Raw genomic sequence first — 461,373 nt, 5'->3', positions numbered from 1 at the left:
CTCCCCGCAGGACGCCCGCGGGACGGTCCTGCCCGACCTGGACGTGCGCGGGGCGATGACCTGCGGCAGCGTGCTCCCGGTCCCCTACGGGGTCTCCCGGCTCGTGCCGGACCTCTCGGCGGCGCTGGCCTGACCCTCCTGGCGGGCCCGCACCGCCAGCCGCCGCGCCCGGCGGGGCAGGACGTACCAGCACACGAGGATCAGCGCCGCGACCGCGCCGCCGGCCGTCCAGCCGGCGGTGCGCCCGCCGACCACGTCGATCACGAGCAGCACGCCGCCGGAGACGGTGAGCCCGACGGTCACGAGCCCCGCCTTGGCGAACGCCGACCCCGCCGCCACCAGCCGGGCCTTGGACCGCTGCTGGAACAACGCCCGGTGGTACCCCACGGGCGCGACGAACAGCACGACGGCGGTCACCGCCAGGAGCAGGACCGCGACGTAGACCCGCACCTGGTACCGGTCGAGCTGCTCGAAGCGGGACTGGAACGGCAGGGTCAGCAGGAAACCCGTGAGCAGCTGGACGCCCGTCTGCACGACCCGCAGTTCCTGCAGCAGCTCGGCCCAGTTCCGGTCCAGCCGCTCGGTCGGCGTCTCGTTCCGCAGCGCCCGGTAGGGGCCCTCGGGGTCCTCCACGCCGCTCGCGCCGCTCACGCCGCACCCGCGACGGTGACCAGCTTCTCGACGGTGCGCAGGTTCCGCGTCGTGACGACCGGTTTCCAGCGCGCCGCGGACGACAGCTTCGCGAAGGGCGTGTCCGTGCTGGAACCCCTGGGGCAGCCCCAGTACACGACGTCGCCGCTCAGTTCGACCTGCTCGACGTCGTTCGGCACGTGCCGGCCGAACAGCTTGGCCAGCCGGTCGGGGTCGGAGGCGAACACCACGTACGGGTGCCGGACCTCGTCCTCGCGCGCGAAGGGGTAGGCCGCGGCGACCTCGGCGAGCCGCTGCGGGGTCAGCACCACGACCCGCGCGTCGTAGCCGAAACCCTCCCGCAGCGCCTGCTCCACCCGGGCCCGCACGTCCTCGGCGCCGACGCCGTCCTCGGCCTCGAACGTCACGTTCCCGCTGGCCAGCACCGACCGGACACCGGTGAACCCCGCCTGCTGCAGGCAGGCCGACAACGGGGCCGCCTTGACCGTCACCCCGTTGACGTTCACCCCGCGCAGCAGGACGACCCACCTCACGGGACCGCCCGCAGGTGCACCGTGCCGTCGACGTCCACGGTCAGGCCGGGGTTGTGCGCGATCTCCCAGCGCACTCCCGCGGGGTCGCGCACGTAGGAGTGGTACCCGCCGAACGCCGCGCGCTGCGGGGGTTTCAGGACGTCGGCGCCCGCGGCCCGCGCCCGGGCGGTCACCGCGTCGACCTCCGCCTCGCTGTCGACGACCTGCGCCAGGGTGAAACCCTGCCCCGGCACGACCGACCCCGGCTCCTGCCCCAGGTCGGCGGCGAGCGCGTCGGCGCTCCACAGGGCCACGGTCAGCCCGTGGTTCAGCTGCAGGAAGACGATCTCGCCGGGCAGGTCGAACACCGGTCGCAGCCCCAGGCCGTCGAGGTAGAACCGCCGCGCCACGTCGACGTCGGGGACGGCGAGGGTGAGGACGTCCAGCCGGTTCACGCACCCACTCTGGCGGCTCGCTCCAGCTCCAGCAACCGCCCCTTGGCCGCGGCTCCCCCGGCGTACTCGCCGGGGCTGCCGTCGCTGCGCACGACCCGGTGGCAGGGCACGACGAGCGGCAGCGGGTTGCGCGCGCACGCCGTCCCCACGGCCCGCACCGCCCGCGGGCTGCCCGCCCCACCGGCGACGCCCGCGTAGCTGAGGGTCGTGCCGAAGGGGATGCCCCCGAGCACGTCCAGCACCCGGCGCCGGAACCCCGAGGCCAGCGTCAGGTCCAGGGGCACGTCGAAACCGGTCCGCCGGCCCGCGAAGTACTCCTCCAGCTGGCGGGCCAGCGCGTCCAGGCGGGCCGGTGCCCGCAGGACCCGGGGGCTGACCCGCCGGGCCAGCTCGTCCAGGGCCGCGTCGTGCCCCTGGCGCTCGAAGGCGACGCGCACCACCCCGGCCCCGGTGGCCGCCAGCAGCAGCGACCCGACCGGGGAGTCGAGGGTCCGGTAGGCGACGTCGAGCACCCCCTGGGCCGCGGCGCGCAGCACCAGCCGGTGGTGCAGGTCCTCGACCTCGACCTCCAGGCCGGTCCCGTCCAGGGCCACGACGTCCAGGGCTACGACGTCCACGGTGCTCCTCGCGGTGCTCCTCGCAGGGCCGGTCACGATGCCTCCTCCCAGGTGCGCCGCAGGGTGGCGATGCCGTCGGCGGCGGCGCGCCGGGCGGCAGCGGGGGTGCCCCCGACGAGGGCGGCGACCTCGTCGTAGGGCAGGCCGGCGACGTGGTGGTAGGCCACGCACCGCCGTTGCTTGGGGGGCAGGGCCGCGACCGCGGCCCACACGTCCGCGCGCCCGTCGCCGGGGTGCTCCCCCGACGAGGGCGGCTCGGGCGGGTCGGCCACCGGCACCGCGCGCCGGGCCTGGGCCCGCAGGACGTCGACGGCCTTGCGGTGGGCGATGGTCACCAGCCAGGCGCGCACGTCGCTGTCCGGCCGCAGCCGGGGGTAGGCGACGAGCGCGGCCAGGAAGGTCTCCGACCAGGCGTCCTGCGCGGCGTCGGCCCCCACCAGGGCGCGGCAGACCCGCAGCACGACCGCGCCGTGCTGGTCCACGACCCGCTCGAAGGGTTCCACCGGTGCTCTCACACCCTGCCAACGCCCGGGACGGCCCGGGTGTGAGGTCGCCCGCCGGGAGGACCTGGACAGCGTGGCACGCGGAGGGGAAGGCTCGGGCCATGGCTGAGCAGACCGGCGTCCGGTTCACCACCGTCGCCCTGGACACCCCCGACCCCCGCGGCCTCGCCGCCTTCTACGCGGCCCTGCTGGGCTGGCGGGTCGACGAGGACACCTCCGGCGACGAGTGGGTGAACGTGCGCGGGGACGTCCCCGGGCTGCACCTGGCCTTCCAGCTCGCCCCCGACCACGTCCCGCCCACGTGGCCGGCCGGGGACGTGCCGCAGCAGGTGCACCTCGACTTCCACGTCGCCGACTGGGACAGCACGCAGCCGCGGGTGCTCGAGCTCGGTGGCCGGCTCGTGCAGGACGAGGCGGAGCACCCGTCGTGGCGCGTGTACGCCGACCCGGCCGGGCACCTGTTCTGCCTGTGCCTGGACTCGGCCTGACCCCGCCCCGGCACCGGCCCCGCCACCGGCGGGGAACGCGACCGCGCCCGCGACCGTCCGGGGGGACGGCCGCGGGCGCGGGGTTCGGGCGGTTGCGGCGGGTCAGGCGGTGAGGTCCACCGGGGTGCCGATGGCCTCGGGGCGCTCGCACGTGGTGGTCAGCGTCACCGAGGAGTGCGCGTCCGCGGCCCGCTGCACCGACTCCATGATCTCCAGGACGTGCAGGGCGACCTCGTCGTTGGCGCGGTGGCGGCGGCCCTCGTCGAGCGAGAGGGCCAGGTCGGCCAGGCCGTAGCCGCGGCCGGCGTCGACGAACCCGGCCGTCGCGCCGACGTCCACCCAGTTCGCCGCGGGGTCGACGTCGGGACCCGGCGCCGGCGCGGTCTCGGCGGCGAACAGCTCCACGGCCCCCGAGAACATGTTCGGGTCCGGCACGGACAGCGAGCCGCCGGTGCCGTGGACCTCGATGCGCGGCAGCCGCGCGGCCCAGGTGTCGAAGCTCATGATGAGCGTCGACAGCGCGCCGGAGGCGTGCTCGAGGATGCCGGTGATGTGGGTGTCGATGGTGACCCCGAAGGACTCCCCGGCGCGCGGGCCCGAGCCGATGGTCCGCGACTGCGAGGGCCGCGAGGAGGCACCCACGACGCGGGTGACCGGGCCGAGCAGGTGCACCAGCGAGGTCAGGTAGTACGGGCCCATGTCCAGCAGCGGGCCGCCGCCGGGCTGGTAGTAGAAGTCCGGCTGGGGGTGCCAGCGCTCGTGACCGGGGGTGGTCATGAACGCCGTCGCCGAGTGCGGGGTGCCGATCCTGCCGGCGTCCACCAGGGCGCGGGCGGTCTGGATGCCGGTGCCCAGCACGGTGTCGGGCGCGCAGCCGACGCGGACGCCCGCGGCGGCCGCGGCCTTGACGACGTCGCGCCCCTCCGCCACGTCCATGGCCAGCGGCTTCTCGCCGTAGACGTGCTTGCCGGCCGCGATGGCGGCCAGCGCCACCTCGGCGTGGGTGCGCGGCAGGGTGAGGTTCAGGACCACGTCCACCTCGGGCGAGGCGAGCAGCTCGTCCAGGGACAGGACCTGCGCGCCGTGCTCGTCGGCCAGGGCCTGGGCCCGTTCGGGGACGAAGTCGCTGACCGCGGTGATCTGCAGCTGCGGCAGCCGCTTCAAGGACGCCGAGTACTGGGCGGAGATGACCCCGGCCCCGACGACGCCTACCTTCAACGGGCTGCCCACAACAGGCCCCTCTCGATGATCGTCTTGACGTTCTCGTTCTTCAGCGTCTGCGGGTCGTGCCCGGGGGTGGCCACGAAGATGCGGCCCTTCCCCCACTGGCGCGTCCAGACCGCCGGGGAGGTCACCGGGCGGTTCCACGGGTCCCACTCCCGCACGGCCTGCGTCGTCGTCGCCAGGACGTCGACGTAGTCGTCGGACAGGACCCAGTACTGCTCGGTGACGAGGTCGAAGTCCTCGATGCCCTCGGTGATCGGGTGCGAGGCCGCCTCGGGCAGCACGTTGACCGTGTAGGGCACGTAGTTGTCCTGCGGGCCCCCCTCGCGCTCGTCGGGGTGCTTGCCCGGGTGGCACCCGAACTGCCCGCCGACCAGCGTGAGGTAGTCGGAGTTGGAGCGGTAGGAGTCGGCGATGCCGCCGTGCCAGCCGGCGAAGCCGGTACCGGCCTCGATGGCGGCGCGCAGCCCCTCGAACTCCTCCTTCTCGATGGTGTTCATGGTGTTGCACTGGACGATGAGGTCCACCGTCGCGAGGTACTCGGCGTCGGTGTAGATCTTCGGCGTCGCCGTGGAGGACGAGCCGAACTCGGTGCCGAGGTCCTCGACGCGGACGGTGAAGCCGTTCGCCTCCAGGTGCGGGATGAACAGCTCGGTGGCCTCGACGGGCGAGTGCCCGTCCCAGCCGCCGCGGACGACGAGAGCCTGGCGAGTCACGAGGGAACCCCTGTCACTTGGAGAAGCCGGCGGTGAGGCCGGAGAGGAGCTGACGACGGCCGACGACGTACAGCACGAGGATCGGCAGCGTCGTGAGGACGACCGAGGCGAGCACGGCCGGGATGTTCACCGAGTACTGCCCCTGGAAGGTCCACAGCGCCAGCGGCAGGACGCGCATCTCGGCCCGGTCGGTGAGGATCAGGGGCAGGAGGAAGCCGTTCCAGATCTGCAGACCCTGGTAGATCGTCACCGTCACCAGGGCGGGGCGGGTCAGCGGGAACGCCAGCCGCCACATGGTGCCCCACTCGGTCGAGCCGTCCATGCGCATGGCCTCGAACAGCTCGTTGGGGACGTCGCGCACGAAGTTGCTCAGGATGAGGACGGTCAGCGGGATGGCGAACGCGATCGAGGGCAGGATCAGCGCACCGAACGAGTTGTACATCCCCAGCTTGATCATGATCAGGTAGATCGGGATGATCGTCGCCTGCAGCGGGATCGCCAGCCCCATGAGGAACAGCGAGTTGGCCGCCTTCAGCCACCGGCCGGCGCCGCGGACGATCGCGAACGCCGCCATGAAGGAGACGAGCACGGCCGGGATCGTCGCGCCCACGGTCACGATGACCGAGTTCATGAAGTACCGGGCGAAGTCGTTCTCGAGCACGAGCTTGTAGTTGTCCAGCGTCGGCGACGACGGCGGGACCAGCGGGTTGGTGCCGAAGTAGTTCGCCGAGGTCTTGAAGCTCGTGATGACGATCCAGTAGATCGGGATCAGCACGATGAGCAGCCACAGCCACCCGAAGGCGCCGCCCGCCCAGTTCTTGCGGTGCGTGGTGCCGTTGCGGGGGGCACCGGCCGAGGAGGACCCGGTCCGCGCGCTCGCGGTCTGCGTCGCCATCGTCAGGCTCCTTCGAGTTGCGAGTTGCGCTCACGGCCGCCGAGGCGCTGCAGGAGCTGGGCCAGGACGAGGCCGACGACGACCAGGATCACGGCGATGGCCGAGGCCAGACCCATCTGGTTGGCGCGGAAACCGGTGAGGTACATGTCCAGGGCCAGGGCCCGGGTGCCGTCGTTCGGCCCGCCGCCGGTGAGGACGAAGATGAGGTCGAACGTGGTCAGCGACCCCACGACCTGCAGCGTGGAGGACGTGATGAGGGTGTTCTTCAGCTGCGGCAGCGTGATGGAGAAGAACTGCCGCATGCGGCCGGCGCCGTCGATCTGCGCCGCCTCGTACATCGAGGCCGGGATCTGCCGCACCGCCCCCTGGAAGATCAGGGAGTGGAAGGGGATCCACTGCCAGGCGATGATGAAGATCACGACGCCCATGGCCAGCGCGGGCCGGCCCAGCCAGTCCTGCGTGAGGAAGCTCAGGTTCAGCCCCGGCCCGAGGCCGAAGTTCGGGTCCAGCAGCGCCTTGTAGGCGATGGAGACGGCCGCGGCCGACAGCAGCAGCGGCAGGAAGAACAGCACGGCCAGGACCGCGCGGTACTTCTGGCTGCCGGAGATGAAGACCCCGAGCAGGATCGACAGCGGCGTCTGGGCGATCCACGACAGCACGATGATGAGGAAGGTGATCCACAGCGCGTGCGGGAGACCCGGGTCCGTGAGCACGGACTTCCAGCTGTCGAAGCCGGCGAAGCTGATGGACCCGATCCCGTCCCAGGACGTGAAGCTCAGCACGAACACGCCGATGAGGGGGACGACGGCGAAGGCCACGAAGATGAGCAGCGCAGGCAGCACGAGCCATCCCAGCCGACCCGTCGACGTGTGCTTCGCCGAGGGGACCTTGGCCGCGACCGCAGGAGGTGCCGCGCTCACGGGGGCGCTCACGAGCCGATCGCCGCGTTCATGTTGTCGGCGAACTCCTGCGGCGTGATGGCCAGGCCGAAGAGCTTCTCGATGTTGTCCAGCAGGGTCTCGGCCTCGGTCGGCGACAGGGCCTGGTCCCACGACTGCGCGAACGACGGCGCGTTCGTGGCGAGGTCGTAGACGAACTTGAGCCAGTCGGCGTCGTCGGAGCCGGAGAACGAGGAGTCGATGCCCTTGAGGATGGGGACCTCACCGGCCTCGGTGACGTACGCCTCGGCCTCCTTCTCCTGCAGCAGGCCACCCTTGAAGAAGGCCAGCGCGATGTCCTTCTGGGCCTGGGTGGCCTTGGAGGAGATCGACACGTACTGCGCCGGGTTGCCGAAGGTGTTGGCCGGGTCGCCCTTGCCGCCGGTGACGGCCGGGAAGTTCATGTACCCGAGGTCGCCGCCGGAGACGAAGTCGCCGCCGTCGGTCTTCATGCCGCCGTAGGTCCAGGTGCCGTGCAGCATCATGGCGGCCTTGCCGGTGTACAGCAGGGCCTGGTCGGCGTTGGAGTCGGCCGTGATGGACGCGAAGCCCTTGATGAAGCCGTCGGCCTTGACGAGGTCCTGCACCTTGGTGAGGGCGTCGATGGCGGCCGGGTCGGTCCAGTTGGGCTGCCCGTTGTAGATGGACTCGAACAGCTCCGGGCCGCCGATGCGGTCGAACAGCAGCTCCAGCCACATCATGTTGGTCCAGCGCGACTGCCCGCCCAGGGAGATCGGCGCGATGCCCGCGGCGTTGAACTTCGGCACCAGGGCCATCAGCTCGTCCCACGTGGTGGGCGGCTCGGCGTTGACCTGCCCGAAGAGCTTCTTGTTGTAGAAGAGCACCAGCGGCTGCACCGTCTCGGTGGGCAGGCCGTAGACCTTGCCCTCGACGGTGCCGGCGGCGAACGCGGCGTCGAACAGGCGGTCCTTGACGTCGGGGTTCTCCTGCAGCCACGGGGTCAGGTCGTCGACGAGGTTCTGCTGGGCGTAGTCGCGCAGCGTGCCGCCGCCCCAGCCGAAGATGATGGTGGGGGCCTGACCGGCGCCGATGGCCGTCTTGATCTTGGCCTTGTAGGCGTCGTTCTGGAAGGCGCTCGTCTTGATCTGCTGGTCCTCGTGCGCCTCGTTCCAGTCGTCGACGGCCGTCTGGCGGATGCCCTCCTTGGGCTGGCCCGTGAGGATCCAGTCCGTGGCGGTGTCGGCGGAGCCCGACCCGGCGGGGCCCGAGTCACCGCAGGAGGCCAGGACCGTGGCGACCAGCGGCGTGGCGGTCGCCAGGGCGAGGAAGGACCGACGCGAAGCGCGGTTGTGATCCACAGTGATCTCCGTTTGTGCCGAGCCGCTTCCCTGCGGCTGCCCTCGTCCACGACCCCGGGTGGGGCCGCGGCGATCGCGGTCGAAAACATTTCGACCGCGTCGTCTGAAGGGACCATAAGTTGCCCGCAGCGTTTCGGTCAAGCTTTCGACCAACTCGACCGAGACCGCCTCGTGATGTGCTGCGGGACAACGGCCAGGAGTCACGATCGTGTCTCGAAAACTTTCGAGAACCCGTAGCCAGCAGGGGCCCGGTAGCCGTACAGTCACGCCAACGTGAGTCGAGGAGGACCCGTGCTGGACAGTCCACGAGCAAGCCACAAGACGACCCTGGCGACCATCGCCGCGAGCGCCGGGGTCTCGGTCGCGACCGTCTCGAAGGTCGTCAACGGCCGTGAGGACGTCTCGCCGGAGACCCGCGCGCTCGTCGAGGGCCTGCTCGCCGCGCACGACTACTCCCCGCCGTCGGCCCGCCGGCCCAACACCGTGAACGCCACCGTCGAGTTCCTCATCGACGGCGACTTCTCCTCCTACGCCACGACGGTCGTCGACGGCGTGGTGGAGGCCGCCCGGGAGGCCGGGACGGCCGTGGTCGTCGGCCTCATGCGCGACCAGCGGATGGGCCGCTACCCCGTGCCGCCGCGCTCGTGGGCGCGCTCGCTGGCCCAGACCGGCCGCACGGGCGTCATCGTCGTCACGGGCGAGCTGACCGGGGCGCACGTCGACGCCCTCGCGGCCGTCAACGTGCCGCTGGTCGTCATCGACCCGCTGAACATGCCGCGCCGGGAGGTGGCCAGCGTCGGGTCCACCAACTTCACCGGCGGCATGAGCGCCACCAACCACCTCCTGGCCCAGGGGCACCGGAGGATCGCGTGGGTGGGCGGGCCGCCGGGATCGCAGTGCAACCAGGCGCGGCTGCACGGCTACCGGGCGGCCATGGAGTCCGCGGGGCTGGCCCCGGCCCCCGAGCACATCGTCAACGAGGACTTCCGCTACGACGCCGGCCGCCGCCTCGGGGCCCGGATCCTGGCCGGGCCCGACCGCCCGACGGCCGTCGTCGGCGGCTGCGACTCGATCGCCCTGGGCATCATGGAGGCCGCCCGCACCCTGGGGCTGCGCGTGCCCGACGACCTGTCCGTCACCGGCTTCGACGACACCGAGCTGGCCCCGATGGCCGCTCCCCCGCTGACGACGGTCCGCCAGCCGCTGCGGGAGATGGGGCGGGTGGCGCTGCGCACGGTCCTGCGGATGGCCGGCGGGGAGCGGCTGGACTCCCACCACGTGGAGCTGGCGACCGAACTGGTCGTCCGGGAGTCCACGGCACCCCCGCGGTAGTACGTTCGGCGGGTGCGCACCCTCGTCGTGACCGCCTTCACCTCCCTCGACGGCGTCGTGCAGGCCCCCGGCGGTGAACCGGGGTACCGCAACGCGGGCTGGACGTTCCAGGACGTCGAGTTCGACCCCGCGGTCTACGAGATCAAGGACCGCGAGCAGCGCGAGACCACCGCCCTGCTGCTCGGGCGCACCAGCTACGAGGCGTTCGCGCCGGTGTGGCCGACGATGGACGACTTCGCCGGGTACAACGCCATGCCCCGCTACGTCGTCTCCACGACGCTGCAGCAGCAGGACGACCGCTGGCCGGCCACCCTCCTGCGCTCCCTCGACGAGGTCGCGGCCCTGAAGGAGACCGAGGGCGGCCCCATCGCCGTGCACGGCAGCGCCACCCTGGGCAAGGCCCTGGCCGACGCCGGGCTGGTCGACCGCTACCACCTGCTGGTCTTCCCCGTGCTGCTCGGCGCGGGTCTGCGGCTGTGGAGCGAGACCGACAAGGACAAGGAGCGGCTGCGGGTCGTGGAGTCGCAGACCTACCCCAACGGCGTGGTCAAGCTCGTCTACGACGTCCTGCGCTGATCACCCGCGGGGCACGTCGAGGACTCGCAGCAGCTCCTCGACGTCCGCCGCGTCGGCGCGCGTGCCGAGCCGGATCCGCCCCCCGCCCAGCTCCAGCTCGAGGACGTGCCCGCCGAACCGGGTCCGCCGCGCGCTCGCCGCGCGCAGCTCGGTGCGCGGGACCGAGGCCGTCGAGGCCCCGCCCAGCAGCTGCGGCTGCGCCAGCCACACGCTGAGCGCCGAGACCGCCAGCGCGCCCCCGCCGCCGAGCACCCCGCCGGTCAGCGGCAGCGAGACCAGCACGGTCTCCCCCGCCCGCGTCACGGCCCCCAGCAGGGCGTCCTCGGCCGCGCTCACCGGCACACCCCCGCCGCCAGGACCCGCCGCAGGTCCGGGCGCACGAGCACGTCGACGGCGCCGGACCACTGCTCCAGCGCGCCCACCCCCCGCGGCAGCGCGCGCACGGCCGGGTCGCCGACCCCGACGAGGACGGCCTCGGCCACGTCCTGCGCGACCCCCCGGGACGGCCGGTCGTGGAACGGGCGCGTCGCGGCGGCCGGTCCGCCGAGCACCTCCCGCTGCCGCGCGAGGAGCCCTTCCAGCGCGGCGCACAGCCCGGCCTCGCGCGCGGGCCAGTCCTGCGCGCCCAGCGCCCGCGCCAGGTCCGGCAGGACGCGCCCGCTGGGGGAGGCGGCGAAGACCGTCCCGGCCCACTTGGCGTACGGGGCCCAGCGGCGGTCCAGCAGCAGGCCCAGCTGCACCGCCACCCCGGCCAGCCGGGCGGTCACCAGCCGCGAGCCCAGGTCGTCGCCGCGCGAGCCGGTGCGGCCGACGAACGGCAGCTCCTGCTCCAGCTGCCGCCACGCGCTGGCCACGAGGTGGCGCCAGACGTCGTCGGGGTACCAGGCCAGCCGGTCGCGCAGGGCCGCCCACCGCCCCTCGTCGTCGGCGAAGACGGGACCGGCGACGAGCTCGAGGACGGCCTGGCCGGTGAACGACAGCCAGTCCGGCACCGACCACCGCTCCCGCGGGCCGACGCCGAGCCGGGACCGCACGAACCCCTCGACGGTCCCGACCTCCACCCGGTGCCGCACCGCGGGGTCCCACGTCGTGGCGAAGCGCACCGGGTGCCCGGCGAACTCCCGCGGCAGGGCGCGCTCCAGGTGCTCGTCGACACCGGCGGTCCCGGCGGGGACGAGCAGGGTCGTCCGCAGCCCCCAGTCGTGGTCGGTGGAGACGTCGTCGTCGAGGCCGAGGACGTCGGAGCCGCCGCCGAAGCGCCCGGCCACGAGCGGCACGTCCCCGAACCGCTCCCGCACCAGCGGGGCGACGACCTCGACGTGGAAGGCCCGCGCGAGCCCGGCGCCGTTCACGGCCGCCGCCGCAGCGCGACGAGGGTGGTGTCGTCGCCCTCGGCCCCCGGCACGACCGTCATGAGGTGCTCCACGAACGCACCGAGGTCCTCCCCCACCGGGCCGGGGGCCGCGGCCGCGCGCAGCAGCCCGGTCGTCTCCCGCAGGGACCGGCCGCGGCGTTCGACGAGGCCGTCGCTGTGCAGCAGGACGCAACCGCCCGGCGGCAGGTCGACGTCGACGTCGGTGGCCCGGCCGGCCCCGACGCCCAGCAGCGGCCGCGACGGCACGTCCAGCGGCCGGCACGTCCCGCCGGCGGCCAGCAGGGGCGGGGGGTGACCGGCGCTGGCGAAGCGCACCGTGGCCCGGTCGGGGGCGACGACGGCGACGACGGCCGTGGCCGTGCGCGGGCCGGACAGCGTCCCCACGAGCTCGTCGAGGCGGTCCAGGCAGCCGGCCGGGCCGTGGCCCTCCAGCAGGTAGGCGCGCAGGGCGGTGCGCAGCTGCGCCATGGCGGCCGCCGCGTGCACCCCGTGCCCGGCGACGTCCCCGACCACGACGGCGACCCGGCCGTCGGGCAGCCCCAGGGCGTCCCACCAGTCCCCGCCGAGCTGCGAGCCCTCCGCCGGCCGGTACCGGGCCAGGACCTGCAGCCCGTCGAACGCCGGCGCCTCGTCGAGCACCACGGCGCGCTGCAGCGACTCGGCGATGGCGATCTGGTCCCGGGCCCGGCCCAGGACGAGGGAGGTCAGCTGGTTGCGCAGCTGCTCGGCCGTCTCGGCGTGCCAGCGCTGCCAGGGGGTGCTGCGGCCGCGGACGGTCTCGCGCCACTTCTCGAAGCTCTTGCGGGGGCTGAGCCGGACGTCGGGCCCCTCGGCGGCGGCGATCTCCTTGTTGCGCGGGTCCCCGCCCCAGTCGACGACCTCCTCCTGCTCCGGGCGCACCCACAGCAGCCACCGGTCCGCGCCCAGCCCCACGCGCAGCGCCCCCGCCGCCTCGCGCTCGACCTCGGCCAGGCCCGGCGCGAGGGAGGCGAGGTGGTCGGTGAACGTGGGCGCCCCGTCCGCGCGCGCCAGCACGGCCGCGGTGCGCTGCAGCGCGGCCCGTCCCGGGACGCGGCCCAGGGTCAGGAGCCGGCTGCCGTCCCACAGCGCCGCCCCGCCGGCGCCGACGAGCTCCAGGAGCCGCTCGTCGCCGGCCAGACCGCTCAGCGGTTCGCGACCGGACCCGGCGACGTCGGCGACCACGGCGGCCAGCAGCTCCCGGGCGCGCAGGACGTCCTCCCGGTCGTCGGCGCGCTGGCGGCTGAGGATGAGCTGGGAGGCGGTCTGCCCCAGGAACTCCGCCGCCGAGCGCACGTCGTGGGACGGGCGGTGCGGGCCGGAGTAGTGGTGGCAGGCGACGAGGCCCCACAGCTGCCCGTCCTGGACGAGGGAGACCGACATCGACGCCGTGACGCCCATGTTGCGCAGGTACTCCACGTGGATGGGCGAGACGCTGCGCAGCACCGAGAACGACAGGTCCAGGGGCGCCCGCGTCGCGGGGTCCAGCACGGGGTGCAGCCGCGAGGGGACGTAGGACACGTCGGCGATGAGCCGGGTCCAGTTCACCGTGTAGAGCCGCCGGGCCTGGGCGGGGATGTCGCCGGCCGGGTAGTGCAGGCCCAGGAACGCGTTGAGGTCCTCGCGGCGGTCCTCGGCGACGACCTCGCCGTTCCACTGGGCGTCGAACCGGTAGACCATGACGCGGTCGAACCCGGTGAGCCGGCGGACCTCGTGGGCCAGCCGCCGGCACAGCTGGTCGACCGAGGAGGTCTCGGACAGCCGGGAGACCGCGGCCCGCGCGGTGCGGTAGGAGACGGGGGCGCCCGCCGGGGAGGTGTCGACGGGCTCGACCTCGACGACGAGCCGCTCCCCCGACAGGTGCACGACGACGTCCACCTCGGTCCCGGCGTCGGACCCGGCGTCGGACCCGGCGCCCGGGGCCGGCTCCAGCCGGGCGCGCAGCGGTTCGGACAGGACGTCGGAGGCCTCCACGCCCAGGACGTCGGCCGCCAGCCGGTCCCCCAGCACCTGCGCCAGCGGCCGGCCCACGACCTCCTGCGCGCTGCGGCCCAGGAAGTCCGCGGTGGTCCCGGAGGCCACGACGACCCTCTCGTCCCCGCGGTCGACGGCCAGCAGGAACCCGTGCGGCTGGACCGCCCCCGGCACGTGGATGGGCTCGCGGTCGCAGTTGGTGAGGTCGACCTCGCCGTAGACCGGGACGTACGGGCTGACCTCGCTCACGGCACCGGCTCCGCCAGCGGCGCCAGCCACGACCGGTAGGCCGCGAACGTGGCGCGCGCGGCCTCGACGACCGCCGGGAGGGCACCGGGCCCGGTGCCCTCGAGCGCCGCCACCGTCTCCCGCCAGCGGCGACCGGTCCCGGCCCGCCCCGTCAGCGACGTCGTGGCGGCCGCGGGCACGCCGGCGGTCACCGCGGCCGCGGCGATGAGCTTGCCGCCCAGCGTCGAGCCGTCCAGGACGTAGCGGACCCCGAGCGCGGCGGGGCGGTCGGCGACGGCGGGCACGGCCGGGCACTCGCGCAGCGCGGCGAGCTCGGCGCCGGTGGCGCCCAGGACGCGCAGGTCGGCCAGGGCCAGGTCCGCGCGCGCCCGCGAGGTGGCCTCCAGCGCCCCCGGGTCGTGCGCGGCCTGGGCGGCCAGCGCCCGTTCGAGGGGGGCCAGCAGCCCCCACGTCAGCTCCAGCCAGCGGCGGTGCCGGGTCCGGTCCCAGGGACGGTCCACGACGGCGAGGGAGGCGTCGAGGTCGTGGTGGGCCCGGGCCGTCGCCGCGCGCAACCGCGCGAGCGCACCGTCCGGGTCACGCCGGGGCGCGGGCGTCTGGGGCAACGTTCCTCCTCGTGGGTGCCGGTGCGGCACCGGGTCCGGTTCGACGCTAACCCGCTGCGGCGGGCCGGACACGCTCCGGGTTGCCGGGCCGTGCCGCGGGTGGTTCGCTCAACGGCATCCTCCGTGGTCCAGGGACGAGCCGCGGACCCCGAGACGGTGAGGTGCCCGATGGCCACGACGCCGCTGGAGAGACCGCTGGAGACGTCGCTGGAGCGCGGGGCGCTCGCGGCGCTGGACCTGCGAGACCGCCCCCTGGAGGAGCTGCGCGAGGCGTACGCCGACCGCTGGCGGCTCGTCGCCGGCACCACGGCGCAGCACCCGGCCGAGGAGGAGCTGGCCCGCAGCGCCCGCGAGATCAACGACCTGGAGCGCCGGTGCCGCCCGCCGGCGCGCGCGCTGCCCCGCAGCACGGGCCCGGACCCCTCCACGTTCCTGGGCTGACCAGTCCCGGGCCGGCCGTCGCGCCCCGACCGGGCCGTCCGGCACGCGCCCGCGCGCGCGGCCTGGCACCCTCGGGGGGAGTCGGTCGGCGGGAGGGGTTCGGTGGACGTTCGTGCGGACGCGGTCGCGGCGGCGGTGGCCGACGTGGCGGGGGTGCTGGCCCAGCGCGGTGAGCCCCTGGACCTGGCGCACCGGCTGGTGCACCACACGGCGGACCTGGTGTCCGCGAGCGCGGTCGGGTTCCTGGTGGAGGACGCCGCGGGACGGTTGAGCCTGCTGGCGGCCAGTTCCAGCGAGGCGGTCGTCGTGGAGCTGTTCCAGCTGCAGAACGACGAGGGCCCGTGCCTGGACTGCTACCGCGACGCCACCCCGACGGCGGCCTCGACCGCGGCGGAGCTGACCGCGCGGTGGCCGCGGTTCGCCGCGAAGGCGATCTCGCAGGGCATCGTCTCCGTGCACACCCTGCCCGTGCAGGTGCTGGGCCGCACGGTCGGTGCCCTGAACCTGTTCCGGGACCGCGAGGGCCCGTTCTCGGCGGTGGAGACGGACGTGGCGCACGCCATGGCCTCGTTCGGCGCCGTGGGCATCGGCCAGCTGGTGGCCGGCGCCGAGGGCGACCGGCTGCGCGACCAGCTGCAGGAGGCCCTCGACAGCCGGGTCGTGCTGGAGCAGGCGAAGGGCGTGCTGGCCGAACGTCACCGGGTCCACCCGGACGACGCCTTCACGCAGCTGCGCACCCGGGCCCGGGCTCAGCGGCGGCGGTTGCGGGACGTGGCGAGCGAGGTCGTCGCCCAGCTCGGAGAGGTCCCGGCGGGGCAGGCGTAGGGGTTCACCGCCTCGTCCAGTTCCGCTGGACGAGGCGGTCGACCGGCCCGGTCCCCGGTTCGGCGCTGCGCAGGTCGCCCAGCAGGGCCGAGGCCAGGTCGTAGAGCTTGACGTTGTGCCGCTGGGAGACCTCGGACAGCTGCCGGAAGGCGGTGTCCTCGTCGCAGCGCAGCAGCGCCATGATCGCGCCCTTGGCCATGTCGATGACGGGGCGGCGCGTCAGCGCCGTCCGCAGCTGCTCCACCTCGGCCTGCAGGGCCTCCACGTCGACGTCCTGGTGCACGCCGTCGACGTGCACACCGTCCACGTGCACGCCGTCCTCGTGCGCGCCGTCGAGGCGGCGCGAACCGTTGAGCATCCTCGTGCGTCCTCCGGTGCAGCCGACCCCCCGCCGGTCGGCGGGAGGCGGTTCGCGCAGCGAGGTCTGGGCGGTGCGAAGCCGACGAGGATCCTACGACGACAGGTGCGGTCCGAGCAGACTGAGGTCAGCCTCCGAGAGGCGTTCCTTCGCCGTGGCCAGCTGGTGCCAGTGCGGGTAGCGCAGCGGGACGGCGCTGACGGCGTCGAGCCGGGCCCGCTCGTCGTCGGCCAGGACGAGGTCGGCCGCGGCCAGGTTGTCGGCCAGCTGCTCCTCGGTGCGGGCCCCGACGACCAGCGACGTCACGCCGGGTCGGCCCAGCAGCCACGCGAGGGCGACCTGCGCGGCCGAGACGCCGTGCGCGGAACCCACCTCGACGAGGGCGTCGACGATGTCGTGGAGCTTGCCCTCGTCGTGGACGGGCGGTTCGCTCCACTCCCCCAGGTGCCGCGACCCCTCGGGCGCGCTGGCGTCGCGGCGGTACTTGCCGGACAGCAGGCCCCCGGCCAGCGGGCTCCACACGAGGATCCCCAGGTCCTGGTCGAGGCTGAGCGGAACGAGCTCGTCCTCGGCGTCGCGGGCCTGCAGCGTGTAGTGGATCTGCTGGGAGACGTAGCGCTGGTAGCCGTGTGCGTCGGAGGTCGCCAGGGCCTTCATGAGCTGCCAGCCGGTGTGGTTGGAGACGCCGACGTAGCGGACCTTGCCGGAGCGGACGAGGGTGTCGAGGGCCTCGAGGGTCTCCTCCAGCGGGGTCTGCCCGTCCCACTCGTGGATCTGGTAGAGGTCGATGTGGTCGGTCCGCAGCCGCTTCAGGCTCCGCTCGGCCGAGCGGACGAGGTGGTAGCGAGACGCGCCGCCGTCGTTGGGGCCGGGGCCCACGACCATGCGGGCCTTGGTGGCGACCAGGACGTCCTCGCGGCGGCCGGCGTCCAGCCCCTGCAGGACCTCGCCGGTGATCTCCTCGCTGAGACCGTCGGAGTACATGTCCGCGGTGTCGAGGAGGTTCACGCCGGCGTCCAGGGCCAGGCCCACCTGGCGGCGGGCGGCGTCGACGTCGGTGTTCCCGACGGCGGCGAAACCCCCCTTCCCGCCGAACGTCATCGTCCCCATGGTGATCGTCGAGACCCGCAGCCCCGACCTTCCCAGTCGTCGGTACTCCATGGTCCGGACGCTACCCCCGTGCCGCCCGCGCGGCCCGCGCCAGGTCCACGGTCCGCACGACGGCCTTCCCGCCGCCGACCGTGACGGTGCCACCCTGGAAGTCCTGCACGAGCGCGCCGGCCACGGTCCGGGCCCCGGAGACGGGGTAGCCGAGCGGGCCGGTCTCCCAGCCCCGCGCCGCCCACGCGTCGCGGACCGCGGGCGGCACGACGTGGGTCCCGGCGGCGGCGGTGTAGATCGACCCGTGCTGGAAGTGCGCGAACGCACCGCCGGGCAGCCGCGTCAGCGACGTCGTGGGGAACCCCAGGGACCCGTTCTCCCACCCGGTCGCGCCGTAGGCGTCGAGGACGGGCCCGCTCAGCACCTGCGCGCCGGTGGCCGGGGACCAGTAGGCCAGGCCGCCCTGGAACCGTTGCACCGCACCGCCGCGGACCGCGAACTCGGCGCCCAGGGGGTAGCCCAGCGCCCCGCCCTCCCAGCCGAGGGCGGCCCAGCGGTCGCGGATGGCCCCGCGCACCACGGCCCCGCCCGTGGCCGGGCTCCAGTAGATCGAGCCGCCCGCGAAGTGCTGCCCGAACCCGCCGGCGCGCAGCGGCCCGAACTCGGCGGCGGCCGGGCGCCCCAGGTACCCGGCGTCCGCGCCCGTGGCCCCGTAGGTGCCCAGGATCGCGCCCTCGACGGGGACGCCGGCGTAGCTGCGCGCACCGTCGGCGACCGGCGGGGTGCGGCGGGCGGCCCCGAAGTCGGCGACCCAGTAGGAGCGCCACACGGTCCGGCCCCCCGACCACAGCGTCGTGTGGACGAGCCCGATACCCACGGCGGTGTGCTCGGGGTCCAGCAGCACGGCCCGGTGCGCGGGCGAGGCCACCCACGTCCGGACGGCCAGGTCGCCGTTCAGGAGGCCGTGGGTGTCGGGGCTGCCCGTGTCGGCGGTGGCGACGATCTCGCCCCAGGCCGGGAAACCCGACAGCAGCGTGCCCAGGGCCGGATTGTGCCGCATGCCGTCGCCCTGGCCCAGGACGTCGGCCCAGTCCTGCGCGACCGTCTCCAGCAGGGGGTCGAGGGTCACCGCGGGCACGCCGGCGGCGGCGCGCTCGCGGTTGAACCCGTCGAGGACCTGCTGCTGCTGGGTCGCGGCGGGCACGACGGGCTGCAGGACCTGCGCGGCGGCCGCCGCGGGTGCGGCGGACGCCAGCTCGAGGCCCCCGGCGCACGGAAGCGCCACGAGCGCGGCCAGCACGGGGGCGAGGAAGCAGGAACGGGTCACCCGGGAGGCATCGTCGCGCCGGGCGCCTCACGGCAGCGCCCGCGCGGATGGCCCCGTCCGGCCGCAGCCGGGTGACGCTGGGTGACCGGCCCCGCCGCGCCGGCGCGCTAGGCCTCCTCGATCGCCGCCGGCCGCAGCTGGGCCGCGCGCACCCGCGCCACGTCCAGCTTCTGCGACCGGTCGAAGGAGTAGACGCCGTTCTGCTCCTGGAACACGTCGGTGAGCTGGGTGTAGCAGTACCCGAACATCAGCGGGTCGCCCAGCAGGACGCCGGTCAGGCCCTCGAAGCGGTGGTGGAACTCCTCCTCGCTGCGCGGGGCCTCGCCGTAACCCCACGACGACTCCGCGCCGCGGTCGACCGAGGAGTCGCTGGCGGCGGTGTCCGGCCGCCACCAGATCCCGCCGAACTCGCTGCAGAACCACGGCTGCCCCTGGTACGGCAGGGAGATGACGGTGCTGGTGCCGTGCACGAAGTTGGTGTCCGGTTCCCCCTTCGCCAGGCCGGCCATCTCGCGGGCGAACTGCGCCGGGTCCTGGGTGTAGTTGTGCGAGTCCCACACGTCCGACTCCAGGACGCGGTGGGAGTAGCCCGAGGCGTCCAGGACGGGGCGGGAGGTGTCCATCGCCTTGGCGGCCAGGAACATCGCGCGCGTGACGTCGTCGAGGACCTGCCCGCGGTCGGTGAGCGGCTGGTGGGTCTCGTTGAGCCCGCACCAGCCGACGATCGAGGGGTGGGAGTAGTCCCGTTCGAGCGCCTCGAGCCACTGCGCGACGAAGTTCGGCGTCGGCTGCTGGTACTCCCCGCGGTGGCTGCTGCCCTCCTCGGCCGCGCCCCAGTCGCCGAACTCGCCCCACACGAGGTACCCGAGCCGGTCGGCGTGGAACAGGAACCGCTCCTCGAAGACCTTCTGGTGCAGGCGGGCGCCGTTGAAACCGGCCGCCAGGCCCAGCTCGACGTCGCGGCGCAGCGCCTCGTCGGTGGGGGCCGTCATGAGCCCGTCGGGGTAGTACCCCTGGTCGAGCACGAGCCGCTGGAACACGGGGCGGCCGTTGAGCAGGACGGCCTTGCCGTCGATGCTCACCGAGCGCAACCCCGCGTAGGTCTCCACGGTGTCGACGACGGCGCCGTCGGCGTCGGTCAGCGTCACGGTCACGTCGTACAGGTGGGGGTCCTCCGGGCCCCACAACCGGACCCGGTCGGCGGGCACGGGCAGCACCAGGCGCGGGGACAGGTCCAGGTCGGCGCGGACGGTGGCGCTCGCGACCTGCCCGGCGTCGTCGCGGACCGAGGCCGTGAGCGTCCAGCCCGCCCGGTCCCCCGCCGCGCCGGTGCCCGCCGGGCCGCCGCCGCGCCGCAGCGGCTGCTCCAGGTGGAACGTGGAGCCGGCGACGTCGGGGGTGATCCGGGGCCGGCCCAGGCTGACGTCGGGCACCGGCTCGGCCCACACGGTCTGCCAGATGCCCGTGGTGCGCGTGTAGAGGCACTCGTAGTTGCCGTACCGGGTCGACTGCTTGCCGCGGGCCTGGGGGCCGTACCGGTCGTCGCGGGCGCGCACGACGACCGTGACGGTGCCCGTGCGGTGGCCGAGGTCGGCCGTGAAGGGGGTGAAGCCGCCGCGATGGCGCACGACCTCCTCGCCGTCGACCCAGACGGTGGCGTCGTGGTCGACGGCGCCGAAGTGCAGCAGCGTGCGCCGACCGGCCCACGCCGCGGGGATCGTCAGCTCCCGCCGGTACCAGACGGCGGCCAGGAAGTCGGTGTCCCCGACGCCGGACAGCTCGGACTCGGGGGCGAAGGGGACGGTGATCGTGCCGGTCAGGTCCCGCTCGCGCAGCCCCCGCTCCAGGCCGGAGTCGCCGCGGTCGACCTCGAAGCCCCAGGTGCCGTTGAGGTTCACCCAGTCGGTGCGGACCATCGAGGGTCGGGGGTACTCGGGGCGCGGGGTGGTGGGCACGTGCTGCTCCTCGTCGTCGATGGGCGTGCCGGTCCAGTCTGCCGGGCGAAGTACATCGTTGCAAGCAACCCTCCCGCGACCTCCCCGCAGCGGTTCCGCAACATCTATGCAGCGTTGCAAAGCCCGTGCTAGGTTCCGCACCACTGACCGGGACAGTGCTGTTCCTGGTCAGTCGTGAGCACGAATCGTGACCACGACCGCCAACGACGGCAGGGACGGACATCGAGTGAACAGCCATCCCCCCAACCCCTCCCCCCGGGGTGCCCTCAGCCGGCGCAACCTGCTGCGCGGCGGTGCCGCCGCGGGCGGGCTCGGCCTGGTCGCCGCGACCGCCGGGTGCGGCTCCCCGCTGGCCGCCGGCCTGGCCGGCACGCCGCTCAACCCCGGGACGGTCACCTTCTGGAACCTCTTCGGCGGCGGCGACGGCGCCCGCCTGCTGCTCATGCTGGACGAGTACCGCAAGCAGCAGGGCAGCCCGGACTCGCTGGTCGCGGCCACCTTCGCCTGGGGCAACCCGTACTACACCAAGGTGTCGCTGGCGACGCTGGGGAACAAGCCGCCGGACGTCGCGGTCGCCCACCTCACCCGGGCCTCCAACCTGGCCGCCGCGGGCCTGCTGGAACCGATCACGGACGAGACGCTGGCGCTGGTGGGCCTCGAGGTCGAGGACTTCACCCCCGCGGCGTGGGAGGCCGCCTCGTTCGAGGGGCAGTCCTACGCGATCCCCATGGACACCCACCCCTGGGTGCTGTTCTACGGCACCGAGGTCTGCCAGCAGGCCGGGCTCCTCGGTGCGGACGGCAAGCTCGCGAGGATCCAGGGCCTGGAGGCCTGGGAGGCGGCGCTGACGGCCGCGAAGGAGACGACCGGCCGCTACGGGGCCGCGACCGCGTCCGTCGGCGACGACTCCAACTGCTGGCGCTTCGTGAACACCCTCTACAGCCAGCGCGAGGGTGCCGCGCCGCTCATGAGCGAGGAGGGCCAGGAGATCACCATGGACGACGACCTCATGGTCGACACCCTCGGGGCGATCCAGCGCTGGACCGACACCGGGCTCATGCCGAAGGTCGTCGACGTCCCCGGCGCCGAGCTCATGCTCTCGCAGGGCGAGACGGCGTTCTTCATGAACGGCGAGTGGGAGATCACGACGCTGCAGAGCATCGAGGGCCTGGACTTCAGCATGGCCGCCTTCCCCCAGCTGTACGAGAAGCCGGCCGCGCACGCCGACTCGCACGCGTTCGTGCTGCCGAAGATGGACCGCGACGCCGACCAGCTGGAACGGGCCATGGGCTTCGTGCACTCGATGCTCGAGCAGGGCATGACGTGGGCCGAGGGCGGCCACGTCCCCACCTACCTGCCGATCTTCGACAGCGAGGAGTACAAGACGCTGGAACCGCAGGCCGACTACGCCGAGACCGCGACGTACGCCTCGTACGACCCGGCGGCCTGGTACTCCGGCTCGGGCTCGAACTTCGAGACGGTCACCGGCTCGCAGATCGGCCTCGTCATGCAGGGGCTGTCGACCCCGGAGGCGGCCGTGGCCCGCATCCGGTCCCAGCTGGAGACCTACGCGCGGACGGCGAACCCGCTGTGACCGCGCACCCCACGACCCCGAGCCCCGCTGGAGGACCCCGATGAGCGCCCAGACCCTCGGCGCGCCGACGGTGACGCGCACCGTCGCGCGAGGCACCGACTCCGACCGCCTGCGCCGCAGCGGCAAGGCGTGGCTGTTCATCGCCCCCTTCGGCCTCTTCTACCTCGCCTTCCTGCTCGGCCCGTCGCTGTACATGTTCGTCGCGAGCTTCTTCGACACGAGCATCGTCAAGACGGGGCTGGGCAACTTCATCGGCCTGGAGAACTACACGACGCTGCTGTCGTCGTCGGACTTCTGGGCCTCGATGTGGCACACGCTGCAGTTCACCCTCTACACCGTCCCCCCGCTGGTGGTCCTGTCGTTCGTCTTCGCCGTGCTGGCGAACCGGATGCAGCGCGGCCAGGTGTTCTGGCGGATGGCGTTCTTCACCCCGTTCATCCTGCCGTCGGCGGCCATCTCGCTGATCTGGGTGTTCATCTTCACCGCCGACACCGGCCTGTGGGCCACCGTGCAGAAGTGGTTCGGCAGCGACGCCCCCACCCCGGTGCTGGCCACCCCGAGCCTGGCCATGGTCGGCATCGCCGTCGCGACCGTCTGGTGGACCATCGGCTTCAACTTCATCCTCTACCTGGCCGGCCTGCAGGACATCCCCCGCGAACTGTACGAGGCGGCGGCCATCGACGGGGCGACGCCGTGGCAGCAGATCCGCCACCTGACCATCCCGCTGCTCAGCCGCACGACCACGCTGGTCCTGCTGCTGCAGATCATCGCCAGCCTCAAGATCTTCGACCAGGTGTACCTCATGACCAACGGCGGTCCGGGCACGAGCACGGAGACGGCGCTGGTGTTCATCACCAAGACCGGTTTCACCGACTACCGCATCGGCGCGGCGGCCGCCGCCTCGTTCCTCCTGTTCGTCGTCATCGTCGTGATCGCCCTCGTCCGCCAGATCGTCGAGCGCGCCCAGCAGAAGGGAGCCTGAGATGGCCACCACCGGTGCCGCGAGCACCTCCCGCCGGGCCGGCATCTCCGCCGCCGCCCCGCCGCCCCGCGTCGCGCGCGTCGCGGCCAACGGCGGCAAGACGTTCAACCGCATCGCCGTCGTCGTGCTGAGCGTCTTCGCCGTCCTGTGGCTCGTCCCGAGCCTGTGGGCGATCAAGACGTCGTTCACCGCGAACTCCGTCTCGGCGCTGGGCACCCAGGCCATCCTGGAGGACATCAACCCGACGCTGGCCTCGTACTCCACGCTGCTCGGCGGCGGGGACCTGTGGAACTGGTACCTGGCCAGCTTCATCACCTCGACGCTGTCGGCGGTGCTGGTCGTCCTCTTCGCCTCGATGGCCGCCTTCGCCCTGTCCCGGATGCGCTTCCGCGGGCGCCAGGTCGTGTTCCTGCTCGTCATCGCCGGGATCATGGTTCCCGCCGACGTCCTGATCATCCCGATCTTCCAGATGCTCAACTCCGTCGGCCTGCTCAACACCTACTGGGCCGTGATCTTCCCGCAGGTCTCCAGCGTCATCGCCCTGTTCGTCTTCAAGCAGTTCTTCGACGGGCTGCCCAACGAGCTGGAGGAGGCCGCCCGCCTCGACGGCGCCGGCAGCTGGCGGATCTACTGGTCGGTCATCATGCCGCTGTCGCGGCCCGTCCTGGCGGCCATGGCGATCGTGACCTTCGTCGGGGTGTGGAACAACCTCATCCTGCCGCTGTTCGTCCTGTCCAACCCCGACCTCATGACCATCCCGGTGGGGCTGGCGACGGTGCAGGGCTCCTACGGTCAGCGCTTCTCCGACATCCAGGCCTCCACGGTCCTCGGTGCCCTGCCGCTCGTCATCCTGTTCGTCATCTTCCAGCGCCGCATCGTCGAAGGTGTGGCCGGGACCGGCCTGAAGGGCTGAACCACCTGTGAGCAACCTCCACGGGGTCGTCGACCTCGACGTGGCCGGCGCGACCATCAGCCGGCACCTCTACGGCCACTTCGCCGAGCACCTGGGCCGCTGCATCTACGAGGGGTTCTGGGTCGGGGAGGACTCCGACATCCAGAACTCCGCCGGGATCCGGGACGACGTCGTCCAGGCGCTGAAGGACATCAGCATCCCCAACCTGCGCTGGCCCGGGGGCTGCTTCGCCGACGAGTACCACTGGATGAACGGCGTCGGCCCCCGCGAGGAACGCCCCTCGATGGTCAACACCCACTGGGGCGACGTCGTGGAGGACAACTCCTTCGGCACCCACGAGTTCATGCGGCTGTGCGAGCTGCTGGGCGCCGAGCCCTACGTCTCGGGCAACGTGGGGTCCGGGACGGTCGCGGAGATGGCCGACTGGGTGGAGTACCTCACCCGCTCCGGCGACGCCCCGATGTCCCGGCTGCGCCGCGAGCACGGCCGCACCGAGCCGTGGAAGGTGCCGTTCTGGGGCATCGGCAACGAGTCGTGGGGCTGTGGCGGCAACATGACCGCCGAGCAGTACGCCCAGCTCGCCTCGCAGTTCTCCACGTACTGCCGCAACCACGACGGCAACGAGCTCTACCGCATCGCGGCCGGCCCCCACCGGGACGACTACGCCTGGACCGAGACGCTGATGAAGTCGATCAGCACCCTCGGCGGCCCCGTCGAGGAGCGGCACCACCAGCGCTGGCAGGCGCTGTCGTTCCACTACTACACGCACGCCACCGACGACTGGAAGCACAAGGGCTCGGCGACGGAGTTCAGCGCCGCCGAGTACCACGCGACGATGGTCAACGCCTGGCGCATCGACGAGATCGTCCGCGGCCACGCCCGCGTCATGGACGTCTACGACCCCGAGGCCACGGTCGGGCTCGTGTGCGACGAGTGGGGCACCTGGTGGGACGTCGAACCCGGCACCAACCCCGGGTTCCTCTTCCAGCAGAACACCCTGCGCGACGCCCTCGTCGCCGGCCTGCACTTCGACGTGTTCCACGCCAACGCGCGCCGGCTCGTCATGGCGAACATCGCCCAGACGGTCAACGTGCTGCAGGCCATGGTGCTGACCGACGGGGCGCGGATGGTGCTCACCCCGACGTACCACGTGTTCGCGATGAACGCCGGGCACCAGGACGCCACCCACCACGCCGTGCAGGTGACGTCGAGCGACGCGCGGTTCGAGGGCGAGCAGGGGGCCTACCCGACCCTGACGACGTCGGTGAGCTCCAAGGACGGCACCGCCCTGGTCTCCCTGACCAACCTCGACGTCGACGCCCCCGCCACCGTGCGCCTGGACCTGCGCGGCCGCGACTGGCAGGTCTCGGCGGCCCGGGTGCTGTCGGCGCCGACCGTGCAGGCCCACAACACCGTCGAGGCGCCGGGGACCGTGGCCCCCGCCGCGTTCGACGGGGCCCGCCGCGACGGCACGAGCCTCGTGGTGGACCTGCCCGCCCACTCCTTCGCCACGGTCGAGCTGACCCTCGGCTGAGCCCGCCGGGGCGGGACCCCCGAACGCGCCCGGGCGCGGCCGCACAGGTCGCGCCCGGGTGCTCCCACGCGGAGGTCCCACCCCACGGTGATCAAGCACTGCGGTGATCAAGCACTCCCGTGATCAAGCACTCCCGTGATCAAGCACTCCCGTGGGCGGCGAGCACCTCGTCCAGCCGGTCCGCGGGCAGCCCCCGCCCGTCGGAGCGGGGCCAGTGCACGCAGACCTCGTCGAAACCGGCGTCGGCCAGGGCCGCGGCGAAGCGGGGGTAGTCGGCGTAGGCGTCGCGCTCGTCCAGGCTCAGCAACGCGGTGCGGCGGACCCCGGCGGACCCCTCGACCTGCCCGAACCGGGCCAGCGGGGCGGTGAACCGCTCGACGGGGTCCCCGTGGGCGTCGCCGTAGGTGACCCAGCCCTGGCCCGTGCGGGCGGCGAAGCGCATGCCCCGGGGCCCGGCGGCGGCGACGGTCAGGGGGACGGTGCCGTGGACGGGGCCGGGGACGTTGCGGGCGTCGACGGCCGCGTAGTGCTCACCGCGGGCGTCGGTGGCGCGCCGGCTCAGCAGGGTCCGCAGCAGACCCGCCCACTCCTCGAACCGGTCTTGGCGCTGCCGCGGGGTCAGCGCGGGCAGTCCCAGGACGGCGGCGTCCTCGGCGGACGTGCCCGCCCCCACCCCCAGCTCGACCCGGCCGCCGGAGAGCTGGTCCAGCGTCATGACCTCGTGCGCGAACGTCACGGGGTGGCGGTAGTTGGGGGTCGCCACGAGGGTCCCCAGGCGGACGCGCTCGGTGCCGGTGGCGGCCGCGGCCAGCAGCGGGACCGCGGCGTACCAGGGCCCGTCGCGCAGGTCCCGCCAGGACAGGTGGTCGTAGCTGAACACCGTCCGCACCCCGGCCTCCTCAGCCGTGCGGGCGGTGGCGGTGAAGTCGGCGGGGTGCAGGTCGTTCAGGACGACGCAGGACAGGTCCACCCGGCGAGGCTAGTGCGCGCCGCCCCGGCCCCGTCGGCGCGACCACCAGCGGGCCAGCCGGCCACCGGGAGCGGGTTCGACGACCGGCGGCGCCGGGACGGGCGGCCGGCGCCGGTGCCACTCCTGCACGAGCGCCTCGACGTCGAGCAGGGCGGTGACGACGGGAGGACCGTCGGCCGGGCGGCGGTACTGCTCGCGGACCCGGTCGTTGAAGTCGTCCACGACCGCGCGGACCGCGGCCTCGGAGACGAGCTCGTGCACGTCGCGCTGCAGGACCTCGCGCTCGCGGCGCAGCGCCAGGGCCGGCGGCAGCATCCCCGTGACGTCGAACCCCTCGCGGCGGGCCTTGTCGGCGGCCCACTGGTCGGCGGAGAACCCCCGGTCCAGCCCGCGCAGGGGCTCACCCGCCCCGCACAGGCCGTCGAAGGCCCCGCGCTCCTGGGCCTCGCGGACCTGGCGCTCGATCCAGTCCTCGAAGGAGGTCCCGGCGGGTTTGCGCACGGTCCCGAAGCTAACCAGCCGTCCGCACCCGGTCAACGCGGAGGACCCGCCGTGGTCGGGCACTGCGGTGGTCGGGCGCGGTCAGGGGTCAGTGCCCGTGCGCGAGGGTGGTCAGCGGGCGGCCGTCCGCCGGCACGTCGCCGACGGGGACCCAGCCGGTGGCCGGCCCCTCGGTGCCGTCGGCGCCGACGGCGCCCACCGACACCAGCAGCTGCGAGGAGGTCAGCAGCAGCCCCGCGTCCCGCTCGACCTCGTACCGCGCGGGCGGGGAGGTCCCCGCGGCCGCCGTGACGACCAGCGAGGTCCCCTCGACGGTGTCGTCCGCCGCGGCCCCGGCGGGGACCCCCTCGGCGCTGGCGTAGCGGACGGCGTAGGACACGGCTCCCGGCACCGGCGCCCAGCGCAGCTCCCAGTCGACGCTCCACCGCACCACCGGCGCCCCGTCGGGGCCGGTGCCGTCCCGCCGCTCCTCCACGGTGGCGACGCGCAGGTCGCCGGGGGCCGCGGACACGCGCGGGGCGGGTGGGGAGGGCGGTGAGGAAGGCGGTGGGGACGGCGGCCGGGACCCGGCCGCCGAGCAACCCGCGACCGCCAGGAGCACCGCCAGCGCGGCACCCGCCCGGGCCGGTCTCACCACTCGACCGGCCCGAAGACCTCGCCGTTGGCGTACACCGTCCGGTCGGGCACGACCTGCCCCACGGCCAGTTCGCTGCCGACCACGACGCTGCGCTCGCCGACCACCGCCCCGTTGCGCACCAGGGAGCGGAAGACCACCGCACCGTCGCCGAGGCGGACGTCGTTGCCGATCGTGGTGGGCGCGGCGACCCCGGTGGTGGGGTCCACGGCCGGGCGCCCGCCGCCGTGGACGACGACGCGCTCGCCGTAGGTCACGCGGTTCCCCACCGACAGGTCGGACCCCTCCAGGGCGTGGAAGATCGTGCCGTCGCCCATCCTGCGCACCGTGCCGACCGAGAAGGGCCCGCCCTCGTCGGCGCGCAGCGAGATGCGCGAGCCCATGCGCTGCGACAGGGTCCGCAGGTCGTCCTCGAAGCACACGTCGCCGATGACCCGGTTGCGGAACCCGGGGTCGCGCACCTCCGGGCCCGTGCACAGCGCCGACTCCACCGCGGGGGCGTCCCGGGACCGGTCGAACTCGTTGCCGCCGGGGTCGACGTTGAGGCCGCGGACCGCGTCGGGTTCCTCCGAGGCCAGGCGGGTGTACTCGCGGGCCAGGCCGACGTTGACCTCCACGACGGCGGCGTTGAACAACCGGTCGGCCTCGACGAGCGGGCGGACCTTGCCCAGCGCCGGGTCGTCGGCCTCGGCCTGCGTGCGCACGTCCTTGCCCGGCAGGACGAGGGTCCCGCTGCGCAGCACGACCCCCGGCCCGACCCGGCTGAGGGCGGACAGGCCGGTGTCGCGTTCCAGCACGGCCCCGTCGACGAGCGCGCCGAAGCTGACGAAGACGCCCGAGTCGGCCGGGTCGGCGGCCCCCACGCCCAGGCGCGCCGGTCCCCGCACGGCCGACCCGTGGGCCAGGATGACCCGCTCACCGGTCCGCACCCCGTCGGTGGGGCGCAGCCCCGCGGCGGCCATCGCCCGTTCCTGCGCGGCGCTGCGCGGCAGCAGCGCCTCCACGCGCACGGAGTCCTGCACGTTGGACTCCGGCCCGATGGCGATGCCCGCGCGCCGGCCGGAGAACAGCTGGGCGAAGGGACCGACGTAGACGCGCTCGCCCAGCTCCACCGACGGCGGGTACCGCACCTGCACCGTGGGGTCGACGAACGACGCCCGGTCCAGCGCCTCCCCCGCCGCCTCCCCCGCCGCCGGGCCCACCGCGGGTGGCCCGGCGGCCCGGGCCGGCGCGGCCAGGACCGTCGCCGTCAGGCACGCCACCGCCACCGATCCGCCCAGCAGCCGCCGGGACCGTCCTCGCACCCGTTGCACCACGTCGCCCTCCCGCTTCCGCACCACCACCCTGTGGACTTCCAGTGCAGCACCGCAGGGCCCGCGGTGAGGGACCAGCGCGTGTCGGGGGCGGGAGTGCTCGACCACCGCGGTGCTCGACCACGGGAGGGTTCGTCAGGGTCAGGCGAACGAGGCGGCCCACTCCCGCACGCGCGCGGCGCTCTCGGCCTCGGACAGGTCCACGACGCGCGTCACGATCGACCAGCGGACCCCGAAGGGGTCGCGCACGCTGGCGAACCGGTCGCCGGAGACGAAGTCCGCGACGGGTTCGCGGACGGTCGCCCCGGCCGCCTCGGCGCGCGCGACGACGGCGTCGACGTCGGCGCAGTACAGCCCCAGCGAGAAGCAGTCGTCGTCGCCGCCGGGCCCGGCGACGAGGTGGTACGCCGGGTTCGGCTCGCCCAGCTGCAGGTGCCCGTGGCCGAAGTCGAGGTCGGCGTGGACGACGACACCGCCCACCTCGGTGACGTCGACGACGCGGGCGCCGAAGACGTCGCGGTAGAACTCGACGGCCTCCCGCGCGCGGGGGACCGCCACGAAGGGCGTGAGGCTGGTCGCGCCGCGCGGGACGCCGTCGGTCGTGTGCTCACCAGTGGTCATGGGCACCACCGTGCCGCCGGGCCCACCCCCCGCGCTTGAACCTTCGCGCCACTACCGTCGGGGCGTGGACCTCCCCACGCGCGGCGTCCTCTACCCGGCGCGGCTGTCGCGGTTCACGCGGTTCCCCGCCACCGGGCCGGTCGCCGACGTCGTGCGCTGGTTCTGGGTGCCGCAGTGGGACGTCGAACCGGGCCGCGTCTCGCGCCAGCACGTCGTGGGGTACCCGGGCAGCAACCTCGTCGTCGAGTCGCGCGACGGCGGTCTCGTCGGGTTCGCCGGGCCCACGACGCGCCGTTCCCACCAGGACCTGACGGGCCGCGGCTGGGCCGTCGGCGCGCACCTGCAACCCGCGGCGGTCCCGGCGCTGTCCCCCGACCCGGCCGCCGACCGCGACCGCTACCGCCGCCTGGACGCCCCCGGTCTGCACGCCGCGGTCGCGGCGCAGGTCGACGCCGGCCGCCTGGAGGCCGCCGCGGGTGTGCTGGGGCGGTGGATCGCCGACCGGGTCGGGCCGGTCGGCGACGAGGGCCGCACCGCGAACGCGCTCGTCGCCGTCGTCGACGCCGACCCCTCGATCGTGCGGCTGGAGGACGCCGCCCGGCGGGTGGGGTGCTCCCCGCGCACCCTGCAGCGGCTGGCCCGCCGGTACGTGGGGCTGCCGCCGGCGGCGCTGATCCGCCGCCGGCGCCTGCAGGAGGCCGCCGAACGCGTCCGCACCGACCGCACGGCGGACCTCGCCGAGATCGCCGCGGACCTGGGGTACGCCGACCACGCGCACCTGACGCGCGAGTTCCGGCAGGTGCTGGGGATGGCTCCCAGCGAGTACCGCCGCGACCTGCCTCAGCCCTGAACGGGTCCGGCGGCCCCGTCCTCGTCCTCGTCCTCGTCGGTGGGCCGGAAGAAACCGTCGACGACGTCGAGCACGGCCCCGGCCAGCCCCGGCCGCGCCGTCCACGGCTCCACCGGCGACAGCACGCCCAGCTCCACGAGACGGGCCAGGCGTTCGCGGGTCGCCTCGAACTCCTCCGCGTCCCCCGACGCCTCCAGCGACGCGCGCAGCTCCGCCGACGTCATGGGCTGCAGCACCGAGGACGTCACGACCGTCAGCGCACCCACGACCGCCGCCGGCGACGTGGTCGTCGCCAGCACCCCGGTGACGACCGTGGCGAGCGCGAACGTCGCCACCTGGTAGCGCCGCTCGGGGTCCTGCGCGTCGACGACGGCCGTGCGCCCGCCCTCGAACGTCAGGACGCCGTCGCCGGCCAGGTCCAGCAGGACCGCGACGGGGTCGACCTCGGGGACGGCGGAGAACTCCTCGCGCAGCACGTCCACCGCGGGGCTGTCGGCCGGTTCCCGGCCCTGCAGGTCCACCCCGGCGGCCAGCGCGTCGAACGCGCGCCAGAACGCCGCGACGACGGGCAGGCCCTCCAGGTCCGCCAGCCGGTCGGCCAGCGGCACCCGCGCCTCCACGGCCGCCAGCGCGTCCAGCACCCCCGCCTGACCCGAGGCCGAACCGCCGACCCCGCCGGAGGCGACGTCGAGGCAGTCGGCGAGTTCCTCGGGTTCCCCGGCCCACTGCTCGGACTCCCCCAGGAACATCAGGTACGACGTCCACGCCAGCCGGGTCTCGTCGACGAGTTCCTGCGGGTCGAGGCCGTTGTCCTGCGCCACGGCGGGGACGACCTCGGTGAACAGCTCCGCGAGGTCGGCCGCGGCGAAGCGCGTGGCGGTGGCCGGGACGAGGTCGAACCCGAAGCTCAGCGCGAACCACCCCAGGGACTCCATGAGCCGCGCCTCGACGTCCTCGACGGGCATGGGGGCGTCCTGCTCCTGGCCGGCCTCCTGCGCGTCCTGGTCGAACTCGGCCTCCAGGAACCGGCGGAAGGGGATCTGCAGGTCGCCGAGGACCCGGCCCCCCGCACGCAGCGGCGACATCTGCGACAGCGCCTCGGCGTGCCGGGCCGGGTGACCGCGGGACTTCTTCTTTTTGGGCACCGTCCGACCCTAGGGCCTGGGCCTCGCACCGGTCCCCCCGGGAGCGCGGACCTCCAGACCCGGCCCGGGCGTGAAACCCAGCCGCGCGTACACCCGGGCGGCGGCGTCGTCGACGGGTTGCAGGTGCGCGAACCGCGCCCCGGCCGCGAACGCCCGCGACAGCGCCCACGACGACAGCCCCGCCCCCAGCCCCCGGCGCCGGGCCGCGGGCACGACCCCGACCCCGCCGAGCAGCACCGCCGGGCCCGCGTCCAGGTCGGAGGCGACGGTGTAGGCCGCCGCCAGCGGACCGGCGGCCCCGGTCACGAGGACGAGCTCCACGCCCGGCGTCCGCACCAGCTCCGCGAACCGGTCGCGCACCGCGGCCCGGTCCCCGCCGAAGGCGGCGACGTCGACGGCGGCCAGGTCCTCCACGTCGGCGGGCCCGGCCACGCGCGCGGTGCACCCCGGGGGCAGACCGGCCGGCCGGAACGCCGCGGCGTCGACCTGCGCGAGCCGCTGCGCCACGATCAGCTCCCCGCCCCACCCGCTGCCCTCCCGCACGCGCCACGCCCACGGCGTGCCGCGCCGGGCGAACCACGCCGCGACCTCCTGCGGGTCGGCCAGCGCGGGGTCGACGACGTCGGCGCCGTTGTCCTGCGGCGCAGGGGTTCCGCTGCAGGCGGCGCGGACGCCGGGGAACCGGGCGACGGCACCGCCGGGGCGGCCGCCGCTGAGGACGGCCCACGCGTCGGCGTGGGCGGTGAACAGGTCGGGCACCGGGCCAGCGTGCCAGCGGCGACGGGGCCGGAGAAGATGCCCCCGTGCGTGCCGTCCTCGCGGGCTGGTCGAGCCTGCTGCTGCTCGCCGCGTGCGCGGGCGGCCCCGACCCCTCCCCCGGGGCCGGCCCGCCCACCGCGACCGGCCCGTCCACCGGGGCGCCGGGCCCGTCCCCGGTGACCACGCCCGGGCCGGTGGCCGTCGCACCCCCTCCCCCGGGCGCCGTCGCCGACTACCAGCTCGGCGGCCCCTACCCCCCGGCCGCGGGCGTGCGGGTCGTCACGCGCGACCGCACCGCCGACCCCGTCCCGGGCCTGTACTCGATCTGCTACGTCAACGCGTTCCAGACCCAGCCCGGGGAGGAGGACCTCTGGTTCACCCGGTACCCGGACCTGCTGCTGCGCGACGGCGACGGGTCGCTCGTCGAGGACGCGGACTGGCCCGGGGAGTACCTGCTGGACACCTCCACGCCGCAGAAGCGGGCGGCCCTGGCCGAGGTCGTCGGGGCCTGGGTCGACGGCTGCGCCGACGCCGGTTTCCAGGCCGTCGAACCGGACGACCTGGACTCGGCGACGCGCTCGGGCGGGGCGCTGACGATGGACGACGCGTACGCCTACGCGAGCGCGCTGTCCGCACGGGCCCACGCGCGCGGGCTGGCCGTGGCGCAGAAGAACGCGCCGGGCACGACCGCCGCGCAGGCGCGCGCCGCGGGTTTCGACTTCGCCGTGGCCGAGAGCTGCCAGGTGTACGACGAGTGCTCGGCGTACCGCGAGGTCCACGGCGACCACGTCATCGAGGTCGAGTACGCCGACGACGGGCCGCAGAACTTCGCCGACGCCTGCGCGGCCCGCGGCGCGGAGGTCTCGGTGGTCTACCGGGACCGGGACCTGCTGCCGCGGGGCGTGCCCGGGTACGAGTTCGACCGCTGCCCGGCGGCGGGCTGAGCGGGACCAACGGCCCTGTCGCCGGGCGGGGCGGGCCGCTGCACTGGACGTCGTGGACCTCCCCCGACCCGGTGAGCGGCCCGACGACCGGCCGGTCGTCGTGGGTTTCGACGGTTCGGCGCCCGCGCGCGCGGCGCTGCGCTTCGCGGCGCGGCACGCCGTCGCGGTGCGCGCCCCGCTGCGCGTGGTCGCCGTCGCGCGGGACCTGGCCGACGGCCCGTCGTCGCTGACGGCCGCCGAGCGGGCCCTGGCCGCGGCCGACCGCCTGCTGCGCGCGTCCGGCACCCTCGACGCCCGGGCCCAGGTGCGGTGCGGGCCCGTGGCCCGCGGGCTGCTGGAGGCCGCCGCGGGGTCGCGGGTGCTCGTCGTGGGCCGCGGGGCCCGCCCGGGTCCGGTCGTGCGGGACCTGCTGGCCGCCTGCCCCGTCCCGCTGGCCCTCGTCCCGGTCGCCGGTGCCCGCAGCAGCGCCGAGGACGTCCTGGTGCCGCTGGCCGGTGACGCCTCCGACGTGCCCGTCCTGGCCGAGGGACGGGACTGGGCCGTGCGCCGCGGTTCCCGGCTGCACGTGGTGCACGCGCTGCGGACCGGGCCGCGGACCCCCGCCCGGCCCGGGGCCCCCGGCACCGCCGCCGACGACGGGGCCTGCCTCGTCGTGCTCGCCCACCGCGGGGACGGCGCCGAGGACCTGCTGGGCCGGCAGGACCGGCCGGTGCTCCTCGTGCCCGGCTGAGGGGCACCGGCCGTCCACCCGTGGCTGGCGGTCCGCGCCCGGCCGGTGCAGGGTGACCTCGTGCCTGCGGCGATCACGAGTGCGAACACGGTGCGGCGCGGCCGGCGGTCGGTGCTCGCCGGGGCCGCGGCCCGCGGTCTCCTGGGTGGGCTGGCGGGGGCGGCGGCGATGACCGCCAGCCAGCGCCTCGAGCGCGCCGTCACCGGCCGTCCCGCCTCCCACGTCCCGGGGCGGACGCTGCTGCTCCTGGCCGGGCGTTCCCCGTCCGAGGGCGACCGGCCCGGTGCGGCGACCCTGACGATGGTGGTGGCGACGAGCGCGGCGCTGGGCGCGGTGCGCGGGGTGTGGCGGGCCAGCGGGCTGCTGCGGGTCCGCGCCGACGTGGCGCAGACGGTGCTGCGGATCATCGTGGACCAGACGCTCGAGAACGCCACCGGCGCCGGGGCCCCGCCGCGCACCTGGCGCCAGGGCGAGGGCGTCGTGGAGGTCCTGCACGCCGCGGTCGCCGCGGTCGCCACCGGGGCGGTCGTCGAACGCCTCGTCGAGCCGGTGCTGGAGTCGCGGCGCGGCACCACCAGCCACTGAGCCGGCGCCCCCGCGACCCCCGGCGGGGTTCAGCCGGCCGGGGTCGGCGCGGGACGCGTCCCCCGCAGGGGCACCCGCCACCGCACCCGCGTCCCGCCCCCCGAGGCCGGGTCCACCGGTGACTCGACGAGGCAGTCCCCGCCGAGGTCGCGGGCCCGGGCCCGCAGGTTCGCCAGCCCGCTGCGGCGCGTGGACCCGCCCAGGCCCACCCCGTCGTCGGTGACGGTCAGCACCAGTTCCCCGCCGCCCACCTCCAGCCGCACCACGACCGAGGACGCGTGCGCGTGCCGGGCGCAGTTCGTCAGGGCCTCCCGGACCGCGGCCCGCACGTGGTGGGCCAGCTCACCGGCCACCGCCGCGGTCCCCGTCCCGCTCACCAGCAGCGAGGGGGTGAATCCCAGCAGGTCGGCGAACTCCTCGGTCAGGTCCCGCAGCTCCTGCGCGACGTCCTCCTCCGGGACCGGGCTGCGCAGCTGGAAGATCGTGGCGCGGATCGTGCGGATCGTCTCGTCACCGGAGGCGATGAGACCGCGCAGCGCCTCACCCGTCGCGGGGTCCGGGCTGCGCGCGGCCAGCGCCGACATCCGCAGGCCGCTGGCGAACAACTGCTGGATGACGTGGTCGTGCAGGTCCCGCGCGATGCGGTCCCGCTCGTCGAGCAGCGCGATGGTGCGCCGGTTCTGCTGCGCGCGGCCCAGTTCCATCGCCAGGCTGACGTGCCCGGCGAAGTCGGCGGCCATGACGCGGTCCTCCTCCTCGAAGTCCCGCCCCGGGGCCCGGCGGGCCAGCCACACCAGCCCCGGCGGTTCCGACTCCGGCGCGGGGATGCGCACGAGCATCGCCGGGCCCCGCGGGCCCGCGGCCGGGTCGGGGACCCCGCCCTCGGGGAACCGCTCCCGCGGCCAGGTCGTGCCCAGCAGCGCGTCCGCCCCCTCCCCGTCGGCCGCCACGACCTGCACCCGCTCCGGGGCGCGGGGGTCGGGGGCCAGGACGGCGGCGAGGTCGGCCCCGGCGGCCACCAGCGCCCGGCGCGCCACCAGCGACAGCGCCGGGGCGTCCTCGGCCAGCAGGTCGCGCACGATGTCCGCCGAGGCGCGCAACCACCGCTGGCGCCGCTCGGCGACGTCGAACAGGCGGGCGTTGTCGATCGCCACGCCCGCGGCCGAGGCGAGGGCGACGAGCAGCTCCTCGTCCTCGGCGGAGAACTCCACGGGCCGCCCCGCCGCGGACTTCTCCGTCAGGTACAGGTTCCCGAACACCTGGTCGCGCACCCGGACCGGCACCCCGAGGAACGTCCCCATCGGCGGGTGCCCCGGCGGCAGCCCCACCGCCGCCGGGTGCGCGCCGAGGTCGGCCAGGCGCAGCGGTTCGGGGTGCCGGATGAGCTGGCCGAGGATCCCCGCCCCCTGCGGCAGCGGGCCGGTGCCCGCGGCCGTCGCCTCGTCGACCCCGACGGTGATGAACTCGCTCAGCGTCCCGTCCGAGCCGATGACGCCCAGCGCGCCGTACCGCGCGCCGAGGAGGTCGCAGGCGGCCTGGGTGATGCGCCGCAGCAGCACCGGCAGGTCGAGGTCGGAGCTGATGGCGCGCGTGGCCGCGAGCAGACCGCGCAGCCGGCCCTGGGTCCCGAGCACGTCCTGGGCGCGTTCGATGAGCTGCTCCAGCAGCTGGTCCAGCTCCAGCCGCGCCACCGCGGGGAAACGCACGATCTCCGGTTCCACCGGGGCATCGAACCATCACACGGGCGCCGGGCGGGGCACCACCGCCACCGGGGTCGCCGCCTGGTGCAGCACCGCGTGGCTCGTGCAACCGCCCAGGGCCGAGGCCAGGGCCGAGTGGCCGCGGGCCCCCACCACCAGCAGCGCGCACGTCCCCGACGCCTCCAGCAGGACGTCCTCGGGGTGGTGGTGCCGGACGACCGACGCGCTGACCCGCGCCCCCGGCACCCGCACCCGCAGCGCGTCGAGGAAACCCTCCAGCACCGGCGCGGTGAGCGACCCGGCGCGGTGCCCGTCCCGGTGCGGGTCCTGCACGAGCAGGACCCGCACCCGCCCGCCCGTCGCGGCCGCGTGCCCGGCCGCCCACCGCGCCGCCGCGACCGCGGCCGGGGACCCGTCGAAGCCGACGACGAGGTCCCGGGCCCCCTCGGCCGGCGCGCCGCGCACCACGACGACGGGGCACGGGGCGTGGCCGGCGGCGTACAGGCTCGTCGAGCCCAGTTGGAGACCGCCCAGGACGCCGCTGCGCAGGCGGTGGTGCGGGCGGGCACCGGTGACCAGGAGGTCGGCGCCGCGCGCGGCGGCCAGCAGCGCCGGGCGCGGGTGGTCGTGCACGAGGCGGACCCCCACCTCGCCGCGGACCCGGTCGCGCACCAGGTCCCGGGCCCGGGCCAGCTCCTCGCGGGCCGCGGCGTCGAGCTGGTCCAGGACCTCGCGGCCGTAGCCGACCGACCAGGTGTCCACGACGGGCGGCGGCTGCACCCCGCACACGATGTCCAGGTCCGCGCCCGCGCGGTCCGCGGCGTCCGCGGCCCACTCCACGGCGGCGCGGCAGTTCTCCAGGGTGTTCAGACCGACGACGACCGTGCCCATCCGTCCCACCTCCGCGTGGCGGCGCTCACCGTCGAGCGCGTTCCCACGGTACGCCCGCCGCCCCCGGGCGGGCACCCCCAGGGGCGCTCCAGGGGCGCTTAGGGGGCGCTCCAGGGGCGCTCGGCGTCGGTGACCGCGGGGTCGTCGTCGGCGGCGTCCCAGCCCAGGACGTCGCGGGCCACGTCGGTGGCGTAGAAGGAGCGGTGACCCCGCGGCTCGGCCGTCCACGGCACCCCCGGGTGGAACCGGGCCGACAGCTCCGCCGTCGGGGTGCGGCTGGTGGTGCGCACCGCGACGACGTTGGCGACGACGTGCCCGGCCCCGGCCCGGCCCACGGCCCGCAGGCACGCGGCGGCGGCCGCCTCGAACGACACCCACCCCCACAGGTCCTTCGGGCCGTCCTCGTCGCGGTCGCCGAACGCGAACCCCTCGCGCAGCGCGTGGAACCGCAGGCTGGTCAGGACGGCGGCGGGGCGGCGGCGGGCGAAGGCGTCGGCGGCCTGCTCGCCGAGGAACTTCGAGAGGGCGTACGGGTCCTCCGCGTAGCTGGCGTGCGCCTCGGTGACGGGGAAGGCGTCGTAGCGGGGCGCGCGGCTGTAGGCCGCGCCCGTCGCGTTGACGCTGGAGGCCAGGACGACGCGCGTCGTCCCGGTCGCCTCGGCGGCCAGCAGCGCCGCCAGGGTCCCCCCGAGGTTCACCGACAGGACCTCGTGGGCGTCGACGCCCACGGGGCTGGGGCGGGCGGCCAGGTGCACGAGGGCGGCGGCGCCGTCCAGGACCCCGGCCAGGGCCCCCGGCGAGGTGACGTCGACCGCGCCGCCGGCGACGCCGGTGACGTCGACCTCCCGCACCTCCCAGCCGGCGCGCACGGCGCGGGCGACCACGCGCCGGCCCAGCCGGCCCGCGGCGCCCGTGACGACCAGCGGACCGGCCATCACACGAGCCGGCGCTCCGAGTGCGTCAGCCGCACCATGAGGACGGTGGAGATGACGTCGCGCGAGGCGACCGCGCGCCGCACCCGGCGGCCGTCCTCCACGACGACCACCTCCGGCGTGGCCACCCCGACGTCGTGCAGGGCCCGCGCCGCCGCCGGCGGCAGCACCTGCCCCGGCCGCAGCCCGGCCAGCTCGGCGCGGGTGGGCTCGGGCAGCCGCCACCACCAGGCCACCACCTCGGGGTCCGGTTCCCTGCGCACGTAGCCGGTGCCGCCCCAGGCCCCGCCGTGCTGCTCGTGCTGCTGCTCCTGCTGCTCCTGCTGCTCGTCGTGCTGTGCGTCCGTCGCGTGCTGCTCCACCCCGGCACTGTGCTGGACGCGGGGCCTTCCCGCCCGTCGAACCCCCGTTCGGGCGATCCCGGTGCCCGCGCGCCGTGCCGACCCACACAGGGCCCGCCGGACCCGTCGCAGGAAGGAGCGCACCGTGCTGATGGCGCTCGTGGTCGTGCGCACCCTCGCGGTCGCCGCGGCGACGGTGCTGATGGCACGCCGGATGCGGCGCGAGACCGTCGCCCGCCCCGCGTGGCGGGCCTACCTGACGGCCTTCGTGCTGCTCACCGCCGCCAGCGTCGTCGAGACCGTCGTGGTGCTCACCGGGACGCCCGTCGGGACGGCCGGCCTGGTCCTGACGGTGCCGCTGCGGCTGGCCAGCACCGCCTCCAGCTTCTTCCTCTACCACGGCGTCGCGACCTGGTTCCGGCTGCGGGAGAAGACCCGTCCCGCCGGCCGCGTCGACTGGCTCGTGGGGGTCAGCTGCATCCTCGGCGTGGCCGGTGTCGTCAACGTCGTCGCCGACGTCCCGCCCGGGGTCGCCGGGCTGGCCACGCAGCTGCGCTGGCTGCACGTCAGCTCCATCGCGGTGCTGCTGTCGGCGCTCGTCGTGGGGGCCTGGGCGATGCCGCGGGCCATCGCCGGCCGGGCCCGGGGCATCGCCGGGTGCGTGCTGGGCGTCCTCGTCACCCAGGTGCTCTTCGTCCTGGCCGGCCCCGTCACGGGGATCGTCGTGGCGGCGTGGTGCGCCTGGACCCTGCTGGCGGTGGGGTTCGGCTGGCTGTCGCTGCTGCGCCCCGTCGCCACCCCGCGCCGGCACCCCTCGACGTTCCCGGTCCCGGCGACCAGCTCGGTGGGCCTGGTGCTGGGGCTGGCCGCGGTCGTCGGCGCCGGTCTGCACGTGGAGACCCGGCACTGGGCGCTGGGGTACGGCACGGCCGCCGTCGCCGGCTCGTCGGTGCGCCTGGTCCGGCTCGTGCGCGACCTCGCCGACCACGACCGGGCGCGCCGGCAGGCCAGCACCGACGACCTGACGGGGCTGGCGAACCGCCGCGAGTTCCTGCGGCGCCTGTCCGCGCAGACCGTCCGGCGCGGCCCGTTCTCCGTCCTGCTGCTGGACCTGGACCGCTTCAAGGAGGTCAACGACCAGCACGGCCACGCCGTCGGCGACGAGCTGCTGGCCGCGACCGCCGTCCGGCTGGAGCAGGCGCTGCCCGGCACCGCGCTGCTGGCGCGCCTGGGCGGGGACGAGTTCGCGGCCATCCTGCCGGGGGTGCAGGCCGACGGGGCCGTCGACTCGGCCCGGACCCTGCTGGGGGCCGTCGCCGCCATCGACGTCAGCGCCAGCGTGGGGGTCGCGACGTCCACCGGCCACGACGGCCTGTCCGGGACCGAGCTGCTGCGCCGCGCCGACACCGCCATGTACGCGGCGAAGGGCGGCGGTTCCCGCGTCGCCGTGCACGACGACGAGGCCGACCGCGCCTGGCGGGAGCGGGTGGCGCTGTCCGACGAGCTGCAGGCGGCCCTGGACCCCGCCGCCCCGGCCGGGACGACGGACCAGTTCGAGGTCCACTACCAGCCGCAGGTCGGCGCCGGCGACGAGGTCGTGGGGGTGGAGGCGCTCGTGCGCTGGCGGCACCCCCGGCGCGGGCTGCTGTCCCCGGCGGCCTTCCTGGACGTCGCGGAGGAGCGCGGCCTGCTGCCGGCCCTGACGGGGGTCGTGGCCCGCCGCGCGGTCGGCGACCTCGCCGGCTGGCGCGCGGAGGGCCACGAGCTGCGGCTGTCGATCAACACCTCCAGCACGTACCTGTCCGACCCGGAGCTGCTGCCGCTGCTCGACGAACTGGTCCGCGGCGGCGTCGACCCCCGCCACCTCGTGGTCGAGGTCACCGAGACCTCGCTCATGAACGACCCCGACCGCGCCCTGGCCACGTGCCGGGAGATCACCGCCCGGGGTTTCGCGCTGAGCATCGACGACTTCGGGACGGGGTACTCCTCGCTGGCCTACCTGGCGAACCTGCCCGCCACGGAGCTGAAGGTGGACCGCACGTTCACCTCCCGGGCCCTGGCCGACGAGCGCATCGCCGCCATCGTGGCCGGCACCGTGGAACTGGCCCACCACCTCGGTCTGCGGGTCGTCGCCGAGGGCGTGGAGGACCCCGCGACGCTGGGCCTGTTGCGCCGGATGGGCTGCGACGAGTCGCAGGGGTACCTGCACAGCCGGCCCGTCCCGGCCGGGGAGTTCCTCGACTGGCTGCGGGCCCGCACGGGCGCCCCCGCCCGCCTCTGAGGCCCCGCGGCGCCCCGCGGGGCGCGACCCTGCTCCAGGATGTCGAGAACGGCCGGCCGGCTCCGTCCCCGGGGTGCGAGAGCGACCGGCGCTCGCGCGAGCGGAGGAGACGACGATGGCCAAGTACCTGCTCCTGAAGCACTACCGCGGCGCCCCGGCGCCCGTGAACGACGTCCCGATGGACCGGTGGACGCCCGAGGAGGTGACGGCCCACCTGGCGTACATGCGCGACTTCGCGACGAAGCTGGAGGGCACCGGGGAGTTCGTCGACGGGCAGGCCCTGGCCCCCGAGGGCACGTTCGTGCGCTACGACGGCGAGGGCCGCCCGCCCGTCACCGACGGCCCGTTCGCCGAGACGAAGGACCTCGTCGCGGGCTGGATGGTGATCGACGTCGACAGCTACGAGCGGGCCGTCGAGCTCGCGGGCGAGCTGTCCGCGGCCCCGGGCGCCGGGGGGCGCCCGATCCACGAGTGGCTGGAGCTGCGGCCCTTCCTCACGGAACCCCCCACCGTCACCGAGTGATGGACGACGACCTCGTCCGGTGCCTCGTGCCGGGCGTGCTGGCCGTCCTCGTCCGCCGCGGAGCCGACTTCGCGGCGGCCGAGGACGCCGTGCAGGACGCCCTCGTGGAGGCGCTGCGGACCTGGGACCGGCAGGTCCCCCGGGACCCGCGGGGCTGGCTCGTCACGGTCGCCTGGCGGCGGTACCTGGACGCCACCCGCGCCGAGACCGCCCGCCGGCGGCGGGAGGGGCTCGTCGACGCCGAACCGGAGCCGGGGCCCGTCGCGCCCGGCGACGACAGCCTGCGGCTGCACTTCCTGTGCGCGCACCCCTCGCTGTCGCCGTCCGCGGCCGTCGCGCTGACGCTGCGCGCCGTGGGCGGCCTCACGACGCGTCAGATCGCCCAGGCGTACCTCGTCCCCGAAGCCACCGTGGCGCAACGCATCAGCCGCGCCAAGCGGGCCCTCGCGGGCGTGCGGCTCACCGAACCCGGCGACGTCGGGACGGTGCTGCGGGTCCTGTACCTGGTGTTCAACGAGGGGTACTCCGGGGACGTGGACCTGGCCGCCGAGGCCATCCGCCTGACCCGGCAGCTCGCGGCCGCCGTCGACCACCCGGAGGTCGCGGGACTGCTCGCGCTGATGCTGCTGCACCACGCCCGGCGGGCCGCCCGCACCGACGGCTCGGGCGCCCTGGTGCCGCTGGCCGAGCAGGACCGCTCGCGGTGGGACACCGCCCTGATCACCGAGGGGGTGGCGGTCCTGCAGGGCGCGCTGGCGCGGGACCGGCTGGGCGAGTTCCAGGCGCAGGCCGCCGTCGCCGCCCTGCACGCCGACGCCCCGACGGCGGCCGAGACCGACTGGGTGCAGGTCGTGGAGTGGTACGACGAGCTGCTGCGCCTGACGGGCAGCCCGGTGGTGCGCCTGAACCGGGCCGTCGCCGTGGGCGAGGCCGACGGTGGGCAGGCCGGGCTCGCGGCCCTCACGGGGGTGGACCCGGGCCTGCCGCGGTACGCGGCGGTGTCGGCGCACCTGCACGAGAGGGCGGGCCGGACCGCCGCGGCCGCGCAGCTGTACGCCGAGGCCGCCCACCGGGCGACGAGCGCGGCCGAGCGGGACCACCTCGTCAAGCAGGCGGCACGCCTGAACAGCCGCGCCCCCGCCCCACCCCGCCCGGGCACGTGACCACGAGAGTGCTTGATCACCGGAGTGCTCGATCACGGGAGGGGCGGAGCGGTGCTCAGGACCTCGACGCTCAGCACTTCCGTGATCAAGCACTTCGGTGATCAAGCACTTGTGGACAGGAGCGCTCGATCACCGCGGGGGTGGGCCGGCCGGGGTCAGGTGAGCAGGCCGTCCAGCGCGGCCAGCTGCTCCCGGCCCGCGGACCCGGCGGCCCGCTGCGCGGCCCGGGCGGCGGCGCGCCCGCTGCCGGAGCGGCACCAGGCGAACTGCTCGTCGAGGGACTGCGCGTCGAGGCCGTCGGCGGGCAGCACGCACGGCCACCCCCACGCCGCGGCCTGCGCAGCGACCTTGCCGCCGCCGGAGACGGGGTCGACGGCGAGGGCGGGGACGCCGCAGCGCAGGGCCAGCACGAGGCCGTGCAGGCGCGTGGTGACGACCACGTCGAGCCGGGAGACGACCGCGAGCACCTGCCCGGGCCGCGCCGGCAGCCGCCAGTCGCGCGGGTCCAGGCGGGTCTCCAGGTCCAGCCGGGCCACGTCCAGCGCCCCCAGCCACCCGCCCAGGACGGCGGTCACCTCCTCGTGGCGGCGGCGCGCGCCGTACTCGCCCTGCCCGTGGGTGAGGAACACCCCCACGACGTCGACGGCGTCGGCGACGGGCCGGGCCGCGAGGTCGCGCTGCGGCGCCTCCCCCGCGCGGTCGCGCGGCACGACGGCGTCGAAACCGGTGACGGCCGGGTCGGCGGGGTCGAGCACCGAGACCCCCACCGCCACCCGCCGGACGGTCGCGAACCGCGCGTGGAACTCCTGGACCGGGACCCCCGCCAGCGGCCCGCACACCCACACGGCGACGTCGAACGCGGCGGGGTCGACGTCGTCGTAGCGCGCGTCGGCGGCGGTGGCGTGGGCCAGCGACATCGCCGGGCTCCACGTGCTCACGACGTCGTGGCCGCCGCGGCGCAGGTGCTCGGCGACGGCCTGCACGGCCAGGACGTCCCCGGCCGTGGCCTCCCCGTGCAGCACGCTGGACCAGCCCACCAGCGCGACCCTCACCGCAGCACCCCCACGAACGTGATCACGCTGAGAGGCTACGGAGGAGGTCGCGGTCGTGCATGAGCTCCAGGGCCAGGGTCCGGTAGCCGACGTCCTCGAACAGCACCGTCACCCGGTCGTCCTCGTAGTGCATGACCTGCCCCGCGCCCCACTGGCCGTGCTCGACGGCCGAGCCGACGGGGAACGGCTCGACGGTGGCGGTGTGCGCCTGCGCGGTCCCGGCCCGGCAGGTGTCGCAGTTCCCGCAGGGTCGCGGCACCTCCTCCCCGAAGTACCCCAGGAGGAACTGCCGGCGGCACGCCGTCGTCTCGCACAGCGAGCGCATCATCTCCAGCCGCGACCGCTCCACCGAGCGCTGCCGCTCGGAGACCTCCACGGCCGCGGCCGCCGCGGGGGCGGGCCCCGGCGCGCCGGGCGGGACGACGAGCCGGCCCTCGGGGTCCTCGGCCAGCGCACCCACGCCGGTGAGCAGGTTCACCGCACCGGCCAGCCGGGAGGAGGTGAGGCCCAGTTCGCGGCGCAGCTCGGTCACCGGGACGGGACCGTCGTGGGCGCGGACCGCCGCGGCCGTCCGGCGCAGCGGTTCCTCCTTGGCGACGCCGGCGGAGAAGAACGTCCGCAGGCCCAGGTCCTCGGGGCGGTAGAACAGCGTGGCGACCGCGGGCCGGCCGTCGCGGGCCGCCCGCCCGATCTCCTGGTAGTAGCTGTCCGGGGAGTCGGGGACGGTGGCGTGGACGACGGCCCGCACGTCGGGTTTGTCGATGCCCATGCCGAACGCCGTGGTCGCCACGACGACGTCGAGGTGGCCGTCGACGAACCGGCGCTGCACGTCGTCGCGGTCGGTCCGCTTGCGCCCGGCGTGGTAGAAGTCCGCGCCGGGGACCTGCGCGGCGATCTCCTCGGCGTCGGCCCGGGTCGCGACGTACACGAGCACCGGTCCCCCCGCCTCGGCCACGGCCCGCAGCACCCCGGCCCGCTGGGTCCCGGCGTCGGTGCAGTGCACGACCCGCAGGTCGATCTCGGGCCGGTCGAAACCCTCCACGAGGACGAGCGGGTCGCGCATCCGCAGCCGTTCGAGCACCTCGGCCCGCACCTGCGGGCTGGCGGTGGCGGTGAGGGCGACGACGGGCGGGTCCCCGAGCCGGGCCCGGGCCCCGCCCAGCCGCAGGTAGTGGGGCCGGAAGTCGTGGCCCCAGGAGCTGACGCAGTGCGCCTCGTCGACGACGAGCAGCCGCGGGGACAGCGCCGCGAGCTCGTCGACGACCTCGTCGCGGGCCAGCTGCTCGGGGGCGAGGAAGACGAACCGGGCCGAGCCGCAGCGCAGCTGCGCGCGCGCCTCCCGCCACGCCGCGGCCGGCATCGCCGAGTTCAGCATGACCGCCCCGCCGACGTCCTCCAGGAGGGCGTCGACCTGGTCGCGCTGGAGCGCGATGAGCGGGGAGACCACGACGACCGGGCCGTCCAGCAGCAGCGCGGGCACCTGGTAGACGGCCGACTTGCCCGCGCCCGTGGGCATGACGGCCAGGACGTCGCGGCCGGCCAGGACGGCCCGCATGGCCTCCTCCTGGCCCGGCCGCAGCTCCTCGTACCCGAAGTCCTCGCGGGCGACGCCCAGCAGGTCCCTCACGGTGTGGGCATGCCCCCGTTGACGTTGAGGACCTCGCCGACGACGTAGCTGGACTCCGGGGAGGACAGGAACACGTAGGCGGGGGCCAGCTCGGCGGGCTGACCGGCCCGCCCCAGCGGCGTGGAGGTGCCGAACTCCGGCATGGCGTCGTCGGGCTGCCCGCCGGCGACCTGCAGCGGCGTCCACACCGGTCCGGGCGCGACGACGTTGACGCGGATCCCCTTGGGCGCGAGCTGCTGGGCCAGCGCCTGGGAGATGGCGATGATGGCCGACTTCGTCGTGGCGTAGTCGACGAGGTTCGGCGAGGGCTGGTAGCCCTGGATGGAGGAGGTGTTGACGATCGTCGACCCCGGCGGCAGGTGCGGGACGGCCTCCTGCACGATCCAGAACAGGGCGTGGACGTTGGTGCGCATCGTCTCGTCGAACTGCTCGGAGGTCAGGTCGGCGAGGTCCTCGACGTGCTGCTGCTTGCCGGCCACGTTGGCGATGAGGTCGATGCCGCCGAGCTCGCGGACGGTCGTCGTCACGAGGCTGCGGGCGAACCGCTCGTCGGTGAGGTCACCGGGGGCCAGGACGGCCTTGCGGCCGGCCTGCTCGACGAGCGCGGCGACCTGGCGGGCGTCCTCCTCCTCGGCGGGCAGGTAGTTCAGGACGACGTCGGCGCCCTCGCGGGCGAAGGCGATCGTCGCGGCGCGGCCGATGCCGGAGTCGGCGCCGGTCACGAGCGCCTTGCGGCCGGTGAGCCGCCCGGTGCCGCGGTAGGTGCCCTCACCGTGGTCGGGGGCGGGGGACTGCCGCGAGGCCAGGCCGGGGCCGTCCTGGGGCTGGGGGTCGAAACCGCCCTGGTGGTGGAGGGTCACGGGGTTGGTGAAGGTGAACTGGTCGGTCACCCGTTCACGGTAGGCAGCGCCCCGCCGGACCGCGCGCCCAGCCGGGGACCCCTTCGGGTGGCGGGGGACCCGCATCCGGGGTCGACTGTGCTCCACGGAGCAACCGCCGACACCTGTCACGAGGGAGAGACCATGATCAAGGCACTGCACGAAGCAGGCGTGAAGTCGGAGTGGGCCTACACCGCCGGCTTCGCCAGCATCGGCCTGTCCTTCCTGGCCTGGACGATCTCCCGGCAGACCGAGGACGCCGGCATCGACCGCGCCGACCGCTGGGGCATCTTCGTCGGCCACTGGGCGCCCACGTTCTTCGGCGTGGGCCTGGCCCTGAGCACCTACGAGAAGTGAGGTCCGCGTGAGCGAAACCCCTCAGACCCCCCAGAACGCCGAGAAGGACCCGCAGGACTGGACGACCGGGGACGAACCCGTGACGGGCCCCCAGCTCAGCTACCTGCAGACGCTGGCGCGCGAGGCCGGGCGCGAGGTCCCCGAGGGCCTGACGAAGGCGAGCGCGTCGGAACTCATCGACGAGTTGCAGCAGCAGACGGGGCGCGGCGCCTGAGCGACCTCGTCGAGATCACCCGGATCTACTACGAACCGGCGGCCGCGGAACTCCCCCGCGGTCGCCAGGTCCTGGACCGGTGGCCGGACGCGACCCTCGTGCCCGTCGAGAGCCACTGGCGCATCCCCGAGCTGCACGGGGACGAGACCAACGTGGACCGCTGGGTGCGCATCAAGCGGGAGGCCCTCGTCCTGGGCGTGAAGAAGTCGCTCACGACGAGGGTCAACGGCCGGTCGGCGGACTTCATCGCACCCTCGACCGCGAACGGTTGCGCGATGGCCTGCGCGTACTGCTACGTCCCGCGCCGCAAGGGGTACAGCAACCCCATCACGGTGTTCGCGAACATCGAGAAGATCCTGGCCCACGTGCAGCGGCACGTCGCCAAGCAGGGCGTGAAACCCGAGCCGAACCAGTGCGACCCGCGGAGCTGGGTGTACGACGTCGGGGAGAACAGCGACTGCTCGGTGGACGCGGAGGTCTCCGGCAACGTCGACGACCTCGTCGCCCTGTTCCGGGGGCTGCCCACGGCGAAGGCGTCGTTCGCCACCAAGCACGTCAACCGCCGGCTGCTGACGCTGGACCCGCAGGGGCGCACGCGCGTGCGGTTCTCCCTCATGCCGGCACGGGTCGCGAAGCTGCTGGACATCCGCACCTCCCCGGTGCCGGACCGGCTCGCGGCGATCGACGACTTCGTCGCCGCCGGGTACGAGGTCCACGTGAACCTGTCCCCCGTCGTCGTGCACGAGGGTTGGCTGCCGCTGTGGGCCGAACTGCTCGACCAGCTCGGGGACGCCACGAGCGCGGCGACGAAGGCGCAGCTGCAGGCCGAGGTCATCTTCCTCACCCACGAGGAGAACCTGCACCGGGTGAACCTCGGCTGGCACCCCAAGGCCGAGGACCTGCTGTGGCGGCCGGCGATGCAGGAGACGAAGCGCTCGCAGTCCGGTGGGCTGAACGTGCGGTACCGCAGCGGCGACAAGGCGCGCTACGTGCAGCAGCTGCTGGAGCTCATCGCCGAGCGGGCCCCGTACCTGGACGTGCGCTACGCGTTCTGAAGCGTCAGGACGGCCGTCATGAACGCCAGGTGGCTCAGCGCCTGGGGCAGGTTCCCCCAGAACGAGCCGTCGGCCGGGTCCACCATCTCCGTCCACACCCCCACGTCGTTGGCCAGGGCCAGGGTGCGTTCGAGCAGGTCGACACCCTCGTCGCCCCGCCCCACGGCGCCGAGGGCGTTCGCCGCCCAGAACGAGCACGCCAGGAACGCCTTCTCCTCCTCGGCCGCACCGGAGTACCGGAACAGCAGCGGACCGTCGGACAGCTCGGCGAGGATCGCGTCGATCGTCGAGGACATGCGCTCCCCGGAGTCGAACCCCGAGGCGGCGTGCAGCAGCACCGACGCGTCGAGCTGGTCGGTGCCGGGGTACCAGACGTAGGCCTGCCGCTCCGGCGACCAGCAGTGCTCGTCGATCCAGGTGCGGATGCGGTCCGCCTCGCGGCGCCAGCGGTCCAGCTGCCCGGGGATGTGACCGCCCTCGGCCAGCTGCACCGCGCACTCCAGCGCCTGCCAGCAGGCCATCTTCGAACTCGTGTAGTGCCGGCGTTCCGGCAGTTCCCACATGCCCGCGTCGCGCTGGCGCCACAGGTCGCACGTGCGGTCGGCGACCCCGGCCAGGAACCGGGCCGTCTCGATGTCCAGGACGTTGCCGTCGAGGACGTACTGGTGGACGAGGTCGAAGATGTCGCCGTAGACCCCGAGCTGCAGCTGCTCGGCGGCGGCGTTGCCGGAGACCACCGGCCCGATCCCCCGCCACCCGGGGACGTCGTGGTGCACGAGCCCGTCCGGCTGGTGGCCGTTCAGCCGCGACAGCACGGGCAGGTCCGGCTGCTGACGGCGCGCGACGCGCAGCAGCCACGAGACGTGGGCGTGGACGCCCTCGAACTCCCCCAGCTGGATCAGGCAGTGCAGGCTGTAGGTGGCGTCACGCAGCCACGCCATCCGGTAGTCCCAGTTCTTGCCCCCCGCCGCGCTCTCCGGCAGGGACGTCGTCGCCGCGGCCGCGACCGCCCCCGACGGCTCGTGGGCGAGCAGCTTCAGGACCAGGGCGCTGCGCAGCGTCTGCTCCCGCCAGCGACCCTCGTACGTGAACTGCTCGCTCCAGTCCCGCCAGTGCTGCACCGTGTGCTCGAGGTTGCGCCGGATCCAGCGCGTCTTCGGCATCCGCAGCGGTTCCCCCTGGCTCGACAGCAGCGCGAGCAGGTGCTCGGAGCCGGGCGCGGTGCGGAAGCGCCCCGAGACCTCGCGGTCCTCGAACGAGGTGTCCCCCACGTCGACGGTCCGCACGGCCATCGTGATCGCGTCGACCCGCAGCACGGCCCCGTTGCCGGTGTCCTCGGCCCACGAGGAGAAGGCGTTCAGCCCCGACCCGGGGGACACGCACCAGGCCATCTCGACCTCCCCGTCGAGCCCCTCGACCAGTCGGCACAGCTCCCCCCACGGCAGCCGCCCCGTCGCGCCCAGGTTCATGGAGTCGGTGACCCGCACCCGCCCGGTCGGGGTGGTGTAGAGGCTCTGCAGCACGTTCGTGCCCTCGACGTAGGCCCGGTCCACCGTCCACGGCCCGACCGGCGCCAGCGAGAGGTGCCCGCCGTCCTCGCCGTCGAGCAGCCGCGCGAACACGGGCAGGGAGTCCAGGTCCGGCAGCGGCAGCCAGTCGATGCCGCCGTCGTCGGCGACCAGGGCCACGGTCCGGCCGTCGCCGATGGCGGCGTAGGAGCGCAGGTCGGCGTAGCCGTCGGCGTCGCGGGGACGGGGGTGGGGCACCGGCTCACCTCACCAGCGCCCAGGGGGGTTCGCCAGCCGGGACCGTGGGTAACCCCGTGGGCATGAGCAGCGAGGACGTCGAGCACGACGACGCGAAGGACGCGAAGGACGTGGAGGCGCGTTTCCACGAGGCCGTGAACATGACGCCGAAGGAGCTGGAGGACTGGCTGGGGACGGAGGAGTCGCAGTCCGTCGGCGTGGGTGAGGGCGAGTCGGTGGGGCACCGCTCGGGCCGGCGCATCGTGGAGATCCTGCGGGAGAAGAAGGCCGACCGCAGCGAGGACGACCACGAGCACATGCGCAAGGTCGCCGGGTACGTCTCGCGGCACCTGGCGCAGCGCCCCGACGGGGACGTCACCGGCACCCGGTGGCGGTACTCGCTCATGAACTGGGGTCACGACCCCCTGAAGTGAGCCGTGAGGTGAACGTCCGGTGAAACCCGTCACAGGTGGGTTGAGACGGCACGGGTGGGGTAAGACGAGGGCATGAGCACTGTGACCGAGAGCATCGACGTCAACGTCCCCGTCCACACCGCCTACAACCAGTGGACCCAGTTCGAGACGTTCCCGGAGTTCATGGGCGGCGTGGAGTCCATCACGCAGACCGACGCCACCCACACGCACTGGAAGACGAAGATCGCCGGCGTGGAGCGCGAGTTCGACGCCGAGATCACCGAGCAGCACCCCGACGAGCGCGTCGCGTGGAAGAGCGTCGACGGCAAGTCGCACGCCGGGGTCGTGACGTTCCACCGCCTCTCCGACGACGAGACCCGCGTCACGGTCCAGCTGGACTGGGACACCGACGGGCTCGTGGAGAAGGTCGGGGCCGCCATCGGTGCCGACGACCGGCAGATCAAGAAGGACCTGGACCGGTTCAAGTCGTTCATCGAGTCCCGCGGCACCGAGACGGGCGCCTGGCGCGGGGACGTCACCCCGCCCAAGTGAGGCGGACCCACCTCCGGTGACTTCGACGGGCGGGGGTCACGGTGATCTGGCACCGTGACCCCCGCGAGCCGTGCTTCGACGCGGCCCGGCCGGAGCACGGCGCTCGAGCAGCGGGCGTCCCCACCCCTGGGACGAGAGGTCACCACGCATGCGCATCCTCGGGATCAACGCGGTCTTCCACGACACCGCGGCCGCCCTCGTCGTCGACGGGCGGATCGTCTTCGCCGCCGAGGAGGAACGCTTCAGCCGGCGCAAGCACGGCAAGCGGCCCGTCCCCTACGCCACGTGGGAGCTGCCCGACCTCGCGATCAAGCACGCGCTGGCGGCGGCCGGGCTGACGCCCGCCGACCTCGACCTCGTGGGCTACTCCTACGACCCCCGGCTGGTCCTGCCCAGCTCCGAGCTGGACCTGGGCGACCCCGACGACGCGATCCGCACCCGCTACGCCGAGCGGGCCCCCGAGGCCATCGCCACCGCCCTGCCCGGGCTGGACCCCGCGAAGGTGCGGTTCGTCCCCCACCACGTCGCGCACGCCGCGTCCGCGGCCCTGGCCTCCCCCGAGGCCGCCCGCGAGGGCGGCTGCAGCGTCCTGACGGTCGACGGCCGCGGTGAGCGGATCTCCTCCCTGGCCGGCCGGTACCGCGGCGGTGCGCTGGAGGTCCTGCACGAGACGGGCCTGCCGCAGTCGCTGGGCTTCGTCTACGAGGACCTGACCCGCCACCTGGGCTTCACGCACTCCTCCGACGAGTACAAGGTCATGGCGCTGGCCTCCTACGGCAAGCCGCGCTTCGCCGACGAGATCGCCGAGTTCGTGCACGCCACCGGCGACGGCGGGTTCGTCGCGAAGGTCCCCGACTTCTCCCGCTGGGCCCCGCCGCTGGCCGACGGGGAGTCCTGGGACCCGCGCCAGGACACCGGGCAGGCCGACCTGGCCGCCAGCGTCCAGGAGGTCCTGGAGCGCACCCTCGTCGACGTCGCCACGTGGCTGCACGGGCGGACCGGCGACAAGGTCCTCGCGATGGCCGGTGGCACCGCGCTGAACTGCGTCGCGAACTCCCGCATCTGGCGCGAGACGCCGTTCGAGCAGGTGTACGTCCAGCCCGCGGCCGGGGACTCCGGCACCGCGCTGGGCGCCGCGCTCCAGCTGTCCGCCGACGCCGGCGAACTCGTCGCGCCCATGACCTCGGCGGCCCTGGGCCGCTCCTGGACCGACGAAGAACTGGCGCAGTGGCTGACCACGGCGCGGCTGAACTTCACCACCCCCGACGACCTCGCCGGTGAGGTCGCCGACGTCCTGGCGAACGACGGCGTCGTGGCCTGGTTCGACGGCCGCGCCGAGTTCGGCCCCCGCGCCCTGGGCCACCGCTCCCTCATGGCCCACCCGGGGAAGAAGGAGAACCTCGAGCGCCTCAACGACGTCAAGGGCCGCGAGCAATTCCGCCCCGTGGCGCCCATGGTGCTCGCCGAGCGGGCCGAGGAGATCTTCTCCGGGGGCCCGATCCCCAGCCCCTACATGCTCTTCGTGCACGACGTGGCCGACGAGTGGCGCGAGCGCATCCCGGCCGTCGTGCACGTCGACGGCACCGCGCGGATCCAGACCATCCACGAGGACCGCACCCCGCACGTCGCCGCGCTGCTGCGGGCGTTCGAGAAGCGCACCGGGCTGCCCGTCGTGGTGAACACCAGCCTCAACACCGCGGGCCGGCCCATGGTCGACGACCCGCGCGACGCCATGGAACTGTTCGGCTCCGCCCCCGTCGACGTCCTCGTGCTCGGGCCGCACCTGGTGCGCCGCAACGAGTTCACGAAGCCGTGACGGGTTTCTCCGTCGTCATCCCCACGGTCGGCCGACCCAGCCTGGACGTCCTGCTGGGAACCCTCGCGGCGCAGGACGGCCCGCGGCCCGACCTCGTGGTGGTCGTCGACGACCGCCCGGGCCGCGACACCGGCGAGGACCCGTGCGAACGGGCTTGCGCCACCGCCCGCGCGGCCGGCCTGGACGTGCGGCTGGTGCGCTCGGGCGGGCGGGGACCGGCCGCGGCCCGCAACGCCGGGTGGCGCCGGGTCCGCTCGGAGTGGGTCGCGTTCGTCGACGACGACGTGGAACTGCCGGCGTCGTGGGCCCGGGAACTGGCCGACGACCTGGCCGCCGCCGCGCCGGGGGTCGGTGCCGTGCAGGGCCGCATCCACGTGCCGCTGCCGGCCGACCGGCGCCCCACCGACTGGGAACGCGGCACCGCCGGGCTCGCCGACGCGCAGTGGATCACCGCCGACATGGCGTACCGCCGCACCGCCCTGGAGCAGGTCGCCGGTTTCGACGAGCGGTTCCCCCGCGCCTTCCGGGAGGACGCCGACCTCGCCCTGCGCGTCGTGGCCGCCGGGTGGCGCATCGAGCGCGGGGAGCACCTCGCCGTGCACCCCGTCCGCCCGGCCGCGGACCTGGCCAGCCTGAAGCAGCAGCGCGGCAACGCCGACGACGTCCTCATGACGGCCCTGCACGGCCGGGACTGGCGGCAGCGGGCGGCCTCGGCCGTGGGCCGCCTGCCCGGGCACGTCGCCACGACCGCCGCGGCCGCGCTGGCCGCGGGTTCCCTGCTGACCGGCCGCCGCCGGGTCGCGGCCGCCGCGGGCCTGGCCTGGCTGGGCCTGACCGCGGAGTTCGCCTGGCGCCGCATCGCCCCCGGCCCCCGCGACGGCGCCGAGGTGCGCCGGATGCTCGTGACGAGCGCGGCGATCCCGCCCGCCGCGGTGTACCACCGGCTGCGCGGCGAGCTCGCCGTCCGGCGCACCCCGCCGCCCGCGTGGCCGCCGCCGGTCGCGGCCGTCCTGTTCGACCGCGACGGCACGCTCGTGCACGACGTCCCCTACAACGGCGACCCCGACCTGGTGAAACCCGTCGACGGGGCCCGCGAGCTGCTGGACGGCCTGCGCGCCAGGGGCTTGCGGATCGGCCTGGTCACCAACCAGTCCGGGGTGGCGCGTGGGCTGCTGACCCGCGCGCAGGTCGACGCCGTCAACGCCCGCGTCGCCGAGCTGCTCGGCCCCTTCGACACCGTCCAGGTGTCCGTGGACGGCCCGGACGCGCCGTCGCGGACCCGCAAGCCCGAACCCGGGATGGTCCTGGACGCCGCCCGCGCCCTCGGCGTGCTGCCCGCGCAGTGCCTCGTCGTCGGCGACATCGGCGCCGACGTCGAGGCGGCCCTGTCCGCCGGGGCGCGCGCCGTGCTCGTCCCGACCGACGTGACCCGGGCCGAGGAGGTCGAGGCGGCGCCGGTCGTGGTGGGCTCGTTGGGCGAGGTGGTCGTCCCGTGAGGATCCTCGCCTGCCGCCTGGACAACGACGGGGACGTGCTCCTGACCGGACCGGCCGTCCGCGCCCTCGCGGCGTCGGGGACCGTCGACCTCCTGGCCTCCCCGGCCGGGCGCGCCGCGGCCCGGTTGCTGCCCGGCGTGGAGGACGTCCTGGTCTTCGACCCGCCGTGGTCGGGGTTCTCCCCCGCCGCGGTGGACCCCGCGGCGGTGGGGCGGCTCGTGGCGCAGGTCCACGACGGCGGCTACGACGAGGCCGTGGTCTTCACGTCCTTCCACCAGAGCCCGCTGCCGCTGGCGCTGCTGCTGCGGATGGCGGGGGTGCCGCGCACCGCGGCGGCCAGCGAGGACTACCCCGGGTCCCTCCTCGACGTCCGGTTCCGCCGCGAGGAGGGACCCGAGCGGCACGAGGTCGAGGCCGCGCTGGCCCTGGCGCGCGCCGCGGGGCACGACCTGCCCCTCGGTGACGACGGCCGGTTGCGGCTGCGGGACCTGCCGCCGCCCGGCGTGGACCTGCCCGCGCGGTACGTCGTGGTGCACCCGGGGGCCTCCGTCCCGGCCCGCGCGCCCTCGCCGGCGCAGGCCGCCGACGTCGTGGAGGCGTTGCGGCGCAGCGGCCGCGACGTCGTGGTCACCGGTTCCCCCCGGGAGCGGGACCTGACGGCCGCGGTCGCCGGCGCCCCCGACCCCGGCGTCCTGGACCTGGGCGGGCGCACCGACCTGGCCGGGCTGGCCGCGGTCCTGGCCGGGGCCGACGCGGTCGTCGTCGGCAACACCGGTCCCGCGCACCTGGCCGCCGCGGTCGGCACCGCCGTCGTCTCGCTGTTCTCCCCCGTCGTCCCGGCGTCCCGCTGGGCGCCGCACGGCGTCCCGCACGTGCTGCTCGGCGACCAGGAGGCGCCGTGCGCGGGTTCCCGGGCCCGCGACTGCCCCGTCCCGGGGCACCCCTGCCTGACGTCCGTGGCGGCCGACCGCGTGGTCGCCGCCGTGGACGCCCTGACCCCCGAGCTCCTGGAGGCCACCCCGTGAGGATCCTCGTCTGGCACGTCCATGGTTCCTGGGCGACGGCGTTCGTCCAGGGCGAGCACACCTACCTGCTGCCCGTCGTCCCGGACCGCGGCCCCGACGGCCGCGGCCGGGCCCGCACGTGGGACTGGCCCGCGAACGCCCAGGAGGTCCCCAGCACCGCGCTGCGCGACACCGCGTTCGACGTGGTGGTGCTGCAGCGCCCCGAGGAGCTGGCCCTGGTGGAGGAGTGGACCGGGCGCCGCCCGGGCCGCGACGTCCCGGCCCTGTACGTCGAGCACGACGCGCCGCGGCAGGGCGCCGTCGACAGCGTCCACCCGCTGGGGGACCAGACGGAGATCCCGCTGGTGCACGTCACGCAGTTCAACCGGACGTACTGGGACAACGGCCGCGCCCGCACGCGCGTCCTGGACCACGGCGTCCTGGACCCCGGGTACCGGTACACCGGGGACTCCGAGTCGCTGGCCGTCGTCGTCAACGAACCCGTGCGCCGGCACCGGGTGGCGGGGACCGACCTGGTGCTGGGCCTGGCCGAGGAACTGCCCGTCGCCGTGTACGGCATGGGCGTGGAGTCGTTGCCGGGCAAGAACCTCAGCCTGTACGAGGACCTGCCGCAGGCCCGCATGCACGAGCTGCTGGCGGCCCACCGCGCGTACTTCCACCCCTACCGGTGGACGAGCCTGGGGTTGTCCCTCATCGAGGCGATGATGCTGGGGATGCCGGTCCTGGGGCTGCCCGCGACGGCGGCGCCCGAGGCGGTCCCGGCCGCCGCGGGGGTCCTGTCCAGCGACCCGGACGTGCTGCTGGCCACGGCCCGCCGCTGGCTGGCCGACCCCGCCGAGGCGCGGGAGCGCGGCCTGGCCGCGCGCGAGCACGCCCTGACGAGGTTCGGCATCGGCCGGTTCCTCGCCGACGTCGACGAACTGCTGGAGGAGGTGGTCGGCTGATGCGCATCGCCATGGTGAGCGAGCACGCGAGCCCCCTGGCCGTGCTCGGCGGGGTCGACGCGGGTGGCCAGAACGTCCACGTCGCGGCCCTGGCCGGGGCCCTGGCCGACCGGGGCCACGACGTCGTGGTGCACACGCGCCGCGACGACCCCGACCTGCCCGAGCGGGTCTGGCTGCGTCCGGGGGTGGAGGTCGTGCACGTCGACGCGGGCCCCGCGGCGCCGGTGCCCAAGGACGACCTGCCGCCGCACATGCCGCGGTTCTCGGAGGTCCTGCGGCAGAGCTGGCAGCGGGAGCGACCCGACGTCGTGCACGCGCACTTCTGGATGTCCGGCACCGCGGCGCTGCCCGCGGCCCGGGCCCTGCGCATCCCCGTCGTGCAGACGTTCCACGCCCTGGGCAGCGTCAAGCGCCGCTACCAGGGCGCCGAGGACACCTCCCCGCCGCAGCGTCTGGACGCCGAGCGCGCCCTGGCCCGCGACGTCGACCTCGTCATCGCCACCTGCCGCGACGAGGTGGCCGAGCTGCGCGCGGCGGGTGCCCCGCCGCGCCGGGTGCAGGTCGTGCCGTGCGGGGTGGAGGCCGCCCGGTTCACCGGCGCCACCGGTCCCGACCGCGCCGACGACGTGGTGGGCCCGCGCCGCCCCGGGTGCCGCACCCGGCTGCTGAGCGTGGGCCGCCTGGTGCCGCGCAAGGGGTTCGAGGCGGCCGTGCGGGCGATGGAGTTCCTGCCCGACGCCGAGCTCGTCATCGCCGGGGGCCCGGCCGCGCACGACCTGGACGGCGACCACGAGGCCGTCCGGCTGCAGAAGGTCGCCGTGGAGCTGGGCATCGCCGACCGGGTCCGGCTGGTGGGGCGGGTCTCCCCCGACGACCTGCCCGCGCTGCTGGCCAGCGCCGACGTCCTGCTGGCCACCCCCTGGTACGAGCCGTTCGGCATCGCCGTCCTGGAGGCCATGGCCGCGGGGCTGCCGGTCGTGGCGACGGCCGTCGGCGGGATGCTCGACACCGTCCGCGACCAGCGCACGGGGCGGCTGGTGCCGGTCGACGCCCGGGGCCGGGTCGACCCCGAGGACCTCGCCGACGCCGTCGCCGGCGTCCTGGACGACCCGCGGGTCGCGCACGCCATGGGCGCCGCGGGACGGCGGGCGGCCCGCGAGCGCTACGACTGGGCGCGGGTGGCGGCGGCGACGGAGTCGGCGTACCAGCTCCTGCTGGACGACGGCCCGGTCGTCCCCACGACGCGCGAGTACGTCCGCGGTCACGTCGGGGAACTGGCCGGGGTGCTGAAGGCGCTGGAGGCCGAGACCGACCGCATCGACCGCTGGGGCCGCGAGCTGGTCGGCGTCGTCGACCACGGCGGGCGGCTGCTGGTGGCCGGCAACGGCGGCAGCGCGGCGGAGGCGCAGCACCTGACGGCCGAGCTCGTGGGCCGGTTCGTGGGCGAGCGCCGGCCGCTGTCGGCGATCGCGCTGCACGCCGAGACGTCGGCGGTGACGGCCATCGCCAACGACTACGGCGTGGAGGAGGTGTTCGCCCGCCAGGTCGAGGCGCACGGCCGCCCCGGCGACGTGCTGCTGCTGGTCTCCACGAGCGGGCGCAGCCCGAACCTGCTGCGCGCGGCCGAGCGGGCCCGCGAGCTGGGGCTGACGGTGTGGGCGCTGACGTCGTCGGCGCACAACCCGCTGCGGGCGCTGGCCGACGACACCCTGGGCTTCCCCGGGCCCAGCACGTCCGCGGTCCAGGAGGGGCACCTCATGGCGGTGCACGCCCTGTGCGTGGCGGTCGAGGCGCACCTGCCCGCGCGGCGCACGGTGGACCTGACGGCCGTGGAGCGCGAGGTGCTGGCGTGAAGCGCGTCGTGGTGGTCGGGGACGCGCTGCTGGACCGGGAGGTCGTGGGGTCCTCCTCGCGGCTGGCCCCGGACGCGCCCGTGCCCGTGGTCGACGTCGAGGGGGTCCGCGAGTCCCCCGGCGGGGCGGCGCTGACGGCGCTGCTGGCGGCCCTGGACCCGTCGGTGACGGTCGCGCTGGTGGCGCCGCTGGCCGACGACGCCGCGGGCCGGCGGCTGCGGGACCTGCTGCCGGGCATCGAGGTGCACGCCCTGCCGCACGAGGGCCCGACCCGCACGAAGTCGCGCGTGCGCACCAACGGCCACGTCCTGGCCCGCCTCGACGAGGGCGGGCCGGGGACCCCGGGGGGTTTCGACCCCGGGGTGCTGGACGGGGTGCTGGACGGCGCCGACGTGGTGCTGGTCTCGGACTACGGCGCGGGCACGACGCGGGACCCGCGGGTCCGGGCGGCCCTGGCCGCGGTGGCCGGGCGGGTGCCGGTCGTGTGGGACCCGCACCCGCGCGGGGGCGCCCCGGTGCCGGGGACGGCGCTGGTGACGCCGAACCTCGCCGAGGCCCGCGCGGCCCTGGGCGGCGCGAACGGGGGCGCGGACGGGGGCGGAGACCCCGGGGTCACGGCGACGCGGTTGCGCGAGCGGTGGGACGTGCGGTCGGTGTGCGTCACCGCGGGGGCCGACGGGGCGTACTGCGCCTCCGGCGGGGAGGTGCTGCACCTGCCGGCCGTCCCGGCCGCGGGCGACCCGTGCGGGGCCGGTGACCGGTTCGCGGCGACGTGCGCCGTGGAGGTGGCGCGGGGTTCCTCGCTGTCGCAGGCGCTGGACCGGGCGGTGCGGGACGCCTCGGCGTGGGTCGCGGGGGGCGGCACCACCGGGTTCTTCGCCGACTCCCCCGTCCCGGCCCCCCCGGCCCCCGCGGCCCGGACGGGCGCGGCCCGGGCGGGTGGGGAGTCGGCGGCCGGGGTCGTGGCCCGCGTCCGCGCGGCCGGCGGCACGGTCGTGGCGACCGGCGGGTGCTTCGACGTCCTGCACGCCGGGCACGTCGGCTGCCTGGAGGCGGCCCGCGGGCTCGGCGACGCGCTGGTGGTGCTCCTGAACTCCGACGCCTCGGTGCGCCGGCTCAAGGGCCCGGACCGTCCCGTCGTGGAGCAGGGCGACCGCGAGCGCGTGCTGCGGGCCCTGGCCAGCGTCGACGCCGTCGTGGTGTTCGAGGAGGACGACCCGCAGGCGGCGCTGGCGGACCTGCGGCCCGACGTGTGGGTCAAGGGCGGTGACTACGCCGAGCTGCCCGAGGGCGACCTCGTGCGCAGCTGGGGCGGGGGCGTGGTGCTCCTGCCGTACCTGGACGGCCGGTCCACGACGGGCATCCTCGGACGGATCGGGTGACCTTCGCGCTCGACCGGTCCGACCTGCTCGTCCTGCGGTCCCTGGGCCTGGGCGACCTGCTCGCCGGGGTCCCGGCGCTGCGGGGCCTGCGCCGGGCGTTCCCCGGCCACCGGCTGGTCCTCGCCTGCCCCGCCGGGATCGGGGGGTTCCTGCGGGCCCGGGGCGTCGTCGACGAGGTGCTGGTGACGCGCGACCTGGACCCCCTGGACGCCGCCGGGTCCGGGCACCTCGCGGTGGACCTGCACGGCAGGGGCCCCGAGAGCCGGCGGGTGCTGGCCGCCACCGGCCCCGCCCGGCTCCTGGGGTTCGGCACGGACGGTTTCGAGGGTCCCGAGTGGGTCCGCCACGAGCACGAGGTGGACCGCTGGTGCCGTCTGGTGGCGGCGTGGGGCGCGCGGTGCGGACCCGAGGACCTGCGGCTGCGCGACCGCACCGCGGTCCCCGACGGTCCCGTCGTGGTGCACCCGGGGGCGGCGTTCCCGGCCCGGCGCTGGCCCGTGGACCGCTGGCGCGAGGTGGTCGCCCACCTCGTCGGGCAGGGCCTGGACGTCGTCGTCACCGGCACCGCCGACGAGCGGGACCTGGGGGCGGCGCTGGCCGCCGCCGGGGCGCGGGACCGCTGCGGGGCCTCCACCCTCGACGAGCTGGCCAGTCTGGTGGCCTCGGCGCGGCTGATGCTGTCCGGGGACACCGGCACGGCCCACCTGGCCACGGCGTTCGCCACCCCCTCGGTCGTGCTGTTCGGCCCCACGCCCCCCGCGTGGTGGGGGCCGGCGATCGACGCCGACCGGCACACCGTGCTGTGGCACGGCGACCCCGGCGCGCGGGACTACGTCGGCGACCCGCACGGGACCGGGGTCGACCCGACGCTGGCGCGCACCACCGTCGAGGAGGTGATCTGCGCGGCGGCGCACCTGCTGGCACGATGAGGCGGTGACGTCCTCCGGTACCTCGGGGTTCCCCCTGCCCCTGGACGCCGTCGAGTCGGCGCCGCCGACGGCCGCCGTGGCGGTGTTCGCCGACCGGCTCGCGCAGGAGTTCGGCGCCCGGCGGGTGAGCTTCCTCATCACCGACTTCGTCGGCAAGAACCTCATCCGGATCAGCGGCGGGACGGGCGAGCAGGTGCCCCTGGCCGACGGCGACCTGCCCTACGCCAGCACCCTCGTGCGGCAGGAGCCGCGCGTCGTCGAGCACCGCTCCGGCGTGCACGTCCTGGTGCCGGTGACGGCGCGCGGGGACGCCATGGGGCTGCTGGAACTCACCCTGCCCAGCGCCCCCGGCGAGGACGCGCTGGACCGCCTCGTGGACGCCGCGCGCGCCCTGGCCTACGTCGTCACCACCGAGCGCCGGCACACCGACCTGTACGAGTGGGGCCAGCGGACCCGGCCCGTGTCGCTGGCCGGGGAGATCCAGCGCCGGCTGCTCCCCGACGCGTTCACCTGCGAGGCGGGGCAGTTCACGCTCGCGGGCTGGCTGGAACCGGCCAGCACCGTCGGCGGCGACACCTTCGACTACGCCCTGGACGAGGACCGGCTGTTCGTCTCGATGACCGACGCCATGGGCCACGACGTGGACGCGGCGCTGCTGGCCACCCTGACCGTGGGCAGCCTGCGCAACAGCCGGCGCGCCGGTGACGACGTCGCCGCGATGGCCGCCGCGGCCTCCGGGGCGATCGCCGAGCACCGCAGCGGCCTGGGTTTCGTCACAGGCCTGCTGCTGGACGTCCGCCTCGCCGACGGGAGCGTGCAGGCCGTCGACGCGGGCCACCCGCTGCCGCTGCTCGTCCGGGACGAGCGGGTGGAGAAGGTGCACCTGAAACCCGACCTGCCGCTGGGGGTGCTGCCCGACGAGCGGTACGCCGTCCAGGGTTTCCAGCTCGAACCCGGGGACCGGTTGCTGCTGCTCACCGACGGGATGCTGGAACGCAACGCCCGCGACGTGGACCTGCCGGGCCTGCTGCGCGAGCACCGGGACGAGCACCCCCGGCAGCTCATCCAGATCCTCAGCGCGGCCGTGGCCGAGGCCGCCGAACGGCACCCCGGCGGGGCGTCGGCGGCCGACGACGCCACGGTCCTGTGCCTGGACTGGCACGGGAGCGACGCCACCGGCCGGTGATCTGTTGAGGGGACCGGGTCCCGGATGTACGGTGCCGAGAGGTTGTGCAGCCAGCCTCCGTGACCGGCTCCGCGTCACGTCGTCCCTCGCGGCAGAGAGGCACCCGGTGCGACGACCCACCCTCGACGAGACCCCGCTCGCCGTGCTGCCCCGCACCACCGGCTGGCCGACCATCCAGGAACCGCCGCTGCGCCTGCGGGTGGACCCCGAACCGGACGACAGCGGCCGCCGGCGGATCCGGCTGCACGGGGAGTTCGACGCCGGTTCGGTCGACCTGGTCTGCGCCGCGGTCGACCACGTCCTGCGCTCGGGCCGGGACGTCGTCGTCGACCTCGGCGCGGTGGAGTTCTGCGACGCCTCCGCCGCGCGGGCCCTGCTGGCCTGCGCGCACCAGGCGGCTGCCGCGCGCCGCACGGTCGCGGTGGCGAACCCGCGCCCGTTCCAGCGCCGGCTCCTGACGATGCTGCGCGTGGACGAGGTGGTGACGATCGAGGGTCCCTGAGGGGACCCTCGGCCGTCACCGGCCCGCGGTCCGCCGGGGCCCACCGGCGCTGGCCGTCCCGGCCGCCTACCCGGCGGCCTCCAGCGAGCCGGCCGCGCAGACCCCGCGCCGGTGACCGTCGACGGGCAGCACGGCGTCCAGCCCCACCAGCGCGAACACGCGCCGGTGGAAGTCCCCGACGTGCACCAGCTCGAGCCGCGCGCCGACGTCCCGGGCGTCGTGCGCGCAGGCGAAGAGCGCGTTGCACGCCGGGACGTCGCAGAAGGTCACGTGCCCCAGGTCGAGCACGACCTCCCGGCCCGGGTGCAGCAGGTGGCCGACGGTGGTGCGGACGAGGTCGGCGGACCCGGCCTCGAACTCACCGTCCAGCAGGACGGTGCGCCGGGAAGGGGTGGACAGGACCCGCACCCGCAGGGCGGGGCCCGGGATCTCGGTGCTCATCGTGGTGGTCGTCACGGGACGCCCCCTTCGTGTGGCCGACGCCCGGCCGGGGCGTCGTCGCCGAGGCTGGCTGTGCAACCTGGTCCCACGCTAGCCACGTCGGCGGCCGATGGGAAGCGCCTCCCGCGGGCAGCGGGCCGGGGCCGGTGGGAGCCCGGGACACTAGGGTGACGGACGTGCCCCCCACCTCACCGCACGGCCCCACCCGCGACGTCGTCCTCGTCGGGGCGAGCGCCGGTGGGGTCGAGGCCCTGCGGACCCTCGTGGCGGGCCTGCCGGTGGACCTGCCGGCCACCGTCCTGGTCGTCCTGCACGTGCCGCCCACGGGGGCCAACGCGCTCGCCGCCATCCTGGACCGCTCCGGCCCGCTGCCGGCCCGCCCCGCGCGGGACGGGGAACCGCTGCGGCACGGCGAGGTCCTCGTCGCGGTCCCCGACCACCACCTGCTGCTGCGCGACGGCCACGTCGTGCTGGGCGCCGGACCGCGGGAGAACGGCCACCGGCCGGCCGTGGACGCGATGTTCCGGTCCGCGGCGCGCGCCGTCGGGCCGCGCGCCATCGGCGTCGTGCTGTCCGGCACGCTCGACGACGGGGCGGCCGGGCTGGTCGCCCTGCGCGCCCAGGGCGGCCTGGGCGTCGTGCAGGACCCCGCCGACGCCCTCTACGACGGCATGCCCCGCGCAGCCCTGGAGACCGCCGCCCCCGAGCACGTCGTCCCGCTCGCCGGGCTGGCCGGGCTGCTGGTGCGCCTGGTCGGGCAGCCGGCGCCGCAGCAGCCCGAGGTGCCCGAACCGCTCGAGGAGGAGGTGGCCGTGGCCGAGTTCGACCTGACACCGCTGGAGTCCGACGACCACCCCGGCACGCCGTCGGGGTACTCCTGCCCCGACTGCTCGGGGGTCCTGTGGCGCATCGAGGACCACGGTGCGCTGCGGTTCCGCTGCCGGGTCGGGCACGCCTGGAGCCCGGAGAGCCTGCACGAGCAGCAGACGTCCGAACTGGACAGCGCGCTGTGGATCGCGTTGCGCAGCCTGGAGGAACGCGCCGCGCTGTCGCGCGAGATGGGCCAGCGCGCGGCCGAGCACGGTCACCGGCTGACCGCCAGCCGGTTCCTGGAACGGGCCACCGAGACGAGCGAGGCGGCGCGCGCCATCCGGGGCCTGCTGACCTCCCGCGCGGTGCGCACCGCGGTGGGCACCGACGAGCGCACCGGCGAGCGCACCGAAGAGCGCACCGACGAGAAGGACGGCTGAGGACGTGAGCGAGCACGACGGCGACCCGCCGCGCGGGACCCCCGAGCAGTTCGAGGCGCTGCTGCAGCACCTCAAGGGGGCCCGGGGTTTCGACTTCACGGGGTACAAGCGCGCGAGCCTGCTGCGCCGCGTCCACCGCCGCATGGACGACGTGGGCGTGCCGGGGTACGAGGAGTACCGCGACCTCCTGGAGGTCGACGCCGACGAGTTCGGGGCCCTGTTCAACACGATCCTCATCAACGTCACCTCGTTCTTCCGCGACGCCGAGGCCTGGGACCGGCTGCGCTCGGACCTGTTGCCGCAGTTGCTGTCCCAGCGCCCGACGGGCCCCCTGCGCGCCTGGAGCGCGGGGTGCGCCTCGGGGCAGGAGGCCTACACCGTCGCGATCTGCCTGGCCGAGCTGCTGGGCCCCGAGGAGTTCCGCGAGCGGGTCAAGATCTACGCGACCGACGCCGACGAGGAGGCCCTCACCCACGCGCGCACGGCCACCTACAGCGAGCGGGAGGTCAAGAGCCTGCCGCCGGACCTGCTCGCGAGGTACTTCGAGCCCAACGGCAGCCGGTTCACCTTCCGCCAGGACCTGCGCCGGTCGGTGATCTTCGGACGGGCCGACCTCGTCCAGGACGCGCCCATCTCCCACGTGGACCTGCTGACCTGCCGCAACACCCTGATGTACCTGACGGCCGAGACGCAGGCCCGCATCGCCGAGCGGTTGCACTACTCGCTGCGCCCCGACGGGCTGCTGTTCCTCGGCAAGGCCGAGATGCTGCTCAGCCAGGCGGCGCTGTTCACCCCCGTCGACCTCAAGAACCGGTTCTTCCGCCGGGTCGGGGGGAGCCGGACCCAGGGCCGGGTCTCCCCCGTCCTGACCCCCAGCGTGTTCCCGCCCGGGACCGACGACGCGGTGACGCTGCGCGCCGAGGCGCTGGCCGCGAGCCCGGTCGCGCAGATCGTGCTGGGCGCCGACGGCGAGGTCGTGCTGTCCAACCACCGCGCCGAGGCGCTGTTCGGGCTGACGGCCGCCGACACCGGCCGCCCGTTCCAGGACCTGGAGGTCAGCTACCGCCCCGTGGAACTGCGCTCGGCCGTCGAGCAGGCCCACACCCAGCGCCGCACGGTGTGGATCCGGGACGTGGAGTTCCACCGGACGCGCGGGGAGCGGCAGTGGTTCGACGTGCAGGTCGTCCCGCTGCGCACCCCGCAGGGGCAGACGCTCGGCACGACCGTGGTGTTCATCGACGTCAGCCGGTCCCGGCAGCTGCAGGACGAGCTGGAGGACGCCCACCGGCAGCTGGAGACGGCCTACGAGGAGCTGCAGTCGACCAACGAGGAGCTGGAGACCACCAACGAGGAGCTGCAGTCGACGGTCGAAGAGCTGGAGACCACCAACGAGGAGCTGCACTCGACCAACGAGGAGCTCGAGACGATGAACGAGGAGCTGCAGTCGATGAACGACGAGCTGCAGACCTCCAACCACGAGCTGCGGCTGCGCACCGACGAGGTCAGCGCCCTCAACGGCTACATGGAGGGCGTCTTCGCGAGCCTGCGCGTGGGGGTCGCGGTGGTGGACCCCGACATGCGCGTCACCGTGTGGAACGCCTGGGCGGCGGACCTGTGGGGGGTGCGGGCCGACGAGGCCGCCGGCCAGCACCTGCTCAACCTCGACATCGGCCTGCCGCTGCACGAGGTCGGGCCCGCCGTGCGGGCCGTGCTCGCCGGGGAGCAGCTCCCCGGGACCGACGCCACGTTCGAGCTGGCGGCCGTGAACCGCCGGGGCCGGTCCATCCGCGTGCAGGTCACGGTGAGCTCGCTGGCCGGGACCCCCGGCCGCTCGGGGGCCCTGGTCGTCATGGATCAGCTCGACGAGCGCTGACGCTCCTGCCGCAACCGGTGCCAGGCCTCGGCCAGGAGGGGCTGCAGGTCGTGCCGGGACGGGTCGGCGACCGCGAGCGCGGCGATGTCGCGCAGCTTGACGTTGCGGTCCATGGAGACGCGGCTGAGGGTGGCGAAGGCGTCCTCGACGGTGCAGCCCAGCCACCCGGCGATGAGGCCCTTGGCCTGCTCGATGGTGGCGCGGGAACTCATGGCGATCTTGAGGTTCTCGGCCGTCGAGCGCAGCTCCTCCACGCGCAGGACGTCCTGCAGCACGGCCGCGGCGGCGTGGGCGAACACCAGGGCCCGGTCGAGCTGGGTGTCGGAGTCGAGGGTGCCCTCCTCCTGGCCGTAGACGGTCAGCACCCCGCGGACGGTGTCCTGCGCGCGGATCGGCACGGCGAGGGCGCCGCGGGCGGGCAGGGTCCCGGCGAGGGCCGCCAGGGCGGGCCAGCGCGGGTCCTCCTCCAACCGGGGGGCGACGACGGGGGTGCCGTCGGCGTAGGCGGTGAGCGCCGGGCCCTGCCCGGTGCGCCACTGGGCGCCGTCCATCCGCTGGGCCTGCTCGGAGTCGGCGGCGAGCTCGTCGGGGTCGGCGGGGTCGCCGAGCACGACGCTGCACCAGGACCCCCCGGGGACGGCGCCGGTGGCGAGGGTCGAGATGCGGGTCAGCAGGTCGTGCACCGTGGTGTCCCCGACGCTGAGCGCCGTGAGCCCGGCGAGGGCCTTCAGGGCGGCGTCGTCGGCCGGCGGTCCGTCCACGAACACCCAGGACAAGCTCGCCCGGCCGTCCGGGCGACGGCCGCCGGCGGTCAGCACCACGCGGGCCGCGCGGGTGGGCGCGTGGCGCGGCACCAGGGTCACGGTGCCGGTGGCCGACCCGGTGCTCGCGGCGCGGGAGACCAGGCCGCGGACGGCCCCGCGGGCCTCGGGGGCGACGAAGGCCTGCACGGGTTTGCGCACCAGCCGGGCCAGGGGGACCCCGAGCAGGGTCGCCGCGGCGAGGTTGGCCTCGACGACACCGCCCACCGGGTCGGTGACCAGGACGGGCACGGGGACGCTGTGCGTGAGGGCGCTGACCGTGCGGCGCGCGTCGGACTCGCGGGCGACGAGGTCGTCGATCTCGCGCTGCTGGGCGGCCAGCTCGTCGTCGGCGACGGCGAGCTCGTGGGTGACGACGCTGAGCTGGAGGGTTAGCGGGTCGTCTACGGGGAGCGTAGTGCGCTCAACGGACATCGCAGGGCCCCTCGCAGATCGTGGTGGCACCGTGAGTTCGATGGTGACTGCATCCTGTCACGGCGTCGTGCAGGCGCAACCCCTCTTGCTCAGCGCTCGCCGAGCGCCGCGCCGAGCCGTCCCCCGGCGGCCAGCAGCCGCAGCGCGGCCGCGACCTCCGGCGGCACGCCCCGGCCGCCGGCCACGGCCTCGGTGAGGGCCGCCGCCATCACCCGCAGCTTGACGTTGGTGTGCTGGGACAGCCGGCTCATCAGGTCCCAGGCCTTCTCGGCGTCGCAGCCGACGGTGACCATGACCACGCCGACGGCGTGCTCGATGCCGGGGCGGTTGCTCAGCGCCGTGCGCAGCTGCTCCACCTCCCGTTCCAGCGCCGCGACGTGGTCGGGGTCGTCCGGGACGGCCCGGCCGGCGGCCGCGCGGCGGCGCGCGGCGGCGTCGGCGAGCTGCTGGGAGCGGGCGACGACGGTGCGCGCGCGGGCGACGGCCTCCCGGCTGGCCAGGCCCGCGGTCCGGGCGCGCAGCCGCGCGACGGCGAGGTCCTCGGCCAGGGAGCGCACGCCGGGACCCCCGGCGACCTCCTCGGCGGCGAGCAGGGCCTCGACCCGGTGGGGCTCGACCCAGTCCAGGTCCAGCAGGGCCTCCAGCGCGTCGAGGGCGTCCTCCACGCGGTCCTCGGCCCCGTCCTCCGCGGCCACCCCCGCGGCCACCCCGGCGTCCGTCCCGGGGACCACCCGGTCCCCCAGCGCCCTCCGCAGGCGCGCCCCCAGCGCTCGTCCGTCCATCGTCCTCCTCCTCACCGGCCGGCGGCGCTGCGCGCGCCGTCGACGATCTCCGCGGCGATGTCCCGCAGCTTGCGGTTGGCGCGCTGGGACAGCAGCGCCAGGTGCTCGAACGCGGCCTCGGCGTCGAGGCCGTGCCGGGCGATGAGGACGCCCTTGGCCTGCTCGATGACCGCGCGGGACTGCATGGCGACCTGCAGGTTCTGGGCCCGTTCCCCGGCCCGGGCCAGGGCCGCGGCGTTGCCCAGCGCCACCGCGGCGTACTGCGCGAAGAGCTCCAGCGCCCGCTGCGCCTCCTCCGGGACCGCCTGCCGGCCCGTGGCGGCGAGGCAGTAGGCGTTGATCGCCCCCTGGCACCGGTCCGGGTCCGGCAGCCCCACGGCCACGACGCTGCGCACACCGCGCCGGGCCGCGACCGCGGAGAAGTGGGGGAAGGCGTCGTCCCCGGCGGTGTCGTCGATCCGCACGGTCGCACCGGCCTGGGCGGCGGCCACGCACGGACCGTACCCCAGGCCGTACTGCCGCTCGTCGAGCTCGGCCGCGAGCGCCCCGTGGAAGACGACGGTCTGCGGCTCGCCCTTGCGCAGCAAGGTGATCGAGACGTCGTCGGCCCCTGGGACGGACTCGACCGCGAGGTCGGCGACGCGGCGCAGGACGGCCGGCAGCGGCTGGTCGAGCAGGAGGCGACCCAGCTCGAGGAGCGCGGCCTCGAGGGCCAGCGGCATCGTTCTTCCTTCCCTGCCCGTGCCCGGCGACGGCGCAGGGGGGCAGGGGGTCGAGGGCTCGGTGGACGTTCCTCCCGACGGCCACGGCCACCCGGGCGGGACCGGGGGTGGAGCGGACGTGCAGTGGGGCTGGCGGTTCAACCGGCCTCCGAAGCTACACGACGCGCGCCCCCTCCCGGCACCGCGGGCGGCGGGTCAGGCCGGACCGGCGCCGTCCCCGTCCTGCGCGTCGTCCTGCACCTGCGGGTCGGCCTCCTCGGCCTCCTGCGCGAACCCCGTGTCGTTGCCGTAGCCGGGTTCGGTCGGCGACTCCGCCGCGGCCTCGGTGCCGGGTTCCTCGGAAGGGGTGGTCACGGTCTTCCTCCGTTCGCTCGGGTGGTGAGCGGTCGGCTCACCGCCCCGACGCTAGGGGGCCGGCCACCCTCGTGCCCGTCGAGCCCGTCAGCGCTCCAGCGCACCGGAGCGGGTGAGCTCCTCGGCGAGCGCGTGGAGCTTGACGTTGCGCTCCTGGCTGACGCGGGCCAGCAGCGCGAAGGCCTGGTCGGCGTCGACCTTGAACCGCTCCATGAGGATGCCCTTGGCCTGGCCGATGACGTCGCGGTGCCGCAGCGCCGTGGACAGGTCCTCGAGCTGCTGCGCGTCCGCGAGGGCCACCGCGGCGTGGGCCGCGATCATCGAGCCGACGACCGCGGCGTCGTCGTCGAAGGCCCCCTCCCGCGAGGACAGCAGGTTCAGGCCGCCGAGGGTGCCGCGGTGCACGAACAGCTGGAAGCAGAGCATGCTCCGCACCCCGAGGTCGGCCGACCGCGCCGCGAGCCGGGGCCAGCGGGGGTCGGTGAGCAGGTCGTCGGTGCGGACCACGGGCTCGGTGAACATCGCGTCGAGGCAGGGGCCCTCGCCGAGCTCCTCCTGCGTGCGGTCGAACCGCCGCGCGAGGTCGGAGGTGACCGCGGCGGACCACACCTGCCGCCGCCCGCGCACGACGCTGAGCGAGGCGTGCTCGACCCCGCCGACGAGCGCGGAGGCGCTGGTCAGGACCTCCTGCATGACGTCGCTGGCGCGCGTCTCACCCTGGAGCCGGCGCGCCATCTCCGCCAGGGACGCCGTCAGCGGTTCCCCCGGCCGGGTGCTCGACTCGGTGCTCGCCACGGGACCTCGTCTCGTCCGGCCCACGGGCCGGGGATTCGACCTCGGGCGCCGGGCCCAACCCTAGCCGCCGGTGCGCACCGGCGGGAGGGTCGCGGCCTGCCCGCGCAGGTCCACCACCTGCGCGGCGTGGGCCTGCTCCTGCTGCGCCGCCGCCAGCTCCTCCCGGAACCAGCTCACGGTCCGGGCCAGCCCCTCGGCCCAGCTCACCCGCGGTTCCCAGCCCAGGACGGTCCGCGCCAGCGTCGTGTCGGGCCGGCGGACCTGGGGGTCGTCGACGGGACGGCCGACGAACTCCAGGGTCGAGCTCGACCCCGCGCCGGCGATGACGTCCTCGGCGATGGCCCGGACGCTGAGCTCCTCGGGGTTGCCGATGTTCATCGGCCCGGCGTGCCCGCTCGCGGCCAGGGCCAGGATCCCGGTGACCAGGTCGGAGACGTAGCAGATCGACCGCGTCTGCTGCCCGTCACCGGCCACCGTCACCGGCTCCCCCGCCAGCGCTTGGCGGATGAAGGTGGGGATGGCGCGGCCGTCGGCGGCACGCATCCGCGGGCCGTAGGTGTTGAAGATGCGGACGATGGCGGTGTCGACGCCGTGCGTCGTGCGGTACGCCGTCGTCAGCGCCTCGGCGTAGCGCTTGGACTCGTCGTACACCCCGCGCGGGCCCACCGGGTTGACGTGGCCCCAGTAGCTCTCCGGCTGCGGGTGGACCTGCGGGTCGCCGTAGGTCTCCGACGTGGAGGCCAGCACGAACCGGGCCTGCTTCTCCTTGGCCAGCCCCAGGGCGTGCCAGGTGCCCGTCGACCCGACCTTCAGCGTCTCCAGCGGCAGCTTGAGGTAGTCCACGGGGGAGGCCGGGGAGGCGAAGTGCAGGACGAGGTCCACCGGCCCGGGCACGTGCACGTACTCGGTGATGTCGCAGCGCCGCAGGTGGAAACCCGGGTGCTCCATGAGGTGCGCGACGTTCGCGGGGGTGCCGGTGAGGAAGTTGTCCAGGCAGACGACCTCGACACCGGCGTCGAGGAGGGCCTCGCAGAGGTGGGATCCGAGGAACCCGGCACCGCCGGTCACCACGGCGCGGCGGAAGGGGATGTGGGGCACGTCCCCGATGGAACCACCGAGCGGGTGCTCCCGCGCGTCGGTACGGTCGCGCCCATGCCTGCTCCCGAGCGCGCCCCCGGCGCCACCGTCGTCGTGGCGACCCGAGACCGGGCGGCCGACCTGCGGGTCACCCTCCCCCGGCACGCCGCGGAGGTCGTCGTCGTGGACAACGGCTCGACCGACGACACCCCCGCGGTGCTGGCCGCCGAGGCCGCCCGGCGGCGGGCCGCGGGCGAACCGGGGCTGCGCACGCTGCGGCCGGGGCAGAACCTGGGGGCGACCGCCCGCAACCTCGGGGTCGCGGCGGCCCGCACCGAGGTCGTCGCCTTCGCCGACGACGACTCCTGGTGGGCCCCCGGTTCCCTGCAGCGGGCCGAGCAGCTGTTCGCCGAGCACCCGCGGCTGGCGGTGCTGGCCGCGCGGACCCTGGTGGGACCGGCCGAGGAGCTGGACCCGGTGTGCCTGGACATGGCCTCGGCGCCGTGGGGCCGCGCCCCGGACCTGCCCGGCCCGCACGTCACGGGTTTCGTGGCGTGCGCGACCGTCGTGCGCCGCGACGCCTTCCTGGCCACCGGGGGTTTCGACCGCGTCGTGCACTTCGGCGGGGAGGAGGAGCGCGTCACCTACGACCTGCTCGCCGCCGGCTGGGGGCTGGCCTACGTCGACGACGTCGTGGCCCACCACCACCCCTCCCCCAGCCGCGGCACCGCGCAGCAGCGGCGGGAACTGCTGCAGCGCAACGCCCTGCTGACGGCCTGGATGCGCCGGCCGTTGCGGGTCGCGGCGCGCAGCACCGTCGGCTCGTTCCTGGCCGGGGGCGAGGCGCGGCGCGGCGCGCTGGCCGCGGTCCCCCGGGTCCCGGCGGCGCTGCGCCAGCGCCGCGGGACCTCCCCCGTCGTCGAGGAGAGGCTGGCCGTCCGTGGCTGAGCAGCAGCACGAGCAGCAGCACGAGCAGGCGCGCGAGGACGACCGGGTGAGCGTCGTCCTCATCACCTGGCAGCGGCGCGAGGAGGCCCTGCTCGCGGTGCGCCGCCTGCTGGAACTGCCCGAGCGGCCGCGCGTCATCGTCCTCGACAACGCCTCGACGGACGGCACGGCCGACGCGCTGCGCGCCGAGCACCCCCGCGGCACCGCCCGCGGGGACCGGCTCGACGTCGTCGTCCTGCCGGAGAACCAGGGGGCGGTCGCCCGCAACACCGGCGTCGCCTCGGCCCGCACGCCCTACGTGGCGTTCTGCGACGACGACACCTGGTGGGACCCCGGCTCGCTGGCCCGCGCGGCCGACCTCCTCGACGCCGACGACCGGGTCGCCGTGCTCACCGCCCGGATCCTCGTCGAACCCGGCGGGGTCGAGGACGACATCGTCGCCGAGCTGCGCGACTCCCCCGTGCGCGGCGCACCCGGCCTGCCCGGCCCCGCGCTCGGCAGTTTCCTCGCCGGCGCGTCCGTGGTGCGCCGCAGCGCCTTCCTGGAGGTCGGGGGTTTCTCCAAGCGGCTGTGGCTGGGCGGGGAGGAGGAACTGCTGGCCGCCGACCTGGCCGCGCGGGGGTGGGAGCTGTGCTACGTGGAGGACCTGCAGGTCCACCACCAGGCGTCGGTGCTGCGCGAGTCGACGCGCCGGCGCCGCAACGGCATCCGCAACACCCTGTGGTTCACGTGGTTGCGCCGTCCACTACCGGCCGCGGCCCGGCGCACGCGGGACCTGCTGACGTCGCTGCCGCGCGACCGCACCAGCGCCCTCGGGGTGCTCGACGCGGTCGCCGGGCTGCCCTGGCTCGTGCGGGAACGGCGCGTCCTGCCCCCGCACGCCGAGGCCCGTTTCGCGGCGCTGGAGGAGGCCCAGCGCACGTCCACGGCACGCGACTACTCGCGCTGACCTCCCGGTTGCCGACCCCCCGGGTCGGTGTTGGAGTGAGGCCCGACGGGTGCAGCAGCGTCGCCCGGGAGGACCCGACGCACTCTCGAGGAGACCCTGCATGTTCGACACCCGGGAACAGCTGATCCACGAGCACCTGGACCTGGCCCGCGGGCTGGCCTGGCGCTACCGCCACCGCGGGATCCCCGACGAGGACCTCGAGCAGGTCGCCCGCCTCGGCCTGGTGAAGGCCGCCGAACGGTTCGACCCCGAGGCCGGGCACGAGTTCGGCGCCTTCGCCACCCCCACCATCACCGGCGAGCTGCGCCGCTGGTTCCGGGACCACGGGTGGTGCGTGCGGCCGCCGCGCCGTCTGCAGGAACTGCGCACCCGGATGATCCACGAGGACACCACCGGGCTGTCGGAGGAGGAGCTCGCCGCCCGGCTCGACGCGACGGTCGCCGAGCTGCGCGAGGCCCACCGCGCCACCCACGCCTACTCCGCGCTGTCCCTGGACGTCCCCCGCCACGACGTCGCCACCGACGAGGACACCGGGGCCCGCATCGACGACCTCCTGTCGCTGCGCGGGGCCGTGGCCCGGCTCAGCGACCGCGAGCGCCGCATCCTGCACCTGAGGTTCTACGCCGAGGCCACGCAGGCCGAGATCGCCGGTGATCTCGGCATCAGCCAGATGCAGGTCTCCCGCCTGCTGGCGGGGATCATGACCCGGCTGCGCGCCGAGCTCGGCGTTCACGTCCCCGTGCGGGACGTCACCAGCCCCGTCCGCCGCCGCAAGGCCGCCGAGGGCGTCCCCGCGTGGTCGCGCATCCCCTCGACCAGCTCCACCAGGACGTCGCGCGCCGCGTGAGCCGGGCGCCAGCCCAGCACCTCGCGGGCGCGGGTGGTGTCCATGACCGGCACCCCGTACCCCAGGTCCAGCCAGCCGGGCTGCACGGGGTGCAGGCGCGCGTGGTACGTCAGGGCCGCGAGCGCGCGCACGAGCCGGCGGTCCACCCCGCGGAACCGCGCGGCGTTCAGCGCCAGCGCCAGGTCCCGCCCCGTCAGCAGCGGCTCGTCGGCGACGTTGAACGCCCCGCCGGGCACCACGTCCAGGATCCGCGCCAGGGCGTCGGCCAGGTCGTCGGCGTGGACGACCTGGAACCGCAGGCGCTGCGGCACCGGCAGCACGGGCAGCGGCACGCGCCGCAGCAGCCGCGTGGGCACCAGGGCCCCCAGGAAGTACCGGGCGATCTCGCTGCCGGAGTCGCGCTGGAAGACCAGCGCCGGGCGGACCCGCGTGACGACGAGCTCGGGGTGGTCGCGCTCGACCTCGTCGAGGCGGGCCTCGACGGTGGCCTTCTCCCGGGAGTACTGCGAGGGGGTGATGCCCGCCGCGGGCCAGCTCTCGTCGACCCGCCCGCCGCCGATCGGGTGCGTCGCGTACGCCCCCACCGAGGACAGGTGCACCAGGTGCGGCACCCCGGCCCGCAGCGCGGCCTGCACGACGTTGCGGGTGCCGCTGACGTTCACCCGGGTCAGCTCCTGCGGGTCCCGGGCCGGCTGGATCAGCCACGCGGTGTGCACGACGGCGTCGACCCCGGCGAAGACCTGCGCCAGCCGGTCCACCGCCCCCGGTCCCGCGACGTCGAGCGACTCCCACCGCACGTCGGCGTAGACCCCGACCGGTTCGGGCAGCCGCCGGCAGATCCCGACGACCTCGACCCCGTCGGCGGCGAGGCGGCGCAGCAGCGCCGTCCCCACGTTGCCCGACGCCCCCGTGATGGCGACCTTCATGCCCGCACCCTCCTGCGCTCGTCCGTCCGCGTCCTCGTCGGCCCCGTCCGTGGGCCGACGTCCAGCACCACTCCGCTCGCCGGGCGCGACGGCACCGGACGGGCCGGCGCGCGCAGGTCCTGCGGGGGGAACCGGAGGTCCTCGTGGCACAGCACCCGCACGGCCTGCGCGAGCAACCGCACCGTCGCCGGCTCGCCGGGGCAGCGGTGCCCCGTGCGCGCGTCACCGGCGCCCTGCGGGGCGAAGGCGTGCGAGACCGGGCACTCGCCCTGCCCCGCGAACCGCCCCGGGTCGAACAGCTCGGGGTCGGGCCACTGCGCGGGGTCGCGGTGGGTCCCGACGACGTCCAGCACGAGGCGGTCCCCGGCGCGCAGCCGCACGCCGCCCACCTCCGTGCCCCGGCGCGCGCGGGCCGCGAGGGCCGGGACGAACGGGTGGCGGCGGCGCACCTCGTGGGCGACGGCGACGGCCAGCTCCTGCGCCCGCTCCGGCGGGGCGTCGCGCACCAGGTCGCGCCAGCCGGGGTCGTCGTGCAGGGCGACGGCGGCTTGGGTGACCAGCCACGCCACAGCGACCGTGGGGCGCAGCACGTTGAGCAGCTCCACGGCGGCCAGGCGCTCGTCGAGGACGTCGCCGCCGGGGCCGCGGTACCGGCTGACCTCCTCCAGCGCCGAGCCCGCGGGCGGGGTGAGCCGGCCGGCGCGGGTGTCGCGGACCGCGGCGCGGGCCCACCGCTCGCAGCGGTGGCGGGCGGCGCGGGCACGCAGGTGGCGGGGCCCGGCCGAGCCGAACCCGTCGACGATCGTCGCCAGGTCGTGGGCGCGGCGGGTCGTGGTGCGCTCGTCACGCTCCCCGTGGTGATCGTGGTCACCGCGCACGCCGGACCAGCGCAGCACGGCCCGGCCCAGCACGCCCACGGCCTCGTCGAAGAGCACCACGGGCGGCCCCGAGCGCCAGCGCGCCGCGGCGCGGTCCCACTCCTGCGCGGCGGCGGTCACGAGCCCGTCGACCCGCTCGGGGGCCAGCACGGTCGTGAACAGCTCCTTGCGCACCCGGTGCTCGGCGTCGTCGAGGCCGTGGACGGCGCCGCGGCCGAACAGGACGTCGCTCAGGACCGCCGGCACCGCACCGGTGCGGGACGTGCGGGAGGAGTCGTAGAACGTGCGGACCCCCTCCGGGCCGCGCAGCAGCACCGCGCGCCGGCCCAGCAGCCGCGCCGGCAGCGGCGCGGGCCGCAGCCGGGGCAGCCCGTCGAAGCCCCGCAGCAGCAGGCTGAACACCAGTTCGGGTCGCACGAGTTCCGCACTACCCCGCCCCCGGACGACGAAACCCCGCAGCGCGGTGCTCAAGCGTGGCGGTCCTCACACGCGGTTTCGGCGCGCGCGAGGCGGCGGACCGGCGTAGCACGGACCCATGCCCCTGCTGAGCTCGCTCTTCGACGCCCCCTCGCGGTGGGCGGCCCTGGACCCGGTCGCCGGGTTCGCCAAGGACGTCGCGGACCGGCTGCTGCCCGGAGGTGCCGTGCGCGGCCTGCTCCACGGCCGCCCCGCCGGGCACCCCCTGCACCCGGCCATGGCCCAGCTGCCCATCGGGACGTCCGTCTCGGCGCTGCTGCTGGACGCCGCGTCGGTCCTCCTGCCCGGCGGCCGGGCCCTGGACCTGCCCGCCCGCGGCCTGGCCGCCGTCAGCGTGGCCTCCGTCGCCCCGACGGCCCTGGCCGGCTGGGCCGACTACGTCGACCTGCACCCCGACCAGCAGCGCACCGCCATCGTCCACGCGGCGGGCAACGCGGTCGCGGCGGCGCTGTGGACGGCGTCGCTGTTCTCCCGCCGCCACGGCCGGCTGCTGCGGACCGCGGGCACGTCCGTGGCGGGCGCGGCCGGCGCCCTGGGCGGGCACCTGGCCTACCGCTGGGCGGCCGGCGCCAACCACGCCGAGCACCTCGTCCACCTCGCCGGCGACGGCCAGGAGTTCAGTGACCTCGGCCCGCTGGACGACCTCGCCGAGGGCCGCCCCCAGCAGCGGTGGATCGGCGACGCCCCGCTGTGTGTGCTGCGCCGCGGCGGGGAGGTCATGGCCTTGACGGACACCTGCACGCACCTGGGGGCCTCGCTGCACGAGGGCGAGGTGAAGGGGACGGGACCGCGCACGACCATCACCTGCCCCTGGCACGGCAGCGAGTTCCGGTTCGCCGACGGCGACGTGCTCGACGGCCCGGCCACCGCCCCGCAGCCCACCGTGGAGACGAAGGTCTCCGCGGGCCGCGTCCTGGCCCGCGTCGTCGGGCCGCCGCTGTGAGTTCCCCCGTGAGCCCCGCTGCGGGTTCCCTCGTGAGTTCCCCCCGACCGGCGAGAGGCAGGACGCGCCCGTGAGAGCCCTGACGTGGCAAGGCAAGCGGTCCGTGGCGGTGCAGGACGTCCCCGACCCCCGGATCGTCGAACCCACCGACGCGGTGGTCCGCATCACCTCCACGGCGATCTGCGGTTCGGACCTGCACCTGTACGAGGTGCTGGCCCCGTACCTGGCCGAGGGCGACGTGCTGGGGCACGAACCCATGGGGATCGTCGAGGAGGTCGGGTCGGCGGTCACGAACCTCGCCCCCGGCGACCGCGTCGTCATCCCGTTCACGATCTCCTGCGGGCACTGCTGGATGTGCGAGCGCGGCCTGACGACGCAGTGCGAGACCACGCAGGTGCGCGAGAAGGGCAGCGGTGCGGCCCTGTTCGGGTACACCTCGCTGTACGGGTCGGTGCCCGGCGGCCAGGCCGAGCTGCTGCGCGTCCCGCACGCCGACTTCAACCCCATCAAGGTCGGCCGCGAGGGCGACGGCGGGGCGCCGGACGAGCGGTACCTGTTCCTGTCCGACATCCTGCCGACCGCCTGGCAGGGGGTGCAGTACGCCGACGTCCCCGAGGGCGGGACCCTCGCGGTCCTGGGCCTGGGACCGGTGGGGCAGTTCGCCGCCCGCATCGGCCGCCAGCGCGGGTACCAGGTCATCGCGGTGGACCCCGTGCCCGAGCGGCGGGAGATGGCGATCCGCAACGGCGTCACCGCGATCGACCTGACCGACCCCTCCGGCGCCGACGTCCCGACCCGGCTGCGCGAGCGCACCGACGGCCGCGGACCGGACGCCGTGCTGGACGCCGTCGGCATGGAGGCCCACGGCGGGGCCGAGGGGGTCGTGGCCAAGGCCGCGCAGACCGCCGTCGGGCTGCTGCCGGACGCCGTGGCGCAGAAGGTGATGGAGACCGGCGGGATCGACCGGCTGTGGGCCGTGCGGACCGCCGTCGACGCCGTCCGGCGCGGCGGGACGGTCTCGCTGTCCGGGGTCTACGGCGGGGAGGCCGACCCGATGCCGATGATGACGATGTTCGACAAGCAGATCCAGCTGCGCATGGGGCAGTGCAACGTCAAGACCTGGGTCGACGACCTCATGCCGTTCGTGGAGGACCCCTCCGACCCGCTGGGGATCGACGACCTCACGACCCACCGGGTCCCCCTGGAGGACGCCCCCGAGGCCTACGAGATGTTCCAGGCCAAGCGGGACGGCTGCATCAAGGTGGTCCTGAAACCCTGACCGCGCGCGTGAAGCAGTTCCTCGGCCGGTGGCCGCGGCTGGGGCTGGCGGCGCGCACCGCGCTCGCCGCCACCCTGGCCTGGCTGCTGGCGCTGAACCTGCCCGGTGACGTCGCCGGCACCTACCCCTACTTCGCCCCGCTGGGGGCCGTCGTGGGGTCCTGGTCGACGGTGCGCAGCTCGGTGCGCAACTCCGCGCGGGCGGTCGCGGCGATCCTGTGCGGGGCGCTGCTGGCGCTCGCGCTGGCGCAGGTGCTGGGCCGGGACCTGCTCGTCATCCCTCTCGTCGTGTTCTGCGCGACCCTGCTGGCGGGCTGGCGGGTCTTCGCCGGGCAGGGCAGCTGGGTCCTGACGGTCTCCCTGTTCGTGCTGGTGGCCGGGGCGCAGCACCCCGTCGAGTACGCGCTGGGGTACTGCGGGCTGACCCTGCTGGGCGGGTGCGTCGCGGTGGCCGTGAACGCCGCCCTGCCGTCGGTGCCGCTGGCCCGCTCGGCGCAGGCGCTGCACGAGCTGGCGACGGTCCTGGCCGACCAGCTCGACGACCTCGCCGCCGGCCTGCGCCACGACGACCCGCCCCCGGCGCGGGAGTGGGCGCAGCGGCTGCGCGCGGTGGCCCCGGTCCGGGAGTCGGTGCGCGCCAGCCGGGAGGAGACCGAGGAGTCGCTGCGGGGCAACCTGCGTGCCCGTCCCCACCTGGAGGAGGCCCGGCACCAGCACCTCAGCGGGGTCGCGCTGGAGAACCTGGCGGTGCGGGTCGAGGAGCTCAGCGAGCTGCTCGTGGAGGTCCAGGCCCCCGTGGACCGGGCCGTGGCGCTGGGGGCGGAGCTGCGGTGGCCCACGGCGGCCGTGCTCGACGCCCTGGCCCGGCTGCTGCGCGAGCACCCCTCCGACGGTGGCCCCGAGCGCCGGCAGGCGGTGCGCGAGCACCTGCAGCACCTGTCGGCGGTGGAGTCCGGCGCCCGGTTCACCCTGGCCCGCGACCGGCAGACGGCGGGCGCGGTCGTCACCGCGCTGCGGCGCTGCCTGGGCGCCCTCGACCTCGACGCCAGCGACGACGAGGCGCTGGCCCCGACGCCGTGGGCCCGTCCCGACCCGGACCTGCCGGTGGCACCGCGGCGCGGGCTGCCGCTGCGCGGGGTGCGACTGCGCGGGGTCCGACTGCGCGGGGTGAGGTGGCGCGGGCTCGGGCGCAGGGGCTGAGCGCGCACCCGGTGACCTCGTGGCGGTCAGCGCGCCGCGACGGCGGGCCGCTGCCCGTCCGGGGCGCCCGCGTGGGCGCGGGTGCGGTTCCCACCGGCCCGCTTGGCCCGGTACATGGCGGCGTCGGCCTGGCCCAGCACCGTCTCGGGGTCGGTGCCGGGGTCCGCGACGGCGGTACCGGTGCTGGCCCCGACGGTGAAGGAGCCCGCCGCCAGCAGCACCGGCTCGCGCACGGCGGCCAGCAGGCGCGCGGCGACCGCCCCGACGTCCCTCCCGGTGCCCGTCCCGGTGCCCACGTCGGGGCAGACGACGGCGAACTCGTCCCCGCCCAGGCGGGCCAGGGTGTCGCCGGGGCGCAGGCACGCGCTGAACCGGGCGGCGACCTCCCGCAGCAGCTCGTCACCGGCGCCGTGCCCGGCGGTGTCGTTGACGGCCTTGAAGCCGTCGAGGTCGACGTAGACGACCCCCACCCGCGAGCGGGTCCGCTCCGCGGCGGCCAGGGCGTGGGCGAGGCGGTCGCGCAGGAGCACGCGGTTGGGCAGGCCGGTCAGGGCGTCGTGCAGCGCCTGGTGGCGCAGCGCCTCCTCCGCCGCCGTCCGGGCCTCCTCGGCGGCCTTGCGGGCCGTGACGTCCTCGATGAGGCACAGCAGGTGCGGTTCGCCGTCCTCGCTGGTGGCCATGACGGTGGCCGACAGCATCCCCCAGCGGGTCGTGCCGTCGGCGCGCTCGTAGCGCTTCTCCACCTCCGCGCGGGTGACCTCGCCCAGCAGGAACGGGGCGAAGGAGACGATGCACTCGGCCCGGTCGTCGGGGTGGGTCAGGTCGTGGAAGTCGCGGGCCAGCAGCTCGGCCGCGCTGAGCCCGGTGAAGGCGCACATCGTGCTGTTGACCTGCAGGATCCGGGCGGCGTCGGCCTCCCCCAGCCCGACGATCATCATCCCGACGGGGGCGGTGTCAAAGGCGGTGCGGAAGCGCCGCTCGGAGGCGACCAGGCGCGCCTGCGCGGCCCGTTCGGCGGTGACGTCGCGCACGCCCACGACCGCGCCGGCGCTCCCCCCGCCGTCCCGCCCGTCCTCGCCGTCGCCGGCGGGCGTGCCCGGCAGGGGCTGGGCGGTCACGTGCAGCAGCCGGCCGTCCGGGACGGCGGGGGTGCGCACGAGCACGTCGGTGCCGGGCACGCCGTGCCCGCGCAGCGCCCGCGCGACCGGCAGGTCCTCGGCGGGCCAGGGGGTGCCGTCGGGGCGCAGCAGCTCGAAGTGCTCAGCCCAGCGGCTGCGCTCCAGGCCCACGGGCAGGTCGGGGAAGAGCCGGTGGGCGGCCCGGTTGCGCAGGATCGCGCGACCGTCGGCGTCGTAGACGGACAGCCCGTCGCCGGTGGTGTCGAAGACGGTCCCCAGCAGGCGCGCCTGCTCCTGCGCGGCCCGGTGGGCGCGGCGCAGCCCCAGTTCCAGGCGGTGCCGCTCCTCCCGGTGCAGCACCAGCATCAGCGTGAGCACGCTCAGCACCAGCACGAGGAGCTGGACGTCGACGAGCCGCAGCAGCGGCTCGTCGGAGCGGAAGGGACCACCACCGGCGCGGGTCAGGAGGACCAGCGCGGTGGCGTCGACGACCGTGACGACCACCGCGACCCGGCGGTCGGCGCGCAGACCCAGCCACACCGCCCACGGCACCGTCAGGAACACCAGCGGCTCGTGGTCCAGGTGGCCCATCAGGACGAAGAACGCCACGGACGCCGTGAGCACCACGACGTGCTCGACCCGGGAGGCCACCGGGGCCAGGGTCGGCACCTCCCGGTCCCCCGTGCGCAGCCACACCAGCGCCAGCACGACGGTGCTGGCGGCGTGGCGCACCACCCAGGCCAGGTGGGCGGTGGCCGGCGGCGCGTGCAGCAGCACGACCGCGGCGCTGGCGCCGAGGGCCGCGCCCGCGCCCGCACCCGCGGTGGCGGCCACGACCAGCGCCCACAGGTCCCGCGGCTGGCGCAGCCGCAACCCGGCCGGCTGCAGCCGCCGGTGCACCCAGCACGCCACCAGCGCCTGCAGCAGGCCGGCCACGGCGAAGACGAGGGCCGGCAGCGGGGGCTGCCCGCTGAGCAGCTGCACCGCGACCCCGGTGCCCGCCACGAGCGCGGCGTCGCGCCGCACCGCCCGGGGGCCGCCGGAGCGCCAGGAGCGGGCCAGCCAGAGGAAACCCACCCCGGCCGCGGGCCAGACGACCGCCAACGGCATGCCCGGCAGCTGGGACGCGCGGCCCAGCAGCATCGCGGCGGCGTAGGCCAGCACCAGCGCCGCCGTCCGCAGCGCGGGGCGCGAGCGCGCACCAGCGGTGCCCGGCGGCGTCGCGGGGGGTGGCTCGACGACCTCCACGGTCCCGTGCACCTCCCGTCGGCCGGGTCGACGCGACGACCGCGGACGACCTCCCCGGTGCATCGGTCCCGCCACCGGCCGCCTTGAGGTGACGGCGGGGTCGCGGGACCGGGTCGGGCCGAGTGGTTGAGCCCGGCACCGTCGCCGCCGATGACTCCCCCATGTCTGCTCTGCGCCGGTGGCGCCTGGGTCCGCGCCTGGCCGCGGCGTTCTCCGTGGTCGTCGTGCTGCTGCTGGCGGTGCTGGCCGCCGGTCTGTCCGCCGGCGCCTCCCAGGGCGCCGCGACCGATCGTCTGCAGGCGCAGCAGCGGTTCTCCGCCGCCGCGCTGACCGCCAAGTACGCCGCGGCCGACCTCAACGGCTGGCAGACCGCCTACGCCTTCGACGCCGTCCGCGCTCCCGGGGCGCTCGACGACGGCACCGGCTCGCGCGGGGCCTACCTGGACTCCGCCGGCCGGTTCGAGCAGGCCCTGCGGGTCCTGGCCGACCGCAGCACCGCCGCCGAGACCGACGACGACATCGCACAGCTCGGTGCCCTGTACGAGCAGTTCGCCGCCACCGACGCGCAGATCGCGGCCGGGTACCGCGGTGGCGACGCCGCGGCCGCCACCGAGCTGGTCATGGGCCGGGAGATCGAGCTGTACACGGCCATGGGCGAGCTGCTGGACGAGGTCTCGGGCGACGCCGAGCGCGCCTTCGCGCTGGCCCGGACCGACGCGGAGGCCGCGCAGCGCCGCGGCGCGGTCCTCATGTGGACGCTGGGTGTCGCGGGTTCCCTCGTCTCGGTGCTGCTGGCGGTGCTGGTGACGCGCTCGGTGACCGGGCCGGTGACCGCGGTGCGCGACCGCCTGGTGCTGCTGGCGCAGGGCGACCTGGCCACCGCCGTCCCCGCGCACGGCCGCGACGAGGTCGCCGGGATGGCCCGGGCCCTGCAGCAGGCGGTGGACTCCCTGGGCGGCACGGTGCACCGCATCGCCTCCGAGGCCACCACGCTGGCCGCCTCCAGCGAGGGGCTGAGCGCCGTGGCCGCCGAGCTGTCCACCGGGGCCGACGAGTCCGCCTCCCAGGCCCAGGTCGTCTCCGCGGCCACCGAGGAGATCAGCGCCAACATCGGCACCGTCGCCGCCGCCGGCGATGAGATGAGCTCGGCGATCCGCGAGATCGCCACCGCCACCGCCGAGGCCTCCTCCACCGCCAGCACCGCCGTCGCCTCCGCCGACCAGGCCAGCGCCACCATCCAGCGCCTGGGCGCCTCCTCCCGCGAGATCGGCGACGTGGTCAAGCTCATCACCTCCATCGCCGAGCAGACCAACCTGCTGGCCTTGAACGCCACCATCGAAGCGGCCCGGGCCGGGGAGATGGGCAAGGGCTTCGCCGTCGTGGCCGGGGAGGTCAAGGAGCTGGCTCAGCAGACCGCCCGGGCCACGGAGGAGATCGTGGGGCGGGTGGCCGCCACCCAGGCCGACGCCGAGGCCGCCACCGTGGTCATCGGGCAGATCGCCGAGGTCATCGCCCGCATCGACGGGTTGCAGGCCACCATCGCCGCGGCGGTGGAGGAGCAGTCGGCCACCACGGCCGAGATGGTCCGCAACGTCACCGAGGTCTCCACCGGTTCGCAGGAGATCGCCGCGAACATCTCCGGCATCGCCGCGGCGACCGACCGGACCACGTCGGGGGCCTCCCGCACGGCCGCCACCGCCGGTGAGGTGTCGCGGGCGGCGGTGCAGCTGAACGAGCTGGTCGCCTCCTTCACCCTGGCCCGCTGAGGCCCCGCGGCCCCGGCGGGGGCCGCGGCCCCCGCCGGGGCGCTCACCCCCCGAGGCGGCTCACGGTGAAGGCGACGAGGAACCCCAGCGTCGTCACCAGCCCGGTGTAGAGCTGGGTGCGCTCGAAGGCCTCCGGGATCATGGTGTCCGCGATCATCGTGAGGATCGCCCCGGCGGCCAGCGCGGTGATCGCCGCGACGACCTGCGGGGAGGCCGAGCCCAGCGCCAGGTAGCCCACGGCGGCGGCCGCGGCGCTGAGGACCGCGATGGCGCCCCACACGCCGAACACGTACCCGGCGCTGCGGCCGGCCCGCTTCATGCCCGCGACGCTGGACAGCCCCTCGGGGACGTTGGAGATGACGACCGCGGCGACGACGGCGGTGCTGACCCCGCGGCCGCCCAGCAGCCCGACCCCCAGGACGACCGACTCGGGGACGCCGTCGAGCAGGGCGCCGATCGCGATCGCCGCCCCGCTGCCGCCCTGCTCGGCCTCCGACGGCTGCTGGTCACCGGACCGCTTGCGGTACCGGGCCCCGCGCCGGGCCAGCACGAGGTTGGCGGCCAGGTACACCACCGCCCCGGCCAGGAAGGCGCCCACGGTGGGCACCAGTCCCCCGGTGTCGGCCGCCTCCTGCGCCAGGTCGAAGGCGAGGGCGGAGATCAGGACGCCGGACCCGAAGGCCATGACGGTGGCGACCACCTTCGCCGGCACGGGCACGAACCAGGCGACGGCCGCGCCCACCACCAGTGCCGCCCCGCCCAGGAGCCCCCAGCCCCCGGCCTGCAACCACTCCGGCACGATCCCTCCCGTCCTCCCGCGACCACTTCCTCCCGGCGACCACGGTCAGCGGTCCGTCCAGCCGCTACCCCGTCCACCCGCGCGCGAACCGGGCCGGTTCCGCTGATCCTCAGGCGCTCAGGTCGTGCGCCACACCCCGCGGCGCGCGGCCGGTCAGCCGCGCGCTGGTGAGGACGGGGAACCGCGTCGAGGCCAGGACCCGCGCGCCGGGCAGGTCCCGGACGCGGGCGGCGAGCACCCGGTCCTCGTGCGCGGGCAGCGGGGGGAACCCGCCGGCGGCCAGGTAGGTCGAGGCCCGGACCCCCAGGTTCGCCCCGTGGACGTGCCGGTGCCCGCCGGCCCACTGCCCGGCGGCGTACTCCCGCCGCCACGTCGCGTGCCGGGTCGGTGGCGCGTCGAGGCGGACGGTGCCGAGCAGCAGGTCCACCCCGGACGCCGCGGTGAGCACGTGGTGGCGCAGCCAGCCCGCGGGGACGGCGGAGTCGGCGTCGGTGCTCGCGACCCACCAGCGGGCCAGTCGGTCGGCGGGCACGCCCCCCAGCGCCGCCCGGACCCCGAGGCCGCGGGCGAGGCCCACGCTGCCGGCGTCGCGGACCAGGACGTGCGCCCCCGCGGCCCGGGCCACGTCGGCGGTGCCGTCGGTGCAGCGGTCGGCGACGACGACCACGTCGACCGGGACGGGGCAGCGCGCGGCGGCCGCGCGCAGGGACGCGACGCAGCGGGCGACGGTGCTCTCCTCGTCGCGGGCGGGCACGACGACCACGACCCGTTCCACCCCGTCCTCCACCCCGTCCTCCACCCCGTCCTCCACCTCGCCGCGCGGGCTCACGGGAGGAGCCCACCGGCCCGGGCGACGGAGACGGCGGGGGCGGGCACGAGGACGTCGAGCAGGAAGTCCTCCTCCTCGTGGTGGGCCAGGACCTCCAGGCCGCTCGCCGCGCGCAGGGTCCGGTGCACCTCGTCACCGGTGAGGGGGTACTCCTCGACGAGGTGGCGCCAGTGGCAGGCCACGAGCACCCCGTCGGCGCTGAGGTGGGAGCGCAGCCGCTCGACGAGGACGTCGAGGTCGGGCCGGTCGCAGTAGTAGGCGACCTCGGCGAGGACGACGAGGTCGAACCGCCCGTCGGGGAACTCCTGCGGGACGCGAGCGACGGCGGTCCGCACGTTGCCGAGCCCGCCGACGCGGGCGCGGGCGCGCGCCAGGGCGGAGGCGGAGATGTCGACGGCCAGCAGGTCGTCGCAGCGGGGGGCGAGTTCGGCGGTGAAGACGCCTGCGCTGCAGCCGATCTCCAGGGCGGAGCGGAACCGCGGCCGGGGCAGCGCGGCGAGGGTGAGGGCCCGTTTGCGCTGCTCGTACCAGCGGTCCTCGAAACCCCAGGGGTCGTCGCCGTTCTCGGCGTAGAACGTCTCGAAGAACTCCGCGCCCAGGCTCGACGGGCCCGTGGCCCCGTCGGTGGCCCCGTCGGTGGCCCCGTCGGCGAGGAGGAGGAACTCGTGGTCGCGCTCGAAGTGGCGCAGGACCCCGGCGGTCAGCAGGACCTCGTCGCCGGGGGCCGGTGAGAGGGGGCTCGTCTGGGAGACGTGCTCGGCCATGGCCTCGTCCTTGCGGCGGCGCGCGGCGGCGTCGAGGTCGAGCCGCGTTCCGCGGTGCCAGGGGACGCGGGCGTCGCCGGGGTGGGACCAGTGCCACACCCACACCGGGTAGTGCAGGCAGCGGGCGCCCTGCTCGGCGGCGACGCGCGCGGCCACGGCCCCGGCCGCGTCGTGGTCGGGGTGGCCGTCCCCGGTCCAGGGCGCCACGAGGAGGGTCCCGGGGCCGGTCAGCCGGGTGAGGAGGGCGGCCAGGGTGGCCGCCCCGGCGGTGACGCCACCGTCGGGGACCCGCAGCCGGTGGACGTGCGCGCGGGGGGCCAGCCGCGCGACGGCCCGCGCGACCTCGGTCCCGCGGCGGGTGGCGAGCGCGGCGGGGGTGGTCGTCGGGGAGTCCGGGTGGGAGGCCTCGCCGTCGGTGGCGACGACCACGTCGACGGGCAGGCCGCGCCCGGCGGCCGTGGCGATGAGCCCGCCGGCGCCGAGGGTCTCGTCGTCGGGGTGGGCGGCGACGACGAGGACGTGCTCGACGCCGGTCCAGTCCAGGGCGGGGACGTCGCGCAGGCCGGGCCAGCCGGCCCACTCCGCCTCGGCGGTCCCGGCCCCGTCGTGCGTGAACTCGACGTCGCTCACCACGGCCACCGGCCCTCCTCGCGGTCGGCACCACCGTCGGGGGCGGCGTCGCGCAGCAGCTGCCCGACGGCGGCCACGTCGCGGTCGGCGTGGTGCTGGCGCAGGTAGACGGTGAGGTCGGCGACCCGGGCCGCGTGCGCGGCGTCGAAGGTCAGGGGGGCCGGGCCGAGGGCGTGACCCACCTCGGTCAGGACCGCCTCGGCGGCCGCGGCGACGATCGAGCGGGTGCGGGCGGCGAGGAGCTCCCCGGCGGGCCCGGCGGCGCGGCCGGCGTCGACGTCGGCGGCCGCGGCGTCCAGGGCCAGCCGCGCCGTCCGCAGGTGCAGGTCCACTGCGCCGCGGGACCGCTCGGTGAGCAGGTCGTCGCGGGGGCTGTCGAGCAGGGGGCGGGCGACGCCGGCGGCGCCGCCGAACCAGCAGGCGGCCACGCCGATGCCGCCGTGGGCGAAACCGGGCCGCCGCAGGTACCAGCCGGGCTCGCCGACGGGGTCGGCGGGCACGTCGTCGAAGTCGACAGGGCCGCTGGGCACGTCGACGAGCCCGCGGCTGTGCCAGGCGCCGTCCACGACCGTCACGCCGGGCCGGCGCAGGTCGACGGCGACGAGCCGGCGGCCCTGCGGGGTGCGGGCGGTGACGAGGGCGTGGGACAGGCGGCCGGCCAGGGAGCACCAGGGTTTGCGGCCGGTGAGGCGGCCGGCGGTGAGGTCGAGGCGGGTGCCGGGGTCCTCGGCGGCGAACACGCCCCACGTCGACCCCTCGGGCACCGCGCGACCGGCCTCGGCGAGGATCGCCACGGCGTCCAGGTGGGCCTCGACGACGCGGGCGGTGGTGAGGTCGCGCTCGGCGAGGGTGGCCAGCACCTGCCAGCGGCGCCGGGTGCCGCCGGAGCCGGGGAGGGGGACCTCGCGGGTCAGGTACCGGGCCAGGGCGAGCGCGCCGTCGACCGCTGGGGGGACGGCGGTGGGCACGGGACCTCCGAGCACGACGGCGCGCCCGCGGCGATTTCCACGGGCTGACGTGCGCACGCTAACCGGGCCGGCGGGGGTCGGCACGCCGGAACCGCGCCGAGACCGCGCCAGGACCGCGCCGGGACCGCGTCAGACCACGAGCCTGCTCCAGACGGTCTTGCCGCCGGGCCGGGTGCGGACCCCCCACTCGTCGCTGAGGACCGCGACGAGGTTCGTGCCGGGGACGCCGTCGGGACCGACGGTGCGGAAGCGCGGGCCGTTGGGGTCGCGGTCGCTCACCGAGATCGTCACCCCGTCGGCGCCCTCGCACTCCACGCGCAGCAGCACCGGCGGGGCGCCGTGGGTGACCGCCTCGGTCACCAGTTCGCTGACGACCAGCTCGGCGTGCGGGCGCAGCAGGGAGGCGTGCTCGACGCACCAGTGGTCGTCGAGGAAGCGCCGCGCGTGGCGGGCCGCGGACCGGTCCACCACGACGGCCGACTCGGCTGCCGGGTACCACTCGCACATGGAGGTCGATCGTCGCCGACGATCGCCCGGCGCGCTCGTCAGGACGGTGCGGGACCGTCCCCGCCGGTGCCGTCCCCGGTGCTCGCGGCGACGTCCCCGGCCGCGTCCGCGACGACGTCCACGACGTCGGACAGGCGGGTGACGTCGAGGAGGAAGGCCACCGGCTCGCTGGGGTGGACGGTGATCCGGTCGGGGCGGACGGCGACGGCGAGCCGGGCCAGGAACGCGGCCCCGGCCGAGTCCATGAACGTCACCTCGCGGGCGTCGACGGCGACGGCGGTGCGACCGGCCTCCCGGCTGCGCGCGACCTGCGCGGCGGCGTCGTCGAGGTCGAACCGCAGCTCGTCGTCGATCTCACCGGTGAGGCGGACGAGGAGTCGGCCGGCGGCCGGTTCGAGCCGGACGCGCCCGTCGGGGGTGCCCTGCTGGGGGTCGGGTGCGCGGAACGGCGTGGACACGCTGCTCCTTCCTGCCACCGCGGCGTGGTGACCCGGCGTGCTGTCGCGGTGCTGCTCGGTCAGGTGGTCGCCCGCCCTGTGCTCGAGCCGGTGCAGCGACCGTACCCCGCCGGGACGTCCCCGCGCACCGCCCCGCGGGCGCGGGCCGGCGCAGGGCACCGGGGCGGTCAGGCGCGGGCGACGAGCTCGCGCAGCGTGGCGAGCTGGTAGGCCGAGGTCTCCATCGCGGTCTCGTCCTCGGCGAAGACGTTCGACACGACGAGCGCGTCCTCGCGGTCGAGGAAACCGCTGCGGCGCAACGCCGAGAACAGTTCCGCCCAGTCCACGTCCCCGTCGCCGACGCGCAGGTGCTGGTGGACGCGGGCGGCGTTCCCGGGCGGGTTGGAGATGTAGCGCAGGCCGTGGGAGCGGCGGTGGTCGAAGGTGTCGGCGGCGTAGACGGCGCCGAGGCGGTCGCCGAGCTGCGGCAGGAGCGTCGTGGCCCGGTCCCCGTAGTGGAAGGTGTGCGAGGCGACGTAGACCACGCCGACGTGGTCGGTGTTCAGGCCCCGCACGACGCGCCACGCCTCCAGGGCGTCCTCGACGAAGTCGTCCGGGTGCGGGTCGACGTTCAGCCGCAGGCCCTCGCGCTCCAGGACGGGGACGATCTCCTCCATCGACCGGTAGAACGCCGCCTCGGAGTCCTCGGACAGCTCGGGGCGGCCGCTGAACTCGGTGTTCACGACGCTCACGCCGAGGTCCACGGCGATCTGCAGCACGCGCCGCAGGTTCCTCACCGCGGCCAGCCGCTGCTCCTCGTGCGGCCAGGAGATGCGCTGCACGGGCAGCAGGGAGGTGATGGTGACCCCGGCGTCGGCGGCCTTCCTGCGCAGCGCCGCGACGAGGGCGTCGTCGGCCTTGGGGTGGCGGAAGAAGGGGGCCACGTCGGGGTGCGGGGCGAGCTGGAAGTGCTCGTACCCGGCGCGGGCCACGAGGTCGGGCAGCTCCAGCAGCTCGTGGTCGGGGTGGAAGGGGGTGGGGTCCAGGGCGATCGTCACCATGCCGGGAGGCCTCCGTGTCGTGGGGTTCCGGGCGAGGGGGCGCCCTCGCCTGGCAGGAGGATAGAGGCAGGTACGGATGTCCTGACAAATGAGCGCCGGTCGGGCCGCTGCGCCCGGGGTGCGCGCACCGGGGACCACGGGCGAGACTGGCGGTGACCGTGCAACCCGTCGCGGCGACGCCCCGCCCCGGAGGTCGCCCGTGGACACCGCACCCGCCAGCCTCGGGCTGGACCTGCTCGGTGACGCCGAGCCCTTGCGCGCCGCCCGGCGCTTCGTCCGCGTCCAGGCCGAGCAGCTCGGCCGCGAGGAGCAGGGCGACGACGCCGTGCAGGTCACCGCCGAGCTGCTCGGCGACCTGGGCACCGGGACCCGGCCCGTCGCCGTGCGCGTCAGCGAGGTCGACGGCGCCCTCCAGGTCGGGGTCGACGTCCGCTTCGTGGGTGACGACGGGCACGGCGCGGACCGGCCCGCCGTCTCCGCCCGGACCCGCGACCTGCTCACCCACCTGTCCACGGCCTGGGGGTGGCGCCCCGTCGACGGCGGCGCCCACGTGTGGTGCCGCCTGCCCGGCCCGCCCGCCCGCTGACGGACCCGGCGAGGGACCCGCACCGCTGAGCCGGTCGGGTGGCCGACCTCTAGAAACCGCCCCGGACGGCCGATCACCCGGGGGTGGCGCGCTCGTCCCCGACCCCCCTCTTCGCGACGACCCGGGTGATGGGTCTGACCGCGGGGGCCTTCTACGCCGCGGGCGGGGCCGCCGCGCTCGCCGTCATCCTCAGCGCCACCTTCCACGACCCCGGCGATCGGCACGTCCTGCTGGCCCTGGCCACCACGGCCCTGCTGTCCAGCCTCGCCCTGTTCCGCTGGGGCGGGCACCTGCCCCGCGGGGCGTTCCACGTCGTCGTGGGGGCCGGCACGGTGCTCATCACCTTCGCCGTCCCGCTGTGCCCCACGACGGCCACGGCCCTGGCCATCACCACCGTGTACTCCCTCGTGGCGATCGACGTCATGTTCTTCTTCGGGTGGGCCTCCGCCCTGGTCCACCTCGTCGCCCTGTTCGGCGCGGCGGTCTGGGCCCTGCACGACCGGTCCGGCGTCACCGCCGGGGTCGCGATCGCGCTCGCCCTGGTGTGCCTGGTCATCACCGTCGTCGTCGGGGCGCTCGTGCGCCGCGCCTCCGACGCCCACCACGACAGCCTCACCGGCCTGCGCAACCGGCGCGGGTTCGACGCGGCGCTGGACGCGGCCGTCGCCGCGGCCCGGCACGGGGCGCCGCTGGCGGCCGCGCTCATCGACGTCGACCACTTCAAGACCGTCAACGACGGCCACGGGCACGCCGCGGGCGACCGGCTCCTGCAGCAGCTGTCCGGTGAGCTGCTGGAGGGCCTGCCGCAGGAGGCCGTGCTGGCCCGCTACGGCGGGGACGAGTTCGCCGTGCTGCTGCCCGGGCGCACCGGCGCCCAGACCCTGGAGCTCGTGGAGGACCTGCGCCGGGGCCTGACGTCGGCCGGCTGCTCGGCCGGGGTGGCCGGGCACCTGCCGGGCGAGTCCGGGGCCGACCTGGTCCGCCGCGCCGACACCGCGCTGTACGCCGCGAAGCTGTCCGGCCGGGGCCGCTGCCGCCTCGACGACCTCGACAGCGCCGAGCTGGCCCACGACCTGGCCCAGGCGCTGTCCGCCGGGCAGGTGCGCGCCTGGTTCCAGCCCGTCGTGCGGCCCACCACCGGCGAGGTCGTCGGCGTGGAGGCCCTGGCCCGCTGGCGGCACCCCGAGCGCGGCTGCGTGCGGCCCGACGAGTTCATCGCCGTCGCCGAGACCACCGGGCTCATCGGCGAGCTGGGCGCGGCCGTGCTCGCCGACGCCTGCCGCGGCGCCGTCGAGCTCGCCCGCGTGCACGGCGACGGGCTGCTGCTGACCGTCAACGTCTCCGGCCGCGAACTCGTCTCCGAGGGGTACGCCGAGCGCGCCCTGGCCCTCGTGCGGGCCTCGGGCTGGCCCGTGGAGCGGCTCGTGGTCGAGGTCACCGAGAGCCTGCTGGACGCCTCCTCCGGCCCCGCCCTGGAGACCCTGCACCGGCTGCGCGCGGCCGGGGCGCGGGTGGCCATCGACGACTTCGGCACCGGGTACTCGGCGTTCAGCCGGCTGGACACGCTGCCCGCCGACTACCTCAAGCTCGACCACGGCTTCACCGCCCAGATCACCACCTCCGACCGCCGCGCCGGCGTGCTGCAGGCGCTGCTGTCGCTGTCGCGGGCCCTGGGCATGCAGGTCATCGCCGAGGGGGTCGAGGACGAGGAGCAGGACGCGCTGCTGGGCGCGCTGGGCTGCCCGCTGGCCCAGGGCTACCTGTACGCCCGGCCCGCCCCCGTCGCCGAGCTGCTGGCCCGGCCCGCGCCCGCCGGCACCCGGGCCGGCTGAGGCCGGCCGTGCCCGCAGCCCTCGTCGCCGCCTTCACCCTGGCCACCGTCCTCAACGCCGCCACCGCCGCGCTGGCCTGGCGCCAGCGCGCCCGCACCCCCGCCGCGCGGGCGCTGGCCGCGGCCACCGGCAGCCTGGCCCTGTGGTCGGCGCTGACCGCACCACAGCTCGTGCGGCTGCCCCCGGCCGTGCACGCGGTCCTGGCCCACGCCTCGTTCGCGGGGATCCTGGGGTCCGTCGTGGGCCTGCACCTGCTCTTCCGCCTCGTCGCCGACCCGCACTTCCAGCCCGGCCGGGCCCACCGCGCCCACCTGGTCCTGGTGCCGACCGCGATCCTGCTGGCCGTCGCCACCGACCCCTGGCACCACCTGGTGTTCGCGGCGATCAGCCCGCTGCCCGGGCCGCCCTGGTACGACAGCCGCTTCGGCCCGCTGTTCTGGGCCCACGCCGGCTGGTGCTACCTGCTGCTGCTGGCCGCCGACGTGCGGCTGGCCCGGGCGTGGCTGACCGGGACGAGCGTCCTGCGCGCCCAGGCCGGGACCCTGCTGCTGGCCGGAGCCGTCCCGCTGGCGGGCAACGTCGTCCTCACCGCCACCCACGCGTTCTCCGGGCAGGACCTCACCCCGCTGTTCTTCACCGCCACCGGTGTCCTCGCGGCCCGGGCCGTCCTGCGCGGCGGGTTGCTGCGGGTCGTCCCCGTCGCCCGTGGAGCTGTCGTGGACACCATCGGCGACCACATCGTCGTCGTCGACGTCGGCGGCACCGTCGTCGACGTCAACCCCGCCGGCCGCGCCCACCTGCGCCTGGTCCGCCCCCACCTGCCGCGCGACCCCGTCGGGCTGCCCGCCTCGGAGTTCCTCGGCCCCCGGGCCCTCGGCGACCTGCCCGGCGGGCAGGTGCACTACGCGCTGGAGTACCGGCCGGGGGTGCACCTGGACGTGAAGGTCACCGCCATCACCGACCGCCGCGGCCGCCCCCTGGGGCGGGTCGTCGGCCGCGACGTCACCGACCTCGTGCAGACCCGCCGGCGGCTGGAGGAGCTGCGGGCCCAGCTGGCCGAGGAGGCCGTCCGGGACCCGCTCACGGGGCTGCACAACCGCCGCCACCTCGACCCGGTGGCCGCCGGGCTGGTCCGCGGGGCGGGCCCGGACCGGCCCCTGGCGGTCCTGGCCGTCGACGTCGACCACTTCAAGGCCGTCAACGACGCGCACGGGCACGCCACCGGCGACGACGTCCTCGTCGCCGTCGCCCACGCCCTGGCCGCGACCGCCCGCACGGGGGACCTCGTGGCCCGCACCGGCGGGGAGGAGTTCGTCCTCGTCCTGCCCGGGGCCGACCCCGCGGCCCTGGCCCGGCGCGCCGGGGACTTCCACCGCGCCTGCGCCGCGGTCCGCGTGACCACCCCCGCCGGGGACGTGCTGAGCCCCACGGTGTCCGTCGGCACCGCCGTCACCACCGACCCCGCGGCGGCCTTCGCGGTCGTCCTGGCCCGCGCCGACGGCGCCCTGTACGAGGCCAAGGCCACCGGCCGGGACCGGGTCGTCCACGCCGGGGACGCGGAACCGGCCCACCCGCGCTAGGAAGGGCCCGTGGCGCCCTCCCCCACCGACCGCGAGACGTTCCTTCGCGCCGCCGCGGCCGTCGCCGCCGAGGACGAGGAACGCGCCGGGGTCGCGACCTACCTCGCCCTGGAACCGGCTCCCGCCGCTGCCCCGGCCCGGGACCGGGCGGGGGCGCTGCTCGCCGCGCGGGTGCGCGCGGCGTGGGAGGTCCTGACCGCCGCCGACCCCGACGTCGGCGTCCAGGACGTGCTGGCCGCCCTCGGCGACCTGGACCTGCGCCGCGATCCCGCCCCGGTCCCCGACCGGGTCCCGGCCCGGCTCGCGGCGTGGCGGCCCCCCGGGACCCCCGTCGCCCCGCGCGCCGAGCGCGACGCCGCGACGGCCGCCGTGCACGACGCCTTCGTCGGCGGGCGGCTGCTGCGCGTGGTGAACCACCACGACACCCCGGCCTCGCGCGCCGACGCGTTCCGCGCCGACCTGGCCTGGTACGCCGAGCGCTTCGCCCCCGTCACCGCCGCCGACGTCCACGCCTTCCTCGACACCGGCCGCTGGCCCGACGCGTCCCGGCCCGGGGTCGTCCCCGCCTTCTACGACGGGTTCGCCAGCGCCGTCCACGTCGCGCTGCCCGCGCTGGAGGAGGTGGGCCTCGTCGGCTGGTTCTACCCGCCCACGGACTTCCTCGACGTCCCCGCCGGCCGGCAGCGGGAGTTCGCCCGCGCGCACGGGTACGGCGTGCTGGACGAGCCCGAGGGGCCGCTGGCCATGACGTGGGACGAGCTGGCGGCCCTGTCGGCGCGCCACGAGGTGTGCGGGCACACCGCCACGCACGCCGCGGCGGCCGGGGTGCGCGGGGCCGCCGCGGTCGAGGCCGAGGTCACCGGGCCCCTGCGCCGGCTCACCGAGGTCATCGGCCGCGTCCCGGCCGCGTGGGCGTGGCTGGGCGGCACCGACCACGACCCCGCGCACCCCGCCGACCGCGCCGTCGTGGCCGCCGGGGTGCGGCTGTGGACGTCGAACACGGTCCTGCGCCGGGTCGGCTGAGGCGTCGGGCGGGTCAGCCCACCGCGGCCGGGTGCGGGGCCCGCACGACCGCGTCGCGCCCGCCCTCCTTCGCCGCGTACAGCGCGGCGTCGGCCCGGGCGAAGACCTCCGCGGTGCTCTCGGTCCCGTCCCACTGCGCGACCCCGGCCGAGAACGTCTGCCCCGCCGGGGTGACCCCGCGCAGCGGCTCCAGCACCGCGGCCGCCGCGGCGAGGTCGTACCCGAGCAGGATCAGCAGGAACTCCTCCCCGCCCCACCGGCCGAGCATCACCGACCGGCCCGCGCCGCCGCCGACCCCGTCGTGCTCCAGGCGCGCGCGCCAGGCCGCGGCGGCCTGCACCAGCAGCTGGTCACCGGCCTGGTGGCCGTAGGTGTCGTTGAACAGCTTGAAGCGGTCGAGGTCGAGCACCGCCACGCACAGCGGCAGCCCCTCCTCCCGCGCCCGCGCCACGTCCCGGGCCAGCTCGGCGTCGCCGGTGCGGCGGTTCGGCAGGCCCGTCAGCGCGTCGGTGCGGGCGATCTCGGCCAGGCGCGACGTCTGCTGGTCCAGCCGGCGCAGCAGCCCCGACATCCGCAGGATCACCAGCACGAACAGGACCACCGACGACAGCGCCACCGCCCAGGCCTCCAGCCGCGAGCCCAGCGCCAGCTGGACCAGGAGGGTCCCGGGGGCCACCAGGCCGGCCAGCGTGAGCGCGACCAGCCGCCCGCGCGTGAAGCGCGCGTGCGGCGCCCGGACCGCGTCGTCCGTCAGCCCCCGCATCGACGGGTGCAGGGCGGCCGCGGCGAAGGAGACGTACCCCAGCAGCCACGGCAGCGTGATGAGGCCGCCGGAGTACCACTCCGACATCTGCGAGTACTGGTAGGCGCAGTCGGCGACCAGCAGCAGCGCGTTGGCGACGACCAGCCAGCGGAACGCCGCGGTGCGTCCCCCGCTGGTGGTCAGCAGGCGCACCAGGAAGGCCAGCAGCAGCACGTCGCCCAGCGGGTAGGCCGCCGCCAGCAGGCGCGCCGCGGTCGACTCCCCCGCCGCCTCCAGCCCCGGGCGCATGAGCAGCACCCAGCTGACGAGGACGAAGCCCACCGTGAAGATCAGCGAGTCGATGACCCCCTCGGGGTCGCCCTGCCCCCGCCGCGCGCGGACGAAGCGCCAGAACCCGCAGGCGATGAGGACGTAGCTGGTCAGGTACAGGGCGTCGGCCGGCGAGGGGAACGGCGAGGTGTCCAGGACCCACGTGTAGACCGCCCACAGCAGGTCGGCGCAGGCCCACGCGGCGATGCCGGCCGTGATGAAGCGCCACCCGCCGGCCGCGCGGGGCCGGTTCCGGCGCACGCCGAAGGCCGTGAGGGCCACGCAGCCGAAGCTGATGAGCGTGTACAGGCCGTCGCGCCCCGGCCCCACCGGCAGGCACACGCACAGCACGGACAGCAGGACGCCGACGACCACGTGGACGCGGACGCCGGACAGGGAGGTGCTCACTCCGCTGTCATCGCCACGTCCGGGCCCGGACTGTCGCCCCGTTCACCCGGACGGTCGACGTCCGGGGCTCACTTCAGGCCGCTGCGGGCGATCCCGGCGACGAACTGGCGCTGGGCGAGGCCGAAGAGCACCAGGACCGGCAGGATCGACACGAGCGCCCCGGCCATGAGCGCCGGGTAGTCCGTCGTGTACTGGCTCTGCAGGAACGACAGCCCCACCGGCAGGGTGTAGAGGTCGGGGTCGCGCAGCGCGACCAGCGGCCAGGCGAACTCGTTCCAGCGGTACGTGAAGGTCATGACGAGCAGCACCGCGACGAGCGGCCGAGACAGCGGCAGCACGACCGACCACAGGGTCCGCAGCTGCCCGGCACCGTCGAGCTGGGCGGCCTCGAGGAGCTCGTCGGGCAGCGACAGGAAGTACTGCCGGGCCAGGAACACCCCGAACGCCTCCGCCGAGCGCGGGACGATGACCGCCCAGTACGAGTTGACCCAGCCCAGGGAGTTGACGAGGTCGAACTGCGGGACGAGCAGCACCTGCACGGGGATCATGAGGGTGGCGACGATGAGCAGGAAGACGACCGAGCGCCCCGGGAACCGGTGCTTGGCCAGGACGTAGCCCGCCGTGACGTCCACGACGACCGTGATGGCCACCGCGACGACCGCGATGGCCAGGGAGTTCTGCGCCCACTGCAGCACCGGGAACTGCGTGAGGGCCCGGGAGAAGCCGCCCGGGTCCAGCGACGTCGGCAGGACCCCGACGCGGCCGGAGGCCAGGTCGTCGCGCGGGGACACCGCGGTGACGAGCATCCAGTACAGCGGGAACAGCCAGACCAGGCTCAGCGCGACGAGCACGGCGACCCGGCCGCGCCGGGACCCGGCGCGCGCCCGGCGGCCGTGCTGCACGGCGAGGCCGTCGCGCGGGCGCACCGCGCTCTCGACCCGGCTCACAGCTCGTCCTCGCTGGCGCGCTGGGCCCGCCACCACAGGGCGGTCGCGGCCAGCACCACCACGAAGACGACGACGCCGATGGCCGACCCGTAGCCCTCCCGGCGGGCCGCGAACCCCTGGTTGTAGGCGTAGGTGACGAGGAGCTCGGTGGCCCCGGCCGGTCCGCCCTTGGTCATGACCCAGACGATGTCGAAGACCTGGAACGTCTCGATGACGAGCATCACCGTGAGGAAGAACGTCGTGGGCCGCAGCAGCGGCCACACGACGTCGCGCAGCCGCTGCCAGGGCGAGGCCCCGTCGAGCTCGGCGGCCTCCAGGACGTCGCCGTCGACGCCCTGCAGCGCCGACAGGTACAGGACCACCGCCAGTCCCGTCCTGGCCCACAGCAGCACCAGCACGACGGAGACGGCGGCCGCGGTGCCGTCGGACTGCCAGTCCGGCTGCGGGGCGCCGACCGCGGCGAGCACGCGGTCGACGATGCCGACGTTCTGGTCGAAGACCCAGCGGCCGGCCATCGCCACGACGACCCCGGAGATCACGTACGGCGCGAGGAACACGGCCCGGAAGAGCCCGCCGCCGGGGATCCGGTCGCGCAGCAGCAGCGCGACGCCCAGCCCCAGGACCAGGCTGACGGGCACCGACACGGCCGCCAGCAGCACCGTGTTCCCCGCCGCCCGCCAGAAGGTGGGGTCGGAGGCCATGGCGGTGTAGTTGGCGAGCCCCACGAACCGCGCGCGGCCGATGCCCGTGGAGTCCGTCAGCGAGATCCGCACGGCCCCGACGAGCGGGTACAGCACGAACACGCCGAACAGCAGCAGCGCCGGGGCCAGCATCGCGTACGACGTGGCCCACCGCCGCACCCTCACGGGGTCGTCAGCACCGACGCGACGCCGTCGGTGAGGCGCCGCAGCGCCGTCGCGTCGTCGTCGTCGCCGAGGAACACCTCGTCGAGCCGGTCGCGCAGCTGCGCGTTGACCGCGCTGAAGCTCGGCACGACGACCTGCTGCACGAGGGGTTCGCGGATCGCGGTGGCCTGCTCGACGTACAGGGGCATCAGGTCGGGCCGCACGGCGTACCGCAGCGAGGCGGGGTCGACGTCCCGGCGGGTGGGCAGGACCGTCGCGGCGGCGCAGAAGGCGCCCATCTGCTCGGCCTGCGCGCAGAACGAGATGAACTCCAGCGCCTGCTCCTTCCTCGCGCTCGCCTCGACCGCGACGAGGGCGTTGCCGCCCAGGTCCGCGGAGGCGTTGACGTCGCGCGGCAGGAACGTCGCGGTGTACTCGAAACCGCCGCCGTCGAGCTCGGCCAGGAGGAAGTCACCGGCGAAGGCGGTGGCGACCGTCTGGTTGAGGAACAGGTCGCTGGCCGCCTGCCCGCGCGCGGAGGCGTTCTGCGGGGTGAGCTGGCGGCGGAACAGGTCGCGCGTGAACGTCACGGCCGCCAGCGCCCCGGGGTCGTCGGTGGCGACGGACGTCAGGTCCTGCGACAGCAGCCGGCCGCCGGCCTGGTCGACGAAGTTCAGCCAGCGGTAGGCGCCGGCGTTCTGCCAGTTCGCGGCGAACGCGTAGCTGTCGGCGCGGCTGGGCCGGATGCGCCCCAGGGCGTCGGCGAACTCCTCCCAGGTCCACGCGTCGGCCACGGTCGCCGGCAGCGGTCCCAGGCCCGCGGAGGCGACGGCCGCGGTGTTCAGCACGACCATCGAGGTGTCGGTGTGGTGGGGCACGCCGAAGGTGCCGTCGTCGTCGGTGACGGCCGACCAGAACGCGGGCAGGAACGCCGGTTCGAGGTCCGCCGCGTCGGGCAGGTCGGCCAGGACGCCCTGGGCCCGGTACGCCGCGACGTCGGTGTAGCTGACCCGGAACAGGTCCGGCGGGCTGTCGGTGCGCAGCCCGGTGTCGACGGCCGTGAGGACCTCCGAGTACGGGACGACCTGCAGCTCCACCCTCGTCCCGGTCTGCTCGCGGAACGCGTCCGCGAGCGCCTGGAAGGCGGGGGCCTCGGTGTCGGAGGCCCAGGTGATCATCGTCAGGGAGCCGTCGTCGGACGACTGCGAGTCGTCCGGGCCTCCGGTGGAGAAGCCGCCGCAGGCGCTCAGCGCGCCGGTCGCGGCCGCGGCGGCACCGGCGGTGAGGAGCCGGCGCCGGGTGGGGAGGTGGGGGTTGGCCATGCGGTACTCCGGTGTCCGAGCAGGCGGTGTCTGCACCTGCTGGTTCGCGAGCGGGACGAGCGCCTCCGGGAAGGTGGACCCAACGTAACCGCGGCGGCGGCCTTCAGCGCGCCGGGAGCTCCTCGCCGCCGGGGACGTCGCCGGGGACGTCGCCGAGGATCCGGCTCCACACCGTCTTGCCCCCCGGGTGCGGGTCGACGCCCCAGTCCTCGCTGAGGACGTCGACGAGCGCGATGCCGCGGCCGCCGAGGGCGTCGGGGGTCACGTGCCGCAGGGTGGGGGCGTGGGGGTCGGCGTCGCTGACGCCGACGGTCACCCCGGCGGCCCCGGCGCAGTCCAGGGTCAGGGTGGCCGGCGGCGCCCCGTGCCGGACGGCGTTGCTGACGAGCTCGGTGACGACGAGGTCGGCCTGGGGGCGGGCGGAGGCGGCGTGGACGGTGCACCAGTGCTCATCGAGGAACCTGCGCGCACGCCGGCTGGCCGTGGCGTCCATGACCAGGTCGAGCGCGGCGGCGGGGGTCTGGGAACACATGGTGGTGGAACCGTCTCCCGGAACGGGCCCCGGCGCGACCGGGAGCGGGCTCACGCGCCGAGCTGGACGGCCAGCAGCGCGATGTCGTCGTGGCTGTCGCCCAGCTCGGCCAGCAGCGCGTCGCACAGGGCGTGCACGTCGTGCGGGGCGGCAGCGGCGGTGCGCGCGAGCCGGTCCAGGCCCTCGGAGAGCACCTCGCCGCGGCGTTCGACGAGGCCGTCGGTGTAGCCCAGGACGATGGACCCGGCGGGCAGCCGGTGCGTGAGGGACTCCCGGGGCAGCACGGGGTCCACCCCCAGGGGGATGCCGCCCGTGCCGGGCAGGAACTCCACGGCCCCGTCGGGGTGGCGGACCAGCAGCGGCGGGTGCCCGGCCGTGGAGTGCTCCAGGGACCACGTGCCGGACCCGTCGCGGGTCAGCTGGGCGTACGTGACGGTCGCCATGGTGGTCATGCCGAGGGCGGCGGTGAGCTCGTCGACGCGGTGCAGCACCGCGGCGGGGGTGTCGAGCGTCCGGTCCCACGCGCAGGCCCGCAGCAGCCCCTTGAGGTGGCCCATCGCGGCGGCGGCGTACACGTCGTGGCCGGCGACGTCGCCGATGGCCAGGGCGGTGCCGTCGCCGGGGACGTCGATGAGCTCGTAGAAGTCGCCGCCGACGTCGCTGCCGGCCTGGCCGGCGTGGTAGCGGGCGGCCACGGTCAGGCCGGGCACCTCGGGCAGGTCCGGCAGCAGGCTGCGCTGCAGCGCCGTGGCGATGAGGTGCTGCTGCTCGTACAGCCGGGCGTTGTCCAGGAGCAGGCCGGCGCGGCGGCCGAGGTCGACGGCGATGCGCAGGTCGTCGTCGGTGTGCTCGAGGGACCCGGGCGCGCGCACGAGCACCATGACGTCGTCGCCCTGGCGGCGGCGGCCGGGCAGCGGCACGACGAGCAGCGAGTCGACGCCCAGGGCGTCGGACAGCGCGAGGACCCCCTCGTCGCCGGTCCAGCGCCGCCGTTCGGCCTGCACGGCCCGGCTCCCGTAGCCGGTGATGCGCCGCGCGGGGCGGTCGCCCAGCAGCAGCTCGTGCAGCGGCCCGCGCAGCGCGGTGCGCCGCACGGCCGCGACGTACTCCGCGACGCGCGGCGCGAGGGCGGGGTCGCGGTGGACGGCGGCGGCGTCGGCGATCTGCCCCTGGCCGTCGGGGCTGAGGACCACGGCCCAGTCGGCCAGGCCGGGGACGACGAGCTCCAGCAGCCGGCGGCGGCACTCGGCGCTGTCGAGGGTCCCCGAGAGCCGGTGCGTCGCCTCGGCCAGCAGGTCCAGGCGCGCGCGGTGCTCCTCGGCCTGCCGGTGGGCCTCCTCGGCGTCGCGGCGGGCGGCGCGCTCGGCGGCGAGGGCGTCGTCGCGGGCCCGGTCGGCCGCGACCCGGCCGCTGACGTCGGTCTGGATGGCGACGAAGTGGGTCAGCTCGCCGTCGGGGCCGAAGATCGGGCTGAGGGCGACCTGGTTCCAGAAGGCCAGGCCGTCCTTGCGGTAGTTCAGCACCGTCACCGTGGTGCCCTGCCCGGACTCCAGGGCCGCGCGCATCCGCTCGGGGGCCGCGGGGTCGGTGCCGGGTCCCTGCAGGAAGCGGCAGTTGCGGCCGACGGCCTCCTCGAACGCGTAGCCGGTGGTGGCGGTGAAGGCGGGGTTCACCCACACGAGGGGGAAGTCGTCGGTGCGGGCGTCGGCGACGGTGAAGGACAGGCCGGTGGCCAGGACGGCGCGGTCGCGCAGGGCGGCCTGCTCGGTGGCGGCGTCCATGGCGGCCCGCGCGGCGCGGGTGTCGCGCAGGGGCAGGAACACGACGAGGGCGTGGTCGTCGAGCAGGGGTGCGCCGGCCATGGGCAGGGCGACGACCCACAGGGGTTCGCGCTGGCCGCCGAGGTCGCTGCCGGCGGCGGCCGAGACGGCCTGCCCCACGACGGGTTCGGAGCGGGCGACCTTCGAGAGGGGGTGCTCGGTCTCGGACAGCTCCGCACCGTCGAGGTCGCGCAGCTGCGCCGCGTCCGACCAGGCGTCGACGGTCATGGGCAGCACCGCGTCCGGGGCGAGCTGGCGGGCGACGGGGTTGACGTGCACCACGGCGCGCGAGGGCAGGTGGACGAGCAGGACCGCGGCGGGGGCGTCGCCCGTGATGGCGGCCACGTCCGTGGCCGCCGCGTGTTCCGTCACGTCCGCCTCCGGGAGCCGGGGTCCCCGCGGGCAGGGCGGCGCGCGGGGGGCCTGGACTCGACACCGCCGCCAGCCTATGTCCTGCCCGGCCGGCCTACGCGGGCGCCGCGGACCCGGCCCGCGGACCGGTCGGGGTGAGGGCCAGCGGGGGGACGTACAGCCCCTCCCGCTCGGCGCGCACCGCGGCGAGCGTCCGGGTCGGGGCGCCGAGCTTCACGAGCACGTGCTCGACGTGCGCGGCGACCGTCCGGGGCGTCACGGTCAGCGTGCGGGCGATCTCGGGGTTCGAGCAGCCGTCCACCACGAGCCCGAGCACCTCCAGCTCCCGGGGCGTCAGCCCGTGCAGCTCGGGCGGCGGGGACAGCAGCACCACCGCGCGCGCCGTCGGCGCCTCGTCGGGGGCGGTGAGGACCGTGACGCGCACGTGGCCGCCGGGGGTGCGCCGCCCTCCCGCGGGCCACAGGAAGGACGAGCACACCTGCCCCGCGCCCAGGCGCGAGCGCGCCGCGACCAGGACCGGGGAACCGGGCGCGAGCAGCCGGTCCTCGCCCAGGCCGAGCACCGGTTCGGTCCGCCCGTCCTCGCGCAGGACCGCCCCGGCGCTGGCGCCCCGGACCAGGCGGGCGACGGTGAGGAGGGAGCGCACCGGGTCCACGCCGTGGGCCAGGACGGGGGCGGCTGCCGCCAGGTGCTCGCGGGCCGCCGCGCCGGGGGTGTCCTGTCGCCCGACAGCAGGCACAGGAAGCCGACGTGGCGGGCACCGGGGCCGAAGAGGGCGACGGCGAGGGCCTCGTGGATGCCGGCCGGGAGGAGGCACTCCCCCCAGGTCGACAGGTCCTCGGCGGGGTACGGCAGCTCGGAGGGGCTCAGCGGCGGGCGGGCGCGGTCGGTCCCGGTGGCCTCGATGTCGCGCGCCATCGCCGGTCCCTCGAGGTAGCCGACGACCCGGTCGTCCAGGTCGACGCTGGTCAAGGAGGTGTAGGTGCCGTCGAGCGGGTCGGTGAGCGCGAGCCACGCGGCGTCGAAGGGCACCGCGCGCCGCAGGTGGGCGAGCATCGCGCCCGCCCGCTCGGACGGCGGTCCGGACGACTCGGCCAGCACCGCCAGAGCCGCCGTGGGGTTCCCGGTCACTGGACCTCCGGTTCGGGGCGCGCCGGTCGTCGGGCGACCGACGGGCAGCACGTCCCCTGGTGCCGCCGCGGTCCCGGTGGCGACCGCCGGGGCACGGCGGGCGTCGGACGGGGACCGCGGCACGGCGCGGGGGACGCTGCTGGTGTCCGCCCCGTGGTTGGAGGCGCGCCGCTCGGCCGGCGAGCCCGAGGGGGCCGCCACGACCCGGCGCAGGCCACAGTGTGCGCCTGCGCGGGCGGGCCCGCGCGTCGAGACCCTCCCGCCGCGCCGACCGGTCACTGCCCGAGGTTCGTCACCAGGTTGATCGCCACCGCGAGGACCCCCGTGCCGAAGGCGTACGACAGCAGGGCGTGGCCCAGGGCGACCCTGCGGGTCCGGGTGGCCGTGGGTTCGGTCTCGGAGACGGAGTAGGACATCCCGATGGTGAAGGCCAGGTACGCGAAGTCGCTGTACCTCGGCTCGTCGTCCTGCTTGAAGTCGAAACCCTTCGCCGGACCTCCCGTGCCGGGCTCGTCGAGGTAGTACAGGCGTGCGTACTTGAAGGCGTAGACGGTGTTCACCAGCGCCCACGACAGCGCGACGCTGACCACGCTCAGCAGGACGGAGGCGACGGCGACGGGGTCCTGCCCGCCGCTCGACTGCACCAGCGCCACCACCACCACGGCCAGGCTCGCGACGGCCGCCGAGATCCGCCACACGTCCGTCGACCGGGTCGACCTCTCCTCGTCCGCCAGCCGGTCGGTCCCCTCGGCGTCCTGCGGCCAGCTCCTGCGCCAGACCCAGGTGAGCAGGACGGCGACGGTGACGGTCCAGCCGACCAGCGGCAGCAGCCGCGGGGTGACCAGGAGGCCGACCACCACCCCCGCGACCACGCCGACGGCCAGGCTGGTGAGCGCCCGGCGCGCCGACAGCAACCGGCCGCGCCCCCCGGTCGCCCGCCCCGGGCCCGTCACGGCCCCTCCTCCCCCGCTGCCGCGGGTCCCGGCGCGGGCCTCAGGCGCCCGGTCGGAACACGGCTCGCACGCACCCGTCCTCCTTCTCCTTGAACATCCGGTAGCCCTCCGGCCCGTCGTCCAGGGACATGACGTGGGTGGCGAGGTGCTCGGTGCGCACCTCCCCGCGGCTCATGCGCTCGAGGATCTCCGGGACGTAGCGGTGCCCGTGCTGCTGGGCGCCGCGCAGGGTCAGCCCCTTGTTCATCACCGCCCCCAGGGGGAACTTGTCCACGAGCCCGCCGAAGACGCCGAGGGTGAACACGGTGCCGCCCTTGCGGCAGGCGTGGACGGCGTCCCGCACCGCGGCGAGCCGGTCGGTCTGCAACCGCAGCTGCTGCTTGACCTGGTCGTAGACGTGCTGGGCGCCGGGGGTGTGCGCCTCCATGCCGACGGCCTCGATGCAGACGTCCGGTCCGCGGCCGCCGGTCGCCTCGCGCAGTTCCGCCGCGACGTCGACCTGCTCGTAGTCGAGGGTCTCGGCCCCGACGTGCGTGCGGACCTGCTCGAGCCGGTTGGCGTACCGGTCGACGACGACGACCCGCTCGGCACCCATGAGCATCGCCGCGCGGGCGGCCATCTGGCCCACCCCGCCGGCGCCCCACACCGCGACCACGTCCCCCGGCCGCACCCCGGCCTGGTGCGCTCCCGTCCAGCCGGTGGGGGCTGCGTCGGAGGCGAACAGGGCCCGCTCGTCGGAGACGTCGTCGGGGACGGTGAAGGCCCCCTGGTCGGCGTACGGGACGCGGACGTAGCGCGCGTGGCTGCCGGCCCAGCCGCCGAGGGCGTGGGAGTACCCGAAGCAGCCGCCGATGGCCTGACCCCACAGCGCCTCGGTGATCCCGGGGTTGGGGTTGCCGTTGTCGCACAGGGAGTACAGCCCCTGCAGGCAGTACCAGCACTTCCCGCAGCTGATGAAGGAGACGACCACCACGCGGTCGCCGACGCGGTGCTTGGTCACGTCCGGGCCGACCTCGGCGACCGTGCCCATGAACTCGTGCCCGAGCACGTCACCGGCCCGCATGGCGGGGACGTAACCGCCCACGAGGTGCAGGTCCGAACCGCAGGTGGCGCTCAGCCCCACCTCCAGGACGATGTCGCCGCCGTTGAGGATCCGGGGTTCGGGGACGTCCTCCACGCCGATCTCGTTGATCCCCCGCCAGGTCACCGCCTTCACCGCACACCTCCCTTCGGGGCCACGCGGGTCCAGGCCTCCAGGAGGAGGCCTCCCGGGGTCGCCGTCCGCTCACCGTGCGGCGCGGGGTCCACCGCCAGCACCTCACCGACCTCCAGGAGCTGCTTGGCCCGGCGCAGCGCGGACCGCAGGTCGGCCTGCGGGTCGCTGCCGCTCAGGTGGCGCGCGGTGCTCCCGGAACCCCCGGAGGACCGGTCGCGGAGCCGGGCGGCCAGTTCGGTCCCCTTGCCGCCCGGGGCCTGCCGGGTGCGGACCTCGATGCGGTCGCCGTACTCGGCCAGCGGCGCGGGCAGCGGCGCGGCGTCCACGTCCGAGGGTTCCCCCAGGACGGTGACGGCGAGCCACCCGGACGCCGGGGCGCCCGACCCGGGACCGGACCCGGCGTGGTCGAGCACCGAGCGGATCCCGTGGACGACCGCGCCGCCCGCGCGGGCGGCCAGGGACGCCGTGCCGTGCTGGTTCGAGGTCACGAGCCCGCTCCCGTCCCGGTCCCGGCGAACTCCCGCACGATGCGCGCGCAGAACGCGGGCAGGTCGTCCGGTGACCGGCTCGTGGTGATGTTGCCGTCGGTCACGACCTCCTCGTCGACCACCTCCGCGCCGGCGTTGCGCAGGTCGGTGCGCACGCTGGGCCACGAGGTCAGCCGGCGGCCGCGAGCGACGTCGGCCTCGACGAAGTTCCACGGGCCGTGGCAGATCGAGGCGACCGGCTTGCCCGACTGCACGAAGTCCCGGACGAACCGCACCGCGGTGGGCTCCATCCGCAGCTTGTCCGGGTTCACCGTCCCGCCCGGCAGGAGCAGCGCCTCGAAGTCGTCCACCGACACCCGATCGACCGTCTCGTCGACCGCGAAGGTGCCCGCCGCCTCCAGGTCGTGGTCGCGCGCCTGGATCTCGCCGCTGCTGATCGAGACGACGACGGTGCGCGCACCGGCGTCGTCCAGCGCCTGCCGCGGCTGCTCCAGCTCGACCCGCTCCACGCCGTCCGCCGCGAGGATCGCGACCCGGCGCCCGTCCAGCGCGCCGGCCACGTCAGGCCCCCGCCGGGTGCAGGACGACCTTCGTCCAGCCGTCCTCGCGGGCGTCGAACTTCTCGTAGGCCTCCGGCGCCTGGTCGAGGGGCAGCTCGTGGCTCACGATGAACGACGGTTCGGCCTTGCCCCCCGCGATGAGGTCGCGCAGCTGCCGGTTGTACTTCTTCACCGGCGCCTGGCCGGTGCCGAGGTGCTGGCCCTTGAACCAGGACATCCCGTAGTCGAAGGCGAGCTTGCCCTGCTTGGCCAGCTCGTCGGCCGCACCGGGGTCCTGGGGCACGAAGACGCCGACGGTGCCGATCGCCCCCGTGAAGCGCACCGAGGCGACCAGCCGGTTCATCGTCAGGTTGGCCCGCTCCTGCCCGTCGGGCTCGTGGGCCTGGTAGCCGACGCACTCGCAGCCGTTGTCCGCGCCCAGCCCCAGGGTCTCCTCCAGGACGGCCTGCACCGGGTCGACCTTCGAGTCGTCGATGGCGATGGCGCCGATCGACTCGGCCAGCCGCAGCCGGTCCGGCTGCCGGTCGACGATCATCACCTTCCCGGCCCCGCGGATGGTCGCCGACAGGGCGGCCATGAGCCCGACCGGGCCGGCGCCGTAGATGACGGTCTGGTCCCCGGGCTCCACCCCGGCGAGCTCGGTGGCGTGGTAGCCGGTCGGGAAGATGTCGGCGAGCATCACGTAGTCGGTCTGGCGCTGCTCGGCGTCCTCGCCCAGCCGCAGGCAGTTGAAGTCCCCCCAGGGCACGCGCAGGAACTCGGCCTGCCCGCCGGCGTAGGGGCCCATGTCGGCGAAGCCGTACGCGGCGCCGGCCATGCTCGGTTCCGGCTGCGCGGTCAGGCAGTAGTTGGTGAGCTGGCGCTCGCAGTTCTTGCAGTGCCCGCAGGCGATGTTGAACGGCAGGACGACCCAGTCGCCGACGCGCACCTTGTCCACGCCGTCGCCGACCTCGACGACCTGGCCCATGTTCTCGTGACCGAACCAGCGACCCGGCTCGAAGTCGGTGCGGCCCTCGTACATGTGCAGGTCCGAGCCGCAGATGTTCGTCGAGGTGATCCGCACCACGACGTCGGTGGGTCGCTCGATGCGGGCGTCCGGGACGTCCTTGACGCTGACCTGCCGCGGGCCCTCGTAGACCACTGCCTTCATGTCGTCTCCCCTGCCGTCGCCTCCCGCTCGGTCCCGCGGGCTCCCGCTCATTGCAGCGGGGTCCCGGGCGGGCCGGTAGTGGCAGATCTGCCGATCTCCGGGGCCGCTGGCGGGCGGGGGTGGCGCCCGACCGCCCCGCCGCACCTCGGGGGGTGCGGCGGGGCGGCCGGTGGGGGGGACCGTCAGACCATGCCCTGCGCGGTGGTCAGGGCGCTCTTCGCCGCGTCGGCCGGCTTCGTCCGCCCGAACAGCTGCTCGGTGCCGATCGTGGTGAACTCGGTGTTCCAGGCCGAGGCCCCGGCGGGCGTCACCTGGGGCGGGTCGACGACCTCGGAGGCGATCGCCTGGGAGAAGGCGAGGGCGATCTTCGACTGGGGCGTCAGCACCGGCTCGATGTCCGCCTGCACCGACGGGATCGCGGGGATGCCGCGCTCGGTGGTGAGGATCTTGGTGGCGGCCGGGTCGGTGAGCATGAAGTCGACGAACTTCGCCGCGTTCTCGCTCTGCTTCGTGCGCGCCGAGATCGACCAGTACATGGAGGCCTTGTTCACCATGCGCGGGGACTCGCCGGACTTCTGGGCCGGCAACCGCAGCAGCTTCAGCTCGGTGCCGCTGGCGGCGGCGAAGGCCGAGATCTGGGTGTGGAACTGCAGGTGGAACGCCGCCTTGTTCGTCGCGAACAGCGACGCGTCCAGCGCGGCCGTGCTGTTCTCGCTCTGGACCGAGGCCGGCGGCGTCGCCCCGGAGGTCATGAGCTGGTTCGCGTACTCGAAGTAGCTCGTCACCGTGGCCTCGTCGGCGGCGTCCTGCCCGTCCTTCGGGAAGATCTCCTGCTCGAACTGGCGCACCCACGCCCCGACCTCGGCGGTCCCCGTCCCGAAGCCGTCGAAGCCGACGATGCCCTGGGCGCCGAGCTTGGCGGAGACCTGGGCGGCGGTGTCGGCGAACTCCTCCCACGTCCACGTCGTGTCGTCGGGCATCGCGATGCCGGCCTGCTCCAGGACCGCGGGGTTGACGCCGACGGAGAAGTTGCCGACGCCGATGGGCGCCCCCACGAGCGTGCCGTCCACCTCGCCCGTGTCCAGCATCTTCGCGTCCATCTCGGACAGGTCGAGCTGGCTGGAGACCGTGCCGAGGTCGAGCAGGGCGCCGCGGCTGCCGTAGGCGGCGATGTAGGCCTCGTCCATCTGGATGACGTCGGGCGAGTCGTTGGCCGCGGTGCTGGTCGCGAGCTTGTCCCAGTAGTTGGTCCACTCGGAGTTCTCGACGGTGACCTTGATGCCGGGGTTGGCCTTCTCGAACTCGGCGGCCGCCTGCTGCGTCAGCTTCAGGCGCGAGTCGTTCCCCCAGGTGGACACCCGCAGGGTGCCGCCGGCGCCGGAGGCCGACGAGCCGCCGGAGCTGCCCGGGGCGCAGGCCGCGAGGGCGGCGACGCCGCCGGTCGCGGCCAGGGCCGCCACGGCCTGCCGCCGGGACGGGCCCCGGCGGGCGGGGGTGGAGGTGGTGGGCAGGTGCGCGGTGGTCGTGTCAGCGTCCATGTCAGAGGCCGTTCTCGTCGAGGGTGCGCGGTGGGTGGGCTGGGGTGCGGTCACTTGCCGCCGGTCGTGGCGATTCCCTTGACGAGGAAGCGCTGACCGAAGAGGAAGACCAGGAACAGGGGGACGAGCGTGACGATGGACATCGCGAACATCGCCCCCCAGTTGCTGCCGCTGGTCGCGTCGAGGAAGCTCTTGAGCGCGACGGGGACCGTGTAGGAGTTCGGGTCGGTCAGGTAGATCAGCGGGGTGAAGAAGTCCGACCAGGTCCAGATGAACGTGAAGATCGCCGTGGTGGCCAGGGCCGGGCCCATGAGCGGCAGCATCACCCGCAGGAAGATGCGGCCGTGCCCGCAGCCGTCGATGCGCGCGGCCTCGTCCAGCTCGCGCGGGATGCCGCGGATGAACTGCACCATGAGGAAGATGAAGAACGAGTCCGTCGCCAGAAACTTCGGCAGGATCAGCGGGACGAACGTGTTCACCCAGCCGAGGTTGTTGAACAGGATGTACTGCGGCACCAGCACGACGTGGATGGGGACCATCACCGTGATGAGCATGACGGCGAACCACAGATTCCGGCCGCGGAAGCGGCACCGCGCGAAGGCGTACGCCGCCAGGGAGCAGGCGAACAGGTTGCCGGCCACGGCGCCGACGACGACGATCGCGGAGTTGACGATGTAGTGCCCGAACGGCTGCGCCAGCGCCGTCCAGCCGCCGGTGTAGTTGGACGTCACCAGGTCGTTGATCCACAGCCCGGGGGTGCGGAAGATGACCTCGGTGGGCCGGAACGAGGACACCAGCAGCCACAGCAGCGGGTAGACCATGACGATGCTCACCGCGATGAGCACGGCGTGCTTGAGCACCGACCGGCCGGCCGCGGCGGCCGGGGAGCCCGTGGAAGGTTTCACGGACGTGCGTGCGGAGGTGGCGGGGGCGCTTTCCCGGAGATCAGTCATCGTAGAACACCCAGTACTTCGACAGGAGGAAGTTGACGGCCGTCAGGACGCCGACGATGAGCACGAGCAGCCACGCCATCGCGGCCGCGTAACCCATCTCGAACTGCCCGAAACCCTTCTGGTACAGGTACAGCGAGTAGAACATCGTCGAGTCCGCCGGCCCGCCGGTCCCCCCGGAGACCACGAAGGCCTGCGTGAAGGACTGGAAGGCGTTGATGAGCTGCAGCACCAGGTTGAAGAAGATGATGGGCGACAGCAGCGGGAGGGTGATGCGGGTGAACCGGGTCCAGCGGGTCGCCCCGTCGACGGCGGCGGCCTCGTGGTACATCGCCGGGATCTGCCGCAGCCCGGCCAGGAAGATCACCATGGGGGAACCGAAGGTCCAGACGTGCAGCACGATGATCGTCCACAGCGCGTACTCCGGGTCCGACACCCAGCCGGTCGTCGACTCCACGCCGACCGCGCCCAGGAGCTGGTTCACCAGCCCCTGCGTCCCGAAGATCTGCCGCCACAGCAGCGCGATGGCCACCGAGCCGCCCAGCATGGAGGGCAGGTAGAAGATCGACCGGTACAGCGGCAGACCGCGCATCCCGCGGTCCAGCACCATCGCCACGGCCAGCGCGAAGGCCAGCTGCAGCGGGACGCCGACGACCACGTACGTGAACGTGACCTTCAGGGAGTGGTGCAGCCGCGCGTCGCCCAGCATGTCCAGGTAGTTCTGGACGCCGATCCACTCCGGCGGCTGCAGCAGGCTGTACTTCGTGAACGACAGGTACAGGCTGGCCAGCATCGGGCCGATCGTGATGACCACGAGGCCGATGAACCAGGGGGCCAGGAACAGGTACGCGGCCTTGTTGTCGCGCCCGTTCTCCCGGCGGCGGGCCGCCTTCTCCTCCGGCGTCCGCGGCCGGCCCGAGCGGCCGGTGCGGATGCTGGAGAGCTCGCTGATGGCGCTCACCGCCGCGACCTCCCGTCGTGCTGCGGGTCGATCATCGGATCCACCTCTCCGTTTCGTCGTCGACTCGGGGGTGTTGCTGTGCGGGACCGGCTACCTGAGGGTGAAGCGGGCCGAGACCCGTTCGGCGGGAGTCCCGCCGTCGAGGCGGCCGTAGAAGGCGCTGCCGGGGGTGAGGTCCCGGCGGGCGACGGTCGTGCCCTCGATCGCCGAGGCGTACAGACCGGTGACCAGTTCCATCGTCGGGCGCGTGCTGGCCAGGGTCGTGGCGTGCGGCCGGCCGGCGAGGACGTCGTCGACGAGCTCGTCGATCTGGGCGGTGTGGCTGGAGGGCAGGTCGGTCCCGGCCGAGGCCCGCCACACGTCGGTCCCCGCCCCCTCCCCCGCCGCGTCCCGGGCCACACCCGGGTCCACGCCGTTGGCGGCCAGCGTGCGGGCGTCCGGCAGCGGGAACCAGGACCAGTCGGCGTCGGAGTAGCCGTACAGGTGGTTCACCTCCAGCGTCCCGCCGGTGGTGTCGACGCGCAGGCGGCTCACCTCGCGCGGCGAGAGCAGGCTCGTCACGACCGAGGCGAGGGCACCGTTCTCCAGGGCCACCGAGGCGCTGGCGACGTCCTCGAACTCGACGGGGCGGGCGATGCGGGCCGCCTTGGCGTCCACGGTCGCCCAGTCGCCCAGCAGGTGCAGCAGGAGGTCGATCTGGTGGATGGCGTGCCCGAGGGTCGGCCCGCCGCCCTCCCCGGCCCAGTTCCCGCGCCACTGCGGGGCGAAGTAGCTCTCCGGGCGGTACCAGAGGGTCTCGCACACGGCGAACTGCGGGGCGCCCAGGGCGCCCTCGGCCAGCAGCCGGTGGGCGCGCTTGGCCCCCGAGCCGTGCCGGTGCTGGAACACCACGTGCACCGACCCCGCGCTGGCGGCCTCCGCCTCGGCGATGAGGTCCAGCTCGGCCAGGGTGATCGCCGGGGGCTTCTCCAGCAGCACCGAGATGCCGAGCTCGAGCAGCGCCACGGTGGTGGCGGTATGGGTTCCCGGGGGCGTGCAGACCGAGGCGAGCTGGACGTCGCGCGCGGCGAGGTCGGCGAGGCTGTCGCAGGCGGTCGTGTCGAACTCCTCGGCGAAGCCCTTCGCCGCGGCGGGGTCGACGTCGAGGGCGGCGACGATCCGCGCCCGGGGGTTGGCGGCGTAGGCGCGGCCGTGGGAGCGGGCGATGCCCCCGCAGCCGACGACGCCGACCCGCAGTTCCTGTCCGGTACCGGAGGTGCTGGTGGAGGTGCTCACGCGGCGGAACCTCTCATCGTGGCGTTCTGCTGGGCGGTGATCGCCAGCCGCATCACCTCGAAGGTGTGGCTCTGCGGGCAGGCGGTCTGGGTGCGGTGGCGCACGTCGTGGACGAGCGCCGGGTAGTACGGCAGCTCCACGTCGGAGCAGTCGACGTGCTCGGTGGTCTCCTGGTCGACGACGAACAGGTGGTCGCCGCCCTCGCGGCCGGCGAGGTCGACGTACTTGCGCAGTTCGATGAAACCCTCGGTGCCGAGGATCGTCGTGCGCCCGTCGCCCCAGGTGGGCAGCCCGCGCGGGGTGTACCAGTCCACCCGGACGTACCCGTGCGCGCGGTCGGACATCAGCGTCAGGTCCCCGAAGTCCTGCATGCGCGGGGACTCGGGGTGGGTGTAGTTCGCGACCGAGCTGGAGACGACGTCGGCCGTCGTGGACCCGGTGTAGAAGAGGAACTGGTCGATCTGGTGGCTGGCGATGTCGGTGAGGATGCCGCCGGTGCGGTCGCGGTCGTAGAACCAGTCGGGGCGTCCCTCGCCGCCGGCCAGGTGGGCGCGGTCCCCCTCGCGGTGCGGGCCCAGGCCGATGGTCTGCACGACGCGGCCGATGCGGCCGGCCTGGACGAGTTCGCCGGCCTTGACGGCGCTGCGGACCTCGAAGCGCTCGGAGAACGTGACCGACCAGAAGCGGCCGGACTCGGCGACGGCCTTCTCGACCTCCTCCAGCTGCTCCAGGCTGACGCAGCCGGGTTTGTCGGCGACGACGTCCTTGCCGTGGCGCAGGGCGCGGACCGCGATGGGTCCGCGCCGGTCCGGGACGGCGGCCGTGACGACGAGGTCGACCGAGGGGTCGGTGAGCAGCTCGTCGGGGTCGTCGGACCAGGGGACGTCCGGCCACCGCTGCGCGACGGCCCGGGCCACCGCGGCGTCGCGGTCGTCCGTGGCCAGGCCGACCAGTTCGCACCCCTGGCCGAGCAGGCCGGCGATCTGGCCGAACGCGTGGGCGTGGTCGAGACCGACCGCCGCGAAGCGCACGGGTCGTTGTCCAGGAGACGTTCCCACCGTTGTTCCCCTCGTTGGAAGCGGTGCGGACCACTCAGAAAGTGATCGATAATCTTCGTTGACTGCCGGTACTGTAGTTATCGATCACTCGGAGTGTCAACGATGGGGACCAGACCAGTTCCGGGAGGACCGGGCATGCCGCACAAGCGCGCGACGATCTACGAGGTGGCGTCCCTGGCGGGTGTCTCGCACCAGACGGTCTCGCGCTACCTGCGCCAGAACGGCGGGCTGAAACCGGCCACGACGGCCAAGGTGCAGGCGGCCATCGCGGAGCTGAACTACCGGCCCAACCTCGCCGCGCGCTCGATGCGCACCCGGCGCTCCGGGCGGCTGGCGTTCCTCGTGCCGGCCACCAAGCTCAACGTCCTGCCCCTGCGCCTGGTCTCCGAGGCCGTCACCGTCGGGCACGGCGCCGGCTACGCCATCGACCTCATCGGCCTGGAGGGCCCCGCGGCCGACCGCGCCACCCGCGTCGCCGAGATCGCCGACTCCGGCGAGTACGAGGGCATCCTGTCGCTGGGCACCCGGGCCCAGGGCCCGGAGCCGTCCTCGGGGACCCCCGTGGTCACCATCGCCAACTACGACGACGAGCTGCGCGGCACCGGCGCCCTGGCCGACAGCGCCGCCGGCGTCCAGATCGTGCGCGCGCTCGCCGACCTCGGGCACGAGCACTTCCTGCACCTGGCCGGCCCACCCGGGTGGGCCTCGGCCCGCAACCGGCAGCGGACGTTCCTGGAGGCCACGGCCGACCTGGGGTTGTCGGCGACGGTCGTCGAGGGCGACTGGCACGCGCAGTCCGGGTTCGACGGCATCGCCGCGCTGCCCCGGGACACCCCCGTCACGGCCGTCCTCGCGGCCAACGACCACGTCGCCGTGGGGGCCCTGCGGGCCCTGACGCAGCGCGGCTGGCGGGTCCCGCGCGACGTGAGCCTGTTCGGCTGGGACGGCCTGGACTTCGGGCGGTTCTGCACCCCGACCCTGTCCACCGTCGCCATCGACGTCGAGCGCCAGGGCCGGGAGGCCATGGAACGCCTCGTGGCGCTGGCCCGCGGCCAGGAACCCCCGGCGCCGGACGCCCGGTCCCTGCACACGATCCTGCCGCGCGAGTCCATCGGGCCCGCCCCGACCCGGCGCCCGCGCCTGAAGGCGTTGCCGACGACCAGCTGACCCCCACCCGGCGGGACCTGTCCTCCGCGCGGCACGGGCGTCCGTGCCCTGTGCGTGCGGGGACCTCACCTCGCGGCGGGTGTGCGGATCGGTGCTGAGCCTGTCTCCTCCACGTCGAGAAACGGACCGCGACCGCTGACCGTGCGCGCACGCTACCACCGCCGCGCGGCCCCCAGCCCGGCACCGCTCAGCCCGGCAGCTCCCGACGGGTGAGGGCGGCCAGCGGCGCCCGCAGCTTCAGCAGCACCTCGGCGACCTCGGCGTCGGGGTCGGAGTCGAGCACGACCGCGCCGCCGGCCCCGACCCGCCACTCCCGCCCCACGCGGACGGCGGTGCGGATGACGACGGCCAGGTCCGCCGCGCCCGAGGCGGAGAACCACCCGAGGGTGCCCGAGTACACCCCCCGCGCCCGCTGCTCCAGGGCGTCGATGATCTCGGTGGTGCGCAGCTTCGGCGCGCCCGTCATCGACCCCGGCGGGAAGCACGCCCGCAGGCACTCCACCGCGCCGACCCCCGGCCGCAGCCGGCCCCGCACGGTCGTCACCAGCTGGTGGACGGTCGCCAGGGACTGGACCTCCATCAGGTGCGGCACGGTCACCGACCCCGGCGCGCACACCCGCCCCAGGTCGTTGCGCAGCAGGTCCACCACCATGAGGTTCTCCGCGCGCGTCTTGGGGTCCTCGGCCAGCGCCCGCGGGTCCGTCTCGACGGGGGCGGTCCCCTTGATCGGCCGGGTCTCCACCGCACCGGCGGCGTCGACGTGCAGGAAGCGCTCGGGGGAACTGCTCACGACGTCGACCCCGGCGGTGCGCAGCAGCGCCGCGTAGGGCGCGGGGTTGGCCCGGCGCAGCCGCCGGTGGACGCCGAACGCGTCGTCACCCTCCCCGACCGGCACCCGGGCGCGGGTCGTGAGGCAGATCTCGTAGCTCTCCCCCGCCCGCAGCTGCTCCTGCGCGGCCAGGACGTCGCGGCGGTACCGCTGCGGCGGCGTGTCGAGCGCGACCGGCAGGTCCCCCGGCCCCGGCACGGGCGGCAGCGCGGGCAGCGACCCGAGCGCCTCCACCGTCCGCCCCACCCACGCCGGTTCGTCGTCGCCGCCCAGCGCGACGACCCACGTCGCGTCCTCGTCGTGGTCCACGGCGACGAAGCGGTCCACGAACACCCAGTGCACCGGCGGGGTGCCGTCCTCGCGCGCGGTCGGGAACCCGCACTCGGCCCGGGCCTCGTACCCCGCCCAGCCGACGTAGCCGCCGTGGAACTCGAAGGGGACCTGCTCCCCGCCCCCGGCCTCCCCGTCCCCGGCCCGCCCGACCTCGACCTCCAGCGCCCCCAGCGCGGCCTCCAGCCCCGCCAGCGACGACACCGCCGGGCCCGTCAGCGGACCCAGGAAGGAGAACCGCCCCGACCCCGACCCCCGCGACGCCGAGTCCAGCCAGAACGCCTCACCCCCCTCCGGGCCCCCGCGGCCCTCACGGCCCCCGAACAGGCCCGCGAAGGCGCGCTCGGCGTCGACGGCCCCCGGCAGCCGGCGCGCGTGCAGCCGGTACCGCGCCGGGGCCGGCCCACCGCGCCCGGCGGCGCGCGCGGACCGCCGGCACCAGCGCACGAAGTTCTCCACCAGCCGGGCGCCGCTGCCGCTGGCGACCGACTCGGGGTGGAACTGGACCCCGACCTGCGGGCGGGTGCGGTGCCGCACCGCCATGAGCACCCCGTCGGCCGCCCACGCCAGCGGTTCCAGGTCGGCCGGCAGCGGCTCGGCGACCCGGAAGGAGTGGTAGCGCGTCGCGGGGAAGTCCTGCGGCAGACCCGCCAGCACCGACGTCCCCGTGTGCCGCACGCGGTCCACGAACCCGTGCCGCGGCTGCGGGGCCGCGTCGACGACGGCCCCCGCCGCCAGCGCGATGCCCTGCATCCCCAGGCACACCCCCAGCACCGGCACCTGCGCGCGGGCCAGCACGTCGGCCGACAGCGCGAAGTCGCGCGCGTTCGCCGGGTGCCCCGGCCCGGGTGAGACCACGATCCCGGCGAACCCGTCCAGGTCCAGCTCCCCGGGGGCCACGTCGTCGTCGCTGACGACGACCGGGTCGGTGCCCGTGGCGACCGCCAGGAGCTGGACGAGGTTGTGGGTGTAGGAGTCGTGGTTGTCCACGACGAGCCAGCGCACGCCTCAAGGATGCCGCGCGCCGGCCGTCCCGGCGTGCACCGCGTCCCCGAGCCGGGCCAGCAGCGGCGGCACGTCGTCGGCGCCGACGTGCACGTGCAGGACCGCCGCCCGCGAGGGGTCCCCCAGCGCCTCGTCCAGCGCGCGGGCCAGCTCCGCGGGGGTCCGCACCGCGGCGGTCAGCACGTCCCGGCCCGGGGCGAACAGCGCCGGGGCGGCCAGCCAGTCCCACGCGGTGACGTCCTGGTAGACGGCCTTGGGGCTCTGCAGCACCCGCTCGATGGTGTACCCGCCGTTGTCCACGACCACCACGACCGGGTTGAGCCCCCGCTGCAGGACCGTGGCGATCTCCTGCACCGTGAGCTGGGCGGCGCCGTCGCCGATGAACAGGACCGAGCGGCGCTGCGGGGCGGCCAGGCACGTGCCCAGCACCGCGGGCAGCGTGAACCCGATCGAGGACCAGATGGGCTGCACGAGCAGCTCGGCCCCGGCGGGCAGCCGCAGCTCCAGGCTGCCGTACAGCGACGTGCCCGCGTCCGCGACGACGATCGCGTGCTCGGGGACCCTGCTCTGCACCGTGGACCACAGCGCGTTCTGCGTCAGCGGCTCGTCGGGCGAGCAGGCCGGTGCGGCGACGTGCGGCCACGCGCCCACGACGGGGGGCAGCGGCGCGAAGCGGCGCTCGCGGACGACGTCGGCCAGGACGCCCACGGTGTCCTCCAGCCGCACGTCGTGGAACGTCACGCCGTCGACCACGGCGTGCCGGACCCCGAGCTGCACGGCGCGCTCGGGGTCGAACCCGTGGCTGAACAGGCCCGTCATGACGTCGGACAGGACGGTCCCGGCCAGGACGAGCAGCTCGGCGCCGTCGACGGCGTCCCGGGTCTCGTCGGCGATCGTCAGGGCCCCCTGGTAGGTCCCCAGGCTGGCGGGGTGCTCCTCGGGCAGCATCGCCTTGGCCCCCACCAGGGAGGCGACGCGCAAGCCGTCGTGGTCGGCGAGCGCCGCGAGCCCGGCCTCGGCGCGGCGGCGGTGGACCTGGGTGCCGGCCAGGACGGTGAGGGAGCCGACGTCGGCGAGGGCGTCGGCGAGGGCGGTGCGCAGGTCGGCCAGGGCCACGGGGTCGCTGGGGGCGGGCCGCAGCGGCCGGCGCAGCGGGGCGGAGCTGACGCGGGCGACGGCGACGTCGGCGGGGACGCCGAGGTAGACGGGTTTGGAGCGTTCGAGGGCGACGCGCAGGACGCGGTCGATCTCCAGGGCGGCGTCGGCGGCGCGCAGGACGACGCCGGTGGCGGTGACCTCGCGGTAGGCGCGGGCGAAGTGGTCGTGGTCGCCGTCGGCGAGGGAGTGGTGCAGCAGGGCGCCGCGGGCGCGGGCGCCGCTGTCGGGCATGCCGGTGATCTGCACGACGGGGACGTCCTCGGCGAAGCTGCCGGCGATGCCGTTGACGGCGGACAGCTCCCCGACGCCGTAGGTGGTGACGAGGGCGGCGACGCCGCGGGTGGTGCGGGCGTAGGCGTCGGCGGCGTAGGCGGCGTTGAGCTCGTTGGTGCTGCCGACCCAGGTGAGGCCGGAGGTGTCGAGCATCTCGTCGAGCAGGGCGAGGTTGAAGTCGCCGGGCAGGCCGAAGAGGTGGTTCCCGCCGAGTTCGAGGAGGCGGCGGGCGAGGTACTGGCCGACGGTGACGGTGGGGGCGGGGACGCTCATGGGTCCATCCCGCCGCACCGGGGACAGGTTGTCCAGGGACGGTGCGCCACTTGGACACATTGCCCAGTTGTCCGAAGTCATCCGGACAATCTGCCCACTCCCGCCGGGTCTGCTTCACTGTCGGGCGGCAACACCCCCTTCGAGAGTGGAGACCCCGTGATCCGCACCGTCCTCGGCGGCAAGATCCACCGCGCCACCGTCACCGGAGCCGACCTGCACTACGTGGGGTCCATCACCGTGGACGCGGACCTGCTGGCCGCCGCCGACGTCGTCGAGGGCGAACGGGTCTCGGTCGTCGACGTCACCAACGGCGCCCGGCTGGAGACCTACGCCATCGCGGGGGCCGCAGGGTCGGGGCAGGTGTGCGTCAACGGCGCCGCGGCGCACCTCGTCTCCCCCGGCGACCTCGTCATCGTCATGTCGTACGTGGGGCTGGACGAGGCCGAGCTCGCCGCGCACCGCCCCCGGGTGGTCCACGTGGACGCCGGCAACCGGGTCGTCGCGCTCGGCACCGACCCGGCCGAACCCGTCCCCGGGGCGGGCGACCAGTTCGCCTCGCGCTGAGGGCCCCGCCGGCCCACCGCCCCGGGCCCCTCAGGGGTTCGGGGACCGGTGACCGGTGACGAGCCGCAGCGAGCCCGCGAAGGAGGGTTGCCGGCGCAGGTGCCCGAACTCCCGGTCCCACGCCCCCGACGCCAGGTCCGCGCGCAGGGTCCGCTCGAAGCGCCGCTCGACGTCCGGGCCGACGAAGCTCCACGCCGAGTTCGCCCGGCGCGCCCCGGGGTCCAGCAGCAGTTCCGGCCGCCCGTAGTACGCCTCGGAGAAACCGTCGACGCACCCCAGCGGGACGTCCACCGGCTGCACCCGCACCCACCCGCCGCCAGGGGCGGTGAGCGCCCGCTCCACGGCGGCGATCGCCGGGTAGCGGCGCGCCTCGGTGGCGATGACCTCCGGCGCGTACCGGGTCAGCCACGACGCCTCCAGCGCGGCGGGGTCGCAGGTCAGGACGAGCACGGGCCCGCGGGTGACGCGCCGCACCTCGGCCAGGCCCGCGGCCAGGTCGGGCCACTGGTGCACGGTGAACGTGGCCATCGCCGCGTCGAAGGCGCCGTCGTCGAACGGCAGGTGCTCCGCGGTCGCGTCGACGGCGACGCTCAGGTGCGGCGGGCGCTGCCGGCGCATCGTGGCGCTGGGCTCGACCGCGGTCACCCGGCGGTCGGCCGGTTCGTAGGACCCCGCCCCCGCCCCCACGTTCAGCACGGTCACCGCCGGCCCCAGCGCGGCCTCGATCGCGGCCGCGACGACCGGTTCGGGGCGGCGGTAGGTGCTGTACCCCGTGCCGATGCCGCCGTAGTCGGCGTCCCCGGCGCTGCCGTCGGCGCGGCGTGGCGCCGCCGGGTCCCCCACCCGTCGTGGGTCGGTCATGGAACTCACGCCTCCTCCTGGTGGTCCCGTCGCAGGTGCCCGCGCCGGGACCACCACGGTGGCCGCCGGGTGCGCGCCCCGGCCAGTGGCCGGAGCGCCGCCGGTCGCAAGGATCTCGCCACGGGTCGGGCGGGGCACGGCGGTCGGGGTGCCCGCCCGGGACGACGATCAGCCGCTTCGGAGAACGGCTCGTCACCGACGCGGGACTGCGCCGGTCGCTCGCCGACGCGGGTGCCGCCGGCGCCCACGTGAACACCCTGTCCCTCGGCCACGACCTCCACCTCGTCCTGCCGCCCGGGACGCCCGGTACCCGGGCAACCACAGCTGCGACCCGAACACGTGGTGGGTCGACCCGTGCACCGTCGTCGCACGGCGCGACGTCGACCACGGCGAGGAATCGACCCTCGACCACGGGACGATCACCGACGCCCCGGACTCCGAGATGCCGTGCTCGTGCCGCTCGGGGTCCTGGCGCGGCCGGGTCACCGACCGGGACCGGCGACCGCCCCGACTGCAGGCGCAGCACGGACGACACCGGGTCCTGGTCCTGACGGAGCGCATCGCCGCCTGCCGCGTCGCAGAACATCGGTGACGGTTCCGCACCAGGACACCGGTGACGCTCCCCGTCGTCTCGGTGGTGACACTCCTCACCCTGGCCCCGCACTGGCGCTCCCCGGTCACGGCGCAGCGCGAGGACCTCGTGCGGCACCGGGCGACGCGCGGTGAGCGCGTGGCCCGGCGGACGGGTGCGGCCAGGGCGAGCAGCGCCCTGAGGGCCGTCAACGGCTCACCCGTGTCGCCCCGACTTCACGGTCATGGCGACTTCACGGTCATGCCGATGAGCGAGCAATGGATTCAGGTGTTCTGTCGGGTGGTCCTGTCATGATCGTCCTCATGCTGGAGCAGTCGGAGCGTGAGCTGGAGTGGGATGACGACTCGGAGCGGTGCTTCACGATCGTGCAGGGGTTGACACCCGTCCAGGCTCTGCAAGTGCTAGTGCCCGATGCGGTCACTGACATCGCCCCCGCTCGGGAGGTCGAGCACTGGCTGGATGCGCCCTGGGGTCTTGACGAGCAGGTTGAGTACCCCGAGATCGCCTTCGCCGGGACGCATGAGGGCTGGACCTGGGTGTTCGAGCCCAACGGCTTCGCCGGGTCGAACTTTGAGCCCAGCACATCGACGCCCGTTCCGAGTCGCTACATCAGCGTGTACTGGAACATCAACGCCGTCATGCGCTTTCGCTACCTGGTGGACGGCGAACTGGGCCGCGACTTCGACCCACTCTTCCGCGCCGACGACGGTGCCGACAATGAGCTGAACGGCGTCGACCTTGACGCGGACCTCCTCGTGGGAGAGCCGGTGCCGGAAGGAGACCCCTTGCCCCAGGAGGACGACATCGACTGGACTGAGCCGCGGAAGGCGTCGATGAGCCTGCTGGTCAACCTCAGTGGCGTGAGCTGGCCTTCGACCAACGACCTGGTCCGCAGCGCCACTGCGGCGGTCGGCTACACGATCTGATCATCCGGAAGCGCAGCTCGATCCCCACCCTGCACGCCAGCGTCCGGCGGAGATGCCCAGGTGCATGGCGCGAGCCGCGCTGCGCACGGTCATGGCGCGAAGCGGCGCGATCATGTGGGCATGAGTGACCACGATCCAGCACCAGGGCCGCTCGACCACGCCGTGCACGACCTGCTCCTCAGCGCACTGCGCCCCTACGGCTCCCCCGCCGAGGTCAGCCTTCACCTGGTCCCCCACACCCGGCTGTGGGTCACTGCCGTCACCCCCCACCGCCCCAGCGCCGCGCCCCTGTCCGTCGGCGTCGAAAGCCCTTCGGACGCCACCGGCACCGACGTCGCCTTCACCATCACCGTCGCCCACACCTGGCTGGAAGTCGACGGCCTCGACGAGCCCCTGACCTGGCTACGGCAGCTGGCCGAAGCAGTCTTCGCCGGCCACCTGCAGGAGACCGGCTTCACGAAGGCCAGCGCCGTGCGCATCCACACCGTCGCAGGTCTCGTGGAAGGCGGTGCCTGGCAGCTGCCGCTGGTGCGCCGGTTGCTACCGCATCGACGCTTCACCGCCTACGCCGATACCGCACCCGCCGGCACACCCTCGCCTCGCTGAGGCGGTGCGCCATGACCTTACGGTCATGGCGCGAGCCGCGCTCCGCACAATGATCGACTCACAAGGCGCGATCGACCAGGTCCTTCGCCGTGAAGAGACCCAAACGGTCATCCGACTCCCGCAACGCCCGGATCAGCGCAATGCGCCCCGCAGACGTGTTCAGGTCTAAGCCGCAGCATTGGAGGGTGGTCCTGGTGGTCCTATGGTCGAGCAGTGTCCTTGTTCGTGTTCACTGACCAATCCATTCTTAAACCATGACCACACAGGAGCAGACCCAGCAGACCCTCATCTCCGCCGGCGACCACACCGTCCCGATCACAGTGTTCGCTCGCACGAGCGCCCCCACGGGTCGTACCTTCGAGATCATCGCCCCCATCGATCTCACTCAGGTCTTCAATCCCGTCTGGCCCTTCCCGGGCGTGAGCTCCATCCACAACAACCTGCCGGAGTGGGACCGCCCCGGCCTTTCGCGCTACCCGCAGTTCGACGACGGATCTCAGGCCACCGAGACGCTCACCGAGTACGTCGAGGGCTACGGGTTTGCCTATGAGCTGACGGACTTCACCAACGTCCTAGGGCAGCTCGCCGAGGGTGTCCGAGGCGAGTGGTCCTTCCTGCCTGACGCCAACGGCACCATGATCCGCTGGACCTACGAGTTCTTGCCCAAGGCGGGCCGACGTCCGATCCTCGCGGGACCCTTCGCTCCCTTGTGGAAGCGTTACATGCAGCGCGCCCTGGACGAAATGGTGAAGCACGTCGAGCTGACGCTGGCGGCAACCGGGGACCGGTGAGCAACTCCTCGTCATGAGCTATATGCCGCTCACACAACGCGTGGGTCGGATCACGCACCCCGTGAGGTTGTGCGCGACCAACGGAGCGTCGTCGCGGCATCACCCGCTCATCTCGACAGGTATCTCGGCGCCGGCAGCGCTCACCACCGCCTGATCCAGCCCGACCTTTGGAGGCAGATCGACCTACCAGGCGATGGCGTAGCCCTCACCGCGACCGGCTGCATCAGCCGTACCCAAGGTCCACGACGAAGCGCCCTGCTCGAGCACCAAGTCCACATCGCGCATCGGGCTCTCCGAACTCGCCGACCCGCCTGCTCACAGAGAACCGCGACTGCCTCGCACCCTACGAACCACTGCGCGAGGAGTCCTACTTCACCCCGGACGGCCAACGAGCAGACATCGACGCCGCCCTGAACGCCCACCAGCAGGCGGCCAACTTGCCGCACGTCATCCTCGATGACATCGGCGCGGTCATCGGCCACATCACCCTCAGCGGCATCGTCCGCGGAGCGCTGCAGTCGTGCGGCGTCGGCTACTGGATCGCCCAAGCTGCCGGCGGGCGGCGCGGGCACCGCCGCGGTGACACGGATGACCCAGCTGGCCTTCAAGGAGCTGGCGCTGCACCGGGTACAAGCAGAGACGCTGGTGGACAACGTCCGATCCCAGCGGGTGCTAAAAAGGGTCGGCTTCACCCGCTACGGGCTGGCCCCGGAGTAGCTGAAGATCGCCGGCAGGTGGCAGGACTTCCTGATGTACCAGCTGCTGAGCTGAACGCACGGTCATCCGCGGTGCGCGGGCGCTCGACCGAAGCACCCCTTCGGCGATGCAGCGGATGCGAGCATCAGAACGAGGACCGCCATGTGGGGCCTCGCGCGGGTGGCCACACCTCAGCAGCAGACCAGGAAGGATCAGCAGGAGCACAACGATGAGGACCACCCGATCCAGGGGCGCCACGCTGGTCGCGGCAGTGCCGCGCAGCGGCGGCAGGCCCGTCGCACACGCAAAGCTCGTCAGCTCGGTTGGCGCGTCTGGCTGACCCAAGGGTGGCGTCGCTGGTGGACCCCCTCGCCCGCCCTCAGCCTGCCCTTCGTGTGCCTTGAACTGGCGGCCTTGCTGGTGCTGAGTACGGCGCTGCTCCTTTCGTCGCGCCTTCTGGCTGTAGACGCCTTCACCTCAATCTGGAGCTCGGCCATGCTGCTGCCCTTCGCCTTGAGCACGCTGCGCGACGTCGTCTTCCTCATTGGCCCCGCCAGGACCCCAGCTCGCGACGACCAGAGCAATGAGGAGCACCCCTCCGCCTGATGCTGAAGCAGCACAGGACTGCCCGAGGTCACGACTGATCTGCGAGTTCACGGTCATCCCGCTGTCCAGGACGTCGAGGACCGCCCCCGCGCCTGACGATCGACCTGCCGTCCCCGCCTCAGCGGGCGCAAAGCCACCTACGCCAGCCGCGACTGCCGCCGGCGTCGCCACCGCGCCAAGCACACGGCAGCCACCATGGTCACCCCCGCGACAGCAGCCTGCAGGAACGGCGCAAAAAGCAGCCCCAGCACCGCGGTGGAGGACTCCGAGGTGAGAACACTCCACAGCAGCCCCACGGTGAGGGCCACCAGCACCAGGCCCCCCACGATCGCCACCGCAGCACCACCACGCCAGTGCCGGTACACCGAGACCGCCACAGCGACGGCGGCGGCGAACGGCAGCAGCGCCCACCCGATGAACAGCACCGTGAAAAGGACCGCCCCCACATCCTCGGTGACGAGGTCCCAGCTCGTCAGGTGCGCCGACACCACCAGCGTCGTCACCGCCCCCACCACCGGCAGACCGACCAACGCCAGCAAGAGGGGATCGCGAAGCGATGAGGGACGGCGAGGTGTCGTGGGCACAGGCTCACCGTGCCAGCCGCGTGGCATCGGCGTGGCAGACCGGCCAGCTTCTCCACCACTCGGACCACCCCGGGGGCCGCCTGCCTCAGGTGACCACCCGGCAGTGGCGATCTCACGGTCATCCCGCCCTCCGGGCGGGCTGGCGCGTAGTGCGGTCCTGCTCCTGGACGGTCAGACGTCAACGCCCTCGCCGCGAGGGCACCGAGAGAACGTCGCCACCGACGTCCGACGCCTCAGGTGGGAGCCGGAGCAGGCAGGACATGACAAGGCCCCGGGGGGTTTCCCTAGCCGAAGCTGGTACGCCGTGAATCCCGGGGCTCTCGTACGTCCAAGTCCAAGATCGGCGGCCGGAGGAGGCAAGCGACCGGCTGCCTGCAGGTGAGGAGCACAGGCAGCATGGACTGGCACGACGTCACACCGGACGCGATCACCGACATGCAGGAGCTGCTGCCTGCTCCCCGCCTGGCCCCCTACCACCAGGCCACCGGCGGCGACCTGACCGACGCGCTCACCCTCTACACCCTCAACGTACAGATCAGCGCCGCCTTCTACGAGTCCCTGCACTACTTCGAGGTCGGCCTGCGCAACCGCTGGACCAGCAGCTGACCGTGTGGGCCGCCATCTTGGGCGCGGCCCCGCCCGGCTGACAGCTTGTTTCACTATGACTGCGGGAGTTTGCGGTAGCAGATGAGGGCGCAGGCCAGTTGGAGAAGAACGAGGTGCAGGTCGGCGCGGACTCCGTAGCGGATTCGGAGGCGCTTGAACTGGTGCAGCCATGCGAAGGTGCGCTCGACGACCCAGCGTCGGGCGCCGAGGCCGGAGCCGTGGGCGATGCCGCGGCGGGCGATGCGGGGCACGATGCCGCGGGCCCGCAGAGCGCGGCGGTAGACGTCGAAGTCGTAGCCGCGGTCGGCGTAGACGTAGTCCGGACGCAGGCGAGGCCTGCCGCGGACACCGCGGACGGTCGGGAAGGCGTCGACCAGCGGCAGCAGTCTGCCGCGGATGCACCCACACGTGCTGCGGCACACCCACGTCACCACCATGCTCGACGCCGGGGTGGACCTGCGGGACGTGCAGCTCGCCGCCCGCCACGCCGACCCCCGAACGACCATGCGCCATGACCGAGCCCGCACCACGCTGGGCCGCCACCCCGACTACATCCTCGCCGTCCACATGGCCTCCGGCACCTGACCCGACTTCACGCACCTGTCGATGGCCGAGTGGTCAGGATGCGAGAAGCACGTCCCGCTGCTCCGGCCCTAGCGTGCTGGGAGATCGGCCGTTCACGCAGCGGTCGCACGAGCGACAGGAGCGGTGATGACGTCGACGCCGAAGATGCCCCGAGCCGACCAGGACGCCGGTCTGTCCCCGCAGGAACGCGCCGCCGTCAGGCAACGGGCCGCCGAGCTGAAAACCCGATCCCGGCGCGCTCACGCGGCCGACAAGGCCGCCGCTGACGAGGCCGACGTCCTCGCCAAGATCGCGCAGATGCCGGCCGGCGACCGCGCCTTGGCCGAGCACGTCCACCAGGTCATCACCCGGGCGGCGCCGGACCTGGCGCCGAGGCTCTACTACGGCCAACCCGGCTACGCCCGAGGAGGGAAGGTCGTGTGCTTCTTCAGGAGCGGGCAGGTGGACAAGCTGCGGTACTCCACCTTCGGGTTCAGCCCCGAGGCGGGGCTGGACCAAGCCGCAGGCCTGTGGCCCACCTCCTACGCGTTGACGCAGGAGGCGACCGATGAGGCGTGGGACCAGCTCGCTGAACTGGTCGCCAAAGCCGCACCCACCTCCCCCCTCACCCCTGGACCCAGCAGCTCCCGAGGCGACGAGCAGTCCTGACCTCGACACCGGATGCGCCGGCCCCCGTGTGACGTCACGGTCGTGGTCCAGTGAACAAGTAGGCGCCCTGCGGGCGGCCTCACGGTCACGGTGCGAGGTTGGCGTGTCCCCAGGTCCTCGGCTGGCCCGGCGAGGTGATCTTTCCCCACGGTCATCAGGTTGCTGACCGCTGCCTGCACACTGGAGGCATGGTGCTGGACCACAGCGGCTACCCCTTGCGTCGCGGGGAGCCGGAGTACACCGACGACGACCGCTTCTGGGACGGCACCCGCCTGCACCACCTCATCCACGACGTCGCCAAGCGTCAGGGCGTGCTGCTGTCCACCGCTGACGTCGTCGTGCTCAACTCGATGGGCTGCTGCCCCGGCACCGGTCACTGCGGCTCGAAGGTCATCGCCAGCGAGAAGGCACGTCGTCGACTGGCCACAGCCGGCTTCGTCCGCTTCGAGGAGCCCGAGGGCACCCTGCAGCACTGGGAAGCCGACGACGGCACCACCTTGGCCCTGCTCGTCGGTGAGGTCACCCGCCCCTCCCTGGACTGAGGGTTCCTCGCCAGGTGGGCCCCTCGGACCGGTGTCTTCACGGCACGGCGTCTGAAGTCAGCGACCTCACGGTCATCCCGCGCTGCGCGTGCTCGACGACCTCACGGTCTCGTCGATCTGCGAGCAGTCACAGCCAGGGGCCCGCGTCGGTCAGCGTCGGCACCGCCCCACCCCGGTGACGGCAGCTCGGCGACGAGCGAGCCCCAGTCACCGATGAACCACGATTGGCGTAGAGGTGGATCGAGGATCGTGTCCCAAGCCACCTGATCGCACGGACCCCGAGGACCCGCAGCCACGGTCCGAACCGTTTCGTCCTCTGCCCGATCCTCCAGCTCCTGCGATTCCCGGCGAAGTCGCCGGCACGGCGTCTTCCCCGGCTCGGAGTTCTCCGGGGAGGGTTTCGTGCGCGACGAGGTGTTCTTCGAGGTGGCGCACCTGCACGGCGACGAGACGCTGCTGCGGGCCCGCCACCGCGAGGACGAGCGCCTCCACCTCGGCGGCACGGTGGTCGTGGACTCCCCCCACGGCGACCCCGGACGCGTCGTCGACCTCACGCACCGGCCGTGAGGCAGGTGGCCGGGCGGGACGTTCCCCTCCGCGGGCCGGGAACCCCCTCCCGGCCCCGTGCGTCCCGAGCGGCCACCTCCACCGGGCGTCAGGGGGCCGGCGGGACCGCGAACGGGATCTGCTCCACGTCGCGGTAGACGGGCAGCCCCAGCCCCTCGGCGAGGGCGACGTCCTGGTCCGCCCCGCGGGAGGCGCCGGGCAGGCGCAGCACGCCGTCGCAGTGCTGCAGCAGGCGCTGCGCCGTCGGGTACATCACCTGCTCGGCCAGCGGGTGGGCCGGTCCGTCCCCACCGCCGCCGCGCAGCACGGGCAGGGCGACCCACTCACCGATCATCGGCACGTGACCGCGGTGGAAGATCGGCCAGGCCGCCTCCTCCAGCCGCCGGCGGTTGGCCTCCAGGAGCGCGGGGTCGTCGCCGGTCCCGGACCGGTACGGACCGGCGATGAGGATGAGCAGGGGTTTCGTGGGCGGTGCTTCGACTGTGGTGGTCGGCATGCCGGTACAGTAGACGAGAACGTGCAAGAACGTGAAGCAATTTGCAGAAACGAGAGGAACCCGACGTGCTGGGAGCCCAACGGCAGGAGCTGCTGCTGACCCGTCTGCGCACCGACGGCCGCCTCGTCGCCAAGGACCTGGCCGCCGAGCTGGGCCTGTCGGAGGACAGCATCCGCCGGGACCTGCGGGAACTGGCCGCCGCCGGGCTGTGCCAGCGCGTCTACGGCGGGGCCCTGCCGGTCTCCCCCGCCGTCGCCGACCTCGCGACCCGCAGCGGCGTGGCCGTCGACAGCAAGCGCCGCGTCGCCGAACGCGCCGCCCGGCTCCTGACCCCCGGCTGCACCGCCATCCTCGACGGCGGCACCACCGCCCTGGCCCTGGCCCGCGCCCTGCCGGCGGACCTGCAGGTCACGATCGTCACCCACAGCCCCACCGTGGCCGCCGCCCTCGTCGAGCACCCCGGCGTCGACCTGCACGTCCTCGGCGGCCGGGTCTTCAAGCACTCCGGCGTGGCCTGCGGGGCCGCCGCGGTCGAGGCCGCCGCCGGCGTCAACGCCGACCTGTTCCTGCTGGGGGTCACCGGCGTCCACCCCAGCGCGGGCCTGACGACCGGGGACTCCGACGAGGCCGCCATGAAGCGCGCGCTGGCCCGCCGGGCCGCCGACACCTACGTCCTGGCCAGCGCCGAGAAGATCGGCGCCGCCTCCCCGTTCACCGTCCTGCCGCTGACGGACGTCGCCGGCATCGTCACCGACGACACCGCGCTGGACGCCCCCGCGCTGAAGGCGTTGCGCGACAGCGGAGTGCCCCTCCTGCACTGACACCCCGCCCCACCCCGGCCGCGTCCGGCCCCGGGTCCCCCGGAGTCGAGGCGTTGCCCCGCCGGGCCCCCGGGGGGCACCCTGCTGCCGTGGACGGCACCGGGGCTGGACCGGGTGGGCTGCAGCTCACCGTCTTCGGCGGGCTGGTCGCCCGGCGCGCCGGCCGCGAACTGGACCTGGGCGGTCCCCGGCAGCGCTCCGTGCTGGCCCGGCTGCTGGTGGCCCGGGGGGCGGCGCTGACCCCCGCCCGGCTGGCCGACGACGTCTGGGACGGCGACCCCCCGCCCAGCAGCACCAGCGCCCTGCAGGCCTACCTCTCGCGCCTGCGCCGCGCGCTGGACCCCCAGCGCGGCCCGGACAGCACCGCCGCCCTCGTCCGGACACCCGTCGGGTACGCGCTGCAGCTGCCCGAGGACGCCGTGGACCTGTGGCGCTTCGAGCGGCTCGTCGACCACGCCACCGCGTCACCGCTGGAACAGGCCCTCCCGCTGCTCGAGCAGGCCCTGGCGCTGCACCGGGCCCCGGCGCTGCAGGAGTGGGCGGGCAGCCGCTGGGCCGACCAGGAGGCCTCACGGGTCGGCGAGCTGCGCGCGGTCGCCGCCGAACGCCTCGTGGCGGGGCGGCTGGAACTCTCGGTCGCCGACCAGGCCGGCGTGCTCGTGCCCGAGCTGGAGTCGCTGGTGGCGCAGGAACCGCTGCGCGAGGAACGCTGGCGGTTGCTGGCCCTGGCGCTGTACCGCGGCGCGCGCCAGAGCGACGCCCTGCTGGCGCTGCGCCGGGCGCGGCGGGTGCTGCGCGAGGAACTGGGCGTCGACCCCGGCCCGGCCCTGCGCGAGCTCGAGGCGGCCGTGCTGGACCAGGACCCCCGGCTCCTGCCGGCGCCCCGCCCCCCGGTCCGGGCCGCCGGGCCGGAGGGGCCGCCCGGGCCGCCGGGACCCGCGGCCGGGCCGCCCGCGAGCGCGCTGGCCGAGCGCGACGGCGAGGTCGGGCAGCTGCGCCTCGCGCTGGGCGAGGCGCTGTCGTCCAGCGGGGCGACGGTGCTCGTCGAGGGGCCCGCGGGCATCGGCAAGTCCCGGCTGCTGCAGGAAGCGGGCCACCTCGCCCGCGGCGAGCGGGCGCAGGTGCTCACCGCGCGCGCCAGCGCCCTGGAGGCCGCCTTCGCCTTCGGGGTGGTGCGCCAGCTGTTCGAGCCGCTGCTCGTCGACCCCCGGCAGCGCGAGGGACTGCTGCGGGGACCGGCCGCCCCCGCGGCCGCCGTCTTCGACGCCGCCACCGCACCCGGTGACCGGGCGGGCCGGCAGGACGAGCAGCCCGACGGGCGTCCCGGCGCCCCCGCCCAGGGGGCGTTCGGGGCGCTGCACGCCCTGTACTGGCTGGTGGTCGGGTTGTCGTCGCAGGCGCCGCTGGTGCTCGTGGTCGACGACCTGCAGTGGGCCGACACGTCCTCCCTGCGCTTCCTGGCCTACCTGGCGCACCGGCTCGACGGGCTGCCCGTGCTGCTGGTGACGGCGGTGCGCACCGGGGAGCAGGGCCTGGACGCACCCGTCATCGCCGAGATCGCCGCGCACCCCGGCACCCGCGTGCTGCGCCCGGCCCCGCTGAGCGGTGCGGCGGTGGCCGGTGTGGTGCGCGAACGGCTCGGTGAACCCGACCCCCTGTTCACCGCGGCCTGCCACCGCAGCACCGGCGGCAACCCCCTGCTGCTGCGCCAGGTGCTGCGGGCGCTGCAGGCCGACGGCGCCCGGCCCGACTCCGCCCACACCGACCGGGTGATCGCCATCGGCTCCCGGGCGGTGGCCGGCGTCGTCCTGCTGCGCCTGTCGCGCCTGGCCCCCGGGTGCGACCGGCTGGCCCGGGCGGTCGCGGTGCTCGGCGACGAGCAGCCCCTGGTGGCCGCGGCCGCGATGGCCGGGCTGGACGTCCCGGCGGCGGCGCTGGCCGCCGACGTCCTGGCCGCCGCCGAGATCTTCCGCGAGGGCCACCCCCTGGCGTTCGTGCACCCGCTGGTCCGCGAAGCCGTCTACCGGGGCGTGCCCGCCGGCGAGCGCGCCCTGGCCCACGAGGCGGCCGCCGACGTGCTCGGCGCCCACGGCGCGAGCGCCGAGCAGGTGGCGGCGCACCTGCTGCACGCGCCACCGCGGGGCCGCCCGCAGGCGGCCGCCACCTTGCGGCAGGCGGCGCGCGTGGCGGCCGGCCGCGGTGCCCCCGAGAGCGCGGTGCTGTACCTGGTGCGCGCCCTGGAGGAGGTGCCCGAGGAACCCGACCGCACCGGGGCGCTGCTGGAGGTCGGCGAGCTGGAGCAGCTCACCGACGGCGCCGCCGCCATCGGGCACCTGCGCGAGGCCCTCGCGCGGGCCCGCAGCGCCCCCGAGCGCGCCCGCACCGCGGTGCGGCTGGTCTTCACCCTCGTCATGGCCGGTCCGCGCGGTGAGGCCGTCGACCTGGCCCGCGCCGAGCGCGCCGCGCTGCCGGTCGGCCCGGACGGAGCGGGGGACGCGGAGCTGGACGACCACCGGCAGGCCCTCGACGCCCTGGCCCGGATCGCCTCCTTCATGCACGGGTACGAGGCGATGTGGGCCGGCGACGACCTGCCCGAACCGACCGGCGACGGGCCCGGGGCCCGGATGCTGGCGGTGGCCGTGGCGTGGGAGCTGCACGTCACCGCCGGCGACCTGCAGCGCTGCGCCCGGCTGTGCCGGTGGGCGCTGGAGGGCGAGGTGCTCGTGGCCGCCGACCCGGGGCTGTTCTGGGTGATCGCCGTCATGACGCTGGAGCTGCTGGGCCAGGACGTCGAGGCCACCTGGGACGACGCGCTCCAGCGGGCGCAGGCGCAGGGGTCGGTCATCTCCGCGATGGGCGTGCTGCTGTGGCGCGGCCGCGCCCGCTGGTCGGCGGGGGACCTGCGGGAGGCCGAGCACCTGCTCGGCGCGCACGACGACATCGGGGCGCGCTGGGCCCCGCACGCCATCGGCATCACGTACGCCCGGGCCTTCCTCGCGGGCGTCGCGCTGGACCGGGGGCACCTCCCCCGGGCCCGGGAGCTGGTCGAGGCCGCGCGGCGCGGTGCCCGGGCGGGTGACGGCGCCCACTTCGGCGTCGAGGCCGCGGCGGCCCTGGCGCTGGCCGAGGGACGCCCCCGCGAGGCGCTGGACCTGCTCGACCCGCTGACCCGCCGGCCCCCGGTCACCGTCCCGGCCTGGTACGGCTGGCGACCGCTGCGCGCCCGCGCCCTGGCGGCCCTGGGGCACCCCGGGGAGGCCGCGGCCGTGCTGCGCGAGGAGCTCGCGCTCGCCCGCGCCGGCGGGTCGGCGCGCTGCACCGGCCAGGCGCTGCGGTTGCTGGCCGAGGTCGCGGTGGACGGCGCCGAGGCGCTGCTGCGCGAGGCGGTGGCGGTGCTGACCGCGAGCACCGCGCGCCTGGAACTGGCCCGCGCGCAGGCGGCCCTGGCCGCCGTGGTGGAGGCGGGCGACCCGCGGGAGGCCGCGGCCCTGCGGCGCTCGGCGCTGGAGCTGGCCGAGGACTGCGGCGCCGAGAGCCTGCACCGGGAGCTGACCGACCTGGTGCGCGGCGGGGACGCCGACGCGGCGCAGGCGGTCCGCGCCCGCCGGCACCGCCGCCTGTGCGCCACCGAGGACCGCGCCGCGCGGCTGCTGGCCCAGGGCACGGACGTCCACGGCATCGCGGCGGCCCTGTTCCTCACCCCGGTGGCCGTGCACGGTCTGCTGCAACAGGTCAAGAGCACCCTGCAGGTGCAGGACGACGAGGACCTGGCCGCCGCCCTGCCCTGAGCGGCCCGGGCGCGCGGCGGGCGCACGGCGGGCGGCTGCAACGGATCCACAAGCAACCTGCAACGACCCGGCGACAGCGTGGTGGTCACCCACCGGACCACTCACCCAGGAGCCCCGCCGTGACCACCACGACCACCACCGTCGAGAGCACCACCGGGACCACCCCCGAGACCACCACCGGGATCCCCGCCGTCCCCGTCCCGCCCGCCCGGCCGGGGCTGGAGAGCCTGCGCGAGCTGTGCGCCGGGGCCGTGCACCTGCCCGGGGACGCCAGCTACGACGACGCGCGCCGCCCCTGGAACAGCGCCGTCGACCAGCGGCCCGCCGCCGTCGTCCACCCCGCCTCGACCGCCGAGGTCGCCGCGGTGGTGCGGGCAGCCACCGCCCTGGGCCTGCGGGTCGCGCCGCAGGGCACCGGGCACTGCGCCGCGGCGGTGCAGGACCTCGGCGACGCCGTGCTGCTGCGCACCTCCGCGCTGACCGGCGTGGAGGTCGACCCCGACGGGCTGACCGTCACCGTGGGCGCCGGGACGCTGTGGGACGAGGCCGTCACCGCGGCCGCCGCGCACGGCCTGGCCGTGCTGCACGGCTCCTCCCCCGACGTGGGGGTGGTCGGCTACTGCCTGGGCGGTGGCATCGGCTGGTACGCCCGGGCGCTGGGCATGGCCGCGCACAGCGTGCTGTCGGCCGAGGTGGTCCTGCCCGACGGGTCGGTGGTGCGCGCCGGGGAGGGCCCGGGCGAGGACGCGGACCTGCTGTGGGCGCTGCGCGGCGGTGGCGGCTTCGGCATCGTCACCCGCCTGACCCTGCGCGCCCACCGCTTCAGCACCGCGTGCGCGGGGATGCTCGTGTGGGACGCCGCCCGGGTGGAGGAGGTGCTGCCGGCGTGGGCCGCGTGGGCCGCCGACGCCCCCGTGGAGGTCACCACCTCCTTCCGGCTGCTGCGGATGCCGCCGCTGCCCTCGGTGCCGGAGGTGTTCCGCGGCCGGCACCTCGTGCTCGTCGACGGCGCCGTGCTCGGCGGGGCCGGGCACGCGGAGCAGGTCCTGGCCCCGCTGCGCGCCCTCGGCCCGGAGATGGACACCTTCGCCGACGTCCCGGTGGCCTCCCTGACCCGGCTGCACATGGACCCCGAGGGCCCCACGCCCGTCGTGAGCCGCTCGGTGCTGGTCCGGGAGTTCCCCGCCGAGGCGGCGCGCGCGTTCCTGGACGCCGCCGGGCCGGGCTCGGGCACCGCGCTGCTGGGCGCGGAGGTGCGCCAGCTCGGCGGCCGGCTGGCCGAACCGTCCCCGACGGCGGCCCTGTCGCACCTGAAGGGCGCCTTCCTCGTCTTCGGCGGGTCGCTCGCGCTCGACGAGGACGGGCACCGGGCCGGCTGGGACAGCGCCACCCGCCTGCTGGAGGCGGTCGCGCCGTGGTCCGACGGCGCCACCTACCCCAACTTCACCGAGGAGCCGGGCGAGACGTCCCGGGCGTTCACGCCGCAGGCGTGGGAACGGTTGCAGCAGCTGAAGGAGCGCTACGACGCCGGCGCCGCGGTCGTCACCGCCCACCCGGTCACCCCCGCCGGGACCCCCGCGCGCACCGCCTCCAGCGCCGTGTCCAGCACCGCCTCCAGCGCCGTGTCCGGCACCACCTCCGGCGCCGGTCTGCCCGCGCCGTGGACGCCGGGGTCCTTCGCGGCGGCGGACGCCTTCCTCACCGCCGAGATGGCCACCCTCGGCCGGGACGGGACCCCTGTCGCGTGGCCCGTGGTGGCGTTCCCCGACCCCGTCACCGGGCACCTGACCGTCACGACCTCGATCGGCCTGCCCGTCAAGGCCTTCAACGTCCGGCGCGACGCGCGGGTCAGCCTGCTGTTCTCCGACCCCACCGGCTCGGCGCGTCCCGACGCCCCGCAGGTCCTCGTGCGGGGCCGGGCGACCTGCCCCGACGTCGTCCACGCCGACCCGCGCGGTCTGGAGGACTACTGGCGGCGCCTGTTCGAGCGCCAGCCCGCCGGGGCCGGCGGCAGCCGCCGCGCCACGCGCGCCCTGATGGGCTGGTACTACCTGCGCCTGGTCATCACGGTGGTCCCCGAGGACGTCGAGCTGCGACCGGCCCCGGGCGGTGACGGGTCGCCGCTGGGGTCGCTGCTGGAGGTGCCGCGCCGGCGGCGGGGCGGCACGGTCGACGAGCGGCTGCAGCGCGTCCTGGCCCGCGAGCGCCACCGCACCGCGGTGCTGTCCTGGGCCGCGGCGGACGGGTCCCCGCGCTCGGCGCGCGTCGGCCTGCTCGACGGGCCCGGCTCCGGGGAGGGGTTCCTGCTCGACGTCCCCGAGCGGGAGGCCGTCGTGGCGGGTCCGGCGACGCTGCTGGCGCACTCCCACGACGAGCAGCTGTGGAACCAGCGCGTCACCGGGGCGTGGGGTGCGGTGCAGCCCACCGCGGACGGGTGGCGGTTCACGCCGCGGCGGCTGGCCCCGAAGTTCCCCACCTCGCCCCTGGGCGTGCTCGCCTTCGCCCGGCGGGCGCGGGGGACGGCGGACCGGTACCTGCAGCGGCGCGGCCTGGCGCACCCGGCCGTCGACTGGGACGCCTACGAGGCGCTGCACGCTCCCCGCGGGCAGCGGCCGGTCCGGCGGGGCTGAACCGGCCCCGCGGTCCCCGCTGCCGGGCGGCGGGGACCGCCCGCCGGTGGCGTCGCGATCCGGGGTTCGCCGCAGGGGCGCTGTGGCAGACTGCGGGGCCACGCCCCAGTAGCTCAGAGGCCAGAGCGCCCGCCTTGTAAGCGGATGGTCGCCGGTTCGACTCCGGCCTGGGGCTCTGCGCCTCCCGGTGGCCGCCGCCCGGTCCCGCAGGACGCCGGGTCCGCGCCCGGGGCCGGTCAGGCGACGCGGACGACGGCCCCGGCCGAGCCCGGCAGCGCGGGGAACCGGTGCAGCACCCCGGGGTCGTGCCCGGGCAGGAAACCCGGCCCCCCGGCGGACAGCTCCCGCACCCGGTCGTAGGCGGCGTGGACCAGACCCGTCGTGTGCAGCAGCGGGCCGGGCCGGTCGGCTTCGAGGTTCTCGTAGAAGTGGCTGGCGTCGGAGGCGACGACGAGGGGCCCGGCGGCGGTCACGACCCGCACGACCTGCGTCCCGGCGGTGTGGCCGCCGACGAGGTGGACGCTCAGGCCCGCGGCGAGGTCGGCGTCGCCGTCGAGGGCGGTCCCCCGGCCGGCCGCGACGGCCCGCGCGACGTGCTCGACGTCGGCGGGTGTGCGCAGCCAGTGCTCGCGGCGGATGCGCTGCGCCACCGGTCCGGTCCAGTAGTCCAGCTCGGCCCGCTGGACGACGAGCCGGGCCCGCGGCAGTTCCCGGACGCAGCCGGTGTGGTCGTAGTGCAGGTGGGTCAGGACGCAGCGGTCGACGTCGTCCGCGCCCACCCCGGCGTCGGCCAGCAGCGCCACGGGGGAGCCCCGGTAGCGCAGGCCCGGCGCGGCGGCCGCCCGTCCCGGGGAGATCCCGGCGTCGACGAGCACGACCTCCGCGGCGCCCACGAGCAGCCAGCAGAAGTACGCGGTGGGGTGCGGTTCACCGGCGTGCTCGTCGTGGTCGGCGAAGTGCTGACCGCGCACGCCGTCGCGGTCGGCGTAGTGGACCAGGCTCACCGTCCACGTCCCCACGGCGCGCGGGCGCAGCGCGGCCGGGATCACACCCGGCTCCCGGACCCCTCGGCCCGGGCGCGCCGCGCCTCCCCCAGTTCCGCCGTGGGCACGCGGTGGGTCTCCCGGCCGCTGAGCACGGCCACGACGTTCACGAGGCAGAAACCGGCCACCACCAGCGCCGTCCCGCGCCAGGCGTCGATCCCGTCGCCGGCGACGGCCCCGGCGATGCTGGGGGCGAAACCGGCCACGGCGAAACCGATCTGGGTCCCCACCGCCGTGCCGGACAGCCGGACGCGGGCCGGGAACATCTCGCCGTAGAACGCCGGCCAGGTGCCGCTGGTGGCGCTGTGCACGACGCCGAACATCACCAGGCCCACGCCGAAGATGAGCGCCCACTGCCCGGTGGAGATGGACCACAGGTACAGGGGCATGAGGACGGCGCACCCCAGGCTGCCGCCCACGAAGACGGGTTTGCGGCCGATGCGGTCCGACAGCTTGCCCCACAGGGGGATCGAGGCGACCGCGAGGACGTTGGACAGGACGCCGACCCACAGCATCGGGGCCCGTTCCAGCCCCACGGTGTTCACCGCGTAGGACAGCGCGTAGACCGTGAAGATCGTGCTGACCGAGGCGATGACCGCGGCCAGGACGACGCGCAGGACCGAGCGCCAGTGCCCGGCGAGGAGTTCGGCCAGCGGCAGCCGGACGACGGTGTCGTCGGCCACCTCGCGCTCGAACACCGGGGTCTCCTCGAGCGTGCGGCGGATGAAGAAGGCCGCCACGACGACGATCGCGCTGAGCCAGAACGGCAGCCGCCACCCCCAGTTCAGGAGCTGCTCCTCGGGCATCGCGGCGACGGGCAGGAAGACCGCCGTCGCGAGGATCTGACCGGCCTGGGTGCCGCCCAGGGTGAAGCTGGTGAAGAACGCCCGCCGGTCGTCCGGGGCGTGCTCGAGGGTCATGGCGTTGGCGCCGGCCTGCTCACCGCCGGCGGAGAACCCCTGCGCCAGCCGCAGCACGACGAGCAGGACGGGGGCGAGGACGCCGGCGCTGGCGTAGGAGGGCAGGCACCCGACGAGGAACGTCGCCGCGCCCATGAGCAGCACGGTCGCCACGAGGACCTTCTTGCGGCCCCACCGGTCCCCGACGTGGCCGAGGACGAGGGCGCCGACGGGTCGCGCCAGGTACCCGACGCCGAACGTCGTGAGGGCCAGCAGGGTGCCGGCGGCGGGGTTGGAGGCGGGGAAGAACACCTTCCCGAACACGAGCGCCGCGGCGGTGCCGTAGATGAAGAAGTCGTAGTACTCCAGCGCCGAGCCGATCCAGCCGGCCAGCGCCGCCTTGCGCGGGTTGGCCCGGAGGTTCCCGGCCGGGGGGTGGGGGTGGGGGTTCACGTGTGCTCCTTCGCGTGCACCGTCGCAGGCTGCGGGGCGGACCTCTGTGTACGGACCTCTGTTCACGACCACTGGGGACGGACCGCTATGTACGAACCAGTACGTACTGAGGGTGGGACGTGCGCCGCCGCGTGTCAAGCGCCACCGGGTCAGCGGTGGGTGAGCAGGGCCACGACCATGTCGCCGAGCAGCCGGCGGTCGTGCTCGCGCCGGGCCGGGTCCAGGGTGTCCCGGCCGAACAGCGCCCCGAAGGTGTGCTGGTTGGCCGTGCGGAACACGCACTGGGCGCTGATGGCCTGGTGGACGTCCAGGGCCGAGACGTCCTCGCGGAACAACCCCTCGGCGCGCCCGCGCGACAGGATGGTCTCCAGCACCTCGAGGCGGTTGCCGGCCAGGCCGGGCAGGTTGGAGCGCCGCAGGAACTGCGCGCGGTGGATGTTCTCGATGCTCACCAGGCGGATGAACTCCGGGTGCGCCTCGTGGTGGTCGAAGGTCAGTTCCGCCAGGCGCCGCAACGCCTCCACCGGCGGCAGGTGCTCGACGTCGAGCTCCCGCTCCAGGTCGCGGATGCGGCTGTAGGCGCGTTCGAGGACCGCGACGTACAGCCCCTCCTTGCCGCCGAAGTAGTAGTAGATCATCCGCTTCGTGGTGCGCGTCCCGGCCGCGATCTCGTCGACGCGGGCGCCGGCGAAACCCTGCTCGGAGAACTCCGCGGTGGCCACGTCGAGGATCTCGGCGCGGGTCCCCTCGGGGTCGCGCGTGCGGACCACCGTCATCGTCGTCCCCCTCCCGCCCACCGTCGCCCGGCCCCACCCTAACCAGCGCGCGGACCTTGGCGGACGACGCGGTCGTGTGTTCTCCTGGCGTGGTAACCGGTTGGTACAAAGCTGAGCTGACGATGAGCTGGAGAGCGCCGTGGCCCCCTCTTCCCGGTCCTGGCTCGTGGGTCTGGTCGGCACGGGCATCGGCCCGTCGCTGAGCCCCGCGATGCACGAGCGCGAGGCCGACGCCCTCGGCCTGCGCTACCTCTACCGCCGCCTCGACCTCGACGCCCTGGGCCTGCGCGCGGACCAGGTCGGCGAGGTGCTGCACGCCGCCCGGCTCGCCGGTTTCGACGGCCTCAACGTCACCCACCCCTGCAAGCAGCTCGTCCTGCCGCACCTGGACGCCCTCAGCCCCGACGCCCGGGCGCTCGGCGCGGTCAACACCGTCGTCCTGCGCGACGGGCGGGCCGTCGGGCACAACACCGACTGGTCGGGGTTCGCCCGCTCCTTCGACCGCGGGCTGCCCGACGCCGACCTCGGCCGGGTCGTCCTCGTCGGCGCCGGCGGGGCCGGTTCCGCCGTCGCCCACGCCCTGCTCACCCTGGGGGTCCGCGACCTCGTCGTCGTCGACGCCGACCCCGCCCGCGCGCGGGACCTGGCCGCCGCCCGGGCCGGCACCGGGGCGGGCTCGACGCGCCCCGCGGCCCTGGCCGACCTGCCGGGGCTGCTGGCCGGCGCGGACGGCGTCGTGAACAGCACGCCCGTCGGGATGGCCGCCCACCCCGGCGCCCCCTTCGACGTGGACCTGCTGCCGCCGCGGGCCTGGGTGGCGGACGTCGTCTACCGCCCCCTGGAGACCGAGCTCGTGCGCCGCGCGCGGGCCGCGGGGCACCGGGTGCTCGACGGCGGCGGGATGGCGGTGTTCCAGGCCGTCGACGCCTTCCGGCTGTTCACCGGCGCCGAACCCGACGCCGGCCGGGTGCTGGCCCACTTCGCGGAACTGGTCGGCGACACCGGCAGCCGGACGCCCTGACCCGCGGGCGCGCTCAGCGCGCCGCGCCGCGCAACGCCCGCGAGACCCCCGCGGCGGCGACCGTCAGGGCGGCCACGAGCCGGGGCCGGTCCCGGCCCAGGGCGGGGACGACCAGGCCCAGGGCGGCGACGACCTGCCCGTCCGGGCCGCGGACCGGCACCGCGACGGAGGCGTTGCCGACGTCCATCTCCCCCGCGGTGCTGGCGAACCCGTCGCGCCGGACCTGCGCCAGCTGCCGGTCCAGCAGCGCGGGCGAGGTGATGCTGTACGGCGTCACGCGCGTCAGCTCCCGCAGCACCCGCCGCTGCACGTCCTCGGGGGCGTGGGCGAGCAGGACCTTCCCGACGCCCGTGGTGTGCAGGGGCAGCCGCCCCCCGACCCGGCTGACCACCGGCACCGACGTGGAGCCCTGCAGCCGGTCCAGGTAGAGGACCCGGTCGCCGTCGCGCTGGGCGAGGTGGACCGTCGCGCGGGTCGCGGCCTGCAGGTCCTGCAGGAAGGGCGAGGCGACGTCGCGCAGGTCGGTCTGCACGGGGGCGAGCAGCCCGAGGTCCCACAGCCGCCGGCCCACGACGTACGCGCCGTCGGGCCGCCGCTGGAGCAGGCCCCCGGCGACGAGCCGCCGCGCGATCCGCAGCGTCGTCGACGGGGTCAGCCCGGCGCGGGCGGCCAGTTCCCCCAGCCGCAGCGCGCGGTGCTCGCCGTCGAAGGCGCCCAGCACGTCGACGGTGCGGTCCACGAGCGAGGCGCCCGGGGCGGATCGGCCGGCCACGCCGCTCAGCGTATGCCACTGAGTGGCACGCCCGGCTGGCCCGGCCGCGGCCGCGGCTCCTACGGTCGGACCATGACGACGACGTCCCCGCCACCGGCGACCCACCGCACGCGCGTCGTCGTGGTCGGTGGTGGCCCCGCCGGGCTCCTGACCTCCCACCTGCTGCACCGCGCGGGCATCGACACCGTGGTGCTGGACCGCCGCACGGTCCACGAGATCGAGACGACGCACCGCGCGGGCATCCTCGAACCCGACAGCGTCCGGCTGCTCACCGAGACCGGCGTCTACGACGGCGGCGGCCAGCGGGTCCTCACCGAGGGCGACCGGCACGGCGGGATCTTCCTGCGCTTCGGCGGCCGCTCCCACCACGTCGACTTCGAGCGCCTCGTGGGCGCCTCGGTGTGGCTGTACCCGCAGACCGAGGTGTTCACCGACCTGCACCGGGCCCGGACCCGCGACGGCGGGGACCTGCGGTACGGGGTCGCGGACGTGCAGGTGCACGACGTCGAGACGTCGCCGCGCGTGACGTACACCGACGCCGACGGTTCCCCGCACGAGGTCACCGCCGAGGTCGTCGTGGGGGCCGACGGGTCCCGCAGCGCGTGCCGGAACCTCGTGGCCGGGAACACCCGGTACACCCGCGAGTACCCCTTCGCCTGGTTCGGCATCCTCTGCGAGGCCCCCAAGAGCGCTCCCGAACTCGTCTACACCCGGTCCGACCGGGGTTTCGCCCTCATCAGCCAGCGCACCGACTCGGTGCAGCGCATGTACTTCCAGTGCGACCCGGCCGAGAACCCCGACGACTGGTCCGACGACCGCATCTGGGACGAGCTGCAGTCCCGGGTCGCCGGCGAGGACGGTTTCTCCCTCGCCGAGGGCCCGGTCCTGGACCGCTCGGTCCTGCCGTTCCGCAGCTTCGTCCAGACCCCGGTGCGCCACGGCCGCCTCGTGCTGGCCGGCGACGCCGCGCACACCGTGCCCCCCACCGGCGCCAAGGGCCTGAACCTGGCCCTGGCCGACGTGCGGGTCCTGGCCGAGGTCCTCGAACGCGCCCTGCGGAAGGAGGACCTCGACCTCCTCGACGAGTACGCCGACCGCGCCCTGGCGCGCGTCTGGAAGGCCCAGCACTTCTCGTACTGGCTGACGACGCTGCTGCACCGCGCCCCGGGGGCGCCGGGCGGCGACTTCGACGAGCTGCGGCAGCTCGGCGAGCTGAACTCCCTGGTCTCCTCCGAGGCCGGGTCCACCTACCTCGCGGAGGGCTACACGGGATGGCCGACACGATGACGCCCGCGACCACGACCACGGGCGCGGACCGCCACCCGGACACCGGTCTGGAGCTCCAGAGCGTCCTGTCCGGCGAGATGGACGAGATCTCCCGGAAGTGGGCCGTCACCGGCGAACCGGAGCACCAGCCGCGCCGCGACTACCCGCCGTACCGCTCGACCCTGCTGCGCCACCCCACCAAGGACCCGCAGCAGGTCGACCCCGAGGGCGTCGAGCTGTGGGCCCCCGCGTTCGGCCAGCGCGACGTCGACCCGCTGGAGTCCGACCTCACCATCCAGCGCGGCGGGGAACCCCTCGGCGAGCGGATGGTCGTCACCGGCCGCGTCCTGGACGGCGAGGGGCGGCCCGTGCGCCACCAGCTCGTCGAGATCTGGCAGGCCAACGCCGGGGGCCGCTACGTCCACCAGCGCGACCAGCACCCCGCGCCCCTGGACCCGAACTTCACCGGCATGGGCCGGACCCTCACCGACGCCGACGGCGTCTACCGGTTCACGACCATCAAACCCGGGCCCTACCCGTGGCGGAACCACCACACCGCCTGGCGGCCGGCGCACATCCACTTCTCGGTGTTCGGCACCGAGTTCACCCAGCGACTGGTCACCCAGATGTACTTCCCGGGCGACCCGCTGTTCGCCCTCGACCCGATCTACCAGTCGATCGTCGACCCGGCCGCCCGCGAACGGCTCGTCGCGACCTACGACCACGACCTCACCACCCACGAGTGGGCCACGGGGTACCGCTGGGACATCGTCCTGACCGGTTCCCACCGCACCCCCACCGAGGACGACACGGAGGGGGACCTGTGAGCACCGACCAGCGCCTGGCCCCCACCCCGGGCCAGACCGTCGGCCCGTTCTTCCACTACGCCCTGCCCTACGACGGCGACAGCGCCCTCGTCCCCCACGGCACGGCCGGCGCGGTCCGGTTGCACGGCACCGTCCTCGACGGGCTCGGCGTCCCCGTCCCCGACGCGGTCGTGGAGGTCTGGCAGGCCGACCCCGCCGGGCGCGTCGTGCAGGCGGCCGGGTCGCTGCACCGCGACGGGTACACGTTCACCGGTTTCGGCCGCTGCGCCACCGACCGCACGGGCCGCTACTCGTTCACGACGCTGACCCCCGGCGGCGTGGACGGCGGCCTGCCGTTCTTCGCCCTCGCCGTGTTCGCGCGCGGGCTGCTGCACCGGCTCACCACGCGCGCCTACCTGCCCCTGCCGGACGGGCAGGACGGCGACGCCCTGCTGCGCGCGGCCGGCGAGCGCCGCGCGACCCTCGTCGCCGCCGCCGACCCCGACGGCTACCGGTTCGACGTGCACCTGCAGGGCCCCGACGAGACGGTGTTCCTCACCGTCCCCGGCGAGACCGTCCCCGGCGACCGGGCGTCGTGAGCGAGCTGTTCCGCCCCGGGGACCACCGGGCGGGTGCGACGTTCAGCGGGAGCGCCCTGCGGGCGGCCCTGGTGGCCGTCGAGTCCGCCTGGGCGGGCACCGACCTCACCGACCCCGGCGACGCCCTGGACGTCGAGGCCGGGGGGAACCCCGTCATCCCCCTGGTCTGGGCGCTGGCGCGCGCCAACCCGGGCGTCGACGTGCACACGGGCCTGACGAGCCAGGACGTGCTCGACACGGCCCTGGTGCTGCTGCTGCGCGAGGCGGTGCGGCAGGTGCGCGGGCACCTGGACCGCGCGGTGGCCGCCGCGGACGCGCTCACCGCCGCCCACGGGCAGCGGCCCGCGATCGCCCGCACGCTCACCCAGTGGGCCCTGCCCGTGACCCTCGCGCACCGGTTCGGCAGCTGGCGCACCGGCCTGGGGACCGCGTCGGCCGAACTGGGCGCGCTCACCTTCCCCGTGCAGTGCGGCGGGCCCGTGGGCACCCGGTCGGACCGCCGGGACCTCGCCGCGCGGCTGGACCTGGCCGACGGCCCGTCCTGGCACACCCACCGCCGGCCCGTCACGCGCGCCGGCGACGCCCTCGTCGCGGCCGTCGACGCCTGCGGGCACGTGGCCCGCGACGTGCTGACGCTGTCGCGCCCGGAGGTCGGGGAACTGTCCGAGGGGTCCGGCGGCGGGTCGTCGTCGATGCCGCACAAGGCGAACCCGGCGCTGTCGACGCTCGTGCGGTCCGCGGCGATCGTCACCCCGCACCTGGGCGCGGCCCTGCACTCCGCGGCGGCCGACCAGGTCGACGAACGCGCCGACGGGGCCTGGCACGCCGAGTGGGACACCCTGCGGCTGCTGGCCCGGCGCACCGTCGTGGCCACCGCGCAGACCGCGGACCTGCTCGCCGGCCTGCGCGTGCACCCCGACCGCGTCGCCGCCAACCTGGCCGCCGCCGAACGACTCCGAGGAGGAGACGCGTGACCACCCTCGTCCTGGGCCCGTCCCTGGGCACCACGGCCACCACCTGCTGGGGGCCGGTCGCCCGGCTCCTGGAGGGCGAGTTCGACGTCGTCACCTGGGAACTGCCCGGCCACGGCGGCGACCGGGGCCCCGTCCCCGCCGGCCTCACCGTGGCCGACCTCGCGCGGCGCGTCGCCGACGCCGTCGAGGGGCTCTTCCTCTACGCCGGGGACTCCGTCGGCGGCCAGGTCGGCCTGCAGCTCCTGCTGGACCACCCCGAGCGCGTCCTCGGCGCCGTCCTGTGCTGCACCGGTGCCCGCATCGGCACCGCGCAGTCGTGGGCCGAGCGCACCGAGCAGGTCCGCCGCTCGGGCACCGCCTCCCTCGTCGCGGCCACCGCGACCCGCTGGTTCGCCCCCGGCTTCCTCGAGCGCGAACCCGAGCGCGGCGCCGCGCTCCTGCACGCCCTGCGCGACACCGGCACCGAGGGGTACACGGCGGTCTGCGGAGCGCTGGCGGCGTTCGACGTCCGGGACCGGCTCGGGGAGGTCACCCGCCCCGTGGTGGCCGTCGCCGGCGCCCACGACCCCGTCTGCCCGCCGGAGTCGCTGCGCGAGATCGCCGACGGCGTCCGGCACGGACGGCTGGAGGTCCTGCCGGACGTCGCCCACCAGGCGCCGGCCGAGGACCCGCACGAGGTGGCCCGCATCATCCGGGAACTGGCACGGGAGGTCGCGTGAGCGAGTACGAGGACGGGATGGCCGTGCGCCGGGAGGTCCTCGGGGACGCCCACGTGGACCGCGCGGTCGCGGCCACGACGGGGTTCACCGCCGACTTCCAGCGGTACATCACCGAGAACGCGTGGGGCGCGGTCTGGACCCGGCCGGGTCTGGACCGCCGGTCCCGCTCCCTGATCACCCTGACGGCGCTCATCGCGCGCGGGCACCACGAGGAGTTCGCGATGCACGTGCGCGCGGCGCGGACCAACGGCGTCACCGTGGAGGAGATCAAGGAGACGATCCTGCAGTCGGCCGTGTACTGCGGGGTGCCGGACGCGAACAACGCGTTCCGCATCGCGGCGCAGGTGCTGACGGACCTCGGCGAGACGCTCTAGCGGCGCCCCGGGCCGCCTACCGGCCCGCCGGCGTCACAGGCCCGCGAGGCGCTCCTCCAGGGCGGCCAGCAGCCGCCGCCCCTCCGCGGAGGCGCGCAGGACCACCCGGCGCCGGTCGGCGGGGTCCAGGCCGCGGTACACCAGCCCCTGGTCCACGAGGCCGTCCACGGCCCGGCTCGCCGTCGCCGGTGCCATCACCAGGGTCTCGACCAGGTCGCTCATCGACGCCCCCGGCTGCCGGGCCACCTGGGCCAGGCAGCGCCAGCGGTCGGGGGTGAGGTCGCCGTCCCGCAGGGCCTCGGCCACGGCGCTCTGCAGCAGGGCCGCGGCCCGCAGGCGGTCGAGCAGCCCGACGCTCACCCCGGGGGCCGGGGCCGCCGGAACCGCCGGGACGGGAGCAGACACGCGGACCTCCTGGTTCGTGGGACCCTGGCGAGCATGCCAGAAGGTTTCCGCGTCGCCCTGGCGGTCCCCCGCCGCGGGCCGGCCGGGATGTTCGGGCCGGCCTGCCGCGCGGCCGCCCACCTGGGGGCCGAGGAGGTCAACGACCGCGGCGGGGTCGCGGGCCGGCCCCTGGAACTGGTCGACGTCGACGCCGGGGACGAACCCGCCCGGGTGGCCCGGGTCCTGGACCAGGCGGTGCGGCGCGGGGAGGTCGACGCGGTCGTGGGCTGGCACCTGTCCAGCGTGCGCACCGCCGTCGCCCCGGTCCTGGCCGGCCGGGTCCCCTACGTCTACGCCACGGCCTACGAGGGCGGCGAGGAGCACGACGGGGTGCTGTGCACCGGGGAACTGCCCGGTGAGCAGGTCGTGGCGGCGCTGGGTTTCCTGCGCGAGCAGTTCGGCTGGCGGCGGTGGGTCGTCGTGGGCGACGACTACGTCTGGCCCCGGGCCACCGCGGCCGGTGCGCACCGCGCGCTGCGCCGCGACGGGATCGAGCTCGTCGGGCAGCACTGGGTGCCGCTGGGCTGCCAGGACGAGGACGCGTGGGCGCGGCTGCTGGAGCAGGTGGGGGCCGTGGCGGACGGTCGGGGCGGTCCGGGCGGGGCCGGCGGGGTCGACGGCGTCCTCATGCTGCTCGCGGGGGCCGACGGGGTGCGCTTCAACCGCGAGTTCGCCGCCGCGGGCCTGGACGAGGGACTGGTGCGGTTCAGCCCGTTCATGGACGAGACCATGCTGCTGGCCAGCGGGCCGGAGGCCACCCGCGGGTTGTTCGCCTCCGCGGGCTGGTTCGCCACGCTGGGCTCGGCGTCGGCGCTGGAGTTCAGCGCGGGCTTCGCGCGCAGCTTCGACCGGGTCGTGGACGACGCGCCGGGGCTGGCCACCCCGTCCCCGGGCACGATGGCCGAGAGCACCTACCTCGCGCTGACGCTGCTGGCCGACCTGGGCCGCCGCGTCCCCCCGTCGCCCGCGGACCTGGGCCGCGCCCGCGCGGGCTGGACGTGGGACACCCCGCACGGCGCGGTGCGGTTGCGCCGCGGCCGGGCCGGGCACCGGGTGCACGTGGCCGCGGCCGTCGGGCTGGAGTTCGAGGTGCTCGCCGAGGTCTCCGGCCGGCGCTGAGGCCGCGCCCCACCGTGTTACACCGGTGTTTCACCGGCTTTTCCACCAGGTCAACTTTCCGGACCAACTGCACCGCAACGGATCTCGAAGCGCTCGGTGATTGACCGTGACCCGAACGGCCCCCTAGCGTCGGATCGCTTCCACCTGGAAGCGATCCGACCCCGGCCGCCGGAGGCCCGTGATGACCCACAACACCGAGGGCGCCCCACCCACCGCGGCGGGGACCCACCACGTCAACACCGCCACCTCCGAGACGCTGGAGGACTACACGCTGCGGTTCGCCCCCCGCAGCTACCGCCGCTGGACCCCCGCCGTGGTCGCCACCTCCGCGCTCGGCGGCATCGCCTACCTCGCCGACTTCTCCATCGGCGCCAACATCGGCATCGCCCACGGCACCACCAACGCCCTGCTGGGCATCGCGGTGGCCGCGGTCGTCATCTTCGTCAGCGGTTTCCCGCTGGCCTACTACGCCGCCCGCTACAACATCGACCTCGACCTCATCACCCGCGGTTCGGGGTTCGGGTACTACGGGTCGGTGCTGACGAACGTCATCTTCGCGACGTTCACCTTCATCTTCTTCGCCCTCGAGGGGTCCATCATGGCCCAGGGCCTGGAACTGGGCCTGGGCGTCCCGCGCTGGATCGGCTACGCCGTGTCCACCCTCATCGTCATCCCGCTGGTCGTCTTCGGGATGAAGGCCCTGTCCAAGCTGCAGGTCTGGACCACCCCGCTGTGGCTGGTCCTCATGGTCATCCCCTTCGTCTACCTCGTCGCCACCCACCCCGACTCGGTCGGGGAGTTCTTCTCCTACACCGGCGCCGACGGCTCGGGGGCCTCGGTGAGCACCGCGTCGGTGCTGCTGGCCGCCGGGGTGTGCCTGTCGCTCATGGCCCAGATCGCCGAGCAGATCGACTACCTGCGGTTCATGCCCCCGCGCACCGCGGAGAACTCCCGGCGCTGGTGGACCGCGGTCGTCCTGGCCGGGCCGGGCTGGGTCGTGTTCGGCGCCCTCAAGCAGGCCGTCGGGCTGTTCCTGGCCGTCTACCTCATCGCCTCCCTGGACCCGCAGGCCGCCGCCACCGCGAACGAGCCGGTGCACCAGTTCCTCGGGGTGTACGAGGAGATGGTGCCGGGCTGGCTGGCCATGACCCTCGCCGTCGTCCTCGTCGTCATCAGCCAGATCAAGATCAACGTCACCAACGCCTACTCCGGCTCCCTGGCCTGGACGAACTCCTTCACCCGCGTCACCAAGCGCTACCCCGGCCGCATCGTCTTCGTCGTCGTGAACCTCGTCATCGCGCTGACGCTGATGGAGGCCAACATGTTCGACTTCCTCAACACCATCCTGGGGTTCTACGCCAACTGCGCCATGGCCTGGGTCATCACCGTGGCCACCGACATCGTCGTCAACAAGGGGGTCCTGAAGATCTCCCCGACGGTGGCGGAGTTCCGCCGCGGCATGCTGTACCCGGTGAACCCCGTCGGGTTCGTCTCGGTGCTGCTGTCGGCGGGCCTGTCCATCGTCGTGTTCTTCGGCGGTCTCGGCGACGGCCTGCAGCCCTACTCCCCCGTGGTCGCCATCGTCCTGGCGGTCGTCTGCCCGCCGGTCCTCGCGCTGGCCACCCGGGGCCGCTACTACCTGCGCCGCACCGACGACGGCCTCACCGAGCCGATGTACGACGCCGACGGCAACCCCTCGGGGACGGTCCTCACCTGCCACGTGTGCCGGCAGGACTACGAGCGCCCCGACGTCACCGCCTGCCTCACCCACGACGACGTCGTCTGCTCGCTGTGCCTGAGCACCGACAAGCTCGGCGACCACGTCCTGCCCCCCGCCCCCGCGGGGACCGTCCCCGCTCCCCGCTGAGCGCACGCACCCCGTACCCGGCACCGCTCCCGAAGGGTTACCGTCCGCTCCGTGAACATCAGTCCGGCCGACACCGAGAAGCTGCTCCTGGCGGTCGCGGGCATGGTCGCCCGCGACCGCCTGCAGCGCGGCGTGCGCCTCAACCACCCCGAAGCCGTCGCCCTGCTGTCCACCTGGGTGGTCGAGCGCGCCCGCGAGGGCGCCCTCGTCACCGACCTCATGGAGGCCGGCCGGCACGTCCTGACCCGCGACCAGGTCATGCCCGGCGTGGCGGAGATGCTGCACGACGTGCAGGTCGAGGCCACGTTCCCCGACGGCCGCAAGCTCGTCACCCTGCACCACCCCGTCCAGGGCCCCACGGGGCCCGGGCACGAGGAGGGTCCCGGAGCGGTCCGCGTCCGCCCCGGCACGATCGTCCTGAACGCCGACCGCACCGCGGCCGAGCGCCTGGAGCTGCACGTGGAGAACACCGGCGACCGCCCCGTGCAGATCGGGTCCCACCTGCACCTGCCCGACGCCAACCCCGCCCTGCGCTTCGACCGGGCCGCCGCCCACGGCTTCCGCCTCGACGTGCCCTCGGGCACCTCCGTGCGCTTCGAACCCGGCGTGGCCCGCACCGTGGCGGCCGTCGCCCTGCGCGGGGAGCGCCGCGTCCCGGGCCTGCGGACCGACCGCTCCCACCTCGGGGAAGGAGGTGCCCTCGATGGCTGAGCTCGACCGCGCCGCCTACGCCGCGCTCTACGGGCCCACCACGGGCGACCAGGTCCGCCTGGGCGACACCGACCTGTGGATCGAGGTCGAGGCCGACCTCACCGCCGGCGGGGAGGAGGCCGTCTTCGGCGGCGGGAAGTCCATCCGCGAGTCCATGGCCCAGGGCACCACGACCCGGGCCCAGGGCGCGCCCGACACCGTCATCACCAACGCGGTCGTGCTGGACCACACCGGGATCTACCGCGCCGACGTCGGCCTGCGCGACGGCGTGGTGTGCGGCATCGGCCGCGCCGGGAACCCCGACGTCGCCGACGGCGTCCACCCCGCCCTGCGCATCGGCCCGTCCACCGACGTCGTCTCCGGCGAGGGCCGCATCCTCACCGCCGGCGGCATCGACACCCACGTCCACCTCATCTCCCCCTCGCAGGTCCACGAGGCCCTCGCCGCCGGGATCACCACGATCGCCGGGGGCGGCACCGGCCCCAGCGAGGGCACGAAGGCCACGACCGTCACCCCCGGCGCCTGGCACCTGGCCCACGTCCACCGCGCCCTGGACGACCTGCCCGTCAACGTCCTGCTGCTGGGCAAGGGCAACACCGTCAGCGCGCAGGGCCTGGCCGAGCAGGCGCTGGCCGGTGCGGCCGGGTACAAGGTCCACGAGGACTGGGGGTCCACGCCCGCCGCGATCGACGCGGCGCTGCGCGCGGCGGAGGAGTTCGGCCTGCAGGTCGCGCTGCACTCCGACTCCCTCAACGAGGCCGGGTACGTCGACTCCACGATCGCCGCCATCGCCGGGCGCTCGATCCACGCCTTCCACACCGAGGGCGCCGGCGGCGGCCACGCCCCCGACATCATCACCCTCGCCTCGCACCCCAACGTCGTCCCCGGCTCGACGAACCCGACGCTGCCGCACACGGTGAACACCGTCCCCGAGCACCTCGACATGCTCATCGTCTGCCACCACCTCAACCCGGCGGTCCCCGAGGACCTCGCCTTCGCCGAGTCCCGCATCCGGGCCACGACGATCGCCGCCGAGGACGTCCTGCACGACCTGGGGGCGCTGTCCATCACGAGCTCGGACGCGCAGGCCATGGGCCGGATCGGGGAGGTCATCACCCGCACCTGGCAGGTCGCGCACGTCATGAAGGCCCGCCGCGGGGCGCTGGGGTCCGGTCCGGCCGACAACGAGCGCGCCAAGCGGTACGTCGCCAAGTACACGATCAACCCGGCGGTCGCCCACGGCGTCGACCACCTGCTGGGTTCGGTCGAGGTCGGCAAGATGGCCGACCTGGTGCTGTGGGAACCGGCGTTCTTCGGCGTGCGGCCGTCGGTGGTGCTCAAGGGCGGTGCCCTCGTCCTCGGCGCGCTGGGGGACCCCAACGCCTCCATCCCCACCCCGCAGCCGGTGCTGCTGCGCCCGGCGCTCACGCACCCCGTCGGCGCGGACGTCTCGGTCTCCTTCGTCTCCCCCGCCGCGATCGCCGACGGCCTGGCGGACCGGCTCGGGCTGCGGCGCCGGCTGGAACCGGTGCGCGACACCCGCGGCGTCGGGAAGGCGCAGATGGTCCACAACGACGCCCTGCCCCGCATCGAGGTCGACCCCGAGACCTTCGCCATCACGATCGACGGCGACCTCGTCGTCCCCGCCCCGGCCACCGAACTGCCGCTGGCCCAGCGCTACCAGCTGTTCTGATGACCGGACCCGGACCCACCCCCGACCCGGCACCCGACCCGGACCTGCTGCTGGCGCTGCTGGCCGACGCCCGGCTGCCGGTGGGCGCGCACACGCAGTCCGCCGGTCTGGAACCGGCCGTCGCCCACGGCGGCCTGGCCCTGGCCGACGTGCCGGAGTTCCTGCACGGGCGGCTGCGCACCGTGGTGGCCGTCGAGGCCGGCACCGCCGTCGTGGCCCGCCACCACGTCCTGGCCGGCCTGCCCCCGGGACCGGTCGAGGACGCCTGGGCCGCACGCACCCCCAGCCCGCCGCTGCGCGCGGCGTCGCGCACCCTGGGCCGGGGGTACCTGCGGATGGCCGGGCGGGTCTGGCCGCACCCGGTGTGGGCCGCGCTGGGGCGCACGCCACCGCGCCCCCTGGTGCTGGGGGCGCTGGCCGCCGTCGCCGGGCTGGACGCCGCCCGCCTGGTCCGGTTGTGCGTCCACGACGACGCCGCCACCGTGGGCGCCGCCGCCCTGAAGCTGCTGCCCACCGACCCCGTGGACACCGTCGCCTGGACGGTGGCCGCCCACCGGGCCGGTGAGGGGCTGGTCGCCGACCTGGCCCACCTGACCGACCCCGACGACGTCCCCGCCCCCGGGGCGCCCCTGACCGAAGAGTTCTCCCTCCTGCACACCACCACCCCGATGAGGTTGTTCCATGCCTGAGAAACCGCTGGACCCCCAGAACGCCCCGACCACCCGCTCGTTCCGCCTCGGCGTCGCCGGGCCCGTCGGCACCGGCAAGAGCTCCCTCATCGCGCTGCTCTGCCGGGAACTGTCCGGCCGGCTGCGCCTGGGGGTCGTCACCAACGACATCTACACCGACGAGGACGCCCGGTTCCTGCGCTCGGCCGGGGTCCTGGACCCCGAGCGGATCCGCGCGGTGGAGACCGGCGCCTGCCCGCACACCGCCATCCGCGACGACGTCACCGCGAACCTGCTGGCCGTGGAGGACCTCGAAGCCGACTTCGCGCCGCTGGACGTGGTGCTCGTGGAGTCCGGCGGGGACAACCTCACCGCGACGTTCTCCCCCGCCCTGGTCGACGCGCAGATCTTCGTCCTCGACGTCGCCGGTGGCGGGGACGTGGCCCGCAAGGGCGGCCCCGGGATCGCGCGCGCCGACCTGCTGGTGGTCAACAAGACCGACCTCGCCCCGCACGTGGGGGTCGACGTGGAGCGGATGCACGCCGACGCCTCCGCCGCCCGCGACGGCCGTCCCGTCATCGCCCTGTCCCGCACCGACCGGCACTCGATCGACCACCTCACCGGCTGGCTGCTGGGGGTGCTGGAGCAGTTCCGCGCCGGCGGCCACGAACCGGTCGACCCGGGGCCGATGGCCCCGCACTCCCACGCCGACGGGACCGTGCACAGCCACGCGTGAACCTCACCACCCCCCGCCGCACCGCCGCGCCCCCGGGGGCGGACGACGTCACCCGCGTCGGCGTCGGCGCCGACGGGCTGGACCTGCGGACCGGGGCGTTCGCACCGAAGCTGCTCACCCGCAGCCCCGACGGGCGCGCCGTGCGCGTCGCGCTGGTCGGGGCCCGGGCGCTGCTGCTGGCCGGAGACCGGGTCGCGGTGGAGGTGCACGTCGGGCCCGGCTGCACCCTCGACCTCGTGGAGGTCGCCGCCACCGTCGCCTACGACGGTCGCGGCGGACCGCCCGCGCGCTGGACCACTCGCCTGCACCTGGGCGCCGGGGCCCGGGTGCGCTGGGACGCCGAACCCCTCGTCGTCGCCGACGGCGCCCACGTCGAGCGCGACACCCACGTCGACCTCGCCCCCGGCGCGGTCGCCCGGCTCCGCGAGACGCTCGTGCTGGGTCGCAGCGGCGAGACCGGCGGCGCCGTCGTGCTGCGCACCCGCGCGCGCCGGGACGGGCGGCCCCTGCTGGCCGAGGACCTGGACCTGCGCGACCGGCGGGTGCGCCGCTCCCCCGCCGTCCTCGGCGGCCACCGGCGCGTGGAGACGCTGCTGGTGCTGGGGGAACGCGTCGAGGCCCCCGGGGCGCTCCAGCTGGAGGGCCCCGGGAGCCTGGTGCGCCGCGTCGGCTGACCGCCGACGCGGCGGGGTGGTGGGCGGTCTGGTGGGCGGTCAGCCGCCGCTGGGCCCCGTGGGAGCCGGTGCGGCGCTCCCGCCGGGCTGGGCGCGGGCGCGGACCTGCTCGGGGGCGGGCCAGCCGGCGCGGGTGCCGTCGACGTGCACGACCTCGTCCTCCCACGGCACCCGGTAGGAGCCGGCCGCCAGGTCGGCGACCCAGGTGTAGGGGTTGTCGCGGGCGCCGCCCTCGACGGCGACGTACCCGCGGTGACCGAGCTGGTAGACGTTGTTCTCCACCCCCCAGCCGCGGCGGGCGTCGTCGGCGCGGGAGGGCACCACCTCGGCGGTGACCAGCCGGTCGGGGGTCGCGTCCCCCTCGACCAGGACCGTGCCGTCGACGTCGCAGACCATCGCCGCCCCCTGGGACCACACCCCGTTCGGGTCCGGCCCGGCCATGCAGACCGAGACGGTGTAGGCGAGGTTGTGGAAGGCGTTGGACTGGTTGGTGATCCGCCACGACTGCGCGATGGGGTGGGTGTACCCGGCGGTGCGCAGGATGACGTTGGCCCCGCGGTAGGCGGCCTCGCGGGCCACCTCGGGCAGCATCCCGTCGTGGCAGATGATCAGGGCCAGCTTCGACCCGGCGGGCCCGTCGCAGACGGGGATCCCCAGGTCGCCCGGCTGCCAGGGTTCCATCGGGACCCAGGGGTGCAGCTTGCGGTAGTACAGCTGCACGGTGCCGGTGTCGTCGACGACGACGCCGGAGTTCCAGGGCGCACCACCGGGGTTGCGCTCCATGAGGGAGAAGCACCCCCACACCCCCGCCTCGGCGCACGCCGTGAGCAGGGTCGTCACCTCGGGACCGTCCCGGTCGACCAGCAGGGTGTCGTCGAGGAAGGTCTGCGGGTCCAGGCCGTTGAGGCTGTACTCGGGGAAGACGACGAGGTCCAGCGTGGGCATCCCCCGCTTGGCCCGCCGCAGCAGGTCGGCCAGGCGGTCGGCCTGGGCCTGCAGGTCGGCGGGTCGGGCGATGACGGGGATGCGGGCCTGCACCATCCCCACCACGAGGGCCCCGGGCGAGGGGTTCAGCCCGTCGAGGCCCGTCACGCCGTCGCTCCCGTCGGTTCGGCGGCGCGCGCGGCGAGGGCGGGCCAGTGCTGCGCCCACGGGGCCGCGGCCTCGAAGGCCGCCGAGGCGCGCAGCACGGCCGCGTCGCCCAGGTGCGGGCCGACGACCTGGAGGCCGACGGGCAGCCCGTCGGCGGTGAACCCCGCGGGGACGCTGGCGGCGGGTTGCCCGGTCATGTTCATCGGGTTCACGAAACCCAGCCAGGCGTTGTCGGCGACCGCGCGCCCGTCGATCTCCGTGGGTCCCTGCACGCCCAGCCCGAAGGGAGGCACGGCCAGGGTCGGGGTGATCAGCAGGTCGTAGCCGGCCATGAACCGCCACATCCGGTTGACGACCCGTTTGCGCGTGACCAGGGCGTCGGTGAAGTCCTCCGCCGTCCACGGGCGGTCCAGCAGGTCCCGCAGGTGCGGGGACGTGTCGGGGTGCCGCTGCGCCAGGGCGCGCATGCCGCGCAGGTCGGTCTCGGCGGCGACCATCGTCCAGAACGCCTCGCCGAGGTCGCCGAGACCGGGGTCGGCCTCCTCGACGTGGGCGCCCAGGTCGGTGAAGACGCCCACGGCGCGCTCGACGACCTCCCGCACCCGGGGGTCGACGGCCAGGTGCCCCAGGTCGGGGCTGTAGGCCACCCGCAGGCCCGCCAGGTCCCCGGCGGCACCGGCGGCGGCGGCCGCCGTCCAGTCCACGTCGAGGCAGGGGATGGAGTGCCGGTCGCGGGGGTCGGGGCCGGCGACGACCGACAGCAGCAGGGCGGCGTCGGCGACGGTGCGCGTCAGCGGCCCGACGTGCTCGAGGTTCTCCCAGCTGGAGATGCCCGGGTAGCGCTCGTCGCGGGTCCCCGGGTAGAGCGGCACCCGCCCCATCGAGGCCTTGACCCCGTAGATCCCGCAGTGGGCGGCGGGGATGCGGATGGAACCGCCGCCGTCGCTGCCGAACGCCAGCGGCGCCATCCCGGTGGCGACCGCGACGGCCGAGCCGGCGCTGGAACCCCCGGGGGTCAGGTCGGGGTTCCACGGGTTGCGCGCGGTGGGGCTGACGGGGCTGTGCCCGACGGCGCTGTAGCCGAACTCCGGGACGGTGGTCTGCCCCAGCAGGACGGCACCGGCCGCCCGGGCCCGCTCGACGACGATGTCGTCCTCGTCGGGGACGAAGTCGAGGTAGGCCGGTGAACCGTTGCGGTTGCGGACCCCCTTGGTGGCGATGAGGTCCTTGACGGCCAGCGGGACCCCGGCCAGCGGGCCGACCTCCTCGCCGCGGGCGAGGAGGGCGTCGAGGGCCGCGGCCCGGGCCCGTGCGGCGTCGGCGGTCAGCTCCACGAAGGCGTGCAGCGTGCCGTCCAGCGCCTCGACCCGGCTCAGCGCGGCCTCGGTGACCTCGGCGGCGGAGACGTCGCGGTCGCGGACCAGGCGGGCCAGCTCGGTGGCGGGCAGCCGGGTGAGGTCATCGAGGGCGGTGGTGGGCCCGCTCACGAGGGGTCCTTCGCCGTGGTGCCCACCGTGGTGTCCGGGGTGCGGGGGCTGACGAGCTGGGCGCCCTCGGGAGCGCCGCGCAGTTCCCGCTGCCCGGTGAGCAGGTCCAGCAGCAGGTAGGCCAGGGCACCGACGACGATGCCCGCGAGGGCCTCGGACAGCTGCGGGGCCCGGTAGTGGACCAGCGCCGCGCCGAGCGCACCGATCGCCCAGGCGATGAAGGGCCGGGCCCGGAAGGCGGTCAGCGGGCGGCGGGCGGAACGCCGCAGGACGAGCTGGTCGAGGATGAGCACCGCGCCGATCGGGGGCACGAAGATGCCCAGCAGGTTCAGCCAGGCCGCGAAGTGGCTCCACACCCCGGCCAGGGCCGCCACCAGCCCGATGCCGCCCAGGACGAGGGTCAGCACCCGCATCCGGCCACCGGTCAGCTGGCTCCAGCCCACGGCGCCGTTGTAGAGGCAGTGCGTGCAGACCGAACCCAGGTTGATGAAGACGAACACCACCGCGAGGGCCGACAGGACCCAGCCGTGGGAGGTGAGGATCGGCAGGAAGTCACCGCCGTTGGCGGCGGGGGCGGCGGCCGCACCGGCGGCCACGATCAGGCCCCCGACCAGCAGGGAGATGACGTTCGCCAGCGGGAAGGCGGTGAAGGTGGCCAGGACGGCCTCGCGGCCGGTGCGCGACCAGCGGGTGAAGTCGGCGGTCATGGTCCCCGAGTCGGCGAACCCGGCCACAACGATCGTGATGGCCGCACCCACGCTGAGCACGCCCGCGTCGGGGGCGCCACCCTGGTAGGACGTGATGCCGGACAGCCCGCCGTCGCGGGCGGCGAAGACGAGCGCGACGACGGCCAGGACGACGAACAGCGGCGCGGCCACCAGGCCGATGATCGTCAGGGCCCGGATGCCGACGAAGGTGATGGCGATGTAGAGCACCCCGGCGATCGCGATCATCAGGGGTTCGTTCCAGCCCAGGGAACCGTTCAGCGTGGCGCCGGTCAGGCCGGTCTGGAAGGCGAACCAGCCGATGACCACCGTGGACAGGAACCCGGCGGCGATCGGGGCCCCCTTGCGCCCGAACGTCTCGGCGGCGGTGAGGGCGAAGTTCTTGCCCGTGCGCCCGGCGATGTGGCTGAGCGCGCCGACGTAGGCGAACAGCACCACGTTGCCGGCGACGATCGCGGCCATGCCGCGCCAGAAACCCAGGCCGTAGACGATGGTCCCGCCGAAGATGGCGTTGGTGATGATCATGGGGAAGCCGAACCAGACGGCCGAGACCGACCCCAGGGATCGTCGGCGGGACGCGGGAACGGGTTCGTGCTCGAACTCGGACTCGAGGCCGTGGTGCTCGACGGCGACGCCGTCGCGGGTGCTGGTGCTCACGGTCGGTTCCTCTCGGGGTGCGGGAGCGGGGGTCAGGAAGAAGGGGCGGGCTGGAGCGCCTCGTCGACGTGCCGGGGGGACAGCGGGGTGGTCGCCGGGCCGGTGGGGTTCCGGGACGGTCGCGGGGGCGCCACGGTCCAACCCGCGCGGTCGAGGTGGGCCCGCAGGGCGCGCAGGCGTGCGGCTGCGGCGGGGCTGTCGCTGTGCACGCAGACGGTGCCGACGCCCGCCAGGGCGGGAGTCCGCAGGTGCTGCACGGCGCGTTCGGCCGCGACGTCAGGGGTCCCGAGTTCCTCGGGGGTCCAGCCGAACATGCGCACGCGACCCGCCTGGTAGGGACGGTCGGCGAAGAACTCCTCGACCACCCCCAGCCCCGCGTCGCGGGCCGCCGCCGCCAGCGCCGACCCGGGCAGCGCGTACAGCGCGAGGCGCGGGTCGAAGGCCCGCACCGCGGCGCAGACCGCCTGCGCCAGCTCGGGCTGGTCGTTGACCATGACGTACAGCGCGCCGTGGGGTTTGACGTGCGCCATCCGCTGCCCGGCGGCGCGCACGAAGGCGTCCAGGGCCCCGATCTGGGCCAGGCACAGGTCGTGGACGTCCTGCGCCCCGACGGCGATCGCGCGCCGGCCGAAACCCTCCCGGTCGGCCAGGCCGACGTGGGCCCCGATCGCGACGCCGTGGCGGACGGCCAGGTCGACGCTCTCGCGCATCGTCCGCGGGTCCCCCGCGTGCGCGCCGCAGGCGATGTTGGCCGAGGTGATGAGCGGCATCACCTCGGTGTCGGCGCCGTAGCGGTAGACGCCGAAGCTCTCCCCCAAGTCGCAGTTCAGGTCCAGGGTGCGGACGCCCGGTCCGCTCACCGCGCGGCCGAGGCGACGGGACGGGCCGGTTCGGCGAGGTCCCCGGCGGACAGGTCGGGGGCCCGCCGCGGGGAGGCCACGCGTTCCCAGGCCCGGGCGAAGCGCAGCAGCCGCCGTTCGCTCATCACCGGCCCGACCACCTCCAAGCCGACCGGCAGGCCGTCGTCGGTGAAACCCACCGGGACGCTGGCGGCCGGCAGCGAGGACTGCGAGGCGAGGACGGTGTTCGTGGGGAACGTCAGCGCCGTCCAGCGCTTGGCGGCCAGTTCCTCCCGGGTGGGGGCGGGCACCTGGACGGTGGGGTAGACGAGGACGTCGACGCCCGCCGCCGCCATGAGCGCCGTCAGCCGCCGGCGCAGGTCCTCCTGGCGCAGCCGCCGCGGCAGGTGCTCCGGGTCGTCCCGGGGGTCCTGCGGCCCGGCGGCGATGTCGACGACGAGGTCGGTCAGGGGGTGGAAGGCGCCCGCCGCCACGATCTCGTCCCAGCTCGCGGCCGGCGCGCCGGGGCGGGCGGCCAGGAACGCGGCGAGGTCCTCCTTGGACTGCGTCGTGTACAGCGAGGTGCCGGTGACCCACTCGCGCAGGTCGCCCAGTTCCAGCCCGTCGACGACACCGACCCCCTCGGCGCGCAGGCGGTCGACGGCGGCGCGCACGACGGAGTTCGTGCCCGCGGACTCCGGGCCGGGGCCGAACGCGTCCTCGAGCACGCCCACCCGGAACGAGGACAGGTCGCGGGAGTCCAGTTCCTCGGCGAAGGCGCCGACGTGCTCGTGGCCGGCGGCCAGGGCGGTGAACTCGTCCTGCGGGTCCCACCCGGCGATGACGTCGAGCACGACGGCCGCGTCGGTCACCGTGCGGGTGATCGGCCCGGGGGTGTCCTGGAAGTGCACCAGAGGGGAGAAACCGGTGCGGCTGACCAGACCCGTGGTGGGGCGCAGGCCGAAGAGGTTGGTGAAGGACGCGGGCAGGCGGATCGACCCGCCGGTGTCCTCCCCCAGCCCGACGAGCGCCAGGTCGGCGGCGACCGCGGCGGCCGTGCCGGCGCTGGACCCGCCGGTCTCGCGGTCGAGGTCGTAGGGGTTGCGGGTGAACCCGGTGCGCGAGGAGAAGGAGAACCACCCGGCGGCGAAGTCGCACATCGCCGTCTTGCCCAGCAGGACCGCACCCGCGGCCCGCAACCGGGTGATGACGGTGGCGTCGCGCTCGGGCACGTAGTCGGCGAACAGGGAGCACCCGAAGGCGGTGGGGATCCCGGCCGTCTCGGCCTGGTCCTTGACGACGATCGGGACTCCGTGCAGGGGCCCCAGGAGCTGCCCGGTGCGGGCGAAGTGGTCGTCGGCGGCCCGGGCCTGGTCCAGGGCGGCGGAGTTGAGGGTGACCAGGGACCCGAGGCGCGGGCCGTTCCGGTCCAGGTCCTCGATGCGCCGCAGGTACCAGGCGGTCAGTTCCGCGCTGGTCGCTTCACCCCGGCGGAGCAGGTCGTGGAAGCGGGCGATGGTGAGTTCGGCGAAGCGGCGGGGGTCGCGCGGTTCGTCCATGCTGCGTCCTCCGGTCGTCCCCGGGTGCCGGGGATGGGGTCGTGGTGTCAGGTGGGTGGTCGGCGCGCCTCGGACAGCGCCTCGGCGACCGTGCGGCGGGTGTGCTCCAAGTGCCAGTCGTTCTCGGCCAGCAGGCCCGGCAGGTCCCCGGACTCGATGAGTTCCAGCATCCGCAGGTGCTGGCGGTGCGCTTCGCTGAAGTCCTCCACGGTCGAGGCGTAGATGGCCATGTACGGCTCGACCCGGTCCCAGACCCCCCGGATCAGGTCCAGGAGGTAGGGGCTGGCGGCGCACTCGTAGAAGCGCTGGTGAAAACGGCGGTTCAGGGCTCGCCAGCGCCCGGTCTCCAGGTGGTCGTCGGCCATCTCCGCCAGGACCGCCCGGAGGTCGTCGACGTCCGCGGGGGTCAGCCGGGGCAGGGCCCACTCGGTCGCCAGCTGTTCCAGGTGCAGGCGGACGGCGAAGACCTGGTGCAGTTCCTCGGCGGTCAGCGAGACCACGCTGACGCTGCGGCGTCCGAAGACGACGAAACCCTCGGCCTGCAACCGCTTGAGCGCCTCGCGGACCGGCATGGTGCTCACCGAGAGCTGCTCGGCCAGGGCCCGGATGGACACCCGGCTGCCCGGTGGCAGCGTGCCGGTCGTGATGCCGGACCGGACACGGTCGTACACCTCCTCCGCGAGCGTGGGAACGGTGATGGCGCTGACGTCCACGATGCTGACCTCCGTGATGTGTGATCACACTTGCAGCCGAACGTTACGCCGGTGTTTCCCGCGGTTACGGCGGCGTCAAATCTCCCGGGTTCCGTGACCGGGTGCCTACCCGCGCGGCTGCAACCGCACGCCCGGCAGCACCGGGGCGGGCAGCGGATCGGGTTCACCGGGCGGGAACTCCCCGAACCGCAGCGGTCCCTCGGCCGTGCCGGCGATCTCGGCCTGCCACCGCTCGCGGTACGCCACGACCTCGTCGTGGTCGCGGCCGATGAAGTTCCACCACATGACGATCCGCTCCCCCAGCGGGACCCCGCCGATGAGCAGCAGGCGGGTGGGGTCGTCGCCCGCGCGCAGCGTCAGCGCGGTGCGGCCCGTCGGCAGGTGCGCCAGGTGGGCGGCGGGCAGGTCCTCGCCGTCGACCGCGACCGCGCCGGAGTCGAGCAGCACGGCGTGCTCGGACCGGGCGTCGAGGTCGAGGTCCACGACGCCGCGCGGCGGCAGCAGGACCTCGGCGCCCAGCAGCGGCGCGGTGTACGTCCGCACCGGGGAGGTGACCCCGGCCAGGGACCCGATGAAGACGCGCAGCTCGGCGTCGCCGCGGCGGAACGGTGCGGGTTCGTGGTGCTCGAACGTCGGCTCCCGGTGGCGGGTGGCGTCGGGCAGCGCGAACCACAGCTGCGTGCCGTGCAGCACCCCGGTGCCCGGGGTGGAGAACTCCTGGTGGGAGATCCCGCGCCCGGCCACCATGAGGTTCACCTGCCCGGGGGCGACGACGGCCCGGTACCCGGCGGAGTCGAGGTGCGCGACGCTGCCGGTGAACAGCCAGGTCACCGTCGCCAGGCCCGTGTGCGGGTGCCTCGGCACCCGCATCCCCCCGCTGGCCTCGACCCGGTCGGGGCCGAAGTGGTCGAGGAAGCACCAGGAACCGACGAGCGTCAGACCCCGCTGGGGCAGGGTCCGGCGCACCGTCATGGCGCGCGGGCCGCCGAGGGGGACGTCGCGGGGAGGGTGGACCTGCACGTCGGGACGCTACCCCACCCGCCCCGCCCGGGGCGCGGTCAGCCGGCGGTGACCCGCGCCTGCGCGGTGCTGTGCACGGCCGGGAACACGGGCCGGTCCAGGCCCTGGAACGTCTGCGCCACCCGCAGCACCTGCTCGCAGTACCCGCGCTCGTTGTCGTACCAGACGTACAGGACCACCGTGTCGCCCGCGGCGATCGTCGCCAGCGCGTCCACCACCCCGGTCTTGCGGGTGCCGATGAAGTCGGTGGAGACGACCTCGGGGGAATCGGTGTAGTCGATCTGGTCCTGCAGCGGGGAGTCCAGCGACACCTGCCGCAGGTACTCGTTGATCCCGGCCTTGTCGACCGGGTGCTCCAGGGTCAGGTGCAGCACCGCGAGGGAGACGTCGGGGGTGGGCACGCGGATCGAGTTCCCGGTGAGCCTGCCCTCCAGCTCCGGCAGCGCCTTGGCCACCGCCTTCGCCGCACCCGTCTCGGTGAGGACCATGTTCAGCACGGCCGAGCGTCCCCGGCGGTCGCCCTTGTGGAAGTTGTCGATGAGGTTCTGGTCGTTGGTGAAGGAGTGCACCGTCTCGACGTGCCCGCGCACGATCCCGAACCTCTCGTGCACGGCCTTCAGGACGGGCGCGATGGCGTTCGTCGTGCACGAGGCCGCCGAGGCGACGCGGTCGGCCGCGGTGAGGGTCCCGTGGTTCAGGCCGTGGACGACGTTCTTCACCGCCCCCTTCCCCGGGGCCGTCAGCAGCACCCGCCCGACCCCGGTGCTGTCCAGGTGCCGGGCCAGGCCGGCCTCGTCGCGCCACCGGCCGGTGTTGTCGATGACCAGGGCGTCGGTCAGGCCGTGCGCGGCGTAGTCCACCGTGCCGGGGTCGTCGGAGTAGATCACCTGGATCGTGGTGCCGTTGGCGTGGATCCGGTCGTTCTCCTCGTCGACGGTGATCGTGCCGGCGAACGCGCCGTGCACCGAGTCGCGCCGCAGCAGGCTCGCGCGCTTGACCAGGTCGTTGGGCCCGCCGCGACGCACCACGACGGCCCGCAGCCGCAGGCCCCACGGGTCGTCGCCGTTCTCGACCAGGATGCGGGCCAGCAGCCGGCCGATCCGGCCGAAGCCGTACAGGACGACGTCGCGCCGGGCCTGCAGCCGGTCCCGGCCGGCCGGGGCGTGCTGCAGCGGCGCGAGGAGCTCGCGCACGGCGGCCTCCCCGGTGGTGCCCCCGGCGTTGAGCCGGGCCAGGTCCACGACGGCCGGGGACAGCGGCAGGCGGCACAGCACCTGCAGCAGGTCCAGGCTGACCTCCAGGGACAGCTCCTCGTCGTCGACGCGGCGGGCGAAGCGGTGCGCCTTGACGAGGCCGACGACGGACTTGCCCACGAGGCTGCGGCCGTGGACGGTCACGGTCACGCCGTGGTCGCGGTGCAGCCGCCCGATCAACGGCACCATCGCCTCGGCCAGGCCGAGCTTGAGGGACCACCCCAGGTCGTCGGGGGCGGGGTGCTGCGGCGAGGTGGGCACGGTTTCGGGCACGGGTGGTCTCCTCGGACGGCCGGGGTGGCGGTGGTCGGGACGGGGGTGACCCCCGGCAGGACGTCGTCGCCTGCGGGTGGGGACGCGAGCACGGTCCGTGCGTCGGTCGTCATCGTCGTCCCCCGTCGTCGCTGTCGTGGGACCGACGATGCGCGACGCACCGGCCCGCGGGGACCCCCGCCGGGCGGAAAGAACCGCCGAAGTTCACAGGACGTGTACTCCGCCTCCGGGTGGACGGCTCCCGGCGTCAGCCGACGGGGACCCCGGCCGCCCGTCCCCGGGCCCGCCCGGCCCGGGCCCGGAGGGCGTCCAGCCCGTCCTCACCGGCCTGGTCGACGGGGGTGAACATCGTGACGACGCAGCCGGGGTGGTCGGCCAGTTCCAGGTCCTGCCAGCCCATGTCGACGACGCCGAGGCCGGGCAGGGTCAGCGGCAGGGTCCCGCGGGTCCGGGCGGACACCTCGTGGCTGGTCCACCACCGGTGGAAGTCGTCGTCCTGCAGGGACAGCCGCCCCACGACCTCCTGCAGCCGCGGGTCGTCCAGGTCGGCGGTCAGCCGCAGCGAGGCGACGACCCGGCGGGCGTGCTCGGCCCAGCCGGGCGTGGTGGCCTTGACCTGCGGGTCGAAGGTGTCCAGGACGACGTTGCGGCCGGGGCGGTGGTGCTCGGGCGCCATCGCCCCGGCCAGCTCGTTGACCGCGACGACGTCCTTGGCGCGGTCCAGGGCGACGGCGGGGTTGCGGAACCCCGCGACGACGGCGACGAGGTCGCGCTCGCGGGCCGGGCCGCGGCGCGGGGCGGGCACGGCCCGCCGCTGGAACGGGTGCACGAGCCGGTGCAGGTACTGCGCACCGGCGACGTCGAGCTGCAGCGCGCGGGCCAGCGCGGCGAGGACCTGCCCGGAGGGCTGGTGGTCGCGGCCCTGCTCCAGGCGCAGGTAGTACTCGGGGCTGATGCCGGCGAGCTGGGCGACCTCCTCGCGCCGCAGCCCCGGCACCCGGCGGCCGGGTTCGCGCGGCAACCCGACGTCCTCGGGTCGCAGGGCGTCGCGGCGGGCGCGCAGGAAGTCCCCGACGCGGTGGGGGCGGGACGCGGGCCGTGCGGTCATGCGGGTCCTCCTCTCGGACACGGCGATCGTGCCCGAGCGGGGGTCCACCCGTCCTCCGTCAGTTGACTGCACCTGCGCGGGTGCGGGCCCGGGCGGTGGTCCGCCGCGCGGGTCGGGTCACGGGGTCACAGGGCCGGCGCGAAGGCCACGTGCTCGCCCACGGCCTCCAGGACGGCGGAGGCGACCGCGTCGGGGTGGGAGACGGCGACGGCGTGGGACCCGCCGGCCACGACGGTGGTGCCCCGGGAGCCCGCGCGGTCGGCCATGAAGGCCTGCGCGGCGGCCGGGACGTTGCGGTCGTCGTCACCGTAGACGGACCACACGGGCAGCTCCTTCCACGCCGGCTCGACCGACAGCGGCTGCGCGAGGGCGGCCTCGGTGACGGGGCGCTGGGTGAGGGCCATGACCTGCGCGGTGTCGGCGGGCACGTCGGCGGCGAACTGCGCCGCGAAGCGGGCCGGGTCGATGCGGAACTCCTGCCCGCCGGCGGCCAGCGGGTAGGCCAGCAGCGTCTCGCCCAGGGTGCTGCCCTCGAACCGGCCGGACAGCTCCAGGGCGCTCTCGCCGCGCTCGGGGACGAACGCGGCGACGTAGACGAGGCCGGTGACGACGTCGCCCAGGGCGGCGGCGGCCTCGGTGACGACCATGCCGCCGTAGGAGTGCCCGACGAGGACGACGGGGCGGCCCAGGCCCCGGACCACGTCGACGAGGTAGGCCGCGTCGGTGTCCACGGCGCGCAGCGGGTTGGCGACGGCGACGGTCTCCACGCCGCGGTCGTGCAGGGTGCGGGCGACGTCCGCCCAGCTGGCGGACTCGGCGAAGGCGCCGTGGACGAGGACGGCGACGGGCTTGCCGTCGGGGCTGTCGGTGCGGGACACGGGGGCCACCTCTCGATCGGTCTGTCGGTCAGGGACGGGTGCGCAGCGACTGCAGCCGCTGCGCGGTCGTGGCGTCGTCGGGACGCACGACGGTCAGGGTGAGGCCGGGGGGCTGGGCCGGGGCCAGCAGGTCGACCCAGGTCAGGGCCAGCCGCCCCACCACGGGGTGCTCCACGGCGAACGACCCCGTGCCCGGGCGGGGCGGGACGCCGGCCTGCCAGGCGCGGTTGAAGTCGTCGCTGCGGGCGGCCAGCTCCCCGACCAGGCCGCGGAACCGGGGGTCGTCCAGGTGCTCGGCGGAGCGTTCCCGCAGCAGCCCCGCGACGTCGCGGGCGGTCGCCTCCCACGGGGTGGTCGCCCGGGACGCCCCGGGGTCGAGGAACGCGGAGCGGGCGATGTTGGTCCCGGGGGTGAACGCCGCGGTGAGCCGCTGGGCCAGGTCGTTGGCGACCACGACGTCCAGGTACCCGTTGCGCAGCAGGACGGGGAGTTCACCGACCGCCCGCACCAGGTCCCCGAGGAGGTCACTCACCCCGGCGACGCTAGGTGGCCCCCGCACCGGCAGCCAGGTCCTGACAGGGTCAGGCCCGCGGCCCCGCCGCGGGCCCGTCCGCGGCCACGATGGGCAGGACCCGACCGACCCGTCGCCCCCCGGCGCCGACCCCAGGAGCCACCGTGCCCGGCAACCCGAAGAACGTCAGCCTCGAACCGGCCGCCCAGGCCTTCGTCGACGCCACCAGCGAACCGCCGTTCCTCTACCAGCTCGCCCCCGAGGACGGCCGCAAGGCCGTCGACTCCGTCCAGGACGAACCCATCGACAAGCCCGACGTCGACGAGCAGTGGATCACCGTCACCGGCGGCCCCACCGGCAGCGTCCCGGTCCGGATCGTCAAACCGCTCGGCGCGACCGGGTCCCTGCCCGTCGTGGTCTACACCCACGGCGCCGGCTGGGTCTTCGGCGACGCCCACACCCACGACCGCCTCGTGCGCGACCTGGCCGTCGGCACCGGCGCGGCCGTCGTCTTCCCCGAGTACGACCGCTCCCCCGAGGCCAAGTACCCCGTCGCCAACGAGCAGGCGTACGCGGCCGTGAAGTGGGTCGTCGAGCACGGCGGCGAGCACGGCCTGGACGGCTCGCGCCTGGCCGTGGCCGGTGACTCCGTCGGCGGCAACATGGCCATCGCGCTGACGCTGCTGGCCAAGGAGCGCGGTGAGTTCTCCTTCCGCCAGCAGGTGCTGTTCTACCCGGTCACCGACGCGAGCTTCGACACCGCCTCGTACCACGAGTTCGCCGAGGGGTACTTCCTGGCCCGCGAGGGCATGAAGTGGTTCTGGGACCAGTACACGACCCCCGAGACCGACCGCACGCAGATCACCGTCTCCCCGCTGCGGGCGACCACCGAGCAGCTCACCGGGCTGCCCCCGGCGCTGGTCGTCACCGCCGAGGCCGACGTGCTGCGCGACGAGGGCGAGGCGTACGCGGCCAAGCTGCGCGAGGCCGGGGTCCCCGTCACGGCGGTGCGCTACCAGGGCATCGTGCACGACTTCGTCATGGTCAACTCCCTGCACGGCACCAACGCCGCCAAGGGCGCCGTGGCGCAGGCGGTCTCGTTCCTGCGCGCCGCGCTGCAGGACTGAGGCCCCGACCGCCCGGGACGGGTCCCGTCCCCGTCCCGGGCGCCGGGCCGGCGCGTCAGTCCATCACCAGTCCCCCGTCGACGACGAGGTTCTGGCCCGTGACCGCCCGCGCCCACGGGGAGGCGAAGAACAGGACGGCGTCGGCGAACTGCTCGGGGGTGGTCACCGAGCGCAGCGGGGTGCTGCCGGCGATGAGGTCGAACACGGCCTCCGGTGTCGCCGAGCTCGCGTCCGTCGTCCGCAGCAGGCCGCCGCTGACCATGTTCACCGTGATCCCGCGGGGACCGAGGTCGGCCGCGAAGGTGCGCGTGACCGACAGCAGGGCCGCCTTGGCCGCGGTGTAGTCGTGGTAGGGCACGACGGGGTGCTGGAACAGGTTCGTGCCGACGTTGACGACGCGGCCGGAACCGAGCTCGGCGAAACCCCCCAGCGCGGCCTGGACGACGTTGACGGCTCCCTGGACCGTCCCGGCGAACTGCGCGGAGAACGCCTCGTACCCGATCTCGTCGGCCTTGGCGCGGGCGTCGCCGTCGAAGGAGAACCCCGACAGGGCGTTGTTCACGACGGTCGCCACGGGTGCGCCGAACTCCCGGCGGGCCGCGGCGAACAGCGCGTCGACCTGGTCGCGGTCGCGGACGTCGGCCCGCACGGCGACCGCGCGCCCGGGGTGCCGCTCAGCGATCGCCTGCGCCGCGTCGGCGCTCGTGAGGTGGTCGACGACGACGCGCGCGCCCTCGCGCAGGAACGCCTCGGTGAGGCTGCGCCCCAGCCCGCGCGCCCCGCCGGTGACGAGGACGACCTGGTCCCGCAGCGGGGTCACGCCGTCCGCCCCGTCCACGCCGCGATCCCGCCGCGCAGGTGGCAGACGTCGGTCCGGCCCCGGCCCAGGAGGGTCTGCACGGCGAGGGCCGAGCGGGTGCCGCCGGCGCAGTGCAGGACGAGTTCGCCGTCCGGCAGGGCGTCGGGGTCCACGAGCAGCCGCGCCAGCGGGACCAGCACGGCGCCGGGGATCGACCGGGCGGCGTGCTCGGCGGGCTCCCGGACGTCGACGAGGACGAAGTCGTCGCGCCCGGCCTCGCGCGCCGCGAGGCGCGCGGCCAGGTCGGCCGCGCTGATCTCGTGCGCGGGCTCGGCGAGCGCGGTCACGGGTTCGCGGTCGGGGTCGGGGGTCAGGGCGAACGAGCGCCAGGTGCCCGCGAAGGCGTCGTGGACGCTCACCCGTCCCAGCAGGCTGCGCCCGGTGCCGGTGAGCAGCTTCACCGTCTCGGTGACCATGGCGGCCCCGACCGCGGCGCACACCGAGCCGATCACCCCGGCCTCGGCGCAGTTCGGGACGGTGCCGGGGGCCGGCGGGTCGGGGAACAGGTCGCGGTAGGTGGGGCCGTGGCCGTGCCGGAACACCGCCACCTGCCCCTCGAACCGCAGCACCGCCCCCCACACCCAGGGCCTGCCGGCCAGGACGCAGGCGTCGTTGACGAGGTAGCGTGTCGTGAAGTTGTCCGACCCGTCCACGACGAGGTCGTACCCGGCGACGAGGTCGAGCGCGTTGGCGGCCGTGAGGCGTTCGGCGTGGGCCACGACGCGCACGTGCGGGTTCGCGCGCGCGAGCTCCTCGCGGGCGCTCTCGGCCTTGGACCGGCCCGTGCTGGCGGTGGGGTGCAGGACCTGCCGGTGCAGGTTGGACTCCTCGACGACGTCGTCGTCGACGACCCCCAGCGTCCCGACCCCGGCGGCCGCGAGGTACAGCAGCACGGGTGAACCGAGGCCGCCGGCGCCGACCACGAGCACGCGGGAGTTCTTCAGCCGCAGCTGCGCCTGCTCGCCGAAACCCGGCAGCTGCAGCTGGCGGGCGTAGCGCCGCCGTTCGGCCGGGGTGAGCCCGGCCGCCGGTTCCACCAGCGCGGTCACGACGCGGCCCCGAAGTCGGCCCCGAAGTCGGCCATGCCCCGCAGCGGGGAGGACGCCTGCGCCAGCGGGCGGCGCGGGATGCGCCCGGCGAGGTGGGCCTGCCGGCCGGCCAGGACGGCGTGCCGCATGGCCGAGCCCATGAGCTCGGGGTCGTGGGCGCGGGTCACGGCGGTGGCCAGCAGGACGGCGTCGCAGCCCAGTTCCATCGCCAGCGCGGCGTCCGAGGCCGTCCCGACGCCCGCGTCGAGGACGACGGGGACCGAGGCGCGTTCGGCGACGAGGGCGATGTTGTGGGGGTTGAGGATCCCCAGCCCGGTGCCGATGGGGGCGCCCAGCGGCATGACGGCCGCGCAGCCGAGCCGTTCCAGGCGCAGCGCGAGGGCGGGGTCGTCGTTGGTGTAGGCCAGGACGGTGAAACCGTCCTCGACGAGCCGGTCCGCCGCGTCGAGGAGTTCGGTGGCGTCGGGCAGCAGCGTCTCCTCGTCGGCGACGACCTCCAGCTTCACCCAGTCGGTGCCCAGCGCCTCGCGGCCCATCCGGGCCGTGAGCACGGCCTCGTGGGCCGTGCGGCACCCGGCGGTGTTCGGCAGGACGTCGACGCCCACGCGGTCGAGGACGTCGAGCAGCGAACCCCGGGCGCCCGGGTCGACGCGGCGCATGGCCACGGTCGTGAGCTGGGTGCCCGAGGCGCGCAGCGCCCGTTCCAGGACGTCGTGGTTGGCGGCTCCCCCGGTGCCGGTGATGAGCCGGGAGGAGAACTCCCGGCCGGCGATGACGAGCGGGTCGTTCACCCTCCGGCCACCGCCCCGAGCAGTTCCACGCGGTCCCCGGCGCGCAGGTGCGTCGCCGCCCACCGCCCGCGCGGGACGACCTCGTCGCCGACCGCCACGGCGACCCCGCGCCCGTCGGGCGGGCACGACCCGACCGACGCCACGACGTCGGCGACGGTGTCCCCCGCGGCGCAGGCGAACACCTCACCGTTCAGGACGATCTCCATCAGCCCCTCCACCTCACGAGTTCCTCGAACCTGCCCGGTGCGCACGCCGCGACCGGCGGCGGCACGTCCTGCCCGGTGACCAGCGCGGTGACGGCCTGGGCCGTCACCGCCGACAGCAGCACCCCGTTGCGCCCGTGCCCGACGGCCAGCACGAGCCCCTCGACGTCGCCGGCGCCGATGAGCGGCAGGTTGTCGGGCGAGCCCGGCCGCGAGCGCGCGACGGCTTCGGCGAGTTCCAGCTCGGCCAGGGCGGGCACGAGCGCGCAGGCGTCCTGGAGCAGGTCCCGCACGGCCCCGGCCGTGACGGTGGTGTCGTAGCCGAGGTCCTCGGTCGTGGCGCCGACGACGACCTCGCCGTCCTCGCGCGGCACGACGTACACCGCCCGGTCCCGCACGGTTCCGCGCACGACGTGGTGCGGGACGGGGGAACCGTTGCCGCGCAACCGGAGCACCTGGCCCTTGACCGGGCGCACGGGGGCGTGCGCGGTGGCGCGGGCCCCGGTCGCGAGGACCACGCGGCCGGCCGCGACCTCCCCCTGCGGCGTCCGGACGCCGGTGACGCGCCCGGCGGTCACCGCCGGTTCGCCGGTGGTGCGCCGGAACTCCACGCCGCGTTCGCGCGCGGCGCGCAGCACCGCGGTGACGAGCCGCCGGGGGTCGACCTGGTGGTCACCGGGCACGAGGGTCCCGGCCACGACGGCCGGGTCGAGCAGCGGTTCGCGCTGCCGGCACTGCGCCGCGCTGAGGCGCTCGACCTGCAGGCCCCACTGCTCCTGGCGGCGGCGGACGTCGGCCAGCCGGGCCCGGTCACCCGCGTCGAGCGCGACGAGGAGGGTCCCGGTGGGCCGGTAGCCGACCCCCAGGCCGGAGGCCTCCTGGACGCGGGCCGCGTGGTCGGCGAAACCACCGGCGGCGTGCAGGCCCAGCCGCAGCAGCGCGGGTTCGGAACCGTGCATCTCGCTGACGGGGGCGAGCATCCCGGCCGCGGCGTGCGAGGCCCCGGCACCGGGTTCGGGGTCGACGAGCAGGACGTGCAGGCCCTGTTCGGCCAGCCGCCACGCGCAGGTGGCGCCGACGACGCCACCCCCGAGCACGACGACGTCGTGCGGCACTGCCACCACTCTCCCTTCGCCGGTGCTAACCGGTGCAGGTTCGGACGGTCGGCGAGATCGCTCGCCCTCTCAGCCCGCCTGCCGGGCTCCCGTGGTGGGAGGACCATACCCCCACCGGTGGCAGACTCTCCAGGGTGCCGAAACCCGATCTGCGCGACGCCCGGCTCTACCTGTGCACCGACGCCCGCCGGGAGCGGGGCGACCTGGCCGGGTTCCTCGACGTGGTGCTCGCGGCGGGGGTGGACGTCGTGCAGTTGCGGGACAGGACGCTCGACGCGGTGGAGGAACTGGAGCTGCTGCACCTGACGGCCGACGTGGCCCACCGGCACGGACGGCTGGTGGCCGTCAACGACCGCGCCGACCTCGCGGCCGCCGTGGGGGCCGACGTCCTGCACCTGGGGCAGCGGGACCTGCCGCCGGCCCTGGCCCGGCGGGTCGTGGGCCCCGACGTCGCGATCGGGCGCTCGACGCACGACCGGGAGCAGTTCGACGCGGCGCTGGCCGACGACGACGTCGACTACGCCTGCACCGGGCCGGTGTGGGCGACGCCGACGAAACCCGGCCGCGCCGCGACGGGTCTGGACCTGGTGCGGCACGCCGCGGCGGCGGGGACCGCGAAACCGTGGTTCGCCATCGGCGGCGTGGACCGCGGGACGGTCCCGCAGGTCGTCGCCGCGGGCGCGCGCCGCGTCGTCGTCGTCCGGGCGCTCACCGGGGCCCCCGACGCCGCCGCGGCGGTGCGGGCCCTGCGGGAGGCGCTGCCGGGCGCCTGACCCCTCACCGGGTCCAGGCGACCCCGCACCCGGCGAAGGTCCGCCGTTCGCGCAGCACGGTGGCGACGGCCTCCTCGACGCCGACGAGCCGGACCGCCTCGTCCCCGCCGGGCAGCGGGGTGCGCCGCAGGTGGGCGTCGGCGACCGCCCGGGGGGCGGGTCCGGTGACGACGGCGTCCAGGACGCGGGTGAACGCACCGGCGGCCACGAGCGGGGCCCGCAGCGGCCCGCCGTCGGCGGCGCGGCCGAGGAGGTCGTCGAGCAGGTCGAACCGGTCGTGCCGCGTCACCAGCGGCGGCCGTCCCGGCACCTCCTCGACGACGACGTCGAGGGTGTAGTGCAGCGTCAGCCGGCCCCGGGTGCCCTCGACGACGACGAACGGCTCGCCCGGTTCGGCGGCGGCCAGCGTCACGGCCACCACCAGGTCGGGGGCCTCGCGCAGCGACACGACCAGGGAGGTCGTGTCGTCGGTCTCGATGTCGTTGACGCGGTAGGGGTCGACCTGCACGGCGGTGACGTCCTCGACGCGCGTGCGGCCGGCCACGGCCAGGGCCGTGGCGAGGGCGTGCGCGAGCGGGTTCGTCACGACGCCGTCGGCGACGACGCGCCCGTCGAGGTGGCGGCGCCCGGACCAGGCCGCGCGGGTGAAGTAGGAGCGGGGCCGCACCCAGCAGCCGGCGGCCGCGTACCCGGTGACGTCCCCGACGCCGCCCCGGGCGACGCGGTCGCGGACGTGGTCGAGAGCGGCCGAGCCCAGGCTCTGGAAGCCGACCTGGACGAGCCGGCCGCACTCGCGGGCGACGGCCAGGACCTCGGCGAACTCGGCCAGGCCGGTCGTCGGGGGTTTCTCCAGGACGACGTGGGACCCCGCGCGCAGGGCCGCGATCGCCAGGTCGGCGTGCGTGGGCAGGGGCGTGGCGATCGCGACGGCGTCGGGGGCCCCGGCGGCCAGCAGGTCCGGCAGCGCGTCGAACCAGGGGACCTGCGCGGGGACGACACCGTCCTGGCGGCGCGGTTCGGCGACCCCGGTCCAGCGCAGGCGGCCGGCGGCCGCGCGGGCCCCGAGCCGGTCCACGTAGGTGCGGCCGAACCCGTGGACGCCGGCGAGCGCGACGCTCGGCACCCGGTCGGAGCGGGCCGGCCGCAGCGGGGTGCGTGTGGTCATCGGTGGCCCCTCCGCGTGGTGGTGCGGCGGTCGCCGCGCTTCGGACCCGGCGATGGTAACCGCTTTCCCACCTGCGGTCACCACCCACCCGGGCCACCGCTACAGGAGGTACAGCCGCGTCAGGCTCGTCCGCTCCGCCGCCTCCGAGCTGACCGGTTCCCCGTCGACCGTGACCAGCCCGGTCGGGGCGACGCGCACCCGGGCCAGGCGGGAGTTGCGCACCATCGAGCCCAGCCCGATGCCGCGGGTGCCCCGGACCCCGACCCGGCGGCGGCGCGTGGTCATCGCGTCGTTGCCGTCGGCCGCGGCCGCCGCGGAGGTGAACGCCACCGACAGGTCCGCCGCCGTCGCCCCGTGCGCCCCGAACTGCGGTCCGAGGACGAGGGGCTGGGCCCGGTCGATGGCCGCGTTCGGGTCGCCCGTCACGCCGTAGGCGGGGAAACCGGCCTTGAGGACGAGCTCGGGTTTGGCGCCGAAGAACTCCGGCCGCCACAGGACCACGTCGGCGAGCTTGCCGACCTCCAGGCTCCCGACCTCGTGGGACAGCCCGTGGGCGATGGCGGGGTTCACCGTGAGCTTGGCGACGTACCGCAGGGCGCGCTCGTTGTCGTGGTCGGGGTGCTCGGCGCCGAGCTCGTGCTTCATCTTCCCGGCCATCGCGAACGTGCGCCGGACGGTCTCCCCCGCCCGGCCCATGCCCTGGGCGTCGGAGGAGGTGATGGGGATGACGCCGAGGTCGTGCAGGACGTCCTCGGCGCCCATGGTCCCGGCCCGGATGCGGTCGCGGGCCAGGGCCGCGTCACCGGGCAGGTCCTCCTTGAGGCCGTGGACCGACATGATCATGTGGTAGTGCTCGGCGACGGCGTCGCGGCCGAAGGGCAGGGTCGGGTTCGTGGAGGAACCGATGACGTTGGGTTCGCCGGCCATCCGCAGGACGTTGGGGACGTGCCCACCGCCGCAGCCCTCGATGTGGAACGCGTGGATGGTCCGGCCGTCCAGGACCGCGAGGGTGTCCTCGACCGACAGCGCCTCGTTGATGCCGTCGGTGTGCAGGGCGACCTGCACGTCGTGCTCCTCGGCCACCGTGAGCGCGGTGTCGAGCGCGCGGGAGTGCGCACCCATGTCCTCGTGCACCTTGAAACCGCAGGCACCGCCCTCGACGAGGGCCTCCACCGACGACCCCGGGTCGCTGGCCGAACCCCGGCCCAGGAACCCGATGTTCACCGGCCAGGCGTCGAAGGCGTTGAACGCGTGCCGCAGCGCCCACGGCGAGTTCACCCCGACACCCCACACGGGCCCGAACTCCTGGCCGATGATCGTGGTCACCCCGGAGGCGAGGGAGGCCTCCATCACCCTGGGGGACAAAAGGTGCACGTGGGTGTCGATGGCGCCGGCGGTGGCGATGAGCCCCTCACCGGACACGATGGTCGTCCCCGTCCCGACGACGACGTCCACGTCGTCGAGGGTGTCGGGGTTCCCCGCGCGGCCGACGCCGGAGATCCGGCCCTCGCGGATGCCGATCGAGAGCTTGCGGACCCCCTGGACGGCGTCGACCACGACGACGTTGGAGATGACGACGTCGCACGTCTCGCGGACCCGGGCGGCCTTGAGGTGCAGCCCGTCGCGGGCGGTCTTGGCGAAACCGGCGAGGAACTCCTCCCCGGGGGCCTGGGCGTCGTGCTCGACCTGCACGACGAGGCCGGTGTCGCCCAGCCGGAGGCGGTCCCCCGCCCGGGGTCCGTAGGTGGCGGCGTAGTCCCTGCCCGTCAGGCTCACCGTGAACCCCCTGCGTCGTGTCCGTGGTCGGCGTGGTCGAGGTACCCGCACGCGCGGGCGCGTTCCAGTGCCTGCTCGAACGCGCCGGGCGCGTCCAGCGGCCCGTCGACGAGCCCGGCGAAACCGATGGCGACCCGGGCCCCGCCGATGGGGGTGAGGGTCACGTCCTGCGTCTGGCCGGGGTCCCAGCGCACCGTGGCGCCGGCGTCGACCGCGAGGCGGCGGCCGTAGGCGGCCGCGCGGTCGAACCCGAGCCGGGGGTTCACCTCGAAGAAGTGGAAGTGCGAGGTGACGCTGATCGGCACGGTGGCGGTGTTGGTCACCGTGACGCTGACGGCGTCGGGGAACTCCAGGGGGTGCTCGGGCCCGGGCAGGACCGCGCCGGGGGCGTCGTCGCCGAGCGAGCCGCCGCCGAACGGGTCGGTGACGACGACCAGGCGGGTCCCGTCGTCGAAGACGGCCTCGACCTCGACCTGGCCGACGACGTCGGGGACCCCGGGCAGGACGTCGCCGGGCCCGAGGACGGAGCGGCCGGCCCGCAGGGCGTCGGCCAGCCGGGCCCCGTCGCGAGCGGCCTCGCAGACCGCGTCGGCGACCAGGGCGGTGGCCTCGGGCACGTTGAGCCGCAGTCCCCGGGCGCGGCGGGCGCGGGCGAGCTCGGCCACCGTGAAGATCAGCAGCCGGTCTCGTTCACTGGGCGTCAGGCGCATGGCGCGGAGGGTAGCCCGCCGGGGACGGGCCGACGGCCGTCACGACCCCGGTACCGGGGTTTGACGCGGTGGAAACGTCGTCGAAACACACGACGAGCACTCTAACCGACACGGTTTCGGTTATTGTGTCGTCCGTGCAGCGGCGCACCCACCCCCTGGAGGCCCCCGTGATGGACCCCGCGACGGAGCCCGCCGTGTCGGCGCCCCCGCACCCCGCCCCCGAGGACCACCTCAAGACCGGTGCCCTGGGCGCCACCGGCATCACCGCGATGGTCGTGGCGGCCGCCGCCCCGCTGACCGTCATGGCCGGCATCGCCCCCCTGGCGATCTCCGTCGGCGGCATCGGCGCCCCCGCCGGGTACCTGGCCGCCGGCGTCGTCCTGGCCCTGTTCGCCGTCGGGTTCACCACGATGACCCGCCTCACCGGCGGCGCCGGGGCCTTCTACTCGTACATCACCCTCGGCCTGGGCCGCAGCGCCGGCGCCGGGGCGGGGCTGCTGGCCGTCGTCTCCTACAACGCGCTGCAGATCGGCGTCTACGGCCTCCTCGGCACCCAGTTCCAGGCCGCCGGCGTCCGCCTGCTCGGCCTCGACCTGCCCTGGTGGCTCTACGCCGTGGCCGCCGTCGCCGTCGTGTGGGCCCTGGGCCGGCGCGGCATCGACGTCGGCGCCCGGCTCCTCGGCGTCCTGCTCGCCGCCGAGACCGCGATCCTCGCCGTGCTCGTCGTCGGTGTCGTCGCGCGCGGCGGCCACGACGGCCTGCACCTGACGACGTTCTCCTCCTCCGCCCTGTCCCAGCCCGGCATGCTGGGCATCCTGGGGTTCTGCTTCGCGGCCTTCGCCGGTTTCGAGTCCACCGCCCTGTACCGGCGCGAGGCCCGCGACCCCGACCGCTCCGTCCCCCGCGCGACCTACGCCGCCGTGGTCTTCCTCGGGGTGTTCTACGCCCTCGTCGTGTGGGCCGTCGTGCAGGGCGTCGGGGACGCCGGCGCCGTCGCCGCCGCCGGGGCCGACCCCGTCGGGCTGTTCTTCACCGTCATCGAGACCTACGTCGGGACCTGGGCCAGCCACGTCATGGACGTGCTCGTGCTGACCAGCGTGCTCGCCTCGCAGATCGCCTTCCACAACGCGGTCAACCGCTACGCCTTCACCCTCGCCGAGGACGGGCTGCTGCCCCCCGCCCTGGCCCGCGCCCACCCGCGCTTCGGCTCCCCCGCGCGCGCCGGCGCCGCGCAGAGCCTGCTCGCGCTCCTCGTCGTCGCGGTCTTCGCCCTCGCCGGCCTCGACCCGTACACGCAGCTGGTGCTCCTGGTGAACACCCCCGGCGCCATCGGGGTGCTGGTGCTGCAGGCCGTGACCTCCGTCGCCGTCGTGGTCTGGCTGCACCGCCACGGGTCCGTGAGACCCGTCGTGCTGCGCGTGGCGGTCGTCGCGACCGTCCTGCTCACCGCCGCGCTCGTCGTGCTGGTCGAGAACGTCGCCCTGCTGACCGCGGCCCCCACGGGCACGAACGTCGTCCTCGTCGCCGTGGTCCCCGTCGTCTTCGCCGTCGGCGCCCTCACCGCCCGCGCGCTGCGCTCGCGCCGCCCCGACCTCCACGCCCGCATCGGAGGGAACTCGTGAACCCGTCCCTGATCGTCGTCGCCGACACCGTCCACACCCTGGACCCGGCCCAGCCCCTCGCGCAGGCCGTCGCCGTCACCGACGGCACCATCACCGCCGTCGGCGGCCGCGCCGACGTCGCCGGCTGGCGCGGGCGGGACACCGAGGTCGTCGACCTCGGGGCGGCCACCCTCACCCCCGGCCTCGTCGACGGGCACGTCCACCCCGTCATGGGCCTGAACCTCACCGCGGGCGTCGACCTCACCGCCGTGCGGTCCGTCGCCGACCTCGTGGCGGTCCTGCGCACGGTCGACGTCGCCCGCGGCGGGTGGGTCCAGGGCTGGGGCCTGGACCCCAACGCCTTCGAGGGCCGTCCCCTCACCCACGCCCCGCTCGTCGAGGCCCTCGGCCCCGACGTCCCCGCCTACCTGGTCCTGTTCGACGCGCACTCGGCGTTGGCCTCGCCGCGGGCCCTGGAGATCGCCGGGGTCGAGGGGCCCCGGCCGTTCCGCTCCGGCGCGCAGGTCGTCGCGGCCGACGGCGTCCCGACCGGGCACCTGCTGGAGATGGAGGCCATGGACCTCGTTTCGGCGCACCTGCCCGCCGAGGACCCGGCCCGGCGCCGGCGACGGTTCCTGCAGCTGCTGCGGGACATGGCCGCCACCGGGCTCACGGCCGCCAACGCCATGGACTTCGAGGGCGACTCCGCCGACCTCGTGGGGGCCGTGGCCGACGAGCACGGGCTGCCGCTGCGGTTGCGGTTCGCGCCGTTCGTCATGCCCGTCCACGGCCGCGGGTACCTCGACCACGTCGTCGACCTGCAACGCCTCGGCGGGCCCCGCTGGTCCGTCGACGGCGCCAAGTTCATGATCGACGGGACGATCGACGGCGGCACGGCCTGGCTGGAGGAGGCCGACACCCACGGGGAGTCCACGGCGCCGTTCTGGCCCGACCCGGCCGAGTACACCGAGGCCGTCGGGTTCCTGGCCGCCCACGACGTCCCGACCGTGACGCACGCCATCGGCGACGCCGGCATCCGGCACGTCCTGCGCACCGTCGCCGCGCTCCCCCGCGCCCCGCGCGTGCCGCACCGCGTCGAGCACGTCGAGACCCTGCCCGACGACCTCGTCGGGCAGTTCGCGCGCCTCGACGTCACCGCCAGCATGCAGCCGACCCACTGCACGCACTACACGCGGGCCGACCACAGCGACAACTGGTCCCGGCGGCTGGGCAAAGCACGCGCCGACCGGGGTTTCCGGACCCGCGACCTGCGCGACGCCGGGGCCCGGCTGGCCCTGGGGTCGGACTGGCCCATCGCCCCCTACGACCCGCGCGCCACGATCGCCGACGCCCGCCTGCGGCGCACCGCCGGGCGCCCCGGGGAGGAACCGGTGCTGCCCGGGCAGGCGCTCACCGCGCGCATGGCGCTGGAGGGGTACACGACCGAGGCCGCCCGCGCCGCCGGGCTGGCCGCCGTGGCCGGGACCGTGCGCCCCGGCGCCCGGGCCGACCTGTCGGCCTTCACCCTCGACCCGCTCACCGCCGACCCCGACGAGTTCGCCCAGTCCCCCGTCCCCCTCACGGTCGTCGACGGAACCGTCGTCCACCGCGCCTGAGCAGGAGAAGAACGTGACCGGACAGCACATGCCCGCCGAGTGGGAACCGCACCAGCGCACCTGGATGGCGTTCCCCACCCCCAACCCGACGTTCGGGGAGGACGGCGGCCCGGACCTGACCCGCGCGCGCCGCGCGTGGAGCGCGGTCGCGAACACCGTCAGCCGGTACGAACCGGTCACCGTCCTGGTGAACCCCGCGGACCGGGCCGCGGCCCGCGAACTCCTCGACCCCCGCGTCGACCTGGCCGACGTCGCCGTCGACGACGCCTGGTTGCGCGACTCCGGCCCCACCTTCGCCCGCCGCGGGGGTTCCCCGGTCGCGGTCGACTGGGTGTTCAACGGCTGGGGCGCGCAGTCGTGGGCGCGGTGGGAGAACGACGCGCTCGCCGCGCGCGCCGTCGCCGGGCTCACCGGGACCCCCGTCAGCTCCTCCGATCTCACCCAGGAGGGCGGGGGTTTCCACGTCGACGGCCGCGGCACCGTCCTGCTCACCGAGACCGTGCAGCTCGACCCGCACCGCAACCCCGGGTGGACCCGCGAGCGCGTCGAGGCCGAGGTGCACGCGCAGCTCGGGACGACGACGGCGATCTGGCTGCCGCGCGGGCTGACCGCCGACTACGGCGAGTTCGGCACCCGCGGGCACGTCGACATCGTCGCGGCGTTCACCAGTTCGGGGAAGGTGCTGGTGCACAGCCAGCCCGACCCCGGCCACCCCGACCACGCCGTCAGCCGGGAGGTCCTCGACGTCCTGCGCTCGGCGACCGACGCGCGGGGTGAGCAGCTGGGAGTCCTGGAGATCCCCGCGCCCCGCACCGCGGAGGTCGACGGCGAACTCGTCGACTTCTCCTACGTCAACCACTACGTCGCGAACTCGGTGGTCGTGGCGTGCGCCTTCGACGACGAGCGCGACGCGGAGGCCGCGGCCGTGCTGGGGACCGCCTACCCGGGACGTACCGTGGTGACGGTCGACGCGCGCGACGTCTTCGCCTTCGGCGGCGGCATCCACTGCATCACCCAGCAACAGCCGGTCTGACCCACGGGAGTCCCCAGCATGGCCCGCCCCACCACCCCCCTGCTGTCCCGCGAACTGGTCCTGCGCACCGCGCTGGACCTGCTCGACCGCACGGGCGAACTGGGGCTGCCCCGGCTCGCGCGGGAACTCGACGTGAGCACCTCCTCGCTGTACCACCACTTCAAGGGTGGGCGTGAGGAGGTCGTCGAGGGCATCCGCGGGCTGCTGTCGGCCGACGGGATGCCCGTCAGCGTGCTGCCCGGTGAGGACTGGCGGGAGTTCACCCGACGCTGGGCCCGCCAGTACCGGGCCGCCTTCGCCGCCCACCCCGCGGCCGTGCCGCTCCTGACGGCGCAGACGGTGAGCCACCCCGCGACGCTGGCCTCCTACGAGGCCCTCGCCGACGTGCTGCACGACGCCGGGTTCGGCGACGAGGAACTCCTGCACGCCGTGACCGTCCTGGACTGCTTCGTCCTGGGGTCCGCCCTCGACGCGGGCGCGCCCGTGCAGGTGTGGGCCGACTCCGGGCGGGAGGACTCCCGGTTGTCGCGGGCGATCCGGGCGACGAGGGCGCAGCCGGGCGACCGCTCCGAGCGGGCGTTCCTGCTGGGGCTGGAGAGCCTGCTCACGGGCCTGGAGCGGTTGCGGGGCAGCGCCTAGCTCACGGGCTGGGCGGGAGCTGCTCGGGGACCCGCTCCGGCCCGGCCTCGGCGGGCCGGTCCCCCTCCCGCGGGTGCAGCCGGAACGCCAGCAGCGCGACGTCGTCCTCGTGCTCACCCGGCACCATGAGGCGCAGGACGCCGTCGAGAAGGTCCTCCAGAGGCTGGGCGGCGAGCTCGGTCACGACCGAACCCAGCAGCCGCAACCGCTCCTCGAGGGAGCCGTCGCGCCGCTCGATGAGCCCGTCGGTGAACGCCAGCACCGTCGAGCCGCGCTCCAGGTCCACCACCGCGTCGGACCGGCGCGCGCCGGGGTCGATGCCCAGCAGCAGCTCGGCCGACCCCGTGCCCAGCGTCCGCAGCGTCCCGTCCGGGCCGACGACGACGGGGTTCAGGTGGCCCGCGTTCGACCAGCGCAGGCGGGTCCGGTCCCCGTCGTCCTCCAGCCGCGCCACGACGGCCGTCGCGGTCGTGGCCACGTCCAGGCCCTGCATGGCCGCGTCCAGCCCCGAGAGCACCTTCGCGGGGCTGCTGCCGGTGATGTAGGCGATGCCGCGCAGCAGGGAGCGGACCTGGCTCATGGCCGCCGCCGCGTCGATGTCGTGGCCCATGACGTCGCCGATGACGAGGACCGTCGCCCCGTCGGGGGTGAGGAACGCGTCGTACCAGTCGCCGCCGACGCGCGCGGCGCGCGCCGCGGGCCGGTACCGCACGGCGACCTGGACGTGCTCGGGCTGCACCGGCGCGGTCAGCAGGCTGCGCTGCAGGCCCTCGGCCACCCGGTGCTGCGCGGAGAACAGCCGCGCGTTGTCCAGCGCCAGGCCCGCGCGGTCCCCCACCTCCGTCGCCAGCAGCAGGTCCTCGGGCGACAGGCGGTCCGCGGCGGCGTCGTGGAAGAGGGTGATGAGCCCGACCGTGCGGCCCCGCGCGCGGACGGGCAGGCACTCCAGGGCCCCCGGCGCGAGGCGGGTGATGAGCTCGCGCGCGGTGCTGCCGGGAGCCAGCTGCGCCACCAGGGCCCCGGTGGCGTCCTCGGGGACGGTCACCGGCCGGCCGGTGCGCCAGACCCGGAACAGGTAGGACTGCGGGGTCAGCGCCGTCACCCGCGCCTCCCGGTAGGCCCGCACCAGGTCCAGCGCGGCGGGGTCGGCGTGGTGGCAGCCGAGGTCGCGCAGCTGCCCCTCCTCGTCCACCAGCGTCACCAGGCACCAGTCGCCGAGCGCGGGCACGAGGTGCTGGGCCAGCCGCGCGTACGCCTCCTCCACGTCCAGCGTGGAGGACAGGTCCTCGCTGATCCGCACGATCAGGCGGAGCCGCTCGGCCGCGGCGGCCGCCGCCGCGTGCGCGGTCTCCAGGGCCTGCTGGGCGCGACGGCGCTCGCTGATGTCCGAGAAGTACACCGACACCCCGTCGGGGTCGGGCCACGCCCGCACCTCGAACCAGGCGTCCAGCGGGGCCGGGTAGTACGCCTCGAACGTCGCCGGTCGCCCGGTGCGGGCCACGCCCCGGTAGTTCTCCTCGAACGGCGAGCCGACCGCGTCGGGGAACAGCTCCCACACGTCCCCGCCGAGCAGTTCGCCGCGGGGGCGGCCCAGGACCCGCTCGGCCTCGGAGTTCACGTAGCTGAAGCGCCAGTCGCGGTCCAGGGAGAAGAACGCCGACGACATCGACTCCAGGACGCGGGCCACCCGGGCGTCCTCGTCCCGGGCCGCGGTCGTGTCGTAGGCGGCCCCCAGGACGCGCACGCTGCGGCCCGACTCGTCGGCCAGCGCCTGCCCGCGGGCCCGCACCCAGCGGGTCGTGCCGTCGGGGTGCACGACGCGGTACTCCGCCTCGTACGCGCCGGCCTCGACGATCGAGCGGTCCAGGGCACGCGCCACCCGTCCCCGGTCGTCGGGGTGCAGGCGCGCGTCGAAGTCCTCGATGGTGCGGCCGAACTCCCCGGGGAGGTACCCGAACATCTCCAGCAGGTTCTCGTCCCACTCCAGCACCCCGGTGAGCAGGTCCCAGTCGAAGGTGCCGACGCCGCCGGCGCTGACGGCGAGCTGCCAGCGGACGCGGGCGGCCTCCAGGTCGACCGCGAGCGCGGACAGCTCCAGCTCGGTGACGGCGGCGGCGGCGAGGTCGGTCAGCAGGGACACGTCCGCGCCGGACCAGTCGCGGGTCGCGGGGCCGAAGACGCACAGGGCGCCGATGACGTGGCCGTCCTGCCCGCGCAGCGGCACCCCGAGGTAGCTGCCGACGGCTCCGGAGGTGACCGGCGGCAGGTGCCGGACCCGCTCGTCCCGGTCGGTGTCGGGCACGACGAGGGGGGTCCCGGAGACGGCCGTGACGGTGCACAGGGCGTCGGCCAGGGGGGTGCCCGCGGCGCCGGAGAGCCCCGGGCCGGCGACGGCGGTGACGGTCTGGACGTCGGTGAGCAGCGACACCTGCGCCGCGGGGGTGCCCAGCAGGCGGCGGGCGAGGTCGGCCAGCCGGTCCAGGGCCGGGTTGGGCGTGGTGGTCACGAGACGTCGGGCCGATCGGACGCGGTCGGCGTCGTCGGCGAACGCGGGCGCAGCGGCGGGGCGTTCGCTGTCCATCGGGCGGTCTCCTGGCGTGGTCGGGGGAACGCGACGAGCGACGCCGGGCTGCCTCAGCGGGTAGTCGAGTGTCGCACGCGCGGACCGGGGCCGCGCCGGGCGCTCGGCCGGTGCACGATGGTGCGCTGATCGGGAGGTGGCGTGCGGTGGGCGTGCGGAAGGTGAGGGCGGCGGTCGCCGCCGGGGGGTCGCTGCTGGCGGGGACGCTGCTGGCGGGGTCGCTGCTGGCGGGCTGCACCCCCGGCGGTGAGGACGACGCCCCCGCCGGGACGGCGCTGGCCCAGCTGGGGACCCTGCCGGTGAAGGGCCGGGCACCGAAGACGGGGTACTCCCGCGACCGGTTCGGCGACGGGTGGGAGGACACCGACCGCAACGGCTGCGACACGCGCAACGACGTCCTGGCCCGGGACCTGGAGGACGTCACGTTCAAGCGCGGTTCGGACTGCGTGGTCTCGAGGGGTTCCCTGGACGACCCCTACAGCGGGGACACCATCGCCTTCACCCGGGGCCAGGGGACGAGCGACGACGTCCAGATCGACCACGTCGTCGCCCTGTCGAACGCGTGGCAGACGGGGGCGCAGCAGTGGGACGCCGACGAGCGCGAGGAGTTCGCGAACGACCCCCTGGAACTGCTGGCCGTGGACGGGCCGCTGAACGCGTCCAAGGGCGACGGTGACGCCGCGACGTGGCTGCCGCCGAACACCGCGTTCCGCTGCGAGTACGTCGCGCGGCAGGTGGCGGTCAAGGCGGAGTACGGGTTGTGGGTGACCCCCGCGGAGCGGGACGCGATCGAGCGGGTGCTGCGGGGCTGCCCCGGCGAACCCGTCGCGGACTAGCCTCCCGGGGTGAGCCTCGACGCCGTCCTCGCCTTCTGCGCGCTGTGCCTGCTGCTGGAGGTCACCCCGGGCCCCAACACGTTCCTCGTGCTGCGGCACAGCCTGCACGGGGCCCGCACGGGCGTGGTGACGGCGCTGGGGTCGGCCCTGGGTGCCCTCGTCTGGGCCGGTGCCGTGGCCGTGGGCCTGGCGGCGCTGCTGGAACGGTCGGCGCAGGCGTACCAGGCGGTGAAGGTCGCCGGTGGCCTGTACCTGGTGTTCCTGGGGGTCCGCACGTTCTGGGCCCACCGCCGGCGCGGGGGCGGCTCTGCGCCCGGCGCGGCGGCGGCTGCCGCCTCGCTGCGCGGGGCGTTCGGCGCCGGGCTGGTCTCGTGCGTGCTGAACCCGAAGGTGGGGTTGTTCTTCCTCGCGGTGGTCCCGCAGTTCGTCCCGGCCGGGTCCGGGGTGGGCGCGACGCTGCTGCTGGGGGCGGTGGAGGCCGGTGTCGCGCTGGTGTACCTCAGCGTGCTGTCGCAGGTGGGGGCCCGGGCCGTGGACTGGATCCGGCGGCCGCGGGTGACCAGGGCCCTGGACCGGGTCAGCGCGGCGGTGCTCACCGCGTTCGGGGTCGGGACGGTCGTCAGCGCCCGGTAGGCGGGGCGCTGGTCGCGCTGAAGGGCGCTTCTGCTCGGGTGACGCTCCGCAGTCCCCGCAGTGCACGCGGTGGTTGAGGGTGGTAAGACGGGGACGTGCTCAGAGCCAAGCGCTGGCGGCTGGTGCACAGCTCTGGCATGGAGCTCCTGGAGATCGCCGAACCCACCACCCAGGTGCTGCACGGCTTGAGCACGCTGCTCCGCCTCGTCCCCGGCGACGTGGCGGGTGAGGTCGAAGTCCGACCCGGTGACGTCCCCCGGGTCACCGAGATCCCCGAACTGCTGAGACCCGTGCAGCACGCCGACGTGCGCGAGCTCTTCCGCACCAATCCCGCCGTGGTCCACCTCGCCGAGCACCGCCACCTGTCGGCCAGCCGGGTGGAGGACCTGTGCGGACCGGCGGCCTGGGCGGACAACCCGATGCGTCGAGAACTGCTCGAACCCAACCGCGTGCCGCACGCGCTGCTGACGGGGGACCTCACCGCGGACGGCGAGGTGCACGGCTGGGGCGTCAACCGCAGCCGCCCCTTCACCGACGACGACCTCGACGTCCTGCGGGCCTTCGAGGGTTTCCTGCGTCGCGCCGCCGCCGACAGGCGCCGCCACCACCTGGTCCTCGACCTCGAGCACTCCGTCGCCTCCGGCGCCGGCCTGCTGCTGGCCCACGGCGAGCACGTCACCTACCTCAACGACGAAGCCGCCGCCCTGCTGGAGAAGCACCGGGTGCCCGCGACGACCGTGGTCGCCCTGAGCCGCACGGTGCTCACCTCAGCCAACCCCGTCGCAGGCCTGCCCACCCGGCACGGAGCCCTGCGTCTGCGCTGGCGTCCGGCGCTGCCCGGTGCCAGCGCCGTCGTGGTGGACGAACCACGAGCGGCCGCGGCCGTGGCGGCAGCTCTGACCAACCGCCAGTACGCCATCCTGTGCCACCTGTCCAACGGCCTGACCGCCGCCGCCATCGGCCGGTACCTCGGCATCAGCGAACGCACCGTGCACAAGCACCTCCAGCACCTGTACCGCACCCTGTCCGTCACCGACCGGCTGGCGGCCGTCTCCCGGGGACGTGGTCTGGGTCTGCTGCCGGTCGTCGGCGGCTGCGGCCAGCTAGAAGGGACCACTCACGTCGGTGGTTGAGGTCCCGACCGCCCACCACAGACGGCGACGACGCCCGTCCCCGCGGGGACGGGCGTCGCGGGACGCCGGTGCGAACTCAGCCGCAGTTCCCCCAGGTCCACCGGCCACCACCGGCGTTGTCCGTCCCGGTGGGGTTGCGCACGTCGCCCCAGTACGCCACGCAGCGGCCCCTGGCGTAGCTCTTCACCGCGGCCCAGTGGGAGTAGTAGGCCCAGTCCTCGCGCACCGTCGAACCCTGCACCGACAGGCGGGCGAGGGTCTTGGTGGAGGTCCCGTGGAAGGCGGTCTTGCGGGTCACCACGCAGCTGTAGCCCGTCGAGGAGTTGTACGTTAGGTACACCTGACCCCAGATCTCCCCGCGGGTCGTCACCAGGTTGCGGGTGCCGTCCCTGACGACCGAGTACCCGCTGCCGCAACCGGCTTGGATGGCTTCAGAGGCCGTGTGGGCCTGCGCGGCCCCCACGCCCGCGCCGGTGACCAACAGGGCGGCGGCCGCCGCGGTGACTGTCGCCCGGGTGAGCATCTTGCGGATCATCATCGACCTCCGGTCAGTGAGCGTGGACTGATGACGCTCAGTGAACACTCGCCGCGGTGGCGCGGGGTTCCGGTTACGCACAACTGCGTACCGCACACCATCGACCCACGGGCCGGCGCCGGGTGTGCTAGCCGTGCGACCGACTCGGCGGCGCAGGGGACGTCGCGAGCGGAGGTCGGGCGAGCTGAGACGACCCGGCCGGCACGACGTGGGCCTGAGGCCGGGCCGGGTGACCCGCACCTCCCACCCGGCCGCGGCGCGCTCGACGGGGTCACCCGGTGGGTGCCAGCTGCGCCGGGCTCCGCTGACGCGCCGGTCCCGTCTCAGGGTCGGGCGCCGCGCCGGGGCAGCACCGCGTAGAGGCCCGCGGCGAGGAGGAAACCGACCAGCGCCGTGAGGTCGCCGATCCCCGGCACCGCGGCCGCGACCGGGCCGACGTAGGCCTCCTGGTTGGCGAACAGCACGACCGAGACGACGAGCCCGGCGAGCATCGCGACGAGGCCGGAGGGGTTGCGGAAACCCCGGTCGTGCAGCAGGGGCTGCAGGTCCTGCCCGCGGCGGGCGAACTGGTCGACGAGGACCACCCCGAGCCACGGGGCGATCCAGTAGGCGATGACGAGCAGGAACTGCTCGTAGGCGTGGCCCGCGTCGGACAACCCGGCCCAGGCGAGCAGGAACCCGACGACCCCGAAGGCGACCGGGACGACCGCGCGCCGGCGGGTCAGGGACGTGAAACCCATGGCCAGGAACGACATCGAGCCGGAGTAGACGTTGAGGATGTTCGCGCACACCGCGCCGAGGGCGATGGCCAGCAGCGTCACGTCCGCCAGCGGCCCGGGCAGGTGCGAGGTGAACGCCTCGGTGGGGTTGTCGCTGACCGCGCCGGGGATGAGGGCCGAGGCGGCCCCGGCGAGCATGAGCACCGACGTCGAGGCGAACAGGCCCAGACCCGCCGCCCGGCCCGCGGCGGGACCGGTCCCCGGCCGCAGGTAACGGGTGTAGTCGGTGGCGTACGGGTTCCAGCCGGCCGTGTAGCCCCAGGCCGTCGCGACGGCGAGGAGGAAACCCCCGGTCCCCCCGGGCGTGGCCGGGACCACGGAGTAGTCGGCCTTGGCGAACGTCAGCACCGCGACGACCGCGAAGACGACGGCCAGCGCGACCGCCGCGTACCGCTCGAACAGGTGCACGAGGTCGTGGCCGAGCGCGGCGACGGCGATCTGGACCAGCACGACGGCCACCAGGCAGACCAGCGCGGGCAGCGTGGTCAGGGCGGACAGGGCGAACGCTGCGCTGACGCTGTTGACGGCGAACCAGCCGAACCCGGCCATGACCGCCATGAGGGCCGAGGGCAGGAGGTTCCCGCGGTGGCCGAACGCGACGCGTCCCAGCACCATCTGCGGGACACCGGTCGCGGGGCCGCGGGCGGACAGCACCGCGTGGCTGAGCGCGGCCAGGCCGTTGCCCAGCAGCAGGGCGGCGGCGGCCTGGGTGAACGTCAGGCCGAAGGCCTGCGTGGCCAGGACGCCCACGAAGACCGTCGCGAACTCCAGGTTCGGCGAGCTCCACGTCCAGGCCAGGTGCGCGGGACGGCCCCGGCGCTCGGCGAGGGGGATGGTCTCGGTGCTGCGCTTCTCGACGGTCTCGGGGCGCACCCGGGTGGCCGGGGCGGCGGTGGTGGGCTGAGCGGTCACGGGACCTCCTGCCCGATGTCCTCGAACCACACGTCGGGGCGCCGCTCGATGAAACCGGCCATGAGGTCCCGGCACCGCTCGTCGTCCAGGACGGTCACCGACACGCCGTGGTCGGCGAGCCAGTCGTGGCCGCCAGTGAACGTCCGGCTCTCCCCCACCAGGAGGTGCCCGATGCCGAACTGCCGCACCAGGCCGCTGCAGTACCAGCACGGCGACAGCGTGGTCACCATGACGGTGTCCCGGTAGGAGGGCCGGCGGCCGGCGGCGCGGAACGCGTCGGTCTCGCCGTGCACGGAGGGGTCGTCGTGCTGCACGCGGCGGTTGCGGCCGGCGCCGAGGAGCGCGCCGTCGAGGGTGAACAGCGCGGCGCCGATGGGGACGCCGCCCTCGGCGGCCCCCGTGCGGGCCTGGTCGAGGGCCACGTCGAGCAGCACGCCGACGTCGAGGTCCGGGGGGAGCGCGAGGGAGGTGGTCACGGGCCCAGTGCACCGTGGCGACCGTCCGCCGCCCAGGTGCATGGTGCACGTGACCGCACCGACGATCACGGACACCGCGTACGGTGCGGGCATGGTCCTGAGCGTGCGCGACGCCCTGCACCACCCCGTGGTCGTCGACGCCCAGCCGGAGCTGCTCAGCGGCGGGGAGGGTCTGGGGGCACCGGTCCGGTGGGTGCACTCCAGCGAGATCTACGAGATCGGGCCGCTGCTGCGCGGTGGGGAGCTGCTGCTGACGACGGGCCTGGGGGTGGCGACGGTCGACGCGGGCGCGCGCCGGCACTACGTGCGCGACCTGGCCGACCGGGGGGTCGCCGCCCTGGCCGTGGAGGTGGGCCGGTCGCTGCCGCAGGTGCCGCCGGAGATGGCCGACGAGGCCGCCCGCCGGGGTTTCCCGCTGGTGGCGCTGCGGGAGGTGGTGCCCTTCACGCGCATCTCCGAGACGCTGAACACGGTCATCATCGGCGACGCGACGCTGCGGCTGCGGTTCGCCGAACGGGTCACCGCGGCCGTCGAGGGCGCCCAGGTCGAGGAGCGCGGGCTGTCGGGGCTGCTGTCGGCGGTGGGCGACCTGGTGCACCGACCGCTCGTGCTCGTCTCGGCCGCCGGTGCCCTCGTCGCGGCCGCCGGGACGGCCACCGACCGCGAGGCCTGGCGCGTCGTGGAGGGTGGCGGCCACCGCGCGCCGGTCGTGGTCCGCGGGCGGGAGTGGGGCGTGGTGGCCGTCGGCGCCCCGCCGGCGGACGAGGACCCGGGGGTGGGCGGGGTCGTCGACGAGGAGGACCTGGTGACGGCCCTGCGCCGGCTCGTGCCCGCCCTGGCGGTGGAGGTGATGCGCGCCCAGCGCGCCCCCAGCCGCTCCGACCAGCTCGCCGAGGGGCTGCTGGCCGAGCTCGCCGACGGCTCCCCACCGGCCGACACCGACGTCCTCGTGCGCGCCGGCGCCGCCGGTTTCCACCCCGGCGGCGGGGACGTCGTGGTCGCCGTGGCCGTCGAGGCCCCCGAGAGCCGGGCCGCTTCGGCGGTGCTGGACTCCGCGGCCCGCAGCACCGGCGGGGTGCTGCTGCGCGGCCGCGTCGGGGCCGAGGTGCTCGGGTTGTTCGCCCTGGCCGACGACGGCGACCCGGTGCGGGTGGTGGCCGCCGCCGTGGAGCGGGCGTGGCAGCGCGCCGGGCGTCCCCCGCTGCGCGTCGCGGTGGGCGAACCGGTGCGCACCGGGCGCCCCGCGGTGGGCTGGCGGTGGTCCCTGGGGCGGGCCCGGGCGACCCTGGCCGTGGCCGGGACCACCCCGGCGCCGGTGCCGGGGACGACCGCGCCGGGGACCGCGACGCCGGTGACCACGAGCCGGGTGTGGGTCCTGGACCTGCTGCTGCGCGACGCCGGCCCGGCCGTGCACGACCTGACCGCCGCGGTCCTGGACCCGTTGCAGCGCTGGGACGAACGGCACGGCAGCGACCTGGTCCGTACGGTGGAGACGCACCTGCGGCTGGGCTGCTCCCCCGGTCGCACGGCCGCCGCGCTGCGCATCGGGCGGCAGACCACCTACCAGCGGCTGCGCCGCGCCGAGGAGCTCCTGGGCCACCCCCTCGACGACCCCGACGCCCACGCCGCGCTGCTCGTGGCGGCGGCCGCGGCCCGGTCGGCCGCCGCGGCGCCCGCGGGTCTCAGCGGGTCGCGGGCGGACCGGCCGGCAGGCTCGCCAGCCGGTCGGCCACCCGGCGCGTGAGGTCGGCGCGCTCGGTGTCGTCGAGCCAGGCGGCCTCGACGGCGTTGCGGGTGAACCGGGCGAGCTGCTCGGTGCCGTAGCCGAGGGCTCGCACGAGCGCGCGGAAGTCGTTCACCGCGTCGGTGCCGAACATCGGCGGGTCGTCGGAGTCGATCGTGACGAGCAGCCCCGCGTCGACCATCTGCGCGATGCGCCGGTGGGAACCGTCACCGCTGCCGGAGTACCGGCCGATGTCGCTGGAGACGGGGGTGCAGGTGAACGGCACCCGCTCGGCGACGCACCGGGCGGTGATCCGCTCGTCGTCGACGACGTGGTAGCCGTGGTCGACGCGCTCGCCGCCGAGCACGTCGAGGATCACCTCGACGTGGTGCGGCGGGCCGCTCTCGGAGTGGGCCGTGCGGTGCAGCCCCGCCCGCCCGGCGAGCCGGAACGCCTCGACGAACCGCGCCGGTGGGCCGATGAGCTCGGAGTAGTCCAGCCCGATCCCCACGACCTCCTCCACCCGGTGCTCGACGACCTGCTCGACGAGTTCGCGGGCGGCCGACGGGGTGTCGTTGCGGTTCAGCCCCACCACCAGGCGGCTGGTGATCCCGGTGTCGGTCTCGGCGTCGCGGGCCCCGGCCAGCACCCCGTCCAGGATCGTGCGGTACGGCACCCCGGGGTGACCGGGCGGGCTGAGGAAGATCTCCCGGTGCAGCACGCCGAGGGCCGCACCGCCCGCGGTGAGGGTCTCGTAGGTGACGCGGTGGAAGTCCTCGACGTCGCGCACCACCGACCCGGCGACGTCCAGCACGCGCAGGAACTCGTCGAGGTCCTCGTAGGAGCTGTGGTCGTACAGCGTGCGCTCGGTCCGGCCGCCCTCGACGACGACGCCGTGCTTGCGGGCGAGGTCGAGCACGGTGCGCGCCGGCACGGCGCCGATGAGGTGGTTGTGCAGCGAGACCTTCGGCAGCGCCAGCAGCACGGCCTCGGTGGCGTCGTCGAGGGGCTGGTCCACGGTGTCCTCCCGGGCCGGGGCGCTCAGGGCACCGGGACGACGGGGCGCGCGGCGCCGGGGTGCCAGCCGGGCAGGGAGTCCTCGCCGGTGAGCATCTGCCGCAGGGTGCCGCTGCGGGGCCGGGCCGGCAGCAGCCCCCGGGCGCGCAGGACGGGTGCGAGGTCCTCGACGAACTCCCGGTACCCCTCGTAGCCGCCGTACCAGTTCTCGACGAGGAAACCGTCGACGTCGGTCTGCTCGACGAGCGCCTGCACGTCGTCGGCGACCGACTCCGCGGTGCCGGTGAAGCGCACCCCGCCGAACGTGGAGGGCAGGGAGTCGAGGACCTCCCCCACGGTGGGGCTCGTCCCGTCGGCGTTGCGCCACAGGGAGAGCATGGTGTGCCCCACCTCGGTCGAGACGTCGTCGAGGCCGGCCCGGGGGTCCAGGGCGGTCAGGTCCACCCCCGACCAGCCGAGGAACAGCGCGGCCGTCGCCTCCCGCGTGGGGGTGGCGTCGAGCTCGGCGCGCCGCCGCGCGGCCTCCTCGCGGGTGGGGGCGATGACGAAGCTGGCGCCGTTGACCACCTTGATCGAGTCCGCCGGCCGGCCGGCCTCGGCGGCCCGCGCGCGCAGCCGGGCGACGGTGGCGGCCAGCCGGGCCGGTTCGCGGTCCTGGGTGAAGACGCACTCGGCGTACCGCGCGGCGAACGCGGTCCCGGCGGCGGAGGTCCCGGCCTGGAACAGCGTCGGCGTCCGCTGCGGGGACGGGGTGGCCGGGAAGTAGCCGTCGAAGCTGAAGTACTCCCCCTCGTGGGTGATGCGGTGGACCTTGGCGGGGTCGGCGAAGACGCGCGCGGCCTTGTCGGCCCGGACGGCCCCGTCCTCCCACGCCTCCTGCCACAGCCGCAGGTTCAGGTCGACGAACTCCGCGGCGCGCCGGTACCGCTCGTCGTGGGGCGTCACGTCGCGGCGGCCCAGGAGGCGCACGAGGGCCTGCTGGTTGTCGCTGGTGACGATGTTCCACCCGACGCGGCCGTCGGTGAGGTGGTCCAGGGTGGTGAAGGTGCGGGCGTTCAGCAGCGGCTGCTGGGCCGTCGTGGAGGCGGTCGCGACGAAACCGATGCGCGGTGCGGCCGACACCAGCCCGGCGACGAGGGCCAGCGGGTCGTGCACCGGGAACTGGACGGCCTCCCGGATGACGGCCTCGGGGACGTCACCGGCGTCGTCCATGGGGTAACCGATGGCCTCGGCGAGGAAGAGGAAGTCGAACCCGGCCTCGTCGAGCCGGCGCGCGAGGTCCTGCCAGAAACCCAGCGTGGCGAAACCGCTCGTGTCGCCCCGCGGGTGGTGCCAGGTGTTCGCGATGAAGTTCGGGGTGAACTCCTCGAACGCGCCCAGGATCAGTTCCTTGCCCACGAGTGCACCTCACGTCGACGACCGGTTGCGGTCCGTGGAGCGTAGGGCAGGCCCGGCCGGGGCCCGGACCCGCGGGGACCGGGCGCGACGGATCGTTTCGCAGCCGTAACGAGGCCGAAACAGGGTGGGGGGACGATCGGGCGGTCCCCACGCGCCGACCGCGCGACCACCGACGCGGAGGCCACACCGTGGAACGCGAGTTCACCCTCAGACTGCCCGGCTGGATCGACGACGAGCTGACCGGCGTCCCCACCGTCCTGCCCACCCGCGAGGACCGGATGCGCCTGGTGCACCGCCTCGCGGCGCGCAACTTCCGCGAGGGCGGCGGCGGGCCCTTCGCCGCGGTCGTCGTGGAGTCCGACACCGGGGCGCTCGTCAGCGTCGGCGTCAACGTCGTCCTGTCGAGCCGCATCTCCTCCGGGCACGCCGAGGTCGTGGCGCTGGGGCTGGCCCAGGCCGGCGTCGGCGACTGGGACCTGGGCGCCCCCGGGGCGCCGCGGCGCGAGCTCGTCGTGAACTGGCGGCCGTGCGCGCAGTGCTACGGGGCGACCCTGTGGTCGGGGGTGCGGACGCTGGTCGTCGCGGGGCAGGGGCCGGAGCTGGAGGAGATCACCGGTTTCGACGAGGGCCCGGTGCGCGAGGACTGGGCCGAGCAGTTCGAGGCCCGCGGGATCGGGGTCGTGCAGGACGTGCTGCGCGAGGAGGCCCTGGCGGTCTTCCGCGACTACGCCGAGCACGTGGCGGCGACCTCGGCGGTCGTCTACAACGCCCGCGGGACGGGGGCCGCGCGGGGTCCGGCCGTCCCGGCGGGCAGCTGACCCGCCGGGGCCGGCCGGTCCGCGGGCCTCAGTTCGGCTGACCCAGCGGGGTCGCCGTGAACCCGCCCCCGACGAGGTCGACCACCTCGTCGGGGTCGGCCGCGGCCAGGACCTGCTCGGCGAACTCCTCGGAGTCGTCCCGCGGGTCGTAACCGATGGCCTCGCCCTCGGCCAGCGACCACCAGCGGCGGGTGTTCCGGGAGATCCCCCACACGCTGCGCCAGCCCGTCACCGCGGGGTCCACGGCCGCCGCGACGAGCCGCACGCAGTCCTCGTACGACATCCACGTGGCCAGCGCCCGGACGTTCTGCGGTCGCTCGAAGCAGGAGCCGATGCGCACGGCCACGACGTCGAGGCCGGCGCGCTCGACGAACAACCGCCCCAGGGACTCCCCCGCCGTCTTGCTCCACCCGTAGTAGGTGTCGGGGCGGAACGGCTCGTCGGCCGGGACGACGACCCCCTCCCGGCGCGCCACCATCCCGACGGCGTGGTTGCTGGAGGCGAGCACGACCTTGCGCACCCCGAGCCGGGCGCACGCGTCGAGCAGCGTCCAGGTGCCGTGCACGTTGGCGTCCAGGACCTGCTCCCAGGGGGCCTCGCGGCTCTGCCCGGCCAGGTGGACGACGGCGTCGACGCCCTCCAGGGCCCGCTCCACGACGGCGGTGTCGGTGACGGAGCCCGTGACGAGGTCGCCGTCGAGGCCGTCGGGGTGGGCGAGGTCCATCGACCGCACGCGGTACCCCGCGGCCAGCAGCCGGGGGACGAGTTCACGGCCGAGTCCGCCTGCGGAACCGGTGACGAGCAGGTGCGGGAGCGGGGTCACCCTGAGGTCATAGCATGACCGGGTGCCAGAGGGAACCGAGCAGCGCCGCTCCTACCGCAAGGGGGTCGAGCGCCGCCAGCAGATCCTCGACCACGCCATCGGCCTGTTCGCCGAACGCGGGGTCGACGGCGCGTCGCTGCGTTCGGTGGGCGACAGCATCGGTGTTTCCCACGCGGCCCTGCGGCACTACTTCAGCTCGCGCGACGAACTGCTCGTGGAGGTGTACCGCGAGCACGAGCAGCGCACGCAGGACGGGGAGGTGCCGCCGGACCGGGGCGCGGTGGAGGGGATGGCCCGCTCCGCCGACCGCAACCGCGTCGTGCCCGGTCTGGTGCAGCTGTACTCGACCCTGACCTCCGACGCCCTGCAGGACCGGCACCCGCTGACGCGGGAGTTCATCCGGGAACGTTTCGCCCGGGTGCGCGACGAGCTCGCCGCGAAGATCGCCGAGGGGCAGCGGGCCGGCCGCATCGCCGCCGACGTCGACGCCGCCGACGCCGCGTCGCTGGTCATCGCCGCCTCCGACGGCCTGCAGGTGCAGTGGCTGCTGGAACCGGGCGCCGTCGACGTGCGGCGCTCGCTGGAACTGCTGGAGCGGTTGCTGCCCAGCGGTGACGGGGAGGGCGGCGGCTAGGTCAGCAGCCGCAGGAGGCGCGGACGACGAGTTCGGCCGGCAGCACCTGCCGTTCCTCGCCCGTGCCGGGGTCCAGCACCCGCGCCACGGCGGCCCGGGCCATGGCCGCCACCGGCTGGCGCACCGTCGTCAGCTGCGGGTTCGTGAACTCGGTCTCGACGGTCCCGTCGAAGCTGACGACGGCGAGGTCCTGCGGGACCCGCAGGCCCAGTTCGGCCGCGGCCCGCAGGACCCCCACGGCCTGCAGGTCCGAGGAGACGAACACCGACCGCGGGCGGTCCGGTCCGCCGAGCAGCCGCGACCCCGCCTCGAGACCGCCGTGCCGGGAGAACTCCCCCCGCGCGATCGGCCCGGCGGCCACCCCGGCGTCCCGGGCCGCGGCCCGCCAGCCCTGTTCCCGCAGTTCCCCGGCCTCGCCGCCGATCACGAGCCCCACCGGGCCGTGGCCGTGGGCCAGCAGGTGGGCGGTGCCGGTGCGGGCCCCGCCGAACGCGTCGACCCCCAGGCTCGGCAGGCCCGGCACCTCGAAGAAGGTGTTGAGCAGGACGAGCGGGACGCCGGGCCGGGTGTGGTCCACGAGGTCGGGCCGGGCCAGGACGCTGGTGAGGATGAGGGCGTCCACCCCGCGGGCGGCGAGGGTGTCGATGCGCCGGTGCTCGGCCTCGGCTCCGCCGTCGGTGCTGGCGAGCAGGACGTCGTACCCGCGCTGGGCGGCGACGTCGTCGACGGCCAGCGCGAACTGCGCCCACAGCGGGTTGGACAGGTCCGGCACGACGTGGCCGATCAGCCGGGACGACCCGCGCCGCAACGCCTGCGCCGTGGTGTTGGGCCGGTAGCCGAGGACCTCGATGGCTTCTCGGACCTTCGCCGCGGTCGCCGCGGCCACCGGGCGCGGGCCGTCGTTGACGACGTAGCTGACGACGGCGGGGCTCACCCCGGCGTACCGGGCGACGTCGGCCCGCGTGACGGTCACGGCAGGACTGTAGACGCTCCCACCGCGGGGGACCCCCCACCGCCAGGGGCCGACCGTGGCGAGCTGCTCGGAGCTGCCCTCGGTGCCGACGCAGCGGGAGCGGGACCCGCGCACGCCGGGGGTGACCGGGGGAGAACCTCTCCGCTCGGGGGTGGCACCGGGAGCGTCGCGCGTCGGGTCCCCACGTGACAACCCCCTCGTCGCAGGGTGCGCGACGAGGGGGTCGGTCCGTGCGGGTCAGCCGAGGGTGGCCGCCGAGGGGTCCCAGTCCTCGGGCAGCGGCGCGACGGGGTCGACCGTCGAGGTCACGTCCACGCCCGCCCCCTGCGCGGCGGCGTCCCGGACGGCCAGCAGCACGTCCAGGACGTGCGCGGCCACGGCCCCCGAGGCGCGCTCGGTGCCGCCCGTGCGGATCGCGCGGGCCAGGTCCAGCACGCCGGAACCGCGCCCGAAGGTCGACCCGACGGCCGGGACCGTCGTCGGCTCGGCCTGGCCGTAGCGCCACAGCGTCGAGTCGCCGTCGAAGGTGTTCGGGTCCGGCAGGACGATCGTGCCCTCGGTCCCGTTGATCTCGACGAAGCCGTTCCGCGGCAGGGCGTGCTGGAACGAGAACGTCGACTGCGCCGACTGCCCGCCGTCGAACTCGATGAGCGCGGCGTGGTGCGTGGGCACCTCGACCGGGAAGGTCTCCCCCGCCCGCGGACCCGAGGCGATGGTGCGGCGCTCGACGGACTTGGAGGAGACCGCCTGCACGCGGCGGGCCGAGCCGAACGCGTGGACGAGGGTCGTCACGTAGTACGGCCCCATGTCGAACAGCGGGCCGGCGCCGTGGGCGAACAGGAAGTCCGGGTTCGGGTGCCACGCCTCCGGACCGGGGACGTGGAACATCGTCGTCGCCGACAGCGGCTGCCCGATGTCGCCGCGGGCGATGGCGCGCAGCGCGGTCTGGATCCCGGCGCCCAGGACGGTGTCGGGGGCGCACGCGACGCGCAGGCCGAGCCGGTCGGCGTCGGCCAGCAGCGCCAGGGCCGACTCGGCGTCCAGCGCGAGGGGCTTCTCGCTCCACACGTGCTTGCCGGCGGCCAGGACCTGACGGCCGACCTCGGCGTGCGCGGCGGGGATCGTGAGGTTGACGACGATCTCGACGTCGTCGCGGGCCAGGAGGTCCTCGACCGACCCCGAGGCCGGCACGCCGAACGCCTCGGCCTGCGCCTTCGCGCGGTCCAGGGCGATGTCGGCGACGAAGCGGACCTCGACGTCGGGGAACTTGGTGAGGTTCTCCAGGTACTGGGTCGAGATGTTCCCGGCCCCGATGAGGCCGATGCCCACGCGCGTCACTCGTCGTTCTCCTGCAGCCACTGGAGGGAGGAGGCGATGCCGTCGAAGACGTCGCCGGAGTACGCGTCGAACTCGATGACCCGCAGCGCCTGCGGGGCGGCGGCCAGGATGCCGGGGACGTCGATCTCGCCCTGCCCGGCGGGCTGCTGCTGGGAGGTGTCGGTGCTGCGCGCACCGTCCTTAACGTGGATGAGCTTCACCCGGTCCCCGAGGGTCCTCAGCAGCGCGGGGGTGTCGGCGCCGCCGACGCTGGCCCAGAACGTGTCGACCTCCAGGACGACCCCCGGGGCGAGCTTCTCGGCGAACAGCTCCAGGACGGGGCGGCCGTCGACGGTGTTCTCCAGCTCCCAGTGGTGGTTGTGGTACCCGAACTCGAGGACGTACTCGTGCGCCAGGGCGCTGAGCTCGTTGACGCGGTCGGCGATCCGGGCGACGTCGTCGGCGGTCCGCCAGCGCTCGGCGGGGACGAACGGGTCGATGACCGTGGTGATGCCGAGGTCGTTGGCGGCCTCGAAGACCTGCCGCGGGTTCTCCGCGTCGATGACGGCGGCGTGACCGGAGGGGGCGCTGACCCCCGCGGCGGCGAACGCGGCCTTGTACTCGGCGGTGCGGGTGTGGAACGCGTACGGCTCCACCTGGGTCAGGCCGATCTCGGCCAGGCGGGCCACCGCGGCGGACAGGTCCTGCTGCACGGCGTCGCGCACCGAGTACAGCTGGACGGAGGGTTTCCGGGACACCACGAGACTCCTTCGTTCCGGGACGGACGTCGGCCGGCGCGCCACCGCGCGGGCGCGGTGGGCGGTCGACCGCGGACGAGCCTACACCCGAACCTTCCACTGGAAGGTATTCACGGGCACCGTCGGCGACCGCCCGTCCCGCGTATGGTGACCCCAGTCCCCACGGGACCACCGCGTCCAACCCGGGCGCCCAGGCCCCCTCGAGCGAGGTGCGCGTGGACCACCGGACGACGCCGTGAGCGACTCCTCGCTGCTGGCCGCCGTGGCCGCGCTCGCCGGGTCCGCCGCCGGGGACGCGACCCCCGAGGACCTCCTGCGCCGGCTCGTCGAGGTCGTCGCCGAGCACCTCGACGGCGTCGACGGCGCCGGCGTCGTCCTCGCCGGCGACGACGGGCTGCGGCTCGTCCACGTCACCGGCGCCGACGTCGACCAGCCCGAGCTGGTGCAGGCGGCCACCGGGACCGGGCCCTGCCACGACGCCGCCGTCTTCGAGGTGGAGGTCGTCGTCGACGACCTGAGCGACCCGGTGCAGACCGCCTGGCCCGAGTACGTCGAGCGGGCGCTGGTCCTGGGGTACCGGTCCGTCGTGGCGGTCCCGCTCGTCGACCGCGGGCGGGTGCAGGGCGTCCTGGACGTCTACCGCCGCCGGCCCGGCACCTGGCAGGAGTCGGAGCTGCAGTGGGTGCGGGTCGTGGCGCACCTGGCCGCCTCCTACCTCGTCATCGCCGCCGACCGGGACCGTGCCCGGCGGGCCCAGCGCGAGCTGCAGCACGCCAGCACCCACGACGCGCTCACCGGGCTGGCCAACCGGGTGCTGCTGTTCGACCGCCTGGAGCACGCCCTGAGCTCCGCCCGGCGCCACGGCCGGTCCGTCGCGGTCCTGTTCATCGACCTCGACCGCTTCAAGGCCATCAACGACACGTTCGGCCACGCCGCCGGGGACCAGGTCCTGACCACCGTGGCCGCGCGGCTGAGCGCGCAGCTGCGCGACACCGACACGCTGGCGCGCCTGGCGGGCGACGAGTTCGTCCTCGTCTGCGAGGACCTGCCCGAGATCGGCGCCCTCCTGGGGCGGTTGCGCCGGGCGCTGTCCCAGCCCCTGCGCGTCGACGACGTCGACCTCGTCGTCTCGGCCAGCATCGGCGTCGCGCACAGCACCGGCACCTCCACCGCCGACGAGCTGCTCGCCGAGGCCGACCGGGTGATGTACGCCGACAAGCACCACTCCCCCGGCCCCTCCCGCGCGGCCCGGGCCGCCGTCGCCCACCAGCTCGAGCACCAGCTGGCGCGCGCCCTGCCCGACGGGCGGCTGCGCCTGCACTACCAGCCCATCACCGACGGCACCGGCGCCGTCGAGACCGTGGAGGCCCTGCTGCGCTGGCAGCACCCGACGCGCGGGCTGCTGCCCGCCGCGGAGTTCATCGACCTGGCCGGCCGCACCGGGCTGGTCGTCGGCATGGGCCGCTGGGTCGTGGACCAGGCCTGCGCGCAGGTGGCCCGGTGGCGGCGGGTGCACGGCGCGGCGGCCCCCCGCACCGTCTGGGTCAACGTCAGCGCCCGCGAGCTGGCCGACCCCGGTTTCGCCGGCGCGCTCGGCACCGCCGTGCAGGAGCACGGGATCGAGCCGGCCGACGTGGGGCTCGAACTGCTGGAGGGCGACTTCGCCGACGCGCGCGTCGTGGCCGCACTGCACGCCCACCACCTGCGGGGCCACCCGCTGTCCGTCGACGACTTCGGGACCGGGTACTCCTCCCTGTCGCGGCTGGTCGAGCTGCCCGTCACCCGGGCCAAGATCGACCGCTCGCTCGTCGCCGGCGTCGGCGGCGACCCGCGCCGGCGCGCCCTGGTCGACGCCGTCGTGACCGTCGCCGGCGGCCTGGGCCTGGACGTCGTCGCCGAGGGCGTCGAGACCGCCGACCAGGCCCGGGCCGTGCTGTCCGCCGGGTGCCGCTACCTGCAGGGTTTCCACTGCGGGGCCCCCGCACCCGCCGAGACGGTCCAGCTGCGCTGGGGCGGGTGAGGGCGGCCGGTTCAGTCCAGGCCGCGGGCGGCCAGCGCCTCGCCGAGCTGCTCGGCGTGCGCGACGGTCCGCACCACCGTCGGCACGAGCAGGGCGCGGGGGTCCCCGGACAGGCCCCGGGCGGCGGCGGCCTCCCGGGACTCGGCGAGCAGCCGCCCCACGACGGGGACGCTCGTCAGGGTGAGGGTGAACGCGAAAGCCACCCGTTCGGGCTCCACCCCGACCCGGCGCAGGGGGCCCAGCGCCCGGACGACCGCCTCCAGGAGCTCGGGGACGGGCGTGGTGGCGGTCAGCAGGGTCGCGGACCACAGGCAGCTCAGCAGCCCGGCCACGACGGTGGCCGCGACCCAGGGACCCTCGGCCCACGTCTGGACGACGGCGAGCGCCGCCAGGACCCACCAGGTGCGGCGGACCTGGGCGCGCAGCAGCCCGCGGCGCAGCCGGGCGCGGTGGGCGAGCACGGCGAGGACGACGAGGAACGCGCCGAGGGCCAGGGCCGCGGGCACGCCGGGCACGAGCGCGCGGACGGCCCCGACGGCCGCCCCCACCAGGGCGAGGGCGCCGAGCTTGGTGCCGGGGCGGGCGCGGTGCAGCCGGGACGTGCCGGGTTCGGCGGTGCCCAGCAGCGGCGGCGGCGCGGTGAGCCCGCGCGGCGCGCCGAGCCCGCGCCGCACACCGGGCCCCCGCCTCACGCCGAGGCCCGGTAGGCGGCGACGACCTCGGCGGCGGTCCCGTCGGCCCGGACGCGTCCGTCCTCGACCCACAGCGCGCGGTCGGCGCGCGCGGCCAGGTCGAGGTCGTGGGTGGCGACGACGACCTGAGCGACGTGGGCGGGCGGGTCCCGCAGGACGTCACCCACCCGCCGGGCGGTCCGCAGGTCCAGCAGCGTGGTGGGCTCGTCGGCCAGCAGGACGCGCGGTTCGGTGGCCAGGACGGTCGTCAGGGCGAGCAGCTGCCGCTGCCCGGAGGAGGTCTCGCGCACGGAGCGGTCGGCCAGCGCGCCCAGCCCGGCCGCCGCGAGCAGTTCGCGCGCCCGCGCCGTCCGGTCGCGGACCCCGGTGCGGCGCAACGACAGCGCGACGTCCTCGACGGGGGTGGGCATGACGAGCTGGGCGTCGGGGTCGGTGAAGACGAACCCCACGTGGCGGCGCAGCTCCTTGAGCCGTTCCTCGGGGTCGAGGCCGTCGACGAGGACCCGTCCGGCCGAGGGCAGGACGAGGCCGTCGAGCAGCCGCAGGAGGGTGGACTTGCCCGAGCCGTTGGGGCCGACGAGGACGGTGAAGCGGTCCGTCAGCTCCAGGTCCAGCGGGTGCAGGACGACGCGGTCCTCGGCGTCGACCCGCACGGCTTCGAGCCGGATCACGCGCGGGGGGTCCTCAGCGGGTCAGGCGGGGGAACGCGCGGTGCACGGGGGCGGCGACGAGCACGGTGAGGACGACCTTGACGAGGTCGCCGGGCAGGTAGGGCGCGCAGAACCCGGCGGCGGTGACCAGGTCCAGGTGGCCGGCGACCGCCATGCCGGGGATGCCGCCGGCGTAGACGACGCCGATGCCGCCCAGGAGGGCGCCCAGGGCGGTGCCCAGGACGGTGCGGCCGCGGCGCGCGCCGGCGCGGGTGATCCAGCCGACGACGAACGCCGCGAAGGGCCAGGACAGGATGAACCCGGCGCTCGCCCCGGCCAGGACGCCGACGCCGGCGCCGCCGTTGGCGAACACCGGGACGCCCACCAGCCCCACCAGGACGTACAGCGCCGCCGCGGCGGCCCCGCGCCAGGGCCCCAGCACCGCCCCGCACAGCATGATCCCCAGCGTCTGCAGGGTGATCGGGACGCCGAGCCCGCCCACGGCGATGCCGGGGGTCAGGGCCAGGGCGCACACCAGGGCGGCGAACACGGCGACGAGGGCGAGGTCGCGGGAACGGTCGGCGGGACGGCGGATCCCGGCCGTGGGCTTCGACGCCTGCCGCGTGGAGGGGGTCACCCCGGGGAATGTAGCCGAACGGCGCGGCGGTCAGGTCCCGTCCGCCGCGTCCGTCGGGGGCACCGCGCCGCGGCGCCGGGGGCGCTGCCCCCTAGCCTTCGGGACGGACCCCACCGGAGGAGAGCACCGTGAGAGCCGTCGTCGTCCACGCCGCCGCCGACCTGCGGGTCGAGGACGTCCCCGCACCGGAGGTGCCCGAGGGCGGGGCGCTGGTCCGGGTCGTCTACGGCGGCATCTGCGGGTCGGACCTGCACTACGCCCGCGACGGCCGCAACGGCCCGTACGCCGTGACCGAGCCGCTGACCCTGGGCCACGAGGTCGTGGGGGTCGTCGAGCGGCTGGGGGCGGGGGTGGTGGCGCCGGCCGTGGGGACGCGGGTGGCGGTCCACCCGGCGACCCCGTCGGCCCCGGCGGGGGCGGTGGAGCCGACCGGCCTGCACCTGCGCCGGGGCGGGGCGTACCTGGGCAGCGCCTCGACGCAGCCGCACACCCAGGGCGGCCTGACGGAGCTGCTGGCCGTGCGGGCCGCTCAGCTGCGGCCGCTGCCGGACGGCCTGCCGCTGCGGCGGGCGGTGCTGGCCGAGCCGCTGGCCGTGGCGCTGCACGGGGTGGGGCGGCTGGGGTCGCGGGTGGCGGGGGCCCGGGCGCTGGTCAGCGGGGCGGGTCCGATCGGGGCGCTGGCGGTGGCCGCGCTCAAGCACGCGGGGGCCGCGCACGTCACGGCCGCCGACCTGCAGGCGCTGCCGCTGGCGGTGGCCGGGCGGGTCGGCGCCGACGCGCTGGTGGACCTCTCGGCCGGGGGCACCGTTCCGGAGGAGGCCTTCGACGTCGCCGTGGAGGCGGCGGGGGTCCTGCCCTCGCTGCGGACGGCGATCCGCGCGGTGCGGCCCGGCGGGGCGGTCCTGCAGCTGGGGATCCTGCCCGCCGGCGACCTGCCGGTCCCGGTCTCCGACGTCGTCGCCCGGGAGGTGGCGCTGTTCGGGACGCAGCGCTTCGACACCGAGCTGGACGCGGCGGTGGCGCTGCTGGCGGCGGACGAGTCGCTGGCGGCGGTGGTGACGGACGTGTTCGGGGTCGAGGACGCCGTCGCGGCGTTCGCGCGGGCCGCGGACTCGGCGGCGTCGTCCAAGACGGTCGTGCAGCTGGGCCCGGACCCCGACCTCCCCTGACCCCCCGGTGATCGAGCGCTCCGGTGGTCGGGCACAGCGCTAGAGGACCGCCAGCATCCCGCCGTCGACGTGCAGCACCTGGCCGTTGACGAAGGCCGAGGCGTCGGAGGAGAAGAACAGCAGCGCCCCCACCAGGTCCTCGACCTGCCCCCACCGCCCCGCCGGCGTGCGGGACTCCACCCACCGGCTGAACTCCTCGTCGGCCACCAGCGCGGCGGTCAGCTCGGTGGCGAAGTACCCCGGCCCGATGGCGTTGACCTGGATGCCGGAACCGGCGAGGTCGGCGCACATGCCCTTGGTGAGCATCTTCAGCCCGCCCTTGGTGGCCGAGTACGGCGCGATCCCGGGGCGGACGACCTCGCTCTGGACGGACAGGACGTTGACGATCTTGCCCCGGCCGCGGTCCTGCATCCGCCGCGCCACCGAGCGCGCCACGTAGAACGCGCTGGACAGGTTCACCTCCAGCATCCGGGACCAGTCGGCGTCGCTGAACTCGGTGAACGGGGCCCGCTGCTGCATCCCGGTGTTGTTCACCAGGACCTCGAGGGCGAACCCGTCGGCCTCCAGGCCCGCCACGGCCTCCTCGACGGCCACCGGGTCGGTGACGTCGAAGGCGCGGCCGACGGCCCGACCGGGGCCGTGGTCGCTCAGCCGCGCGGCCACCTCCCCGGCCACGACGGGGTCGCGGCCGTTGACGACGACGGTGGCCCCGGCCCGCACGAGGCCGGTGGCCAGGGCCAGGCCGATCCCGCGGGTGGAGCCGGTGACGAGCGCGACCCGGCCGGTGACGTCGAACAGCGCGGCCGGGTTCACCGGTCCGCGTCGGGGTGCGCGTCGGGGTGCGCGTCGGGGTGGGCGTCGTGCTGCGCGTCGTCGTGGTGCGGGGCGCCGGGGTGGCGCAGGTCGCCGAGCAGCCCGGGGTCGCGGCCCTCCAGCGGGCCCTGCGCCGGGTCGAACTCCTCGGGGTAGCCCTCGGGGACGTGCGGGACCCCGGGCTCACCGGCGCTGCGCGCCTGCCGTTCGGCGGCGACGTCGTCCTCGACGTCGCGGTGGTCGTGCGGGGCGGGGTGGTGGAACTCCTGCGGTGCCGTGGTCACCGGTCCATCCTGCGCGCGGGCGCACCGCGCCGCACGACGGCTTCCAGTCGTACGGACGTTCTGATAGCTTTCCGTCCGTGGCCCGCCGCACCGATCCCGACCGCCGGGACCGCATCGTCGAGACCGTCCTCGACGTCATCGCCGAGCACGGCACCGCGGGCGCCACCTACCGGACCGTCTCCGCGGCCGCCGACGTCCCCCTGGGCTCGATGACGTACCACTTCCCCACCCGCGACGGCATGCTGCTGGCGGCCTTCACGCACCTGGCCGACACCATGCACGCCCGGTTCGACCGCGTCCTGGCCGAACTCCCCCCGGGGTCGGACCCCCGCGAGGGCGTCGTGCGGATCATCGCCGGCGAGGGCGTCGAGCACCGGCGGGACATGGTGCTGCAGACCGAGTTGTGGACCCTCGCCGTCCGGGACGAGCGGTACCGCGAACTCGTCCAGCAGTGGATGTCCCGCTCCCGCGCCTCCCTGGCCCGGTACTTCCCCCCCGACCTGACTCCCGTCATCGACGCCCTGCTCGAAGGCCTGGTCCTGCACAGCTGGATCTCCGTGGAGGGTTTCGACCTCGACCGCGTCCGGGCCGCCGTCCGGCGCCTCACCGGCCCGCTGGAAGGTTTCCCGTGACCGTCTCCCCCACCCGCGTGCGCGCCGCGCTGACGACGGCGTTCGCCTGCACCGGCCTGACCATGGCGACGTGGGTCTCGCGAACCCCCGCGATCCGCGACGTGACCCACTCCAGCACCGGGCAGATGGGTCTGGTCATCGCCGGGCTGTCCGCCGGGTCCCTCGTCGGCATCGCCGTCGGCGGGACGTACGTGGCCCGCGCCGGTGCGCGCTCGGTCGTGCGCACCGGGATGCTCGCCATCGCCGCGGGGTCGGTCGTCGTCGCCGCCGGGGCCGGACTGGGGCACGCCCCGCTCGTCGCGCTCGGCCTGGCCCTGCTCGGGTTCGGGATGGGCTCGGGCGAGATCGCGCTCAACGTCGAGGGCGTCGCCCTGGAGGCCGCGGTCCGGCGCACGGTCGTGCCCAGCCTGCACGGCGCCTACAGCAGCGGCCTGTGCGTCGGGGCCCTGCTCGGGCTGGCCGCCAACGCCACCCGCCTGCCCGTCCCCGCCCACCTGCTGGCCGTCGCCGTCCTCACCGCCGCGGCCACGGGGTGGCTGGTGCGGAACCTGGCGCCCGGCACGGGCCGGGAGGAACGGCGAGCCTCGAACGTGCCCCTGCGCGAGACCGTCGGCGGGTTCCTGTCGGTGTGGCGGGAGACGCGCACCCTGGCCATCGGCGTCATCGTGCTCGGCATGGCCCTCGCGGAGGGTTCGGCCGGGGACTGGCTGCCCCTCATCGTCGTCGACGGCTTCTCCCTCACCGCCACGACGGGAGCGCTGGTCTACGCGTTCTTCGGCGCCGCCATGGCCGCGGGCCGCTTCGGCGGCGGTCACTTCCTCGACCGCCACGGCCGGACCCCCGTCGTGGTCGCCTCGGCCGCGGCGGCCGTCGTCGGCATCGCCCTGGTCTCCTTCGCCCCCGGCATCGAGGTCGCCGTGGCCGGTGTCCTGCTGTGGGGCCTCGGCGCCGCCCTGGGTTTCCCCGTCGCGCTGTCCGCCGCGGGCGACGACCCGGTCGGCGCGGCCCGACGGGTCAGCGCGGTCGCCACCATGGGCTACCTCGCGTTCCTCGTCGGCCCACCCGTCCTGGGGTTCGTGGGCGAGCACGTGGGACTGCGCGGCGCCATCCTGCTCGTGCTCGTCGTGGTCGCCGTGTCCGGCGCCTTCGCACGGGCCGTCGCCGAACCACCCGTCCACCCCGCCCGAGAGGCAGCGTGACCGCATGAGCACCGGAGTGACCGTCCCCCGCGACCTGCCCGCCGCGGACCTCCTCCCCTTCGCCCGCCGCGCCGAGGCGCTGGGTTTCTCCAGCCTCTGGGTCATCGAGGACCTCGGTTTCCGCGGCGGTTTCGCCCAGGCCGCCGCGGCGCTCGCGGTGACCGAGCGGATCGGCGTGGGGCTGGGCATCGCCCCCGCCGCCGCGCGCAACCCCGTCTTCACCGCCATGGAGGCCTCGACCCTGGCCGAGCAGTTCCCCGGCCGCTTCACCCTCGGCCTGGGGCACGGGGTCCCGACCTGGATGCGGCAGGTCGGCGCCTGGAGCAGGAGCCCCCTGACGTCGCTGTCGGAGCACCTCGACGCCGTGCGCCGGCTCCTGCACGGCGAGACCGTGACGGTGGACGGCGACCGCGTGCACCTCGACGGGGTCCGGCTGGAGTTCGCCCCCGAGGTCCCGCCCGCCGTGGTCGCCGGGGTGCGCGGGCCGAAGTCGCTCGCGCTGTCGGGCCGGGTCGCCGACGGCACCCTGCTCGCCGAGCCCGTGACCCCCGAGTACGCGCGCGCCGCCCGCGAGCAGATCGGCGCCGGCCCCGGGCACCGGCTCACCGGGTACGAGCTCGCCGTCGTGGACGACGACCCCGCCGCGGCCCGCGCCGCCGTCCGCCCGGGGCTGCTGTGGGTCGGGACGCCCGACGCGGCCGTCCACACCGCCACCTCCCCCTACGCCGAGGAACTGCTCGCCCTGCGCGCCTCCTGCGCGGACGCGGACGAGTTCACCCGCCGCATGCCCGACGCGTGGGTCGACGACCTCACGCTGGCCGGCACGCCCGACCGCGTGCGGTCGCGGATCGCCGAGCTGCGGGCGGCCGGGCTGGACGAGGTCGTGCTGTTCCCCGTCGGCGACCCGCTGCGGTCCATCGACTCCCTCGCCCGCGCCCTCCCCTGACCGGGCAGCCCCCGCTCCGGAACCGGCCCCCGTCATCGACCCCAACGGTGATCAAGCACTTCGGTGATCAAGCACTTCCGGGGTCAAGCACTTCCGGGGTCAAGCACTTCCGGGGTCACCACGTGCGGCGACGGTTCCGGGGCGCCACCCCGAGGATCTCGCCGACGGCCAGTTCCAGGTCCATCGCCCGCCCGAAGACGTGCCCGGAGTGCGCCACGAGGACCGTCCACCCCTGACCGGCGAGCCAGGCACGCCGCCGGGTGTCCCGGGCGAAGGCCACGGGGCCGGCGTGCGGCTCGAAACCGTCGTACTCGACCGCGAGGCGCCGTTCCTCCCAGCCGGTGTCGAGCCGGTAGTGCCGGCCGTTCGGGCGCTCGACGCGGATCTGCGTCTGCGGGCGGTCGAACCCGGCGTCGACCAGGCGGAGCCGGCACGCGCTCTCCCCCGGGGACTCCGACCCCGCGTCGGCGGCTCGCAGGAGGTGCCGGGCCTGCCCGACACCGCGGTCGCCCCGGACCTCCTCGAGCCGGTCGAGGAGGTCGTCGCGGTCCCGGAGCCCCTGGCGCAGAGCACGGTCCAGCATCGCGATCGCCACGTCGGGCACGCAGTACCGGGCGATGTCGAGGACCGTGCGCTGCACGGTGGTGACGGGCAGGCCGCCGAGGGAGGTGACGTCACCGCGGAGGGTGGACGTGCAGCTCAGGACCCCCGGGCGGCGGACGCGTTCGGCACCGCGGGGGACGGTGCACTCCAGGGGCAGCCGCTCGTGGCGCTCGCGGTGGCTGAACACGTGGAAACCGTGCAGGGCGGCGGCGGTCCGGCGCGAGATCGCCGCTCCCGCGGGCAGGGCCTGGGCCAGGGCGGCGATCCGGTCGGCGTCGTCGAGCGAGAGGTCGACGAGCCGGTGCGCGAGGTCAGCGGTCCGGGGCGGTGGGGACACGGCGGAAGCGTGCCCGACCCGGGTGGGCAGCCCCGGGAGTTGTCCACAAGTGCTTGATCACCGCAGTGCTTGATCACCGCAGTGCTTGATCACCGGGGAGGGGTCGAGCGGGGAGGGGTCAGCTGAAGCCGAACTCACCGGCCAGCACGAGGGCGGCGGCGCCCTGGAGCACGCCGTTCTCGCGCAGGGCGCCCATCCGGACCCGGACGGCGGGGCCGGTGGTGGGCAGCAGCGTCCCCTCCACGGTCTCGGCGGCGGCTTCCAGCAGCGGGCCGTCGAGCAGGTCGGCGGGGCCGGTGAGCAGGACCTCCTCGAGGTCCAGGGCGGCCACGACGGGGGCCAGGACCGTCCCGAGGCGCCGGCCGGCGTCGCGCAGCGCGGCGCGGCGGCGGGCCGGGGTCCGGCCCGCGAGGGTCCGCTCCAGGTAGGCGGGGGCGACGATCGTCTCCAGGCAGCCGCGGCGGCCGCACTCGCACGGCTCCCCCCGGGGGTCGACGGTGAGGTGGCCGATCTCCCCGGCGGCCAGCCGGTGCCCGCGCACGAGGTGGCCGTCCAGGACGATCCCGGCCCCGACCCCCTGGCCGACGACGACGGCCATGAACCCCGAGGAGGACGCCTCGCCGTAGGTGAACTCCGCCAGGGCGGCGGTGTCGGCGTCGTTGGCGACGTGCACCCCGATCCCGAGGGCGGTGGTCAGCGCCTCGGCCAGCGGCAGGTCCTTCCAGCTGAGCCGGACGGACTCGACGATGCCGCCGGCCGCGTCGACGATGCCGGGGGTCCCGATCCCGACCCCGACGACGCGCTGCGGGGAGGAGTCGACGGCGTCGCGGCAGAGCCGTTCCAGCGCCGCGAGCGCGTCCTCGCCCCGCAGGCCGGAGAAGTCCTCGGTGCGCTCGGTGACGACGGTGCCCGTGAGGTCCAGCACGGCGACGCGGGCCAGCGGCAGGCGTTGCAGGTCGACGGCGACGACGTGGTGCTCGGTCGAGCGCAGCCCGACCATCATGGCCGGCTTGCCGACCCGCCCCTCGGGCCGCAGGCCCAGCTCGGCGACGAGGCCGTCGGCGAGCAGCTCCCCCACGATCTCGGAGACGGTGACGCGGGTGAGCCCGGTGGCGCGGGCCAGGTCGGCGCGCGAGACCGGACCGGAGTGGAAGAGGAGCCCGAGCACGACCGCGCGGTTGTGGGCCCGCGCCTGGGTCGGGAGCACCTTGGCGCTGGGCCGCAGGCCCCGGGTCGACGTGCGCCAGGGGGTGGGGTGCGGCCGCACGGTGGCGACGGGCGGGCTGGTCACACGGATTAGTTTCCACCACGTACGAACTTCCGGCAAGCACCCCTTCACGAGATGGGCAGGAAGGGTTACATTCCTGTTAAGCAGGCGTCCTAACACTTGTCACGCGCCGCCGGCAGTGCGAAGACTCATCGCCGAGTCCCCCACCGCCCGGCACCCCGCACCACCCGCACGTGCCACCGCACCCCCGCCCCGGACCGAGAGGCTGCCTCCCATGACCCTGACCCGACGTTCCCTCCTCGCCGGCGCCACGAGCGCCGCCGTCCTCGGCGGTCTCGCCGCGTGCGGGAACGACACCTCCTCCGGCGGCAGCGGCGGCTCGGGGGGAGGCGGCAGCAAGGACCTGCGCGTGTGGTTCATGGAGGACTCCATCCCCGAGCAGACCCGCACCTGGCTGAAGCAGACCTTCGAGGAGCAGAACGCCGGCAGCACCCTGACCATCGAGGTCCAGCAGTGGGACGGCATCGTCTCCAAGCTGCAGACCAGCCTGGCCAGCAAGGACTCCAGCCCCGACGTCGTGGAGTTCGGCAACACCCAGGTGGCGCTGTTCTCCTCCGTCGGCGCGCTGCTGGACATCTCCGACGCCGAGGAGACCCTCGGCGGCAGCGACCTCATCCAGAGCTTCATCGACGCCGGGTCGTGGGAGGGCAAGCTCTACGCCACGCCGCTGTACGCCGGCGCGCGCGTCTACTACTACCGCAAGGACCTGTTCGCCCAGGCCGGCATCGCCGTCCCTACCAGCCTCGACGAGCTCGTCGCGGCGGCCAAGACCCTGCACGCGGCCAACCCCGAGGGCACCCCGGAGTTCTCCGGGATCTACATGCCCGGCGCCGACCCGCACACCAACGAGGGCTGGCTGTTCACCCACGGCGGCCAGTACGCCGAGCAGGACGGCGACACCTGGAAGGGCACGCTGTCGACGCCGGAGTCGCAGGCCGCCCTGGTGCAGGTGCAGGACCTCATGGAGAACGCGACGAAGTACGCGCTGGACTCCAATGACAACGTGCAGGCCGCCCACCAGCTGTTCAACGCCGGCAAGCTCGGCATCTACAGCGCCCTCAACGTCGCGGCCGCCAAGATCGACCAGGCGATGTGGGACGCCGACAAGGTCGGCGTCCTGGCCCTGCCGGGCCTGACCCCGGGCAGCATCGGCCACACCTTCTCCGGCGGTTCCAGCATCGGCATCTCCGCGAACAACCACAACGCCGACCTGTCCCGCGCCGTGCTGGAGCTCGTCTACTCCGACGAGTTCATGACCGACATGGCGAAGGTCGGCGGCTGGATCCCCGGCCGCACCTCGTTCGCCTCGAACCTGACGGGCCCCACGGGCTCGATCGCGCAGGAGATCATCGAGAACTCCGTGCTCACCCCGAACTCCCCGCAGTGGGGCGTCCTGGACGGCAACAACGTGCCGCGCGACTTCTGGGTCCGGCTGGCCCGCGGCGAGGACCCGAAGACCGTCGCCGCCGAGGTCGACAAGACCGTCGCCGACGCGCTCAACAAGGGCTGAGCATGGTGTCCGACCAGCTCACGACCGCACCGGCGGGCACCGCCCGCCCCCGGCGGGGGCCCACGGCGCGCACGGGCCCGCGCCGGCGCCGCAGCTCGCTGGCCGTCCCCTACCTGCTGCTCGTCCTGCCCGTCGGCCTGGTCTGCCTGGCCATGGGGTACCCGCTGGTGCGGCAGTTCGTCATGTCGTTCCAGGAGTTCGGGCTGGCCCAGCAGTTCGGGCAGCCACCGGAGTGGGTCGGCCTGCAGAACTACACCGACGTCCTGAGCGACCCCTACTTCTGGGTCGTGACCGCCCGCTCGATCGCCTTCTGCGCGGCCTGCGCGGCCATCACCATGGGCATCGGCATCGGGTTCGCGCTGCTGCTGCAGAAGCTGTCCACCGGCCCGCGCGTGGCGTTGCAGGTCGCGCTCGTCCTGGCCTGGGCGATGCCGCCGGTGTCGGCCCTGACCTCCTACATCTGGCTGACCGAGCCGCGCTACGGCGTCGTCAACTGGTTCCTCACCTCGATCGGTCTGGAGGGCTTCGCGGGGTTCTCCTGGCTGGCCGACAACCAGTGGACGTTCTTCGGGGTCGCGGCCACGACGGTGATCTGGACGTCGGTGCCGCTGGTGACCCTCATGACGTACGCGGCCCTGACGCAGCTGGACACCGAGGTGCTGGAGGCCTCCGAGCTCGACGGCGCCGGCGGGTTCGCCCGCCTGCGGCACGTGACGCTGCCGATGATCCGGCCGGTGGTGCTGCTCGTGGCGATGCTGGAGATCATCTGGGACCTGAAGGTCTTCACCCAGATCAACGTCCTGCAGGGCGTCGCGGGCAACAACGACGCGACGAACCTGCTGGGCACCTACGTCTACCAGACGGGGATCGGCGGCGGGGAGTACGGGACGGCGTCGGCGCTGGCCACCGTGATGCTCCTCATCGTGCTGCTGATGACCTGGCGGTACATGCGCACGCTCATGAAGCAGGGGGACATCTGATGGCCGCGACCACCGCGGGGACGACCCCGCTGTTCGACACGAAGACGCGCTCGGCGGCCAACCGGCGACGGCCGCTGTGGAACGTCGTGGCCGTGCTGTTCGCGCTGGTGTGGGTGTTCCCCATCTACTGGATGGTCAACTCCGCGCTCATGCCCGAGGACCGGCTGCGGTCCTCCCCTCCCCTGCTGGCGCCGATCCACCCGACGCTGCGCGCGTTCGACCAGGTGGTGCACTCCCAGCAGTTCTGGACGGCCATGGGCTTCAGCCTGAGCGTCACGCTGCTGTCCGTCGCCGTGTGCGTCGTCGCGGCGCTGTTCGGGGCCGTGGCCCTCAGCCGCTTCTCCTTCATCGGCCGGCGCGGGGTGCTCATCGCCGTGCTCGTCGTGCAGATGGTCCCGGCCGAGGCGCTGTTCATCTCCCAGTACCGCATGCTCGACGGGTGGGGGCTGCTGAACTCGGTGCCCGGCCTGTCGCTGCTCTACATGGGCATGATCGTCCCGTTCACCCTGTGGATGCTCAAGGGTTTCGTCGACGGCGTCCCGGCCGAGCTGGAGGAGGCCGCGATGGTCGACGGGTGCTCGCGGTTCACCGCCTTCACCCGGGTGACCCTGCCGCTGCTGGGGCCGGGCCTGGTCGCCACCGGCGTGTTCGGCTTCCTCGTCGCGTGGAACGAGTACACCCTCGCGTTCATCGTGCTGGCCTCCGGCGACCGGATGACCCTGCCGGTCTGGCTCAAGACGTTCTCCTCGAACCTGCAGGAGACCGACTGGGCCGGCGTCATGGCCGGCTCCACGCTCATCGCCGTCCCCGTCCTCGTCGTCTTCATCCTCGTCCAGAACGCCATGACCAAGGGCATGGTCGCCGGCGCCGTCAAGGGCTGACCCCCACCACCGACCTGGAGCTCCCCCGTGCCTGTCACCCCGTTCCCCCGCCCGAAGTCGATGACGACCACGAGCGGCGGCGGACCCGCCGCCGACGCGCCCGTGCGGGTCGTGCTCGACGCCTCGACCCCCGCCCAGGGCTTCCGCCTGCAGACCTCGGCCGACGGGGTCACCGTCACCCACGCCGACGCGGCCGGGCTGCGGTACGCCCTGGCGACGCTGGACCAGCTGCGCGCCGACCGGGACTTCACCACCACGTCCTACGACATCAGCGACCACCCCGACTTCGGCGTCCGCGGGTTCATGCTGGACATCAGCCGCGACCGCGTCCCCACCCGGCGCACGCTGGCCCGCTGGGTCGACGTGCTGGCGCTGGCCCGGGTCAACTCCTTCGAGCTGTACACCGAGCACACGTTCGCGTTCACGGGTGAGCAGGCCGTGTGGCAGGACGCCTCCCCCCTGACCGCCGCCGACGTGCGGTGGCTGGACGCGCTGTGCGCCTCGCGCGGGATCGAGCTGGTCTGCAACCAGAACACCCTGGGCCACATGGAGCGCTTCCTGAAGGTGCCCGAGCACGCCGAGCGGGCCGAGAACGAGGACGGGTTCACGATGCGGGGGCAGCACCGCCCGCCCAGCACCGTCGAGCCGAGCGCGGAGAACGCGGCGTTCGTCCAGGGCCTGCTGGAGGACGTCGTCCCCCACTTCCGGACGAAGCGGCTGAACATCGGCGCCGACGAGCCGTGGGAGCTGGGCACCGGCAAGAGCGCCCAGCGCGCCGAGGAGGTCGGCCTGGGCACGGTGTACTTCGAGTACGTCACGCAGGTCATGCGGCCGTGGCTGGACCGCGGGTACACCGTGGAGTTCTGGGCCGACGTCTTCGGCGACCACCCCGAGCTCATGGACGAGGTGCCCGCCGGCGCGGTGCCCGTCGTGTGGCAGTACGACTCCCCCGCGCTGCTGGCCGACGTCGTCGACGCCGCCTCCCCGGGCCAGGTGCAGGAGTGGCGGTCCCTGGGCGTCGACGTCACCGCGCTGCGCGAGGGCTTCCGCGACCGGGCCAAGCTCCTGCTGGAGGCCGGGGTCCCGTTCTGGGTGGCTCCTGGGGCCAGCAACTGGAACTCCCTGCTGGGCCGCTGGGACAACGCCGTGGCGAACATGGTCGACGCCGCCGAGGTGGGGCTGGAGAACTCCGCGCAGGGGTACCTCAACACGTCCTGGGGCGACCACGGGCACTGGGACCCGCCGTCGGTCGCGTTCGGCCCGGCGCTGTTCGGCGGGGCGGTGTCCTGGTCGCTGGAGGCCAACCGGGACGTGGACGTCGCCGCGGTCCTGTCCGAGGCCGTCCTCCTGGACCCCACGGGCCTGACCGGTGACGTGCTGGTCCGCGCGGGCGGGGTGTGCCAGGCGCTGGGGGCGCCGCTGCTGAACGCGTCCCCGCTGTGCCTGGTGCTGCGCGAACCGGACCAGCTGAAGCCGTGGGCCGTCCCGTCCCCGCAGGCGCTGGCCGCCGTGCACGAGACCCTGACCGGCTGCCTGGCCGACCTGGCCGCGGCCGACCCCGCGGCGGCCGACGGGGACGTCGTGGTCCGCGAGCTGACGCAGGCCCTGCGGCTGAGCGACCTCGCGGTCCGGCTGTTCCAGGCCCGCGCCGACGACGGTTCCTTCGACGCGGCGGCCGCCCCGCGGCTGCTCACCGAGCTCGAGGCCCTGCTGGAGGAGCAGCGGGCGTGCTGGCTGCTGCGGTCGCGGCCGGGCGGGCTGGCCGACAGCCTCGCGGAGTTCAGCCGGTTGCGGCACGCCCTGCTGCGCGCGGTGGGCTGAGCCGTGGCCGTGCTGACGTCCACCGGGACCGTGCGCGTCGGTCTGGACATCGGCGGGACGAAGATCGACGGGGTGGCGCTGGGGCCGGGCGAGGAGGTGCTGGCCACCCGCCGCAGCCCCACCCCGCACGGGGTCGTGGACGTCGTGGCGTGCGCGACGGCCCTCGTCACCGGGCTCCTCGACGACCTCGCCGGCGGCCTCGCGGGCGGCCTCGCCGGACCCGTGCGGCTGGAGGGCGTGGGCATCGGCGTCCCCGGTCTGGTGGACCCGGCGGACGGCACCGTCCGCAGCGCCGTGAACCTGGGTTTCGGGCCGGGACCGGTGGACCTGGCGGGGATGCTGAGCGTCGCCGTGGGCGGGGTGCCCGTCGTCGTCGAGAACGACGTGAAGGCCACGACGTGGGGCGCGCACACGCTGCTCGCCCCCGCCGGGGACCTCGCCCTGCTGTCCCTGGGCACGGGCCTCGCGGCCGGGCTGGTCGTGAACGGCGAGCTCCTGCGGGGGGCGGGGGCGGCCGCCGGGGAGATCGGCCACCTCGCCCTCGACCCGCAGGGCCACCGGTGCAACTGCGGTCAGCGCGGCTGCCTGGAGACCGTGGCGGCGGGTTCGGCGTTGCGGCGCGACTGGCCGCACGGCGGCGAGGGCCGGTCGGCGGACCACCTGTTCGCCGCGGTCGCGGCGGGCGACCCGGCCGCGGTCGCGGTCCTGGACCGCTGGTCGGCGGGCGTGGCGCTGGCCGTCCGCACCCTGGGGCTGACGTTCGACCCGTCCGTCGTCGTCCTGGCCGGCGGGGTCGCCGCCGTCGGGGAACCGCTGCGCCGCAGCGTGGCCGGGGCCCTGCGCCGGCAGGCGGCCGGGTCGGCGTTCCTGCGCGGCCTGGCGCTGGACGAGCGCCTGGCGCTGCTGCCGCCCGGCCGTCCCGTCGCCGCGATCGGCGCGGCCGCCGCACCGGCCTGACCGGTCCGACCCCGGCGGCCCCGCGGGGACCGCTCAGTCGTCGGGGACGGTCACGACCCGGTTCTGGTAGGCCCACACGACGGCCTGCAACCGGGATCGGACCCCCAGCTTGGGCAGCATCCGCGCCAGGTGCGACTTCACGGTCGACACCTCCACCACCAGCTCGGCGGCGATCTCCTCGTTCGACATGCCCTGCGCGAGCAGCAGCAGCACGTCGCGCTCGCGCGCGGTGAGGAGGTCGCCGCCCGCGCGCGCCCGGACCGGCTGCAGGCGGCGGCGGGTGACGAACTCGCGCAGGACCCGGCGGGTCAGCGCCTGGTCGATCGTGCCGCCGCCCGCCGCGACCTGGCGCACCGCGGCCACGATCGTGTCCGGGTCGGCGTCCTTGAGCAGGAAACCCGACGCGCCCGCCTCCAGCGCCCCGAACACGTAGTCGTCCAGGTCGAACGTCGTCAGCACCAGCACCGGGACCGCCGGGTCGGCGTCGGGGCCGCACAACGCGCGCGCGACCTCGATGCCGTCGCGCACGGGCATCCGCACGTCCAGGCACGCCACGTCCGGGGCGGTCGAGCGGGCCAGTTCCAGCGCCTGCCCGCCGTCGGCGGCCACCGCGACGACGGTCAGGTCGGGTTCGGCCTCCAGCAGGGCCGAGAGCCCGGCCCGCACGAGCGGCTGGTCGTCGGCCACGAGGACCCGGATCACGCGCCGCCCCCGGGCCCGGCCGGGCGCTCGACCGAGAACTCCACGCACCACCCGCCGTCGGGCGTGGGCCCGTACCGCACCGTCGCCCCGACGAGGTCGGCGCGCTCGCGCATGCCGCGCAGGCCGAAACCGCCCGCCGTCCGGCGCGGCGCGGGCGCCGCCGGGGCGCTGTTGCGGACCTGCACCCGCAGCCGCGCGGGGTCCCGGTCGTCGACCTCGACGCGGCAGTCGGCCCCCGGGGCGTGCACGGCCGCGTTCGACAGGGCCTCCTGCACCGCCCGGTACGCGGCGAGCTGGGCCAGCGGGCCGACCCCCGACCCCAGCGCGACCCCCTCGCGCGGGTGGGTGCGCAGGGTCACGGGGTGGGGGCTGCGGCCCACGAGGTCGGCGATCGTGGCGACCGACTCCACCGTCCGGTCGGCGGCGCCGTCCTCGCGCAGCAGCCCCACCAGCCGGCGCAGGTCGTCCAGGACGCTCGTGCTCTGGGCGCGGATCTGCCGGGCCCCCTCGTGGGCCCCGGCGGGGTCGGTGTCGATCTGCCGGTCCACGACCGCGGCCACGAGGGCGATGCCCGACAGGTGGTGCGCGGCGACGTCGTGCAGCTCGCGGGCCATCGCGGTGCGCTCGCGCGCCAGGGCCGCCTGCACCAGGGCCTCCTGCTCGCGCGAGCGCGCCACCCGCAGGTCCCGCCGGGAGCGCAGGACCAGACCGCCCACGGCCGGCAGCCCCACGAGGGCCGCGGCCTGCACCGCTCCCTCCAGGACGGGCCGCCCGCCGGCGGTCTCCCCCACCGCCACGGCCACTGCGGCCGCGAGCAGCACCGGCCACGCGCGGGAGGTGGCGCCGGCCACCGCGACGACGACCGCGACGACGACGGGCAGGCTCCCCAGGCCGTGCAGGCCGGGCGGCAGGAGCGCGGCGGAGGCCGCGGCGAGCGCCGCGACGACCGCGACGGTGGTCCGCGGCAGGGACCGGACCACGACGAGCGCGGCGGCCTGGGCGACCAGCGCGGCGGCGAGGGCCCACCAGGCGGGGGCGAGGGGGGCCGGCAGGTCCCCGGTCACCGCGGGGCCCTCGTCGGCGAGCAGGGCGGGGGCGGCCACGAGCAGGGCCAGGCCGACGGCGGCCGTCGCGCCGGCGACGAGGACGTCCCGGGAGCGCACGCGGACCGGCCCGGAACCCATCAGCGGAGTGTACGAGCCGGGGCGGGGCGGTACCCGAGCCGTCCGCGGGTGGCGACGAGCAGCGCCGCGGCGGCCACGGCCGAGACGGCGAACAGGCCGGGGACGACGCGGTCGGCGGACATCGCCGGGTAGACCTCGGTCCACAGCGTCGAGACGGTGTTGTTCACCCCGACGTGCAGCAGCGTCACGACGGGCAGGCTCTCGCCGGTGCGGTTGAAGACCCAGGCGACGACGACGTTGAAGGTGACGCAGAACCCGGTGAACCAGAGCACCTGCGTCCACGGCGAACCCGGGTACCCGCCCCAGTCGCTGAGGAACAGCGGCAGGTGCCACAGCGCCCACAGCGGCCCCAGGACGGCCACGGCGCCCGTGGGCCCGAACCGCTCCTGCAGCCGGGGCAGGGCGAAGTCCCGCCAGCCCGGTTCCTCGGCCAGCCCCGTCGTGAAGACCTGCACGACGAGCCCGGGGACGAGGGCGGCCAGCACCAGCGGCGCGGGCGCCTGGACGACGCCGCCGGACAGCGGCAGGCCCGAGGCCAGGACCAGCAGCGGGACGCCGAGCAGGGCCAGGGCGTACCAGCGGCCGGGGACCCGCCAGCGCCACAACCGGCCGAACCAGCGGCGCAGCCCGGCGCGGCCGTCGACGAGGGCCGTGACGAGGAAACCCGCGCCGAGCGGGCCGAGGAGGGCGCCGGGCAGGACGCCGGAGAACTGGGCGGTGCCGAGGAGTTCGGGGAAGCGCAGGTCCCACACGCCGAGGCCGTGGGCGGACAGGACGTAGGGGGTCCAGGCGGCCCAGCTGGCGCCCAGGGCGATCACGAAGAACGCGACGAGCGGGTGGCGGGCGACGAGGGCGCGCAACCGCCCCCGCCCGACGCGTGCGGGGTCCTGCGCGGGGTCCTTCTCCAGGAGTCGGTTCACGCTGGGAACGCTAGGAACGCGGACCGGCCCGCCGCGACGTGCCGAAGGTGGAACCCGCGGGTTTGCGTCGAAAGGTGGAGGCGGGCGCTCAGGACGCCAGCAGCTGCCGCAGGAGCGCGTACAGCTCCTCCGGTTCCCCGGCGAGCATCTTCTTGACCAGCGCGGTCTGCTCGTCGGCGAGGACCTCGTAGGCGTCGCGCTCGACCCCGTCCAGGGTGGCCCGGGCCACGTCGGCGGGGTCGGTCTTGTCGAACGCGAAGCCCGCGCCCATGTCGGTGTCGGCGACGCCGAGGTGGACGGAGACGACGGAGGTCCCCTGCCCGGCGAGCTCGTGCCGCAGGGCGTTGCTCATGTTCCAGACGGCGGCCTTCGTGACGGCGTAGGCCGTGGCGCCGGGGACCGCCAGCCAGGAGGCGCTGGAGGCGACGTTCACGACGGTGCCCCCGCCGTTGCGCGCCAGGACGGGCGCGAACGCGCGGACCACGGCGAGGGTGCCCCAGAGGTTGGTGTCCATCTCGGCGTGGGCGGCGGTCAGGTCCCCCAGCAGGGTGGCGCCGGTCGCGATGCCCGCGTTGTTGACGAGGAGGTCCACGTCGGTGGCGACGCGGGCCGCCGCGGCGACGGACACCGGGTCGGTGATGTCGAGGGCGAGGCGTTCGACGCCGTCGAGGTCGACGAGGTCGGGGCGGCGGGCGGTCGCGTAGACCTTCGCGCCGCGTTCGACGAGCTGGGCGGCGAGGTGGCGGCCGATGCCGCGGTTGGTCCCGGTGACGAGCGCGGTGGCTCCGTTGATCTGCACGACCGGGACGCTAGGACCTGACACCGGTGTCAGGGGCAAGGGCGGGGCACCGCCCGGGCCGGGGCCGCCGTCACGCCCGGCCGTCACGCCCGGCCGTTACGCTCGGCCGGTGCGCATCGGCGAACTCGCGGAACGGGCCGGCGTCAGCGTCCGGTCGTTGCGCTACTACGAGCAGCAGGGTCTGGTCCCGGCGGGGCGCAGCGGCAGCGGGCAGCGCGAGTACGCCGAGTCCGACGTCCCGCGGGTCCGGTTCGTGCAGCTGCTGTACTCCGCGGGGCTGCCCAGCCGCAGGATCGTGGAGATCCTGCCGTTCCTGGACACCGGCGTCGCCACGGCGGGGATGATCGGCCACCTGGACGAGGAGCAGGACCGGCTCGAGCAGCGGATCGCCGAGCTGACCGCGGCCCGGGACCGGCTGCTGGAACTGCGGCAGGTCGCGTCCCAGTCCCGCGCGGGGCGGCCGGCGGCGGAGTGCCTGCTCGCGGCCGCCGAGGTCGCCGGGCGGTGACCGGGCCGGGAGCGCCTCAGGCCGGCACCACCGCCCGGTAGTTCTCCACCAGGTCCCGCCCGACCGAGGCCCAGTCGCGCCCGGCGACCGACGCCCGCGCCCGCCCGGCCAGTTCCCGCCGCGCCCCCGGGTCCTGGGACAGCCCCGCGACGACGTCGGCCAGGCCGCGCGCGTCACCGGGGGTGAAGAACGTGCCGTTGACGCCCGGGTCGACGATGTCGAGCAGGCCCCCCGCGGCGGGGGCCACGACGGGGACCCCGCTGGCCAGCGCCTCCTGCGCGGTCTGGCAGAACGTCTCGTGCCGCCCGGTGTGGACGAAGACGTCGAGGGAGGCGAAGACGTGCGACAGTTCCCGGCCGTGGACCATGCCGAGGAACTCCGCGCGGGGCAGGACCCGTTGCAGGTGAGCGCGTTGCGGCCCGTCACCGGCCACGACGAGGCGGACGCCCGGCAGGGCGTGGACGGACTTCAGCAGGTCGAGTTCCTTCTCCCTGGCCAGCCGTCCCACGTAACCCACGACGAGTTCACCGCGCGGGGCGACCCGGGCCCGGAGGGCGTCGTCGCGGAACTGCGGGTGGAACCGCTCGACGTCGACCCCGCGGGGCCAGCGGGAGACGTCGGGGAAACCCCGGCCGACGAGTTCGGCGCACACGGGCCGACTGGGGGCCAGGGTCCGGGCGGCCATCTCGTGGACGCGCCGCAGCCAGCGCCAGACGGCCTCGGAGGCGCCGCGCCAGCCGTAGCGCCGGGCGTAGCCGGGCAGGTCGGTCTGGTAGACGGCCACGGCCGGGACACCGGTCCGCTGGGCGAGGGTCGCGGCCTGGGCCCCGAGCACGGCGGGGGCGGCCAGGTGGACGACGTCGGGCCGGAAACCGCGCAGCGCCTGCGCGAGGCGGGGACCGGGGACGGCGAGGCGCTGCTCGGCGTAGCCGAGGAGCGGGGCCGAGGCGACGCGGACGACGGGCACGGACGCGCCGCCGGGCAGTTCGTGGCGGGAGGGGCCGGGTCCGGGGGCCACGACGAGCACCCGGTGGCCCTCGGACAGGAGGTGCTCGCAGACCTTCAGGACGGAACCGGTGACGCCGTTCACCTGGGGCAGGAAGGACTCGGTGACGATCGCTACTCGCACCCCACCAGGGTCGCGGGCGGGGGCGCCGCGCCCCACCCCCGACGGGCGGAGGCCGACTGAACGACGCGCGAACACTTCGATCCGGCCGTTCGCCTGAGATCGTTCCCAGAGGGCCCTACAGTGACGCGGGTGGACGAGCTGCTGCCGAAGACGCTGGTGGACGACCTGACGGACCGGGTGGCGCGACGCGCGGGCCGGCGGGTGGGGGCGCTGTTCTCCCGCGCGCTGCGCGAGACGGTCGAGCGGACCCCCACCGTGCGCCCGGACGGGTCGGTGTTCGTCGTCACCGGGGACATCCCCGCCATGTGGCTGCGCGACTCCACCGCCCAGTGGCAGACGTACCTGCTGCTGCTGGACCGCGCCCCGGCGCTGACCGACGTCGTCGCGGGGGTCCTGCGCACGCAGTTCGCCTCCATCCGGCACGACCCCTACGCCAACGCCTTCAACGACGGCCCCACCGGCCGCTGCCACGAACCGGGCGACACCAGCGACGACCCGTGGCTGTGGGAGCGCAAGTACGAGGTCGACTCCCTGGCCTTCCCGGTGCTGCTGGCCCACCGGCTGCGCCGCGCGACGGGGCGCGACGACCTGCTCGGGGCGGACGCGCACCCGGCGATGCGCCGCGTCGTGGACCTGTGGCGGCTGGAGCAGGACCACGAGGAACGCTCCCCCTACCGCTTCGTCCGCCCCACCGACCTGCGCAGCGAGACGCTCGACCGCGACGGCCTGGGCACGCCGGTGGCCCGCACCGGGATGACCTGGTCGGGGTTCCGCCCCAGCGACGACGCGTGCGAGCACGGCTACAACGTCCCGGCGAACCTGTTCGCCGCCCGCGCCCTGGACCACGTGGGGACCTTCGCCCGGGAGGTGTTCGCCGACGCGGACCTCGCGCGGGACGCCGGGGCCCTGGCCGGGGAGCTGCGGGCCGGGGTGGCCGAGCACGGCGTCGTGGACCACCCGGTGCACGGGCGGGTCTGGGCGTACGAGGTCGACGGCCTCGGCGGGGTGCTGCTGGCCGACGACGCGAACGTGCCGAGCCTGCTGTCCCTGCCGCTGCTGGGGGCCTGCGCGGCCGACGACCCGGTGTACCTGGCCACGCGCCGCCTGGTGCTGTCGGAGGAGAACCCGTGGTTCCACCGCGGCCGGGCCGCGGCGGGGATCGGCAGCCCGCACACCCCCGGCCGCTACGTGTGGCCCCTCGCGCTGTGCGTGCAGGCGCTGACGTCGGGCAGCGAGGAGGAGGCGGTGCGGACGCTGCAACTGATCGCCGACACCGACGACGGCACGCTGCACGTGCACGAGGGTTTCGACGTCGACGACCCCTCGCGCTGGACGCGCGAGTGGTTCTCCTGGGCGGACTCGACGTTCTGCGAGCTGGCCCTGTCCCTGCTGGGGCAGCGGGTGGGCGACCTGGACTGAGCGCGCTCAGCCCTCGCCGGCGCGCACCGCGGCGTCGATGACGCGGGTCAGCCCGTCGCGCAGCCGCTCCAGCTCGGGCAGGTCCACGCCGAGCCGGGCGACGATCTGCGGCGGCACCTGCAGGGCCTGCTCGCGCAGCGCCCACCCGGCGTCGGTGAGGGTCACGGCCAGGCTGCGCTGGTCCTCGGGCAGCCGCTTGCGCTCCAGGAGCCCGTTGGCCTCCAGGCGCTTGAGCAGCGGGGACAGCGTGGGCGGGTCCAGCTGCAGGGCCTCGCTGAGCTCCTTGACCGACAGGGGCTCGCGGCCCCACAGCGCGAGCATCACGAGGTACTGGGGGTGGGTCAGCCCCAGGGGTTCGAGCACGGGGCGGTAGACGGACAGGACGGTGCGGGCCGCGACGACGAGCGCGAAGCACACCTGGCGCTCGAGGGCCAGCGGGTCGGTCGTCTCGGTCGCGGTCACCGTCCCAGGCTACCCGTTCACGCACGAACCGTTCGTGCCGACGACCCCGGGTGAGGCCCGGGCGGGCCGCGGGCCGGCTCGCGCCGGGCCGGGCGGTCCGGCCCCGTCACCGCGCGTTCCGCTGCCGTCCGCTGCGCAGATCGCCTAGGTTCATCCCGTGCCCGACCTCGACGACCTGGACCGGCGCCTGCTCGCCGCCCTGCGGGCCGACGCCCGCGAACCGGCTGCGGCCCTCGCGCGGCGCCTGGGGGTCACCCGGGCCACCGTCACCCACCGCATCGAGCGGCTGCAGGCGAACGGGACGATCCTGGGTTTCACGACGCGCGTGCGCGACGGCGCCGACGGCGACGTGCGGGCCATCTCGTTCATCGAGCTGGAGGGGCGCGCCACCGACCGGGTCGTGGAGCACCTGCGGGGGCTGCCCGAGGTCGTCTCCCTGCACACCACGAACGGCGGGTGGGACCTGGTGGCCGAGATCCGCACGACCTCCCTGACGGAGTTCGACCGCGTGCTGGGCCGCATCCGGCAGGTCGAGGGGGTCGTGGACTCCGAGACGAGCCTGCTGCTGTCCTCGGTGGCGGGGTGAGCGTGCGCCGCAAGTTCAGCGTCCGGGACATCGCCGTCCAGTCCGGCCTGTCCGAGGCGACGGTCGACCGCGTGCTGCACGAGCGCCCCGGCGTGCGGGCCGCCACGGTCGAGCAGGTGCGCCGCGCCGTGGCCGACCTGGAGCGTCAGCAGTCGCAGGTGCGGCTGACCGGGCGCACCGTCATGTTCGACGTCGTCATGGCGGCCCCCCGCCGGTTCGCCGACGCCGTCCGCGCGGCGCTGGAGGTGGAACTGCCCGCCCTGCACCCGGCCACGGTGCGCGCGCGGTTCCACACCTGCGCGGGCGCCGGCGGCGACTGGGTCGCCGCGGAGCTGGACCGGGTGCTGCGCACGGGGTCCAACGGCGTCGTCCTGCAGTCCCCGGACCTGCCGGAGGTCCGGGCCGCCGTGCGGCGCCTCAGCGACGCGCAGGTCCCCGTCGTGACCCTCGCCAGCGACCTGCCCGGCAGCCGCCGGCGGGGGTACGTGGGCGCCGACAACCAGGGGGCGGGGGCCACGGCGGCGTACCTGCTGACGCAGTGGGTGCCCGACCCCGCCGAGCCCGTCCTGGTCGTGCGCAGCCGCCAGCCCCAGGACTCCGAGCGCGAGCGGTGGCGCGGTTTCGAGGCCGCGCTGGCCCAGTTGGAGGGGTCGGTGCGCCCGGTGCGCGACGTCCTGGACGACGACCGGGACCCGCTCCTGCTGGAGGAGGCCGTCGCCGGTGCGCTGGCCGACCTGCCGGGGCTGCGCGCCGTCTACTCGATGTGCGCGGGCGCGGGCGGCAACGGGGCCGTCGTCCGGGGTTTCGAGCGGGCCCGGACGCGGCCCGTCGCGTTCGTCGCCCACGACCTGGACGGCGAGAACGCCGACCTGCTGCGGCGCGGGGACCTGTCAGCCGTCCTGCACCACGACCTGCGCAGCGACTGCCGCCACGCCTGCCGGATGCTGCTGCAGGCCCCCTACACCCGCTCCGAGCTGCCCGGGACGGCCTCGGCCATCCAGATCCTCACGCCGTTCAACGTCCCTCCGGACGCCTGACGTCCTCGTCCTCGGGTTCGTTCGCCTTGAGCAGCAACGACATCCCGGCGTAGGGCGCCAGCCAGACCCCGAAGCTCTTGAGGTCGTCCACCCAGCCGATCTCGCCGCCGTTCGACAGGTCGACGACGGGCACCCGGGGGGTGAAGAACTCCGAGCGCACCGACCCCTCGATGGTCTCGGACCCGAAGTTCAGGACCGTCACCTGCAGGGCCGTGCGCCCGCCCTGGTCGGCGGGGTCGAGCTCGTGGACCATGACGAGCATGCTCGGGTGCGCGACGGCCGGGATGTCGATCTGCCGGGCCGTGGCGATGCGGTGCTCGCGGCGGACCTGCAGCACCTCGCGCAGCTTGTGGGCGAAGGAGTTCTCGTCCTTCAGCTGCTCCGGGACGTTGCCGTAGAGGGAGCGGCCGACGGGGATGCCCGAGGCCGACATCGTGGCCTCGGGGGCCACGCCCATGAGGTCGTGCGCACCGCGTTCGATCCAGCGGGTGTCCCCGGAGCTCAGCAGGGGCTTCACGCTCTCGACCGGCAGCGGCAGCATCCCCATGAGGTCCCAGCCGGACAGCGCGAAGACGCCGGGCTGCCAGGCGTTGAACATCGCCATGAGCAGGTGGGCGCGCTTGATCTGCTCGACCTCGTCGTCGGTCAGCGCGTCGAGGTCGCGGTTCCCGCGGCTGGCGGCGATGACGCTGGCGCTCGTGCAGGCGATCCCGTTGGTCGTGAAGACCAGGTTGTAGGGACCGTTCTCCCCCGTCAGCCGCTCGACGAGGTCGGCGCGGATGGTCTCGGCCAGGGCCCCGCCGGTCACCTTGCCGCCGCGGAACTCGTACTCGTCCTCGGCGTGCCGGGTCGCCCAGTGGACGAGCTCGTAGGTGAGCTCGTCGTGGTTCTGCAGGGCGTGCACGAGGGAGGCGGGGTCGACGCCGAGCTCGAGGGCCTGGCGCAGGCACAGCCGCAGGAACTCGGTGTCGCCGGTGGCGATGGAGTGCTGGACCCCGGGGCGGGTGATGAAGTCGTAGGACAGGTCCGCGCCGACCTCGGAGGTGTCGCGGATGTCCTCGATCGTGAGGTTCAGCTCCTGGAAGGTGAAACCGCCGACCTTGCGGACCATGCCCGCGATGAGGTGGTTGGCGGCCTCGGACAGCGGGTGGCCCTCGGACCACGCGGGCCCCTCGACGGTCTTCTCCACGCCCAGGAAACCGTTGGCGTCCAGGCGCAGCGCCGTCGTGCCCAGGTCGCCCAGGGAGTGCAGGGCGTCGCCGATGACGAGCTTCATCCCGGCGAAGGAGGGGTCGAGCCAGTTCACCGACGGCTGCCCCTGCTTGAAGTAGTGCAGGTAGACCCAGCGGCGGGTGACCCCGTCGACGCCCTCGACCTCGCGGGTGGCCGACCAGTTCGTCTCCTTGATGCCGGGGGCGTAGAAGATGACGCGCTGGAGCTGGCCGATGATGTAGCCGCGCTCGGACAGGGCGGCCTCGGCGGCCGCGTCGAGGTTCGCCGCGTCGTGCCCGGGCGGGACCTCGGGCAGCAGCTCCCAGCAGTCCGGGGGGATCTCGACCATGTGGTAGATGCCCGGGTAGTCCTGGAACGCCATCTCGGCGAGGCGGAAGTCGGCGCCCTTGCCGGTGTGGCCGGGGACGATGTCGTCGATGACGCTGCCGTCGTGCTCGGCGGCGACCTCGCACAGGTGCCGGAACTCGCCCTCGGTGCCGAACATGGGGTCGATCTCGGTGGAGATGCGGTCGAAGTGGCCGTCGACGCTGGGCGTCTGGCGCCACCCGTCGAGACCGCCGGCGGCCTTGACCGGGCCGGTGTGGACGGCGTCGATCCCGATGCGCTGGAACGCCTGCCACAGCTCGGGGTCGCCCAGGGACCCCAGGAACGAGCGCCCGGACCGGGTGACCAGCGAGATGGGGTAGGCGGTGAACCAGACGGCCGCGGTGTCGACGGCGCGGCGGGGGTCGGGCTTGGCGTAGGGGTTCTGCCACATGCTCGACTTGCCGGAGAACTGCCGGCTGATCTTCTGGGCGTCGGCCAGCATGGACTGGGCCATCAACCACCGGACGTACTCGGGGTTGGAGCCGTCGGCCGCCCCCTCGCCCGGCGCCGGGCGGGGCGGGGCGTCGGTGCCGCGCAGCCGGGCCTGCGGGCGCGGGCGGCGCAGCGAACGGGGCCTGGCCGGGTACCGCTGCTCGTCGTAGGTGATCTCGCTCGGCTCGTGCTCGACCCGCTCAGCGGTCTCGGCGGTCACGTCGGTCTCGTCCACGGACCTCACCCCACCACAGTCCGGCCCGCTTCTCATCCGGAGCCGATCAGCGGCCTGCGCGGCGCTCACCACGATGCTACTGGTAACGGTTCTCAATCGTGTTACGGTACGCCTCGTTCACAGCTCCCGACCAGGTTGGACCTTCTCCGTGCGCCGCAGCCCGCTGCTCGTCCTGACCGCCCTGCCCCTCTCCCTGACCCTGCTCGCCGCCTGCGGCGGCAGCTCGGCGGAGACCCCCGCCGCCCCGGCCGCCACCTCCGGGGACGGGCACACCGCCGAGACCGAGGCCACCGAGGTCGGCGCCGCCAAGGCCCGCGTGGCCGTCACCTACGACGGCGGCGTCCAGGTCCTCGACGCCGCGACCTTCGAGGTGCTGGCCGACCTGCCCTTCGACGGCTTCGCCCGCCTCAACCCCGCCGGCGACGGCCGTCACGTGGTGGTGTCCGCCGCCGGCGGCTTCCACGTCGTGGACGCCGGCGCCTGGAGCGAGCCGCACGGCGACCACGCCCACTACTACACCGGCGAGCCGCACGACACCGACGTCGTGTACGAGGCTGAGAAGCCAGGCCACGTCGTGCGCCACGCCGGGAAGACGACCCTCTTCGACGACGGCACCGGCCACGTCGTGTCCTTCGACTCCGAGCACGTCGGCCACGACGCCGTGGAGGAGGGCGAGGTCCGCGAGTACACCACCCCGTCCGCCCACCACGGCGTCGCCGTCGAGCGCAGCGACGGCACGCTGGTCGTCACCGAGGGCACCGAGGAAGCCCGGACCGGCATCCGCGTCCTGGACACGCAGAACGCCGAGATCGCCGCGAACGACCAGTGCCCGAACACCCACGGCGAGACCGTCGCCGCGGACGAGACCGTCGTCATCGGCTGCAGCGACGGCGTCCTCGTCGTCAAGGGCACCGAGATCACCAAGGTCCAGAGCCCCGACGCCTACGGCCGCATCGGCAACCAGTGGGGCACCGACGAGTCCCCGATCGTCCTGGGAGACTACAAGTCGAACCCCGACGCCGAGATCGACCTCACCACGCGCGTCTCGCTCATCGACACCACCACCGCGACCCTGCGCCTCGTGGAGCTGCCCGGCGGCACCTCCTACTGGTACCGCTCCCTCGGGCGCGGCGAGAACGGCGAGGGCGTCGTGCTCGGCACCGACGGGCAGCTGCACCTCATCGACACCGCCGCGGGCACCGTCACCCGCTCCACCCCTGTCGTCGACCCGTGGGAGGTCCGGGAGGACTGGCAGGCCCCGCAGCCGCAGGTGTTCACCCTGGACGGCACCGCGTACGTCACCGAGCCGGCCACCAAGGAGATCCACGCGGTCGACATCGAGACCGGCGAGGTCTACGCCAGCGGCACGCTGAAGGTGACCCCGAACGAGCTCACCGCCGTCCCCGGCGAGGTCACCGAGTGAGGTTCCCCCTCCTGGGGGCCGGCGCCGCCCTCGTCCTGCTCGCCGGCTGCGGGTCCCCCGCGGCCGGCGAGCCGGACGGGCGCCTGTCGGTCGTGACGACCTCGCACCCGCTGGAGTACGTCGCGGCCGTCGTGGCGGGCGAGCGCGCCGACGTCGGCAACATCGTCACCCCCGGCGCCGACAGTCACGACGCCGACGTGTCGACCCGGCAGCTGGCCGACCTCGTGGACGCCGACGTGGTGGTGCACCTGTCCTCGATGCAGCCGGCCGTCGACGCCGCCCTGTCCTCCCGGCCGCCGGAGCACCTCGTCGACGCCGCCACCTACGCCGACCTCGACCGGGACCCGCACTTCTGGCTCGACCCGACGCTGATGGCCGACCTCGGCGACGACGTCGCCGACGAGCTCACCGAGGTCGACCCCGCCGGTGAGCAGGCCTACCGGGCCGGGGCCGAGGCCCTGCGGCAGGAGATGACGGACCTCGACGCCGACTACGCCGCCGCCCTGGCCCCCTGCCGCGACGCCGCCCTCGTCACCTCGCACGAGGCGTTCGGGTACCTCGCCGACCGCTACGGGCTGCGCCAGATCGGGATCGCCGGGATCGACCCGTCCGTCGAGCCGTCCCCGGCGCGCGTCCGCGACGTCCTGGACGTGGCCCGGGAGAACTCCGTGCGGACCATCTACTTCGAGGCCAGCGCCAACCCGGCCGTGGCCGAGAAGCTCGCCACCGAGCTGGGCGTGCGGACCTCCGTGCTGCACCCGGTCGAGCGGGTGGACGAGGGCGAGGACTACCTGAGCCTCATGCGGCAGAACCTGACGGCCCTGCAGGACGGGCTGACCTGCTGACGGAGGCCACCTCCAGCAGTTCGCGGGCCGGGCCCGGCGGCATCCGCGCCGGCCCCGTCCACACCGCCCGCAACGTCCGGTGCAGGTCCAGCCCGGCGACCGCGACGACCCCGAGCCGCCCGGCGTCGAGGTCGTCGGCCACCGCGAGGCGGCTGAGCACCGCCACCCCGGCCCCGGCGCGGACGGCCTCGCGCACGCTCGTCGCGGTCGTCAGCTCCACCGCCGGGGGCACCGGGACGACACCGGCCGCGGCGAACGCCCGCTCCAGGACGTCGCGGGTGCCGGACCCGGTCTCCCGCGAGACCAGCGCGGTGGCGGCCAGCTCGGCCGCCTCCACGGGCCGCCGCCGCCGCGTCCACGGGTGCGCCGGGGCGACCACCACGACGAGGTGGTCGCCCAGCAGCTCGCGGCTGCGTACCCCGCGCGGCACCGCCGGCCCCTCCACGAACCCCAGGTCCGCCTCGCCGTCAGCGACCGCGGCCAGCACCCGCACCGAGTTCGTCGCCACCAGCTCGACCGCGTGCGGCGGTGTCCCGGCCGCCTCGGCGCGCTGGCGCAGGACCAGCAGCCAGCGCGGGAGCAGGTGCTCGGCGATCGTCATGCTCGAGGCCACCCGCAGCCGGTGCGGGCGGTCGGCGCGCAACGTGGCGATGCCCTCGCCGACCTCGGCGGCGACCTCCAGCAGGCGGGTGGCCCAGCCGGCCAGGACCGTGCCCGCCTCCGTCGGCCGCGACCCCTGCCGGCTGCGGTGCAGCAGCGCGACCCCCACCTGCGACTCCACGGCCCGCAGCCGGTCCGAGGCGGCCTGCTGGCTCACCCCGACCGCGCGGGCCCCGCGGCCGATGGAGCCGGACTCGACGACCGCGACGAGCAGGCGCAGGGAGGTGAGGTCGGGGACCCGGTCGAGGGACACCCTCGGAGGGTAATGATGGGTCCGTGAGCTCCGCGGACCCTGCGTCGTTGTCCCGCCTCGTCACGCGCGCCGTGGAGGCGGTGGGCGACGCGGAGGGGTTCGCGCGGGCCACCGGCGACCTGGCCGGCTTCGACGCCGAGCAGGCCCGCGTCGTCCTCGGCCACGTCCTGCGGCAGGCCCTGGAGGAGCAGCACCCCGGCGGCCTCGACGCCGACGACGTGCGGGACGCGGTCGCCGCGACGGCGCGCGCCGCGGGCTGGTTCGACGCGCTGGACCCGCGGGTCCTCGTGGTCGTGCTCGTCGCCGCCCTCGGCGAGCACCCCGACCCCGAGGAACTGCCCCGCCTCGGTCACGCGCTGGTGCTGCAGCACTCGGTGCTGCTGGTCCACGACCTCGCCACCGGGCCGGGCCGGCCGCTGCGCCGCGCGCTGGAGACCGCGCTGGCGGAGGTGCGCCGGGCCGAGACGGTGGAGATGCCCTGACGCCCGCTCAGGCGCCCGGCCGCACCGGGTGGTGGGACCCGCGTCCCCGCTTGCGCAGCACCGCGGGCCGGCCGTCGTCGGCGGCGGCGTGGACGTCGCGCACGACCGCGGCGCTGCGGGCGTCCAGGGCGCGCTCGACGGCGGCCACGTCGACCGCGGCGTGCCACGGCCTGACCTCGGCGAGGTGGTCGTCGCGGCCGTCCTCGGCGGCGACCGGCAGGTCGTGGCGGGCGGCGAGGGCGTACAGCGCGAGCACCCCCTCGCCGTGGCGGCGGGCGTAGTCGTCGAGGAACGAGGGGGTCAGGGTCCCCTGGTGGGCGGCGAACTCGAGGTCCCGCAGGACCTGGTGGAGCGGTTTCACGACATCCTCCTGCGCCATCGCGGACGGATCCGGCCCTCGTCGGCCGGGTCGTGCTCATCGGCTCCCCGCGGGCCGGACCTGAGGCCCGGGCGGCCGGAGCGCCCTCAGACCACCCGGTCGGCGCAACGGCGGGTGACGTGCAGCGGCAGCCCGCCGCGGGGGCGCAGCGTCACGAGGGCGTCCACGCGCGGCGGCGGGCCCACCGGCCGCACCGTGTGCGTCCGCAGCAGCGTGGCCAGGACGAGGACCTCCTCGACCAGGGCCAGGTCCCGGCCGATGCACAGCCGGGGCCCGGCGCCGAAGGGGACGTAGTGGTCGCGCCGCTCGGCGCCCAGGAACCGCTCGGGCCGGAACTCCCCGGGGGCCTCCCACAGGGACCCGTCGCGGTGCAGGGCCCAGGTGCAGACGATGACGAGGGTCCCGGCGGGCACGGCGGTCCCGGCGACGACGTCGTCGGCCAGCGCCCGGCGGGTGATCACCCACGCCGGCGGGTAGAGCCGCAGGGCCTCGTCGACGCACGCGCGCAGGTACGGCAGGCGGGGCACGTCGTCCCACGTCGGGTCCGCGTCCAGCCCGGCCAGCTCGTCGTGGACCGCGGCCAGCGCCGAGGGGTTGCGGGACAGCAGGTCCAGCGTCCACGTGAGGGAGCTGGCGACGGTCTCGTGGCCGGCGACGACGAACGTCACCAGCTCGTCGCGGATCTGCCGGTCGTCCATCCCGGCGGCGAGCATGAGCCCCACCAGGTCGCGCGGGTCCTCCACGGACCGGGCCGCGCGGTCGGTGACGATGCGCGCGCAGATCGCGTCGACCGCGGCCACCTCCCGGGCCAGCCGCCGCCTCGCGGGCGTGGGCCAGGTGGCCGGCACCGGGCTCGCGGCGCGCCGCACGACGAGTTCGAGGGCGCGCCCGACGGCCTCCACGAGCGCCGGGGCGTCCCGGGACAGGTCCGCGGCGGCCAGGGTGTGCCCCACCACCTCCAGGCCCGCGCGGGACGTGGCCGCCAGCACCTCCAGGGGGGTGCCGGCCGGCAGCGCGTCGGCCTCGGCGGCCAGCTGCCGCCCGGCGTGCACGGCGTGCCCGGCGACGTCGCGCAGCCCGCCGTGGTGGAACGCCGGCTGCACGACGCGGCGGTGGGTGCGCCAGCGCGTCCCGTCCCCGGCCAGCAGCCCCGGGCCCGTGACCGTCGCCAGCGCGGAGTACTGGACCGTCGCCTTGCCGTAGGCGCGGGCGTTGTCGACCAGGACGCGGCGGACCCCGGCGGGGTCGGCGAGGACCAGCACGGGCGTGCGGGGCAACGGGATCGCCGCCAGCGGCCCGTGCCGGGCGCCGACGTCGGTGAGGAACAGGTGCGGGGCCCGCAGGATCCGCGGCACGGACCGGACCATCTCCCACGGCGTGGGGCCGGCGGCGTCGAGCGGGGAGTACCGGTTCAGAGGTACAGCCCGGTGCCGCCGTCCGTGTCCCCGGGCGCGGCCACGGCGTGCAGGTCGCGCTCGCGCAGGAGCGTGTACCCCTTGCCGTGCAGCTCGACCTCGGCCTTGTCCTCGGGGTCGAACAGGACCTTGTCGCCCGTGGCGACCTGCCGGACGTGCGGGCCGACGGCCACGACCGCGGCCCAGCTGAGGCGCTTGCCGACGGCCGCGGTCGCCGGGATGAGGATGCCCGCGGAGGACTTGCGCTCGGCCGCGTCGTCCGGGAGCACCAGGACGCGGTCGTGCAGCATCCGCACGGGCAGCTGCTCGGGGACGGCCACGGTCAGCGGCGCCTGCGGACGGCGCGGACCACGACGAACGCGGTGACGCCCAGGACGGCCACCCCGACGGCCACGACGCGCTCGACCCGCAGGCCCCCGCGGTGGTCGAACGCGAAGCCCTCGACCTTGCCGCGCGCCGACGTCAGGGACCGCTGGGCGATCGCCGCCGGGGCCAGCCGGGACGTGAGCTCGTCGATGGTGCCCGCGAGCTGGGCGCGGCGCGCCTCCACCTCGCGCTCGAGAGCGCGGGGGTCCCTGGTCGTGATCTCGGCCTTGCCGTCGCTGGCCGCCACGGCCACCTCCTGAGTTCCTCTGGACGTCCCGCGAACCGTACCGGAGACGGGGCCGCCCCTCCTGGCGGGGGCTGCGGCGGGGCTATCGTCGCCCCCCATGACGCGCCTGGTGCCCGGTGACCTCGCCCCCGACTTCACGCTGACCGCCCACGACGGGTCGACCGTCACGCTGAAGGAGCTGCTGGCCGACTCCGGCGAGCACGTCGTCGTCTACTTCTACCCGGCCGCCATGACGCCGGGCTGCACGACGCAGGCCTGCGACTTCCGCGACTCCCTGGACGCCCTCAACGCCTCCGGGTACACCGTGGTCGGCATCTCCAAGGACGGCGTCGAGAAGCTGGCGGCCTTCGCCGAGCGCGACGGCATCACCTTCCCGCTGCTGTCCGACCCCGACCACGCCGTGCTGGAGGCCTACGGGGCGTGGGGGGAGAAGACGAACTACGGCCGCACGACGGTGGGCGTGGTCCGCTCCACCGTCGTGGTCGACCCGCGCGGCGTCGTCGAGCTCGCGCAGTACAACGTGCGGGCCAAGGGGCACGTCGCGAAGCTGCGCAAGGACCTGGGCCTGGACGCGGACCAGTAGTCTGACCGGCGAGCGGGAGTGGTGTAACTGGCAGCCACGCAGGATTTAGGTTCCTGTGCCTCCGGGCGTGAGGGTTCGAGTCCCTTCTCCCGCACCGTGGTCCGCCCGGGCCCGCGGGGCCGGCGGGCTCAGACGACCAGCGGCGTGAACACCACGGGCGTCGTCGTCGGCTGCGCCGACCCCCCGGCGGGCTCCACCGAGATCCCCAGCCCCGTCGCCGCCCCGGCGTCCACGACCGTCACCGCGCTGCCCGCGGCAGTGACCGGCACCATCCCCGCCGAGGTCAGGGTGTCCCCCGTCGCCAGCCACAGCTGGTAACCCCGGCCCGCCCCCGCCGAGGGCAGACCCGACGTCACCACGCCGACCCGGCCGCCCGCGCTGACCAGCGTCGCGGTGCCGCCACCGGTCGCCGAGACCGTCGTCACCCGCGCCCCGGGCGTGGCCAGCAGGTCCCCGACCTGCTGGCGCGCACGTTCCTGCGCGGACGCGACGGGCGCGGGGTCCGGCTGCACGGCGAAACCCACCCCGACCCCGGCGGCCGCCACGACGATCCCGGCGGCCGCGACGAGCACGCTCCACCGCGACGGGCCGCGACGGCGCTCGCGGGCGGCGCGCAGGTCCACCACGGCGGGTCCGGCGGACAGCGCGACGGCGGGCCCCTCCTGCGGGGTCCGCGCGACGGCGGCCAGGACCGACGCGCGCAGCGCCGGTGGCGGCTGGGCCCCCACGGCGAGCCGGGACGCCGTCTCGCGCAACGAGTCCGCGTCCGCCCGTTCCTCCGGGTGGGCGTCCAGCCGTTCCTCGTAGGCGGCGCGCTCGTCGTCGTCGAGGGCGTCCAGCGCCCAGGCCGCGGCGAGCAGCGGGTCGTGGCGGGGGCCCTGGCGGGGGTCCTGCGGGGTGCCGGTCACCGGGCCACCCCCATGACGTCGCGCAGCCGGATCAGCCCGTCGCGCAGGCGGGTCTTCACGGTGCCCAGCGGCACCTGCAGCTCGTCGGCGATCTCGCGGTGGGTGCGGCCGCCGTAGTAGGCCAGGTCGACGGCCTCGCGCTGCAGCGGGCTCAGCGAGGACAGGGCACGGCGGACCTCCTCGGTCTCCAGCAGCACCTGCACCTCCTCGCTCACGCTGTCGTACGGGGCGACCTCCTGGTACGCCACCTTCTCCTCCCGCAGGCTGCTGGCCTGCGCGGCCCGCACCCGGTCCACCGCGCGGCGGTGGGCCATCGTGACGACCCACCCCCGCGCGCTGCCCCGGTCGGGGTCGAAGCGGGCGGCCGTCCGCCACGCCTCGAGGTACACCTCCTGGACGACCTCCTCGGACTGCGCGGGGTCGCGCAGCACCCGCAGGACCGTGCCGTGCACGGCTGCCGCGGTCGCGTCGTAGAAGGACGCGAAGGCGGCCTGGTCACCGCGCGCCGCGGCGGCCAGCGCCTGGTCGGCACCGGTCCCCGCGGCGTCGCGTGATCTCGAGGTCGTCATCACCGCCACTGTGTCACCCGATCACATGGGCGGCATCAGGACGGAGTCGACGAGGTAGACCGTCGCGTTGGCGGTCGACACCCCGCCGCAGATCACGTTCGTGGAGCCGTTGACGGTCAGCGCGTCCGGCGTGCCGGCCACCGTGACGTCCTGCCCCTCCAGCGTCGTGTGCGTGCCGACGACCTCCGACGGCGACAACCGGCCCTGGACCACGTGGTAGGTGAGGATCTTCTGCAGGGTCGCGCTGTCGGTCTTCAGCCCGTCCAGCGTCGCCGCGGGGACCTTAGCGAACGCGTCGTCCACCGGGGCGAACACCGTGAACTCGCCGCCGTTGAGGTCGTTGACGAGGTTCACCTGCGGGTTCAGCTGACCGGACACGGCGGCCGTGAGGGTCTTCAGCAGCGGGTTCGCGGCGGCGGCGCTGGCCAGCGGCGCCTGCGCCATGCCCTCCACCGACGCCGGCCCGGAGGCGTTCGCGGCGGCGTAGTCGGCGCACCCGGGGCCGACGGGGCCGTCCATCGCCATCGCCGGGCTGGAACTCGTCATCGACGGCGAGCTGGAGGTGCTGCTGCTGGAGCTCGACGAGCTGGTGGAGCTCGTGGGGCTCGAGGAGGAGGTGTCGGCACCACCGCAGGCGGCCAGGCCCAGCGTTGCGGTGGCGGCGATCGCGAAGAGGGTTCCGATGCGTCTCATGTCAGGTGTTCGTCACCGCGGCGCCCGTGGATTGGTCTGCGCCGCAATGTTTCCTACTCGACGCTGACCGTGACGGAGTCGTAACCGCTGGCGCCGTCGGGGATGGGCGCGACGACCGCCGCGGTCTGCGGGGTTCCCGTGCCGTCGGTCGCGCGGACCTGGATCGAGTGGCTGCCGGGTTCGTCGGCGTCCCAGTCGTAGACCCACTGGCACCAGGTGTCCGACGACGCCGAGGGCAGCAGCCGGGCCTGCGCCCACTCCCCCTCGTCGACCCGGACCTCCACCGCCGAGACCCCCCGGTGCTGGGCCCACGCGACCCCCGCGACGGGGACCCGGCCGCGGCGGACCTTCGCGAAGGACTTCGGCACGTCGATGCGCGAGGCCGTCTTGATCGGCCCCTTCGCCGCCCACCCCCGGTCGGTCCAGTACGCCGTCTTGTCGGCGAACCTCGTGACCTCCAGGTCGGTGACCCACTTGCACGCCGAGACGTACCCGTACAACCCGGGGATGACCATCCGCACCGGGAAACCGTGCTCGCGCGGGAGGGGCTCACCGTTCATGCCGACGACGAGCATCGCGTCGCGGCCGTCGGTGGCCTCGGCCAGCGGCGCGGACAGGGTGAAACCGTCGGTGCTGGTGGCGAAGAGCATGTCGGCGCCCTCGCGCACGCCGACGTCGGCGAGCAGGTCCCGCAGCGGGTAACCCAGCCAGCGGGCGTTGCCGACGTAGGAACCGCCCACCTCGTTGCTGACGCACGTCAGGGTGATCCAGCGCTCGCGCAGCGGCTTGGCCAGGAGGGTGTCGAAGTCGATCGTGAGTTCGCGCTCGACGAGGCCGTGGACGCGCAGCGACCAGTCCTCGGCCTGGACGTCGGGGACGACGAGGGCGGTGTCGACGCGGTAGAAGTCGGCGGTCCGCGTCGCGTAGGTGGTCAGGCCGCTCGCGACGGCGTCGGCGGGGTCGGTCCCCGGCGGCAGCGCGGGCGCGGGGTCGGCCGGTGCGGGCAGGACGACACGGGCCCGGGACTGCTCGGCGCTGCGGGAGGTCACGAGGGCCTGCCCCGCTCCCCCCGTCGCCAGCGCCGCCGCGGCGGTGCCCCCGAGCAGCACGCCGCGGCGGGGCGGGCCGCCGGCTGCGCCCCGACCCGGGGAGGGTTCCCCCGGTCCCTGCGCGCGCCGGCGGGTGAGGCGGCGGGTGAGCACCACCAGCGCGTACGTCCCCGCCGCCGCCCCGAGGGCCGACGGCAGGGGCGAGACGGTGGTGGCGTCGGGCCGCGAAGCGGCCGCGACGACACCCACCACGCCCAGGACGCCGACCACCCCGACACCGGCCGCGAGCCGCCGGCGCGCCAGGACCCCCGCCAGGGCGGCGAGGAGCGCGACGACGACGGCGATGGTCGTGAGCAGCACGGTCTTGTCGTGCGACCCGAAGGTGCGGATCGCGGCGTCCTTCAACCACGCGGGGACCCGGTCCACGACGGCGTCGCCGACGACGACGAGGGGCGCGGCCGACGGGGAGGCGATCCCCGCGACCAGCTGCCCCACGCCGAGCGTCAGCGCCGCCGACACCAGACCCGCGAGCGCGTGCCACCGGCGGTTCCCCTCCGCAACGCCGGTGCTCGCGCTCTCCTCCTCGACCGTGGTCGTCCTCACCCCTCGCGTTCGGAGCCGGACCGGTCCCGGATGGGTCGGCCGGCCAGCGCGTCGACGACGACGGGGGCCAGCGCCCGGAACGCCGCGCCGCGGTGGCTGATGGCGTTCTTCTCCCCGGCGGTGTGCTCGGCCAGGGTGCGGTCGGCCCCGGCGGGGGTGAAGACCGGGTCGTAGCCGAAGCCGCCCCCGCCGGCGGCCGCGGTGGTGATCGTGCCGCGCAGCTCGCCGTGGCGGACCGCGCTGGAGCCGTCGGGCAGGGCCAGGGCCGCCGCGCAGACGAACGCCCCGCCGCGGTGGGCGGCGGGGACGTCGGCGATCTGGGCCAGCAGCAGCTCCAGGTTGGCGGCGTCGTCGCCGTGCCGGCCGCACCAGCGGGCCGAGAAGATGCCCGGGGCCCCGCCCAGGACGTCGACGGCGATGCCGGAGTCGTCGGCGATGGCGGGCACCCCCGTGGCGCGGGCGACCGCGTGGGCCTTCAGCAGCGCGTTGCCCGCGAAGGTGACCTCGGTCTCGGCGACCTCGGGGACACCCTCGAACGCGTCGACCGTCAGGACCTCCACGTCGGGCAGCAGGGGCGCGAGGACGGCCCGCAGCTCCCCCACCTTGTGGAGGTTGCGGGTGGCGAGCACGACGCGGTTCACCGGGCGAGCGCCTCGGCCTGCAGGACGGCCAGCTGCGAGGTCCCGGCCAGGGCCAGGTCGAGCAGGGCGTCGAGCTCGGAGCGGTCGAACGGCACGCCCTCGGCGGTGCCCTGCACCTCCACGAACCGGCCGTCGCCGGTGACGACGACGTTCATGTCGGTCTCGGCGGCGACGTCCTCGACGTACGGCAGGTCCAGCACGGGCACGCCGCCGACGACGCCGACGCTGATGGCGCTCACCGAACCGGTCAGCGGCTGCTTCGACGCCTTGACGATGCCCTTGCCGCGGGCCCAGGCGATGGCGTCGGCGAGCGCCACGTAGGCGCCGGTGATGGCGGCCGTGCGGGTGCCGCCGTCGGCCTGCAGGACGTCGCAGTCCAGGACGATCGTGTTCTCGCCCAGCTGCGCGGTGTCGACGACGGCGCGCAGGCTGCGCCCGATGAGGCGGGAGATCTCGTGGGTGCGCCCGCCGATCTTCCCCTTGACGGACTCGCGGTCGCTGCGGGTGTTCGTCGAGCGCGGCAGCATGGCGTACTCGGCGGTGACCCAGCCCTGCCCCGAGCCCTTGCGCCAGCGCGGGACGCCCTCGGTGAAGGACGCCGCGCACAGGACCCGGGTGCGGCCGAACTCGACGAGGACGCTGCCCTCGGCGTGGTCGAGCCAGTTCCGGGTGATGGTCACGGGGCGCAGTTCGTCGGGGGCACGGCCGTCGGCTCGTTCGCTCACGGCACCAGCGTCCCAGACCCCGCGGCCCGGGCCACCCGCCCACCCCCGGAGTGCTCGATCACCGGAGCGCTCGATCACGGGGGGCGGGTCAGAGGGCGCCGAGGTAGAGGGGGCCGGTCTCGTCCACGTCGACCAGCTGCGGGCCCAGCTGCGGGCCCAGGAACCGCTGCGCCAGGGCCCGGAACGTGCGGGTGTCGCCCGTGGAGGTGAACCGGTGGCGCGGCAGCGGCAGGTCGTCGGGGCGCAGCAGCTCCCGCGCCGCCAGCTCGCGGTACACGTCGAAGGCGGTCTCCTCGGCGCTGGAGACGAGCGTGACGTCGTCGCCGACGACGCTGCGCAGCACCGCCATGAGCAGCGGGTAGTGCGTGCAGCCCAGCACGAGGGTGTCGACGTCGGCCGCGATCGCCGGGGCCAGGTACCCGCGGGCCGCGGTGAGCAGCTCCGGGCCGCTGGTGACGCCCCGCTCGACGAACTCCACGAACGCCGGGCAGGCCGCCGTCGTCAGCGCCAGGTGCGGGGCGGCGGCGAAGGCGTCCTCGTAGGCGCGCGAGGAGATCGTCGCCCGCGTCCCGATGACCCCGACCCGGCCGTTGCGGGTGGCGCGCACGGCCCGCCGCACCGCCGGCTGGATGACCTCCACGACGGGCACGTCGTAGCGCTCGCGGGCGTCGCGCAGCATGGCGGCCGAGGCGGAGTTGCAGGCGATGACGAGCATCTTCACGCCCGACTCCACGATGCGGTCCAGCACGTCCAGGGCCAGCCGGCGGACCTCGGCGATGGGCTTGGGCCCGTACGGGGCGTGCGCGGTGTCGCCCACGTAGTGGACGGCCTCGTGCGGCAGCTGGTCCAGCACGGCCCGGGCGACGGTCAGGCCGCCGACCCCGGAGTCGAAGATGCCGATGGGCAGTTCCCGGTCGCTCACAGCCGTCCCCTCACAGCAGGGACCGCACGAGGGTCTCCTGCAGGTGCGTGGTGAAGTCGTACACGGCCCACGCCCACCGGGCCGGGTCGTCCTCGGCCAGGTCGGCGTAGGGGTCGTCGGTGTCGTCGCGCACCCCCAGGCGGGTGCCCAGGGCCAGCCGGATGTCGTTGAGGGCGGCCAGCCACGTCCGGGCGCCGTCGCCGTCGAGCTGGACGCGCCCGCCCTGCCCCAGCACCGGCTCCAGGCTCTCCAGCAGCCCCCGCGCGGCGGCGGCCTTGCGCTCGCGCAGCCCGCGCTCGGTGAAGCGGCGGAAGTCGGCCGAGGCCTGCGGGTCCTGCGCGGCGTAGGCGTCGGGGAACAGCCGCCGCAGGACCTCGTCCTCGGGTGCCGCCGTGGGCCCGTCCGCGGCCAGCGGGGGCGCGTCGAAGGAGGGCAGGTCGGTCAGGCCCAGCTCGGCGGCCAGCGGGTCGACCGTGCGGGGCGGCGGTTCGGGCACCTCCAGCAGCTCCACGACCTCACGGGCCAGCGAGGCCAGCAGGTCGGCCTCGGAGGCGTGCAGGGTGAGGGAGAACAGGCCGTGCCGGCCCTTGCGGAAGGTGGCCACTCACTCGTCCTTCTGCAACGTGGCCCACAGGCCGTAGCCGTGCATGGCCTCGACGTCGCGTTCCATCGACTCGCGCGTGCCGGAGCTGACGACGGCCCGGCCCTTGGAGTGCACGTCCATCATGAGCGCCTCGGCCTTGGCCTCGGAGTACCCGAAGTGGGTGCGGAAGACGTACGTCACGTAGGACATGAGGTTCACCGGGTCGTTCCACACGAGGGTGACCCAGGGGGTGTCCGGGGAGGTGACGAGACCGGTCTCCGGACGCTCCAGCTCGGTGGGAGCGGTCGCGACCACGGACAGCACGACAGGCACCCCGGCAGTCTAGGCGGGCCGGTCGTGACTAGATTCGGTGCATGGTGAGCACCGCTCTGCTGACGGACCACTACGAGCTGACGATGCTGCAGGCGGCCCTGTCCGACGGGACGGGCGAGCGGGCGTGCACGTTCGAGGTGTTCGGGCGGCGCCTGCCCGAGGGCCGGCGCTACGGCGTGGTGGCCGGGACCGGCCGCGTGCTGGACGCCGTGCGGGACTTCACCTTCGACCCCGAGCTGCTGGGCGGGCTGCGCGGGGTGCTCGACGAGCGGACCCTGGACTGGCTGGCCGCGTACCGCTTCAGCGGCTCGATCGAGGGCTACGCCGAGGGCGAGCTGTGGTTCCCCGGCTCGCCCATCCTCACCGTGACCGGCACCTTCGCCGAGGCCGTGGTGCTGGAGACGGTGGTCCTGTCGATCCTCAACCACGACTGCGCCGTCGCCGCCGCCGCCTCCCGCATGGTCCAGGCCGCCGGGGGCCGCCCCCTCATCGAGATGGGCTCGCGCCGCACCCACGAGCACGCCGCCGTGGCCGCCTCCCGCGCCGCCTACCTCGCCGGGTTCACCTCCACGTCGAACCTGCAGGCCGGGGCCTCCTACGGCATCCCCACCTCCGGGACGTCCGCGCACGCCTTCACGCTGCTGCACGACACCGAGGCCGACGCCTTCGCCGCGCAGGTCGCCGCGCTCGGCGTCGGCACGACGCTGCTCGTCGACACGTACGACATCACCGCCGGGATCGCCACGGCCGTCGAGGTCGCCGGGACCGGGCTCGGCGCGGTCCGCATCGACTCCGGCGACCTGGAGGTGCTCGCCGTGCAGGCCCGCGAGCAGCTCGACTCCCTGGGCGCCACCTCCACGCGCATCGTCGTCTCCGGCGACCTCGACGAGTACGCCCTGGCCGCGCTGCGGGCCGCGCCCGTCGACGGCTACGGCGTGGGGACGTCGCTGGTGACCGGCTCCGGGGCCCCCACCGCCGGGCTCGTCTACAAGCTCGTGGAGGTCGAGGGCCGTCCCGTCGCCAAGCGCTCCACGTCCAAGGTCACCCAGGGCGGGCGCAAGGTCGCCGTCCGCCGGCACCGGCCGACCGGGACCGCCACCGACGAGGTGCTGGGCGTGGGCGCCGCCCCGCCGCGCGAGCCCAACGACCGGCCCCTGCAGGTGCCGCTGGTCGTCGACGGGCAGCGCGTGGACGGGCTGCCGGACCTACCGGCCTCCCGCGACCACCTGCGCCGCGCCCTCGTCACGCTGCCGTGGGACGGGCTGGCGCTGTCCAAGGGGGAACCGGCCATCCCCACGACCGTGCTCGGCCCGCAGCAGGAGGTGGTCCGGTGACCCGGGCCCTGGTCGTCGTGGACGTGCAGAACGACTTCTGCCCCGGCGGGTCGCTGGCCGTGGCCGGCGGCGACGAGGTCGCCCGCGCCATCAGCGCCCTGCTGGCCACCGACACCTCCACGGGGCGGGGCATCCGCTTCGACCACGTCGTGGCCACCCAGGACTTCCACATCGACCCCGGCGCCCACTTCTCCGACACCCCCGACTTCGTCGACAGCTGGCCGGTGCACTGCCGCGCCGGGACGACCGGGGCGCGGCTGCACGACGACCTCGACACCCGCCGCGTCGAGGCCGTCTTCCGCAAGGGCCAGTACGCCGCGGCCTACTCCGGCTTCGAGGGCGTCACGACCACCCCGACCGCCGAGGGCGGGGAGCTGGACACCGGCCTGGCGGACTGGCTGCGCGAGCGGGGCGTCGACGAGGTCCACGTCGTCGGGATCGCCACCGACCACTGCGTGCGGGCCACCGCGCTGGACGCCGCCCGCCTGGGCCTGCGCACCACCGTGCTGCTGGGGCTGACGGCCGGGATCTCCCCCGCGAGCGTCGAGGCGGCGCTCGCGCAGCTGCGCGCGAACGGGGTCACCCTCATCGGTGACCCCGTCGTGGAGGTCAGCGGCGCTTGACGACGACCGTGCGCGCGAGCTTGTCGTGCACGGCCTGCCGGCGCTGGTCCCACGTCGGCCACAGGAAGTCGACGAGGTACCAGAGCCCGATGATGGAGCCGAGCAGGTCGCTGCCGATCCACCGCACGACCGCCTGACCCGTCGTGGGCAGCCCGGGGCGGTCCCAGTCCCGCACCCGCAGACCGCACAGCGCCTTGCCCGGCGTCGCGCCGTAGAACCGCGTCGTGAGGACGGTGTACGCGGCGCTGACCGCCACGAGGACGAGCGTCAGCCGTTGCGCGGCGGCGTTGTAGGACGTGTTGGCGACGAGGTCGGCGACGGCGGCGGAGTCCCCGGCCAGCAGCCGGTCCAGGGTGGTCTGCGACAGGGACGTCATGACCGCCAGCGACGACCGGCCCGCCAGGGACGCGATGACCGTGACGACGACCGCGTCGACGATGCGCGCGACCAGCCGCAGGCCGAGGTTGCCCAGAGCCTGGCCGTCGGGTGTCGCGATGGCCTTGACGCCCGGGGCGGGGTACTGCGACGGCGGGTAGCGGGTGGGTGCCGCCGCGCCGCGCTGCACCTCCTGCGGCGCCTTCGTCAGGGACGGCGCCTGCTGGTGGACGTGCTCGGTCCACCGGGCGCCGTCCCACCAGCGCAGGTGGGTGCGGGTGGGGTCGGAGGGGTCCGGGTACCACCCGGGCGTCGTGCTCACGGTGCCAGCCTGCCAGTGCTTCAGGCGACGCCGAACTCGGCCGGGTCGATCCCCACGGCCTGGCAGATCTCACGGACGGCTCGGCGCTCGGTGGGGTCGAAGTCGCCGTCGGCGCCGCCGATGACGACGCCCACCTGCACGACCGCGCGGGCCTGGTCGGGCTTGCTGCGCAGCTTGCCGACGGCCTGCAGCGCCTCGATCTTGCCGAAGTCGTAGTCGGCGCTCAGCTTGCCGCACCACTTGTCGAAGGACTCGCGCAGGTCACCGGCGTTGAAGACCGACAGGACGTCGTTGCTGGCGATGAACGCGGCCGTCTTCTGCCGCTCCTCGGGCTCGATGCTGCCGTCGGCGGCGGCGATGAGGGCGCACGTCGCCATGCTCGCCTCGGCGAAGTCCTTGCTCTTGAACTGGCCGACCTTCGTCTTGAGCTGGTCGCCCGCGAGCAGGCCCTTGTTCTTCAGGTTGTCCAGGAATCCCATGCCGGGGCAACGGGTGCCGGGCGGTCGGGGTTCCTCAGCTGAAGCGGCGGACGATCTCGGAGTTGCGGTCGGCCAGCAGCTGCCGCAGCGTGCGGCGCACGAAGAGCAGGTCGGCCACGCGCCCCAGCGCCCCCCACGGTGAGCTCCACGACATCCGGTCGGTCATGATCGTCATCTGCGGGCCCTCGGTCTCGAACGAGTGCTCGTGCCGGAACCGGGCGAACGCCCCGGACTCCATCTCGTCGACGAACCGCGCGGGACGGTCCAGCTCGACGATGTGCGAGGTGTGCCGCACGGGGACCCCGAGGATGCGCAGGCGCCAGGTGACCCTCTCGTCCAGCTCGATGCGGCCCCTGGTGCGGCCGGCCCCCTCGACGGCGCGGACCTTGAACCGCTTCCCCGCGACGCGCTCGACGTCGAGGTCGAGGGACATGTCGAACACCTCGGCCAGGGGCGCGCGCACCATGGTCCGCTGGACGATCTCCGGCATCCTCCGAACCTAGACCATCGACAGCAGGTGGTCCCGGCGCCGGCGCAGGACGTCGACGGACGCCGAGGCCGAGGGCGGTCCGGGGACGGCGGCGCGCAGCTTGGAGTAGACCGAGGCGTGCGGCAGGGCGCGCCCGGCCGCGACCCGGCCGACGAGCCCGTGGATCTCCTTGCGCAGCAGCGCCGCGGTGTGCCAGGCGGCGTCCTCCTGCTCCGGTCCGGCCGGGTCGGGCCCGGTGTCCTCGGCGTCGTCGGCGGCGGGCCGGGCGACGGCGGTGCGCTTGCGGATCTCGGCGTCGCGCTGGGCGAGCAGGGCCGCGGTCTGCTCCGGGGACAGCAGCCCGGGCAGGCCGAGGTAGTCGGCCTCCTCGACGCTGACGTCCGGCAGGTCGCCGCCGGTGAGGGCCTTGCCGCCGTGCAGGACGTGGGCGAACTCGGCCTGGGCCTCCAGGGCCTCGTACTCCTTCTTCTCCCCCGGTTCGCGCTCGGGCGGCGGCAGCAGGTCCAGGCCGCCCTCGTCGACCTCGTCGGAGGACACCGACGCCGGCGGCGGGATGACGTGGTTGCGGTCGGACTCCATCTCCGCGGCCAGGGCCAGCAGCGGCCGGACGGCGGGCAGGAAGACCGTGGCGGACTCCCCCGGGGCGCGGGAGCGGACGACGCGCCCGACGGCCTGGGCGAAGAACAGCGGGGTCCGGTAGGACGTCATCCACGCCAGGCACGCGGCGCGCGGCACGTCGACGCCCTCGGAGATCATCCGGACGCAGACGACGAAGCGCTGGTCGGACCCGGCGAACTCGGAGATCTTCTGCGACGCCTTGGGGTCGTCGGACAGGATCAGCGCGGGCTTCTCCCCCGTGACGCGCTGGACGATCTTGGCGTAGGCGCGGGCGTCGTCCTGGTCGGAGGCCAGCACCAGCCCGGCGGCGTCGTGCATGCCGTGCTCGCGCAGGTGGTTCAGGCGCTCGTCCATGGCGGCGATGACGTGCGGGACCCAGTCGCCGCGCGGGTCCAGGGCCGTCTTCCAGGCCAGCGACTCCACCGACTTCGTCGTGGCGTCGGTGAGGGAGGCGGCGACGACCTCGCCGGCGGAGTTCCGCCAGCGCGAGACGCCGGTGTAGGCGGCGAAGACGACGGGCCGCACGACGCCGTCGGTGAGGGCGTCCTTGTAGCCGTAGGTGAAGTCGGCGGCCGACCTCAGCCCGCCCTCGGACTCCACGGAGTCGTCCTCGACGTAGGAGACGAAGGGGATGCGCTCGTCGGTCTTGGTGCGGAACGGGGTCCCGGTCAGGGACAGCCGGCGGCGGGCGTCGCCGAAGGCCTCGAAGACGGCGTCGCCCCAGGACAGGCCGTCCCCGGCGTGGTGGATCTCGTCCATGACGACCAGCGAGCGCTTGGCGGTGGCGCGGGCCCGGTGCAGCATCGGGTGCCCGGCGACCTGGGCGTACGTCGTGACGTAGCCCTTCATGTCGGGCCGCACGGGCCCGACGGCGTTCGTCATGGTCGGGTCCAGCTCGATCCCGGCCCGGTGCGCGGCCTCGGCCCACTGCGTGCGCAGGTGGTCGGTCGGGGCGACGACGACGACGCGGTCGACGCGGCGGGTGTCGAGCAGCCGCCGCGCCAGCGCCAGGGCGAAGGTCGTCTTGCCCGCGCCCGGGGTCGCGGTGACGAGGAAGTCGGCGGGTTCCTCGCGCGCGGGGTCGAAGTACTTCTCCAGGGCGGCGTTCTGCCAGGCCCGCAGCGGCCGGGCCGCGGGGACGCCGGGGGCGTCGACCACGGGACCGGGGGTCGTGTCGGCCAGGGCCAGCTGGGGTTCGTGCTCGGTCGTGCTCATGGGTCCAACCACCGTAGACGACTCCCGGACGTGCTCCGGCGCGGCGACGCGCCGGGGTTCAGTCCTTGTCGTCCCCGCCCTTGCCGCCGCCGGAGAGGCTCTCGTAGATCTCCTTGCACGTCGGGCACACGGGGAACCGCTTGGGGTCGCGGCCGGGGACCCAGACCTTGCCGCAGAGCGCGATCACGGGGTCGCCCGAGAGGGCGGACTCCATGATCTTCTCCTTCTTCACGTAGTGCGCGAAGCGCTCGTGGTCGCCGGGCGCCGCCTCTTCCCGGACCTGCTCCTCGCGGTCGAGGACCGCGGTGCGCGACGGGGCGGCGGGGGCCTCGGGCTGGGTGCGGTACGGGTCGTCGGTCGGCGAGCTCATGCGGCGATGGTACGACGGGCCGGACGCCGCGTTAGTTCATCGAGACGTCGCTGGGGAAGCTCGCGACGAGGGCCAGGTCGCCGCCCTGGCGGCGCAGCACGTCGCCCCACAGGTCGTGCGGGCTGGGGCTGAACGGGTCGCGCGCCTCGGCGGGCAGCACGAACCAGGCGCCCTCGGCGATCTCGCCCTCGAGCTGGGAGGCGCTCCAGCCGGCGTAGCCGGCGAAGATGCGCAGCCCGGACAGCTGCGTGCTGATGGACTCCGGCGGCGTGTCGAGGTCCACCAGCCCGACCGAGCCGAGCCCGACGGACCCGAAGACGCGCCGCACCCCCAGCGGGTCGGGGTGGTCGCCGGGGACGGCCACGAGGCCCAGGGCGGAGTCGAGCGCGACCGGGCCGCCCTGGAACAGCTTGCCGGGGGCCGTCGCGAACGGCTGCCAGCTCGGCAGGACCGCCGAGACGTCGACGTCGAGGGGGCGGTTGACCACGACGCCGAGCGCCCCGTCGTCGTCGTGGTTGAGCACGAGGACGACGGAGCGCGCGAAGTTGGCGTCGGTCAGCGCGGGCGTGGCCAGCAGCAACCGTCCCGTGAGGCTCCCTTCCACCCCCTCATCATGACGTCGCGGCGGCCCGGGGGCGAGACAACGGCACCGCGTCGCGGGTGGCGCGCACGTACTGCGCGGGCCAGGGCAGCCGCGCGGTGTCGTGCAGGGCGACCGCGGCCCGCTGCGGCCAGCGCGGGTCGGACAGCAGCGGGCGGGCCAGCAGGACGGCGTCGGCGTCGCCGCTGACGAGGACCTGCTCGGCCTGGGCGGGTTCGAGGATCAGCCCGACGGCCCCGACGGGGACACCGGCCTCGCGCTTGACCCGGCCCGCGTTGGGCACCTGGTAGCCGGGGCCGACGGGGATCTGCTGGCGGGGGTCGTTGCCGCCGGAGCTGGCGTCGACCAGGTCGGCGCCGTGGGCGGCCAGCTCGCGGGCCAGCCGGACGGAGTCCTCGACGTCCCAGCCGCCCTCGACCCAGTCGGAGGTGCTGATCCGGACGAGGACGGGCTTGTCCTGCGGCCAGACCCCGCGGACCGCGTCGAGGACCTCCAGCAGCAGCCGCGAGCGGTTCTCGAAGGACCCGCCGTGCTCGTCGGTGCGCTGGTTGGACAGCGGGGACAGGAACTGGTGCAGCAGGTAGCCGTGCGCGGCGTGCAGCTCGACGACGTCGAAGCCGGCCGCGTCGGCGCGCCGGGCGGCGTCGGCGAAGGCCCGCACGACGGCGGCGATCCCGTCGGCGTCCAGGGCGCGGGGGGCGGCGAAGTCGCCGTACGGCAGGGCGCTGGGCCCCACGGTCCCCCAGCCGCCCTCGGCGGCGGGGACGGACCCGGAGCGCTCGTCCCAGGGCCGGTGGGTGCTGGCCTTGCGGCCGGCGTGGGCGAGCTGGACGCCGGCGGCGACCCCCTGGCCGTGGAGGAAGTCGACGATCCGCGCCCACGCGGCGGTCTGCTCGTCGTTCCACAGCCCGGTGTCCTGGGGGCTGATGCGGCCCTCGGGCACGACGGCCGCGGCCTCGGTGAGGACGAGCCCGGCGCCGCCGAGGGCGAAGCCGCCGAGGTGCACGAGGTGCCAGTCGGTCGGGACGCCGGGGGCCTGCTCGGGGTCGCAGGAGTACTGGCACATGGGCGAGACCCACACGCGGTTGGGGAAGGTCGTGCCGCGCAGGGTGATCGGTTCGAACAGTCGGCTCACGCGGGAACGCTACCCCGGCGGTCGGCGGCCCCGGTCGCGGCGCTTGTCCTCGTACATGCGCCGGTCGGCGCGGGCCAGGACCTCGGCGGTGGGCAGCGAGGGGTCGTCCACGACGAGCCCGACGCTGCACCCGACCCGCACGCCCACGCCCTCGGCGACGTCGACCGGGACGTCCGCGACGGCCTCGCGCAGCCGCTCCAGGAGCGCCTGGGGGTCCACGTCGGCCGCGGAGTCGACGAGCACGACGAACTCGTCGCCGCCGAAGCGGGCGACGGTGTCCCCGGCGCGGGAGACGCCGACCAGGCGGTCGGCGACGGCGACGAGGGCGCGGTCCCCGGCGAGGTGGCCGTGGCGGTCGTTGAGCTGCTTGAGGTCGTCGAGGTCGCAGAAGGCGACGAGGGGCACGGTGCCGGCGCGCCGGGCCCGTGAGCGCGCCTGCTCCCAGCGGTCCTCCAGCAGGCCGCGGTTGGGCAGCCCGGTGAGGCGGTCGTGGGTGGCGCGGTGGGTGAGGTCGCGGGCGCGCTCGACGTGCCGGGTGACGTCCCAGCACGACAGCGTCACGGCGTCGCCGTCGCGGCCGGCCGGCCCGAGCAGCACCTCGACGGTGACGACCTGGCCGCCGGCGGCCAGGAAGCGCCACTCGCGCGCGGTCCGGTCCTGCGGCACGCCGGCGTCGAGGGCGTCCCGCACGTCCTGGAGGTCGTCGGGGTGCACGAGGCCGTCGAGGCCGGTGGGGGCCCGGTCCCCGAGGAGGTCGGCGGCGGCACGGTTGAACCACGTCGCGCCCCACCCGTCGGCACCGCGCTCCACGAGCACCGTGGCCAGCGGAGAGTCCTCCACGAGGCGCCGGAAGTCGGCGTCCTGCACTGCTCCCCCTCGCCGTCACCCGGCCCCGCGTGGGCCGGCGTCCGACGACCGTACGAGCCACCGAGCACGGGGGCCGTGTCGAGTGCCGCAATGTCGCTGACACGGCGGACACGTTGCGACACAGCGTCTCCGCCAGTGACTCAGGGAGACGTCGCGCAGGCCCGCACGAGGGGGCGGCTGGCGCGCGAGGCCAGCAGCACGAGCGCGGCGCCCCCCAGCGCGCACCCGGCGAACCGCAGCACCCCCGCGGGAGCCTCCCCCAGCAGCCCCAGGACCGGGGAGACGACCAGCAGCGACAGCGCCGCCGCGCCCCCCATCGTGACCAGCAGCGGGACCCACGTCTCGCGCGAGCGCGCCGCGTGCAGCACGGCGACGTCCGTGCCCGACAGGTGCAGCGTCCGGTAGCGGGCCCGGGAGTCCAGCACCCGCGAGGCCTGCGTCACCCCCGTCGAGACCGCCGCCAGCACCGCGCAGACGACCAGCGTCACCGCCGACCCCGTGCCGATGTCGGTCGCCAGGTCACCGCCCTCCCCGCCCGCCGCCAGCCCCGGCGCGACGCTGAGGCAGCCCGCGACGAACGTCACCAGGGAGACGCCGCCGACGCTGCGCCACACGCTCCTGGGGTCCTCGCCCATCCGGCGCGCCGCCAGCAGCGTCTCCACGCTGCGGGCCCGCGCCGCCAGGACCCGGCCCAGGAGGGACACGAGCAGCGGCCCGACGAGGTTGAACACCGCGAACGCGCCCGCGAGGAGCGCGACCAGGACCAGCACCGCGAACGCCTGCCCGACCCCGAACAGGACGCTGCTCGCGTTGAAGGCCGCCACGAAGCCGCCGCCGAGCAGCAGCACGGGCAGGACCCGGGCCCAGCTCAGCCCCTCCTGCGGCAGGCGCTGCGCCACCCCCAGCGGGGTGATCGCGACGCGCCGCAGGCTGACCGCCGAGGAGACCAGCGCGACCAGGAGCACCGCCACCACGACCAGCAGGACGGCGCCGGCGCCCAGCCGCAGCTCGGCGACGTCGAAGGGGCGGCCCTGGAACCGCAGCAGCGCCACCGCCGGCAGCGCCGCGACGTCCAGCAGCACCCCGAGCAGGGCGCCCACCAGGGCCTGCGCCCCGGCGTCCAGGAGGGCGACCGCGCCGATCTGGGCGGTCGTGGCGCCGGCCAGCCGCAGCCGGGCCAGCCGCTCGTCGCGGCGGGCGATCGTCAGCCGGGCCGCGGCCGCCCCCAGCGTCGCGGTCGGGACGACGAGCAGCGCGACGGCCACCCACGACAGGAACGGGTACGTCGCCGCGTCCGCGCCCGCCCCGGGCAGGTCGGCGCGCGCCGCGAACGCCCGCACTCCCCCCGCGACGGTCAGCACGGCCCACGTCGTGACGGCGAAGGCCAGCACGGCCAGCGCCGTCGGCAGCCTCGACCCCGTCGCGCCGTGCCGGGCCAGGGACCACCACAGCCTCACCGCAGGCTCCCCGCGGGGGCGGTGAACTCGTCGTCCGGCGCTGGGCGCCGGCTCCAGACCCGGCCGTCGCGCACGGCCAGGGTCCGGTCGCACCAGCGGGCGACGGCGACGTCGTGGGTGACGACGACGAGCGCGGCCCCGTCCTCGCGGGCCACCGACGTCAGCAGGTCCAGGACCTCCCGGCCGGTGGCCTGGTCCAGGGCGCCGGTCGGCTCGTCGGCGAAGACGACCTTCGGCCGGCCCACCAGGGCCCGGGCGACGGCGACGCGCTGCACCTGGCCGCCCGACAGCTCCCCGGGCCGCCGGCGCTCGGTCCCGGCCAGGCCGAGGCGGGCCAGCAGGTCGCGGGCGCGGGCGGTCGCGGCGGCGCGCGAGTGGCCGCCCAGCAGCAGCGGCAGGGCGGCGTTCTCCTCCGCGGGCAGCTCCGACAGCAGCTGACCGGACTGGAAGACGAACCCGAAGTCGGTGCGGCGCAGCAGGGTCCGCCGCGTGTCGCTCATCGGGGCCAGGTCCTGGCCGGCGAGCTCGACGGTCCCCGAGGTGGGCCGCACGATGCCGGCCAGGACGTGCAGGAGCGTCGTCTTGCCCGACCCGGAGGGGCCCATCACGGCGACCGACTCGCCCGCCCGGACCGTGACGTCGACGCCGTCGAGGGCGCGGGTGCCGCCGTAGGTCACGACGAGACCGCGGCCGGTGAGGATGTCCATGACCCGAGCCTCGTGCGCGGGGGCACCCCGGCGCGTCGGAGCGCGGGCGGAACCGGCGGGGGCGGTGTCCTCCCTGGGCAGTAGTCCCCGGACACGACGAAGGCCGCCTCCCCGATCGGGGAGACGGCCTTCGTCGTCAGGTGGAGATGGCGGGAATCGAACCCGCGTCCGTCAGCGTGGTACCAGGGCTTCTCCGGGTGCATCCTGTTCAACGGTCTGCTCGGCCCCGATGCTCACACAGGCATGTCATCGCCGGGCCCAGCCGCGTTGCGTGTCCCTCTCACCTACGCGACCTCGGTGAGAGGTGAGCTCCCTAGTCGATGCCAGGACCCGGGGCGGGAGCGCACCCGGGCTGACAGAGTCGCGCTCGCTCAGGCGGCGAGGGCGAACTCGGTGCGCTTGGAATCGGCACCTATTGGTTTGCATGGATCGTTGACGAGATGACCATGCATCCTCGACCCGCTTCCCCTGGCTCGACGACCAACGTCGAAACCTGTCATCCCCGTGTTGAGTTGTGCTGTCCAGCTTACCCCTCAACCGCGGGTGCGTCGTCCCCATTCCCACCGGGACACCCCGCCGCCCACCCGTCGGCCGCCCGGGGGACGCGGTCGGGCCCTCACCGGGCCCCGCGCCGCCCGCTGCAGGACCGCGGGCGGCCGTGATCAGCGGTTCCGGCGCAGCGACATGGCGCGGTCGGCCTCGCGCTTGTCCTGCTTCTCCCGCAGCGTCTGGCGCTTGTCGTAGTTCTTCTTGCCCCGGGCCAGGCCGATCTCGACCTTCACGCGGCCGTCGACGAAGTACAGCGCCAGCGGCACGATGGTCAGCCCCGACTCGCGGACCTTGCCGGCCCACCGGTCGATCTCGGCGCGGTGCAGCAGCAGCTTGCGCTTGCGGCGCGGGGTGTGGTTGGTCCAGGTGCCCTGCACGTACTCGGGGATGTGAACCCCCTCGAGCCACATCTCGCCCCGGTCGATGTGGGCGAAGCCGTCGACCAGGGAGGCCCGGCCCATCCGCAGGGCCTTGACCTCGGTGCCCATGAGGCTGATGCCGGCCTCGTAGGTGTCGTCGATGAAGTAGTCGTGGCGCGCCTTGCGGTTGCTGGCGATCACCTTGCGACCGGTCTCGCGCGGCACGTCGTCCCTCCTGGGGGTGGATCGGGTGAGCAGCCGAGTCTAGGCGCCGGGGCGGGGGCACCGCACCGCGGTTCTCACACCTTCAGCCAACGGCGGAGGCTGAACAGCGACGCGATGACCGCGAACACGACCCCGACGGCGAGCATGACCGGCCCGGTCTGGGTCAGCACGTCGTGGGTGTCGATGAGCCGGGTGGTGAACCCGGGCCGGTTCTGCAGCCGGGACACCCCGAAGTTGACCATGGCCCACAGGGCCGCGGAGGCCAGCAGACCCCCGACGAAGCTGGCCACGACGCCCTCGAGGACGAACGGCAGCTGGATGAGCGCCCGCGACGCCCCCACCAGGCGCATGATCGTCGTCTCGCGGCGGCGGCTGAACGCCGTGAGCCGGATCGTCGTGGACACCAGCATCATCGAGCAGACGAGCATGAGGGCGGCCAGGCCCAGGGCGATGTTCGTCGCCACGTCCAGCACCGTGAACAGCGGCTGCAGGATGGCCCGCAGGTCCGGGACGTCCTCGACGCCGGCGACGGTCCCGTAGTCGTCGCTCACGGCCTGGTAGCCCTCGGGGTCCTGCAACCGCACGCGGAAGGACTCCGGCAGCTGGTCGGCCGTCACCTTGTCGGTGATCGAGGAGTCGTTGGTCTCCTTGAAGTTCTCGAACGCCTGCTGCTTGGACTCGTAGTAGACGCGCTCGACCCGCGGGTCGGCCTCCAGCTGCGCGCGCAGCGCGTCGCGCTGGGCGTCGGTGATCTCCCCGCCCGGGCAGGCGCTCTCGGGGGACTCGCTGCCGCACAGGAAGATGGAGACCTGGACGCGGTCGTACCACTCGCCCTTGAGGATGCCGACCTGCTTCTGCACGAGCAGCCCGGTCCCGAAGAAGAACAGCGACACCATCGTCACGAGCACGACCGCGATCGTCATCGTGAAGTTGCGCCGCAGCCCCGCGAACATCTCGCCGAGGACGAAACCCAGGCGCATCAGCGGCCCGACCCGTACACGCCGCGGTCCTCGTCGCGCACGACGCGGCCGTCGCGCAGCTCCACGACGCGCTTGCGCATCTGGTCGACGATGTCGTCGTCGTGCGTGGCCATGACGATGGTGGTCCCCGTGCGGTTGATGCGGTCGAGCAGTTTCATGATCCCCACGCTGGTCTCGGGGTCGAGGTTGCCGGTGGGCTCGTCGGCCAGCAGGATCGCGGGCCGGTTGACGAAGGCGCGGGCGATGGCCACGCGCTGCTGCTCACCCCCGGACAGCTCGTGGGGGCGGCGCTTCTCCTTGCCGCCCAGCCCCACCAGCCCCAGGGTCTCGGGGACGGTCTGGGCGATGACGTGCCGCGGCTTGCCGAGGACCTGCAGGGCGAAGGCGACGTTGTCGTAGACGCTCTTGTCGGCCAGCAGCCGGAAGTCCTGGAAGACCACGCCGATCTGCCGGCGCAGCTGCGGCACCTTCCAGGACCGCAGCCGGCCGACGTCGCGGCCGTTGACCTGGACGCTGCCGCCGGAGGCCTTCTCCTCCTTCAGGACCAGGCGCAGGAACGTCGACTTCCCCGAGCCCGAGGGGCCCACGAGGAAGACGAAGTCGCCCTTGTCGATCTGGAGGGTCACCTCGGCGAGCGCGGGACGGTGCCCCTCGCCGTAGCTCTTGCTGACGTGCTCGAAGGTGATCATCACTCACACCCTACGGTCTGTGGCTGAGCGTGAGGTTCAGCTCTCACGCTGCTTGCGCCAGCGGATGCCCGCGTCCAGGAAGCTGTCGATCTCACCGTCGAACACCCCGTCGGTGTTGCCGACCTCGAAGTTCGTGCGCAGGTCCTTGACCATCTTGTACGGCTGCAGCACGTAGGAGCGCATCTGGTTGCCCCACGACCCGGAGTCCTCGCCCTTGAGCGCGTCCAGCTCGGCCTGCCGGTCCTGACGGGCCTTCTCCAGCAGCTTGGCCTGCAGGACGCGCATGGCCGCGGCCTTGTTCTGCAGCTGCGACTTCTCGTTCTGGCACGTCACGACGATGCCCGTCGGCAGGTGCGTCAGGCGCACCGCGGAGTCGGTCGTGTTGACCGACTGGCCACCGGGCCCGGAGGAGCGGTACACGTCGACGCGCACGTCGTTCTCGGGGATCTCGATGTGGTCGGTCTCGGCCACCACGGGCAGCACCTCGACCCCGGCGAACGACGTCTGACGCCGGCCCTGGTTGTCGAACGGGGAGATGCGCACCAGGCGGTGGGTGCCCTGCTCCACGCTCAGCGTGCCGTAGGCGTACGGGGCGGCGACCTTGAACGTCGCCGACTTGATGCCCGCCTCCTCGGCGTAGGAGGTGTCGTACAGCTCCGTCTTGTAGTGCTTGCGCTCGGCCCAGCGCAGGTACATGCGCATGAGCATCTGCGCGAAGTCGGCCGCGTCGACGCCACCGGCCTCGGAGCGGATCGTCACCAGGGCCTCGCGGGCGTCGTACTCCCCCGACAGCAGCGTCCGGACCTCCAGCTCCTCCAGCGACCCCTTGATCGCCTCCAGCTCCTGCTCGGCCTCGGCCAGGGAGTCCGCGTCGCCCTCGGACTCGGCGAGCTCGACGAGCACCTCCAGGTCGTCGATGCGCCCGCCCATCTTCTCGATGCGCTCCAGCTCGGCCTGCACCGACGACAGCCGGCTCGTCACGCCCTGGGCGGTCTCGGGGTCGTCCCACAGGTCCGGCGCGGCGGCCTGCTCGTTGAGGTCGGCCAGCTCGGTGCGCAGCCCGTCGAGGTCGGACACCTCCCGGATGGAGGCGTACGTCGTGCGCAGGGCGGAGATCTCGGCGGGGAAGTCGATGGCCACGGCCGACGAGTCTACGTGCGTCGCGCGAAGGCCTCCGCGCTCAGCTCCCGCTCCCCGCCGGTCACGGCCCGCAGGACCCGCTCGGCCACCTCCGCCGGCGCGAGCCCCGGCGGCAGCCGCGGCGCGGTCCCGGCCACCGGGCGGGTCGCCAGCCCCGTCTCGGTGTGCGGGGGCCGCACGTCGAGCACCCGGACCCGGGACCGCTCCTCGCGCGCCACGGCGGTGACGAAGGCGGACAGCGCAGCCTTGGCCGCGGAGTAGGCCGCCATCCCGGCCTGGGGGCGCTCGGCGACGACACCCGTCACGACCACCGCGAACGGGTCGCGGCCCGCGCGCAGGTGCGGCAGCGCCGCGCGCAGCAGCCGGATCGGCCCGATCGCGTCGGCCAGGAACAGCTCGTCCAGCAGGTCGTCGTCGGCGTCGGCGGCCGGCCCGAAGGCCACCACCCCGGCGGCGTGCACGAGGCCGTCGAGGCGGCCCAGGTGCGCGACGGCCTCGGCCACCAGGCGCTCGGGCTCCCCCGGCAGCCGCAGGTCGGCGGCCACCGCGGGGGCGTCCCCGACCGGCGGCGCCGTCCGGCTGCTCGTGACGACCCGGGCCCCGGCGGCCAGCAGCCCCTCGACGAGCGGCCGCCCCAGCCCACCCCCGGCTCCGGTCACCAGGACCGCTGCGTCTCGTAGCTCCACGGGCTCACCGTGGCACGCTCAGCGCAGCTCCGCCCGCGCGCTGGAGCGGGCCGTGATCCGCACCCGCGCGAACCGGGCGGGCACGAAGGCCGTGAACGGCGGGGCGGTGACGACCACGAGCTCGACGTCGGCGCGCTGCCCGTCGGGCGTCCCGGTGCCCGCGCCGACGACAACCCCCGCGACGCCCGCGTGGTCGGCCACGTACTCCTCGACGCTGCCGCGGACGGAGGCGTCGGTGAGCAGCGCGGTGCCGCCGGGAACGCCCTGCGCGTAGTAGGACCGCTCGTCGAGGGCATCCGCGGCGTCCGCGGCGGCGGCGTCGGCCACGGCGTACAGCCGTGTGCGCTGCAGGTGGACGGCCGAGGCCGAGACGACGACGAGGACGAGGACCGTCGCGAGCAGCCCGAACGCCAGGGACAGCAGGGCGATGCGGCCCTCGTCCGAGGACCCCCTCACCCCGGCCCCACGGGGGCGAACCGGTCGGCGACCGCCACCCGCCGGACGTCCACGGGGACGCGCAGCGGGACCGCGCCGGCCAGGAACGCCGGCACGAGCGGCAGCTCGACGTCCAGGCGCACGGTCGCGGCGACCTCCCCCTCCGGCGTGGCGCAGGGGTCCGCCGAGCACGCGACGTCCAGCGTCGCCGCCCGCGGGTCCAGGTGCTGGTCGGTCACGGCCAGCACCACCGCGGCCCCGGCCCGGTCCACGGCGGCACCGGTCGCGACGAGCCGCGACGCCTCCGCGGCCCCGGCCCCCGCGGCGAACGCCGCCGCCTGGACCCGGCCCAGGGTCAGCACGAGGTAGGCGATCGGGACGAGCAGCAGCACGCCGACGGCGAGGAACTCCACGGCCGCGCTCCCCTCGTCCCCGGCGGCCGGGTCCCCTAGGGCCGGGTTCCTCGCCGTCGGGCCGCTCACGGCTGCGCCAGCGCGTGACCCCGCACGCGCAGCAGCCGCGGGCCGAGGAACGCCACGACGGGCAGCGGGGCGTCGACCTCGACCTCGACGAGCGCGGTCCCGGCCACCTCGGCCCGGCGCGCGGTGACGTCGCGCGCGTACGCCGGGGACAGGGACGCCGCGAGCAGGGCGCGGGCCCGGGCCGCGCCGTCGGCGGGGGTGTTGCCGCGCAGCGCCCCGAACCGGGCGCCCTCCCCCGCGCAGTCGGCGGCCGTGGCCCGCACGTGCTGGACGACGGCCAGCTGCACGACGGCCGCGAACAGCAGCGCCAGCAGCCCGGCGACGGCGGCGAACTCGGCGACGGCCGAGCCCTCGTCCCGCCTCACAGCTGGCCGACCACCGCGTCCATCGCCGCGGTGAACAGGGCCGCCAGCCGCGGGCCGGCCACGGCCCACAGGCCCACCACCAGCCCGGCGGTCATGATGGTCACCAGGACCCAGCCGGGGACGTCGCCCCGGTCGTCGTTCAGCAGTTCCTTCAACACGGTTACTCCTTCAGTTCGTCAGCTGGAGCTGGGCCAGACCGGGGTAGACGGCGAACACCACGACGGTCGGCAGGATCCCGAAGACGACGGGGACCATCATCGCGACCTCCTGCCGCCCACCGGCTTCGGTGAGCCGGCGGTGCTCGGCGTCGCGGGCGTCGGCGGCCTGCGCGCGCAGGACGTCGGCCAGGGGGCTGCCGGCTTCGACCGCCACCGCGAGGGCGTCGACGAACCGGCTGAACGGCGGGACCTGCCAGCGCCCGGCGAGGTCGGCCAGGGCGTCGAGCAGCGGGGTCCCCGTGCGCACCCGCCCCAGCGCCGCCCGCAGCCCCTCGCACAGCGGGCCCCCGCCGGCGGCGACGCGGTCGAGGGCGGCCGAGACGTTCTCCCCCGCCGCCACCGACAGCGCCAGGAGCTCGGCCACGGCCGGCAGGTCCGCGACGAGCTCCTCGCGGCGCCGGCGCACCGCCCGCGCGAGCAGCTCGTCGCGGGCCAGCGCCCCGCCGAGCCCGCCGACGACCATGGCCGCGACGACCGCGACGGGGTTCGCCCCCGCGCCCGCCCAGACCCCGGCCAGCGCCAGCGCCGTCCCCGCGCACGACCACAGGACCTGCTCGGCCCGGTGCGCGGCGAGCTCGGGGCCGCCGGCGGCGTCGGGGTGCAGGACCAGGAGCCGTTCGGTGACGGCCCGGCCCGACCCCAGCCGCGACCCCACGGCCGTGCCGACGACGCGCAGCACGTCGCGGGCCCGGCGGGACCCCGGCGCCCCGAGGTAGGGCAGGACGCGGGCGTCCAGGGCCGGGCCGCGGCGCCACGGGGAACCGGCGAGCACGAGCAGCGCTCCCACCCCGGCCAGCGTCCCGAGCAGGACCCCGGCGATCACGACAGCACCCGGCGCGGTTCGGGCAGCCGCCCCAGCCGCAGCATGAGGCGGTACGCACCGGTCGAGACCGCGGCCCCCGCGACCAGGACCGCGGCGCCGGTGGCGTCGCCGTAGGCGGCGAGGGTGCCGGGCCGGGTGGCCAGCAGCGCCAGGACGATCCAGGGGGCGGCGACGGCGAGCCGGGCCGCGGACACCGTCCAGCTCTGCCGGGCCAGCAGTTCCCCGCGGGTCCGGCGGTCCTCCCGCAGGTACCCCGACAGGGTCCGCAGTGTGGCGCCCAGGTCGCTGCCGCCCACCTGGCGCGTCATGCGCAGCGTCGCGGCGAGCCGGTCGAAGACGGGGTCGGCCAGCTCGGTGCGCAGGGACTCCAGCTCGGTCTCGAACGCCCCGCTGGCGCGGTGCCCGACGGCGAAGCGGGCGAAGGCGGGCCGGAACCGGTGCGGGCCGCGCACGGCCAGCGCCGCGACGGCATCGGGCAGCGGGGCACCGGCCCGGACCGAGGCCGCGAGCGCGTCGACGGCGTCGGGCCACTCGGCGGCGGCGTCCTCGCGCCGGGCGCGGGCGCGGTGGCGGGCCAGGGCCACCGGCGCGTGCCCCGCCGCCAGCGCGGCCCCGCCGCCGAGCACCGGCACGGCCGTCAGCGCCAGCACGAGGACACCCGCCAGCACCCCGGCGACCAGGCACCCGGCCACGAACACGGCGACGGGCACGTCCGTCCACCCGGCGGCGGCCAGCAGGTCCCGCACCCCGGCCCGCCGACGCGCCGCCGGGCGGGCCGGCCGTTCCCAGCACGACCACCACAGGCAGAACACCCCCAGACCCAGCACCGCGCCGACCGCGACACCCGTCACGGGCGGGCCCCCAGCAGAGCGGCCAGGTCGAAACCGGCCCGGGCGAACCGCTCGCGGTGCGGTGGCCAGCCGGTGCCGCGGACCAGGACGCCGTCGCGGGTCCCGAACAGTTCCGCCGTCTCCACCACACCGCCCTCGCAGCGTCCCGTCACGGCCACGACCTCGCGCACCCGGCGCCGGCCGTCGGCGTCCAGTTCGGCGTGGACGACGAGGTCCAGGCTCGAGGCGACGGCGGGCACGACGAAACCCGTCGTGACGTTCTCCCCGGCCAGCAGCGGCAGCGTGCACATCTTCGCGACGGCGTCGGCGGCGGAGTTCGCGTGGACCGTCGCCGCCCCGGGCAACCCGGAGTTCAGCGCGATGAGCAGGTCCAGGCTCTCGGCCTGCCGGACCTCACCCACCACGAGCCGGTCCGGGCGCATCCGCAGGGCCTCCTTCACGAGCCGGCGCAGCGGGATCTCCCCGCGGCCCTCCAGGTTCGGCTGGCGGCACTGCATCGCGACGACGTCGCGGTTGTGCAGCTGCAGCTCGAACACCTCCTCGCACGTGACGATGCGCTGGTGCGCGGGGACCGAACCCAGCAGGCAGTTCAGCAGCGTCGTCTTCCCCGCCTGGGTGGCTCCCGACACGAGCAGGTTCAGCCCCGAGGCGACGGCGGCGTCGAGGAACCGCGCGGCCGCCGGGGTCAGCGACCCGAGGCCGACGAGGTCGTCCAGCCGCCGCGCGCGGGTCACGAAGCGCCGCACGTTGACCGCCCAGTGGCGGCGGGTGACGTCGGGGATGACGACGTGCACGCGGGAACCGTCGGGCAGCGAGGCGTCCACGAAGGGGCTGGACAGGTCGACGCGGCGGCCGGTGGTGGCGAGCATCCGCTCGACGAGTTCGGCGACGGTGTCCTCGTCCAGGATGGTCGTGGTGAGTTCGGGGACGCCGGAACGGGCGACGAAGACCTTGCCCGGTTCGTTGATCCAGATCTCCTCGACCTCGGGGTCGTCGAAGTACCGTTGCAGCGCACCGTAACCGGAGACGGCGGCCACGACTTCGCGGACCGCGTCCTCCCGGTCGGGCAGCCCCGGCAGCGAACCGTCCAGGGACCGCAGGTCGTAGTCGAGGACGACGGCGTCGACGAGGGACCGCAGTTCGGCCGCCTCGCCGCGGAAACTCCCGGCCGCGGTGCGGCGGCGCACCTGCGCCCGCACCTCGTCCTCCACCAGGCGGACCGCGTCCACCGCACACCTCCTCCGAACTCGTGTGCGGCGACCGTAGTGGAGGACGACGCGTGGCGTCCGGGTGATGTGGATAACTCCCGGGGGCCCGCCGCGCGGCCGTGCCACGATCCGTCCGTGCCGTTCCGGATGACCGTGCTGGGCGCCGACGTGGAGCTCGAGGTTCCCGTCGGGACGACCCTGACCGACGCCCGCGCCCGGCTGGAGGAGGTCACCGGCCCCTGGCCGCGGGACTGGCGGGAGTGGGCCCTGGACGGGCACCCCGTCGCGGACGCGGTGCTGGGGATGCCGCCGCTGCTGGCCGGGGTCGTGCTGCCCCCGCCGGCCGCGGCGCCCACCGACCTCGTGGCCGTCGCGGGACCGGCGGCGGGGACGGGTTTCGCCGTGGCTCCCGGGCGGCACCTGCTGGGCCGGCGCGGGGACGGGCCGGCGGCGGTCGGGATCGACGACCCCTCCGTGTCGCGCCGGCACGCCGAACTCGAACTGTCCCCCGCCGGGGTCACCACGCTGCGCGACCTCGGCTCGCTCAACGGGACCGCCGTGCTGCGCGCGGGGGAACGGGAGGCCGTGCGGGGCCCGGTGCAGGTCCCGCCCGGGACCGAGTTCGCCCTCGGCCACACGGTGCTGCGCGCCGGGGGACCCGCCGTCGCGGCAGCCGTCGTGCAACCCGACGCCGCGGGACGCCTGCTGCTGAACCGGCCCCCGCGGCTGCTCGCCGAACCCCGGGCCCGGGAGTTCACCTGGCCCGTCCCCGACCCGGCGGCGCAGGCACCGGGTCCGCCGTGGCTGGCTCTGCTCGTGCCGGTGGCGGTCGCCGTCGTCCTGGCCCTGGTGTGGTCGCCGCTGTCGCTGCTGCTGGGCCTGGCCTCACCGGTGCTGGCCGCCGGGCAGTGGCTGGGGCAGCGCCGCCGGCACCGCCACGACGAGCAGCGGCGCGCCGCGCGGGCCGGGGCCGCGCTGGCCCGCGTGCGCACCGAGGTCGGGGAGGCCGCGCGGCGGGAGCAGACCCACCGCCGCGACCTGCACCCCGACGCCGGCCGGCTGGCCGCGGAGGTGGCCGGCCCCGGGGACCGGTTGTTCACCCGTTCCCCCGCCGACGCCGACCACCTCACCGCCCGGGTCGGCCTGGGCGACCTGCCGGCCACGACGGTCGCGGTGCGCGGCGGCCCCGGCACCCCCGTGCTGGCGGACGTGCCCGTGACGGTGTCCCTGAGCGCCGGGCCGCTCGGCGTGTGCGGCCCCGGCGAGGGGCTGGTGCGCCTGCTGCTGGCGCAGCTGGCCGCCTGGCAGTCCCCCGCCGACGTGCGGGTCGTCGCCGGCCCGGGGTGGGAGTGGACCCGCTGGCTGCCGCACGCCGTCGAGGTCGTCGACGGCGACGTGCTGGGCGTGCCGGCCGCCGAGGTCCGCCGCCGCACCGGACCGGCTGGGCGAGGCCCCGGCCCCGACCTCGTCGTGGTCCTGGACCCCGTGGGCTGGTGGCGCACCGACCCGCGGCTGGCGCCGCTGCTCACCGACGGCCCCGCCGTCGGCGTCCACACCGTGTGCCTGGGCCGGGCGCGCGCGGACCTGCCCGCGCAGTGCCGCACGGTGCTCGACCTCACCGACGGGGCTGCCGGGCAGGGTCCCGACGGGCTGCTGCTGTCCGCGCACGAGCGCGTGCCCGTGCGCGTCGACGCCGTGGACGAGGTGTGGGCCGAACGGCTCGCGCGGGGTCTGGCCCCGCTCCTGGACGCCGCCGCGGCGTCGGCGAGCGCCGTGCCCGCGGACGTGCGGCTGCTGGACCTGGTGGGGGTCCCGTCGGTGGAGTCGCTGCGGCGCGGCTGGGCGCGGCCGCCCGCGGGGTTGCCCGCGGTGCTGGGGGCGGACGCCTCGGGCCCGTGCGCGGTGGACCTGGTCCACGACGGGCCGCACGCGCTGCTGGCGGGCACGACGGGGTCGGGCAAGTCGGTGCTGCTCGCGACGCTCGTGGTCTCCCTGGCGCTGGCGTGCCCGCCCGAGCACCTGCAGCTCGTGCTCGTCGACTACAAGGGCGGTGCGGCGTTCGGGGCGTGCACGGGGTTGCCGCACGTGGCGGGGCTGGTGACCGACCTGGACGACCGGCTCGCCCAGCGGGTGCTGCGCAGCCTGCGGGCCGAGGTGGCCCGCCGCGAGCAGGTCCTGGCCGCGGCCGGGGTCGCGGACGTGCGGGACCTGCCGCCGGGGCGGCTGCCCCGGCTCGTGGTCGTCGTCGACGAGTTCCGGGTGCTGGCCCAGGAGGTCCCCGAGTTCGTCGACGGTCTCGTGCGGCTGGCCGGGGTGGGCCGCTCGCTCGGCGTGCACCTGGTGCTGGCGACCCAGCGCCCGGCGGGGGTCGTGAGCCCGGAGATCCGGGCCAACACGGACCTGCGGGTCGCGTTGCGCGTGCAGGACCGCGCGGACGCCGAGGACGTGGTGGGCGACCCCCGTCCGGCGGGGTTCACGGTGCCGGGGCGGGCGCTGCTGCGCCGCGACGGGCTGCGCGAGTTCCAGACCGCCCGGTTGCGCGGCCCGGCCCGGTCCGGGGGCGTGCTCGTGCGGGAGGTGCCGGACGGGCCGGGTGCGGTCCCCGCGGACGGGGACCGCACGGGGGACCGCCCCGGGGAGGTCGACGACCTGCCCGGGCTGGTCCGGACGCTGGTCGCCGCCGCGGCCGGCCGGCCCCGCCCGCCGGCCCCGTGGCTGCCGCCGCTGCCGCCGGTGGTGCCGGACCTGCCGCCGGGCGCGGGCGGGCGGCTGGTGTGGGGCCTGGTGGACCTGCCGGACGCGCAGCGGCGCGAGGACGTGGCCTGGGACCTGGCCGCGGGCCAGCACCTGCTCGTCGTCGGCGGGGTCCGCAGCGGCCGGACGACGCTGCTGCGCCGTCTCGTCACCGAGGCCGCGCGGGTGCCGGGCACCGAGGTCCACGTGCTGGACGCCGGTGGCCGGCTGCGCGACCTGGCCGGGACGGGGCCGGTCGGGTCGGTGGTGGCGCGCTCGGAGCCCTGGCGCGCCGGGCGCCTGCTGGAGCGGGTGCAGCAGGAGGTGGACCGGCGGCGGGCCGCGGGGTCGTGGACGGGGCACGTCGTCCTGGTCGTGGACGGCTGGGAGGCGTGGACGGCGGCGCTGGCGGCGGCCGACCCGGCGGCGGGGGCCGATCCGTTGCTGCGGCTGCTGCGCGAGGGAGCCGGGGCGGGTGTGCGGGTCGCCGTCGCCGGGGACCGCCCGTCGCTGACGGGGGCCGTGGCGGGGACGGTGGGGTCGGTGGTGCTGCTGCGCACGGCCGACCGGTCCGACGCGGCCCTGCTGGGGGTGCGGCCCTCGGCCGTCCCCCGCGACGCGCCGCCGGGCCGCGGGCTGCTCGTGGTCGACGGGGTGGGTCACGAGGTGCAGGTCGCCCTGCCGGGCGACCTGCCGGGCGACCTGCCGTCGGGGCCGGGGACGGCGCGGCTGGGCGTGGCCCCGCTGCCGGCGCGCGCCGGGGAGCTGCCCGGGGTGGGGTGGCGGCTGCCGATCGGCCTGGGCGGCGACGACGGCGGGGTGGTCCTGGTGGACACCGGGCACGTCGTCCTGGTCGCGGGGCCGGTGGGCAGCGGGCGGACGACGGCGCTGCGGGCGCTGGCCGACGCGGAGGTGCGGCGCGGAGGTCGCGCGGTGTGGGCGCGCGAGGCGGGGCCGCAGGAGGTGCGGGAGTGCTGGGCGGCCGGTGGCCTGGTGCTGCTGGACGACGTGTGCCGTCCGCTGCCCCCGGCGGTCGAGGACGTGCTGGGCGGGGCCCTGCTGGGCGGTGGCCCGGTGCGGCTGGCCGCCGCCGGGGACGGGGTGGACGTGGTCGCGGCGTTCCGGGGCCCGGCGGCCGCGGTGCGGTCGGCGGCGCGCACGACGGTGCTGCTGGGCCGGGGCGGGTGGGTCCCGGCGGAGGTGCTCGCGCGGCGGCCGGTGGTCGCTCCCGGGCCCGGTCCGGGAGCCGGTTTCGCGGTGGAGGGGGGTCGTTGGCGCTCAGTGAGGATCAGCTGTCCTACGGTGGCCCCGTGAGCAGCTCCACGACGACGACGGTCCTGCGGCCGGCCACCCCCGAGGACGCCGGGGCGATCGTCGCCCTGGTGCGGGAGCTGGCCGAGTACGAGCGGGAGCCGGACGCCGCGCAGGCCCGCGCCGAGGACTTCGCCCGTGCCCTGCAGCCGGGCACCGGCATCGGCTGCGTGCTCGCCGAGGTCGAGCGCGACGGCCGCCTCGAGGTGGCGGGGATGGCGTTGTGGTTCACGACGTTCTCGACGTGGCTGGGCCGGCAGGGCCTGTGGCTGGAGGACCTGTACGTGCGGCCCGCGCACCGCCGCGGCGGGATCGGGCGGGCCCTGTTCGGTGAGCTGGGGCGCCTGTGCGCCGAGCGCGGCCTGGGGCGGCTGGAGTTCACGGTCCTGGACTGGAACACCTCCGCCCACGCCTTCTACCGTGCTCTGGGGGCTCGGCCGCAGGAGGACTGGACGACGTGGCGCCTGGACGGGGACCGTTTGTCGGAGCTCGCCCCCAGCTCCCCATCGTGACCTGGAGTGTTCGTCCGTATACGTTGAGCACGCGCCATTGCCACACCCGGCCCCGAGAGGACGAAGCCCCGTGTCGACCCCCACGACCGGCGAGACGACCGGTGGAACCACCGGTGACCCGGCGACGGAGACCGCGGCCGACCTGGTGGAGCTGCGGGTCCCGGCCGACCCGGCCTACCTGACCGTCGTCCGCACCGCGAGCGCCGGGCTGGCCGCCCGGCTCGACCTGACGCTGGACGAGATCGAGGACCTGCGGATCGCGGTCGACGAGGCCTGCACCCTGCTGCTGGGGTCGTCCCCGACCGACGACGAGCTCGTGGCGACGTTCCGCCTCGGCGAGGGGACCCTGGAGGTGGAGGTCCGCGGCCCGGCCCGGGAGCTGCCCGAGCGCTCGAGCTTCGCGTGGGCGGTCCTGGAGGCCCTCGTCGGGGAGGTCTTCACCGGCACCTCGGCCAACGGGGCGTGGATCGTGCTGCGGCACAGCAAGACGACGGGGGCACCGACGACGCTGGTGGCAGGGGTCGGGTGAGCCCGGCCCCGCACGGCCCGTCGGCGCCGGGACCGGCCGCCACGCGGGACGCCGAGGAGGCCCCGCTGCTGGCCCGGATGGCCTCCCTGGACCCCGACGACCCCGAGCGGGCCCGGCTGCGCGAGGACCTCACCCGCCGCCACCTGCCCCTGGCCGAGCACCTGGCCGCCCGGTTCCTGGGACGGGGCGAGCCGCACGACGACCTCGTGCAGGTCGCGACGATCGGCCTGCTGAAGGCCCTGGACCGCTACGACCCCGCGCGCGGGGTGCCGTTCGGGGCGTACGCGGTGCCGACGATGCTGGGCGAGATCAAGCGCCACTTCCGCGACCGCGGCTGGGCCATGCGGGTCCCGCGGCGCGTGCAGGAGGCGGGCCGGCAGCTGGCCGACGCGCGCGAGGCGCTGACGCACGAGCTGGGCCGGGCCCCGACCGTCTCCGAGCTCGCTCAGCGCACCGGCCAGGACCCCGACGACGTCGTGGAGGTCCTGGAGTCGGCGAACGCCTACTCGACGCTGCCCCTGGACACGGGGTCCCCGACCTCGCCCGTGCAGTCGCTGGGCGCGGACGACGAGGCGCTGGAGAGCGTGGAGAACCGCGAGGCGCTGCGGCCGCTGCTGGCCGCCCTGCCCGCCCGCGAGCGGCGGATCCTGGCGCTGCGCTTCGTGCGCGGCATGTCGCAGGCGCAGATCGCGGCCGAGGTGGGCATCTCGCAGATGCACGTCTCACGGCTGCTGACCCGCACGTTGTCGCAGCTGCGGGAGGGGCTGGGCGACGTCGAGGCGCCCTGAGGTCAGCGCCCGACCTGGGCGGAGACGCTCGGGGTGAACAGCCCGACCCCCACGGCCACGGCCGGCAGGACGAGCAGGACCCCCAGCCAGGGCGTCCCGCCGCTGAAGGCCGGCAGCCCGGCCGCGACCTGCAGCAGCTGCCAGACGACCAGGGGCGAGCGCGCCCAGGTGGCCCGTCGCAGCAGCCCCCAGGCGCAGAACCCCAGCCCGGCGCCGAAGAGCAGGGCGCACACGACGACCGAGACGACCGCCAGCGGGGCGCTGGAGCCGTCGACCACCAGCCCGTGCACGAGGTAGGCGGCCCCGGCCAGCAGGAGCAGGACCTCCAGGGCGACGAGGGCGGCGATCGCCGTCAGCAGTGGCGGGCGCGGCTGATCCGTTGGAGCCTTGGAGGACGGGGACGGCACGGGCAGCACCGTACGACGCCTGTGCCGGTTCGTCCCCCCTCGGGGGGACGCGCGTCGGCGTGTCGACGCCGACGCGCCGGGTCGGCTCGGATTACGAGGAGGGGTCCTGCGTGTTAAGTCCGTGTGACGTACTCGACACGCCCTCTGCTCGATCGACCTGGTTGAACCTCTTGTGAAAGGGCGCACGAAGTGTGACCCTGGATCCCGACGCGATCCCCGACACACGTCGTCACCTGGGACTTTGCAGGTGGTCGAGCGTGCGTCCCGGCACCGCCGGCGTTGCCGGTGCTCAGGGATCCCGCGTGTCCAGCTCGTTACGGCGGGGAGGGCACGTGTGTCCTGAGACCGAACACACGCTAGAAGGAGTGGAACCCCCATGGACTGGCGCCACAACGCCGCCTGCCTCGACGAAGACCCCGAGCTCTTCTTCCCCATCGGCAACACGGGGCCCGCGATCCTCCAGATCGAAGAGGCCAAGGCCGTCTGCCGTCGCTGCGACGTCGTCGACTCCTGCCTCAAGTGGGCGCTGGAGACCGGCCAGGACGCCGGCGTCTGGGGCGGGATGAGCGAGGACGAGCGTCGTGCGCTCAAGCGCCGCGCCGCCCGCGCCCGCCGCGCGAGCTGACGCGGACCCGCTGAGACGCAGGAGGCCCCGACCGGCAGGTCAGGGGCCTCCTGCGTCTGCCCTCAGTTCCGGACGCTGCCGATCTGGGCGACGTCCCGGCGCACCCGCAGGTCCAGCCGCACCTCGGTCCCCCCGGTGGAGCTGGCCCCGAACTCCATGCGCCCGCGCAGCTCCCCCGCCACGAGGGACCGCACGATCTGGGTCCCCAGCCCGGAGCTGCCCACCTGGAAGTCCGCCGGCAGCCCGACCCCGTCGTCGCTGACGACGACCTCGAGCCGGTCGTCGGCCGTGTGCTCGACCTTCACCACCACGGTGCCGGCCTTGTCGGAGCCGAACCCGTGCTCCACGGCGTTGGTCACCAGCTCGGTCAGGACGAGCGCGAGCGCCGTCGCGTCCTCCTGGCGCAGCTCACCGAACTTGCCCTCGCGGACGGTCTTGACCCGTTCGGCGTTCTCCATCGCGACCTCGGCGGCCATCATGAGGCAGCGGTCGAGGACCTGGTCGAAGTCGACGTTCTCGTCGATGCCCTGCGACAGCGTCTCGTGCACCGTGGCGATGGTCTCGACGCGGCGCATGGCCTCCTGCAGCGCCGAGCGCCCCTCCTCGGAGTGGATGCGCCGCGACTGCAGCCGCAGCAGCGCCGCGACCGTCTGCAGGTTGTTCTTCACGCGGTGGTGGACCTCGCGGATCGTCGCGTCCTTCGTCATGAGCTCGCGCTCACGACGGCGCAGCTCCGAGACGTCCCGGACCAGCAGCAGCGCGGCGATCCGGGTCGCGGTCCCGTTCTCCCTGCGCGTCAACGGGATCGCCCGCATCGACAACGTCGCCGCGTCGGTCTCCAGGTCCGTGCGCCACGGCGCCCGGCCCGTCACCACCAGCGGCAGCGACTCGTCGACCGGCAGGTGCGAGGCGGCCAGCGAGCTGGAGATCTCAGCGAGGTTGGCCCCCACCAGCTCCCCGATGAGCCCGGCGCGGTGGAACGCCGACAGGGCGTTCGGGCTCGCGTACGTCACGACCCCGTCCGCGTCCAGGCGCAGCATCCCGTCCCCCACGCGCGGCGCCCCCCGGCGCGGGCCCGTCGGCGCCGCCGTCTGCGGGAACTCCCCCGCCGCGATCATCCGCGTCAGGTCGTCGGCGCACTTGACGTAGTTCAGCTCCAGGCGGCTCGGTGTCCGCGACGTCGCCAGGTTGGTGTGCCGGGCCAGGACCCCCAGCACCACGCCCTCGCGGACGACGGGGATCGTCTCCTCCCGCACCGGGACGTCGTCGTCCCACTCGGGGTCGCGCCCGCGCAGGCTGCGGGCCTCGTCGAAGGTCGTGTCGACCTGCGGCCGGCGGCCCCGCTCCAGCAGCGCCCCCACGACGTCGTCGTAGTGCACCGTCGGGCCGGTCGTCGGCCGGCAGTGCGCCACGGCGACGAAGTGCTGCCGGTCGGCGGTGGGGACCCACAGCACGAGGTCGGCGAAGGACAGGTCCGAGATCAGCTGCCAGTCGCCGACCAGGAGCCGCAGCCACTCGGCCTCGGCACCCTCGATCGCCGTCTGGGACTGCAGCAGGTCCGACATGGTGGGCACGCCGCGAGCCTACGGCCCCAGCCGATCCGCGGTCCGCTCAGCCCGCCCGCAGGACCGTGCGCAGCGCCCGCAGCCCCACCGACAACGCGGCCAGGTCCCCCGCCCCCGGCTCCCCCTCCAGGTCGGCCATCGTCTGCTGGGCCCGCTTGACGGCCGGCGCGTGCGCCGTCTCCCAGGCCAGCACCGCCGCGGCCGCGTCCAGCTCCGCACCCGCCGGGGTCTCGGCGACCACGGCCGCGGTGAAGTCCCGCAGCGCCGCGTACAGGTCGTCGCGCAGCGCCGCGCGCGCCAGCGACTGCCACCGGTCCGTGCGCGGCAACGCCGAGATGCCGTTCAGCACCGACTCGATGGCGTACCGGTGCGAGAGCTCGTACCAGACCGCGGCGATCTCCTCGACGCTGCGCCCGGTGGCGTCCGCGACCTCCACGACGTCCAGCAGCGGGAACAGCGCCAGCAGCGAGGCCGTGAGCCGGGCCTGCCCGACGGGGACGCCCCGCTCGGTGAACCAGGCGATGTCGGCCTCGACGGTGCGGGCGTCCGCCCCCTTCACGATGCCACCGGCCTCCAGGTCCGCGATCCGCGGCGCCAGCCGCGCCACCGCCGGGGCGAAGCGGGCGATCTCGGCCGGCACGTCGATCCCCTCGGGACGGCTGTGCAGCAGCCACCGCACCGAGCGGTCCAGCAGCCGCTGGTGCTCCTGGCGCAGCCGGGACTGCGCGAACGCCTCCACCCGCCCGTCGAGCGCCTCCACGGCCGCGGCCCGCTCGGCCAGCCCGAAGACCTGCGAGGCCACCACGAACGCGCGCACGACGTCGGCCGGCTCGCTGCCGGTCTCCTCCGCCGCCCGGAACGCGAACGTCAGGCCCCCGGTGCCCACGACGTGGTTGACCAGGACCGTGGTGGCGATCTCGCGCCGCAGCGGGTGGTCGCCCAGGTGGTCGCCGAACCGCTCCCCCAGCTCGGCCGGGAAGTACCCGCGCAGCGTCTGCGCGACCCACGCCTCGTCCGGCAGCGAGCTGTCCAGCACTGCCCGGCCCAGGCTGATCTTGGCGTGGGCGACGAGCACCGACAGCTCCGGCATCGTCAGCCCACCGCCGTCGCGGGCGCGGCGGTCCAGCTCGGCCGGCGACGGCAGCGACTCCAGCCGCCGGTCGACGTCCCCGCTGCGCACCAGCGCGTCCAGGAACCGCCGGTGCGCCGGCAGCAGCCCGGCCGCGAAGCTGCCCTCCACGCTCAGCACGACGTTCTGGTCGTAGTTGTCGCGCAGCACCAGCCGGCCGACCTCGTCGGTCATCCGCAGCAACGTCTGGTCGCGGTCGGCCGGGTCCAGCTGCCCCTGCGTCACCAGGTGGTCCAGCAGGATCTTGATGTTCACCTCGTGGTCGCTGCAGTCGACCCCGGCGGAGTTGTCGATGGCGTCGGTGTTGAGCTTGACGCCCGCCCCGCCGTTGCCCGAGGTCGCGGCCTCGATGCGGCCCCGCTGGGTCAGGCCGAGGTTCCCGCCCTCCCCGACGACCTTGACCCGCAGGTCCCGCCCGTCGATGCGGATGGCGTCGTTGGCCTTGTCCCCCACCTCGGCGTGCGACTCGGTGGACGCCTTGACGTACGTCCCGATCCCGCCGTTCCAGAACAGGTCGACGGGGGCGGCCAGGACGGCCCGCAGCAGGTCCACCGGCGACAGGCTGCGGGTCGCGGGGTCCAGGCCGAGGCGCTCGGCGACCTGCGCGCTGACCGGCACCGACTTCGCCGTCCGCGGGTACACGCCCCCGCCCTCGGAGATGAGGGAGGCGTCGTAGTCGGCCCACGACGAGCGCGGCAGCGCGAACAACCGCGCCCGTTCGGCGTGCGAGGCGACCGGGTCCGGGTCCGGGTCGAGGAACACGTGCCGGTGGTCGAACGCCGCGACCAGCCGGATCCGCTGCGACAGCAGCATCCCGTTGCCGAACACGTCACCGCTCATGTCGCCGACGCCGACGACCGTGAACGGCTCCGTCTGGGTGTCGTGCCCCAGCTCGCGGAAGTGCCGCCGCACGCTCTCCCACGCCCCGCGCGCGGTGATGCCCATGGCCTTGTGGTCGTACCCGACCGAACCGCCCGACGCGAACGCGTCACCGAGCCAGAACCCGCGGGAGACGGCGATCTCGTTGGCGATGTCGGAGAACGTCGCGGTGCCCTTGTCGGCGGCCACGACCAGGTAGGAGTCGTCGCCGTCGTAGCGCACGACGTCCACCGGCGGCACCGTGGTGCGCACGCCGTCGACGATCCGCAGGTCGTCGGTGACGTCCAGCAGCCCCGAGATGAACGTCCGGTACGAGGCGATCCCCTCGGCCCACCAGGCGTCCCGGTCCACCGACGGGTCCGGCAGCTGCTTGGCGACGAAACCGCCCTTGGCCCCCGTCGGCACGATGACGGCGTTCTTCACGATCTGCGCCTTGACCAGGCCCAGCACCTCGGTGCGGAAGTCCTCCCGCCGGTCCGACCAGCGCAACCCGCCGCGGGCGACCTCGCCGAAGCGCAGGTGCACCCCCTCCACGCGCGGGGAGTACACCCACACCTCGGCGTGCGGGGCCGGCTCGGGCATGCCCGCCACCAGCTTCGGCGACAGCTTGAACGACAGGTACGGGTGCTCGGAGCCGTCCGGGGCGTGCTGGTACGCGTTGGTCCGCACGACCGCCTGCACCACCGACAGCAGCGCCCGCAGGATGCGGTCCGCGTCCAGGCTCGCGACCCCCTCCAGGGCCCCCCGGGTCTCCTCCTGCAGGGCGTCGACGAGCTCGGCGCGCTCGGCCTCGTGGCCCGAGCGGCTCGGCGCGAACCGCGCCTCGAACAGCCGCACGATGCGCCGCGTGATGCCGACGTCGCTCAGCAGGCTGCCGGCGACGTAGTCGAGGGAGTAGGCCAGGCCGACCTGCCGCAGGTACCGGACCAGGGCCCGGACCACGGCGACCTGCCGCCACGTCAGCTGACCGGCCAGCACCAGCCGGGCCAGGGAGTCGCTCTCGGCCCGGCCCGACCAGGCCGCGGCGAACGCGTCGCAGAACCGGGCCCGCGCCGCGGCCGGGTCGGCGTCCAGCTGCCACACCTCGACGGGCAGCCGCAGCCCCACGTCGTCGACCCACACCCGGCGGCCGTCCTCGCGGGTCAGCAGGTGCGGACGCTCGTCCGTCACCTCCACCCCCAGGTCGCTGAGGACCGGCAGGACGGCGCTCAGCGTGACGGGACTGGTGCGGTAGCTCGTCAGGCGCCACGAGCGCGGTTGCTCGGTGTCCTCGCGCAGGTCCAGCAGCGGCTGGTCCCCCGCCCCGGCGGCCAGCCGCTCCTCGGCGCGCTGCAGGTCCTCCACGGCCCGCTCGACCGGCACCGAGGCCCGGTACCCGTCCGGGATGCCCCCGGCCCAGCGGCGCACCAGCGCGGCCCCGGCGTCCCCGGCGGCCCCGCGGGCGGCGTCGACGACGTCGTCCTCCCAGGACCGCGCGGCGCGGGCGACGTCGGCCTCCAGCTGGGAGACGTCGACGTCGACCAGCTCCTCCCCGGCGCGGGCCCGCACCACGACGTGCAGCCGGGCCAGCACCGACTCCGAGACCCGCAGCGTGTGCTCGACCGACCCGCCGTCGAAGGCCTCCAGCAGCAACTGCTCGATCCGGGTCCCCACGCGCGTCGTGTACCGGTCCCTCGGCAGGTACACCAGGCACGACATGAACCGCCGGTAGTCGTCCCGCCGCAGGAACAACCGCGTCCGGCGCCGCTCCTGCAACCGCAGCACCGCCAGCGCGGTCCCCAGGATCGAGTCGACGTCGGACTGCAGCAGCTCGTCGCGCGGGAACGTCTCCAGGATGCTCAGCAGGTCCTTCGCCGAGTGCCCCCCGGAGCCGAACCCGGCGCGCTGCAGCACCTCGGCGACCTTCTCGGCCACCACCGGCACCCGCTTGACCGAGTCGGTGTACGCCACCGACGTGAACAGCCCCAGGAAGCGGCGCTCCCCCGTGACGCACCCGGCCTCGTCGAACGTCTTGACCCCGACGTAGTCCAGGAACGCGGGCCGGTGGACCGTGGCCTGCGCGTTCGCCTTCGTCACCACCAGGACCTGCGGCTCGGTCGCCTTCTCCCGCACCGGCCCCGACAGCTTGCGCTCCCGCCCGCCGGCGCGGCCCGGCCGCTCGGCGAGCACACCGAGCCCGGACCCCGGCCGGGCCACCAGGAACACGTCGTCCCCGTGCGTCTGCAGGTCGTACTCGCGGTACCCCAGGAAGGTGAACCGGTCGTCGGCCATCCAGCGCAGGAACCGCTCGGCCGTGCGCAGCTCGGCGTCGGGCACGCCCCGGGGCGGGTCGATCTGCAGGGCGTCGGCGGTCTGCAGCGCCCGCGCGCGCATGGGCTGCCAGCCGGTCACCGCCGCCCGGACGTCGTCCAGGACGTCGCGCAGGTGGGCCAGGAGGTCCTCGTCGCCGTCGGCGTGGGCGTCCACCTCGATGCGGATCCACGACTCGGCCGGCTCCGACGGCGGGGCCGTCGCCACGTCGTGCAGGTCCTCCAGCCGGCCCTCGGCCGACCGGCGGGCCGCCAGCCGCGGGTGGACGAGCAGGTGGATGCCCCGGCGGGCGCGGGTCAGCGCCGCGGTGAGGCTGTCGACGAGGAAGGGCATGTCGTCGGTGACGACCTCGACCGTCGAACGCCCCTCGCCGGCCCCCGACGACGCGCCGTCGACCAGCCGCACCAGGGTGGTCCCCGCGGGCCGCAGCGCACCGCACCGCACGTGGGAGGCCACGGCCCGCACCAGGTCGGCGGGCGGTCGGTCGGACAGGTCCTCGACGGCCGTGTGCGCGAAGTAGTCCAGCAGCAGCCGCTCCGCCGCCGTCGCGGTGCGCAGCGCGTCGGGGATGCCCTCCCCCCACGTGGCGTCGGGTGTCGCGGAGGCGGCTCGCACGAGCTCGCGGACGCTGGCGGCGGGGGCGGGGAGTGCGGGCATCACTGCTCCGGTTCGCGGGTGGGTACGCGACTCCCAGCCTAGTGGTGATCACCACCACCGCGCAGGGCAGCGCCTACAGTGGGCCCGTGCCCGCCCGCGTGATCCCGGTCTCACCAGCGCCCGCGACCGCCCCCGCGCTGGCGCGGGAACTGCTGGCGACGCACGTCGACCTGCGCGACCCCGACGCCGCGGACGCGGTCGCCGACCTGCTGTGCGCCGTCCACGGGCTGCTGACGCGGTGACCGTCGTGGACCTCGTGGGGCCCGCGCGCGGGGACGCCGCCGGCCTGGCCGCGCTGGCCGGCCGGCTGCACCGCGCCGCCGCGCTCGTCGCCGCTCCCGAGCAGGACGCCGTCCGCGCCGCGGCCACCGCCGTCGACGACGCCGCGCAGCGGCTGCGCGACCTCCCCGCCCCCGTCCCGGCCGGTGCCGTGACCGAGGTGGAGGTCGCGCTCGCCCGAGCCCTGGCCGGCCCCCTGGCCGTCCTCGTCCCCGGAAGGAACCACTGACCCGTGCCCGCCCCGTTCTCCGAGCGCTCGTCGTTCCCCATCGCCCCCGACGCCGTCCTGGCCGTCCTCCTGGACCCGGCCTTCCTGCGGGCCCGGGCCGACTCCCCCGAGGTCGTCGACCACAGCGAGTCGGTGACCCGCGAGGGCGAGGTGCACGTCGTGACGACGTCGCGGACCGTCCGCACGGACGTCCTGCCCGCGGCGGCGGCCAAGTTCCTCGGCGCCACGGCCGTCGTCGACCAGGTCGAGCGCTGGGAGCCCGCCGCCGCCGACGGCTCGCACCGGGCCCGGCTGACGCTCACCGTGCGCTCGGCGCCCGTGGAGCTGACGGCGACCTCGGTGCTCACCGCCGCCGGGACGGGCAGCGTCCTGACGATGGACGGGACGCTGACCGTCCGCGTGCCGGTGCTGGGGGGTCAGGTGGAGAAGGCCGCGCTCCCGGGGCTGCTGCGGCTGATCCGGTCGGAGGTCCAGCTCGCCCAGGAGTGGACCGCCCGCCCGTAGGTCACCCGCCGGCGGCCAGCAGGAGCGGCAGCTCCCCGGCGTCGTACCAGAGCAGGTCGTGACCCTCGCAGGCCTCGACCGTGAACCGCGCGTCCTCGTCGCCGCCGTCGGCGGCGGGGAGGGCCGCGACGGCCGCGCGGACGTCGGCCTCGGCCTCTGCGTCGTCGACGTGGACGCTGGCGAGGTCCTCGACCCGCAGGGGCACGCCGAGGAGCACCCGCGACCGCTCCGGCGCCGACCACGACCTGCGCTCGGACGTGACCGCGTCGTCCGGGACGTCCAGGGCCAGCACCACCCGCCGGGGGACGGCCGCCGGCTCCCCGGCCAGCTCGCCGGCCAGCAGGCGTACCGACTCGCCCGCCGCGTCCGTCATCGCGACGTACTCGAGCTCCTCCTCCAGGTCGCGGGGGTCCGCGTCGGCGTAGAAGTCCCGCAACGTGGGCGTGACGGCGTGGACGGTGACGGGTGCCGCCGCGAGCTCACCGCTCCCGGCGAGCCGCGCCAGCCCCTTCAAGGTCGTCGGCCAGTACACCCGCACGGCTCAGTCCTCGTCCTCGGCCGGGTCGTCGTCCGCGGCGACGTCGTCGCTCGCGTCGACCTCGTCGCCCGCCTCGTCGTCCGCCTCGTCGTCCGCCTCGTCGCCCGCCTCGTCGTCCCAGTCCTCCTCGAAGACGATGCCGTCGAGCTCGTCGAGACGTTCCGCCGCATCGGTCTCACCGTCGGTGTCCGCCTCGGCGGCCTTCACGAGCCACTCCCGCGCCTCGGCGGCGCGGCCCACGGAGATCAGCGCGTCCGCGTAGGCGTACCAGAGACGGGCGCGCCAGGGCGCGCGGCTGTTGGTGCGCAGCTGCGGGACCTGCAAGGACACGACTGCGGCCTCGTGCTGCCCCAGGTCGTGCCGCGCGCCCGCGGCGACGATGAGCATCTCCACCTTGGCCGGCGTGTCCAGACCCGCCGCCTCCTTGGAGGTGGCCAGGTCGAGCGCCCGCTCAGGACGCCCCAGACCCCGCTCGCTGTCCGCCATGAGCGGCAGGTAGCTGTCGTCACCGGTCATGCGGCGGACCGTGCGCAGCTCGGCGAGGGCCTCGCGGAAGTGCCCCGCCTTGTACGCCGCGATGGCGGCCGCCTCGCGGACGGCCGCGATCCGGCCGCCCCGCTTCTGCGCCGCGAGGGCGTGCTGCCACGCCTCCTCGGCGTCCACGTCCACCAGGCGGGCGCTCGCCACCAGGTGCTTGGCCACGATGTCGGCGTTGTCGCCGGTCAGGCTCTGCAGCGCGCGACGGACCTCACCCGGCAGTTCCTTGCCCGTGATGTCCTCGGGCAGGCGCGGGCCGGTCGGGCGCGGCGGCACCGACGAGCGGCCGCGGTCGCCGCCCGCGGGCCGCACCGGACCGCGGTCGTTGCGGCGGGGACGGTCCTCCGTGCGCTGGGGCCGGTCGTGCCGGGGGCCGCGGTCGTCCCGCGCCGGCCGGTCGAACCGGGAGTCACCGCGCGGCGCGCGGTCACGCTGGGGACCGCGGTCGTCGCGCGAGGGGCGGTCGCCGTCGCGGCGCGGACGGTCGTCACGCGCGGGGCGGTCGCTCCGGAACCCGGTGCGCTGCGGCCGCTCGCCCCGGGCGCCCCGGTCCTCGCGGAAGGGACGGTCACCGTCACGACGAGGCCGGTCGGACCGGGAGTCGCCGCGCTGCGGACGGTCGCGCTCGCCCCGGGCCCCGCGGTCGTCGCGGAAAGAGCGGTCGTCGCGGGAGGGACGGTCGCCGCCGGCGGGACGGTCGCTCCGGAACCCGTTGCGCTGCGGGCGGTCGCTGCCGGTCCCGCGGTCGTCGCGGAACGGACGGTCGCCGTCCCGACGAGGGCGGTCCTCGCGGTGCGGGCGGTCCCCGTAGCGCGGACCTTCGGCGCGCCAGGGCCGGTCACCGTCACGACGCGGACGGTCGTCGCGGGCGGGTCGATCGAAGGAGGAGCCACCGCGCTGCGGTCCGCGGTCGTCACGGGGAGCCCGGTCGTCGCGCGACGGCCGGTCGAACCGGGAGCCGCTGCGCTGGGGACGGTCACCCTGCGGCCCACGGTCGTTGCGGAAGGGCCGGTCGCCGTCGCGGCGCGGACGGTCGTCGCGCGCGGGGCGGTCGTCGCGGGAGGTGCCGCGCTGCGGCCGGTCGCCGTAGCGCGCCCCGTCCCGCACGGAACGGCTCGGACGCTGGTCGTCGGAGGACGACGAACGACGAGGACCCGTCGAACGGGAGCCGCTGCTCCCCCCGCGAGACGACTGGGGGCGGTTCGAGCGGCGATCGTCCTCGCCGCGACCACGAGCACCGTGTTCTGCCATGTCGATCTCCCACCCGCCGCGCTGAACGCGGTTGTCCTCGTCACTGTTCACGTTGAGCTCGCTCGGCGAGCAGTCCATCCTCCCACGGAGGTGGCACAAATACGTGTGGGGAGCGGCCCTGATCGGGCGGCTCCCCACACGCTTCTCACCAAAGGTGAGTGGCCGGCGGTGACCTACTCTCCCACCCAGTCTCCCGAGCAGTACCATCGGCGCTGGTGGGCTTAGCTTCCGGGTTCGGAATGAGACCGGGCGTTTCCCCACCGCTATGACCACCGGACCACACAGGCCAGGATCCAAACCACCCCACCACCACACACGAGCACGCCTGCGCATGCACCACGAGTGGCGGTGGGCGGGTTCTCTCCCGAGAACCACACAATGGACGCGAACACTCAAGCAGCAACTGCTCATCAAAGCATCAAGATTGTTTGCACTCTCCACCCACACCATCACCCACCACACCAATCCTTACGACTGGCCCTGATGGTGGCTGGTGCGTGGTAGACAAGTGATCGGCTTATTAGTACCGGTCAGCTCCACAACTCGCTAGTCGTTGCTTCCACACCCGGCCTATCAACCCCGTCATCTCCAGGGAGCCTCCCACCCCACAAGGGGCACGGAAACCTCATCTCGAAGCAGGCTTCCCGCTTAGATGCCTTCAGCGGTTATCCCTTCCGAACGTAGCCAACCAGCCATGCCCTTGGCAGGACAACTGGCACACCAGAGGTTCGTCCGTCCCGGTCCTCTCGTACTAGGGACAGCCCTTCTCAAGTTTCCAACGCGCGCAGCGGATAGGGACCGAACTGTCTCACGACGTTCTAAACCCAGCTCGCGTACCGCTTTAATGGGCGAACAGCCCAACCCTTGGGACCTACTCCAGCCCCAGGATGCGACGAGCCGACATCGAGGTGCCAAACCATGCCGTCGATATGGACTCTTGGGCAAGATCAGCCTGTTATCCCCGGGGTACCTTTTATCCGTTGAGCGACCGCGATTCCACACTCCACGGCCGGATCACTAGTCCCGACTTTCGTCCCTGCTCGACATGTCTGTCTCACAGTCAAGCTCCCTTGTGCACTTACACTCAACACCTGATTGCCAACCAGGCTGAGGGAACCTTTGGGCGCCTCCGTTACTCTTTAGGAGGCAACCGCCCCAGTTAAACTACCCACCAGGCACTGTCCCTGATCCGGATCACGGACCGAAGTTAGACATCCAGAACGACCAGAGTGGTATTTCAACGATGACTCCACACCCACTAGCGTGAGCGCTTCACAGTCTCCCACCTATCCTACACAAGCCGTCCCGAACACCAATACCAAGCTATAGTGAAGGTCCCGGGGTCTTTCCGTCCTGCTGCGCGTAACGAGCATCTTTACTCGTAGTGCAATTTCGCCGAGTTCGCGGTTGAGACAGCAGGGAAGTCGTTACGCCATTCGTGCAGGTCGGAACTTACCCGACAAGGAATTTCGCTACCTTAGGATGGTTATAGTTACCACCGCCGTTTACTGGCGCTTAAGTTCTCAGCGTCCCCACGTGAGTGGGTAACCGGTCCCCTTAACGTTCCAGCACCGGGCAGGCGTCAGTCCGTATACATCGTCTTACGACTTCGCACGGACCTGTGTTTTTAGTAAACAGTCGCTTCCCCCTGGTCTCTGCGGCCCTCAAACGCTAGTGAGCAAGTCACTTCACGCCTCAGGCCCCCCTTCTCCCGAAGTTACGGGGGCATTTTGCCGAGTTCCTTAACCACGATTCACTCGCACGCCTCGGTATTCTCTACCTGACCACCTGAGTCGGTTTAGGGTACGGGCGGCTCGAACCTCGCGCCGAGGCTTTTCTAGACAGCATGGGATCACCCTACTTCCCCCCTACGGGGTCACCATCAGGTCTCAGGCCCGACATCAAAGTCAGAGGTGCGGATTTGCCAACACCTCGCCCTACACCCTTGGACGTGGACAACCATCGCCACGCGGAAGCTACCCTCCTGCGTCACCCCTGTTAATACGCTTGACTACTACCGGATCGGGCCACACGCTCCACCCACCCGCGCCCGAAGGCAACGAGGGGCTTTGGGTGCTTAGCATCCCCGGCCTCGCCATGGACGGTTCTACACCGGTACGGGAATATCAACCCGTTGTCCATCGACTACGCCTGTCGGCCTCGCCTTAGGTCCCGACTTACCCAGGGCGGATGAACCTGGCCCTGGAACCCTTGGTCAATCGGCGGACGGGGTTCTCACCCGTCATTCGCTACTCATGCCTGCATTCTCACTCGCGTGCAGTCCACAACGGGTCACCCCCCTGCTTCACCCCACACACGACGCTCCCCTACCCACCCACACACCTGCCCCAGCCGGCCAGACCACACATCCGAAGACATGCCGTCATCCGTACTGGAGGGGTTCACATGTGAGTGCCACAGCTTCGGCGGTGTACTTGAGCCCCGCTACATTGTCGGCGCGGAATCACTTGACCAGTGAGCTATTACGCACTCTTTCAAGGGTGGCTGCTTCTAAGCCAACCTCCTGGTTGTCTGCGCAACTCCACATCCTTTCCCACTTAGCACACGCTTAGGGGCCTTAGCTGATGATCTGGGCTGTTTCCCTCTCGACTACGAAGCTTATCCCCCGCAGTCTCACTGCCACGCTCTCACTTACCGGCATTCGGAGTTTGGCTGACGTCAGTAACCCGGTGGGGCCCATCGGCCATCCAGTAGCTCTACCTCCGGCAAGAAACACGCGACGCTGCACCTAAATGCATTTCGGGGAGAACCAGCTATCACGGAGTTTGATTGGCCTTTCACCCCTACCCACAGCTCATCCCCCAGGTTTTCAACCCTGGTGGGTTCGGTCCTCCACGCGGTCTTACCCGCGCTTCAACCTGGCCATGGGTAGATCACTCCGCTTCGGGTCTAGAGCACGCGACTAAGAACGCCCTCTTCGGACTCGCTTTCGCTACGGCTACCCCACCCGGGTTAACCTCGCCACGCACCACTAACTCGCAGGCTCATTCTTCAAAAGGCACGCCGTCACAGGTACAAGCCTGCTCCGACGGATTGTAGGCACACGGTTTCAGGTACTATTTCACTCCCCTCCCGGGGTGCTTTTCACCATTCCCTCACGGTACTTGTCCGCTATCGGTCATCAGGAAGTATTTAGGCTTACCAGGTGGTCCTGGCAGATTCACACGAGATTCCACGAGCCCCGTGCTACTCGGGAGGCGCTCCCAGGGAGGCCGCGATGTTTCACCTACGGGGGTCTCACCCACTACGCCGGACCATCCCAGGCCCTTCGGCTACACCACGACTTTCTCACTCCCCGAACCGGTGGTAGCCGGCTCCGAAACACTCCCACAACCCCGCCACCGCAACCCCTACCAGGTCTCACACGGAAACGGTTTAGCCTCATCCGCTTTCGCTCGCCACTACTCACGGAATCACTGTTGTTTTCTCTTCCTGTGGGTACTGAGATGTTTCACTTCCCCACGTTCCCTCCACACACCCTATACATTCAGGTGCGGGTGACCGCCCATGACGACGGCCGGGTTCCCCCATTCGGACATCCTCGGATCACCGTTCGGTTGCCAACTCCCCGAGGCTTAACGCAGGCTCCCACGTCCTTCATCGGCTCCTGATGCCAAGGCATCCACCATGCGCCCTTACACACTTGACCACCACACACCACCCACCACCACACCCACCAACACCACGAAGGCACTGATGACAGAACCGAAGTCCCAACGGCGACGAACGATGCGCAGATCAAGAGGCAAACAATCATAAAAACCACAAAGACACTCAAACCCACCCCGAGTCACCCCAGAGCAAAGGTTTGAGATCAGAGGATCTACTCGACGAACACCACTACAAAAGATGTTCGCGTCCACTGTGCAGTTCTCAACAGACAACCCGACACCCCACCCACAACAGCTCACATCAGCATCTGCACGCAGACCGATCTGTGAACCAGGCAAGGCCCAGACCTCAAGTTCCCAACCACCAAGACCACGGAAGTCACCCCCCGCAGCCTCAGCCGGCCGGTCCCTCAGGACCCAACAGTGCGCCAGGTGCCCCCTTCGATTCCCCGATCCGTTCCATCCAGCGAGCTGGAGTACTGAGACGAGAAAGCGTCGATGAGCACCGTGTTGATGTTCCACCCTCGAGCACCAGCCGCCGAACACATGCCGGCTGAAACTGGTCCACCCACACCCGCCCCCACCCCGGACGACGCCGGCGTGAAGTACTGCGAGTGTGGTTGATGCTCCTTAGAAAGGAGGTGATCCAGCCGCACCTTCCGGTACGGCTACCTTGTTACGACTTCGTCCCAATCGCCAGTCCCACCTTCGACAGCTCCCCCCCTGACGGGTTGGGCCACCGGCTTCGGGTGTTACCGACTTTCATGACGTGACGGGCGGTGTGTACAAGGCCCGGGAACGTATTCACCGCAGCGTTGCTGATCTGCGATTACTAGCGACTCCGACTTCACGGGGTCGAGTTGCAGACCCCGATCCGAACTGAGACCAGCTTTTTGGGATTCGCTCCACCTCACGGTATCGCAGCCCTCTGTACTGGCCATTGTAGCATGCGTGAAGCCCAAGACATAAGGGGCATGATGATTTGACGTCATCCCCACCTTCCTCCGAGTTGACCCCGGCAGTCTCCCATGAGTCCCCACCCGAAGTGCTGGCAACATGGAACGAGGGTTGCGCTCGTTGCGGGACTTAACCCAACATCTCACGACACGAGCTGACGACAACCATGCACCACCTGTACGCGACCAACTAAATGACACCCCATCTCTGGGATTCCACCGCGCATGTCAAGCCTTGGTAAGGTTCTTCGCGTTGCATCGAATTAATCCGCATGCTCCGCCGCTTGTGCGGGCCCCCGTCAATTCCTTTGAGTTTTAGCCTTGCGGCCGTACTCCCCAGGCGGGGCGCTTAATGCGTTAGCTGCGGCACGGAATCCGTGGAATGGACCCCACACCTAGCGCCCAACGTTTACGGCATGGACTACCAGGGTATCTAATCCTGTTCGCTCCCCATGCTTTCGCTCCTCAGCGTCAGTAACTGCCCAGAGACCCGCCTTCGCCACCGGTGTTCCTCCTGATATCTGCGCATTTCACCGCTACACCAGGAATTCCAGTCTCCCCTACAGCACTCAAGTGTGCCCGTACCCACTGCAAGCTCAGAGTTGAGCCCTGAGTTTTCACAGCAGACGCGACACACCGCCTACGAGCTCTTTACGCCCAATAATTCCGGACAACGCTTGCACCCTACGTATTACCGCGGCTGCTGGCACGTAGTTAGCCGGTGCTTCTTCTGCTCCTACCGTCACTTGCGCTTCTTCGGAGCTGAAAGAGGTTTACAACCCGAAGGCCGTCATCCCTCACGCGGCGTCGCTGCATCAGGCTTTCGCCCATTGTGCAATATTCCCCACTGCTGCCTCCCGTAGGAGTCTGGGCCGTGTCTCAGTCCCAGTGTGGCCGGTCGCCCTCTCAGGCCGGCTACCCGTCGTCGCCTTGGTAGGCCATTACCCCACCAACAAGCTGATAGGCCGCGAGCCCATCCCCAGCCGAAAAACTTTCCACCCGCACTCGATGCCGAGGCAGGTCGTATCCGGTATTAGCCACCGTTTCCAGTGGTTGTCCCAGAGCCAGGGGCAGGTTGCTCACGTGTTACTCACCCGTTCGCCACTGATCCCCCCCGAAGGGGTTCACCGTTCGACTTGCATGTGTTAAGCACGCCGCCAGCGTTCGTCCTGAGCCAGGATCAAACTCTCCGTCGAAAAACCATCCGCAACCACCCAAACCGGCCCGAAGACCAGCCAAGCAGCCACGTAGATCATTTCACTTCATAGTCGACCCTTGGACTCGAAACTCCACCCCCCACTGGCGTGAAAGAGGCGGAGGTCAATCCCAAAGGAATCCCCGATCCCCACCCACACAGGAGCAGAGACCATTGGGGGTTAATGCATTGGCATCAACATTTATGGCACACTGTTGAGTTCTCAAGAACCGGACGCACGACTTTCCGCCGTTTTCACGGCTTCTTGTCTGCGGACTTCGTCCAGCTTACCGGACTCATCGGCCCGGTCAGGACACTCAGTCTCCATCGGCGGCCCGTCAGCTCAGCTGAGCCGATCGCACCGAGAAGTTCCGAGTGGTTCCACCTCCTGCGGGAACCGGCCGGTCGCCCGTCCGTTCCTCCCCGCTGGGGTGTGACAACTACGTTAACTGCGGGCCAGCAGCGGGTCAAATCCCGAGGTCAGCTCGTCCTCCGGCGGGGTGGCCGGCGCGTCCACGAGCGCCTCGAGCCGCACCGCCAGGTCCCGCACCGCCCGGCGCACCACCGAGCGGCCGGCGTGCTCGGCGAGCGTGCGCCCGGCCAGCAGCGCGGCGTCCGCCGCGTCGTCGTGCGGCACGGTGACCACGTCCTCGATGCCGGCGGTGCGCCGCAGCAGCGCGGTGATCCGCCGCACCGGGGGGTTGCCGACGGCGCCGGGACGGACGCGGTTGACCACCGGCACGACGACCGCGTCCGGTGCCACCTCGGGCAGCGTCCCCCACGTCCGGACCAGGCGCTGCAGCCCGACGGGGTCCGCGGCGCCCACGACCAGCACCACGTCGGCCACGTCCAGCACGGTCGCCAGGACCGCGTCGCGACCGGACTCCAGCGGCAGGTCGTCGCACCCGCCCGGCACGTCGACGATCGTCCAGTCGTGCCCCGCGGCGGCGACCTCCAGGGTCCGCCGCAGCGCGGCGGGGCGGACCTCGCTCCAGCGCGACGGGTCTCCCGACCCGCTGAGCAGACCCAGCCCGTCGGCCACGGTCGTCGTCCGGCGCACCAGGCCGGCGACGTCGAGGCGACCCTCGGCGGCCGCGCGCACCGCGGCCAGCAGGGAGGGGGCCTCGTCCAGCACGCCCAGCGCCTGCGCGACCGAGGCGCCGCGGGTGTCGGCGTCGACCAGCAGCGCCCGCTCACCCGCCGCGGCGAACTCCGCGGCCAGGTTCGTCGCGATCGTCGTCCGGCCGCACGACCCGTGCGGTCCCCACACCGCCACCACGCGACCGGGGGCACCCGTCCACGTCGCCTCCGCGTCCGCGGCGACGTCGACCGCGGCCGGTTCCCGCGGGTCGGGCGAGACGCTGAGCGCCACCTGGCGGGCCAGGTCCGCGGGGGCGGCGTCCGCCACCGCGAAGCGGGTCGCGCCCAGGGCGCGCCAGCGGCGCTCCTCCTGCTCGCCGGCCGCACCGGGCGGCAGGAGGACGACAAGCCCGGTCCGGTGGCGCCGCAGGGTCCCGACCGTCTCGGTGTCGCAGCCGGGCAGGTCGGCGCCGAGAACCACCGCGCGCACGAGACCCGCGGCGGCGACGGCCAGGACGTCGGCGACGTCGGCGCAGCGCCGCACGACGACCAGCTCGCGCCGCAGCGGCTCCCACCCGGTGAGCAACCGCGCCTCGCCCGCGCCCGGGATGGCGACGGCGACCGGCAGCGTCACGCCCCACCACCCGGGACGGGCACGAGGACGAGGTCGTCGTCGTCCGAGACCGCCCGCAGGACGGCCGGGAGCGCGCCCTGGGGCACCACGACCTGCACGTCGGCGCCACCGCGCGAGCTCAGGGCCCCACCGCCGTCGTCGACCGCCGAGACCTCCGCCGCCTCCACGAGCCGCTCGGGTGCCGGCACCGCCTCCTGGCCCGCCACCGGGGCCGCCGGGACGACCCAGACGTCGACGAGCGCACCCACGGCGACGCCCTGGGGCACGTTCCCCTCGACCGGGACCGTCACGGGCCGGGAGGTGAGGTCGCCCACCCGCCCCAGCGCGCCCACCGGCAGGAGCTCCCCGGCGGCCAGCCCCCGCAGGGCGACCGCACCGCGCGAGGGGTCCGTGCCGGCCGGGACGTAGCCGGCCAGCGTCGCCGGGTCGAGGTGCACCTGGACGACGCGCAGGTCCTCGGTGGTGATCGACCGGCCCGCCCCCACGGGGCGGGTCAGCGCCCACACCCCGGTGGTGTCGCGGGCCCGCCCGACGACGGTGGCGCCCACGACGACGCTGACCAGCACCAGGAGCAGGCCGACGAGGAGCCGGGGGTCCCGCCACGACGGCGCGCTCACGCGCCGGGCCCGCGGGTCCGCTCCGGTGGTGTCCCGCCCGTGCACCGGCCGCACCGCTGTCCGCACCCGTCCTCCGATGGTCGTCCTGGTCCGTGGTCGTCGCCCATGGTGAGGGCGACCGGGAACCCTGTGCGGAAGTTGTCCACAGGCCACCCGATCGGCCGGTCCGGACGGGTGACGGGCGTGGCAGGATGCGGGCACCCCCACCTCGACCGGGCAGGAGAACCACCGTGGCAGCCCGATTCCTCCCCCTCGCGGACGTCGCCGAGACGCTCGCGATCTCCTCGGCCCAGGCCTACGCCCTGGTCCGGACGGGTGAGCTGCGGGCCATCAAGGTCGGTGGCCGCGGGCAGTGGCGCGTGGAGGACACCGAGCTGGAGGACTACATCCAGCGCATGTACGCCCAGACCCGCGAGATCGTCCTCGCCGGCGAGGACCCCGCGCTCGGCTGAGCCCGGTCAGCCGCGTTCGCCGACCGTCCAGACGGCGGCGAACGGGACCGTCCGCACGCCCCGGTCGTCCTCGAGGTCGAGGTGGTCGGCACCCACCCGGGTGATGACGCCCGTGAACGACCCGGCGCTCGTGCGCACCCGCACGCCCCGCCCCGCCAGCGCGCGCACGGCCAGCAGGAACGTCCGGCGCGCCGCCACCTCGCCCAGCGGTGCGGCGCTGCGCGCTGGGGCGCCGTGCACCAGCACCACGGCGAGCTCGTGGACCAGTTCCCGCCGGCCCGACCCGACCTCGACGACGAGGAACCACCCCGGGCCGGTCGTCGCGACCGTCCCGGTGACGCCCACCCCGTCCGGCAGCACGAACGTGACGGGGCCCTCGGCCGCCCGCACCCGGTCCCCGAGCCGGACGGTGGCCTCCTCGCGCCGCACGCGGTCGGCCACCTCGGCGGCGAGGTCCTGACGCCGCTCGTGGTCGGCCTGCGCCTCGAGGTCGTCGAACAGGTCGTCCCAGCGCACCCCACCACGGTACGAGTCAGCCCTCGTGACGCGACGTCACGCGGTGCCTTCCGAACGGGCGCAAGAGCGCCGTCTCGCTGGTTCGGCGCTCAGGGGATCGATAGACAAGAGACACCAAATCGCATCAAACGACATCGAAGAGCCCCAGGAGAGACCCAACGTGCCCACTCGTTCGTGGACGGACCCGGCGGACGTCGTGGTCGCGGTGTGCGCCGCCGCCGCGGCGCTCGTCGCCCTGTGGCTGGCCCTCGCGGTCGTCGTCGCGGTCGTCGACGAGCTGCGCGCGCGGCGGGCCCCCCGAGGCGTCGTCCGGCTCACCCCGGGCGTCCCCGTCGTCGTGCGCCGGCTCGTCGCGGTCGTCGTGGGCCTGCTGCTGGGCTCCGCGGCCCTGTCGGCCAACGCCGCCGAGCGCGGGGCGGCCGTCGCCGTCCCCGAGGTCGGGTGGGCCGTCAGCGCGCCCGTCGAGCCCGGCTGGGCCGCCCGCAGCGCCCCCGCCGCCACCGGCGGCGAGATCGTCGTGCACCGCGGCGACAGCCTGTGGTCCATCGCCGAGCGCCGCTGCGGCCCCGGCGCCGACCCCGCGCAGGTGCTCGCCGAGCAGCAGCGGCTCCACGCCGTCAACGCCGGCGTCATCGGCGACGACCCCGACCGGATCGTCCCCGGCCAGGTCCTGCGCCTGTCCTGACCGCTCCACCGAAGCCCGTCGAAGACCCCGAAGACCCCGAAGACCACCAGGAGAACCCCCGTGTCCAGCACCGGTGCCGCGCGCCTTCCCGTCTACCTCGACGACGAGGACGTCTTCGGCCCCGAGGGGCCGGTGCTCGCGCCCCCGGACCCCGACCAGGGCGTGTTCGCGCTCGACCTGCGGGACACGCGCCTGCTGCCGCCCGCGGAGCTGCCCGAGGTCACGCTCTGGACGCGCCGCTACCTCGTGACGCTGCTGGAGGTGCTGACGGGCCTGCGGCCGCCCCAGCAGCTGCTGCGCTGGTCCAGCGCCGACATCTACACCGGCGTCCAGCGCCGGGCGGCCCTGCAGGCCCGCCTGCGCGCCCGCACCCGCGCGGGCACCGCGGTGCGGGCCGCGCACGTCACGACCCTGCGGGTGTCCTTCCCCGGCGACGGCGTCGCCGAGGTCGGGGCCGTGCTGCGGGACACCGACCGCGTCCGGGCGGCGGCGCTGCGCGTGGAGCGCTGCACCGACCGCTCCGGGGAGCGCTGGCGGGTCACCGCCCTCGAGCTCGGCTGAGCCCGCGGGCTCAGTCCTCCGCGCGCGCCGAACGCTCGGCGGCGCGGCGCTGGGCGCGGTTGCCGGTGGCGGCCTCCGTCGCCGACGCGTCGCCCGCGTGGACCTCGACGTCGCCCTCGGCGGTCGGGGCGGAGTACTGCAGCTGCTGGCGCACCGGCGGCGCCCCGAAGCCCGGCGTGGCCGCCGCCACCCCGGCCTGCGCGGCGGGCTGGACCTCCAGGGAGAACAGGTACCCGACCGACTCCTCCTTGATGGCGTCGGTCATCGCCCCGAACAGCTGGTAGCCCTCGCGCTGGTACTCGACGAGCGGGTCGCGCTGGGCCATCGCCCGCAGGCCGATGCCCTCCTGCAGGTAGTCCATCTCGTAGAGGTGCTCGCGCCACTTGCGGTCCAGGACCGAGAGCACGACGCGCCGTTCGAGGTCGCGGACCACGGACTCGCCGAGCTGCTCCTCGCGGGCGTCGTAGCAGGCCTGGGCGTCCCCGCGCAGCTCCTCCAGGAGCCGCTCCACGGTGAGGTTGCCGCGGCCGCCGGCGGCCTCGACGACCTCGTCGGGGGTGATCGAGACCGGGTACAGGCTGCGCAGGGCGGAGAACAGCTCGTCGAGGTCCCAGTCCTCGCCGAAACCGCGCGAGGTGGCCTCGGAGACGTACGCCGTGACGACGTCGTCGATGAAGTGCCGGATCTGCACGTGCAGGTCCTCGCCCTCGAGCACCTTGCGGCGCTCGGCGTAGATGACCTCGCGCTGGCGGTTCAGGACGTCGTCGTACTTCAGGACGTTCTTGCGGATCTCGAAGTTGCGGCCCTCGACCTGCCCCTGGGCGCTCTGGATCGCGCGCGAGACCATCTTGGACTCGATGGGGACGTCCTCGGGGATGCCCGTGCGGGTCAGGAAGCTCTCCACCAGCGCCGCGTTGAACAGCCGCATGAGGTCGTCGGTCAGCGACAGGTAGAACCGGGACTCCCCCGGGTCGCCCTGCCGCCCCGAGCGGCCGCGCAGCTGGTTGTCGATGCGCCGCGACTCGTGGCGCTCGGTGCCCAGCACGTACAGGCCGCCGAGGTCGCGGACCTCGTCGTGCTCGGCCTTCACCGAGGCGTTGGCCTGCTCCAGGACCTCGGGCCAGGCCGCCTCGTACGCCTCGGGCGCCTCGTCGGGGTCCAGGCCCTTGTCCTTCATGGCCGCCACGGCCAGGAACTCGGCGTTGCCGCCGAGCATGATGTCCGTCCCGCGGCCGGCCATGTTGGTGGCGACCGTGACGGCGCCCTTGCGCCCGGCCTGGGCCACGATCGACGCCTCGCGCTCGTGCTGCTTGGCGTTCAGGACGGTGTGCTCAACGCCCGCCTCGGTCAGCAGCTTCGAGAGGTACTCGCTCTTCTCGACGCTCGTCGTGCCCACCAGGACCGGCTGGCCCGTCGCGTGGTGCTCGGCGATGTCCTCCACGACGGCGGCGAACTTGGCCTGCTCGTTCTTGTAGACGAGGTCGGGCTGGTCCACGCGGACCGCGGGGCGGTTGGTGGGGATCGGGACGACGCCGAGCTTGTACGTCTGGTGGAACTCCGCGGCCTCGGTCATGGCCGTGCCGGTCATGCCCGCGAGCTTGTCGTACATGCGGAAGAAGTTCTGCAGCGTGATCGTCGCCAGCGTCTGGTTCTCGTTCTGGATGGGCACGCCCTCCTTGGCCTCGATGGCCTGGTGCATGCCCTCGTTGTAGCGGCGGCCGGCGAGGATGCGGCCGGTGTGCTCGTCGACGATGAGGACCTCGCCGTTCGGCGACACGACGTAGTCCTTGTCGCGCTTGAACAGCTCCTTGGCCTTCACGGCGTTGTTGAGGAAGCCGATGAGCGGGGTGTTCACGCTCTCGTAGAGGTTGTCGATGCCGAGCAGGTCCTCGACCTTCTCGATGCCGGCCTCGAGGATGCCGATGGTGCGCTTCTTCTCGTCCACCTCGTAGTCGACGTCGACCTTCAGCCGGCGCACGATCTTGGCGAACTCGGTGTACCACTTCGTCGGCGCGTCCGAGGGGCCGGAGATGATCAGCGGCGTGCGGGCCTCGTCGATGAGGATGGAGTCGACCTCGTCGATGATGGCGAAGTGGTGGCCGCGCTGGACCATCTCGGCGACGTTCCACGCCATGTTGTCGCGCAGGTAGTCGAAGCCGAACTCGTTGTTGGTGCCGTACGTGATGTCGGCCGCGTAGGCCTCGCGCCGCTCCTCCGGGCGCATCCGGGACAGGATGCACGAGCTGGTCAGGCCCAGGAACCGGTAGACGCGGCCCATGAGGTCGGACTGGTACTCGGCGAGGAAGTCGTTGACCGTGATGACGTGCACGCCCTTGCCGGTCAGGGCGTTGAGGTACGCGGGCAGCGTCGCGACGAGGGTCTTGCCCTCACCGGTGCGCATCTCGGCGATGTTGCCCTGGTGCAGCGCCGCGCCGCCCATGAGCTGGACGTCGAAGTGCCGCTGACCCAGGGTGCGCCGGGCCGCCTCGCGGACGACGGCGAAGGCCTCCGGGAGCAGGTCGTCGAGCGTCTCGCCCCCAGCGAGACGCTCCTTGAAGCGGTCGGTCTCGCCCCGCAGCTCCGCGTCGCTCATCCCCTCGAAGTCGGGTTCGAGGGCGTTGACCTGCTCCGCGATGCGGTGCAGACGCTTGACGACGCGGCCCTCGCCGGCGCGGAGGACCTTTTCGACGATCGCTGGCACCCCTTCACTCTACCGGCGCAACACCACGTGATGGTGTCGTGACGGTCAGCTGACGGGAGGGCGCTCAGCGCGACCGGTCGAGCATGCGCCGCAGGTCGTCGGGCCGCACCCCGCTGATCGGCACCGGCACCGGCGGCCCGGGGACCCGGCGCGAGGGCACCACGACCGTGCCCTCCCCGGCGCGGACCTCGGCGGCGTCCAGCGGGATCGTCCCGGCCGCCGCCTCGGCGTCGCCGGCGAGGTCGACGAGGTCCGCGAGCGCCGGGGCGGCCGCCCGCGGCTCCACCGGCCCGAGCTCGCCGGCCCCCAGCTCCGGGCCCAGCTCGGCCACCGAGCGCGGGACGCCGAGCAGGACGCCCTGGGCGACGGCGCACCCGGCCTCGGTGAGCAGCACGACCTGCTCGGTGCGCTCGACGCCCTCGGCGACCACGCCCAGGTCCAGGGCGGCCCCCAGCTCGCACAGCACGCGGACGGCCGCGAGGGCGTCGACCCCCTCGGGCCCGTCGATCTCGCCCACGAGGGTGCGGTCCAGCTTCACGCCGTCGACGGGCAGCTGCCGCAGCGGGGCCAGCGAGTGGTTGACCAGCACCCCGCCCCGGGCCGGGTCCAGGGTCGCGAAGTCGTCCAGCAGGATGCGGGCCCCGGTGGCGCGCAGCGTCCGCAACCGCGCGGTGAGCAGGTCGGGGTCCTCCCCCAGCAGGTCGGCGGGGACGTCCAGGACCAGGGCGGCGGGGTCGAGCGCGGCGGCGGCCAGGGCGGCGCGGACGTCGTCGCTGGCCCCGCGCGCCATGACGTGGGCGGCGGACAGGTTGACGGTCACCGACAGGTCCGGAACGCGCTCGCGCCAGGCCGCGGCCTGGGCGCAGGCCGTGCGCAGCACCCAGCGCCACAGCTCCTCCACGGCCGGGGACCGCTCGGCGCCGGCCAGGAACGCGCCCGGTTCGAGCAGGCCGCGGGTGCGGTGCCGCCAGCGCAGCAGCGCCTCGACGCCGACGACCGCGCCGTCGGCCAGGCGGACGATCGGCTGGTAGGCCAGCTCGAACTCGTCGTCGTGCACGGCGCGCAGCAGGTCGTGCTCGAGCTGGCGGCGCAGCTGGTCGGCGTCGTGCATGTCGGCCTCGAAGACGACGACACCGCCGGGCACGACCCCGGTGGCGACGTCCGGGCCGGCGGCGTGCGAGCGGGCCTTGGCCATGTACATGGCGCTGTCGGCGCGGCGCAGCAGCTCGGCGGCCCCCACGCCGTCGGCCGCGACGGCGATGCCGATGCTGGCGCCGACGCGCACGGTCGTGCCGTGGGTGTCGAAGGGCAGGGTGAGATCGGCCTGGACGCGCGCGGCGATGCGCTGGGCGGCGCGCTCGGGTTCGACGTCGCGCACGACGAGGGCGAACTCGTCGCCGCCCAGGCGGGCCGCGACGTCGTCCCCGCGCAGGCAGCGGCGCAGCCGGCGGGCCACGCGGGACAGGATCTCGTCACCGGCGGCGTGCCCGAGGGTGTCGTTGACCTGCTTGAACCCGTTGAGGTCGACGAACAGGACGGCCGTGCCCAGCCCGTCGGACTCGGTCACGCGCAGGGCGACCTCCAGCTGGCGCAGCAGCGTCGCCCGGTTGGGCAGGCTCGTCAGGGAGTCGGAGCTGGCGGCCTCGACGGCGCGCACGGTGTCGGCGTGGCTGAGCGCCATGCTGGCGTGCTCGGCGAAGGCGCGCAGCACGGTGGCGCCCACGGGGTCCAGCGGCCCGCTGCCGGAGGTGTCCAGGACGAGGGCGCCGACGCTGCGGCCGTTGATGTGGACGGCGGCCGCGGCCGGGGTGCTCTGGTCGCCGACGGCGACGCCGAAACCGCCCAGGCCCTCGGCGGCGGCCAGGGCCAGCGCGTGGTCCAGGGCGGGTTCCCCGACGGCGGCCACGACACGCATCCGCATCTGCGAGCGGGGGTCGGCCAGCACGAGGGAGACGGCGCGGTCGTCCATGAGCTCGGAGGAGCTGGTGGCGATCTGGACGAGCAGCTCCGGCAGCGGGCGGCGGCTGGAGACGGCGCGCTGGAACCGGACCGACGTCGTGAGGACCTGCTCGCGCTGGCGCAGCGCCTGCTGCAGCCGGGTGCGCTCCGCCGCCCCGCGGGCGCCCTGCTGGCGGTGCCAGCGCTCGCGCTCGCGGCCGTGCCGGCTCAGGACGACCAGCCCCAGGGCGCGGGCGACGAGCCGGACGGCGTCCTCGGTCCCCTCGTGCTCGGGGCTGTCCTCGGCGCGGCCCACGACGACGTGGACGCCGGCGAGCCCGGGGACCTCCACGACGGTGGTGCGCACCCGGCCCAGGCCGGGGACGGCGAAGGAGCCGCCGCCGTCGCGCACGACGCGGGCCAGGCCGCGCTCGGGCAGGAACCGCTGGCCCAGGCCGACGCCACCGTGGACGTGGGCGCCCTCGCAGACGGCGGCGACGTCGGCGTCGACGAGGTCGGCCACCAGGGCGGCGGCCCCGGCGAGGACGTCGCGCTCGGTGGTGCCGGCGCCCAGCGCGAGGAGGACGTGCTCGAGGAGCTGGCTGGCGGGCCCGACCTGGTCGGGCGAGAGAGCTGCGACGTCCACCTCGTGAGCTTCGGCGGGTGCGCGGGGGGTGTTGAGGCGTCAGTGACCCGTTCGGGCGACGGCGTTCGCGAGGGCACCGGCGAGGTCGCCCACCCCGGCGACCACGACGTCGTCGAGGCCGAGCCAGCCGGCGGCGCTGCGCAGGGCCGCGGCGAGCTCCTCGGCGGTCTCCCCGGGGGCGCCGGGCTCGGCCCAGGCCGACTCCACCCGCAGGGCGCGGGCAGTGCGGTCGGACTTCAGGTCGACGCGGGCGACGATGTCCTCACCGAGCAGGAAGGGGGTCACGTAGTAGCCGTGGACGCGCTGGTCGCGCGGCACGTAGAACTCCAGCCGCACGGTGACGCCGAAGAGCTCCGCGGTGCGCTCGCGGTGCCAGATCAGCGGGTCGAAGGGGCTGAGCAGCGCCCGGGCCCGCACCCGGGGGGCCGGGGTGCCCGCCCAGCGGTAGGCGGGCCGGTGCGCGGCCCAGCCGCGGACGCGGACGGGCTCGAGCTCACCGGCCTCGACGAGCTCGGCCACGGCCCGCCGCGCGGGAGCGGGCTTGAGCCGGAAGTAGTCCCGCAGGCTCGCCCCGGTCGCGACGCCGGTGGCGCGGGCGGCGGTGCGGACGAGCTCGCGGACGGCGTCGTCGACGGCGGGCACGGGCAGGTCCCGGACCGCGGGCGGCAGGACGCGCTCGGTGAGGTCGTAGCGGCGCTCGAACTGCGGGGTGCGGGCCGCGGCGGACAGCCGCCCGGCGAAGAAGAGGTGCTCGCAGGCCTTCTTCACGTCCGACCAGTTCCAGCCCCAGTGGTCGGTGCGGCGCAGCGCGCCCGGGGCCAGCGCCGCCTCGACCTCGCGGGCGGTGACGGGCCCGTGCGCGGCGACGAACCCCTCGACGGCCTCGAGCAGGTCGGGCCGCTCGGCGGCCACGGCGCGGACCCCGCCCCAGGCGTCGTCGGCGGCGCGGTCCATCCGCCAGCGCAGCAGCCGGTGGGTGGCCACCGGGACGTAGCTGGCCTCGTGCGCCCAGTACTCCACGAGCTTGCGCGGGGCGCGGTGCGCGGCCCGGTCGACCAGGGCGGTGTCGTAGGGGCCCAGCCGGGAGAAGAAGGGCAGGTAGTGGCTGCGGCACAGCACGTTGACGCTGTCGATCTGCACGACGCCGAGCCGTTCGGCGACCCGGGCGACGTGGGCGGCGGACACCGCGGCGGGCGGGCGGCGGCTGAACCCCTGGGCCGCGAGCGCCGCGCGGCGGGCGGTCCGGGCGGTGATCTCCTCCATCAGGACAGCTCGACGATCTTCTCCCGCACGGCGTAGACGACGGCCTCCATGCGCGAGTGCAGCTGCAGCTTCTCCAGGATGTTGCGGACGTGGTTCTTGACGGTGTTCTCGCTGATGGACAGGGTCCCGGCGATCTCGCGGTTGGCCATGCCGCGGGCCAGCAGCCGCAGGACCTCCAGCTCGCGCGGTGAGAGCCGGGGGGTGCCGGGCACGGCGAGGTTGCGCTCCTCGTCGCGCCGGCGCATGGCGTTGAACTCCCCCAGCAGGAGGCCGGCCATCTTGGGCGTGATGAGGGACTGCCCGGTCATCACGGCGCGGATGGCGTCGGCGACCTCCTCGGCGGGCACGTCCTTGAGCAGGTAGCCGTTGGCGCCGGCCCGGACGGCGCCGAACAGGTCGTCCTCCTCCTCCGAGGAGGTCAGCATGAGGATCTTCGTGGAGGGGGCGACGGCCTTGATCTGCGCGCAGGCGTCGATGCCGGAGCGGCGCGGCATCCAGACGTCCATGAGGACGACGTCGGGCAGCAGCTCCTCGACGCGCTCGAGCGCCGCGGCGCCGTCGGGGGCCTCCCCGACGACGTCGATGTCGTCCTCGGTGGACAGGACCATCTGCAGGCCGCGGCGGAACAGGGAGTGGTCGTCGACGACGAGGACGCGGATCGCCTCGCTCACGCCGCGCCCCGGCCGTCCCGGTCGTCCGTGCCGTCGCTGTGGTTCATGGCGGGTCCCCCTGGGCCGTGGTGCGCGTCTGGACCGATCTTGGCACGGACCGCAGCGGGCGCCGGTCCCCGCGCGGGGACCGGCGCCCGGGTCGGGCGGTCGGGCGGACGTCAGCGGGCGACGGCCCCCAGGACGGCCGTCAGGGCGTCACCGGCCGGGCGGTGGCCGTCGGCCTCCGCGGGGGCGGCGTCCTGCAGCTGCAGGTGGATGACGCCGTAGTCCCACCCGCGGCGCCGGTACACGACGCTGGGGGTGCCGGTGGTGGCGTCGACGAAGAGGTAGAAGTCGTGCCCGACGAGCTCCATCTCGTACAGCGCCTGGTCCAGGGTCATGGGCGTGGCGTCGTGGGTCTTCTCGCGGATCACCACGGGCGAGGCGTCCTCGGCGGAGGGGTCCACGGGCGAGGCGGTGGGCGGTGTGGAGCCCGCCATGACGGCCGGGGTGGGCGCGGCGGTGGCCGGGTCCGTCTCGGCCGCGACCTGCTCGGCCAGGGGCCGGGCGGGGTCGAAGGCCCCGGTCAGGACCTCGTCGGACAGACCCGCGGTGGCCTGGCGCACGGACGTGGGGCGGTGCCGGCCGTGGTGCACCTTGCGCCGGTCCCGGGCCCGTCGCAGCCGCTCCAGGAGCTTGTTCGTCGCGAGGTCGAGCGCGGCGTACGGGTCGTCGGCGCACGCCTCGGCGCGCACCACGGGACCCTTGTCCCGCACCGTGATCTCGACGCGCTCGCAACTGCTGGCCTGGCGCCGGTTGCTCTCGTGGGAGACCTCGACGTCGATGCGCTGGGCGCGCGGGGCGAGCTGGTTGACCTTCTCCAGCTTGTCCTCGACGTGCCGGCGGAACCTCTCCTTGACGTCGGTGTGCCGTCCGGTGACCACAACTTCCACGGGATGCCTCCCTCGTTCGACTGGCAGCGCCGGCACGTGGGGCCGACCTGCCTCGGACCCTCACCTCGTGCTGCTGACCACCCCCGCGGGGAGGCCGCGGTGAGCCGGCGTGCTGGAACGGCAGGGACGCGCGCCCCCGGAGCCGGGTCCGACCGTGGACACCGCGGGGGTGGAACGCGCACTGACACCGTTCCTGGCTGCCATGCACCAACGCTAGCCCCGCCGCGCCCGCGGTGCACAGGCGCGGTGTCGCACCCCCGCCGATCCCCGCCGATCCCCGCGCGCACCCCTCACGCGAGCGTCACGGCCAGCACGCCCCGCACCCGCGCTCCCCCGGCCCGCAGCGCCCGCACGGCCTCGGTCGCGGTGGCGGTGGTCGTCACGACGTCGTCGAGCACCACGACGGGACCGGCCGGCGGGGGGCCGTGCAGGGCGAAGGCGCCCTCGACGTTGGCGCGCCGGCCGGCGGCACCGAGCTCGGTCTGGTCGCGGACGCGGCGCGCCAGCCGCAGGCAGCGCTCCACGCCGACGTCGCGGCCGGTGGCGCGGGCGAGCCGGGCGGTGCGGGCGGCGAGGTCGGCGACGAGGTCCCCGCCGCGGGCGCGGCGGCTGGCCGCGCGGGTGGGGACGGGCACGAGCCGGACCGGGCCGGTGGGGGCCAGGGCGGCCAGGGCGGGGACCAGGGCCGCGGCCAGGTGACCGCGCAGCTCGGCCCGCTGCCGCTCCTTGACGGCGAGCAGGACCTGCCGGGCGGGACCGGCGTGCCGGGCGCAGGCGCGCACGGGGGTGCCGTCGGTCAGCGTCGTCCCGGCCCCGGCCCGCAGGGCCGGCGCGCAGGCCGGGCAGCACGCGGCGCCCGGGCGGGCGCAGCCGGCGCAGTGGGCGGGCCAGACGAGGTCCGCGGCGGCGGCCAGGGTCGAGCGCGGGGACGGGGGCACGGGGCCACCCTGCGGCACCGGCGCCGGGGCGCGGCGCCGCCGTCCACAGGCCCGGACGCGCGCAGGGCCCGCCCGGAGACTCCGGACGGGCCCTGCGCGGGAGCGGGCTGGGTCAGCGGACCCCGCCGCGACGCTTGTTGAAGACGTCGAAGGCGACGGCCAGCAGCAGCACCAGGCCCTTGATGACCTGCTGGAGCGACTGGTCGACGTTCAGCAGCTGCATGCCGTTGGAGATGACGCCGACGAGCAGACCACCGATCATCGCGCCCTGGATCTTGCCGACACCACCGGTGACGGCCGCGCCACCGATGAAGGCGGCGGCGATGGCGTCGAGCTCGAAGCTCGTGCCGGCGCTGGGCTGGGCCCCGTTGGAGCGGGAGGAGAAGATGACGCCCGCGATGGCCGCCAGGAAGCCCATGTTGACGAAGATCCAGAAGTTGACGCGGCGCACGTTGACGCCGGACAGCTGGGCCGCGGCCAGGTTCCCGCCGATGGCGTAGACCTGACGGCCGAAGACCGAGGACTTCATGATCGTGGAGTAGGCCAGGATCAGGACGGCCAGGATGATCAGGACGATCGGCAGGCCGCGGGAGTGGGCCAGCTGCCAGGCGAAGGCCATGACGACGACGCCCACCGCGACGATCTTCAGGACGAACAGCGGCAGCGCGTCGACGACCTGCTGGTAGCGGACCTTCGCGACGCGGGTGCGGACCTGGGTGACCGCGAACGCGACGACGGCCAGCGCGGCGACGAACAGGGTGAAGGCGTCGTAGCCGTAGCCGCCCATGAGGCCGTTGATGAAGCCGGTCGCGACCTTGCCGTACTGCTCGGGGAACGGCGAGAGCGAGACGTTGTCGAGGACGTAGAACGTCAGACCGCGGAACAGCAGCATGCCGGCCAGCGTCACGATGAACGCGGGGATCCCGACGAAGGCGACCCAGAAACCCTGCCAGGCGCCGATGACGAGCCCGACGGCGAGGGCGGCGAGGATGCCGACGTACCAGGGCTGGCCCTGGCCGATGACCAGCTGCGCCGACACCGCCCCGGTGAGGGCGACCACCGACCCCACGGACAGGTCGATGTGACCGGCCACGATGACGATGAGCATGCCGATGGCCAGCACCAGCACGTAGGAGTACTGCAGGACGATGTTCGTGATGTTGCCCGGGCTCAGGGACAGCCCGTCGGTGAGGACCGCGAACAGCAGCACCACGACGACGAACGCGATGTAGATGCCGCTCTCGCGCAGGTTCTGGGTGATGGCGACGAAGGGGTTCGCGCTGCCGGTCCGGGGAGCCGGCGCGGTCTTGTCCTTGGTCAGTGTGCTGCCGCTCATGCGGTGCGCTCCTGCGGGGTGAGTTCTTCGCTGGGGGAGGTGGTGGGGTGCGGGTCCGGCGACGTCGTCAGGCTGCGGTCCTTGGTCATGAGGACCATGAGGGACTCCTGCGACGCCTCGGCGATCGGCACCTCACCCGTGATGCGCCCGGCGGACAGCGTGTAGATGCGGTCGCAGATGCCGAGCAGTTCGGGCAGTTCGGAGGAGATGACGATGACGGCCTTGCCGGCCGCCACGAGCCGGTTGATGATCGTGTAGATCTCGTACTTGGCGCCGACGTCGATGCCTCGGGTCGGCTCGTCGAGGATGAGGACCTCGGGGTCGGAGTAGATCCACTTCGACAGGACGACCTTCTGCTGGTTGCCGCCGGACAGCTTGCCCGTCAACGCGTTGACGGTGGGAGCCTTGATGTTCATGCTCCGCTTGCTGTCCTCGGCGACCTTGATCTCCTCGTTCGCGTCGACGAAACCGCCGGTCGCGAGCTTGTCGAGGGCAGCGGCCGAGACGTTGCGCTTGATGTCGTCGATGAGGTTCAGACCGAACTTCTTGCGGTCCTCGGTCGCGTAGGCGAGGCCGACCTTGATGGCCTCGCGGACCGAGCGCGCCTGGACGGCCTTGCCGTGCATGTACAGCTGCCCGCCCAGGAAGCGGCCGTAGCTGCGCCCGAACACGCTCATCGCCAGTTCGGTGCGGCCGGCGCCCATGAGGCCGGCGATGCCGACGACCTCGCCGGCGCGCACGTTCAGCGACGCGTGGTCGACGACGAGGCGGTCCTGGGAGGCGTGCCCGACGGTCCAGTCCTCGATCCGCAGGATCTCCTCACCCGGGTTCGAGGTGCGCTCGGGGTAGCGGGAGTCCAGGTCGCGACCGACCATGCCGCGGATGATGCGGTCCTCGGTGACGGCGTCGGCGCGCATGTCGAGGGTCTCGATCGTCTGGCCGTCGCGGATGATCGTCACCGAGTCCGCGATGGCCTCGATCTCGTTGAGCTTGTGGGAGATGATGATGCTCGTCATCCCCTCGTCCCGCAGCTGGCGCAGCAGGTCGAGCAGGTGGGCCGAGTCGTTGTCGTTCAGCGCCGCGGTCGGCTCGTCGAGGATCAGCAGGCGCACGTCCTTGCTGAGGGCCTTGGCGATCTCGACGAGCTGCTGCTTGCCGACGCCGAGCTGGCCGATGGGGGTCGTGGGGTTCTCCGCCAGACCGACCCGGGCGAGCAGCTTGGAGGCCTCGCCGTTGGTGCGGTTCCAGTCGATGAGCCCGCCACGGCCCTTGATCTCGTTGCCCAGGAACAGGTTCTCGGCGACCGACAGGTACGGCACGAGGGCGAGTTCCTGGTGGATGATGGCGATGCCGACCTTCTCGCTGTCGGCGATGCCGGAGAACGTCGACAGCTGCCCGTCGAAGTGGATCTCCCCCTCGTAGGTCCCGTGGGGGTACACACCGGACAGGACCTTCATGAGGGTCGACTTGCCGGCGCCGTTCTCACCGCAGATCGCGTGGACCTCACCGCGGCGCACCGACAGCGAGACGTCGGACAGCGCCTTGACCCCGGGGAAGGTCTTGGTGATGGAACGCATCTCCAGGATGTTCCCGGCCGCGCCGGGCCCGGAGTGCGTGGTGTGGGTGTTCTCGGTCATCGGTGAACCGTCGTCCCTCGTGTCGGTCGGGGAGGTGTCGGGGGGTCCGCGCGGGGAGGCGCCGGACCGCGCGAACCCCGCCCCGGGTCGTGGGACCCGGGACGGGGTGGGCGGTGGGGTCAGCTGGCCTTGCCGGCGTCGACCTCGGCCTGCGTGTAGTACTCCGTGTCGACGAGAGCGCTCTTGACGTTCTCCTTCGTCACGATCTCGGACTCCAGGAGGTAGGACGGGACGACCTTGACGCCGTTGTCGTACGTCTCGGTGTCGTTGGCCTCGGGCTCCTTGCCCTCGACCATGGCCGAGGCGGCCGTGACGGCCTCGTCGGCGAGCTTGCGGGTGTCCTTGAAGATGGTGGAGTACTGGACACCGTCGTTGATGAGCTTGACCGAGGCGATCTCGGCGTCCTGCCCGGTGATGGTCGGCATCTTCGTGCCCGTCCCGCCGTACCCGGCGTTCGACAGGGCGGTGATGATGCCGCGGGAGATGCCGTCGTAGGGCGACAGCACGCCGTCGACCTTGCTGCCGTCGTTGTAGGCGGAGGTGAGCAGGTCCTCCATGCGCTTCTGCGCGGTCTCCTGCTGCCAGCGCAGGATGGCGGCCTGGTCGATCTTCGTCTGGCCGGACTTGACGACGATCTTGCCGGAGTCGATGTACGGCTTGAGCGTGTCGAAGGCGCCGTTCCAGAAGAACTGCGCGTTGTTGTCGTCCAGCGAGCCGGCGAACAGCTCGACGTTGAACGGGCCCGCGGCGGTGCCCTCGGAACCGTCGGCGTTCTTCAGGCCCAGGCCGGTCAGCAGCGAGGTGCCCTGCTGCACACCGACCTTGTAGTTGTCGAAGGACACGTAGAAGTCGACGTCCTTCGAACCGCGGATGAGGCGGTCGTAGGAGATGACCTTGATGCCGGCCGCGGCGGCCGAGGACAGCTGGCTGCTCAGCGCGGTGCCGTCGATGGCGGCGACGATCAGCAGCTTGTCACCCTTGGTGATCATCTGGTCGATCTGCTGCGACTGGGTCGGGATGTCGTCGTTCGCGTACTGCAGGTCGACCTTGTAGCCGGCCTTCTCCAGACCCGCCTTGACGTTGTTCCCGTCCGCGATCCAGCGCTCGGAGGTCTGGGTCGGCATGGCGACGCCGATGGTGATGTCCGACGGGTTGGCCGGCTCGCTGCCGCCCGAGCCGGACGTGTCCGAGCCCGCACCGCCGCCGCCGCAGGCGGCGAGGGTCAGGGCGAGGCCGGCACCGAAGGCGGCCAGGGCACTGCGGCGTTTCATCACGGCGGGACTCCTCTGTACCTCGTGAAACCCCCGCGCACTGGTGGCGCGGGGGAGGGGGACGTGCGCCGTGGTGGCGCGTTTTCTGCCGTCGGGGGACCGGGCTTCCTCGTCCCGTCAGCCACCGGCAGGTTGAGCTGATGGCAGCATTGTTAGCGTTGCCAATCGGGGCCGTCAAGCTGGTCACCCGGTTGCACCCAGGCTCTTCGGAGGCGGTTCCGCTACGGCGATCCTGAGTTACTCTGCAAGCCGCGAGGTCGACGACCACTCCCCCGCTCCCCCGCTCACACCCCCTCGATCACCCCCCGATCACCTCCGGTCACTCAGCGGTGAGTACCGGTCTCCAGGAAGTGGGACCACAGCATGTCCGAGGACGACGACGGCGCCGCCCGGGCCGGCGGCCCCGACGCCGACCCGCGCGTCCCCGTGCTCGCCGACGTCGCCCAGCTCGCCGGGGTCTCCCAGCAGACCGTCTCGCGCGTCGTGCGTGGCAGCCCCTCGGTGGCCCGCCGCACCCGCGAACGGGTCGAGGCCGCGATCGCCGAGATCGGCTACCGGCCCAACGTCGCCGCCCGCACCCTCGTCACCCGGCGCTCGCACCGCATCGGCGTCGTCGCCGCCGACACGTCCCTGCACGGCGTGGCCCGGACCCTGGCCGGCATCCAGGACGCCGCCCGCACCGCCGGGTACGCCGTCTCCCTCGTGATGGTCCCCGACCTGCGCCGCTCCAGCGTGCAGGAGGCGCTGGAGGACCTGCGGGCCCAGTACGTCGACGGAGCCGTCGTCGTCGTGCCCGAGGACTCCTCCCAGGAGGCCGTCCGCGCCGCCGACGCCGCCTTCCCCTGCGTCCTGGCCCCCGGCCTGGACGGGGCGGGCGTGGCCGACGCCTACTGGGCCGAGGTGGCCGCCGCCCGCGAGGCCACCGACCACCTGCTCGACCTCGGGCACCGCACCGTGCACCACGTCGGCGGGCCCACCGACTGGGCCGAGTCCCGGGCCCGCTCCACCGGCTGGCGCACCGCGCTGGTCGAACGGGTCCGCGTCGTGCCCCGGCCGGTGCGCGGGGACTGGTCGGCGGCCTCCGGGCACGCGGCCGTGGCCGAGCTGCCCCTGGAGACGGTCACGGCCGTCTTCGTCGCCAACGACCACATGGCCGTCGGCGTGCTCAACGCGCTGGCCGCCAAGGGGCTGCGGGTCCCCGACGACGTCTCGGTCGTCGGGTTCGACGACGTGCCCGAGGCCGCGTTCTACGCCCCGCCGCTGACCACCGTGCACCAGGACTTCGCCGCCATCGGCCGCCGGTGCGTGCGCGTCCTGCTCGGCCGGCTGCACGACCGCGTCGTCGAACCCGCCCCGCTGACCCCCGGCCTCGTCGTGCGCGCCAGCACCGCTCCCCCGCCGCTGGTGCGCCGCGCTCAGCCGGGGTAGGCCGGGTCCCGGCCGGGGGCCACCGGGATCCAGTCGGCCCCGCTGCGGGTCAGGAGCTGCCCGTCGGCCGTGCCGACCACCACGTCGCGCTCACCGGGACCACCGGCCACCGACACCGCCCCGGCCACCGCGGGCAGCCGCGTCGAGGGGCCCGAGACCTGCGCCAGCACGGGCGCGGTCCGGCCCGCGGCGTCACGCTCCAGGAGCACGAGCTGGTCCCCCGACAGCCACGCGGCGTCCAGCACGTCCACCGCCCCCGGAGCCAGGTCGGCCGTCGCCGGGCCCAGCCGCAGCGGCCGGCCCGCGCTGTCGCGCACGATCCCGTGCACCCGGACGTGCACCGCCCCCGCGTCGTCGCGCACCACGACGAGCAGTCGCACGCCGTCGCGGGAGACCCGGGCCTGCACGAGCTGACCGCCCAGGCCCTCCGCCGGGGCCTGGACCACCGCCGCCGGGGTCTCCGGCGCCGCGACCGGCACCACGAGCGGGGACTGCCCCGGCGCCGTGGGCGCGGTCCACACCCAGCCGAACCGGTCCACCGACGGCGGGACGAGGGTCCCGCGCCCGCTGACCGCGGCCTCCAGCGGACCCCCCGGGGCCTGCACCCGCACCACGCGGCCCTCGTCGGTGAGCACCGCGTAGGCGTCGGCGTCCGGCGCGGCCGCCGGGTGGCTGGCCCCGCCGGTCAGCTCCAGCCCCGGGCCGGTGCCCGCGACCGGCTGCAGAGCCTGCCGGTCCCAGCGGGACAGCCCCTGCGGGCCCAGCAGCACCAGCCGGCCGTCGGCGGGCACCGACGTGCGCGGCAGGTCCGCGGCGCCCGCGCCGCCCTGCGAACCGGCCCGGGACAGCTCCGCCCCGTCCACCGTCACCACGACCTCCAGGACCCCCGGCAGCTCCGTCAGGCTCGCGCGCAGCTGGGCCAGCAGCAGCAGGCGCTGGGCGGGGTCGGCGTCCTTCGCGGCGTCGGACAGGTCCACCGTCGCGGTGCCCGCCGCGACCGGCACCGTGCCCACCCGCAGGTGCGTGCCCCGCGGGGCGCCGGAGACCACGCCCGGGGCCAGCCACGGCGAGGCCCCCTCCAGCAGGGCCCGGACGATGCGCGTCGCGGTCGACCCGTCGTAGCCGAACCAGCGCACGTCGCCCAGCAGCTGCGGCGCCGGGCCGCCCGTCGCGAAGTACACCGGGAAGGGCCGCAGCGTGCGGGAGGCGTCCAGGCCGGTGATCGTCGTGCCGTCCCCGGGGTCGGCCAGCCGCCACTGCCCGTCCTGCAGGACCAGGCGCAGCCGCCGCTGCACCCTCGTGCCCGGCGGGTCCTCCACGTAGTGCCCGCCGGCGTCGAGGGTCGCCGTCGCGGTGGCGTCCACCGCGACCACCGCCTCGGTGGAGGTCCGGCTGACCAGGGACAGGTCGGGGACGGCGGTCACGATCGTCGTCGAGGCGTCCGCCCGCCACGTCTGCGCGGCGGCCGCGGTGAGGAACTCGCGGGCGACGGCGTGGTCGTCCTGCGAGGCCGCCCCGGCCAGGAGGAACCCGCGGACCACGTCCACCGGGGCCGCCCCCCGCTCGGGACCGTCGGGGATGACCTGCAGCAGCCCGGTGCGCGGGTCGTCCACGACGCGCGAACCGCTGACGACGTCGCTGGAACGGGGCAGGCCCCCGCAGCCGGCGAGCAGCACCACCAGCCCCGCGGCGGCCCAGCGCCGCCTCACGCCCGCTCCCCCGCCCCCGGCCCCGCGGGCAGCGCCGCGACCGCGTCGCGCCAGCCCAGCGGGACCACCGGCAGCGGGGAGCTGCGCAGCGACCGGCCCGCCGTGCGCGGCACCGTCAGGACGAAGTGGCACCCCTGACCGGGCCGGCCCCACACCTCCAGCCAGCCGCCGTGCAACCGGGTGTCCTCCAGCGCGATCGCCAGCCCCAGCCCGCTGCCGCCGGTCGTGCGGGCCCGGGCCGGGTCGGCCCGCCAGAACCGGTCGAACACCCGCGGCAGCTGCTGCGGCTGCAACCCCACGCCGTGGTCGCGGACCCCCACGGCCACCGCGTTGTCGTCGCAGACGACCGTGATCTCGATCGGCCGCGCCTCACCGTGCTCGATCGCGTTGCCCACGAGGTTGCGCAGGACCCGCTCGATGCGCCGCGCGTCGACCTCGGCCGTGCACGGGCCGGACGGCTCGGACACGTGGACCTGCGAACCCCGGCGCTCGGCCAGCGTGGCCGTGAACTCCACGACGCGGTGCACCAGGACCCGCACGTCCTGCGGGTCCGGTTCCAGGGCCGCGGCCCCGGCGTCGAAGCGGGAGATCTCCAGCAGGTCCGACAGCAGCGCGTCGAACCGCTCCAGCTGGGTCAGCAGCAGCTCCGCGGACCGGGCCGAGGCCGGGTCGAAACCCTCGCGCGCGTCGTGCAGGACCTCACCGGCCATCCGGATCGTCGTCAGCGGCGTGCGCAGCTCGTGCGAGACGTCCGAGACGAAGCGGCGCTGCAGCCGCGACAGCTCCTCCAGCTGCTCGATGTGCTGCTGCATGCCCGCGGCCATCTCGTTGAACGCCCGGGCCAGCCGGGCCAGGTCGTCGCTGCCGCGCACGCGCATCCGCTCGTCGAGGTGCCCGCCGGTGAGGCGCTCGGCCGTCCCGGCGGCCTCGCGGACCGGCTCGACGACCATGCGCGCCACCACCCACGCCACCGCGCCCACGAGCAGCACCAGCGCGATCCCGCCGCCCACGAACGTGGTGCGCACCAGCGAGACCGTCTGCTCCTCGCTGGCCAGCGAGTACACGAAGTACAGCTCGTACTCCCCCGCCCGCGGCAGCGTCACGGTGGACCCCACCACCAGCGAGGGGGCCCCCGAGCCCTCGGACAGGTCGACGATCTGCAGCTGCTGCACGTCCGAGCCCACCACGGCCCGGCGCAGCGCCATCGGCACGTCGGCGGCCTCCAGCCCCTCGGAGGCGACGTCGCGCACCACCACCTGCCCGGACCCGGCGGTGTCGGAGGAGTTGCTGGCGCGCAGCAGGACCACCCCGCGCACGCGGTCCGGGCCGGCGCCCTCCAGCGACGACACGACGTCCCCGGCGAGCTGCTCGACCTCCGCCGAGCTCGTCGTCGTCGCCGCGTCGAACTGCTGCTGGGCCGTCCGGGCGCTGCGGGCCGCGTCGGCCAGCGCCACCCGCTGCCGCTCGGCGACCAGGCCGTCGGCGATGCCGTCGAGCAGGAAGGACCCCACGCCGACGACGACGGCCAGCCCCAGCAGCGTCGTCAGGACCACGACGCGCAGCTGCAGGGAGGCCCGCCAGCGCGCGAGGACGCGCCTCACAGCGGACCGGCGCGGTACCCCACCCCACGCACCGTGACCACGATCTCGGGGTGCTCGGGGTCGCGCTCGATCTTCGAGCGCAACCGCTGGACGTGGACGTTGACCAGGCGGGTGTCGGCCGCGTGCCGGTACCCCCACACCTGCTCCAGCAGCAGCTCGCGCGTGAACGCCTGCCACGGCTTGCGCGCCAGGGTGACCAGCAGCTCGAACTCCAGCGGCGTCAGCGGCAGCGACCGGCCGTCGCGGCGCACCGAGTGGCCCGCCACGTCGATCGTCAGGTCCCCGATCCGCAGGGTCTCCGGCGGGCGGTCCCCGGCCGAGCGCAGCCGGGCGCGGACGCGGGCCACGAGCTCCTTGGGCTTGAACGGCTTGACGACGTAGTCGTCGGCCCCGGCCTCCAGGCCCAGCACGACGTCGACGGTGTCGCTCTTGGCCGTCAGCATGACGATCGGCACCCCGGACTCGGCGCGGATCTGGCGGCAGACCTCCATGCCGTCGGTGCCCGGCAGCATGAGGTCCAGCAGCACGACGTCGGGCCGGGTGGCCCGGAAGGCGGTCAGCGCCTCGTCACCGTCGGCGCAGAACCGGGTCTCCAGACCCTCCCCCTGCAGCACGATCCCCAGCATCTCGGCGAGCGCGGTGTCGTCGTCCACCACGAGGACGCGTCCCCTCATGGGCCCATCCTGCCGCCCGCGGCCGCGTTCGCGGTCACCACCACGCCGTGACCACGGGCCTCTGGCACGATGACCGGCATGGGGACGGACCAGTGGCAGCGCCCGGACGACCAGGACCCGGCCCCTCCCGCGCCCGCCGCCGCGCCCTCGGGCTGGGGCGCCCCGGCCGGGGGTCCCCCGCCGCAGCACGCCGCTCCGGCCGCCCCCCGCCCCGGCATCGTGCCGCTGCGGCCGCTGGGCCTGGGGGAGATCTGGGACGGCGCGTTCCGCGCGTTCCGGCAGAACCCGAGGGTCATGGTCGGGCTGTCCGCGATCGTCGTGGCGCTCACCTCGGTCGTCACGCTGCTGGCCACGGTCCTGTTCACCCGCGACGTCGTGGGCCTGGCCACCAGCCTGGAGGCCGGCACCGGCTCGGTCGAGGACGTGTTCTCCACCGTGCAGAGCTCGCTGCCGCTGCTCGTGCTCAGCGGCCTGCTGCAGACGCTCGCGGTGCTCGTCCTCAACGGGATGCTCATCTACAGCGTCAGCCAGGCCGTGCTGGGCCGCACCACCACCTTCGGGCAGCTGTGGGCGGCGTGCCGCTCGCGGCTGCTGCCGCTGATCGGGCTGTCCCTGGTCATCACCCTCGCCAGCGTCCTGCTGTGGGTCGTGCTGCTGGCCCCCGGCGCGCTGCTGCTGGTGTTCGCCGAGTCCGGGACCGGCACCGCCGCCGGGGTCGCCGCCGTCCTCGTCGGGACGCTGGCCGCGCTCGCGGGCTGGGCCTTCGTGTGGGTGAAGTCCTCGATGGCCTCCCCCGCGATGCTGCTGGAGCAGCTGGGCGTGGTCGCGGCGCTGAAGCGGTCCTTCGGCCTGACCCGGCGCTCGTTCTGGCGGCTGTTCGGCATCCAGCTGCTCACGCTCATCGTCGTGCAGTTCGCCGTCGGGGCCGTCTCGGTGCCCTTCGCGGCCGTCGGCGGGGCCGTGGGGGCCGCCACGGGCAGCACCGGCACGGGCTCGATCGTCGTGCAGAACGCGATCCAGACGGTGGGCCAGATGGCCGGCAGCATCGTGGCCTACCCGTTCCTGGCGTCGGTGACGGCGCTGCTGTACGTGGACCTGCGGATGCGTCGCGAGGGTCTGGACGTCGAGCTGCACCGGGCGTCCGCGCGGTGACCTGGCCGTCCGCCGTCCCCGTCCAGCCGGACCGGGCGCAGGCCCGGCGCTGGCTGGCCGAGGAGCTGGCGGGCCCGGAGTACCGCCAGTCGCAGGGGTCCTGGCTGCAGCGCGCGTGGACGTGGCTGTGGGAACGGCTCCAGGGCGTGTCGGTGCCCGGGCTGGGCACGGGGTGGACGTCGGTGGTCGTGGTGGTGCTGCTGCTGGCCGCGCTCGCCGGGGCCGTCTACCTCGTCGGCGGCCCGTTGCGCCGCAGCGCCCGGCAGGCCGCGGCCGCCCCCGTGTTCGAGGCCGCGCCCGAACCGGCCACGGCCCACTTCGCCCGCGCCGACGCGGCCGCCGCCGCCGGGGACCACGCGCTGGCCGTCGCCGAGCGCTTCCGCGGGCTCGTGCGCTCCCTGGAGGAGCGCGCCCTGGTCGAGCCCCGGCCCGGGGGCACCGCGACCGAGATCACCACCGCCGCCGCGCGGGCGCTGCCCGACTGCGCCGACGCCCTGGCCCGCGCGGCCCGCACGTTCGACGACGTCCGCTACGGCGGGCGCCCCGCGACGCCGGGGACCGACGAGGACCTGCGCGCCGTCGTGGCGCAGGTGGCGGCGGCCCGGCCCGTGGTCCCCGCGTGAGCACCGCCACCCCCACCTCCACCGGGGCAGTCGGCGCGGCCGGCCGGGCGGTCCGCCGCCACCGCGGCGCGCTGCTGGTCGTCCTGCTCGTCGTGGTCACGGCCCTGGCCCTGGCGCTGCTGCGGCCGCGCACCGACGAGGCCGCCCTCGCCCCCGGCTCGGCCGACCCCGCCGGGGGGCGGGCCCTGGCCCGCGTCCTGGACGCGCAGGGCGTCACCGTCACCGAGGCCCGCACGTTCGCCGACGCCTCGCGCGCGCTGGGCCCCGGCACGACCGTGCTGGTGACGGACCCGGACCTGCTGTCGGCGCAGCGGCTGCGCGTCCTGGCCGGCTCCGGGGCCGACCTGGTCCTGCTGCGCCCCTCGGCCGAGACGCTGGAGGCGGTCACCGGTGACGTCACCCCCACCGGCGGCGCCTCGACCGCGGTGCGCGACCCCGGCTGCGCCGACCCCGACGCGGTGGCCGCCGGACCGGCCCGCGCGGGCGGCCTGACCTACGCGGCCTCCGGCGGCGCGACGGCCTGCTACGGCGGCTCCTACGTCCGGGCCCCGCTGGCGGCCGGGACGCTGACCGTCGTGGGGCAGCCCACCCTCATGACCAACCGCTGGGTCGCGCAGGACGGCGACGCGGCGCTGGCGCTGCGCACGCTGGGCGCCCACCCCGACCTCGTCTGGTACCTGCCCGACCCCGTCGACACCGACTCCCCGCAGCAGCCGCTGACGGCGCTGCTGCCGCCCTGGACGTGGCCCGCCGTGGGCGTCACCGGGCTCGCCGCGCTCCTGGTGCTGCTGTGGCGCGGGCGCCGGCTGGGCCGGCTCGTCGACGAGCCGCTGCCCGTCGTGGTGCGCGCGGCCGAGACCGTGGAGGGGCACGGGCGGCTGTACGCCAGCGCCCGCGCGTCCGACCGGGCGGCGCGGGCGCTGCGGGAGGCCACGTCGCGCCGGCTGCGCGCCTGGACCGGCCTGGACGCGCGCGCCGACGTGCGCGACGTCGCCGACCAGGTCGCCTGGACCACCGGCCGCCCCGCCCCCGCGGTCCGCGAGCTCCTCGCCGGGCAGGACCCCCGCGACGACCCCGCCCTCGTCCGCCTCGCCGTCGACCTCGAAGCCCTCGAGCGCGACGTCGCGCGACAGGTCCGCAGCACCTCACCCAGGAAGGCAGTGCAACCGTGACTGAGACCCCCTCGACCGAGGCCGTCGAGGACGCCCGGCAGGCCCTGCGGGCCGTCCGCCAGGAGGTCGCCAAGGCCGTCGTCGGCCAGGACGCCGCCGTGACCGGGCTGGTCATCGCCGTGCTGTGCCGCGGGCACGTCCTGCTCGAGGGCGTGCCGGGGGTGGCCAAGACGCTGCTGGTGCGCAGCCTGTCGGCGGCGCTGCACCTGGACACCAAGCGCGTGCAGTTCACCCCCGACCTCATGCCGGGCGACGTGACGGGCTCGCTCGTCTACGACGCGCAGACCGCGCGGTTCTCCTTCCGCGAGGGCCCGGTGTTCACCAACATCCTGCTGGCCGACGAGATCAACCGCACGCCCCCCAAGACGCAGGCGTCGCTGCTGGAGGCCATGGAGGAGAAGCAGGTCTCCATCGACGGCGAGCCCCGCCGGCTGCCGGACCCGTTCATCGTCGCGGCCACCCAGAACCCCGTGGAGTACGAGGGCACCTACCCGCTGCCGGAGGCGCAGCTGGACCGGTTCCTGCTCAAGCTCACGCTGCCGCTGCCCCCGCGCGAGGACGAGGTCGAGGTGCTGGCCCGGCACGCGACGGGGTTCGACCCGCGCGACCTGGCCGCGGCGGGCGTCCGGGCCGTGGCGACGCCCGAGCAGCTGTCCATCGCGGCCGACGCGGTGCGCCGCGTGCAGTGCTCGCGCGAGGTCATCGGCTACGTCGTCGACGTGTGCCGCGCCACCCGCGAGTCCCCCTCGCTGGCCCTGGGCGTCTCCCCGCGCGGGGCGACGTCGCTGCTGGCGACGGCGCGGGCGTGGGCGTGGCTGTCGGGGCGCGACTACGTCTCCCCCGACGACGTGAAGTCGCTGGCGCGCCCGACGCTGCGGCACCGCGTGCAGCTGCGCCCGGAGGCGGAGCTGGACGGGGTGAGCGTGGACGCGGTGCTGGACTCGGTGCTGGGTTCCGTCCCGGTCCCGCGCTGAGCGGGGGCCGGGGTGCACGTCACGGGGCGGTCCGCGGGCCTGGCCCTGCTGGGCCTGGTCCTCGTCGTGGCCTGGCCGGGCTGGGCCGCGTTCTGGGTGTGGCTGCTCGTGTGCGCGGTGCTCGTCGGCCTGGACGCCGCGCTGGCCCCCTCGCCGCGGCGGCTGGCGATCAGCCGGCCGCCGCTGCCGGCGGTCCGGCTCGGGGAGCGCCGCAGCACCGGCCTGCTCGTGCAGAACACCGGCGGCCGGCGGGTGCGGGGCGTACTGCGCGACGCGTGGGTGCCCTCGGCGGGGGCCACGGGCACCCGCCACCGGCTGGACCTGCCCCCCGGTGAGCGCCGCCGGCTGGAGGTCGTCCTCGTCCCGACCCGGCGCGGGGACCGGCTGGCGGACCGGGTGACGGTGCGGACCGCCGGGCCGCTGGGGCTGGCGGGCCGGCAGCGGTCGGCGCCGGTGCCGGGGCGGCTGCGCGTGCTGCCGCCGTTCACCTCCCGCAAGCACCTGCCCTCGCGGCTGGCGCGGCTGCGGGAGCTGGACGGGCGCAGCGCCGTGCAGCACCGCGGGCAGGGCACGGAGTTCGACTCGCTGCGCGACTACGTCGACGGCGACGACGTGCGCTCCATCGACTGGCGGGCCAGCGCCCGCCGGCAGGCCGTCGTCGTGCGCACCTGGCGGCCCGAGCGGGACCGGCGGGTGCTGCTGGTCGTCGACACCTCCCGCACCTCGGCGGCCCGGCTGGAGGGTGAGCACCCGACGGTGCGGCTCGACGCGCAGATCGAGGCGGCGCTGCTGACCGCGGCGCTGGCCTCGCGCGCCGGGGACCGCGTGGACCTCGTCGCGCACGACCGCCGGGTCCGGGCGCGGGTGCGCGGGGGCGCGCGCGGGGACCTGCTGCCCTCGCTGGTGGAGGCGCTGGCGCCGCTGGAACCCTCCCTCGTGGAGGCCGACTGGGACGCGGTGGCGACGGAGGTGCGGACCACGGCCCGGCAGCGCTCGCTGGTGGTGCTGCTGACGGCGCTGGACCCCTCCGTCCTGGACTCGGGGCTGCTGGGGGTGCTGGAGCAGCTGGCGACCCGGCACACCGTCGTCCTGGCCGCCGTCGACGACCCGGCCCTGGCGGCGCTGGCCCGCGACCGCTCCGACGCCGAGGCCGTCTACACCGCGGCGGCGGCCGAGACGGCGACGGCGGTGCGGGACCGGACGGCGCGGCTGCTGACGCGGCTGGGCGTGGAGGTGGTGCACGCCGACCCCGAGGGGCTGGCGCCGGCGCTGGCGGACCGGTACCTGGCGCTGAAGGCGGCGGGGCGGTTGTGACCGCGCCCGTCCCCGACCACCGCTGCGCTTGATCACCGGAGTGCTCGATCACGGGGGTGCGGGCGGGCGGGGCGGGGCGGTTCGCCCGGGCCACGAAAGGGTGGTGCCCCGGCCCGGCCCCGGCTGCTAGACCTGGTTGCCGTGCTGCTCACCCTCCTGCGAGAACACCTGCGCCCGCACCGCGGGCTGCTGGCGGCGGTGGTCGTGCTGCAGGTCCTGCAGACGGTCGCCTCCCTGTACCTGCCCCGCCTGAACGCCGAGATCATCGACCGGGGCGTCGTCACCGGGGACACCGGCCTCATCTGGCGCACCGGTGCGCTCATGCTCGCCGTCACCCTCGTCCAGGTCGTGGCGACCATCTCCGCCGTCCGCTGCGGCGCCCACGCGGCGATGGCCGTGGGCCGCGACGTGCGCGCGGCCGTGTTCGACCACGTCCTGAGCCTGTCCAGGGCCGAGGTGGGGCGGTTCGGCGCCCCCTCGCTCATCACCCGCGGGACCAACGACGTCCAGCAGGTGCAGATGCTCGTGCTCGTGACGTGCACCATGATCGTCTCCGCGCCCATCCTGTGCGTGGGCGGGATCGTCATGGCCCTGCGCGAGGACGTCTGGCTGAGCTGGCTCGTCGTCGTCGCCGTGCCGCTGCTGGTCGCCGTCATGGCGCTGGTCATGACGCGCCTGGGCCCGCTGTTCGGGCAGCTGCAGAAGAGGCTCGACACCGTCAACCGCGTGCTGCGCGAGCAGCTCACGGGGCTGCGGGTCGTGCGGGGTTTCGTGCGCGAGGACGCCGAGCGGGCCCGGTTCGAGCGGGCCAACGCCGAGCTCACCGACGTCGCGCTGCGCACGGGCCGGCTGTTCTCCGTCGTGTTCCCGTTCGTGACGCTCGTCATGAACCTGGCCAGCGCCGCCGTCGTGTGGTTCGGCGCGAGCCGCGTGGAGACCGGGGAACTGGGCATCGGTTCCCTCATCGCGTTCCTGTCCTACCTGGTGCTGATCCTCATGGGCGTCATGATGACGACGTTCCTGGCCGTCATGGGCCCGCGCGCCGCGGTCTCGGCCGGGCGCATCCAGGAGGTCCTGCGGAGCCCGCCGAGCGTCCACGAGCCGCAGGCCCCCGTCGCCCCCGCCAGCACCGGGGGGCGGCTGGAGTTCCGCGAGGTGTCGTTCTCCCACCCCGGCGCCGACCGGCCCGTCCTGGACCGCGTCTCCTTCGACGTCGCCCCGGGCCGGACGACGGCCGTCATCGGCTCGACCGGTTCGGGCAAGACCACCGTGGTGAACCTCGCGACCCGGCTCGCCGACGCCTCGACCGGGGCGGTGCTGCTCGACGGCGTCGACGTGCGGTCCCTGGCCGACGGGGACCTGCGCCGGCGCGTGGGGCTGGTCCCGCAGCGGCCGTACCTGTTCGCCGGGACCATCGCCTCGAACCTGCGCTTCGGCCGCCCCGACGCCTCCGACGAGGAGCTGTGGGCGGCGCTGCGGACGGCGCAGGCCGAGGACTTCGTCCGGGACCGGCCCGAGGGGCTGGACGCGCCGGTCTCCCAGGGCGGCACGAACGTCTCCGGCGGGCAGCGGCAACGGCTGTCCATCGCGCGGCTGGTCGTGGCCCGCCCGGAGGTGTTCGTGTTCGACGACGCCTTCTCGGCGCTGGACACCGCAACCGACGCGCGGTTGCGCGCCGCCCTCGCCCGCGACCTGCCCGGGGTCTCCGTCCTCGTGGTGGCGCAACGGGTCTCGACCATCGTCGAGGCCGACGAGATCGTCGTGCTGGACGGCGGGAAGGTCGTGGGGCGCGGCACCCACCGCGAACTGCTCGGGACCTGCCCGACGTACGAGGAGATCGTCGCCAGCCAGCTGGAGGTGGCGGCGTGAGCGGGCGCGGGGGTCCGGTGCGGATGGCCGGGCCGCCCGGCGCGAAGGCCGTCACGTTCGGGCCCTCGGCCCGGCGCCTGCTGTCCCGGATGGGCCCGGACGCGGCCGGGCTGGCGGTCGTGTCCGTCCTGGCCCTCGCCAGCGTGGCCCTCACCGTCCTGGTGCCCAGGCTGCTGGGGGACGCGACCGACCTCGTCGTGCGGGCCGCGCTGGGCGGCGGGCCCCTGGACCGGTCCGGGCTGGCCCGCACGATCGCCGAGGTCGCCGCGGTGTGCGTGCTGTCGGCGGGCCTGTCGTTCCTGCAGGGGCTGCTGCTGAACCGGGTCGTGCAGCGCACCGTGTTCCGGCTGCGCGGCGACGTCGAGGCCAAGCTGCACCGGCTGCCGCTGTCGCACGTCGACTCCACCCCGCGCGGGGACCTGCTCTCGCGCGTGACGAACGACATCGACAACATCTCCCAGAGCCTGCAGCAGACGGTGTCGCAGGCCCTCGTCTCGGCGCTGACGGTGGTCGGGGTCGTCGTCATGATGTTCACCATCAGCTGGCGGCTGGCGCTGGTGGCGCTGGTGGCGATCCCGCTGACCCTGGTCGTCGTCGCCACCATCGCCAAGCGGTCCCAGCCGCTGTTCGTGGGGCAGTGGCGCGAGACGGGCGCGCTGAACGCGCAGATCGAGGAGGCCTTCACGGGGCACGACGTCGTGACGGCGTTCGGCCGCCGCGAGGAGGTCCGGGCCCGGTTCGCCGCCAAGAACGCCGAGCTGTACGCAGCGAGCGCCGGCGCGCAGTTCCTCTCCGGGACGATCATGCCCTCGACGATGCTCATCGGGAACCTGGTCTACGTCGCGATCGCCGTGGTGGGCGCGACGATGGTGACGGGCGGGTCGATCACCATCGGCGGGGTGCAGGCGTTCGTGCAGTACTCCCGGCAGTTCACCCAGCCGCTGGCGCAGCTGGGGTCGATGGCGAACCTGCTGCAGTCCGGGGTCGCCTCGGCCGAGCGGGTGTTCGACGTGCTCGACGCGCCGGAGCTGTCGCCGGACCCGGTGGACGGGCCGAAGCCCTCGGGCCCGGGGCGCGTCGAGTTCGAGCACGTCTCGTTCCGGTACACCCCCGACGCCCCGCTCATCGAGGACCTGTCGTTCGTGGCCGAGGCGGGCAGCACGGTCGCGATCGTCGGGCCGACCGGGGCGGGCAAGACGACGCTGGTGAACCTGCTGCTGCGCTACTACGAGGTGGGCTCGGGCCGGATCCTGCTCGACGGCGTGGACACCGCGACGATGTCGCGGCGGGACCTGCGCTCGCGGGCGGCGATCGTGCTGCAGGACACCTGGCTGTTCGAGGGCACGATCGAGGAGAACATCGCGTACTCGCGGCCGTCGGCGACCCGCGAGGAGGTCCTGGAGGCGGCGCGGGCGGCGTCGGTGGACACGGTCGTGGACGCGCTGCCGGAGGGGTACGCCACGGTCGTCGACGACGACGCGGGCCGCCTGAGCGCCGGGGAGAAGCAGCTGGTGACGATCGCGCGGGCCCAGCTGGCCCGACCGCAGGTGCTGGTGCTGGACGAGGCGACGAGCTCGGTGGACACCCGCACCGAGCGGGTCGTGCAGCAGGCCATGGCGCAGCTGCGGCGCGACCGCACGAGCCTGGTCATCGCCCACCGGCTGTCCACGATCCGCGACGCCGACCTGATCCTGGTGATGGAGGCCGGGCGGGTCGTGGAGCAGGGGCGGCACGAGGAGCTGGTCGCGGCGGGCGGGGCGTACGCGCGGCTGCACGAGGCGCAGTTCGCCGGGGCCGCCGCCGAGGTGGACTGACGAGGTGGACTGACGGGTGCGCGGACGGGGGCGGGGTGGGCCATCGTTGTGACAACGCTCGCGGTGATCGGCAGCGTTGTCACAACGATGGCCCACCCCGCCCCGCGCATCGATTAGCGTCACCTCACGTGTCTCCCCGTCCCGTCCTCGACGTCCTGCGCAGGCACCGGCGGGCCGTCGCCGTCGGCTGCGGGTCCTCGATGGTCCACCAGACCTGCGAGGCGCTCGTGCCCGTCGCCATCGGCCTGGCCGTCGACCGGGCCGTCGGCACCGGCGACGTCCGCGCGATCGTCCTGTCGGTCGTGGGCGTCCTGGTCCTGTTCGCCGTCCTGAGCACCGCCGGGACGTTCGCGTTCTGGACCGTGGACGTCGCGCAGTTCGAGGAGGCGCACCTGCTGCGCACCGCCGTCACCCGCGCCGTCCTCGACGACCCGGCCGCGCTGCGGGACCGGCAGGTCGGCGAGGCGCTGTCGGTGGCCACCTCCGACACCCGGCACACCGCCGAGGCCCTGGGCCTGGTCAGCTTCCTGGCCTCCGGCTGCTTCGGGATGGTCGTGGCCGCCGCGGTGCTGCTGCGCATCGACCTCGCCCTGGGCCTGGGCCTGCTGGTGGCCGTCCCCGTCGTCGTGCTGGGGCTGCAGGCCCTGGCCCCGCGCCTGGAGCGCCGCGTGCACGACCGGCAGCGCAGCGCGGGCCTGGCCGCCGCCGTCGCCGCGGACCTGCTCGCCGGGCTGCGGCCGCTGCGCGGGTTCGGCGGCGTCCCCGAGGCCGTCCGCCGCTACCACCTGGCCAGCTCCGTTTCCCGGCGCGCCGCCGTGGGGGCCGCGGGTGCCACGTCGGTCGTCGTCGGCGTCAGCACCCTGGCCACCGGCGCCGTCCTCGTCGCGACGGCCGCCGTCGCCGGCGCCTTCGTCGCCCGCGGGCGCCTGGACCTCGGGGAGTTCGTCACCGTCGTGGGCATGGCCAGCTTCCTGGCCGACCCGGTGCGCAACGTCAGCGCCTGCGTGCAGCAGCTCGCCGTCTCCCGCGCCAGCGCCCGCCGGGTCGCCGCGCTGCTGACGCCGCCGCCCCCGCGCGCCGAGGTCCAGCGCCCGCACGCCGCGCAGCTGCGCCCGCGGGCCGGGGAGGTGCTGGGGGTCGTCACGACCGACACCGCCACCGCCGACGCCGTCACCGCCGGGTTCGCCGGGGCGGGCACCCTCGTGGAGCCGTCCCCGACGCACCTGCTGGGCGAGACCCTCGCCGACGCCCTCGACACCGGCCCGGTCGCGGCCGGACGCGGGGTCGCCCTGGCCGACGCGCTGGCCGCGGCCGCCGCGCCCACCGCGCTGCAGACCCCCCTGGCCGACGGCGGCACGAACCTGTCCGGCGGTCAGCGCCAGCGCATCGGCCTGGCCCGGGCCCTGGCCACCGACCCGGAGGTGCTCGTGCTGCGCGACCCCACGACCGCGCTGGACGCGGTGACCGAGGACCGCGTGGCCGCCGGTGTCCGCCGGCTGCGGGCGGGGGCCGGGACGACCGTGCTCATCACTACGTCCCCGCTGCTGCTGTCGCGCTGCGACCGCGTCGTCCTGCTCACCGGGCGGGGCCGGCACGCCACCGGCACCCACGCCGAGCTGCTCGAGGACCCCGAGCTCGGCGCCGAGTACGCCGCGGCGGTGACCCGGTGAGCGCGCCGGCCCCCCTCACCGCGCCCGGGACCCCGACCGGGACCCCGACCGGGGCCCTGCCCGTCGCGCCCGGCCGCCGCAGCGCGGCCGTCCTGTGGCGGACCGCCCGCGCCCACCCCGGCGAGCTCGCCGCGGCCCTGACCACCACGGTCCTGTCCAGCGCCGGGACCGTCGCGCTGCCGCTGCTGCTGGGCCGGGCCGTCGACGTCGTCCGGGCCGGGGACGGGCTGACCCCGCTGCTCGTGCAGCTGTCCGTCGTGGCCGTCCTCACCGCCCTCACCACGGCCCTGGCCCGCCGCGACGCCGAGCGCCTCGGGGCCTCCGTGGCCGCCGACCTGCGCGAGCGCGTCGTCGACCGGTCGCTGCGGATGGACCCCCGCGTCCTGGAACGGGCCGGTTCCGGCGACGTCGCCTCCCGCGTCACCGAGGACGTCGAGCTGTTCACCAGCTCCGTCCAGCTCGCCGCGAACGTCCTGACCTCCGTGGTCACCGTCGCACTGTCCGCGGTGGGGTTCCTGTCCCTGGACTGGCGGCTGGCCCTGGCCTTCTGCGCCGTCTTCCCCGTCCACGTCGCCAGCCTGCGCTGGTACCTGCCGAAGGCCGGGCCCCTGTACGCCACCGAGCGCGCCGTCGCGGCCCAGCGCTCGCAGGTGTTCCTGCAGTCGCTGCACGGCGCCTCGACCGTGCACGCCTACCGCATGGCCCCCCTGCAGGGTGAGCGCGTGCGGGCCGCCTCGCGGCGCACGGTCGGGGCCTCCCGGGCCGCGCTGCGCGTCTTCGCCCGGTTCTCCATGTCCATGAACGCCGCCGAGGCCGTCGGGCTGTCCGCGCTGCTGGCCACCGGGTTCTGGCTCGTGCGCGCCGATGCCGTCACCGTCGGCGCCGTCACCGCCGCCGCCCTGCTGTTCCACCGCCTCTTCGGGCCGCTGGGCGTGCTGCTGCTGTCCTTCGACGAGGTGTCCCGCGCCGCGGCCGCGCTGAACCGGCTCGTGGGGGTCGTCGACCTGCCCGAGGACCCCGCCCCCGACCCGGCCGTCCTGGCGCGCGCACCCCGGTCCCGCGTCGGGGTCCGCGTCCGGGGCCTGACGCACCGCTACTCCGACGACCCCACCGCCGCCCCGGTGCTGCGCGGCATCGACCTCGACGTCCCCGCCGGCACGTCGCTGGCCGTCGTCGGGGAGAGCGGGGCCGGCAAGACGACCCTCGCCGCGATCGTCGGCGGGGTCTTCCCCCCCACCGGCGGGACCGTCGAGCTGGTCGGGGAGCCGGACGGGGAGCCGGTGGCCCTCGCCGACCTCGACGCGGGGTCGGTGCGCGAACGCGTCGGCGTCATCGCCCAGGAGTCCCACGTCTTCACCGGCACCCTGCGCGACGACCTCACCCTGGCCCGCCCCGGCGCCACCGACGAGGACGTGCACGCCGCGCTGCGCGTCGTCGGCGGCGACGACTGGGTCAGCGCGCTGCCCGACGGCCTCGGCACCCGCGTCGGCCCCGGTGAGCTGGCGCTGTCCCCGGCCCGCGCCCAGCAGCTGGCCCTGGCCCGCCTCGTCCTGCGCGACCCGCCCGTCGTCGTGCTCGACGAAGCGACCGCCGAGGCCGGCAGCGCCGGGGCGCGGGACCTGGAGCTGTCCGCCGCGGCCCTCGTGCGGGGCCGGACCGCCCTCGTGGTGGCGCACCGGCTCAGCCAGGCCGCCGCGTGCGACCGGATCGCGGTCGTGGCCGGGGGCCGGATCGCCGAGCTCGGCACCCACGCCGAACTCCTCCGGTCGGGGGGCCGGTACGCCCGGCTGTGGGACACCTGGTCCCGCCCGGCTCAAGCCCCCCAGGCCGCCGCCGACACCTAGACGGTGGGGAGGACGGTCGCGACGCTCAGGGCGCACCCCGTGCTGCCCACCGTCGGGTTCGCGCTCGCGTACACCGCCGCGCTGCTCCTGGGCCGCGCCGCGCGCGTCGACGGCAGCCCCCTCGCCGCCTTCTGGCCCGCCGCCGCCGTCGCCGCCGTCTGGGTGGGCGCGTCCTGGGCGCACCGGGTCCGGCGCCTCGTCGCCGGCGCCGGCGTCCTCGCCCTCAGCGCCCTCGTCGACACCCTGACAGGGGTGCCGACGGGGGTCGCGGCGGCCCTCGCGGTCGGTGACCTGGTGCAGACGTGGGTCGCCTGCGCGCTGTTCCACCGCTGGCGCCCGGGCGTCACCCGGATGACCCAGCGCGAGGACGCGTGGGCGCTCGTGGGCGCCGCCGTCGGCGGCTCGGCCGCGGGCGCGCTCGTGACGGCCTGGCCGCGCGCCTCCCTGCTGGGCACCCCGCTGCCGGTGACGTTCCTGACGACCGTCACGGGCGGCACCGCCACCCTGACCGTCGCGGGCCTGTGCCTGCTGCTGGCCGACCGCACCACCCGCCGCGCGCCCGGCGCCGGCTGGCTGGAGGTCGTCGCGGTCAACGCCGGGTCGGCGGCGGTCTTCGCGTGGGTCTTCGACGTCGAGCACCTGCACTCCCTGTCGTTCCTCGTCGTCGCCGTCTCCTTCTGGGCCGGCAGCCGGTTCCCCGCGCGGGTGGCCGCCGCCAACGCGCTGCTCGTCGACCTGCTGCACGCCGTCCTCGCCCTGCACGGCGTCGGCATGTTCGCGACGGCTCCCCCGCTGCAGCGGCTCGTCGGCGTCCAGCTCTTCGTCCTGCTCACGTCGGTGGTGACGCTGGTCCTGGTGCTGCACCGCCAGGAGCGTGCCCAGCTCGTGACGTCCCTGCTCACGGCCCGGGGCGAGGCCGAGCGCCAGGCGGACCTGCTGCGCACGGTGTTCGACGCCAGCAGCGACGGCATGTCCGTCTACACCGCCGGCGGCGCGCTGCTCATGGCGAACAGCTCGGCGCTGGGCATCTACCCGACGCTGCCGCCGGGCACCCCGGTGGAACGCTTCGGGGAGTTCGTCGAGATCCTCGACGCGGCCGGGGACCCCGTGGCCGGCGCCCGGCTGCCGCTGGCGCGCGTCCTGGGCGGCGAGAGCGTCGAGTCCACCGACTTCACCTTCCGCAGCACCCTCGACGGGACCACCCGCACCGTCAACGTCACCGGCCGCCGGCTGCCGCGCAACGAGGGCGCGAACTGGTCCGAGGGCGCCCTCATCGCCTTCCACGACGTCACCGACAACCGCGCCGCGGCCGCCCGGGTCGCCCGCACCCGCGACCTCTACGCCGGGATCCTGTCCGGCGCGACCGAGCAGCTCATCGTCGCCATCGACCTGCACGGCGACGTCACCGTGTTCAACGAGGGGGCCCGGCGGCTGCTGGGCCACGCCCCCGCGGACGTCCTGGGACGCAGCGTCGAGCTGCTGCACGACCCCGCCGAGGTCGCCGAGCGCGCCGCCGCGCTGGGCATCGCCCCGGGCCCCGGCGTCTTCACCCACCCCCTGGACCCGGCGGGCGCGGCCGTCACCCAGCAGTGGACGCTCGTGCGCGCCGACGGCGAGCGCCGGCAGTTCGCCCTGACCACCAGCTGGCTGGTGGACGCGGACGGCCGGCGCACCGGCTCCCTCGCCGTGGGCACCGACGTCACCGAGCAGGTCACCACCCAGGCGCGCCTGGCCGACTCCGAGACCCGTTTCCGCGCGGCCTTCGACACCGCCCCCGTGGGCATGCTGATCGTCGGCCTCGGGGAGGTGGCCGGCCGCATCCTGCAGGTCAACGCCACCATGACGGAGTTCACCGGCCTGCTGCCCGAGGAGCTCGGCGTCCTGGACGTCCACGCCCTCGTCCCGGCGCAGGACCGCGAGGAGTTCAGCGCCCACCTGGCCCCGCTGCTGGCCGGCGCGGACGACGAGGCGCAGTTCGAGCACCGCTACGTGCACGCCGACGGCGGCACCGGCTGGGGCCGCACCAACGTCAGCCGCGTCAGCCCCGCCGGCGTCGAGCCGTACCTGTTGTGCCTCGTCGAGGACGTCACCGCCCGCAAGGAGGCCGAGCAGGCCCTCGTCCACCAGGCCATGCACGACGCCCTGACGGGGCTGCCGAACCGGGCCCTGCTGCGCGAGCGGCTCGCCCGCGCCCTGCGGGCCGGTGGGGGCGACGGCCGGCGCGTCGGCGTCCTGCTCCTGGACCTCGACGGGTTCAAGGCCGTCAACGACACCGCCGGCCACGCCTGCGGCGACGACGTGCTGCGCGAGGTCGCCCACCGCCTGTCGGGCCTGTGCCGGGGCGGGGACACCGTGGCGCGCCTGGGCGGCGACGAGTTCGCCGTGGTCTGCCCCGACACCGACGACGAGGGCCTGGAGCACCTGGCCCGCCGCCTGCTGGCCGCCGTCCGCGAACCCGTCGTGCTGGGCACCGGGACGTTCAGCGTCGGCGCCAGCATCGGCAGCGCCGTCCACCGCGCCGCCGACGCGGACCCCGGGACGCTGGACCGGCTGCTGCAGAACGCCGATCTGGCCATGTACGCGGCCAAGCGCGCCGGCAAGAACCGCGCCTACGCCTACGACCACCGCGACCGCGAGCGCCTCGAACGCGCCGAGCGCCTCCTGCCCGAACTGGCCCGGGCCGTGGCCGACGGCGAGTTCGAGATGTTCGGCCAGCCCATCGTGGAGCTCGGTTCAGGTCGCGTCGAGGCCGTGGAGACCCTGCTGCGCTGGCGCCGGGCCGACGGCACCGTGCTGGCCCCCGGCGCGTTCCTCGACGTGCTGGAGGCGTCCCCGCTGATGCCCGCCGTGGGCGAGTTCGTGCTGCGGGCCTCGTGCGCCGTGGCCGCCTCGTGGGAGCGCGCGCTGGGCGCCGACGCCCCCGCCGTCCACGTCAACGTCTCGGCCGAGCAGCTCGGCGGGTCGCTCGTCGACCAGGTCGACCGGACCCTGGCCGAGACGGGCCTGTCCGCGGGGCTGCTCGTCCTGGAGCTCACCGAGACCCACACGACCCGCATCACCGACGCCCTGCGCGGGGAGCTGCAGGCCCTGCGCCGGCGCGGGGTCCGCATCGCCATCGACGACCTCGGCACCGGCTACTCGGGTCTGGCCCGGCTCACCGAGCTGCCCGTGGACCTGCTGAAGATCGACCTGCAGTTCGTCGCCGGCCTGGGCCGCGACCCCAGCTGCGACGCCGTCGTGCGCGCCGTGCTGGGCATCGGCCAGGCCCTGGGCATCGACGTCGTCGCCGAGGGCGTGGAGGACGACGCGCAGACCCGGGTCCTGGCCTCCTACGGCGCCACCCTCGCCCAGGGCTACCGGTTCGCCCGCCCCGCCCCGGCGGCCGAGCTGCTGGGTTCCCTGCGCCGGCCCTCCCTGGCGAGCTGACCGGGCCCGGTTGCACCGCCGGCGCCGGGCCCGCTTGGCTGGGCCGGGTGAGACGACTCGTGTACTACGTGGGCACCACGCTCGACGGCTTCACCGCCGGCCCGGGCGGGGAGTTCGACTTCTTCCCCCAGGGCGAGGGGGACGCGCTCGCCGAGTACCTGGGGTGGACGGCCAGCCACTACCCCGAGACGGTCCCCACGGCCTTCCGCGGCCCCCTCGGGGTCGACGCGCCGAACCGGCGGTTCGACACCGTCCTCATGGGGCTGGCCACCTACCGCGTGGGCCTGCCGTCGGCGCCGAGCCCGTACGCGCACCTGGAGCAGCACGTCGTCTCCCGCAGCCTGCCCGCGGCGCCGCACCCCGACGTGCACCTGGCCCACGACCCCGTCGCCCTCGTGCGGGAGCTGAAGGCCCGGTCCGGGCTGGACGTGTGGCTGTGCGGCGGGGGCGCCCTGGCCGGGGCGCTGCTCGGGGAGATCGACGAGCTGGTCCTGAAGACCTACCCGGTGCTGGCCGGCGCGGGGGTGCCCGTCGTCGCGGGCACCTTCTCCCCCACGGCGTTCGACGTGGTGGAGCGGGAGCAGTTCGCCAACGGGGTCGTCGTGACCCGGCTGGAGCGGCGGTGACCCTCGCCGGGGAGCTGGAGCGGGCGGTGCGCGGGGGCCTGTTCCCGGGGGTCGTGGCGGTGTCCTCCACCGCGGACGGCCGCGTCGAGCAGGCCGCCGCGGGGAACCTCACCCCCACCTCCGTGGTCGGTCTGGGCCCGCTCACCGAGGTGTTCACGGCGACCGCCGCGCACGCGCTCGCCGACGTCGGCGCGGTCGACCTGGACCGCCCGACGGAGCGGGGTTTCACCCTGCGCCAGCTCCTGGACCACACCTCGGGGCTGCCGGCGACGTCGTCCGTGGCGGGCCGCGACGACCTGCGCCCGGCGCAGAAGCTGCAACGGGTGCTGGACACCCCGCTGGTCACCTCCCCCGGGCAGGTCGTGCGCCGGTCCGCGGTGGGTCTGGTCGTCCTGGGCGCGCTGCTGGAGGACGCGACGGGTCAGGGCCTGGACTCCCTCGTGGCCGACCTCGTCACCGCGCCCCTGCACCTGGACGGGCCGGTGTTCGGGGCCCCCGGCGACGGGCTCGCCCGGGCGCTGGCCCGGCCCGTGGGGCACGACGGGCTGCACGGCAGCGCCGGGCAGGTGCACGCGGTGGGCCGCGCCCTGCTGGAGGGGACCCTGCCCGGCGGGCCCACGCCGCTGCTGCACCCCGGTGGGGGGACGTGCCTGGTCGTGGTGGCCGGCGCCGCGGACCCGGCGGTCCTGGAGGGGTTCCGGGCGGGTCTGGTGCGGCGGTCCGCCGCGGGCGCTCAGCCCGAGACCGGCACCGAGTCCCCCGCGTAGCGGGCCTCGAGGTCGCCGGTCTCCCCCTGCGCCGCGGCGGGGCGGCCCAGGAACCAGCAGTAGCTCCAGAACGCGACCTCGGCGACCACGCCGATCCCGATGCGCGCCCACGTCGGCAGGCCCGAGGGCGTGACGAAACCCTCGATGACCCCCGAGACGAACAGCACGCCCACCAGGCCCAGGGCCACCCCGACCATGGCCCGGCCCTCGGTGGCCAGCGCCTGCGAGCGCGACCGCGCGCCCGGGGACACCCACGCCCAGAACAGCTTCAGCCCGGCCCCGGCGGCGACGAACACGGCGGTCAGCTCCAGCAACCCGTGCGGCAGGATCAGCCCGAAGAACAGTTCCCCGCGGCCGTGCTCGACGAGCAGCCCGCCCTGCAGGCCCACGTTGACGGCGTTGTACGCCAGCGACACCAGCACCGGGACGCCGGTGATGCCCAGCGCCACGCACGTCGCGGCGACCCACGCGTTGTTCGTCCACACCCGCCCCGCGAACGCCGCGTGGCTGTACTCGGAGTAGTAGCCCTCGAAGTCGGAGTACACGAGCTGGCGGATGTTCTCGTCGGACCCGAAGAGGCTGGCCTGCACCGCGGGGTTCCCGGCCACCCACACCCCCGAGGCGACGGCCAGGACGGCCGTGAACACGAAGGCGCCCGTCGTCCACCACCGCAGCCGCCACAGCGCCGCGGGCAGGCCGCGCGTCGTGTAGTGCACGACCTGCCGCCACGCGGTGTACCGGGAGCCGGTCAGGCGGGCGCGGGCCCGCACGAGCAGCGTCGAGAGCTGGTCCAGCAGCACCGGTTCGGGCTGGGCCGAGCGCAGCGCCGACAGGTGGGTGGCGGTGCGCTGGTAGAGCGCGACCAGCTCGTCGGCCTCGGCGCCGTCGAGGTGGCGGCGCGCGACGAGGCTGCGCAGCCGCGCCCACTCGTGCTCGTGCACCGCTCGGAAGGCGTCGACGTCCACGCCGGTCAGGCTATCTTCCGGGGGTGCACAGGGTCGCGGTGCTCGTCCTGGACGGGGCGAAACCCCTGGACGTCGGGATCCCGGCGCAGGTCTTCTCCCACCGTCCCTCGATGCCGTACGAGCTGCGGGTGTGCGGTGCGGCCCCGGGCCTCGTGCGCGGCGGGGAGGGGTTGTCGTACCACGTCGACTCGGGCCTGGAGACGTTCGCGTGGGCCCAGACGATCTTCATCCCCGGCTACCGGGAACCCGCCACGACCGAACCCCCGGCCGCCGTCGTGCAGGCCCTGCGCGCCGCCCACGGGCGCGGGGCCCGGGTCGCGGCCATCTCCACGGGCGCGTTCGCGCTCGCCGCGACGGGGCTGCTCGACGGCAAGAGGGCCACGACGCACTGGCACTACACGCGCGCGCTCGCGCAGCGCCACCCGCGCGTGCGGGTCGACGAGAACGTCCTGTTCGTCGACGAGGGCGACGTCCTGACGTCGGCGGGGGCCGCCTCGGGCATCGACCTGTGCCTGCACCTGCTGCGGCGCGACCACGGCGTCGGGGCCGCCAACCACGTCGCGCGCCGGCTCGTCGCGGCGCCCTACCGCAGCGGCGGGCAGGCCCAGTACGTCCCGCGCAGCGTCCCCGAGGGCGTCGGGGAGGTGTTCGCCGCGACCCGCGAGTGGGCCCTGCGCCACCTGGCCGAACCCCTCACGCTGGACGCCCTGGCCCAGCACGCCAGCGTCTCGGCGCGCACGTTCTCCCGCCGGTTCGTGGAGAACACCGGTTACACCCCGATGCAGTGGGTGCTGCGGGCCCGCGTCGACGCCGCCCGCGAACTGCTGGAACGCACCGACCTGTCGGTCGAGCAGGTCGCGGCCCGGGTGGGGCTGGGCACGGGGGCGAACCTGCGGCTGCACTTCGGCCGGGTGCTGGGGACGTCGCCGACGGAGTACCGGCACACGTTCTCCGAGTAGGGCGGGCCGGACCGGTGCCGGACCGGTGCGGGGGGGGTGTCGGGCTGGCCCGACACCGGCTGTCGGGCTGGCAGGCTCGCCCCGTGGACGGCACCGCTGTGAAGCTGAGGCACGTGATCGAGAACCCTCCCCGTCCCCGGGTGCCCCTGCTGCGGCGGTTCGCCCACGACAACGCCTTCGTGGTCTCCGGCCTCGGGCTGGGCGTGGCGGGGCTGGTCGTGGTCGTCACGGGCGTGTCGCTGGCGGCGGGGCTGCTCGTGCTGTGGGTGGGCGTGCCGGTCCTGGCCGGGACGCTCCTGGCCGCCCGGGGCCTGGCCCACGTGCAGCGCGACCAGCTGCGCCACCGCCTCCACCGCGCCGCGCCCACCCCCACCTACCTGCGCGCCGCGCCGGGCGCGGGGCGGGTGCGCCGCTGGCTGACCCCGCTGCAGGACCCGCAGTCGTGGTTCGACGCGGCGTGGGCCCTGCTGGCCTTCGTGACCGGCACCGTCGCGTTCGTCGTGGTCGTGACGTGGTGGGCGGTGTGCCTGGGCGGGCTGACGTACTGGTCCTGGCAGCAGTGGCTGCCCGAGGGCGGCACGACCGTCGCCGGGCTCCTGGGCTGGGGGTCGGACCAGCGCACCGAGTCGCTGCTGCACCTGGGGATCGGCGTCGTCGCGACGCTGCTGCTGCCGTGGGTGCTGCGCGGGTGCGCGGCCCTGCACGGCGGGGTCGCCGACGTCCTGCTGTGCAGCCGCGCCCGCCTGCAGTCCGACGTGCAGCGCGTCGTGGACTCCCGCGCCGCGGCCCGCGGCGCGGAGGCGCAGTCGCTGCGCCGCCTCGAACGGGACCTGCACGACGGCCCCCAGCAGGGCGTGGTCCGGCTGGCGCTGGACATCAGCCGCGCCCGCCGGCAGCTGACCACCGACCCCGACCGCGCCGGGCGGATCCTCGACGAGGCCCTCGTGCGGGCGCGGGGCACCACCGAGGAGCTGCGCGCGCTCAGCCGCGGCATCGCCCCGCCGCTGCTGGTGGACCGCGGCCTGGCCGCGGCCCTCGGGGAACTGCTGCAGCGCAGCCCCATCCCCACGACCTGCACGCTGGACGTCCCCGAGGACCTGCCTCCGCACGTGGAGACCGCGGTCTACTTCGCCGTGGCCGAGGCCCTGACGAACGTCGCCAAGCACTCCGCCGCGCACCGCACCGCGCTGGGGGTCACCGTCCGCGACGGCCACCTCGTCGCCACGGTCGACGACGACGGCGTCGGCGGGGCCCACGTCGCCAAGGGCAGCGGGCTGGCCGGGCTGCAGCAGCGCCTGGCGGGGGTGGAGGGGACGCTGACGGTGAGTTCCCCCACCGGCGGCCCGACGCGCCTGGTCGCCTCGATCCCGCTGCCGGACAACGGCAACGGCAACGGCAGCAGCGACGGCAACGGGAAGAGGGGCTGAGCGTGCGGGTCGTGCTGGCCGACGACTCGGTGCTGCTGCGCGAGGGCATCGCGCTCGTGCTCGGCGACGCCGGGCACGAGGTCGTCGCGGCCGTCGGCGACGGTCCCGCCCTCGTGGCGGCGGTGCTGCGCGAACGTCCCGACGTGGCGCTCGTCGACGTGCGGATGCCCCCCACCCACACCGACGAGGGGTTGCGGGCGGCCGTGGAGGTGCGGCGGTCGTGGCCCGGCGCCGCGGTGCTGGTGCTGTCGCAGTACGTCGAGGTCTCCTACGCCGACGAGCTCCTGGGCTCCGGCTCGGGCGAGGCGGGCACGGGCTACCTGCTGAAGGACCGCGTCAGCGACCTGGAGGAGTTCCTCACGGCGGTCACGACCGTCGCCGGTGGCGGGACGGTGCTCGACCCGCTCGTGGTGCGCCAGCTCATGGGGCGGCGCCGGGACCCGCTGGCCGACCTGACGCCCCGCGAGCTCGAGGTGCTCGGGCTGATGGCGCAGGGCCGGTCGAACGCGGCCGTCGCGGCGGCGCTGAACGTCACCCTCGGCGGGGTCGAGAAGCACACGCAGCGGATCTTCGCCAAGCTCGGCCTCACCGACGACGAGACGACGCACCGGCGGGTGCAGGCGGTGGTCCGGTACCTGCGGGCGGGCTGACCGGCGCGCGCGGTCAGGCGGTGACGGTCGCCAGCGGGCCCACCGCCACCGACCCCGGGCGCACCCCCGCCAGCTGCACGTGCACCTCCCCGGGACGGGCCACCGCGTCCCGGGTGGGGAACCACGGCCGGCCGGGCGGGACGAGCACCAGCAGGCCCTCATCGTCGCCCACCGCCCCGAACGTCGCCGACGGTCAGGCCCACCTCGCGGATCCCCGGTGGCACCGCCGTGGCGCTGGCGACGGGGGCCGGGACGGTCAGCTGGGCGGGGGTGGTGCACGTGCTGGGGGGCGACCTGCTCCAGCGCGCTGGAGCAGGTCGCCCCCCTCCGTGATCAAGCACTTCGGTGATCAAGCACTCCTGCGCCTCCGGCGAGGACGGCCGCGGGTGCTGGGGGTCAGCGGGGCAGGGTGAAGGAGGCGACCAGGTCGTTCAGCTGGGCCGCGGCCCGGGAGACCTCACCGGCGGTGGAGGCGGTGTGGGTGGCCCCGGAGGTGGTCTGGTCGGCCGAGGCGGCGATGCCGGAGATGTTCACCGCGATCTGCTGGGAGCCGGTGGAGACCTCGGTGACGTTGCGGACCATCTCGCTGGTGGTGGCGGACTGCTCCTCCACCGCCGCGGCGATGGTGGCCTGCAGCCCGTCGATGCGGGCGATGACCTCGGTGATCTCGGTGATCGCCGCCGCCGCCGAGGCCGCGTCGGTCTGGGTGGCGTTGACCCGCCCCACGATCTCCTCCGTGGCCCGGGCGGTCTGCTGGGCCAGCTCCTTCACTTCACCGGCGACCACGGCGAAGCCCTTGCCCATCTCCCCGGCGCGGGCCGCTTCGATGGTGGCGTTCAACGCGAGCAGGTTGGTCTGCTCGGCGATGGAGGTGATGAGCTTGACGACGTCGCCGATCTCGCGGGAGGAGGCCGAGAGGCGGTCCAGGGTCTCCCCGGCGGTGGAGGCGGCGGCCACGGCGTTGGCGGCGGTGGCCGAGGCGTCGGCGGTGGAGGTGGCGATCTCGCGGATGGCTGAGCTCATCTGGTCCCCGGCGGCGGCGACGGTGCCGATGTTGGCCGAGATCTGTTCGGTGGCGGCGGAGACGACCTGGGCCTGGGTGGCGGCTTCCTCGGCGCCCGACGACAGCTGGGTGGCGACGGTGTTCAGTTCTTCGCTGGAGGCGGCCAGGGTGACCGCTTCGCCGGCGATGCGGCGCATGGTGTCGGTCAGGCGGTCCATGGTGGTGTCCACGGCGGCGGCCAGCTGGCCGACCTCGTCGCGGGTGGTGATGCCGACGCGCTGGTCCAGGCGGCCGTCGGCCAGGCCGCGCACGACGGTGAGGGTGCGGGCCAGGGGGGTGGAGATGGAGCGGGCGACCACGGCGGCGACCACGACGGCCACGACCAGGGCGATGGCGCCGATGACCAGCAGCAGCGTCACCGCGCGGCGCACGTCGCGGTCGCCCTCGTCGGCCATCCGGGCGGCGTTGTCCAGCTCCACCTGCAGCATCGATTCCAGGTGCTCGGTGATCTTCTCGGCGACGGGGGCCACCGTGGCGCTGCGCACCGCGATGTAGGCGTCGGTGTCGTGGGCCTTCGCCGCGGCGATGAGGCCCTCCCGGGCGGTGCGGTACTGCTGCACCAGGTCGGTCAGGTCGGCGAAGTCCTCCTCGGTGACCGGGGGGTTGGAGTCGGCGTACGCGGCCAGCGCCTCGTCGAGCACCTCGTCGTCGGCGGCCAGCGTGCTCAGCTGCTGAGCGGTCTGCTGGTCGTTGGTGGTCAGCGCGGCGGACGTGACGTCCAGGCGGATCTGGAGGAAGGCCGCCCGCACCTGACCGATGTCCTGCACGGAGGCCAGCCCGGTCCCGGCGACCTCCCGCAGGCTGGCCTGGGAGCCCAGCAGGCGGTTGCTGCCCAGACCGACGACCACGGCCAGCAGCAGGCAGACGAGGCCGAAGCCGGCGAAGAGCTTGGAGGCGACGTTCAGGTCGCGCAGTCGGTTCACTCCAGTGCCTTTCGAGTTCCAGCGGTACGACGAGGGGTGGGGCACCGGGGCACGTGCGCTCGACACCCGGGGCCGACACCTCTCATCGGCACCACGTACGTCAACCTGACGGCTCTCCGTGCTCGACCACGGCCCTCGTCACGCGGTGGGCCACGGAGCCGCTGGGAGCCGTCCGGTCGTTCTCGTTGCGCGGCAGAGGTTCCGGCACCTCCCCGGAGACCCACCTCCCGCCGGCCGGGGTGGGCCCTAGGCTCGGGACGTGAAGATCGTGCTCCCGGGCGGGACGGGTCAGGTCGGTGGGGTGCTGCGCCGGGCGCTGGCGGCCCGCGGCGACGAGGTGGTCGTGCTGAGCCGGCACCCGGTGACGCTGGAACCCGGTGTGCGGCACGTGGTGTGGGACGGGCGGACGGTCGGCGCGTGGGCGCGGGAGGTCGACGGCGCCGACGCCGTGGTGAACCTCGCCGGGCGCACCGTGAGCTGCCGCTACACCGACGCGAACCTGCGGCAGATGATGGACTCGCGCGTCGAGTCCACCCGGGCGGTGGGCGAGGCGGTCCGCCGCGCGCAGCGGCCGCCGCGGACGTGGCTGCAGATGAGCACGGCCACCGTGTACGCCGACTCCCGCAGCCGCGGGAACGACCTGCCCCACGACGAGGCGGGCGGTGTCCTGGGCGGGGAGGAACCGGACGTCCCGCTGTACTGGGAGTACAGCGTGCGGATCGCCCGGCGCTGGGAGGAGGCGCAGGCCGCGGCGGACACCCCCGCGACCCGGAAGGTCGCGCTGCGCACGGCGATGGTCATGACGCCCGACCGCGGCGGGATCTTCGACTACCTGTCGTGGATGGCGCGCCTGGGTCTGGGCGGTGCCGTCGCGGGCGGCGGGCAGTACGTGTCGTGGATCCACGGGGACGACTTCGTGCGCGCGGTGGAGTTCCTGCTGGAGCGCGAGGACCTCGACGGGCCCGTGAACCTCTCGGCGCCGGGCCCGGTCCCGCAGCGGGAGTTCATGCGCACGCTGCGGCGCGCGTGGGGGCACCGGCCGGGCCTGCCCGCCACCCGGCTCATGGCCGAGGTGGGGGCGCTGGTGCTGCGCACCGACACCGAGCTGCTGCTGAAGAGCCGCCGCGTCGTCCCGGGCCGCCTGATCGAGTCGGGTTTCGCGTTCACCCACCCGCGGTGGCGGGGGGCCGCGATCGACCTCGTGGACGGCGCGCGCCGCCGCTGACCGAGGCGTTGCACACCGTGCAACGGGTGTTGCGCAGTCGCGCACGACGGACCTAGCATCGGGCCGTGCCGCCGACGGAGACCACCACGCCCTCCCGGGTCGTCTGCGTCGGGGAGGCCCTGGTCGTCCTGACGCCCACCGACGACGTCCCCCTGGCCGAGGCCGCCACGTTCACGCGTTCCGTGGGCGGCGCCGAGCTCAACGTCGCCCTCACCCTGGGCCACCTCGGCATCGACGTCGCCTGGGTCTCGCGGCTGGGCGACGACGGTTTCGGCGAGCACGTCCGGGCGCTGGCCGGCAGCGCGGGCGTCGACGTCAGCGCCGTGGCCACCGACCCCGACCGCCCCACGGGCCTGTACGTCAAGGTCCCCGGTACCGCGGCCGACGGGACGCGGCGTTCACGGATGCACTACTACCGCAGCGGGTCCGCAGCCTCCGCCCTGTCCCCGGAGTTCCTCGACGAACCGGCCGTCGCCGGTGTCCTGGCCTCGGCGGGCACGGTCCACGTCAGCGGGATCACCCCGGGCCTGTCGGACTCCGCGGCGCGGTTCTGCGCCGAGCTGGCCCGCCGCACCCGGGCGGCGGGCGCGACCCTGTCGGTCGACCTGAACCACCGCCCCGTCCTGTGGCGGGGCCGCGACGACGCACCGCTGCGCGCCCTGGCCGAGGCCGCCGACGAGCTGCTGCTGGGCGCCGACGAGGCGCGCGCGGTGTTCGGGACGGACGACCCCGCCCGGCTGCGCGCGCGGTTCGGCCACGCCCGCCGGGTGCTGCTGAAGCAGGAGGAGCACGGGGTCCTCGTCCTGGAACCGGGCGAACCCGACCGGCACGTCCCGGCCCTGGACGTCGACGTCGTCGAACCCGTGGGCGCCGGGGACGCCTTCGCCGCGGGGTACCTGGCCGCCCGGTCCCGCGGCGCCGACCCCGACGACGCCGTGCGCTTCGGCCACCGGTGCGCCGCAGCGGCTCTCGTCGTCCGCGGTGACCGTCCCGCGCACGTGCCCGCCCTCACCTGACCCCGTCCCGTCCCGACCGCGAAGAGGTGGACGTGAGCGTCCTGGACCTGTCCCCCGTCATCCCCGTCGTCGTCCTCGACGACCCCGACCGCGCCGTGCCGCTGGCCCGGGCCCTGCTCGCCGGGGGTGTCGGCGTCCTGGAGCTGACCCTGCGCACCCCCACGGCCCTGGAGTCCCTGCGGCGCATCGCCGCGGAGGTCCCCGACGTCCACCTCGGCGCCGGGACCTGCGTGCGCCCGGCGGACGTGCACGCGGCCGTCGGCGCCGGCGCCCGGTTCGTGGTCTCCCCGGGGACCACCCCGTCCCTGGTGGCCGCCGCGCGCGACGCCGGGGTCCCGCTGCTGCCGGGGGTCGCCACGGTCTCCGAGGCGCTGCAGGCCCTGGAGATGGGCGTGTCGGAGCTGAAGTTCTTCCCCGCCGAGCAGTCCGGCGGGGCCGCGTTCCTGGCCGCTCTGCGCTCACCGCTGCCCGGGCTGCGGTTCTGCCCCACCGGCGGCGTCACCGCGGCCAACGCCCCGGACTACCTCGCGCTGGGGAACGTCGGGTGCGTCGGCGGGAGCTGGCTGACGCCCGACGACGCCGTGCGCGCCGGGGACTTCGACCGGGTCCGCGACCTGGCCGCCGCGGCGGCCGGCCTGCGGGGCTGACCCGCCGGGCCCTTCAGCCCGCGACGCCGGGTGTCGTCCACCAGCGCCCCCGTGATCGAGCACCCCCGTGATCAAGCACTCCTGTCCACAAGTGCTTGATCACCGCGGGGGGACGAGAGGGAGGGTGGCGGGATCCTTGCGGACCGTGGCGGTCTCGCCACTGTCGTCCGGCGCGCGACCCCGCGACAGTCGACGCATGACACGGATCGCCATCAACGGGTTCGGCCGCATCGGCCGCAACACCCTGCGTGCCCTCCTCTCGCGCGACACCGACCTGCAGGTCGTCGCCGTCAACGACCTCACCGCCCCCGAGTCCCTCGCGCACCTGCTGCGCTACGACTCCTCCCTCGGGAAGTTCGACGGCACCGTCGAGGTCGACGGCCCGAACCTCGTCGTCAACGGGCAGACCGTCCGCGTCCTGGCCGAGCGCGACCCCGCGAACCTGCCCTGGGCCGAGCTCGGGGTCGACCTCGTCCTGGAGTCCACCGGCCGGTTCACCTCCGCCGACGCCGCCAAGGCCCACCTGGCCGCCGGTGCCCGCAAGGTCCTCGTCTCCGCACCCGCCGACGGGGCCGACGTCACCCTCGCCTACGGCGTCAACACCGACGCCTACGACGCCGAGCGCCACGTCGTCGTCTCCAACGCCTCCTGCACCACCAACGCCCTCGCCCCGCTGGCCAAGGTCCTCGACGACCTCGCCGGCATCGAGCACGGGTTCATGACGACCGTCCACGCCTACACGCAGGAGCAGAACCTGCAGGACGGCCCGCACCGCGACCCCCGCCGGGCGCGCGCGGCCGGCGTGAACATCGTCCCCACGAGCACGGGCGCCGCCAAGGCCATCGGCCTCGTCCTGCCCCAGCTCGACGGCAAGCTGTCCGGCGACTCCATCCGCGTCCCCGTCCCCGTCGGCTCGATCGTCGAGCTGAACACGACGGTGGCGCGCGACGTCACCCGCGAGGAGGTCGTCGAGGCCTACCGCACCGCGGCCGCCGGTGCGCTGCGGGGGGTCCTGGAGTTCTCCGACGAGCCGCTGGTCTCCAGCGACATCACCGGGAACCCGCACTCGTCGATCTTCGACTCCGCGCTGACCCGCGTCGACGGCAGGCACGTCAAGGTCGTCGCCTGGTACGACAACGAGTGGGGTTTCTCCAACCGCGTCATCGACACGCTGGAACTGCTCAGCGCACGGTGAGCCGCGGCACCCCCGGCGGGTCGAAACCCCACACCTGCCCGTAGAACGACAGCTCCGCCTCCAGCGAGGCGGTGACGTTCTCGGCCCGCCGGAAACCGTGCTGCTCGCCCGGGAACACCACCAGGGCGTGCGGCAGACCCTTGCGGCGCAGGGCGTCGGCGAACGCCTCGGCCTGGTTCAGCGGGACCACCGGGTCGTCGGCGCCCTGCAGCAGCAGGACGGGGCAGTTCAGCCCGTCGACGTGGTTCAGCGGCGCGCGCTCGGCGTACAGCTCCGCCGCCTCCGGCAGGGGACCCACGAGGGAGTCCAGGTACCGGGACTCGAAGTCGTGGGTGTCCTCGGCCAGCGCCCGCAGGTCCGCGACGCCGTAGTAGCTCGTCCCGGCGGAGAACGCGTCGGTCCCCGTCAGCGCGGCCAGCACCGTGAAACCCCCCGCGCTGCCGCCGCGGATCCCCACCCGCCCCGCCGGGGCGAGCCCCTCGGCGACGAGCCAGCGCGCGACGGCCGCGCAGTCCTCGACGTCGACGACCCCCCAGTTCCCGTCCAGCGCCTCGCGGTAGGCGCGCCCGTACCCCGTCGAACCGCCGTACTGCACGTCCACCACGCCGATGCCGCGCGAGGTGAAGAACGCGACCTCCGGGGAGCACGCGGCCTGCGACTGCGCCGTCGGCCCGCCGTGCACGAACAGGACGTGCGGCGCAGGCCCCGGCGCGGGGTGGTCCGGGTGCGTCGGCGGGTAGCGGTGCGCGTGCACGGTCCGCTCCCCGCTGGGCACCCGCAGGGCCTGCGGGACGGGCAGGTACGCCGGGTCCGGGGCCGCCGCCGAGACGCGCGCCACCTCGTGGCGGGGACCGTCGACGACCACCACGGCGGCCGGCGCCGTGGGCGAGGCGGCGATCGCCGCGACGCGCCCACCGGCCGCGGCCAGGGTGGCCGCGAACGCCGTGAACGGCAGGTCCAGCGCGGTCAGCGCCCCCGTGCGCCGGTGCACCACGTCCAGCCGGTACCCCACGCCCGCGGCGTGGACCAGCGCGACCCGGTCCTCGTCCAGGGCCGCCCACGACGTCGTCCCGAACGTCCACGGCGGGAAACCCTGCTCGGCGTCCTCGGGGTGCACCGCCCGCAGCGAGTCACCCACCTCGTACAGGTTCCAGAAACCGCTGCGGTCGCTGACGACGAGCACCGTCCCGTCCGGGGCGAAACCCGGGTGGACGAGGGACTCGCGCCGGTCGGCCCCGGCCAGGACGCGCGGGTCGACCAGCGCGCCGTCGCGCAGCCCCGCCGTCCACAGCAGCGTCCGCTGCCACGGCATGTCCGGGTGCTCCCAGCTGATCCACACCAGCCGCGTCCCGTCCGGCGACACCCGCGGCGCCGCGAGGAACCGCGGGCCCGCGAACAGCTCCCGCGGCCCGGACCCGTCCAGGGGCACGTGGACCAGGGCGCGGCGCGGCACCTCGCCGGAGACGTCCTCGGCGACCAGCACGACCCCCTGCCCCCACGGGGCGGGGTCGGCGTACCGGACGCCGTCGGCGGGCACCAGGGGCTGCGGCGCGGCCCCGGAGGCGGTGACGTGGAACCAGCGCTGGTCGGCGGCCGAGGCCAGCACCAGCCCGCCGCCCGGCAGCACGCCCCACGACCCGCCGCCGTACTCGTGGACGCGGGTGCGGGCGTCCAGCGACGGGGCCCACTCGACGACCCCGCCGCCGGGGTCGCGGTGCAGGACCGCGACGCGGCCCCCCTCGGCGGGGCGGCCCTCGGACCACCACACGGTGCCGTCGGCGTCCAGGGCGACCCCGGACAGCCGCAGCCCGGAGGCGGCGACGTCGGCGGCCCGCAGGGGCGAGGTCCACGATCCGTGCGGTTCCACGGCGTCACCGTAGCCCTGGGTACGGTGGGGCGGTGAGCCTGTCCCCGACCGAACCGCCCGCCGAACCCGTCGGCGAGATCGTCACCGGCGAGGCGGTCGTCCTGGGGCTGCGGGCCGCCTCCTTCGCCTCCCGCCTGCTGGCCGCCCTGCTCGACGCGCTCGTCGTGGGCGTCGTGTTCGTCGCCGCCGTCGTCGGCGCCACCGCCCTGACCAACCGCAGCACCGAGGCCACCACGGCCGCCCTCGGCGTCGTCCTGTCGGTGCTGTGCCTCGTGGGCATCCCCACGGCCGTCGAGACCGCCACCCGGGGCCGCTCCGTCGGCAAGCTCGTCACCGGGCTGCGCACGGTCCGCGACGACGGCGGGCCCGTCCGGTTCCGCCACTGCCTGGTGCGCGCGATCCTCGGCGTCTTCGAGCTGTGGGGCCTGGCCGGCAGCCCCGCCATCCTCTGCTCGCTGGTGAACCCGCGCGGCAAGCGGTTCGGCGACCTGCTCGCCGGGACGTACGTCGTGCGCGAGCGCACCGCCGCCCGGCACGTCCCGCTGCCGCCCATGCCCCCCGAGCTGGCCGGGTGGGCCCGCACGGCCGACATCGGCCGCCTGCCCCAGCCGGCCGTCCTGGCCGCCCGGCAGTTCCTGGCCCGCACCGCGAGCCTGAACGCCGCGTCCCGCGCGGCGCTGCGGGTCCAGCTCGCCGACGCGTTCCTCCCCCACGTCTCCCCCGCCCCGCCGCCGGGCACCGACCCCGAGCGGTTCCTCGTCGCCGTGCTCGTCGAGCGCCGCGACCGCGAGTTCGCGCGCCTGCAGCGCCGGGAGGCCCGGACCCGCGAGCTCGAGCGGTCCATCGGGCGGGTCTGAGGCCTCCGGTCCGCCGCGAGGGTGGCGGATCGTTGTGACAACGCTCGCGATGACTGCGAGCGTTGTCACAACGATCCGTACCCCGCCCCGCCCCTCAGAGCAGCGGCAGGACGTCCTGCGGCGTCCACGCCGCCAGCTCCAGCTCGGTCCGCGTCAGCGGCAGCCCCGCCTGCGGCCAGCTCACCGTGACCGTGAGCCGGCCGTCGGTGGGGAGGCGGTCCACCCAGTAGGTCGCGTCGAGGTCGAAGGCGTCCTCACCGCCGCTGCCGCTGGACTGCGAGGGGTCGGCGAGCCCCTCGTCCCCGTCGACGCCGATCGCGACGACGGGTTCGGACCAGGTGCCCGGGCCGAACTCGTCGAGGGGCACGTGACCCGAGAAGCTCTGCCGGGCCGCCGCCTCCGCCTGCACCCCCTCGGCGCGCAGCACGAACGGCAGCGACAACCCGTCGGCGTGCGCGAAGACGCACCGCAGCCCGGCCACGACGCCCGTCGCGCGGGCCAGCACCACCGGCCCGTGGACGACGGCGCCCAGGTCGCGCGGTTCGGCGGCGGCTGCCCAGCGGTGCGGTCTCACCCGTCGATGGTGCCGGACCTCAGGACCGTCGTCGACCACTCCCCCACGAGCAGCTCGGCGACCTCCCGGCCCACCTCCTGCTGCGGGTCGGAGGACACCACGAGCTTCCAGGGGCCGCCCGGGGCCGGCGGCACGGTGAACTCGACGGGGTTGGACGCCCCGTTGACCAGCAGCAGGACCGTGGGCGAGCCCGGGGCCTGGAACTGGATCGAGTAGGCGCGCGCGTTCGCGTCGTCCCACTCGTGCTGCCCCATGGGCTTGCCGTCCGCGCGCAGCGACACGGTGTTGGGACCGGCCTCGTTCGCGTACCACGACGGCCGCAGGGCCGGCGTCTCGCGGCGCAGCGCGACCAGCTCGCGGGTGAAGGTCAGCAGGTCCGCGTCGGCGGCGTCCCAGTCGAACCAGGAGATCTCGTCGTCCTGGCAGTAGGCGTTGTTGTTCCCGCCCTGGGTGCGGCCCATCTCGTCGCCGCCGAGGAGCATCGGGACGCCGGACGACAGCAGCAGCGTGGTCAGCAGGTTCCGCCGCTGCCGGGCGCGCAGGGCGTTGACGCCCTCGTCGTCGGTGGGGCCCTCGGCCCCGCAGTTCCAGGAGCGGTTGTCGCTCTCGCCGTCGTTGTTGCCCTCGCCGTTGGCGTCGTTGTGCTTCTCGTCGTAGGCCGTGAGGTCGGCGAGGGTGAAGCCGTCGTGGGCGGTGAGGAAGTTCACGCTGCACAGCGGGGAGCGGCGGTCGGCCTCGTACACGTCGGGGCTGCCGGTCAGGCGCTGCGTCAGGGACCCCAGCGTGCCCTGCCCGCGCCAGAAGTCGCGGACGTCGTCGCGGTACTTGCCGTTCCACTCCGACCAGCGCGCCGGGAACCCGCCGACCTGGTAGCCCTGGGTGTCCCACGGCTCGGCGATGAGCTTCACGGGGGCCAGCACCGGGTCCTGGTGGACGATGTCGAGGAACGCCGAGTGCACGTGGGCGTCGCCCCACTGCCGGGTGAGGGTCGTGGCGAGGTCGAACCGGAAGCCGTCGACGTGCATCTCGGTCACCCAGTACCGCAGCGAGTCCAGGATGAGCTGCAGCGCCGCGGGGTGGGACACGTTGAGGGAGTTGCCGGTGCCGGTGGTGTCGAAGTAGTTCTCCGGCTCCTCCTCGACGACGCGGTAGTAGGAGCCGTTGTCGATGCCCTTGAGCGACAGCGTCGGGCCCATGTGGTTGCCCTCGGCGGTGTGGTTGTAGACGACGTCGAGGACGACCTCCAGGCCCGCGGCGTGCAGGGCCTTGACCATCTCCTTGAACTCGCGGACCTGCGAGCCGTCGTCCCCCGCGGCGCTGTACTCGTTGTGGGGGGCGAAGAAGCCGATCGAGTTGTAGCCCCAGTAGTTGCGCAGGCCCTTCTCGCCCAGGTGGGAGTCCTGGACGAACTGGTGCACGGGCAGCAGCTCGACGGTGGTGACGCCCAGGTCCAGCAGGTGCTGGATCGCGGCGGGGTGCGCCAGGCCGGCGTAGGTCCCCCGGATCTCCTCCGGCACGTCGGGGTGCTGCTTGGTGAAGCCCTTGACGTGGACCTCGTAGACGATCGTGTCGGCCAGCGGGACCCGCGGCGCGGTGTCGCCCTCCCAGTCGAAGGCGGGATCCACGACGACGCCCTTGGCGACGGAACCGGCCGAGTCGGCGTCGTTGCGCTGCTCGGGGTCGTCGAAGAGGTGCCCGAAGGTCTCCTCCCCCGCACCCCAGGAACCCTCGACGGCGCGGGCGTAGGGGTCGAGCAGGAGCTTGGCGGAGTTGTGCCGCAGCCCCTCCCCCGGTTCCCACTCGCCGTGCACGCGGAACCCGTACCGGGTCCCCACGCCACCGGGCACGATGCCGTGGAAGACGTGACCGGACCGCTGGTCGAGGCGGTGGGTCGTCTCCCCGCCGTCCTCGCCGAACACCGCGACGTCCACGGCCTCGGCCGTCTCGGAGTACACGGCGACGTTGATCCCGTTCTCGCGCAACGTCACGCCGAGGGGGTAAGGGGTGCTCTTGTCCACCACCAGATCCTGCGGCCTGCGGGGCCCGGGCGCGACCCGAACTACTCGCGGGCCTCCCGGCGGGTGCGCAGCCGGCCCGTCGCCCACAGCAGCCGCCAGCGGTCGCGGACCCAGGCCCACCACCGCAACCGGCCCGAGTCGAGCCCCTGCTCGGTGCGCTCCCAGCGCCGCACCTCGCGGGCGTGGTACTTGAGGGCCACCAGGACGCAGCCGCGCAGGAAGGCGGCCAGCACGGCCACGCCACCGAGGATGGTGGCCCACGAGGCGGTGTCCTCCAAACTCATGGCCTCCACCCTCTCAGGCGGCGTCCAGCACCGCGCGGGCGGCGTCCAGCACCACCGGGGCCACCACGTCGACCAGGGCGCGGTACCCGGCCGAGGACGGGTGGAAGCGGTCGGCCGAGAACAGGGCCGCGTCGGCGGCCGAGCGCGCCGACACCGCGGAGGTGTCGACGACGCGGGCGCCCAGCGGCGCGGCCGCCGCGACCTGGGCGGCGCGCAGGGTGGTCACGGCCGCGCGGACGAGGTCGCGCAGCGCGGGCGGCACGTGCGCGACGGCGCTGAGGTCGGGGACGGGCACGAGCACCACCTCCGCGCCCACGGCCCGCAGCGCCGCCACGGCGGTCCCCAGGTCCCCCGCGGCCCGCGCCACCGGGACCAGGTGCGTCAGGTCGTTGGCCCCCACCACCACGACCGCCACCTGCGGCCAGTCCCCGGCCGCGGCGACCTGCCCCGGCAGCGCCGCGCTGCGCGCCCCGGAGACGGCGTGGACGCGGTGGACGGCCTCGACGCCCGCCCGGGCCAGCGCGGCCACCAGCGACGGCCCCGGGGTGTCCTCGGCGCGCGCGGCGCCGACCCCCACGGCGAGGGAGTCCCCGAACAGGCCCAGGCGCAACGGCACCCCGGCAGTCCAGCAGGGACGACGACGCCCGGCACCCCGAGGGGGTGCCGGGCGCGGCCGGGCGGGTCAGTACCGGTAGTGCTCGGGCTTGTACGGGCCCTCGACGTCGACGCCGAGGTAGTCGGCCTGCGACTTCGTCAGCTCGGTCAGCCGCACGCCCAGGGCGTCCAGGTGCAGCCGGGCGACCTTCTCGTCGAGCTGCTTGCCCAGCCGGTGCACCCCGACGGGGTACGCCTCGGACTTGGTGAACAGCTCGATCTGGCCCAGGACCTGGTTGGTGAACGAGTTCGACATGACGAAGCTGGGGTGGCCCGTCGCGTTGCCCAGGTTCAGCAGCCGGCCCTCGGACAGCACGATGACGCTGTGCGCGGCGACGTCCCCGTCCGCCGGGATGCGCCACTCGTGGACCTGCGGCTTGATCTCGACCTTCTCGACACCGGGGATGCGGGCCAGGCCCGCCATGTCGATCTCGTTGTCGAAGTGGCCGATGTTGCCCACGATCGCCTGGTGCTTCATCCGCGCGATGTCGGACGCCATGACGACGTCCTTGTTGCCGGTCGCGGTGATGAAGATGTCGGCGGTCTCCACGACGTCCTCGAGGCGGACGACCTGGTACCCGTCCATCGCGGCCTGCAGGGCGTTGATGGGGTCGACCTCGGTGACCACGACGCGCGCGCCCTGGCCGCGCAGGGACTCCGCGCTGCCCTTGCCGACGTCGCCGTACCCGCACACGACGGCGGTCTTGCCGCCGATGAGGACGTCGGTGCCGCGGTTGATCCCGTCGATGAGGGAGTGCCGGGTGCCGTACTTGTTGTCGAACTTCGACTTCGTCACCGAGTCGTTGACGTTGATCGACGGGAACGGCAGGACGCCGTTGCGGAAGTACTCCGCGAGGCGGTGCACGCCGGTGGTCGTCTCCTCGGTGACGCCCTGGATGCCCTCGGCGATGCGCGTCCAGCGCTGCGGGTCCTCGGCCAGCGACTTGCGCAGCAGCTCCAGGACGACCGCGTACTCCTCGGAGTCCTCCCCGGTCGTCGCGGGGACGGCCCCGGCGGCCTCGAAGCGCTTGCCCTCCAGGACGAGCATCGTGGCGTCGCCGCCGTCGTCGAGGATCATGTTCGGGCCGACGCGGTGACCCTCGGGGTCGGTGCCCCAGTCGAAGATCCGGTCGGCCAGCGCCCAGTACTCCTCCAGCGTCTCGCCCTTCCAGGCGAAGACGGGGACGCCGGCGGGCGCCTCGACGGTGCCCTTCCCGACGACGACCGCGGCGGCGGCCTGGTCCTGGGTGGAGAAGATGTTGCAGCTGGCCCAGCGGACCTGCGCGCCGAGGGCGACGAGGGTCTCGATGAGGACGGCCGTCTGGACGGTCATGTGCAGGGACCCGGCGATGCGGGCGCCGGCGAGGGGCTGGGCGTCGCCGAACTCGGCGCGCAGCGCCATGAGGCCGGGCATCTCGTGCTCGGCCAGGCGCAGCTCGTGGCGCCCGGCCTCGGCCAGGGAGAGGTCCCGGACCTGGTACTCGAAAGACATGGAAGTCCTCTCGTGCGGTTCGTGACGTTCCCGGCGCAGCCCCTCTGGGCCCCTCGCGGCATCACCGCACGCCGGAGCACCTTCCAGGGTACGCGGTCCCCCGCCACCCCCGCCGCGCTCCCGGCGCCGCCCGGTGGGGCCGGGCGCGCCCTCAGGTGAGGGCGGGCACCGGCGGGGCCGCGACGGACGGGGCGACGGTCATCCCCTGGGTGCTGCGCACCGGCAGGGTGAACCAGAAGACGCTGCCGCCGCGCGGGTCGTCGTCCAGGCCGATGTCCCCGCCCAGGCGCAGGGCGATGCGCCGGCACAGGGCCAGGCTCAGGTGGTTGCCGCCCAGCTCCACGTCGGCGGCCTCGCCGGCGAAGGGCTCGAAGACGCTGGCGCGGCGGTCGGAGGGCACGCCCAGGCCGCGGTCGCGGACCTCCACGCGCCAGACCTCCCCGCGGAACCGGGACCCGGTCAGCTCCGCGCCGAGGGTGACGAGGGCCGGCTGCCCGTGGGGGGCGTGGACGACCGCGTTGTCCACCAGGCGCGCGAGCAGCTGGTGCAGCAGCCACGGCTCCCCCACGACCTCGGGCAGGGGGCCGACCTCGATGCGCGGCCGCAGGTCCTCGGGCAGGTGGGCGGTGAGGGCCTCCTGCTCGTCGGCGACCAGCGTGCCGGTGGCGAACAGGTCCACGGCGCGTTCGGTGAGGGCCATCTCGCTGACCTGCGCGTACAGCAGCAGGTCGTCCACGAGCCGGCGCGCGCGGTCCAGGCGGCGGTCGGCGGCGTCGAGGCGGCCGAGCCAGTCCGCCCCCGTCGCCGGCCCGGTCTCGCGCGCCGCGTCGGTCAGGGCGGACAGCTGCGACAGCGGCAGCCGCAGCCGGTCGGCGACGACCGTGGTGTAGGCGCCGAGCTCGGACTCGCGGGTCCGCAGGGCCTCCTCGCTGCGGCGGCGCGAGGCGACCTCGTCGGCGAGGTCCACGGTGGCCTGCTCGACCTTGCGCTGGGCGCGCTCGCGGCCGGAGGTCACGGAGAACAGCAGCGCGGCCAGCAGCAGGGACAGCACGCTGCCGCCGACGAGGGCGACGAGCGGGGCCCGGCCGACGTCGGCGGCGTGGGCGGCCAGCGTCGGCGTCACCTCCAGCCGCCACCGCCGGGACCCGGCCACGACGTCGGCGGTCACCGACTCGGGGGACAGCGCCGAGTCGGCCTCGACCTCCGTCATGAGCAGCGGCGCCGCCGGGTCGGTGACGTCCCACAGCTTCAGGCCCGCCGAGACGGAGGTGCGCCGGGCGGCGGTCGCCTCCAGGACGTTGCCGGTGCGGAAGGAGGCCGAGACCCAGCCGCGGAAGGTGCCCTCGTCGGCCTGGCCGGGGCCGCCGGTGACGGGGGCGGTGAACACGACGGACTGCTGCTGCTCCTGCACCGGGCGGGAGCGGTCCGCGAGCAGCACGTAGGGGGCGGTGACCGTCACGGCACCGAAGCCGCGCGCCGCCGTCGCCGCCTCGGCGAGCTGCGGGACGGCGGCCGCGTCGGCGCCCAGGGAGGTGCCGACGGTGTCGATCCCGCGGTAGCTGACGATGAAGCGGTGCTCACCGGCCGGCGACGGCCGCGGGGCGAGCGTGAGCCGGGTGCCCAGCTGGGCGCGCAGCTCCTCCTGCGCCCGCGCGACAGCTCCCGGGTCGTCGGGCACGGGGACCGTGTAGGTGAGGTTGGCGAGCCCGGGCAGCGAGGTCATCGTGGCCGTGAGGTCCTGGAAGACGTCGTCGGTGACCACGGGCTGACCGCCGACGGTCTTCGCCAGGGCGCCGACCGCGTGGGTGTAGTCGCGCACCGCGTCGCCGAGCGAGGCGGCCTCGTCCCCGGCGAGCTGGCGGCTGGCCTCCTCGGCCTGCCGGACGCCGTAGTCGCGCAGCGCCGCGCTCACGCCGGCGCTGGTCCCCAGGCCGCTCACGAGGAGGACGAGGGGCAGGCCCAGGACGGCGACGCGGCGGGTGAGGGTGCGGCGGCGCACGGGCTCGGCGGCTCGGGGGGACGGAGTGCTCACCCCCTGCTCATCGGCAGCGGGACCCGCCCCCTGCACCGGGATCAACTAGCTAGTTGGAGGCATTGCCTAGTACTCGTTCGGCCCATCGACCCGTCCGGGGCGGCGGCCGATGTCCTTCCCGTGAGTCTCGTCCAGCTGGCGGCCCGAAGCGCCGTCCCCTCCCCGCAGACGGCGGTGCTGCGCACCGTCGCCCGCCCGCCCGCCGCCCAGGGCGTGACGGACACCTCGCTGCGCCGCAGCGCCCGCCAGGTCGTCGAGGCCCTGGCCGTCACCAGCGGCCTGGACACCTGGTACCTGGGCCGCCTGGACGGCGCCGCGATGCTGCCGCTGGCGGTCTCCGACGAGGCCACCGGCGTGCTCGTGGGCCGGCGCATCCCCTGGTCGGACACCGTGTGCCGGCGCATGGCCAACGGCCTGGGCCCGGCCGTGGCGCCCGACATCACCCTGGTCCCCAACTACGTGCGGGCCCCCTCGGCCATCGCGCTGCGGATGACCGCCTACGCCGGCGCCGCGCTGCGCGACGACAGCGGTCGCCTGCTCGGGGCGATGGCCGGGTGGAGCTCGCGGCCCGGCACGGTCCCCGTCCCGGGCCTGGAGGCGCTCATGGGCGCCTTCGCCGAGCTCCTCACCCAGGCCCTGGCCGCCGAGGTCGCCGCCGACGACGCCCAGCGCGAGGCGGAGCGGCTCGCGGTGCGTCGCGACGCCACCGACAAGGTCACCGCGCTGTCCAGCCGCGTCGGCTGGGGCGCGCTGCTGCAGCAGGAGGACCGGCGCACCGCCGAACGCGGCCTGCCGGTCGCCCTGCTCGTCGTCGACATCGGCCGCGTCCGCTCCTCCACCCGGCTGCAGAAGGCCACCGAGACCGTCGTGCGGGCGCTGCCCGGGGCCACCGTGTCCCGCCTCACCGCCCGGCAGTTCGGCGCGATCCTGCCCGACGTCGAACCCGACGAGGTCGAGGCGACCGCGCACGAGGTCACCACGACGCTGCGCGCCGCGGGCTTCGAGGCCACCGGCGCCTGGGCCGCCTCCGGGGAGGCCCAGGACCTCAGCGCGGTCTGGACCCTGGCCGAGCAGCGCCTGTACCGGGCCCGCCGCGACGGGGACGGCTCGTGAGCGCCGCCGCGCCCGCGCCGCGCGCCGTGCGGTTCGCCGGCGTCCTGCGCCAGGTCGGCCCGGTCCGCTGCGCCCTCACCGCGGGGCTGCTGGTGGCCACGGTGGTCCTGCTCACCCACGACCGCGCCGTCCGGCACGCCGAGGCGTGCGCGTCGGCGCTGCTGGTGCGGACCGCGTGGGACAGCGGCGCCCGGTGCGTGGCGGACAACACCCTCTACCGCGTCGACGGGCTGCTCGTCGGGCACACCGTGACCATCGGGTGCAGCGCCGTCGTGCTGCTCGTCCCGTTCGTGGCCGTCGCCGCGCTGCTGCTGCCGGTGCGCCGGATGCCGGCCGTCGTCACCCTCGGCGCGCTGGGTTTCGCCGCCCTCGTCGTGGCGGCCGTCAACCAGCTGCGGCTGCTGACCATCGCCTCCGGCATCCACCTCTGGGGGCTGGAACGCGGGTACGGCGCCACCCACGTCCTCGGCGGTTCCGTCGTCAGCACCGTCGGGATCGTCCTGGGCGGGCTGACGTTCCTCGTGCTGCTGACCCGCGGGGCGCAGGTGGTGCGCCGTGGGTAGCAGCGTCCACCTCGGCCTCGCCCTGCTGAACACCGCGGCCTTCGTGCTGTGCGTGCTGTTCCTCAGCTACGTGATCGTCGTCCTGCGCCCGTTCCTGCGCCACCGCGAGGTGGAGCTCGGTGACCGGGCCGACTTCGACTGGCACGTCCTCATCCCCTGCCTGAACGAGGAGACGGTCATCGTCGGCACCGTCCAGCACCTGCTGGACACGTTCCCCGAGGCGACCGTGTGGTGCATCGACGACGACTCCCGCGACCACACCCACGAGCTGATCACCTGGCTGGCGACCCGGCACGAGAAGGTCCGCGTCGTCAGCCGCCGACCCCCCGAGGCCCGCAAGGGCAAGGGCGACGCCCTGAACGACGCCTACCGGCGGATCTGCGCGGAACTGCCCGAGGGGGCCGACCGCTCCCGGGTGGTCGTCGGCGTCGTCGACGCCGACGGGCGCCTGGAGCAGTTCTGCCCCGACGTGATCGCCGGCCCGACGCTGTTCGGGGACCCGACCGTCGGCGCGGTCCAGGTGCAGGTGCGCATCACCGAGGACGTCGACGCGCTCGTCGGCACCGACCTGGACCGGCTCGTCGGTTCCCGGGCCCGCACGAAGGGCGACCACATCCTGGTGCGCCTGCAGGACCTGGAGTTCGCCGGCCCCATCGCCGCGATGCAGTTCCTGCGCCGGCGCACCGGCAGCGTCGCGATGGGCGGCAACGGGCAGTTCACCCGGCTCACCGCCCTCGACGACGTCGCCCGCGAACACGGGACCCCGTGGCACGGTGCGCTGCTGGAGGACTTCGAACTCGGCCTGCACGTGCTGCTGTCCGGTCACCGCACCGAGTACTGCCACGACACGTTCGTCGCGCAGGACGGGTTGAGCAAGGTGAAACCCCTGCTGCGGCAGCGGACCCGCTGGTCGCAGGGGAACATCCAGTGCCTGCGCTACCTGTGGGGCGTCCTGAACTCCGAGCGCATCTCGATCCCCGGGGCGCTGGAGATCGCGCACTACATGTGGGTGCCGTTCTCGCAGGTCTTCGGCAGCGTCGTGTTCCCGCTCACCACGATCGTCATGCTCTGGTACGCGTTCCACGACCCGCAGGGCGCGGACCAGTGGCTGCTGGCCGGGGCCTGGGGCCTCATCCCGCTGGGCCTGCTGTTCGGGGTCCTGCCCCACGCGCTGTGGGGTTTCTTCTACCGGACCCACTGCGGGACGTTCGTCACCCGCCGCGGTGCGCTGTGGATGGCCGTGGCGAACATCGGCTACGGCTACCTGCTGCAGATCTGCGCCTGGCGCGCGCTGTTCCGCGTCCTCAAGGGCCACACCGAGTGGCACAAGACCGCCCGGGCCAACGACCGGCCCGTCGCCGGAACCCCCGTCCCCACCCCCGTCCCGAGCAGCTGAGGAGCCGACATGGACGAGACCACACCCCGCCGCCCCCGGAGGCGGCTGCTCACGGCCGGTTGCGCGGGCGCCGCCGCCCTCGTGCTGGCGACGGCGGGCCCGGCCGCGGCCGACACCTCGGTCGCCACGGCGAACGCGCTGAAGTTCACCGCGGTCCTGTCCACGGGCAGCGGCACCGTCACCGCGACGTCCGGTGCGAGCACCACGGGGAACACCACCCCGCTGCTGTCCGTCCTGGGCACGCAGAACGTCGTCCAGGCCGGCGCCCTGGTCCAGCAGGCGGTCGCCCTCGACACCGGTTTCTCCGCGGCCTGCGCCGGGCTGGTCGCGCCCAACGGATCCATCTCGGTCGGGGCCGACGGGACCTGCGTGCCGTCCGGCGGCACGGGCCAGGTGGTCATCGCGCTGGGCAGCGCGACCCTCAAGGCGGACGCGGTCCTGGCCACGTGCACGGCCAGGTCCGACGGCACCACCACCGAGGGCGTCAAGCTCGTCAACGCCTCGGTCACCGGCGGGACCGTCGCCGGTGGGTCGCTCGGCACCAACCCGGCGGCCGGCACGACGCTGACGGTCAAGGCGCCGCTCACCGGGCTGACCCTGGCCACCCTCGGCCTGCGCAGCACGGACGTCCCGAGCGGCGCCGGCAGCGTCCGCACGTCGGCCCTCAAGGTCAGCCTGGCCGCCGACCTGACCGCCCTGACCATCGGCACCGTCACCTGCGGCGCCAACGCGAAGACCGTCCCCGCGAACGCCCTGCCCGGGCCCGCCCTGCCGCTGAGCGCGGCCGCGCTGGTCGCCGTCGGCCTGCGCTTCCGCCGTCCCGTCCTGCACGCCCTGACCTCGAGGAGCACCCGCCGTGGCTGACGAGAGCACCGACCTCACCGGGAAGGTCGCCGTCGTGTTCGGCACCCGCCCGGAGATCATCAAGCAGGCCCCGGTCCTGCACGCCCTCGGCGCCGACGGCGCCGGGGTGTTCACCGGTCAGCACTACGACCCCGAGCTGACCGACGCGGTCTTCCGCTCCTGCGGGCTGGAGCCGCTGGCGCCCGCCGTCGACGGCGTCGGCGGCGGCACGCGCGCGCAGCAGGTCGCCAGGATGGTCGACCGGCTCGCCGACCGGTTCACCCGGCAGCGCCCGCGCGCGGTCGTGGTGCAGGGCGACACCAACACCGCCAACGCCGGCGCGCAGGCCGGGCACTACCTGGGGATCACCGTCGTCCACGTCGAGGCCGGCCTGCGCAGCCACGACCGGGCGATGCCGGAGGAGACGAACCGGCTGCTGATCTCCGCGCTGGCCGACGTCCACTGCGCCGCGACCCCGGAGAACGCCCGCAACCTGCTCGACGGGGCGGTCCCGGCGACGTCGGTGTTCGTCACCGGCAACCCCGTCGTGGAGGCCGTCACGGCCCTGTGCCCCTCGCCGGAGGAGACCGCCGCCCTGCTGGCCGGGCTCGGCGTGGCCCCGGGCGGCGTGGTCGCCACGGTGCACCGCCCGGAGAACACCGACGACCCGCAGCGGCTGCGCACCCTGCTGGCGGGCCTGGGCGAGCTGGGCGCCCCCGTCGCACTGCCGCTGCACCCGCGGACCCGCAAGGCGCTCACCGCGTGGGGCGTGCCGGTTCCCGCGACCGTGCGGGTCCTGCCCCCGGTGGACTACCGCACGTTCCTGGCCCTGACCCGCTCGGCGTCCCTGCTGGTGTCCGACTCCGGGGGGCTGCAGGAGGAGGTCACCGTGCTGAAGAAGCCGCTGGTGGTCGTGCGCACGAGCACCGAGCGCCCGGAGTCGGTGGCCGCCGGGTTCTCGGTCCTCAGCGAGCCGGAGGACCTCGTGGCGCACGCCCGGCGGATGACGGCCCCGCAGGCCGTCGCCCGGTTGGCCGACACCCCCAGCCCCTACGGCGACGGCCTGGCCTCCCAGCGGATCGCGACGCTGGCCCGCGGCGGGGTGCCTGCGCTGCAGGCGGTCTGACGCCGTCCCGCGCCCGCCGCCGTCGGCGGGCGCGGGACCCCGGCGTCACCCGGTAGGCCCATGCAGACCGCCACCCGGACAGCCGAGTACCAGAAGGTGTTGAACCCGCAGCGCGAACAGACCCTCGACCTCGGCGACGGCGGCCTCAGCCGCCGCGTGGTGGCCCTGGAGTACCTGGTCACCAGCCTCATCAGCGCCTCCGTGGCGGTGGTGCCCGGCTGGACCGGCGTGCACGGCACGCTCATACTCGTCATCGCCGCGCTGGGCTTCCTCAGCGGCGTGGGGCTGCTGCTGTTCCCGTCCTGGCCCCTGCCGGGCCCGCGCACCGCCATCGTCTCCGCCTGCGTGTCGACCTCGGTGGCCGTCTACTGCGCCGACGGTTCCGCCGCGGTGGGGGTGCTCGTCGCCCTGTACTCCGCGACCGCGGCGCACATCCCCTTCCTCCGCTCGACGCGGGCCGTCGTGGCCGCCACCGCCCTGCCGTTCGTGCTGCTGCCCGCCGCGCTCGTCGCCTCCGGCCACGCCGGGCAGGTGCCCGGCTGGATGGCCCTGCTGCCCGCCGTCACCGTCCTGCCCGTCGTGGGGGTGCGCTCGCTGCTGCACCTGGCCGCCCGCCGGGCCCGCCACGACGTCAGCTCCGAGCTGCTCAACCGCACCGGCCTGCTGGAGAGCTCGGCCCGCCTCCTGCGCGGGGACGAGGGGCTGGGCGAGGAGCTGACGGTGAGCGTCGTCCACTTCGACGACCTGCGCGACCTGCGGCTGGCGCTGGGCCCGGCCGCCGCCGAGGAGGTCCTCGCCGAGTGCGCGCGCCGCGCCGGGGAGCTGCCCGGCGCCGTCGTCGCCCGCCTCGACCTGGACTCCCTGGCGGTCGTGCGCCCCGTCGAGCTGGACGGTTCCGGCGACCCCGTCAGCACGGGTCTGGACGAGGGGGCCGTGCTGCACCGGGTGCTGCGCGAGCACGTCGTGCTGCGCGCCGACGGCCCCGGGCAGGGGCTGCGGGTGCGCCCCGACGTGTCGATCGGCGTGGCCTGCGCCCCCCAGCACGGCCGGGAGGTCGGCGAGCTGCTGGCGCTGGCCGACGTCGCGGCCGTGCGCGCCGCCGACGAGCAGCAGCGCCTGGCCGTGGCCGAGGGCGCGGCCGCCGTCGACGTCGAGGCGCTGCGCCTGCACACCGAGCTGCCCGCCGCGGTGGTCGACGGCGAGCTGCGGGTGCACTACCAGCGCCTCGTGGACGCCCGCACCGGCCGCACCACCGGGGTGGAGGCGCTGGTCCGCTGGCAGCACCCCGAGCACGGGCTGCTGAACCCCTGCGCGTTCGTCCCGCTGGCCGAGCGCAGCCACGCCGTCGTGGGCCTGACCCACTGGGTGCTGAGCACCGCCGCCGCCCAGTGCGCCGCCTGGCGCGCCGACGGCCACGACGTCACGGTCTCCGTCAACGTCTCCGCCGTCGTGCTGGCCGACGCCTCGCTGGTCAACGCGGTGCGCCGGGCCATCGCCGAGAACGGCCTGGGGCGCGGCGTCCTGACCCTGGAGGTCACCGAGACCGCGCTGCTGGGCGACCCCGAGGGCGTGGGTGCCGTGCTGGCGGCCCTGCGCGCGGCCGGGGCGCGCGTCTCCCTGGACGACTTCGGCACCGGCTACACGTCGCTGACGATGCTGCGCCAGCTGGAGGTCGACGAGCTGAAGATCGACCGCTCGTTCGTCGCCGCCGCCGCGCAGGCCCCCGTCGACGCCGCCATCGTCCGGGCCCTGGCCGACCTCGCGCACCGGTTGTCGATGGAGGTCGTCGCCGAGGGCGTGGAGGACGCCGCCACCGCCGAGCTCGTGCGCGAGCTCGGGGCCGACGTCCTGCAGGGCTTCCACTTCGCCCGCCCGGTGCCGGCCGCGGAGGTCTTCGCCGCCGCGCACGACGCCGCGCACGACCCGGCCGGGCCCGGGGACCTGCCCGCGCTCGCCACCCCCACCCGGTGATCGAGCACTCGTGGACCGCAGTGCTCGATCAGGGGGTCAGCCGATGCGGTCCTTGAGGTCGGCCACCTGCGGGGAGCGGGCCGGGTCGACCCCCGAGGCCAGCGCGAGGTAGGCCGCGGCGAAGTCGGTGCGGGCGATGAGCTGGGCCAGCCGCTGGGCGGGGGTCCCCGCGTCGGCGACCAGCTCGGAGACGCGGACGCCGGCGTCGGCGGCCGTCGTGGTGACCGCGTCGGCCAGGCGGCGGTCCTCGTCGGAGACCGCCGTGGGGGCGTCGCGCAGCACGACGAGCCGCAGGCGGGGCCCGGCCGGGCCGTCGAGGAACGGGTCGGCGAAGACGGGGTCGACGTCGGGGTCGGAGCCGGTGGCGAAGGGGCCGCCGAAGGTGGCGACGACCTCGCTGGCGTCGTCGGGCAGGGCGCCGCTGACGGCCGGCACGCGGGCGGTGCGGGCGAACATGGCCGCCGCGCGCCGGGCCGCGGCCGCCGTGAGGTCGCCGTCGGCCAGGAGCACCGGGACCGCGCCGGACAGCTCCAGCGCGAGGTTCTTGGCGGGGTTGACGAAGGTCTCCGACCACGGCCGGGACGCCTCGGCCTCGGCGTCGAGCCGGTCGGCGACCCCGGCGAGGTCGGCGGCGGAGGCCGTCAGCAGGCCCAGGGCGTCGCAGGCCAGCAGGACGGGCGTGGCCAGGGACCAGAGCGCGACCCGCGAGGACCGCGGGTCCCCGCCGTCGGCGCGCACCCCGCGGGCCGGGACGACCTGCACGTTGCCGTGGCGGGCCCCGACCTCGGCCAGCGGCGAGCCCTCCCCGGCGACGGTGACGACGCGCGCCCCGCGCCGGGAGGCCTCCACCGCCAGGGCCAGCGGCCCGGGGGCGCGGCCGGACAGCGAGACGGCCACGACGAGGTCGAGGGGGCCGACCCAGCTGGGCAGCGGCCCGCCGTGGCGGACCACGACGGGCACGGGGCAGCCCCGGCCCGCGAGCGCCTGGACGACGTCGGCGACGACGGAGCTGCCGGCGAGGGCCGCGATGACGACGGCCCGGGGGCGCTCGTCGTCGGCGAGGCGGGCGACGCCGCCCTCGGCGGACAGGTCGATCGCCTCGCGGACCTGCGCGCCGGAGCTGGCCAGGGCCCGCAGCACCCCGCCGGCGTCGGCGGCGGCCAGCGCGTCGCCGTCGGCGAGGAGGGTCTCGTCGAGGGCGCTCACGGGCGGTCCCCCGGCTGGACCGCGGCGTCGACGAGGAGGACGGGCACGCCGTCGACCACGGGGTACCGGACGCCGGCGGCGGTGGTGAGGAACTCCTGCCCCTGCACCGTCACGGGGGTCAGCGGCTCCCCCGTCAGGGGGCAGCGCAGCAGCTCCAGGACCCAGTCGGCGGGGGCCATCACGCCTCACCCCGCACGAGGCCGAGCACGCGGTCGCGGACGGCGACCATGGTCGCCTCGTCGGCCCCCTCGGCGTTGAGCCGCAGCAGGGGCTCGGTGTTGGAGGCGCGCAGGTTGAACCACCACATGGGCTGGGCGGCCGAGGCGGGGTGGAAGACCGTCACCCCGTCGAGGCGGTCGATCTCCAGCGTCTCCCCCTCCGCCGCAGCGGTCTCGCTGACGGCGGCGACGACCTTCTCGGTGGTGGCGGCGGCGTCGTCGACGGTGGAGTTGATCTCGCCGCTGGCGACGTACTTCTCGTACTCGGCGGCCAGCTCGGACAGCGGGCGGTCCTGCTCGGCCAGCGCCGCGAGGACGTGCATGGCGGCGAGCATGCCGGTGTCGGCGGACCAGAACTCGCGGAAGTAGTAGTGCGCGGAGTGCTCACCGCCGAAGACGGCGCCCTCGGTGGCCATCTGCTCCTTGATGAAGGAGTGCCCGACGCGGGTGCGGACGGGGTGCCCGCCGTCGGCGGCGATGATCTCGGGCACGGCCCGGGAGGTGATGAGGTTGTGGATCACGACGGGTTCGCGGCCCGCGCGGATTTCCTTGGCGATCTCGCGGCGGGCGACCATCGCGGTGACGGCGCTGGGGCTGACGGGGTCGCCCTTCTCGTCGACGACGAAGCAGCGGTCGGCGTCGCCGTCGAAGGCGAGGCCGAGGTCGGCGCCGTGCTCGGGCACGGCCCGCTGCAGGTCCACGAGGTTCTTCGGGTCCAGCGGGTTGGCCTCGTGGTTGGGGAAGGTCCCGTCGAGCTCGAAGTACATCGGCACGACGTCCAGCGGCAGGGCCGGCAGCCCGGCGTCGTCGCCCAGGACGGCCGGGGCGGTGAAGCCGCCCATGCCGTTGCCGGCGTCGACGACGACCTTGAGGCGGCGGCCGCCGGTGAGGTCGACGAGGGTGCGCAGGTGCTGGGCGTAGGCCTTGAGGAGGTCCTGCTCGTCCACGGCGCCGACGGTCCCGGACCCCTCGGGGACCTCACCGGCGTCGAGCCAGCCCTGGGCCAGGTCGCGGATGGCGGTGAGGCCGGAGTCCTGCCCGACGGGCCGGGCCCCGGCGCGGCACATCTTGATGCCGTTGTACTGGGCGGGGTTGTGGCTGGCGGTGAACATCGCCCCGGGGACGCCGAGGGAGCCGCTGGCGAAGTACAGGCCGTCGGTGGAGCACAGGCCCACGAGGGTGACGTCGACCCCGCGCGAGGCCAGGCCCTGCGCGAAGGCCTGGGACAGCTCCGGGGAGGAGGGGCGCATGTCGTGCCCGACGACGGCCCGGGGCGTCGTCCCGGACGGTGACTCGGGGAGCACGACGACCTCGGCGAAGGCCGCGCCGACGGCGCGCACGACCCGGGCGTCGATCTGGTCCGGGACGGTGCCGCGGACGTCGTAGGCCTTGATGACGGACGACAGGTTCACGGTCGGAGCGGTCACGCTCGCGAGCCTACAAGCGGGGCCCCGCCGTCCGTGGGCCGCTCGGGCGGGTCCGCTACTGCTTGCGGGTGCGCTCCAGGACGCCGTCGACCGTCAGGGGCCCGCCGGCGGAGTTCCAGGTGCGCTCCTCGCACACGTGGCAGGAGACGAACTGCACGGGGGTGCCGTCGGTGAGGGACATGGACAGCTGCGTGACGCGCTCGCTGCCGCAGTGCCCGCACAGGGCGCTCTCGCGGTGCGCGGCCTGGGTCAGGGACCCCAGCGGCGGGGCGGTGCGGGCGGCGCGGGGACGGCGGGAGGCGCGGGGCGCGTTGGCTGCGGGCACGCCCCTCCATCGGCACGTGCGGCGCGGACTTGAGCCCCGCTCAGCTCACTTGTCGTCGCCGATGACGCGCAGGTGCGAGCGCCGCACGGCGGGGGCGTCGGGGTCGATGCGCCGGCCGGCGCCGCGGGGCTCGTCGCGGACGGCGTCGACGAGGGCGTCGAGGTCGTCGTGGTGGCGGGCCGCCTCGAGCAGGTCGGGGGCCAGGCGCACGACCTCCCACCCGCGGGGGGCGGTGAGGCGCTCGGCGTGGTCGGCGCACAGGTCGTACGTGTGGGGCTCGGCGTACGTGGCGAGGGGGCCGAGGACGGCGGTGGAGTCGGAGTAGACGTAGGTGAGGGTCGCGACCGCGGTCTTCCCGCACGCCGTGCGCGAGCAGCGCCGGGCGCTGGGCGCGGCGGGGCGCCCTGCTCCCGGGCGGGAGGCGTTCGTCCCTGGGGTGCGGGTGGTCACGCGCGGCACGCTACCCCCCCGCCGCGCGTGCCGACGAGCCAACGGGCGGCTCGTGTCGCGGGTACTCTCGCTCGGTGGTCCTCCGACGCCGGGCGCAGACGCGCCCCCACCGCCGCCGCGACCGGCACGGTCGCGGGTTGCGCGGCCCCCTGCTGCCCGCGTCGCTGCCCGCGGCGCGCACGCGCGCCGAGCGGTTCGACGACCTGGTGCTGGACGCGGTGGAGCTGCTGGAGCGGCGCTGGGCCGAGCAGCTGGCCGGGGTGGAGTTCGCCGTCGAGGACGTCCCGCCGTCGGACCCGGCCCCGTGGGAGGACGACGTCGTGCCCCTGGGCCGGCTCTTCCCGGCCCAGGGGCAGCGGCCGGCCCGGGTGGTGCTGTACCGCCGCCCGCTGGAGACGCGGGCCGACGGCGACGAGCTGGACGACCTGGTCGCCGACGTGGTGGTCGAGCAGGTCGCGCACCTGCTGGACCTGCCGCCGGAGGACGTCGACCCGCGCTACGCGGACTGACGCCCCCCGGCCCGGCGGGCGCCCTCAGGCGGCCCGGGCGCGCGACAGGATGAGCTGCAGCAGGGTCAGCACCGCACGCTTGACGTCCTCGCGCCGGCGGGCGTCGAGGGCGACGACCGGGACGGCGGGGTCGACGTTGGCGGCGGCGCGGACCTGCTCCAGCGTGAGCTGGCTGCGGCCGGCGAAGGAGTTGACGGCCAGCACGAACGGCAGGCCGATCTTCTCGAAGTAGTCCAGCGCGACGAAGCAGTCGTCGATGCGGCTGGGGTCGACCAGGACGATGCCGCCGAGGGCGCCGTCGGCCAGGTCGTTCCACATGAAGCCGAACCGGTCCTGCCCGGGCGTGCCGAACATGTACAGGATGATGCTCTCGTCGATGGTGACGCGGCCGAAGTCCATCGCGACCGTCGTCGTGGTCTTCTCGCTGCCCTCCCCGGCGTAGTCCACCCCGACCGAGGCCGAGGTCATGGCGGCCTCGGTGCTCAGCGGCTCGATCTCCGACAGGGCGCCGACGGTCGTGGTCTTGCCGACGCCGAACCCCCCCGAGACGAGGATCTTGACGGGGATCGGGGGGCGTTTGACGGGGGCCGCGGGCGCGGCGACCTCAGAGTGCAGCGACACCGTTGATCAACCTCTCGATGAACGAGACGTCGAACGCGAGGGACTTCGCGGTGGACGTCGTGATGAGCAGTTCTCGGGCGACGAGGTCGCCGACCAGCACCTGGGCCACCCCCAGCGGGATGCCGACGAGGGCGGCGACCTCGGCCACGGACCGGGCCTGCGCGCAGGTCGCGGCGACCTGGCCCAGCTCGAACGGGAGCGTCCCGCCCGCCACGGCGAACTCCCCCACCGGAGTGAGGACGGCGGTGGTCTCCATGGCGATGCCGGCCGCGCCGCCGCCGGTGCGGCCCCCGGTGAGCAGGTAGGCCCGCACCTCCCCGTCCCCCTCCCCCTCCTCCACGACGGCGGAGGAGGGGACGGCGGGAGCGGCCGGGGTCGCAGCACCCCCGAGGAACGGACGGTCGAACTCGTCGAACTCGTCGAGGTCCTCGGGGTCGAACCCGGCGGGGCTCACAGCTGCAGCGAGGTCTTGAGCTCGGTGACGAGCTCGGGGGTCAGGAGCGAGCCGACGCGCTCGACGAGCATCGTCGTCTCGTAGCCGACCAGACCCAGGTCGCAGTCGGCAAAGGTGACCACGCCCAGGCAGGCGCGGCCGGCGATGGAGGACACCAGCAGGTAGCCGGAGCCGAACTCGGTGATGACCTGGCTCAGCGGCCCCTTGGACAGCAGCCGCGAGGCCGAGACGGCCAGCGTGGTGAGCCCGGAGACGGTCGCGGCGAGCTTGTCGGCGTCGGCGCGGGCCAGGTCGGCCCGCATGGTCATGAGCAGGCCGTCGGAGGAGACGCCGATGGCCTGTTCGACACCGGGGGTCTGGTCGACGAAGCGCTCGAGCAGGAAGTTGACGTCCTGCGCGTTCTGGCTGACGGTGCTGACGCTCACGGTCACTCGCTCTCGGTGGACGGGTCGGTGGTGTCGGTGGTGCTCTCGGCGCCGAGCTGGGCGGCGCTGTCGCGGCGGGCGCGGGAGACGCCGCTCTGCAGGCCGGACAGGCCGCGGCGGACCTGGTCGGCGGAGCGGTGGGTGGTGGCGGTCGCCGCGGTGTCCTCACCGGTGTCGGGCAGCTGCGCGCCGCGGACGCGGGTCGGGACGGTGGGGACGCTGGTCCCGGTGGGCAGCGTCGCCACCTGCGGGCCCTGGCCGGTCTCGGCGGTGCGGCCCAGGTCGCGGCCGAGCTCGCCGAGCTGGGCGCCCCGCACCCGGGTGGGCTGCGCGGGGGCCGGCTGGGCGGGGACCGGCTGGACGGGGACCGGCTGGGCCGGAGCCGTCTGCACCGGCTGCACCGCGACGGGGGCCGGGACGGGGGCCGGGACGGGGGCCGGGGCGGCCGCGACGGGCTCGACCGGCGCGGCCGGCGCGGACGGCGCGACGGCCTCGGCGGTCCGGACGGCGGCGACGGCCGCGACCAGCGCCGGCTCGGCGACGGGCACGACGGGCTGGGTGACGGGCTGGACCACGGGCTGGGCCACCGGCTCGACCGTCGCCTCGAGGGCCGGGTCGGCCGTGAGGGCCAGCGTCGGGGGCAGCTCCACGACGGCCACGGTCCCGCCGGCGGCACCGGCCAGGAGGGTGACGCCCGCGGCCCACCGGTCGGCGAGCAGGCCGACGACGTGGTGGCCCAGGAGTCGGGAGTCGGGGCGGGTCGAGGCCGCCTCGGCGATGCGGCGGTTGGCCTCGGCCAGCTCCTGCGCGCTCATCCCGATGCCGGAGTCGGCGATGCTGAGGCGGTAGCCGCCCTCGGGCCCGACCACGCCGGTGACGACGACGCGGGTGGTGCCGGCGGAGAAGGCGGTCGCGTTCTCCAGCAGCTCGGCCAGCAGGTGGGTGACGTCGGCGGCCGCGCTGCCGTGCAGCGTGAGCTCGTCCAGGCGCGCCAGGTCGACGCGGGGGTAGTCCTCGATCTCGGCGAGGGCGGCGCGCACGACGCTGGAGACCTTCACCGGGCGGGACTTCGCGCGGGTCTGGTCGGCCCCGGCCAGGACGAGCATCGACTCGGCGTTGCGGCGGACGCGGGTGGACAGGTGGTCGAGCTTGAACAGCTTCTCCAGGACCTGCGGGTCGCGCTCGTTGCGCTCCAGCTCGGACAGGAAGGCCAGGGTGCGGCTGAGCAGGTTCTGGTTGCGGCGGCCGAGGTTGACGAGCATCTCGGCGGCGGCGCGCTCGGCGCGGTGCTGCTCGACGGCCAGGTCCAGGGCGCTGTCCTGGACGTGGTTGAACGCGACGGCCAGGTCGGCCAGCTCGTCCTGCGCGGTGACCGCGAAGGCGGGCAGGGTCGGCGGGGTGGCGTCGGCCGCCATGCCCTGGATCTGGGCGATGGCCTGCGGCAGCCGCTCGGAGGCGACCTCGTCGGCGCGCTGGGTGAGCTGGCGCAGCGGCGTGACGACGGTGCGGATGAGGGCGGTGAGCATGAGGGCGACCAGGACGACGGCCAGGACGGCGAAGCCGACGATGAAGCCCTGGGCGATGTCCGCGACCCGGGCGGCGCGGGCCTCGGCGGCGCTGTTGCGGGCCTCCACCGACGCCTCCAGGACGTCCATCTGGTCGAGGATCTCCTGGTACACCGGGTACCCGCCCTCGTTGAGGTGGGTCTCGGCGTCGACGGTGCGGCCGTCGCGCCAGGCGATGACGGCGCGGTTGTCGTAGTCGATGAACTGGTCCCACAGCTCGATGAGGTGCGCGTTGATCGCCCGCTCCTGGGCGGTCATGAGGTCGGTGGGGGCGCTCTTGAGGGAGGACACCAGCTCGGTGCGCTGCGCCAGGTACCCGGCGCGGTTGGTGTTGTCGTCGGCCAGGGCGGCCTCGACGCCGACGCGGTAGGTGTCCCAGGCGTACCCGGCCTGCCAGCCGGCGAGCTGGGCGTCGTAGTAGCGCTGCTGGTCGACGTACTTCACCAGCTTCGCGGCGTCGTGGGTGTCCGTCAGCGACGCCGACTGCGCGTGACTGCCGACGAAGGCGACGGCGCCCGTCAGCAGCGTGAGCGCCAGGATCACCCCGAACGCGATCGCGAAGCGCGCGCCCACCCGGACGCGTCGCAACAGGGAGGTCATGCGTGCTCCTCTTCCAGCGTGCACCGTCGTCGAGCGAGGCGCACCAACGGTCGTCAGTGACGTTCTGGCCGGGGTCCCGGCACTGGAGGAGTGATCGTCGGTCGCGGGGGCGGCCCTGAGGGACCGTTCGGGTGGTGCGGGGGTCCGTTCGGGTGGTCTCGCGGGCCCCGACGGCGTGTCAGCGCCGCCAGAGGAGGGCGGCGAGCTCGGAGGCGACGGCCGTGGGCTGGTCGCCGGGCTCGGGCTGGGCTTCGGGCCGGGGTTCGGGCGGGGTGGGGCCGAGGGGGACGACGCCGACCGTGACGCGGCCGTCGGCGTCGGCGTGGACGCGGGCGCCGTGGACGCCGGTGGGCAGGCTCAGGACGAGGTCGTAGCCGGGTTCGCCGGCGGCCAGGTGGGCGACGGCGGCGACGGCCCGGCCCAGGTGGCCGTCGGGGTCGACGTGGGCGGGGTCCAGCGACGCGGCCGCCAGGGCGCCTGCGAACTCGTCGCGCACGACGCGCTCGGCCTTGACCTGCCCCTCGAGCCGAGACGCGACGGCCTGCCGGCGCTCCCAGATCGACTGGTTCATGGACTCCCCTCCCGTGGCCGCGGCGGGACCGGTGGTCCCCCCGTCCTGACTACTCGTCACGCGGGGGGCCGGACCGTAGCGCCCGGGAGGGGGAATCCTCAGCTGATGCGGCGCTTGAGGCGGCGGCGCTCGCGCTCGCTGAGCCCGCCCCAGATGCCGAAGCGCTCGTCGTTGGCCAGGGCGTACTCCAGGCACTCCTGGCGGACCTCGCAGCCGAGGCAGACGCGCTTGGCCTCGCGGGTCGAGCCGCCCTTCTCGGGGAAGAAGGCCTCCGGGTCGGTCTGCGCGCACAGCGCGAGCTCGGCCCAGCCCGGGTCCTCCGGGGTGAGGCCGGACAACCCGGTCAGCCCCCCCGTCAGCTCGACGAGCGAGAGCTCGGGCCGGCCGTCCGGGGAGGGGACGTCGGTCCCGTCCTCGTCCTCGAGGTACTCGAAGTCGTCACTCACTGGTGGCCCCCACGCCCTCATCTGTCACTGCCGGTGATGTGCCAGTCACCCTGCGACCACCACTGGTGGAATTACACGCGTGTCGTCCCTCGTAGTCAAGCCCAGCGTGGTATCCACCTCGCCTCGGGCGTCCGTCGGGCGCGCACACGTCACACCCGTCACACCCCTCACGCTGCTCCGTTCGGGTGAGCACCCCACCGGCAGGGGATGATGGCCACCGTGAGCGACGCGAGCAGACCCCTTCGGATCACCGCTCTGGCCGGTGGCGTGGGCGGCGCCCGGTTCCTGCGCGGGCTGCTGGCCCACCTGGCGGCCGCCACCGACCCCGCGCGGCGCGGAGCGGCCGTCACCGTCGTCAGCAACACCGCCGACGACGTCACCCTGCACGGCCTGCGCGTCTGCCCCGACCTCGACTCCGTCATGTACACCCTCGGCGGCGGCATCGACGAGGTCCGCGGCTGGGGCCGGTCGCAGGAGACCTCCGGGGTCGCCGCCGAACTGGCCGCCTACGGCGCCGAACCGTCGTGGTTCACCTTGGGCGACAAGGACATCGCCACCCACCTCGTCCGCACCCGGATGCTCGCCGAGGGCGCCACGCTGTCCGAGGTCACCGCCCACCTCTGCGAGCGCTGGCGGCCCGGCGTGCGGCTGCTGCCGATGACCGACGACGTCGTGGAGACCCACGTCGACCTCGCCGAGCCCGACGGCTCCACCCGCCGCGTGCACTTCCAGGAGTGGTGGGTCCGCCTGCACGCCGCCGTCCCCGCGCTCGCCCTCGAACCGGTCGGCGCCGCGACGGCCCGCCCGGCCCCCGGGGTGCTGGAGGCGCTGCGCGAGGCCGACGTCGTCGTCCTGCCGCCCAGCAACCCCGTCGTGTCCATCGGCACGATCCTGTCCGTCCCGGGCGTGCGCGAGGCCCTCGTCGCGACACCGGCGCCCGTCGTGGGGGTCTCCCCCGTCATCGCCGGGGCCCCCGTGCGCGGCATGGCCGACGCGTGCCTGGCCGCCATCGGCGTCCCCACCACCGCCGCGGCCGTCGCGGGCCTGTACGACGACTTCCTCGACGGCTGGCTCGTGGCCGAGGAGGACGAACCGCCGGTGCGGGCGGGGCTGCACGTGCGCCGGCGGCCGCTGCTCATGAGCTCCCCGCAGGCCACGGCCGACCTCGCCGGGGCCGCCCTGGACCTGGCCCTGGAGCTGCGCCCCGCCGAGCGTGCGGCGTGAACGGCACCCCCCTGCAGGTCGTCGGGCTCACGGGCATCGGGGAGGTCCACGCCGGTGACGACGTCGCCGGGCTGGTCGTGGACGCCCTGCACGCCCAGCGGGCCTCCCTCAACGACGGCGACGTCCTGGCGGTCTCCAGCAAGGTCGTGTCCAAGGCCGCCGGGCTGAGCGTCACCGCCACCGAGCGCGACGAGGTCGTGCTGCGCGAGTCCCGCCGGCTCGTCGCGGCCCGGCGCACCCCCACGGGCGTGGCGCGCGTCGTGGAGGCCGCCGCCGGGCCGGTGATGGCCGCCGCGGGGGTGGACGCCTCCAACGTCGAGGGCGACGTCGTGCTCACGCTGCCCCCCGACCCCGACGCCGCCGCCCGCGACCTGCGCGAGCGCCTGCACGAGCTGACCGGCGCCGTCGTGGGCGTCGTCGTCACCGACACCGCCGGGCGCGCCTGGCGCACCGGGCAGACCGACTTCGCCCTCGGCGCGGCCGGGCTCGACGTCCTGGACGACCTGCGCGGGACGGTCGACGCGCAGGGCCGGGACCTGTCGGTGACGGCCCGCGCCGTCGCCGACGAGATCGCCGCGGCCGCCGACCTCGTCAAGGGCAAGACGCGCGGGGTGCCCGCGGCCCTGCTGCGCGGCCTGGCCGACCTCGTGCTGCCGGGCACCGAGCACGGGCCGGGGGCACGCTCCCTCGTGCGCGACGCGGCGGGCGACTGGTTCCGCCTCGGTCACGTCGAGGCCGTCCGCGCCGCCCTGGGCGCCGGGGGCGTCGAGCCGCCGCCGGTCGCGCCCGGGCCCGTGCCCGAACGCCTCGGGCGGGCCGCCGAGGTCGCCCTCGCCGCCGGCCCGGTCACCGGCGGGGCGGTGACCGTCGAGGGGCCCGAGCTGCACCTGCGGGCCGCCGACGAGTTCTCCCTGGGGGCGCTGACCCAGCGGGTGCTGTCGGCGCTGTGGGCGGAGTTCCTCGCGGGGCTGGTGCAGCGCGGCCCCGACGGGGTCGTCGTGCGGGTCGTCGAACTGCCCCGCTGATGTGGGTCGACCTCAGCCTGCCCGTCGGGCCCGGGGTGCGGGTCTTCCCCGGTGACCCGGAGTTCTCGGCGCGGACCCTGCCCGGGGACGGTCCGCGCGTCACCGAGCTGACGCTGGGTTCGCACACCGGGACCCACGTCGACGCCCCCGTGCACGTCGACCCCGGTGGCCCGGCGCTGGACGAGCTCCCGCTGGACCTGTTCGCCGGGCCCGCCGACGTCGTCGACGTGCGCGGTGCGACGGCGATCGGGCCGGAGCTCCTGACCGGGGTCGGTGAGCGGATCGTGCTGCTACGCACCGGTTCCGCCGACGCGCACCTGACGGTGGAGGCGGCGCGGGCGCTGCGGGCCGCCGGGGTGCGGACCGTGGGCACCGACGCCCCGAGCGTCGACGCCCCCGGGACCCTGGCCGCGCACCGGGTCCTGCTCGGCACGCGGCAGGACCCCGGCGTCGTCGTGGAGAACCTCGTGAACCTGGCCGCGCTGCCGGCGCGGGTGGAGTTCTTCGCCTTCGGGTGGGCGCTGAGCGGCGGGGACGGGTCGCCCGTGCGGGCGGTCGCGCGGGTCCCCGGCGCCACGGGGCGGTGACGACCGGTTGGTGGCACCCATGATGCTACTCAAGTAGCATCATCGAGGTGAAGCTCAGCATCAGCCTGTCCGAAGCCGACGTCGCCGCCCTGGACGAGCACGTCCGGGAAGCCGGCTTGCCTTCTCGCTCCGCGGCGGTGCAGCGGGCCATCCGGGCCCTGGCCCACCAGCACCTGGAGCAGGACTACGCCGCGGCGTGGGAGGAGTGGGACGACTCCGGGGACCGTGAGGCGTGGGAAGGCGCAGCCGCTGACGGACTGCGCTGATGCGACGCGGAGAGGTCCGCCTCGTCGACTTCGACCCCGTCCGCGGCACCGAGGCGAACAAGCGCCGGCCGGCGGTCGTGGTCAGCAACGATCGAGCCAACGCAGCCGCTGAACGCCTGGGTCGAGGCGTGGTCACCGTCGTCCCGGTGACCAGCAACACGGCCCGGGTGTTCCCCTTCCAGGTCCTGCTCACGGCCCGGGACACCGGGCTGCACGTCGACTCCAAGGCCCAGGCCGAGCAGGTCCGTGCCGTGTCGGTGGATCGTCTGGGACCGGCTGTGGGGCGGTTGCCGTTCGAGGCGCTGGACGCTCTGGACGACGCCTTGCGGCTGCACCTGGCCCTCTGAGGGTTCGGCGAACGTGCTGCTCGTGCCGGAGACGAGGTCGGTGACGCACCTGCGCGAGGACGTCGCCGGCGCTGGCACCGTCGTGTCCGGGCAGGACCTGGCCGAGCTGGACACCACCGGGGCCGACCCGCCCCGCGCCCGGTCCGGGCGGCACCCCGTCCTCAGCGGGCGGAGATCGCGCCGCGCCGGACCGCCCGGTTCGGGGTGTGGGCGGGCAGCGTCATCCGCGGTCCGCGCCGGGGGCGGGACGCCCCGGCGAGCAGCAGCAGCTGCTGGACCCGGAAGCGGTGCCCGCGGTAGCACTCGATGACCTGGGCGCACCCGGCGTCGTCGAGGACCTCCCCCGTCAGCGCCCAGGAGACGTTCTTGGCGACGTGGTAGTCCCCGAAGCTGAAGGCGTCGGCGTGGCCGTGGGCGCGCTGGCGCACCTCCGCCGACGTCCAGACCCCCACCCCCGGCAGGGACCGCAGCGCCCGGTCGGCCTCCTCCGGCCCCAGGGTCAGCGTGCGCTCCAGGCCGGCGGCGCGGGGCGCGGCGAGGATCGTCACCTTGCGCCGGCGCAGCTCCACCCCGGCCTGCAGCCACTCCCAGGAGGGGATGCGGGTCCACTGCTCGGGCGTGGGGGGCAGCCGCAGCGCCACCGGGCCGGGGGCGGGCTCGCCGAAGCGGTGCACGAGCCGGCGCCACGCCGCGAAGGCCTCGACGGCGGTGACGACCTGCTCGAGCGCGGAGGCGGACAGCGCCTCGAAGACGGCGCGGGTCCGGGTGGTGCGCCAGTGCCGGTTGGCCCGCCAGGACTCGACGAGCACGGTGTGCTCGGGGCGGGGCACGAAGTCGGCCCAGGTGTCGTCGGCAGCGCCGAGCAGCTCGGGGACCCCGGTCAGGGCCCAGTCCGCGCCCGGTCCCCACGCCTGCGCCTCGACGTCCCCGGAGCAGGCCCGCACGCGCAGGGTCACCGGGCCCTCGGGGGTGCGGGTAGCGCGCCAGACCGAGCCGTCGGGGTCCAGCCGGAAGGTCGGGTCCTGGGCGCCCCGGCGCAGCGTGCGCAGCATCGTGGTCACCGGGACGGGCCGGCCCGGGGCCCAGCGCAGTTCCCCCTCCGGCCTCACGCCTCCACGGTAAGCGGCTGCGGGGACCGCGCGGAACCCTCCCGCGGCCCGCGGGTCGCCAGGAAGGACCCGGCGAGCACGAGGGCGAACCCGGCGATCGTCGCGGCGGTGATCCGCTCCCCCAGGACGACCGCGCCCGCCGCGACGGCGACCACGGGGTTGACGTAGACGACGGCGGTCGAGCGCACCGGCCCGATGCGGGCGACGAGGGCGAACAGCACGAGGAACGCCCCGGCGGTGCAGACGAGGGCCAGCACGACGACCGAGGCGACCACCGGCGCGGACGGGAAGGTGTCGGGCAGGCCCGGCCCCAGCGCGACGACGGGCACGTAGACGAGCGCCGACAGCAGCAGGCTGGCCAGGACGACCGCCATCGCGGGCAGGTCGGCCAGGTACCGGGCCAGGACCGCCGGGCCGATCGCGTAGCCGACGACGACGACGGCGAGCTCGGCCACGGCCCCGCCCTGCCCGGGCCCGAGGTCGAGACCGACGAGGGTCGCGACGCCGAGGGTCCCGAGCCCGAGGCCGAGCCAGCCGGCCGTCCCGAGGCGCTCGGCGCGCCGCGTCGCGAAGGCGACGACGACGCCGACGGCGGGGACGGCCGAGATGACGACCGCGGTCGTGGAGCTGGGCAGGTCGTGCTCGGCGCGGGCCAGGAAGAGCCAGGGGCCCACGATCTCGAAGCCCGTGTAGGCCGCGACGGCCTTCCAGTGCCGCGCCAGCGCCGGCAGGCAGGCGCGGACCTCCTTGCGGGACAGCGCGATCGGGGCGAGCACGAGGGTGGCGAGCGCGGTCCGGGCCAGGACGAGGGTCGAGGGGGCCAGTTCCTGGCCGGCGACGGCGATGAGCAGGTACGGGATGCCCCAGGCGACGCCGAGGGCGGCGAAGAGCAGGGTGGTGCGGCGGGTCACGCCCCCGATGCTCCTCCCCCGCGAACGTTCAGTCCATCTAGACTTCCCTCATGGCTCTCGACAGCGAGGACTTCACGATCGACCTGCGGCGGCTGCGCCTGCTGCGCGAGGTGGAGCGCCGCGGCACGGTGGCCGCGACGGCCGGCGCCCTGCACCTGACCCCGTCGGCGGTCTCCCAGCAGCTGGCCGGGCTCGCCCGCGACCTCGACGTCCCGCTGCTGGAGCGCCAGGGGCGCGGCGTGCGGCTGACGGGTCAGGCGCGGGTCCTGCTCGCCCACGCCGACGCCGTGGCCGCCCAGCTGGAGAAGGCCCGCGCCGACCTGCTGGCCTTCGACGCCGGGCTGGTGGGCGAGGTCCGCATCGGCTCGCTGGCCACCACCGTCTTCGCCGTCGTGGCCCCCGCGCTGCGGCGGCTGCGCGCCGAGCGGCCGGGCCTGCGGCTGCTGGTCCGCGAGCGCGAGCCCGTCGCCGCGGTCGCGGGCCTGGACGCGGGCGAGCTCGACGTCGTCGTCTCCGTCGACCACCCGGGCGGCCCGCGCCGCGACGACGCCCGGTACGACCGGGTCGACCTGCTGACCGACGTGCTCGACGTGCTGCTGCCCGCCGACCACCCGCTGGCCGGTGCCGCCGAGGTGGACCTGGCGGAGCTGGCCCACGAGGAGTGGGTGGCGTCGGCCACCGACGACGCGTGCGCGCAGATCACGCTGGGCGCGTGCGCGGCCGCGGGTTTCGCCCCCGACGTCCGGCACCACGCGGCCGAGTACGACGCGCTGGCGGCGCTCGTGGCCGCCGGGGCGGGGGTGGCCCTCGTGCCGCGCCTGGCGCACCCGTTGCGGCCCGGCGGGTTGCGGGTGGTCCCGCTGGCCGGGCCGGCCCCGGCGCGGTCGATCTACGCGGCGACGCGGGCCGGGCGGGGCGCGGACGCCCCCACGGCCGCGGTGCTGGAGGAGTTCCGCCGGGTGGCGGCCGAGCGCCCCGACGGGGCGGGCACCGCGGTCACCCCTTGACGCGCTTGCTGAGTAATCGTGTAATCGAAGCATGAGCGACGACGCCGACATCGCGGCCTGGCTGTCCGGCCGGCTGCCGCAGGACTGGTTCGAGACCGCCCCCGCGGTCTCCGTCGACCGCGAGGAGATCGTGGTCACGGGACGGCTCGCCGTCCCCGACGGCACCGAGGGCGGGACCGCCGCCACCCGCCGCGCCGAGGCGGGCCGCATCGCCCGCTTCCGCGAGGAGACCCGCCCCGCGCGCATGCGCATCGCCGACGAGGCCGAGTCCCTGTTCGGCCGCAAGGTCGCCTGGGGCGCGGCGTGCGGCCAGACCGAGGAGCTGTTCACCAACCTCGCCACCCCCGTCATGACCCGCCTGCGGCAGCCGCAGCGCCAGGTGCTCGACACCCTCGTCGACGCCGGCGTCGCCCGGACCCGCTCCGAGGCCCTGGCCTGGTGCGTGCGCCTGGTCGGGCAGCACCAGCAGGACTGGATCCAGCAGCTGCGCGAGGCCCTCTCCGGGGTCGAGCAGGCCCGCGCCGCGGGGCCGCGGTAGCCCCGGCAGCAGCACCTCCTCCGCGACGGTCTCGAAGCAGCCGCGCCCGGGGGGCTCGCCGGCGAACGGCGACCGGTGGGTGGTCAGCCCCGCGCGGCGGGCTCCGGGTGGCGGTCGGCGCGCGCGGTCCGCCCCCGGCGCTTGACCTCGTACATCCGCGCGTCGGCCTCCCGCAGCAGCCCCGGGACGTCGTCGCCGTGCTCGGCCAGCAGCGCGACCCCGATGCTCGCGCCCACCCGCACCGTGACGTCCTCGACCGCGACCGGTGCGCTCAGGACCTCCACGAGCCGGCGCGCCAGCGCCCCGGCGTCCGCCGCGGACGCCTCCGCCGCGAACACGGCGAACTCGTCCCCGCCCAGCCGGGCGGCGACGTCGTCGTGCCGCAGGACCCGGCGCAGGCGGCGGGCGACGGCGCGCAGCAGCTCGTCGCCGACGAGGTGGCCGAAGCCGTCGTTGACCTGCTTGAAGCCGTCGAGGTCGATGAGCAGCAGCGCCCCGCCGGCACCGGGGGCGGCGGGCAGGGCCCCGGCGAGCGCCGCCAGCAGCCGGCCCCTGTTGGGCAGGCCCGTCAGGCCGTCGTGGTCGGCGCGGTGCTGCAGCTCCGCGAGGTGCTCGTGCTCGGCCTGGCGCAGGCGGGCGCTGTCGACGACGAGGGCGCCCTGCAGGGCCAGCTGGCGGGCCACCCGGCGGTCCCGCTCGGTCCAGGTGCGGGCGCGGGTGACGTCGCCGCACACGACCATGCCGACCGGGCCGCGGGCCGACAGCAGCGGCATGGCCGCGTAGGAGCGCAGCTGCATGGTGGAGATGAACCCGCCGGGGCGACCGGGCTGGACGGCGGCGCAGTCGGCCAGGACCGGCCCGCGGGTGTCCTCGGCGTGCCGCCACACCGGGGAGTCGGCGGCGCGGGTGCCGACGAGCTGGGCGCGCAGGGCCGCCGCGGTGCCCGCGGGGACGCCGACGTCGAGGACGTCGAGGATGCGGGTGTCCTCGGCGGACAGGTGCACGGCGACGCGCTCGGCGCGCAGGACGTCGGCGGTCACGCGGGCCAGCACCTCGGCGGCCTCGCGCACGGACGCGGCGCGGGTGCCCTCCTCGAACAGCCGCCGCACGGCGTCGGTGACGTCGGCGTCCAGCCGGCGGGTGCGGCGGTTCTCCTCGGCCTTGACGACGACGGCGACGTGGTGGGCGAGGTCGGCCAGGACGTCGGGGCGCGGTTCGGCCCGGCTGGCGGTCGCGGGCCGGCGGGTCAGTTCCAGCAGGCCCAGCGGCTCGCCGAGCACCCGCAGCGGGACGACCACCGCGTCGGGGTCGACGAGGGCCGGGGCGGGGACCAGCCGCGCGCGGCGGACGCCGCAGGGGCCGGCGAGCCGGTCCACGACGAGCCCCAGCACGCGGTCCAGGTCGGCGGGGCCGTGCGTGACGGCGTCGAGCAGGTCGGCGCGCAGGGCGGACTGCGCGTCGGGCGACGGCGCAGCGGACGGTTCCACGTCTTGGTGCTCGGCCGGTGGGGGCGCGAGCTGGACCGTTCGGCGCCCCGGCGGCGAGGTTTCACCCGGCTGCCGCAGGCCCGGGCGGGACCGTCACGCTCCGGGGGCCGGGGAGGGCCCCGCAGAGTGCTTGATCCCCGCAGTGCTCGATCACCGCGAGGTCCCGCGGTGATCGAGCACTGCGGTGATCAAGCACTGCGGGGATCGGGCACGGGGGCGTCGAAGGTCTCCGGGCAGTCCCGCAGCGCCCGGGCCATCGCGGCGGTCCCGTCGAACTGGAAGCCGAGCTGGGTGGCGTAGGCGGCGCAGGCCTCCACCTTGGCGTCCAGCTCCGCGGGTTCGGCGCGGCGCGCGGTGCCGGTGGGGGTCTGGGCCCCGGGGCGCAGCACGTACGGGGTGTCGGCCCACCGGGCCAGCGGCAGCCCCCGGCGCACGGCGAGCGCGTCGACGGCGGCCCGCACGTGCCGGTGGTCGACGTGGTCCCCCAGGCCCTGCGGGCCCAGCAGCAGGTCCACCGGGCCGCCGAGGCGGTCCGCGTCGAGGAAGCCCTCCAGGGCGGCCCCGACGGTGGCCGGGCCGTCCTCGTCGCCGGCCGCGACGGGCCCGAACAGGGCCGCGGCGCTGCCGTACCCGCGGTGCGGGGCCTCGGCCAGGGGCAGGTGGTGGCCCGTGGTGCCCAGGGCCGCCATCGCGGCGGCGTCCTCGGCGCGGCGCACGGCCATGTAGTCCACCTCCGGGCCCAGGCCCTTGTCGGTCTGGCACGCCAGCGCGAACCCCGTCGGGTCGGGCACGGTCGCGGTGAACACCGTCACCACGTGCACCTGCGCGCCCGCCGCGGCCAGGCCGGCCAGCAGGGCGCCCGCCGAGAACGCCGCGTCGTCCAGGTGCGGGGAGACGGCCAGGACCCGGGTGGGGCTCACAGCAGGTGCGGGGTGGCCAGGAACCGGCAGTCGGCGTCCGCGGTCGCGGGCTCGACCCCGCGCCCGCGGCTGGTGGGCCGCTCCGCCGGGTCCAGCGCCGTCCACGCGGTGTCCGGGGTGGTCCCGGCGAGGCGGTCGTAGACGGCCTCCACGCGCGCGGTGAGGGCCGGCCACGACCACACGTCGCGCACCTCGGCCAGCGCCTGCTGGGCCAGCTTCGGGCCCAGGGCGGGGTCGTCCAGGAGGCGGCGCAGCGCCGCGGCGAGGCCCTCGACGTCCCCGACCTCGTGCAGCAGGCCGTTCTCCCCGTCGCGCACGCAGTCCACGACCCCCACGGTGCGGGTCGTCACGACCGGCAGGCCGGCCGCCATCGCCTCCAGGATGGTGTTGGAGAAACCCTCCGACTGGGTGGGCGAGACGAACACGTGCCCGTCGCGGTAGACCGCCGGGGCGTCGGTGTACGGGACGTAGCCGCGCTGCTCGACGGCCGCGCCCAGGCCCAGCTCGGCGACGAGGTCGGCCACGGCGGTGACGTCGGGGCCGATGCCGGAGACCAGCAGCCGCACGTCGCGGCCGTCCGCGCGCAGCGCGGCCAGGGCGTGCAGGAGGTCCAGGACGCCCTTGCGGCGGTCCACGCGGCCGTGGAACAGCAGCGTCACCGGGCCCTGCGCGGGCAGCGCGCCGACGGCGGTGTCGTCGGCGGGGGTGAAGGCCGTGGTGTCGGTGGCCCCGCCGACCAGGTCGAAGCGGGCCGGGTCGGTGCCGTGGTGCTCGACGACCTCGTCGGCGAACGTCTGCGAGCCGATGAGGACGGCCCCGGCGTGGTCGAGGACGGTGCGGATGCCCACCGAGTGCGCCGGGCAGCACAGCCCGACCCAGTGCCCGTCGCCGCCCTGGACGCTGACCACCGACGGCAGCCCCAGGGACGCCGACGCCTCCAGGACCGCCATGCCGGTGGGCCAGGCGTACTGGGCGTGCAGCAGGTCGAAGGGTTCCTCGGCGTGCAGGCGCTCGACGGTGGCGCGCATCGTGGCGATGTCGGCGTCGAAGTCGGCGGGGGCGCCGTCGGCGACCCGCTGCTCCCCCAGCGCCTCCAGCCCCACGGCGCGCACCCCCGCGGGGACGCGGTCGGCCGGGGGCGGGCCCCCGCCGTAGACGGCGCTGCCGGTGGGGTCCCCGCGGAACTGCGAGACGAGCACGACGTCGTGGCCGCGGGCCACGAGACCCTCCAGCAGCTTCTCGGCGTAGACGCTCATGCCCGAGACCGCCGGCCAGTAGCGGCGGCTGACGAAGCAGATCCTCATGCGGTCCATCCCTTCGCGCGGGCCACGGCGGCCGCGTGCAGTGCCGGTTCGCGGTACAGCGGGTACAGGTCGCCCAGGACCCGGTCGAGCGCGGCGCGGTCCAGCCACGCCGGGCCGCCGACGCGCTCGCGCGCGGCGTCGGTGAGGTGGACGGGGGCGGCGGTGGCGGGGACCCCCGCGGCGCCGGGGACGCCCAGGCCGACGATGCCGTGCAGCCCGGTGCGGCCGTCGCCGCGTTCCAGCAGGTCGCTCAGGCCGCGCTCGCCGATGCGCCCGTAGCTGACGATCTCGACCTCCAGGCCGGGCACGACGACGCGGGCCACGGCGACGTCCCCGTGCGAGCAGTCCAGGACGAGGACGTCGAAACCCCGCTCGCGCAGCAGCCCGACGAGGTGCGCGGCCAGCGCCTGCTGCTCGTCGGCGCCCTCGGGGGCGTCCCACGTGGGCAGGGTGTCGAAGCGCCGGCGGCTGCGCTCGGCCAGCACGACGGGTTCGAGCAGCGCCCGCAGCTGCGCGGCGTCGCGCTGGAGCCAGCCGAGCATCCCGCGCAGCGCGCGCTGCTCCTGGGTGGAGGGGTCGGCGGCGTAGCGGTCGACGTACCCGTCGGGGCTGATGGCCCGCACGGCGTCGAGGTCGCCGTGGGTGAACGCCTTGCGCGAGCGTGCCGCGGCGAACTCCAGGACGGCCTTGCGCAGCGCCACCTCGCGGTCGGGGTGGGCGGCCTCGCCGGCGGCGGTCACCATGACCGGTTGCAGGGGGTGCTCGTCGGCGCCGACGACGGTGACGTTGACGATCCCCGACCAGTCGTTGGCGAGCTTGGGCACGACGTGCACCCCCTGTGCGCGCAGCTTCGCCAGCGCCTCGCGCGTCACGGGGTCCTGCACGTACCCGTCACCGGGGCCGAGGTCGAGGACGACGCCGGTGTCCAGGGCGCGGAAGCGGGTGCCGTTGCCGTCGCGCTGGAGGAGCTCGCCGATGCCGTGGGCCACGGCCCGGTCCAGGCTGTCCCCGGCCCCGAGGCCGTTGCCGTGGCGGGTCACCAGGCGCGGCAGGTCGTCGATGAACCCCGGGGGGAGCTCGTCGGCGTCGCGCAGCACGACGTCGGCGGGGGCCCAGACCCGTTCCCCCGTGCCGAACCGCTGCAGCGGCAGCCAGTTCAGCGGCGCGTCGGGGGCGTAGGCGGCGCCCGCGTCCAGGCACACCGCGGGCGGGTCCAGCACGGCGTCGGCGCCGAACTCGGCGACGAGGTCGGCGCGGGTGCCGCGGCGGTGCTCCAGGGTGGAGACCTTCCGGCGCAGCAGCCCCAGCTCGGCGGACTCGCCCCAGCTGGAGCGGCGGGCGTCGGCGTCGGTGGCGCCGTAGCCGTGGCCGATGGCCGCCGCGCCGGCGGTGCCGGTCGCCGCGATCGTCCACCAGGACGGCACGCCGACGGTGTCGAGGCGGTAGGTGGGGAACTGGAACCGGTCGCGCTCGCCGAGGACGTCGCGGAACCGGTCGGTGGCGCGGTGGTCGCCGCCCTCCTGCACGGGGTGGTCGACGGTCAGGGGGTGGGTGGTCCTCACGCGAACACCCCGACCTTCGCGGCGAGGACGTCCATCGGGACGGGTGCCGCCGACGGCGGGTTGGCGAGCATGTGGTCCACCAGGGCGACGACGTGGCGGGTGGTGACGCCGCGGGCGAACTCGAACGGGCTGAACACGGTGTCGAACTCCAGCGCGCCGACGATCTCGCGCATGCTGCGCAGCTCGGCGCGCGAGAGCGGGATCTGCGCGTGGAACGCCTTGTGGGCGCTGAGGGCCGTGGCGTTCCCGTCGGCGTCGAGGTCGATCTTCAGGGAGTCCCCGCAGAAGAACAGCCCGCGGTCGGCGTCGTGCAGGACGCTGTGCCCGGGGAAGTGCCCGCCCGTGCGGTGCAGGGTGATGCCGGGGGCCAGTTCCGTCCGGTCGTCGGCGGGCCAGGTGACGCGGAACGCCTTGGTCCAGGTGAGGTCGTGGACCCCGACCGAGACGACGGGCGGGTCGAGCTCGTCCTGCAGCTGCCACAGCCCGCCGAAGCCGTGGACGTGGCTGGAGGCCAGGACGCGCAGCCCGCCGCGGCGGCGCAGCTCGGCCAGCGCGTCCGCGGAGTACCAGGGCGCGGCCTCGAAACCCAGCAGGCCGTCGGCGGTCTCCAGGACCCACCCGTGCGAGCCCAGGCCCACGACGGGGTCGCACCAGAACTCCGTGACCCCCGGGACGGCCTCGCGCCACGACGTCGTCACCAGGGCGTCGACCTCGGTCTCGCGCAGGAACGCGAAACCGTCCACGGGCAGTTCGTTGCGGACGTCCGAGCACACCGGGCACGACGGCGGCGGGGTGTGGGCGAACCAGCGCTGCCAGTGCCCGCAGTTCGTGCACGAGTACGCGCGGTGCTGGCGGTGGGCCCGGGTGGGCAGCGGCGCCAGTTCCCCGGCGCGGACACCGCGCAGGGCGTGGGAGTCGTCGGGGCCGGTCATCGTCGTGCCTCCAGGGTCGCGGGCTGCGGGGACGCGGGCGGGGTCGCGGACTCGGGGGCACCGGACTCGGGGGCACCGGCGCCGATGGCTTCGTGCAGCAGGTGCAGCAGGCGCAGGTCGCGCGCCATCGGGAACCGCCACGGCGACCCGCCGGTCACCGCGGCCTCCAGCGCGCGCAGTTCCCCGGTGAACGGGGACGTCTCGCCGTCGAACTCGACGTCGCGTGACTCGCCCGTGGCGGCGTCGACGAACTCGACGCGGCCCCCGGCGTCCTGACCCATGGTGTTCGTCAGGACGAGCTGGCCGGCCGTCCCGACGATCTCCAGGCGGCGCCGCGGCAGGGTCTCCACGGTGTTGAAGGAGTTCGAGATCGTCACCAGCACCCCCGAGGCCGTGCTGCCCACGAGGACGGAACCGTCGTCCACGGCGTAGTCGTGGACGCGGTGCTGCAGGAGGGTCGTGGCCCGCACGACGTCCTCGCCCAGCAGCGTCCCCACGAGGTCCAGGCCGTGCGGGGCGAGGTCCACGTACGCCCCGCCACCGGCGCGGACGGGGTCGACGCGCCAGTTGTCGCCCGTGGTGCTGCCCGGCGGCGCCCAGCCCGGCGGCAGCCAGCAGGCGTACACGACCCGGACGGCCGTCACCGTGCCCAGCTCGCCGCGGGCGAGCATCCCCGCCACGACCTCGTGGGCGGGGTGGAACCGCTGGTCGAACGCGGTCGCGGCCACGACCCCGGCCTGCTCGCAGCCGGCCACCAGGGCCGCGGCGTCGTCGAGGTCGGCGGCGAGGGGTTTCTCGCACAGAACGGCCAGACCGGCCTGCGCGGCGGCCAGCGCGACCTCGCGGTGGGCGTGGTTCGGGGTCGCCACGTAGGCGATCTGCGCCCCGGGGGTGGCGAAGGCCGCGGCGAGGTCGTCGTGGGCGAGCGCGCCGGGGAACCGGGCGGCCAGGGACCGCGCGGCGTCGAGGTCGCGGTCGACGACGGCGACGACGCGGCTGCTGTCGGAGGCGGCCAGGGCGGGGGCCATGTGGTCGCGCGCGACCCAGCCCGCACCGGCGATGACCCAGCCGGTGCGTCCGTCGTGCTGCTGGTCGTGCTGGGCGGGGACGGTCACGGAACTCCTCGATCGGTGGGTTTCAGCGCACGGGGATGCCGGCGCCGGCGAGCACGCCGAGCTGGAACTGCTGCACGGCACCGGGGTGCACGATGTCCAGGTCGTCGAGGGCCTGGGCGGCGGTGAACGCGGCGGCGCGGGCGTGGTGGTGGACCTGCAGGACGCGGTCCAGCACGTCGGCGGTGTTGAACACCCGCCCGACGTCCGTGCCCGTCGTCTCCCGTTGCGGGAGCAGGTCCCGCAGGTGCGCGGCCAGGCCGGCCGGCAGCTGCCGCAGGGACCGTTCCTCCAGGGCGGCCAGCACGGGCAGGTAGTGCTCGCCGAGCAGCACCTCGCCGCCGAAACCCGCGTCGGGCAGGTCGCCGTTGGGCAGGTGGTGGGCCAGCGCCACGAGGAACGCCGTACCGCGCTGCACCCCGAAGCGGGGCGCGACGAGGGCGGAGTACACGGCGGTGACGAAGCAGTGGTCGCCGTGGCTCTCGGGCGGTTCGACGACGACGCGCGGGAGTTCGGGGTGGGTGGCCCCGGCGCGCGGCTGGCGCACGAGGGCGTCGACGAACGGCGGCGCGGCGGGCAGCAGGTCCTCGTCGAAGGGGTCGGGGTCCAGCGCCGCGCGCAGGTCGGCGAGGTCGCCGAAACCCCCCTGCGCGGTGGCCGCGACGGCGTCGAAGGCGCGCTGCAGCACGGTCAGGCGTTCGGCGCGGTCCAGGCCCGCGGTGGCCAGCACACCGGCGTCGACACCGGCCAGCCGGGCCGCGACGAGGGTGTGCGCGACCTCGCGCAGCGCCAGCCGCTGCACCTGTTCCGGGGACCAGTCCCGCAGCAGGAGCCGCCAGGAACGGGTGAAGGCGCGGTCGGCCAGCGAACCGGGGCCGCGGGCGTCGCGCAAGCGCTTCACGTCCGCGACCTCCCGCAGGAGGGTCAGGGTGGAGGGTTCGACGACGGGCGCGTCGGTACCGGGAGTGGTCGCGGGGAGTTCACCGGGGTTCACGGGGGCGGTCACCGCTGACCTCGCTCACCCGCGGTCTGGATGAAGAGCACCAGAACACCATGCCCGCGCCCCCCGGGGTCCGCGCGCCGAACTCCCGTGAGGATCCTCACCGGTTCTCGCGGTGCGGGGCCCCTGCGGACGTGGTTACGTCGAACCGGGACCGTCCCGTCGCCGGTCCTGGAACCAACGGTTCACGGGCAGTTCGCCGCGGCTCCACCACCCGGTCACGCCGACGTCGCCGTCCCGCACCCCACCGCGACCCGAGGAGCCCTCGTGCCCGTTCCCCCGACCCCCACGACCCGCTTGGCGTACAACGCCAACGGCCTGCGCTCGCTGGACGTCCACGACGCCGTCCGCACCCTGGCCGACCTCGGGTACGACGGGATCGAACTGTCCCTGAACCACCAGCACGTCGACCCGTGGACGTTCTCGGCCGCCGACGCCGAGCGCCTGCGCGCCACCCTGGCGGACACGGGCCTGACGGCCTGCAGCCTGGCCACCGGCGACCCGCACCTGCTGGGCGACTCCCCGTTCGAACCCGCCCTCGTCGACCCCGACCCCGCCGAGCGGGCCCGGCGGCTGGACCTGCTGCAGCGCGGCGTCCGCGCCGGCGTCCTCGTCGGCGTCCCGCTGGTGGTGTTCTCCTCGGGCCGCCGGCGGCCCGAGGTGAGCGCCGCGCAGGCCGACGCCTGGTTCGACGAGGCCGTGGCCGTGCTGCTCGACACCCTGCACGAGTCCCTCGACGCGGCCGGGCTGCCCCGCGGCAGCACCGTGCTGGGCATCGAGCCCGAACCGGACTTCCACTACCGGACGAACGCCGAGGTGGCGGCCGTGCTGGAGCGCACCGGCAGCCCGGACCTGTGGCTGAGCCAGGACCTGGGGCACTGCGTCGTCGTCGAGGACGACGCGCTGGCCTCCCTGGAGCGGCACCTGCCGGTGACGCGGCACCTGCAGGTGGAGGACATCGCCGACCGGGTGCACGCGCACCTGGTCCCCGGGGACGGCGACGTGGACTTCGACGCCGTGGGCGCGGTGCTGGCCTCGGGGTTCGACGGCTGGATCAGCGTGGAGCTGTACGACCACGACCCGGTGCACCGGGAGGCCGCGCGCCGCAGCCGGGAGTTCCTGCGCGAGGCGTTCCCCACGCTGCGCGGGTCCGGCACCACGCTCGACCTGACCGCGGCTGGCCCGCTGCGCGAGCGCGTCGCGGTGTCCAGCGGGTCGTCGCGGTCATGATTGTCAACCCGTGGTTGACAATCCCCGGAGTGTCAACCTATGGTTGACGCCATGACGGAACCCACCCAGCTCGTCCGGCTCGACGACCTCGTCCGCACCGTCACCGGACGCCACGACGACCCCCTGGACCGCCTCAGCGACGCCGTCCTCCTCGGCGAGCACCTCGGCGAGACGGCCGACGCCCTCATCGGCCACTTCGTCGACCAGGCCCGCCGCTCCGGCGCCTCCTGGACCCGGATCGGCGCCAGCATGGGCGTCACCCGGCAGGCCGCGCAGAAGCGGTTCGTCGGCCGGGACACCGATGGGGACGAGGACGCACCCGCCCCGCTGGACCCCAGCCAGGGGTTCAGCCGGTTCACCGACGCCGCCCGCGCCGTCGTCGTCGGCGCCCAGGAACTCGCCCGCCGCGAGGAGAACGCGACCATCGGGGTGCCGCACCTCCTGCTGGCCCTCCTGGCCGACGCGGACGGCGCCGCGGCGCGCGCCGTCACGGCCCAGGGGGCCGACCTGGAGGAGGTGCGCCGCGTCACCCGCGCCTCGCTGCCCGCCCCGGCCGGGGACGTCCCGGCGCTCATCCCCTTCGACGCCCACGCGCGCGCGGTGCTGGAAGGCACCTTCACCGAGGCCGTGCGCCGCGGCGCCGACCACGTCGACGACGTCCACGTGCTGCTGGCCGTCCTGGCCGCCGAGGACGGGACCGGCGTGCTGGCCGGGCTGGGCGTGCGCGCGGACCGCGTCAGCGGCTGACCGCGACCACCCCGTGCAGGTGGCACGCCGCGGCGTGCTCACCGCTGAGGTCACCGCCGTGCGCCCCCGGCACCGGCTGCAGGGCCGGGTCGACCGTGGGGCACGGCTCGAACGCCGCCGGGCAGCGGGTGCGGAACCGGCACCCCGAGGGGACGCGCGCCGCGGACGGCACGTCCCCCGACAGCACGATCCGTTCCCGCGACCGCTCCCGCGCCGGGTCCGGCACGGGCACCGCCGACAGCAGCGCGCGCGTGTACGGGTGCTGCGGGTCGGCGCTGAGGTCGGCGGCCGGGGCGACCTCCACGACGCGCCCGAGGTACATGACGGCGATCCGGTCCGACAGGTGCCGGACGGCGGCCAGGTCGTGGGACACGAACAGCAGCGTCAGCCCCAGCTCCCGCTGCAGGGACCGCAGCAGGTTCAGCACCTGCGCCTGCACGCTGACGTCCAGCGAGGCGATGGCCTCGTCGCACACCACGAAGTCCGGTTCACCGGCCAGGGCGCGGGCGATCCCCACGCGCTGGCGCTGACCACCGGAGAACTCGTGCGGGTACCGCGACGCCACCGACGGGTCGAGACCGACGAGCTCGAGCAGCTCGGCGACCCGCGCCGGGCGGGAACCGGACCGCAGGCCGTGCACCTGCAGCGGCTCGGCCACCGTCTGCCCCACGGTCATCCGCGGGTCCAGGCTGGCGTAGGGGTCCTGGAACACCATCACGGCGCGCCGGCGCAGCGACCGCAGCGCCCGCGCCGACAGGCCCGTGACGTCCGTCCCGTCGAACTCGACGGAACCCCCCGTGGGTTCCACGAGCCGCAGCAGGGCGTTGCCGAGGGTCGACTTCCCGCACCCGGACTCCCCCACCAGGCCCAGCGTCTCGCCGCGCAGCACGTCCAGGTCGACGCCGTCCACGGCGCGCACCGCGCCGGTCTGCTTGCGGCGCAGTCCCTTCGAGCGCACCGGGAAGTGCACCTGCAGGTCGCGGGCCCGCACCAGCACGTCGTTCACGAGTCCACCTCCGGGGTCGTGCAGAACGTCGCGGCGCGGTGCGTGCGGCCCACCGGGACCAGTGGCGGCTGCTCGGTGGCGCACCGCACGTCCCCCCGCACGGGGCACCGCGGGTGGAACACGCACCCCGGCGGCAGGTCGGTGGGCGGCGGCGGGGTCCCGGGGATCGCGACCAGGTCCTCGCCGGGGTCCCGCAGCGAGGGCAGGGAACCCAGCAGGCCCCGCGTGTACGGGTGGGCGGGGGCGGAGAACACCTCCTCGACCGAGCCGTCCTCCACGCACCGCCCCGCGTACATCACCAGCACCCGGTCCGCGATGCCCGCCACGACCCCCAGGTCGTGGGTGATCCACACGACGCCCGTGCCGTGCTCGGACTGCAACCGCGCGACGAGTTCGAGGATCTGCGCCTGCACCGTGACGTCCAGGGCCGTCGTCGCCTCGTCGGCGATGAGCAGCTTCGGCGACCCCGCCAGCGCGATGGCGATGCCGACGCGCTGGCGCATCCCCCCGGACAGCTCGTGCGGGTAGCGGTCCAGGGTGCCGCGGGGGTCCGGCAGCCCCACGTCGGCGAGCAGTTCCGCGGCCCGTTCCCGCGCGGCGCGCTTGGAGGTCACCGCGCGGTGGGCCAGCAGCCCCTCCCCGACCTGCCGGCCGACGGTCAGGACGGGGTTCAGCGAGGTCATGGGGTCCTGGAAGACCGTGCCGATGCCGTTGCCGCGGACCGTCCGCAGCTGCGCCTCCGACATCGCCAGCAGGTCGCGGCCGTCGAACTCGGCCCGGCCGCTGACCCGGGCGTGGCCGGGCAGCAACCCCAGCAGGGCCGTGACGGACACGCTCTTGCCGCTGCCGGACTCCCCCACGACCGCGACGGTCTCCCCGGCCGCGACCGAGAGGTCCAGGCCGTTGACGATGTGCGCGGTGCCCCGCGCGGTGTCCATCGACACCCGCAGGTCCTGCACGTCCAGGACGTTCACCGGCGCCTCCTCCCGAACGTCCGCTTCCCCGCCTGCAGCGCGCTGCGCTGCTGCGGGTCCAGCACGTCGCGCAGCCCGTCGCCCAGCAGGTTGAAGGCCAGCACCAGCAGCACGATCGCCAGGCCGGGGAACACCGCGATCCACCAGGCCAGGTCGACGTACTCGCGGCCCTCGGACAGCATCCGGCCCCAGCTCGGCGCGGGCGGCTGCGTCCCCAGGCCCACGAACGACAGGGCCGCCTCGGCGAGCACGGCGAACGCCAGGCTCACCGACGTCTGCACGATGACCGGCGGCGCCGCGTTCGGCAGCACGTGCCGGAACAGCAGCCGCAGGTCCGAGGCCCCGATCGAGCGGGACGCGCGGACGTACACGGTCTCGCGGACCCCCAGCACCGACGAGCGGGTGACGCGCGCGAAGACCGGGGTGTAGGTGATGGCGATGGCGATCATCGCGTTCGTGGTGCCGGGCCCGAGGATCGCGATGACGGCGATCGCCAGCAGCATCGCGGGGAACGCGAAGAGGACGTCCATCGCCCGCATGAGCACGGTGTCCACCCAGCGGCCGTAGAACCCGGCGAACAACCCGACGAGGACACCGGCGACGAGGGACAGGCCCACCGCGACGACGCCGACCTGCAGCGACACCCGCGCGCCCAGGACCACCCGGGACAGGATGTCGCGCCCCAGGTCGTCGGTGCCGAACCAGTGCGCGGCGCCGGGGGGCTGCAGGCGGTCGGCGACGTCGACGTCGTTGGCCCCCGACGGGGCGAGCTGGTCGTCGAGCAGCGCCACGAGCACGACCACGACGAGCACGACCGCGCCGAACAGCGCCGGCGGCGAGGACAGCAGGAGCTTCAGGCCGTCGAGGAAGGCGTTGCGCCGGGGCCGGACCGAGACCTGCGGCACCGGCTGCACGGCGGTCACGACGCGATCCTCGGGTCGAGCTTGGAGTACAGCAGGTCCACCACCAGGTTCAGGACGAGGAACACGACCGCGAACAGCAGCACCGCACCCTGCAGGACGGGGTAGTCGCGCGCCTGCACCGACTGCAGCGCCAGCAACCCCAGCCCCGGCCACGCGAAGACGATCTCGACGACGACCACCCCCGACAGCAGGTACGCCAGCTGGACGCCCGTCACGGTGACCAGCGGCAGCAGCGCGTTGCGCAGCACGTGCCAGTTCAGGACGGCCCGCGGCCCCAGCCCCTTGGCCCGGGCCGTGCGGACGTGCTCGGCCGACAGGGCCTCCAGGACGCTGGAGCGGGTGAACCGCGTCAGGACGCTGCCCGAGACCAGCCCGGTCGTCACGGCGGGCAGCACGAGGGAGCGCGCCCAGCCCAGCGGGTCCTGGGAGAACGGGACGTACCCGCTGGCCGGGAACCAGCCCAGGGTCCCGGCGAACACGAGGATGAGCATGATGCCCATCCAGAACTCCGGCACCGAGATCCCGATCTGGGACACCACCGTCCCGAACCCGTCGAGGAACGACCGCGGCCGCAGCGCCGACGCCGTGCCCAGCGGCACCGCGATGAGCAGCGCCACGACGATCGAGGCGAGCGCCAGCGACACCGTCGCGGGCAGCCGTTCGAGGATGAGCAGCGTCACGGGGTCGCCGGAGCGGAAGCTCACCCCGAGGTCGCCGGTGAGGGCGTGCCCGATCCAGGACAGGAACTGCGTCAGGACGGGCTGGTCGAGCCCGGCGCGTTCGCGCAGCGCGTCGTAGGTGGACTGGTCGAAGCGGGTGCCCAGCGCCAGCCGGACCGGGTCGCCGGGGACCAGGTGCACCAGCAGGAACGTCAGGACGCTCACCCCGAGCAGGACGACGACGGCCTGCAGGACGCGCCGCACCGCCACGCCGGTCACGAGGGCAGCGCCACGGTGTCGAAGTTCACCGCCTTGTCGGCCCGGACCTGGTACCCGGTGACGCCCTTCTTCCAGACCTGCACGGCGTCGGGGTTGTAGAGGTACAGGTACGACACGTCGTCGACGATCTGCTTGGCGGCCTGGTCGTACAGCTCCTTGCGCCGGGCCTCGTCCGGTTCGACGGCGCCGCGGTCGAGCAGGTCGTCGGTGACGGGGTTGGAGTACTTCTGGTAGTTGTTCGCCCCGCCCGTGCGGTGCTGGTCCTCGTAGAAGTCGGCGGGGTCGACGTTCCCGAGCCAGCCCAGCATGAACGCGTCGAAGTCGCCGCGGCCCTCGCGGTCCAGCCAGGTCGCGAAGTCCTCGGTCTGGATCTCGACGGTGATGCCCAGCGGTTCGAGCTGGCTGGCGATGACCTGCGCGGCGGTGACGGTCTCGGGGTACTCCGAGGTCACCATGAGCCCCATCGTCAGCGGCGTGGAGACCCCGGCCTGCTGCAGCAGCTGCTTCGCCTGGTCCACGTCGGTCGTGAAGGGCGCGTAGTCGTAGTACCACTTCGAGTCCTGCGGGATGGCCGTCTGGTTGACGCGCGCGGTGTCGAACTTCGCGGCCTCGGTGATGGCCTCGCGGTCCAGGGCGAACGCGACGGCCCGGCGCACCTCCACCTCGTCGAAGGGCGCCTTGGCGCAGTTCATCGCCAGGTACCAGTAGTCGACGCTGGCGACCTTGCCGAGCTCGACGGAGTCGTCCTCGCCGAGGTCGGCGAGCTTCTGCGGCGGGACGTTGTCGGTCCACTGCACCTGGTCGGTGGTCAGGGCGGTGAGGGCGGCGACGGGTTCGGTGATGAACTGGAACGTCACCCCGCCGATGTCCGGCGCCTGCCCCCAGTAGCCGTCGAAGCGCTCCAGCGAGATCTCGCTGGCGGAGGAGCCCTGCAGCGAGAACGGGCCGGTGCCCACGGCCTTCGTCGCCAGGGTCGACTCGTCGACGCCCTCGGGCAGGATCGCCATGCCCTTGAACGCGCCGATGCGCGAGAGCAGGTTCGGCGTGGGCTCGCTCAGCGTGATGACGACGTGCTGGTCGTCGGGGGCGGTGACGTCGGCGACGGTGGCGAACCGGGAGGAGTTGGCGAGGTCCTGGTCGATGATGCGCCGGTAGGAGAACACGACGTCGGCGGCCCGGAACGGGGAACCGTCGTGGAAGGTGACGCCCTGGGCGAGGGTGAACGTCCACGTGAGGCCGTCGGGGCTGGTCTCCCAGCTCGTCGCGAGGGAGGGCTGCATCGACAGGTCGTCGCCGTCGGGGACGACGAGGGTGTCGTAGACGTTCTCCAGCACCTGGAAGCTGGCGTACGCGGTGGTCTTGTGGGGGTCGAGCTGGTCGGGCTGGGCGCTGATGGCGGCGACGAACGCGCCGCCCCCCGAACCCCCCGAGGTGCCGCCGGTGTCGTCCCCGGTGTCGACGCCCTCCCCCGCGCTGCACGCGGTGGCGGCGACGAGCGGGGAGGCGGACAGGGCGGCCAGGACGGCTCTGCGGCGCACGGCGATCAGCTCCGGTCGGTCGGGGTCCAGGACGGGTACCGGCGCCTCACCCTGCCGAGAACCGCGGGCGAGCACCAATCGAGAACCCGGTGCCGCTGCTCTTCGTGATCAGATCGACACCTGCCTATGGGGCCCGGAAGTGCTTGATCACGGCAGTGCTTGATCACGGGGAGGTGGGGACGCCCGCGGTGATCAAGCACTTCGGTGATCAAGCACTTCGGTGATCAAGCACTTCGGTGATCAAGCACTTCGGTGATCAAGCACTTCGGTGATCAAGCACTTCGGGGGTCGAGCGCTCCTGGGTCAGGACGGGGTGCGGCCGGCGCGGGCGCGGTGCCCGGCCAGGGCGGTGAAGGCCAGCAGCAGGTCCGAGACCGTCAGCAGCACCCGCGAGCCCAGCACCACGACGGCCGCCGCGCCGGACCCGGTGGCCAGGGCGAGGACGGCGCCCAGCACCAGCTCGCGCGCGCCCGCCCCGGCCGGGGCCAGGACGACGAGGAACCCGACCGTCCAGGCCAGCGCGTACCCGCCCACGGCCAGGGCCAGGGTCGAGGGCGCCGACCAGTCCACGCCGACGGCGCGGGTCAGGACGAACACCTGCAGCCCCACCGCGAGCCAGGACGCCAGCGCCCAGCCCGCCGAGGCCAGCAGCCCGCGCAGGGTGACGCGGTGCTCCAGGGGTTCCTGCCGGGCCAGCCGCAGCAGCACCCGCAGCAGCGGGTTGATGACCCGCGGGACCAGCAGCACCAGCAGCAGCGGCGTGAGCCAGCCCAGCCAGCCGGTCCACTCCCAGCCGGGCAGGCGCCGGCCGTGCAGGGCCAGCGGCAGGACCCCGGTGACCAGCAGCGACGCCGTCGTCATGGACACCAGCAGCGCCACCGCCAGCGCCGAGCCGGTGCGCCGGCGCGGCACGCCGTGGTCGCGGGCCAGCTCAGCCTGGGCGACGAACTGGAAGACGGTGCCGGGGATGTACCGGCCGAGCTGGCCGACGAAGAACACCCGGGCGGCGGCCGCGACGGGCAGCGGGGAGCCGAGGTCGGCCAGGACGGCGCGCCAGGACGCGCCCGACAGCGCGACGTTGGCCAGCGACAGCACGAGCGCCAGCAGCACCGACACCGCGTCGAGGCGGGACCAGGCGTCGGCGATCGCGGCGCGGTCGCGCACGACGTACGCGACCGCGAGGGCCAGGGCCACCACGAGGAACCCGACCCGCAGCACGGGTGAGCGCAGGACCCCCAGGGCGCGGGAGAGCACCGGCCCTCAGCGCCGCACGAACGTCAGCAGGACGAACGTGTAGTCCAGCCCGGTCCGCTTCCAGTGCACGGGCCGCTCGGGGTGGGCCAGGACCTCGTCGGTGAGCTCGCCGACGAGGTCGAGGCCCAGGCGGGCGGCCACGGCCACGAGGTCGCGCAGGTCGGCCGGGGAGAAGATCTTCACCTGGGCGCCGTAGGCGGTGACGCCCGTGGTGTCCGGCGGGTCCTGGTCGTAGTCGGTGGACAGGGCCAGGACGCCGCCGGGGCGCAGGACGCGCGCGGTCTCGGCCAGGAAGGCCTCGACGGGGACCCCGTGCTCGATGACGGACATGCAGGTCACGGCGTCCAGCGAGGCGTCGGCCAGGCCGGTGTCGGTGACGTCGCCGCGGCGGAACTCGACGCCGTCGCGGTGGACGGTGGCGCCGAACTCCAGGTTGATGCCCGCCAGGGAGCCCTTCTCGCGGCCCAGGCCGTACAGGCGCAGCCACGGCAGCACCGGGGAGTACCGGGCCGAGCCGGCGTCCAGGACGCGGGCGGTGCGGGAGCCGTCGTCGGCGAGGGTCAGGACGGCCGCGACGGCGCCCAGGGCGTCCCAGTTCTTCGGGGCGTCCGGGTGCGCGGGCAGCCGCAGCCGGGCGGTCTGCGCGACGGCGTCGGCGACCTCGGCGGTGTCGTGCAGGACGCCGGTGCGGGGGACGCCGGAGGGGACGGGCCGGTCCGCGGGGGCCAGGCCGAGGCGGCGCTGCGCGAGCCGCTCGCCCACGCGGCGCTGGACGCCGACGCGCGCCCACAGGGCGTGCTCGGCGCCGCGCTTGGCGACGGCCAGCAGCTTCCCGCCGGGCGGGGCGGCGGCCGTCCCGCCCGCGGCGGCCTCGTCGAGCGCGGCGGCGTAGGCGTCCCAGGGGGCGTCCAGGTCGGGGGCCTGCACGTTGTCCCGCAAGGCCTTCAGGCCACCGTCGGCCATCCGCAGGACGCCCTCGGCGAGCGCCTGCGCGCTGCCGGGTTCGACGAGGACGCCGTCGACGCCGTCGCGCACCTGCGCGGGGAAGGACCCGACGCGGGTGGCCAGGACGGGCAGGCCGTGGGCGAAGGCGAGGAGCGCGTTCTGCGACGCCGTCCCGGACCGGTAGGGCAGGACGACGGCGTCGTGGGCGGCCATGAGCCCGGCGATCTCGGAGGCCGGGACGTAGCCCTCGCGCAGCTGCACGTGCCCGCGGGTGCCGGGGGCGGTGGCGAGCTCGCGGACGCGGCGGCCGGCGGCCCCCCACAGCTCCCCGGCGATGGTCAGCCGCGCGTCGAAACCGCGCTGGTGGACCTCGGCGAGGGCTTCGAGCAGCAGGTCCAGGCCCTTGTACTCGCGCACGACGCCCAGGCTGAGGAGCCGGACCCCGCCGTCGCGGGGGACGCGGGACCCCGCGGGGGCGTCGACCCGCGGCCCGCCGGGCAGGTGCGGCGGCAGGTCGGCCTGCACGACGCGGCGGGCGCCGTGGGCGTGGGCCAGGGCGGCCTGGGCGTCGGAGTGCACGACGACGCCGTCGACCGCGGCGAACAGCCGGCGCACGAGCAGCTCGTCGCCGGGGTTCGGCTCGTGCGGCAGGACGTTGTGCGCCACGACGACCGTGCGGGCGGCCGAGCGCGCCGACCGCATCGCCGCCAGGACCGTCAGCAGCGCCGGGACCTGCAGCGGCACGACGTGGGCCAGGACGACGAGGTCGGCCTCGGCGAGGTGGCGGCCCGTGGACCACCACGAGGCCGGCGAGGACCACGACAGCGGCCGCAGGGTGGGCTCGAACTCGGGGACCTCGGGGACGGCGTCGGGCAGCTGCACCTCGCCGGGGTAGAGCCGCTCGGGGTAGAGCTTGCTCCAGGAGACCAGCCGCACGTCCGCGGCGGGGTCCTGCGCCAGGTGCCGGGCCAGCTCGGTGGTGTGGACGGCGATCCCGCCCTTGCTGGGGTGGGCCGGGCCCACCACCGCCACCCGGCGGCGCGCAGGGGCGTTCACGCGCTGTCCCGCGAGCGCACGACGAGGTCGGCCAGCAGCGCGACGGCCCCGATGAGCAGCCCGGACACCAGCAGCAGCACCGTGTTCGCCGGGAAGTAGAAGGCGTGCCGGAACATGTCGACGACGCCCTTGACGAAACCGAGGCCGAACAGGAACAGCGCCAGCGGCATGAGCACCCGCAGCGGCTCGAAGTACATGATCATCCGCAGCACCTGCAGGATGTAGCGGTAGGCGTCCTTGGTGAAGTGGAACTTCGACGTCCCGGCGCGCTTGGCGTAGCTGGTGGGCACGTACTTGATGTCGTGCTGGTTGCACAGGAACGACAGCGTGATCGTCGTGACGCACGAGAAACCGGCCGGCAGCAGCCGCAGGTACGGCAGCGACACCGACTTGCGGAACGCCCGCAGCCCCGAGTTCAGGTCCGGGATGCGCTGGCGGGCCAGGACCTCGGCGACCTTGCGGATGACGAACTTCGCGGGCACCCGCAGCGCCTTGTGGGTGCCCTCCTCGGTGGTGCGCGCTCCGACGACCTGGTCGTAGGAGTCGTCCTCGAGCAGGACCCGGACCAGCTCGGGGATGCGCTCGTTCTCGTAGGACATGTCCGCGTCGGTCCACACGACGATCTCGCCGCGGGCCATCTGGGTGCCGATGCGGCGGACCGTGCCGGAGCCGCCGTTGCGGCGGAAGCCCACGACGCGCAGGTGCGGGTAGTCGGCCTCGACCGAGCGCAGCACCTTCAACGTGTCGTCGGTGGAGCAGTCGTCGATGGCGAGCAGCTCGTACGGCATGCCGTCGTCGTCCATCACCTTGGTGATGCGCTGGACCTCCAGCAGGACGTGCGCCTCCTCGTTGTAGCAGGGCAGCACGATGGTGGCGACGGGCGCCGGTCCGCTCAAGGGCTGGACCTCATCTTCGACAGGCATGGCGGGGTGAGCTTACCCACGGACGGGGCCCTGCCCGGGGACCGCGGAGCGGGCGGCACGGGGGCGGCATCATGGCGGGCATGAGCCAGCCCCCGACCACCGGAGACCGGGTCGGCGACCGCGCCCGGTCCTTCGGTGCCGTCGCCGACGTCTACGACCGCGCGCGCCCCAGCTACCCCGCCGAGGCCCTGGACTGGCTGCTGCCCGCGGGCGCGCGCCGGGTGCTGGACCTGGGCGCCGGGACGGGGAAGCTGACGCGCTCGCTCGTGGCCCGCGGCCTCGACGTCGTCGCCGTCGAGCCCGCGGCGGGGATGCGCGAGCAGTTCGCGAAGGTCCTGCCCGGCGTGGAGGTCCTCGACGGGACCGGGGAGTCGATCCCGCTGCCCGACGGCAGCGTCGACGTCGTCCTCATGGCGCAGGCCTGGCACTGGGTGGACCCCGCCACCGCCTCCCCCGAGGTCGCGCGCGTGCTGCGGCCCGGCGGCCGGCTGGGGCTGCTGTGGAACGTGCGCGACGCCGGCGTCGACTGGATCGCGCAGCTGGACCGGCTGCTGCCCGGCCCCGGGGAGGAGCAGCTCGGCAGCCTGGCCCCCCGCGTCGGTCCCCCCTTCGGCCCGGTGGAGCGCTACGACGTGCGCTGGTCGGACCCCGTGACGGTGGAGTCGCTGCTGGACCTGACGCGCTCGCGGTCGTGGGTCATCGCCCTGAGCCCGCAGCGGCGCGAGGAGGTCCTCGCCGACGTCCGGGCGCAGGCCCGGGCGCGGCTGGCCGCGACGGGGTCGCTGGAGCTGGAGTACGTCACGCGGTGCTCGCGCGCGACCCTGCCGGGGCAGCCGCCGGGGCAGCCGCCGGGGTAGCCGCCGGGCCGGTCGTTCGACCCCGCGTCGCGCACCGGTCGGGGCTGGCGTCTGATGAGGCCATGGCAGTCACCGTGCGGTCCATCGAGGTCGCCGTCCCCCCCACCGCCCTCGACCAGCGGCAGGTGCGCGACCTCTTCACCGCCCAGCCCGGCCTGAGCCGGCTCGGGGCGCGGCTGGCGGCCGCGGCGTTCAACGCCTCCGGGATCGAGCGCCGCCACACCGTGCTGCCCGAGCTCGCCCCCGGCGCCACCGCGGCGACCGCCTTCCTCGACCCCGCCACCGGCCGGATCCTCGACCCGGGCACCGGGGTGCGCAACGCCGTCTACGCCCGCGAGGCCGACCGGCTGTTCGTCGAGGCGGCGGGGGCCGCCCTGGCCGGGTGCGCCGGGGTCGGGCCCGGGGACGTCACCCACGTCGTCACCGCCTCCTGCACCGGTTTCCACTCCCCCGGGCCGGACTACCGGATCGTGCGCGCCCTCGGCCTGCAGCCGTCCGTGCAGCGCACCCACGTGGGGTTCATGGGCTGCTACGCCGCCTTCCCCGCGCTGCGGCAGGCCACCGCGATCTGCCGCGCCGACCCCGAAGCCGTCGTCCTCGTCGCCGCCGCCGAGCTGTGCACGCTGCACGTGCGCGTGCGCGACGACCAGGACACCGTCGTGGGGGCCTCGCTGTTCGCCGACGGCGCCGCCGCCGCGGTCGTCACCGGCCGCGACCTCGGGCCCGCCCCGGCGCTGCAGCTGGACGACTTCGCCACCCTGCTGACGCCCGTGGGCGAGGAGGCGATGGCGTGGAGCATCGGCGACCACGGCTTCGAGATGGTGCTCGGCTCCTACGTCCCGCACATCATCGACGAGCACGTGGAGTCCGCGCTGACCCCGCTGCTGGCCCGGGACGCCTCCCTGCGCGGCACCCACCGCGGCGTCGAGCACTGGGCCGTCCACCCCGGCGGGCGCAGCATCCTCGACAAGGTGGAGACGGCGCTGGGGCTGACGGCCGAGCAGATGGGCCCCTCCCGCGACGTGCTGCGCGACTTCGGCAACATGAGCAGCGCCACCGTCCTGTTCGTCCTGCGCGACGTCCTCGCGCGGGCCGGGGCGGGTGAGCGGGTGTGCGCCATGGCCTTCGGGCCCGGCCTGACCGTGGAGTCGGGCCTGTTCACCCGGGTCGGCTCCCCGGTCACCGCGGCCGGGACCGCGCCGACCGCGGCGGACCTCGAGCTGTCGGGCGCCCGGTGAGGGTGCCCGGCCTCGCCGTCCCCGACCTCACCGTGCGCGACCGCACCGCCGTCGAGCTCATGGACGACCCCGGCTGCGACCTGGCCGCGCTGGAACGCACCTACGCGCAGTTCCGCGCCGTCAACGCCGTCGTGGCCGGCTGGCAGTGGGCCTACCGCCGGCACGTGCGGCCCCTGCTGCGCGCCGACCGCGTCACGACGGTCCTCGACGTCGGCTCCGGCGGGGGCGACCTGGCGCGGGCGCTGGCCCGCTGGGCCCGCCGCGACGGGCGCCGCGTGGAGGTCACCGGCATCGACCCCGACCCGCGCGCGCACGCCTGGGCGACCCGGCAGCCGCCGGTGCCGGGGGTGGGGTTCCGGTGCGCCGGCAGCGGCGACCTCGTCGCCGAGGGCCGCCGCTTCGACGTCGTCGTGTCCAACCACGTCCTGCACCACCTCGACGAGGCCGCCCTGCGCGCGCTGCTGGCGGACTCGCGGGCGCTGGCCCGCGCCCGCGTCGCGCACAGCGACATCGCCCGCGGCGCCTGGGCCTACCGGCTGTTCCGGGTGGGGACCCGGCCGCTGGCGTCGGGCTCGTTCGTCCACGAGGACGGGCTGACCTCGATCCGGCGCAGCTACACCCCCGCCGAGCTGGCCGCGGCGGCCGGTCCAGGGTGGCGCGTCGAGCGGCCGTGGCCGGCCCGCAACCTGCTCCTCGACGACGGGCCCGCCCCCGACGGGGTGGGCTGACGTGCCGGCCTGCGAGGTGCTCGTCGTCGGCGGGGGGCCCACGGGGCTCTTCCTCGCCGCGCTGCTGGCCCAGCACGGCGTCGACGTCGCCGTCCTGGAGCGCCGGCCCGAGCCCAGCACCCACTCGCGGGCCATCGGGCTGCACCCGCCCGCGTTGGAGGCGTTGCGGGCGGTGGGCGTGCGCGAGGCGGTCGTGGACGCCGGGGTGCGGGTGCACACCGGCCAGGCGCGCAGCCGGGGCCGGCTGCTGGGCTCGCTGACCTTCGAGCGGGCCTGGCCGCAGAACCCGTTCGTGCTGACGCTGCCGCAGCAGCGCACCGAGGCGGTGCTGCGCGGACGTCTCGCGCAGCTGGCCCCCGGGGCGCTGCGCCCGGGGCGGGAGGTGGTCGAGGTCCACGACGCGGGCCCGGGACCGGTGCACGTCCTGGTGCGTCCCACCGGCGCCGAGGGGGTCCCGGGGACGGACGGGGAGACGTGGACCGCGCGGGTCGTCGTGGCGGCCGGCGGCGCGCACGGCGACGACCGCGCGCTCACCGGGACCGCGGCCCCGGTGCACCGGTACCCGGACAGCTACCTCATGGGCGACTTCGCCGACACGACCGCCGACGCCGGGACGGCGGTGGTCCACCTCGAACCCGAGGGCGTCGTGGAGTCGTTCCCGCTGCCCGGCGGGGTGCGCCGCTGGGTCGCGCACACCGGGCGCGGACCGGTGCCGACGCCGGGGCGGCAGGAGCAGGCGCAGCGGCTGGCCGACGTCGTCGCCCGACGCACCGGCGCGGTGCTCGACGTCGGCACCCGCTCGATGGTCAGCGCCTTCACCGTCCGCCGGCGGATCGCCGGGCGCATGGTCCACGCGCGCCGGGTCGTCCTGGGGGACGCGGCGCACGAGATCAGCCCCATCGGCGGGCAGGGCATGACGCTGGGCTGGCTGGACGCGCGCGAGCTGGCCCCGCTGCTCGTGCGGGAGCTGCGCACCGGCGGGGGCCGCGACCTCGCCGGCGTGCCCGAGCTGGTGGCCTTCCAGCGGCGCCGGCTGGCCACGGCCCGCCGGGCGGCGTGGCAGGCGGGGGCCAACACGCGCCTGGGCCGGCCGGTGCCCGCCGTGCCGCGCGGGGTGCGCGACAGCCTCCTGCGGGCCGTGCTGGCGACCCCCGCGCGGCACGGGCTGGCGGGGGCGTTCTCGATGCGCTGGGCCGCCGGGCCGCCCCGGTGACGGCGCCCGCCGCCGCGGGGCGGGACCCTCAGCCGCCCACGGGAACGTCCCGCCGCTCCGGCGCGCGCCCCGCGTACGAGCGGGCCAGCGCCCGGTACTGCGGGCTGACCAGCGCCAGCAGCGTCACCGCGAGCCCCGCCAGGCCGGTGGCGACGAACACGAGCGCGATGGCGCGCGTCTGCCCCGTCCCGAACCAGCCGCCGATCGCGCGCGCCCCGGCGCCGTCGGTCATGAACGGCACGACGAGGAACTGCGTGAGGGGGCCGGCCAGGAACGCCGTGACGGGGGCGGCGGCCTGCTCGACGCTCTGCGCGAAGCCGAACACGCGGCCCTGCCGCTCGTAGGGGACGATCCGCTGCAGGACGGTCTGCTCGGCGGCCTCGGCGAAGGGCATGAGCAGCATGAAGACCGCCATGGCGACGGTCAGCGTCACGACGGAGTGGGCCAGCGGGAACAGCGCCGTCGCGGTCCAGGCGACGGCGTCGACGAGCAGCAGCAGCCGCACCGGCCGGGAGCCGAGCCCGAGGCGCGCGACGAGCAGCCCGCCGACGATCATCACGGCGCTGAGGGCGCCCCACAGGAACCCCCAGGCCTGCACCGACACCAGCGACAGGCCGTAGGCGTCCATGAGGGCCATGAACCCGCCGCCGATGAGGTTGTTGAAGCAGCTGAAGACGATGAGCGGGAGCAGGCCGGGGACCCCCCGCACCAGCCGCCACGTCCCGCGCAGGTCGACCCCGCCGGGGTCCTGCGGGGACGGTCCGGGCCGTCCCTCGGGCACCCGCACGCGCGCCAGGTGCAGGACCGAGACCGCGAGCACGACGAGCGCGAGGACGAGCACGTGCAGCATCCCGCCGGAGGCGACGAGGACGCCGCTGAGGACGGACGTGACGAGCATCGACGTGCCCGTCACCGTCCCGACGAGGCCGTTGGCGCGGTCGCGCAGACCGGCGGGGACCAGCAGCGTCACGACCGTGGGCATCGCGATGCCGCGCGGGTTCCCGGCGACGACCCCGGCCATGCAGAGGACGACGAACAGCCACAGCCGCCAGGACGCGACGTCGGAGAACTCCCCGGCGGGCGTCAGCAGGTACACGGCCAGGCTCACCCCGTGGAGCGCGGCCGAGACCAGGGCCGACCCCTGCAGGACGGCCTTCTTGCGGTGGTGGTCGACGAGGCTGCCGAACCAGACGCCGGTGGCCGCGGTCGCCACGACGAAGATCCCGGCGATGGTGCCGGTGGCGAAGACGGACCGGGTCTGCAGGAAGACCCAGAACGTCACCGCGAACCAGACCGTGTAGTTCACGACGCTCACGACGGCGGTGTTCACCAGCAGGTGCGCGAACACGCGCTGCGGCCCGGACCGCAGGTCCAGGCGGGGTGAGGGGTTCTCGGGCACGGCTGCTCCTGTCGTCCGCGGTGCTGCGATCCCGTCGGGATCGACCGTCGCAGGTGCAGACCTCCCGTCGCCACGGGATTCAGCGGCCGGGCCGCGCCGGTCGGGGACGTCCTCGACCGGCGCGGGGTGGTTCAGAGGCGGAAGGCGCCCACCGCGGCGCGCAGCTGCTCGGCCGCCCCGGAGACCTCACCGGCCGCGGCGCGGGTGGCGTCGGCGTCGGCGGTGGTGCGGGTGGCCGCCGCGGCGATGCCGGAGATGTTGCTCGTGATCTCCTGCGAGCCGTTGGAGACCTCGGTGACGTTGCGGACCATCTCACTGGTGGTCGCGGACTGCTCCTCCACCGCCGCGGCGATGGTGGCCTGCAGCCCGTCGATGCGGGCGATGACCTCGGTGATCTCGGTGATCGCCGCCGCCGCCGAGGCCGCGTCGGTCTGGGTGGCGTTGACCCGCCCCACGATCTCCTCCGTGGCCCGGGCGGTCTGCTGGGCCAGCTCCTTGACCTCCCCGGCCACGACGGCGAAGCCCTTGCCCATCTCCCCGGCCCGGGCCGCTTCGATGGTGGCGTTCAGCGCGAGCAGGTTGGTCTGCTCGGCGATGGAGGTGATGAGCTTGACGACGTCGCCGATCTCGCGGGAGGACACCGACAGGCGCTCGATGGTGGCGCGGGCGCCCTCGGCCGAGGCGACCGCGGAGGAGGCCACCTGGGAGGCGTCGGCGGTCGAGGCCGCGATCTCGCGGATCGCCGCGCTCATCTGGTCGCCCGCGGCGGCCACGGTGCCGACGTTCGTCGCGATGTCGCCGGAGGCCAGCAGCACGACGTCGGCCTGCGCGGAGGACTCCGCCGCACCGCTGGACAGGCGGCCGGCCACCGAGGTCAGCGTGCCGGAGGCGCCCTGCAGACCCGCCACGCTCGACCCGATGGTGGCGATGGTGGACGACACCTGGTCCAGGGCGGTGTTCAGCGCCTGCGCGGTCCGGCCGACCTCGTCGTCGCTGGTCACCTCGACGCGCTCGTCCAGGCGGCCGGCGGCCAGCGCCTCGGCCACCCGGCGGGTGCGGTCCAGCGGCCCGGCGATGGAGCGGGAGATGAAGGACGACAGCGCGACGGAGAGGGCGACGGCCAGGACCGCGACGCCGATCAGCAGGGCGCGGGCCCGCTCGTAGGCGGCCTTGCCGGCGGCGGCGTCCCGCGCGGCGTCGGCGGTGAAGGTGTCCTGGACGGCCTGCAGGTCGTCGTTGGTGGTCGAGGCGCCGATGCCGCCCTGCGCGACGGGGATCGACTCGTCGTTGCGGGTGGCCATCAGCTCGGCCTGCTTCCCGCTCACCGCCAGCGCCATGAGGACCTCGGTGCCCGCGGCGTACTGCGCGAGCGCGTCGTCGACGGCGTCGAGCTGCTCGGCGGGCACCTGCGGCTCGGAGTCGCGGAACTCCTGCCAGGTGGCCCGCACGTCCGCGAGGGTCTCCCGGAAGGTCGCCTCCGCCTTGTCCGAGGGGGCCAGCGCGGTGGCGAACAGGTCCTTGGTGGCGCGCTGGTACTGGGTGCGCACCTGGCCCAGGGTCTGCTGACCGGTCACGCTCTGCTCGCTGACGACCCGCAGGCGTTCCTGGGCCTGCGACAGCTGCACCAGGCCGACGGCGGCGACCGTCAGGAGCAGGACGCACACGACGGCGAAGCTCGCGATGATCTTGACGCTGACGCGCAGGTCGCGCAGGGAACGCGGCACGGGGTCCTCCCGGGTCCAGAGCGCGGCCGGGGGTCGGCCGCACCCGGTCCCATCGGTCCCCCCACCCGCCACCTGAGCGGCGGGCGGGCGGGTCAGGGCGCCACGCCGGTGACGAGCCGCACGTCGAGGCGCTGCAACCCGTCGGGCCGTTCGGTCAGGACGCGCTCGTCCTCGGCGACGCGGCGGGACGCGACGGTCCGGACCCCGGTGGCCCCCAGCCGTTCCAGCACCTCGACGGGGTCGGTGTCGCCCCCGGCGGCGACGAGGACGGGGGTGCCGCCGGCGGCGCGGACGCGGACGGCCGCGCGGTCGACGGCGGTCCGCAGCGCCGCCCAGTAGTCCGCCGTCCCGGCGCGGCCCTGCGACGTGGGCACCACGACCGAGGCGGTCGGGACGCCGCACGTCCCGCGCAGCAGCTGGGGCCACTCGTTGCGCGAGCGCGGGTCCACGGCCAGGGCCACGTCCCCCTCCCGGAAGCTGGCGCAGGCCCGCGCGACGGCGGCCGGTTCCCCGACCTCGGTGCGCGCGGCGGCCAGCGGGGCCGTCGCGACCGCGGCGGGCACGACGAGCAGGGCGACGGCGATCGCCACCCGCAGCCGGGTCAGGCGCTGGTGGGCGTAGCGGTCCACGACCCAGCGGCAGGCCGCGACCGACAGCACGACGACGGCCGGCAGGACGACCACGACGAACCGCCGGTCGGCCCACGGGTGGTCGGGGGTGATGCCGGGCCGGTACAGCGTCAGCAGGGTCGAGCCGAGCGCGACGACGTACGGGGCGGTCCACGACGGCAGCGGGCTGTGCCCCTGCACCCCCCGCACCAGCCGCGGCAGCAGGACCACGGCCGCGGCCCCGGCGAGGGCGACGGCCGGCCAGCCCAGGTACCAGGCGATCCACGTGACGGACTGCTCGGCGTAGGTGCGGCCGCCGTCGACGGGCAGCCCCTGGGCCAGCTGGAGCCCGGCGACGAGCTTGCTGCCGGGGTCCTGGGGGTCCTGCCGCACGACCAGCCACAGCGGACGGCTGGCCAGCACCAGCAGGACGAGGGCCAGCAGCCCGGCCAGCACCGTCGGCAGCCGGTCCGACGTCAGCCACCGCCGCCGGGCGAGGAACCCGCCCCGGGCGAGGCGGCCGACGACGACGCAGACGGCGGTGAGGAACACCAGCCCCGCCACCAGCGGCAGCAGCGACCCGGCGATGGTGGCCAGGTAGGGCCGGGACGTCAGCAGCGCCGCGGCGACCGCGAACGCCGACGCGAGCCCCGTGCCGGCCGCCAGGGCCCGCGCCCCGGGGTGGCGGACCAGGAGCAGGACGGCCACGACGGGGACGAGGACGGCGACCTCGCGCAGGAAGTCGATGCGCACGAGGCCGCAGGCCCCCACCAGCAGCCCGGCCCCGCCGCCGAGGCGGGCCGCGGTGCGGCCGGTGGCGGGCAGCAGCGCGACGAGCAGGGAGGCGGCGCCGACGAGCACGAGCAGCGCGGGCGGCTCGGAGTAGGTGGAGCGGTTGGCGTGCAGGACGGGCTGGGCGAGGGTGAGGACGCCGGCGGCCAGCGGGGCCCAGCGGGCGCCGACGACGCGGGCGGTGAACCCGGCGACGGCGAGCACCCCGAGGGCGCCGAGGACGGCGGGCACGAGGAACATCCCCGTCCACCCGCCGGCCCACTCCCCCAGGGAGTACAGGGCGGGGGCGCCGAGCAGGAACTGCGGGACGACGTGGTCGCCGACCTCGTAGAAGGCCGGGGAGGCCACGGTGAGGTTGGGGTCGGCGAGGGCCGCGGCCCCGCCGAGGGCGTCGAGGGAGGCGTCGACGGGCAGCCCGTGGTGGGTGGCGAGCTGGTGGGCGTACAGGGCCACGGACCCGGCGTCGCGGCGCAGGACGACGTGCTCGGCGTGGGTGAGGGCCGCCCACGCCCCGGCGGCGACGGCCAGGGCGGCGCTGCCCCCGGCGGACCAGCGCCCGGCGGCCACGACGGGCGTCCCCCACGCGAGCCGGCCGGCGAGGGCGGCGGCGACGAGGGCGACGGGGACGGCGACGGCGGGGGTCCACAGGTCGAGCAGCACGAGGGGGACGGCGACGGCCGTGACGGCGGCGACGGCCGCGGCGGCCACGACGGGCACGCGCGTCAGGAGGACCCCTGCGGCGTGCGGGCGGGCCTCGCTCACGCCGCGGACCCGGGGGGCGCGGCGGGGGTTCGGATCGTTGCGACAACGCTGCCGTTCACCGGCAGCGTTGTCGCAACGATGCGGACCCCCGGGCCCCCGTGCCGGCGCGTTCCCCAGGTCCAGGCGGCGTCGCGCCGTTCGTCGCTCACGCCGGGAGAACCTACAGTGACGCCGTGCTCCCCGTGTTGCGCCGACTGCTCGACGACGACCCCACCGCCCCGCGGCTGACGTGGTACGCGAGCGACTACGCGAGCAGCGGTGAACGGGTCGAGCTGTCGGCGCGGGTCCTGGCGACGTGGGTGTCGAAGACGGCCAACCTGCTCGAGGAGGAGTTCGAGGTGGGGCCGGGGTCGGTGGTGGCGCTGGACCTGCCGACGCACTGGCGGACCCTGGTGTTCCAGCTCGCGGTGTGGTCGACGGGGGCCGCGGTGCGCCTGGGCGCGGACGCACCCGCCGACGTCCTGGTCTCCTCCTCGACCGAGGCGCTGCGGCGCGGGGGCTCGGCCGAGCGGATCGCGGTGTCCCTGGCGCCGCTGGCGGTGGACTTCGGCGCGGAGGTCCCCGCGGGGGCCCTGGACTACGCGCGCGTCGTGACGGGCTACGGCGACACGTACTCCCCGCTGGAGGCGCCCGGCCGGGAGGACCCGGCCCTGGAGCTGGCGGACGGGTCGACCATCGCGCACCCGGCGGTGCTGACCGCGGCCACCGAGGCGGGCGCGGCGTGGCCGGCGGGGGTGCGGCTGCTGACCGACGTGGGCCCGGCGGACGTGGTGCGCGGGCCGCTGGCGGCGTGGGCGCGGACGGGGTCGGTCGTCGTGACGCCGTCGCTGGCCGCGCTGCCCGAGCGCGTCCTCGCCGCCGAGCGCACCACGGCCACCCTCGCGGCGTAGTGCGCCGCGCGGGTCACGTCCTCGTCCTGGTCCTCGCCACCGTCGTCGCGACCCTGCTGCTGCGCCGCCTCGGCCTGCCCTCCCCCGCCCTGTTCGCGGGGCTGGCGGTGGGGCTGGTGGACGCGCTCGTCGCGCGGGAGGCCGTGCGGCTGCCGGCCCGGGCCGGGACGGCGGGGCAGGCCGTCGTGGGCGTCACCATCGGCACCCTCGTGCAGCTGTCGACGTTGTCGGCGCTGGGCGAGCACTGGCTGCCCGTGCTGGCCGTCACCCTCGGCACGCTGGCGCTGAGCCTGGGCACGGGCTGGCTGCTGGGCCGGCACCGGGACGTCGACGCCGTGACGGGGGCGTTCGCCCTGGTCGCGGGCGGGGCCAGCGGGCTCGTCGCCATCGCCCGGCAGCTGGGCGCCGACGAGCGCGTCGTGGCCGTCGTGCAGTACGTGCGGGTGCTGCTGGTGGTGCTGTCGCTGCCGGTGGTGCTGAACCTCGTGTTCGGCGTGCGGGCCGCGGCGGAGGTGACGGCCCCGCAGGACTGGCCGGTGGGGCTGGTCCTCGTCGTGGTGTGCGGGGTGGCCGGGCCGTGGCTGGGCCGCAGGGCGCACCTGCCCGCGCACACCCTGCTGGGTCCGCTGGCCCTGGCCGCGCTGGCCTCCCTGAGCGGCCTGACCGGCGGCTCGGGGGTCCCGGACCCGCTGCAGCAAGTCGCGTACGCGCTCGTCGGCCTGCAGATCGGCCTGCGGTTCACCCGCACCAGCCTGGCCACGGTCGCCCGGGTGCTCCCGGCGGCGTTCGCGCTCATCGTCGTCGGGGTCGCGGGCAGCGCCGCGCTGGGGCTGGCGCTGTCCCGCGCGACGGGGCTGCCGACCCTCGACACGTACCTGGCCACGACCCCCGGCGGGCTGTACGCGGTGCTGGCCGCGGCCGTGGGGTCGGGGGCGGACGCGACGTTCGTGCTGTCGGTGCAGGTGCTGCGGCTGCTGGTGATGCTGCTGGCCGCCCCCGTCCTGGCCCGGGCCCTGCACGGGGACCGGTGGGACCGGCCCCGGGAGGACCGGCGCTGACGGTGCACTCGCGGTCGCCGCGGTCGCTGCGGTTGCCCAGACCGGCAGGGGGGTAGGGCCCCTGCGTGAGCACCACGACCTCGGCGGACGCGCCCCCCACCCTGCGGCGGGCCATCAGCGGCAAGCTGCTGTTCCTGTTCATCCTGGGCGACGTCCTGGGCGCGGGCATCTACGCCCTCGTCGGGGAGCTGGCCGGTGAGGTCGGCGGGGCGATCTGGGTGCCGCTGCTGGTGGCGCTCGTCCTGGCCCTGCTGACGGCGTCCTCCTACGCCGAGCTCGTGACGAAGTACCCCAAGGCCGGCGGGGCGGCCGTCTTCGCCCAGCGCGCCTTCGGCCGCCCGGTCGTCTCGTTCCTCGTCGGCTTCTCCATGCTCGCGGCCGGGGTGACGAGCGTGGCGGGGCTGGCCCTGGCGTTCGCCGGCGACTACCTGGGGGCCCTGGTCGACGTCCCGCCGCTCCCGGCGGCCCTGGTGTTCCTCGTCCTCGTCGCGCTGCTCAACGCGCGCGGCATCAAGGACTCCCTGCGGGCCAACGTCGTCATGACCGTCGTGGAGGTCGGCGGGCTGCTGCTGGTCGTGGCGCTGGCCGCGGTGGTGCTGGGCCGCGGCGACGGCTCCCCGGGCCGCGTCCTGGAGTTCTCCCCCGACCACTCCCCCGTCGCGGGGGTCCTCGCGGCGGCCGTCCTGGCGTTCTACTCCTTCGTCGGGTTCGAGACGTCGGCGAACGTGGCCGAGGAGGCCGTCGACCCCGGCCGCACCTACCCGCGGGCCCTGTTCGGGGGGCTGGCCGTCGCCGGCGTCGTCTACGTCCTGGTCGGGCTGGCCGTGTCCACGGCCGTCGCGCCGGAACAGGTCCAGGGGTCCAGCGGGCCGCTGCTGGAGGTCGTGCGGGTCGCCGACGTCGGCCTGCCGGGCTGGCTGTACTCGCTGGTGGCGCTCATCGCCGTCGCCAACGGGGCGCTGCTGACCGCCATCATGTGCAGCCGCCTGACCTACGGCATGGCCACCGAGGGGCTGCTGCCGCCCGTGCTGGGCCGCCTGCTGCCGGGGCGGCGCACCCCGTGGGTCGCGATCGTCGTCACGACGCTGGTGTCCATGGCGCTGGTGCTCAGCGGTGACCTGGCGACGCTGGCCGCCACGGTCGTCCTCCTGCTGCTCGTCGTCTTCATCAGCACCAACGTCGCGGTGCTGGTGCTGCGCCGCGACCGCGTCGGGCACCGGCACTTCCGCGCCCCCACCGCGCTGCCCGTGCTGGGCGTCGTGGCGTGCGTGGCGCTGCTGACCCAGCAGGAGGCCGGGGTGTGGCTGCGCGCCGCGGTCCTGCTGGCGATCGGCGCGCTGCTGCACCTGCTCACCCGGCGGGCGTCCCGGGCGACGCGACGGCCAGCCGCCCCGACCCGCTGACGCCCACGGGGTGCTCGGCGGCCGTGACGAAGGCGCTCTGGCCGCGGCCCAGCTCCACGGTCCCCGCCGCCGAGGACAGCGTCACCGACCCCTCCAGGACGAGCACCGTGCGCGGGACCGCCCGCTCCCACACGTGCTCGCGGCCCACGGTGAGGACGGTGAGGGCGAAGTCCGGCAGCGGGGAGAACACCAGCTCGTCCTCGGAGACCACCTCGGGGGGCAGCAGCGGCGGCGGCAGCTCGCGGAAGTCCAGGACGTCGAGCAGCTCGGCGACGTCGACGTGCTTGGTCGTCAGGCCGCCGCGCAGGACGTTGTCGGAGCTGGCCATGAGCTCCACGCCCGTGCCCTCCAGGTAGGCGTGGACGTTGCCCGCGGGCAGGTACAGCGCCTCCCCCGGGGCCAGCCGCACCTGGTTCAGCAGCACCGAGACCAGGACGCCGGGGTCGCCGGGGTGGGCGGCGGCCAGGTCCACGACGCAGCGCGCGGACGAGTCCTCCAGCCCGGCGCACGCCGGGGCGACGGCCTCCACGAGCGGGCCGACCGCCTCCGCGGGGGCGGTCAGCAGCAGCCGCGTCGCCTCCCGCAGCGCCTCCGGCCCGGCCAGCGCCGCCAGCAGCGCGTCGAACAGCTCCCGGGGCCGCGGCGGCAGCGCCGGCAGGTCCAGGCCCGCCAGCAGCTCCCGGGCCGCGGCGGGTGAGCGGAAACCGGCCATCGCCGCGAACGGCTCCAGGGCGAACAGCAGCTCCGGCTTGTGCGAGGTGTCCTTGTAGAGCCGGTGCGGGGCGTCCAGCGGCACCCCCGCGGCCTCCTCCTCGGCGAAGCGGCGGGCCGCGGTCGCGTCGTCGGGGTGGGCCTGCAGCGACAGCGGCGCGGCGGCCGAGAGGACCTTCAGCAGGAACCCCAGCCGCTCCTGCCCCGGGCCGAGGAACTCGGCGGGGGCGGCGGCGATGAGCTCGTCCAGCCCCCGGTCCCCCACCCGCGAGGGCGCCGAGGGGTGCGCGCCGATCCACAGCTCCGCCTGCGGCGTGCCGTCCGGTTCACGGCCCAGCAGCTGCGGGACCGCCGTCGTCGAACCCCACGCGTACGCCTGCACGGTGTTGGTGAGTCTGAGCACGGGGCGAACCTACGGGACCGGCGGGGGCGGGTGGGTAGGGTCGCGGCATGAGCGTTCTCGTGACGGGCGGTGCCGGGTACATCGGGTCCCACGTGGTGCGGCTGCTGCAGCAGCGCGGCACCGGGGTCGTGGTGGTCGACGACCTGTCCAACGGGCGGGCCGAGCGGGTCGGGGACGCCCCCGTCGTGGAGCTGGACCTGGCCACCGACGCCGCCGCGCCCGCGCTGGCGGCGGCCTTCGCCGAGCACGACGTCGACGCCGTCATCCACTTCGCCGCGCGCAAGCAGGTCGGCGAGTCGGTCGCCAAGCCCGCGCGGTACTGGTCGCAGAACGTCGGCGGCACGGCGAACCTGCTGCAGGCCATGGAGACCGCGGGCGTCGGCAAGCTGGTGTTCTCCTCCTCGGCCGCCACCTACGGCGCCCCCGACACCGAGGTCGTCCGCGAGGACGGGCCCGCCGAGCCCATCAACCCCTACGGCCAGACCAAGCTCGTCGGGGAGTGGATGACCCGCGCGGCCGCCCGCGCGTGGGGCCTGCGCGCGGCGAACCTGCGCTACTTCAACGTCGCCGGCGCCGGCTGGGACGACCTGGGCGACACGGCCGTCATGAACCTCATCCCCATCGTCTTCTCCGCCCTGGACGCCGGGAAGGCCCCGTCGGTCTTCGGCGACGACTACCCCACCCCCGACGGGTCCTGCGTCCGCGACTACGTCCACGTCCTGGACCTGGCCCAGGCCCACCTGGCGGCCCTGGACCACCTGGCCCAGGACGAGCGCCCCTTCGACACGTTCAACGTCGGCACCGGCACCGGCGCCTCGGTCTTCGAGGTCCTCGCCGAGGTCCGGCAGGTCACCGGCGTCGACGTCCAGCCCGTCGTGGAGCCCCGCCGCGCCGGGGACCCGCCGCGCCTGGTCGCCGACGTCGAGCGCATCACCGGCACGCTGGGCTGGCACGCCACGAAGAGCCTGCACGACATCGTCACCAGCGCCTGGGACGCCTGGCGCAGGTGAGCCGGGCCACCTGAGCGCTCGACCACGGCAGTGCTCGATCACGGCAGTGGTCGAGCACGGTGCGGGGTCAGTGCGGCAGCAGGACGCTGACCAGCAGCAGCACCGGGGCCAGCAGGACCGTCGTCACCAGCACCGAGTCCCGGGCCAGTTCGCGGCCCACCTCGTAGCGCACGGCGTAGGTGAAGACGTTCTGCGCCGTCGGCAGCGCCGCCACCACGGTGGCCGCGTACACGGCCGCGTCCGGCAGGCCCAGCGCCCGCGCCACCAGCCACGTCGCCAGCGGCTGCACGAAGGCCTTCAGGGCGCTGGCGTACAGGACCGGCGGCGCGCGCCACCCGCGGCCCTCGCGCCCGTGCAGGGACAGGCCGAAGGCCAGCAGCGCCCCGGGGACCGCCAGCCCCGCCAGCAGCCCCAGCGGCTGCGACAGCGCCGTCGGCAGCGACCAGCCCGTGACCGACAGCGCGATCCCGGCGACGCTGGCGAGCAGGACGGGGTTGGCCAGCGGCACCAGCAGCCCCGCGAGGCCGACCCGGCCCGAGCGCCCCGACAGGTCCAGCAGCGCCACCGCGGCGGGGGCGAGCACGACCATCTGCAGCAGCATCGCCGGCAGCACGGCCGTCAGGTCCCCCAGCACGTACGCCGCGACGGGCAGGCCGATGTTGGCGGCGTTGACGAAGGAGCCGGCCAGCCCGCCGACGACGACCTCCCCGCGCGGCAGCCGCCACCGCAGGACCGCCACCGGGACCCACAGCACCAGGGTCACGAGGACCCCGCCGGCGGCGACGAGCAGCTGCCCGGAGAACAGGACGTGCACGTCGGCGTCGGCCAGCGTCTGCACCAGCAGCGCCGGGGACCCCACGAAGAAGACCAGCCGGGAGACGACCGTCTGGCCCGCCGGTCCCAGGACGCCCGCGCGGCCCAGGGCGTACCCCACCGCCACCAGGCTCGCCACGACCACGAACCCGGTGAGAACCCCCTGCACCGCGCGAGGCTATCGGTGGGGGCGGGGAGGTCCCCGCGCGCGTTGCTAGGGTCGATCGTTGTGATCGACGCCCTCGGCAACCCCCGCTCGGTCCTGCTGCTCGGCGGGACCTCCGACATCGGCCTGGCCATCGTGGAGCGGCTCAGCCCCGACCGCCCGCTCCGGGTGACCCTGGCGGCCCGCCCCGGCGCCCGCCGCGACGAGGCCGTGCAGCGGCTGCACCGCCGCGGCCACGAGGTCGCCACCGTCGACTTCGAGGCCACCGACCTCGCCGGCCACGACGCCGTCCTGGAGGAGGCCTTCGCCGCCGGGGACGTGGACGTGACCGTCCTGGCCTTCGGGATCCTGGGCGACAACGAGGTGTCCTGGCAGGACGCCGACGCCGCCGTCGGGGTGGCGACCGTCAACTACACCGCCCCCGTCAACCTCGGCGTCCTCCTGGCCGCCCGGCTGCGCGCCCAGGGGCACGGCGTCCTCGTGGCGCTGTCCAGCGTCGCCGGGGAGCGCGCGCGCCGCTCGAACTTCGTCTACGGCTCCTCCAAGGCCGGTTTCGACGCCTTCTTCACGGGGCTGCGCGAGGCCCTGCGGCCCAGCGGCGTCCGCGTCGTCGTCGTGCGGCCCGGCTTCGTGCACACGAAGATGACCGAGGGGCTCAAGACGGCCCCGCTGTCCGTGTCCGCCGAGCAGGTCGCCGAGGTGGCCGTGGACGCCGTCCGCACCGGCAAGGAGACCGTCTGGGCCCCCGAGCCGATGCGCTGGGTGATGTCCGCCCTGCGCCACGTCCCGGCCCCGGTGTTCCGCAAGCTGCCCCTCTGAGAGAGCCCCACCCCGGCGCACCACCGAGCGCACCACCGAGCGAGGTCACCCTGTCGAGCACGCCCGTCCGGCCCGGCGCCACCGCGACCGGGGTCCCCAGCGCGCGCCGTCGTCCCGGGCAGCCGCCCCGGGCGGCGGCGCGGGTGCGGCGGGCGTCCCGCCCGCCGGTCGACCTGCTGGTCGGCCTGGGGTCGGTCGTGGTGGCCCTCGCGGTGTTCTCCTGGCGGGTGGGCACGCCCAGCCCGTGGCGGGACGAGGCGGTCACGGTCGCGGTCTCCTCGCGCACGACGGAGCAGATCTGGGCGCTGGTGCAGCACGTGGACCTCGTCCACGCCCCGTTCTACCTGCTGACGCACGCCCTGTTCGGCGCCGGCGTGGACGTCGCGCAGGCCCGCTGGACGTCGGTGGTGGCCGCGGCGCTGACCGCGCCGCTGCTGTTCGGGGTGGGCCGCCGGCTGGCCGCGCCGGCCGTCGGGCCCGGCACCGCGCGCCTGACGGGCGCCACGGCCGCGGCCCTGTTCGTCGCCATGCCGTTCGTGAGCCGGTACGCGCAGGAGGCCCGGCCGTACGCGCTGGCGACGCTGGTGGCCACGGCCGCGACCTACCTGCTGGTCCGCGCGGGCACCCCGGCGGGCGACGCCGCGAGCGGCACGGCGGGCGGCGCGGGCCGGCGCGGGCCCTGGTGGGTCGCGTACGCGCTGTCGGTCCCGGTGCTGGTGGCGCTCAACACCGTCGCGGCCCTGGTGCTGGTCGCGCACGCGGCCTGGGCGCTGGCCTCGGGCCGGCGGGTGCTGTGGCGGGCCGCGGTGGCCGCGGGCACCGGCGTGGTGCTGTCGGTGCCGCTGCTGCTGGCCCAGGACGCCCAGAGCGGGCAGGTCGCCTTCCTGCGCCGGCCGACCCTGGAGGAGCTGGGCAGCCACGTCGTGTTCGCCCTGGGGTCCTCGCCGGTGGCCCTGGTGCTGGCGGCGCTGGCCGCGGGTGCGGCCTGGTGGCGGGGCCGGGCCCGGCGGCTGGTGCTGGTGGGGACCGCGTGGGGCGTCCTGCCGTGGCCGCTGCTGTGGGTGGTCTCGCAGGTCACCCCGTTCTGGACGACCCGCTACCTGGTCTTCGTGGCCCCCGGCACGTGCCTGCTGCTGGCCGCGGCGGTGACGGTGGCGGTGCGGGCGCGGGTCGCGGCGCTGACGGCGGCGGCCCTGGTGGCGGCGCTGACGGTGACCGGGCTGCACATGCAGCTCGTCTTCCGCTCCCCCACCATCGGGCACGCCGAGGACCTGCGCGGCACCGCGGAGTACGTCGCCGCGCACGCCGAGCCCGGGGACGGGCTGCTCTTCCTGCCCGACGGGGAGTACCGCTACCGGGTCCTGACCCAGCTGTACCCGCAGGCCTTCGCGGGCCTGGACGACGTGGCCCTGGAGCGGTCGGCGACGGAGTCGGCCACGCTGGTGGGCACGACCGTGGAGGCCCCGCAGCTGTGGCGGCACCTGGCGGGCGTGGGCCGGGTCTGGGTCGTCGGCGGGGTCGGCCCGGTGGTCGCGAGGACGCCCGCGGACCGGGAGACGAAGCGGCTGCTGGACCAGGACTACCGGCTGGTCTCGACCGAGGTGAAGCGCGCGTTCAGCGTCAAGCTGTACGTGCTGCGCGAGGACGGACCCCCCGCCGCGGGGTGATCCCGCCCCACCCGTCCCACGGGTTGTTCACCGTCCCACCATTTACAACGTCTGCACTGATCACCTACGTTCCGTCACGAACCCCCCGACGGACGGAGCGCACTCCCCCATGGCCTCGCCCCACCCGCTGTCCCGCCGCACGGTCCCGGTCCGAACCGCCGCCCCCGCCCGGTCCGCCCGGACCGGTGCCGCCGGGGGGGCCGCGTGAGGCGGCTGCCGCTGGCCGCGGCGGCGCTGGCCACCGCGGTGCTGTCGGCCCTGGTGACCTCCCCCGCGGCCTCGGCGGCCGCTCCCGTGCCGCGCGCGCCGGCGGGTCTGCCCGCGGCCGTCGACGACCTCGCCGCCTACGAGGGCGCCACGACGTGCGCGGACGTGCAGCCGGGCACGCGGGAGCTGCGCGACCTGCTGCTGACCACCTACGGCCGGCAGGTGATCGGCACGCACCGCGCCTGCCCGGTCGGGGCGGCGGTGGACTCCGAGCACCACGAGGGCCGGGCGCTGGACTGGATGCTCGACGCGGGCGACCCCACCGACGCGGCGACGGCGCGGACGTTCCTGGACTGGCTGCTGGCCGACGACGCGGCGAACGCGCGCCGCCTGGGCGTCATGTACGTCATCTGGGACGGGCGGGTGTGGAAGTCCTACCGCGCGGCGCAGGGCTGGCAGCCGTACGCGGGGCCGAACCCGCACACCGACCACGTCCACGTGTCGCTGTCGCGCCGGGGGGCGGCGGCGGAGACGTCGTGGTGGACGGGCCGCACCGACCCCGCCGAGGCGCACTGGGTGGCGCTGGGCGGGACGCGCTCGGCGCTGGGCGACCCGGTCGCGGGCGGGCCCCGGTTCGCGGGGGCGAGCGCCCGCCGCTACGAGAACGGCACGGTCCTGTGGACGCGGGACACCCAGGCGCGGGCGGTGTGGGGGGCCATCGGCGCGGCGTACGTGCAGCGGGGCCTGGCGAGCGCCGTGGGGCTGCCGGTGACGGACGAGTTCGGGGTGCCGGGCGGGCGGGCCAACCACTTCCAGCGGGGGTCGGTGTACTGGTCGCCGCGCACGGGCGCGCACGAGGTGCACGGCGCGATCCGGGACGCGTGGGCGGCGCGGGGCTGGGAGAGCGGCCGGCTGGGCTTCCCCACGAGCGACGAGCGGACGGTGGGCGGGGTGCGCCGCTCGGACTTCCAGGGCGGGTACGTCACGTGGAGCGCGGGGCGGGGGGTGTCCGTGCACACCGGCTGACGCGCCCTCCCCAGTCGTCACTCTCCGTCACGATCCGGGTGGCTGAGGAGCGGCTGGGAGTTCGCCGCAGGGTGCCTCCCCGTTGCCCGCGAGGGGGTTGGACGTGCCCCGGAACCTGGGGCTCCCGCGACAGATGTGACTTACAGTGAGTGAGTGACTGCGGAGACGTTATCTCTTTGTCCTCTCCAGCACCTTGCCCACCACGGGCATCGTCCCTTACTTTGCGTGACGAAGTGCCGACACAACGTGCGACACGCTCAAGCGACGTGATCTGGACGCCGATGTCACCACAGAGCGTGCACCCGTGTGGGGGAGACCCCCGTCCGACGTCCCAGGAGGAACGAGGCCTGATGCGGTCCGTCAGCACCCCCTTGTCCCGCCGCGCCCTGCTCACCGGGGTCCTCGGCACCGGGCTCGCCGGGGCCGCCGGCCTCGCCGCCGGTCACCCCGCGCGCGCCCTGGCCCCCAGCGCGCTGACCACCGGCGCCCTCCAGGTCGCCGGGAGCACCCAGGTCTTCGCCCTCGGCGCCGGCTCGCGCACCGCGGGGCTGCTGTCCTCCGGCGCGCTGACCACCGTCCGCGTCGACGTCAGCGGCGGCCACCTCGTCGGCGTCACCTTCCCCGCCGGGACCTCCGCCGACAGCGTGCAGGTCCGCACCCGCCGCGCCGGCGGCGACTGGAGCGCCTGGCACGACCTCACCCTGCACGACTCCGAACCCGACCCCGGCACCGCCGAGGCCCGCACCTCCGTCGCCGGTTCCGACCCGCTGTGGGTCGGCGCGCTCGGCACGTCCGCGACCGTCGAGGTGCGGCTGCCCGCGGCCGACGCCGCGACCGCGCAGCTGCAGGTCGTCGACGCCGGGGCCAGCTCGGCCCTGCGCACCACCCTGTCCGCCGCCGACGCGCAGGCCGACGAGCAGGACGCGGCCCTGCTGGCCGGTGCGGCCCAGCCCGTCATCCGCTCGCGCGCCGACTGGGGCGCCGACGAGTCGCTGCGCAAGGGGGTGCCCGGCTACGGCGACACGATCAAGGCCGTCGTCGTGCACCACACCGCCGACGGCGGCAGCTACTCGCAGGCCGACGTCCCCGCCGTCATGCGCTCGATGTACCGCTACCACACGGTGTCGCTGGGCTGGTCGGACCTGGGCTACAACTTCGTCGTCGACCGGTTCGGCGGGATCTGGGAGGGCCGGGCCGGCGGGATCACCCGCCCCGTCATCGGCGCCCACGCCGGCGGGTTCAACACCGACACCTTCGGGGTGTCGATGATCGGCGACTTCACCTCCGTGGCCCCCACCGAGGCCACCCTGAACTCCGTCGCCGCCGTCATCGCGTGGAAGTTCTCGATGTACGGCCTGCCGGCCGGGGGCTCGGCCCAGCTCACCTCCGCCGGCGGCGGCACCGCCCGCTACGCGGCGGGCACGACCGTCACGCTGCGGACGATCAACGCCCACCGCGACGTCGGCTTCACCGCCTGCCCCGGCAACGTCGGCTTCACCAAGATGGGCACCATCCGCGACCGGGTCGCGGCCCTGCTCAAGGGGACGACGACGAGCGGGGCCACCCTGTCCGACGTCGCGGCCAAGTACACCGCCCTCGGCGGGGCCGCCGCCCTCGGCGCGGCCACCAGCGTCGAGGGCGCCGCCGCCCGCGGCGGCCGCTACCGGCACTACCAGGTCGGCTCGATCTACTACCTGCCCGCGACCGGCGCGCACCTCGTGCGCGGCCTCATCCGGGACAAGTGGAAGTCGCTGAACTGGGAGAACTCCTTCCTGGGCTTCCCCACCACCGACGAGGTCGCGCTGCGCGGCGGGGCCTTCAACCACTTCCAGGGCGGGTCGATCTACTACTCGCCGCGCACCGGCGCGCACGCCGTGCGCGGCGCGATCCGCGACAAGTGGGCCTCGCTGGGCTGGGAGACCGGCTACCTCGGGTACCCCAAGAGCGACGAGTGGGCGCTGCCGCGCGGGGCGTGGACGGAGTTCCAGGGCGGGTCGGTCTACTGGTCGGCGGCCACCGGGGCGCACGCCGTGCGCGGCCTCATCCGTGACAAGTGGGGCACCCTGGGCTGGGAGAACGGCGTCCTGGGCTACCCCACGACCGACGAGGTCGCCCTGCCGGGCGGGGCCTTCACCCACTTCCAGGGCGGGTCGATCTACTTCTCCCCCCGGACCGGCACCCACGTCGTGCGCGGGCTCATCCGCGACGCCTGGGCCGCCCGCGGCTGGGAGACCGGCGAGCTCGGGTACCCCACGAGCGACGAGTACGACGTCAGCGGCGGCCGCCGCAGCGACTTCCAGGGCGGGTCCATCACCTGGAACGCCAGGACGGGCAAGATCACGGTCGTTCTCACCTGACCGGGTTAAAGTTCCTCGCGCGACCTGCCGAGGAGTCGGCGAACGTCCACCACCGACGCCCGGAGGCCTCGTGCGTTTCCCGATCCGCCCCCGCAAGCTGGTCACCGCGGTCCTGACCGCGGCGGCCGCCGCCGTCGCGGTCTCCACCGTCCTGCCGACGACGGAGACCGCCACCGCGGCCGAGCCCACCTGGTTCCAGCCGGGGGCGACCTGGACCGGCGACTTCGGCGACCCCACCGTCGTGCGCGTCGGCGGCACCTACTACGCCTACGCCTCCCCCGTCGGCGGCCGCGTGCTGCCCGTGCTCACCAGCACCGACCTGGTCACCTGGAAGGTGCGGGCCCGCTACTCCGACGACGGCCCGCCCGGCCGCCGCGGGTACTCCGTGGCCGGCGACCCCAAGATCCCCGCCGAGATCAAGGCGGCGCCCATGGACGACTGGGGCAAGTACGACACCAACGACGCCCTCGTGCGGCAGGCGTCCTGGGGCGTCGTGCACCCGCAGGGCCCCTGGATCAACCGCGACTACTGGGCCCCGGGCGTCTTCTCCATCGGCTCGACGTGGTTCGCGTACTCCCCCGTGCGCGTCTCCCCCTCGCGCTTCTGCCTGACCGTGGCGTCCTCCAGCTCCCCGGCCGGCCCGTTCCGCGACATCAGCGGCGGCGGCCCGATCCAGTGCGAGGACGCGAACGTCGACCCGGGCGGCTCCATCGACCCCATGCCGTACCACGACGCCGGCAGCGGGAAGAACTACCTGCTGTGGAAGTCCTCCGGCAAGATCGCCTCGCACCCGTCCTCGATCAAGGCCGTCGAGCTGGCCGACAACGGGTTCCCCCGCCCCGGGGCCCCCGTGGTGAAGCTGCTGGAGACCGCGCCGAACTCCTGGGAGGGCGACACCATCGAGAACCCCTCGATGGTGAGCTTCGGCGGCACGACGTACCTGTTCTACTCCGGGAACCTGTCCGACCCGCTGGACGACCAGGGCCACAGCAACTACGCCTCCGGGTACTCGGTGTGCCCGCAGGGCCCGCTGGGCGCCTGCCACCGCGTGCAGTCGACCCCGCTGGTCGCCAGCGCCGGGTCGCAGCAGGGCCCCGGCGGTTCCTCGGCCTTCGTCGACGCCTCGGGCGGGCTGCGGATGGCGTACGCCACCTTCCGCCTCGGCGAGAACGTCGGCGGCCCCGTGCCGCACCCGCGGCGCATGACCATCGCCAAGCTGGTCCGCAACGGCGACGGCACCCTGCGCGTCGATGGGGCCCCGACCGTCACCGGCAACGACATCTCGCTGAAGTGGTCCGCGGTCGGCGGGGCGGCCAGCTTCCTGGGCTCCCCCACCACGCCCGTGCTGCCGACGCCCGTCAAGACCGGGTACTACCAGCACTTCCAGGGCGGGTCGGTGTACTACTCCGCCGCGACCGGCTCGCACGTCGTGCGCGGCCTCATCCGCGACCGGTGGGCCACGACCGGCTGGGAGAACTCCTCGCTGGGGTTCCCCACGACCGACGAGGTCGCGCTGCCCAGCGGGGCCTTCAACCACTTCCAGGGCGGGTCGGTCTACTGGTCCCGCGGCACCGGCGCGCACGTCGTCAAGGGCCTGATCCGCGACAAGTGGGCCGCCAACGGCTGGGAGACGGGTTTCCTGGGCTACCCCACCACCGACGAGCAGCCGCTGCGGGCCGGGGCGTTCAACCACTTCGCGGGCGGGTCGGTCTACTACTCCCCCACCGCCGGGACCCACGTCGTGCGCGGGGCCATCCGCGACGCGTGGGCCGCGCAGGGCTGGGAGAACGGCCGCCTGGGCTACCCCACCAGCGACGAGTACTCCGCCGGCGGCGGCAAGCGCAGCGACTTCCAGGGCGGCTCGATCACCTGGACCCCGCGCGGGGGTGCCGTCGTCAGCTACCGCTGACGCCGGCCCCGCCGGTCACGGGGCGGCAGCACCGCCGGCGCTCCCGAGGAGACGGGCGGCCAGGGAGCGCACAAGGTCCCGCAGGGCCTCGGGCCCGTCGACGACGAAGGGGACGGGCAGCGCGGCGAGCAGGCCGGGCACCCAGTCCAGCCGCTCGGCCCGGAACGTCACCCGGACCCACCCCGGCTCGGGCGAGGCGTCCCCGGTGGTGGCCAGTCCCGGCGGGAACAGCCGCTCCACCTCGTCCGCCGTCCCCCGCACCCGCAGGGACACCTCGTGGCGCCAGGGGACCGCGGACAGGGTCGCGCGCACGTGGTCGGCGGCGCTGAAGCCGTCCGGGACGTCGAAGGACCCGGCGAGGACCTCGGCCGCGTCGATCCGGTCCACCCGGAAGGTGCGCACGGCACCGGTGGCCGGGTCGGCGGCGCAGAGGTACCAGCGCCCGGAGCGGGCCACCACGCCGAACGGGTGGACGGTGCGCAGGGTCCGCCCGCCGTCGGCGGCGGTGCGGGTCAGGGCCACCGGTCGATGCTCGTGCACGGCCCGGGCGAGCAGCAGCAGGGTGCTCGTCCGCGCAGCACCGGCGCGGGGGGCGGCGGCCGCGGCGGTCTGGACCAGCGCCCCCACGCGCTCCCCCACGGCGACGGGCAGGACGCGCCGCAGCTTGGACACCGCAGCGTCCACCACCCCCGGTGACGCGGCCAGCACCCCCGACGGGTGCGCGGTGACGAGCCCGAGCAGGACGACGAGGGCCTCCTCGTCGGTGAGCATCAGCGGGGGCATGCGGTGCCCGGGGCCCAGGCGGACGCCGCCGTAGGGGCCCCGCACGGACTGCACCGGGACGTCGAGGTCGACCAGGTGGGCGACGTACCGGCGCACCGTCCGCTCGTCGACCTCCAGGCGCGCGGCCAGCTCGGCGACGGTGCGGGTGCCGGAGCTGGACTGCAGCAGCTCGAGCAGCTGCAGCACGCGGGCCGTCGGACGAGGCACCGCACCACCCTACGGAACCGGGCGGATCCTGTCCGGTACCGCTCCTAGCGTTCTCGTCATGACGACCGGCACCCCGCCCCCGCACCCCGTCGCCCGACTGCTGTCGGTGCGACTGATCACCGACGACGTCGCCCGCCTGGTCGGGTTCTACGAGCAGGTCACCGGCACGGCGGCCGTGTGGTCGACCCCCGACTTCGCCGAGGTGGTCACCGGCGTCGAGACGCTGGCGATCGGCAGCACCCGCACCGTGGCGCTGTTCGCGGCCGGGTCGGCCCGGCCCGCGGACAACCGCAGCGCGATCGTCGAGTTCCTCGTCGCCGACGTCGACGCCGAGCACCGGCGCCTGCGGGACCTCGCCGGCGACCTCGCGGAGGACGTCGTCGCCGAGCCGACCACGATGCCGTGGGGCAACCGCTCCCTGCTCCTGCGCGACCCGGACGGCAACCTGGTCAACCTCTTCACGCCCGTCACCCCGGAGGCCGTCGCCCGGTTCGCCTCGAGGGGTTGAGACGCTTCGGCTGCGCTCAACAGCCCTTCGACACGGCTGACAGCTCCAACCGGGAGCAGCCCCTCCCCGCTCCGCGGGGCAGCGCCCCAGCAGCTGCTCCCACGAAGGACTCCCCACGAGCGGACCGTCCACCGACGCCGGCACCACCCCCGTCGACGCCCTCACCGCCGCCGAGCAGCCCCTGGCGCAGGTCGAGGTGGATCAGCAGCAGGCGCACCGGCCCCGGAGTCCCCCCACCCCACCGGGTCGGCGGCCGACCGCCCGCCGACCCGGGACGCGCGGCACGCCCTCCAGGTGCTCCGCAGCTTCCTGGACGGCTCCTCCCTCATCGAGGCCGCGGGAGAGCTGCACACCGAGGACGAGATCGACGCGAGCTTCCGCTGGTCGATCGACTTCGTCGACCACGGCCTGCGCGAACTGCCCGGCGGGCGGCGCGGCGCTCAGTCGAGCACGGCGGTGGCTTCGACCTCCACGAGGACGTCCGGCTCGAAGAGGTGGTCGACGCCGATGAGGGAAGCCGGCGGCAGCGGCCGGGGCAACCCGAGTTCCTCGGCGACCTGCTCGACGCCGGCCGTGAACGGGCCGATCTTGTCCGGGGTCCAGTCGGTCACGTAGAAGGTCAGGCGCACGACGTCGGCGAAACCCGCCCCGGCGGCCCGCAGGGCGGTGGCGGTGCCGCGCAACGCGTGGGCGACCTGACCGGTCAGGTCACCGGGCGCCAGCGGTGACCCGTCGGCCCCGCGGGCGACCTGCCCGGCGACGTGCACGTGCCGGTTCCCGGTGGCGATCGCGACGTGGTGGTAGGGCACGGGCTGCATGAGCCCCGGAGGGGTGGTCAGGTGGACGGGCACGGTGAGCTCCTGCGGTTCTCGGCGGGTGGTCGGCACCACCCGCGAGGTTGTGCTCGCCACGGGCGGTATCCCAGGGATACTTGATCGCCGGCGGGAACTTCAACGAGACTTGGTGTCGTGCCGGAAACCACGCGAGGTGCCCCCACCCGCCCACCGACCCCGGGCGGCCCCCACCCCGACGCACCCCTGGAGATCACCGGGCTGCACCGCGAGGTGCTCGAGCAGGTGCTGGACCGGTGGTCGCTGCAGGTGCTGGAGACGTTGTGCGAGCGTCCCTGCCGCTTCAGCGAACTGCGCCGCGTCATCCCCGCGGTCACCGGCAAGTCGCTGACGGCGACCTTGCGCCGGCTCGAACGCAACGGGGTCGTCGAACGCCGTGTCGTCAGCACGCGGCCGGTGGCCGTGGAGTACCGCATCAGCGCGCTGGGCAAGAGCATGCGCGAGCCGATCGACGGACTGCTGACCTGGACCGCGCAGCACCTGGCCGAGGTCGAGGAGGCCCGGGCGCGCTTCGAGCTGACGTGAGGACACGGCCTCGACGGTGACCCGGGCCGGGACCGTGGACCGGGGTGTTCCACGACCGCGCCCGCGCACGGCGGTCAGATCACCAGCCCGTGCCGGTAGGCGTGCACGACGGCTCGGTCGCGGCCCCGCAGGCCGGGCTCGGTAAGCAGCCGGGACACGCGAGTCCTCACCGTCTCCGGGCTGAGGGACGACGTCGCGGCGATCCCGCCGCGGGAGCGCGATCGCGGAAGTTTTGACCGCCCCCGGCCGCTGAGGCGTGGCGCGGGGGTGCCGTCGCCAGCTGCCGCTGACGACGGCCCGGCCGGTCAGTAGTAGTAGACGGCCGTCCCGGCGCCGGGGCTGAACCAGATCTCCCCGCCCTGGAAGGTCTGGTACAGCTCGCCGTCCCGATGCTCCACGAGTACGGCGGCTCGTCGGATGCACAGGAACCTTCGGATGAGGTGCGTCACTCTGCCGAGGCGCTTCGGCCGCGCTTGCGCAAAGGCACGCAGCTCACCCGAGATGCTGCACCAGGAACGCCGGAGCGCGACATGCACAGAGTTTCTACAGGCGTGTGCTGAAGCGAGCCACGTGCCGGTCAGTCTGCACGTCGTAGATGATCACTTCGACCAAGACGTCGCCACTGCCGCTAGGGGGCGCCGAGAACAGGTAGCGGCCCGTACGCGATTGCCCCGGAGCCAACGACGCATCACCGAACCCGGCGCCATATCCCAAACCTGAGGCAAAGACCTGCTCCGCCTCCGCGCCGTTGTAGGTAACAGCAACCAGGTCGAAGGGGTCCCACAACCCTTGAGTCGTGTTGCGGATGGTCAGGACTACCTCGATGGGAACATCGCCGGCGGTGTAGCCGATGCCGGTGGTGGGCGGGGCGACACGTCGCACCGACTCCGCCCGCAACACCAATCCATCCAAGTTCACTTCACCCGGAACCGCCAGGGTTCCGCCGATGACACCGCCACCTGTCGAAGCAGGCGGCGGAGCAGGCACAGCGATGGGTGCGTTGACGCGCGCTCCAGTCGCGGCAGACCACTCGATGTAGCCGCGCTGGAAGTTGACACGCTTACCCCCGGGAATGTCGAACTCGCTGCTGGTCGGAAAACCCAGTGCGCCCCCTTCCCAGCCTTGGGCGGCCCACGCATCACGGATGGCGCCGTGCACGACGTGAGCACCGGTGGTCGGGCTCCAGTAGATCGATCCGCCCTGGAAGGCGTTGTAGGCGCCCTTGCCGTTGGGGGTACGCACCTCACCGGTGATGGGGAAACCCAGCACCCCGTTCTCCCAACCCGACCACGCGTACGCGTCACGGATCATCCCGTGGACCTCGTGCGCCCCCGACGGCGGCGACCAGTACACCGATCCACCCTGGAAGGCGTTGTACGCCCCGCGACCGTTGGGAGTCCCCGTCTCATCGGTGATGGGGAAACCGAGGGGACCACCCTCCCACCCGGTGCGTCCCCACTCAGTGAGGATGCTGCCGTGGACTTCGCGCGCCCCGGACTGCGGAGACCACCAGATGCCGCCTCGCTGGAAGCTGACGTAGGCCCCACGTCCGTTGGGGGTGCCAACTTCACCCGTCAGCGGCTCCCCCAGGAGTCCCGCCGCCCCACCCAGGGCGTCGTAACGGACACCGATGTCCCCGCCCACCCGCGGATCTGCCGCCGCGGTCTGAATGCTGGCCATCGAGAAGGTCGCCATCGCCATCCCGGCAACGGCACGACGACCCCATGAACTACTCGTGAGTGACACCATGCGGGCAAAGTAGCGGCCTGGACCCCGTGTCCACACAGCAGGTGCCCAACTCGCCCGTCTCGCCCCCCTAAAGAGGGCCAGAAACCCGCTACTCCAACAGGACTGAGACACCATTCCTCAAGTTCGGGGTCATCCCACGTCGTGCACCGTTCCTGTCGGGAACCGTTACCGGCGCCCTGATGCAGAAATGTCGCCTGCCCTCTGAGACGTGATCCTGCGACGGGCCAGCTCGCACTCACCGACAGGCAGGTCCGCGCTGGAACCGCGAGAACCCCCGCGCCAGGGCATCCGCCTGCTCGTCCGCAGTCGGCGGGCCAGGATCGAGGCACTCACCCCGAGTGCCGCGATCCAACGCTCCGCACCCGGTCCGGGGCCCGTCGCCTCAGCCCGCCATCGCGGCCAGCGCCTGCGTGGACTCCGGCAGCACCTGCCCCCCGTCCACCACGAGCGTCTGCCCGGTGATGAACCCGGCCTCCAGCGTCGCGAAGAAGGCGGCGGCGTGACCGATGTCGGCGGGCGACCCGAGCCGTCCCTGCGGGATGCTGGCGGTCATCGCCTCGACGTACCCCGGCCCCAGGTCGGCGATCCCCTCGGTGGCGATGTTGCCCGGCAGGACGGCGTTCACCGTGATGCCCCGGGGCGCCAGTTCCAGCGAGGCGGTGCGGACGAAGCCCAGTTGCGCCGCCTTGCTGGCCGCGTAGTGCGACCACCCCGGGTACCCGGTGAACGGGCCGGTGATGGAGGACGTCACGACCACCCGGCCGCGGCCGCTGGCGGTGAGGGCGTCCAGGCAGGCCTGGACGGAGAAGACCGTGCCGTTGAGGTTGGTCCCCATGACCGCGGCGAGGTCGTCGGCGCCGATGTCCTCCAGCCGCGCCGAGGGGAAGACGCCGGCGTTGGCGCACAGCACGTCGATGCCGCCGTGGCGCTCGAGCGCGGTCGCCGCCACCCGGTCGCAGTCGGCGCGCGAGCTGACGTCGGCCGGGAGGTGGGACGTGCGGCCGCCGATGTCGGCGACCGCCGCCTCCAGGTCCGCCGCGGAGCGTCCCGTGATGAGGACGTGCGCGCCGGCGTCGGCGAAGACGCGGGCGATGCCCTTGCCGATCCCCTTGCTGGCGCCGGTGACGACCACCGACAGCCCGGACAACGTGGTGAACACGGGACCTCGATCCTTCGGAGCGTTCGCAGCGTTCGGCGGGGGGCCGCGACGCGCTCGCGCCCCGGTCCCCCGCCGGGAGGACGCCATCGTGCCGCTGGACCGTTTCCGGTGGCCGGGGAGCGCGTTAAGGGCGTGTTACGACTCGCCCGGGTCCCGGCGCACCCGGTGGGCGCACCCGGGCAGGACGCTCCGGTCGGCTACTCCCGCACCCAGTCCGGGCTCGGACCCGGGCCCGCCCCCGGCCACCAGCGCCACCCCGGGACCGTCCGCGTCCCCCCGGTCACGGCGTACCCGTCCAGCGGCAGGTCGTAGTCGACGCGCACCAGGTCGCCCCACTCCCGGTAGTCCGTCCCCGGCAGGTACCCGCGGTACGGCGTGAGGGTCGCGACCTCGCGCAGCGTGGCGTAGCTGCCGCCCCCGTCGATGAACGTCAGCGGGTCCGTCGACTCGAACGTGGCGCTGCGCACGAACCAGCGCACCGGTTCCACCAGCCCGTCGGCCACCCGCGGCGGCGCGTAGCAGGGGAAGTGCAGGCCCAGCGGCCAGTCCAGCAGCACCGTCGACCCGGCGGGCACGACGTCGGAGACGACCTGCGCCGTGCGGCGGTACACGTCCGTCACGGCCGCCTCTCCCTGCGCGCCGGGACCGGCGTCGAGCACGACCCGCACGGCGACGGCCCCGGCCGGGGTCGCGGCCACCGGCCCGAAACCGACCCGCCGCCAGCCCGTCCCGCCCGGCACGACGGCGGGCACCGGCAGCACCGCCCCGGCGCCGGTGAGGAACTCCACCGTCACCGCGGCCGGTCCCCCCGACACGTCCAGGGCGATCGTGTCGTCCCCGGTCCGCTCCCCCAGCGCCCGCCACGGCGTGCGGACCTCACCGGTCCCCGTCCAGGACCCGGCCCCTGCGGGGGCCCCCGCGGTGCTGCCCGCACCGCTCACCGGGTCGGCCGCCCGCTGCGGCGCGGGACCGTCCGCGGCGGTCAGCGCGGCCGCGCCGGTCAGCGCCACCGCCGCGTCGGCGAACCCGCACGGCGTCGGCGCCAGCGCCGCCTGCGCCACCGACCAGCTGCCCCGCAGCCGGTGCGCCGCCCGCGCCACGCTGCCGACCTGCACCAGCACCGAGGCCAGCAGCGAGACCACCAGGGAGGTCGCGACCAGCTCGGGCCAGGCGTCGCGCCGCTCCCGGCGCCGCGCGCGCCACCACAGCGGCACCGCCGCGAGCGCCGACAGCACCAGCCACGTCGCCGGGTTGCCCAGCACCGCCGGCAGCTCGGGGTCCACCCCGTAGGCGGAGTACTCGACCTGGGCGTCGGGGCCGTGGAACGCCATCGCGACGACCACCGCGACGGCCCCCCACAGCGCCACCAGCGCCCACCGCGTCGGCCGCCGCCGCACCAGGACGACGGCGCCGACGACGACGAGCAGCGTCCCCACCCCGGCCAGCGCCCCGAAGTGGTGCGTCCACTTCGTCGGGGACAGGAACAGCGACCCCAGGCCGACGACGACGCCCGTGACGGGCACCACCCAGTCGACGCGGGCCGCTCGGCGCGCCCGCAGCAGCGTCGTGGTGACCCCCACGAGCACGAGCAGCGTCAGCAGCACCGCGACCTGCCGGGAGTACAGCTCCTGGTTGGGGTCGGGGCCGTCGACGAGGTAGGTGTAGCGGGAGGACTCCTGCCACCACTCCAGGTTCGGGCCGACCTCGTCGTGCACGCGCAGCGCCGTCAGCGCCCCGGCCAGGGTCGCGTCGGCGAAGACCAGCGGGGAGGCCACGCTCGCGCAGGCCAGCACCAGCGCGCCCGTCGCCACCGCGCCCAGCCGGCTGTCGCGCAGCAGCGGCCACCACCGCGGGGCCAGCGCCAGGGCCAGCCCGGCGGCCAGGACCCCCGAGGCCGTGACGGCCACGGCCGCGCCCGCGCACACCGCCGCGAGCCCCAGCAACCACACCCGGCGCCGGGCCACGGCCTCCAGGACCAGCACGAGCGTGGCCGTCGACAGCGCGACGACGAAGCTCTCCGGGCGGGCCGAGACGTCGAACGGCAGCCACCACGCCAGCAGCACCACGGCCGCGACCGGCCGCGTCCACACCGGGGGCCGCTCCACCAGGCGCGGCAGCAGGAACCGGGTCAGCAGGAACCACGTCAGGACCCCGAACACCGCCGCGGGCAGCCGCATCGCCCACGGCGAGACGGTGAACGGGACGACGAGGGCCAGCAGCTGCTGCTGGAGGGTGAAGGGGATCTCCGCGACGTCGAAGTAGCGGACGACGTTGCCGATGAACCCCTGCGCGGCGGCGCTGCGGGCCTCCACCACGTAGTACCAGTCGTCGGTGTGCAGGGGGCCGACCCCGGCCCACAGCACGAGCCCGCCGGCCACGACGACGTCGCAGGCCCACGCCGCGAGCGTGCGCCGCCCGCGCGGGGCGGCGGGGTCCAGCGCCGCCGGGCGCCCGCCCCGCTCGCGGCGGCGCAGCGGACCGGCCAGCGCCAGCAGCACGACGAGCGAACCCAGCGCCAGCAGGCCGTGCGCGAGGAGGACCGCGACCTTCAGCGCCGCGGGGCGGGACTGGAACCGGGCGTCGGGGTGCGCGAGCGCGGCCGGGCCAGCGCCGTCGGCGGCGGTGGCGTCGGTGACGAAGGCCGTCACCTCCGGGACCCGCGCCCCGGCGCGCTCGGCCAGCACCCGGCCGTCGGCGCTGACGCGGGTGCCGTCCTGCGTGGCCTCGACGACGAGGGCGCAGCCGGCGTCCCCCGTCGTCAGCGCGGTCGTCAGCACGTCCGTGAGGGGTTCGTCGAGCAGGTCGGTCCCGTCGGAGCGCACCACGACGCGGCCGTCGCCGACCGTCACCGCCAGCGACCTCTGCGCGCCGCGCTCGCTGCCCCCGGGGGCCGTGGCCACCAGCGTCGAGCGCTGCCCGGCGGCGGTGCGGGCGTCCAGGGCCGCCGCCGTCGCGCACGGGGCCTGCACCCGAACGTCCAGCGGCCGGTACGGCATGAACAGCGCGGCCGTGGACGTCGAGGCCCCGCCGGTGGTCGCCGGCCAGCTCACCGCGGGGGTGTCGACGACGACGGGGGCCAGCGGGACGACGACGCTGAGGACGAGCGTCAGCACCGCCAGCGCCAGGACGGACAGCCGGCGCACGCGGGGGATCACGGGCGACGAACCTACCGGCCGGTCCGGGTCACGACGACGAAGGGCCCGACCCGCTGCGTGGTGAACGCCGGGTCGTCGAACAGGGCCGGGTCGAACACGGCCGTGGACCACGCCACGTTCGGTTCGGCCGGGAAGACGTCGCGGGTCAGGCCCACCTCGTACCCGTCCTGCCCGGCGCGGAACACGAACACCCGCGGCGGCGCGTAGGGGCCGGAGTCCAGGCGGGCCAGCAGGTCGGCGGGGCTCGTGGCCCGCGCCCAGTCCTGCACCTGCTCGCGGCGGGCGTCGAAGTCGGCCAGCGGGTTGGCGTAGTGGGCGGTGATCTGCTGGTACCCCAGGTAGGGGCGGAAGGAGAACACCTCGTAGTAGGTGCTGAGGACGACGAGGTCGTCGTCGGCGACGCCGAGGTCCGCGGCGCTCGCGTCGATCGCGGTGAGCAGGTCCCCGGTCCAGGCCCCCGCCTCGGTCTCGTCGTGCGCGCCCAGCGCGGTCCTGCCGTCGGGGCCGTAGTCGGTGTACGCCTTGCCGATCTGGTCGGCGAGGTTCTGCCCGGTGGCCTGCAGCGGGACGACGAAGACGGCCGCCGCGGCCAGGACGGCCAGCGCGCGCAGCTCGGGGGTGCGCGGTTCCAGGGTGCGCGGCCGGGCCGTCAGCGCCCGCGCCGAGGCGCCCCAGCGGGGCAGCGCCCGCCACAGCGCGGCCGCGCCGAGGACACCGGCGACGGCCATCGTCTCGACGAGGACGGCCTCCATCCGGAAGGCCAGCAGCGTCGTGCGGGCCACGATCGCGACCGTGGACAGCAGGTACCAGAGGTAGCCGACGGCCACGACGAGCAGCAGCGGGCGGGCCGTCGGGTCGCGGCGCACGGCCAGCACGAGCCAGGCGCAGCCCAGCAGCAGGAACGCGCCCCACGGGGTCGCGGCGAGCATCGGGGCCGGCAGCTGCGCCGAGATGAGGGGCAGGAAGTGCTGCGCGGCGGCGCGCTCGCCGCCGGCGCCGCGCAGGACCGCCAGGACGTAGGGCGCCCACACGACGAGGGCGAGCAGCCCGGAGACGACGGCGGCCAGCACCAGGGCCGGCACCCGCGTCCGCACCGCGGCCCAGCCCTGCCCGGCGCGCCAGCCCTGCGCGGAGCGGGCGGCGCAGCACAGCGCGACGACGAACGCGGCGAACCCGGCGTACAGCGTGTACGTCATGGCCCCCGCCCCGAGCACGACGCCGATCCCGACGGCCGCGGCGCGGCGGGCCGGGGCCGGCACGTCCCCGAACGCGCGCCAGGCCACGACGGCCACGACGGGCACGAAGGCGGCCAGGCACCACGAGTACGGCTCGTCGACGAAGGGGCCGGCCAGGGCCGGGTAGACGCCGACGGCCGTGGTGGCCAGCCCGGCGAGGACCCCGCGGCGGGGCCCGGTGAGCCGGGACCAGGCCACGAGGGCGAGCGCCGGGACGACCGCGGAGGTGGCGATGGCGGCGGGTTTGAACGCGGCCCACGCCTGCAGCCCGGTCAGGTCGGCGAACCGGCCGGCGAGCCAGAACCAGCCCGAGGGGTAGAACGACGGCAGCCCGGCGTAGTTCATGTCGGCCAGCCGCCAGCTGTCGGTGAGGCGGCCCAGCAGCTGGGTGCGGAACAGCTGGTCGTTGGTGTTGCCGCCCAGGTAGTAGCTCGTGCCGGCCAGCGGGACGGCGAGCAGGGCGGTGGCCAGCCCCGCGACGGCGACGACGGCGACGGCCTCGGTGCCGCGCCACCAGCGGGTGCGGGCGCAGACGGCCAGGACGGCGGCGACCACGACGACGAGCAGGGCCGTCACGAGGGCGGTGCCGACGTGGGAGGGGGTGACCGAGGTCCAGCCGTCCCCGCCGGAGAGCCGGCCCGCGACGGCCGTGACGACCCGCTGGACCAGGAGGCTGACGGCGCACGCCGCGACGGCGGCCAGGGCCAGCGCACCGGCCAGCCGGGCGAACCCGCCGCGCACGACGGCGTCGCGGGCCGCGGTCGCGGGGACCGCCACCGTCGCGCCGGTCCTCGCGCCGGTCGCCGCGTCGCCGTCCGTCCCGGCCGTCCCGCCGTTCTCGCGCGTGTCCTGCGCCACGGATCCCCCGTCGTCACCCGGTCGGCCCGGGTGACCGACCGTGTCCGAGGGTAGGCCACGAGGGCGACCGCCCCCCCGACTCCCGGGCGGGTCGGCGTGCCCGGCTCCCGGCGGGTCCCCCCGCAGCGCCGCGACCGCCGCCGCGACCGCCGCCCTCCACCGGGCCGACCGCTGTCCCGGGCTGCCACCACGTCGTGCGCGAGGCGTTGACAAGTGGGCACTGACGGCTCAAGCTTCCACACAGCGAGAAGAGCTACCACTGTGCGATAACTGCGAGGGAGCAGCATGCACGTCACCGTTCTGGGACTCGGCGAAGCGGGAACCCTCTACGCCACCGGCCTGACCGCCCGCGGGTGGTCCGTCAGCGGCTACGACCCCGCGGACACCCCGACGCCCGCGGGCGTCGAACGGCGCCTGACGCCGCAGGAGGCGGTCCGCGACGCGGACTTCGTCCTCAGCCTCGTGGGCGGGAAGGTGGCCGAGCGCGCCGCCGGCTCCGTCGCCGAGCACCTGCCGCCGTCCGCCGTCTACCTCGACATGAACGCCGGGGACCCGCGCATCAAGACCGCGATCGCCGAGGTGGTCGGGGCCGCCCGCTTCGCGGACGTCTCCGTCGTCGGCTCCGTCCCGGCGCACGGCTCCGCGGCGCCCGTCGTCATCAGCGGCGAGGCCTCCGCCACGGCGGCCCGCCTGTTCACCGCGCTCGGGGCCGACGTCGAGGACATCGGGGGCCGGCCCGGGGACGCCGCCGCCCGCAAGCTCCTGCGCAGCGCCTTCATGAAGGGGCTCGGCGCCCTCGTCGTGGAGGTGGTCGAGGCCGGCCGCGCCGCCGGGGCCGACGAGTGGGTGCGCGAGCAGATCGCCGCCGAGCTCGACGGCGGCCACGTCTCCCTGGAGCGGCTGCACAGCGGCACCCGCAAGCACGCCCTGCGCCGCGCCGGCGAGACCGAGGCCTCCGCCGACCTGCTCGACGCCGCGGGCCTCGTGCCGACGATGACCCGGGCGGCCGCCCAGGTGCACCGCCGGCTGGCCGACGAAGCGCTGCTGGAGACCGACGACCTCCTCGCCCAGTACGAGGGGCTGGCCGTCGCGAACATCGGCGACGCCCGCGAGCGCACGGGCCTCATGGACTCCGGGATCCACGCGCTGTGGAAGGGCGCCCGCGTCGTCGGGCGCGCCCGCACCGTGCGCACCCGGGCGGGGGACAACAAGGTCGTCTCGGAGGCCCTCACCCGGGCCCGGCCCGGCGACGTGCTGGTCATCGACGGCCAGGGCGACGTCAACCGGGCCCTCATCGGCGAGCTCATCGCCGAGCGCGCCCGCACCAAGGGGGTCGTCGGCATGGTCATCGACGGCGCCGCGCGCGACGTCGGCGAGCTCGAGCGCATCGGCTTCGGCGTCTGGGCCCGCGCCGTCAGCCCCGCCGGCCCGTACAAGAACGGCCCGGGCCGGTTCGACGTCCCGGTCTGCGTGGGCGGTCTGGTCGTGCACCCCGGCGACCTGGTCGTGGCCGACGACGACGGTGTGGTGGTCGTCCCCAGCGCCGAGGTGCGCGCCAGCCTCCTCGGGGGCCGCGCGGTGGAGGCCGACGAGGCCGGCCGCCGCGCGGCGATCCTGGGCGGGGGCGCGTGATGCTCGGGGTCTGGGCGCTCGTCGCGTTCGTCGTCGTCATCGTCGTCTGGAACGCGCTGTTCAAGCGCAACATCGGCGAATCCATGATCATGGGCTTCCTGGCCGTCTGCGCGTTCGCGGTGTTCGGCGGCCTGCCCGAGGGCGAGTCGGCGGGCGGGGCCATCCGGGCCGCCGTCCTCGACTCGCTGCAGGAGGAGGTGACCTTCGCCGGTCTGGCCTTCGTCTTCATGAGCTTCGTCCTCGCCAGGACACCGGTGCTCGACCGGCTGATCGACCTGCTGAACTCCGTGCTCGGCCGGCTGCCCGGCGGCTCGGTGTTCACGGCCACCGTCGCCGGCGGGATCTTCGGGGCCATCGCCCACGTCGGGGCGGCCGTGACGGCCGCCGTGGGTTCGGTGACCGTCCCCTGGATGAAGAAGTCCGGGGTCCGGCCGGAGCTGGCGGCCACGGTCGTCGCCGGCGGCGCCGGCATGGGTGTCAGCTTCCCGTTCTCGGCCACCATGTTCATCCTCGTCGGAGGGCTGGCCGCGCAGGGGGCGATGGAACCCGACGAGATCGTCAAACCCCTCGCCCTGGCGGGTCTGTGGTGCCTGGGGTACCGCCTCGCCCTGGCCTACTGGCTGGTGCGCAGGAACAAGATCGCCCCCATCGCCCCGGAGGACCGGCTGCCCCTGCGCCGCAGCCTCGGCAACGGCTGGACCTCGCTGCTGCTGTTCGTGCCCATCATCGTGCCGCTGGTGCTCACGCGGGGTCCGCTGGCCACCGCCCTCGGGAACTGGAGCGGGGTCGGCGACGACCTCAAGAGCCCCGTCGAGCTCGCCGACGGCACGACCCTGCCCGCGGCGCCGTTCGCGATGCCCGACGTCATCAGCCTCATCACCTGGATCCCGGTCCTCATGATCGCGCTGGTGTTCGTCCTGGGCCGCAAGCACCTGCCCCGCACCGCGTCCGGCTGGCTGGACACCATCGGCGGGGCGGCGCCGTCCTTCGGGGTCATCGGCGTCACGATCGTCGCCGCGTTCTCCGCCTCGAACCTCCTGGGTGACCTCGGTCTGGCCGGTCAGCTGGAGACCGTCCTCAGCGGCCTCGACGCCCCGGCGTGGCTCATGGCCATCGCGATCGGCGTCATCATCGTGGCCATCGCCATCCCCCTGACCGCCAGCGCGACGATGGCCGCCGTCGGGCCCGTCGCCGTCATCGCCCTGGCCGGTGCGGGGGTCCCGGTCCCCGTCGCGGCCGCCGCCGTGCTCATCTTCGCCAGCACCGAGGGGGCGTCCCCGCCCAGCGGGGCCCCCATCTACGTCGCCGCCGGGATCGCCCGCGTCGACCCCGTGAAGATGTTCGTGCCGCTGCTGAAGTACTACTGCGCGCCGATCCTCGGGATGGGTGTGCTCATCGCGACCGGTGCCCTGCCCGTCTGACCGCGTCCCCCGCAACCCCGACAACCCGAAGACCCCGAGAACCCCCGGAAACCCGGGACCCACCACTGCCAGGAGTCGACGATGTCTCGTGCCACCAGTGCGGTCCGCGCACCCGGCGCCACCCGGCGCGCCACCACCCACCTGTTCGCCCTCAGCGTCGTGTTCTTCCTCGCCGCCGGAGCCGCGATCGTCCTGACCCAGGCCGTCGCCCTCGCCGGCGGTGACGCCGCCGCCGCCCGCGACCTGGAGGAACGCCTCGCCCCCTTCGCCTTCGGGGGCGCCTCGGCGGCCGGCCTGCTGTCCTTCCTCCTGGGCTACGGCCAGCGCGCCGCGCACGCGCAGGACCAGGACGACGCGCAGGCCGATCCGGCGGCCCCCGCGACGGACCGCCCGCAGGACCGGAGCGGGGACCACCGGGCCACCACGCCCGACCGCGGGACGGCCGCGTGAGCACCGCACCGGTCGAGGCGGTGTCCCGCCCCGGGGTCCCGGGCTACGACGAACTCCTGACCCGGACCCCGCCGGGCTCCAGCTGGGGCGTCTTCCCCGACGCCCCCGAACGCGGCACCGCGAACTTCGCCGGCCCCGCCCAGGTCGTCGCCGCCGCGGCCTCGGTCCACCGGGGGGCGCTGTTCTCCCTCGACCACGCCCTCGACGCCTTCGACCCGCCGATGGCCAGGGCCCGGCGGGCCCCCGTCCACGAGATCCTCACCGGGCACGCGGAGTCCCGCGACGACGTCCTGCGCGAGTTCCACCTCCAAGCGACCTCCCAGGTGGACGGCCTGCGGCACCGCCGCGCCTCCGGCCACGGCTTCTACGGCGGCGTGCCCGACGACGCCGTGGTCGCCGGGTCCCCCACCCTGGGCGTGCAGCGCTGGGCGGAGGCGCCGATCGTCGGCCGGGGCCTGGTCGTGGACGTCGAGGGCTGGGCCGCCGGCCGGGGCGAACCGCTGGACCACCGCAGCGGCCCGGCCCTGGACGTCGCCGTGCTCGACGAGGCGCTCGCGGCCCAGGGGGCCGCCGTCGAACCCGGGGACGTCCTGCTGGTGCACACCGGCTGGGCGCGGTGGTTCCTCGACGCCGCCCCGCAGCTGCGGGCGCAGGTCCGGGACGCCCGGTGCGCCACGGGGTTCGCGCAGTCGCGGGACTTCCCGCGCTGGTGCTGGGACCACCGGGTGTCCGTCTTCGCCACCGACACCTTCGCCGTCGAGGTGCTCCCGGTCGTGCCCGGCAGCCCGTACCTCCGCAGCGCCCCGGAGGACGCCGGGATGATGCACCAGGAACTCATCGCCAAGCTCGGGCTCGTCCTGGGCGAGCTGTGGAACCTCACCGACCTGGTGGCCGACTCCCGCGCCACCGGCCGCTGGGACTGCATGGTCACCGTCAAACCGCTGCACCTCACCGGCGGGGTCGGTTCCCCGCCCAACGCCGTCGCCCTGCGGTGAACCGGCCCGGTGGACCGGGCGCGGTGCGCAGCGCCGGGCCTGCTCCGCCGGCGGCCGGTCGGGCCGGTACGGTCGGGCGCGTGGGGATCTCGGGTCGCGGCACGCCGCACGGCGGGCGTTGAGGGACGGCGTGGCGGAGGAACGGACCGCGACCAGCATGCGGTCGCTGGAGCGGGCGATCGACGTCCTGGAGGTCCTGGACAGCAGCCGGCGCCCGCTGCGCCTGACCGACATCGCCCGCCGCGCCGGACTGCCCGTGGCCACCACGCAGCGCATCCTCACCGTCCTCGAGGCCCGCGGCCGCGTCGAGCGCGACGGGCACGAGTACCGCCCCGGGGTCGCGCTCCTGCTGGGGGCGCACGCCTACCTCACGAGCAGCCCGCTGCTGACCGCCGCGCGGCCGGTGCTGCACGACCTGGCGGCCTCGACGGGTCTGACCTCCTCGCTGTTCAAGCGCCTGGGGGCCTCCCGCCTCGTCCTGGCCCGCGTGCAGGGCACCACCCCGCTGCGCTACGAGCTGCCCATCGGTGAGCGCCTGCCGCTGCACGTCGGTGCCGGCAAGGTGCTGCTGGCGCACATGGACCCCGAGCAGCGGCGGGCCCTCCTGTCACCGGCCCCCGGGGCGGGCGCCCCCGCGGACCCGGCCGTGGACCCGGTCGTGGACCACGAGCAGTTCGACGCGCAGATGGACGCCATCCGGGCGGCCGGCTTCTCCCAGGCCCGCGGGGAGCGGGAGCCCGGCATGGCCTCCGTGGCCGTCGCCGTGCTCGTCGACGGCAGCAGCACCGAGTGCGCGGTCCAGGTCGCCGGCCGGCAGGAGGAACTGCCGGTGGAACGGGTCCCCGCGCTCAGCGTGGAGGTCCGCCGGGCCGCCCGGGCCATCGCCCAGCAGCTGCCCTGACCCCCGGCCCGTCCGCACCCGGCGGGGCGGTCAGCGCGCTCGGCGGTCCGCCGCCGCGGTCCACGCCAGGCGCCGCGTCGACCACCGCGCCAGGTCGGCCTCCCACAGGGCCGGGTCGCGCGGTGGCGCCACCTCGTCGAGGACCTCCAGCCGGGTGATCCGCTCGATGCGGAAACCGCGGACCGCCTCCCGCAGCCGGCACCACCCCACGAGCAACCAGGCGTCTCCCCCGCGCAGCAGACCCATCGTCTCCACGTCGCGGACGGTGCTGGTGCTGGGGTCCGGGCCGCCGTCGGCGGCCTCACCGGAGTAGGTCAGCCGCACCACCCGCCGGGCGGCGATGACGTCGGAGATCAACCCCATCGGCACGCCGCCGCCGGCCGGGGCGGCGGCGTCGATGACCGCGACCCTGCCCAGCACCTCCTGCACGGGCGCCCGGTGCGCCTCGTCCACGACCGCGGCGATCTTGGCGTGGGCGCGGCGGGCGGCCCCCTGGTACGGGGAGGACTCCAGCAGGGCCAGCCCCGCCAGCACCGCCAGCGACTCGGCGGCCGACAGGTTCAGCGGCGGCAGCGAGTACTCGCGCAGGATCGAGTACCCACCCGCCGCCCCGTGGTCGGCGTAGACGGGGACCCCGGCGAGCTGCAGCGAGGCGATGTCGCGTTCGACGGTGCGCGTGGACACCCCGAACTCCGCCGCGAGCCGGGCCGCGGACCACGGCCGGCGCGCTCCGCGCAGCAGGTCGACGAGGGCGTACTGCCGCTCGGCTCGCTTCACGCCGGGAGTCTGGCAGGGCACGGCCCGGCGGGGGCGGTCCCCTCCACGTCGCGCCTCAGCTCCGCACGCTCCGCTGCCCACCGACCGACCAGACGCGCCGGACCCGGCCGTCCCGGTCGAAGTCGAACACGTCGACGCCCCCCGCGCGCCGGCCGTCCGCCTCCACGTCCCACAGCAGCCGGCCGTGCTCGCCGTCGATCGCGTCGGCGACGGCGGTGAAGACGACGCCGGGGTTCTGCTCGTGCCACCAGCGCAGGTACCGCGCGAAGTCCTCGGCGCTGCGGATGTCGTCCGCGGGGGCCGACCCGTCGGGCTCGGTCGAGGTGAGGCGGATCCGGAAGTCGTCGGCGCAGATCTCCCGGGCGATGTCGCCGTCGGTGTTCCACATCGTCAGCCACCGGTCCAGCGAGCGCCGGGCGGCGGCAGCAGTCTCGGGGTTCGTGGGGTTCGTGGTCGTGGGGTTCGTGGTCGTGGGGTTCGTGGTCTCGGTCACGGGTCCACCCTCGGGCGCCCGCGCGACAACGGTGTGTCGGTGTTCCCGGTGAAGAGGCGTACCGGGCGGGCCCGTGGCGGTGCGCACGCCCCGGGCGGCACGTCAGCGCCGCACGGGGAAGCTCAGGTGGGTGACCCCCTCGCTGACGACGACGCTGCTGGGACCGGACAGCCGGACCGGGGCGTCGGGGTCGGTGAAGTACCGCCGGCCGCGACCGAGGAAGACCGGGACCAGGTCGACCCGCACCTCGTCGAGCAGACCGGCGGCGTGCAGCTGCGTGGCGACCTCACCGGCGGCCACCCCCACCACCCGCTCACCGGCGATCGCGGTGGCCGCCGCGACCGCCTCGGGCACGGTGGTGGCGAAGGTGGGGTCCTCAGTGCCCGGGTGGTCCCACCCGGTCGGTGGCCGGTGGGTCAGGACGACCACCGGCACCCCCAGCGGGTGGCGCCCGCGCCACCCGTCGGTCAGGTCGAACAGGCGCCTGCCCACCAGCACGCACCCCAGGCGGGTCACCCAGTCGCGCCAGTGCGCGGCGCTGGTGGGGGTGAGGTGGAACGGCGGCAGGTCCCCGGCGTTGGGGACCACGACGTCGCCGGCGGAGTACCAGTCGAAGAGCGGACCGGGGTCGTCGTCGGGCGAGGCGACGAAACCGTCCAGGGACGTGGAAGCGGAGGAGATCAGCAGCGCCATGACGGGACAGACCTGCCCCACCGGCTCAACTCATCGCCGGCGCCCCGCGGTCCCGGCTCGACCCGGCGCGAGCCGACGACTCCTGCCCGCTCAGCTGGGCACCCACGACTGCCGGGCCGGCGGCTGGCCGACCTCCACCGTGCAGCCCTTCGCGGACCCCGCCGACGAGCTGCGCCCGGTCGTCGCCGCCTCCCTGGCCGGCACCGGCCGCGAGCTCCCCACCAGCGCCGGTCCTGCCTGACGAGCCGGCCGGGCCGGTCAGCCCTGCGGGTGCAGCCGCACCACCAGCAGCGCCACGTCGTCCTCGGGCCGCTCCGGCAGCATCCGCTGCAGGACCGCGTCGCACAGGGCGTCCAGGGGGAGGTCCTGCGGGGCGAGCTCCTCCAGCGCCCCGCGCAGGCGGGCGAGACCGTCGTCCAGCGGCTCACCGCGGCGCTCGACGAGGCCGTCGGTGTAGAGCACGACGGTCGAGCCGGACTCGAGCTCGGTGACGCTCTCACCGCGCGGCACGTCGGGCAGCACCCCGAGGAGCAGTTCGGCGGCCGGGGCCTCCAGCAGGGACACCTGGGCCCGGGGGGTGAGGAGGACGGGCGGCGGGTGCCCCGCGTTGGACCACACCAGCCGCCGCACCCCGCGCCGGGCCTCCTGCTCGGTCTGCTCCACGCGCGCCACGACGGCCGTCGCGGTCGTGCCCACGTCGAGGGTGACCATCGCCCGGTCGACGCCGGCCAGGACGGCGGCGGGCCCGGCGTCGCTGGCCACGGCGATGCCCCGCAGGAGCGAGCGGACCTGGGCCATGGCCGCGGCCGCGTCGGTGTTGTGGCCCAGGACGTCACCGACGGCCAGGACCGTGGTGCCGCACGGCTGGACGAAGGAGTCGTACCAGTCCCCGCCCACCTGGGCGGTCTCCGCGGCGGGCGTGTACCGCACCGCGACCTCGAGCTGGTCCGTCTGCGCGGGCTCGGTCAGCAGCGACCGCTGCAGGGCCTCGGCCAGCTCCCGCTGCTGCCGGTACAGGCGGGCGTTGTCCAGGGCGAGCCCGGCCCGCCCGGCGATGTCGGTCGCGGTGGCGGTCTCCTCGGCGGTGATGGGGCTGCGGGCGGCGCCGTTGGCCAGCATGAGCGCCCCCAGGGTCCGCCCGCGGGCGCGCAGCGGCAGGGTCAGCAGGGACTCCGGTGCGAGCTCGGTGACCAGGTCCCGGGCCCGGCCCGGCGGCAGCACCGAGTGCAGGTACTCCAGGGCCCGTGCCGGCCGGACCCGCGGCTGGCCGGTGGCCAGGGCCTGGTCGAGCAGCGACCCCTCCTGCAGCACCCCCAGGCGGGTGGCGGCGTACTCGGCCACGACCGGCCGCATCCCCTCCTCGGCGTGCCAGCTGCCGACGTCGCGCAGCCCCCGCGCGCTCCGGCGCGGCTCGTCGGTGACCAGGCTGACGATGCACCAGTCCGCGAGCAGCGGCACCACCAGCCGGGCCAGGCGGCCGACGGCCTGCTCGCCGTCCAGGGTGCTGGTCAGCTCGCTGGTGACGCCCGCCAGCAGCTCGGCGCGGGCGGTCGCCCGCCCCAGGTGCTCCACGAGCTGCTCCAGCTCGCGGGTGCGGGCGAACAGGTCGTGCTCGACGCGTTCGGCGCGCTCGCGCAGGCGCTCGCTCAGCTCGGCCGAGGCCTGGGCCTGGGTGCGGGTGTGGACGTAGCCGGTGATGTCGTCGGAGCGGTGCAGCAGCAGCACCACCTCGCCGTCCTCGTCGAGGATCGGGACGTTGCGCGGGCTCCAGAACCGTTCCTCGAAGGTGCCGTCGGGCATCGGGATGTCGTACTTCTGCACGGCCATCGTCTGCGGGCGGCGGGTCTGGCGGGTCAGGACCAGGGAGTCGCGCAGCTTCACCAGCCCGTCGGCGGCGGGGTCGTCGGGGTTCATGGGGAAGACCTCGAACAGGCCGCGGCCGACGGTGTCCTCCAGCGTCGTGGCGGTGGCCTCCAGCCGCGCGCGGTTGGCCCGCACGATGACGAAGTCCGGCGTCAGCAGCAGCAGCGGGGCCGGGGTCTCGTCGAAGACGCGCTGGAAGTCGGGCTCCGGCAGTGGCCTCACACCGAGTCATCCCCCCAGGTCCGGACACCCTGCGGTACGGGGCGACCTGCGCTGGACCCTACCGGCGACCGGGCCGCGCCACCCCCCCACGGGCGGTGGTGCGGCCGGCGGCTCAGGAGTAGGTGACGACGGCCCCGCCGCTCTGCGTCCAGGTGATCGACCCGCCCTGGAAGTCGCTGCGGCGGCCACCGGCGACGGCGCGCTCGTCGCTCGTGGGGTAGCCCAGACGGCCGGTCTCCCAGCCCTGGGCGCCCCACGCGTCGCGGATCGCGCCGCGCACGACGTGGGCCCCGGTGGCCGGGGACCAGTACACCGACCCGCCCGCGAAGGCCGTGAAGGCGCCGCCGGACAGCTTCAGCTCGTCGGTCACGGGGTAGCCCAGGACGCCGTCCTCCCAGCCGGTGCGGCCCCAGGCGTCGCGGATCGCACCGCGCACGGCGTGGGCCCCGGTGGCCCGGGACCAGTACACCGACCCGCCCTCGAAGGTGGCGTAGGCCCCGGCGGCCAGCCGCCGCTCGTCGCTCGTGGGGTAGCCGAGGTAGCCGGTCTCCCAGCCCAGCGCGCCCCAGCGGTCGCGGATCGCGCCGCGGACCTCGTGGGCGCCGGTGGCCGGGGACCAGTACAGCGACCCGCCGAGGAACTGCTGGAAGGCGCCGCCGCGCAGGGCGAGCGGGCGTTCGTCGGTGCTGGGGAAGGCCAGCGCGGAGTTCTCCCAGCCCAGCCGGCCCCACGCGTCGCGGATCGCGCCGCGCACGGCGTGCACGCCCGAGCGCGGGGACCAGTACACGGCCCCGCGCTCGAAGTTCTGGTACGACCCCTCGACCTGGGGCAGGGCGAAGACGTCGGACGTGGGCCGGCCCAGGACGGAGGCGTCGCCGCCCGCGGCGCGCCAGTAGGCGGTGATGTCGGCCGACCCGCCGGGCACGACGGTCCACCACGACGACTTCAGCGTGGAGCCGAAGCGGGCGACGGAGGTGCCGGCGAGGGTCTTGTCGCCGGTGCTGCAGCGCAGGACGAGTTCGAGGACCCGCCCGCCCCAGACGCCGTCGCCGGTGCGCCGGGTGACGGTCATCGAGCGCAGCGCCCCGCCGTTCGGGCAGTTCGCGGCGACGGTCGCGACGGGCAGCTGGGCGGTCCAGCGGGCGACGGTGTCCTGGGGGACCTTGCCGGCCGGGGAGGACCAGGGGTCCTCGCGGGCGGCGAGGTAGGGCTTGCTGCCGGTGGCCGACCAGCCGCCGTTGCTGGAGGAGAACTGGGTGAAGGCGGCGGCGCCCTGGTACTCGCGGATCTCCCCGGCGGTGGCCCGCACGGCGGCGGTCGTGGAGGCGGACTGCAGCTCGGTGACGGCGCCGGAGGCGGTGTGCGAGCGGATGCCGGCGTAGACCTGGCAGGACTCGGAGTCGCAGATGTCGTACGGCGAGGACGCCGGCTTCAGCGTGGAGAGGGTGTAGCTGCGGGCGGCGACGGCCTGCGCCTTCAGCGCCTCGGTGGCGAACCAGGCCGGGGACTCGCGCGGCACGACGCCCAGCAGGTACTCCTCGAGGCCGACGTTGTTGACCGGCGTCACCGGGGAGGACAGCGGGAAGGAGATGGACCCGGGGTAGAGGTTGCCGCTGCCGTCGACCCGCTCGACCCAGATGCCGTTGCCCGGGCCGCCGACGATCGTCGTGACGGTGGGGATGGTCGTCCAGCGCTGCGACCAGACCTTCACCCAGCCCGGCGCCCAGGCGGTGAGGACGAGCGCGGACCCGTCCCAGGTGACCTGCAGCCGCTGCCCGGCCGGCACCTTCGCGGTTCCGTCGCCGATCCACAGCGGCTGGTTCTCGGCCTCGAGGTAGACCTCGTTGCCGGCGAACCGGGACAGCTGCACGCGCAGGGTGCGGTCGGCGCGGGTGCCGACGGTCGTGCCGGGGTAGTAGTCGGCGAGGATGCGGCGGTGGTCCTGGCCGGCGACGGCGCGGGACTGCGCCCCCCACTGCGAGAGCCCGTACCCGTGGCCGTAGCCCTGGCCGGTGACGGTCCAGGCGCCGGAGGCCGGGGTGGGGTAGGTCACCGAGGTGGTGATCGCGGCCGTGGCGTCGGTGGGGTGGGTGATGCCGGTGACGAGGGACGCCAGGAGGCCCGCCCCCAGGGCCGCGGGGACCAGTCGCTGTCGCACAGTTACCGACTGTGCTTGGTGATCTACGGTCCGTCAACCGCCTCGTGTCACTCGCAACCCGTCCGTGACCTGACGCCCCACCCGCCCCGCCAGCAGGACCAGCAGCACGAGCGCCGAGACCGGCCGGGTCAGCGCCAGCGCCACCCCGCCGAGCCCCCCGGCCAGCGCCGCCCACTGCAGCACCGGCAGCAGCCACACCACCCCCGCGACCCCCGCCGCGGCCGCGCGCCACCCCCGGCCCCCCAGCGCCAGCGCGCACGCGGCCAGCGGCGCGGCCAGCACGTGGTGCGTCCAGCTCACCGGGCTCACCAGGGCGCTGGCCAGGCTCACCGCCAGGCCCAACTCGACCCCGCCGACCCCGCCGGCACCGCGAGAGCCCCCGCAGCGGGCCGCCAGCAGCAGCAGCGCCAGGACCGGCAGCGCCGCGACCAGCCCGGCCACCCCCGCCGCGGACGCCGGCACCCCCGCGTGCGCGAAGGCCCCGGCCAGGGAGTTGTTGCTCGTCGTGCCCGGCGGCGCGACGCGCGCGGAGTCCCACGCCACGTCGAGGAAGAACCGCAGCGACGAGCGAGGGGCCACCACCAGGCCGACCAGGGTGGCCACCCCCGCCACCAGCACCGTCCAGCCCACCAGCCGCCGCCACCGGCGCTCCACGACGAGCACCACCAGCAGCGCCGGGGTCACCTTCACGGCCGCGGCGAACCCCGCCGCCAGCCCCCCGGCCCGCGGCCACGTGCCCCCCAGCGCGACCCCCGCGACCAGCGCCAGCACCACCAGCGGGCTGACCTGCCCCAGCACCAGCGCCTCCCGGAACGGGTCGGAGACCACCACCAGGGCCAGCGCCGTCGGCACCAGCGCCACGGGCACCCCGGCCCGGCGCAGCAGCCGCCCCCCGACGCGGACCAGCACCACGACGAGGAGGGCGTCCCACAGCAGCAGCCCCACCCGCAGCGGCAGCAGCGCCAGCGGCACGAAGAGCACCGCCGCGAACGGCGGGTAGACGAAGTGGTGCCCGCGCACCGTGACCCGGTCGTACAGGTCGCGGCCGGCCAGCAGGTCCCGGGCCCCGTCGCGGTACACCGACAGGTCGTAGCCCGGCTGCCACGACTGCGTCGTGACGCCCGTCGTCAGCACCACCACCGACCAGACCAGCGCGAGGCCCAGCGGGACCCACGCCAGCCGGCGGGCGGTGGTGGTGGCGGTCACGACCGGTCGGGGAAGACGAGCGTCCGGAACGTCACGAAGCGGAACACCGTGGCGATCGCCATGCCGACCACGTTGGAGGAGATGTTGTCGGCCAGCGGGGAGGTCAGGCCCAGCAGGTGGTGCGACACCCACAGGCAGGCGACCTGCAGCAGCGCCGCGATGACGCTCAGCAGCAGGAACAGCGCGTACTCGCGCCCCGGGTTCTGCGAGCGCCGGTCCCGCCACGTGTAGTAGCGGCTGCCGAGGAACGCGACGGCGATCGCGACGACGCTGGAGACGACCTTCGACCACACCGAGTCGACGCCGAACCCCAGCAGCAGCAGGTTGAAGACGGCCACGTCGACGAGGTAGGCGAGGCCACCGGTGACGAGGAACCGCAGCACCTCCTGCACGCGGTGGTGGCGCCACCACTCCCGCGACGCCCCGGCCGCGCTCTCCCCCGGGCTCACGCGTAGACCGCCAGCAGCAGCACGACCACCCACGACAGGGCCAGGACCAGCAGGACCCGGTCGTGCAGGGCCAGCTCCTCGGGCTCCTCGGCCTCCCCGCGGTCCACGTCGATCGCGTACCGCAGGATCGCCAGCACGAACGGGATGATCGAGATGACCGACCACGCCGGGCTGGAGGGGGCCAGCACCTGGAACGACCACAGCGAGTACGCCGTGACGACGACCGTGGCCGACAGCGTCCACACGAACCGCAGGTACGTCTGCGTGTACTTCTGGACGACCTTGCGCACGGCCCGGCCGGTCTCCTCGCCCTGGCGCGCCTCGGCGTACCGCTTGCCGGCGGCCATGAACAGCGAGCCGAACGCCGTCGTCAGCAGGAACCACGACGACAGCTGGATCCCGGCGGCGACCCCGCCGGCCAGCGCGCGCAGCAGGAACCCGGAGGCGACGCTGGCCAGCTCGATGAGCGGCTCGTGCTTCATGCCGAAGCAGTAGGCGAGCTGGATCGCGGCGTACACGGCCATGACGACGGCCAGGTACGGGTCCCACAGCGCCGAGACGCCCAGCCCCACGACGAACAGGACGACCGCCGTCGCGTACGCGGCGCCCGGGGAGACGACCCCGGCCGCGATGGGCCGGAACCTCTTGCGCGGGTGGGCGCGGTCGGCCTCGACGTCCTTGGCGTCGTTGACGAGGTACACGGCGCTGGCGATGACGCAGAACACGACGAACGCGACGCCGGCCCCCGCGAAGGCCTCCCCCGTCAGCTGCGCCGCCCCGGCGGGCAGCAGCGGGGCGACGACGAGGACGTTCTTGACCCACTGCCGCGGCCGGGCGGTCTTGAGCAGGCCGCCGAGGGCGTTCACCGGGCACCGCCGACGCGGGCGAACCAGCGCGGGGCGGTCGCGCCGACGACCGCGCCCAGGACGCTGCCGGCCAGCACGTCGGTCGGGTAGTGCACGCCGACGACGAGCCGGGACAGCGCCATCGCCGGCACCAGCGGCGCCAGCTTCCCGCGCCCGACGAGCGCGCCGAAGGCGACGACGGCGGCCGTGGTGGAGGTCGCGTGGGAGCTGGGCAGGCTGAAGCGGCTGGGGGTGCCGGCGTGGACGAGGACGCCGGGGTGCGAGGGCCGCACCCGGCGGGTGATGCGCTTGACGACGACGCTGGCCCCGTGGGCGGCGACGACCCCGGCGGTCGCCTCCACCCAGCGGCGGCGGCGGGGCCGGTCCACGAGCGCGCCGAGGGTGCCCGCGGCGATCCACACGGCGGCGTGCTCCCCGGCGTGGCTCATGAGCTGCGCGGTGCGCACGACGGGCGGGGTCGCCAGCCGGCGCTGGACGCCCAGCAGGACCCGCAGGTCGGCGGTCGTGGGGGCCGGCTCCTCGGGGAGCGCGGCGGGCGGGGCGGGCGGCTGGGACAAGACGGCGTCCTTCACGGGGCTCGGAGGGCTGGTCGGGGCGGGGGTGCGGGTCGGGGGGCGGGCCGGCATCAGCGCAGCCGCGCCACGGCCGAGGAGATGTCCTCGTCGGCCACGACCCGGCCGCGTTCCAGCACGACCCCGCGGTCGCACAGCTTCTCGACCATGTCCAGGTCGTGGCTGACGATGACCAGGGTGCGGCCCTCGGCCCGCAGCTCGCGGATCCGGGCCAGGCACTTCTGCTGGAACGGGGCGTCCCCCACGGCGAGGATCTCGTCGATGAGGAAGATCTCGGGGTCGGTGTGCACGGCCACCGCGAAGGCCAGCCGCAGGAACATCCCCGAGGAGTAGAACTTCACCTCGGTGTCGATGAACCGCTCGATCTCGCTGAACGCGACGATCTCGTCGAACCGGCGGGTGATGGTGGCCTCGTCCATGCCGAGGATCGCCCCGTTGAGGTAGACGTTCTCCCGGCCCGTCAGGTCGGGGTGGAACCCGGCGCCGACCTCGATGAGGCCGGCGATGCGGCCCCGCACCCGCACGCTGCCGGCGTCGGGGGTCATGACACCGGAGATGAGCTTGAGCAGGGTCGACTTGCCCGACCCGTTCAGGCCCAGCAGCGCGACGGTCTCCCCCTCCCCGACGGTGAGGGCGACGTCGTCGAGCGCGGCGAAGGAGTTGCCGAGGTCCTTGCCCCGGAACGCCGACACCACGAGGTTCTTCAGGCTGCGGTCGTGCCGCAGGTGGAACTGCTTGCTGACGCCCTCGACCCGGATGGTGTCGGCGCGCCCGTTCGGCCCCGTCATCACAGCTCCTGCGCGAATCGGCCCTCGAGGCGGCGGAACGTCAGCTGCCCCACCACCAGGACGACGAGCGCCACGGCCAGCGCCAGCGCCCCGTGCCACAGCAGGTTCGGCGGCAGCGTGGCCGCCGGTCCCGCCCCCGGCCGGGTCGCGCCGAACCAGAACGCGTAGTGGAACAGCTCGACGCCGCTGGTCACCGGGTTCAGCTGGTACACCTGCCACAGCCACCCCGGGACGGCCCGCTGCACGGTGTCCCACGTGTACAGCACAGGCGACGTCCACGTGACGACGAGCAGCATGAGGTCGACGATGTTCTCGAAGTCGCGGAACAGCACGTTGATCGACCCGAAGAACAGGCCCAGGCCCGTCGCCAGGGTCGCCACGACGACGAAGCCCAGCACCCCCGCCAGCAGCTGCCACACCGTGGGCCGCCACCCGGACACGACCGTCCCCAGCAGCAGGATCACCAGCTGCGGCAGGAAGTGCACCGCCGCCACCCACGCCGAGGCCACCGGGAACAGCTCGCGCGGCAGGTAGATCTTCTTCACCAGCGCCGCGTTGCCCGTCACCGCCCGCGTCGCGTTGCCGAAGGACTCCGAGAAGAAGTTGATGACGACGATCCCGGAGAACAGGTACACCGCGTAGTCCTGGATGGCCTTGTTCTGCTCCAGGAACACGCCCAGGGCGAAGAAGAAGACCCCGAACTGCACGGCCGGCTTGACGTAGCTCCACAGCAGCCCGAGCAGCGACCCCTGGTAGCGGACGCGCAGCTCCTTGCGGACCAGCAGCTTCAGCAGGTACCGGCGCTCGACGACGTCGAGCAGCCCCCGGCCGCGACCGGGGACGGTGAAACCGTCGGCGTCGGGGGCGCCGACCGGGCGCGACACCACTCCGCTCAGCGCCTCTCACCCACCGGGCCGACCGCGGGGTCCGCCGCGAGCTGGGTGCCCGTGGCGATCGACACGGTGCTCGCGTCGAACACCTCGTCCCAGGCCTGCGGGGACGTGAACCCGGCCAGCGCGGCCCGGTAGGCCTTCGACAGCTGCGGCCAGTTCAGCCACAGGTCGCGGTGCGCGGCGGCGCTCTCGCGCAGGAAGCGGCGGAACGTGCGCGGGTCGCGGCGGTACCACGCCGCGGCCGTGCCGTCGGCGGTCGAGACGACGGCCGAGTCCAGGTGCGCCAGCCGCCACCACGTGGCGTCCATCGCCGCGACGTGCTTCTCCGGGCGCCGGGTGGCGACCTCCTCCGGCGGGGTCAGCTGCCGCGCGACCACCCCGGCCGCCCACGGCAGCAGCGTGAAGCGGTTCGGGGACGTCGGCTCCTTGCCCTTGCGCGGCGGCTTGACGGCCTTGGGCTGGGGGAAGGAGTCGATGTCCGCCGACGCCTGCGCGTCGCCGAACTCCTTGCGCGCGGCCCGGACCTCGGCGGTGCGGGTGGGCAGCGAGGCCAGCAGGTGCTCGGGCCCGGACAGCACGTCGCGCAGCGCCATGAGCCGCAGCGCCTCGGTGGAGTACTGCATCGAGATGAGGTGCTTGACGTCGGTGAAGACGCTCTCGCGGAAGATGCGCCCGCCGCGGTCGTACGGGGAGTGCAGCAGGGCCGCCACGAGCCGGTTGCGCTCGTGGAAGTACGCCTGCCAGTCCAGCCCGTCGTCCTTGTCCAGCCACGACACGTGCCACACCGCGGCGCCCGGCAGGCTCACCGTGGGGAAGCCCGCGTCGGCCGCGCGCAGCCCGTACTCGGCGTCGTCCCACTTGATGAAGACCGGCAGCGACAGGCCGACCTCGCGCACGACCGACATCGGGATGAGGCACATCCACCAGCCGTTGTAGTCCACGTCGACGCGGCGGTGCATGAACGGCGTCGCCCGCAGGTTCTGCGCCGACAGGTCGTGGCGCTCGCGCACCCCCGGGACCGAGCCCCAGAAGAACCGGTACCGCTCGACGCGCTCGCCGAAGGAGTGCATGACGCCGCGGTCGAACATGTCGAACATGTGGCCGCCGACGATGGTGGGCCGGCGGCACCACTGGGCGAACTGCAGGGCCCGCAGGACCCCCTCGGGTTCCACGACGATGTCGTCGTCGAGCAGCAGGACGTAGTCGCTGCGGCCCGCCCGCAGGGTCTCGCGCATCCCGCGGCTGAACCCGCCGGAGCCGCCGAGGTTGCCCTGCCGCACGACGCGCAGCTGGTCGCCGAGGTCGGCGGCCACGTCGGCGAAGCCGGCCTCGTCCTGCACGAGCTGGGTGCCCTGGTCCATGACGATGACCTCGTCGAGGACCGCGCGCACCCCCTCGGCCCCGGCCAGCGCGCGCAGCAGCGCCAGGCAGTAGTCGGGGCGGTTGTAGGTGGTGACCGCGATGGACAGCGTGGACCGCGCCGCGGGCGCCCCGCCGGCGGCGTCGGTGACCTGCCACTCGGCGCTGCGCAGCGCCGTGGCCTCGGCCCCGGCGACGAGGTCGAACCAGTACCAGCCGCCGTCGCCGAACGCCGCCAGCGACAGGTCGGCGGTGAAGGTCCCCCCCGCCGCGACCGCGCAGGCGGTGACCCGCTGGCGCAGCCCGCGCGCGTTGGACTTGTAGACCACGACCGTGCCGGCCGCGGCGAGGTCGACGCGCAGCCGCACCGCGGTCGCCGCCGTCCAGCGCCGCCAGTAGCTGGCGGGGAAGGCGTTGAAGTACGTCCCGAACGAGACCCGTGACCCGGCGTCGACGGCCAGCCCGCGCCGGCCCCGGACGTTCTCCCGGTGCCCCTCGCTGCGGTACGCGACGGAGCGGGACGGCTGCGCCGCGTCACCGGCGGGGGCGTCGGACACGTCGCCGGGCCGCGCCGCGACGCCGTCGCCGGCGGACACCGCGCTGTCGTAGTCGACGTAGAGCGCCAGGTCGTCGGCGTCGACGTCCATCGGCAGCACGACGCGGTGCACGGTCGTCCAGGTCGCCCCCGGACGTTCGACGATCTGCGTGCTCACGCGTCCACCCCGCCGCTGGTCAGGCCGGCCCCGTCCCGGAAGTGCGGGACGAGCTTGTTGTCGACCATGGACAGCGCCGCGGCGATGGCCATGTGCATGTCGAGGTACTTGTAGGTGCCCAGCCGGCCGCCGAACAGGACGCCGCGCTCACCGCGGGCCAGGTCGCGGTAGGCCAGCAGCCGCTGCCGGTCCGCGGGCGTGTTGACCGGGTAGTACGGCTCGTCCCCGCGGCCGGCGAACCGGGAGAACTCCTTGACGACGACGGTCGCGTCGTCGGGGTAGGAGCGTTCGGGGTGGAAGTGCCGGAACTCGTGGGTCCGGGTGAAGGGGACGTCCTCGTCGGCGTAGTTCATGACGGGGGTGCCCTGGAAGTCCCCGACGGGCAGGACCTCCTGCTCGAAGTCGAGCGTGCGCCACGTCAGCTCGCCCTCGGCGTTGCCGAAGTAGGCGTCGACGGGGCCGGTGTAGACGACGGGGACCTGCCCCACGACGGCCGCCTTGCCCAGGGGGCCGTCGTGCAGGAAGTCGGACTCGAGGCGGACCTCGATGTTCGGGTGGTCGGCGAGCCGCTCGAGCCAGGCGGTGTACCCGTCGACGGGCAGCCCCTCGTACGTGTCGTTGAAGTACCGGTTGTCGTACGTGTAGCGCACGGGCAGGCGCGTGACGATCTCCCCGGGCAGTTCGCGCGGGTCGGTCTGCCACTGCTTGGCGGTGTAGCCGCGGAAGAACGCCTCGTACAGCGGGCGGCCGATGAGCGAGATCGCCTTGTCCTCGAAGTTCGACGCGCCGGCCGTGTCGAGCTCGGCGGCCTGCTCGGCGACCAGTCCGCGCGCCTGCGCCGGGGTCAGCGCCTTGCGGAAGTACTGGTTGATCGTGGCCAGGCTCACGGGCATCGGGTAGACCTCACCGCGGTAGGTCGTGAACACCCGGTGGACGTAGTTCGTGAACTTCGTGAAACGGTTGCAGTAGTCCCACACCCGCTCGTTCGAGGTGTGGAACAGGTGCGCGCCGTAGCGGTGCACCTCGATGCCGGTCTGCGGCTCGGCCTCGGAGTACGCGTTGCCGCCGATGTGGGTGCGGCGCTCCAGCACGAGGACCTTCAGGCCCAGGTCGTCGGCGCAGCGTCGGGCCACCGTGAGCCCGAAGAACCCCGAACCGACGATGACGAGGTCGGCGTCGACGGTCACCGGGCACCTCCGCGGGTGGTCGTGCGGGCGCGTTCACTCGTGAGCGTAGGCATGATGCCCGCCAGGTTAGCCGCCCCCGCCGGTGCTCCCGGACCGGCGCGCCACGACCGCTCGCTCCCGCCTCACCGGTCGCAGGCCGTGATCTCGTAGAGGGTGACCCCGCCGCCGGAGGCGACCTCCACGAAGCCGGGGCGTCCCTGGAAGAGGCGGAAGGCGGTGTACCCGGCCGGTTCCAGCTTCGGGGGCCGCCACAGCTGCCCGTCGTCCAGGACGTAGCGCACGCCCGTGCGCCCCAGCGCCGCGCACACCGCGGGGTCGGTCCCGGCGTCCTGCAGGTGGTCGGCCAGGAAGACCCAGTCCTGCGGGAAGTTGCCCCGCAGGTGCGGGTAGAGCACCGGCACCCCCGACAGCGCGTACGCGAAGGAGCTGCCGTCCCACGGGTTGCCCGCCACGACGGCCCCCTCCGGCACGTACCGGCGCAGCCCCTCCAGGAAGCGCTGCTCGGCCAGCGTGACGAGGGAGGTGCGGGGGTCCTCGGCCGCGTCGGCGTTGCTCTTGGCCAGCTGCGCCGCGCTCCCGCCGACCTGCGCGACGACGGCGGCCAGGGCCGCGGCGGTGGCCAGCGCGGCCCGCACCGCCCGGCGCCGCAGCGCGTCGGCGGCCCACAGCACCCCCAGGACCGCGAGCGCGGTCCCGGTGACCGGCAGGCTGGCGGCCAGCCGGCCGCGGTCGTTGTACCAGAGGCCCGTCAGCAGCTGGGAGACCGGCGCGTCGACCGCGGCGGCGAGCACGTCCAGCGCCCCCACGACGACGTGGCCCACCACGAGCCAGCGCCACGCCACGTCCCGCGCGGCGCGGACCGCGCCGAGCAGCACGAGCGCGGCCACGACCCAGGAGGACCCCGCGCCGGCCGGGGCGCCCGTGAGCACCTCCACGACGGCCTTGCCGACGCTGCGGGTCGCGGGCCAGTCGGCGCGCGCGACGCTGGCCAGCTGCTCGCGGAACAGCCACCCGCCGGCCGCGACGACCGCGGCCCCGCCGGCGGTGCCGGCCACGACCGCCCACTGCGCCCGGGCGCCGCGCCAGGGCAGCAGGTGCGCGGGCACGACCGTCACGACGAGCAGGACCAGGGCCAGCAGCGCGCCGGTGAAGAAGGCGTCGGGGTGGGCCAGCCCGCAGGCCCCGGCCGCGGCGACGGCCACGAGCGCGGCCCGCCAGCGCACGTCGGCGGGGGCGGACCCGACGCGCTCGCCGCCGGCGGTGGCCAGGGCCAGGGCCCCGAGCAGCGCGGGGACCAGGGCCGTGCCCAGGACCAGCGGCCACAGCCCGCCGCGGTCGACGTACCAGGGGAAGGCGACGAACCCCTGGGCCAGGACGGGGGCCAGCAGCAGCGGCAGGGGCCGGGCCCCGCACAGCGCCCGGACGAGCAGGGCGCAGCTGAGGGACCACGCGAGGCCGGGGACGAGCAGGACGAGGGCGTTGGCGGCGGCGACGGGGGTGGAGTGCTCGGCCACGAGGGCGGCCAGCCCGTGCCAGGCCGCCGGGTAGTACGCCGAGGCCGCGTCGCGGGAGGTGAGGCGGCCCACGTCGACGGGGGACGCGCTGCCGGTGTCCAGCACCCAGCGCACGGCGTTGAGGTGGAAGATCGTGTCGAACCCCTGGGAGACCACGTCGGCGCGGCCCAGGCCGCGGGCGGTGGTGGCGGCGGCGACGGCCGCGCCGAGCAGGGTCCCGGCGACGACGGCCAGCACGGGCCCGGTCTCGCGCGGGGGGTCGTCGGCGCGGCCGCGGCGCAGGGACCGAGGCAGGACGCGGCCGGTGAGGGCCGCGGCGGCCACCGCGACGGCCAGCGCCGCCGCGACCGTCCCGGCGTCCCAGCGCAGCCCCAGGTGCGGGGCCACCAGGGCCGTGGTGCCGGTGAGGGCGACGGTGAGGGCGGGGGCGGCCGTCAGCAGCACCACCCCCCGCAGCCGCAGCGCCCAGCCGGTGAGCAGCCCGGGCACCACGAGCAGCGCCGCCGCGCCGAGGACCACCGGCACCAGGGCCGTCCAGGTCGAGAAGGCCGGGGCCGCGGACGGCAGGGTCACGAGGGTCCGGGCCGGTACCGGGTGAACCAGCGGTAGCCGGCGGTGCGCACGCCCTCGGGCAGGAACCGGTACCCGCCGCGCAGGGCGACGTTGCGGGTGAACTGGGCAGGGGTGGTGAACCCGTCACCCAGCAGGTGCCGCTGCAGGCGCAGCTCGGAGACCCACAGGGCCAGGCCGCCGCGGCGGGCGTACGACCCCTCCCCCGGTTGCGCGCCCACGCGGTACTTCACGAGGGGCTCGGCGAGGTTCTCGCAGCGGGCGCCCCGCAGGATCATCCGCGCGAACAGCCAGTAGTCCTCCATGAGCGGCAGGTCCCGGTACCCGCCCGCGGCGGCGACGGCGCTGCGCCGGTACACGACGGTGGGGTGGTTGAAGGGGTCCTGGAAGCGGGCGGCGCGGTCGATGCGGGCCCGGCCCACGGGCGGCACCCGGCGGCCCAGGACGTCGTCCTCGTCGGCGCCGATCTCCAGCAGGCCCGCGCCCACGAGGTCGGCGCCGGCGGCGATGAGCGGCAGCTGGGCGGCGAACCGGTGCGGCAGGGAGACGTCGTCGGCGTCCATCCGCGCCACCACGTCGTGGGTGCAGCGCAGCAGCCCCTCCTCCAGGGCGCGGGCCAGCCCCACGTTGGCGGGCAGCTCCACCACCACCACCGGCACCCCGCCGGGCGGGTCGTGGCGCAGGACGTTCAGCTCGACCTGCAGCGCCGTGGGGACGGGCCCGTCGCGCACGACGACGAGCTCGGCCGGGGGCAGGGTCTGCTCCGCCGTGACGCTGGCGACAGCGCGGCGCAGCTGCGCGACGTCGTCGCGCGCCCACACCGGCAGCAGCACCGAGAACGGCGGCAGCTGCCCGGCGAGGTCCACCGCGGGGTCCACCGCGGGGCCCACGGCAGGGTCCACGGGAGGCTGCCCGGCGGGGTCGGGGCGCTGGACGGCGCCGGTCTCGCGGCCGGCGGCGTCCTCGACCGCGATGACGTCGGCCAGCACGTCGGCGGGCAGGCCCGGGGCCAGCACCTCCGCGGTGGGCCGCGGCGCGCCGGTGCCCTGCCGCAGGCCGTCGGCCAGCCCCCGCAGCAGGACCCCGCGCCGCTGGGAGCGGGCCACGGTCCGCCCCCAGCGCAGCAGGGTCGCCCCGCCGTAGCGGACGGTGTCGGCGCCGCCGAGGGAGCGGCTGCGGGTGAACGTCCAGACCTTGTTGCGGACCTCCCAGGCGAACCGCTCCCCCGGGTCGGCGTCGCTGGCCCCGAAGACGCGGGTGCGGTGCTCGACGACGCTGGCCGCGCAGGTCACCCCGCGGCGGGTGCGCAGCAGCCGGGTCGTGTACTCGAAGTCGTCGTTCCACAGGAAGAACGCGGCCTGCGGCAGGCCCTCCTCCCGGACGGCGCCCGCGTCGAGCAGCAGCGCCACGAAGCTGGCCGAGCGGACCGGCACGCACCCGGCCGCCGCCGCCGCGGCCCGTTCGGCGGCCGAGGCCCGGGGGCGTTCACGGGGGGTGTTCATGGGGTGGTCGCGGCCGTCGGTCCACACGACGCGGCTGGCGACGAGGACCGACCCGGTGGCCGCCATCGCCTCCAGCGACGTCTGCAGCGCGGTGGGGGTGGGGACGGTGTCGTCGTCCATGAGCCACACGGCACCGGCGCGGTGGCGGCGGACCGCGCGGGCCAGGCCGACGGCGAAACCACCCGCGCCGCCGGTGTTGCGCTCCAGCCGGACCAGGTCGACCACCGGGCCCGGGCTGGTGCCGGCCCACGCCCGGACGGCGTCGGCGGACCCGTCGGTGGAGGCGTTGTCGACGACCACGACGACGTCGGGGCGGCGGGTCTGCGCGGCCAGCGCCCGCAGCCCCTCCAGCAGCAGCTCGCGGCGGTCGTACGCGACGACGACCGCGACGACGGGCCCCTGGCCCGGGGTCGGCTCGGGGCGGGTCACGGGCGGGGTCCGGGGTCGGCGGGCACCGGCACAGGGTGCCAGGGCGGGCTGGACGTCACCGGAGCACCTCCAGGACGGCGTCGGCCGCGCGCTCGGCGGCGGCGGCCAGCGACCCGTGCGCCACCGCGAAGCGGCGCAGCTCCCGCCGCCGCGACGGCGACGGGGACGCGCTGCGGCGCAACGCCTCCGCGACGGCGGCCGGGTCGTGGGCGACGACCTGCCCGAGGTCGTGGGCGCGCACCAGGTCCGCGCCCGACCCGACCCCGGCGAACAGGACGGGCGTCCCGCACGCCGTCGCGGCGAAGATCTTCGTCGGGGACATCAGGTCGTACCCCGTGCCGGGCACGAGCGAGGCCAGCGCCACGTCGGCGCGGGCGAGCAGCGCCGCGGCCCGTTCCGGCGGGACCGTGCCCGGCAGCTCCACCCCCGGCACGCCACGGGCCAGCTCCCGCAGCCGGGGCACGTCGACCCCGCCGCCGACCATCGTCAGCCGCGCGCCGGGGCGCTCGCGGACGAGCTCGGCGAAGGCGCGGACGAAGACGCCGGCGCCCTGCCACTCCGACATGGTCCCGCTGTAGACGGCGTGGAAGGCGCCCTCCGGCGCGACCTCCGGGGTGCTGTCCGGGGCGGGCCGGAACACCTCGACGTCGACGCCGTTGCCGACGACGCGCACCCGGTCGGGGTCGACGCCGCCGCGCACGACCTCCTCGGCCATGCCGGCCGTGACGGCCAGGACCCGCGCGGCACCGCGCAGGGCGAGCTGCTCGGCGAGCTCGACGCCCCGCAGGACCGGCCGCGGGGCTCCGGCGGCGACGGCCCCCTGGGACCACACGTCGGGCAGGTAGGAGACGTAGGGGATCCCCCGCAGCCGCGACGCCAGGCGCGTGACGACCCCCGTGGTCGGGGGCGGCTCGTGGACGACGACGTCGGGGCGGCGGCCGGTGAGCAGCCGCGCGGTGAGGGGGACGTCGAAGGACAGGTAGGGCAGGTAGCCGCGGACCGCGCCGTCGCCGTCGCGCAGCACGGGCGCGCGGCGGGTGCGGACGCCCGGGTCGTCGGGGGTGGGCGGACCGGTGGTGGTGAGGACCTCGACGTCGCAGCCGCGCCCGGCCAGGGCGCGGGCCAGGGCGCGCAGGCGGAACGGCGCGGCCCCCACGTCCGGCGGGTAGGTCCGCGTCGCGATGCGGACCAGCGGCGACACGACCGGTGACCCTACCGACCGGCCCCGCGGTCCCCCGGGCCGCCACGCGGCGCGCAGGCACACCCCCGCCCCCCACCCCTCCGTGATCAAGCACTCCCGTGATCAAGCACTTCGGTGATCAAGCACTTCGGTGATCAAGCACGCCCCCCATGACCCGGCGCGTGCCACGATCGGCCCGTGAGCTCCCGGGGGACGGTCCGCGCGTGGCACGACGACGAGGGCTGGGGCGTGCTGGACAGCCCCGACACCCCCGGGGGGTGCTGGGTGCACGTCTCGCAGATCACCGGCCGGGACGGCGCGGACCCCCGCGAGGGCGAGGAGGTCGAGTTCACCTTCGAGGCCGTCCCCGACCAGGACGGGTACCGCTTCCGGGCGGTGCGGGCCTGGCCGTGGGGCGCGTCGCCGCGGCGGCGGCCCGGGACGACGGTGTTCAACGACCGCAGCGGCGCGTTCTCCTCGACGCTGACCCTCGCGTTCGACGACGGGACGACCCCCGCGCGGACGTCGCACTGGCCGCCGGAACCCGAGCCGGTCCTGGGCACGGTGACCGTCACCGTGTTCGCGGGCGGGGCGGGCCGCGACGAGGTGCGCATCGAGAGCGCGGGGACCCTGGACGCCGACCTCGTCGACGCCGCCCTCGCGCAGCTGCGCCGCGTCCGCGCCGAGCTGACCTGAGGCCCCCTCAGGAGCCTCCTCAGGAACTCGTGAGCCCCGACAGCTCGGCCTGCACGGCGAAGTCGGGCACGCGCGCCACGACCTCGTCGAACGTCCCCACGTCCACGACCCGGCCCTGCTCCAGCAGCACGACGGCGTCGCAGTCGCGCACCGTGGCGAGCCGGTGCGCGACGACGAGCACCGTCACGTCGTCGTGCAGCCCCGCCACGGTCGCCGTCACGGCGGCCTCGGTCGCGGCGTCCAGCGCGGACGTCGCCTCGTCGAGCACGAGCACCTTGGGGTCGGTGTACAGGGCCCGGGCGATGCCCAGCCGCTGCCGCTGCCCGCCCGAGAGCCGCAGGCCGCGCTCGCCCACGGGCGTCGCGGTGCCCTGCGGCAGCCCCGCGACCACGTCGCTGAGCTGGGCGGCGGCCAGCACCTCGCGCACCCGCGCCTCGTCGACCTCCTCCGGCCGCCACGACAGGGCGACGTTCGCGGCCACGTCGGCGTCGAGCAGGGCCACCTCCTGCGGCACGTACCCGATGCGCCCGCGCCAGGCCGCGGCGACGTCGGCCAGCGGCGCCCCCGCGACCAGCACCCGCCCCGACGACGGCGTCAGCAGCCCCAGCACGACGTCGACGAGCGTCGACTTGCCCGACCCCGAGCGGCCCACCACCGCCACCCGCGCGCCCGCCGGCACCCGCAGCGAGACCCCGTCGAGGGCGGGCCGGTCGCTGCCGGGGTAGGTGAAGGTCACGTCCTCCAGGACGACCTCGACGGCCCCCGCGGGCAGCCCGGCGGGGTCGACGGGCGCGAACCGCGGCGGCAGGGCCCCCGCGGCGCCGGTCTCCCGCAGCGCCTCCAGCACCTCCTGCGCGTTCGGCTCGTGGGCGTGCATCGTCGCGAACACCGACTGCAGCCGCGTCAGGCACGGCACGACCCGGAACCCGGCCACGGCGAACAGCCCGATCGCCGACACCGCCTCGGTGACCCCCTGCGTCAGCACCGCGACGCCGCCGACGACGAGGAACCCGCCCAGCAGCGCCGCCTCCAGCACGAACCGCGGCCCCACCGAGTAGAAGAAGGCCATGCCGCGCGCCCGCGCGCTGCCGGTGCGCACCTCCCGCGCCACCCCCGCCAGCTGGTCCCCGCGCCCGCGCAGGGTGATCTCCTTCGTCGTCGCGAACGACTCCTGCACCAGCCGGATCGTGTGCACGCTCGCCGACGTCGCCAGCCGCCCCGCCGCCGCGGCCCGCTTGGCGATCACCGAGTACAGCAGCACCGCGACGAGCCCGAAGTAGACGGCCGCGACGATCGCGGTCTGCCACGCCGCGACGAGCACGACGACCCCGACCGCCACGAGCGAGGCGACCTCGGCGACGAGGCTGGAGAACGGCATGAGGAACCCGTTGAACGCATGGTTGAGCGACTCGTCGACCGTGCGCACCGCCCGCGCCGACGACGCCCGCAGCCGGTAGGCCCACGACGCCGACAGGTAGGCCCGCACGAGCCGGTCGGCGACGTCGACCTCGTGCCCGGCGAAGCGCACGACCCCCCACCGCACCAGCGCCAGCTGCGCCAGGGACTTCACGACCAGCAGCAGGCTCGCCACGCAGATCAGCACGATGAGCTGCACCGTGCTGACCCGGTCCCCCAGGACCGGCAGCGCCAGCGCCAGCCGGCCGTCCCCGCTGACCGCCGCCGGCAGCAGCACCGCCAGCAGGCCCAGCGCCGCGACGTCGAAGACGCTCAGCAGCGCCTGGGCGGTGCAGTACACCGCGACGAACCGCGAACTGCCCGCCGGCAGGAGGGAGAGCAGGGTGCGGACCGTCGACAGCAGGGACTTCACGCGCGTCATCCTCGCCGATGCGCGACCCCGGGCGCGGGACCGGCCATGATGGACGGGCCGTGACCACCTCAGCCCACTCCCCCGCACCCGCCCCGGCGGACCCCGACCCCGGGTTCGACGGGACGTGGGTCGTCGTGCCCCTGTTCTGCGAGGCGGCCGTCATCGGCGACGTCGTGCACGGGCTGCGCACCCGCTTCCGGCACGTCGTGTGCGTCGACGACGGCAGCGGCGACGACTCCGCCGCGCGGGCCCGGGCCGCCGGGGCCGTCGTCGTCCGGCACGCCGTGAACCTGGGTCAGGGCGCCGCCCTGCAGACCGGCATCGCCTACGCGCTGCGCGACCCCCTGACCCGGTCGGTCGTGACGTTCGACGCCGACGGCCAGCACCGCGTCGAGGACGCCGCCGCCATGGTGACCCGCCTGCACGCCGAGGACCTCGACGTCGTCTTCGGGACCCGCTTCCTCGACGGGCGCACCGAGCTGGACCCCGTGCGGCGCCTGGTGCTGCGCGCCGCCGTCGTCTACACCAACCGGACCACGGGGATGCGGCTGACCGACGCCCACAACGGCCTGCGGGTGTTCTCCCGCCGCGGGGCGCAGGCGCTGCGGATCCGGCACAACCGGATGGCGCACGCCAGCGAGATCGTCCACCAGGTCGGCCGCTCGGACCTGCGCTGGGCCGAGCAGCCCGTCCACGTCCTCTACACCGACTACTCCCGCTCCAAGGGCCAGTCGCTGCTGAACAGCGTCAACATCCTCGTCGAGACCCTGCTGGGGTAGTCGTGCTCGTCATCCAGGTCCTGCTGCTCGTCGTCGTCCTCGTCGTCGGGGTCCTCCTCGTCCGCAGCACCGCCGGCGCGCGCCACCAGGCCGTCCGCCGGCTGCTGCTGGGGGCCCTCGTCGCGCTCGCCGTGGCCAGCATCCTGGTGCCCACGGCCGTGACGGCCGTCGCGAACGTCGTCGGCGTCGGCCGCGGCGCGGACCTGCTGCTGTACGGGCTGGTCGTGGCGTTCCTCGGGTTCGTCGTCTCCTCCTACCGGCGCTCGCGGGCGCTGGAGGAGACGGTCACCCAGCTCGCCCGGCGGCTGGCGCTGGACGAGGCCCCCACACCGGAGCAGGCCCGCCACCACGAGGGTGACGGGCCTGCTGCGGGGGCGTGAGGGTCAGCCGGCGGCGGCGACGACCGCGTCGTAGGCGGCGTCGGAGACCGAGTTCTGGTCCCCGAACACGAGGACGTCGGTGATGGACCTGCCGTTGTCGACGGCGTCGGCCTTGATGACGTCGATGGCGCCGCGGGTGCTGGCCGGCAGGGACGCCTTGGCCGTCAGCAGCATGGGGCCGCCGGCGTAGGCCAGCAGCGCCGACCCGGCCAGCGCGTCGGGCCAGTTCTCGCCGGTGGCGACGCCGATGACGGTGGTGGCGTCCTTGAAGAAGGCGCTGGAGGTGAACTGCTTGGCGACCAGCGCGGCGGTGTCGTACCGGTCGGCGCCGGCCAGCTCGGCCCAGCCCGTCTCGTACTTGCGGACGGCGGTGACGGCGGTGCCGCCGACGGCCAGCTTGGTGTCGAAGGCGCGGCCGGCGAGGTAGCCCTGGGTGGCGGGGCCGAGGTTGGCGCCGTCGCTGAGCAGGACGACGCCGATGCTGTGCGCGGAGCTGGTGTCGACGACGCCCATGAGGGAGCCGGCGGCGAGGCCGTCGGGGAAGTTCCAGCCGGTGACGACCGAGACGGTGGAGGCGGCCGGCAGCAGCTTGGCGATCTCGACGGCGGTGCCGAAGCGGTCGGAGCCGGAGACGCGCTGGGTGCGGAAGCCGAGGGCCCGCACGGCGTCCTCGACGCCGGCGGACAGGGCGTTGCCGTCGCCGAGGAGGTAGACGGTGCCGGTGCTCTTGAGCGTGTCCCGGATGGCGGCGGCGACCTCGGGCTGCAGGGCCGTGCGGGACGTCATGAGCAGCGGGCCGCCCTTGTCCGAGGCCAGCGGGGCGCCGGCCAGGGCGTCGGCGAAGGTGTCCGAGCGGGTCAGGACGACGGCGTCGGCCGCGCCGCCGGAGAAGGACTTGGAGGCCGCGACGGCCGTGCCGACGCGGTCGGCGCCGTAGACGCGGCTGGCCTGGGCGGCCTTGAGGTCGACCCCCGGGGACGCCGTCGCGGGGGCGGCACCGGCCACGAGCGTCGTGCTCAGCGCGAGGGCGGCGGCGAGGCCGAGGGTGCGGGGACGCAAACGCATGGTGACCTTCCGGTGGGACGTGCCGTGGCTCAGGGTCTCGACCCAGGACGGCCGGAGCTTGAGCCACAGAGTGTCACGACTTCAACCAGTCGTGACCGCGGGACCCGTGCGCACCTTACCCACACGCTCTGCTGGTTCTCAGACCGCAACCAGGTCGCTACTGTGCGCACCATGCGGATGACTGTCATCGGATGTGGGTACCTCGGCGCCGTCCATGCCGCGTGCATGGCCGAGCTGGGGCACGAGGTCATCGGGATCGACGTCGACCCGGAGAAGGTCGCGGCCCTGCAGGCCGCTCGCGCCCCGTTCTACGAGCCGGGGCTGCCTGAACTGCTCGAACGCACCATGGCCACCGGCCGCCTGCGGTTCACCACCGACATGGCCGAGGCCGCCGGCTCGGCCGTGCACTTCGTCTGCGTCGGCACCCCGCAGAAGCGGGGCGAGTTCGCCGCGGACATGAAGTACGTCGACTCCGCCGTGGACAGCCTGCTGCCGCACGTGGCCGCCGGTGAACTGGTCATCGGCAAGTCCACCGTCCCCGTCGGCACCGCGGCCCGCCTGGCCGCCAAGGTCGCCGACAAGGAGCCGGGCGCGGCGCTGGCCTGGAACCCCGAGTTCCTGCGCGAGGGCCACGCCGTGGAGGACACCCTCACCCCCGACCGCCTCGTCTACGGCGTCCCCGGCGGGCAGGGCACCACCGAGGGCAAGGCCGCCAAGGCGCTGCTGGACGAGGTCTACGCCACGCCCCTCAAGCGCGGCACGCCGCTGATCGTCACCGACTACCAGACCGCCGAGCTCGTCAAGGTCGCCGCGAACTCCTTCCTGGCCACCAAGATCTCGTTCATCAACGCGATGGCCGAGCTGTGCGAGAAGGTCAACGCCGACGTCACCCAGCTCGCCGACGCCATCGGCCACGACGACCGGATCGGGCGCAAGTTCCTCAACGCCGGCCTCGGGTTCGGCGGCGGGTGCCTGCCCAAGGACATCCGCGCGTTCATGGCGCGCGCCGGGGAGCTGGGCGCCGACCAGACCCTCACGTTCCTGCGCGAGGTCGACTCGATCAACATGCGGCGCCGCATCCGCATGGTGGACCTGGCCCGCGAGGTCTGCGACGGCTCCCTCATCGGCAAGCGCGTGGCGGTGCTGGGGGCCGCGTTCAAGCCCCTGTCCGACGACATCCGCGACTCCCCCGCGCTGAACGTGGCCGCGCAGATCCGCCTGCAGGGCGGCGACGTCGTCCTGACCGACCCGGCCGCGCTGGACAACGCCCGCAAGGCCGTCCCGGACATCTCCTACGCCGACACCGTCGAGGAGGCCGTCCGCGGCGCCGACGTGGTGCTGCTGCTGACGGAGTGGAAGGAGTACCGCGACCTGGAACCGGCCACGATCTCCGGGCTGGTCAAGGAGAAGCGGATCCTCGACGGCCGCAACGCCCTCGACCCCGGCCGCTGGCGCGCCGCGGGCTGGACGTACCGCGCGCTGGGCCGCCCCCGCGCCTGAGACGCCTCCCTCCCGGACGCCCGGTCCCCCGTGGGGGCCGGGCGTCCGGCGTGCGGGGGGGGCACCTCACGGGAGGTCACCCCGGGCGCGGCGGGCCTGTCAGCCCGCCCGCAGGAACGACACCTGGCCGTCGGTCTCCAGCACGGCGACGTCCACCTCGCTGAACCGCCGGATCCCCTGCTGCCTGGCTGCCGCCCTCAGGTCGTCCAGCGACATCCGCTCGCGGTGCAGCACGTCCAGCAGGGGTTCCCCGTCGCGGACCACCAGGACGGGTGTGCCGTGCACCACCTTGCGGAGTCCCGGGAACCGGACGTTGACCCAGGACAGCAGCAGCGTCAGCAACGTGAAGACGCCGATCACGAGCACCCCGGCGGTCAGCGAGTAGTCCTGTTGCGTGACCGCCTGCTGCACCAGGTCACCCATCGCGGTGTAGATGATGATCTGGAACGAACTCAGCTCACCCAGTGAGGAACGGCCGGTGACGCGGGTGACCAGCCACAGGAAGAAGAAGACGACGACGGCGCGCACGACGATCTCCACGGGTGCCCTCCTCAGGGTGCGAGCCAGGTCGAGAACGCCACGGAGACCACGCGCCGGCCACCCGTCAGCACGGCCACCTCACCGTCGCCACCACGTTGGCTGCTGGGCTGGACGTACCCGTCGAACGACAGCGAGAACCGTCGTCCCGGCGGCGGGTCGAACGTCATGTAGTCCCACGTACCGTCGCTGGTCTCCTGGGCGGGTCCGGGGCTGAAGCCCTGCTCCTCCCAGAAGGTGAAGTAGTCGCTGCTGACGGCGAGCACGACCTGGTCCCCGAAGCCCTCCGGCGGGGCCGTCAGGTCCACGCCCCACTGCGCGTCCAGACCGGCCCGGGCCGTCCTGGGGTAGGTCACGGTCAGCTCGTAGCCGCCGCCCGACGCACTCGCCCGGCTGGTCCGGACCCCGAACGAGCCCGCTCCCCCGGCGACCACGACCAGGAGCAGGGCCACGACGATCAGCCGCCGGACGCCCTGGGCGACCGACCCGCGCGCGCGGTCCGCGACGTCCCCCGAGGTCGTCTGCCCGTCCGGGCTCCTCGGGGCGGGCTCCCCTCGTCCCCCCTGCTCGCGACCCCGTGCGTTCACCGTGACCGGACCCGGCGTTCGAGCCCCCCGGTCCCCTGGTGGACCGGCCCGGTCAGGGTGCGGACCGCGTACTGCCTCATCGGCGGGCTCCTGGGTCGTGGCCGAGTCACCGAGGGGTTCCAGCGATCGACGCCGAGCGCCGCAGCGCACCTCACCATCATCAGACGCCACCCCGGCCACCGCCACCCGGTATGGGACCACCCACCGCTGCCCGCTGCCGTGGTGCGTCCCGACCTGCTCGAGCGCTGCGAAGGGTTCACGACGCGGCACTCCCGCTGCGCGGGGCACCGCACGACGAGGCAGGTCCCGGGGTCGGGACGGCTCCTCACGTGCCGGCGCCGTCGAGGGCGAGGGTCAGCGCGAACCGCCCCTCCGCCGTGCGCGTGGCCCCGGGTCGTTCGCGGGAGGTGGTGGCGGGGTGGTCCCGGGCCGGGGTCCGCCCCTGCCCCGGTCCCCGACGGCGGGAACGCGCCGCACGGCGGCGCCGTCCCCACCGGAGCCCGTCACCCCACGGGGACCGGGGCGACGAGGTCGTCCGGGGTCCGGCGGGACCGTCCGGTGTCGGTGGTGACCGCCAACCCCTCGCGGGCCCAGTACTCGAAGCCACCGATGAGCTCCTGGACCCGGGTGTAGCCCATCGAGGCCAGGGTGAAGGCGGCCTTGGTGGAGCCGTCGCAGCCCGGCCCCCAGCAGTACACGACGATCGGGGTGTCCAGGTCCGGCGCCAGGGCCGCGATGCCGTCGTGCACCTGCGCGCCGGGCAGGTGCACCGCGCCGGGGATGCGGCCCTGGCTCCACCCCGCCTCCGAGCGCACGTCGAGCACCAGCGGTGCTGCGCCGGCGGCGCGGGCGGCGGCCAGGTCGGCGGGGTCGGTCTGGTGGGCCAGCTTGGCGGCGAAGAAGTCCACCGCGGAGATCGGGTTCGACATGCCCACCATCGAACTCGACCGGCCTCGGCCGCACCAGGGACCATCCACGGCTCTGACGCGGTACCGCCGTCGATCCGCTGGTACTTTCGCGGTCGTGGCGACGAATCCCCGGCCGATCCTCGATGCGACCGATCACAGCATCCTGGAGCAGCTGCAACGGGACGGCCGGATCAGCGTCGCCGACCTGGCCCGGGCGATCAACCTCTCGGCCAGCGCCACCGCCGAGCGGCTGCGTCGCCTCACCGACACGGGGGTCATCACCGGCTACAGCGCCACCCTGGACCCGGAGGCGCTGGGCTACGCCGTGACGGCGTTCGTGCGCCTGGCCTACCCCACGGGCAACTACAAGCCGTTCCACGACCTGCTGGAGGTCACCCCCGAGGTCGTCGAGGCCCACCACGTCACCGGTGACGACTGCTTCGTCCTGAAGGTCCTGGCCCGGTCCATGCGGGACCTGGAGCGCATCACCGGCAAGCTGGCGACCCTGGGCGGCATCACCACCAGCGTCGTCTACTCCAGCCCGCTGCCGCGCCGACGCCTCAACCCCGCGTAGGCCCCGCGCACGTACTGCCGCACCCGCGCCGGAGCCGCCCCCGACGGAACCCCCGGGTGAGCCGCGACACCGCGACTCACCAGGCCGCGACCAGCGCACCACCGAGGGTCAGCGACGCGCCCACCAGCCGGAGGCGGTCGGCGCGCAGGAGGCGGCGCAGCAGCTCCGGTCGAGGGCCCTCGCGACCGAGGCGGGTGTGGGTCGGCGCGGCCCGCAGGGCGGTCGTCGCGCCCGTGGTGACGCTGCCCGCGGCCGCCACCCACGTGGCCGCGCCGAGCCCGCCGTCGGTGAACACCCAGACCCACGCGGCGAGCACCGCCCCGTACACGACGGCGACCAGCGGGGTGACGCGCCGGGAGTGGGCGGTGTGGACCTGCGCCCACGAGCCCGCCGGCGTCGCGACCAGCGCCGGGTAGGCGACCAGGGTGATCGTCGCCTGGAAACCCGCGTGCACACCGGCAGCGGTCAGCAGGGCGTGTGATGCGTCCACGGGGTGAGTCTGGAGGACGGGACCGCCGTCCCGGTCCCGGAGCCCCGGTCACCCGGACGAGGCCGGCGACCCGCCCTCGTCCGCCGGGGCCAGCAGGTTGTCGTTGACGGCCACCCACTCCTCGTCCCCCGCGGCGTCCCCCGTGGCGTCGGCCGCGTCGAACCCCTCGGGGACCAGGAGCCCCGTGGCCGACACGTCCGCGGAACTCGTGCTCACCCGGACGCCGGACCGCTCGAACACGTCGGCCCCCGCGCAGGAGCTCCCCACGGTCCCCGTCCCCCGCAGCGACTGGACGAGGCAGATCTCCTCGCCGTCGAGCCCCACCCAGTACTCGGCCACCTGGGTGCCGCCGAGGTACCTGGTCGACCCGGGGTCGACGGCCTCGGCACGCGCCCCGCTCGCACGGGCCGGCAGCCGGTCCTGCTCGGTCTGCGGCTGCGAGAGGGCGGGCACCGCCCCCTCGAACGACGGGGCGCCGCACCCACCCACCGCGAAGGCCACCGCGCAAGCCACCGCGCAGGCCGCGAGGGCCACCGGTCCCCGACGTCGACTCACGCGCACCGTCCTCCTCGATCGGGTCGAGCCGTCGACGTCACCCGGCGGTCCGCGGGCGGGCCGAGGGCCGGGGTCGACGTCACGGTGCCCCTGCCGCCGGGCCGGCGCACCTCGAAGCCTGCGCCCGGGACGTCGTGAGTTCGGGCCGTGGATATCGTCGTCGAGGTCGGCCACCTGGAGGACCCGTGGACCGGGGAGGTCGTGCCCCCCACCCGCGACGACTCCCGCGTCACCGTGCGGGTGCCCCGGCCGTCCGGTGCCCCCGCGCCCCCGTGCGCGGTGGCCGCCGCAGGGGCACCGTGGGGAGGCAGACCGACCGGAGGAGACCGAGGCCCGTGACCGACCCCGCCAGCGCCCTGGCTCCCGTGGTGGTGAAGCTGCTGCGGCGCAACCGTCCCTACGTCACCGAGCAGGGCGCGCGCGACCGGGTCCGCGAGGCCGCGCTGCGCCCGGCCGCGTACGGCCCCCCGCGCCGGTTGCGCCCGGACGTGCGCGTCGACGTGGTCACCGACGGCGGCTGGCCCGTCTACTCGATCACCCCGACCGCGCCCCGCACGCCCGTGGGCGGTGTCGTCTACGTCCACGGCGGCGGGTGGGTGAACCAGATCAGCTCCCCCCAGTGGCGCCTGGCCGCCGACGTCGCCGCCGGCACCGGGGCCGTGGTCACGGTGCCCGTCTACCCCCTCCTGCCCCACGGCAGCGCCCGGGTCGTGCGCGACCGGGTGGCCGGGATCGTCCGCGAGCGCACCGGGCGGTACGGGCCGACGGCGCTGCTGGGCGACTCCGCGGGCGGGCAGATCGCGCTGTCCACCGCCCTGCACCTGCGCGACGAGGGTCTGCGGGTGCCGGTGACCACGCTGGTCTCACCGGCTCTCGACCTCACCTTCGCCAACCCGGGCATCCCCCGGGTGCAGCCGCGCGACCCGTGGCTGGGGGTCCCCGGCACCCGCGCCCTGGCCGCGGCGTGGAGCGGCGACCTGCCGGTGACCGACCCGGCGGTCAGCCCCCTGTTCGGCGACCTCGGCGGCCTGGGCCCGGTGGTCGTCTTCACCGGCACCCGCGACATCCTCAACCCCGACGCCCGCGAGCTCGACCGGCGGCTGCGCGCGGTGGGCGGCGACGTGGAGTTCCACGAGGCGCCCGGCCAGCTGCACGTCTACCCCCTGCTGCCGACGGCCCCGGGGCGGGCCGCCGCCCGGGTCCTGGTCGAGGGCATCGGCCGGAGGTTGCGCCCGGCGCCCTGAGCGGCGACGGCGGGGCCCGCCCCGCGCCCGGTCTCAGGCGGGTTTCACCACGCACCACTCGTTGCCCTCGGGGTCCAGCAGGACCTGGAAGGAACCGGCCCGGTCGTGGTGCACCGGCCCCACCCGGCGCGCCCCCAGCGCCTCGGCCCGCGCGGCGGCGGCCTCGACGTCGTCCACCCGCACGTCCAGGTGCAGGCGGTTCTTGACGGTCTTGGTCTCGGGCACCTTCTGGAACGCCAGCTGGGTCCACCCCGGCGGCACGACGGACCACCACGCCTCGTCGCGCCCGACGGGTTCACCGCCCAGGACGCGCGCCCAGAACGCCGCCAGCACGGCCGGTTCAGCGCAGTCGATGACGACCTCGTCGACGGTCCCGATCACGGGCCGAACCTACCCCGGCGCGACGTCAGGCGTCACCGGCCGTGAACCGCGTCGCCAGGTGCACCTTCGCGTGGTCGCGGCTGCGCAGGGCGCTGCTCCAGCCGCCCTCGACGGGGACCGCGACGTGCCGCACCGTGGAGGGCAGGAACACCGGGGAGGCGAACTCCACCTCGAACCGCGCGGCGCCGGGCGCGGGCCCGCCGAGGTCGGCCAGGGCCCGCGAGGCCGTCCACATCCCGTGGGCGACGGCCCGCCGGAAACCGAACGCCCGCGCGGTCAGCGGGGACAGGTGGATGGGGTTGCGGTCGCCGCTGAGGGCCGCGTACCGGCGGCCGGTGTCGGCGGGGACCCGCCACAGGGTGCCCTCCCCGTCGGGGGCGTCGAGCCGTTCCCCCTCCCGGGGGGTGCCGGGCCAGCGCACCCCGCGGGCCAGGTAGCGGCTGCGGCCGGTCCACACGGTCCCGCCGCCGGCGGTGAGCTCGGTCAGCAGGTCGACGGTCGCGCCGCGCCGGTGGGCGTGCATGGCCACGGCCCGCACCGACAGGTCGAACTCCTCGGTGACGCCCAGCGCGCGGGTCTGCTCGAACTCCTGGCGCAGGTGCAGGACCCCCGCCACGGTGAACGGGAACGCCTCCCGGACCATGAGGTCGACCTGGTGGGCGAAACCCACGGCCTGCGGGTACGGCAGGGGGACGGTGTCGCGCACGGGGAAACCCGTGAGCCGGCAGTACGCCGCGAGCCGGTCGACGTCGAACCGGACCGCGCGCTCCACGACGCGCACGCGCGGGAAGTCCAGCGACCCGGACGGGCGGGACACCAGCGCCCGCGCGTAGAGGGGGCCCAGCGCGGGCCGTGCGGTGAGTTCGCGTTCCATCAGGCCCCCAGCAGGTTCTGGCCGCAGACCCGCAGCACCTGCCCGTCGACCCCGGCGGCGTCGGGTTGCGCGAGCCACCCGACGGCCTCGGCCACGTCGACCGGCAGGCCGCCCTGCTGCAGGCTGGACGTGCGGCGCCCCAGTTCGCGCGGGACCGGCGGCATGGCCGCGGTCATGGGGGTCTCGATGAACCCCGGCGCGACGGCGTTGACGGCGAACCCGCGCGCGGCCAGCGGAGCGGCCAGCGCCTCGACGAGCCCCACGAGACCGGCCTTGCTGGTCGCGTAGTTCGTCTGGCCCTTCGCCCCGGCCAGGCCGTTGATGGAGGACAGGCAGACGAACCGCGCGCCGGGGGCCAGCGCACCCGGGTGCCGCAGCAGCTCCTCGGTGAGCCGGACCGGGGCGAGCAGGTTCACCGCGAGCACGGAGCGCCAGGCGTCCTCGTCGAGGTTCACGAAGGAGCGGTCCCGCGTGATGCCGGCGTTGTGGACGACGACGTCGGCGCCGTCGAACCGGTCGGCCAGGTGCTCGGCGAGGCGCTGCGGGGCGGTGGGCGCGGTGACGTCCAGGTGCAGGGTGGAACCCTTCACGCGGTTCGCGACGGCGGCCAGCTGCTCCCCCGCCGCGGCGACGTCGGCGCAGACGACGTGGTGGCCCGAACGGGCCAGCACCTGCGCCGTGGCGGCCCCGATGCCCTGCGCCGCACCGGTGACGACGGCGACCCGGCGTTCCCGGGCGGGGGCCGGGGTCCCCTCGCCGACGACGAGCGGCTGCCCGTCGACGAACGCCGAACGGGCCGAGCAGAAGAACTCCACGGCGCTGCGCAGCGCCGTGGAGGCCCCGTCCGCGACGCGCAGCAGGTTCACCGTCGTCCCGCCGCGGGCCTCCTTGGCGAGGCTGCGGACGAAACCCTCCAGACCCCGCTGGACGGCCCGGCCCTCGGGGTCCTCGACGTCGGCGGGGACCGCGGACAGGACGAGGACCCGGCCCCTGGTGCGCCGGAACCGCGGGGCGAGGGTCAGCAGTTCGTCGAGCTCGGCGACGGTGCGCAGCCCGGAGGCGTCGACGACGAGCGCCGACAGGGGCCCGTCACCGCGGCCCACCGCGATCCCGCTGTCCCGCAGCCACTGCGTGACCTCGTCCACCCGCGCGGCCCCGCTGAGGCCGACGACGAGGGCCGGGTCCACGGCCCACTCCTCGTCGGGGACGAACCTGCGCAACCGGGGAGGTCTCGGCAGCCCGGCCCTCGACGCCAGCAGCTTCCCGGGGGCGGTGCGGACGAACGCGCCGTAGGGGTCCTCCGACAGGCCCATCACGCCTCCACCACCGCGACGATGCCCTGCCCGCCGGCCGCGCACACCGAGATCAGCGCCCGCCCGCCGCCGCGCTCGTGCAGCAGCTTGGCCGTCGTGGCGAGCAGCCGGGCGCCGGTGGCGGCGAAGGGGTGACCGGTGGCGAGGGAGGAGCCGGTGACGTTGAGCCGGTCCCGGGCGACGGTGCCCAGCCCGTCGCGTTCCCACGCGGCCAGCGTCGCCAGGACCGTGGAGGCGAACGCCTCGTGGACCTCCACGAGGTCGAAGTCGGCCAGCGTGAGCCCGGTGCGCTGCAGCAGCCGGGGGGCGGCGACGACGGGGGCGGTGAGCAGCCCCTCGCCGTGGACGTGGTCGACGGCGGCGGTCTCGGCGTCGACGAGGTGGGCCAGGACGGGCAGCCGGCGGGCGGCGGCCCACTCGTCGGAGGCCAGCAGCACCACGGCGGCCCCGTCGGTCAGCGGTGTGGAGTTGCCGGCCGTCATGGTCGCCTCGCCGGGCAGGTCGCGCCCGAACACGGGGTCCAGCGCGGCGAGCTTGTCCAGGGTGGTGTCGGGGCGCAGCAGGTCGTCGCGCCGCACGCCGAGGTAGGGGGTGAGGAGGTCGTCGAAGAAACCCCGGTCGTAGGCGGCGGCGAGGTTGCGGTGGCTGGCGAGGGCGAGCTCGTCCTGCGCCTGGCGGGTGAGGGAGAACTCCAGGGCGGTGCGGGCGGCGTGCTCGCCCATCGACAGCCCGGTCCGCGCCTCGGCGTTGCGCGGCGGGGCGGGCCGCAGCTGCCCGGGCCGCAGCTTGGCCAGCGCGGCCAGGCGGGCCCGGGGCGTCTTCGCGCGGGACAGTTCCAGCAGCACCCGCCGCAGCCCGTCGTCGACGGCGACGGGGGCGTCGCTGGCGGAGTCGGTGCCGCCGGCGATCCCGGCCTCGACCTGCCCGAGGGCGATCTTGTTGGCGACGAGGACCGCGGTCTCCAGGCCCGTCGCGCAGGCCTGCTGCACGTCGTAGGCGGGGGTCGCCGGGTCCAGGGCGGTGGACAGGACGGCTTCGCGGGTGAGGTTCAGGTCGCGGCTGTGCTTGAGGACGGCCCCGGCCACGACCTCCCCGAGCCGTTCGCCCGCCAGCCCGTACCGGGCGACGAGGCCGTCGAGGGCGGCGACGAGCAGGTCCTGCGCGGACACCTGGGCGTAGCGGTGCCCGGCCCGGACGAACGGTGTGCGGTTGCCTCCGACGATCGCTGCCCTGCGTGTCACGGAACCCCCTCGTCGCGGTGTCTGACCTGGTCCGAAGTTACCAGGTACTCGGGGTACCCGATACCCGCGGTTCGAGGTATCTTCGGCAGGTGGACGTCATCGAGGACCAGCCCGTCGCCGACGGCCGGACCACGCGCTGGGCCGAGCACCGCCGCCGCCGCCGCGCCGAACTCGTGACGGCCGCCCTGCGGGCCATCACGGCCAAGGGCGCCGGGGTCGGCATGGACGAGGTCGCCGCCGCCGCCGGCACCAGCAAGACCGTCCTGTACCGGCACTTCACCGACAAGGAGGACCTCTACCTCGCCGTCGCCGAACGGGTGAACTCCCGGATCCTGCGCGAGCTCGGCGAGGCCTCCCGCCGCGCCGGGGACCCCCGCGACGCGCTCGCCGCGATCATCGACGCGTACGTCCACCTCGTGGAGGCCGACCCGGAGGTCTACCGGTTCGTCGTCCAGCACCCCTTCCTCGAACGGCCGCTGACCGCCGACCCCGTGCAGCGCCTGTCGGCCACCGTCGCCGACGAGACCGCCCGCACCATCACCGCGCACCTGCGCGTCGGCGGCGCGCGCGACTCCTCGGCCGACGCCGTGGCGCACGGCCTCATCGCGATGATCCGCACCGCCGCCGACCGCTGGATCTCCAGTCCCGAACGAGTCCCGGCCGACACGCTCGTCTCCGACCTCACCCAACTCGCCTGGGGCGGCCTGTCGGCCGTCCTCACCCCCCAGGAGGCCCCGTGACCACCGTCGAACTCCCCGCCGAGAGCGCCGCCGACGCGACCACCGCGACCCCGCTGGACACCGACGTCCTGCGCCGCTTCCTCGACGGCCGCTTCGCCGACCTCAAGGAGCAGTTCCGCGCCCAGGCTCCCGCGGACCTCTTCGGCCCGACCGACCACCTCGGCACGCGCGAGCACCGCGACCTCACGCGCGCCCGGTTGCGCGAGCTCGCGCGGTGGGGCGGGCACGAGCGCGGTTTCGCCTCCCGCTGGGGCGGCGGCGACTCCCCCGGCGGCCAGGTCGCGCAGTTCGAGATGCTGGGGTTCGGCGACGCCTCGCTGATGATCAAGTCCGGCGTCCAGTGGGGGTTGTTCGGCGGGGCCGTGCAGGCCCTGGGCACCGAGCGCCACCACGCCGAACTGCTCGGCCCGCTGCTGCGCCTCGACCTCGTCGGCTGCTTCGGCATGACCGAGACCGGCCACGGCTCGGACGTGTCGTCCATCGGCACGACCGCCACGTACGACCCGGCGACGCAGGAGTTCGTCGTCAACACCCCCGACCCGTCCTGCCGCAAGGACTACATCGGCGGCGCGGCCGAGGACGCCGACGTCGCCGTGGTCTTCGCCCAGCTCCGCACCGGCGGGCAGTCGCACGGCGTGCACGCCTTCGTCGTCCCCCTGCGCGTGGACGGCGTCGACGCGCCCGGCGTGTGGCGCGGCGACGACGGCCGGAAGATGGGGCTCAACGGCCTCGACAACGGCCGCCTGGGTTTCGACCACGTCCGGGTCCCGCGCACCGCCCTGCTCAACCGGTACGCCGACGTCGCCGAGGACGGCACGTACTCCTCCCCCATCGCCAGCGCGAACTCCCGGTTCTTCACGATGCTCGGCGCCCTCGTCAAGGGCCGCGTCAGCGTCTCCGGCGGCGCCCTGTCCCAGACGAAGGTCGCCCTGGAGATCGCCCTGCGCTACGCCCAGCGCCGCACCCAGTTCAAGCGCCCCGACGGCGACGGGGAGGTCGTGCTGCTGGACTACCTGGCCCACCAGCGCCGCCTGCTCGTCCCGCTCGCCGCGACGTACGCGCTGAGCTTCGCCCAGGACGACCTCATGGGCGAGATGGACGACCTGCTGCGCGTGCAGCTCGCCGGCGACGACCCCGAACCGACCCGGCAGCGCGCGTTCGAGGCCCACGCCGCGGCCCTGAAGGTCGCCTCCACCTGGCACGCGACGCGCACCATCCAGACCTGCCGCGAAGCCTGCGGCGGCAACGGGTTCCTCGCCGACTCCCGGCTGCCGCAGCTCAAGGCCGACACCGACGTCTTCACGACGTTCGAGGGCGACAACACCGTCCTGCTGCAACTGGTCGCCAAGGGGCTGCTGACCAGCTACGCACAGCAGTTCTCCGACCTGGACACCCTCGGCATGGCCCGGCTGGCCACGCGCGACTTCGTCGCCACGTTCGCCGGCCGCAGCCCCGCCCGCTCGCTGGTCGCCGACGTCGTGGAGGCCGGCCGCGTCCCCGACGACCTGCACGACCGGGCCTGGCAGCTGCGGATGCTCGCCGACCGCGAGCGGCACGTCACCGAGTCCCTGGCCAAGCGGATGCGCAGGGCCCGCCAGCGTCCGCCGGAGGAGCGCTTCGCCGCCATCGACGACCTGCAGGACCACCTGCTGCTGGCCGGCCGCGCCCATACCGACCGGATCGTCCTGGAGGCCTTCGCCGCGGCCATCGCCCGCTGCCCCGACCCCGCGGTCGCGGCGCTGCTGTCGAAGGTGTGCGACCTGCACGCCCTGTCGGTGCTGGAGGCCGAGAAGGGCTGGTTCCTGGAGCACCGGCGCATGACGACGCTGCGGGCCAAGGCCATCACCGCCGCCGTCAACGCCCTGTGCCGCGAGCTGCGCCCGCGCACCGCCGAACTGCTCGACGGGTTCGGCACCCCCCGCGCCTGGCTGGGGTCCAGCCTGGTCGGCTGAGAGGTCTCCCCGGTTCCCCCGAACCCGCCCCCGCGAGCGGGCCGCCGTGCGAGCCTGGTCGGGCGAGGGGGACGGTCCTCCACCACGGGGACCGGGAGGGTCGATGCGCCGCGCGGGCGGGGACCGTGTGCTCGTCGCGTCGGTCGGCGCGCTGGCCGCGCTGTGGTGCCTGGCGGTGACCACCGTCGCCGGGCCCACCGACGGCGCGGCCGTCCTCGTGGAGGTCGCGGCCTCGGCGATCCTGACGACGACCGCGGCCCTGGCCCCCGCCGGCGGCCCCCGCCGGACCATCGGCCTGCTCGCCGCCTGGGCCACCGCGACGGCGCTGGCCGACTCCGTGTGGCTCCTGACGTCCGGCTCCCCCGCGGTGGCCTACGCCCACGGGCAGTACGAGCCCGCCGCGTCGGTGGCGCTGTTCCTGCTGCGGTACCCCGTCGGGGCGCTGGCCCTGGCCCTGGCCGCCGCCGGGCACCCGGACCGCCGCCTCGGCCCGGCCCCCCTGAGCCGCACGCTCGCCGCCGTGCAGGTGACGGCGAGCGCGGCCGCGCTCGTGGTGCTGGGCACCCCCATCGGCGGGTTCATCGCCGACAGCCGCCCGTACTCGCTGTTCCTGACCTTCGACGTCCTCCTCGCCGCGGCCGCCGTGGCCGTGGCGCTGCGCCTCGGGGCGACGCGGCCGTCGCGGGCGACGGCGCTGGCGGTCCTGGCCCTGTGCGGCGGGGACGGGGCGATGCTCGTGGCGCTGCTGGAGGACTCCGCCGTCGCCGCCGGGACCTCCTACACGTGCTCGCTGGCCGGGGTCACCGCGTGCGTCGTGGTGCAGTTGTCGACGCGGCGCGCCGACGTGCGCGGCGCGGCGCTGCCGCCGGTGCCCCCCGAGCGTCCCGCGTCGCGACTGGTGGTGCGCGTCCTGACCCGGCTCGTCCTGCCCGTGGGGGTCCTGGTGGTCTCGGTGCACCGGCTCGGCACCGAGGACGCCCTCCCGGCCGTGCACCTGGGTCTGGTGGCCGTCGCCCTGGGGCTGGCGCTGCTGGACGCCCTGGGCCAGCTGGCCCGGGCCGAGACGGACGAGGCGGCCGCGGCGGCGGCGGTGCGCGACGAGCTGACGGGGGCCTGGTCGCGGCGCGGGCTGACCCGGCAGGCGGCCCTGCGCCCGGCACC

General features: G+C 75.2%; 435 protein-coding genes, 2 tRNA genes, 3 rRNA genes, 1 other RNA gene, 2 pseudogenes and 1 riboswitch (2 of these 444 running past the window's edge). Of the genes and pseudogenes, 186 read left to right on the top strand and 257 right to left on the bottom strand.

Translation table 11 applies throughout. The features are described from left to right. Window positions 1-133 carry the 3' portion of a hypothetical protein gene (locus BJ968_RS16910; protein ID WP_179753812.1) on the top strand. The gene continues 107 nt to the left of window position 1, outside the view, so only the last 133 of its 240 coding nucleotides appear in the window; its start codon lies beyond the left edge, outside the window; its stop codon occupies window positions 131-133. On the opposite strand, the gene BJ968_RS16905 is transcribed toward BJ968_RS16910, so the two are convergent. Genes BJ968_RS16905 through BJ968_RS16885 form a run of 5 tightly spaced genes read right to left on the bottom strand, consistent with a single transcriptional unit; the run spans window position 85 to window position 2,738 of the window. Then, window positions 85-651 (bottom strand): DUF6328 family protein, encoded by a 567-nt coding sequence (locus BJ968_RS16905; protein WP_343078081.1) that lies wholly within the window; start codon window positions 649-651, stop codon window positions 85-87. The genes BJ968_RS16910 and BJ968_RS16905 overlap by 49 nt on opposite strands. Further along, window positions 648-1,184, bottom strand: a complete 537-nt coding sequence (locus BJ968_RS16900; RefSeq protein ID WP_179753810.1) for a DUF1697 domain-containing protein — start codon at window positions 1,182-1,184, stop codon at window positions 648-650. Before BJ968_RS16900 ends, BJ968_RS16905 begins: the two co-directional genes overlap by 4 nt. Continuing rightward, complete coding sequence (locus tag BJ968_RS16895; protein WP_218885126.1) at window positions 1,181-1,618, bottom strand: VOC family protein; 438 nt, start codon at window positions 1,616-1,618, stop codon at window positions 1,181-1,183. Before BJ968_RS16895 ends, BJ968_RS16900 begins: the two co-directional genes overlap by 4 nt. After that, window positions 1,615-2,220 (bottom strand): methylated-DNA--[protein]-cysteine S-methyltransferase, encoded by a 606-nt coding sequence (locus tag BJ968_RS16890; protein ID WP_179756877.1) that lies wholly within the window; start codon window positions 2,218-2,220, stop codon window positions 1,615-1,617. The genes BJ968_RS16895 and BJ968_RS16890 overlap by 4 nt, the downstream gene beginning before the upstream one ends. Window positions 2,221-2,267: 47 nt before the next feature. After that, on the bottom strand, window positions 2,268-2,738 hold the full coding sequence (locus BJ968_RS16885; protein WP_179753808.1) for a sigma-70 family RNA polymerase sigma factor: 471 nt from the start codon (window positions 2,736-2,738) through the stop codon (window positions 2,268-2,270). 101 nt (window positions 2,739-2,839) lie between these two features. Between BJ968_RS16885 and BJ968_RS16880 the strand changes: the two genes are divergently transcribed. After that, window positions 2,840-3,226 carry a VOC family protein gene (locus BJ968_RS16880; protein WP_179753806.1) on the top strand — a complete coding sequence of 129 codons (387 nt, stop codon included), beginning with the start codon at window positions 2,840-2,842 and terminating at the stop codon, window positions 3,224-3,226. A gap of 102 nt (window positions 3,227-3,328) precedes the next feature. Here the strand turns inward: BJ968_RS16880 and BJ968_RS16875 are convergent, their stop codons facing one another. From BJ968_RS16875 to BJ968_RS16855, 5 genes are read right to left on the bottom strand one after another with little or no spacing between them, the layout of a single operon-like run. Then, window positions 3,329-4,456, bottom strand: coding sequence for a Gfo/Idh/MocA family protein (locus BJ968_RS16875; protein WP_179753804.1), 1,128 nt, complete (start codon window positions 4,454-4,456; stop codon window positions 3,329-3,331). Next, window positions 4,441-5,166 (bottom strand): ThuA domain-containing protein, encoded by a 726-nt coding sequence (locus BJ968_RS16870; RefSeq protein ID WP_179753802.1) that lies wholly within the window; start codon window positions 5,164-5,166, stop codon window positions 4,441-4,443. Before BJ968_RS16870 ends, BJ968_RS16875 begins: the two co-directional genes overlap by 16 nt. A gap of 13 nt (window positions 5,167-5,179) precedes the next feature. Further along, window positions 5,180-6,061: a carbohydrate ABC transporter permease gene (locus BJ968_RS16865; RefSeq protein WP_179753800.1), complete on the bottom strand. Its 882-nt coding sequence runs from the start codon at window positions 6,059-6,061 to the stop codon at window positions 5,180-5,182. Window positions 6,062-6,063: 2 nt separating this feature from the next. Further along, window positions 6,064-6,981, bottom strand: coding sequence for a carbohydrate ABC transporter permease (locus BJ968_RS24910; RefSeq protein WP_425491581.1), 918 nt, complete (start codon window positions 6,979-6,981; stop codon window positions 6,064-6,066). 8 nt (window positions 6,982-6,989) lie between these two features. After that, complete coding sequence (locus BJ968_RS16855; RefSeq protein ID WP_179753798.1) at window positions 6,990-8,318, bottom strand: extracellular solute-binding protein; 1,329 nt, start codon at window positions 8,316-8,318, stop codon at window positions 6,990-6,992. 291 nt (window positions 8,319-8,609) lie between these two features. On the opposite strand from BJ968_RS16855, the gene BJ968_RS16850 reads away from it, so the two are divergent. Together BJ968_RS16850 and BJ968_RS16845 are read left to right on the top strand one after the other, a co-directional pair. After that, window positions 8,610-9,650 carry a substrate-binding domain-containing protein gene (locus tag BJ968_RS16850; RefSeq protein WP_179753796.1) on the top strand — a complete coding sequence of 347 codons (1,041 nt, stop codon included), beginning with the start codon at window positions 8,610-8,612 and terminating at the stop codon, window positions 9,648-9,650. Window positions 9,651-9,662: 12 nt separating this feature from the next. Next, window positions 9,663-10,226, top strand: a complete 564-nt coding sequence (locus BJ968_RS16845) for a dihydrofolate reductase family protein (RefSeq protein ID WP_179753794.1) — start codon at window positions 9,663-9,665, stop codon at window positions 10,224-10,226. Here the strand turns inward: BJ968_RS16845 and BJ968_RS16840 are convergent, their stop codons facing one another. Genes BJ968_RS16840 through BJ968_RS16825 form a run of 4 tightly spaced genes read right to left on the bottom strand, consistent with a single transcriptional unit; the run spans window position 10,227 to window position 14,447 of the window. After that, the gene (locus tag BJ968_RS16840) at window positions 10,227-10,562 is read right to left on the bottom strand and encodes a hypothetical protein (RefSeq protein WP_179753792.1); all 336 of its coding nucleotides are present in this window, start codon (window positions 10,560-10,562) and stop codon (window positions 10,227-10,229) included. Next, window positions 10,559-11,578, bottom strand: a complete 1,020-nt coding sequence (locus tag BJ968_RS26850; protein WP_179753790.1) for a DUF4037 domain-containing protein — start codon at window positions 11,576-11,578, stop codon at window positions 10,559-10,561. Before BJ968_RS26850 ends, BJ968_RS16840 begins: the two co-directional genes overlap by 4 nt. Then, window positions 11,575-13,842, bottom strand: a complete 2,268-nt coding sequence (locus BJ968_RS26845) for a SpoIIE family protein phosphatase (protein ID WP_179753789.1) — start codon at window positions 13,840-13,842, stop codon at window positions 11,575-11,577. The genes BJ968_RS26850 and BJ968_RS26845 overlap by 4 nt, the downstream gene beginning before the upstream one ends. Further along, window positions 13,839-14,447, bottom strand: a complete 609-nt coding sequence (locus BJ968_RS16825; RefSeq protein ID WP_179753786.1) for a biliverdin-producing heme oxygenase — start codon at window positions 14,445-14,447, stop codon at window positions 13,839-13,841. Before BJ968_RS16825 ends, BJ968_RS26845 begins: the two co-directional genes overlap by 4 nt. 168 nt (window positions 14,448-14,615) lie before the next feature. On the opposite strand from BJ968_RS16825, the gene BJ968_RS16820 reads away from it, so the two are divergent. Further along, a complete protein-coding gene (locus BJ968_RS16820; RefSeq protein WP_179753784.1) occupies window positions 14,616-14,888 on the top strand; it encodes a hypothetical protein in 273 nt (90 codons plus the stop codon). A gap of 102 nt (window positions 14,889-14,990) precedes the next feature. Continuing rightward, window positions 14,991-15,713, top strand: coding sequence for an ANTAR domain-containing protein (locus BJ968_RS16815; protein ID WP_179753782.1), 723 nt, complete (start codon window positions 14,991-14,993; stop codon window positions 15,711-15,713). Between the two features lie 4 nt (window positions 15,714-15,717). On the opposite strand, the gene BJ968_RS16810 is transcribed toward BJ968_RS16815, so the two are convergent. The 4 genes from BJ968_RS16810 to BJ968_RS16795 form a co-directional block, all read right to left on the bottom strand. Beyond that, window positions 15,718-16,071 (bottom strand): ANTAR domain-containing protein, encoded by a 354-nt coding sequence (locus tag BJ968_RS16810; RefSeq protein ID WP_179753780.1) that lies wholly within the window; start codon window positions 16,069-16,071, stop codon window positions 15,718-15,720. A 93-nt stretch (window positions 16,072-16,164) separates the two neighbouring features. Further along, window positions 16,165-17,232, bottom strand: a complete 1,068-nt coding sequence (locus tag BJ968_RS16805) for an aldo/keto reductase (RefSeq protein WP_179753779.1) — start codon at window positions 17,230-17,232, stop codon at window positions 16,165-16,167. 10 nt (window positions 17,233-17,242) lie between these two features. After that, the gene (locus tag BJ968_RS16800; RefSeq protein WP_179753776.1) at window positions 17,243-18,499 is read right to left on the bottom strand and encodes a CAP domain-containing protein; all 1,257 of its coding nucleotides are present in this window, start codon (window positions 18,497-18,499) and stop codon (window positions 17,243-17,245) included. A 107-nt stretch (window positions 18,500-18,606) separates the two neighbouring features. Beyond that, window positions 18,607-20,454: a sugar-binding domain-containing protein gene (locus BJ968_RS16795; RefSeq protein ID WP_179753774.1), complete on the bottom strand. Its 1,848-nt coding sequence runs from the start codon at window positions 20,452-20,454 to the stop codon at window positions 18,607-18,609. Window positions 20,455-20,680: 226 nt separating this feature from the next. Here BJ968_RS16795 and BJ968_RS16790 point away from each other — a divergent pair, with 226 nt between their 5' ends. Genes BJ968_RS16790 through BJ968_RS26840 form a run of 4 tightly spaced genes read left to right on the top strand, consistent with a single transcriptional unit; the run spans window position 20,681 to window position 25,477 of the window. Then, window positions 20,681-22,048: an extracellular solute-binding protein gene (locus tag BJ968_RS16790; protein WP_179753772.1), complete on the top strand. Its 1,368-nt coding sequence runs from the start codon at window positions 20,681-20,683 to the stop codon at window positions 22,046-22,048. Between the two features lie 40 nt (window positions 22,049-22,088). Beyond that, entirely contained in the window at window positions 22,089-23,030 is a 942-nt protein-coding gene (locus tag BJ968_RS16785; protein WP_179753770.1) for a carbohydrate ABC transporter permease, read from the top strand. Between the two features lies 1 nt (window position 23,031). Continuing rightward, on the top strand, window positions 23,032-23,943 hold the full coding sequence (locus BJ968_RS16780) for a carbohydrate ABC transporter permease (protein WP_179753768.1): 912 nt from the start codon (window positions 23,032-23,034) through the stop codon (window positions 23,941-23,943). Between the two features lie 7 nt (window positions 23,944-23,950). After that, a complete protein-coding gene (locus tag BJ968_RS26840; protein WP_179753766.1) occupies window positions 23,951-25,477 on the top strand; it encodes an alpha-L-arabinofuranosidase C-terminal domain-containing protein in 1,527 nt (508 codons plus the stop codon). 139 nt (window positions 25,478-25,616) lie between these two features. Here BJ968_RS26840 and BJ968_RS16770 read toward each other — a convergent pair whose 3' ends face one another. The 5 genes from BJ968_RS16770 to BJ968_RS16750 form a co-directional block, all read right to left on the bottom strand. After that, on the bottom strand, window positions 25,617-26,447 hold the full coding sequence (locus BJ968_RS16770) for an LLM class flavin-dependent oxidoreductase (protein WP_179753764.1): 831 nt from the start codon (window positions 26,445-26,447) through the stop codon (window positions 25,617-25,619). Between the two features lie 9 nt (window positions 26,448-26,456). Continuing rightward, a complete protein-coding gene (locus tag BJ968_RS16765; protein WP_218885125.1) occupies window positions 26,457-26,948 on the bottom strand; it encodes a DnaJ family domain-containing protein in 492 nt (163 codons plus the stop codon). A gap of 88 nt (window positions 26,949-27,036) precedes the next feature. Then, window positions 27,037-27,459 (bottom strand): hypothetical protein, encoded by a 423-nt coding sequence (locus BJ968_RS16760; RefSeq protein WP_179753762.1) that lies wholly within the window; start codon window positions 27,457-27,459, stop codon window positions 27,037-27,039. Between the two features lie 119 nt (window positions 27,460-27,578). Further along, window positions 27,579-28,886, bottom strand: a complete 1,308-nt coding sequence (locus tag BJ968_RS16755; protein WP_179753760.1) for an LbetaH domain-containing protein — start codon at window positions 28,884-28,886, stop codon at window positions 27,579-27,581. Window positions 28,887-29,036: 150 nt separating this feature from the next. Further along, window positions 29,037-29,516: a VOC family protein gene (locus BJ968_RS16750; protein ID WP_179753758.1), complete on the bottom strand. Its 480-nt coding sequence runs from the start codon at window positions 29,514-29,516 to the stop codon at window positions 29,037-29,039. Between the two features lie 64 nt (window positions 29,517-29,580). On the opposite strand from BJ968_RS16750, the gene BJ968_RS16745 reads away from it, so the two are divergent. Next, window positions 29,581-30,366, top strand: coding sequence for a helix-turn-helix domain-containing protein (locus BJ968_RS16745; protein WP_179753756.1), 786 nt, complete (start codon window positions 29,581-29,583; stop codon window positions 30,364-30,366). Here the strand turns inward: BJ968_RS16745 and BJ968_RS16740 are convergent. Both BJ968_RS16740 and BJ968_RS16735 read right to left on the bottom strand, forming a co-directional pair. Further along, window positions 30,357-31,511, bottom strand: coding sequence for a hypothetical protein (locus BJ968_RS16740; protein WP_179753755.1), 1,155 nt, complete (start codon window positions 31,509-31,511; stop codon window positions 30,357-30,359). The two genes, BJ968_RS16745 and BJ968_RS16740, sit on opposite strands and share 10 nt — an antisense overlap. A 9-nt stretch (window positions 31,512-31,520) precedes the next feature. After that, window positions 31,521-32,270, bottom strand: coding sequence for a GNAT family N-acetyltransferase (locus BJ968_RS16735; protein ID WP_179753753.1), 750 nt, complete (start codon window positions 32,268-32,270; stop codon window positions 31,521-31,523). Window positions 32,271-32,314: 44 nt separating this feature from the next. On the opposite strand from BJ968_RS16735, the gene BJ968_RS16730 reads away from it, so the two are divergent. The 3 genes from BJ968_RS16730 to BJ968_RS16720 are packed head-to-tail and all read left to right on the top strand — an operon-like array spanning window position 32,315 to window position 34,529. After that, the gene (locus BJ968_RS16730) at window positions 32,315-33,214 is read left to right on the top strand and encodes an endo alpha-1,4 polygalactosaminidase (protein ID WP_218885123.1); all 900 of its coding nucleotides are present in this window, start codon (window positions 32,315-32,317) and stop codon (window positions 33,212-33,214) included. Between the two features lie 52 nt (window positions 33,215-33,266). After that, a complete protein-coding gene (locus BJ968_RS16725) occupies window positions 33,267-33,944 on the top strand; it encodes a universal stress protein (protein ID WP_179753751.1) in 678 nt (225 codons plus the stop codon). A gap of 60 nt (window positions 33,945-34,004) precedes the next feature. Beyond that, complete coding sequence (locus BJ968_RS16720; protein ID WP_218885122.1) at window positions 34,005-34,529, top strand: hypothetical protein; 525 nt, start codon at window positions 34,005-34,007, stop codon at window positions 34,527-34,529. 29 nt (window positions 34,530-34,558) lie between these two features. Here BJ968_RS16720 and BJ968_RS16715 read toward each other — a convergent pair whose 3' ends face one another. The 4 genes from BJ968_RS16715 to BJ968_RS16700 all read right to left on the bottom strand — a co-directional run bounded on the left by BJ968_RS16715 (window position 34,559) and on the right by BJ968_RS16700 (window position 38,414). Beyond that, window positions 34,559-36,250, bottom strand: coding sequence for a GAF domain-containing protein (locus BJ968_RS16715; protein WP_179753749.1), 1,692 nt, complete (start codon window positions 36,248-36,250; stop codon window positions 34,559-34,561). 15 nt (window positions 36,251-36,265) lie between these two features. Beyond that, window positions 36,266-37,120, bottom strand: coding sequence for a universal stress protein (locus tag BJ968_RS16710; protein ID WP_179753747.1), 855 nt, complete (start codon window positions 37,118-37,120; stop codon window positions 36,266-36,268). Window positions 37,121-37,218: 98 nt separating this feature from the next. Then, entirely contained in the window at window positions 37,219-38,055 is an 837-nt protein-coding gene (locus BJ968_RS16705) for an NAD-dependent epimerase/dehydratase family protein (protein ID WP_179753745.1), read from the bottom strand. After that, window positions 38,055-38,414 (bottom strand): hypothetical protein, encoded by a 360-nt coding sequence (locus tag BJ968_RS16700; protein WP_179753743.1) that lies wholly within the window; start codon window positions 38,412-38,414, stop codon window positions 38,055-38,057. The genes BJ968_RS16705 and BJ968_RS16700 overlap by 1 nt, the downstream gene beginning before the upstream one ends. Before the next feature lie 130 nt (window positions 38,415-38,544). Between BJ968_RS16700 and BJ968_RS16695 the strand changes: the two genes are divergently transcribed. The 3 genes from BJ968_RS16695 to BJ968_RS16685 all read left to right on the top strand — a co-directional run bounded on the left by BJ968_RS16695 (window position 38,545) and on the right by BJ968_RS16685 (window position 42,360). After that, window positions 38,545-40,674 (top strand): putative bifunctional diguanylate cyclase/phosphodiesterase, encoded by a 2,130-nt coding sequence (locus BJ968_RS16695; protein ID WP_246315743.1) that lies wholly within the window; start codon window positions 38,545-38,547, stop codon window positions 40,672-40,674. 115 nt (window positions 40,675-40,789) lie between these two features. Then, complete coding sequence (locus tag BJ968_RS16690) at window positions 40,790-41,197, top strand: YciI family protein (protein WP_179753739.1); 408 nt, start codon at window positions 40,790-40,792, stop codon at window positions 41,195-41,197. After that, entirely contained in the window at window positions 41,197-42,360 is a 1,164-nt protein-coding gene (locus BJ968_RS16685) for an RNA polymerase sigma factor (protein WP_179753723.1), read from the top strand. Before BJ968_RS16690 ends, BJ968_RS16685 begins: the two co-directional genes overlap by 1 nt. A 155-nt stretch (window positions 42,361-42,515) precedes the next feature. Here BJ968_RS16685 and BJ968_RS16680 read toward each other — a convergent pair whose 3' ends face one another. The 3 genes from BJ968_RS16680 to BJ968_RS16670 are packed head-to-tail and all read right to left on the bottom strand — an operon-like array spanning window position 42,516 to window position 45,929. Then, complete coding sequence (locus BJ968_RS16680; RefSeq protein ID WP_218885121.1) at window positions 42,516-43,412, bottom strand: polysaccharide pyruvyl transferase family protein; 897 nt, start codon at window positions 43,410-43,412, stop codon at window positions 42,516-42,518. A gap of 22 nt (window positions 43,413-43,434) precedes the next feature. Continuing rightward, window positions 43,435-45,039: a RecQ family ATP-dependent DNA helicase gene (locus BJ968_RS16675; RefSeq protein WP_179753721.1), complete on the bottom strand. Its 1,605-nt coding sequence runs from the start codon at window positions 45,037-45,039 to the stop codon at window positions 43,435-43,437. Next, complete coding sequence (locus tag BJ968_RS16670) at window positions 45,036-45,929, bottom strand: SDR family oxidoreductase (protein ID WP_343078079.1); 894 nt, start codon at window positions 45,927-45,929, stop codon at window positions 45,036-45,038. The genes BJ968_RS16675 and BJ968_RS16670 overlap by 4 nt, the downstream gene beginning before the upstream one ends. Window positions 45,930-46,061: 132 nt before the next feature. Here BJ968_RS16670 and BJ968_RS16665 point away from each other — a divergent pair, with 132 nt between their 5' ends. Genes BJ968_RS16665 through BJ968_RS16655 form a run of 3 tightly spaced genes read left to right on the top strand, consistent with a single transcriptional unit; the run spans window position 46,062 to window position 47,543 of the window. Beyond that, the gene (locus BJ968_RS16665; protein ID WP_179753717.1) at window positions 46,062-46,274 is read left to right on the top strand and encodes a hypothetical protein; all 213 of its coding nucleotides are present in this window, start codon (window positions 46,062-46,064) and stop codon (window positions 46,272-46,274) included. A 7-nt stretch (window positions 46,275-46,281) separates the two neighbouring features. Next, a complete protein-coding gene (locus BJ968_RS16660) occupies window positions 46,282-46,488 on the top strand; it encodes a DUF3072 domain-containing protein (RefSeq protein WP_179753715.1) in 207 nt (68 codons plus the stop codon). Then, on the top strand, window positions 46,485-47,543 hold the full coding sequence (locus BJ968_RS16655) for a spore photoproduct lyase family protein (RefSeq protein ID WP_179756865.1): 1,059 nt from the start codon (window positions 46,485-46,487) through the stop codon (window positions 47,541-47,543). The genes BJ968_RS16660 and BJ968_RS16655 overlap by 4 nt, the downstream gene beginning before the upstream one ends. Here BJ968_RS16655 and BJ968_RS16650 read toward each other — a convergent pair. Beyond that, window positions 47,531-49,309: a glycoside hydrolase family 15 protein gene (locus BJ968_RS16650; protein WP_179753713.1), complete on the bottom strand. Its 1,779-nt coding sequence runs from the start codon at window positions 49,307-49,309 to the stop codon at window positions 47,531-47,533. The genes BJ968_RS16655 and BJ968_RS16650 overlap by 13 nt on opposite strands. Window positions 49,310-49,371: 62 nt before the next feature. Between BJ968_RS16650 and BJ968_RS16645 the strand changes: the two genes are divergently transcribed. The 12 genes and pseudogenes from BJ968_RS16645 to BJ968_RS16595 all read left to right on the top strand — a co-directional run bounded on the left by BJ968_RS16645 (window position 49,372) and on the right by BJ968_RS16595 (window position 61,386). Beyond that, window positions 49,372-49,722, top strand: a complete 351-nt coding sequence (locus BJ968_RS16645; RefSeq protein WP_179753711.1) for a DUF3140 domain-containing protein — start codon at window positions 49,372-49,374, stop codon at window positions 49,720-49,722. A 72-nt stretch (window positions 49,723-49,794) separates the two neighbouring features. Then, the gene (locus tag BJ968_RS16640; protein ID WP_179753709.1) at window positions 49,795-50,253 is read left to right on the top strand and encodes an SRPBCC family protein; all 459 of its coding nucleotides are present in this window, start codon (window positions 49,795-49,797) and stop codon (window positions 50,251-50,253) included. A gap of 148 nt (window positions 50,254-50,401) precedes the next feature. After that, a complete protein-coding gene (locus tag BJ968_RS16635; RefSeq protein ID WP_179753707.1) occupies window positions 50,402-52,069 on the top strand; it encodes a carbamoyltransferase family protein in 1,668 nt (555 codons plus the stop codon). After that, complete coding sequence (locus BJ968_RS26835) at window positions 52,066-53,565, top strand: HAD-IIIA family hydrolase (RefSeq protein ID WP_179753705.1); 1,500 nt, start codon at window positions 52,066-52,068, stop codon at window positions 53,563-53,565. Before BJ968_RS16635 ends, BJ968_RS26835 begins: the two co-directional genes overlap by 4 nt. Then, window positions 53,562-54,590, top strand: a complete 1,029-nt coding sequence (locus BJ968_RS16625) for a glycosyltransferase family 9 protein (RefSeq protein WP_179753703.1) — start codon at window positions 53,562-53,564, stop codon at window positions 54,588-54,590. The genes BJ968_RS26835 and BJ968_RS16625 overlap by 4 nt, the downstream gene beginning before the upstream one ends. Next, window positions 54,587-55,534: a glycosyltransferase gene (locus BJ968_RS26830; RefSeq protein WP_179753701.1), complete on the top strand. Its 948-nt coding sequence runs from the start codon at window positions 54,587-54,589 to the stop codon at window positions 55,532-55,534. Before BJ968_RS16625 ends, BJ968_RS26830 begins: the two co-directional genes overlap by 4 nt. After that, a pseudogene (locus tag BJ968_RS16615) lies at window positions 55,534-56,748 on the top strand (glycosyltransferase); the annotation flags it as partial. The gene BJ968_RS26830 and the pseudogene BJ968_RS16615, both read left to right, overlap by 1 nt. A gap of 69 nt (window positions 56,749-56,817) precedes the next feature. Continuing rightward, a complete protein-coding gene (locus BJ968_RS27170) occupies window positions 56,818-57,387 on the top strand; it encodes a D-sedoheptulose-7-phosphate isomerase (protein ID WP_425491580.1) in 570 nt (189 codons plus the stop codon). Beyond that, window positions 57,384-58,769: a PfkB family carbohydrate kinase gene (locus BJ968_RS16610; RefSeq protein ID WP_179753697.1), complete on the top strand. Its 1,386-nt coding sequence runs from the start codon at window positions 57,384-57,386 to the stop codon at window positions 58,767-58,769. Before BJ968_RS27170 ends, BJ968_RS16610 begins: the two co-directional genes overlap by 4 nt. Beyond that, window positions 58,766-59,698 (top strand): glycosyltransferase family 9 protein, encoded by a 933-nt coding sequence (locus BJ968_RS26825; protein ID WP_179753695.1) that lies wholly within the window; start codon window positions 58,766-58,768, stop codon window positions 59,696-59,698. Before BJ968_RS16610 ends, BJ968_RS26825 begins: the two co-directional genes overlap by 4 nt. A 4-nt stretch (window positions 59,699-59,702) precedes the next feature. After that, a complete protein-coding gene (locus BJ968_RS25865) occupies window positions 59,703-60,884 on the top strand; it encodes a SpoIIE family protein phosphatase (RefSeq protein WP_218885120.1) in 1,182 nt (393 codons plus the stop codon). A gap of 106 nt (window positions 60,885-60,990) precedes the next feature. Further along, a complete protein-coding gene (locus BJ968_RS16595) occupies window positions 60,991-61,386 on the top strand; it encodes an STAS domain-containing protein (protein WP_179753693.1) in 396 nt (131 codons plus the stop codon). Between the two features lie 66 nt (window positions 61,387-61,452). On the opposite strand, the gene BJ968_RS16590 is transcribed toward BJ968_RS16595, so the two are convergent. Next, window positions 61,453-61,842 (bottom strand): STAS domain-containing protein, encoded by a 390-nt coding sequence (locus BJ968_RS16590; protein WP_179753691.1) that lies wholly within the window; start codon window positions 61,840-61,842, stop codon window positions 61,453-61,455. A 161-nt stretch (window positions 61,843-62,003) separates the two neighbouring features. Between BJ968_RS16590 and BJ968_RS16585 the strand changes: the two genes are divergently transcribed. Next, window positions 62,004-63,077: a chemotaxis protein CheB gene (locus BJ968_RS16585; RefSeq protein WP_179753689.1), complete on the top strand. Its 1,074-nt coding sequence runs from the start codon at window positions 62,004-62,006 to the stop codon at window positions 63,075-63,077. 4 nt (window positions 63,078-63,081) lie between these two features. After that, entirely contained in the window at window positions 63,082-64,950 is a 1,869-nt protein-coding gene (locus BJ968_RS16580) for a CheR family methyltransferase (protein ID WP_179753687.1), read from the top strand. Here BJ968_RS16580 and BJ968_RS16575 read toward each other — a convergent pair. The 6 genes from BJ968_RS16575 to BJ968_RS16550 all read right to left on the bottom strand — a co-directional run bounded on the left by BJ968_RS16575 (window position 64,932) and on the right by BJ968_RS16550 (window position 69,945). After that, on the bottom strand, window positions 64,932-66,185 hold the full coding sequence (locus BJ968_RS16575) for an ANTAR domain-containing protein (RefSeq protein ID WP_179753685.1): 1,254 nt from the start codon (window positions 66,183-66,185) through the stop codon (window positions 64,932-64,934). The genes BJ968_RS16580 and BJ968_RS16575 overlap by 19 nt on opposite strands. An 89-nt stretch (window positions 66,186-66,274) precedes the next feature. Continuing rightward, window positions 66,275-66,967 carry an ANTAR domain-containing protein gene (locus BJ968_RS16570; protein ID WP_179753683.1) on the bottom strand — a complete coding sequence of 231 codons (693 nt, stop codon included), beginning with the start codon at window positions 66,965-66,967 and terminating at the stop codon, window positions 66,275-66,277. An 11-nt stretch (window positions 66,968-66,978) separates the two neighbouring features. Further along, window positions 66,979-67,689 carry a GAF and ANTAR domain-containing protein gene (locus BJ968_RS16565; protein ID WP_179753681.1) on the bottom strand — a complete coding sequence of 237 codons (711 nt, stop codon included), beginning with the start codon at window positions 67,687-67,689 and terminating at the stop codon, window positions 66,979-66,981. Window positions 67,690-67,884: 195 nt separating this feature from the next. Next, on the bottom strand, window positions 67,885-68,043 hold the full coding sequence (locus BJ968_RS16560) for a hypothetical protein (RefSeq protein ID WP_179753679.1): 159 nt from the start codon (window positions 68,041-68,043) through the stop codon (window positions 67,885-67,887). An 87-nt stretch (window positions 68,044-68,130) separates the two neighbouring features. Continuing rightward, a complete protein-coding gene (locus tag BJ968_RS16555) occupies window positions 68,131-68,838 on the bottom strand; it encodes an ANTAR domain-containing protein (protein WP_218885119.1) in 708 nt (235 codons plus the stop codon). A gap of 60 nt (window positions 68,839-68,898) precedes the next feature. Then, window positions 68,899-69,945 (bottom strand): UDP-glucuronic acid decarboxylase family protein, encoded by a 1,047-nt coding sequence (locus tag BJ968_RS16550; protein WP_425491578.1) that lies wholly within the window; start codon window positions 69,943-69,945, stop codon window positions 68,899-68,901. A 45-nt stretch (window positions 69,946-69,990) separates the two neighbouring features. Between BJ968_RS16550 and BJ968_RS16545 the strand changes: the two genes are divergently transcribed. The 3 genes from BJ968_RS16545 to BJ968_RS16535 all read left to right on the top strand — a co-directional run bounded on the left by BJ968_RS16545 (window position 69,991) and on the right by BJ968_RS16535 (window position 72,659). Further along, on the top strand, window positions 69,991-70,863 hold the full coding sequence (locus tag BJ968_RS16545; RefSeq protein WP_179753677.1) for a glycosyltransferase family 2 protein: 873 nt from the start codon (window positions 69,991-69,993) through the stop codon (window positions 70,861-70,863). After that, a complete protein-coding gene (locus BJ968_RS16540; protein WP_218885117.1) occupies window positions 70,856-71,812 on the top strand; it encodes a glycosyltransferase in 957 nt (318 codons plus the stop codon). The genes BJ968_RS16545 and BJ968_RS16540 overlap by 8 nt, the downstream gene beginning before the upstream one ends. Before the next feature lie 100 nt (window positions 71,813-71,912). Next, window positions 71,913-72,659 (top strand): sigma-70 family RNA polymerase sigma factor, encoded by a 747-nt coding sequence (locus BJ968_RS16535; protein WP_179753675.1) that lies wholly within the window; start codon window positions 71,913-71,915, stop codon window positions 72,657-72,659. Here BJ968_RS16535 and BJ968_RS16530 read toward each other — a convergent pair. Together BJ968_RS16530 and BJ968_RS16525 are read right to left on the bottom strand one after the other, a co-directional pair. After that, on the bottom strand, window positions 72,542-73,585 hold the full coding sequence (locus BJ968_RS16530) for an NAD-dependent epimerase/dehydratase family protein (RefSeq protein ID WP_179753673.1): 1,044 nt from the start codon (window positions 73,583-73,585) through the stop codon (window positions 72,542-72,544). The two genes, BJ968_RS16535 and BJ968_RS16530, sit on opposite strands and share 118 nt — an antisense overlap. Continuing rightward, entirely contained in the window at window positions 73,582-74,934 is a 1,353-nt protein-coding gene (locus BJ968_RS16525; protein ID WP_218885116.1) for a cytochrome P450, read from the bottom strand. Before BJ968_RS16525 ends, BJ968_RS16530 begins: the two co-directional genes overlap by 4 nt. A 64-nt stretch (window positions 74,935-74,998) precedes the next feature. Between BJ968_RS16525 and BJ968_RS16520 the strand changes: the two genes are divergently transcribed. From BJ968_RS16520 to BJ968_RS16510, 3 genes are all read left to right on the top strand, one after another. Beyond that, the gene (locus BJ968_RS16520; protein WP_179753671.1) at window positions 74,999-75,883 is read left to right on the top strand and encodes a Rieske (2Fe-2S) protein; all 885 of its coding nucleotides are present in this window, start codon (window positions 74,999-75,001) and stop codon (window positions 75,881-75,883) included. Between the two features lie 70 nt (window positions 75,884-75,953). Beyond that, window positions 75,954-77,162: an alcohol dehydrogenase catalytic domain-containing protein gene (locus tag BJ968_RS16515; RefSeq protein ID WP_179753669.1), complete on the top strand. Its 1,209-nt coding sequence runs from the start codon at window positions 75,954-75,956 to the stop codon at window positions 77,160-77,162. 8 nt (window positions 77,163-77,170) lie between these two features. After that, on the top strand, window positions 77,171-78,361 hold the full coding sequence (locus BJ968_RS16510; RefSeq protein ID WP_179753667.1) for an FUSC family protein: 1,191 nt from the start codon (window positions 77,171-77,173) through the stop codon (window positions 78,359-78,361). A 26-nt stretch (window positions 78,362-78,387) separates the two neighbouring features. On the opposite strand, the gene BJ968_RS16505 is transcribed toward BJ968_RS16510, so the two are convergent. Further along, window positions 78,388-80,727, bottom strand: a complete 2,340-nt coding sequence (locus BJ968_RS16505; protein WP_179753665.1) for a diguanylate cyclase domain-containing protein — start codon at window positions 80,725-80,727, stop codon at window positions 78,388-78,390. Window positions 80,728-80,888: 161 nt separating this feature from the next. On the opposite strand from BJ968_RS16505, the gene BJ968_RS16500 reads away from it, so the two are divergent. After that, window positions 80,889-82,493 carry a methyl-accepting chemotaxis protein gene (locus BJ968_RS16500; RefSeq protein WP_179753657.1) on the top strand — a complete coding sequence of 535 codons (1,605 nt, stop codon included), beginning with the start codon at window positions 80,889-80,891 and terminating at the stop codon, window positions 82,491-82,493. A gap of 43 nt (window positions 82,494-82,536) precedes the next feature. On the opposite strand, the gene BJ968_RS16495 is transcribed toward BJ968_RS16500, so the two are convergent. The 7 genes from BJ968_RS16495 to BJ968_RS16465 all read right to left on the bottom strand — a co-directional run bounded on the left by BJ968_RS16495 (window position 82,537) and on the right by BJ968_RS16465 (window position 88,488). Then, window positions 82,537-83,292, bottom strand: a complete 756-nt coding sequence (locus tag BJ968_RS16495; protein ID WP_179753655.1) for a ZIP family metal transporter — start codon at window positions 83,290-83,292, stop codon at window positions 82,537-82,539. Window positions 83,293-83,401: 109 nt separating this feature from the next. Beyond that, window positions 83,402-84,121 carry a glycosyltransferase gene (locus BJ968_RS16490; RefSeq protein WP_218885115.1) on the bottom strand — a complete coding sequence of 240 codons (720 nt, stop codon included), beginning with the start codon at window positions 84,119-84,121 and terminating at the stop codon, window positions 83,402-83,404. Next, window positions 84,118-85,524 carry a PIG-L family deacetylase gene (locus BJ968_RS16485; protein ID WP_179753653.1) on the bottom strand — a complete coding sequence of 469 codons (1,407 nt, stop codon included), beginning with the start codon at window positions 85,522-85,524 and terminating at the stop codon, window positions 84,118-84,120. Before BJ968_RS16485 ends, BJ968_RS16490 begins: the two co-directional genes overlap by 4 nt. Next, a complete protein-coding gene (locus BJ968_RS16480) occupies window positions 85,512-86,483 on the bottom strand; it encodes an acyl-CoA dehydrogenase family protein (protein WP_179753651.1) in 972 nt (323 codons plus the stop codon). The genes BJ968_RS16485 and BJ968_RS16480 overlap by 13 nt, the downstream gene beginning before the upstream one ends. A gap of 129 nt (window positions 86,484-86,612) precedes the next feature. After that, the gene (locus tag BJ968_RS16475; RefSeq protein ID WP_179753650.1) at window positions 86,613-86,990 is read right to left on the bottom strand and encodes an ATP-binding protein; all 378 of its coding nucleotides are present in this window, start codon (window positions 86,988-86,990) and stop codon (window positions 86,613-86,615) included. Window positions 86,991-87,028: 38 nt separating this feature from the next. Continuing rightward, entirely contained in the window at window positions 87,029-87,448 is a 420-nt protein-coding gene (locus BJ968_RS16470; protein ID WP_179753648.1) for an STAS domain-containing protein, read from the bottom strand. Window positions 87,449-87,615: 167 nt separating this feature from the next. Further along, window positions 87,616-88,488, bottom strand: coding sequence for a sugar phosphate isomerase/epimerase family protein (locus BJ968_RS16465; protein WP_179753646.1), 873 nt, complete (start codon window positions 88,486-88,488; stop codon window positions 87,616-87,618). Between the two features lie 199 nt (window positions 88,489-88,687). Between BJ968_RS16465 and BJ968_RS16460 the strand changes: the two genes are divergently transcribed. From BJ968_RS16460 to BJ968_RS16445, 4 genes are all read left to right on the top strand, one after another. Further along, the gene (locus BJ968_RS16460; RefSeq protein WP_179753644.1) at window positions 88,688-89,074 is read left to right on the top strand and encodes an ATP-binding protein; all 387 of its coding nucleotides are present in this window, start codon (window positions 88,688-88,690) and stop codon (window positions 89,072-89,074) included. 128 nt (window positions 89,075-89,202) lie between these two features. Next, window positions 89,203-90,906, top strand: a complete 1,704-nt coding sequence (locus tag BJ968_RS16455) for a putative bifunctional diguanylate cyclase/phosphodiesterase (protein WP_179753642.1) — start codon at window positions 89,203-89,205, stop codon at window positions 90,904-90,906. A gap of 8 nt (window positions 90,907-90,914) precedes the next feature. Next, complete coding sequence (locus BJ968_RS16450; protein WP_179753640.1) at window positions 90,915-92,486, top strand: diguanylate cyclase; 1,572 nt, start codon at window positions 90,915-90,917, stop codon at window positions 92,484-92,486. A gap of 9 nt (window positions 92,487-92,495) precedes the next feature. Further along, entirely contained in the window at window positions 92,496-93,509 is a 1,014-nt protein-coding gene (locus BJ968_RS16445) for a polysaccharide deacetylase family protein (RefSeq protein ID WP_179753638.1), read from the top strand. Between the two features lie 13 nt (window positions 93,510-93,522). Here the strand turns inward: BJ968_RS16445 and BJ968_RS26820 are convergent, their stop codons facing one another. The 17 genes from BJ968_RS26820 to BJ968_RS16360 form a co-directional block, all read right to left on the bottom strand. After that, window positions 93,523-94,989: a diguanylate cyclase domain-containing protein gene (locus tag BJ968_RS26820; protein WP_179753636.1), complete on the bottom strand. Its 1,467-nt coding sequence runs from the start codon at window positions 94,987-94,989 to the stop codon at window positions 93,523-93,525. A 68-nt stretch (window positions 94,990-95,057) separates the two neighbouring features. Beyond that, on the bottom strand, window positions 95,058-95,936 hold the full coding sequence (locus tag BJ968_RS16435) for an ABC transporter permease subunit (RefSeq protein WP_218885114.1): 879 nt from the start codon (window positions 95,934-95,936) through the stop codon (window positions 95,058-95,060). Beyond that, window positions 95,933-96,796 (bottom strand): ABC transporter permease subunit, encoded by an 864-nt coding sequence (locus BJ968_RS16430; protein WP_218885113.1) that lies wholly within the window; start codon window positions 96,794-96,796, stop codon window positions 95,933-95,935. The genes BJ968_RS16435 and BJ968_RS16430 overlap by 4 nt, the downstream gene beginning before the upstream one ends. A gap of 2 nt (window positions 96,797-96,798) precedes the next feature. After that, entirely contained in the window at window positions 96,799-98,103 is a 1,305-nt protein-coding gene (locus BJ968_RS16425) for an ABC transporter substrate-binding protein (RefSeq protein WP_179753634.1), read from the bottom strand. A 103-nt stretch (window positions 98,104-98,206) separates the two neighbouring features. Next, entirely contained in the window at window positions 98,207-98,635 is a 429-nt protein-coding gene (locus BJ968_RS16420; protein ID WP_179753632.1) for an ATP-binding protein, read from the bottom strand. A 50-nt stretch (window positions 98,636-98,685) separates the two neighbouring features. After that, entirely contained in the window at window positions 98,686-100,827 is a 2,142-nt protein-coding gene (locus tag BJ968_RS16415) for a SpoIIE family protein phosphatase (RefSeq protein ID WP_179753630.1), read from the bottom strand. Between the two features lie 94 nt (window positions 100,828-100,921). Continuing rightward, window positions 100,922-101,566 (bottom strand): LuxR C-terminal-related transcriptional regulator, encoded by a 645-nt coding sequence (locus tag BJ968_RS26815; protein WP_218885112.1) that lies wholly within the window; start codon window positions 101,564-101,566, stop codon window positions 100,922-100,924. 667 nt (window positions 101,567-102,233) lie between these two features. Continuing rightward, complete coding sequence (locus BJ968_RS16405) at window positions 102,234-102,911, bottom strand: DUF1345 domain-containing protein (RefSeq protein WP_218885111.1); 678 nt, start codon at window positions 102,909-102,911, stop codon at window positions 102,234-102,236. Between the two features lie 40 nt (window positions 102,912-102,951). Then, entirely contained in the window at window positions 102,952-104,127 is a 1,176-nt protein-coding gene (locus tag BJ968_RS16400; RefSeq protein WP_179753628.1) for an alcohol dehydrogenase catalytic domain-containing protein, read from the bottom strand. After that, on the bottom strand, window positions 104,124-104,615 hold the full coding sequence (locus tag BJ968_RS16395) for a hypothetical protein (RefSeq protein ID WP_179753626.1): 492 nt from the start codon (window positions 104,613-104,615) through the stop codon (window positions 104,124-104,126). Before BJ968_RS16395 ends, BJ968_RS16400 begins: the two co-directional genes overlap by 4 nt. Next, complete coding sequence (locus tag BJ968_RS16390) at window positions 104,612-105,175, bottom strand: DJ-1/PfpI/YhbO family deglycase/protease (RefSeq protein ID WP_179753624.1); 564 nt, start codon at window positions 105,173-105,175, stop codon at window positions 104,612-104,614. The genes BJ968_RS16395 and BJ968_RS16390 overlap by 4 nt, the downstream gene beginning before the upstream one ends. A gap of 1 nt (window position 105,176) precedes the next feature. Continuing rightward, entirely contained in the window at window positions 105,177-106,325 is a 1,149-nt protein-coding gene (locus BJ968_RS16385; protein WP_179753622.1) for a glutathione-independent formaldehyde dehydrogenase, read from the bottom strand. Window positions 106,326-106,507: 182 nt separating this feature from the next. Beyond that, entirely contained in the window at window positions 106,508-107,863 is a 1,356-nt protein-coding gene (locus BJ968_RS16380) for an ABC transporter substrate-binding protein (RefSeq protein ID WP_179753620.1), read from the bottom strand. Window positions 107,864-107,913: 50 nt separating this feature from the next. Next, entirely contained in the window at window positions 107,914-108,816 is a 903-nt protein-coding gene (locus BJ968_RS24865; protein WP_179753618.1) for an ABC transporter permease subunit, read from the bottom strand. Beyond that, complete coding sequence (locus tag BJ968_RS16370; protein WP_179753616.1) at window positions 108,809-109,774, bottom strand: ABC transporter permease subunit; 966 nt, start codon at window positions 109,772-109,774, stop codon at window positions 108,809-108,811. The genes BJ968_RS24865 and BJ968_RS16370 overlap by 8 nt, the downstream gene beginning before the upstream one ends. A 90-nt stretch (window positions 109,775-109,864) precedes the next feature. Then, complete coding sequence (locus BJ968_RS16365; protein ID WP_179753614.1) at window positions 109,865-111,049, bottom strand: Gfo/Idh/MocA family oxidoreductase; 1,185 nt, start codon at window positions 111,047-111,049, stop codon at window positions 109,865-109,867. Then, a complete protein-coding gene (locus tag BJ968_RS16360) occupies window positions 111,046-112,080 on the bottom strand; it encodes a Gfo/Idh/MocA family protein (RefSeq protein ID WP_179753612.1) in 1,035 nt (344 codons plus the stop codon). The genes BJ968_RS16365 and BJ968_RS16360 overlap by 4 nt, the downstream gene beginning before the upstream one ends. Before the next feature lie 162 nt (window positions 112,081-112,242). On the opposite strand from BJ968_RS16360, the gene BJ968_RS16355 reads away from it, so the two are divergent. Then, complete coding sequence (locus tag BJ968_RS16355) at window positions 112,243-113,274, top strand: LacI family DNA-binding transcriptional regulator (protein ID WP_179753610.1); 1,032 nt, start codon at window positions 112,243-112,245, stop codon at window positions 113,272-113,274. 187 nt (window positions 113,275-113,461) lie between these two features. Here BJ968_RS16355 and BJ968_RS26810 read toward each other — a convergent pair whose 3' ends face one another. Both BJ968_RS26810 and BJ968_RS16345 read right to left on the bottom strand, forming a co-directional pair. Then, complete coding sequence (locus tag BJ968_RS26810; protein WP_179753607.1) at window positions 113,462-115,438, bottom strand: chorismate-binding protein; 1,977 nt, start codon at window positions 115,436-115,438, stop codon at window positions 113,462-113,464. A gap of 3 nt (window positions 115,439-115,441) precedes the next feature. Beyond that, on the bottom strand, window positions 115,442-117,142 hold the full coding sequence (locus tag BJ968_RS16345; protein WP_179753605.1) for an alpha-keto acid decarboxylase family protein: 1,701 nt from the start codon (window positions 117,140-117,142) through the stop codon (window positions 115,442-115,444). Between the two features lie 156 nt (window positions 117,143-117,298). Here BJ968_RS16345 and panD point away from each other — a divergent pair, with 156 nt between their 5' ends. Beyond that, window positions 117,299-117,706, top strand: a complete 408-nt coding sequence (panD, locus tag BJ968_RS25850; RefSeq protein WP_179753603.1) for an aspartate 1-decarboxylase — start codon at window positions 117,299-117,301, stop codon at window positions 117,704-117,706. 30 nt (window positions 117,707-117,736) lie between these two features. On the opposite strand, the gene BJ968_RS16335 is transcribed toward panD, so the two are convergent. Further along, entirely contained in the window at window positions 117,737-118,567 is an 831-nt protein-coding gene (locus BJ968_RS16335; protein ID WP_179756845.1) for a class I SAM-dependent methyltransferase, read from the bottom strand. A gap of 894 nt (window positions 118,568-119,461) precedes the next feature. Between BJ968_RS16335 and BJ968_RS16330 the strand changes: the two genes are divergently transcribed. The 5 genes from BJ968_RS16330 to BJ968_RS16310 all read left to right on the top strand — a co-directional run bounded on the left by BJ968_RS16330 (window position 119,462) and on the right by BJ968_RS16310 (window position 122,784). Beyond that, window positions 119,462-120,085, top strand: a complete 624-nt coding sequence (locus BJ968_RS16330) for a DUF6461 domain-containing protein (protein ID WP_179753601.1) — start codon at window positions 119,462-119,464, stop codon at window positions 120,083-120,085. Window positions 120,086-120,247: 162 nt separating this feature from the next. Next, a complete protein-coding gene (locus BJ968_RS16325) occupies window positions 120,248-120,691 on the top strand; it encodes a hypothetical protein (protein ID WP_179753599.1) in 444 nt (147 codons plus the stop codon). Window positions 120,692-120,945: 254 nt separating this feature from the next. Further along, window positions 120,946-121,482, top strand: coding sequence for an SRPBCC family protein (locus BJ968_RS16320; RefSeq protein WP_179753596.1), 537 nt, complete (start codon window positions 120,946-120,948; stop codon window positions 121,480-121,482). Window positions 121,483-122,070: 588 nt separating this feature from the next. Further along, window positions 122,071-122,199, top strand: a complete 129-nt coding sequence (locus BJ968_RS27165) for a GNAT family N-acetyltransferase (protein WP_246315693.1) — start codon at window positions 122,071-122,073, stop codon at window positions 122,197-122,199. Window positions 122,200-122,340: 141 nt separating this feature from the next. After that, window positions 122,341-122,784, top strand: a complete 444-nt coding sequence (locus BJ968_RS16310) for a hypothetical protein (protein WP_179753594.1) — start codon at window positions 122,341-122,343, stop codon at window positions 122,782-122,784. A gap of 137 nt (window positions 122,785-122,921) precedes the next feature. On the opposite strand, the gene BJ968_RS16305 is transcribed toward BJ968_RS16310, so the two are convergent. Continuing rightward, window positions 122,922-123,323: a hypothetical protein gene (locus tag BJ968_RS16305; protein ID WP_179753591.1), complete on the bottom strand. Its 402-nt coding sequence runs from the start codon at window positions 123,321-123,323 to the stop codon at window positions 122,922-122,924. A 441-nt stretch (window positions 123,324-123,764) separates the two neighbouring features. On the opposite strand from BJ968_RS16305, the gene BJ968_RS16300 reads away from it, so the two are divergent. After that, complete coding sequence (locus BJ968_RS16300; RefSeq protein ID WP_179753589.1) at window positions 123,765-123,974, top strand: hypothetical protein; 210 nt, start codon at window positions 123,765-123,767, stop codon at window positions 123,972-123,974. A gap of 53 nt (window positions 123,975-124,027) precedes the next feature. Here the strand turns inward: BJ968_RS16300 and BJ968_RS16295 are convergent. Next, a pseudogene (locus BJ968_RS16295) lies at window positions 124,028-124,363 on the bottom strand (transposase); the annotation flags it as partial. A gap of 19 nt (window positions 124,364-124,382) precedes the next feature. Between BJ968_RS16295 and BJ968_RS16290 the strand changes: the two are divergent. The 4 genes from BJ968_RS16290 (at window position 124,383) to BJ968_RS16275 (ending at window position 126,316) form a co-directional block, all read left to right on the top strand. Next, window positions 124,383-124,559 carry a hypothetical protein gene (locus tag BJ968_RS16290; protein WP_343078075.1) on the top strand — a complete coding sequence of 59 codons (177 nt, stop codon included), beginning with the start codon at window positions 124,383-124,385 and terminating at the stop codon, window positions 124,557-124,559. A gap of 126 nt (window positions 124,560-124,685) precedes the next feature. Further along, window positions 124,686-125,207 (top strand): DUF1801 domain-containing protein, encoded by a 522-nt coding sequence (locus BJ968_RS16285; RefSeq protein ID WP_179753587.1) that lies wholly within the window; start codon window positions 124,686-124,688, stop codon window positions 125,205-125,207. A gap of 188 nt (window positions 125,208-125,395) precedes the next feature. Further along, complete coding sequence (locus tag BJ968_RS16280; protein WP_179753585.1) at window positions 125,396-125,749, top strand: hypothetical protein; 354 nt, start codon at window positions 125,396-125,398, stop codon at window positions 125,747-125,749. A gap of 402 nt (window positions 125,750-126,151) precedes the next feature. Next, window positions 126,152-126,316: a hypothetical protein gene (locus tag BJ968_RS16275; protein ID WP_179753583.1), complete on the top strand. Its 165-nt coding sequence runs from the start codon at window positions 126,152-126,154 to the stop codon at window positions 126,314-126,316. Window positions 126,317-126,404: 88 nt separating this feature from the next. Here BJ968_RS16275 and BJ968_RS16270 read toward each other — a convergent pair whose 3' ends face one another. Continuing rightward, complete coding sequence (locus BJ968_RS16270; protein ID WP_179753581.1) at window positions 126,405-126,812, bottom strand: TIR domain-containing protein; 408 nt, start codon at window positions 126,810-126,812, stop codon at window positions 126,405-126,407. Between the two features lie 65 nt (window positions 126,813-126,877). Here BJ968_RS16270 and BJ968_RS16265 point away from each other — a divergent pair, with 65 nt between their 5' ends. From BJ968_RS16265 to BJ968_RS16250, 4 genes are all read left to right on the top strand, one after another. Beyond that, window positions 126,878-127,633: a DeoR family transcriptional regulator gene (locus tag BJ968_RS16265; protein WP_179753579.1), complete on the top strand. Its 756-nt coding sequence runs from the start codon at window positions 126,878-126,880 to the stop codon at window positions 127,631-127,633. 89 nt (window positions 127,634-127,722) lie between these two features. Then, window positions 127,723-131,421 (top strand): BTAD domain-containing putative transcriptional regulator, encoded by a 3,699-nt coding sequence (locus BJ968_RS25845; RefSeq protein ID WP_179753577.1) that lies wholly within the window; start codon window positions 127,723-127,725, stop codon window positions 131,419-131,421. Between the two features lie 119 nt (window positions 131,422-131,540). Continuing rightward, window positions 131,541-134,051: an FAD-binding protein gene (locus BJ968_RS16255; RefSeq protein ID WP_179753575.1), complete on the top strand. Its 2,511-nt coding sequence runs from the start codon at window positions 131,541-131,543 to the stop codon at window positions 134,049-134,051. 102 nt (window positions 134,052-134,153) lie between these two features. Continuing rightward, window positions 134,154-134,226 (top strand) — tRNA-Thr (locus BJ968_RS16250). Between the two features lie 61 nt (window positions 134,227-134,287). Here BJ968_RS16250 and BJ968_RS16245 read toward each other — a convergent pair. From BJ968_RS16245 to BJ968_RS16235, 3 genes are all read right to left on the bottom strand, one after another. Beyond that, window positions 134,288-135,100 carry an N-acyl homoserine lactonase family protein gene (locus BJ968_RS16245; protein WP_218885106.1) on the bottom strand — a complete coding sequence of 271 codons (813 nt, stop codon included), beginning with the start codon at window positions 135,098-135,100 and terminating at the stop codon, window positions 134,288-134,290. Further along, window positions 135,097-136,446 (bottom strand): MFS transporter, encoded by a 1,350-nt coding sequence (locus tag BJ968_RS16240; protein ID WP_179753573.1) that lies wholly within the window; start codon window positions 136,444-136,446, stop codon window positions 135,097-135,099. Before BJ968_RS16240 ends, BJ968_RS16245 begins: the two co-directional genes overlap by 4 nt. A 149-nt stretch (window positions 136,447-136,595) precedes the next feature. After that, entirely contained in the window at window positions 136,596-137,222 is a 627-nt protein-coding gene (locus BJ968_RS16235; RefSeq protein ID WP_179753572.1) for a TetR/AcrR family transcriptional regulator, read from the bottom strand. Between the two features lie 139 nt (window positions 137,223-137,361). Here BJ968_RS16235 and BJ968_RS16230 point away from each other — a divergent pair, with 139 nt between their 5' ends. Continuing rightward, window positions 137,362-138,243 (top strand): shikimate dehydrogenase, encoded by an 882-nt coding sequence (locus tag BJ968_RS16230; RefSeq protein ID WP_179753570.1) that lies wholly within the window; start codon window positions 137,362-137,364, stop codon window positions 138,241-138,243. Between the two features lie 13 nt (window positions 138,244-138,256). Here the strand turns inward: BJ968_RS16230 and BJ968_RS16225 are convergent, their stop codons facing one another. Then, window positions 138,257-139,015 (bottom strand): IclR family transcriptional regulator domain-containing protein, encoded by a 759-nt coding sequence (locus tag BJ968_RS16225; protein WP_179753568.1) that lies wholly within the window; start codon window positions 139,013-139,015, stop codon window positions 138,257-138,259. A gap of 72 nt (window positions 139,016-139,087) precedes the next feature. Here BJ968_RS16225 and BJ968_RS16220 point away from each other — a divergent pair, with 72 nt between their 5' ends. The 6 genes from BJ968_RS16220 (at window position 139,088) to pcaC (ending at window position 143,753) form a co-directional block, all read left to right on the top strand. Further along, complete coding sequence (locus tag BJ968_RS16220; RefSeq protein WP_179753566.1) at window positions 139,088-140,302, top strand: 4-hydroxybenzoate 3-monooxygenase; 1,215 nt, start codon at window positions 139,088-139,090, stop codon at window positions 140,300-140,302. A 77-nt stretch (window positions 140,303-140,379) separates the two neighbouring features. Further along, window positions 140,380-141,108, top strand: a complete 729-nt coding sequence (gene pcaH, locus BJ968_RS16215) for a protocatechuate 3,4-dioxygenase subunit beta (RefSeq protein WP_425491577.1) — start codon at window positions 140,380-140,382, stop codon at window positions 141,106-141,108. Next, the gene (pcaG, locus tag BJ968_RS16210; protein WP_218885104.1) at window positions 141,105-141,686 is read left to right on the top strand and encodes a protocatechuate 3,4-dioxygenase subunit alpha; all 582 of its coding nucleotides are present in this window, start codon (window positions 141,105-141,107) and stop codon (window positions 141,684-141,686) included. Before pcaH ends, pcaG begins: the two co-directional genes overlap by 4 nt. Then, window positions 141,683-142,660, top strand: a complete 978-nt coding sequence (locus tag BJ968_RS16205) for a lyase family protein (protein WP_179753564.1) — start codon at window positions 141,683-141,685, stop codon at window positions 142,658-142,660. Before pcaG ends, BJ968_RS16205 begins: the two co-directional genes overlap by 4 nt. Then, window positions 142,657-143,379 (top strand): alpha/beta fold hydrolase, encoded by a 723-nt coding sequence (locus tag BJ968_RS16200; protein ID WP_179753562.1) that lies wholly within the window; start codon window positions 142,657-142,659, stop codon window positions 143,377-143,379. The genes BJ968_RS16205 and BJ968_RS16200 overlap by 4 nt, the downstream gene beginning before the upstream one ends. Further along, the gene (gene pcaC, locus BJ968_RS16195; RefSeq protein ID WP_179753560.1) at window positions 143,376-143,753 is read left to right on the top strand and encodes a 4-carboxymuconolactone decarboxylase; all 378 of its coding nucleotides are present in this window, start codon (window positions 143,376-143,378) and stop codon (window positions 143,751-143,753) included. The genes BJ968_RS16200 and pcaC overlap by 4 nt, the downstream gene beginning before the upstream one ends. Before the next feature lie 33 nt (window positions 143,754-143,786). Here pcaC and BJ968_RS24850 read toward each other — a convergent pair whose 3' ends face one another. Continuing rightward, complete coding sequence (locus BJ968_RS24850) at window positions 143,787-144,158, bottom strand: MarR family transcriptional regulator (protein WP_179753558.1); 372 nt, start codon at window positions 144,156-144,158, stop codon at window positions 143,787-143,789. Window positions 144,159-144,191: 33 nt separating this feature from the next. Between BJ968_RS24850 and BJ968_RS16185 the strand changes: the two genes are divergently transcribed. The 7 genes from BJ968_RS16185 (at window position 144,192) to BJ968_RS16155 (ending at window position 151,665) form a co-directional block, all read left to right on the top strand. After that, window positions 144,192-145,316, top strand: coding sequence for a substrate-binding domain-containing protein (locus tag BJ968_RS16185; RefSeq protein WP_179753556.1), 1,125 nt, complete (start codon window positions 144,192-144,194; stop codon window positions 145,314-145,316). 181 nt (window positions 145,317-145,497) lie between these two features. Continuing rightward, window positions 145,498-147,183, top strand: coding sequence for a purine-cytosine permease family protein (locus BJ968_RS16180; protein WP_179753554.1), 1,686 nt, complete (start codon window positions 145,498-145,500; stop codon window positions 147,181-147,183). A 51-nt stretch (window positions 147,184-147,234) separates the two neighbouring features. After that, on the top strand, window positions 147,235-147,894 hold the full coding sequence (locus BJ968_RS16175) for an urease subunit gamma (RefSeq protein ID WP_179753552.1): 660 nt from the start codon (window positions 147,235-147,237) through the stop codon (window positions 147,892-147,894). Continuing rightward, window positions 147,887-149,587 carry an urease subunit alpha gene (locus BJ968_RS16170; protein ID WP_179753550.1) on the top strand — a complete coding sequence of 567 codons (1,701 nt, stop codon included), beginning with the start codon at window positions 147,887-147,889 and terminating at the stop codon, window positions 149,585-149,587. Before BJ968_RS16175 ends, BJ968_RS16170 begins: the two co-directional genes overlap by 8 nt. After that, window positions 149,587-150,276 carry an urease accessory protein UreF gene (locus BJ968_RS16165; protein ID WP_179753548.1) on the top strand — a complete coding sequence of 230 codons (690 nt, stop codon included), beginning with the start codon at window positions 149,587-149,589 and terminating at the stop codon, window positions 150,274-150,276. Before BJ968_RS16170 ends, BJ968_RS16165 begins: the two co-directional genes overlap by 1 nt. Then, the gene (ureG, locus tag BJ968_RS16160; RefSeq protein WP_179753545.1) at window positions 150,269-150,991 is read left to right on the top strand and encodes an urease accessory protein UreG; all 723 of its coding nucleotides are present in this window, start codon (window positions 150,269-150,271) and stop codon (window positions 150,989-150,991) included. The genes BJ968_RS16165 and ureG overlap by 8 nt, the downstream gene beginning before the upstream one ends. After that, on the top strand, window positions 150,988-151,665 hold the full coding sequence (locus tag BJ968_RS16155; protein ID WP_179753543.1) for an urease accessory protein UreD: 678 nt from the start codon (window positions 150,988-150,990) through the stop codon (window positions 151,663-151,665). Before ureG ends, BJ968_RS16155 begins: the two co-directional genes overlap by 4 nt. Before the next feature lie 39 nt (window positions 151,666-151,704). Here BJ968_RS16155 and BJ968_RS16150 read toward each other — a convergent pair whose 3' ends face one another. The 11 genes from BJ968_RS16150 to BJ968_RS16100 all read right to left on the bottom strand — a co-directional run bounded on the left by BJ968_RS16150 (window position 151,705) and on the right by BJ968_RS16100 (window position 163,801). Beyond that, window positions 151,705-152,757: a formamidase gene (locus tag BJ968_RS16150; protein WP_179753541.1), complete on the bottom strand. Its 1,053-nt coding sequence runs from the start codon at window positions 152,755-152,757 to the stop codon at window positions 151,705-151,707. Continuing rightward, complete coding sequence (locus tag BJ968_RS16145; RefSeq protein ID WP_218885103.1) at window positions 152,754-154,244, bottom strand: amidase family protein; 1,491 nt, start codon at window positions 154,242-154,244, stop codon at window positions 152,754-152,756. The genes BJ968_RS16150 and BJ968_RS16145 overlap by 4 nt, the downstream gene beginning before the upstream one ends. After that, complete coding sequence (locus BJ968_RS16140) at window positions 154,241-155,626, bottom strand: cytosine permease (protein ID WP_179753539.1); 1,386 nt, start codon at window positions 155,624-155,626, stop codon at window positions 154,241-154,243. Before BJ968_RS16140 ends, BJ968_RS16145 begins: the two co-directional genes overlap by 4 nt. Before the next feature lie 32 nt (window positions 155,627-155,658). Continuing rightward, window positions 155,659-156,486: a 5-oxoprolinase subunit PxpA gene (locus BJ968_RS16135; RefSeq protein WP_179753537.1), complete on the bottom strand. Its 828-nt coding sequence runs from the start codon at window positions 156,484-156,486 to the stop codon at window positions 155,659-155,661. Next, the gene (locus tag BJ968_RS16130; protein WP_179753535.1) at window positions 156,483-158,024 is read right to left on the bottom strand and encodes an amidase; all 1,542 of its coding nucleotides are present in this window, start codon (window positions 158,022-158,024) and stop codon (window positions 156,483-156,485) included. Before BJ968_RS16130 ends, BJ968_RS16135 begins: the two co-directional genes overlap by 4 nt. A gap of 47 nt (window positions 158,025-158,071) precedes the next feature. After that, window positions 158,072-158,737 (bottom strand): FCD domain-containing protein, encoded by a 666-nt coding sequence (locus BJ968_RS16125; protein ID WP_179753533.1) that lies wholly within the window; start codon window positions 158,735-158,737, stop codon window positions 158,072-158,074. Window positions 158,738-158,842: 105 nt separating this feature from the next. Continuing rightward, window positions 158,843-159,757 (bottom strand): pirin family protein, encoded by a 915-nt coding sequence (locus tag BJ968_RS16120; protein ID WP_218885102.1) that lies wholly within the window; start codon window positions 159,755-159,757, stop codon window positions 158,843-158,845. Window positions 159,758-159,795: 38 nt separating this feature from the next. Next, window positions 159,796-161,271, bottom strand: a complete 1,476-nt coding sequence (locus tag BJ968_RS16115) for a glyceraldehyde-3-phosphate dehydrogenase (protein WP_425491576.1) — start codon at window positions 161,269-161,271, stop codon at window positions 159,796-159,798. 259 nt (window positions 161,272-161,530) lie between these two features. Further along, complete coding sequence (locus BJ968_RS16110; RefSeq protein ID WP_179753531.1) at window positions 161,531-162,391, bottom strand: MmyB family transcriptional regulator; 861 nt, start codon at window positions 162,389-162,391, stop codon at window positions 161,531-161,533. Between the two features lie 125 nt (window positions 162,392-162,516). After that, on the bottom strand, window positions 162,517-163,269 hold the full coding sequence (locus BJ968_RS16105) for an alpha/beta fold hydrolase (RefSeq protein WP_179753528.1): 753 nt from the start codon (window positions 163,267-163,269) through the stop codon (window positions 162,517-162,519). Between the two features lie 28 nt (window positions 163,270-163,297). Further along, window positions 163,298-163,801, bottom strand: a complete 504-nt coding sequence (locus tag BJ968_RS16100) for an MmyB family transcriptional regulator (protein WP_179753527.1) — start codon at window positions 163,799-163,801, stop codon at window positions 163,298-163,300. A 143-nt stretch (window positions 163,802-163,944) separates the two neighbouring features. On the opposite strand from BJ968_RS16100, the gene BJ968_RS16095 reads away from it, so the two are divergent. Continuing rightward, window positions 163,945-164,907 carry an alpha/beta hydrolase fold domain-containing protein gene (locus BJ968_RS16095; protein ID WP_179753525.1) on the top strand — a complete coding sequence of 321 codons (963 nt, stop codon included), beginning with the start codon at window positions 163,945-163,947 and terminating at the stop codon, window positions 164,905-164,907. A 55-nt stretch (window positions 164,908-164,962) separates the two neighbouring features. Here BJ968_RS16095 and BJ968_RS16090 read toward each other — a convergent pair whose 3' ends face one another. The 5 genes from BJ968_RS16090 to thiO form a co-directional block, all read right to left on the bottom strand. Beyond that, entirely contained in the window at window positions 164,963-165,745 is a 783-nt protein-coding gene (locus BJ968_RS16090; RefSeq protein WP_179753523.1) for a 3-oxoacyl-ACP reductase, read from the bottom strand. Next, on the bottom strand, window positions 165,724-166,815 hold the full coding sequence (locus tag BJ968_RS16085; protein WP_179753521.1) for a ThiF family adenylyltransferase: 1,092 nt from the start codon (window positions 166,813-166,815) through the stop codon (window positions 165,724-165,726). Before BJ968_RS16085 ends, BJ968_RS16090 begins: the two co-directional genes overlap by 22 nt. Beyond that, window positions 166,812-167,606 carry a thiazole synthase gene (thiG, locus tag BJ968_RS16080; protein WP_179753518.1) on the bottom strand — a complete coding sequence of 265 codons (795 nt, stop codon included), beginning with the start codon at window positions 167,604-167,606 and terminating at the stop codon, window positions 166,812-166,814. Before thiG ends, BJ968_RS16085 begins: the two co-directional genes overlap by 4 nt. After that, window positions 167,603-167,812: a sulfur carrier protein ThiS gene (gene thiS / locus BJ968_RS16075; protein ID WP_179753516.1), complete on the bottom strand. Its 210-nt coding sequence runs from the start codon at window positions 167,810-167,812 to the stop codon at window positions 167,603-167,605. The genes thiG and thiS overlap by 4 nt, the downstream gene beginning before the upstream one ends. Next, on the bottom strand, window positions 167,812-168,930 hold the full coding sequence (gene thiO / locus BJ968_RS16070; RefSeq protein ID WP_218885100.1) for a glycine oxidase ThiO: 1,119 nt from the start codon (window positions 168,928-168,930) through the stop codon (window positions 167,812-167,814). The genes thiS and thiO overlap by 1 nt, the downstream gene beginning before the upstream one ends. Then, window positions 168,918-169,027: riboswitch (TPP riboswitch) on the bottom strand. Its footprint overlaps the gene before it by 13 nt. A gap of 31 nt (window positions 169,028-169,058) precedes the next feature. Between thiO and thiE the strand changes: the two genes are divergently transcribed. After that, window positions 169,059-169,697 carry a thiamine phosphate synthase gene (thiE, locus tag BJ968_RS16065; RefSeq protein ID WP_218885099.1) on the top strand — a complete coding sequence of 213 codons (639 nt, stop codon included), beginning with the start codon at window positions 169,059-169,061 and terminating at the stop codon, window positions 169,695-169,697. A 4-nt stretch (window positions 169,698-169,701) separates the two neighbouring features. On the opposite strand, the gene BJ968_RS16060 is transcribed toward thiE, so the two are convergent. The 3 genes from BJ968_RS16060 to ureA form a co-directional block, all read right to left on the bottom strand. Further along, window positions 169,702-170,862 carry a Gfo/Idh/MocA family protein gene (locus BJ968_RS16060; protein ID WP_179753512.1) on the bottom strand — a complete coding sequence of 387 codons (1,161 nt, stop codon included), beginning with the start codon at window positions 170,860-170,862 and terminating at the stop codon, window positions 169,702-169,704. Between the two features lie 99 nt (window positions 170,863-170,961). Continuing rightward, the gene (locus BJ968_RS16055; RefSeq protein WP_425491504.1) at window positions 170,962-172,638 is read right to left on the bottom strand and encodes an urease subunit alpha; all 1,677 of its coding nucleotides are present in this window, start codon (window positions 172,636-172,638) and stop codon (window positions 170,962-170,964) included. Beyond that, entirely contained in the window at window positions 172,635-173,348 is a 714-nt protein-coding gene (gene ureA / locus BJ968_RS16050; protein WP_179753510.1) for an urease subunit gamma, read from the bottom strand. Before ureA ends, BJ968_RS16055 begins: the two co-directional genes overlap by 4 nt. Before the next feature lie 170 nt (window positions 173,349-173,518). Between ureA and BJ968_RS16045 the strand changes: the two genes are divergently transcribed. Genes BJ968_RS16045 through BJ968_RS16030 form a run of 4 tightly spaced genes read left to right on the top strand, consistent with a single transcriptional unit; the run spans window position 173,519 to window position 178,237 of the window. Continuing rightward, window positions 173,519-174,970 carry an amino acid permease gene (locus tag BJ968_RS16045; RefSeq protein ID WP_179756827.1) on the top strand — a complete coding sequence of 484 codons (1,452 nt, stop codon included), beginning with the start codon at window positions 173,519-173,521 and terminating at the stop codon, window positions 174,968-174,970. Then, window positions 174,967-176,565: an amidohydrolase family protein gene (locus tag BJ968_RS16040; RefSeq protein WP_179753508.1), complete on the top strand. Its 1,599-nt coding sequence runs from the start codon at window positions 174,967-174,969 to the stop codon at window positions 176,563-176,565. The genes BJ968_RS16045 and BJ968_RS16040 overlap by 4 nt, the downstream gene beginning before the upstream one ends. Window positions 176,566-176,593: 28 nt before the next feature. After that, window positions 176,594-177,598 carry an agmatine deiminase family protein gene (locus tag BJ968_RS16035; protein ID WP_179756825.1) on the top strand — a complete coding sequence of 335 codons (1,005 nt, stop codon included), beginning with the start codon at window positions 176,594-176,596 and terminating at the stop codon, window positions 177,596-177,598. 18 nt (window positions 177,599-177,616) lie between these two features. After that, the gene (locus tag BJ968_RS16030; protein WP_179753506.1) at window positions 177,617-178,237 is read left to right on the top strand and encodes a TetR/AcrR family transcriptional regulator; all 621 of its coding nucleotides are present in this window, start codon (window positions 177,617-177,619) and stop codon (window positions 178,235-178,237) included. A gap of 1 nt (window position 178,238) precedes the next feature. Here BJ968_RS16030 and BJ968_RS16025 read toward each other — a convergent pair whose 3' ends face one another. Continuing rightward, window positions 178,239-180,818 carry a SpoIIE family protein phosphatase gene (locus BJ968_RS16025; protein ID WP_179753504.1) on the bottom strand — a complete coding sequence of 860 codons (2,580 nt, stop codon included), beginning with the start codon at window positions 180,816-180,818 and terminating at the stop codon, window positions 178,239-178,241. Between the two features lie 146 nt (window positions 180,819-180,964). On the opposite strand from BJ968_RS16025, the gene BJ968_RS16020 reads away from it, so the two are divergent. The 3 genes from BJ968_RS16020 to BJ968_RS16010 all read left to right on the top strand — a co-directional run bounded on the left by BJ968_RS16020 (window position 180,965) and on the right by BJ968_RS16010 (window position 183,420). After that, complete coding sequence (locus BJ968_RS16020) at window positions 180,965-181,654, top strand: GmrSD restriction endonuclease domain-containing protein (RefSeq protein WP_179753502.1); 690 nt, start codon at window positions 180,965-180,967, stop codon at window positions 181,652-181,654. A 9-nt stretch (window positions 181,655-181,663) separates the two neighbouring features. Then, window positions 181,664-182,287, top strand: a complete 624-nt coding sequence (locus BJ968_RS16015; RefSeq protein ID WP_179753500.1) for a LysE family transporter — start codon at window positions 181,664-181,666, stop codon at window positions 182,285-182,287. Window positions 182,288-182,382: 95 nt separating this feature from the next. Further along, window positions 182,383-183,420, top strand: a complete 1,038-nt coding sequence (locus BJ968_RS16010; RefSeq protein WP_218885097.1) for a LuxR C-terminal-related transcriptional regulator — start codon at window positions 182,383-182,385, stop codon at window positions 183,418-183,420. 76 nt (window positions 183,421-183,496) lie between these two features. On the opposite strand, the gene BJ968_RS16005 is transcribed toward BJ968_RS16010, so the two are convergent. The 3 genes from BJ968_RS16005 to BJ968_RS15995 form a co-directional block, all read right to left on the bottom strand. Beyond that, on the bottom strand, window positions 183,497-183,955 hold the full coding sequence (locus BJ968_RS16005) for a hypothetical protein (RefSeq protein WP_218885096.1): 459 nt from the start codon (window positions 183,953-183,955) through the stop codon (window positions 183,497-183,499). 323 nt (window positions 183,956-184,278) lie between these two features. Continuing rightward, a complete protein-coding gene (locus BJ968_RS16000; protein ID WP_179753496.1) occupies window positions 184,279-185,646 on the bottom strand; it encodes a cytosine permease in 1,368 nt (455 codons plus the stop codon). Next, window positions 185,643-186,077 carry a deaminase gene (locus BJ968_RS15995; RefSeq protein WP_179756821.1) on the bottom strand — a complete coding sequence of 145 codons (435 nt, stop codon included), beginning with the start codon at window positions 186,075-186,077 and terminating at the stop codon, window positions 185,643-185,645. Before BJ968_RS15995 ends, BJ968_RS16000 begins: the two co-directional genes overlap by 4 nt. 94 nt (window positions 186,078-186,171) lie before the next feature. Between BJ968_RS15995 and BJ968_RS15990 the strand changes: the two genes are divergently transcribed. After that, window positions 186,172-187,866 carry a PucR family transcriptional regulator ligand-binding domain-containing protein gene (locus BJ968_RS15990; protein ID WP_179753495.1) on the top strand — a complete coding sequence of 565 codons (1,695 nt, stop codon included), beginning with the start codon at window positions 186,172-186,174 and terminating at the stop codon, window positions 187,864-187,866. Here BJ968_RS15990 and add read toward each other — a convergent pair. Together add and BJ968_RS15980 are read right to left on the bottom strand one after the other, a co-directional pair. Continuing rightward, window positions 187,805-188,863 carry an adenosine deaminase gene (gene add / locus BJ968_RS15985; protein ID WP_343078074.1) on the bottom strand — a complete coding sequence of 353 codons (1,059 nt, stop codon included), beginning with the start codon at window positions 188,861-188,863 and terminating at the stop codon, window positions 187,805-187,807. The two genes, BJ968_RS15990 and add, sit on opposite strands and share 62 nt — an antisense overlap. Before the next feature lie 23 nt (window positions 188,864-188,886). Beyond that, window positions 188,887-190,260, bottom strand: a complete 1,374-nt coding sequence (locus tag BJ968_RS15980) for an NtaA/DmoA family FMN-dependent monooxygenase (protein ID WP_179753494.1) — start codon at window positions 190,258-190,260, stop codon at window positions 188,887-188,889. 188 nt (window positions 190,261-190,448) lie between these two features. On the opposite strand from BJ968_RS15980, the gene BJ968_RS15975 reads away from it, so the two are divergent. Continuing rightward, on the top strand, window positions 190,449-191,078 hold the full coding sequence (locus tag BJ968_RS15975; RefSeq protein ID WP_179753493.1) for a tRNA-specific adenosine deaminase: 630 nt from the start codon (window positions 190,449-190,451) through the stop codon (window positions 191,076-191,078). Between the two features lie 28 nt (window positions 191,079-191,106). Here the strand turns inward: BJ968_RS15975 and BJ968_RS15970 are convergent, their stop codons facing one another. After that, a complete protein-coding gene (locus BJ968_RS15970; protein ID WP_179753492.1) occupies window positions 191,107-191,901 on the bottom strand; it encodes an NAD-dependent epimerase/dehydratase family protein in 795 nt (264 codons plus the stop codon). 22 nt (window positions 191,902-191,923) lie between these two features. On the opposite strand from BJ968_RS15970, the gene BJ968_RS26800 reads away from it, so the two are divergent. After that, complete coding sequence (locus tag BJ968_RS26800; RefSeq protein ID WP_179753491.1) at window positions 191,924-192,535, top strand: TetR family transcriptional regulator C-terminal domain-containing protein; 612 nt, start codon at window positions 191,924-191,926, stop codon at window positions 192,533-192,535. 1 nt (window position 192,536) lies between these two features. Here the strand turns inward: BJ968_RS26800 and BJ968_RS15960 are convergent, their stop codons facing one another. From BJ968_RS15960 to BJ968_RS15950, 3 genes are all read right to left on the bottom strand, one after another. Then, entirely contained in the window at window positions 192,537-193,508 is a 972-nt protein-coding gene (locus BJ968_RS15960) for a substrate-binding domain-containing protein (RefSeq protein WP_179753489.1), read from the bottom strand. Window positions 193,509-193,745: 237 nt separating this feature from the next. Continuing rightward, the gene (locus BJ968_RS15955; RefSeq protein ID WP_179753487.1) at window positions 193,746-194,846 is read right to left on the bottom strand and encodes a Gfo/Idh/MocA family oxidoreductase; all 1,101 of its coding nucleotides are present in this window, start codon (window positions 194,844-194,846) and stop codon (window positions 193,746-193,748) included. Then, the gene (locus BJ968_RS15950) at window positions 194,843-195,583 is read right to left on the bottom strand and encodes a TIM barrel protein (protein ID WP_179753485.1); all 741 of its coding nucleotides are present in this window, start codon (window positions 195,581-195,583) and stop codon (window positions 194,843-194,845) included. The genes BJ968_RS15955 and BJ968_RS15950 overlap by 4 nt, the downstream gene beginning before the upstream one ends. A 235-nt stretch (window positions 195,584-195,818) precedes the next feature. Here BJ968_RS15950 and BJ968_RS15945 point away from each other — a divergent pair, with 235 nt between their 5' ends. Beyond that, window positions 195,819-197,603 (top strand): EAL domain-containing protein, encoded by a 1,785-nt coding sequence (locus BJ968_RS15945; protein ID WP_179753483.1) that lies wholly within the window; start codon window positions 195,819-195,821, stop codon window positions 197,601-197,603. An 11-nt stretch (window positions 197,604-197,614) separates the two neighbouring features. Here the strand turns inward: BJ968_RS15945 and BJ968_RS15940 are convergent, their stop codons facing one another. From BJ968_RS15940 to BJ968_RS15930, 3 genes are read right to left on the bottom strand one after another with little or no spacing between them, the layout of a single operon-like run. Further along, window positions 197,615-198,295: a CbiQ family ECF transporter T component gene (locus tag BJ968_RS15940; RefSeq protein ID WP_218885094.1), complete on the bottom strand. Its 681-nt coding sequence runs from the start codon at window positions 198,293-198,295 to the stop codon at window positions 197,615-197,617. Further along, on the bottom strand, window positions 198,292-198,966 hold the full coding sequence (locus tag BJ968_RS15935; protein WP_179753481.1) for an ATP-binding cassette domain-containing protein: 675 nt from the start codon (window positions 198,964-198,966) through the stop codon (window positions 198,292-198,294). The genes BJ968_RS15940 and BJ968_RS15935 overlap by 4 nt, the downstream gene beginning before the upstream one ends. A gap of 13 nt (window positions 198,967-198,979) precedes the next feature. Beyond that, window positions 198,980-199,582, bottom strand: a complete 603-nt coding sequence (locus tag BJ968_RS15930) for a biotin transporter BioY (RefSeq protein WP_179753479.1) — start codon at window positions 199,580-199,582, stop codon at window positions 198,980-198,982. Between the two features lie 128 nt (window positions 199,583-199,710). On the opposite strand from BJ968_RS15930, the gene BJ968_RS15925 reads away from it, so the two are divergent. After that, window positions 199,711-200,751 carry an alcohol dehydrogenase catalytic domain-containing protein gene (locus tag BJ968_RS15925; protein ID WP_179753477.1) on the top strand — a complete coding sequence of 347 codons (1,041 nt, stop codon included), beginning with the start codon at window positions 199,711-199,713 and terminating at the stop codon, window positions 200,749-200,751. A gap of 39 nt (window positions 200,752-200,790) precedes the next feature. Here the strand turns inward: BJ968_RS15925 and BJ968_RS15920 are convergent, their stop codons facing one another. Together BJ968_RS15920 and BJ968_RS26795 are read right to left on the bottom strand one after the other, a co-directional pair. Continuing rightward, a complete protein-coding gene (locus tag BJ968_RS15920; protein ID WP_179753475.1) occupies window positions 200,791-201,564 on the bottom strand; it encodes an SDR family oxidoreductase in 774 nt (257 codons plus the stop codon). Further along, window positions 201,561-201,848, bottom strand: coding sequence for a hypothetical protein (locus BJ968_RS26795; RefSeq protein WP_179753473.1), 288 nt, complete (start codon window positions 201,846-201,848; stop codon window positions 201,561-201,563). The genes BJ968_RS15920 and BJ968_RS26795 overlap by 4 nt, the downstream gene beginning before the upstream one ends. Before the next feature lie 77 nt (window positions 201,849-201,925). Between BJ968_RS26795 and BJ968_RS26790 the strand changes: the two genes are divergently transcribed. Genes BJ968_RS26790 through BJ968_RS15900 form a run of 3 tightly spaced genes read left to right on the top strand, consistent with a single transcriptional unit; the run spans window position 201,926 to window position 204,625 of the window. Continuing rightward, a complete protein-coding gene (locus BJ968_RS26790; RefSeq protein WP_179753471.1) occupies window positions 201,926-202,480 on the top strand; it encodes a TetR family transcriptional regulator in 555 nt (184 codons plus the stop codon). Continuing rightward, entirely contained in the window at window positions 202,396-203,679 is a 1,284-nt protein-coding gene (locus tag BJ968_RS15905) for an MFS transporter (RefSeq protein ID WP_343078266.1), read from the top strand. The genes BJ968_RS26790 and BJ968_RS15905 overlap by 85 nt, the downstream gene beginning before the upstream one ends. Before the next feature lie 4 nt (window positions 203,680-203,683). Continuing rightward, window positions 203,684-204,625, top strand: coding sequence for an LLM class flavin-dependent oxidoreductase (locus BJ968_RS15900; protein ID WP_179753469.1), 942 nt, complete (start codon window positions 203,684-203,686; stop codon window positions 204,623-204,625). Between the two features lie 115 nt (window positions 204,626-204,740). Here the strand turns inward: BJ968_RS15900 and BJ968_RS15895 are convergent, their stop codons facing one another. Continuing rightward, window positions 204,741-205,565 carry a PDDEXK family nuclease gene (locus BJ968_RS15895; protein ID WP_179753467.1) on the bottom strand — a complete coding sequence of 275 codons (825 nt, stop codon included), beginning with the start codon at window positions 205,563-205,565 and terminating at the stop codon, window positions 204,741-204,743. Window positions 205,566-205,683: 118 nt separating this feature from the next. Beyond that, a complete protein-coding gene (locus BJ968_RS15890; protein ID WP_343078072.1) occupies window positions 205,684-206,856 on the bottom strand; it encodes an ROK family transcriptional regulator in 1,173 nt (390 codons plus the stop codon). Between the two features lie 211 nt (window positions 206,857-207,067). Here BJ968_RS15890 and BJ968_RS15885 point away from each other — a divergent pair, with 211 nt between their 5' ends. From BJ968_RS15885 to BJ968_RS15865, 5 genes are read left to right on the top strand one after another with little or no spacing between them, the layout of a single operon-like run. Next, on the top strand, window positions 207,068-208,363 hold the full coding sequence (locus BJ968_RS15885; protein ID WP_179753465.1) for an extracellular solute-binding protein: 1,296 nt from the start codon (window positions 207,068-207,070) through the stop codon (window positions 208,361-208,363). Window positions 208,364-208,365: 2 nt separating this feature from the next. Beyond that, the gene (locus BJ968_RS24840; RefSeq protein WP_179753463.1) at window positions 208,366-209,343 is read left to right on the top strand and encodes a carbohydrate ABC transporter permease; all 978 of its coding nucleotides are present in this window, start codon (window positions 208,366-208,368) and stop codon (window positions 209,341-209,343) included. Next, window positions 209,343-210,224: a carbohydrate ABC transporter permease gene (locus BJ968_RS15875; protein ID WP_179753461.1), complete on the top strand. Its 882-nt coding sequence runs from the start codon at window positions 209,343-209,345 to the stop codon at window positions 210,222-210,224. Before BJ968_RS24840 ends, BJ968_RS15875 begins: the two co-directional genes overlap by 1 nt. Window positions 210,225-210,251: 27 nt before the next feature. Beyond that, complete coding sequence (locus BJ968_RS15870) at window positions 210,252-212,045, top strand: family 20 glycosylhydrolase (RefSeq protein ID WP_179753459.1); 1,794 nt, start codon at window positions 210,252-210,254, stop codon at window positions 212,043-212,045. Window positions 212,046-212,054: 9 nt separating this feature from the next. Continuing rightward, complete coding sequence (locus BJ968_RS15865) at window positions 212,055-213,002, top strand: ROK family protein (RefSeq protein ID WP_343078070.1); 948 nt, start codon at window positions 212,055-212,057, stop codon at window positions 213,000-213,002. A gap of 33 nt (window positions 213,003-213,035) precedes the next feature. Here BJ968_RS15865 and BJ968_RS26785 read toward each other — a convergent pair whose 3' ends face one another. From BJ968_RS26785 to BJ968_RS15845, 4 genes are all read right to left on the bottom strand, one after another. Then, window positions 213,036-213,704 (bottom strand): response regulator, encoded by a 669-nt coding sequence (locus BJ968_RS26785; RefSeq protein ID WP_179753455.1) that lies wholly within the window; start codon window positions 213,702-213,704, stop codon window positions 213,036-213,038. Continuing rightward, window positions 213,701-214,888: a sensor histidine kinase gene (locus BJ968_RS24835; RefSeq protein ID WP_179753453.1), complete on the bottom strand. Its 1,188-nt coding sequence runs from the start codon at window positions 214,886-214,888 to the stop codon at window positions 213,701-213,703. The genes BJ968_RS26785 and BJ968_RS24835 overlap by 4 nt, the downstream gene beginning before the upstream one ends. Next, complete coding sequence (locus BJ968_RS15850) at window positions 214,888-215,808, bottom strand: CPBP family glutamic-type intramembrane protease (protein WP_218885092.1); 921 nt, start codon at window positions 215,806-215,808, stop codon at window positions 214,888-214,890. Before BJ968_RS15850 ends, BJ968_RS24835 begins: the two co-directional genes overlap by 1 nt. 88 nt (window positions 215,809-215,896) lie before the next feature. Next, window positions 215,897-216,607: an SDR family oxidoreductase gene (locus BJ968_RS15845; protein ID WP_179753450.1), complete on the bottom strand. Its 711-nt coding sequence runs from the start codon at window positions 216,605-216,607 to the stop codon at window positions 215,897-215,899. A gap of 109 nt (window positions 216,608-216,716) precedes the next feature. On the opposite strand from BJ968_RS15845, the gene BJ968_RS25820 reads away from it, so the two are divergent. Next, entirely contained in the window at window positions 216,717-217,115 is a 399-nt protein-coding gene (locus tag BJ968_RS25820; RefSeq protein WP_179753448.1) for a MerR family transcriptional regulator, read from the top strand. Window positions 217,116-217,131: 16 nt separating this feature from the next. Here BJ968_RS25820 and BJ968_RS15835 read toward each other — a convergent pair whose 3' ends face one another. Beyond that, the gene (locus BJ968_RS15835; RefSeq protein ID WP_179753446.1) at window positions 217,132-218,244 is read right to left on the bottom strand and encodes a glycosyltransferase; all 1,113 of its coding nucleotides are present in this window, start codon (window positions 218,242-218,244) and stop codon (window positions 217,132-217,134) included. 120 nt (window positions 218,245-218,364) lie between these two features. Between BJ968_RS15835 and BJ968_RS15830 the strand changes: the two genes are divergently transcribed. Next, window positions 218,365-219,663, top strand: a complete 1,299-nt coding sequence (locus tag BJ968_RS15830; RefSeq protein WP_179753444.1) for a glycoside hydrolase family 125 protein — start codon at window positions 218,365-218,367, stop codon at window positions 219,661-219,663. A 6-nt stretch (window positions 219,664-219,669) separates the two neighbouring features. On the opposite strand, the gene BJ968_RS15825 is transcribed toward BJ968_RS15830, so the two are convergent. Then, window positions 219,670-220,125, bottom strand: coding sequence for a MarR family transcriptional regulator (locus BJ968_RS15825; protein ID WP_179753442.1), 456 nt, complete (start codon window positions 220,123-220,125; stop codon window positions 219,670-219,672). A gap of 157 nt (window positions 220,126-220,282) precedes the next feature. Between BJ968_RS15825 and BJ968_RS15820 the strand changes: the two genes are divergently transcribed. Continuing rightward, window positions 220,283-220,711 carry an Lrp/AsnC ligand binding domain-containing protein gene (locus BJ968_RS15820; RefSeq protein WP_179753440.1) on the top strand — a complete coding sequence of 143 codons (429 nt, stop codon included), beginning with the start codon at window positions 220,283-220,285 and terminating at the stop codon, window positions 220,709-220,711. Continuing rightward, window positions 220,708-221,748, top strand: coding sequence for a LacI family DNA-binding transcriptional regulator (locus tag BJ968_RS15815; protein WP_218885090.1), 1,041 nt, complete (start codon window positions 220,708-220,710; stop codon window positions 221,746-221,748). Before BJ968_RS15820 ends, BJ968_RS15815 begins: the two co-directional genes overlap by 4 nt. Here the strand turns inward: BJ968_RS15815 and treS are convergent. Next, window positions 221,726-224,050, bottom strand: coding sequence for a maltose alpha-D-glucosyltransferase (gene treS / locus BJ968_RS15810; protein ID WP_179753438.1), 2,325 nt, complete (start codon window positions 224,048-224,050; stop codon window positions 221,726-221,728). The two genes, BJ968_RS15815 and treS, sit on opposite strands and share 23 nt — an antisense overlap. Window positions 224,051-224,162: 112 nt before the next feature. Here treS and aztD point away from each other — a divergent pair, with 112 nt between their 5' ends. Further along, entirely contained in the window at window positions 224,163-225,437 is a 1,275-nt protein-coding gene (aztD, locus tag BJ968_RS15805) for a zinc metallochaperone AztD (protein ID WP_179753436.1), read from the top strand. Continuing rightward, window positions 225,434-226,282 carry a metal ABC transporter solute-binding protein, Zn/Mn family gene (locus BJ968_RS15800; protein WP_179753434.1) on the top strand — a complete coding sequence of 283 codons (849 nt, stop codon included), beginning with the start codon at window positions 225,434-225,436 and terminating at the stop codon, window positions 226,280-226,282. Before aztD ends, BJ968_RS15800 begins: the two co-directional genes overlap by 4 nt. On the opposite strand, the gene BJ968_RS15795 is transcribed toward BJ968_RS15800, so the two are convergent. Next, window positions 226,236-227,195: a LysR substrate-binding domain-containing protein gene (locus tag BJ968_RS15795; RefSeq protein WP_179753432.1), complete on the bottom strand. Its 960-nt coding sequence runs from the start codon at window positions 227,193-227,195 to the stop codon at window positions 226,236-226,238. The genes BJ968_RS15800 and BJ968_RS15795 overlap by 47 nt on opposite strands. 23 nt (window positions 227,196-227,218) lie before the next feature. Here BJ968_RS15795 and BJ968_RS15790 point away from each other — a divergent pair, with 23 nt between their 5' ends. Then, the gene (locus tag BJ968_RS15790; RefSeq protein ID WP_179753430.1) at window positions 227,219-227,677 is read left to right on the top strand and encodes a hypothetical protein; all 459 of its coding nucleotides are present in this window, start codon (window positions 227,219-227,221) and stop codon (window positions 227,675-227,677) included. Between the two features lie 7 nt (window positions 227,678-227,684). On the opposite strand, the gene BJ968_RS15785 is transcribed toward BJ968_RS15790, so the two are convergent. From BJ968_RS15785 to BJ968_RS15770, 4 genes are all read right to left on the bottom strand, one after another. After that, a complete protein-coding gene (locus BJ968_RS15785) occupies window positions 227,685-228,038 on the bottom strand; it encodes a hypothetical protein (protein WP_179753428.1) in 354 nt (117 codons plus the stop codon). Window positions 228,039-228,142: 104 nt separating this feature from the next. Then, entirely contained in the window at window positions 228,143-229,471 is a 1,329-nt protein-coding gene (locus BJ968_RS15780) for a cytochrome P450 (RefSeq protein WP_281373202.1), read from the bottom strand. Beyond that, window positions 229,468-229,761: a GroES family chaperonin gene (locus tag BJ968_RS15775; RefSeq protein ID WP_179756807.1), complete on the bottom strand. Its 294-nt coding sequence runs from the start codon at window positions 229,759-229,761 to the stop codon at window positions 229,468-229,470. The genes BJ968_RS15780 and BJ968_RS15775 overlap by 4 nt, the downstream gene beginning before the upstream one ends. Window positions 229,762-229,793: 32 nt before the next feature. Next, window positions 229,794-230,084 carry a DUF3618 domain-containing protein gene (locus tag BJ968_RS15770; RefSeq protein ID WP_179753424.1) on the bottom strand — a complete coding sequence of 97 codons (291 nt, stop codon included), beginning with the start codon at window positions 230,082-230,084 and terminating at the stop codon, window positions 229,794-229,796. Between the two features lie 97 nt (window positions 230,085-230,181). On the opposite strand from BJ968_RS15770, the gene bcp reads away from it, so the two are divergent. Beyond that, entirely contained in the window at window positions 230,182-230,667 is a 486-nt protein-coding gene (bcp, locus tag BJ968_RS15765) for a thioredoxin-dependent thiol peroxidase (protein ID WP_179753422.1), read from the top strand. Between the two features lie 12 nt (window positions 230,668-230,679). After that, a tRNA-Leu gene (locus BJ968_RS15760) sits at window positions 230,680-230,761 on the top strand. Between the two features lie 34 nt (window positions 230,762-230,795). On the opposite strand, the gene BJ968_RS15755 is transcribed toward BJ968_RS15760, so the two are convergent. From BJ968_RS15755 to clpS, 9 genes are all read right to left on the bottom strand, one after another. Beyond that, on the bottom strand, window positions 230,796-231,575 hold the full coding sequence (locus BJ968_RS15755; RefSeq protein WP_179753420.1) for an anti-sigma factor: 780 nt from the start codon (window positions 231,573-231,575) through the stop codon (window positions 230,796-230,798). Next, the gene (gene sigK, locus BJ968_RS15750) at window positions 231,572-232,144 is read right to left on the bottom strand and encodes an ECF RNA polymerase sigma factor SigK (protein ID WP_179753418.1); all 573 of its coding nucleotides are present in this window, start codon (window positions 232,142-232,144) and stop codon (window positions 231,572-231,574) included. Before sigK ends, BJ968_RS15755 begins: the two co-directional genes overlap by 4 nt. Window positions 232,145-232,165: 21 nt before the next feature. Then, on the bottom strand, window positions 232,166-232,837 hold the full coding sequence (locus BJ968_RS15745) for a fasciclin domain-containing protein (RefSeq protein WP_179753416.1): 672 nt from the start codon (window positions 232,835-232,837) through the stop codon (window positions 232,166-232,168). A 53-nt stretch (window positions 232,838-232,890) separates the two neighbouring features. Continuing rightward, window positions 232,891-234,489 (bottom strand): molybdopterin-dependent oxidoreductase, encoded by a 1,599-nt coding sequence (locus BJ968_RS15740; protein WP_179753414.1) that lies wholly within the window; start codon window positions 234,487-234,489, stop codon window positions 232,891-232,893. Continuing rightward, complete coding sequence (gene rdgB / locus BJ968_RS15735) at window positions 234,486-235,130, bottom strand: RdgB/HAM1 family non-canonical purine NTP pyrophosphatase (protein WP_179753412.1); 645 nt, start codon at window positions 235,128-235,130, stop codon at window positions 234,486-234,488. The genes BJ968_RS15740 and rdgB overlap by 4 nt, the downstream gene beginning before the upstream one ends. Continuing rightward, entirely contained in the window at window positions 235,127-235,855 is a 729-nt protein-coding gene (rph, locus tag BJ968_RS15730; protein ID WP_179753410.1) for a ribonuclease PH, read from the bottom strand. The genes rdgB and rph overlap by 4 nt, the downstream gene beginning before the upstream one ends. An 88-nt stretch (window positions 235,856-235,943) precedes the next feature. Continuing rightward, the gene (murI, locus tag BJ968_RS15725) at window positions 235,944-236,777 is read right to left on the bottom strand and encodes a glutamate racemase (RefSeq protein WP_179753408.1); all 834 of its coding nucleotides are present in this window, start codon (window positions 236,775-236,777) and stop codon (window positions 235,944-235,946) included. A 10-nt stretch (window positions 236,778-236,787) separates the two neighbouring features. Beyond that, on the bottom strand, window positions 236,788-237,381 hold the full coding sequence (locus BJ968_RS15720; RefSeq protein ID WP_179753406.1) for a DUF2017 family protein: 594 nt from the start codon (window positions 237,379-237,381) through the stop codon (window positions 236,788-236,790). Beyond that, window positions 237,382-237,693 (bottom strand): ATP-dependent Clp protease adapter ClpS, encoded by a 312-nt coding sequence (clpS, locus tag BJ968_RS15715; protein WP_425491503.1) that lies wholly within the window; start codon window positions 237,691-237,693, stop codon window positions 237,382-237,384. A gap of 41 nt (window positions 237,694-237,734) precedes the next feature. Between clpS and BJ968_RS15710 the strand changes: the two genes are divergently transcribed. After that, a complete protein-coding gene (locus BJ968_RS15710; protein WP_179753404.1) occupies window positions 237,735-239,027 on the top strand; it encodes a nicotinate phosphoribosyltransferase in 1,293 nt (430 codons plus the stop codon). Further along, window positions 239,024-239,650: an isochorismatase family protein gene (locus tag BJ968_RS15705; protein ID WP_179753402.1), complete on the top strand. Its 627-nt coding sequence runs from the start codon at window positions 239,024-239,026 to the stop codon at window positions 239,648-239,650. Before BJ968_RS15710 ends, BJ968_RS15705 begins: the two co-directional genes overlap by 4 nt. Here BJ968_RS15705 and BJ968_RS15700 read toward each other — a convergent pair. The 23 genes from BJ968_RS15700 to BJ968_RS15590 all read right to left on the bottom strand — a co-directional run bounded on the left by BJ968_RS15700 (window position 239,637) and on the right by BJ968_RS15590 (window position 257,317). Then, window positions 239,637-240,347 (bottom strand): RDD family protein, encoded by a 711-nt coding sequence (locus BJ968_RS15700; protein WP_179753400.1) that lies wholly within the window; start codon window positions 240,345-240,347, stop codon window positions 239,637-239,639. The two genes, BJ968_RS15705 and BJ968_RS15700, sit on opposite strands and share 14 nt — an antisense overlap. Before the next feature lie 20 nt (window positions 240,348-240,367). Continuing rightward, window positions 240,368-240,826: a tellurite resistance TerB family protein gene (locus tag BJ968_RS15695; RefSeq protein ID WP_179753398.1), complete on the bottom strand. Its 459-nt coding sequence runs from the start codon at window positions 240,824-240,826 to the stop codon at window positions 240,368-240,370. Between the two features lie 34 nt (window positions 240,827-240,860). Then, window positions 240,861-241,316: an SRPBCC family protein gene (locus tag BJ968_RS15690; protein ID WP_179753396.1), complete on the bottom strand. Its 456-nt coding sequence runs from the start codon at window positions 241,314-241,316 to the stop codon at window positions 240,861-240,863. A gap of 9 nt (window positions 241,317-241,325) precedes the next feature. After that, window positions 241,326-243,149 carry a DEAD/DEAH box helicase gene (locus tag BJ968_RS15685; RefSeq protein ID WP_218885089.1) on the bottom strand — a complete coding sequence of 608 codons (1,824 nt, stop codon included), beginning with the start codon at window positions 243,147-243,149 and terminating at the stop codon, window positions 241,326-241,328. Window positions 243,150-243,207: 58 nt separating this feature from the next. Beyond that, window positions 243,208-243,519 carry a DUF3039 domain-containing protein gene (locus tag BJ968_RS15680; RefSeq protein WP_179753394.1) on the bottom strand — a complete coding sequence of 104 codons (312 nt, stop codon included), beginning with the start codon at window positions 243,517-243,519 and terminating at the stop codon, window positions 243,208-243,210. A 31-nt stretch (window positions 243,520-243,550) separates the two neighbouring features. Beyond that, window positions 243,551-244,123, bottom strand: coding sequence for a YqgE/AlgH family protein (locus tag BJ968_RS15675; protein ID WP_179753392.1), 573 nt, complete (start codon window positions 244,121-244,123; stop codon window positions 243,551-243,553). Window positions 244,124-244,130: 7 nt separating this feature from the next. Beyond that, entirely contained in the window at window positions 244,131-245,255 is a 1,125-nt protein-coding gene (locus tag BJ968_RS15670) for an oxidoreductase (protein ID WP_179753390.1), read from the bottom strand. A gap of 9 nt (window positions 245,256-245,264) precedes the next feature. Then, window positions 245,265-246,122, bottom strand: coding sequence for a diguanylate cyclase domain-containing protein (locus BJ968_RS26780; protein WP_179753388.1), 858 nt, complete (start codon window positions 246,120-246,122; stop codon window positions 245,265-245,267). A gap of 140 nt (window positions 246,123-246,262) precedes the next feature. After that, entirely contained in the window at window positions 246,263-247,579 is a 1,317-nt protein-coding gene (locus BJ968_RS15660) for a hypothetical protein (RefSeq protein ID WP_179753385.1), read from the bottom strand. Further along, window positions 247,576-248,286 (bottom strand): ABC transporter ATP-binding protein, encoded by a 711-nt coding sequence (locus BJ968_RS15655; RefSeq protein WP_179753383.1) that lies wholly within the window; start codon window positions 248,284-248,286, stop codon window positions 247,576-247,578. The genes BJ968_RS15660 and BJ968_RS15655 overlap by 4 nt, the downstream gene beginning before the upstream one ends. Before the next feature lie 138 nt (window positions 248,287-248,424). Next, window positions 248,425-248,790, bottom strand: a transfer-messenger RNA (tmRNA) gene (gene ssrA / locus BJ968_RS15650). Between the two features lie 158 nt (window positions 248,791-248,948). Then, window positions 248,949-249,419: an SsrA-binding protein SmpB gene (gene smpB, locus BJ968_RS15645; RefSeq protein ID WP_179753381.1), complete on the bottom strand. Its 471-nt coding sequence runs from the start codon at window positions 249,417-249,419 to the stop codon at window positions 248,949-248,951. Between the two features lie 74 nt (window positions 249,420-249,493). Continuing rightward, window positions 249,494-250,399, bottom strand: a complete 906-nt coding sequence (gene ftsX / locus BJ968_RS15640) for a permease-like cell division protein FtsX (RefSeq protein WP_179753379.1) — start codon at window positions 250,397-250,399, stop codon at window positions 249,494-249,496. Continuing rightward, window positions 250,399-251,088 (bottom strand): cell division ATP-binding protein FtsE, encoded by a 690-nt coding sequence (gene ftsE, locus BJ968_RS15635; RefSeq protein WP_179753377.1) that lies wholly within the window; start codon window positions 251,086-251,088, stop codon window positions 250,399-250,401. Before ftsE ends, ftsX begins: the two co-directional genes overlap by 1 nt. A gap of 36 nt (window positions 251,089-251,124) precedes the next feature. Next, the gene (gene prfB, locus BJ968_RS15630) at window positions 251,125-252,228 is read right to left on the bottom strand and encodes a peptide chain release factor 2 (RefSeq protein WP_179753375.1); all 1,104 of its coding nucleotides are present in this window, start codon (window positions 252,226-252,228) and stop codon (window positions 251,125-251,127) included. An 11-nt stretch (window positions 252,229-252,239) separates the two neighbouring features. After that, on the bottom strand, window positions 252,240-252,914 hold the full coding sequence (locus tag BJ968_RS15625; RefSeq protein WP_179753373.1) for an SDR family NAD(P)-dependent oxidoreductase: 675 nt from the start codon (window positions 252,912-252,914) through the stop codon (window positions 252,240-252,242). Between the two features lie 18 nt (window positions 252,915-252,932). After that, window positions 252,933-253,370 carry a hypothetical protein gene (locus BJ968_RS15620; RefSeq protein ID WP_179753371.1) on the bottom strand — a complete coding sequence of 146 codons (438 nt, stop codon included), beginning with the start codon at window positions 253,368-253,370 and terminating at the stop codon, window positions 252,933-252,935. Further along, complete coding sequence (locus tag BJ968_RS15615) at window positions 253,367-253,831, bottom strand: pilus assembly protein (RefSeq protein ID WP_179753369.1); 465 nt, start codon at window positions 253,829-253,831, stop codon at window positions 253,367-253,369. The genes BJ968_RS15620 and BJ968_RS15615 overlap by 4 nt, the downstream gene beginning before the upstream one ends. Beyond that, on the bottom strand, window positions 253,828-254,196 hold the full coding sequence (locus tag BJ968_RS15610) for a TadE/TadG family type IV pilus assembly protein (RefSeq protein ID WP_179753367.1): 369 nt from the start codon (window positions 254,194-254,196) through the stop codon (window positions 253,828-253,830). The genes BJ968_RS15615 and BJ968_RS15610 overlap by 4 nt, the downstream gene beginning before the upstream one ends. Then, window positions 254,193-254,354: a hypothetical protein gene (locus BJ968_RS15605; protein ID WP_179753364.1), complete on the bottom strand. Its 162-nt coding sequence runs from the start codon at window positions 254,352-254,354 to the stop codon at window positions 254,193-254,195. The genes BJ968_RS15610 and BJ968_RS15605 overlap by 4 nt, the downstream gene beginning before the upstream one ends. A gap of 10 nt (window positions 254,355-254,364) precedes the next feature. After that, window positions 254,365-255,237, bottom strand: a complete 873-nt coding sequence (locus BJ968_RS26775) for a type II secretion system F family protein (protein ID WP_218885088.1) — start codon at window positions 255,235-255,237, stop codon at window positions 254,365-254,367. Further along, the gene (locus BJ968_RS15595) at window positions 255,234-256,088 is read right to left on the bottom strand and encodes a type II secretion system F family protein (RefSeq protein ID WP_179753362.1); all 855 of its coding nucleotides are present in this window, start codon (window positions 256,086-256,088) and stop codon (window positions 255,234-255,236) included. Before BJ968_RS15595 ends, BJ968_RS26775 begins: the two co-directional genes overlap by 4 nt. Then, the gene (locus tag BJ968_RS15590) at window positions 256,085-257,317 is read right to left on the bottom strand and encodes an ATPase, T2SS/T4P/T4SS family (RefSeq protein ID WP_179753360.1); all 1,233 of its coding nucleotides are present in this window, start codon (window positions 257,315-257,317) and stop codon (window positions 256,085-256,087) included. Before BJ968_RS15590 ends, BJ968_RS15595 begins: the two co-directional genes overlap by 4 nt. A 114-nt stretch (window positions 257,318-257,431) precedes the next feature. On the opposite strand from BJ968_RS15590, the gene BJ968_RS15585 reads away from it, so the two are divergent. The 4 genes from BJ968_RS15585 to BJ968_RS15575 all read left to right on the top strand — a co-directional run bounded on the left by BJ968_RS15585 (window position 257,432) and on the right by BJ968_RS15575 (window position 263,169). After that, entirely contained in the window at window positions 257,432-261,343 is a 3,912-nt protein-coding gene (locus tag BJ968_RS15585) for an FtsK/SpoIIIE domain-containing protein (protein ID WP_179753358.1), read from the top strand. Continuing rightward, entirely contained in the window at window positions 261,340-261,852 is a 513-nt protein-coding gene (locus BJ968_RS15580; RefSeq protein WP_343078065.1) for a GNAT family N-acetyltransferase, read from the top strand. Before BJ968_RS15585 ends, BJ968_RS15580 begins: the two co-directional genes overlap by 4 nt. Before the next feature lie 70 nt (window positions 261,853-261,922). Beyond that, complete coding sequence (locus BJ968_RS23805; RefSeq protein ID WP_218885087.1) at window positions 261,923-262,381, top strand: ATP-binding protein; 459 nt, start codon at window positions 261,923-261,925, stop codon at window positions 262,379-262,381. Then, window positions 262,378-263,169, top strand: coding sequence for an RNA polymerase sigma factor SigF (locus BJ968_RS15575; RefSeq protein ID WP_343078064.1), 792 nt, complete (start codon window positions 262,378-262,380; stop codon window positions 263,167-263,169). Before BJ968_RS23805 ends, BJ968_RS15575 begins: the two co-directional genes overlap by 4 nt. 2 nt (window positions 263,170-263,171) lie before the next feature. Here the strand turns inward: BJ968_RS15575 and BJ968_RS15570 are convergent, their stop codons facing one another. Next, window positions 263,172-263,576 (bottom strand): hypothetical protein, encoded by a 405-nt coding sequence (locus BJ968_RS15570; RefSeq protein ID WP_179753356.1) that lies wholly within the window; start codon window positions 263,574-263,576, stop codon window positions 263,172-263,174. Between the two features lie 376 nt (window positions 263,577-263,952). Here BJ968_RS15570 and BJ968_RS15565 point away from each other — a divergent pair, with 376 nt between their 5' ends. Then, window positions 263,953-264,201: a WhiB family transcriptional regulator gene (locus BJ968_RS15565; protein ID WP_179753353.1), complete on the top strand. Its 249-nt coding sequence runs from the start codon at window positions 263,953-263,955 to the stop codon at window positions 264,199-264,201. Window positions 264,202-264,263: 62 nt separating this feature from the next. Here the strand turns inward: BJ968_RS15565 and BJ968_RS15560 are convergent, their stop codons facing one another. Together BJ968_RS15560 and BJ968_RS15555 are read right to left on the bottom strand one after the other, a co-directional pair. Then, window positions 264,264-265,766, bottom strand: coding sequence for a sensor histidine kinase (locus tag BJ968_RS15560; RefSeq protein ID WP_179756795.1), 1,503 nt, complete (start codon window positions 265,764-265,766; stop codon window positions 264,264-264,266). A 46-nt stretch (window positions 265,767-265,812) separates the two neighbouring features. After that, window positions 265,813-270,741 carry an NAD-glutamate dehydrogenase gene (locus tag BJ968_RS15555; RefSeq protein WP_179753351.1) on the bottom strand — a complete coding sequence of 1,643 codons (4,929 nt, stop codon included), beginning with the start codon at window positions 270,739-270,741 and terminating at the stop codon, window positions 265,813-265,815. Window positions 270,742-270,827: 86 nt separating this feature from the next. Between BJ968_RS15555 and BJ968_RS15550 the strand changes: the two genes are divergently transcribed. The 3 genes from BJ968_RS15550 to BJ968_RS15540 are packed head-to-tail and all read left to right on the top strand — an operon-like array spanning window position 270,828 to window position 271,753. Next, window positions 270,828-270,983: a hypothetical protein gene (locus BJ968_RS15550; protein WP_179753349.1), complete on the top strand. Its 156-nt coding sequence runs from the start codon at window positions 270,828-270,830 to the stop codon at window positions 270,981-270,983. Then, the gene (locus BJ968_RS15545) at window positions 270,980-271,249 is read left to right on the top strand and encodes a hypothetical protein (protein WP_179753347.1); all 270 of its coding nucleotides are present in this window, start codon (window positions 270,980-270,982) and stop codon (window positions 271,247-271,249) included. Before BJ968_RS15550 ends, BJ968_RS15545 begins: the two co-directional genes overlap by 4 nt. 3 nt (window positions 271,250-271,252) lie before the next feature. After that, window positions 271,253-271,753 (top strand): DUF2505 family protein, encoded by a 501-nt coding sequence (locus BJ968_RS15540; RefSeq protein ID WP_179753345.1) that lies wholly within the window; start codon window positions 271,253-271,255, stop codon window positions 271,751-271,753. A 1-nt stretch (window position 271,754) separates the two neighbouring features. On the opposite strand, the gene BJ968_RS15535 is transcribed toward BJ968_RS15540, so the two are convergent. The 7 genes from BJ968_RS15535 to BJ968_RS15505 all read right to left on the bottom strand — a co-directional run bounded on the left by BJ968_RS15535 (window position 271,755) and on the right by BJ968_RS15505 (window position 282,193). Beyond that, the gene (locus BJ968_RS15535) at window positions 271,755-272,291 is read right to left on the bottom strand and encodes a DUF6912 family protein (protein WP_179753343.1); all 537 of its coding nucleotides are present in this window, start codon (window positions 272,289-272,291) and stop codon (window positions 271,755-271,757) included. A 3-nt stretch (window positions 272,292-272,294) separates the two neighbouring features. Then, window positions 272,295-273,140 carry a tetratricopeptide repeat protein gene (locus BJ968_RS15530; RefSeq protein WP_179753341.1) on the bottom strand — a complete coding sequence of 282 codons (846 nt, stop codon included), beginning with the start codon at window positions 273,138-273,140 and terminating at the stop codon, window positions 272,295-272,297. A 1,099-nt stretch (window positions 273,141-274,239) separates the two neighbouring features. Further along, a 5S ribosomal RNA gene (gene rrf / locus BJ968_RS15525) occupies window positions 274,240-274,356 on the bottom strand. A gap of 223 nt (window positions 274,357-274,579) precedes the next feature. Then, window positions 274,580-277,749 (bottom strand): 23S ribosomal RNA (locus tag BJ968_RS15520). Between the two features lie 596 nt (window positions 277,750-278,345). Then, window positions 278,346-279,863, bottom strand: a 16S ribosomal RNA gene (locus BJ968_RS15515). Together the 16S, 23S and 5S rRNA genes form the textbook arrangement of a ribosomal RNA operon. Window positions 279,864-280,307: 444 nt before the next feature. Continuing rightward, complete coding sequence (locus BJ968_RS15510) at window positions 280,308-281,576, bottom strand: nucleotide-binding protein (protein WP_179753339.1); 1,269 nt, start codon at window positions 281,574-281,576, stop codon at window positions 280,308-280,310. After that, window positions 281,573-282,193, bottom strand: coding sequence for a hypothetical protein (locus BJ968_RS15505; protein ID WP_179753337.1), 621 nt, complete (start codon window positions 282,191-282,193; stop codon window positions 281,573-281,575). The genes BJ968_RS15510 and BJ968_RS15505 overlap by 4 nt, the downstream gene beginning before the upstream one ends. 230 nt (window positions 282,194-282,423) lie before the next feature. Between BJ968_RS15505 and BJ968_RS15500 the strand changes: the two genes are divergently transcribed. Beyond that, window positions 282,424-282,645 carry a helix-turn-helix domain-containing protein gene (locus BJ968_RS15500; protein WP_179753335.1) on the top strand — a complete coding sequence of 74 codons (222 nt, stop codon included), beginning with the start codon at window positions 282,424-282,426 and terminating at the stop codon, window positions 282,643-282,645. Between the two features lie 6 nt (window positions 282,646-282,651). Here BJ968_RS15500 and BJ968_RS15495 read toward each other — a convergent pair whose 3' ends face one another. Further along, on the bottom strand, window positions 282,652-283,161 hold the full coding sequence (locus tag BJ968_RS15495; protein WP_179753333.1) for a hypothetical protein: 510 nt from the start codon (window positions 283,159-283,161) through the stop codon (window positions 282,652-282,654). A gap of 160 nt (window positions 283,162-283,321) precedes the next feature. Here BJ968_RS15495 and BJ968_RS26770 point away from each other — a divergent pair, with 160 nt between their 5' ends. Together BJ968_RS26770 and BJ968_RS24810 are read left to right on the top strand one after the other, a co-directional pair. Then, window positions 283,322-283,846 carry a LysM peptidoglycan-binding domain-containing protein gene (locus tag BJ968_RS26770; protein WP_218885085.1) on the top strand — a complete coding sequence of 175 codons (525 nt, stop codon included), beginning with the start codon at window positions 283,322-283,324 and terminating at the stop codon, window positions 283,844-283,846. 60 nt (window positions 283,847-283,906) lie between these two features. After that, window positions 283,907-284,407: an Rv3235 family protein gene (locus BJ968_RS24810; protein ID WP_179753330.1), complete on the top strand. Its 501-nt coding sequence runs from the start codon at window positions 283,907-283,909 to the stop codon at window positions 284,405-284,407. Between the two features lie 10 nt (window positions 284,408-284,417). Here the strand turns inward: BJ968_RS24810 and secA are convergent, their stop codons facing one another. From secA to chvE, 9 genes are all read right to left on the bottom strand, one after another. Next, on the bottom strand, window positions 284,418-287,108 hold the full coding sequence (secA, locus tag BJ968_RS15480; RefSeq protein WP_179753328.1) for a preprotein translocase subunit SecA: 2,691 nt from the start codon (window positions 287,106-287,108) through the stop codon (window positions 284,418-284,420). A gap of 64 nt (window positions 287,109-287,172) precedes the next feature. Further along, window positions 287,173-289,692 (bottom strand): EAL domain-containing protein, encoded by a 2,520-nt coding sequence (locus BJ968_RS26765; RefSeq protein ID WP_179753326.1) that lies wholly within the window; start codon window positions 289,690-289,692, stop codon window positions 287,173-287,175. 39 nt (window positions 289,693-289,731) lie between these two features. Beyond that, the gene (locus tag BJ968_RS15470; protein ID WP_179753324.1) at window positions 289,732-290,955 is read right to left on the bottom strand and encodes a winged helix-turn-helix domain-containing protein; all 1,224 of its coding nucleotides are present in this window, start codon (window positions 290,953-290,955) and stop codon (window positions 289,732-289,734) included. Further along, window positions 290,955-291,626 (bottom strand): response regulator, encoded by a 672-nt coding sequence (locus BJ968_RS15465; protein ID WP_179753322.1) that lies wholly within the window; start codon window positions 291,624-291,626, stop codon window positions 290,955-290,957. The genes BJ968_RS15470 and BJ968_RS15465 overlap by 1 nt, the downstream gene beginning before the upstream one ends. 158 nt (window positions 291,627-291,784) lie before the next feature. Then, window positions 291,785-292,558 carry a ribosome hibernation-promoting factor, HPF/YfiA family gene (gene hpf, locus BJ968_RS15460; RefSeq protein WP_179753320.1) on the bottom strand — a complete coding sequence of 258 codons (774 nt, stop codon included), beginning with the start codon at window positions 292,556-292,558 and terminating at the stop codon, window positions 291,785-291,787. Window positions 292,559-292,848: 290 nt separating this feature from the next. Continuing rightward, window positions 292,849-293,496, bottom strand: coding sequence for a ComF family protein (locus tag BJ968_RS15455; RefSeq protein ID WP_179753318.1), 648 nt, complete (start codon window positions 293,494-293,496; stop codon window positions 292,849-292,851). Between the two features lie 112 nt (window positions 293,497-293,608). Further along, a complete protein-coding gene (mmsB, locus tag BJ968_RS15450; protein WP_179753316.1) occupies window positions 293,609-294,832 on the bottom strand; it encodes a multiple monosaccharide ABC transporter permease in 1,224 nt (407 codons plus the stop codon). Then, complete coding sequence (gene mmsA, locus BJ968_RS15445) at window positions 294,829-296,469, bottom strand: multiple monosaccharide ABC transporter ATP-binding protein (RefSeq protein WP_246314129.1); 1,641 nt, start codon at window positions 296,467-296,469, stop codon at window positions 294,829-294,831. Before mmsA ends, mmsB begins: the two co-directional genes overlap by 4 nt. 119 nt (window positions 296,470-296,588) lie before the next feature. Beyond that, window positions 296,589-297,740 (bottom strand): multiple monosaccharide ABC transporter substrate-binding protein, encoded by a 1,152-nt coding sequence (chvE, locus tag BJ968_RS15440; RefSeq protein WP_179753314.1) that lies wholly within the window; start codon window positions 297,738-297,740, stop codon window positions 296,589-296,591. Window positions 297,741-298,103: 363 nt separating this feature from the next. Here chvE and BJ968_RS15435 point away from each other — a divergent pair, with 363 nt between their 5' ends. Next, window positions 298,104-299,168, top strand: coding sequence for a LacI family DNA-binding transcriptional regulator (locus tag BJ968_RS15435; protein WP_179753312.1), 1,065 nt, complete (start codon window positions 298,104-298,106; stop codon window positions 299,166-299,168). Here the strand turns inward: BJ968_RS15435 and BJ968_RS15430 are convergent. The 3 genes from BJ968_RS15430 to mtrA are packed head-to-tail and all read right to left on the bottom strand — an operon-like array spanning window position 299,156 to window position 303,152. Then, window positions 299,156-300,877 carry an LpqB family beta-propeller domain-containing protein gene (locus BJ968_RS15430; protein ID WP_179753310.1) on the bottom strand — a complete coding sequence of 574 codons (1,722 nt, stop codon included), beginning with the start codon at window positions 300,875-300,877 and terminating at the stop codon, window positions 299,156-299,158. The two genes, BJ968_RS15435 and BJ968_RS15430, sit on opposite strands and share 13 nt — an antisense overlap. Continuing rightward, entirely contained in the window at window positions 300,874-302,478 is a 1,605-nt protein-coding gene (gene mtrB / locus BJ968_RS15425) for an MtrAB system histidine kinase MtrB (RefSeq protein WP_179753308.1), read from the bottom strand. The genes BJ968_RS15430 and mtrB overlap by 4 nt, the downstream gene beginning before the upstream one ends. After that, on the bottom strand, window positions 302,475-303,152 hold the full coding sequence (gene mtrA / locus BJ968_RS15420; RefSeq protein ID WP_179753306.1) for an MtrAB system response regulator MtrA: 678 nt from the start codon (window positions 303,150-303,152) through the stop codon (window positions 302,475-302,477). Before mtrA ends, mtrB begins: the two co-directional genes overlap by 4 nt. A gap of 78 nt (window positions 303,153-303,230) precedes the next feature. On the opposite strand from mtrA, the gene BJ968_RS15415 reads away from it, so the two are divergent. From BJ968_RS15415 to BJ968_RS15360, 12 genes are all read left to right on the top strand, one after another. Further along, the gene (locus BJ968_RS15415; protein WP_179753304.1) at window positions 303,231-304,304 is read left to right on the top strand and encodes a hypothetical protein; all 1,074 of its coding nucleotides are present in this window, start codon (window positions 303,231-303,233) and stop codon (window positions 304,302-304,304) included. Beyond that, complete coding sequence (locus BJ968_RS26760; protein ID WP_179753302.1) at window positions 304,301-304,927, top strand: DUF4129 domain-containing protein; 627 nt, start codon at window positions 304,301-304,303, stop codon at window positions 304,925-304,927. The genes BJ968_RS15415 and BJ968_RS26760 overlap by 4 nt, the downstream gene beginning before the upstream one ends. Beyond that, window positions 304,924-306,099: a DUF4350 domain-containing protein gene (locus BJ968_RS15405; RefSeq protein ID WP_179753300.1), complete on the top strand. Its 1,176-nt coding sequence runs from the start codon at window positions 304,924-304,926 to the stop codon at window positions 306,097-306,099. Before BJ968_RS26760 ends, BJ968_RS15405 begins: the two co-directional genes overlap by 4 nt. Beyond that, the gene (locus BJ968_RS15400) at window positions 306,096-307,073 is read left to right on the top strand and encodes an AAA family ATPase (protein ID WP_179753298.1); all 978 of its coding nucleotides are present in this window, start codon (window positions 306,096-306,098) and stop codon (window positions 307,071-307,073) included. Before BJ968_RS15405 ends, BJ968_RS15400 begins: the two co-directional genes overlap by 4 nt. A 12-nt stretch (window positions 307,074-307,085) precedes the next feature. Further along, a complete protein-coding gene (locus BJ968_RS15395; protein WP_179753296.1) occupies window positions 307,086-308,387 on the top strand; it encodes a DUF58 domain-containing protein in 1,302 nt (433 codons plus the stop codon). 141 nt (window positions 308,388-308,528) lie between these two features. Then, a complete protein-coding gene (locus tag BJ968_RS15390) occupies window positions 308,529-310,256 on the top strand; it encodes an ABC transporter transmembrane domain-containing protein (RefSeq protein ID WP_179753294.1) in 1,728 nt (575 codons plus the stop codon). 23 nt (window positions 310,257-310,279) lie between these two features. Beyond that, the gene (locus BJ968_RS15385) at window positions 310,280-312,070 is read left to right on the top strand and encodes an ABC transporter ATP-binding protein (RefSeq protein ID WP_179756791.1); all 1,791 of its coding nucleotides are present in this window, start codon (window positions 310,280-310,282) and stop codon (window positions 312,068-312,070) included. Window positions 312,071-312,198: 128 nt separating this feature from the next. Beyond that, the gene (locus BJ968_RS25805) at window positions 312,199-313,740 is read left to right on the top strand and encodes an ABC transporter transmembrane domain-containing protein (protein ID WP_179753292.1); all 1,542 of its coding nucleotides are present in this window, start codon (window positions 312,199-312,201) and stop codon (window positions 313,738-313,740) included. Further along, window positions 313,737-315,584, top strand: a complete 1,848-nt coding sequence (locus BJ968_RS15375) for an ABC transporter transmembrane domain-containing protein (protein WP_179753290.1) — start codon at window positions 313,737-313,739, stop codon at window positions 315,582-315,584. Before BJ968_RS25805 ends, BJ968_RS15375 begins: the two co-directional genes overlap by 4 nt. Window positions 315,585-315,623: 39 nt before the next feature. Next, window positions 315,624-319,010 (top strand): EAL domain-containing protein, encoded by a 3,387-nt coding sequence (locus tag BJ968_RS15370; protein WP_179753288.1) that lies wholly within the window; start codon window positions 315,624-315,626, stop codon window positions 319,008-319,010. A gap of 47 nt (window positions 319,011-319,057) precedes the next feature. Then, a complete protein-coding gene (locus tag BJ968_RS26755; RefSeq protein WP_179753286.1) occupies window positions 319,058-319,636 on the top strand; it encodes a dihydrofolate reductase family protein in 579 nt (192 codons plus the stop codon). Then, the gene (locus tag BJ968_RS15360; RefSeq protein ID WP_179753285.1) at window positions 319,633-320,403 is read left to right on the top strand and encodes a serine hydrolase; all 771 of its coding nucleotides are present in this window, start codon (window positions 319,633-319,635) and stop codon (window positions 320,401-320,403) included. The genes BJ968_RS26755 and BJ968_RS15360 overlap by 4 nt, the downstream gene beginning before the upstream one ends. On the opposite strand, the gene BJ968_RS15355 is transcribed toward BJ968_RS15360, so the two are convergent. Beyond that, window positions 320,370-321,368, bottom strand: coding sequence for a stage II sporulation protein M (locus BJ968_RS15355; protein ID WP_179753283.1), 999 nt, complete (start codon window positions 321,366-321,368; stop codon window positions 320,370-320,372). The genes BJ968_RS15360 and BJ968_RS15355 overlap by 34 nt on opposite strands. A 23-nt stretch (window positions 321,369-321,391) precedes the next feature. Here BJ968_RS15355 and BJ968_RS26750 point away from each other — a divergent pair, with 23 nt between their 5' ends. The 3 genes from BJ968_RS26750 to BJ968_RS15340 all read left to right on the top strand — a co-directional run bounded on the left by BJ968_RS26750 (window position 321,392) and on the right by BJ968_RS15340 (window position 324,404). Beyond that, entirely contained in the window at window positions 321,392-322,327 is a 936-nt protein-coding gene (locus tag BJ968_RS26750; RefSeq protein ID WP_218885084.1) for a DJ-1/PfpI family protein, read from the top strand. A 113-nt stretch (window positions 322,328-322,440) separates the two neighbouring features. Then, window positions 322,441-323,754, top strand: coding sequence for a sensor domain-containing protein (locus BJ968_RS15345; protein ID WP_179753281.1), 1,314 nt, complete (start codon window positions 322,441-322,443; stop codon window positions 323,752-323,754). Between the two features lie 2 nt (window positions 323,755-323,756). Next, window positions 323,757-324,404 (top strand): response regulator, encoded by a 648-nt coding sequence (locus tag BJ968_RS15340; protein ID WP_179753280.1) that lies wholly within the window; start codon window positions 323,757-323,759, stop codon window positions 324,402-324,404. A 13-nt stretch (window positions 324,405-324,417) separates the two neighbouring features. Here the strand turns inward: BJ968_RS15340 and BJ968_RS15335 are convergent, their stop codons facing one another. Both BJ968_RS15335 and BJ968_RS15330 read right to left on the bottom strand, forming a co-directional pair. Next, a complete protein-coding gene (locus BJ968_RS15335) occupies window positions 324,418-324,576 on the bottom strand; it encodes a hypothetical protein (RefSeq protein WP_179753278.1) in 159 nt (52 codons plus the stop codon). A gap of 224 nt (window positions 324,577-324,800) precedes the next feature. Next, on the bottom strand, window positions 324,801-326,390 hold the full coding sequence (locus BJ968_RS15330) for a methyl-accepting chemotaxis protein (protein ID WP_179753277.1): 1,590 nt from the start codon (window positions 326,388-326,390) through the stop codon (window positions 324,801-324,803). A gap of 259 nt (window positions 326,391-326,649) precedes the next feature. Here BJ968_RS15330 and BJ968_RS15325 point away from each other — a divergent pair, with 259 nt between their 5' ends. The 4 genes from BJ968_RS15325 (at window position 326,650) to gap (ending at window position 330,473) form a co-directional block, all read left to right on the top strand. Further along, window positions 326,650-327,615, top strand: a complete 966-nt coding sequence (locus tag BJ968_RS15325) for a DUF1731 domain-containing protein (protein ID WP_179753275.1) — start codon at window positions 326,650-326,652, stop codon at window positions 327,613-327,615. Window positions 327,616-327,680: 65 nt separating this feature from the next. Continuing rightward, window positions 327,681-328,631, top strand: a complete 951-nt coding sequence (locus BJ968_RS15320; protein WP_179753274.1) for a PfkB family carbohydrate kinase — start codon at window positions 327,681-327,683, stop codon at window positions 328,629-328,631. 32 nt (window positions 328,632-328,663) lie between these two features. Then, entirely contained in the window at window positions 328,664-329,278 is a 615-nt protein-coding gene (gene eda, locus BJ968_RS15315; protein ID WP_179753273.1) for a bifunctional 4-hydroxy-2-oxoglutarate aldolase/2-dehydro-3-deoxy-phosphogluconate aldolase, read from the top strand. A 196-nt stretch (window positions 329,279-329,474) separates the two neighbouring features. Next, the gene (gap, locus tag BJ968_RS15310; RefSeq protein WP_179753271.1) at window positions 329,475-330,473 is read left to right on the top strand and encodes a type I glyceraldehyde-3-phosphate dehydrogenase; all 999 of its coding nucleotides are present in this window, start codon (window positions 329,475-329,477) and stop codon (window positions 330,471-330,473) included. Here the strand turns inward: gap and BJ968_RS15305 are convergent. Next, on the bottom strand, window positions 330,460-332,340 hold the full coding sequence (locus BJ968_RS15305) for a prolyl oligopeptidase family serine peptidase (protein WP_179753270.1): 1,881 nt from the start codon (window positions 332,338-332,340) through the stop codon (window positions 330,460-330,462). The two genes, gap and BJ968_RS15305, sit on opposite strands and share 14 nt — an antisense overlap. A gap of 32 nt (window positions 332,341-332,372) precedes the next feature. Here BJ968_RS15305 and BJ968_RS15300 point away from each other — a divergent pair, with 32 nt between their 5' ends. Next, the gene (locus tag BJ968_RS15300) at window positions 332,373-333,197 is read left to right on the top strand and encodes an RDD family protein (RefSeq protein ID WP_218885083.1); all 825 of its coding nucleotides are present in this window, start codon (window positions 332,373-332,375) and stop codon (window positions 333,195-333,197) included. A 94-nt stretch (window positions 333,198-333,291) separates the two neighbouring features. Here BJ968_RS15300 and BJ968_RS15295 read toward each other — a convergent pair whose 3' ends face one another. The 6 genes from BJ968_RS15295 to BJ968_RS15270 form a co-directional block, all read right to left on the bottom strand. Beyond that, window positions 333,292-333,771 carry a hypothetical protein gene (locus BJ968_RS15295; RefSeq protein WP_179753268.1) on the bottom strand — a complete coding sequence of 160 codons (480 nt, stop codon included), beginning with the start codon at window positions 333,769-333,771 and terminating at the stop codon, window positions 333,292-333,294. Next, window positions 333,768-335,792 carry a glycogen debranching protein GlgX gene (glgX, locus tag BJ968_RS15290; RefSeq protein WP_179753266.1) on the bottom strand — a complete coding sequence of 675 codons (2,025 nt, stop codon included), beginning with the start codon at window positions 335,790-335,792 and terminating at the stop codon, window positions 333,768-333,770. The genes BJ968_RS15295 and glgX overlap by 4 nt, the downstream gene beginning before the upstream one ends. 38 nt (window positions 335,793-335,830) lie before the next feature. Then, entirely contained in the window at window positions 335,831-336,073 is a 243-nt protein-coding gene (locus BJ968_RS15285; RefSeq protein ID WP_179753265.1) for a hypothetical protein, read from the bottom strand. Window positions 336,074-336,086: 13 nt separating this feature from the next. Next, entirely contained in the window at window positions 336,087-336,689 is a 603-nt protein-coding gene (locus BJ968_RS15280; protein ID WP_343078063.1) for an SGNH/GDSL hydrolase family protein, read from the bottom strand. Between the two features lie 66 nt (window positions 336,690-336,755). Continuing rightward, complete coding sequence (ahcY, locus tag BJ968_RS15275) at window positions 336,756-338,219, bottom strand: adenosylhomocysteinase (protein WP_179753261.1); 1,464 nt, start codon at window positions 338,217-338,219, stop codon at window positions 336,756-336,758. Between the two features lie 151 nt (window positions 338,220-338,370). After that, the gene (locus tag BJ968_RS15270; RefSeq protein ID WP_343078061.1) at window positions 338,371-340,251 is read right to left on the bottom strand and encodes a sensor histidine kinase; all 1,881 of its coding nucleotides are present in this window, start codon (window positions 340,249-340,251) and stop codon (window positions 338,371-338,373) included. A 120-nt stretch (window positions 340,252-340,371) separates the two neighbouring features. On the opposite strand from BJ968_RS15270, the gene BJ968_RS15265 reads away from it, so the two are divergent. From BJ968_RS15265 to BJ968_RS15240, 6 genes are read left to right on the top strand one after another with little or no spacing between them, the layout of a single operon-like run. Continuing rightward, window positions 340,372-341,364: a nucleotidyl cyclase domain-containing protein gene (locus tag BJ968_RS15265; protein WP_179753260.1), complete on the top strand. Its 993-nt coding sequence runs from the start codon at window positions 340,372-340,374 to the stop codon at window positions 341,362-341,364. Further along, on the top strand, window positions 341,361-341,927 hold the full coding sequence (locus BJ968_RS15260; protein ID WP_179753258.1) for a hypothetical protein: 567 nt from the start codon (window positions 341,361-341,363) through the stop codon (window positions 341,925-341,927). Before BJ968_RS15265 ends, BJ968_RS15260 begins: the two co-directional genes overlap by 4 nt. Further along, window positions 341,920-343,323 carry a glycosyltransferase gene (locus tag BJ968_RS15255; RefSeq protein ID WP_179753256.1) on the top strand — a complete coding sequence of 468 codons (1,404 nt, stop codon included), beginning with the start codon at window positions 341,920-341,922 and terminating at the stop codon, window positions 343,321-343,323. Before BJ968_RS15260 ends, BJ968_RS15255 begins: the two co-directional genes overlap by 8 nt. Before the next feature lie 9 nt (window positions 343,324-343,332). Then, complete coding sequence (locus tag BJ968_RS15250) at window positions 343,333-344,187, top strand: hypothetical protein (protein ID WP_179753255.1); 855 nt, start codon at window positions 343,333-343,335, stop codon at window positions 344,185-344,187. Beyond that, window positions 344,180-345,292 carry a non-hydrolyzing UDP-N-acetylglucosamine 2-epimerase gene (gene wecB / locus BJ968_RS15245; protein WP_218885081.1) on the top strand — a complete coding sequence of 371 codons (1,113 nt, stop codon included), beginning with the start codon at window positions 344,180-344,182 and terminating at the stop codon, window positions 345,290-345,292. The genes BJ968_RS15250 and wecB overlap by 8 nt, the downstream gene beginning before the upstream one ends. 60 nt (window positions 345,293-345,352) lie before the next feature. Next, window positions 345,353-347,263 (top strand): bifunctional diguanylate cyclase/phosphodiesterase, encoded by a 1,911-nt coding sequence (locus tag BJ968_RS15240; protein WP_179753252.1) that lies wholly within the window; start codon window positions 345,353-345,355, stop codon window positions 347,261-347,263. 36 nt (window positions 347,264-347,299) lie between these two features. Here BJ968_RS15240 and BJ968_RS15235 read toward each other — a convergent pair whose 3' ends face one another. The 5 genes from BJ968_RS15235 to BJ968_RS15215 are packed head-to-tail and all read right to left on the bottom strand — an operon-like array spanning window position 347,300 to window position 350,889. Further along, window positions 347,300-348,469, bottom strand: coding sequence for an SIS domain-containing protein (locus BJ968_RS15235; protein WP_179753250.1), 1,170 nt, complete (start codon window positions 348,467-348,469; stop codon window positions 347,300-347,302). Further along, complete coding sequence (locus tag BJ968_RS15230; RefSeq protein ID WP_179753249.1) at window positions 348,466-348,648, bottom strand: Trm112 family protein; 183 nt, start codon at window positions 348,646-348,648, stop codon at window positions 348,466-348,468. Before BJ968_RS15230 ends, BJ968_RS15235 begins: the two co-directional genes overlap by 4 nt. After that, on the bottom strand, window positions 348,648-350,114 hold the full coding sequence (locus tag BJ968_RS15225) for a phosphomannomutase/phosphoglucomutase (protein ID WP_343078060.1): 1,467 nt from the start codon (window positions 350,112-350,114) through the stop codon (window positions 348,648-348,650). Before BJ968_RS15225 ends, BJ968_RS15230 begins: the two co-directional genes overlap by 1 nt. 55 nt (window positions 350,115-350,169) lie before the next feature. Continuing rightward, on the bottom strand, window positions 350,170-350,439 hold the full coding sequence (locus BJ968_RS15220; RefSeq protein ID WP_179753248.1) for a hypothetical protein: 270 nt from the start codon (window positions 350,437-350,439) through the stop codon (window positions 350,170-350,172). A 45-nt stretch (window positions 350,440-350,484) separates the two neighbouring features. Beyond that, the gene (locus BJ968_RS15215; RefSeq protein ID WP_179753246.1) at window positions 350,485-350,889 is read right to left on the bottom strand and encodes a DUF3499 family protein; all 405 of its coding nucleotides are present in this window, start codon (window positions 350,887-350,889) and stop codon (window positions 350,485-350,487) included. A gap of 74 nt (window positions 350,890-350,963) precedes the next feature. Here BJ968_RS15215 and BJ968_RS15210 point away from each other — a divergent pair, with 74 nt between their 5' ends. Next, window positions 350,964-351,398: a metallopeptidase family protein gene (locus BJ968_RS15210; RefSeq protein WP_179753244.1), complete on the top strand. Its 435-nt coding sequence runs from the start codon at window positions 350,964-350,966 to the stop codon at window positions 351,396-351,398. Between the two features lie 24 nt (window positions 351,399-351,422). Here the strand turns inward: BJ968_RS15210 and BJ968_RS15205 are convergent, their stop codons facing one another. From BJ968_RS15205 to BJ968_RS15180, 6 genes are all read right to left on the bottom strand, one after another. Next, entirely contained in the window at window positions 351,423-352,019 is a 597-nt protein-coding gene (locus tag BJ968_RS15205; RefSeq protein WP_179753242.1) for an ATP/GTP-binding protein, read from the bottom strand. Continuing rightward, entirely contained in the window at window positions 352,003-352,473 is a 471-nt protein-coding gene (locus BJ968_RS15200) for a DUF742 domain-containing protein (RefSeq protein ID WP_218885079.1), read from the bottom strand. The genes BJ968_RS15205 and BJ968_RS15200 overlap by 17 nt, the downstream gene beginning before the upstream one ends. Continuing rightward, window positions 352,470-352,898, bottom strand: coding sequence for a roadblock/LC7 domain-containing protein (locus BJ968_RS15195; protein ID WP_179753240.1), 429 nt, complete (start codon window positions 352,896-352,898; stop codon window positions 352,470-352,472). Before BJ968_RS15195 ends, BJ968_RS15200 begins: the two co-directional genes overlap by 4 nt. 2 nt (window positions 352,899-352,900) lie before the next feature. Next, window positions 352,901-355,063, bottom strand: coding sequence for a HAMP domain-containing protein (locus BJ968_RS15190; protein WP_179753238.1), 2,163 nt, complete (start codon window positions 355,061-355,063; stop codon window positions 352,901-352,903). 178 nt (window positions 355,064-355,241) lie between these two features. Then, entirely contained in the window at window positions 355,242-355,634 is a 393-nt protein-coding gene (locus BJ968_RS15185) for a hypothetical protein (protein WP_179753236.1), read from the bottom strand. Between the two features lie 98 nt (window positions 355,635-355,732). Further along, the gene (locus BJ968_RS15180; RefSeq protein WP_425491502.1) at window positions 355,733-356,080 is read right to left on the bottom strand and encodes a WhiB family transcriptional regulator; all 348 of its coding nucleotides are present in this window, start codon (window positions 356,078-356,080) and stop codon (window positions 355,733-355,735) included. Between the two features lie 210 nt (window positions 356,081-356,290). On the opposite strand from BJ968_RS15180, the gene cofD reads away from it, so the two are divergent. Genes cofD through BJ968_RS15155 form a run of 5 tightly spaced genes read left to right on the top strand, consistent with a single transcriptional unit; the run spans window position 356,291 to window position 359,529 of the window. Beyond that, window positions 356,291-357,304, top strand: coding sequence for a 2-phospho-L-lactate transferase (cofD, locus tag BJ968_RS15175; RefSeq protein WP_179753234.1), 1,014 nt, complete (start codon window positions 356,291-356,293; stop codon window positions 357,302-357,304). Beyond that, entirely contained in the window at window positions 357,301-358,329 is a 1,029-nt protein-coding gene (gene cofE, locus BJ968_RS15170) for a coenzyme F420-0:L-glutamate ligase (RefSeq protein WP_179753232.1), read from the top strand. Before cofD ends, cofE begins: the two co-directional genes overlap by 4 nt. After that, entirely contained in the window at window positions 358,329-358,916 is a 588-nt protein-coding gene (locus BJ968_RS15165; protein ID WP_179753228.1) for a cyclase family protein, read from the top strand. The genes cofE and BJ968_RS15165 overlap by 1 nt, the downstream gene beginning before the upstream one ends. Before the next feature lie 47 nt (window positions 358,917-358,963). Further along, entirely contained in the window at window positions 358,964-359,182 is a 219-nt protein-coding gene (locus BJ968_RS15160) for a ribbon-helix-helix domain-containing protein (RefSeq protein ID WP_179753226.1), read from the top strand. Continuing rightward, window positions 359,182-359,529 carry a type II toxin-antitoxin system PemK/MazF family toxin gene (locus BJ968_RS15155; RefSeq protein WP_281372722.1) on the top strand — a complete coding sequence of 116 codons (348 nt, stop codon included), beginning with the start codon at window positions 359,182-359,184 and terminating at the stop codon, window positions 359,527-359,529. Before BJ968_RS15160 ends, BJ968_RS15155 begins: the two co-directional genes overlap by 1 nt. A gap of 161 nt (window positions 359,530-359,690) precedes the next feature. Here BJ968_RS15155 and BJ968_RS15150 read toward each other — a convergent pair whose 3' ends face one another. Beyond that, complete coding sequence (locus BJ968_RS15150; RefSeq protein WP_179753224.1) at window positions 359,691-360,638, bottom strand: DNA glycosylase family protein; 948 nt, start codon at window positions 360,636-360,638, stop codon at window positions 359,691-359,693. Then, a complete protein-coding gene (locus BJ968_RS15145) occupies window positions 360,635-361,549 on the bottom strand; it encodes an EamA family transporter (protein ID WP_179753221.1) in 915 nt (304 codons plus the stop codon). Before BJ968_RS15145 ends, BJ968_RS15150 begins: the two co-directional genes overlap by 4 nt. 50 nt (window positions 361,550-361,599) lie before the next feature. Here BJ968_RS15145 and BJ968_RS15140 point away from each other — a divergent pair, with 50 nt between their 5' ends. Together BJ968_RS15140 and BJ968_RS15135 are read left to right on the top strand one after the other, a co-directional pair. Continuing rightward, window positions 361,600-362,556: a LysR substrate-binding domain-containing protein gene (locus BJ968_RS15140; protein ID WP_179753220.1), complete on the top strand. Its 957-nt coding sequence runs from the start codon at window positions 361,600-361,602 to the stop codon at window positions 362,554-362,556. 31 nt (window positions 362,557-362,587) lie between these two features. Next, window positions 362,588-363,094, top strand: a complete 507-nt coding sequence (locus BJ968_RS15135) for a hypothetical protein (RefSeq protein WP_179753218.1) — start codon at window positions 362,588-362,590, stop codon at window positions 363,092-363,094. 83 nt (window positions 363,095-363,177) lie between these two features. Here BJ968_RS15135 and BJ968_RS15130 read toward each other — a convergent pair whose 3' ends face one another. From BJ968_RS15130 to BJ968_RS15100, 7 genes are all read right to left on the bottom strand, one after another. After that, window positions 363,178-364,581 carry a diguanylate cyclase domain-containing protein gene (locus BJ968_RS15130; RefSeq protein ID WP_179753216.1) on the bottom strand — a complete coding sequence of 468 codons (1,404 nt, stop codon included), beginning with the start codon at window positions 364,579-364,581 and terminating at the stop codon, window positions 363,178-363,180. A gap of 188 nt (window positions 364,582-364,769) precedes the next feature. After that, window positions 364,770-365,501 carry a PIG-L family deacetylase gene (locus tag BJ968_RS15125; protein WP_179753203.1) on the bottom strand — a complete coding sequence of 244 codons (732 nt, stop codon included), beginning with the start codon at window positions 365,499-365,501 and terminating at the stop codon, window positions 364,770-364,772. After that, on the bottom strand, window positions 365,498-366,805 hold the full coding sequence (locus BJ968_RS15120) for a glycosyltransferase family 4 protein (RefSeq protein ID WP_179753201.1): 1,308 nt from the start codon (window positions 366,803-366,805) through the stop codon (window positions 365,498-365,500). The genes BJ968_RS15125 and BJ968_RS15120 overlap by 4 nt, the downstream gene beginning before the upstream one ends. Continuing rightward, the gene (locus tag BJ968_RS15115; protein ID WP_179753199.1) at window positions 366,802-368,367 is read right to left on the bottom strand and encodes a YcaO-like family protein; all 1,566 of its coding nucleotides are present in this window, start codon (window positions 368,365-368,367) and stop codon (window positions 366,802-366,804) included. The genes BJ968_RS15120 and BJ968_RS15115 overlap by 4 nt, the downstream gene beginning before the upstream one ends. Then, window positions 368,364-369,299: an MBL fold metallo-hydrolase gene (locus BJ968_RS15110; protein WP_179753197.1), complete on the bottom strand. Its 936-nt coding sequence runs from the start codon at window positions 369,297-369,299 to the stop codon at window positions 368,364-368,366. Before BJ968_RS15110 ends, BJ968_RS15115 begins: the two co-directional genes overlap by 4 nt. Continuing rightward, a complete protein-coding gene (locus BJ968_RS26740) occupies window positions 369,296-370,414 on the bottom strand; it encodes a Gfo/Idh/MocA family protein (RefSeq protein WP_343078058.1) in 1,119 nt (372 codons plus the stop codon). The genes BJ968_RS15110 and BJ968_RS26740 overlap by 4 nt, the downstream gene beginning before the upstream one ends. Window positions 370,415-370,436: 22 nt before the next feature. Further along, window positions 370,437-371,417, bottom strand: coding sequence for an HD domain-containing protein (locus tag BJ968_RS15100; RefSeq protein ID WP_218885078.1), 981 nt, complete (start codon window positions 371,415-371,417; stop codon window positions 370,437-370,439). Window positions 371,418-371,678: 261 nt separating this feature from the next. Between BJ968_RS15100 and BJ968_RS15095 the strand changes: the two genes are divergently transcribed. Together BJ968_RS15095 and BJ968_RS15090 are read left to right on the top strand one after the other, a co-directional pair. After that, window positions 371,679-372,641, top strand: a complete 963-nt coding sequence (locus BJ968_RS15095; protein WP_218885077.1) for a TIM barrel protein — start codon at window positions 371,679-371,681, stop codon at window positions 372,639-372,641. Window positions 372,642-372,692: 51 nt separating this feature from the next. Further along, the gene (locus tag BJ968_RS15090) at window positions 372,693-373,388 is read left to right on the top strand and encodes a Clp protease N-terminal domain-containing protein (protein WP_179753193.1); all 696 of its coding nucleotides are present in this window, start codon (window positions 372,693-372,695) and stop codon (window positions 373,386-373,388) included. Here BJ968_RS15090 and BJ968_RS15085 read toward each other — a convergent pair. The 8 genes from BJ968_RS15085 to BJ968_RS15050 all read right to left on the bottom strand — a co-directional run bounded on the left by BJ968_RS15085 (window position 373,378) and on the right by BJ968_RS15050 (window position 382,945). Next, the gene (locus BJ968_RS15085) at window positions 373,378-374,394 is read right to left on the bottom strand and encodes an ABC transporter ATP-binding protein (RefSeq protein WP_343078057.1); all 1,017 of its coding nucleotides are present in this window, start codon (window positions 374,392-374,394) and stop codon (window positions 373,378-373,380) included. The two genes, BJ968_RS15090 and BJ968_RS15085, sit on opposite strands and share 11 nt — an antisense overlap. Next, complete coding sequence (locus BJ968_RS15080; protein WP_179756767.1) at window positions 374,391-375,332, bottom strand: ABC transporter ATP-binding protein; 942 nt, start codon at window positions 375,330-375,332, stop codon at window positions 374,391-374,393. The genes BJ968_RS15085 and BJ968_RS15080 overlap by 4 nt, the downstream gene beginning before the upstream one ends. A gap of 32 nt (window positions 375,333-375,364) precedes the next feature. Then, entirely contained in the window at window positions 375,365-376,225 is an 861-nt protein-coding gene (locus BJ968_RS24780) for an ABC transporter permease subunit (protein WP_179756769.1), read from the bottom strand. Between the two features lie 62 nt (window positions 376,226-376,287). Then, on the bottom strand, window positions 376,288-377,229 hold the full coding sequence (locus tag BJ968_RS15070) for an ABC transporter permease subunit (RefSeq protein ID WP_179753191.1): 942 nt from the start codon (window positions 377,227-377,229) through the stop codon (window positions 376,288-376,290). Beyond that, entirely contained in the window at window positions 377,226-378,776 is a 1,551-nt protein-coding gene (locus BJ968_RS15065; protein ID WP_246315564.1) for an ABC transporter substrate-binding protein, read from the bottom strand. The genes BJ968_RS15070 and BJ968_RS15065 overlap by 4 nt, the downstream gene beginning before the upstream one ends. Before the next feature lie 294 nt (window positions 378,777-379,070). Then, a complete protein-coding gene (locus BJ968_RS15060) occupies window positions 379,071-380,021 on the bottom strand; it encodes a lysylphosphatidylglycerol synthase domain-containing protein (protein WP_179753189.1) in 951 nt (316 codons plus the stop codon). A 6-nt stretch (window positions 380,022-380,027) separates the two neighbouring features. Beyond that, window positions 380,028-382,022 carry a glycosyltransferase gene (locus BJ968_RS15055; RefSeq protein ID WP_179753183.1) on the bottom strand — a complete coding sequence of 665 codons (1,995 nt, stop codon included), beginning with the start codon at window positions 382,020-382,022 and terminating at the stop codon, window positions 380,028-380,030. Continuing rightward, window positions 382,019-382,945, bottom strand: a complete 927-nt coding sequence (locus BJ968_RS15050) for a glycosyltransferase family 2 protein (protein WP_179753181.1) — start codon at window positions 382,943-382,945, stop codon at window positions 382,019-382,021. Before BJ968_RS15050 ends, BJ968_RS15055 begins: the two co-directional genes overlap by 4 nt. A gap of 71 nt (window positions 382,946-383,016) precedes the next feature. Between BJ968_RS15050 and BJ968_RS15045 the strand changes: the two genes are divergently transcribed. The 4 genes from BJ968_RS15045 to BJ968_RS15030 all read left to right on the top strand — a co-directional run bounded on the left by BJ968_RS15045 (window position 383,017) and on the right by BJ968_RS15030 (window position 386,981). After that, window positions 383,017-383,802, top strand: a complete 786-nt coding sequence (locus tag BJ968_RS15045; protein WP_425491501.1) for a class I SAM-dependent methyltransferase — start codon at window positions 383,017-383,019, stop codon at window positions 383,800-383,802. Between the two features lie 62 nt (window positions 383,803-383,864). Further along, window positions 383,865-385,040, top strand: a complete 1,176-nt coding sequence (locus BJ968_RS15040; RefSeq protein ID WP_179753177.1) for a type III polyketide synthase — start codon at window positions 383,865-383,867, stop codon at window positions 385,038-385,040. Further along, window positions 385,037-385,768 carry a class I SAM-dependent methyltransferase gene (locus BJ968_RS15035; protein ID WP_343078055.1) on the top strand — a complete coding sequence of 244 codons (732 nt, stop codon included), beginning with the start codon at window positions 385,037-385,039 and terminating at the stop codon, window positions 385,766-385,768. Before BJ968_RS15040 ends, BJ968_RS15035 begins: the two co-directional genes overlap by 4 nt. A gap of 1 nt (window position 385,769) precedes the next feature. Next, window positions 385,770-386,981 (top strand): FAD-dependent oxidoreductase, encoded by a 1,212-nt coding sequence (locus BJ968_RS15030; RefSeq protein WP_179753175.1) that lies wholly within the window; start codon window positions 385,770-385,772, stop codon window positions 386,979-386,981. Between the two features lie 28 nt (window positions 386,982-387,009). Here BJ968_RS15030 and BJ968_RS15025 read toward each other — a convergent pair whose 3' ends face one another. The 3 genes from BJ968_RS15025 to BJ968_RS15015 form a co-directional block, all read right to left on the bottom strand. Next, window positions 387,010-388,380: an MFS transporter gene (locus BJ968_RS15025; protein WP_343078054.1), complete on the bottom strand. Its 1,371-nt coding sequence runs from the start codon at window positions 388,378-388,380 to the stop codon at window positions 387,010-387,012. Between the two features lie 131 nt (window positions 388,381-388,511). Continuing rightward, window positions 388,512-390,104, bottom strand: a complete 1,593-nt coding sequence (locus tag BJ968_RS15020) for a methyl-accepting chemotaxis protein (RefSeq protein ID WP_179753173.1) — start codon at window positions 390,102-390,104, stop codon at window positions 388,512-388,514. A gap of 92 nt (window positions 390,105-390,196) precedes the next feature. Further along, window positions 390,197-392,266 (bottom strand): hypothetical protein, encoded by a 2,070-nt coding sequence (locus BJ968_RS15015; RefSeq protein WP_179753171.1) that lies wholly within the window; start codon window positions 392,264-392,266, stop codon window positions 390,197-390,199. Window positions 392,267-392,439: 173 nt separating this feature from the next. On the opposite strand from BJ968_RS15015, the gene BJ968_RS15010 reads away from it, so the two are divergent. The 3 genes from BJ968_RS15010 to BJ968_RS15000 all read left to right on the top strand — a co-directional run bounded on the left by BJ968_RS15010 (window position 392,440) and on the right by BJ968_RS15000 (window position 395,617). Beyond that, window positions 392,440-393,156, top strand: coding sequence for a TIGR03089 family protein (locus BJ968_RS15010; protein ID WP_179753169.1), 717 nt, complete (start codon window positions 392,440-392,442; stop codon window positions 393,154-393,156). Further along, entirely contained in the window at window positions 393,156-394,214 is a 1,059-nt protein-coding gene (locus tag BJ968_RS15005) for an AbrB family transcriptional regulator (protein WP_179753167.1), read from the top strand. Before BJ968_RS15010 ends, BJ968_RS15005 begins: the two co-directional genes overlap by 1 nt. Before the next feature lie 65 nt (window positions 394,215-394,279). Next, on the top strand, window positions 394,280-395,617 hold the full coding sequence (locus tag BJ968_RS15000) for an amino acid permease (RefSeq protein ID WP_179753165.1): 1,338 nt from the start codon (window positions 394,280-394,282) through the stop codon (window positions 395,615-395,617). Here the strand turns inward: BJ968_RS15000 and manA are convergent. Continuing rightward, window positions 395,565-396,731, bottom strand: a complete 1,167-nt coding sequence (gene manA, locus BJ968_RS14995) for a mannose-6-phosphate isomerase, class I (protein ID WP_179753163.1) — start codon at window positions 396,729-396,731, stop codon at window positions 395,565-395,567. The genes BJ968_RS15000 and manA overlap by 53 nt on opposite strands. Before the next feature lie 47 nt (window positions 396,732-396,778). Between manA and galE the strand changes: the two genes are divergently transcribed. Continuing rightward, complete coding sequence (gene galE, locus BJ968_RS14990) at window positions 396,779-397,741, top strand: UDP-glucose 4-epimerase GalE (protein ID WP_179753161.1); 963 nt, start codon at window positions 396,779-396,781, stop codon at window positions 397,739-397,741. Window positions 397,742-397,808: 67 nt separating this feature from the next. Here the strand turns inward: galE and BJ968_RS26735 are convergent, their stop codons facing one another. Continuing rightward, a complete protein-coding gene (locus BJ968_RS26735) occupies window positions 397,809-398,723 on the bottom strand; it encodes an AEC family transporter (RefSeq protein WP_179753159.1) in 915 nt (304 codons plus the stop codon). A 60-nt stretch (window positions 398,724-398,783) separates the two neighbouring features. Between BJ968_RS26735 and dprE2 the strand changes: the two genes are divergently transcribed. The 5 genes from dprE2 to BJ968_RS14960 all read left to right on the top strand — a co-directional run bounded on the left by dprE2 (window position 398,784) and on the right by BJ968_RS14960 (window position 406,705). Next, window positions 398,784-399,539, top strand: a complete 756-nt coding sequence (gene dprE2, locus BJ968_RS14980; RefSeq protein WP_179753157.1) for a decaprenylphospho-beta-D-erythro-pentofuranosid-2-ulose 2-reductase — start codon at window positions 398,784-398,786, stop codon at window positions 399,537-399,539. 143 nt (window positions 399,540-399,682) lie between these two features. After that, on the top strand, window positions 399,683-401,206 hold the full coding sequence (locus BJ968_RS14975; protein WP_179753155.1) for a hypothetical protein: 1,524 nt from the start codon (window positions 399,683-399,685) through the stop codon (window positions 401,204-401,206). A gap of 204 nt (window positions 401,207-401,410) precedes the next feature. Next, window positions 401,411-402,439, top strand: a complete 1,029-nt coding sequence (locus BJ968_RS24770) for an LGFP repeat-containing protein (protein WP_343078053.1) — start codon at window positions 401,411-401,413, stop codon at window positions 402,437-402,439. A gap of 350 nt (window positions 402,440-402,789) precedes the next feature. Next, window positions 402,790-404,796 (top strand): N-acetylmuramoyl-L-alanine amidase, encoded by a 2,007-nt coding sequence (locus BJ968_RS14965; RefSeq protein ID WP_179753152.1) that lies wholly within the window; start codon window positions 402,790-402,792, stop codon window positions 404,794-404,796. Window positions 404,797-404,866: 70 nt separating this feature from the next. Then, complete coding sequence (locus BJ968_RS14960) at window positions 404,867-406,705, top strand: family 43 glycosylhydrolase (protein WP_179753150.1); 1,839 nt, start codon at window positions 404,867-404,869, stop codon at window positions 406,703-406,705. A 15-nt stretch (window positions 406,706-406,720) separates the two neighbouring features. On the opposite strand, the gene BJ968_RS14955 is transcribed toward BJ968_RS14960, so the two are convergent. Then, window positions 406,721-407,695, bottom strand: coding sequence for a WYL domain-containing protein (locus BJ968_RS14955; protein ID WP_179753148.1), 975 nt, complete (start codon window positions 407,693-407,695; stop codon window positions 406,721-406,723). A 58-nt stretch (window positions 407,696-407,753) separates the two neighbouring features. On the opposite strand from BJ968_RS14955, the gene BJ968_RS14950 reads away from it, so the two are divergent. Next, window positions 407,754-408,203 (top strand): VOC family protein, encoded by a 450-nt coding sequence (locus tag BJ968_RS14950; protein ID WP_179753146.1) that lies wholly within the window; start codon window positions 407,754-407,756, stop codon window positions 408,201-408,203. 440 nt (window positions 408,204-408,643) lie between these two features. On the opposite strand, the gene BJ968_RS14945 is transcribed toward BJ968_RS14950, so the two are convergent. Further along, window positions 408,644-409,021: a Rid family hydrolase gene (locus tag BJ968_RS14945; RefSeq protein ID WP_179756758.1), complete on the bottom strand. Its 378-nt coding sequence runs from the start codon at window positions 409,019-409,021 to the stop codon at window positions 408,644-408,646. 219 nt (window positions 409,022-409,240) lie between these two features. On the opposite strand from BJ968_RS14945, the gene BJ968_RS24765 reads away from it, so the two are divergent. Continuing rightward, the gene (locus tag BJ968_RS24765) at window positions 409,241-409,579 is read left to right on the top strand and encodes a winged helix-turn-helix transcriptional regulator (protein WP_343078263.1); all 339 of its coding nucleotides are present in this window, start codon (window positions 409,241-409,243) and stop codon (window positions 409,577-409,579) included. Between the two features lie 543 nt (window positions 409,580-410,122). Here the strand turns inward: BJ968_RS24765 and BJ968_RS14935 are convergent. From BJ968_RS14935 to BJ968_RS14920, 4 genes are all read right to left on the bottom strand, one after another. Next, window positions 410,123-411,280, bottom strand: coding sequence for an LGFP repeat-containing protein (locus BJ968_RS14935; RefSeq protein WP_179753142.1), 1,158 nt, complete (start codon window positions 411,278-411,280; stop codon window positions 410,123-410,125). 430 nt (window positions 411,281-411,710) lie between these two features. Then, window positions 411,711-412,487 carry a 3-oxoacyl-ACP reductase FabG gene (gene fabG / locus BJ968_RS14930; protein ID WP_179753140.1) on the bottom strand — a complete coding sequence of 259 codons (777 nt, stop codon included), beginning with the start codon at window positions 412,485-412,487 and terminating at the stop codon, window positions 411,711-411,713. Between the two features lie 197 nt (window positions 412,488-412,684). Further along, a complete protein-coding gene (locus BJ968_RS14925; RefSeq protein ID WP_179753138.1) occupies window positions 412,685-415,642 on the bottom strand; it encodes an arabinosyltransferase domain-containing protein in 2,958 nt (985 codons plus the stop codon). An 11-nt stretch (window positions 415,643-415,653) separates the two neighbouring features. Then, a complete protein-coding gene (locus BJ968_RS14920) occupies window positions 415,654-417,735 on the bottom strand; it encodes an arabinofuranosyltransferase (RefSeq protein WP_179753136.1) in 2,082 nt (693 codons plus the stop codon). A gap of 285 nt (window positions 417,736-418,020) precedes the next feature. Here BJ968_RS14920 and BJ968_RS14915 point away from each other — a divergent pair, with 285 nt between their 5' ends. The 5 genes from BJ968_RS14915 (at window position 418,021) to BJ968_RS14895 (ending at window position 423,134) form a co-directional block, all read left to right on the top strand. Continuing rightward, complete coding sequence (locus BJ968_RS14915; protein WP_179753134.1) at window positions 418,021-419,367, top strand: RraA family protein; 1,347 nt, start codon at window positions 418,021-418,023, stop codon at window positions 419,365-419,367. Beyond that, window positions 419,367-420,788, top strand: coding sequence for a TRAP transporter large permease subunit (locus tag BJ968_RS14910; protein WP_179753132.1), 1,422 nt, complete (start codon window positions 419,367-419,369; stop codon window positions 420,786-420,788). The genes BJ968_RS14915 and BJ968_RS14910 overlap by 1 nt, the downstream gene beginning before the upstream one ends. Window positions 420,789-420,869: 81 nt before the next feature. Beyond that, on the top strand, window positions 420,870-421,238 hold the full coding sequence (locus BJ968_RS14905) for a hypothetical protein (protein WP_179753130.1): 369 nt from the start codon (window positions 420,870-420,872) through the stop codon (window positions 421,236-421,238). Further along, window positions 421,235-422,233, top strand: a complete 999-nt coding sequence (locus tag BJ968_RS14900) for a cyclase family protein (protein WP_218885075.1) — start codon at window positions 421,235-421,237, stop codon at window positions 422,231-422,233. The genes BJ968_RS14905 and BJ968_RS14900 overlap by 4 nt, the downstream gene beginning before the upstream one ends. 130 nt (window positions 422,234-422,363) lie before the next feature. Next, window positions 422,364-423,134: an IclR family transcriptional regulator domain-containing protein gene (locus tag BJ968_RS14895; RefSeq protein WP_179753128.1), complete on the top strand. Its 771-nt coding sequence runs from the start codon at window positions 422,364-422,366 to the stop codon at window positions 423,132-423,134. A 30-nt stretch (window positions 423,135-423,164) separates the two neighbouring features. On the opposite strand, the gene BJ968_RS26725 is transcribed toward BJ968_RS14895, so the two are convergent. The 3 genes from BJ968_RS26725 to BJ968_RS14880 form a co-directional block, all read right to left on the bottom strand. Next, window positions 423,165-423,911, bottom strand: a complete 747-nt coding sequence (locus BJ968_RS26725; RefSeq protein WP_179753126.1) for an HTH domain-containing protein — start codon at window positions 423,909-423,911, stop codon at window positions 423,165-423,167. A 55-nt stretch (window positions 423,912-423,966) separates the two neighbouring features. Next, the gene (locus BJ968_RS14885; RefSeq protein WP_218885074.1) at window positions 423,967-424,404 is read right to left on the bottom strand and encodes a nuclear transport factor 2 family protein; all 438 of its coding nucleotides are present in this window, start codon (window positions 424,402-424,404) and stop codon (window positions 423,967-423,969) included. A 102-nt stretch (window positions 424,405-424,506) separates the two neighbouring features. Continuing rightward, window positions 424,507-425,097 carry a dihydrofolate reductase family protein gene (locus tag BJ968_RS14880; protein WP_179753124.1) on the bottom strand — a complete coding sequence of 197 codons (591 nt, stop codon included), beginning with the start codon at window positions 425,095-425,097 and terminating at the stop codon, window positions 424,507-424,509. On the opposite strand from BJ968_RS14880, the gene BJ968_RS14875 reads away from it, so the two are divergent. Beyond that, window positions 425,096-425,338, top strand: coding sequence for a hypothetical protein (locus tag BJ968_RS14875; RefSeq protein ID WP_179753122.1), 243 nt, complete (start codon window positions 425,096-425,098; stop codon window positions 425,336-425,338). The two genes, BJ968_RS14880 and BJ968_RS14875, sit on opposite strands and share 2 nt — an antisense overlap. Before the next feature lie 17 nt (window positions 425,339-425,355). On the opposite strand, the gene BJ968_RS14870 is transcribed toward BJ968_RS14875, so the two are convergent. The 13 genes from BJ968_RS14870 to BJ968_RS14810 all read right to left on the bottom strand — a co-directional run bounded on the left by BJ968_RS14870 (window position 425,356) and on the right by BJ968_RS14810 (window position 442,589). Then, window positions 425,356-427,182 (bottom strand): SpoIIE family protein phosphatase, encoded by a 1,827-nt coding sequence (locus BJ968_RS14870; protein WP_343078051.1) that lies wholly within the window; start codon window positions 427,180-427,182, stop codon window positions 425,356-425,358. Between the two features lie 112 nt (window positions 427,183-427,294). Further along, a complete protein-coding gene (locus BJ968_RS14865; protein WP_179753120.1) occupies window positions 427,295-429,340 on the bottom strand; it encodes a SpoIID/LytB domain-containing protein in 2,046 nt (681 codons plus the stop codon). A 33-nt stretch (window positions 429,341-429,373) separates the two neighbouring features. Beyond that, complete coding sequence (locus BJ968_RS14860; protein ID WP_179753118.1) at window positions 429,374-430,546, bottom strand: glycosyltransferase 87 family protein; 1,173 nt, start codon at window positions 430,544-430,546, stop codon at window positions 429,374-429,376. Next, window positions 430,543-430,995 carry a GtrA family protein gene (locus BJ968_RS14855; RefSeq protein ID WP_179753116.1) on the bottom strand — a complete coding sequence of 151 codons (453 nt, stop codon included), beginning with the start codon at window positions 430,993-430,995 and terminating at the stop codon, window positions 430,543-430,545. Before BJ968_RS14855 ends, BJ968_RS14860 begins: the two co-directional genes overlap by 4 nt. Continuing rightward, window positions 430,992-431,861 (bottom strand): decaprenyl-phosphate phosphoribosyltransferase, encoded by an 870-nt coding sequence (locus tag BJ968_RS14850; RefSeq protein ID WP_343078050.1) that lies wholly within the window; start codon window positions 431,859-431,861, stop codon window positions 430,992-430,994. Before BJ968_RS14850 ends, BJ968_RS14855 begins: the two co-directional genes overlap by 4 nt. Continuing rightward, window positions 431,858-432,418 carry a phosphatase PAP2 family protein gene (locus tag BJ968_RS14845; protein ID WP_246314123.1) on the bottom strand — a complete coding sequence of 187 codons (561 nt, stop codon included), beginning with the start codon at window positions 432,416-432,418 and terminating at the stop codon, window positions 431,858-431,860. The genes BJ968_RS14850 and BJ968_RS14845 overlap by 4 nt, the downstream gene beginning before the upstream one ends. A 68-nt stretch (window positions 432,419-432,486) precedes the next feature. Continuing rightward, window positions 432,487-433,221, bottom strand: coding sequence for an ABC transporter ATP-binding protein (locus BJ968_RS14840; protein ID WP_179753112.1), 735 nt, complete (start codon window positions 433,219-433,221; stop codon window positions 432,487-432,489). After that, on the bottom strand, window positions 433,221-434,105 hold the full coding sequence (locus BJ968_RS14835) for an ABC transporter permease (protein WP_179753109.1): 885 nt from the start codon (window positions 434,103-434,105) through the stop codon (window positions 433,221-433,223). The genes BJ968_RS14840 and BJ968_RS14835 overlap by 1 nt, the downstream gene beginning before the upstream one ends. A gap of 8 nt (window positions 434,106-434,113) precedes the next feature. Next, the gene (locus tag BJ968_RS14830) at window positions 434,114-436,186 is read right to left on the bottom strand and encodes a glycosyltransferase (protein WP_218885073.1); all 2,073 of its coding nucleotides are present in this window, start codon (window positions 436,184-436,186) and stop codon (window positions 434,114-434,116) included. Beyond that, window positions 436,183-437,373 carry a UDP-galactopyranose mutase gene (gene glf / locus BJ968_RS14825; RefSeq protein ID WP_179753107.1) on the bottom strand — a complete coding sequence of 397 codons (1,191 nt, stop codon included), beginning with the start codon at window positions 437,371-437,373 and terminating at the stop codon, window positions 436,183-436,185. The genes BJ968_RS14830 and glf overlap by 4 nt, the downstream gene beginning before the upstream one ends. Window positions 437,374-437,495: 122 nt before the next feature. Beyond that, the gene (locus BJ968_RS14820) at window positions 437,496-439,460 is read right to left on the bottom strand and encodes a DUF6541 family protein (protein ID WP_179753105.1); all 1,965 of its coding nucleotides are present in this window, start codon (window positions 439,458-439,460) and stop codon (window positions 437,496-437,498) included. After that, window positions 439,457-441,388 carry a glycosyltransferase gene (locus BJ968_RS14815; RefSeq protein ID WP_179753103.1) on the bottom strand — a complete coding sequence of 644 codons (1,932 nt, stop codon included), beginning with the start codon at window positions 441,386-441,388 and terminating at the stop codon, window positions 439,457-439,459. Before BJ968_RS14815 ends, BJ968_RS14820 begins: the two co-directional genes overlap by 4 nt. Before the next feature lie 55 nt (window positions 441,389-441,443). Beyond that, window positions 441,444-442,589, bottom strand: coding sequence for a glycosyltransferase (locus BJ968_RS14810; protein WP_179753101.1), 1,146 nt, complete (start codon window positions 442,587-442,589; stop codon window positions 441,444-441,446). A gap of 177 nt (window positions 442,590-442,766) precedes the next feature. Between BJ968_RS14810 and BJ968_RS14805 the strand changes: the two genes are divergently transcribed. Continuing rightward, entirely contained in the window at window positions 442,767-443,264 is a 498-nt protein-coding gene (locus BJ968_RS14805) for a cold shock domain-containing protein (protein ID WP_179753099.1), read from the top strand. Window positions 443,265-443,283: 19 nt separating this feature from the next. On the opposite strand, the gene BJ968_RS14800 is transcribed toward BJ968_RS14805, so the two are convergent. Continuing rightward, entirely contained in the window at window positions 443,284-445,092 is a 1,809-nt protein-coding gene (locus BJ968_RS14800; protein ID WP_218885072.1) for an ATP-binding cassette domain-containing protein, read from the bottom strand. Window positions 445,093-445,151: 59 nt separating this feature from the next. Between BJ968_RS14800 and BJ968_RS14795 the strand changes: the two genes are divergently transcribed. Then, window positions 445,152-445,871 carry a glycosyltransferase family 2 protein gene (locus BJ968_RS14795; RefSeq protein WP_343078049.1) on the top strand — a complete coding sequence of 240 codons (720 nt, stop codon included), beginning with the start codon at window positions 445,152-445,154 and terminating at the stop codon, window positions 445,869-445,871. A 2-nt stretch (window positions 445,872-445,873) separates the two neighbouring features. Continuing rightward, window positions 445,874-446,251 carry a DUF2304 family protein gene (locus tag BJ968_RS14790; RefSeq protein ID WP_179753092.1) on the top strand — a complete coding sequence of 126 codons (378 nt, stop codon included), beginning with the start codon at window positions 445,874-445,876 and terminating at the stop codon, window positions 446,249-446,251. A 3-nt stretch (window positions 446,252-446,254) separates the two neighbouring features. Here the strand turns inward: BJ968_RS14790 and BJ968_RS14785 are convergent, their stop codons facing one another. Next, window positions 446,255-447,316, bottom strand: coding sequence for a cell wall-binding repeat-containing protein (locus BJ968_RS14785; RefSeq protein WP_179753090.1), 1,062 nt, complete (start codon window positions 447,314-447,316; stop codon window positions 446,255-446,257). 171 nt (window positions 447,317-447,487) lie between these two features. Between BJ968_RS14785 and BJ968_RS14780 the strand changes: the two genes are divergently transcribed. Further along, a complete protein-coding gene (locus BJ968_RS14780; protein WP_179753088.1) occupies window positions 447,488-448,816 on the top strand; it encodes a UDP-glucose dehydrogenase family protein in 1,329 nt (442 codons plus the stop codon). Between the two features lie 99 nt (window positions 448,817-448,915). Here the strand turns inward: BJ968_RS14780 and BJ968_RS14775 are convergent, their stop codons facing one another. The 3 genes from BJ968_RS14775 to BJ968_RS14765 all read right to left on the bottom strand — a co-directional run bounded on the left by BJ968_RS14775 (window position 448,916) and on the right by BJ968_RS14765 (window position 450,878). Next, on the bottom strand, window positions 448,916-449,356 hold the full coding sequence (locus BJ968_RS14775) for a YetF domain-containing protein (RefSeq protein WP_179753086.1): 441 nt from the start codon (window positions 449,354-449,356) through the stop codon (window positions 448,916-448,918). Between the two features lie 11 nt (window positions 449,357-449,367). Next, window positions 449,368-449,940, bottom strand: a complete 573-nt coding sequence (locus BJ968_RS23795) for a hypothetical protein (protein ID WP_218885071.1) — start codon at window positions 449,938-449,940, stop codon at window positions 449,368-449,370. Between the two features lie 503 nt (window positions 449,941-450,443). Then, a complete protein-coding gene (locus BJ968_RS14765; RefSeq protein ID WP_218885070.1) occupies window positions 450,444-450,878 on the bottom strand; it encodes a rhodanese-like domain-containing protein in 435 nt (144 codons plus the stop codon). 85 nt (window positions 450,879-450,963) lie between these two features. On the opposite strand from BJ968_RS14765, the gene BJ968_RS14760 reads away from it, so the two are divergent. Next, window positions 450,964-451,422 carry a winged helix-turn-helix transcriptional regulator gene (locus BJ968_RS14760; protein ID WP_179753082.1) on the top strand — a complete coding sequence of 153 codons (459 nt, stop codon included), beginning with the start codon at window positions 450,964-450,966 and terminating at the stop codon, window positions 451,420-451,422. Window positions 451,423-451,498: 76 nt separating this feature from the next. On the opposite strand, the gene BJ968_RS14755 is transcribed toward BJ968_RS14760, so the two are convergent. Next, the gene (locus BJ968_RS14755; protein WP_179753079.1) at window positions 451,499-451,912 is read right to left on the bottom strand and encodes a hypothetical protein; all 414 of its coding nucleotides are present in this window, start codon (window positions 451,910-451,912) and stop codon (window positions 451,499-451,501) included. A gap of 48 nt (window positions 451,913-451,960) precedes the next feature. After that, complete coding sequence (locus BJ968_RS14750; RefSeq protein ID WP_179753077.1) at window positions 451,961-452,467, bottom strand: hypothetical protein; 507 nt, start codon at window positions 452,465-452,467, stop codon at window positions 451,961-451,963. A gap of 335 nt (window positions 452,468-452,802) precedes the next feature. On the opposite strand from BJ968_RS14750, the gene BJ968_RS14745 reads away from it, so the two are divergent. Continuing rightward, window positions 452,803-453,711, top strand: coding sequence for an alpha/beta hydrolase fold domain-containing protein (locus BJ968_RS14745; RefSeq protein ID WP_179753075.1), 909 nt, complete (start codon window positions 452,803-452,805; stop codon window positions 453,709-453,711). Between the two features lie 33 nt (window positions 453,712-453,744). Here the strand turns inward: BJ968_RS14745 and BJ968_RS14740 are convergent, their stop codons facing one another. The 4 genes from BJ968_RS14740 to BJ968_RS14725 are packed head-to-tail and all read right to left on the bottom strand — an operon-like array spanning window position 453,745 to window position 457,520. After that, complete coding sequence (locus BJ968_RS14740; RefSeq protein ID WP_179753073.1) at window positions 453,745-454,092, bottom strand: VOC family protein; 348 nt, start codon at window positions 454,090-454,092, stop codon at window positions 453,745-453,747. Between the two features lie 25 nt (window positions 454,093-454,117). Further along, window positions 454,118-454,966: a MaoC family dehydratase gene (locus BJ968_RS24760; RefSeq protein ID WP_179753071.1), complete on the bottom strand. Its 849-nt coding sequence runs from the start codon at window positions 454,964-454,966 to the stop codon at window positions 454,118-454,120. Then, window positions 454,966-456,279 (bottom strand): 3-oxoacyl-ACP reductase, encoded by a 1,314-nt coding sequence (locus BJ968_RS14730; protein ID WP_179753069.1) that lies wholly within the window; start codon window positions 456,277-456,279, stop codon window positions 454,966-454,968. The genes BJ968_RS24760 and BJ968_RS14730 overlap by 1 nt, the downstream gene beginning before the upstream one ends. After that, on the bottom strand, window positions 456,279-457,520 hold the full coding sequence (locus BJ968_RS14725; RefSeq protein WP_179753067.1) for an acetyl-CoA C-acetyltransferase: 1,242 nt from the start codon (window positions 457,518-457,520) through the stop codon (window positions 456,279-456,281). Before BJ968_RS14725 ends, BJ968_RS14730 begins: the two co-directional genes overlap by 1 nt. A gap of 89 nt (window positions 457,521-457,609) precedes the next feature. Between BJ968_RS14725 and BJ968_RS14720 the strand changes: the two genes are divergently transcribed. The 3 genes from BJ968_RS14720 to BJ968_RS26720 all read left to right on the top strand — a co-directional run. Then, the gene (locus BJ968_RS14720) at window positions 457,610-458,260 is read left to right on the top strand and encodes a TetR family transcriptional regulator (RefSeq protein ID WP_179753065.1); all 651 of its coding nucleotides are present in this window, start codon (window positions 457,610-457,612) and stop codon (window positions 458,258-458,260) included. Then, the gene (locus tag BJ968_RS14715; protein ID WP_343078047.1) at window positions 458,257-460,212 is read left to right on the top strand and encodes an acyl-CoA dehydrogenase family protein; all 1,956 of its coding nucleotides are present in this window, start codon (window positions 458,257-458,259) and stop codon (window positions 460,210-460,212) included. The genes BJ968_RS14720 and BJ968_RS14715 overlap by 4 nt, the downstream gene beginning before the upstream one ends. A 127-nt stretch (window positions 460,213-460,339) precedes the next feature. Then, window positions 460,340-461,373, top strand: partial view of a diguanylate cyclase gene (locus BJ968_RS26720; RefSeq protein ID WP_179753063.1) — the 5' portion only. 430 nt of this gene lie beyond the right edge of the window; the window shows 1,034 of its 1,464 coding nt (coding positions 1-1,034); the start codon lies at window positions 460,340-460,342; its stop codon lies beyond the right edge, outside the window.

This window comes from Kineococcus aurantiacus (genome assembly GCF_013409345.1).
GTDB classification, from domain to species: domain Bacteria; phylum Actinomycetota; class Actinomycetes; order Actinomycetales; family Kineococcaceae; genus Kineococcus; species Kineococcus aurantiacus.
The sequence above is the reverse complement of the archived record's forward strand: the minus strand, read 5'-3'. Positions and strand labels throughout refer to the sequence as shown.

What these genes read in the sequence shown, in the direction of transcription:
- BJ968_RS16880 (WP_179753806.1), top strand. Translation starts at nt 2,840, where the DNA reads ATGGCTGAGCAGACCGGCGTCCGGTTCACCACCGTCGCCCTGGACACC.
- BJ968_RS16865 (WP_179753800.1), bottom strand. Translation starts at nt 6,061, where the DNA reads ATGGCGACGCAGACCGCGAGCGCGCGGACCGGGTCCTCCTCGGCCGGT.
- BJ968_RS16820 (WP_179753784.1), top strand. Translation starts at nt 14,616, where the DNA reads ATGGCCACGACGCCGCTGGAGAGACCGCTGGAGACGTCGCTGGAGCGC.
- BJ968_RS16810 (WP_179753780.1), bottom strand. Translation starts at nt 16,071, where the DNA reads ATGCTCAACGGTTCGCGCCGCCTCGACGGCGCGCACGAGGACGGCGTG.
- BJ968_RS16805 (WP_179753779.1), bottom strand. Translation starts at nt 17,232, where the DNA reads ATGGAGTACCGACGACTGGGAAGGTCGGGGCTGCGGGTCTCGACGATC.
- BJ968_RS16785 (WP_179753770.1), top strand. Translation starts at nt 22,089, where the DNA reads ATGAGCGCCCAGACCCTCGGCGCGCCGACGGTGACGCGCACCGTCGCG.
- BJ968_RS16780 (WP_179753768.1), top strand. Translation starts at nt 23,032, where the DNA reads ATGGCCACCACCGGTGCCGCGAGCACCTCCCGCCGGGCCGGCATCTCC.
- BJ968_RS16750 (WP_179753758.1), bottom strand. Translation starts at nt 29,516, where the DNA reads ATGACCACTGGTGAGCACACGACCGACGGCGTCCCGCGCGGCGCGACC.
- BJ968_RS16710 (WP_179753747.1), bottom strand. Translation starts at nt 37,120, where the DNA reads ATGGGCACGGTCGTCGTCGGTCTGAACACCCTGGAGAACTGCCGCGCC.
- BJ968_RS16705 (WP_179753745.1), bottom strand. Translation starts at nt 38,055, where the DNA reads ATGGCCGGTCCGCTGGTCGTCACGGGCGCCGCGGGCCGGCTGGGCCGG.
- BJ968_RS16695 (WP_246315743.1), top strand. Translation starts at nt 38,545, where the DNA reads ATGGCGCTCGTGGTCGTGCGCACCCTCGCGGTCGCCGCGGCGACGGTG.
- BJ968_RS16690 (WP_179753739.1), top strand. Translation starts at nt 40,790, where the DNA reads ATGGCCAAGTACCTGCTCCTGAAGCACTACCGCGGCGCCCCGGCGCCC.
- BJ968_RS16685 (WP_179753723.1), top strand. Translation starts at nt 41,197, where the DNA reads ATGGACGACGACCTCGTCCGGTGCCTCGTGCCGGGCGTGCTGGCCGTC.
- BJ968_RS16665 (WP_179753717.1), top strand. Translation starts at nt 46,062, where the DNA reads ATGATCAAGGCACTGCACGAAGCAGGCGTGAAGTCGGAGTGGGCCTAC.
- BJ968_RS16645 (WP_179753711.1), top strand. Translation starts at nt 49,372, where the DNA reads ATGAGCAGCGAGGACGTCGAGCACGACGACGCGAAGGACGCGAAGGAC.
- BJ968_RS16640 (WP_179753709.1), top strand. Translation starts at nt 49,795, where the DNA reads ATGAGCACTGTGACCGAGAGCATCGACGTCAACGTCCCCGTCCACACC.
- BJ968_RS16635 (WP_179753707.1), top strand. Translation starts at nt 50,402, where the DNA reads ATGCGCATCCTCGGGATCAACGCGGTCTTCCACGACACCGCGGCCGCC.
- BJ968_RS16575 (WP_179753685.1), bottom strand. Translation starts at nt 66,185, where the DNA reads ATGTCCGTTGAGCGCACTACGCTCCCCGTAGACGACCCGCTAACCCTC.
- BJ968_RS16570 (WP_179753683.1), bottom strand. Translation starts at nt 66,967, where the DNA reads ATGGACGGACGAGCGCTGGGGGCGCGCCTGCGGAGGGCGCTGGGGGAC.
- BJ968_RS16565 (WP_179753681.1), bottom strand. Translation starts at nt 67,689, where the DNA reads ATGCCGCTGGCCCTCGAGGCCGCGCTCCTCGAGCTGGGTCGCCTCCTG.
- BJ968_RS16545 (WP_179753677.1), top strand. Translation starts at nt 69,991, where the DNA reads ATGCCTGCTCCCGAGCGCGCCCCCGGCGCCACCGTCGTCGTGGCGACC.
- BJ968_RS16535 (WP_179753675.1), top strand. Translation starts at nt 71,913, where the DNA reads ATGTTCGACACCCGGGAACAGCTGATCCACGAGCACCTGGACCTGGCC.
- BJ968_RS16530 (WP_179753673.1), bottom strand. Translation starts at nt 73,585, where the DNA reads ATGAAGGTCGCCATCACGGGGGCGTCGGGCAACGTGGGGACGGCGCTG.
- BJ968_RS16520 (WP_179753671.1), top strand. Translation starts at nt 74,999, where the DNA reads ATGCCCCTGCTGAGCTCGCTCTTCGACGCCCCCTCGCGGTGGGCGGCC.
- BJ968_RS16500 (WP_179753657.1), top strand. Translation starts at nt 80,889, where the DNA reads ATGTCTGCTCTGCGCCGGTGGCGCCTGGGTCCGCGCCTGGCCGCGGCG.
- BJ968_RS16475 (WP_179753650.1), bottom strand. Translation starts at nt 86,990, where the DNA reads ATGTGCGAGTGGTACCCGGCAGCCGAGTCGGCCGTCGTGGTGGACCGG.
- BJ968_RS16465 (WP_179753646.1), bottom strand. Translation starts at nt 88,488, where the DNA reads ATGGTGACGATCGCCCTGGACCCCACCCCCTTCCACCCCGACCACGAG.
- BJ968_RS16455 (WP_179753642.1), top strand. Translation starts at nt 89,203, where the DNA reads ATGGGTCTGACCGCGGGGGCCTTCTACGCCGCGGGCGGGGCCGCCGCG.
- BJ968_RS16425 (WP_179753634.1), bottom strand. Translation starts at nt 98,103, where the DNA reads ATGGCCAACCCCCACCTCCCCACCCGGCGCCGGCTCCTCACCGCCGGT.
- BJ968_RS16420 (WP_179753632.1), bottom strand. Translation starts at nt 98,635, where the DNA reads ATGTGTTCCCAGACCCCCGCCGCCGCGCTCGACCTGGTCATGGACGCC.
- BJ968_RS16385 (WP_179753622.1), bottom strand. Translation starts at nt 106,325, where the DNA reads ATGAAGGCAGTGGTCTACGAGGGCCCGCGGCAGGTCAGCGTCAAGGAC.
- BJ968_RS16380 (WP_179753620.1), bottom strand. Translation starts at nt 107,863, where the DNA reads ATGGACGCTGACACGACCACCGCGCACCTGCCCACCACCTCCACCCCC.
- BJ968_RS24865 (WP_179753618.1), bottom strand. Translation starts at nt 108,816, where the DNA reads ATGACTGATCTCCGGGAAAGCGCCCCCGCCACCTCCGCACGCACGTCC.
- BJ968_RS16355 (WP_179753610.1), top strand. Translation starts at nt 112,243, where the DNA reads ATGCCGCACAAGCGCGCGACGATCTACGAGGTGGCGTCCCTGGCGGGT.
- BJ968_RS16345 (WP_179753605.1), bottom strand. Translation starts at nt 117,142, where the DNA reads ATGAGCGTCCCCGCCCCCACCGTCACCGTCGGCCAGTACCTCGCCCGC.
- BJ968_RS16335 (WP_179756845.1), bottom strand. Translation starts at nt 118,567, where the DNA reads ATGACCGACCCACGACGGGTGGGGGACCCGGCGGCGCCACGCCGCGCC.
- BJ968_RS16330 (WP_179753601.1), top strand. Translation starts at nt 119,462, where the DNA reads ATGCTGGAGCAGTCGGAGCGTGAGCTGGAGTGGGATGACGACTCGGAG.
- BJ968_RS16320 (WP_179753596.1), top strand. Translation starts at nt 120,946, where the DNA reads ATGACCACACAGGAGCAGACCCAGCAGACCCTCATCTCCGCCGGCGAC.
- BJ968_RS27165 (WP_246315693.1), top strand. Translation starts at nt 122,071, where the DNA reads ATGACCCAGCTGGCCTTCAAGGAGCTGGCGCTGCACCGGGTACAAGCA.
- BJ968_RS16310 (WP_179753594.1), top strand. Translation starts at nt 122,341, where the DNA reads ATGTGGGGCCTCGCGCGGGTGGCCACACCTCAGCAGCAGACCAGGAAG.
- BJ968_RS16300 (WP_179753589.1), top strand. Translation starts at nt 123,765, where the DNA reads ATGGACTGGCACGACGTCACACCGGACGCGATCACCGACATGCAGGAG.
- BJ968_RS16285 (WP_179753587.1), top strand. Translation starts at nt 124,686, where the DNA reads ATGACGTCGACGCCGAAGATGCCCCGAGCCGACCAGGACGCCGGTCTG.
- BJ968_RS16280 (WP_179753585.1), top strand. Translation starts at nt 125,396, where the DNA reads ATGGTGCTGGACCACAGCGGCTACCCCTTGCGTCGCGGGGAGCCGGAG.
- BJ968_RS16270 (WP_179753581.1), bottom strand. Translation starts at nt 126,812, where the DNA reads ATGCCGACCACCACAGTCGAAGCACCGCCCACGAAACCCCTGCTCATC.
- BJ968_RS16235 (WP_179753572.1), bottom strand. Translation starts at nt 137,222, where the DNA reads ATGACGGTGGTCCGCACGCGCGACCCCGAGGGGACCCGCGCCGAGATC.
- BJ968_RS16220 (WP_179753566.1), top strand. Translation starts at nt 139,088, where the DNA reads ATGACGACGACGTCCCCGCCACCGGCGACCCACCGCACGCGCGTCGTC.
- pcaH (WP_425491577.1), top strand. Translation starts at nt 140,380, where the DNA reads ATGGACGAGATCTCCCGGAAGTGGGCCGTCACCGGCGAACCGGAGCAC.
- BJ968_RS16185 (WP_179753556.1), top strand. Translation starts at nt 144,192, where the DNA reads ATGCCAGAAGGTTTCCGCGTCGCCCTGGCGGTCCCCCGCCGCGGGCCG.
- BJ968_RS16180 (WP_179753554.1), top strand. Translation starts at nt 145,498, where the DNA reads ATGACCCACAACACCGAGGGCGCCCCACCCACCGCGGCGGGGACCCAC.
- BJ968_RS16170 (WP_179753550.1), top strand. Translation starts at nt 147,887, where the DNA reads ATGGCTGAGCTCGACCGCGCCGCCTACGCCGCGCTCTACGGGCCCACC.
- BJ968_RS16165 (WP_179753548.1), top strand. Translation starts at nt 149,587, where the DNA reads ATGACCGGACCCGGACCCACCCCCGACCCGGCACCCGACCCGGACCTG.
- ureG (WP_179753545.1), top strand. Translation starts at nt 150,269, where the DNA reads ATGCCTGAGAAACCGCTGGACCCCCAGAACGCCCCGACCACCCGCTCG.
- BJ968_RS16130 (WP_179753535.1), bottom strand. Translation starts at nt 158,024, where the DNA reads ATGGACGAACCGCGCGACCCCCGCCGCTTCGCCGAACTCACCATCGCC.
- BJ968_RS16110 (WP_179753531.1), bottom strand. Translation starts at nt 162,391, where the DNA reads ATGACCGCACGGCCCGCGTCCCGCCCCCACCGCGTCGGGGACTTCCTG.
- thiS (WP_179753516.1), bottom strand. Translation starts at nt 167,812, where the DNA reads ATGGAGATCGTCCTGAACGGTGAGGTGTTCGCCTGCGCCGCGGGGGAC.
- BJ968_RS16060 (WP_179753512.1), bottom strand. Translation starts at nt 170,862, where the DNA reads ATGACCACACGCACCCCGCTGCGGCCGGCCCGCTCCGACCGGGTGCCG.
- ureA (WP_179753510.1), bottom strand. Translation starts at nt 173,348, where the DNA reads ATGCGCCTGACGCCCAGTGAACGAGACCGGCTGCTGATCTTCACGGTG.
- BJ968_RS16045 (WP_179756827.1), top strand. Translation starts at nt 173,519, where the DNA reads ATGGACCCCGCGACGGAGCCCGCCGTGTCGGCGCCCCCGCACCCCGCC.
- BJ968_RS16035 (WP_179756825.1), top strand. Translation starts at nt 176,594, where the DNA reads ATGCCCGCCGAGTGGGAACCGCACCAGCGCACCTGGATGGCGTTCCCC.
- BJ968_RS16030 (WP_179753506.1), top strand. Translation starts at nt 177,617, where the DNA reads ATGGCCCGCCCCACCACCCCCCTGCTGTCCCGCGAACTGGTCCTGCGC.
- BJ968_RS16025 (WP_179753504.1), bottom strand. Translation starts at nt 180,818, where the DNA reads ATGGACAGCGAACGCCCCGCCGCTGCGCCCGCGTTCGCCGACGACGCC.
- BJ968_RS16005 (WP_218885096.1), bottom strand. Translation starts at nt 183,955, where the DNA reads ATGATCCGCAAGATGCTCACCCGGGCGACAGTCACCGCGGCGGCCGCC.
- BJ968_RS15900 (WP_179753469.1), top strand. Translation starts at nt 203,684, where the DNA reads ATGAGCACCGGAGTGACCGTCCCCCGCGACCTGCCCGCCGCGGACCTC.
- BJ968_RS15885 (WP_179753465.1), top strand. Translation starts at nt 207,068, where the DNA reads ATGACCCTGACCCGACGTTCCCTCCTCGCCGGCGCCACGAGCGCCGCC.
- BJ968_RS24840 (WP_179753463.1), top strand. Translation starts at nt 208,366, where the DNA reads ATGGTGTCCGACCAGCTCACGACCGCACCGGCGGGCACCGCCCGCCCC.
- BJ968_RS15875 (WP_179753461.1), top strand. Translation starts at nt 209,343, where the DNA reads ATGGCCGCGACCACCGCGGGGACGACCCCGCTGTTCGACACGAAGACG.
- BJ968_RS24835 (WP_179753453.1), bottom strand. Translation starts at nt 214,888, where the DNA reads ATGGGTTCCGGGCCGGTCCGCGTGCGCTCCCGGGACGTCCTCGTCGCC.
- treS (WP_179753438.1), bottom strand. Translation starts at nt 224,050, where the DNA reads ATGAGAAGCGGGCCGGACTGTGGTGGGGTGAGGTCCGTGGACGAGACC.
- BJ968_RS15775 (WP_179756807.1), bottom strand. Translation starts at nt 229,761, where the DNA reads ATGCTGCACGACCGCGTCCTGGTGCTCCCGGACGACGCGGCCGAGCGC.
- bcp (WP_179753422.1), top strand. Translation starts at nt 230,182, where the DNA reads ATGACGCGCCTGGTGCCCGGTGACCTCGCCCCCGACTTCACGCTGACC.
- sigK (WP_179753418.1), bottom strand. Translation starts at nt 232,144, where the DNA reads ATGACGACCTCGAGATCACGCGACGCCGCGGGGACCGGTGCCGACCAG.
- BJ968_RS15745 (WP_179753416.1), bottom strand. Translation starts at nt 232,837, where the DNA reads ATGAGACGCATCGGAACCCTCTTCGCGATCGCCGCCACCGCAACGCTG.
- BJ968_RS15710 (WP_179753404.1), top strand. Translation starts at nt 237,735, where the DNA reads ATGGTGAGCACCGCTCTGCTGACGGACCACTACGAGCTGACGATGCTG.
- BJ968_RS15695 (WP_179753398.1), bottom strand. Translation starts at nt 240,826, where the DNA reads ATGGGATTCCTGGACAACCTGAAGAACAAGGGCCTGCTCGCGGGCGAC.
- BJ968_RS15690 (WP_179753396.1), bottom strand. Translation starts at nt 241,316, where the DNA reads ATGCCGGAGATCGTCCAGCGGACCATGGTGCGCGCGCCCCTGGCCGAG.
- BJ968_RS15685 (WP_218885089.1), bottom strand. Translation starts at nt 243,149, where the DNA reads ATGAGCACGACCGAGCACGAACCCCAGCTGGCCCTGGCCGACACGACC.
- BJ968_RS15680 (WP_179753394.1), bottom strand. Translation starts at nt 243,519, where the DNA reads ATGAGCTCGCCGACCGACGACCCGTACCGCACCCAGCCCGAGGCCCCC.
- BJ968_RS15655 (WP_179753383.1), bottom strand. Translation starts at nt 248,286, where the DNA reads ATGGACATCCTCACCGGCCGCGGTCTCGTCGTGACCTACGGCGGCACC.
- ftsX (WP_179753379.1), bottom strand. Translation starts at nt 250,399, where the DNA reads ATGCGCCTGGGTTTCGTCCTCGGCGAGATGTTCGCGGGGCTGCGGCGC.
- ftsE (WP_179753377.1), bottom strand. Translation starts at nt 251,088, where the DNA reads ATGATCACCTTCGAGCACGTCAGCAAGAGCTACGGCGAGGGGCACCGT.
- BJ968_RS15565 (WP_179753353.1), top strand. Translation starts at nt 263,953, where the DNA reads ATGGACTGGCGCCACAACGCCGCCTGCCTCGACGAAGACCCCGAGCTC.
- BJ968_RS15560 (WP_179756795.1), bottom strand. Translation starts at nt 265,766, where the DNA reads ATGTCGGACCTGCTGCAGTCCCAGACGGCGATCGAGGGTGCCGAGGCC.
- BJ968_RS15555 (WP_179753351.1), bottom strand. Translation starts at nt 270,741, where the DNA reads ATGCCCGCACTCCCCGCCCCCGCCGCCAGCGTCCGCGAGCTCGTGCGA.
- BJ968_RS15470 (WP_179753324.1), bottom strand. Translation starts at nt 290,955, where the DNA reads ATGGAGGAGATCACCGCCCGGACCGCCCGCCGCGCGGCGCTCGCGGCC.
- mmsB (WP_179753316.1), bottom strand. Translation starts at nt 294,832, where the DNA reads ATGAGCGGCAGCACACTGACCAAGGACAAGACCGCGCCGGCTCCCCGG.
- mmsA (WP_246314129.1), bottom strand. Translation starts at nt 296,469, where the DNA reads ATGACCGAGAACACCCACACCACGCACTCCGGGCCCGGCGCGGCCGGG.
- chvE (WP_179753314.1), bottom strand. Translation starts at nt 297,740, where the DNA reads ATGAAACGCCGCAGTGCCCTGGCCGCCTTCGGTGCCGGCCTCGCCCTG.
- BJ968_RS15435 (WP_179753312.1), top strand. Translation starts at nt 298,104, where the DNA reads ATGTCCGAGGACGACGACGGCGCCGCCCGGGCCGGCGGCCCCGACGCC.
- mtrA (WP_179753306.1), bottom strand. Translation starts at nt 303,152, where the DNA reads ATGAGGGGACGCGTCCTCGTGGTGGACGACGACACCGCGCTCGCCGAG.
- BJ968_RS15415 (WP_179753304.1), top strand. Translation starts at nt 303,231, where the DNA reads ATGGGGACGGACCAGTGGCAGCGCCCGGACGACCAGGACCCGGCCCCT.
- BJ968_RS15385 (WP_179756791.1), top strand. Translation starts at nt 310,280, where the DNA reads ATGGCCGGGCCGCCCGGCGCGAAGGCCGTCACGTTCGGGCCCTCGGCC.
- gap (WP_179753271.1), top strand. Translation starts at nt 329,475, where the DNA reads ATGACACGGATCGCCATCAACGGGTTCGGCCGCATCGGCCGCAACACC.
- BJ968_RS15285 (WP_179753265.1), bottom strand. Translation starts at nt 336,073, where the DNA reads ATGAGTTTGGAGGACACCGCCTCGTGGGCCACCATCCTCGGTGGCGTG.
- ahcY (WP_179753261.1), bottom strand. Translation starts at nt 338,219, where the DNA reads ATGTCTTTCGAGTACCAGGTCCGGGACCTCTCCCTGGCCGAGGCCGGG.
- BJ968_RS15250 (WP_179753255.1), top strand. Translation starts at nt 343,333, where the DNA reads ATGGACGAGACCACACCCCGCCGCCCCCGGAGGCGGCTGCTCACGGCC.
- BJ968_RS15240 (WP_179753252.1), top strand. Translation starts at nt 345,353, where the DNA reads ATGCAGACCGCCACCCGGACAGCCGAGTACCAGAAGGTGTTGAACCCG.
- BJ968_RS15230 (WP_179753249.1), bottom strand. Translation starts at nt 348,648, where the DNA reads ATGGCCCCCGCCGACTGGGTCCTGGAGCTGCTGCGCTGCCCCCTGACG.
- BJ968_RS15190 (WP_179753238.1), bottom strand. Translation starts at nt 355,063, where the DNA reads ATGACCTCCCTGTTGCGACGCGTCCGGGTGGGCGCGCGCTTCGCGATC.
- BJ968_RS15185 (WP_179753236.1), bottom strand. Translation starts at nt 355,634, where the DNA reads ATGAACCAGTCGATCTGGGAGCGCCGGCAGGCCGTCGCGTCTCGGCTC.
- cofD (WP_179753234.1), top strand. Translation starts at nt 356,291, where the DNA reads ATGGCCACCGTGAGCGACGCGAGCAGACCCCTTCGGATCACCGCTCTG.
- BJ968_RS15165 (WP_179753228.1), top strand. Translation starts at nt 358,329, where the DNA reads ATGTGGGTCGACCTCAGCCTGCCCGTCGGGCCCGGGGTGCGGGTCTTC.
- BJ968_RS15155 (WP_281372722.1), top strand. Translation starts at nt 359,182, where the DNA reads ATGCGACGCGGAGAGGTCCGCCTCGTCGACTTCGACCCCGTCCGCGGC.
- BJ968_RS15140 (WP_179753220.1), top strand. Translation starts at nt 361,600, where the DNA reads ATGGCTCTCGACAGCGAGGACTTCACGATCGACCTGCGGCGGCTGCGC.
- BJ968_RS15135 (WP_179753218.1), top strand. Translation starts at nt 362,588, where the DNA reads ATGAGCGACGACGCCGACATCGCGGCCTGGCTGTCCGGCCGGCTGCCG.
- BJ968_RS15120 (WP_179753201.1), bottom strand. Translation starts at nt 366,805, where the DNA reads ATGAGGATCTGCTTCGTCAGCCGCCGCTACTGGCCGGCGGTCTCGGGC.
- BJ968_RS15110 (WP_179753197.1), bottom strand. Translation starts at nt 369,299, where the DNA reads ATGACCGGCCCCGACGACTCCCACGCCCTGCGCGGTGTCCGCGCCGGG.
- BJ968_RS15090 (WP_179753193.1), top strand. Translation starts at nt 372,693, where the DNA reads ATGACGGAACCCACCCAGCTCGTCCGGCTCGACGACCTCGTCCGCACC.
- BJ968_RS15080 (WP_179756767.1), bottom strand. Translation starts at nt 375,332, where the DNA reads ATGGACACCGCGCGGGGCACCGCGCACATCGTCAACGGCCTGGACCTC.
- BJ968_RS15050 (WP_179753181.1), bottom strand. Translation starts at nt 382,945, where the DNA reads ATGCCTGTCGAAGATGAGGTCCAGCCCTTGAGCGGACCGGCGCCCGTC.
- BJ968_RS15045 (WP_425491501.1), top strand. Translation starts at nt 383,017, where the DNA reads ATGGCGGGCATGAGCCAGCCCCCGACCACCGGAGACCGGGTCGGCGAC.
- BJ968_RS15040 (WP_179753177.1), top strand. Translation starts at nt 383,865, where the DNA reads ATGGCAGTCACCGTGCGGTCCATCGAGGTCGCCGTCCCCCCCACCGCC.
- galE (WP_179753161.1), top strand. Translation starts at nt 396,779, where the DNA reads ATGAGCGTTCTCGTGACGGGCGGTGCCGGGTACATCGGGTCCCACGTG.
- BJ968_RS14965 (WP_179753152.1), top strand. Translation starts at nt 402,790, where the DNA reads ATGCGGTCCGTCAGCACCCCCTTGTCCCGCCGCGCCCTGCTCACCGGG.
- BJ968_RS14950 (WP_179753146.1), top strand. Translation starts at nt 407,754, where the DNA reads ATGACGACCGGCACCCCGCCCCCGCACCCCGTCGCCCGACTGCTGTCG.
- BJ968_RS14945 (WP_179756758.1), bottom strand. Translation starts at nt 409,021, where the DNA reads ATGCAGCCCGTGCCCTACCACCACGTCGCGATCGCCACCGGGAACCGG.
- BJ968_RS14935 (WP_179753142.1), bottom strand. Translation starts at nt 411,280, where the DNA reads ATGGCGATGGCGACCTTCTCGATGGCCAGCATTCAGACCGCGGCGGCA.
- BJ968_RS14915 (WP_179753134.1), top strand. Translation starts at nt 418,021, where the DNA reads ATGCACGTCACCGTTCTGGGACTCGGCGAAGCGGGAACCCTCTACGCC.
- BJ968_RS14910 (WP_179753132.1), top strand. Translation starts at nt 419,367, where the DNA reads ATGCTCGGGGTCTGGGCGCTCGTCGCGTTCGTCGTCGTCATCGTCGTC.
- BJ968_RS14905 (WP_179753130.1), top strand. Translation starts at nt 420,870, where the DNA reads ATGTCTCGTGCCACCAGTGCGGTCCGCGCACCCGGCGCCACCCGGCGC.
- BJ968_RS14875 (WP_179753122.1), top strand. Translation starts at nt 425,096, where the DNA reads ATGACGGGACAGACCTGCCCCACCGGCTCAACTCATCGCCGGCGCCCC.
- BJ968_RS14880 (WP_179753124.1), bottom strand. Translation starts at nt 425,097, where the DNA reads ATGGCGCTGCTGATCTCCTCCGCTTCCACGTCCCTGGACGGTTTCGTC.
- BJ968_RS14840 (WP_179753112.1), bottom strand. Translation starts at nt 433,221, where the DNA reads ATGACGGGGCCGAACGGGCGCGCCGACACCATCCGGGTCGAGGGCGTC.
- BJ968_RS14785 (WP_179753090.1), bottom strand. Translation starts at nt 447,316, where the DNA reads ATGCGTTTGCGTCCCCGCACCCTCGGCCTCGCCGCCGCCCTCGCGCTG.
- BJ968_RS14780 (WP_179753088.1), top strand. Translation starts at nt 447,488, where the DNA reads ATGCGGATGACTGTCATCGGATGTGGGTACCTCGGCGCCGTCCATGCC.
- BJ968_RS14765 (WP_218885070.1), bottom strand. Translation starts at nt 450,878, where the DNA reads ATGGTGGGCATGTCGAACCCGATCTCCGCGGTGGACTTCTTCGCCGCC.
- BJ968_RS24760 (WP_179753071.1), bottom strand. Translation starts at nt 454,966, where the DNA reads ATGGAACGCGAACTCACCGCACGGCCCGCGCTGGGCCCCCTCTACGCG.
- BJ968_RS14730 (WP_179753069.1), bottom strand. Translation starts at nt 456,279, where the DNA reads ATGGGCCTGTCGGAGGACCCCTACGGCGCGTTCGTCCGCACCGCCCCC.